This is a genomic window from Micromonospora sp. NPDC048930 (assembly GCF_043197935.1).
Taxonomy (GTDB): Bacteria; Actinomycetota; Actinomycetes; order Mycobacteriales; family Micromonosporaceae; genus Micromonospora.
The window spans coordinates 1-337907 of sequence record NZ_JBICUB010000008.1 but is presented as its reverse complement, the minus strand read 5'-3'; the positions used below and the strand labels follow the sequence as shown (position 1 = coordinate 337907).

Annotated in this window: 329 protein-coding genes, 4 tRNA genes, 4 pseudogenes and 1 riboswitch; of the genes and pseudogenes, 166 read left to right on the top strand and 171 right to left on the bottom strand. The window is 72.1% G+C overall.

Annotated elements, in window-relative coordinates; translation table 11 throughout:
* Positions 1-460: 460 nt before the first annotated feature.
* The 3 genes from ACGFI9_RS23055 (at position 461) to ACGFI9_RS23045 (ending at position 2503) form a co-directional block, all read left to right on the top strand.
* Complete coding sequence (locus tag ACGFI9_RS23055; protein WP_393180758.1) at positions 461-1132, top strand: hypothetical protein; 672 nt, start codon at positions 461-463, stop codon at positions 1130-1132.
* Between the two features lie 145 nt (positions 1133-1277).
* On the top strand, positions 1278-1934 hold the full coding sequence (locus tag ACGFI9_RS23050; protein WP_393180757.1) for a hypothetical protein: 657 nt from the start codon (positions 1278-1280) through the stop codon (positions 1932-1934).
* The gene (locus ACGFI9_RS23045; RefSeq protein WP_393180755.1) at positions 1931-2503 is read left to right on the top strand and encodes a hypothetical protein; all 573 of its coding nucleotides are present in this window, start codon (positions 1931-1933) and stop codon (positions 2501-2503) included. The genes ACGFI9_RS23050 and ACGFI9_RS23045 overlap by 4 nt, the downstream gene beginning before the upstream one ends.
* A gap of 559 nt (positions 2504-3062) precedes the next feature.
* On the opposite strand, the gene ACGFI9_RS23040 is transcribed toward ACGFI9_RS23045, so the two are convergent.
* Positions 3063-6137: a DUF3427 domain-containing protein gene (locus ACGFI9_RS23040; RefSeq protein ID WP_393180753.1), complete on the bottom strand. Its 3075-nt coding sequence runs from the start codon at positions 6135-6137 to the stop codon at positions 3063-3065.
* Positions 6138-6663: 526 nt separating this feature from the next.
* On the opposite strand from ACGFI9_RS23040, the gene dpdE reads away from it, so the two are divergent.
* From dpdE to dpdD, 8 genes are read left to right on the top strand one after another with little or no spacing between them, the layout of a single operon-like run.
* Positions 6664-9771 carry a protein DpdE gene (gene dpdE, locus ACGFI9_RS23035; RefSeq protein WP_393180751.1) on the top strand — a complete coding sequence of 1036 codons (3108 nt, stop codon included), beginning with the start codon at positions 6664-6666 and terminating at the stop codon, positions 9769-9771.
* A gap of 2 nt (positions 9772-9773) precedes the next feature.
* Entirely contained in the window at positions 9774-12212 is a 2439-nt protein-coding gene (gene dpdF / locus ACGFI9_RS23030; protein WP_393180749.1) for a protein DpdF, read from the top strand.
* A 1-nt stretch (position 12213) separates the two neighbouring features.
* On the top strand, positions 12214-13173 hold the full coding sequence (locus ACGFI9_RS23025) for a hypothetical protein (RefSeq protein WP_393180747.1): 960 nt from the start codon (positions 12214-12216) through the stop codon (positions 13171-13173).
* Positions 13170-16085, top strand: a complete 2916-nt coding sequence (locus ACGFI9_RS23020) for a hypothetical protein (RefSeq protein ID WP_393180745.1) — start codon at positions 13170-13172, stop codon at positions 16083-16085. The genes ACGFI9_RS23025 and ACGFI9_RS23020 overlap by 4 nt, the downstream gene beginning before the upstream one ends.
* The gene (locus tag ACGFI9_RS23015) at positions 16082-16846 is read left to right on the top strand and encodes a hypothetical protein (RefSeq protein WP_393180743.1); all 765 of its coding nucleotides are present in this window, start codon (positions 16082-16084) and stop codon (positions 16844-16846) included. Before ACGFI9_RS23020 ends, ACGFI9_RS23015 begins: the two co-directional genes overlap by 4 nt.
* Positions 16840-21297, top strand: a complete 4458-nt coding sequence (dpdJ, locus tag ACGFI9_RS23010) for a protein DpdJ (protein ID WP_393180741.1) — start codon at positions 16840-16842, stop codon at positions 21295-21297. Before ACGFI9_RS23015 ends, dpdJ begins: the two co-directional genes overlap by 7 nt.
* On the top strand, positions 21294-21833 hold the full coding sequence (dpdK, locus tag ACGFI9_RS23005) for a phospholipase D-like domain-containing protein DpdK (protein ID WP_393180739.1): 540 nt from the start codon (positions 21294-21296) through the stop codon (positions 21831-21833). Before dpdJ ends, dpdK begins: the two co-directional genes overlap by 4 nt.
* Complete coding sequence (gene dpdD, locus ACGFI9_RS23000) at positions 21830-24082, top strand: protein DpdD (protein ID WP_393180737.1); 2253 nt, start codon at positions 21830-21832, stop codon at positions 24080-24082. Before dpdK ends, dpdD begins: the two co-directional genes overlap by 4 nt.
* A 47-nt stretch (positions 24083-24129) precedes the next feature.
* Here the strand turns inward: dpdD and dbpB (ACGFI9_RS22995) are convergent, their stop codons facing one another.
* From dbpB (ACGFI9_RS22995) to ACGFI9_RS22950, 10 genes are all read right to left on the bottom strand, one after another.
* Positions 24130-25308, bottom strand: a complete 1179-nt coding sequence (dbpB, locus tag ACGFI9_RS22995) for a DGQHR domain-containing protein DpdB (RefSeq protein ID WP_393180735.1) — start codon at positions 25306-25308, stop codon at positions 24130-24132.
* Entirely contained in the window at positions 25305-26549 is a 1245-nt protein-coding gene (gene dpdA / locus ACGFI9_RS22990; RefSeq protein ID WP_393180734.1) for a tRNA-guanine transglycosylase DpdA, read from the bottom strand. The genes dbpB (ACGFI9_RS22995) and dpdA overlap by 4 nt, the downstream gene beginning before the upstream one ends.
* Entirely contained in the window at positions 26546-27679 is a 1134-nt protein-coding gene (gene dbpB / locus ACGFI9_RS22985) for a DGQHR domain-containing protein DpdB (protein ID WP_393180732.1), read from the bottom strand. Before dbpB (ACGFI9_RS22985) ends, dpdA begins: the two co-directional genes overlap by 4 nt.
* Complete coding sequence (locus tag ACGFI9_RS22980) at positions 27676-28608, bottom strand: hypothetical protein (RefSeq protein ID WP_393180730.1); 933 nt, start codon at positions 28606-28608, stop codon at positions 27676-27678. The genes dbpB (ACGFI9_RS22985) and ACGFI9_RS22980 overlap by 4 nt, the downstream gene beginning before the upstream one ends.
* Positions 28601-28855, bottom strand: a complete 255-nt coding sequence (locus tag ACGFI9_RS22975) for a GTP cyclohydrolase, FolE2/MptA family (RefSeq protein WP_393180728.1) — start codon at positions 28853-28855, stop codon at positions 28601-28603. The genes ACGFI9_RS22980 and ACGFI9_RS22975 overlap by 8 nt, the downstream gene beginning before the upstream one ends.
* Positions 28852-29208, bottom strand: coding sequence for a 6-carboxytetrahydropterin synthase QueD (gene queD, locus ACGFI9_RS22970; protein WP_393180726.1), 357 nt, complete (start codon positions 29206-29208; stop codon positions 28852-28854). The genes ACGFI9_RS22975 and queD overlap by 4 nt, the downstream gene beginning before the upstream one ends.
* The gene (gene queE, locus ACGFI9_RS22965) at positions 29208-29855 is read right to left on the bottom strand and encodes a 7-carboxy-7-deazaguanine synthase (protein WP_393180724.1); all 648 of its coding nucleotides are present in this window, start codon (positions 29853-29855) and stop codon (positions 29208-29210) included. The genes queD and queE overlap by 1 nt, the downstream gene beginning before the upstream one ends.
* Complete coding sequence (gene queC / locus ACGFI9_RS22960; protein WP_393180722.1) at positions 29852-30553, bottom strand: 7-cyano-7-deazaguanine synthase QueC; 702 nt, start codon at positions 30551-30553, stop codon at positions 29852-29854. Before queC ends, queE begins: the two co-directional genes overlap by 4 nt.
* A 237-nt stretch (positions 30554-30790) precedes the next feature.
* A complete protein-coding gene (locus ACGFI9_RS22955) occupies positions 30791-31255 on the bottom strand; it encodes a flavoprotein (RefSeq protein ID WP_393180786.1) in 465 nt (154 codons plus the stop codon).
* Positions 31256-31281: 26 nt separating this feature from the next.
* Complete coding sequence (locus tag ACGFI9_RS22950; protein WP_393180720.1) at positions 31282-32520, bottom strand: helix-turn-helix transcriptional regulator; 1239 nt, start codon at positions 32518-32520, stop codon at positions 31282-31284.
* A gap of 249 nt (positions 32521-32769) precedes the next feature.
* Here ACGFI9_RS22950 and ACGFI9_RS22945 point away from each other — a divergent pair, with 249 nt between their 5' ends.
* Genes ACGFI9_RS22945 through ACGFI9_RS22935 form a run of 3 tightly spaced genes read left to right on the top strand, consistent with a single transcriptional unit; the run spans position 32770 to position 34396 of the window.
* Positions 32770-32991, top strand: a complete 222-nt coding sequence (locus ACGFI9_RS22945) for a hypothetical protein (RefSeq protein WP_393180718.1) — start codon at positions 32770-32772, stop codon at positions 32989-32991.
* Positions 32988-34145 (top strand): FAD-binding oxidoreductase, encoded by a 1158-nt coding sequence (locus ACGFI9_RS22940; protein ID WP_393180716.1) that lies wholly within the window; start codon positions 32988-32990, stop codon positions 34143-34145. Before ACGFI9_RS22945 ends, ACGFI9_RS22940 begins: the two co-directional genes overlap by 4 nt.
* A complete protein-coding gene (locus ACGFI9_RS22935) occupies positions 34142-34396 on the top strand; it encodes a DivIVA domain-containing protein (RefSeq protein WP_393180714.1) in 255 nt (84 codons plus the stop codon). The genes ACGFI9_RS22940 and ACGFI9_RS22935 overlap by 4 nt, the downstream gene beginning before the upstream one ends.
* 124 nt (positions 34397-34520) lie before the next feature.
* On the opposite strand, the gene ACGFI9_RS22930 is transcribed toward ACGFI9_RS22935, so the two are convergent.
* The 3 genes from ACGFI9_RS22930 to ACGFI9_RS22920 all read right to left on the bottom strand — a co-directional run bounded on the left by ACGFI9_RS22930 (position 34521) and on the right by ACGFI9_RS22920 (position 37830).
* Positions 34521-35429, bottom strand: coding sequence for a replication-relaxation family protein (locus ACGFI9_RS22930; RefSeq protein ID WP_393180713.1), 909 nt, complete (start codon positions 35427-35429; stop codon positions 34521-34523).
* A gap of 453 nt (positions 35430-35882) precedes the next feature.
* A complete protein-coding gene (locus ACGFI9_RS22925) occupies positions 35883-36707 on the bottom strand; it encodes a DUF2637 domain-containing protein (protein ID WP_393180784.1) in 825 nt (274 codons plus the stop codon).
* A 706-nt stretch (positions 36708-37413) separates the two neighbouring features.
* Entirely contained in the window at positions 37414-37830 is a 417-nt protein-coding gene (locus tag ACGFI9_RS22920) for a hypothetical protein (RefSeq protein ID WP_393180711.1), read from the bottom strand.
* A 642-nt stretch (positions 37831-38472) separates the two neighbouring features.
* Here ACGFI9_RS22920 and ACGFI9_RS22915 point away from each other — a divergent pair.
* On the top strand, positions 38473-38718 hold the full coding sequence (locus ACGFI9_RS22915; protein WP_393180709.1) for a hypothetical protein: 246 nt from the start codon (positions 38473-38475) through the stop codon (positions 38716-38718).
* A 51-nt stretch (positions 38719-38769) separates the two neighbouring features.
* On the opposite strand, the gene ACGFI9_RS22910 is transcribed toward ACGFI9_RS22915, so the two are convergent.
* Positions 38770-39474: a VOC family protein gene (locus ACGFI9_RS22910; protein WP_393180707.1), complete on the bottom strand. Its 705-nt coding sequence runs from the start codon at positions 39472-39474 to the stop codon at positions 38770-38772.
* 188 nt (positions 39475-39662) lie between these two features.
* Between ACGFI9_RS22910 and ACGFI9_RS22905 the strand changes: the two genes are divergently transcribed.
* The 4 genes and pseudogenes from ACGFI9_RS22905 to ACGFI9_RS22890 all read left to right on the top strand — a co-directional run.
* Positions 39663-40091, top strand: coding sequence for a hypothetical protein (locus ACGFI9_RS22905; protein WP_393180705.1), 429 nt, complete (start codon positions 39663-39665; stop codon positions 40089-40091).
* Between the two features lie 23 nt (positions 40092-40114).
* On the top strand, positions 40115-40312 hold the full coding sequence (locus ACGFI9_RS22900; RefSeq protein ID WP_255352245.1) for a helix-turn-helix transcriptional regulator: 198 nt from the start codon (positions 40115-40117) through the stop codon (positions 40310-40312).
* The gene (locus ACGFI9_RS22895; RefSeq protein ID WP_393180703.1) at positions 40309-41286 is read left to right on the top strand and encodes an NAD(P)-dependent alcohol dehydrogenase; all 978 of its coding nucleotides are present in this window, start codon (positions 40309-40311) and stop codon (positions 41284-41286) included. The genes ACGFI9_RS22900 and ACGFI9_RS22895 overlap by 4 nt, the downstream gene beginning before the upstream one ends.
* A pseudogene (locus ACGFI9_RS22890) lies at positions 41283-41810 on the top strand (phosphodiester glycosidase family protein); the annotation flags it as partial. The gene ACGFI9_RS22895 and the pseudogene ACGFI9_RS22890, both read left to right, overlap by 4 nt.
* Before the next feature lie 90 nt (positions 41811-41900).
* Here ACGFI9_RS22890 and ACGFI9_RS22885 read toward each other — a convergent pair.
* Complete coding sequence (locus ACGFI9_RS22885) at positions 41901-42302, bottom strand: VOC family protein (protein WP_393180702.1); 402 nt, start codon at positions 42300-42302, stop codon at positions 41901-41903.
* Between the two features lie 278 nt (positions 42303-42580).
* On the opposite strand from ACGFI9_RS22885, the pseudogene ACGFI9_RS22880 reads away from it, so the two are divergent.
* The 4 genes and pseudogenes from ACGFI9_RS22880 to ACGFI9_RS22865 all read left to right on the top strand — a co-directional run bounded on the left by ACGFI9_RS22880 (position 42581) and on the right by ACGFI9_RS22865 (position 48034).
* Positions 42581-44952 (top strand): annotated as a pseudogene (locus ACGFI9_RS22880) (acylase).
* Positions 44953-45636: 684 nt separating this feature from the next.
* Positions 45637-46203: a hypothetical protein gene (locus ACGFI9_RS22875; protein ID WP_393180700.1), complete on the top strand. Its 567-nt coding sequence runs from the start codon at positions 45637-45639 to the stop codon at positions 46201-46203.
* Positions 46204-46386: 183 nt separating this feature from the next.
* Positions 46387-47250 carry an aldo/keto reductase family oxidoreductase gene (locus ACGFI9_RS22870; RefSeq protein WP_393180699.1) on the top strand — a complete coding sequence of 288 codons (864 nt, stop codon included), beginning with the start codon at positions 46387-46389 and terminating at the stop codon, positions 47248-47250.
* 550 nt (positions 47251-47800) lie between these two features.
* Positions 47801-48034, top strand: coding sequence for a hypothetical protein (locus tag ACGFI9_RS22865; protein WP_393180697.1), 234 nt, complete (start codon positions 47801-47803; stop codon positions 48032-48034).
* A gap of 38 nt (positions 48035-48072) precedes the next feature.
* On the opposite strand, the gene tnpA is transcribed toward ACGFI9_RS22865, so the two are convergent.
* Positions 48073-48504: an IS200/IS605 family transposase gene (tnpA, locus tag ACGFI9_RS22860; RefSeq protein ID WP_393180695.1), complete on the bottom strand. Its 432-nt coding sequence runs from the start codon at positions 48502-48504 to the stop codon at positions 48073-48075.
* 23 nt (positions 48505-48527) lie between these two features.
* Here tnpA and ACGFI9_RS22855 point away from each other — a divergent pair, with 23 nt between their 5' ends.
* Together ACGFI9_RS22855 and ACGFI9_RS22850 are read left to right on the top strand one after the other, a co-directional pair.
* On the top strand, positions 48528-49676 hold the full coding sequence (locus tag ACGFI9_RS22855; protein ID WP_393180693.1) for an RNA-guided endonuclease InsQ/TnpB family protein: 1149 nt from the start codon (positions 48528-48530) through the stop codon (positions 49674-49676).
* 56 nt (positions 49677-49732) lie between these two features.
* Positions 49733-50435 (top strand): annotated as a pseudogene (locus ACGFI9_RS22850) (phosphodiester glycosidase family protein); the annotation flags it as partial.
* 163 nt (positions 50436-50598) lie between these two features.
* On the opposite strand, the gene ACGFI9_RS22845 reads toward ACGFI9_RS22850, so the two are convergent.
* Together ACGFI9_RS22845 and ACGFI9_RS22840 are read right to left on the bottom strand one after the other, a co-directional pair.
* Positions 50599-51243, bottom strand: coding sequence for a class I SAM-dependent methyltransferase (locus ACGFI9_RS22845; protein ID WP_393180691.1), 645 nt, complete (start codon positions 51241-51243; stop codon positions 50599-50601).
* A gap of 153 nt (positions 51244-51396) precedes the next feature.
* Positions 51397-51825, bottom strand: coding sequence for a YybH family protein (locus ACGFI9_RS22840; RefSeq protein WP_393180689.1), 429 nt, complete (start codon positions 51823-51825; stop codon positions 51397-51399).
* Between the two features lie 66 nt (positions 51826-51891).
* Between ACGFI9_RS22840 and ACGFI9_RS22835 the strand changes: the two genes are divergently transcribed.
* A complete protein-coding gene (locus tag ACGFI9_RS22835) occupies positions 51892-52230 on the top strand; it encodes a winged helix-turn-helix transcriptional regulator (protein WP_393180782.1) in 339 nt (112 codons plus the stop codon).
* Between the two features lie 52 nt (positions 52231-52282).
* Here the strand turns inward: ACGFI9_RS22835 and ACGFI9_RS22830 are convergent, their stop codons facing one another.
* Positions 52283-52771, bottom strand: coding sequence for an Lrp/AsnC family transcriptional regulator (locus tag ACGFI9_RS22830; protein ID WP_393180687.1), 489 nt, complete (start codon positions 52769-52771; stop codon positions 52283-52285).
* 107 nt (positions 52772-52878) lie between these two features.
* Here ACGFI9_RS22830 and ACGFI9_RS22825 point away from each other — a divergent pair, with 107 nt between their 5' ends.
* The 4 genes from ACGFI9_RS22825 to ACGFI9_RS22810 all read left to right on the top strand — a co-directional run bounded on the left by ACGFI9_RS22825 (position 52879) and on the right by ACGFI9_RS22810 (position 56022).
* Positions 52879-53301, top strand: a complete 423-nt coding sequence (locus tag ACGFI9_RS22825; protein WP_393180685.1) for a DUF2000 domain-containing protein — start codon at positions 52879-52881, stop codon at positions 53299-53301.
* 35 nt (positions 53302-53336) lie between these two features.
* Positions 53337-54419, top strand: coding sequence for a Glu/Leu/Phe/Val dehydrogenase dimerization domain-containing protein (locus tag ACGFI9_RS22820; RefSeq protein WP_393180683.1), 1083 nt, complete (start codon positions 53337-53339; stop codon positions 54417-54419).
* A gap of 50 nt (positions 54420-54469) precedes the next feature.
* Complete coding sequence (locus ACGFI9_RS22815) at positions 54470-54640, top strand: hypothetical protein (RefSeq protein ID WP_393180681.1); 171 nt, start codon at positions 54470-54472, stop codon at positions 54638-54640.
* A 200-nt stretch (positions 54641-54840) separates the two neighbouring features.
* Positions 54841-56022: a phospholipase D-like domain-containing protein gene (locus tag ACGFI9_RS22810; RefSeq protein WP_393180679.1), complete on the top strand. Its 1182-nt coding sequence runs from the start codon at positions 54841-54843 to the stop codon at positions 56020-56022.
* Between the two features lie 81 nt (positions 56023-56103).
* Here the strand turns inward: ACGFI9_RS22810 and ACGFI9_RS22805 are convergent, their stop codons facing one another.
* Both ACGFI9_RS22805 and ACGFI9_RS22800 read right to left on the bottom strand, forming a co-directional pair.
* Positions 56104-57030 carry an NAD-dependent epimerase/dehydratase family protein gene (locus ACGFI9_RS22805; protein ID WP_393180677.1) on the bottom strand — a complete coding sequence of 309 codons (927 nt, stop codon included), beginning with the start codon at positions 57028-57030 and terminating at the stop codon, positions 56104-56106.
* A 593-nt stretch (positions 57031-57623) separates the two neighbouring features.
* Positions 57624-58172 (bottom strand): annotated as a pseudogene (locus ACGFI9_RS22800) (GNAT family N-acetyltransferase); the annotation flags it as partial.
* Between the two features lie 48 nt (positions 58173-58220).
* Here ACGFI9_RS22800 and ACGFI9_RS22795 point away from each other — a divergent pair.
* Positions 58221-58808 carry a TetR/AcrR family transcriptional regulator gene (locus ACGFI9_RS22795; RefSeq protein ID WP_393180675.1) on the top strand — a complete coding sequence of 196 codons (588 nt, stop codon included), beginning with the start codon at positions 58221-58223 and terminating at the stop codon, positions 58806-58808.
* Between the two features lie 61 nt (positions 58809-58869).
* On the opposite strand, the gene ACGFI9_RS22790 is transcribed toward ACGFI9_RS22795, so the two are convergent.
* On the bottom strand, positions 58870-60189 hold the full coding sequence (locus ACGFI9_RS22790; protein WP_393180674.1) for a radical SAM protein: 1320 nt from the start codon (positions 60187-60189) through the stop codon (positions 58870-58872).
* Between the two features lie 271 nt (positions 60190-60460).
* Between ACGFI9_RS22790 and ACGFI9_RS22785 the strand changes: the two genes are divergently transcribed.
* The 8 genes from ACGFI9_RS22785 (at position 60461) to ACGFI9_RS22750 (ending at position 68741) form a co-directional block, all read left to right on the top strand.
* Positions 60461-61195, top strand: coding sequence for a prepilin peptidase (locus ACGFI9_RS22785; RefSeq protein WP_393180673.1), 735 nt, complete (start codon positions 60461-60463; stop codon positions 61193-61195).
* Positions 61196-61401: 206 nt separating this feature from the next.
* Positions 61402-61572 (top strand): Flp family type IVb pilin, encoded by a 171-nt coding sequence (locus ACGFI9_RS22780; RefSeq protein ID WP_393180671.1) that lies wholly within the window; start codon positions 61402-61404, stop codon positions 61570-61572.
* 250 nt (positions 61573-61822) lie between these two features.
* Positions 61823-62194: a TadE/TadG family type IV pilus assembly protein gene (locus ACGFI9_RS22775; protein ID WP_393180669.1), complete on the top strand. Its 372-nt coding sequence runs from the start codon at positions 61823-61825 to the stop codon at positions 62192-62194.
* On the top strand, positions 62182-63399 hold the full coding sequence (locus tag ACGFI9_RS22770) for a Tad domain-containing protein (protein ID WP_393180667.1): 1218 nt from the start codon (positions 62182-62184) through the stop codon (positions 63397-63399). The genes ACGFI9_RS22775 and ACGFI9_RS22770 overlap by 13 nt, the downstream gene beginning before the upstream one ends.
* Before the next feature lie 37 nt (positions 63400-63436).
* Positions 63437-64216, top strand: coding sequence for a Flp pilus assembly protein CpaB (gene cpaB / locus ACGFI9_RS22765; protein ID WP_393180665.1), 780 nt, complete (start codon positions 63437-63439; stop codon positions 64214-64216).
* A gap of 18 nt (positions 64217-64234) precedes the next feature.
* A complete protein-coding gene (locus ACGFI9_RS22760) occupies positions 64235-65422 on the top strand; it encodes a CpaE family protein (RefSeq protein ID WP_393180663.1) in 1188 nt (395 codons plus the stop codon).
* Positions 65419-66759, top strand: a complete 1341-nt coding sequence (locus ACGFI9_RS22755) for a CpaF family protein (protein ID WP_393180661.1) — start codon at positions 65419-65421, stop codon at positions 66757-66759. The genes ACGFI9_RS22760 and ACGFI9_RS22755 overlap by 4 nt, the downstream gene beginning before the upstream one ends.
* Positions 66760-66776: 17 nt before the next feature.
* On the top strand, positions 66777-68741 hold the full coding sequence (locus tag ACGFI9_RS22750; protein ID WP_393180659.1) for a type II secretion system F family protein: 1965 nt from the start codon (positions 66777-66779) through the stop codon (positions 68739-68741).
* Positions 68742-68759: 18 nt separating this feature from the next.
* On the opposite strand, the gene ACGFI9_RS22745 is transcribed toward ACGFI9_RS22750, so the two are convergent.
* On the bottom strand, positions 68760-69974 hold the full coding sequence (locus ACGFI9_RS22745; RefSeq protein WP_393180657.1) for an RNA-guided endonuclease InsQ/TnpB family protein: 1215 nt from the start codon (positions 69972-69974) through the stop codon (positions 68760-68762).
* A 155-nt stretch (positions 69975-70129) separates the two neighbouring features.
* Here ACGFI9_RS22745 and ACGFI9_RS22740 point away from each other — a divergent pair, with 155 nt between their 5' ends.
* Entirely contained in the window at positions 70130-71059 is a 930-nt protein-coding gene (locus ACGFI9_RS22740; RefSeq protein WP_393180655.1) for a type II secretion system F family protein, read from the top strand.
* A 10-nt stretch (positions 71060-71069) separates the two neighbouring features.
* On the opposite strand, the gene ACGFI9_RS22735 is transcribed toward ACGFI9_RS22740, so the two are convergent.
* From ACGFI9_RS22735 to ACGFI9_RS22725, 3 genes are all read right to left on the bottom strand, one after another.
* Complete coding sequence (locus ACGFI9_RS22735) at positions 71070-72149, bottom strand: NlpC/P60 family protein (RefSeq protein WP_393180780.1); 1080 nt, start codon at positions 72147-72149, stop codon at positions 71070-71072.
* Between the two features lie 50 nt (positions 72150-72199).
* Positions 72200-72349, bottom strand: a riboswitch (cyclic di-AMP (ydaO/yuaA leader).
* 308 nt (positions 72350-72657) lie between these two features.
* A complete protein-coding gene (locus ACGFI9_RS22730; RefSeq protein WP_393180653.1) occupies positions 72658-73527 on the bottom strand; it encodes an endonuclease/exonuclease/phosphatase family protein in 870 nt (289 codons plus the stop codon).
* Positions 73528-73765: 238 nt separating this feature from the next.
* Positions 73766-74530 (bottom strand): SDR family oxidoreductase, encoded by a 765-nt coding sequence (locus ACGFI9_RS22725; protein WP_393180651.1) that lies wholly within the window; start codon positions 74528-74530, stop codon positions 73766-73768.
* Between the two features lie 99 nt (positions 74531-74629).
* Between ACGFI9_RS22725 and ACGFI9_RS22720 the strand changes: the two genes are divergently transcribed.
* From ACGFI9_RS22720 to ACGFI9_RS22710, 3 genes are all read left to right on the top strand, one after another.
* Positions 74630-75484: a helix-turn-helix transcriptional regulator gene (locus ACGFI9_RS22720; protein ID WP_393180649.1), complete on the top strand. Its 855-nt coding sequence runs from the start codon at positions 74630-74632 to the stop codon at positions 75482-75484.
* 88 nt (positions 75485-75572) lie between these two features.
* Entirely contained in the window at positions 75573-75947 is a 375-nt protein-coding gene (locus ACGFI9_RS22715) for a PadR family transcriptional regulator (RefSeq protein ID WP_393180647.1), read from the top strand.
* The gene (locus ACGFI9_RS22710; protein WP_393180646.1) at positions 75944-77311 is read left to right on the top strand and encodes a permease prefix domain 1-containing protein; all 1368 of its coding nucleotides are present in this window, start codon (positions 75944-75946) and stop codon (positions 77309-77311) included. The genes ACGFI9_RS22715 and ACGFI9_RS22710 overlap by 4 nt, the downstream gene beginning before the upstream one ends.
* Before the next feature lie 12 nt (positions 77312-77323).
* On the opposite strand, the gene ACGFI9_RS22705 is transcribed toward ACGFI9_RS22710, so the two are convergent.
* From ACGFI9_RS22705 to ACGFI9_RS22685, 5 genes are all read right to left on the bottom strand, one after another.
* Positions 77324-78334 (bottom strand): mechanosensitive ion channel family protein, encoded by a 1011-nt coding sequence (locus ACGFI9_RS22705; protein WP_393180644.1) that lies wholly within the window; start codon positions 78332-78334, stop codon positions 77324-77326.
* A 259-nt stretch (positions 78335-78593) separates the two neighbouring features.
* Entirely contained in the window at positions 78594-79205 is a 612-nt protein-coding gene (locus ACGFI9_RS22700) for an FMN reductase (RefSeq protein ID WP_393180642.1), read from the bottom strand.
* Positions 79202-80302, bottom strand: coding sequence for an LLM class flavin-dependent oxidoreductase (locus tag ACGFI9_RS22695; RefSeq protein ID WP_393180778.1), 1101 nt, complete (start codon positions 80300-80302; stop codon positions 79202-79204). The genes ACGFI9_RS22700 and ACGFI9_RS22695 overlap by 4 nt, the downstream gene beginning before the upstream one ends.
* A gap of 127 nt (positions 80303-80429) precedes the next feature.
* Entirely contained in the window at positions 80430-81200 is a 771-nt protein-coding gene (locus ACGFI9_RS22690) for an SDR family NAD(P)-dependent oxidoreductase (protein WP_393180640.1), read from the bottom strand.
* A 22-nt stretch (positions 81201-81222) separates the two neighbouring features.
* A complete protein-coding gene (locus ACGFI9_RS22685; RefSeq protein WP_393180638.1) occupies positions 81223-81783 on the bottom strand; it encodes an NADPH-dependent FMN reductase in 561 nt (186 codons plus the stop codon).
* Positions 81784-81883: 100 nt separating this feature from the next.
* Between ACGFI9_RS22685 and ACGFI9_RS22680 the strand changes: the two genes are divergently transcribed.
* Positions 81884-82360, top strand: coding sequence for a MarR family winged helix-turn-helix transcriptional regulator (locus ACGFI9_RS22680; RefSeq protein ID WP_393180636.1), 477 nt, complete (start codon positions 81884-81886; stop codon positions 82358-82360).
* Positions 82361-82658: 298 nt separating this feature from the next.
* Here ACGFI9_RS22680 and ACGFI9_RS22675 read toward each other — a convergent pair whose 3' ends face one another.
* A complete protein-coding gene (locus ACGFI9_RS22675; protein WP_393180635.1) occupies positions 82659-83069 on the bottom strand; it encodes a hypothetical protein in 411 nt (136 codons plus the stop codon).
* Between the two features lie 98 nt (positions 83070-83167).
* On the opposite strand from ACGFI9_RS22675, the gene ACGFI9_RS22670 reads away from it, so the two are divergent.
* Positions 83168-85855 (top strand): AAA family ATPase, encoded by a 2688-nt coding sequence (locus ACGFI9_RS22670; protein WP_393180633.1) that lies wholly within the window; start codon positions 83168-83170, stop codon positions 85853-85855.
* A 93-nt stretch (positions 85856-85948) separates the two neighbouring features.
* On the opposite strand, the gene ACGFI9_RS22665 is transcribed toward ACGFI9_RS22670, so the two are convergent.
* The 4 genes from ACGFI9_RS22665 to ACGFI9_RS22650 all read right to left on the bottom strand — a co-directional run bounded on the left by ACGFI9_RS22665 (position 85949) and on the right by ACGFI9_RS22650 (position 89776).
* The gene (locus ACGFI9_RS22665) at positions 85949-87268 is read right to left on the bottom strand and encodes an ABC transporter permease (RefSeq protein ID WP_393180631.1); all 1320 of its coding nucleotides are present in this window, start codon (positions 87266-87268) and stop codon (positions 85949-85951) included.
* Positions 87265-87945, bottom strand: a complete 681-nt coding sequence (locus tag ACGFI9_RS22660; RefSeq protein WP_393180776.1) for an ABC transporter ATP-binding protein — start codon at positions 87943-87945, stop codon at positions 87265-87267. Before ACGFI9_RS22660 ends, ACGFI9_RS22665 begins: the two co-directional genes overlap by 4 nt.
* Before the next feature lie 11 nt (positions 87946-87956).
* Positions 87957-89009, bottom strand: a complete 1053-nt coding sequence (locus tag ACGFI9_RS22655; protein WP_393180775.1) for an efflux RND transporter periplasmic adaptor subunit — start codon at positions 89007-89009, stop codon at positions 87957-87959.
* A gap of 215 nt (positions 89010-89224) precedes the next feature.
* The gene (locus ACGFI9_RS22650) at positions 89225-89776 is read right to left on the bottom strand and encodes a hypothetical protein (RefSeq protein WP_393180630.1); all 552 of its coding nucleotides are present in this window, start codon (positions 89774-89776) and stop codon (positions 89225-89227) included.
* Between the two features lie 131 nt (positions 89777-89907).
* Between ACGFI9_RS22650 and ACGFI9_RS22645 the strand changes: the two genes are divergently transcribed.
* Positions 89908-90564, top strand: coding sequence for a response regulator transcription factor (locus ACGFI9_RS22645; RefSeq protein ID WP_393180628.1), 657 nt, complete (start codon positions 89908-89910; stop codon positions 90562-90564).
* Entirely contained in the window at positions 90561-91790 is a 1230-nt protein-coding gene (locus ACGFI9_RS22640; RefSeq protein ID WP_393180626.1) for a sensor histidine kinase, read from the top strand. The genes ACGFI9_RS22645 and ACGFI9_RS22640 overlap by 4 nt, the downstream gene beginning before the upstream one ends.
* A 30-nt stretch (positions 91791-91820) precedes the next feature.
* Here the strand turns inward: ACGFI9_RS22640 and ACGFI9_RS22635 are convergent, their stop codons facing one another.
* Positions 91821-92414, bottom strand: coding sequence for a helix-turn-helix transcriptional regulator (locus tag ACGFI9_RS22635; RefSeq protein ID WP_393180624.1), 594 nt, complete (start codon positions 92412-92414; stop codon positions 91821-91823).
* Positions 92415-92467: 53 nt separating this feature from the next.
* Between ACGFI9_RS22635 and ACGFI9_RS22630 the strand changes: the two genes are divergently transcribed.
* From ACGFI9_RS22630 to ACGFI9_RS22620, 3 genes are all read left to right on the top strand, one after another.
* Entirely contained in the window at positions 92468-93145 is a 678-nt protein-coding gene (locus ACGFI9_RS22630; protein WP_393180623.1) for a DUF998 domain-containing protein, read from the top strand.
* Positions 93146-93389: 244 nt separating this feature from the next.
* The gene (locus ACGFI9_RS22625) at positions 93390-94712 is read left to right on the top strand and encodes an AAA domain-containing protein (protein ID WP_393180621.1); all 1323 of its coding nucleotides are present in this window, start codon (positions 93390-93392) and stop codon (positions 94710-94712) included.
* Positions 94713-94819: 107 nt separating this feature from the next.
* Positions 94820-97369, top strand: a complete 2550-nt coding sequence (locus ACGFI9_RS22620) for a hypothetical protein (RefSeq protein ID WP_393180620.1) — start codon at positions 94820-94822, stop codon at positions 97367-97369.
* A 169-nt stretch (positions 97370-97538) separates the two neighbouring features.
* On the opposite strand, the gene ACGFI9_RS22615 is transcribed toward ACGFI9_RS22620, so the two are convergent.
* The 3 genes from ACGFI9_RS22615 to ACGFI9_RS22605 form a co-directional block, all read right to left on the bottom strand.
* On the bottom strand, positions 97539-97742 hold the full coding sequence (locus ACGFI9_RS22615) for a hypothetical protein (protein ID WP_393180619.1): 204 nt from the start codon (positions 97740-97742) through the stop codon (positions 97539-97541).
* Positions 97743-97900: 158 nt separating this feature from the next.
* Positions 97901-98488, bottom strand: coding sequence for a hypothetical protein (locus tag ACGFI9_RS22610; protein ID WP_393180617.1), 588 nt, complete (start codon positions 98486-98488; stop codon positions 97901-97903).
* A 55-nt stretch (positions 98489-98543) separates the two neighbouring features.
* Positions 98544-99212: a hypothetical protein gene (locus tag ACGFI9_RS22605; protein WP_393180615.1), complete on the bottom strand. Its 669-nt coding sequence runs from the start codon at positions 99210-99212 to the stop codon at positions 98544-98546.
* Between the two features lie 285 nt (positions 99213-99497).
* Here ACGFI9_RS22605 and ACGFI9_RS22600 point away from each other — a divergent pair, with 285 nt between their 5' ends.
* From ACGFI9_RS22600 to ACGFI9_RS22575, 6 genes are read left to right on the top strand one after another with little or no spacing between them, the layout of a single operon-like run.
* Complete coding sequence (locus ACGFI9_RS22600; protein ID WP_393180613.1) at positions 99498-100682, top strand: lipid-transfer protein; 1185 nt, start codon at positions 99498-99500, stop codon at positions 100680-100682.
* A gap of 4 nt (positions 100683-100686) precedes the next feature.
* Complete coding sequence (locus ACGFI9_RS22595) at positions 100687-101145, top strand: MaoC family dehydratase N-terminal domain-containing protein (RefSeq protein WP_393180611.1); 459 nt, start codon at positions 100687-100689, stop codon at positions 101143-101145.
* Entirely contained in the window at positions 101142-101543 is a 402-nt protein-coding gene (locus tag ACGFI9_RS22590) for a MaoC/PaaZ C-terminal domain-containing protein (protein ID WP_393180609.1), read from the top strand. Before ACGFI9_RS22595 ends, ACGFI9_RS22590 begins: the two co-directional genes overlap by 4 nt.
* A gap of 19 nt (positions 101544-101562) precedes the next feature.
* Positions 101563-102393 (top strand): SDR family NAD(P)-dependent oxidoreductase, encoded by an 831-nt coding sequence (locus ACGFI9_RS22585; protein WP_393180607.1) that lies wholly within the window; start codon positions 101563-101565, stop codon positions 102391-102393.
* 9 nt (positions 102394-102402) lie between these two features.
* On the top strand, positions 102403-103557 hold the full coding sequence (locus tag ACGFI9_RS22580) for an acyl-CoA dehydrogenase family protein (RefSeq protein WP_393180606.1): 1155 nt from the start codon (positions 102403-102405) through the stop codon (positions 103555-103557).
* Positions 103554-104744: a TetR/AcrR family transcriptional regulator gene (locus ACGFI9_RS22575; protein WP_393180604.1), complete on the top strand. Its 1191-nt coding sequence runs from the start codon at positions 103554-103556 to the stop codon at positions 104742-104744. The genes ACGFI9_RS22580 and ACGFI9_RS22575 overlap by 4 nt, the downstream gene beginning before the upstream one ends.
* Before the next feature lie 73 nt (positions 104745-104817).
* On the opposite strand, the gene ACGFI9_RS22570 is transcribed toward ACGFI9_RS22575, so the two are convergent.
* From ACGFI9_RS22570 to ACGFI9_RS22560, 3 genes are read right to left on the bottom strand one after another with little or no spacing between them, the layout of a single operon-like run.
* Complete coding sequence (locus tag ACGFI9_RS22570) at positions 104818-106233, bottom strand: MFS transporter (RefSeq protein ID WP_393180602.1); 1416 nt, start codon at positions 106231-106233, stop codon at positions 104818-104820.
* 26 nt (positions 106234-106259) lie between these two features.
* Positions 106260-107810 (bottom strand): AMP-binding protein, encoded by a 1551-nt coding sequence (locus ACGFI9_RS22565; RefSeq protein ID WP_393180600.1) that lies wholly within the window; start codon positions 107808-107810, stop codon positions 106260-106262.
* A gap of 16 nt (positions 107811-107826) precedes the next feature.
* Positions 107827-108654: a fumarylacetoacetate hydrolase family protein gene (locus tag ACGFI9_RS22560; RefSeq protein ID WP_393180598.1), complete on the bottom strand. Its 828-nt coding sequence runs from the start codon at positions 108652-108654 to the stop codon at positions 107827-107829.
* Between the two features lie 172 nt (positions 108655-108826).
* On the opposite strand from ACGFI9_RS22560, the gene ACGFI9_RS22555 reads away from it, so the two are divergent.
* The 3 genes from ACGFI9_RS22555 (at position 108827) to ACGFI9_RS22545 (ending at position 113464) form a co-directional block, all read left to right on the top strand.
* On the top strand, positions 108827-110884 hold the full coding sequence (locus ACGFI9_RS22555; RefSeq protein WP_393180596.1) for a hydantoinase/oxoprolinase family protein: 2058 nt from the start codon (positions 108827-108829) through the stop codon (positions 110882-110884).
* 1 nt (position 110885) lies between these two features.
* Positions 110886-112652 (top strand): hydantoinase B/oxoprolinase family protein, encoded by a 1767-nt coding sequence (locus ACGFI9_RS22550; RefSeq protein WP_393180594.1) that lies wholly within the window; start codon positions 110886-110888, stop codon positions 112650-112652.
* Between the two features lie 92 nt (positions 112653-112744).
* Positions 112745-113464 (top strand): GntR family transcriptional regulator, encoded by a 720-nt coding sequence (locus tag ACGFI9_RS22545; RefSeq protein ID WP_393180592.1) that lies wholly within the window; start codon positions 112745-112747, stop codon positions 113462-113464.
* Positions 113465-113478: 14 nt separating this feature from the next.
* On the opposite strand, the gene ACGFI9_RS22540 is transcribed toward ACGFI9_RS22545, so the two are convergent.
* Together ACGFI9_RS22540 and ACGFI9_RS22535 are read right to left on the bottom strand one after the other, a co-directional pair.
* Complete coding sequence (locus ACGFI9_RS22540) at positions 113479-113799, bottom strand: GYD domain-containing protein (protein WP_393180590.1); 321 nt, start codon at positions 113797-113799, stop codon at positions 113479-113481.
* A gap of 1 nt (position 113800) precedes the next feature.
* Entirely contained in the window at positions 113801-114022 is a 222-nt protein-coding gene (locus tag ACGFI9_RS22535) for a hypothetical protein (protein ID WP_265006559.1), read from the bottom strand.
* A gap of 195 nt (positions 114023-114217) precedes the next feature.
* On the opposite strand from ACGFI9_RS22535, the gene ACGFI9_RS22530 reads away from it, so the two are divergent.
* Positions 114218-114718 (top strand): GNAT family N-acetyltransferase, encoded by a 501-nt coding sequence (locus ACGFI9_RS22530; RefSeq protein WP_393180588.1) that lies wholly within the window; start codon positions 114218-114220, stop codon positions 114716-114718.
* Positions 114719-114767: 49 nt separating this feature from the next.
* Here the strand turns inward: ACGFI9_RS22530 and ACGFI9_RS22525 are convergent, their stop codons facing one another.
* Positions 114768-115751, bottom strand: coding sequence for an aldo/keto reductase (locus ACGFI9_RS22525; RefSeq protein ID WP_393180586.1), 984 nt, complete (start codon positions 115749-115751; stop codon positions 114768-114770).
* Between the two features lie 62 nt (positions 115752-115813).
* Positions 115814-116563 carry an SDR family oxidoreductase gene (locus tag ACGFI9_RS22520; protein ID WP_393180584.1) on the bottom strand — a complete coding sequence of 250 codons (750 nt, stop codon included), beginning with the start codon at positions 116561-116563 and terminating at the stop codon, positions 115814-115816.
* A 102-nt stretch (positions 116564-116665) separates the two neighbouring features.
* On the opposite strand from ACGFI9_RS22520, the gene ACGFI9_RS22515 reads away from it, so the two are divergent.
* Positions 116666-117523 carry a helix-turn-helix transcriptional regulator gene (locus tag ACGFI9_RS22515; RefSeq protein WP_393180582.1) on the top strand — a complete coding sequence of 286 codons (858 nt, stop codon included), beginning with the start codon at positions 116666-116668 and terminating at the stop codon, positions 117521-117523.
* Here the strand turns inward: ACGFI9_RS22515 and ACGFI9_RS22510 are convergent.
* The gene (locus ACGFI9_RS22510) at positions 117520-118212 is read right to left on the bottom strand and encodes a hypothetical protein (protein WP_393180580.1); all 693 of its coding nucleotides are present in this window, start codon (positions 118210-118212) and stop codon (positions 117520-117522) included. The two genes, ACGFI9_RS22515 and ACGFI9_RS22510, sit on opposite strands and share 4 nt — an antisense overlap.
* A 118-nt stretch (positions 118213-118330) precedes the next feature.
* Positions 118331-119329: a LysR family transcriptional regulator gene (locus ACGFI9_RS22505; protein ID WP_393180578.1), complete on the bottom strand. Its 999-nt coding sequence runs from the start codon at positions 119327-119329 to the stop codon at positions 118331-118333.
* A gap of 39 nt (positions 119330-119368) precedes the next feature.
* On the opposite strand from ACGFI9_RS22505, the gene ACGFI9_RS22500 reads away from it, so the two are divergent.
* Complete coding sequence (locus ACGFI9_RS22500) at positions 119369-120247, top strand: serine hydrolase (protein WP_393180576.1); 879 nt, start codon at positions 119369-119371, stop codon at positions 120245-120247.
* A 158-nt stretch (positions 120248-120405) separates the two neighbouring features.
* Entirely contained in the window at positions 120406-121401 is a 996-nt protein-coding gene (locus ACGFI9_RS22495) for an MBL fold metallo-hydrolase (RefSeq protein WP_393180574.1), read from the top strand.
* Positions 121402-121443: 42 nt separating this feature from the next.
* Here the strand turns inward: ACGFI9_RS22495 and ACGFI9_RS22490 are convergent, their stop codons facing one another.
* From ACGFI9_RS22490 to ACGFI9_RS22480, 3 genes are all read right to left on the bottom strand, one after another.
* Positions 121444-121983 (bottom strand): DUF1697 domain-containing protein, encoded by a 540-nt coding sequence (locus ACGFI9_RS22490; protein ID WP_393180573.1) that lies wholly within the window; start codon positions 121981-121983, stop codon positions 121444-121446.
* 363 nt (positions 121984-122346) lie between these two features.
* Positions 122347-122733: a Rho termination factor N-terminal domain-containing protein gene (locus tag ACGFI9_RS22485; RefSeq protein WP_393180571.1), complete on the bottom strand. Its 387-nt coding sequence runs from the start codon at positions 122731-122733 to the stop codon at positions 122347-122349.
* The gene (locus tag ACGFI9_RS22480) at positions 122730-123704 is read right to left on the bottom strand and encodes a ParA family protein (protein WP_393180569.1); all 975 of its coding nucleotides are present in this window, start codon (positions 123702-123704) and stop codon (positions 122730-122732) included. Before ACGFI9_RS22480 ends, ACGFI9_RS22485 begins: the two co-directional genes overlap by 4 nt.
* A gap of 202 nt (positions 123705-123906) precedes the next feature.
* On the opposite strand from ACGFI9_RS22480, the gene ACGFI9_RS22475 reads away from it, so the two are divergent.
* Positions 123907-126036, top strand: a complete 2130-nt coding sequence (locus tag ACGFI9_RS22475) for a hypothetical protein (protein ID WP_393180567.1) — start codon at positions 123907-123909, stop codon at positions 126034-126036.
* A 70-nt stretch (positions 126037-126106) separates the two neighbouring features.
* Here the strand turns inward: ACGFI9_RS22475 and ACGFI9_RS22470 are convergent, their stop codons facing one another.
* Complete coding sequence (locus ACGFI9_RS22470; RefSeq protein ID WP_393180565.1) at positions 126107-126601, bottom strand: hypothetical protein; 495 nt, start codon at positions 126599-126601, stop codon at positions 126107-126109.
* A 261-nt stretch (positions 126602-126862) separates the two neighbouring features.
* On the opposite strand from ACGFI9_RS22470, the gene ACGFI9_RS22465 reads away from it, so the two are divergent.
* Positions 126863-127321 carry a hypothetical protein gene (locus ACGFI9_RS22465; protein ID WP_393180564.1) on the top strand — a complete coding sequence of 153 codons (459 nt, stop codon included), beginning with the start codon at positions 126863-126865 and terminating at the stop codon, positions 127319-127321.
* 160 nt (positions 127322-127481) lie between these two features.
* Here ACGFI9_RS22465 and ACGFI9_RS22460 read toward each other — a convergent pair whose 3' ends face one another.
* The gene (locus ACGFI9_RS22460; protein WP_393180563.1) at positions 127482-128258 is read right to left on the bottom strand and encodes a D-Ala-D-Ala carboxypeptidase family metallohydrolase; all 777 of its coding nucleotides are present in this window, start codon (positions 128256-128258) and stop codon (positions 127482-127484) included.
* A 327-nt stretch (positions 128259-128585) separates the two neighbouring features.
* Here ACGFI9_RS22460 and ACGFI9_RS22455 point away from each other — a divergent pair, with 327 nt between their 5' ends.
* Together ACGFI9_RS22455 and ACGFI9_RS22450 are read left to right on the top strand one after the other, a co-directional pair.
* Positions 128586-129227 carry a DUF6642 family protein gene (locus ACGFI9_RS22455; protein WP_393180561.1) on the top strand — a complete coding sequence of 214 codons (642 nt, stop codon included), beginning with the start codon at positions 128586-128588 and terminating at the stop codon, positions 129225-129227.
* Between the two features lie 29 nt (positions 129228-129256).
* The gene (locus tag ACGFI9_RS22450; RefSeq protein ID WP_393180560.1) at positions 129257-129721 is read left to right on the top strand and encodes a PPOX class F420-dependent oxidoreductase; all 465 of its coding nucleotides are present in this window, start codon (positions 129257-129259) and stop codon (positions 129719-129721) included.
* A gap of 32 nt (positions 129722-129753) precedes the next feature.
* Here ACGFI9_RS22450 and ACGFI9_RS22445 read toward each other — a convergent pair whose 3' ends face one another.
* A complete protein-coding gene (locus tag ACGFI9_RS22445) occupies positions 129754-130170 on the bottom strand; it encodes a DoxX family protein (RefSeq protein WP_393180558.1) in 417 nt (138 codons plus the stop codon).
* A gap of 250 nt (positions 130171-130420) precedes the next feature.
* Here ACGFI9_RS22445 and ACGFI9_RS22440 point away from each other — a divergent pair, with 250 nt between their 5' ends.
* Together ACGFI9_RS22440 and ACGFI9_RS22435 are read left to right on the top strand one after the other, a co-directional pair.
* Complete coding sequence (locus ACGFI9_RS22440; RefSeq protein WP_393180773.1) at positions 130421-130777, top strand: YciI family protein; 357 nt, start codon at positions 130421-130423, stop codon at positions 130775-130777.
* Positions 130774-132021, top strand: coding sequence for an RNA polymerase sigma factor (locus ACGFI9_RS22435; protein ID WP_393180556.1), 1248 nt, complete (start codon positions 130774-130776; stop codon positions 132019-132021). Before ACGFI9_RS22440 ends, ACGFI9_RS22435 begins: the two co-directional genes overlap by 4 nt.
* A 16-nt stretch (positions 132022-132037) precedes the next feature.
* On the opposite strand, the gene ACGFI9_RS22430 is transcribed toward ACGFI9_RS22435, so the two are convergent.
* Positions 132038-132679: an NAD(P)-dependent oxidoreductase gene (locus tag ACGFI9_RS22430; protein WP_393180554.1), complete on the bottom strand. Its 642-nt coding sequence runs from the start codon at positions 132677-132679 to the stop codon at positions 132038-132040.
* A 153-nt stretch (positions 132680-132832) separates the two neighbouring features.
* On the opposite strand from ACGFI9_RS22430, the gene ACGFI9_RS22425 reads away from it, so the two are divergent.
* Complete coding sequence (locus tag ACGFI9_RS22425; RefSeq protein ID WP_393180552.1) at positions 132833-133879, top strand: hypothetical protein; 1047 nt, start codon at positions 132833-132835, stop codon at positions 133877-133879.
* A 45-nt stretch (positions 133880-133924) separates the two neighbouring features.
* Here ACGFI9_RS22425 and ACGFI9_RS22420 read toward each other — a convergent pair whose 3' ends face one another.
* Positions 133925-135157, bottom strand: a complete 1233-nt coding sequence (locus tag ACGFI9_RS22420) for a serine hydrolase domain-containing protein (protein WP_393180550.1) — start codon at positions 135155-135157, stop codon at positions 133925-133927.
* A 66-nt stretch (positions 135158-135223) separates the two neighbouring features.
* On the opposite strand from ACGFI9_RS22420, the gene ACGFI9_RS22415 reads away from it, so the two are divergent.
* The 7 genes from ACGFI9_RS22415 to ACGFI9_RS22385 all read left to right on the top strand — a co-directional run bounded on the left by ACGFI9_RS22415 (position 135224) and on the right by ACGFI9_RS22385 (position 140516).
* The gene (locus ACGFI9_RS22415) at positions 135224-135817 is read left to right on the top strand and encodes a pentapeptide repeat-containing protein (RefSeq protein WP_393180549.1); all 594 of its coding nucleotides are present in this window, start codon (positions 135224-135226) and stop codon (positions 135815-135817) included.
* Between the two features lie 55 nt (positions 135818-135872).
* Positions 135873-136325: a pyridoxamine 5'-phosphate oxidase family protein gene (locus ACGFI9_RS22410; protein WP_393180547.1), complete on the top strand. Its 453-nt coding sequence runs from the start codon at positions 135873-135875 to the stop codon at positions 136323-136325.
* Positions 136326-136449: 124 nt separating this feature from the next.
* Complete coding sequence (locus tag ACGFI9_RS22405; protein ID WP_393180545.1) at positions 136450-137586, top strand: hypothetical protein; 1137 nt, start codon at positions 136450-136452, stop codon at positions 137584-137586.
* A gap of 143 nt (positions 137587-137729) precedes the next feature.
* Positions 137730-138614: a hypothetical protein gene (locus ACGFI9_RS22400; protein ID WP_393180543.1), complete on the top strand. Its 885-nt coding sequence runs from the start codon at positions 137730-137732 to the stop codon at positions 138612-138614.
* 103 nt (positions 138615-138717) lie between these two features.
* A complete protein-coding gene (locus ACGFI9_RS22395; protein ID WP_393180542.1) occupies positions 138718-139059 on the top strand; it encodes a DUF1330 domain-containing protein in 342 nt (113 codons plus the stop codon).
* 78 nt (positions 139060-139137) lie between these two features.
* Positions 139138-140112, top strand: coding sequence for a hypothetical protein (locus ACGFI9_RS22390; RefSeq protein ID WP_393180541.1), 975 nt, complete (start codon positions 139138-139140; stop codon positions 140110-140112).
* 89 nt (positions 140113-140201) lie between these two features.
* Entirely contained in the window at positions 140202-140516 is a 315-nt protein-coding gene (locus tag ACGFI9_RS22385) for a hypothetical protein (protein ID WP_393180539.1), read from the top strand.
* 40 nt (positions 140517-140556) lie between these two features.
* On the opposite strand, the gene dacB is transcribed toward ACGFI9_RS22385, so the two are convergent.
* Positions 140557-142140: a D-alanyl-D-alanine carboxypeptidase/D-alanyl-D-alanine-endopeptidase gene (gene dacB / locus ACGFI9_RS22380; RefSeq protein ID WP_393180538.1), complete on the bottom strand. Its 1584-nt coding sequence runs from the start codon at positions 142138-142140 to the stop codon at positions 140557-140559.
* A gap of 313 nt (positions 142141-142453) precedes the next feature.
* Between dacB and ACGFI9_RS22375 the strand changes: the two genes are divergently transcribed.
* Entirely contained in the window at positions 142454-142735 is a 282-nt protein-coding gene (locus ACGFI9_RS22375; protein WP_393180536.1) for an iron-sulfur cluster biosynthesis family protein, read from the top strand.
* 1 nt (position 142736) lies between these two features.
* On the opposite strand, the gene ACGFI9_RS22370 is transcribed toward ACGFI9_RS22375, so the two are convergent.
* Positions 142737-143837, bottom strand: a complete 1101-nt coding sequence (locus ACGFI9_RS22370) for a beta family protein (protein ID WP_393180534.1) — start codon at positions 143835-143837, stop codon at positions 142737-142739.
* A gap of 83 nt (positions 143838-143920) precedes the next feature.
* Here ACGFI9_RS22370 and ACGFI9_RS22365 point away from each other — a divergent pair, with 83 nt between their 5' ends.
* Positions 143921-144493: a YcxB family protein gene (locus ACGFI9_RS22365; protein ID WP_393180533.1), complete on the top strand. Its 573-nt coding sequence runs from the start codon at positions 143921-143923 to the stop codon at positions 144491-144493.
* Between the two features lie 79 nt (positions 144494-144572).
* Here ACGFI9_RS22365 and ACGFI9_RS22360 read toward each other — a convergent pair whose 3' ends face one another.
* From ACGFI9_RS22360 to ACGFI9_RS22350, 3 genes are all read right to left on the bottom strand, one after another.
* On the bottom strand, positions 144573-145100 hold the full coding sequence (locus ACGFI9_RS22360) for a PepSY domain-containing protein (protein WP_393180531.1): 528 nt from the start codon (positions 145098-145100) through the stop codon (positions 144573-144575).
* An 81-nt stretch (positions 145101-145181) separates the two neighbouring features.
* Entirely contained in the window at positions 145182-146459 is a 1278-nt protein-coding gene (locus ACGFI9_RS22355) for an ATP-binding protein (RefSeq protein WP_393180529.1), read from the bottom strand.
* Positions 146456-147145, bottom strand: a complete 690-nt coding sequence (locus ACGFI9_RS22350) for a response regulator transcription factor (protein ID WP_393180528.1) — start codon at positions 147143-147145, stop codon at positions 146456-146458. Before ACGFI9_RS22350 ends, ACGFI9_RS22355 begins: the two co-directional genes overlap by 4 nt.
* A 102-nt stretch (positions 147146-147247) precedes the next feature.
* Here ACGFI9_RS22350 and ACGFI9_RS22345 point away from each other — a divergent pair, with 102 nt between their 5' ends.
* The 3 genes from ACGFI9_RS22345 (at position 147248) to ACGFI9_RS22335 (ending at position 149007) form a co-directional block, all read left to right on the top strand.
* The gene (locus ACGFI9_RS22345; protein WP_393180526.1) at positions 147248-147718 is read left to right on the top strand and encodes a septum formation initiator; all 471 of its coding nucleotides are present in this window, start codon (positions 147248-147250) and stop codon (positions 147716-147718) included.
* A 199-nt stretch (positions 147719-147917) separates the two neighbouring features.
* Positions 147918-148322 carry a hypothetical protein gene (locus ACGFI9_RS22340; RefSeq protein WP_393180524.1) on the top strand — a complete coding sequence of 135 codons (405 nt, stop codon included), beginning with the start codon at positions 147918-147920 and terminating at the stop codon, positions 148320-148322.
* Between the two features lie 292 nt (positions 148323-148614).
* Complete coding sequence (locus ACGFI9_RS22335; RefSeq protein WP_393180522.1) at positions 148615-149007, top strand: cupin domain-containing protein; 393 nt, start codon at positions 148615-148617, stop codon at positions 149005-149007.
* A gap of 208 nt (positions 149008-149215) precedes the next feature.
* Here the strand turns inward: ACGFI9_RS22335 and ACGFI9_RS22330 are convergent, their stop codons facing one another.
* Together ACGFI9_RS22330 and ACGFI9_RS22325 are read right to left on the bottom strand one after the other, a co-directional pair.
* Positions 149216-150403, bottom strand: coding sequence for a threonine synthase (locus ACGFI9_RS22330; protein WP_393180520.1), 1188 nt, complete (start codon positions 150401-150403; stop codon positions 149216-149218).
* 8 nt (positions 150404-150411) lie between these two features.
* Positions 150412-151446, bottom strand: coding sequence for a DNA polymerase ligase N-terminal domain-containing protein (locus ACGFI9_RS22325; protein WP_393180518.1), 1035 nt, complete (start codon positions 151444-151446; stop codon positions 150412-150414).
* A 117-nt stretch (positions 151447-151563) separates the two neighbouring features.
* Between ACGFI9_RS22325 and ACGFI9_RS22320 the strand changes: the two genes are divergently transcribed.
* Both ACGFI9_RS22320 and ACGFI9_RS22315 read left to right on the top strand, forming a co-directional pair.
* The gene (locus ACGFI9_RS22320) at positions 151564-152349 is read left to right on the top strand and encodes an aldo/keto reductase (RefSeq protein WP_393180516.1); all 786 of its coding nucleotides are present in this window, start codon (positions 151564-151566) and stop codon (positions 152347-152349) included.
* Between the two features lie 189 nt (positions 152350-152538).
* Positions 152539-152868, top strand: a complete 330-nt coding sequence (locus ACGFI9_RS22315) for a hypothetical protein (RefSeq protein WP_393180514.1) — start codon at positions 152539-152541, stop codon at positions 152866-152868.
* Positions 152869-152918: 50 nt separating this feature from the next.
* Here the strand turns inward: ACGFI9_RS22315 and ACGFI9_RS22310 are convergent, their stop codons facing one another.
* On the bottom strand, positions 152919-154079 hold the full coding sequence (locus ACGFI9_RS22310; protein WP_393180512.1) for a cellulose binding domain-containing protein: 1161 nt from the start codon (positions 154077-154079) through the stop codon (positions 152919-152921).
* A 287-nt stretch (positions 154080-154366) separates the two neighbouring features.
* Between ACGFI9_RS22310 and ACGFI9_RS22305 the strand changes: the two genes are divergently transcribed.
* The 3 genes from ACGFI9_RS22305 to ctaD all read left to right on the top strand — a co-directional run bounded on the left by ACGFI9_RS22305 (position 154367) and on the right by ctaD (position 161317).
* Entirely contained in the window at positions 154367-158071 is a 3705-nt protein-coding gene (locus ACGFI9_RS22305) for a LamG domain-containing protein (protein ID WP_393180510.1), read from the top strand.
* A gap of 238 nt (positions 158072-158309) precedes the next feature.
* The gene (locus ACGFI9_RS22300; RefSeq protein ID WP_393180508.1) at positions 158310-159416 is read left to right on the top strand and encodes an FAD-dependent monooxygenase; all 1107 of its coding nucleotides are present in this window, start codon (positions 158310-158312) and stop codon (positions 159414-159416) included.
* A gap of 143 nt (positions 159417-159559) precedes the next feature.
* Positions 159560-161317 carry a cytochrome c oxidase subunit I gene (gene ctaD / locus ACGFI9_RS22295; RefSeq protein WP_393180506.1) on the top strand — a complete coding sequence of 586 codons (1758 nt, stop codon included), beginning with the start codon at positions 159560-159562 and terminating at the stop codon, positions 161315-161317.
* A gap of 412 nt (positions 161318-161729) precedes the next feature.
* Here the strand turns inward: ctaD and ACGFI9_RS22290 are convergent, their stop codons facing one another.
* The 4 genes from ACGFI9_RS22290 to ACGFI9_RS22275 are packed head-to-tail and all read right to left on the bottom strand — an operon-like array spanning position 161730 to position 167583.
* A complete protein-coding gene (locus ACGFI9_RS22290; RefSeq protein ID WP_393180504.1) occupies positions 161730-162968 on the bottom strand; it encodes an MFS transporter in 1239 nt (412 codons plus the stop codon).
* Positions 162969-163007: 39 nt separating this feature from the next.
* Positions 163008-163589 carry an isochorismatase family protein gene (locus tag ACGFI9_RS22285; RefSeq protein ID WP_393180502.1) on the bottom strand — a complete coding sequence of 194 codons (582 nt, stop codon included), beginning with the start codon at positions 163587-163589 and terminating at the stop codon, positions 163008-163010.
* Between the two features lie 11 nt (positions 163590-163600).
* On the bottom strand, positions 163601-164887 hold the full coding sequence (locus ACGFI9_RS22280) for a nicotinate phosphoribosyltransferase (protein WP_393180500.1): 1287 nt from the start codon (positions 164885-164887) through the stop codon (positions 163601-163603).
* 17 nt (positions 164888-164904) lie between these two features.
* Positions 164905-167583 (bottom strand): LuxR C-terminal-related transcriptional regulator, encoded by a 2679-nt coding sequence (locus ACGFI9_RS22275; protein ID WP_393180498.1) that lies wholly within the window; start codon positions 167581-167583, stop codon positions 164905-164907.
* Positions 167584-167774: 191 nt separating this feature from the next.
* Between ACGFI9_RS22275 and ACGFI9_RS22270 the strand changes: the two genes are divergently transcribed.
* The 11 genes from ACGFI9_RS22270 to rdgB all read left to right on the top strand — a co-directional run bounded on the left by ACGFI9_RS22270 (position 167775) and on the right by rdgB (position 177291).
* The gene (locus ACGFI9_RS22270) at positions 167775-169349 is read left to right on the top strand and encodes a hypothetical protein (protein ID WP_393180496.1); all 1575 of its coding nucleotides are present in this window, start codon (positions 167775-167777) and stop codon (positions 169347-169349) included.
* 115 nt (positions 169350-169464) lie between these two features.
* Positions 169465-169755 (top strand): ATP-dependent Clp protease adapter ClpS, encoded by a 291-nt coding sequence (gene clpS / locus ACGFI9_RS22265; RefSeq protein WP_111242404.1) that lies wholly within the window; start codon positions 169465-169467, stop codon positions 169753-169755.
* Between the two features lie 61 nt (positions 169756-169816).
* The gene (locus ACGFI9_RS22260; protein WP_393180772.1) at positions 169817-170314 is read left to right on the top strand and encodes a DUF2017 domain-containing protein; all 498 of its coding nucleotides are present in this window, start codon (positions 169817-169819) and stop codon (positions 170312-170314) included.
* A 55-nt stretch (positions 170315-170369) separates the two neighbouring features.
* The gene (locus ACGFI9_RS22255; protein ID WP_393180494.1) at positions 170370-170858 is read left to right on the top strand and encodes a Mov34/MPN/PAD-1 family protein; all 489 of its coding nucleotides are present in this window, start codon (positions 170370-170372) and stop codon (positions 170856-170858) included.
* A gap of 72 nt (positions 170859-170930) precedes the next feature.
* Positions 170931-171305 carry a MoaD family protein gene (locus ACGFI9_RS22250; protein WP_393180492.1) on the top strand — a complete coding sequence of 125 codons (375 nt, stop codon included), beginning with the start codon at positions 170931-170933 and terminating at the stop codon, positions 171303-171305.
* A 12-nt stretch (positions 171306-171317) separates the two neighbouring features.
* Positions 171318-172283 carry a PLP-dependent cysteine synthase family protein gene (locus tag ACGFI9_RS22245; RefSeq protein ID WP_393180490.1) on the top strand — a complete coding sequence of 322 codons (966 nt, stop codon included), beginning with the start codon at positions 171318-171320 and terminating at the stop codon, positions 172281-172283.
* A 225-nt stretch (positions 172284-172508) separates the two neighbouring features.
* Positions 172509-173255 carry an MBL fold metallo-hydrolase gene (locus ACGFI9_RS22240; protein WP_393180488.1) on the top strand — a complete coding sequence of 249 codons (747 nt, stop codon included), beginning with the start codon at positions 172509-172511 and terminating at the stop codon, positions 173253-173255.
* Between the two features lie 93 nt (positions 173256-173348).
* Positions 173349-174491, top strand: coding sequence for a glycosyltransferase family 4 protein (locus ACGFI9_RS22235; protein ID WP_393180487.1), 1143 nt, complete (start codon positions 173349-173351; stop codon positions 174489-174491).
* Positions 174488-175651 (top strand): glycosyltransferase, encoded by a 1164-nt coding sequence (locus ACGFI9_RS22230; RefSeq protein ID WP_393180486.1) that lies wholly within the window; start codon positions 174488-174490, stop codon positions 175649-175651. Before ACGFI9_RS22235 ends, ACGFI9_RS22230 begins: the two co-directional genes overlap by 4 nt.
* A 297-nt stretch (positions 175652-175948) precedes the next feature.
* A complete protein-coding gene (rph, locus tag ACGFI9_RS22225; RefSeq protein ID WP_393180485.1) occupies positions 175949-176677 on the top strand; it encodes a ribonuclease PH in 729 nt (242 codons plus the stop codon).
* Positions 176674-177291 carry an RdgB/HAM1 family non-canonical purine NTP pyrophosphatase gene (gene rdgB, locus ACGFI9_RS22220; RefSeq protein WP_393180483.1) on the top strand — a complete coding sequence of 206 codons (618 nt, stop codon included), beginning with the start codon at positions 176674-176676 and terminating at the stop codon, positions 177289-177291. Before rph ends, rdgB begins: the two co-directional genes overlap by 4 nt.
* Positions 177292-177415: 124 nt before the next feature.
* Here the strand turns inward: rdgB and ACGFI9_RS22215 are convergent, their stop codons facing one another.
* The 7 genes from ACGFI9_RS22215 to ACGFI9_RS22185 are packed head-to-tail and all read right to left on the bottom strand — an operon-like array spanning position 177416 to position 186490.
* The gene (locus ACGFI9_RS22215; RefSeq protein ID WP_393180481.1) at positions 177416-178684 is read right to left on the bottom strand and encodes a DUF6891 domain-containing protein; all 1269 of its coding nucleotides are present in this window, start codon (positions 178682-178684) and stop codon (positions 177416-177418) included.
* Positions 178685-178724: 40 nt separating this feature from the next.
* Positions 178725-180263, bottom strand: coding sequence for a histidine ammonia-lyase (hutH, locus tag ACGFI9_RS22210; RefSeq protein ID WP_393180479.1), 1539 nt, complete (start codon positions 180261-180263; stop codon positions 178725-178727).
* Positions 180251-181429 carry an imidazolonepropionase gene (gene hutI / locus ACGFI9_RS22205; RefSeq protein WP_393180478.1) on the bottom strand — a complete coding sequence of 393 codons (1179 nt, stop codon included), beginning with the start codon at positions 181427-181429 and terminating at the stop codon, positions 180251-180253. Before hutI ends, hutH begins: the two co-directional genes overlap by 13 nt.
* Complete coding sequence (locus ACGFI9_RS22200) at positions 181426-182781, bottom strand: formimidoylglutamate deiminase (protein ID WP_393180770.1); 1356 nt, start codon at positions 182779-182781, stop codon at positions 181426-181428. Before ACGFI9_RS22200 ends, hutI begins: the two co-directional genes overlap by 4 nt.
* A complete protein-coding gene (locus ACGFI9_RS22195) occupies positions 182778-183977 on the bottom strand; it encodes an allantoate amidohydrolase (protein WP_393180476.1) in 1200 nt (399 codons plus the stop codon). Before ACGFI9_RS22195 ends, ACGFI9_RS22200 begins: the two co-directional genes overlap by 4 nt.
* Positions 183974-185629 carry a urocanate hydratase gene (gene hutU / locus ACGFI9_RS22190; RefSeq protein ID WP_393180474.1) on the bottom strand — a complete coding sequence of 552 codons (1656 nt, stop codon included), beginning with the start codon at positions 185627-185629 and terminating at the stop codon, positions 183974-183976. The genes ACGFI9_RS22195 and hutU overlap by 4 nt, the downstream gene beginning before the upstream one ends.
* Before the next feature lie 12 nt (positions 185630-185641).
* On the bottom strand, positions 185642-186490 hold the full coding sequence (locus tag ACGFI9_RS22185; protein WP_393180472.1) for a MurR/RpiR family transcriptional regulator: 849 nt from the start codon (positions 186488-186490) through the stop codon (positions 185642-185644).
* Positions 186491-186652: 162 nt separating this feature from the next.
* On the opposite strand from ACGFI9_RS22185, the gene ACGFI9_RS22180 reads away from it, so the two are divergent.
* Complete coding sequence (locus ACGFI9_RS22180) at positions 186653-188584, top strand: trypsin-like peptidase domain-containing protein (RefSeq protein WP_393180470.1); 1932 nt, start codon at positions 186653-186655, stop codon at positions 188582-188584.
* Between the two features lie 12 nt (positions 188585-188596).
* Here the strand turns inward: ACGFI9_RS22180 and ACGFI9_RS22175 are convergent, their stop codons facing one another.
* The 7 genes from ACGFI9_RS22175 to ACGFI9_RS22145 all read right to left on the bottom strand — a co-directional run bounded on the left by ACGFI9_RS22175 (position 188597) and on the right by ACGFI9_RS22145 (position 198602).
* A complete protein-coding gene (locus tag ACGFI9_RS22175; protein WP_393180468.1) occupies positions 188597-190705 on the bottom strand; it encodes an acyltransferase family protein in 2109 nt (702 codons plus the stop codon).
* 85 nt (positions 190706-190790) lie between these two features.
* On the bottom strand, positions 190791-192140 hold the full coding sequence (locus ACGFI9_RS22170; RefSeq protein WP_393180466.1) for an O-antigen ligase family protein: 1350 nt from the start codon (positions 192138-192140) through the stop codon (positions 190791-190793).
* Positions 192141-192284: 144 nt separating this feature from the next.
* Positions 192285-193352, bottom strand: coding sequence for a glycosyltransferase (locus ACGFI9_RS22165; protein WP_393180464.1), 1068 nt, complete (start codon positions 193350-193352; stop codon positions 192285-192287).
* Positions 193352-194299, bottom strand: a complete 948-nt coding sequence (locus ACGFI9_RS22160; protein ID WP_393180462.1) for a glycosyltransferase — start codon at positions 194297-194299, stop codon at positions 193352-193354. The genes ACGFI9_RS22165 and ACGFI9_RS22160 overlap by 1 nt, the downstream gene beginning before the upstream one ends.
* A 148-nt stretch (positions 194300-194447) precedes the next feature.
* Positions 194448-196013, bottom strand: a complete 1566-nt coding sequence (locus tag ACGFI9_RS22155) for a sugar transferase (protein WP_393180461.1) — start codon at positions 196011-196013, stop codon at positions 194448-194450.
* 109 nt (positions 196014-196122) lie between these two features.
* Positions 196123-197181 carry an LCP family protein gene (locus tag ACGFI9_RS22150; RefSeq protein ID WP_393180459.1) on the bottom strand — a complete coding sequence of 353 codons (1059 nt, stop codon included), beginning with the start codon at positions 197179-197181 and terminating at the stop codon, positions 196123-196125.
* Positions 197182-197462: 281 nt separating this feature from the next.
* Positions 197463-198602 carry a glycosyltransferase family 4 protein gene (locus ACGFI9_RS22145; protein ID WP_393180457.1) on the bottom strand — a complete coding sequence of 380 codons (1140 nt, stop codon included), beginning with the start codon at positions 198600-198602 and terminating at the stop codon, positions 197463-197465.
* Positions 198603-198869: 267 nt separating this feature from the next.
* Here ACGFI9_RS22145 and ACGFI9_RS22140 point away from each other — a divergent pair, with 267 nt between their 5' ends.
* The 3 genes from ACGFI9_RS22140 (at position 198870) to ACGFI9_RS22130 (ending at position 201416) form a co-directional block, all read left to right on the top strand.
* Complete coding sequence (locus ACGFI9_RS22140) at positions 198870-200171, top strand: lipopolysaccharide biosynthesis protein (protein WP_393180456.1); 1302 nt, start codon at positions 198870-198872, stop codon at positions 200169-200171.
* 35 nt (positions 200172-200206) lie between these two features.
* Positions 200207-201040 carry an O-methyltransferase gene (locus ACGFI9_RS22135; protein ID WP_393180455.1) on the top strand — a complete coding sequence of 278 codons (834 nt, stop codon included), beginning with the start codon at positions 200207-200209 and terminating at the stop codon, positions 201038-201040.
* 67 nt (positions 201041-201107) lie between these two features.
* Complete coding sequence (locus ACGFI9_RS22130) at positions 201108-201416, top strand: hypothetical protein (RefSeq protein ID WP_393180453.1); 309 nt, start codon at positions 201108-201110, stop codon at positions 201414-201416.
* Positions 201417-201496: 80 nt separating this feature from the next.
* On the opposite strand, the gene ACGFI9_RS22125 is transcribed toward ACGFI9_RS22130, so the two are convergent.
* The 4 genes from ACGFI9_RS22125 to bcp form a co-directional block, all read right to left on the bottom strand.
* Positions 201497-202036 (bottom strand): GNAT family N-acetyltransferase, encoded by a 540-nt coding sequence (locus ACGFI9_RS22125; RefSeq protein WP_393180451.1) that lies wholly within the window; start codon positions 202034-202036, stop codon positions 201497-201499.
* Between the two features lie 55 nt (positions 202037-202091).
* Positions 202092-202178, bottom strand: a tRNA-Leu gene (locus ACGFI9_RS22120).
* Complete coding sequence (locus tag ACGFI9_RS22115) at positions 202164-203078, bottom strand: HNH endonuclease (protein WP_393180449.1); 915 nt, start codon at positions 203076-203078, stop codon at positions 202164-202166. The genes ACGFI9_RS22120 and ACGFI9_RS22115 overlap by 15 nt, the downstream gene beginning before the upstream one ends.
* Positions 203079-203109: 31 nt before the next feature.
* Positions 203110-203580 (bottom strand): thioredoxin-dependent thiol peroxidase, encoded by a 471-nt coding sequence (gene bcp / locus ACGFI9_RS22110; RefSeq protein WP_393180448.1) that lies wholly within the window; start codon positions 203578-203580, stop codon positions 203110-203112.
* A 160-nt stretch (positions 203581-203740) separates the two neighbouring features.
* Between bcp and ACGFI9_RS22105 the strand changes: the two genes are divergently transcribed.
* Genes ACGFI9_RS22105 through ACGFI9_RS22090 form a run of 4 tightly spaced genes read left to right on the top strand, consistent with a single transcriptional unit; the run spans position 203741 to position 206493 of the window.
* Positions 203741-204460, top strand: a complete 720-nt coding sequence (locus ACGFI9_RS22105) for an energy-coupling factor ABC transporter permease (RefSeq protein WP_393180446.1) — start codon at positions 203741-203743, stop codon at positions 204458-204460.
* Entirely contained in the window at positions 204457-204939 is a 483-nt protein-coding gene (locus ACGFI9_RS22100; protein WP_393180444.1) for a PDGLE domain-containing protein, read from the top strand. Before ACGFI9_RS22105 ends, ACGFI9_RS22100 begins: the two co-directional genes overlap by 4 nt.
* 13 nt (positions 204940-204952) lie before the next feature.
* Positions 204953-205723: a cobalt ECF transporter T component CbiQ gene (gene cbiQ, locus ACGFI9_RS22095; protein ID WP_393180442.1), complete on the top strand. Its 771-nt coding sequence runs from the start codon at positions 204953-204955 to the stop codon at positions 205721-205723.
* Positions 205720-206493, top strand: coding sequence for an energy-coupling factor ABC transporter ATP-binding protein (locus tag ACGFI9_RS22090; protein WP_393180440.1), 774 nt, complete (start codon positions 205720-205722; stop codon positions 206491-206493). Before cbiQ ends, ACGFI9_RS22090 begins: the two co-directional genes overlap by 4 nt.
* 125 nt (positions 206494-206618) lie before the next feature.
* On the opposite strand, the gene ACGFI9_RS22085 is transcribed toward ACGFI9_RS22090, so the two are convergent.
* From ACGFI9_RS22085 to ACGFI9_RS22070, 4 genes are read right to left on the bottom strand one after another with little or no spacing between them, the layout of a single operon-like run.
* Positions 206619-207719: a hypothetical protein gene (locus tag ACGFI9_RS22085; RefSeq protein ID WP_393180438.1), complete on the bottom strand. Its 1101-nt coding sequence runs from the start codon at positions 207717-207719 to the stop codon at positions 206619-206621.
* Positions 207716-208432, bottom strand: a complete 717-nt coding sequence (locus ACGFI9_RS22080) for a DsbA family protein (RefSeq protein ID WP_393180436.1) — start codon at positions 208430-208432, stop codon at positions 207716-207718. The genes ACGFI9_RS22085 and ACGFI9_RS22080 overlap by 4 nt, the downstream gene beginning before the upstream one ends.
* Positions 208425-208979, bottom strand: a complete 555-nt coding sequence (locus ACGFI9_RS22075; protein WP_393180768.1) for a MauE/DoxX family redox-associated membrane protein — start codon at positions 208977-208979, stop codon at positions 208425-208427. The genes ACGFI9_RS22080 and ACGFI9_RS22075 overlap by 8 nt, the downstream gene beginning before the upstream one ends.
* Before the next feature lie 2 nt (positions 208980-208981).
* Entirely contained in the window at positions 208982-209569 is a 588-nt protein-coding gene (locus ACGFI9_RS22070; RefSeq protein ID WP_393180435.1) for a sigma-70 family RNA polymerase sigma factor, read from the bottom strand.
* A 108-nt stretch (positions 209570-209677) separates the two neighbouring features.
* On the opposite strand from ACGFI9_RS22070, the gene ACGFI9_RS22065 reads away from it, so the two are divergent.
* From ACGFI9_RS22065 to ACGFI9_RS22050, 4 genes are all read left to right on the top strand, one after another.
* Positions 209678-210322: a zf-HC2 domain-containing protein gene (locus ACGFI9_RS22065; RefSeq protein ID WP_393180433.1), complete on the top strand. Its 645-nt coding sequence runs from the start codon at positions 209678-209680 to the stop codon at positions 210320-210322.
* 43 nt (positions 210323-210365) lie between these two features.
* Positions 210366-212105 carry a copper resistance CopC/CopD family protein gene (locus ACGFI9_RS22060; protein WP_393180431.1) on the top strand — a complete coding sequence of 580 codons (1740 nt, stop codon included), beginning with the start codon at positions 210366-210368 and terminating at the stop codon, positions 212103-212105.
* Between the two features lie 18 nt (positions 212106-212123).
* Positions 212124-212849, top strand: a complete 726-nt coding sequence (locus ACGFI9_RS22055; protein ID WP_393180429.1) for a YcnI family protein — start codon at positions 212124-212126, stop codon at positions 212847-212849.
* A gap of 152 nt (positions 212850-213001) precedes the next feature.
* The gene (locus ACGFI9_RS22050) at positions 213002-213958 is read left to right on the top strand and encodes a hypothetical protein (RefSeq protein ID WP_393180427.1); all 957 of its coding nucleotides are present in this window, start codon (positions 213002-213004) and stop codon (positions 213956-213958) included.
* Positions 213959-214114: 156 nt separating this feature from the next.
* On the opposite strand, the gene ACGFI9_RS22045 is transcribed toward ACGFI9_RS22050, so the two are convergent.
* Positions 214115-215371 carry a glycosyltransferase 87 family protein gene (locus ACGFI9_RS22045; RefSeq protein ID WP_393180425.1) on the bottom strand — a complete coding sequence of 419 codons (1257 nt, stop codon included), beginning with the start codon at positions 215369-215371 and terminating at the stop codon, positions 214115-214117.
* Between the two features lie 73 nt (positions 215372-215444).
* Between ACGFI9_RS22045 and orn the strand changes: the two genes are divergently transcribed.
* From orn to ACGFI9_RS22020, 5 genes are all read left to right on the top strand, one after another.
* Positions 215445-216035, top strand: coding sequence for an oligoribonuclease (gene orn, locus ACGFI9_RS22040; RefSeq protein ID WP_393180423.1), 591 nt, complete (start codon positions 215445-215447; stop codon positions 216033-216035).
* Between the two features lie 101 nt (positions 216036-216136).
* Positions 216137-216212: transfer RNA gene (locus tag ACGFI9_RS22035), tRNA-His, on the top strand.
* A gap of 888 nt (positions 216213-217100) precedes the next feature.
* Positions 217101-218108 carry a multiprotein-bridging factor 1 family protein gene (locus tag ACGFI9_RS22030; RefSeq protein ID WP_393180421.1) on the top strand — a complete coding sequence of 336 codons (1008 nt, stop codon included), beginning with the start codon at positions 217101-217103 and terminating at the stop codon, positions 218106-218108.
* 366 nt (positions 218109-218474) lie between these two features.
* Positions 218475-218696: a hypothetical protein gene (locus ACGFI9_RS22025; RefSeq protein WP_393180419.1), complete on the top strand. Its 222-nt coding sequence runs from the start codon at positions 218475-218477 to the stop codon at positions 218694-218696.
* Positions 218697-218788: 92 nt separating this feature from the next.
* Positions 218789-219307, top strand: a complete 519-nt coding sequence (locus ACGFI9_RS22020; protein WP_393180417.1) for a hypothetical protein — start codon at positions 218789-218791, stop codon at positions 219305-219307.
* A gap of 148 nt (positions 219308-219455) precedes the next feature.
* On the opposite strand, the gene ACGFI9_RS22015 is transcribed toward ACGFI9_RS22020, so the two are convergent.
* From ACGFI9_RS22015 to ACGFI9_RS21905, 23 genes are all read right to left on the bottom strand, one after another.
* Positions 219456-219830 (bottom strand): hypothetical protein, encoded by a 375-nt coding sequence (locus tag ACGFI9_RS22015; RefSeq protein ID WP_393180415.1) that lies wholly within the window; start codon positions 219828-219830, stop codon positions 219456-219458.
* A gap of 14 nt (positions 219831-219844) precedes the next feature.
* Positions 219845-220165 carry a hypothetical protein gene (locus ACGFI9_RS22010; protein WP_393180413.1) on the bottom strand — a complete coding sequence of 107 codons (321 nt, stop codon included), beginning with the start codon at positions 220163-220165 and terminating at the stop codon, positions 219845-219847.
* A gap of 2 nt (positions 220166-220167) precedes the next feature.
* Positions 220168-221037 carry a hypothetical protein gene (locus ACGFI9_RS22005; protein ID WP_393180411.1) on the bottom strand — a complete coding sequence of 290 codons (870 nt, stop codon included), beginning with the start codon at positions 221035-221037 and terminating at the stop codon, positions 220168-220170.
* Positions 221034-221549, bottom strand: coding sequence for a hypothetical protein (locus ACGFI9_RS22000; RefSeq protein ID WP_393180410.1), 516 nt, complete (start codon positions 221547-221549; stop codon positions 221034-221036). The genes ACGFI9_RS22005 and ACGFI9_RS22000 overlap by 4 nt, the downstream gene beginning before the upstream one ends.
* Positions 221550-221562: 13 nt before the next feature.
* On the bottom strand, positions 221563-224385 hold the full coding sequence (locus tag ACGFI9_RS21995; RefSeq protein WP_393180408.1) for a hypothetical protein: 2823 nt from the start codon (positions 224383-224385) through the stop codon (positions 221563-221565).
* A 32-nt stretch (positions 224386-224417) separates the two neighbouring features.
* Positions 224418-227108 carry a hypothetical protein gene (locus ACGFI9_RS21990; RefSeq protein WP_393180406.1) on the bottom strand — a complete coding sequence of 897 codons (2691 nt, stop codon included), beginning with the start codon at positions 227106-227108 and terminating at the stop codon, positions 224418-224420.
* A gap of 132 nt (positions 227109-227240) precedes the next feature.
* Positions 227241-227690 (bottom strand): hypothetical protein, encoded by a 450-nt coding sequence (locus ACGFI9_RS21985; protein WP_393180404.1) that lies wholly within the window; start codon positions 227688-227690, stop codon positions 227241-227243.
* Between the two features lie 5 nt (positions 227691-227695).
* Complete coding sequence (locus ACGFI9_RS21980) at positions 227696-228190, bottom strand: hypothetical protein (RefSeq protein ID WP_393180402.1); 495 nt, start codon at positions 228188-228190, stop codon at positions 227696-227698.
* Positions 228191-228208: 18 nt separating this feature from the next.
* On the bottom strand, positions 228209-228613 hold the full coding sequence (locus ACGFI9_RS21975) for a hypothetical protein (protein ID WP_393180400.1): 405 nt from the start codon (positions 228611-228613) through the stop codon (positions 228209-228211).
* Between the two features lie 72 nt (positions 228614-228685).
* Positions 228686-229435: a hypothetical protein gene (locus tag ACGFI9_RS21970; protein WP_393180398.1), complete on the bottom strand. Its 750-nt coding sequence runs from the start codon at positions 229433-229435 to the stop codon at positions 228686-228688.
* Between the two features lie 4 nt (positions 229436-229439).
* The gene (locus ACGFI9_RS21965; RefSeq protein WP_393180396.1) at positions 229440-229850 is read right to left on the bottom strand and encodes a hypothetical protein; all 411 of its coding nucleotides are present in this window, start codon (positions 229848-229850) and stop codon (positions 229440-229442) included.
* 2 nt (positions 229851-229852) lie between these two features.
* Entirely contained in the window at positions 229853-230194 is a 342-nt protein-coding gene (locus ACGFI9_RS21960; protein ID WP_393180394.1) for a hypothetical protein, read from the bottom strand.
* A complete protein-coding gene (locus tag ACGFI9_RS21955; protein WP_393180392.1) occupies positions 230191-230457 on the bottom strand; it encodes a hypothetical protein in 267 nt (88 codons plus the stop codon). Before ACGFI9_RS21955 ends, ACGFI9_RS21960 begins: the two co-directional genes overlap by 4 nt.
* A gap of 15 nt (positions 230458-230472) precedes the next feature.
* On the bottom strand, positions 230473-231072 hold the full coding sequence (locus ACGFI9_RS21950; RefSeq protein ID WP_393180390.1) for a phage gp6-like head-tail connector protein: 600 nt from the start codon (positions 231070-231072) through the stop codon (positions 230473-230475).
* A 12-nt stretch (positions 231073-231084) separates the two neighbouring features.
* A complete protein-coding gene (locus tag ACGFI9_RS21945; RefSeq protein WP_393180388.1) occupies positions 231085-231468 on the bottom strand; it encodes a hypothetical protein in 384 nt (127 codons plus the stop codon).
* On the bottom strand, positions 231468-231878 hold the full coding sequence (locus tag ACGFI9_RS21940) for a hypothetical protein (RefSeq protein ID WP_393180386.1): 411 nt from the start codon (positions 231876-231878) through the stop codon (positions 231468-231470). Before ACGFI9_RS21940 ends, ACGFI9_RS21945 begins: the two co-directional genes overlap by 1 nt.
* A gap of 161 nt (positions 231879-232039) precedes the next feature.
* Positions 232040-233290 carry a phage major capsid protein gene (locus ACGFI9_RS21935; RefSeq protein ID WP_393180384.1) on the bottom strand — a complete coding sequence of 417 codons (1251 nt, stop codon included), beginning with the start codon at positions 233288-233290 and terminating at the stop codon, positions 232040-232042.
* Positions 233291-233308: 18 nt separating this feature from the next.
* The gene (locus ACGFI9_RS21930) at positions 233309-234103 is read right to left on the bottom strand and encodes an HK97 family phage prohead protease (RefSeq protein ID WP_393180382.1); all 795 of its coding nucleotides are present in this window, start codon (positions 234101-234103) and stop codon (positions 233309-233311) included.
* Entirely contained in the window at positions 234093-235388 is a 1296-nt protein-coding gene (locus ACGFI9_RS21925; protein WP_393180381.1) for a phage portal protein, read from the bottom strand. The genes ACGFI9_RS21930 and ACGFI9_RS21925 overlap by 11 nt, the downstream gene beginning before the upstream one ends.
* Complete coding sequence (locus ACGFI9_RS21920; protein WP_393180379.1) at positions 235385-235672, bottom strand: hypothetical protein; 288 nt, start codon at positions 235670-235672, stop codon at positions 235385-235387. Before ACGFI9_RS21920 ends, ACGFI9_RS21925 begins: the two co-directional genes overlap by 4 nt.
* Before the next feature lie 11 nt (positions 235673-235683).
* The gene (locus ACGFI9_RS21915; RefSeq protein WP_393180377.1) at positions 235684-237201 is read right to left on the bottom strand and encodes a hypothetical protein; all 1518 of its coding nucleotides are present in this window, start codon (positions 237199-237201) and stop codon (positions 235684-235686) included.
* Positions 237146-237799 carry a hypothetical protein gene (locus tag ACGFI9_RS21910; protein WP_393180375.1) on the bottom strand — a complete coding sequence of 218 codons (654 nt, stop codon included), beginning with the start codon at positions 237797-237799 and terminating at the stop codon, positions 237146-237148. The genes ACGFI9_RS21915 and ACGFI9_RS21910 overlap by 56 nt, the downstream gene beginning before the upstream one ends.
* A 107-nt stretch (positions 237800-237906) precedes the next feature.
* Complete coding sequence (locus ACGFI9_RS21905; protein WP_393180373.1) at positions 237907-238083, bottom strand: hypothetical protein; 177 nt, start codon at positions 238081-238083, stop codon at positions 237907-237909.
* 152 nt (positions 238084-238235) lie between these two features.
* On the opposite strand from ACGFI9_RS21905, the gene ACGFI9_RS21900 reads away from it, so the two are divergent.
* On the top strand, positions 238236-238442 hold the full coding sequence (locus ACGFI9_RS21900) for a hypothetical protein (protein WP_393180371.1): 207 nt from the start codon (positions 238236-238238) through the stop codon (positions 238440-238442).
* Positions 238443-238452: 10 nt separating this feature from the next.
* Positions 238453-238647: a hypothetical protein gene (locus tag ACGFI9_RS21895; RefSeq protein ID WP_393180370.1), complete on the top strand. Its 195-nt coding sequence runs from the start codon at positions 238453-238455 to the stop codon at positions 238645-238647.
* Positions 238648-238675: 28 nt separating this feature from the next.
* Here ACGFI9_RS21895 and ACGFI9_RS21890 read toward each other — a convergent pair whose 3' ends face one another.
* The 6 genes from ACGFI9_RS21890 to ACGFI9_RS21865 all read right to left on the bottom strand — a co-directional run bounded on the left by ACGFI9_RS21890 (position 238676) and on the right by ACGFI9_RS21865 (position 241259).
* On the bottom strand, positions 238676-238984 hold the full coding sequence (locus ACGFI9_RS21890; protein WP_393180368.1) for a hypothetical protein: 309 nt from the start codon (positions 238982-238984) through the stop codon (positions 238676-238678).
* Positions 238957-239328: a hypothetical protein gene (locus tag ACGFI9_RS21885; protein WP_393180366.1), complete on the bottom strand. Its 372-nt coding sequence runs from the start codon at positions 239326-239328 to the stop codon at positions 238957-238959. The genes ACGFI9_RS21890 and ACGFI9_RS21885 overlap by 28 nt, the downstream gene beginning before the upstream one ends.
* Positions 239329-239345: 17 nt before the next feature.
* A complete protein-coding gene (locus tag ACGFI9_RS21880; protein WP_393180364.1) occupies positions 239346-239621 on the bottom strand; it encodes a hypothetical protein in 276 nt (91 codons plus the stop codon).
* Complete coding sequence (locus tag ACGFI9_RS21875) at positions 239618-239758, bottom strand: hypothetical protein (RefSeq protein WP_393180362.1); 141 nt, start codon at positions 239756-239758, stop codon at positions 239618-239620. The genes ACGFI9_RS21880 and ACGFI9_RS21875 overlap by 4 nt, the downstream gene beginning before the upstream one ends.
* Before the next feature lie 27 nt (positions 239759-239785).
* Positions 239786-240556, bottom strand: a complete 771-nt coding sequence (locus ACGFI9_RS21870) for a hypothetical protein (RefSeq protein ID WP_393180360.1) — start codon at positions 240554-240556, stop codon at positions 239786-239788.
* A gap of 283 nt (positions 240557-240839) precedes the next feature.
* Positions 240840-241259, bottom strand: coding sequence for a hypothetical protein (locus ACGFI9_RS21865; RefSeq protein ID WP_393180358.1), 420 nt, complete (start codon positions 241257-241259; stop codon positions 240840-240842).
* A 191-nt stretch (positions 241260-241450) separates the two neighbouring features.
* Here ACGFI9_RS21865 and ACGFI9_RS21860 point away from each other — a divergent pair, with 191 nt between their 5' ends.
* Both ACGFI9_RS21860 and ACGFI9_RS21855 read left to right on the top strand, forming a co-directional pair.
* Positions 241451-241657 (top strand): hypothetical protein, encoded by a 207-nt coding sequence (locus ACGFI9_RS21860; protein ID WP_393180356.1) that lies wholly within the window; start codon positions 241451-241453, stop codon positions 241655-241657.
* 79 nt (positions 241658-241736) lie between these two features.
* The gene (locus ACGFI9_RS21855) at positions 241737-242246 is read left to right on the top strand and encodes a hypothetical protein (protein ID WP_393180355.1); all 510 of its coding nucleotides are present in this window, start codon (positions 241737-241739) and stop codon (positions 242244-242246) included.
* A 61-nt stretch (positions 242247-242307) separates the two neighbouring features.
* On the opposite strand, the gene ACGFI9_RS21850 is transcribed toward ACGFI9_RS21855, so the two are convergent.
* The 21 genes from ACGFI9_RS21850 to ACGFI9_RS21750 all read right to left on the bottom strand — a co-directional run bounded on the left by ACGFI9_RS21850 (position 242308) and on the right by ACGFI9_RS21750 (position 254639).
* Complete coding sequence (locus ACGFI9_RS21850) at positions 242308-243024, bottom strand: hypothetical protein (protein WP_393180353.1); 717 nt, start codon at positions 243022-243024, stop codon at positions 242308-242310.
* On the bottom strand, positions 243017-243313 hold the full coding sequence (locus tag ACGFI9_RS21845; protein WP_393180351.1) for a hypothetical protein: 297 nt from the start codon (positions 243311-243313) through the stop codon (positions 243017-243019). Before ACGFI9_RS21845 ends, ACGFI9_RS21850 begins: the two co-directional genes overlap by 8 nt.
* Positions 243306-243872: a hypothetical protein gene (locus ACGFI9_RS21840; protein WP_393180349.1), complete on the bottom strand. Its 567-nt coding sequence runs from the start codon at positions 243870-243872 to the stop codon at positions 243306-243308. Before ACGFI9_RS21840 ends, ACGFI9_RS21845 begins: the two co-directional genes overlap by 8 nt.
* Positions 243869-244258, bottom strand: a complete 390-nt coding sequence (locus tag ACGFI9_RS21835; RefSeq protein ID WP_393180347.1) for a hypothetical protein — start codon at positions 244256-244258, stop codon at positions 243869-243871. Before ACGFI9_RS21835 ends, ACGFI9_RS21840 begins: the two co-directional genes overlap by 4 nt.
* Positions 244258-245316, bottom strand: a complete 1059-nt coding sequence (locus ACGFI9_RS21830; protein ID WP_393180346.1) for a hypothetical protein — start codon at positions 245314-245316, stop codon at positions 244258-244260. The genes ACGFI9_RS21835 and ACGFI9_RS21830 overlap by 1 nt, the downstream gene beginning before the upstream one ends.
* Positions 245317-245322: 6 nt before the next feature.
* Positions 245323-245961 carry a hypothetical protein gene (locus ACGFI9_RS21825; RefSeq protein WP_393180344.1) on the bottom strand — a complete coding sequence of 213 codons (639 nt, stop codon included), beginning with the start codon at positions 245959-245961 and terminating at the stop codon, positions 245323-245325.
* Positions 245962-246040: 79 nt separating this feature from the next.
* Positions 246041-246547 carry a hypothetical protein gene (locus ACGFI9_RS21820; protein WP_393180342.1) on the bottom strand — a complete coding sequence of 169 codons (507 nt, stop codon included), beginning with the start codon at positions 246545-246547 and terminating at the stop codon, positions 246041-246043.
* Complete coding sequence (locus tag ACGFI9_RS21815; protein ID WP_393180340.1) at positions 246544-247269, bottom strand: AAA family ATPase; 726 nt, start codon at positions 247267-247269, stop codon at positions 246544-246546. Before ACGFI9_RS21815 ends, ACGFI9_RS21820 begins: the two co-directional genes overlap by 4 nt.
* 21 nt (positions 247270-247290) lie before the next feature.
* Positions 247291-248316: a hypothetical protein gene (locus ACGFI9_RS21810; RefSeq protein ID WP_393180338.1), complete on the bottom strand. Its 1026-nt coding sequence runs from the start codon at positions 248314-248316 to the stop codon at positions 247291-247293.
* 240 nt (positions 248317-248556) lie between these two features.
* Positions 248557-248751 (bottom strand): hypothetical protein, encoded by a 195-nt coding sequence (locus ACGFI9_RS21805; RefSeq protein ID WP_393180337.1) that lies wholly within the window; start codon positions 248749-248751, stop codon positions 248557-248559.
* Complete coding sequence (locus ACGFI9_RS21800; RefSeq protein ID WP_393180335.1) at positions 248751-249104, bottom strand: hypothetical protein; 354 nt, start codon at positions 249102-249104, stop codon at positions 248751-248753. Before ACGFI9_RS21800 ends, ACGFI9_RS21805 begins: the two co-directional genes overlap by 1 nt.
* A gap of 131 nt (positions 249105-249235) precedes the next feature.
* A complete protein-coding gene (locus ACGFI9_RS21795) occupies positions 249236-250549 on the bottom strand; it encodes a DUF6292 family protein (RefSeq protein ID WP_393180332.1) in 1314 nt (437 codons plus the stop codon).
* Positions 250546-250848, bottom strand: coding sequence for a hypothetical protein (locus ACGFI9_RS21790; RefSeq protein WP_393180330.1), 303 nt, complete (start codon positions 250846-250848; stop codon positions 250546-250548). The genes ACGFI9_RS21795 and ACGFI9_RS21790 overlap by 4 nt, the downstream gene beginning before the upstream one ends.
* Positions 250845-251459 (bottom strand): hypothetical protein, encoded by a 615-nt coding sequence (locus ACGFI9_RS21785; protein ID WP_393180328.1) that lies wholly within the window; start codon positions 251457-251459, stop codon positions 250845-250847. Before ACGFI9_RS21785 ends, ACGFI9_RS21790 begins: the two co-directional genes overlap by 4 nt.
* Positions 251456-251812, bottom strand: a complete 357-nt coding sequence (locus ACGFI9_RS21780; protein WP_393180325.1) for a hypothetical protein — start codon at positions 251810-251812, stop codon at positions 251456-251458. The genes ACGFI9_RS21785 and ACGFI9_RS21780 overlap by 4 nt, the downstream gene beginning before the upstream one ends.
* The gene (locus tag ACGFI9_RS21775) at positions 251809-252150 is read right to left on the bottom strand and encodes a hypothetical protein (protein ID WP_393180323.1); all 342 of its coding nucleotides are present in this window, start codon (positions 252148-252150) and stop codon (positions 251809-251811) included. Before ACGFI9_RS21775 ends, ACGFI9_RS21780 begins: the two co-directional genes overlap by 4 nt.
* A 5-nt stretch (positions 252151-252155) precedes the next feature.
* Positions 252156-252545, bottom strand: a complete 390-nt coding sequence (locus ACGFI9_RS21770) for a hypothetical protein (protein WP_393180321.1) — start codon at positions 252543-252545, stop codon at positions 252156-252158.
* Positions 252542-253327 (bottom strand): hypothetical protein, encoded by a 786-nt coding sequence (locus tag ACGFI9_RS21765; protein WP_393180318.1) that lies wholly within the window; start codon positions 253325-253327, stop codon positions 252542-252544. The genes ACGFI9_RS21770 and ACGFI9_RS21765 overlap by 4 nt, the downstream gene beginning before the upstream one ends.
* On the bottom strand, positions 253324-253968 hold the full coding sequence (locus tag ACGFI9_RS21760) for a hypothetical protein (protein WP_393180316.1): 645 nt from the start codon (positions 253966-253968) through the stop codon (positions 253324-253326). Before ACGFI9_RS21760 ends, ACGFI9_RS21765 begins: the two co-directional genes overlap by 4 nt.
* Positions 253969-254062: 94 nt before the next feature.
* Positions 254063-254404, bottom strand: a complete 342-nt coding sequence (locus ACGFI9_RS21755) for a helix-turn-helix domain-containing protein (protein ID WP_393180313.1) — start codon at positions 254402-254404, stop codon at positions 254063-254065.
* A 1-nt stretch (position 254405) separates the two neighbouring features.
* On the bottom strand, positions 254406-254639 hold the full coding sequence (locus ACGFI9_RS21750) for a helix-turn-helix domain-containing protein (protein ID WP_393180310.1): 234 nt from the start codon (positions 254637-254639) through the stop codon (positions 254406-254408).
* Positions 254640-254773: 134 nt separating this feature from the next.
* Here ACGFI9_RS21750 and ACGFI9_RS21745 point away from each other — a divergent pair, with 134 nt between their 5' ends.
* The 3 genes from ACGFI9_RS21745 to ACGFI9_RS21735 are packed head-to-tail and all read left to right on the top strand — an operon-like array spanning position 254774 to position 257244.
* The gene (locus tag ACGFI9_RS21745) at positions 254774-255223 is read left to right on the top strand and encodes a helix-turn-helix domain-containing protein (protein ID WP_393180307.1); all 450 of its coding nucleotides are present in this window, start codon (positions 254774-254776) and stop codon (positions 255221-255223) included.
* On the top strand, positions 255223-256485 hold the full coding sequence (locus tag ACGFI9_RS21740; RefSeq protein ID WP_393180304.1) for a tyrosine-type recombinase/integrase: 1263 nt from the start codon (positions 255223-255225) through the stop codon (positions 256483-256485). The genes ACGFI9_RS21745 and ACGFI9_RS21740 overlap by 1 nt, the downstream gene beginning before the upstream one ends.
* 51 nt (positions 256486-256536) lie before the next feature.
* Positions 256537-257244 carry a hypothetical protein gene (locus tag ACGFI9_RS21735; RefSeq protein WP_393180301.1) on the top strand — a complete coding sequence of 236 codons (708 nt, stop codon included), beginning with the start codon at positions 256537-256539 and terminating at the stop codon, positions 257242-257244.
* A gap of 277 nt (positions 257245-257521) precedes the next feature.
* On the opposite strand, the gene ACGFI9_RS21730 is transcribed toward ACGFI9_RS21735, so the two are convergent.
* The gene (locus ACGFI9_RS21730) at positions 257522-258112 is read right to left on the bottom strand and encodes a hypothetical protein (protein WP_393180300.1); all 591 of its coding nucleotides are present in this window, start codon (positions 258110-258112) and stop codon (positions 257522-257524) included.
* A gap of 144 nt (positions 258113-258256) precedes the next feature.
* On the opposite strand from ACGFI9_RS21730, the gene ACGFI9_RS21725 reads away from it, so the two are divergent.
* Positions 258257-258853 (top strand): helix-turn-helix domain-containing protein, encoded by a 597-nt coding sequence (locus ACGFI9_RS21725; RefSeq protein ID WP_393180299.1) that lies wholly within the window; start codon positions 258257-258259, stop codon positions 258851-258853.
* Positions 258854-259092: 239 nt separating this feature from the next.
* Here the strand turns inward: ACGFI9_RS21725 and ACGFI9_RS21720 are convergent, their stop codons facing one another.
* Both ACGFI9_RS21720 and ACGFI9_RS21715 read right to left on the bottom strand, forming a co-directional pair.
* Positions 259093-260400 carry an Ig-like domain-containing protein gene (locus ACGFI9_RS21720; RefSeq protein WP_393180298.1) on the bottom strand — a complete coding sequence of 436 codons (1308 nt, stop codon included), beginning with the start codon at positions 260398-260400 and terminating at the stop codon, positions 259093-259095.
* 200 nt (positions 260401-260600) lie between these two features.
* Positions 260601-261866: an Ig-like domain-containing protein gene (locus ACGFI9_RS21715; protein ID WP_393180296.1), complete on the bottom strand. Its 1266-nt coding sequence runs from the start codon at positions 261864-261866 to the stop codon at positions 260601-260603.
* A gap of 178 nt (positions 261867-262044) precedes the next feature.
* On the opposite strand from ACGFI9_RS21715, the gene ACGFI9_RS21710 reads away from it, so the two are divergent.
* From ACGFI9_RS21710 to ACGFI9_RS21695, 4 genes are all read left to right on the top strand, one after another.
* Positions 262045-262117: transfer RNA gene (locus ACGFI9_RS21710), tRNA-Lys, on the top strand.
* Between the two features lie 156 nt (positions 262118-262273).
* A tRNA-Lys gene (locus tag ACGFI9_RS21705) sits at positions 262274-262346 on the top strand.
* A 333-nt stretch (positions 262347-262679) separates the two neighbouring features.
* Positions 262680-262928 (top strand): hypothetical protein, encoded by a 249-nt coding sequence (locus ACGFI9_RS21700; RefSeq protein ID WP_393180294.1) that lies wholly within the window; start codon positions 262680-262682, stop codon positions 262926-262928.
* A gap of 56 nt (positions 262929-262984) precedes the next feature.
* Positions 262985-263716 carry a Clp protease N-terminal domain-containing protein gene (locus ACGFI9_RS21695; protein WP_393180292.1) on the top strand — a complete coding sequence of 244 codons (732 nt, stop codon included), beginning with the start codon at positions 262985-262987 and terminating at the stop codon, positions 263714-263716.
* 51 nt (positions 263717-263767) lie between these two features.
* Here the strand turns inward: ACGFI9_RS21695 and ACGFI9_RS21690 are convergent, their stop codons facing one another.
* From ACGFI9_RS21690 to ACGFI9_RS21675, 4 genes are all read right to left on the bottom strand, one after another.
* On the bottom strand, positions 263768-264286 hold the full coding sequence (locus ACGFI9_RS21690) for a hypothetical protein (protein ID WP_393180290.1): 519 nt from the start codon (positions 264284-264286) through the stop codon (positions 263768-263770).
* Positions 264287-264401: 115 nt separating this feature from the next.
* Positions 264402-264590: a DNA repair protein gene (locus ACGFI9_RS21685; RefSeq protein ID WP_393180288.1), complete on the bottom strand. Its 189-nt coding sequence runs from the start codon at positions 264588-264590 to the stop codon at positions 264402-264404.
* 64 nt (positions 264591-264654) lie between these two features.
* Positions 264655-265683 carry a sensor histidine kinase gene (locus tag ACGFI9_RS21680; protein ID WP_393180286.1) on the bottom strand — a complete coding sequence of 343 codons (1029 nt, stop codon included), beginning with the start codon at positions 265681-265683 and terminating at the stop codon, positions 264655-264657.
* Positions 265676-266371: a response regulator transcription factor gene (locus ACGFI9_RS21675; RefSeq protein WP_393180284.1), complete on the bottom strand. Its 696-nt coding sequence runs from the start codon at positions 266369-266371 to the stop codon at positions 265676-265678. Before ACGFI9_RS21675 ends, ACGFI9_RS21680 begins: the two co-directional genes overlap by 8 nt.
* A 143-nt stretch (positions 266372-266514) precedes the next feature.
* Here ACGFI9_RS21675 and ACGFI9_RS21670 point away from each other — a divergent pair, with 143 nt between their 5' ends.
* Positions 266515-267180: a GNAT family N-acetyltransferase gene (locus tag ACGFI9_RS21670; protein WP_393180283.1), complete on the top strand. Its 666-nt coding sequence runs from the start codon at positions 266515-266517 to the stop codon at positions 267178-267180.
* 170 nt (positions 267181-267350) lie between these two features.
* On the opposite strand, the gene ACGFI9_RS21665 is transcribed toward ACGFI9_RS21670, so the two are convergent.
* The 3 genes from ACGFI9_RS21665 to ACGFI9_RS21655 are packed head-to-tail and all read right to left on the bottom strand — an operon-like array spanning position 267351 to position 269030.
* On the bottom strand, positions 267351-268058 hold the full coding sequence (locus ACGFI9_RS21665; RefSeq protein ID WP_393180281.1) for a TetR family transcriptional regulator: 708 nt from the start codon (positions 268056-268058) through the stop codon (positions 267351-267353).
* A complete protein-coding gene (locus tag ACGFI9_RS21660) occupies positions 267991-268491 on the bottom strand; it encodes a thiol-disulfide oxidoreductase DCC family protein (RefSeq protein ID WP_393180278.1) in 501 nt (166 codons plus the stop codon). The genes ACGFI9_RS21665 and ACGFI9_RS21660 overlap by 68 nt, the downstream gene beginning before the upstream one ends.
* Positions 268488-269030, bottom strand: coding sequence for a hypothetical protein (locus tag ACGFI9_RS21655; protein WP_393180275.1), 543 nt, complete (start codon positions 269028-269030; stop codon positions 268488-268490). Before ACGFI9_RS21655 ends, ACGFI9_RS21660 begins: the two co-directional genes overlap by 4 nt.
* Positions 269031-269164: 134 nt before the next feature.
* Here ACGFI9_RS21655 and ACGFI9_RS21650 point away from each other — a divergent pair, with 134 nt between their 5' ends.
* A complete protein-coding gene (locus ACGFI9_RS21650) occupies positions 269165-269527 on the top strand; it encodes an STAS domain-containing protein (protein WP_393180273.1) in 363 nt (120 codons plus the stop codon).
* A gap of 42 nt (positions 269528-269569) precedes the next feature.
* Here the strand turns inward: ACGFI9_RS21650 and ACGFI9_RS21645 are convergent, their stop codons facing one another.
* Both ACGFI9_RS21645 and ACGFI9_RS21640 read right to left on the bottom strand, forming a co-directional pair.
* Entirely contained in the window at positions 269570-270766 is a 1197-nt protein-coding gene (locus ACGFI9_RS21645; RefSeq protein WP_393180270.1) for a PP2C family protein-serine/threonine phosphatase, read from the bottom strand.
* A gap of 35 nt (positions 270767-270801) precedes the next feature.
* Positions 270802-272250 carry a glycoside hydrolase family 3 N-terminal domain-containing protein gene (locus ACGFI9_RS21640; RefSeq protein ID WP_393180267.1) on the bottom strand — a complete coding sequence of 483 codons (1449 nt, stop codon included), beginning with the start codon at positions 272248-272250 and terminating at the stop codon, positions 270802-270804.
* 123 nt (positions 272251-272373) lie between these two features.
* Here ACGFI9_RS21640 and ACGFI9_RS21635 point away from each other — a divergent pair, with 123 nt between their 5' ends.
* Positions 272374-273549: an ROK family protein gene (locus tag ACGFI9_RS21635; RefSeq protein WP_393180265.1), complete on the top strand. Its 1176-nt coding sequence runs from the start codon at positions 272374-272376 to the stop codon at positions 273547-273549.
* A 115-nt stretch (positions 273550-273664) separates the two neighbouring features.
* On the opposite strand, the gene ACGFI9_RS21630 is transcribed toward ACGFI9_RS21635, so the two are convergent.
* Both ACGFI9_RS21630 and ACGFI9_RS21625 read right to left on the bottom strand, forming a co-directional pair.
* On the bottom strand, positions 273665-274675 hold the full coding sequence (locus ACGFI9_RS21630; protein ID WP_393180263.1) for an ABC transporter permease subunit: 1011 nt from the start codon (positions 274673-274675) through the stop codon (positions 273665-273667).
* Positions 274672-275679, bottom strand: coding sequence for an ABC transporter ATP-binding protein (locus tag ACGFI9_RS21625; protein ID WP_393180261.1), 1008 nt, complete (start codon positions 275677-275679; stop codon positions 274672-274674). The genes ACGFI9_RS21630 and ACGFI9_RS21625 overlap by 4 nt, the downstream gene beginning before the upstream one ends.
* Before the next feature lie 72 nt (positions 275680-275751).
* Here ACGFI9_RS21625 and ACGFI9_RS21620 point away from each other — a divergent pair, with 72 nt between their 5' ends.
* Together ACGFI9_RS21620 and ACGFI9_RS21615 are read left to right on the top strand one after the other, a co-directional pair.
* Positions 275752-276603 carry an ABC transporter ATP-binding protein gene (locus ACGFI9_RS21620; protein WP_393180766.1) on the top strand — a complete coding sequence of 284 codons (852 nt, stop codon included), beginning with the start codon at positions 275752-275754 and terminating at the stop codon, positions 276601-276603.
* Positions 276604-276620: 17 nt separating this feature from the next.
* Positions 276621-277520: a ribokinase gene (locus ACGFI9_RS21615; RefSeq protein ID WP_393180259.1), complete on the top strand. Its 900-nt coding sequence runs from the start codon at positions 276621-276623 to the stop codon at positions 277518-277520.
* A gap of 9 nt (positions 277521-277529) precedes the next feature.
* On the opposite strand, the gene ftrA is transcribed toward ACGFI9_RS21615, so the two are convergent.
* A complete protein-coding gene (ftrA, locus tag ACGFI9_RS21610; protein WP_393180257.1) occupies positions 277530-278498 on the bottom strand; it encodes a transcriptional regulator FtrA in 969 nt (322 codons plus the stop codon).
* 71 nt (positions 278499-278569) lie between these two features.
* On the opposite strand from ftrA, the gene ACGFI9_RS21605 reads away from it, so the two are divergent.
* Positions 278570-279022 carry a rhodanese-like domain-containing protein gene (locus ACGFI9_RS21605; protein ID WP_393180255.1) on the top strand — a complete coding sequence of 151 codons (453 nt, stop codon included), beginning with the start codon at positions 278570-278572 and terminating at the stop codon, positions 279020-279022.
* A 21-nt stretch (positions 279023-279043) separates the two neighbouring features.
* On the opposite strand, the gene ACGFI9_RS21600 is transcribed toward ACGFI9_RS21605, so the two are convergent.
* Positions 279044-279832: a hypothetical protein gene (locus tag ACGFI9_RS21600; protein ID WP_393180252.1), complete on the bottom strand. Its 789-nt coding sequence runs from the start codon at positions 279830-279832 to the stop codon at positions 279044-279046.
* A gap of 56 nt (positions 279833-279888) precedes the next feature.
* A complete protein-coding gene (locus ACGFI9_RS21595; RefSeq protein ID WP_393180251.1) occupies positions 279889-280371 on the bottom strand; it encodes a DUF6232 family protein in 483 nt (160 codons plus the stop codon).
* Positions 280372-280670: 299 nt separating this feature from the next.
* Between ACGFI9_RS21595 and ACGFI9_RS21590 the strand changes: the two genes are divergently transcribed.
* Entirely contained in the window at positions 280671-281105 is a 435-nt protein-coding gene (locus ACGFI9_RS21590) for a nuclear transport factor 2 family protein (protein ID WP_393180249.1), read from the top strand.
* On the opposite strand, the gene ACGFI9_RS21585 is transcribed toward ACGFI9_RS21590, so the two are convergent.
* Entirely contained in the window at positions 281048-281557 is a 510-nt protein-coding gene (locus ACGFI9_RS21585; protein ID WP_393180248.1) for a DUF6232 family protein, read from the bottom strand. The genes ACGFI9_RS21590 and ACGFI9_RS21585 overlap by 58 nt on opposite strands.
* A gap of 98 nt (positions 281558-281655) precedes the next feature.
* Here ACGFI9_RS21585 and ACGFI9_RS21580 point away from each other — a divergent pair, with 98 nt between their 5' ends.
* From ACGFI9_RS21580 to ACGFI9_RS21565, 4 genes are all read left to right on the top strand, one after another.
* Positions 281656-282429 (top strand): enoyl-CoA hydratase/isomerase family protein, encoded by a 774-nt coding sequence (locus ACGFI9_RS21580; RefSeq protein WP_393180245.1) that lies wholly within the window; start codon positions 281656-281658, stop codon positions 282427-282429.
* Between the two features lie 110 nt (positions 282430-282539).
* On the top strand, positions 282540-284162 hold the full coding sequence (locus ACGFI9_RS21575) for an acetolactate synthase (protein ID WP_393180243.1): 1623 nt from the start codon (positions 282540-282542) through the stop codon (positions 284160-284162).
* Between the two features lie 152 nt (positions 284163-284314).
* Positions 284315-285286: an ATP-binding cassette domain-containing protein gene (locus ACGFI9_RS21570; protein WP_393180241.1), complete on the top strand. Its 972-nt coding sequence runs from the start codon at positions 284315-284317 to the stop codon at positions 285284-285286.
* Positions 285283-286092, top strand: coding sequence for an ABC transporter permease (locus tag ACGFI9_RS21565; RefSeq protein ID WP_393180239.1), 810 nt, complete (start codon positions 285283-285285; stop codon positions 286090-286092). Before ACGFI9_RS21570 ends, ACGFI9_RS21565 begins: the two co-directional genes overlap by 4 nt.
* On the opposite strand, the gene ACGFI9_RS21560 is transcribed toward ACGFI9_RS21565, so the two are convergent.
* The 4 genes from ACGFI9_RS21560 to ACGFI9_RS21545 are packed head-to-tail and all read right to left on the bottom strand — an operon-like array spanning position 286076 to position 290640.
* Positions 286076-289483, bottom strand: coding sequence for a BTAD domain-containing putative transcriptional regulator (locus tag ACGFI9_RS21560; RefSeq protein WP_393180237.1), 3408 nt, complete (start codon positions 289481-289483; stop codon positions 286076-286078). The two genes, ACGFI9_RS21565 and ACGFI9_RS21560, sit on opposite strands and share 17 nt — an antisense overlap.
* Before the next feature lie 38 nt (positions 289484-289521).
* Positions 289522-289929 (bottom strand): PLDc N-terminal domain-containing protein, encoded by a 408-nt coding sequence (locus ACGFI9_RS21555; protein ID WP_393180235.1) that lies wholly within the window; start codon positions 289927-289929, stop codon positions 289522-289524.
* 28 nt (positions 289930-289957) lie between these two features.
* Positions 289958-290257: a DUF202 domain-containing protein gene (locus ACGFI9_RS21550; protein WP_393180233.1), complete on the bottom strand. Its 300-nt coding sequence runs from the start codon at positions 290255-290257 to the stop codon at positions 289958-289960.
* Positions 290254-290640 (bottom strand): DUF202 domain-containing protein, encoded by a 387-nt coding sequence (locus ACGFI9_RS21545; protein ID WP_393180764.1) that lies wholly within the window; start codon positions 290638-290640, stop codon positions 290254-290256. Before ACGFI9_RS21545 ends, ACGFI9_RS21550 begins: the two co-directional genes overlap by 4 nt.
* A gap of 41 nt (positions 290641-290681) precedes the next feature.
* On the opposite strand from ACGFI9_RS21545, the gene ACGFI9_RS21540 reads away from it, so the two are divergent.
* From ACGFI9_RS21540 to gatA, 13 genes are all read left to right on the top strand, one after another.
* A complete protein-coding gene (locus ACGFI9_RS21540; protein WP_393180232.1) occupies positions 290682-291479 on the top strand; it encodes a GNAT family N-acetyltransferase in 798 nt (265 codons plus the stop codon).
* 2 nt (positions 291480-291481) lie between these two features.
* Entirely contained in the window at positions 291482-291886 is a 405-nt protein-coding gene (locus tag ACGFI9_RS21535; RefSeq protein ID WP_393180230.1) for a hypothetical protein, read from the top strand.
* A gap of 388 nt (positions 291887-292274) precedes the next feature.
* A complete protein-coding gene (locus tag ACGFI9_RS21530; protein WP_393180227.1) occupies positions 292275-293054 on the top strand; it encodes an electron transfer flavoprotein subunit beta/FixA family protein in 780 nt (259 codons plus the stop codon).
* Positions 293055-293065: 11 nt separating this feature from the next.
* On the top strand, positions 293066-294025 hold the full coding sequence (locus tag ACGFI9_RS21525) for an electron transfer flavoprotein subunit alpha/FixB family protein (RefSeq protein ID WP_393180226.1): 960 nt from the start codon (positions 293066-293068) through the stop codon (positions 294023-294025).
* Between the two features lie 260 nt (positions 294026-294285).
* Positions 294286-295461: a cysteine desulfurase family protein gene (locus ACGFI9_RS21520; protein WP_393180223.1), complete on the top strand. Its 1176-nt coding sequence runs from the start codon at positions 294286-294288 to the stop codon at positions 295459-295461.
* Between the two features lie 37 nt (positions 295462-295498).
* Entirely contained in the window at positions 295499-296572 is a 1074-nt protein-coding gene (mnmA, locus tag ACGFI9_RS21515; protein WP_393180220.1) for a tRNA 2-thiouridine(34) synthase MnmA, read from the top strand.
* A 405-nt stretch (positions 296573-296977) separates the two neighbouring features.
* The gene (locus ACGFI9_RS21510) at positions 296978-297982 is read left to right on the top strand and encodes a methionine synthase (protein ID WP_393180217.1); all 1005 of its coding nucleotides are present in this window, start codon (positions 296978-296980) and stop codon (positions 297980-297982) included.
* Between the two features lie 36 nt (positions 297983-298018).
* Entirely contained in the window at positions 298019-298387 is a 369-nt protein-coding gene (locus ACGFI9_RS21505; RefSeq protein WP_393180216.1) for a VOC family protein, read from the top strand.
* A 30-nt stretch (positions 298388-298417) separates the two neighbouring features.
* On the top strand, positions 298418-299431 hold the full coding sequence (locus ACGFI9_RS21500; protein ID WP_393180214.1) for an ADP-ribosylglycohydrolase family protein: 1014 nt from the start codon (positions 298418-298420) through the stop codon (positions 299429-299431).
* An 83-nt stretch (positions 299432-299514) separates the two neighbouring features.
* Positions 299515-301650, top strand: coding sequence for an NAD-dependent DNA ligase LigA (gene ligA, locus ACGFI9_RS21495; RefSeq protein WP_393180212.1), 2136 nt, complete (start codon positions 299515-299517; stop codon positions 301648-301650).
* A gap of 162 nt (positions 301651-301812) precedes the next feature.
* The gene (locus ACGFI9_RS21490; RefSeq protein ID WP_393180209.1) at positions 301813-304284 is read left to right on the top strand and encodes a putative bifunctional diguanylate cyclase/phosphodiesterase; all 2472 of its coding nucleotides are present in this window, start codon (positions 301813-301815) and stop codon (positions 304282-304284) included.
* A gap of 194 nt (positions 304285-304478) precedes the next feature.
* Entirely contained in the window at positions 304479-304784 is a 306-nt protein-coding gene (gene gatC / locus ACGFI9_RS21485) for an Asp-tRNA(Asn)/Glu-tRNA(Gln) amidotransferase subunit GatC (protein WP_091268917.1), read from the top strand.
* The gene (gatA, locus tag ACGFI9_RS21480) at positions 304781-306256 is read left to right on the top strand and encodes an Asp-tRNA(Asn)/Glu-tRNA(Gln) amidotransferase subunit GatA (protein ID WP_393180207.1); all 1476 of its coding nucleotides are present in this window, start codon (positions 304781-304783) and stop codon (positions 306254-306256) included. The genes gatC and gatA overlap by 4 nt, the downstream gene beginning before the upstream one ends.
* A 129-nt stretch (positions 306257-306385) precedes the next feature.
* Here the strand turns inward: gatA and ACGFI9_RS21475 are convergent, their stop codons facing one another.
* Positions 306386-307345 (bottom strand): helix-turn-helix domain-containing protein, encoded by a 960-nt coding sequence (locus ACGFI9_RS21475; protein ID WP_393180206.1) that lies wholly within the window; start codon positions 307343-307345, stop codon positions 306386-306388.
* 98 nt (positions 307346-307443) lie between these two features.
* Here ACGFI9_RS21475 and ACGFI9_RS21470 point away from each other — a divergent pair, with 98 nt between their 5' ends.
* The 3 genes from ACGFI9_RS21470 (at position 307444) to ACGFI9_RS21460 (ending at position 312656) form a co-directional block, all read left to right on the top strand.
* A complete protein-coding gene (locus ACGFI9_RS21470; RefSeq protein WP_393180203.1) occupies positions 307444-308544 on the top strand; it encodes a hypothetical protein in 1101 nt (366 codons plus the stop codon).
* Between the two features lie 135 nt (positions 308545-308679).
* The gene (gene gatB / locus ACGFI9_RS21465; protein ID WP_393180202.1) at positions 308680-310179 is read left to right on the top strand and encodes an Asp-tRNA(Asn)/Glu-tRNA(Gln) amidotransferase subunit GatB; all 1500 of its coding nucleotides are present in this window, start codon (positions 308680-308682) and stop codon (positions 310177-310179) included.
* Positions 310180-310298: 119 nt separating this feature from the next.
* Entirely contained in the window at positions 310299-312656 is a 2358-nt protein-coding gene (locus ACGFI9_RS21460) for a pyruvate dehydrogenase (RefSeq protein WP_393180200.1), read from the top strand.
* A 75-nt stretch (positions 312657-312731) separates the two neighbouring features.
* Here ACGFI9_RS21460 and ACGFI9_RS21455 read toward each other — a convergent pair whose 3' ends face one another.
* Together ACGFI9_RS21455 and ACGFI9_RS21450 are read right to left on the bottom strand one after the other, a co-directional pair.
* A complete protein-coding gene (locus tag ACGFI9_RS21455) occupies positions 312732-314363 on the bottom strand; it encodes a metallophosphoesterase (protein WP_393180198.1) in 1632 nt (543 codons plus the stop codon).
* A 58-nt stretch (positions 314364-314421) separates the two neighbouring features.
* Positions 314422-315597, bottom strand: a complete 1176-nt coding sequence (locus tag ACGFI9_RS21450; RefSeq protein WP_393180196.1) for a PQQ-dependent sugar dehydrogenase — start codon at positions 315595-315597, stop codon at positions 314422-314424.
* A gap of 149 nt (positions 315598-315746) precedes the next feature.
* Here ACGFI9_RS21450 and ACGFI9_RS21445 point away from each other — a divergent pair, with 149 nt between their 5' ends.
* Positions 315747-316673: a 2-hydroxyacid dehydrogenase gene (locus tag ACGFI9_RS21445; protein ID WP_393180194.1), complete on the top strand. Its 927-nt coding sequence runs from the start codon at positions 315747-315749 to the stop codon at positions 316671-316673.
* A gap of 24 nt (positions 316674-316697) precedes the next feature.
* Here ACGFI9_RS21445 and ACGFI9_RS21440 read toward each other — a convergent pair whose 3' ends face one another.
* Positions 316698-317075: a PH domain-containing protein gene (locus tag ACGFI9_RS21440; RefSeq protein ID WP_393180192.1), complete on the bottom strand. Its 378-nt coding sequence runs from the start codon at positions 317073-317075 to the stop codon at positions 316698-316700.
* 245 nt (positions 317076-317320) lie between these two features.
* Between ACGFI9_RS21440 and ACGFI9_RS21435 the strand changes: the two genes are divergently transcribed.
* The gene (locus ACGFI9_RS21435) at positions 317321-319744 is read left to right on the top strand and encodes a putative bifunctional diguanylate cyclase/phosphodiesterase (protein ID WP_393180190.1); all 2424 of its coding nucleotides are present in this window, start codon (positions 317321-317323) and stop codon (positions 319742-319744) included.
* A 32-nt stretch (positions 319745-319776) separates the two neighbouring features.
* On the opposite strand, the gene ACGFI9_RS21430 is transcribed toward ACGFI9_RS21435, so the two are convergent.
* Positions 319777-320796, bottom strand: coding sequence for a LacI family DNA-binding transcriptional regulator (locus ACGFI9_RS21430; RefSeq protein ID WP_393180189.1), 1020 nt, complete (start codon positions 320794-320796; stop codon positions 319777-319779).
* 384 nt (positions 320797-321180) lie between these two features.
* Here ACGFI9_RS21430 and ACGFI9_RS21425 point away from each other — a divergent pair, with 384 nt between their 5' ends.
* The 6 genes from ACGFI9_RS21425 (at position 321181) to ACGFI9_RS21400 (ending at position 329553) form a co-directional block, all read left to right on the top strand.
* Positions 321181-322464 carry an ABC transporter substrate-binding protein gene (locus ACGFI9_RS21425; RefSeq protein WP_393180188.1) on the top strand — a complete coding sequence of 428 codons (1284 nt, stop codon included), beginning with the start codon at positions 321181-321183 and terminating at the stop codon, positions 322462-322464.
* Positions 322465-322544: 80 nt separating this feature from the next.
* Positions 322545-323555: a carbohydrate ABC transporter permease gene (locus ACGFI9_RS21420; RefSeq protein ID WP_393180186.1), complete on the top strand. Its 1011-nt coding sequence runs from the start codon at positions 322545-322547 to the stop codon at positions 323553-323555.
* A gap of 35 nt (positions 323556-323590) precedes the next feature.
* Complete coding sequence (locus tag ACGFI9_RS21415; protein WP_393180762.1) at positions 323591-324433, top strand: carbohydrate ABC transporter permease; 843 nt, start codon at positions 323591-323593, stop codon at positions 324431-324433.
* The gene (locus ACGFI9_RS21410; RefSeq protein WP_393180185.1) at positions 324430-326889 is read left to right on the top strand and encodes a glycoside hydrolase family 2 protein; all 2460 of its coding nucleotides are present in this window, start codon (positions 324430-324432) and stop codon (positions 326887-326889) included. The genes ACGFI9_RS21415 and ACGFI9_RS21410 overlap by 4 nt, the downstream gene beginning before the upstream one ends.
* A 622-nt stretch (positions 326890-327511) precedes the next feature.
* Positions 327512-327850 carry an ArsR/SmtB family transcription factor gene (locus ACGFI9_RS21405; RefSeq protein ID WP_393180183.1) on the top strand — a complete coding sequence of 113 codons (339 nt, stop codon included), beginning with the start codon at positions 327512-327514 and terminating at the stop codon, positions 327848-327850.
* A 44-nt stretch (positions 327851-327894) separates the two neighbouring features.
* Positions 327895-329553 (top strand): SulP family inorganic anion transporter, encoded by a 1659-nt coding sequence (locus ACGFI9_RS21400; protein ID WP_393180760.1) that lies wholly within the window; start codon positions 327895-327897, stop codon positions 329551-329553.
* Positions 329554-329673: 120 nt separating this feature from the next.
* Here ACGFI9_RS21400 and ilvD read toward each other — a convergent pair whose 3' ends face one another.
* Positions 329674-331521 (bottom strand): dihydroxy-acid dehydratase, encoded by a 1848-nt coding sequence (gene ilvD / locus ACGFI9_RS21395; RefSeq protein WP_393180182.1) that lies wholly within the window; start codon positions 331519-331521, stop codon positions 329674-329676.
* 111 nt (positions 331522-331632) lie between these two features.
* Here ilvD and ACGFI9_RS21390 point away from each other — a divergent pair, with 111 nt between their 5' ends.
* The 4 genes from ACGFI9_RS21390 to ilvC all read left to right on the top strand — a co-directional run bounded on the left by ACGFI9_RS21390 (position 331633) and on the right by ilvC (position 337777).
* Positions 331633-334086 (top strand): putative bifunctional diguanylate cyclase/phosphodiesterase, encoded by a 2454-nt coding sequence (locus ACGFI9_RS21390; RefSeq protein ID WP_393180181.1) that lies wholly within the window; start codon positions 331633-331635, stop codon positions 334084-334086.
* Between the two features lie 181 nt (positions 334087-334267).
* A complete protein-coding gene (locus ACGFI9_RS21385) occupies positions 334268-336154 on the top strand; it encodes an acetolactate synthase large subunit (RefSeq protein WP_393180179.1) in 1887 nt (628 codons plus the stop codon).
* Complete coding sequence (gene ilvN / locus ACGFI9_RS21380; protein ID WP_073832451.1) at positions 336154-336669, top strand: acetolactate synthase small subunit; 516 nt, start codon at positions 336154-336156, stop codon at positions 336667-336669. The genes ACGFI9_RS21385 and ilvN overlap by 1 nt, the downstream gene beginning before the upstream one ends.
* A 94-nt stretch (positions 336670-336763) precedes the next feature.
* On the top strand, positions 336764-337777 hold the full coding sequence (gene ilvC, locus ACGFI9_RS21375) for a ketol-acid reductoisomerase (protein WP_393180178.1): 1014 nt from the start codon (positions 336764-336766) through the stop codon (positions 337775-337777).
* Positions 337778-337907 lie beyond the last annotated feature (130 nt).

Genomic DNA, 337907 nt, shown 5'->3' with positions numbered 1-337907 from the left:
CGTAGACAACTCTGATGATCGATTCCCGTGCCTGCTCGCTACATCGGAGTACCCGCCTGTCCGTATCTTGGATGCCTACTGCCGGTCGCTCTTATACGGCTCAAGTCCGGACCAGAAACCTGACCAACGGAGATGTCAGACCCACGTGTAAAACCTCTAGAGACACAGAGGACCCGCCTCGGAACGGGCGACAACGGCACCTGGTAACAAGAAGAACGTACGGTTTGGTTTCTGTCTGGCGAGCGGCGAACGGGATGGGTCCAAACGAGAGAAGTTCTCGGCTTTGTACCACTCACAATGCGTGGCACAATGACGGTCGGTGAGCGCCGGGACACCTCTCGTTCACACTTGCCCGGGAAGCCTGCGCGACGAAAATGCGGGGTGACTGCGTATGTCTGGCGATGCCGAAAGGCGTTGGATACCCCCGACCCGTAAGTGGCCCGACCACAAAGACGGCGACATGCAGGACGCGCTTGACCTCGCGCGGCGGCATGGTTGGTGGTATCGGAAGGCCGAAGACCACACGGGAGCGGCGCAGCTCTACTGCCGGCGAGACTCCGAAGAACACTGCTTCTTCCCGATCTTCGGAACAGGTAAATCCCCAGGGGGACCTGCCCGTTCTCTCAAGCGCAAGGTCCGAACGTGCACTCATCGCATTGAAGAGGAAGAACCTAAGATCGAGCAGGCAGAGAGGCTTCTGTCAGGGGCTGATCGCTTGATCGCCGCAGCAGAGTCCTTGCTTCATCGGGCACGCCTGCATGAGCGGGTCGACGAAGCGCTGGCAGAGGCTGAGGAACTCGAGACGATAGCTAGGGCTACAGAGCTGCTCGAGGTCGCGGAGGCCAACGTCGTTCGCATCGATGAGCTCATCGAGCGGGCGGACGAGTGGGACATGGAGGCAACGGCGGCGGGCCGCGATGCCAGGGAAACCCTCGCAGCCGAAGGTGTTGAGACGGAGGATCCGAACGTCCCGGTAGATGCGGCTGAGGAGGTCATCCGGGAGGCGGAAGCCGTGCTGGACGAGGTTCCAAGGCGTCTTGAGCGGGTAGCTGACCTGCGTAACACAGCGAACCTGCTCCGTGGCCGCATATCAGTCGTTCGTACGGAAATCGCATCCACCACACGGAGCTAACGCCGGGTACGTTACCTTGGCTGTTGGCGGATGCCAACATCGGACCTATACTCGCTCCAGGGGGGTCCCTAGGGAGGGAGCTTGGCCGGCAGGGGCGGACTGGCAAGCCGGGCGAGGAACAAGGTCCACTTTAGGAGACGAGGCCATGTATCGCATCGCTCTGCATGTGGGAAACATTGATCTACATGACCCTCACGTCCTGAGTCGCATCGGGGCCGTAGATCCTCTCTGCGAGGTTTCGTGGGAAAGCGTCGACGGCAGAACCTTGGCCGTCATCTACTGTGACGACCATGACCCAATCAGCCATGTCGTAACCATCGCTCGGCGGATCACGCATGCAATCCCGGAGGCGCACGTCGATGGCATTGACCAAGACCTAGTCAGTGTCAGCGACATTGCTCGTCGTGTCGGCATGACCCGGGAGGCTGTACGGCTATGGGTCAAGGGACAGCGGGGACCAGGCGGATTCCCATCTGCGCTGGGCTCGGTTGGTGGTGGTGAACGTGGTTCCACCCAGATCTGGTCCTGGCCAAGCGTTAACGCCTGGCTGGACGAGCACTTTGGTCTAGGTGATGAGGACCAGTATTTGACGCCCGAGCAAGTCACTGTCGCAAATGCGGCAATCCTTCAGGTCGAGGACTATATCGACCATGAATGGAACGAGCTCGTTCAGCTGGACCTAGAGATCGCTGTTGAAGGGCAGGCCGAGGCCCGCCGCAGCCAGAAGCAACGGGAGCTACTCGCCTCACAGGACGGCGATTTTGTACCAGCCGTTGAGCTCCAATGGGAGAGTGCAGCGTGACCGATGTGGCTGATGGCGTCCTCGAACAGCCCTCTACGGAAAGGGAATCCGAATCGTTCTTCGATCAGTTAGAACTCGCGGACGTGCAGGTAACGCGATGGTCAGGAGAACTTGCGGGGGATTTCCCCATCGGAGGTGTTCACGAATTCACGGCGGAACTCCGGGGTCAATACCGATTCCATAACCAAGTGTTCCAGTGTCGATGGAATGTGGACGTCCCGATCCACAGCTCAGAGGGCTCCCCAGTTGCTTCCATCGAAGTCACAGTCCTCGAAACATTTGATGTGCCCGAAGGGCCCAAGCCTCCATCTGATGCTATATCCGCTTTCCTGAAGAGCACCTCTCTCGAAATTGCGATGCCCTACTTTCGTGAGGCGTTGCAATCGATGGGGCAAAAGCTTGGGCTTGGGTCGATCGTGCTTGGCCTAATGCATGAGCCAGGTTGCATGCCGCGAGCTGTCACGATTCAAGGCAAACGTTTCGACGGAAAGCGGCGAATTATTCAACAACAGGAACACAGCGACGCTAGGTCTCTGGGGTCTTCAAACGACGGCCCGGAAGCGTCTTGATGAGGCAGTGGTGGGGGTGCGGCGCGTGTCCACCGGGCAGGCCCCTGGCCTGCCGGCAACGCCGCCCCGCACACTCCGCGCCGCATCCCCACCATGGCCGGCGGCGACTCGCCCTACGGCGCGGCGGTGCGACGGCCGCCGCGCCCCGGCCGGCTGCCGGCCCACCACCTAACCCGTCAACGGCCTGTCGTTCTGCGGCGGCCCTCCGGGCTTCCCGCTCTCCGCGCCAGGCGCCGGGCATCAGGCGTGACGGCCGCAGAGCGACAGCGGCAGCGGCCGGCACGCGCCCAGGCGGCGGCGCGTGCGGCCCGTCGTGGGCGGGCCCTGGTACGTGAAGCGTGCGGCACTTAACAAGCACGCGGTCTTGCTGTTGACCTCCGCGAGCGTTCTTCAGGCGCCTGCCGGTCTGCCCGACGACATGACGCACACATGGAACCAGGGATGGAACGAAGACCAGGTGGTCGTGCGGTCTGGTGTTCTCACCGCTGTTGCCTGCATGGCCTGGCCTCGGCCATGATGACCCGGACCCGTCGCGGCTGCGGTGGGCGGGTGAGCCAGCTCAGGCGGCGATGGCCCGAGCGGCGGCGTACATGTCGGCCGAGAGCGGGTGCTGCAGGCGCCAGAGGATCCGCATCGGTCGGTCGCCGCTGTGTTCCACGTACGTCATCGGTCCGGCGTACAGGTACGGTGGTGCGCCTAGGTCGCGGTCGGCGACTTTGGTTTCCCGGACGAACAGGTGCACTGTCGATCCCCGCTCGGCGTGGTGAATGTAGCGCTGCCCAGTCGCCGATGCCGACGACGTCGTGCTCTGTGACTCCCACTGGAACAGGCTGTCGGTGATGGCCCGATCGGCGTACATGGTCGTCGGGGAGTAGTGCTCCTCGGACTTAACCAGGGTGACGAAGAAGAGGTCGGCCTGCTCGTCCTGCAGCCACTTCACCCCCTCGCGCAAAGATCCCGGGTTCGCCATTCCGAAGGCCGCGCACGCCTCGTTGCGGCTGTAGCGCGCGTGCACCCGCAACGGCACCCGCACCGACTCCGGCTCCACCGTGACTCGGTGGATGCGGTCCCGCAGCACCTCGGCGACCTGACGCAACTCCGCGCAGCGCGCCGGCTCCGCCCAGAGCCGCTTCAACCGGGCATCGCACTCGGTCAGCGGCACCGACGGCCCCCAGAGGCTGAAGTGCAGCATGTTCAGCAGCCGTCCGCCGCCGGGGTGCTCGCCACACGCGAGCCGAGTGAGCAGGTCCAGCCGGTGGATGTCGTCGATGTGCAACATCCGTCCGATGGCCCGGCCTAGCTCGCGATCGTCCGGCCCGCCGGCCGAGGTGTCAATGCCGGCGAGGCGCCGCAGTCCTGCCCACCCGCCGATGCTCGCCGATCGGTAGACGTCCTCGATCTCCAGGCCGCTCTCCCGCAGGAACTCGGCCATACTCACGTCACCGAGCTGCCGCAGCTCCGCCACCAGACCGTTCTTCGAGGTCGGCAGGGCCGACTTCAGGTTGGCGAGCACGAGCTCCTTCGCCACTCGGTCCAGCTCGATGTGGCAGCCACTGGGTAGCGACGGGAAGTCATCCCGCACGGCCGCCTCGACGGCCCGCCGACTGACCCCGGTCAGAGCCCGCCAGCGCAGGTCGAAGCGGAAGTTGGCGTGCTGCCCGCCGATGAAGTCGAGCACGGTCAGGCAAGGCTTGTCGTCGTCCAGGCGCAGACCGCGGCCGAGCTGCTGCAGGAAGATCGTGGCGCTTTCGGTGGGCCGCAGCATCAGGATCGTGTCGACCATTGGCAGGTCGACACCCTCGTTGAACAGGTCCACGGTGAAGAGCACCCGCAGCTCACGGTTTCGGAAGGCCGTCAGCAGCGCCTGCCGCCCGGCGGCGTCGACCCGTGAGGTCACCGGCGCCGACGGTACGCCGTGCTTGGTGAACCAGTCCGCCATGAACTCGGCGTGCCCGATGCTCACGCAGAACCCGAGCGCCCGCATCCGTTCGACGTCGGCGGTATCGCGTACCGCCTGCAGGATCATCCGGGCACGGGCGTGGTTGCCGGTGTAGACGCCGTCCAGCTCGGCCGGGTCGTACCCCTGCCCGCGCTTCCATCGCAGCTGCGACAGGTCGACGTCGTCATGTAGCCCGAAATACTGGAACGGCGCCAGCAGCTGCCGCTCCAGGGCCTCCCACAGGTGCAGCTCCACAGAGGCCCGGCCGTCGAACCACCGCCGCACGTCGCCGCCATCGCTCCGGTTAGGGGTCGCGGTCAGCCCCAGCAGTACGCGCGGCCGCAGCCGCTCCAGCAGTCGGGCATACGTTGGCGCTTCAGCATGGTGGAACTCGTCGACGATCACCATGTCGTACGCCTCGGGGTCGATCTCCTGCTGATGTAGTGACTGAATCGAAGCGAAGACGTATTTCCAGCCCTTCGGCCTATCGCCGCCGACGAGGGTCTCGCCGAAGCTGCCGTCCCCCATCACCTGCCGGAACACCGAGCGGCTCTGCCGCAGGATCTGCTCCTGATGCGCGACGAAGAGCAGCGAGTCGACATCGCCAGCCTTGCGGAGCCGGCGATAGTCCAGCGCCGCCACCACGGTCTTGCCGGTGCCGGTCGCCATCACCACCAGGTTCCGCCAGCGGCCGTGCACCAGCCGCTCGGCATCCAGGTCGTCGAGGATCTCCTGCTGGTACGGGAACGGCCGCACGTCCAGGTTCGCGATCTCGGTCGGCGCCTCGTTAGAGCGCTCGCCGCGCAGCGCGATGCGCAGCCGCTCGGAGTCCTTCGCCGGGTCGTACGCCTCGAACGCCGAGTCGTTCCAGTAGTCGGTGAACGTCGCCTCGAAGGTGTCGATGACGTGCGGCTGCTCCAGGTTTGAGATCCGCACGTTCCACTCGACGCCGTCGACCAGCGCGGCCTTTGACAGGTTCGACGAGCCGACGTACGCGGTGGTGGTGCCGTTGTTGCGGCGGAACAGCCAGGCCTTGGCGTGCAGGCGGGTGGTCCGGGTTTCATACGACACCTTGATGTCGGCGCCCAGCTCGGCGAGCCGGTCCAGGGCCCGCTGGTCGGTCGCGCCCATGTACGTGGTTGTGATGACGCGCAGCCGGCCGCCGCGGGCGATCAGATCGCGGATCGCGGGCGTGACTATGCGCAGGCCGTGCCACTTGATGAACGCGCAGAGCAGATCCACCCGGTCGGCCGAGGCCATTTCGTGGGCGACCTCGTGGCCGATTCGCGGCTGGTGGCGGCCGTTTACCAGCAGGGCGCCGGTGAAGAGCGGAGTGGTGGGGCGTGCCGGGAAGGCGGGTGCGGCGGGCGGAGTCGGTGGGGCGGCGATGGCATGCAGCAGGCGCTGTGCGTCGACGACCTGGTCCTCAGCCGCGACCGCCTGCGGCTCGGCGTTGGCGATGCCCTTGGCGATGCGGTTGGCGAGCTCAACCTGTCGCGCGAGCTTGTCGTCGCCACCGCCTACGGCGAGCAGGGCGCGGCGGGCGAGGATCGCGACGTGCCGGGCGAGTACGTCGTGGGCGTCGGCCGGGTTGAGCTTGTCATGCTGGACCAGGGCGGGGTCGACCTGCTGGAGCTGCTCGGCGAGCTCTCCAGTGATCAAGTGCTCGTATATGCCCCGGCTAAGGTCAGTCACGCCGGGAAGGCTAACGAGCCCGCGTTCAGCCCGCTGCCCGGACGCACGCGGTGCGGACTACGAAGTGAGGACCTTCCTGAAGCCCCAACCTGCCCGCATGGTACGTCGCCCGGCCGGTAGTTGCCTGGAGCAATATAAACATCCGGAGCTGTTGACATAGCAATGAGGCTAACTCGGTCCAGCCGAACGGATGACTGCTCAGGGGTCCCGCCGCTGGGACTGCCGGCGGTAGGGTCCGGGGACCGTCAGTGGGAAGCGGGGTGACGGTGCTTACTGAGTTGTTGCTGCCGCCTTTGAGCAAGGCGGAGCAGTCGGCGGCGGCGTTCGTTGCTAAGCCGCGCTCCGACGTACACCGGGCTGTGGTCGCCGACTCGCCGGTTGGGTCCGAGGGGTCGACGCGCATCGTGCACGTCGCCATTGCGTTGGCCGCCGCGATGGAGCCGACGACCGGCGTTGAACCGGATGCCTGCGCCCTGGCGGTGTCTCGAATAGGAAATTCTCCGCCTATTGGGCAGGAACCCCCCCCTTGGTTGACGCAGTTGCCAAGAGTGACGATGTCTTCGTTCAGCATCCGGTGTACGGCATCGGCAAGTTCCGCAAGCAAGCGGGAGTTGTTCGCTTCTTCGACGGGCCTGCGAAAGATGAGATAGTGATCCCGGTGGGAGACGCTGCCCTTCGGCTGATGCGGCTACAGCGGCACCAGCGAGTCTGGTGTTTCCAGGGTGGAACGTGGCGGATTGGGTTCGTCGATGAGTACGATTCGGACAGCGGCTTGTACTTGGTCGACTTCCTCAACGGGCACTCCGAGTACGCCCCAATCAACCGATTGTACGTACGGTGGTCACAGCCCGTTCATGATCCTGTGGCGCTTTTAAAGACCGGCACCGTCGAGAGTCGGTTCCTGCATGATCGCCGAACCGCCTTCGTGAGGGATGTTCTCCGTCAGCGCGTCGCCGCTCAGGGGCTGGCCGGGATTTGGTCCTCCGGCGTCGAGACACACGCTCACCAGGTCGGAGCCGCGCGCCGCATTCTTGCGGACCCCGTAAAGCGATACCTGCTCGCGGACGAAGTCGGCCTAGGCAAGACGGTCGAGGCAGGGATGGTGCTGCGGCAACTCCTCCTTGATGACACTGGCGACGCGCTCGTTCTCGTGCCGGACGGGCTGTCCGACCAGTGGCAGGACGAGTTGCTATCGAAGTTCCGCGTCGATCAGTTTCCAGATCGGGTCCGGGTACTTCCTCACACCGCCATTCCGTCGGCCACCCCAGCGGAACGGATGATCGTAATCATCGACGAGGTGCATCGGCTGACCGCCACGAATGGTGACAGTGATAGGGATTACCGACGCCTGTGCGAGATCACTCACGCAGCGGCACATGTGCTGCTGCTCTCGGCTACTCCGGTGCGGTCGAACGAAGATGGCTTCCTGAGGATGCTTCACCTACTTGATCCCTCAGCCTACCCGCTCGACAGCGTTCGGGAGTTCCGGCACCGGGTCGAGATCCGTGATGACTTGGCACAGGCCCTGGCTGCCCTCAGCGACGACACGCCGGTCATGTTCCTCGATGAGCCCTGTTCGGCGTTGCGGCAGATGCTGCCCCATGAGCAGTGGCTGCAGCAGGAACTGGATGTGCTCGAGCGCCTAATCGCAGACCGTGACACCGATGCTGTCCGAGCGGTTTGCTACCGCGTCCGAACGCAACTCGCCGAGACGCACCGCATCCATCGCCGAATGATCCGGACGCGCAGAAGCGCCACGCTGGCCCGCCTGTTCCCTGTTCGTGGCCGCACGCTGGGACGGGATTGGTTGACGACTGATACGGACGCCCGCCGTCCCGCTGTCCTGAGGATGATCAATGACTTGCGCGTCGAGTTGGCCGCGTTGGAGTCGCACAACGCTCAAGAGTTCTTTCGTGCTGTTCTCGGCCGAGCCATGGCACCGGTAATTGCGCTCGCAGATCTTGCGATGGCCCTGCGCGGCGAGACCGGCCACGATCTTGACGCTGCGGAGACCGCGTCCCTGACTGCCTTCGCTGGTACGGCACTTGGCATCTCAGTTGCCGATCAGATCGAGGCGATCCTCCAACTAGACACCGACGATGACCGGCTAGCGGCCGTGGTGCAGTGGGCATGGCCGTACGTCGGAAGCCATCGTGTCGCGGTGGCGTGCTCGTTCCCAAAGACGGCCGAGGCGGCTGCGCAGCGCCTGGAAGCTCAGTTCGGCACCGACCGCGTTGTGCGCCTGTTGTCGACGATGAGTGCTGCGGAGCGTGGCGAAGCGGCCCGCCGCTTCGTTGACGAGCCGGCTCGAGCTGTGATTGTGATGGACCGGAGTGGGGAGGAAGGCATCAACCTGCAGGCCGTTGAGGACGTCCTGCACCTGGACCTGCCCGTGAACATTGCCCGCATCGAACAGCGTCTGGGACGGTTTGATCGATGGGCTCCACGAGGCACCTCAGCCAAGACTCCCGTTCGCTCGACAGCGTTTCGTGAGCAATCCGAGGCGCTCGACTCGCACCTGGGAGGATGGCGGCATGCCCTTGACGAGGGGCTGAGCCTGTTCGGAGAGTCAAGCGCAACACTGCAGTACGTACTATCGGAGGTCGAACGCGATTTCCTTGCTGACGCCATTGACCGAGGGCTCCCCGACGCCAGCGTCCGAATGGCTGCGCGCAGAGACGATCTAGATGCGCAGCGGCGGCGAATCGAGGGACAGGATTTACTCGACGCGATCGAGGACCGCGCCGAGGACGGGCAGTTGGCTCGCAGCATGATCGAGGGCGACCGCCCGGACCGTACCCTTAGTGCGTTCCGCGGCTATGCCGTCAAGGTTCTCGGCTTCACCGAGGATGTGAACAAGCACGGCACGCGCTTCGGTATCAGCACCCGGCGCCCGCCCCGCGTAACAGAGTCGGACGTCCACAAGATCGGGCCAGATAACCTGCGCCGCCGTTACGCCCACCGACGTGCCATGGCGGTAAGGGGCGCCGGATTACTCCGGTGGGGCGAGCCCATCGTCGACCGGTTCGCGGACCTGGCGATGCGCGACGATCGAGGACGAGCCTTCGCAACTGAGATCCATCAGCCGCGCCGGGAGCCCGGTTTCGTCGTGGCGGTGTTCATGTTCAGCATCGTCATCGCAGCCGATCCCACGCCTGTTGACCATCTACGAGCGGTTGACCAAGCGGCTGCGGCAGCCGCCAGCACCCGGCTGGGCCAATTGTTCCCGCCGCTGTCCGAGCGGCTGTGGTGGCGGCCCGGCCTGGGCGAACCCCCAGACGAGGTATGCCGGCAGCTCGACACCACCATGGGCGACGACCTGGGCAGCCGCCCGGAACGGCTGGAACAGCTTACCCGAGGGATGAGCTGGCCGGATCAGTGCGAAGAAGCCGCTCGCGACGCGTTGCGGTGGGTCGCGCGCCGCCCCAACGTGCAGCAGCATATCCGCGACGCCTGCACCGGAGCGAAGGCGACGCATGCACAGGAGGAGGCGGTGGTACAGGCGCGTCGTCGGGCTGGGGCGGACGCCTCGAACGACCCGCGCATTCTGGAGGCGGTGTTAGCGGCTGTCGAGGCGCCGCAAATGATGCTCGACTCCTGTGGCGTCGTCTTTCTCACAGGGCCGGAGGCATAAGCATGGCCATGACACTTGCGGAGCTCCGTGCCCGGGACCACCGGCTGGAACGCAGGCTGTCCTGGCGCGAGGCGCCAGCCGCCGACATCGCTGTGATGATCCGTTCAGGGCTTGTGGCCGCTGACTACGCAACGCTGGCCTTGCCGGGCACACCGCTCGAGCAGTGGGATCCGCGCTCATGGTCCGATTTCGGCCTGCTCCACGAGGGCATGACCGTGCGGCCGACGGCGTGGAAGCCCGGGTGGCTCGATCATTACGACACCACATCGCCGGACGACGCCCCGAGCCGCCGCCTGCCACGACGTTCGGACGAAGGCGTCCGAGCGGACTCGTTCTACCAGCAGACAATGAATCGCGCCGTGGCCAAGAGCCAGAGCCAGCGCGACGCACTGCGGGCAGCCGCCCTTGCCGGCGCCGGCGACACAGTCATCGCTGTACTGCCCACGGGATCGGGCAAGAGCGATGTGGTTCTCACGCGAGCGCTCCGTAGCCGGCCCCGCCAGTCGATCATCGTGGTCCCGACCGTCTCTCTTGCGATGGATCTTGAAAGGCGAGTACAAGGACTAGTCGGCGACGACCGCGACCGGTTTGCTTACATAGGCGCCGCCGCCGCATCAGACAAGGAACGGATCTGCAGCCGCCTCGCCGAAGGTTCGCAATGGCTGACGGTCGCCGCACCGGAGGCAGCCTGTACCGCGCTCGCCATACCCCTGATGCAGGCCGCCGAGCGGGGAACACTTGACCTCATTGTCGTCGACGAGGCCCATATAGTGGCGGAGTGGGGCGATGCGTTCCGGCCGGCGTTCCAGGCGTTCGCCGGCCTTCGGGAACGCCTGCTCGACATCGCTCCGCAGGGCCGCCAAGCAGCCACTGTCCTGCTCACCGGAACGTTGGATACCTACGGCCTGGCGACGCTCGCCCGACTGTTTCCCGGTCACAACCGTCTGCTCGTGTCCGGTCAGATGACCCGGCCAGAGCCGGCGTGGTGGTCAGCGCCCTGCACGGATGAAGCTGACAAGCGTGACAAGTTGATCGAGGCGCTACGGCATCTTCCTCGTCCTGCTCTCGTCTATACGACGCTGCACCTCTCGGACCGTTCCACCAACACCAGGACGGCGCGTTCCTGGCTGGCTGACGCAGGATTTGGGGCCGTGACGGAAATCGCCGGCAACCCGAAGCCAAGCGATAGACAGGCGGCCGTCCGCGGCCTGCGTTTGGAGGGCGTTCCGGCCCAGGATTTGGACATCGTGGTGGCAACCTCCGCCTTCGGTCTCGGAATTGACATCCCGGACGTGCGTGCCGTTGTGCACCTTTGTGTACCTGAGTCCGTTGACCGGCTCTACCAAGAGGTTGGGCGCTGCGGCCGCGACGGTCAAGCGGCAGCGTCCCTGGTCCTTTGGACGCAGGCAGACATGGATGTGGCCAGCGACATGGCACGGGAGCGCCTGATTGGTCCCGATCTGGCGTGGCAGCGCTGGCAGAGCATGCGCAACGGTCGATGGGAGGGTGATGAGCTTACCGTTGACCTACGTGCCGACCACGCTAAGGTCACCTATCCGGCAAGCGACGCCAACATTTATTGGAACGTGCAGACCCTGTCCGCGATGAGTCGGGCCGGAATGATCAAGCGTCGATGGCCGGTGCCGCAGAACGTCCCCCCGGATGCCTCAGATGATGAGGTGGAGACGCTCTTCGATGCTCAGCGGACCGCTGCCACCATCGAACTCGTACACAGCGACCTCGACGACGCGACGGCATTCGCACAACGATTCACCAAGAGTCAGCGGTCCACCCTGATGGCCAGCTATGCCGCGCTGACCGCCGCGACAACCCTTGTGCTCGGCCTCGACGAATGCACCAACCAGTACCTGGCACGCCGGTACCGGCTAGAAGACGAGGATGGGAACCAGTTTCCGGTCACTGCGGCATGCGGTGGCTGCCCGTATTGCCGACGTACTGGGCGGCTGCCACGCCTAACCCGGGCCAGAGAAACCTTACTTGCCGGCAATGTATACATGCAGGCCGCCGACGACCTGCGGTGCCTGTCGGACAACGGCAGGATGAGCGTGCGCTTGGAGTCTCCCGACGACGCCGCCGTAAGAGCCTTGAGCGATCGTCTTCTCCGCAGGGGCGTCACCGTCTTCGTCGCCAACCCGGAGGCCGTCACCTTACGCCCCCGCACCAATCAGCCGTGGTGGGTGGAGGACTTGCACACCTGGGCGAAGCAGGTCGACACGCCATGGCGGGTTCCCACACTCCTCATTGTCGATACGTCGGTCGATGACGCGGTTCTGGTCCGAGCTCTCGCTCTGCTCGCCCGCCAGCCCCTCAGCATCGTGCTGGCGCCCGCGACGCGTCGTGACCCAACTGATGCGCGACGGTTTCTGCACGAGGCATGGGCGCCCAGCTACGCGATCGAGGATCTGTTGAGGAGGATCTGACGTGCCGTTGCTCAACCCCCCGGATGTCCTGCCCGAGGCGATGCGGTACCTGCTTCGCGCGGTCATGGCCCACCGTGGTGCCCGGTGCGCCAAGGACGAGTTAATCCAACTGGTAGCGCCGAGCGGCCTCCCGGAAGTAATGAAGCCGCTCGACACTGACAAGGAGACCGACCACGACATTGACGGCGCCGCAGCGAGCGGCCGGCTGATCGCGGAAAAGTCGCTGAGCGCATTGGCAACGTTGAAGCTCGTGGAACTGGACCGCATGGAGGTCACGGCAGCCGAGCCGGCTCGGCGGCGCTGGCGCACCTCACTCGAGGTCACTGCAATCTCGTTCAGTCGGCTTCTGCGGTCGCAGATTTGGAGCATCGCGGCCACGACCGCCGAAGCCGGCGCGGATCCCCGGGTCTGGGATCTCGTCAATGCGGTGGCGGTCCTGTTCGCTGTGCCGGAGCCGCTAAAGCCGTTCGACTTCGAGCTCGGCGCGGGCCGGAGGTTCGACGAGGCCCAGAAGCGCTGGTTTGGACAGAACAAGCGCGACTGGCCAGTAACCAACGTTGAACAGTATCGCTCCTTTTGTCGATGGACTCCCTACCTCGGATTGGCGGCACCAATCTCCGGCAGATCCTTGGTGGCCGACGCCAGTGCCGCGCTTTTGCAGGAGTTGGCCGATCTGCCACCCGGACGCATGCGGGCGGCCGAGTTCATTGCGCACTGTGGTGAACGACTACCGGTCAGCGACGGTGGGCTCCACACGCTGTGGAAGCCTGACGACGTCCAACACCTTTCCCCGGGACTGTCGATGTCGCTACACCAACTCAAAGCGGGGGGACACCTCACCTTGCCACCGGCCGAAAGTGACACGGACACTCTGGTGGTCACCCTCGGTGTCCCCGGCGACGCCGTCCGGGTCTCGCACCTGGACTGGCATCCTCAGATCCCGGCGAAGGAGCTTTCGTGACGCCGACATCGATTCCGCCGTGCTGGTCGCGGGCCGAAATTCAGATCGCCGCTCAGGTCGACGCCGGTGGGTTGGACTTCGGTGACCCGGTAGCCGATGCGGTGTTCAGCGCCGTGCACCAGTCCGTGCCACTGGCTCGACGGACTAAGGCAGGCGTCAGTCAGCCCGTTACCGAAGACGATGTAATGAGCGATCTGTGTCAGCCGCTCAACTCAAACGAACCTCACATCCGGTTCATCACGGGCCGGGTCGGCACAGGTAAGAGTCACCTCGTCCGCTGGCTGCGCGTTCACGCCCCGCGTCGCGATGACTGGCACGTCGTCTACATCGAGAAGCGCAACACGTCCCTGCGCCGTATCATTGAATGCATCCTCGACGGCATCGACACCCCTGCCGCAGACAATCTCCGGGCCAGCCTTGCCCGGGCGGCATCGCGTGTAACCACGGTGCAGGAGGCGATGCTGGCGCTACTCAACCATATGCATCGGATGGTGCAGTTCGATGACGCCCCCGTCATCCAAAACTTGTCAGGTGCGGATCTGCAGATCATCCGTGAGCGCCTCGCTCGGCTGATCGGCGACTACTCGTTCAAGCAGCAACTGTCGCGGCCCGGCGGCCCAATCGAGCGGATCGCGAAGCTGGCGAAGGACGGCCACGATCCCGATGCGGACGTCGACGCAGAGGACCTTCACATCAGTGAAGCTGACCTGCGTATCAACCTTGACGAGTTCGCTGACTTTAGTGAGGATTTTCAGCGCAAGGTCCGTGATTTCGCAAACAACCGGAGTTTCCGAGCCGCCGCGGCATCCGTTCTCGACTACTACCTTCCGCGCACGATCGCGGAGGTCTTCACCGGCAGCGCGACAGACCTCCTGCATGTTTTTGAGGACGTACGAGCCGAACTGGCTCGGCGCGACCATGAGTTGTTCCTATTCATTGAAGACCTGGTGTTGTTGCACGGCATCGATGCGCAGTTGGCTCAGGCACTGACGGTGCCTGCCCGCGCGGACCTCTGTCGGATCCGCGCCGCGATTGCAGTCACCTCAGGCTATCTCGACGACCGGTATGCCACTTTTGCGGACCGTGGTGTCCACTACACCATGGATGTGGATCTCGCCGAGGTGCAGAGCGCGGACCTGCGGTCGTTGGTCGGCAAGTACCTCAATGCCGGCCGCGTTGGCCGCCATGCCCTCGCTGCAGCCGACCGATCGGGTGACGACGTTCCCAACGGCTGTGAGGAGTGCACCTACCGCGATCGGTGCCATCCGACCTTCGGAGTGACCCGCGAGGGCCACGGGCTGTTCCCGTTCAACGGCGCGGCCATCGACCGGTTGATCAAGCTCGCCAGCCCCAAAGGCGGCTTTGATCCTCGCAACATTCTCCGCCAGGTGATCCGGGAACCGCTCGAGGTTGCCGAGGCCGAACTGTCCAAGCCGGGCCAGTTTCCCTCAGCGCGCTTCGCATCGGGCCTTGAGCCCACCAGGCTCTTGGTGCCTGTCGAGATGCGCGACGCGATTACTCGGCAGTCGAGCACCCCGCAGGCGGAGATCAGCTTGCGGGCGTTCTACGCGATCAATCCGCCCGCCGCCGACGATCAGGTACGCGATATCGCTGACATTCTTGGTGTCCGCCTGACCGAACTCGGCGACGACAGCGCACCGTCGGCCACACCTGTCGAGGCGATTGCGCCGGTGCCGCCGGCAATTCATGAACTCGACCGGTGGGTTGCTGGCGTGCGGTTGGGGGCGACCACATCGAAGAATATTCGCCGGTGGATTCTCGACGTCCTCGCTGCCCGCCTGCAGAACGGCCCTCATGGAGTAAATGTCAAACGGTCTGGCGCCAGCGTCCTGGTCGGGCCGGTGGCCATCAGAACCAGCCACGTGTGGCTAGACAATTCGGCCGGCGGCGGTAGCACCCCCCCTGAGAGCCTCACCATCAAGTTCTTCCCCAATGATCAGGATGCGGTGCTTTTGAAGGGCGTCCTCGCCGCCACAGAGAGTCTGGCGGGACCGAACGGCGGCCGCTGGTTCTTCGAACTGCAGGCCCGACTGGCTGCATTGGAAGCGGAGATTGTCGAGCGGGTGCGGCGCGAGACGACGTTCGGGGTCGGCCCGGCTCTCGCAGTCCTGGGGGTGCTCAGTCGTGTCGACGGCCGCCGGGTCTCATCGCCTGCTCAAGCCCTCGGCGTAATGATCAGGCCGCAACGTCCAGACTCCATCAATCCCGGCATGGTGAAGTTTCTGGCCGAGGTGGCGCGGTACCGCACCTCAGCTCTGATGATCCTGCGAGACAACCTCACCCAACGCAAAAGCGACGGCGCTCCCTCGATCTTCGACGCAGGCGCCGTTTTGAAAGATCTCGTACGGTGCGCCCAGTTGACCGAACTGCCCCCCGAACTGCAGACCCAGTCGGATGCGCGTATCAACGTACGTGGATTTCACGACGCGCAGAGCAGCGCGGCGGATTCCTTGTGGAGACCGGTGCGGGACCGCCTGCGGGAGATCGGGCAGCACGTCGCGGAGGGTGAGGACCTCCCCGAAGCGCTGACGGCCATGGACAGGGTCGTGTATCAGGCACACCGGGAGTCCGTGCTGGCCGATGCTGGCACCAAGGCCACCTATGACCGACTACGAAACAAGGTGACCGGCGAGCAGCTAGACCTGCTGCGGCGGCTCAACAAACTCGTGCCGTCCTCGGCGGACTCGGGGGCGATCTGGCACCTGACAGTCGATCCCCTTCCTGCTCTCGCCGACCTGCTCAACTATTGGCGGATGTGTGATCACATTCTGCACTCGTTGCGCGATACGACGAGTGCCCCTAGTGGTGCCTCGGACAGGTACGATCGGGCCCGGCTGCAGCGTGCGCTGCGGGAACTCGCGGACACTCTTGAGGAGCTGAGCAAGCAGTGACGGAGTTGCCCCGTGCAGATGCAAGATCGGGACCTGGCTCGTTGGCCGATCGGGCCAACCAGACACTCCTGGCCCTTGCCGACCGCGCTGATCGCAAGAAGACCGAGGCAGAATTGACCGCGATCACTGTGGCCTGCAACCGTGCAGAGACCTTGGTCGCCAGCCTCAAGGCCTGCCTGCGGATTGGTGAACAAATCTCGTCGCTCGATGTGGAGTACGTCCGGCCCGCGCTATCACCAGCAGCCGCCAAGGCGATTCCGAACCTGCGCAGGGCCGCGACGGAAGCCACCAATCCTGATCGAGAGCTCGCCGAACGTCTACGAGGCGGCGCGGTCCAGGAAGCACTGAAGGCAGCGGAGACCACCGCCGCACACTTGGAACGGGCGCTGACCCGCGCGGCGGCGGAGGAACAGCGCCGCCTTGCACCCGCCGACCTCGGCCGACCCATCCCTGCTATGCCAGGTCACGAGTCGCTGCAGTACCGCATCAGCAGGATCAAGTTGTCGTTGTCGCGTCCGTACAACGGGACCGCGCAAGAAGCTCCCGCGGCCATCGAGCAGTGGAGGCGGGACTCAGCGGCGTGGGAGGAGGTTCGAGCAGAGATCGATCGGCGCTTGGCCGAGCTTCCATCGGAGATCAAGGCGTTCGTCGAGGCCGCCGCCGGTGACAATGGTGCACCCTGGTCGCTGGTCACCCCAGCCGTTCGCCTGTGGCTGGACAGGGATGGCAACGGTGAGGGATACGGGGTCCGTAAATGGTGAGCGATCTTTCCGCTGCCGTTCTGCGTGTGCTCGACGTTGTCGAGGACGTGGAGGCCCGTTACCTGGTCTGGGGGCTGACTGAGGAGAGTTGGACCGAGGACCGGCTCCTTGAGGTAATTAGCGCGGCGGCGCCGTCGCACGATCCCCGGGAACTCCTCGAGCAACTCCTCCAGCACAACTTGGTCTTCGAACTTGAGCGACGATGGCCGACGGAGTACCGGACCCGTATGGCCGAGACCATCCGGCTCATGGCGCATCTTCGCCAGCAGTTCCCCAACCGGCCCTGGCAGGCTGCCCCGCCTCTGGTCGCCGACTTCCGCTTCCGTCATGAACCCCGCTGGTTTCCCGAACGAGATCTCACTCCGGACACCGTCGCGACACAACTGGCAGCTCGTCAACTGTCCGGCCCGCAGGTTGAAGCGGTGCGCCAGATCCTCGACGGACGCAAGTTGTCGGCCTTTCAGTTGGACTCCACGATCGAGGTGTTTACCGCGATGGCCGGTCGCGATCGCGGTGTCGTCGTCAGCGCGGGTACTGGCAGCGGCAAAACGCTCGCGTTCTACCTGCCGGCGCTGACTTACCTCGCCACCCGGCCCGAGTCCCCCCGCGGCGTCGGTGTCGTAGCGATATATCCACGCAACGAACTGCTCAAGGACCAACTCGCCTCGGCTCTTGACGAGACGCGGCGGCTGCGCAAGGGAGGTGGTCGGCAGATTCGCCTTGGCGCATACTTTGGCAACACCCCGAAAGCGGCCGAAGCGGCCAGGGCCCCAAACCGGGCGTGGCGCAGAGCCGCCACGGGCTGGGTGTGCCCGTATCTCACGTGCCCCGCCTCCGGCTATGACGGCCGGTGCGGAGGCGAGCTCGTCTGGCGCTTCACCGACTATGCCGCTTCCGCGCAGCGGCAGCGTGAGCGGCTCACCTGCGTACGTTGCGGCGAGCAGGTCAGCGACGACGAGGTCGCACTGACCCGTCGGTCCATGCACTCCCGCCCACCCGACCTCCTATTCACGACCACAGAGATGCTCAACCGATCTCTGAGCGACGGGTGGAGCATGCACGTGTTCGGCGTAGGGCCGAAGGCAGCGAGCCGACCCGGGCTGGTGCTGCTCGACGAGGTGCACACCTACGAGGGCAGTAATGGTGCCCAGGTCGCTTACCTGCTGCGACGGTGGCGACGTTTGCTGGGCCGGCCCACCACCTGGGTGGGGCTGAGCGCGACTTTGGCGAACTCGGGCCGCTTCTTCGAAACCCTCTGCGGGCTCGCCGATGGCACGGTGACCACCGTCGAGCCCCGGCAGGAGGACATGAGGGCGCGCGGGCGGGAGTACCAGGTGGTGCTGCGTGGCGACCCCGGCCAGCAAACCGCCCTATTGTCGAGCACGATCCAGTCGCTCATGCTGCTGCGACGTGTCCTCGACCACCAGCCCACCTCGCTGGGCGCGTATGGAAACCGTGTTTTTGCTTTTTGCGACAACCTCGATCTGGTCAACCGGCTATATCGGCAAATGCTGTCCGCTGAGGGCTTCACCGAGACGGGTCGGCGTTTGCGCAACGGGGTCGCTCTCGCGAGTTTGCGCATGAGCCGCGCTGCCGGGCGGTCCGGCCCGGTGACCGATTGGGCTCGGCGAGATGCAGACGGCCAGCAGTGGTGGATGCCCGAACGGCTCGGGTTCGACGACCAGGGGCTGACCATCGGTCGGACGTCGTCGCAGGACACCGGCGTCAAGGTAGGAGCCGACGTCGTAGTGACCACGTCCTCCCTAGAGGTGGGGTTTGACGACCCATCCGTGGGTGCGGTCCTGCAGCACAAAGCCCCTCGCGACGTGGCGTCGTTCCTGCAGCGCCGAGGACGAGCCGGGCGGACGCGGACACAGCGCCCGTGGACCGTCGTGGTGTTGTCAGACTACGGACGTGACCGCACCGCATACCAGGACTACGAAACGCTGCTCGCCCCGGCCCTCCCTGAGAAACGCCTACCGCTAGGCAACCAGTCAGTGCGCAAGATGCAGGCGGCGATGTGCCTCATCGACTGGGCGGCGCACCGATTGGACGTGACGGCTCGCACGGGTGGCCAACGCATGCGCAGCGTGTTCGTCCAGCCTGATTCCACCCATGCGCACCTGCGCGAAGAGGTGGCAGAATTGCTCACTCGAGTGATGAACGGGGGCACCGAGCGCCAGGAACTGATGACCTTCATCGGTTCGTCGCTACGGCTGACGCCGGAGGAAGTCGAGGCGGTGTGCTGGGAACAGCCCCGCTCGCTGCTTCTGGACGCGGTGCCCACGGCTCGGCGGCGGCTGGTAAGCCGGTGGGCAGCTTACGACAACGGCAGAGCAATACCCGAGCGGGAGGAGTGGGTCAACGACTCGCCCCTGCCGGAATTCATTCCCAAAGCACTGTTTAGCGACTTGTGCCTGCCCGAGGTCGCCATCGAACCGCCACCCAGCTACGACGAGGCGGCCCGTGAATCGATCGCAGTGCACATGGCGCTCAACGAGTTGGCACCAGGCAAGGTGACCATGCGCTGGGCGGTGGAGCGCGGACGGGGCCTGTGGATCGAACCCGCGCCTGACGGGCAGGCCGTCGCACTCGAACTGGGCCTTGCACGAAGCGGAGACGTCATCGGAGAGGTGCCCGACAATCAGGGATCACTTCCTCTGGTTCGTCCGCTCGTCACCGCACCACAGGTGCCCGATCCGGATGTGCGGCCCTCGTCTAACGGTCGCCTGCACTGGCAGGTGCGCCGACAGGCGCCTGCCGACGCGATTAAGGTGCTCCGACCACGGAGCGGCCCGCTGGTCAGCACCGTGTTGTCTGTGGAGGCATACCTGCACGTCGGCTGCGGTGCGTTGCACACCTGGCGGTATGCCACGGAAACGTCGGCCGCGGTGCTGCGCCGTGTCGGCGGACGCCAGCAGATCGCCAATAGCTTCAGCTGGCACGGGCATCCGGCAGCGGTGGGCTACGAGGCCAGCGTCGATGCGCAGGTCGTCACTGTCGCGGTACCGCAGACGCTGGCAGCGTTTGACCTTCATCGCTCACCACGCCGGCTTCGGCAGCTGCGGCGAGACATCTTCGTCGACCGGCTTCGCATCGGGCTGCGCGCGCTGCGTATCGATCCGTTCCTCTCCCACAACATTGCGGAAGCCCTTGTCGCGGCGGCCGCGGCGACGGTGCGGGATAACACCGACCCAGCGCACCTGTCCGGCCTGCCCGCGGCGCGCTGGCGGGAACTCGTCTCCGATGTGCTCAGCCAAGGGCTGGTCGGACTCGAGGACGAGGACGAAGACGAAGACGAAGACAACGGCTTGAGTCCACGGCAGCAGCAGTTGCTCGATGCGCTTCATGACCCTGCGGTGACGGATGCGATCGCCGACAGCATCGGCCTCCTCACCGCGGAACCGGACGACACGTGGCTTTCCTGGTTGCGCGCCCGCTATGTGCACACGGTGGCTGCCGCGTGGCAAGCCGCAGCCCAGCAACTGTGCCCCGATTTCGACGCGGACCTCGACAGTGTTGTCGACGTCGACCCGGTCACCGACGGCCCGACAGTGGCATTCGTCCTCAGCGACGCCACGATCGGCGGTGGGGGCATGGTGGAGGCCTTGACCTCCCGCATTAGTGACGATCCGCGACAGTTCGATTACCTCGTGGTTGCTGCGCTGCAGCCGTCCGACTTAGAGGAGGTCGACCGGTCGCTCCGCCACACCTTGAACTTGCTTGACACAGAGCCCGAGATCGCTGAGGCCGCACGCCGGTTCCGCAGTGCCACCACAGACCGGCTCGGCTGCTGGCAGAGCCTGCTTGCTCTGCTCACCAACTATGGGGTCAGCCCGGCTCACGCCACCGTCACCACACTGGCCAGCCGCGTCTTTCGGGCCAACTCAGGACCGTACTCCGACCTGCTGCTGCGGGAATGCCTCACCCGCTGGGAAGACGTCGAGGTGCGTGCCGGGTTTGCCATCGATCACCGCAGCATCTGCATGGCTCTTGCCGCCGATCCGATGATCCGCGCTGAGCTGGTCAAGGCGGTTCCGGAAGGAGCTATCCAGAACCAGGCCTGGATGCAGTCCGTGCTTCAGGGACTGCTATGGCCCAGCGCCGAGGCGCGTCGGGCACAGTCCCTCGTAGCATCGAATCGCTTCGTCAGCGACGCCCCGATGACCGAACGAACATTGGTGCTGGATACCTTGCCTGAGTCTTACGACGACGTCGATGTGGACCAACTCGATTGGACCGACCAGCTCACCAAAACCATCGCTATGGCGGGGCGTTGCCGACTGGTGTCGGGAAGCAATGACCGAATCCGACTCAAGCGGGCGCTGCAACACATCGTCACCCAGCCGATCGAGTTGGGTTGGCTACATGTCCACCCCCACGTCGATGCGACCTCGCGCCGTGACGGATTGTTGGCGGTGGACGTGTCTCTGGAGGAGTCGCCGCAGTGACCACTCGCCACATTCACCGGCTCGCCGCCCGCCCGCACCGTCTCATCGCAGAGGCTCTCCAGAGTCTGATCGTCAGCGAACTGCTGGCACCGGGGCGCCGCCTGTTGGTCGCCTCGCCCTGGATCAGCGACGTGCCACTGCTCGACAATCGCGGCGGGCGCTTCAGCGCCCTCGATGCAACCTGGGGAGCACAGGTTATCCGCCTGTCGGCGATCCTGCGCGCCCTGCTCGCCCAGCAGACCAGTGTCTACCTGCACTGCGGGTCGGGCGAGCCGCAAACCCGCTTCGTAGAGCGGCTCCACGACGTCGCTCGACGCGATGGAACAGAGGCGTTGTTCCATCCGCGGCAATCAACACACGAGCCCGGGACCGCCCTGGACCACGAAAAAGCGATCGGTGGTGATGACTGGATCGTCCACGGATCGATGAACTTGACCTACCGAGGCGTCGAGATCAACGGGGAGTTGGTGACCGTTTCCACCGACCCGGGCCACGTCGCGACGGTTACCACCGAACTGATGAGTTTGTTCGCATGAGTGAGCGGGCCACCGGAGCCCCAGTGATACGGCGCTGGGAATCATTTCAAGGCACGTTCTTCGCCCTGCCCAACGAACTGCGTGTCGGTGCTGTGCGGCAACTCGATGAACTCGTCACCATCGCGCAGCAACTCGTCGCACAGGACCCTCCGAAGCCAGTGGTGCTGCCCGCACGCATCGACGGCAGTACCCACTACTTCGCCATGGCGTTCAGCGCGGAGCAGTCCCGCACGCTGCGGGAGTTGCTACAGTCGCACATCGGCAAAACCTGGACCGACTTCGAGGGCCAAAGCCTGGCTGCCAGGCCGACCGGTGACCTGTTGGAACGGGCGGCGATCGCGCTTGCCGGTGACAGCCGGTACGTCTACCGCTTTCGGGTTGCCGACACGCCCCCGGCCGCCCGCATCGAGGTACGCGAATCGGTCCAGGCCCTACTGACCTCGATTGCCGGAGCGCCGCGGCGACACGCCCGTCTCTCACTACCCATCGGACGGCTCATCGGGGAGCTCGCCGATGCCTGCGCCGCAGGGGCAGAGCAGGAGTCCGCGGCGGCCTATGCGGTACTCGCCTCCGATCACCGTCTGTCGCGGGCGAACCGAATGTTCCTCCAGATCCAGGTGCTCGCCGCGTTCGAACGCTGGGACGAACTCGATGAGCATCCGGAACTGGACACGCTCCTGAAGCTGCCCCGGCCAAGCTTGGCCTCTGACGCTCTGGCGCGCCTGGCCATGTCCAAGCTCCCCGATCCCCCCGATCTGGCGGCATTCGGAGCGGTCGCGACCCGCTTCAACGCCCTGATCGACTCCGTGTCGACGATCCGGTCCGCGGCCGGCGCCCGGTACTACACGCTATGGGCGCTGACCGCGGGCGAGTCACCCGAGATGGTGCGAGAGCGACTCACACGCGCCGGCTGGACGAGTGACCCGGGCATCGTCGCCGTGCTAGACGCCCAGCCCACCGCTAGCCGAACGGACGACGCGGAGAAGGCCGCGTCCTCCGTCACGCAGCTTCGCCACCGTGCCCACGAATCCATTGAGGCCGGGCGCTTCGATGCTGCGGTCGATTTGCTATCGCGCATCCCCACGGACGTCGTCGACCTGCCCGCGGTGGTCGAGGCGGTTTCGCACACCCTCACGGCTGCGGCACTGGCCCTGCTGGCGCGTCACCGCGCCGCACATGGCGACGAGGCCATCCGCCGTGCCTTCGGCCCGGCACCACGCGTCGACAGGCAGATCGAACCGATGACGCTGCCGGACAGGATCGTCGACCTGTTCTCCGCCTCAGCGACGCCACAACGACTGTCTGAACTCGCCGAATCCATCGCACAGACAGGCGTCTCAGAACTGCGGGCCCCCGGTGGAACGGACGCCGCCGGTCTGGCGATCCAAAAGATCACGGCAGGCGACGGGCCGGGACGCCTGTCACCCGGGCTCGACGTGTGCATCGATCTGGTGCGCGATCTGAAGAGCAGTAACGCGACGGTCGACGACGTTCGCTCGCTCAGCTACCGCGTGCTGGAGCTGTGGGCATACCACGACGACAGTGGTGATCGCCACCGCATGTCTCGCATCGTGCAGCTCGTTGATGGCCTCGTCGCAATCGGTCTCAGCGTGCAGGCATTCGATGAGGTGGTGGAACTGCTCCGCGCCGGATGGGATCCCTTCCTCACCGACGCCGACGTGCCGCTCGGTCTGGACTTGCTCGAGCACCTCCTGGCACATCGAGCCGGCACCACTGACAGCCTCGACAAGTTCGCCGTGCCGATGCTGTCGCGAATTGGCCTACACAACGCCGGGCGGATCCCGTCGGCGGCGCTGGCCGTCGCCGTTGACCTCGCCCCGTCATTCGGGCTCACCGTCACCGTCCCGCCAGCGGAGCGAATCGTCGGCGAGCAGCCAGGGACGATTCGTCCCGGCACTCGCATCGCCCTCTACTCACTACAGGAACAGGCATTGGAGCGCGCCGCCCGGATCCTGCGCTCGCGCCATCCAGGCCTTGAGGTGCTGGTCTGCGCTGATCATGTCGCGACAGACTCGCTGCGCGCTGCGGCCCGGGCGGTGGACCTGTTCGTGGTGATGGACCGAGCCGCAGCCCATGCCGCCACCACCGCTCTCAAAGCGGAACGGCCGGCCCGGCCGATCCGCTACGCCGCCGGGAAGGGGTCGACCTCGTTGATCGAGGCCGCAGAGGAGTGGCTTTCTAACGATGCGACGACTGTGGGCGATCTCAGGCCGGACGACGTTCACTGACCGGACCGGCGGCCCGGCAGAACCGGGCCGCCGGGACCTATCCGAGGTTACGGCTGGGGACCACGCTGTGCCGGCGTCACCGCTTGCATGGCACGCCGGTACCTCGTCTGCAAGTAATCGGACAGGCGCTGAATGTCACGTGGGGTGTTCTGCACGTCGTTCCAGGCGCGTTCACCATCCTCGAAAGGCCACACGCCATGGGTCCAGTAGCAGTCATCGGCAATCGACTTCAAGTCCGCGGCGAACTCCGCAGCGGACACAATCTCGTCAGGGGCAGCCCGCTTGTGTGAGATCGCGTCCATCAGGTACCCCATCGCGATGATGCCGGCGCCGTGCATGAGCCGAGATCGCCGTGGTGGCTTGTTCCAGGCGTCGGAGAACACCTCAGCGACAGCGGACCAGAAGTTGTTCAGAATCCCCAGCATGTACCCGAAATTGGGGCCTCCCCGGTCACCCCGGTAGGGGTAGAGCGCGCCGTCGCTGAGGCTGTTCTCCAGCATGCGCAGCATGGAGTTGTCTTTGATGAGGCCCTTGGGATTGGTCGGCGTCTGGATCATGCCGCGCAGCGGGCCCTGGTGGGCGAAGTTCAGTCGCTCGACAAGGGTGGCGGGCAGTTGACGCACCATCAGCGGGACCGGCAACGCCCCAGCCGCACCGGGAAGGAGTTCGTGGATCAGACCCTTGGGCAGTGCTTTGGTGGAGTTGACCAGGATGAACTGCGACCGCTGGTCGGCGTGCGTCTCGGCGATGAACGCGGTGACGCAAACGGGAAAATGATCCAGCTTGGCGTCCCGGATGGCCGCGCTGCGTTGCTGGCCATCGACGATGAATCCGGGCTTGTCCGGGTCGCCGCTGTCCATCATGGGGATGATCAGGGTCCCGGATCGCACGAAGGCTGGTACATCCTCGGTGTCTCTGTCGGCCTCGAAGCGGACCCTGTCATCGAAGGCGACCACGATAGCATTGGGCAGCATCGGGCTCGGGTCGGTGTCGAGGTAGCGACGAATCGCCGCAACGTGGGCGAGGCTCTCCGGCCGCTGGTAGCCATGCAATTGGGTGTCGCTGCCGCGACGGATACGCGCCACGGTGGCGATGTCGCTCATGTGCTTGCCGTCGATGGCGAAGGTGTAGATGCGACGGCTCGGCCCCTGCGTGATCTCCAAGGCGGGAAGGCGCAGTGGTTGGCGGCCGGTCCTTTCTGATGGGTCGACATGTGCCCGCGTCACGATGGGTCCTCTCCAAGTTGGGCCTGTAGGCGCTGCCGAAAGACGTACAGGTTATGAAAACCACGTCTCTTGTTACGTTCTGTCCCGCGAAAGATCGCGATATCGATGCCGAGAGCGCGGCACAGAGCGCAGTCGCAGTCTCGCCAGGGCCGGTCGTTGAGGGTGCGCCGGTAGGCCTCTCCACGGTCCTTGGTGTCCCACAGCAGGCTGTAGGACTGCAATGCCTGCCAAGTTTCCTCGAGAGTGGCGTGACCGCTGTCATATTCGCGCAGCAACTGTAGCGCCTGACGTTCACGGGTGAGCGCGAGTCGTTGATCAACCTCTCCGGCCGCGATGCGCTTGCGCAGTTTGAGGTTGCCTTCGACCTGCGGTACGCGCAGCGCAACGTACGCACCACCAAAGGTGTAGTAGTTGTTGCGTTCATCCTTGAACGCCTGGCGGAACGGGGAGGTGCTGTCGAAGCTTCTCACCCCGAGTTGAGCGAAGGTGGGGATGTCCTCATGACGGCTAACACCGAGCAGGTGCAGTTCTGTGGCGGGTTCACGGACGTCTTCGATAGCCTTCAGGCATCCGATGATCTCGCGGGTCTTGTACGGGACCATACCGCCGAGCGCAATTCGGTCGTATCCGATTCGCTGCAACTGGGCAACCGAGTCGGCATAGGACTCCGGACTCCATCCCTGGGCAACCCCTAGCGGGGTGAAGCCGACGCGATGGCCCTTACAGGCGTTCCAGAACTCGCTGGCCAACGTCAACGTGAGGTCTTGGCGTTCCTGCCATCTCCTGAGTTGGTCGTCGTCCTGGTGGACCGGAGTCGCCAGCGGGTTTGGGCTGAAAATGACGTGGTCGACCGAGATTCCGTAGTCGAACTCGCAGTCGTGATAAAAGCCGACAACCTCGTCTACGGTGTAGGGAGGTTTATCCTCGTTGATGTAGGAAAAAGCACCGCAGTCTCCCATGATCTTCAAGGATCCGCGAGAGCGATCGAGACGGAAAAAGCGCCGTGCGTGTTCCCGATACAGCCGCAATCGTTGCGCCGCAGTGTATTTGCCCGCACTGCCGTCGGAGTAACCGTCTACGATGGCCTTGGACACCAGGAGGCCGTCGAACGGCGGTGGGTCGAACACCTCGTGGGCGTAGAGGTCGTCGCGCTGCCGAACTCGGTAGGGGTCGCGTTCCTCGGTGATGAAGTCGAAACCCGGATCGACCTGGTCTTGGCTGTCGGGGAAGAAAAACCTCATCGGATGCTCGTCCTTGCGTTCAGATAGATGCGGATGAGGTAGTTCGACAGCTTTTGAATGTGACTGTGGGTGTTTTCCACAGCGTTCCAGCGCAGTCCGCTCTCCTCCCACGTCCCGGATGTCCACCGACAGTAGGGCGCTACCAGGTCAAGGTGCTTGCGGATCGCGGCAGGAGCATCGACGTGGTGGACGTCGATGGATCCCAGCACGCGATCCATGAGCCTGCCCATGGCCCGGATCCCGGCGCCGTGCATTAGCCGGCTCTCCTCCGCCGGCTTGCCCCATGCATCTGGGAATGCGTTGCGTACTGCACTCCAGTACACGCACAAGGCGTGGTGGATACCGTCGATGTCGGTTTCACCCGTGGTCAGGTTGCGGTACGGGTACAGGCACCCGCTCGGTTGGGTGTAGCTCTCTTGCAGCATCCGGATGATGCTGTTGTCGGCGATTACGGCGCGCGCGGCTTGGGCCTTGTTGGTCGAGGCGCGCCTAATCAACTGATGGAACGGCGAGTCCGTGTCGTTGTTGAGGCGTTCACACAAATACGAGGGGGCTCTTCGGACGCTCAGGTGTGTCGGCAGAGGGCTGTCGACCTCGGGCAGCAGTTCGGTGACAAGGCTGCGTGGCAGGGGCTTTGTGTTATTGACGCGAAGGAACTGGTCGCGCTGAAGGCTCACCCCGTCCGCCACGAACGCGGTGATCGGGACCGGAAGATCCATGCGAGCGGCCCGCGACAGCGCTAGAGCCCGTTGCTGGCCGTCGACGATCCATGCGGGTTTACGTTGACCGATGCCCGGCCGAGGCAGTTTAAGGGTGCCACCAGTGGCGAGCCCGTCGCTGACGTTAGGGCCGCGGCTGGGAACGAACCTCACCGTCGAGGACAACGCCATGATGATCGCGTTGGGGAAGATGACCGGATCGCTGTTGAGATAGTCGACGATGTCCTGGACGTGAGTGCGGACTTCGGGGCGCTGGTAGCCGATAAGTGTGCCAGCCTCATCCCGGCTGACCCGTGAGACATCGGCGACTTGCAGGACCTCCGCGGCCGTGAGGGTGAACAGGTACAGAGGGTAGCCGTCGGTCTGCACAAGCTTGAGCGCACGCCGTTCGAGTTCGGCCTGAGAGGTCATGACCGGTGTCCCTGTTGGCAGGCCTGTGCGTGCAGGCGTCCGAATCGGGCCTGCTCGCAGGAGCGACCTGTCTGGCGCAGTTGGCGCAGCAGTTGTGTGGCACTGTTGTGCGGATGGTCGCGGATGTAGGCACGAACGTCGTCGTCGGACATTCGGATTCCGGTCGACCGGGAGGCGGGCGGGTTGACCGGCGTCGCGGCTGCCGCTGCATTCCGCAGTGCGGTCCGGTCGTAGCCGGCGCTGTGCGTGAGGAGGTGTTTTACGACACGGACATTGAGCGCCTGCAGGCTGCCGCCGACAGTGTGACGGAGTGCGGCAGTGACAGGCACCAGCAGTTCTGCCAACTGCGGGTGGGCGTCGGCCGGCCCCACGACCGATATTGCTCCAGGGGCCGCGACGTCGGCGGCCGCGAGCACGTCGTCGCCACACGCGCGCTGGTATGCCTCTGACAGCACCGCAATGATCGTGGCACCCGGGTTGCCCCGAGCTAGCTCCGTGAAGGTTCGGGGTTGGTCGGGCGTTGGGCCGGGCCAGTCGCCGAGGCGACGCCACCAGTCGGTAACCTCGCTCACTGTCGCCCCAACCGTGTCCGGCATGCCGGCGGAAAATGTGGCGCCGTAAGCGTGAATGGCCGCGTCCGCTGGGATCAGGCCATAACCGGCGGAGGCGACCCACAGCATCGCGTTGCTGGCCTGCACATCAGCAATCAGGCGTCGTGCCACCTGCCAGTGCTCGCCGGCGTAGAGGTCGAGGGCGCGATGGCGAGGGTGAGAGTTGTTGTCAAGGCGGGAAGTCCAAGCGGCGAACCGGGCAGCCGGCAGCGCTCGATCAAGGTCGCCGAGGCGCAGTCGTGGCGCGACTGTGTGCCGCTTACGGTTGGCGCAGGTCACCACGATGTGCAACGCGTTGTCTGACGGCGCATTACCCATGGAGGTCTCGCTCGTCTGGGGCGACCCAACTGACGTGCGCGAAGGCCGCATGCAGCACCTCGACGAAGCGGCCCTGCTGGGCGCCCTTGACATTGCTGGCCGCATCTACGGACGTGGTCATTTGGGCCACGGCCTCACGGCCCTGCCCATCGCAGATCAGCACCGGATAGTGCAACCCCTCGACGTCGATCGCGTCGAGGGCGACACCGCGGGCGTCGGGCAGCGCCTGGACGTCGGGCAGGCTCATGATGGGCCCCGGTAGACGCAGCCAGAGGTGCACGTTTCCCGCACGACGACCGCGCTCAGCGGCAGCCTGTCGGTGAGCTTGTCCCACGTCCAGCGGGCGAGGTTCTCGCTGGTGGGGTTTTCCAGCCCGGGTATCTCGTTGAGGTAGTAGTGATCGAGTTGGTCAATCACCGGCCGGACCGCCGCCTTGATGTCACCGAAATCCATGACCCACCCAAGTGCCGCGTCCACCTCGCCCTCGACGTGGACCTCGAGGCGGTAGGAGTGCCCGTGCAGACGGGCGCACTTGTGGCCCGGCGGCACCTGCGGCAGCCGGTGCGCGGCCTCGAAGGTGAACTCCCGAAAGATCTCCACTACGCAATCCCCAGATACTTGTGCGTCTGCAGGCTTAGCTGCCACTGCGGATGCTCGAGGCAGTAGGTCACGGCTGCAGCCGTGTTGGCTTCCCGGTCAGCGCCATCCATGGGCTGCAACAGGAACCGGGTGAAGCTCAGGTGTTCGAACTGCTCGGGCATCGCCCCCGGTTGGGGATACACCAGCTTGAGGTCATCGCCGCTGGTCAGGGTCAAGTCGGTGCCCGCCTTCGGGCTCACGCAGATCCAGTCGAGTCCGGGTGGCGCCGGCCGGGTGCCGTTGGTTTCGACGGCCACCTCGAACCCTTCGGCGTGCAGCGCGTCGACTGCTGCCTTGTCGAGTTGCAGCAGCGGCTCTCCGCCGGTGCATACAACGTAGCGGCGAGCGCGGGGATGGTCCTGTCCATGCCAGGTCTTCGCAATGGCCGCAGCCAGTTCTGCGGCCGTGGCGAAGCGCCCGCCGCCCGGGCCGTCGATGCCGACGAAGTCGGTGTCGCAGAACTGGCAGAGCGCGCGGTGCCGGTCTCGTTCGCGTCCGGTCCACAGGTTGCAGTTGGCGAATCGGCAGAATACCGCTGGGCGGCCAGCGTGGCTGCCTTCGCCTTGTAACGTGTAGAAGATTTCCTTGACCCGGTACGCGGATCTCATGCTGCCCTGCCGACGGCGGGGTCTGACATGCCGAGTTCAGCGAAGCCCCGAATGCGGAGTAGGCAGGAGTCGCAGGTACCACAGGGGCGGCCTTCGACAGGGTCGTAGCAACTGTGGGTGAGCGAGTAGTCGACACCGAGGCTGAGGCCCAGCCTGATGGTGTCTGCCTTCGTTAGGTGGATGAGGGGGGTATGAATCTTCATCCGCTGTGTTCCCTCGACGGCGGCCTTGGTGGCGAGGTTTGCCATACGCTCGTATGCCTCGATGTACTCGGGTCGGCAATCTGGGTAGCCGCTGTAATCGAGGGCGCTTACGCCAATGAAGACATCGGATGCCCCGAGGGTTTCTGCCCAGGCAAGCGCGAACGACAGGAAGATGGTGTTCCGAGCCGGCACGTAGGTGATGGGGATCTCGTTCCCGATCTCTTCGGCGCTCTCGTGGTGGGGCACAGCGAGGTCGTCGTCGGTCAGTGCGGAGCCGCCGAAGATCTTGAGGTCAATGTCCGCAACAACGTGTCGGGTCGCTCCCAGAGCCTTTGCGACCCGTGCGGCGGCTTCGAGTTCTACGGTGTGCCGCTGGCCGTAGCGGAAGCTCAAGGCGTTCGCCTCGAACCCCTCCTTGACGGCCACCGCAAGGGCCGTGGCCGAGTCCAGACCGCCGCTTAGCAGTACTACCGCTCGGGGCTTGGATGCCGACATCTGAGGCTCCTTGCTTCGTCGATGGTCGAGAAACTGCAGTAGCTGCTCCGCCAGTGGTGCGTAGTTACTGCTCGTAGGTTGCGTCACGTTACCCGAATACTGCGCGTCGTCGAAAGGTAGCCAAGGCGTGTCCTTCGACCTTCAATGCCGGATCCGTCGCATCCGCGGCCGACCCGTCGGCCGACTGGGGCGGTGCGAGGTGCGTTGGCAGGAGAGAGCCGACATGTCGGGAGCGGGCTACACGGGCGCTTGAATTCGGTCCGCGACCGCCCGCCACTCCAGTTGGGCGGCCAGCGGCGTCACGGTGACGCCCGCCTCCTGGAGCAGCCGTAGGTGCCGGTCGTAGCTCGGGTGGGCGGCAAGCTGCGCCTTGACGTTCGGAAACGCGTACACCGGGACCCCAGCGCAGAGCGTCTCGTTGAGAAGGCCGAGCGCAAGCGCGTCGTTGATCCCCAGCGCCCATTTGTTGATCACGTTGAACGTCGCCGGCACCACGGCAACGACATCCGCTGCCGGATGCAACTCCGGCTCGCCCGGCTTCCGCCACTCCACTCGCACCGGATACCCCGTCTGCCGCGCCAACGCCTCCGGATCGATCCAGGTCGCAGCCGTCTGCGTAGCGGTGAGGCAGACAGTCCATCCGTCCTCCTGCAGCAGCTCGATCAACTCACCGATCCGCAGGACGGGAGGAGCGGCACACACCACCAGAGCCAGCACACCTCGCTGAGTCACGCCAATAGCCCAGACCGCTCCGCCAGAGACCGCAGCCCCGGCGTCGCCGCTCGCCGCTCCTTGGCCAACAGGTCGAGCAACAGCGCCCGCGCCTGTACGTTGGCGTGAACGAACTCGGCGGCCACCCGCTCGGCTTCGAGCAGGTGCAGCACCGAGATCGACCGGTCGCCGGTCGACATCAGCGCCGCTGCCGCCAGGTCGACGTGCACCTGTGCCCGTCGACCGACCAGCACCGCCGGCAACCGTGACGTGTCGAGCCGCGATCCGATCTCCAGCGCCTGATCCGCATTGCAGGCCCGGACTGCGGCGGAGACCGCGTGGATGAGGACGTTCGTCGGACCGAAGCCGGTCCACAGCCGGTTGTGGTCTGAGCCGAGCATCATCGCCAGTCCGCCGGCCTGCGCAAGGAACTGGCCCGCTTCTTTCGGGTTACCCTGTCCGGCCGCCATCACGGCAGCCAGCAGCAATAACGCCCCTTGCGCAGAGAGCAGATCCGGATCGTCAACCGCACCAAGGCGGTTGATGCTGGTCAGGACGACCTGCTCGGCCTCGGCCGGTCGACCGGGCAGCCGCATCAGCCCGCATGCCGCCTGGTAGGCAGCAACGGCCGCCAACGCCTGGTCGTCCGCAAGCCGCGCGGCGATGGAGGCGCGATCGGCGGTTAGCAGGGCGGTGTCACCGTCACCGACCTTGGCCGCCAGCTTTGAGGCAGCGATATACGCGGCAGCGAGCAGCCGGAAGGCGTTGCTGCGATGCAGTCCGGTGGCGGCGCCAGTCAGGGCTGTCGCCTGGCTGAGCACGTCCGGCACCAGGCGAGCGGCCGAGGTGTAGCTTGCCCGCTGGTAGAGGTTGTGCACGCGACCAACGCCCCGCCGTACTTCGACGAGCGACGGCATCGGTCCGCCGGGAGCCGCCAGATAGCTAGTGAGGAAGGTGCGGAGGTCGTTCAGCAGCTCCGGCCGGGCGGCGCCGGAAGCTGGACTACGAGCGTCTCTTCCCATGGCCTGCCCTCGATGTGCTGCCACCGACACGTCGACGAGCATGTCGTCGAGCTGTCCGAGCGTAACCCCCAATGCAGCTGCTATACGGGTTCGATGCCACGGCTGAGGGTCCGTCTCGGCGTTCTCCCAGCGCACCACGGTCGACCGTTCCACGTCGAGAAGCTCGGCCAGGCGTTCCTGGCTGTATCCGAGGGCCTTGCGCCGTTGGCAGAGCCGGTGTCGCTTCAGGGCCACGCCTGATCTCCCTCCATTCTGTCGCAACTGTAGTAACAGTCTGTCGATTGGGCAGGTAGGCAGATGCCTCACTTCTGCGTCATAGAGGCTTCTCGGGCGCTGTAGCTCCTGATCAGGCCGAACCCGAGGCTGATCGCATGGCCCGGGGCGGGTGCTGGGCGCCGGCCGCGTCGTTCCCCCGTACGGCGGCGGCCGTCCCCGCCCGCCCCGGCGCCACTCCACGCACCCCATCGCCGGAGGCGCCCACCGATGTCCGCCCTACTCGCCGATTTTCCCGTGCAGGCTCCGGTCACCGACGAGGACCTGACGCTCGCCGCCCACGCGGTCCGCGTCCACGCCCCCGAGCCGTGGCCGCAGGGCCTGCTGTGCCGCAGCGAACGCGTCCCGTACCCGTGTCGCCTGGCCCGCTGGGCCCACGCCACGATCCACGCTGCCGGCCTGACCGAGGAACAGTTCGGGGAGTTGGCGTGACGAAACAGGAGATGCCCGAGGCCGTCGCCCGCTGGCTCAGCCTTGTCGCGGCGGACGCGGAGCTGTCCCCATACCTGATCGGGGTGGACCGGGACCGGCTGAAGGAGCAGGTGGCCATAGCGTTGGCCTCCGGCACGGAGTTGCCGCACCTCGGCTGGTCGGAGGCCGAGCACCGCCGCGCGGAGAGTTACCTGCGGCGGCGCTCGTTCTGGGAGCAGGTCGAGGACCGCTGCCCGGGCCTGCTGCCCGAACGGGACGCCCCGCTGATCGAGGCCGCCCTGCGCCGGCTCACCGACCGGCCCGACCGCCCCGAGAAGCTGGCGCTGCTGAACGTCCTGGGCCGCGCGTACCGCCGCTTCGGCCTGCGACCAGAGCACCAGACGGTCATCGACGACGCGCTACGGACCGCTGTGCCCTGGCAAGAAGTCGAGCGGGCAGCCACAAGAGCAGGGGACGGCCCGGCCTGGTGGCCGGTCGAGGTGCTCGACCACGACCTGGCCTGCGACCGGGTTGCCGTCATCACGGTACGGCCGTGGCGGCGGCTGCCCTACCGGCCCGGCCAGGCGGTGCCAGTCTGCACGCCGCGCCGGCCCGGCCGGTGGCGCTGGCTGTGCCCGGCGAACGCGCCGCGCCCCGACGGCACCGTCGAGCTGCACGTTCGCGCGGTCCGCGGCGGCGCCGTCTCCACCAGCCTGGTCCATCAGGTACGCCCGGGAGAGCTGCTCCACCTCGGCCCCCCGGCGGACACCGGGCTGAGCCTGCACGACGAGGACCTGCTGCTGATCGCCGGCGGCACCGGGCTGGCGCCGCTGCGCGCGATCGTCGAGCAGGTCGCCGCCGCCCCGGATGGCCGGCGCGTGACGCTGGTCGCGGGCAGCCGTGACGTGGCGAGCCTTTACGACGCGATCACCCTCGACAAGCTCCAGCAGGCCCACGACTGGCTGACCGTCGTGCCGGCGTTCTCCCACGATCCGTTCGCCGAGCCGGGGGAGCGGGGTGACGCGCTGACCGTCGCCCTCGAGCATCATCGTGCCGGCCAGCAGGTGTACGTGTGCGGGCCGCCGGCGATGCTGGCCGGGTCACGGTTGCGGCTGCTCACCGCCGGGGTACCGGGCGAGCGGATTCACCTGCCGGAACGGATTCCGTGGCGGTGACCGTCTACCGCAGCCGGCACGCCCTGCGCGGTCCGCTCACCCAGGACCGGATCGCCGCGCTGGCGTTGCCGTTGACCCGACGATGGCGGCGCGGCTATCGGGTCGACGAAGTCGATGCCCTGCTGCACCGCCTTGCCTTCGAGTTGCAGCGGCGTACTCGCGAGCGGGACGAGATGCGGGCGGAGAACCAGCGGATCAAGGGCGCCCTACGGGCGTGGCAGTCGGAGCAGCGGACGTACCAAGCTCCGTGATCCCACGGTTGACTCGCGGCCCAGTCGTAGGTGCCAGCCCGGATTCCGGCCCCACCGCACCCGCTGGCTCCGTCCAGACGGTATGAGCAGCCCGGTCGTCGGGCTGCTCATACCATCCAGGCCATCAGGATTCCCGTCGATGCAGGCCGGGCCCGGTGGGGCCGGGGAACTCTTGGTCGTGGCGGGTGTCGATGTAGGGCAGGTCGACCAGGCGGCGACGGCCGGCGCCGAGACCGATCAGATGCCACACCTGCTCGGCGGGGCTGGCGCCGGTGGCGGCGCGTAGGTCGGCAGTGGTGGTGGCGATGAACGCTCTTGGCGTGGTGCCGGTGAACCGGTGGTGCAGGCTCGCCTCACGTCGGGCCGACGGTAGGTGGAACAAGACCGGCCATGTCCAGCTGCTCATCGCATACAAGCGCTCGTACTTGGCGATCTTCTCGGTGAGGATGTCGAGGCGTTCGCGGCCGGTGTCGTATTCGAGGAAGAACGGCACCGAACGGTCCTGCTCGGTCCACACCCCGGCGCCGTCCGGGCGGGGGAAGTGGCTCGGCCCGTGGACCATGATCTGCGGGTCTTCGCCTTTGCGGTAGAACACGCCCGGGTCCAGGCGGCTGTTGGGATGGGTGCGGGTGTGGGCGGCGAGGTCGATGAAGACCTGGTTGCCGCCGAGCAGATGGGGCAGGTCCGGGCGCGACGTGAGGGACTGTTTGCGGCGGCGGGCCTGGTCCCGGCGTGGTGGTCCGAGCCCGCGTTGGGCGCGGACGTGGTTGTAGCCGAGCTGGTCCAGCAGGTAGTGGTACGGGTAGGAGCCGCCGTCGGGTTTGTTGGGCCGGAAGCGGTCCACCGCGCGGAGGACGGTGAGGCGGCGTAGCCGGCGTTGAGCGAAATCGAGGGACGGGAACAGGGCGGCGGCGATCTGGTCGGTGGTCAGCAGCCCGTGGTCGTAGAGCCAGCCGAGGAGGCGGTCGTCTCGGGCGGTGATGCTGGCCTGCAGGCGCAGCAGCGGATCCGGTGCCGGTAGCGGTTTACGCATGGGCGGCCCCTGGGGGGACACCCCACCCATGAGGGTGTGTCTGGAACCCATCAGGGTCGGTGAGAGCGGGCCTGACCTGGGCTGTAAGCGAGTACGGGGGGTCGGCTTGGGGGTCAGTATCAAGGCGGACGGTGAAACGGGGATCGACACCGACACCGGCATGGCCGGTCACACCGCTGTGAGCATGGTGTGAGAGGGCGTGTGATGGGGGCCGGTGACAGCGTTGGTGGCGCGGGTGCGGGTCGTCGAGATGGATCAGCACGCTCGTTGCTCCTTGGGAGGATCGGGATGCGGGTAGAGGGGCAGTAGGCGCAATGGCTGCTGCGCCGTGGCGGGCGGGGCGGTGTTCGCTCTGACAGGTCGGGTCAGGTTCTGTCCGGAGGCGGGCTTCCTGACAGGCGCTGGTCTGACAGGGACGGCCTGGTCTGACAGAAGTCGCCGGTTGTGGTTCTGTCACGCGGCCTCCTGATGTGACAGATTCGGCGAGGCCGGGGCCGGTGCGGTGGCCTCCGCGCGTAGGACGCGCACGAGTGCTGAGGCGGTGGCGTTGGACAGGTGGTGCCCGTCCGCGCGAAGTTGCCGGGCGAGTTCCTTGCGGGACAGCGGTGTCCCGTGGGTGGCGAGCTGTTGGGCGGCGGTCCGGGCGGCCGGGACCAGCGCGGTGATCTCCGGGCCGCGGTCCCGGACCGGCGGGCCGCCGCCGCGGCGGTCCGGGACCGCCGGGTCCTGGTCCGCTGTAGCCGGGACCGCGGTGGTGCAGTCCGGGACCGTGGCAATGCTCATGGGGACCGGCAGCGGCGGTCCGGGGACCGGCTTACGCGTGTCCGGGACCGTCGCGTTCACGACCAGCGGTGCTACTGGCTCGCCCGGTGTGGGCCGGGCGGCGTGGTCGAGTGGGGCGGGGTCGGCACGGCCGAGGGCGATCTTCACCATCGTCAGGAAGCCGAGCGCGGGCAGCGCGGCGGCGACCCAGCCGATCACCGACGCTTCGGCCTCCACGACCTGGGCCGCGAGGGACAGGAACACCGCCACGGTCAGCACGGTCGCCGGGAACGCGACGCTCTTACCTAGGCGCCGGTTGCGGCGCAGTTCCAGACCGGCGGCGATCGAGGCCAGTTCCAGGACAACCGCGTCGGCCCAGGCGAGCCAGCCCGGCTGGCCGTGCGCCGCCGCGACGTCATGGACATGGCGGAACGAGGCTGCGCCGGCCGCGCCGCCGATCAACAGCATGATCAGAACCTGGATGCGGTTCTCCAGCCGCTCCCGCCCCGACCGCATCTCGTTGGGCAGGTCAGGCGGCCGCTGCTCAAATGGTGCCAACGGCCCACCACCTGTCGACACGTCGTCCGGGTAGAGCCTCGAATGGCGCCGCCCCGGGCAGGCCGGCCGAGGAGGCAGCCGCCGACCTATTCGTATTGATGTGGGTTGAGATCATCTCTCGGCTCCAGCTTCGTTTATAGGGATTCAAGAGCGACGGGGGATGCCGCCGAGACCGCGCCTACCCCACAGAGCCAGTTCTCGGGCAGGCGCGTCCCCTGCCCCGGGGCTGCCGGCAAGAGCGGACCGCTCGTGCGTGCAGGGGTCGGCAACGACCTCACTGCGGTCGAACCAACGAACAATCCAGACGCCGCGCAGGAGCAGGCAGTCGGGCATGAGCTGTGGCCACAACCCGTACTGCAGGCTGAGGTCAACGGGCGGACACGGGGGCAGACGGCCAAGCCGAGCCATCAGGACTCTCGCCACCGGCAGCGCCCAACAAGCGCCACAGTGGCGCGGCTCAACTCGCCGACGGGCGAACCTTCATGCGGGGCCTCCCATCTCTCGACGTCCTCCGCAGCGCCGGCGCGAACAACAGCAGGCACCCCGTCCCTACAGTGCCTGCGCGCGCCTCTTGTGGCCGACCCCGTCAGCCGGCGATGCGGGAACGCATCCAGTACGCCCCTGGAACACCCGTCGAGTCAACCTCGTTTTTCGGGCAGTTCGGTCACCGAACCTTGACGGCAGTCCGGTGGAGTGCAATTTCCCAGTGGTCGGTCCAGGCGCTCTCGACGGCGTGAAGTGTCACCACACGTCCGTCCGGGCCTGGCCAGCGCCACCCGTACAGGTATCGCCGCTCCTCCCGAGTAGGCGTCCGCCGGTGCTCGTCCTTCTCCGCACGCCGCCGGCTGGCGAAAGCGCTCATCTCGGCGAGCTGTACCTCACGGCTGCGTTCCACCGTCTCCAGCGCCGCGATCAAAGCCACGTCGTCGCGCTTGAGATCGCCTGCGGTGCTTAGCCATGACCATGTCGCGGTGAACCCGATCGGGCAGTACATGCTGACCGCGCACCTCAGCGCCCCGTACCGCTCGCCGTGTGTCCGAGCTGTATCACGGACGCGACGGGCGTAGGTTCCGAAGCTCACGGGGCGATTATCGAGGTCGGTCGACGCGCAGCTCACACGATTTCAGCACCCGGCTCCGGCCCGTTCGACGGTTCGCGCCCTCAGCTCGCCATCCCACTCGGCCGGATCATCGTGTCGTCATTGGACATCCGGCGTTCCTGCCCGGCGAGCGGCCAAGATCGCTGGGGAGTCTGGGACACGGCCACCGGACAGCGCCCCGCAGCGTCGCGCTGGCCAGCATCCGGTGGGCACCGGAGCGGCCGCCGCCACCTTATGCTCCGGCAGTGCGCGCGCAGGGCTTCCACCATCGGTTCCGCCCGGGCGGCGCTGGCGGGGTTTGTGCTCGCTGCCCTGACACTCACTGCTTGTGGGTCGCCCGCGGCTCCTGGCACCCGGCCCACCGCCATCGCCGACCCGGCACGGCAGGAGGACCCATCCGCCCCCGCCATCCACTGCGAATGGGCCGGCCCCGCCGGCTGGTACGACCCCACCTACTGCCAGCGACAAGCGGACGACGAACGGCGTCGCAGCAAGCTCACCGCCGAGCAGCGAGCTGAGACGGAGGTGGCGGCCGAGGCAGTCGGCCAGGCGATCGGGCGGACGAGGTCTGAGTGTCCCCAGCCGATCAGTGAGGAATGCCTGGCGCAGCAGGCGCGCCGGCGGATGTCTCCGCCCAGCGACAGCCCGGAGCAGGTCACCGACCGGGTCCGGCGGGCGCTCACCACCACCGGTTACCCCGACATCGTGGTGAGGCAGGCCGGGCCCATGGATCCGGCACCCCGGGACGCCATCGTCTACGCCGTGCGCGCCGGCCGCGGTTGCGTGGTGGGCTACCTCGACGCAGGCGGTCGGGGCGGCGGGCAAACACGCGTGCTCGGCACCCTGCCGCACGGCCAGTGCCTCGACTGAACAGCCCGCGGAGTGGATGTTCCAGCGGGACCGGCGGCGGGGGAGCTCCGGTCAGTTCCTTCGCACGCAGAACTCGTTGCCGTCCGGATCGGCCAGCACGACGGTGCCGTCGTCACCGACCTCGAGCGGAGTGGCCCCGAGAGAGACCAGCGGGTCGACCTCCGCCTGCTGGTCGCGACCGGCCGGGGCGAGGTCGAAGCGCTGCCGGTTCCGCCCCTGCTTCGGGGCTACGGGCGGTCCGCCCCACGCGATCTTTGTGCCGCCGTGCGGTGACTGGATCGCGGTCTCCTCGTTCTGGTCCCACACCAGCGGCCAGCCGAGCGCCTCGCTCCAGAAGAGGCCGACGTCCCGGGTGCCTTCGCAGGTGAGCTCCCCGAGGAAGCCGCACCCGGCGAGGTAGTTGTTGCCCGGCTCGATCACGTCGAACTCGTAGCCCTCGGGGTCGGCCAGGACGACATGCCCCTCCTCGGGGCGCTGCCCGACGTCGAGGTGACTTCCGCCGAGCCTCAGCGCCGTCGCCACCGTCTGCTGCTGGTCGTCGAGGCTGGCGCTGGTCAGGTGGAGGTGCATGCGGTTCGGCCGCACCATGTGCGCGCCGCTGCGGGCGAACCGGAGACTGAGCTGGGTTTCGTGTCCCGGCAGGAGCACACCACCGGCGTCCTCGACGATCTCCCGGCCGAGCATGCCGGCCCAGAACTGCGCCACGCGACCCGGATCACCCGCATCGAAGGTCACCGAGCGAAGTCGAGAGTTCATCGCCCCACGCTAGGCGCGGGCCAGCAGGGCAACAAAGCCATTTTGGCCGGCACCGGACCTTGGCCCGCGCGACCGCGTCGGCCTTGTCACGGGCTCCCGCCGCCCACGCGGTGTAAAAGTTTCTAGACACGGTGTCAAAGACGCCTTACTCTAGGCGTGTCAAGGATTCTTTACATCGGGAGTCGGTCATGACGCATGAGGAGAAACGCGCCTGGACCATGCTGGTGGTCAGCGTCGTCGGGTACGTGGTCTACGCGGCGGTCGTCCTGAGCCGGGTCGACGGTGGGCCGCTCTCCACCACCCCCTACGCCGGCGTCCTCCTGTGGACGGTCGGCGGCGCCATCATCGCGAACATCGTGGCCGAGATCGGGATGGGCGTGGTGAACCCGCGGGCGTCCCGCGTCAAGGACGTTCGCGACCGGGAGATCGGGCGGCTCGGCGACCATGTCGGCCAGGCGTTCGTGGTCATCGGCGCGGTGTCGGCGATGCTCATGGCGTTGGCCGAGTGGGACTGGTTCTGGATCGCCAACGTCATCTACCTGTGCTTCGTCCTGTCGGCGGTGGTCGGCTCCCTGACGAAGGTGATCGTCTACCGCACCGGTGTCCCGCAGTGGTGAAGCCGACCCACGTCACGAACAACATCCGCGCACTGCGCTTCGCGCATGACGAGATGACCCAGGCCGAACTCGCCGAGCGGATCGGCGTGACCCGGCAGACCGTCATCGCCATCGAGCAGGGCCGCTACTCGCCCTCGCTGGAAATGGCGTTCCGGATCGCTCGCGTGTTCGGCGTACGGCTCGACGACGTGTTCCAGTACCCAGAGGAGGCGGCACCATGAAGGCCATCGTCCAGGACACCTACGGCCCGGCGGACGTGCTCCAGCTGCGCGACATCGACCGGCCGGCCATCGGCGACGAGGATGTCCTCGTCCAGGTCCGCGCGGCCGGGGTCGACCCCGGAGTCTGGATCTTCATGGCCGGCCGCCCCTACCTGGCTCGGCTGGCGAGCGGGTTGCGCCGGCCCCGGGTGCCGGTGCGCGGCCGGGACCTGGCCGGGGTGGTGGCCGCGGTCGGCGCCCGGGTGACCCGGTTCCGGCCGGGCGACGAGGTGTACGGCACCAGCCTGCGCGGCTCGTACGCCGAGTTCGCGAGCGCACCGCAGCGGCGACTGGCCCGCAAGCCGGCCAACGTGTCGTTCACCCAGGCCGCCGCGGTGCCGGTCTCCGGGATGACCGCGCTGCGCGCCGTACGCGACAGCGGCGAGGTGCGCCCGGGGCACCGGGTGCTGGTGATCGGCGCATCGGGCGGTGTCGGGTCCCAGGCCGTGCAGATCGCCAAGGCGTACGGGGCGACGGTGACCGCCGTCTGCGCCCCGGCCAAGGCCGATTTCGTCCGTTCCCTCGGCGCCGAGGACGTCCTCGACTACACGAGCGAGGAGGTCGACCGCGACGGCCCGGTGTATGACGTGGTCATCGACACCGGCGGTGATCGGCCGTTGTCACTGCTCCGGCGTGCGCTCACCCCGCACGGGACGCTGGCGCTGGTCGGCGGCGCGTACGCCAAGGGCCCGATGCTCAGCGGCTACGACCGGCAGATGTTCCGCGCGCCGCTGCTTTCCCTGTTCGTCGGCCAACGGCTCCGCAGCGTGAGCGCCGTGGAGCGGGCCGAGGACCTGGACGAGCTACGGAATCTGATCGAGTCCGGCGCGCTCACCCCGGCGGTCGACCGCGCTTACCCCCTTGCCGAGGCAGCGGACGCGATCCGGCACCTCCGGAACGGGCACCCGACAGGAAAGGTCGTCCTCACCATCTGATTGCTGGCTCGACCACCCGGGGCGCCGCCCTGGTCACCGGCCAGACCTCGCTGCAGGCGACCGGGCGGGACAGCGGCGCCCTGCTGGAGGTGACCGCGCAGGGGTGCGTGAGCACGACCTCGACGCTGACCGACCAGAACGGCGAGGAGCTGCCCGTGCGGCCCGGCCTGTTCGGGGTGACCGGGCGGTATCCGCTGACAGCGGACGGCCAGATCGTCGTGCCGGACGGCTCCGGCAGCTTCTTCGACCGCAACCCGCGTACCATCGCCGGCACCACGCGGGACGGGAAGATCGTCCTCGCGGCCATCGACGGCCGCCAGAGCACCAGCGTCGGCGCCACCATGGATGAGACGGCTGCTGTTGCCCAGGCGCTCGGGATGTACGACGCGGTCAACCTCGACGGCGGCGGCTCCACCGCGATGTCCGTCGAGGGCGCCCTGGTCAACCACCCCAGCGGGTCGACCGAGCGGGCCGTCGGCGACGCGCTCGTCCACGTGGACGGCCCCTACCAGAGCGGGAACTGACTGCCGCACGAGAGCAGCCGCGGGCACTCCAGACAGATCCAGGGGCGGCCGGCCCCGACCGACGGGCGCCGGCCGCCCCTCCGCACGCCGTCACGCGGCGTTGGGCGGTGCCAGGGTGCGCAGGACATCGAACTCGTTCCCTTCGGGGTCGGCCATGACCACCCAGCTCCGGCCGGGGCCCTGGCCCACGTCCACCTTGGCGGCGCCGAGGCCGAGCAGCCTGGCCACCTCGTCGTCGGTACTGCCATCGATCGGGCTGATGTCGAGGTGGAGCCGGTTCTTCACGGTCTTGCCCTCGGGCACCCGGATGAACACCAGGGTGGGCGGCATCTGGCGGGCCTGAACTTCCTCGACGGTCGGCTCCCAGGAGCCGATCTCGACCTTGTCCTCGCTCCGGTCGATCACCTTAAAGTCCAGGGCCCTGCACCAGAAGGCCGCGAGCCGCTCCGGATCGTGGCAGTCGACAACCAACTCGGTGAACCTACTGACCATTGCTCCCCCAGACAGTGCGGACGGGGGCTCAGCCTACGAAGACGGAGCCGTTCGTGGAACAGCTCATCCTCTCCGCCGACACCACGCGCGGTCAGCGACCGCGCCGGGGCCGGGCCGCGGCGCCGGCGCCTCGACCCCTGAGGGAAAACCCGGACCGATCCGGGAGCTGTCCCCCGATGACCTGGCCTGGGAACCTGGCTAGCGTCGGTCGGGAATGGACAGTCGACACCACGGGGAGGATGTCCGATGATCCCACCGCACCCGCAGCGAGCCGCCCGATGAGGGCCCGGCGGCTCGTCGCCGCAGCCACCGCCGCCGGCCTGGTCGCCGCCGGCCTCACCGCCACCGCCGTTCCGGCCGTCGCCGCCGGCGACGGCTACTCGGCCCTGATCCGGCGCGCCTCGTACGGCGTACCGCACATCACCGGCCGCGACTTCGGCAGCCTCGGCTATGGGGTCGGGTACGTGCAGGCCGAGGACAACATCTGCATCATCGCCGAGCAGGTGGTGACCGTCCGGGCGCAGCGCTCGCGCTGGTTCGGGACCACCGGCGACAACGCGGCCAACGTCGTCCTTGATCTGTTCCACCAGAAGGTCATCGACGACCGGACCGTCGAGCGGCTGCTCACCGGCCCGCGCGACGGCGTGCACTCGCCCTCCCAGGAGGTACGCGACCAGCTGCGCGGCGTCGCCGCCGGCTACAACGCCTACCTGCGCCGCACCGGCGCGGCGAATCTGACCGACCCGGCCTGCGCCGGCAAGCCGTGGGTGCAGCCGATCACCGAGCTGGACCTGTGGCGGGTGCACTGGACGAACATGGTCCGGGCCAGCTCCGCCGCCCTCGCCGACGGCATCGTCGCCGCCGCCCCGCCCGCCGGCAGCACCCCGGCCCGCCCCGGCGAGCTCACCGGCACCCGGCCCGCCCCGAAGTCCGCGGCCCTGGTCGCCGCCGCCGACGGGTCGCCGGCCGGGGTGGGCAGCAACGCGTACGGCCTCGGCAGTGACGCCACCGCCAGCGGGGCGGGCATGGTGCTGGCCAACCCGCACTTCCCGTGGGACGGCCCGGACCGCTTCTACCGCATGCACCTCAAGGTCCCCGGCCGCTACGACGTCGAGGGCGCGGCCCTGATCGGCGACCCGTTCATCGAGATCGGGCACAACGGGCGGGTGGCCTGGAGCCACACCGTCTCCACCGCCCGCCGCTTCGCCTGGCACCGGCTCACCCTGGTCCCCGGCGACCCGACCAGCTACCTCTACGACGGCCAGCCCCGCAAGATGACCACCCGCACGGTTACCGTGCAGACCTCCGGCGGGCCGGTCAGCCGTACCTTCTACGACACCCACTTCGGCCCGGTCGTGGTGGTGCCCGGCAGGTTCGACTGGACCGCCGACACCGCGTACGCGATCAGCGACCCCAACGCCGCGAACAACCGTGCCCTGGACGGCTGGCTCGCCATGGGACGCGCCGGGTCGGTGGGTGAGCTGCGCGCGGCGCTGGACCAGCGGCAGTTCCTGCCCTGGGTCAACGTCATCGCCGCCGACCGCGACGGCCAGGCCCTCTACGCCGACCACTCGGTGGTGCCCCGGGTCACCGACGACCTCGCCGCCGCCTGCATCCCCGCCCCCTTCCGATCCCTGTACGCGAGCAGCGGCCAGGCCGTCCTCGACGGCTCCCGCTCGTCGTGCGAGCTGGGCCGGGACCCGGACGCTGCGGTGCCCGGCATCCTCGGCCCGGCGCGCCTGCCGACGCTGGTCCGCAGCGACTACGTGACCAACTCCAACGACAGCTACTGGCTGGCCAACCCCGCCCAGCCGCTGGCGGGCTTCCCGCGGATCCTCGGCGCCGAGCGCACGGAGCGCAGCCTGCGTACCCGGCTCGGGGTGCATCAGGTGCGGCAGCGGATCGCCGGCACCGACGGGCTGCCGGGCACCGGGTTCACCCCGGCCAACCTGTGGGCGGTCACTCTCGGCAACCGCGCGTACGGCGGTGAGTTGGTCCGCGACGACCTGGTGGGGCCTGCACCGCCCACCCGGTCGCCACCGCCTCCGACGGCACCCCGGTCGACCTGACCGGCGCGTGCGCCGCGCTGCGCGGCTGGGATCTGCGGGTGAACCTGAACAGCCGGGGCTCGCACGTGTTCACCGAGTTCGCCCGGGCCGGGGGCCTGCGCTTCGCCGACCCGTTCGACCCGCACCGGCCGTTGACCACGCCGAGCCGGCTGGCCGTCGCCGACTCGGCGGTGCGGACCGCCCTGGCCGACGCCGTCCAGTTGCTCGGCGGCATCCCGCTCGACGCCCGCCTCGGCGACATCCAGACCGAGCCGCGCGGCGCCGAACGGATCCCGATCCACGGCGGCTGGCCGGAGGCCGGCGTGTTCAACATGACCATCAACGTGGTGGAGCCCGGCGTCGGCTACCGGAAGGTGCAGCACGGCACCTCGTTCCTGATGGCCGTCGAGCTGGGCCGGGACGGGCCGTCGGGCCGGCAGATCCTCACCTACTCGCAGTCGGCCAACCCGAACTCGCCCTGGTACGCCGACCAGACCCGGCTCTACTCGGGCAAGGGCTGGGACACCATCAAGTTCACCGAGAAGCAGCTCAACGCCGATCCGAACCTGGTCACGTACCGGGTGGGGGAGCGGCGCGCCTGACCTGGGGAGGGTGCGGGCCGGCGGTGTGCCGTCGGCCCGCACCCGGCCCGGCGCACCCAGTCGGCGGGCGGCTGACTCGCGACGCCATTCGACCCCGGCGACAACGCCCCGATCGAACGGCTCCGAGCTGCCATTCATCAAAGTCCGCCCGTCTTGCCGGCGACCGCCACGTGCGAAACATGTCCTACCCGGCGTAAGAACCCCTGGGGTCCCTAAGAAACGTTAGGGAGTCGGGATAGGTTGATCTTGCCGATGGGTTCCTGTCAGGTCGGGTTTCCGCAGCTCAGGCGCCTGACAGAGCAGATCGACAAGACTCGTGTGGGGCCTCGAATCGCCGACGCCCCCAACCGAGCCCCCAATGCCGCACCCAGCCGAGCCCCCATGCGCGCTGACAACCACAGGGCCGGATCGGCCGCGACGAGCACCCAAAACAGTCCCCCTCAACCGCTCGCACGGGCCGCCGCGCAGCCCGCAGGCCACCGCGGCGACGGCGCAGCAATGCCACACCGCTGCTGCACCCGTGTCGGACCCTGTCAGGGCTGACAGCGGCCTATGTCCGCACGGTGCGGAATCAACCAGTCGGCCCGCGCTCGCGGCTCAACGGTGAGGTAACGGGGGCAGGTCTCGGCTGCCGGACCGGTGCGGTTGACCACGGCGGCCGCCGCACGAGCGTAGGGTCGGTGCGTGGAAGGGGCGGGGCGTCGATACCGGTACGTCGGCCCGGCCGACGTGCGGGCGTCGGTCGCCGACGCTCCCGAGGGCTGCCCCATCCGATCACCGGCCGATCTCGACACCTACCTGGCGGCCGCGGATCCGCGCGACCGTGACGAGCCGTTCACGTACGTCATCGACCCTGCCGGTACGTTGCGGCTCGCGCCGAGACGCAGCGAGCACGTCGCCTGCGCCGGCGGTGGGGACGTCCTCGGCGCGGGGGAGATCGCCCTCGCCGGCGAACGGGACGGCTGGGTCGTGACCGAGGTGAGCAACCAGTCCACCGGCTACTGCCCCGCTCCCGTTTCATGGGCGGCGGTGGCGGACGCCCTCGACCGGGCGGGTATCGGCCACCCGGAAGGCTTCACCGCGGCGGTCGTCTTCCGGCGCTGCCTTGACTGCGGCGAACGCAACGTCGTCCGCGACGACGACTACATCTGCGCGCTCTGCGGTGCTGAGCTGCCGGAGGACGTGGCACCTCGGCTGATGGCCAGCCCTCGACCAACCAGCGCCCGCGCTGACGAACACTCCGCGAGGTAGCGCCGCTACCAGCGGGCAACCCCGCCCGCTCGGCCCCCGGGCGGTCCTGAGCCGGTGGCGCACCCGCCGGGCCCGGCTGGCTGTCAACGGTCCCCGCGCAGCTGACCCGGTGGCGCCGCCAGCGTTTGATGGCCACACCGGCGGGAAACCCGCGGATTTGCGACAACAGGGAGAGGACTTCGCATGACGTCGACCAGCCTGCCCGGCGGGACATTCGCCATGGGCGATCTGACGGTCACCCGGATGGGGTACGGCGCGATGCAGTTGGCCGGCCCGCACGTGTTCGGCCCACCGGCCGACCGCGACGCCGCCGTCGCCGTGCTGCGCGAGGCCGTCGAGCTGGGGATCAACCACATCGACACGGCAGACTTCTACGGCCCGTACGTCACCAACGAGATCATCAAGGAAGCGCTGCATCCCTATCCGGACAATCTGCACGTCGTGACCAAGGTCGGGGCACTGCGGGACGCCGAGGGCAACTGGCCCCAGGCGCTCGCCCCGGAGCAGCTCCGCCAAGCCGTGCACGACAACCTGGATCACCTCGGACTCGACGTGCTCGACGTGGTCAACCTGCGCGTCGGCGGCTTCGACCGCCCCACCCCGGGCTCCATCGAAGAGCCGTTCACGGTCCTCGCGCAGCTGCAGCAAGAGGGGCTGATCAAACATCTCGGGCTCAGCACGGTCAACGCCGAGCAGATTGCCGAGGCGCAGTCCATCGGTTCGGTCGTGTGCGTGCAGAACTTCTACAACATCGCCAACCGGGACGACGACCCCCTCGTCGACTCGCTCGCGGCGCTGGGCATCGCCTACGTGCCCTACTTCCCGCTCGGCGGCTTCTCCCCGTTGCAATCAGAGGAACTGAACGCGGTCGCCAGCCGCCTGGAGGCCACCCCGATGGCGGTGGCGTTGGCGTGGCTGCTGCACCGGTCCTCGAACATCCTGCTCATCCCCGGCACCTCATCCGTCGCCCACCTGCGCGAGAACGTCTCCGCTGCCGGGCTGGCCCTTCCCGACGATGCGCTCACCGAACTGAACACCATCGCCTGACGGGTCCCAGCACCACGCCACCTATGTCGACCACAACCACGACCTCGGCCGCCCGCATCGGACCTGCCGACGTAGCTGGCTGCTGGTGATCGGGGTAGAAGCGGGCCGCAACCAGTTGCCCTCCCGCGTCGCGGCGACGTCGGCATTCCCCATAGGGTGAGCTGGTCCGAACGGGACGGTGAGAGAGTTCGGCACAAGCGCATGAAATGATCAAGGCTGTGAGCGGGAGCTGGTTGTTTGCGGGCCGTCCGGGTGATGACGGTCCCGGTCGCGGGACGCCAGGGTGCTTCCGAGCAACCTGATCAACCGAGCTGCGCCGGCGTACTCGGGAGCAGGACGAGACGCGGGCGGAGACCCAGCGCATCAAGGGTGCCTGCGGGCGTGGCAGGCGGAGCAGCGAGCGCACGGCGTCCCGTGATCTTCCTTGCCGAACAATTCGACTCGGCGTCAGGTGTTGTCGGGTACGCCGTTCAGTGGCACCGCCAGGGTCAGCGGCCATGACAGCGCTTACCGCGCTTACTCCTGACCTGTCCCGCTTCCGCGGCGCCGGGTGATCGCAGCAGGCGCCCTGGCCGCGCTGGCTCTCGGGGTCGTCCCGGGGGCCCGTGCCGAGGCCGCCGGTGACACCCTTCCGCTGGGCGATGCCGACCTGACGGACGTACGTGCCAGCCACGCGTTGGCTGACGCCGTCACGCTGACCCGGATCGGGCGGGGGAGCCAGCCGGCGCCCGCCGACCAGATCAACACCACCAGGCGCGGTCCGTCGATCGTCAACGTGATTTAGCGAGGAGTCCCGGTCCTTCAGGGCCGGGAGGAATCGCGTCACGAGCCGGGGCGTTTCTGGTTGTCGATGTATTCGCGGATGACGGTGAGGGGTGCCCCGCCGCAGGATCCGGCGAAGTACGAGGGTGACCACAGGTGGCCGTGCGTGATGTACCGGTTGATCCGGTTGGTGAATTCCTGCCGTAGGTAGTGTGCGGAGACGCCTTTGAGTCGGTTGACCAGGGTTGAGATCGGCAGTTTCGGTGGGTAGTGGACGAGCAGGTAGACGTGGTCGTCTTCGCCGTTGAACTCCCGCAGTTGCGCGCCGAGTTTGTCGCACACGTCGGCCATGATCTGTCCACACCGGGTGAGCATGGCGTCGTCAAGCACGTCCCGCCGGTACCTGGTGACGAAGACAAGATGAACGTGCAGGTCGTAAACAACGCTGCGGCCACGGCGAACGTCTGGGTCTGGAGCCCACCGAGGCGACATAGACAAGATGGTACACTGTGGACGTGAAAATCGTGGTGCAGGTTCGGCTGTACCCGGACGCCGCTCAGAGGGCGGCGCTTCGGACGACGCTGGACCTGTGCAACGACGGCGCGAACCTTGCCTCGGCTGAGGCATTCCAGCGGCGGACCTACGCGAAGCAGGCACTCCAGCGGCTCACCTACGGGCGGTTGAAGGCGATGGGGTTGTCGGCCCAGCCGGCGATCCATGTCGCCCGCAAGGTCGCCGGCGCGTATGCCACCCTGAAGGCCAATATTCGCACCGGTAACCTCGGCAAACCCTGGTCGAAACGCCGCCGCAAGGCCGAGGCGAAGCCGATCGTGTTTCGCCGCGACGCCGCGCAGCCGTTCGACGACCGGTGCCTGTCGTGGCAGCTCGCCGACCGCACGGTGTCGATCTGGGCCGTCGGCGGCCGGTTGAACCGAGTTCGGTTCGGCTGCTCGGAGCAGCAGTACGCCACCCTAGTGGCGCACCGGCGGGGCGAGTCCGACCTGGTGCACTGCGACGGCAAATGGTTCCTGTACGCCACGTGCGACATCCCTGACGTCGAGGTGAAAGAGCCTGACGGGTTCCTCGGCGTTGACCTGGGCATCGCGAACATCGCCACCACCAACGACGGCACCCGACACAGCGGCAAGGGCTTGAACCGGGTCCGTCACCGTAACCAGCGGCTACGAACCAAGCTTCAGCGCATCGGCACCAAATCGGCCAAGCGGCTGCTGAAGGCCCGCCGCCGTAAGGAAGCCCGGTTCGCGGCCGACATCAACCATCGCATCGCCAAGCAGATCGTGACCGAGGCCGAACGCACCGGACGCGGTATCGCCCTGGAAAACCTCACGGGCATCCGCGACCGGGTACGGCTCCGACGGCCCCAGCGGGTCACTCTGCATTCGTGGGCGTTCCACCAACTCGGCCAGTTCATCGCCTACAAAGCGGCCCGGGCCGGAGTAGCGCTCGTTCATGTCGATCCGGCGTACACCTCGCAGGGCTGCTCCGCCTGCGGGCACATCGCCAAAGCCAACCGCCCCAACCAATCCACCTTCCGATGCACGTCCTGCGGCTTCGCTGAGCACGCCGACGTGAACGCAGCCCGCAACATCGCTACACGCGGTGTCGCGGACTGGGCAGCCGTCAGCCTGCCGAACGCGGCGTGACCGATGCAGCCAGCACCGACCACGATCTGCAAGCTCGACCCTTCAGGGCCGAGAAGCTGACCGCCTCCTTCTTCACCTTCACCGCCAGCCAGCTCTACCCTGGCGACCCGGTCGGACTGGGGCTGTTCGGTGGCAAGCTGCTCAGCGAGCCCACCAGCGACCCGGCCGAGGTCAACTTCGTGGTCGACGCCAACAGCAACCGGGCCCTGACCGGAAAGCTGACCTGGTCGGGCAGCGTACGGAACCGGCAGACCGGGGCCACGCTGCCGCTGGAGTTCCTCAACCACCCGCCGGTCGTGCCCGCCGGCTGCGCCGCCCTCGCCGACCAGACCCAGTGCACCCTCCCCGGCGACGTCGTCGAATTCAACCCCGAGTTCGCCTCCTCCACCCCGGCCGGCGCCGGCGTGGAGGTCGTACTCGACCGGCTCGGCTGCGTGGTGCGCACCTCGACCGCCCGGGGCACCGCCCTCGCCGCCGACCAGACGTCGCTGCAGGCCCACCGGCCGGGACGCGGCGGCCCTGCTGGACGTGACCACGCAGGGGTGCGTCAGCACCACCTCGACGCTGACCGACCAGAACGGCGAGGAACTTCCCGTGCGGCCCGGACTGTTCGGCGTGAACGCGGTCAACCTCGACGGCGGGGGATCCACGGCGATGGCCGTCGCGGGCAGCCTGGTCAACCGGCCGAGCGGTTCGACCGAGCGGGCCGTCGGCGACGCGCTCGTCTACGTGGAGGGCCCGTACCGCAGCGGGAACTGACCGCTCACGGACGTGACCCGCAGCAGCCGCCACGTCCGTGCCTGACACCGGGGTTTGGCCGGTCCGTGCGACGAATGCCGGGCCGCACCCGTACGCGTCGGCACGGCCAGAGCGTGTTCGCCCTGGCCGTGTCCGGCGCAGACGGGGGCGGAAATCGTCGAGTTCAGTCGCGACGGACCAGGACGACGTGGTCGACGAGGGTCCCCGTCTCGCCATCGGGGCCGGTGCCGGTCCGGTGGTAGGCCTCGAGCCGCTCGGTGTGCCAGCCGTCGGCGTCGAGGTCGAGCGCGGCGAGGATCTCCTCCGGGCTGGCGAAGTGGGCGTGTGGGTGGCTTTCGCGGGCCCACGGCGGCGGCGCGCCGTGCTCGACGACCAGGAGCCGTCCGCCGGCCGTGACCGCCCGGGCCGCGTTGCGCAGCACCGCTTGCCGGGAGAGTTCGAGCGGGGACTGGAGGAACTGCGCCGAGACCAGGTCGTACCGGCCTGCCGGGAAGGTCCGGGTCAGGTCGTGCCGGGCCACGGTGATCCGGGATGCCACGCCGGCGCGGGTGGCCTCGGCGGTGAGCCGGTCCAGGGCGGTGGTCGAGACGTCGACGGCGGTGACCCGCCAGCCCCGGCCGGCCAGCCAGATCGCGTCACCGCCCTCACCGCAGCCGAGGTCGAGCGCGGTGCCGGGCCCCAGGGGGTCCACCACCTCGGCCAGGACGGCGTTCACCCGGCCGCTCCACACCCGGTCGCGTTGTTGGTACAGGTCGTCCCAGTATCGGGCGGTGGCCGGGTCCACCCGGTGTGCCTCGTGCTCGATCATGTGCCTCTCCTCTGGTGGCGGCCGTCGCAGCGACCTGGCGATGGTGTGCCGCCGGGACACCAGGTGGCAAGAATCTTTGCCGGTTCGGCAAACGGTGACGGCGGGCAACCTTCTCGGGCAGGGTGGTGACCTCGCGGTGGGGGCACGACACTCCTAACCGTGGTGGACCTGCGGCTCCGCCGTGCCGAACGGGTTGTCGATGACGTACCGCCAGCGGCCGTCGGGTCCGCGGCGGGCGACGTCGGTGGCGGTGCCCTCGATGTGTACCGGCCGGCCGCCGCGATCGGTGCCGTTGATGGTCCAGTCCACGATGAGCAAGGCGATGTCGTCGGCCACGTAGACGTGGCGCGGCCGCACCTCGATCGGGAGCCCGAGGTCGAGGAACTCCTGGTTGGCCGCGCGCCGGGCGGTGCCGGTGACGGGCTGACCAGGGACGGTGACGAGCACGCCGCCGGGTTCGTAGACCTGTTCGACCGCCGCGACGTCTCCGGTGTTGAAGGCGCGGGCGAACACCGACGGGTGTCGGGCTGCGCTGTCGGTGAGCGGCACACTGGCGGGGTGGGTGCTGAGGTGACGAGACATGCCGACAGTGAAGGTGCTGTCCGCGAAGGTAACCAAACGGTGAGCGGCGGCTGGGACCGTGACCTGGTGCCGGATCAACGCGGCGCGACCCGCCGGCCGGAGTCCAGCTGCCCGGTCGAGGTCGCGCTGGCCGCGGTGGGCGGCCGGTGGACGACCCTCGTGCTGCGGGAACTGATGCACGGGCCCCGCACGTTCAGCCAGCTTCAGGCGGCGCTGCCGGACCTGAGCGCCAAGGTGCTCAGCGAGCGGCTCGCTGCGCTGACGCGGCAGCGCCTGATCGAAGCCGAACGCATCCGCAGCTTTCCGCCGCGTACCTGTTACCGCCTCACCCGGGCGGGTGTGCGGCTGCGCCCGCTGCTCGTCGAGCTCTACCGGACGGGGGACGCATTGCTGCGCGAGCGGTAGGCATCGCGGACTGGCTCGGCCGATACGAGGGCCAGGTGGCGGGACGTGGCGCCTATCGCGGGCCTGGTGTCGATGGCTCGCCGCTTGCGGCTAGCGGCGCTATGACCTGGTTGCGGGCGTGCTGGTAGATGATCGAGCTGCGGAAACCGATGATTTCTCGGCGCTTGCTGAACTTGTCCATGAGGAAGGCGTGCAGGCTGTCGACGCTGGGCACGGCGACGTGGACGAGGAAGTCGTCGCCGCCGGCGACCACGAAGACGGACAGGACTTCGGGTAGGGCGGAGACGTACTGTTTGAAGCCCTCGATGACCTGCCGGCTGAGCGGGCGGATCTGGACGTGGAGCAGGGCCTGCACGTTCCGGTTGAGGGCGGGCAGGCTGATCTCGGCGTGGTAGCCGGTGATGACGCCGCGTTCGCGTAGGGCGCGTACCCGCTCGAGGCAGGTGGATGGGGCGATGCCCAGGGTCCGGGCGAGGTCACGGTTGGATTGCCGCGCATCGCGCTGCAGATGCTGGATGATCGCCGAATCAAGTTCGTCCACGGCCGCTGTTTCTCCCTGTACGCCGAATTTCGTTCGTTGAACGATCCGTCTGACCGTTCCGATGACTAGCTTATGGCGCGTTGCCCGACCGAGTCATGGAGCTGCTGATGCGCCTGGAAACCAAGATCGTGATTGTGGTCCGCGACGGGCTCGCCCCGCCCGTCGCGACCAACGCCGCCGCCGTACTGGGGCTGAGCCTCGGCGGGCGGCTACCGCACCTGCTCGGAGCCGACGGTAAGGACGCCTCCGGCGGCATCCACGCCGGCCTGAACACCCACCCGGTCCCGATCGTCACCGCCGACGCGCGGCAGATCGCCGAGCTGCACGTCAAGGCCCAGGCGGGGGAGGACATCGTCGCCGTCGGGTTCACCGAGGTCGCCCGGCGTGCCCGCGACTACGCCACGTACCTCGACAATCTCGCGACCACGCCGGACTCGGAGCTGGAGTACGTCGCGATGGCGCTGTTCGGCCCCCGGAACCGGATCACCGCGCTCACCAAACGCTTCCCCCTGCTCGGGCAGGCCAAGTGAACCGCCCGACCACCCACCAGTTGGGACAGTCAGTCATGCCAAAGCGCTCAACGACCGTTGACGACACCGGCGCTGCCCCGCTCGTCCACGAGCAGGTCCGCATCCAGCGTGGGCGGCGGTCCGGTCTGCCGGTCATCGTGGCCGTGCACTCCACAGCCCTCGGGCAGGCGATCGGTGGCTGCCGGCTCGCCCGGTACCGGCACTGGCGCGACGCGCTCACCGACGCGCTGCGGCTCTCCGCAGCCATGACGGACAAGTGCGCTGTCGCGGGCCTGCCCAACGGCGGCGGCAAGACCGTCGTCGCCCTCCCACCCGAGGCCACCCTCGGCCCCGCCGCGCGTCGCGCGCTCCTGTACGACGTGGCGGACGTGATCGCCTCGCTGGATGGCGCGTACGCGACCGGCCCCGACGTGGGTACCGACCCCACGGACATGGCCACCATCGCCGAGCGCACCCCGTACGTCTTCTGCCGGCCCCCGGAAGCCGGCGGCAGCGGCGACTCGTCCACGCACACCGCCACCGGCGTCATGGCAGCCCTGCATGCCGTCTGTGACGCGGTGTTCGGATCACCGCAGCTGGCGGGCCGCCGCTTCGGCATCCTCGGCCTGGGCCGGGTCGGCACCCACCTCGCCAGACAACTCGCCGCCGTACGAGCCCAGCTCGTCGTGACCGACGTTGACCTCAACAAGCGACCGCTCGCCGACGAGCTCGGCGCCGCCTGGCTGGACCCGGACGACGCATTCCGCGCCGAGGTGGACGTACTCGTCCCGGCCGCACTCGGTGGCGTGTTCACCACCGAAACCGTCCGCCAGCTTCGCTGCGCCGCGATCGCCGGACCGGCCAACAACCAGCTCGACGAGCCCGCCACCGCCGACCTGCTCCACCGCCGAGGCATCCTGTGGGCACCAGACTTCGTCGTCAGCGCCGGCGGCGTCATCCACGCCACGGCCGTCGAACTGCACCACGAAACCACCGACCAAGCCAGCCACCGTGTCCTCACCATCGGTGACACGCTGGCGCGAATCCTTCAGGACGCGACGAGAGCCGGTGTGACGCCCGCTGCGGCTGCTCTGGATCTCGCCCGGCAACGTGTCCAACTGGCCGGCCGCGCCCCGTGAGTCGCGCTTGGCGACCTCACCAACTCGGCAACGCACGAAAGGTCCAGCCGATGACCGAGCCACGTCGGCGAGAGGACGTCGATGCCCTGCTGCACCGGCTCGTCTACGAGCTGAGCGAACGCGCCCGCGAACGGGACGAGGCACGCGTCGAGAACCAACGCATCAAAAACGCCCTGCGGAACTGGCAGTCGGCTGAGGCGGCACGTAGGTTCGGTCCCTGACCGAGCGTCACCGCCGACCCGCCGGATCGCGACGACGGGACTGCTTCATCGATTGACTTCTTGATATACCGGTCGTCATCGGCAGCCCCCGTACCTTCACGCCCCCGGGAGGTTTCATGTCCCCACGCAGAGTCGTATCGGCGCTGGCCGCCTTCGTGTGCCTGCTGGCTGCGGGATTATCCGTCGGTGTGGAGCCCGCCGTGGCGGTGCCCACCACCACCGCCGTCTTCAACAACCCGGTCGGCACCGCCGCGGAGAAGGCGGCGATCCAGACCCGCCTCGTCGAGCTGATCGACGGCGCGCCGGCCGGCTCCCGGATCCGGATGGCGATGTTCTACGCGACCGACGCCACCGTGCCGAACGCCCTGATCGCGGCGAAGAACCGCGGGGTCAACGTCCAGGTCATCTTCAACGACAACGACCCCACCAAGGCGCCGTACGCCGGGCTGGTGGCGGCGCTCGGCACCAACCTCAGCGCGTCGTCGTGGATGCTGTTCTGCCCGGCGGGTCGCGGCTGTATCGGCGACCGGGTGCTGAGCGGCGTCACGTCGCTCAACCACAACAAGTTCTTCCTGTTCTCCAGCACGCAGGGTGCCGCCAACGTGGTGGTCCAGTCGACGGCCAACCTGCACACCGGCCGGGACGGGCTCGGCGGGTGGAACGCCGCGCTCGTCCTGGTGGGGAACACCGGCATCTACAACGCCTACAGCGGTTACTTCGACGACCTCAAGGCTCGCGTGGTCAACAACAACTACTACGACACCGGGCGGCCCGCGGTGGCCTCCGGCAACGCGAAGATCCACTTCTATCCGCGGCAGGAGAGCAACGGGCAGCCGTACAACGACCCGAGCGAGGACACGGTCATGACCGTGCTCAACAACGTCGCCTGCTTCGGCAACTCGGTGGTGGGCACCCAGGACGGCACCCACCGCACCATCATCCGGGTCAACCAGACCATCTTCAGCCGCACGTACCTCGCCTCGAAGCTGTGGGAGCTGGACAAGGCGGGCTGCTACGTCGAGGTGGTGCAGCGGTACGACCCGGGCAGCGGCTCCGAGGTGACCGCGATGAAGAACCTCCTCGCCGCCACGAGCAGCGGCTACGGCGGGCCGGTCGTCAAGTACTACTGCGTCGGCGACAGCGTCTGGACGCACAGCAAGTACCTCCAGGTCGAAGGCAACTACTACGGCGGCGCGGACCGGACGATCACCTGGGTCGGCAGTCACAACTTCAGCTACAACTCGCTGCGTCAGGCCGACGAGACGCTGCTGCAGCTCGAGGACTCCACCGTGTTCAACGCCTTCCGGACCAACTTCCGCACGGTCCGCGACACCCCGGGAATCCGGTCCGCCGCCAACGGCGGTACGGCGACCTGCCCCTGACCAGGCGGCCGGGCCGGCCGGACCAGTTGTTGGTCCCGCCGGCCCGGCCGTACGCCATCCCGCCCGGCTGCCGGCCGACGCTCAGCGGCTCGCCTTCGCCACCAGCGGGAGGCCCTCGCGGTAGGTCGGCACCGCCGGAGCCCAGCCCAGTTCGCGCTTGGCCTTGGCGTTGGAGACGCGCATCGAGGTGGTCATCATCGCGTGGGCGTACGGGATGGGCCGCAGCATCCAGGTCGGGACCCGCCACGGCCGGCGCGCCCCGAGCTCGGCCGCGAGCGCGTCCAGGTAGTCGCCCCAGCGCACCGGCTCGTCGTCGACGATGTTGTACGCCTGCCCGGCGCGCCCCTTCTCCAGGGCGGCCACGGTCGCCGCGGCGGCGTCCTCCAGGTAGATGAAGTTGGCGAAGCCGCCGGACGAGGGCACCGGCAACCGGCGCTTGCGCACCAGGTTGACGATCATGCTGGTCATGCTGTCCTGCCCGTAGAAGAACCCGTAGCGCAGCGCGATGCCCTCCACCTCGTCGGCCGAGAACACCTGCTCCTCGGTGGAGCCGATGGCCGCCACGGCCTCGCCGAGCTTGCCGCCCACGGGCTCGGCGAACGGGGCGTCCTCAGTGATCACGCTCGGGCCGTGGTCGCGGTAGCCGTACCCGAGCACGATCGACTGGGTGAGGAAGCGGTGGGCGCCGACCGCCCGCGCGGCCGCGAGGAGGTTGGCGGTTCCGGTGGTACGCAGACTGTTCGTGCCCTGAAGCGCCTCCCGCATCTTCGTGGTGCCCAACGCGGTCAACTCGTGGATGACCGCGTCGGCCCGCACACCCCGCACGGCGGCGAGCAGGTTCTCGCGGTCCAGCACGTCGGCCACCACCGCCTCGGCGCCGGCGTTGCGCAGCCGCTCGGCGTTGGTCTGGCTGCGGCTGATGCCGACCACCTCGTGGCCGGCGGCGATGAGTTGACGGGTGAGGGGCGTACCGACGGCACCCGAGGCACCGGCGAGCAGAACTCTCATGGCTTCGGTTCCTTTCCGCAGATCTCACCCGGTAGACGAGGAACCGGTCGGGCATGTGATGACCTGACGGTGTGTCGTCCCGCACAGCCGGCATCCGCCTCGGCGGCCCCGGTCGTGTCGGGTCCCGGTCAAGCCCCTGCCGTGGCCTGCCCGAGGGCCGGCTCGTCGTCCCAGGCCAGCGAGCTCATCTTCCAGCCCGACGGGGTCCTGACGAACTGGGTCGTCTTCCTGCCCCGACCCTCGAACCACTCGCCGTTGAGGTAGCCCGACTTGCGGTACTCGCTGAACCTGTGGGCGACCGAGCCGTAGATCTCGGTGGTCTCCGCGGTCTCCCACTCCCGGAACTCGGTCAGCGTCCCGTCGGTGAGGATCTTCTCGCGAGGATCGATGAACTGGCGCAGATCGTAGATCACCGGGGTCCCGCCGACGTTGCTGATGATCATCCCTTCGGGGATGAACACCTCTTCGATCGCCTCGACGTTCGGTCTGGTGCCGCCCGGGTTGGCGAAGGCGCCCAGGAAGGTGGCCATCAGGCCGTCGAGTTCGGCCTTCACCTCAGCTGAGACGGTGCTCCTGGTGGTGAGAAGGCCCGCACGGCGGGCCCGCCACTCGTCGGCCAGCACGGACCAGATCTCCAGATCGATCCGTCCGTCCCCGCTGCGCGGGTAGACCTGCCGCAGCGTTCCGTCCCGGCTCATCCCCAGCCGCTGCGCGACCGCGATGCTGCGTTCGTTACGCGAGTTGGTGCGCCACTCGACGCGGTGAATGCCGCGTTCCTCGACGGCCCAATCGATGATCCGCTCCGCGGCGCGGGTGATCAGCCCATGCCCCTCCGCGCCGGGCTCCAACCAGCAGCCCGCTTCGCAGACCCCCAGCCTGGTGTCGAAGGAGACGAACATGACGCCGCCGACCAGCACACCGTCCCGCCAGATGCCCCAGATGCCGCCGCCGTCCTGAGCCCGCTTGTCCGCATACCGTTGCAGCACCGCGCGGGCCTCGCCGAGGTCGCGGGCGACGAACGCGGGCGAGACCCACGGAGCGATGTGCTCGCGCGCCCGGTCCAGGTGGGCGAGGAACTCCTCGGCATGCCACGGTTCCAGCGGGCGCAGCACGGCCGAGTCGGCGAGGGGCAGCGCGAACATCACGGACCTCCGTACATAACAAACGTTTGGCATGTACGCTAGCAGGCCATGACCCCCGCACGCACCGACCACGACTCCCGCCGCCAGGACGTCTCCGAGGCGGTCTGGCAGGTCCTGGCCGAGCACGGCTTCGGCGGCCTCACCATGCGCGCCGTCGCGGCGGCCCTCGGGTCATCGACCGGACTGGTCACCCACTACTTCGCGGGCAAGCGCGAACTGATCGCCCACGCCCTCGACATCCTCGAGGTACGCACCGCGCAGCGCCCCCGGCAGGCCGCGCCCGCACCCGGGCTGGCGGCGCTGCGTACGCAGATCCTCAACATCCTCCCGCTGACCCCCGACGCGGCGGCGATGAACCGGATCTGGGTCGGCTCCTGGGACGTCGCCCTGGCCGACCCCGACCTGTTCGCCGCCCAGACCCACCGCTACGAACGCATCCGGGCAGGCCTGCGTACCTCCATCGAGGAGGCGCAACGGCTGGGCGAGCTGCCCGACGGCGACCCGGGCGGGCTCGCGACGACCGTGCTGTCGTTCACCCACGGGCTGGTCGTTCAGGCGCTGTTCGACCCCGAGCGGCTGCCGGCCGCGACCCAGACCCGACTCGTCGACGACTTCCTCGCCACGCTCACCCGCTGAACCGCGACGGTCAACGTCGCCTACCGGCACGGCGGCCGCGCCGAGTCCGAGCAGCAGGCTTTTACGACTCCGGTTCGGTATCCGCGGGCAGACTGTCCATGAACGAGCTGACCGAGAAGACCGCGCGGCCGGGGCCGGCCGGGCCGTACCCGGGCGGGCTGGACAGGCCGTTGGCCTTCATGGTCGCGGCGTAGGCCTCCAGCAGCCGGATGTGATATTCCAGCGGCGCACCCTGCGGGTTGGTCCGGCCGAGCGGGGTGGTCGGCTCCGGGCACCAGGTGGTGAACCGCGGGGTGATGCCCCGCGACATGAAGTACTGCAGGCCCTCGGTGGTGGAGTCGATCGCCTCGTCCACGCTGGTGAAGCCGTACGGGGCGGCCATCTCGACGCCCGCGACGAAGTTCGGGATGACGTTGCGCGGCCCGAAGACCTCGGCGGAGTCGAGGATCCGCCGGTGCCACTCCTCCCGACCCACATACCGCTCCTTGCCGGGGCAGTAGAGCTCGAACAGCCGCTTGTCCCACACCTCGTAGTTGGGGTGGTAGATCCGGATGCCGTAGTCGTGGAACCGCTGCACGTCGGCCCGGGGCAACGCCTGGGCGACCACCTTGCCGATCCACCGGCCTGGGAACCGCTCCTCGATCGCCTGGGCGTACCGGCCGTAGAAGTCGGCCTCGGCCAGCCCGTCGACCTTGGAGGTGATGCTGCCGCCGGTCAGGGTGTAGGCCTGGGACGCGCCGGTGGTGTCGTGCCGGTCGATGATCTCCAGCGCCTCCAGCACCTCGTCGACGGGCTTGACCCCGGTGTACGGGCGGCCGGCCTGCTTGTGTTGACGCCAGTTGTGGTTGATGTCGCAGTACTGGCATTCCTCCTTGGCGCCGAAGTACTGGCAGACCCGGAACACGGTCAGGTAGATGAGGTAGCCCCACTGGATCGTCGGTGCGACCTCCATCACCGACTTCCCGTTCGCGAGGGTGTGCCGGTAGTAGTCCGGCATCGGCGGCAGCCCGACGTCGGCGATCGGCCGGCCGTCCAGGAACAACCGCAGGCGGCCGTCGCCGTCGTCCTTGACCCGGTACGGCGAGTCGGGATTGGTGCGGACCGAGACGACCGTGCGGCGCAGCCCGTACGGGCCGCCGGTGAGCACGATCTCCTCCGGCGGCCTGCGCAGCGCGGCGGTGCCCAGGTCCGGCAACGTCCGGTGGTCGAAGGAGAAGATGAAGTACGACTTGGGCTTGACGGCCCCGCTCTCGTTGTCGGTCAGCGCCGAGTCGTCGAAGGCCAGGCCGCCACGCAGCAGGTCCTCCTTGATGACCGCCTCTTTCGGCACGTGGGGGAAGCGCCCCATCAGGTCCTCGATGAGATCGGTGCGCGACTGCATGCGCCCTCCCTGGCGGTTGTGCACGAAGGCCCCGAGGTGGTGCGCGTGGCCTGGAGGTGGGTCGGGATCGACTCCCTGCTGGCTCCACGCTAGTCAGCCCGTGCGGGCCGGCAGGATCGGTCGGCCGTCGGTTGTTCCCTACGTCACGTCCACCCATGCCGCCCGCTGGACCACCTTCCCTCTCGGCCCAGCCAGCCCCCCGGCACCCCGGCCGCATTCTCGCCGTTCTGGTGGGTGCTCTGACCGCCCCGGATACCGCTACTCTCCCCGGATGTCACCGTTGCTGATCGGTACGTGTGCGATCGCATGCGGCGGGGCCGGCCTGCTCCTGCCGCGGGTCGCCTACCGCTTCGCCGTACCGTTCGGTGAACCACTGCGGGCCGCCTGTGCCGGCTGCGGCGTCCCGCTGCGGCCGGGCGTGCGCGGCTTGCTGTCGGTCCGGTTGACCTGCGCCGCCTGCGCGGCCCGGCTGGGCCCCCCGTCCTGGTTGACCGGCGTGGCAGCGGGGCTCGCCGGCGGCCTGCTCGCCGCCGCGCTCGGCCCGGCGGCCGTGCTCCCGCTCTATCTGGCCGTCGCGGTGCTCGGCGTGCTGCTCGCCGCGATCGACCTCGCCTGCCGTCGGCTTCCCGACACTCTGGTGCTGCCGGCCCTGGCGGTGACACCGGTCCTGTTCGCCATCGTCGCCGCCGGAACGGGCCAGTGGGGCGACTGGCTCCGGGCGCTGCTGGCCTGCCTGGTCTCCGGGGTGGTCTTCGTGGGGATGGCGCTGCTGCCCGGTGGCGGCTACGGGATGGGCGACGCGAAGGTATCCGCCCTGCTCAGCTGGTATTTCGGCTGGCTCGGCTGGCATGCCGTGCTGCTCGGCGCGTTGCTGCCCTGGCTGCTGAACGCGCCCCTGCTGCTGGCCCTGCTCGCCTCCGGTCGGGTGGGCTGGAAGAGCCAGTTGCCGTTCGGCCCTGCCCTGCTGGGCGGGGGACTGCTGGCCGTTTGCGTGGCGGCCTGGTAGCCGACCGGGGGCCGGCCGGATCTGGCCGGTCGGCGGCACCGTCCGGCCGTCGCAGCGAATACGGCTAATCGAAGCTTAGTTTTGCGGTCCCCGCGGTGTTGACTGTCGCTGCTCGATTCCGCGGGAAACCGTGCGGCGCGCGAGCGCAGGTTTTCGCCCGGCAACAATTTCCGTCCGAAGTGGATGGATGCTGAAGGGACACACTCATGCTCAAGCTCTGGTGCAAACTGCAGTCCCGCCGCGACGAGGGGGCCTCGGCCGTCGAGTACGCCATGATCGTGGCGCTGATCGCTGTGTTCATCACGGCCGGCGTCGGCATTTTTGGCGGCAAGCTGAACGACTTCTTCAAGGCGCTCTCCGGAAAGATCGGCGTCTAGTCAGGGCACGATGAGTGCGGGTCTGCGCGTTCCCCTGGGGTCAGCCGGCGCCCGCCGCCTAAATGTCGCGGGCCGGTGCGGGGGTGGGTGAGCGGCCGCCCATCCCCGCACTCGCGCAAACGATCAAATGCCCCGCTGACTCGTGTGCGAAAAACTTCTCGACCTGCGTGCAGAGCACGACGACAAATCCTCCTTGGAAGGCTGACGATGCTCGTTGGTGAGGGCGGCAGTGGGCAAGGCTAGGCGGCCGGTGGACCGGGGCGCGGCGGCAGTGGAGTTCGCTCTGCTGCTGCCGGTGGTGCTGCTCATCATCTTCGGCATCATCGACTTCGGCCGGATGCTCAACGCGCAGATCGTCATCAGCCAGGCCGCCCGCGAAGGTGCCCGTGCCGCTGCGCTGATCGGCGAGGGCGAGGGCAGGGCGCGGGTCGCGGAGGCCACCAGCAACAGCGGCCTCGTCGGTGCGGAGATCAACGGGTGCTCGGGCACCCCGGCATCGGGCGACGACGCCACCGCCAAGGTCACCTACAAGTTCTCCTACCTCACGCCGCTCGGATTCATGATCGGCAGCGGGGGCGGGACGACCCTGACCGCCAAGAGTGTGATGCCATGCGTGCACTGAGCGGCCGGTCGGGAGCGGCCGGCCCGGCGACGTGGCGGCCGGGCCGGGGCGGGATCCTCCGGCGGCTGCGGCGCGACGACCGCGGCGGCGTCGCCACCGTCTTCGGCGTCCTGCTCGCCGGTGGCGTGCTGCTCGGCATGCTCGCGCTCGTCGTGGACGTGGGCCAGCTCTACGTCGAGCGGGAGGAACTGCAGTCCGGTGCGGACGCGGTGGCCATCGCCGCCGCGAAATCCTGCGCTGCCGATGCGGATGCCTGCAACACGTCGGACCTGACGACCACGACGAGCCCGTTCGCGGGAGGGAACGCCAGGGACGGGGCCACCAACTTCACGATCTGCGGATCCGTGCCCGGCGTGAGCTCTGGTGGCCTGCCCTCGTGCGACGCCACCACAGCTCCGCGGAACCTGACCCGTTGCCTGGACGGCGCGGCGCTGGCCGCAGGTCAGCCCTACCTCGAGGTGCACACCAGCACCGAGGAGTCCGACGGGTCAACCCTGCTGCCGCCGTCCTTTGCCAGGGCGCTGCTCGGCAACGAAGACTACGAAGGCACCACGGTCGGGGCCTGCGCCCGGGTGAGCTGGGGCGCGCCGAAAGCTGGCCTGGCGGTGACCTTCTCGAAATGCGAATGGGATGACGCCACGAGAAACGGCGAACATTTCCCGGCGCCGCCGCCCTATCCGCCGAACGCGGAGCCGAGTCCCGCCGACGAGTACGAGATCGTGCTGCGGACCCACGACGCGAAGGATCCGGACAGTCTCTGCCCGGACGAGAAAGGTCCCCCCGGCTGGGATCAGCCGGGCGGCTTCGGCTGGTTGGACGACGATGGCGCCGCCGACTGCACCACGGAGACATTCACCGCGGGCCCGACCGGCGTTACGGAAAAAAACTGCACCGACGTGCTCGATCCAGTCACCACCGACGCTTCATCCGCCAAGGTGTTCTACCTCCCCATCTATGACGAGGTTTACGGCACCGGCAGTAACGCCAAGTACCACATCATCGGAATGGCAGCGTTCGTGCCCACCGGCTACTTCTTCGGTAGCGCCGGCGGGAAGCGAAGGGAATCGTGGCTGACCGCTAGGGAGTACTGCACGGGCGAGGACCGGTGCATCTACGGCTACTTCGTCGACGTCCTGCAGCCGGGGCCGGTGGAAATTGGACCGCTGGACCCACTCGGCGCCACCATCGTCTCCCTTATCGGCTAACTCGCCCCACCAGATAACGACCAGGAAGCCTCCCCTCATGACACGTCGGATCGTCACCATCATGCTCGCCATCGTGCTTGCCGCGATCGGCACCGTTGGAGTGCTCTTCTACGGGTTCAGCGCGGACGCCCGGGCCAGGGCGCGGATCACCGACGCGGTCACGGTGGTGGTCGCCAAGGCCCGGATCCCGGCCGGTACGGCCGGCGCCCGGATCCAGGCCGAGCAGATGGTCCGCACGGAACGGATGCCGAGGTCGGCGGTGCCCAGCGACGCCCTGGCGGCAGTCGGATCCGAATTCGACAAGCTCGTCGTGACCTCGAACATCGCCGAGGGGCAGATCCTGCTCAAGGCGAACTTCGGGCAGCAGAGCCAGGTGACCAGCGGGCTGGAGTTGCCGGACGGCAAGATGGCGGTGACGGTGCAGACCGGCGCGCCGCAGCAGGTCGCCGGCTACGTGCGCCCCGGCTCCGAGGTCGCCATCTTCCTCACGTACAAGCTGCTCGACAAGGCGGGCCAGGAGACCAAGATCCAGCGGACCCGGCTGCTGCTGGAGAAGGTCCAGGTCATGGCGGTCGGCACCTACACCCCGCCGCGCGACACCAAAGACGACACCGAGACCAGCGATGACGCGTCGGCCAGGAACGGGACACTCCTGGTCACGCTCGCCGTGGACCAGAAGGAGGCCGAGCGGCTGATCCTCGGTCTCAACACCGGCAGCCTCTATCTCGGTCTGCTCACCGACGCGGTCCAGGTCAAGCCGGGCGGCGGTGTGGAGAACACCGACAAGGATTCCAACGTGAACTCCATCTTCGAGTGATGCGGACGGAGTGAACCCATGACCATCCTGTACGAGCCGCAGCCCCGCGACGCCCAGCAGGTCGCGGTGCTGCTCGCCGGCGACGTGCACTCGGCGTCGACGCGCCAGGACCTGTCCCGGCTGCTCACCGAACGTCCTGCGGAGCCGCTGGTGGTCCTCGGGCCGGGTGTCGACCTGCGCGAGGCACTGGCCATCGCCGCCGAGTACCGGGTCAGCCGCCCTGCCCTCGGCGTGGTGCTGATCCGGGTGATGGTGGACATGGTGCTGCTGGGCGAGGCGCTGCGCGCCGGCGTACGCGAGGTGGTGCCGGTCGACGACCGGGTGGCACTGCTGACCGCGTGCGCCCGCTCGATCGAGATCTCCCGGCAGATGGCACCGGTCAGCCCGGGGATCCCGGATCAGGCCGGCGCGCAGCGAGAAGCCAAGGTGATCACGGTGTTCGCCGCCAAGGGCGGCTGCGGCAAGACGACCGTCGCCACCAACCTGGCGATCGCGCTGGCCGGCGGCGGTGCCCGCCGGGTCGGCCTGATCGACCTGGATCTCGCCTTCGGCGACGTGGCGATCATGCTGCAGCTGGCGCCCCAGCGCGGCATCGCCAACGCGTCCGAGTTCGGCGCCAACCTCGACGAGCAGGCGCTGCGTACGCTCTTCACCCCGTACAGCCCCGGGGTGCAGGCCCTGCTCGCCCCGCCCGGCCCCACCGAGGCGGAGCAGGTCTCCCAGCAGCTCGTCACCAAGGTGCTGGGGCTCGCCGGTGGCATGTTCGACTACCTGGTGATCGACACGCCACCGCAGTTCAACGAGCACGTGCTGGTCGCGCTGGAGCGTTCGCACCTGCACGTCCTGCTCACCACGCCGGACATCCCGGCGCTGAAGAACCTGCGCATCACCCTCGACACCTTCGACCTGCTGCGGCTGCCCACCGAACAGCGCCTGGTGGTGCTCAACCGGTCCGACGCCAAGGTCGGGCTGACCGCCGCCGACATCGAGCGCGTCATCCGGGTCCCGATCTCGGCGTACGTGCCGTCCAGCCGGGACGTCCCGGTCTCGATCAACAAGGGGATACCGATCGTGGCCGACAACCCGTCGCACCCGGTCAGCAAGGCGATCCGGGACTTCGCCGCCGGCCAGTTGGCCGACAGCGGGGCGAGCAGGCCCGCCGCCCAGGGCTTGCGTGGCCTGTTCGGCCGGGGCGGTAAGCGATGAGCCTGACCGAGCGGATCGGGCGGCAGCAGGGTGACCCCGGCGACTGGCGCCCGGCCGCGCGACCACTGCTGACGGAGCTGCGCCGGCGGGTCCACCAGGAACTCCAGGAGATCCTCGGGCCGACGCTCTACAGCGAGCGGTCGACGGAGGTGATGGAGCGACGGGTACGCGAGACCCTGCAGGCGGTGCTGTCCCGTGAGGAGGCGGCGCTGACCGGCGCCGACCGGAGCCGGATCACCGCCGAGATCTGCGACGACATCCTCGGCCACGGCCCGATCGAGCCGCTGCTGCGCGACCCGGACATCAACGAGATCATGGTCAACGGGCCGGATCGCATCTACGTGGAGCGCGGCGGGCGCATCCTGCCGGTGGACGCCGCCTTCCTCGACGAGGAGCACCTGCGGCGGATCATCGACAAGATCGTCGCGCGGGTGGGTCGGCGGGTCGACGAGAGCAGCCCGATGGTGGACGCCCGGCTGCCGGACGGCAGCCGGGTCAACGCGGTGCTGCCGCCGGTCGCGCTCGACGGGGCGAAGCTGACCATCCGCAAGTTCGCCGCCGACCCGTACGGCATCGAGGACCTGATCGCGTTCGGCACGTTGAGCCGGCCGGTGGCCAACCTGCTCGCCGCGTGCGTACGCGGCCGGCTGGACGTCCTGATCAGCGGCGGCACCGGCACCGGCAAGACCACCACGCTCAACGTGCTGTCGCAGTTCCTGCCGCCCGACGAGCGGATCATCACGATCGAGGACGCCGCCGAGCTGCACCTGCACCAGCAGCACGTGCTGCGGCTCGAGGCCCGGCCGCCGAACATCGAGGGCCGTGGCGAGGTGACCATCCGGGACCTGGTCCGCAACGCGCTGCGGATGCGTCCCGACCGGATCGTGGTCGGCGAGGTCCGCGACGGCGCGGCGCTCGACATGTTGCAGGCGATGAACACCGGCCACGACGGTTCGCTGACGACGGTGCACGCCAACTCGCCGCGGGATTCGCTGTCCCGGCTGGAGACCATGGTCCTGATGGCCGGCATGGACCTGCCCATCCGAGCCATCCGGGAGCAGATCTCCTCCGCCGTCGACCTGATCGTGCACCAGAGCCGGCTCCGCGACGGCAGCCGCCGGATCACCCACATCACCGAGGTCGTGGGGATGGAAGGCGACGTGATCAGCCTGCAGGACATCTTCCTCTACGACCACCGGGCGGGGATGGACGCGCACGGGCAGTTCACCGGCGTGCTTCGCCCGACCGGCCTGCGCCCGCGCTTCGTCGAGAAACTGGCGGATGTGGGCGTCATGCTCGACCCCGCCATCTTCGGCCTCACCGCACCCCTTCGATGACGGGATCGACGAGCATCGTGAACAGTGCTACCCGGCGGCGTACCCGGACAGCCGGCCTCATCGGCGTACTCGCCGTCCTGGCGGCGATCCTGGCGCCGCCGCCCGCGTCCGCCGCCCCGTCCGGCAGCCTCGCCGTCTCCGGGTTGACCGCGTCGCCGGGCACGGTGCGGTTCCTGCTGGCGGCCCGCGACCTGCCCCTCAACTCGGTGCTGGATCCGGCCACCGTGCAGGTCGCCGTGGGCGGCACGCGGCTGCCGGCCAGCGCCGACCGGGTCGACCGTTCGGCCGGCTCCTCGGCGGACCTGCCGCCGCGCGCGCTGATGGTCGTCCTCGACGTGAGCGGATCGGTGGCCGGCGCTCGCCTGGAGGCCGCCCGCACCGCCGCCCGCGCGCTGGCCGCGAAGCTGCCCGACGACGTACGGCTGGGTTTGATCGCCGTCGCGGACAGCCCGCGCCTGCTGCTCAGCCCCACCGACGACCGGGCCGCCTTCACCCGGGCGCTGCACAAGCTGAACGCGAAGGGCGAGACGGCCCTGTACGACGGCGTCCTGCTCGGCCGCGACACGCTGGAGAGGGCGGGATTCGGTCCGGACTCGGACCGGCGGATGCTGGTGCTCTCCGACGGTGCGGACACCGCTTCGACCGCCACCCGGGCCCAGGTGGTCGAGGCCCTGGGCGCCGGCCGCCTTCCCACCGACGTCGTGGCCGCGCAAGCCACCGCTGCGGGGCTGACGAACCTGAGGGCGATCGCGCAGGCCGGGGGCGGGAACCTGCTCACCGCGGCCGACAACGCCGCACTGGCGCAGAAGTTCCGCGCCGCCGCCTCCACCTTCTCCGTGCTGCTCACCGTCGAGGCGCAGGTGCCGAACAGTCTGGCGCAGCGGAGTGCCGACCTCGCCGTGACGGTGGCCGTCGCCGGTCAGCCGCTGGCCGTCTCGGTGCCGGTGACGTTCGCGGATCCGCTGCCGGAATCGGCCGCGGCCGGACCGCGCCTGGCCCGGACCGGGTTGCCGGCCTGGGCGATCTGGGTGATTGCCGGCGCCTGCTTCGTCGGCCTGCTGGTGCTGGTGTTGCTGATGGCCTGGCCACGATCAGGGGCGACCGAGGACCGGATCCGGCAGATCGGCCAGTTCGGGCCGGCCCGGGCCGAGGCGCCCCCGGCCATGCCGCAGACCACCGCCCCCACCTTTGTCACCCGGAACATGCTGGCGGCGAGCGCCTCGGTGCTCCGCTCCCGCGGGCTCGACGCCCGCATCGGCCTGCGGTTGGAGCAGGCGGGGATGCGCCTGCGCCCGCACGAGTGGGTGCTGGTCCAGGCCAGCGCGATGGTGACCGGCGGGGCGCTCGGCGTGGTCGCACGCGGTTGGCTCGGGCTGCCGCTCGGGGTGCTGCTCGGCTGGCTCGTACCGCGGGTCTACCTGTCGTCCCGGGCCGACCGCCGGACCCGCCAGTTCGTCGAGCAACTGCCGGACGCCTTGCAGTTGGTGATCGGGTCGCTGCGGTCGGGCTTCTCGCTCGGCCAGTCCCTCGACGCCGTGGTCCGCGAGGCGCCGAACCCGATCGCCATGGAGGTCGGCCGGGCGCTGGCGGAGCACCGGCTGGGCGCCGACCTGGCCGACGCCCTCCTGCGGGTGGCGGCGCGGACCAGGAGCGAGGACCTGAAGTGGGTCGTCATGGCCATCCGGATCCAGCACGAGGTCGGCGGCAACCTCGCCGAGGTGCTGGAGACGACGGTGGACACCATGCGCGAGCGCAGCCGCCTGCAGCGCCACGTCCGCGCGTTGAGCGCCGAGGGCCGCCTCTCGGCGTGGGTACTGGTCGGGTTGCCCATCGTGCTCGGCCTGGTCATGGTCACCATCCGCGGTGACTACATGCGCCCCCTGGTCGCCGAGCCGCTGGGCATCGCGCTGCTGCTGGTGGGCGTGTTCCTGTTGCTCGTCGGGATCGTCTGGATGGTCCGGGTCGTGAAGGTGGAGATCTGACTTGACATCCTCCCCGCCCTAAAGGACGGGGATTCCCGCGGTCACCCGAGGGGTTTCCTGTTTCACTGCCGACTGCCCGCCAGGAGTGCTCCTTTGAGGTCTTACACCGGCTCCACAGGCCGATACCGCCAGCCCGGCGGCCAGAATGTTCCGCGCTGCGTTCACGTCCCGGTCGTGGGTCGTGCCGCAGACGCAGGTCCACGTGCGGACGTGCAGCGGCATCTTGTCGTGCAAGCTGCCGCAGACGGAGCACAGTTTGGAGGACGGGAACCAGCGGTCGACCGCGATCACCTCACGGCCGTACCAGGCGGCTTTGTACTCCAGCAGGCTCCGGAACTCGCTCCACGCCGCGTCGCTGATGGCGCGGGCGAGTGCGCTGTTCTTCACCATGTTCCGAACGGTCAAATCCTCGATCACGATCGTTTGGTTTTCACGAACGAGCCGAGTAGTGATCTTGTACAGGTTGTCGCGTCGCCGGTCGGCGATGCGGGCGTGGACGTTGGCGACCTTCAGCCGGGCCTTGGCCCGGTTCGCCCCGTCACCCTTGGCTTTGCGGGCCAGTTCTCGCTGCGCCTTCGCGAGGCGGGCACGGTCCCGCCGCTCATACCGGGGGTTGGTGATCTTCTCCCCGGTAGACAGGGTCAACAGGTGGTCGAGTCCGGCGTCCACGCCGACCGCCCGGCCGTTCGCCGGCAGCGGCTGGACGGCCGGGTCCTCGACGAGCATGGACACGAACCAGCGCCCCGCGCTGTCTTGCGACACGGTCACCGTCGAGGGCTGCGCACCCTCAGGCAGGGGTCGGGACCACACGATGTCGAGCGGTTCCGCCATCTTCGCCAGGGTCAGCTTCCCGTCCCGGAAGCGGAATCCGCTGGTGGTGTACTCCGCCGACCTCCGCGACTTCTTCCGCGACTTGAACCGCGGGTACCGGGCCCGCTTGGCGAAGAAGTTCGTGAACGCTGTTTGAAGGTGCCGCAGCGTCTGCTGCAGCGGGACCGAGGAAACGTCGTTGAGGTACGCCAACTCCTCGGTCTTCTTCCACGCCGTCAGCATCGCCGACGTGGCGTTGTAGGTGACCCGCTCCTGCCGCAGCGTCCACGCCTGCGTGCGGGCCGCCAACGCCAGGTTGTAGACCTTCCGCACGCACCCGAACGTGCGCGACAACTCCGCTACCTGCGCGTCGGTCGGATAGAAGCGGTACTTGAACGCCCGCTTCACGTGGATGGCCCGCACCGCTCACATACTAGTGCATCAATGTGTGATCCGACGCGGGTCGTTAAAGGTGCACGCCGGCCCGCCCTGACGACGAACCGACTTTTCTTGCCCTGCTCCGCAGGGGTTCGATTCCTCCCTGCCCTAAAGGACGGGGTTTCCTCGAAAGGACTTCGATGAGCGGCATGGTCATCCTCGTCGGGGCAGGCGCGGCGATCTTCACCGGAGTCACGCTCATCGTGGTCACGGTCGCCTCGGCGAGCTTCGACCGGGCCGGCGTGGCCAAGGGCCTGAGCGCCATCGACCAGGTCTACGCCGCCGGGCAGGCGGGACCGGCCGATGAGGCGTTCGGCGAACGGGTGGTCACGCCGCTGGGCGCCCGGATGGTCCGGATCGGTCGGGCGCTGACTCCGGCGAGCGGTGTCGAGCGGCTGCGGAGATGGCTCGACTTCGCCGGCAACCCGGCGTACTGGACGATCGACCGGGTCTACGAGGTCAAGGGGCTGGGGCTGATCGGGCTCGCGGTCTGCGGGGGCCTGCTGGGCAGCCTCCTCGGTGGGCTGCCCGCGGTGATCGTGGGTGGCGTGCTCGGTGCCGCGCTCGGGGCCAACCTTCCCGACCTGGTCATCTACGATCTCGGCTATCGGCGGCAGGAGGCGGTCCGGCGGTCGCTGCCGGACATCCTCGACACGCTCACCGTCAGCGTGGAGGCGGGACTCGGCTTCGACGCGGCGCTGGCCCAGGTGACGCATTACGGCCGGGGACCGATGGCCAGCGAGTTCGCCCGCACCCTCCAGGAGATCCAACTCGGGATGAGCCGGGTGGACGCCCTGCGGCGGCTGGCCCAACGGACGACGGTCGTCGAGCTGAAGACCTTCTGCGCGCTCATGGTCCAAGCCACCGAACTCGGCATTCCGGTCGCCAAGGTGTTGCGCGAGCAGGCCAAGGAAATGCGCGTACGGCGGCGGCAGCGGGCCGAGGAGTTGGCCCAGAAGGTGCCGGTGAAGATTCTCTTCCCGCTGGTGTTCTGCCTCTTCCCGTCGTTGTTCATCGTCGTGCTCGGACCCGGTGTGATCAACATCCTGCACAGCGGCCTGTTCAAGTGACCCCGGACGGTCAGCCGGGGCGGCGGGCGCCGCTGTAGGGCATGGTCGACAGCTGGGCCATGCGGACCACGTCCCCGGTGTGCGGGGCGTGGACGAGCAGTCCGTTGCCGACGTAGATACCCATGTGGTGGTGATCCGAGTAGAAGAAGACGAGGTCACCCGTGCGAAGGTTCGCCTTGCTCACCGCCACGCCCGCGGTCCATTGAGAACCTGTGTAATGGTCCAGCTGCACTCCGGCCGCAGCCCACGCGTACTGGGTCAGGCCGGAGCAGTCGAACGAGTCCGGGCCGTTTGCCGCCCATACGTACGGCTTGCCGATCTGTTTGCACGCGGTCTTGGCCGCGACGCCGCCGCTGCCGGTGATGGGGACGGCGGGGCACTTCCCACCGATGAACAGCGGACTGGTCCCCGTGATGGGGGAGGTGCTGCTCGTGGTGGCGGCTGACTGCGCGGCGGCTGCGGCTCTGGCCGCCGCGGCCTCCGCGGCCGCCTTGGCCGCGTCCGCGGCAGCGATCTGCCGGTGTAGCGCGTTGAGCCGCTTGATCTCGGCGTCGATGGCCTTCTTGCGCGCCGCCAGCTGGGCCTGCTGGCGCTGCTGTATGGCGATCAGCGCGTCAATCTTCTCCTTGTCGGCGTCGTAGGTCGCCTGCTCGGCGGACAGCCGGGTGATCTGTCGCTGCTCCGAATTCGCCACCTGATTCACGAGTGCGAGCTGATCCCCGAACGCGGTCGGCGGCGTGCCGGGGGTCAGTAGGGCATTGAATGTGGAAAGTGACCTCGATTGCTTGTAGTAACCCGCCAGAATCTCCTGGACCCGGTTCCTGCTGACCTCCACCGACCTGCCGAGCGGTTCGATCCTCCGGCTCAGTTCGGCCGATCTACGCTGGTTCGCGGTCAGGTCTGTCCGGACCTTGTTGTACTGCTCGATAACGGGTTCGAGCTTTTGCCACGCCGCGTCGATCTGTTTCTGCACATCGGCGGCCGACGGCGCGGCGTGGGCGGGGGCCGCCGGTCCGACGGCCACCATGGCCGCCGCCGCGACGGCGAGGATTCTGGTGAACAGCCGCGATCCGGCGGGCCGGGTGCGCACGGGTGGCAACGGGCTCGGCTCCTTCCACTCGGGGCCGACGCACGTCACGCTGCACCGACCTCGACCGCCTACCGGGTTAGCTGACGGGTTCGGGCGTGGAAGGCGCCCTACCGCTGATGCGGATTCACCCCGAAACTACGGTGGTTCCCCGGCTCGCCTGGCGACGCCAGTGACGTCCAGCGACTCGGCGGTGACCGTCCCGGGGAACTCCAGGTGGAGACCGACATCCGGAACGGACGCTGATCAACATTAGTGAGGGCAGCCCGAGGAAATCAACGAGCCGGTGACGCCAATTCTCTGCGCGGTCAGGCGGGCACATTGGGTGCCGGGATTATGCGTACCATAAGTCTTCGCTAATCGAATTCTTAATCGGCCCTAATTTGGGGCGGCAACCTGCGTCCTGTTTCCTCCCGGCGATCCCCGGGTGAGGCTCAGCGGTTTTCCCGGGGTCGCAGCAGGCCGAGGTGTGCTCCGGTCCCATGACCGGAGCACCCCCTGGCGGCCGTGATCAGTTGCCGCGCTGGTGCAGCAGGAGGTCGCTGACCACCGGCCGGTGGTCCGACGCCGAGGTCGCAATGGTGTTCGTGCCCACCACGCTGATGTCCGGCGAGGTGCCGATGACGTCGATCCGCTTCACCGGATTGATCGCCGGGTACGTCTTGCCGCCGGTCGGGGCGGTGTCACGCAGGTCCTGCCACAGGGCGGCCAACTCGGGCGCCCCGGGCTCCGCGTTGAGGTCGCCGACCAGCACCTTCGGCCCGGAGTCGGCGGCCAGGATGTCCAGCGTGTCCGCGACCTGCATGCGCCGCACGGTCGGGTCCGCCCGGTAGTCGAGGTGCGTGGAGTACACGTGCACGTGCGCACCCCGCACGTTGATCGTCACCTCGGCGAAGCCCGGCGCCGGAGCGGGTACCGGGTCGGGCACCTGGGTCGAGAGCCGGGTGATCTCGTGGTTCTCGGCATCGAGAATCGGGTAGCGGCTGAGGACCGCGACCCCGTACTGACGGCGGGGCGCACCGGCGGTCAGCGGATCCATGTCGTAGATCGGCGCGAAGAACGCCTGCATACCCAGCCGGTCGGCCAACTCCTGGGCCTCGTCCACGAAGTTGCTGCGGGTTCCCCAGTGGACGTCGACCTCCTGAAGGCCGACCACGTCGGCGTTCAGCGCCCGGATCGCCTCCGCGGTCCGGGCCAGGTCGAAGACGTTGTCCTCGCCGGCCCCGGCATGGATGTTGTAGGTGGCCACGCGCAGCGCCACGGGCGGCGCTTCCGATCCCGCGGGCTCGGCCGCGCCGGCCGGTGTGGCCAGCGGCAGCGCTGCCAGCGTGACGGCGAGCGCCGCACCGAGCAGGACGCGGCGGTGAAGGGTCAGTCTCAAGGTGTCCTCCCGCATGGTTTACCCCGGTTCGGGGCGCAATACACGCTAAATGCCGCTCGTGGAGTCATCGATGATCTCCTGCCGAAGCCGGTATGACCAGCCGGTGGCGCTTCGACGGCCACGCTCGTCCGGGCACGCCATCGCGGAAACGCGGAGGGCCGGTCGCTCGCGACCGGCCCTCACAGATCGTGGTGGCACCAGATGCCCGTGGGCTCGGGAGACGGACGGGCGTCCGGGCCTACTTTCCGTGCGGGTCGGCCGCGTTGAGCGTCGCGACGACCTGGTCGTAGTCGCCGCGCGCCTCGCCGTACCGGAGGAACTTCACCCGCTCGACCTGGATCTCCTTCGCGTCCGGCTGCGACTCGAGCAGCGCGACGACCTCGGCCACGAACTCGTCGAGCGGCATCGCGAACTCGCTGGTCTCCTGGCCGGGCAGCAGCGACGTACGGACGGCCGGCGGTTCCAGCTCCACGACCTTCACGCTGGTGTCGGCGAGCTGCAGCCGGATCGATTCGCTGAGCATGTGGATCGCGGCCTTCGACGCGTTGTAGCTCGGGGTGACCTTGAGCGGCGCGAACGCCAGGCCCGAGGAGACGGTCATGATCGTCGCGTCCGGCCGCGACCGCAGGTGCGCGATGAACGCGGCGATCAGCCGGATCGGGCCGAGCACGTTGGTCGTCACGATCGACTCGGCCGAGGCGAGGAACGACTCGGGCTGGTGCCAGTCCTCGACGCGCATGATGCCGGCCATCGTGACCAGAACGTTCAGCTCCGGGTGCCGCGCCAGCACCTGCTTCGCCGCGGACTCGATGCTCGCCGGGTCCGCCGTGTCGATCTGAACGGTGTCGATGCCGGGGTGCTCCGCGGCGATCTCGTCGAGCAGGTCGGTGCGCCGGCCGCCGACGATCACCGTGTTGCCCTTGGCCTGCAGCTCCAGCGCGAGGGCGAGACCGATCCCGCTCGTGGAGCCGGGGATGAAGATGGTGTTCCCGGAAATGTTCATGCCCCGAGCCTGGCCGATCCTGCCGGGCGGATTAAGAGACCGGTCATCGGGGGATCGGTAATCCCTGGTTCGTCCCCGCCGCCGCCGGATACTGGGCTCATGGACCGTGCAGCACTGGCCGACTTCCTGCGCCGCCGCCGCGAGACGCTGCAGCCCGGGGACGTCGGGCTGCCCGCCGGCGCCCGCCGGCGCGCTCCGGGCCTGCGCCGGGAGGAGGTGGCCGCCCTCGCCGCCATGTCGACCGACTACTACACCCGGCTCGAACAGCAGCGCGGCCCGCAGCCGAGCCCGCAGATGCTCGCCTCCCTCGCCCGGGCGCTGCGGCTGACCGGCGGTGAACGCGACTACCTGTTCCGGGTGGCGGGGCAGAACGCCCCGACCTCGGTGTCCGTGGCGACGCACGTCGCCCCCGCGCTGCTGCGCGTGCTGGACCGGCTGGAGGACACCCCGGCGCTCATCCTGTCCAACCTCGGCGAGACCCTCGTGCAGAACCGGCTGGCCGAGGCCCTGTTCGGCGATCGGTCCGGCTACACCGGCCTGGCCCGCAGCGAGATCTACCGGTGGTTCACCGATCCCGCCGAGCGGCTGCGCTACCCGGAGGAGGACCGCGACCGGCAGAGCCGCGCCCAGGTCGCCAACCTGCGCGCCGCGTACGGGTCGATGGGCCCGCAGTCGCGGGCCGGCGAGATCGTCCGGGCCCTGCAGAAGGCCAGCCCGGAGTTCGCTGAGCTGTGGGAACGGCACGAGGTGGCCCAGCGCTTCGCGGACCACAAGACGCTCGTCCATCCCGAGCTCGGCGCGATCGAACTCGACTGCCAGGCGCTGTTCACCGAGGACCAGTCCCAGGCGCTGCTCGTGCTCACCGCGCCTCCGCGCAGCGAGGGCTACGAGAAGCTCCAGCTGCTCGCCGTACTGGGGCACGAGCGCTTCCCCGCCGACACCGGGCCCCGCTAGCTCCCGCTCTCGCGTCTGGTCGCCCGGATTGCGCGGCCGCCATACCTAGAACTACTATGTATTGCAGTTCTAGGGTTGGGGTGGTCACATGCGCATCACCAAGGACCTGGTCGCGGCCTCGGCAACGCCACTCGTGCTCGGCATCCTCGCCGAGGGCGAGAGCTACGGCTACGCCATCCTCAAACAGGTCAACGAGCTGTCGGGCGGGCAGCTGGAGTGGACCGACGGCCTGCTCTACCCGCTGTTGCACCGCCTGGAGCGGCTCGGCCACGTCGAGTCGGCCTGGGAGACCCCGCCCGAAGGGCGCCGCCGCAAGTACTACCGCATCACCGACCAGGGCCGGGCCGAGCTCGCCGAGCAGCGCCGCCAGTGGGCCACGGTCGTCGACGCCCTGCGCGGCGTCTGGAGCACCACCCAGTCCATCCAACCGATCACGGCGCCAGCATGGGAGGCGGGACGATGACCGTCGACCGCGACAACGATCTGGAGGGCCAGATCGCCGAGTGGCGGGCCTACATGCACCGCCGCCAGGAACTGCACCACACCGACGCCGAGGAGTTGGAAGACCACCTCCGCAGCCGGATCACCGAGCTGACCGAGAGCGGCCTGCGGGACGACGAGGCGTTCCTCATCGCCGTCAAACGCATGGGCAGCCTCGACGAGCTGTCGCGGGAGTTCGCCCGCGAGCACTCCGAGCGGCTGTGGAAGCAGCTCGTGCTGCCCGGCGAGCCGGACGCGCCCACCGCCGCCCGGTCCCGTCGCCAGCTCGCGGTCATGGTGCTGTGCGCGGCCCTGGCGGCGCTAGCGATCAAGGTGCCGAGCTGGTTCGGGTTCGACCTGTCCGACGACGGCGCCTTCTACGCTCGCAACATCAGCCTTTTCACGCTGCCGGCGCTGGCCGCGTACTTCGCCTGGCAACGCCGGGTCGGTCCGCGCGTCATCGGCGTGCTCGCCGCGCTGTTCGTGCTCGGCGCGGTCGCCGCGAACGCCTACCCGCTGGCCGACGACTCGCAGAGCATCGTGCTCACGGCGATCCACCTGCCGATCGCGTTGTGGCTGGTGGTCGGCGTCGCCTATGTCGGCGGTGACTGGCGTTCGGACCGGCGGCGGATGGACTTCGTCCGGTTCACCGGGGAGTGGCTGATCTACTTCGCCCTCCTCGGACTGGGTGGCGGCTTGCTCGCCGCCTTCACGGCCGGCACCTTCAACGCCATCGGCATCGACCCCGAGGGATTCATCCAGTCGTGGCTGGTGCCGTGCGGCGCGATGGCCGCGGTCATCGTGGCGGCCTGGCTGGTGGAGGCCAAGCAGAGCGTCATCGAGAACATGGCGCCGGTGCTGACCCGCGTCTTCACCCCGCTGTTCGCGGCCACCCTGCTGGCCTTCCTGGTCGCCGTCATCTGGACCAACAACGGCATCGACGTCGAGCGCGACGTGCTCATCCTCTTCGACCTGCTGCTGGTCATCGTGCTGGGCCTGCTGCTGTACGCCATCTCCGCCCGTGACCTCACGGCCCGACCCGGACTGTTCGACCGCCTGCAGCTCGCGCTGGTCGTCAGCGCTCTGATCATCGACGTCCTGGTGCTGGTGGCGATCGCCGGCCGGATCAGCGAGTGGGGCTTCAGCCCCAACAAGACCGCGGCCCTGGGCGAGAACCTCGTCCTGCTCACCAACCTGGCGTGGTCGGCGTGGCTGTTCCTCGGCTTCCTGCGTCGCCGGATGCCCTTCGCCCGGCTGGAGCACTGGCAGACCCGCTACATCATCGTGTACGCAGTGTGGGCCTGGACGGTCGTCCTCGCCTTCCCGCTCGTGTTCGGCTTCGCCTGAGCCGGCCGGCGCCTAGGGCTGGTACTCGGCACGGGTCCGGGGCAGCCACTGCGGGTGCTGGTCGCGGACGTACTTGACCAGGCCCTCGCGCAGCTCGCAGCGCAGGTCCCAGGAGCTGGGCCCGTCGCCGGCCGAGACGCGCACCTGGACCTCCAGCGTCTGCGGCGTCACGTCGACCACCTGGAGGGTCCAGAGCGCCTGGTCCCACAGCGGCGACTGCTCGACCAGCCGGCGCGCCTCGCGGCGGAGCTGCTCCACGTCCGCGGTGTAGTCCAGGTGCAGCCGGAGCTCGCCGACCACCCGGGCCTCGTGCCGGGTCCAGTTCTGGAAGGGGCGGTCGGTGAAGTACGTGGTGGGCAGGATGAGGCGGCGTTCGTCCCACATGCGTAGCACGACGCTGGTCAGTTTCACCTCCTCGACGCGACCCCACGCGCCGTCGACCACCACCACGTCGTCGACGTGGATCGCGTCGGTGAAGGCGATCTGCAGGCCCGCGAAGGCGTTCGACAGGGAGGTACGGGCGGCCACACCGATGAGTACGCCGATCACGCCGGCCGAGGTCACCAGGGACACCCCGACCACACGTACCTGCTCGTAGCTCATCAGGGCGACCGCGATCGCGATCAGCGTCACGATCACGGCGGTCACGGCCCGGATCAGGCGGATCTGGGTCCGGATCCGCCGCTGCCGCCGGTTCGCCGTCGGTTCGTGGGAGAGGCGCCCCAATGCGAGGCTCTCGGTGACCTGGAGGAATCTGATCGCCAGCCAGGCACAGGCCGCCGCGAACGCCAACAGGAGGCCGTGCCGGAAGGCGGCCAACCAGTGGTATCTCGTGCCGGGCACCGAGGCGAACAACGCCCCGATCACCAGGACGGCGGTGGCGGGCAGGCGACACGCCCCGTACAGCGGACCGATGATCCGCCCGTAGCGGGTGCGGGTCGCCCACCGGAAGAACAGCCTGGCCAGCCAGGCCACGAGCAAGGCGGCAGCGACCCAGGCCACGACGGCCAGCAGCGCACGCATGCGTCCCCCGAACCTGCCCCGATGCCCGGCATCACCGTGGCGACCGCCGCCCGCGGTCGCCGTTCGCCCGCCTGGCCCCGATCGCCGTCGCAGCCGGTGTCCGCGTCGGCCGGGCGTGACCAGGGTTCGCCGTGCCGGGACGGCGAACTGGCCGGGCGACGCGGATACCCGGCGCGGATCGGGTGAAACAGCGGGCGGCCGGTGACGTCGCCGCCGCGGCGGGATCACCTGTCGCCCGGCGCCGTCCCGGGCAGGCAGGTCACTCGCCGCGGAGCAGCCGGTCGAACGGCGTGGGGTCGTCGTACGGGTCGTCGATGGTCGGCGCGTCCCGCCGGTCCACCTCACGAGCGAGTTCCCGGGCCGCTCGGGCGATCCGGCTCACCAGCGATCCCTCGGCATCGCCGCCGCCCCAGTCCTCGGGCGCGGCGAACACCGCGGTGGGCACGACCGCCGCGTGCAGGTAGGTGAACATCGGGCGCAGCGCGTGCTCGAGGACCAGCGAGTGCCGTCCGGTGCCGCCGGTGGCGGCGATCAGGACCGGCTTGTCCGCCAGCGCGGTGTCGTCGAGGCTGTCGAAGAACAGCTTGAACAGGCTGCTGTAGGAGGCGGTGAACGTCGGGGTCACCGCGATCAGGCCGTCCGCCCGCGCGACGGTGTCGAGCACCGCCCCGAGCTGCGGCGACGGGTAGCCGGCCAGCAGGTGGTTGACCAGGTCGTGCGCGTGGTCGCGCACCTCGATGACGCTGACGTCGACCTGCGCGCCGAGCTGCGCCAACTCGTGGCGCGCCGCATCGGCGAGCCGGTCGGCCAGCATCCGGGTCGACGACGGCAGCCGCAGCCCGGCGGAGACCACCGCGAGGGTACGGGTCATCGCGCGGCCTCGTCCGGGCGTTTTGCCTCGTACGCCGCCTTGCGGCCGGCGTGGGTCGGGGCGTCCGGAACGTGGGCGGGCCGACCGATGGCGAACTCCTTGCGCAGCACCGGCACGATCTCGCCCAGCATCTCGATCTGCTGCAGCACGGTCCGGTGCGGTACGCCGATGCCGTCCACGTTGAACAGCTGGCGCTGGTAGTCGCCGGCGGCGTGGTCGCGGTACGTCAGCACCCGGTCGATCACCTCTTGCGGGCTGCCGACCAGCACCGCCGTCTGCGCCATCGTGTCCTCCAGCGACGGGCCGTGCCCGTACGCCGGGGAGTTGTCGAAGTAGGGCCGGAACTCGCGGATCGCGTCCTGGGAGTTCTTCCGCACGAACAGGTGCGCCGCCAGGCCGACGATCGCCTGGTCCGCCGGGCCGTGCCCGTAGTGCTCGAAACGGCGCCGGTAGAGCCCGACCAGCCGCCGGACGTGTTCCTTGGGCCAGAAGAGGTTGTTGTGGAAGAAGCCGTCGCCGTAGTACGCGGCCTGCTCGGCGATCTCCGGGCTGCGGATCGAGGCGTGCCAGACGAACGGCGGCACGCCGTCGAGCGGGCGCGGGGTCGAGGTGAACGACTGCAGCGGGGTGCGGAAGCGGCCCTTCCAGTCGACGACGTCCTCGCGCCAGAGCCGGCGCAGCAGGTCGTAGTTCTCGATGGCGAGCGGGATGGCGTTGCGGATGTCCTGCCCGAACCACGGGTAGACCGGGCCGGTGTTGCCACGGCCCATCATCAGGTCGACCCGGCCGTCGGCCAGGTGCTGCAGCATCGCGTAGTCCTCGGCGATCTTCACCGGGTCGTTGGTGGTGATCAGCGTGGTCGACGTGGACAGCAGGATCCGGTTCGTCCGCGCCGCGACGTATCCGAGCAGCGTGGTGGGGGAGGATGGCATGAACGGCGGGTTGTGGTGCTCGCCGATCGCGAAGACGTCCAGGCCCACGTCCTCGGCGAGTTGCGCGTACTCCACCACCGCCTTGATCCGGTCGTGTTCTGAGGGCGTACGCCCGGACACCGGGTCGCGGGCCACGTCCCCGACGCCGAAGATCCCGAACTGCATCTGACTCGCCTGCCTCATGGTCGCCGTTGCTCGTCTCCGCAAGCAGTTGTTGGTGAATGTGGCCGTTGCCTGCCCGGCCTCGGATACGCCGGGGCGCGTGCGCGAACCGCACGCGCCCCTGGCCGGATCAGGTGAAGTTGGCGCCGCCGTCGACCAACAGTGACTGGCCGTTGATGTAGGCGCCGTCGTCGGAGAAGAGGAATGCCACCATGGCGGCGAGGTCCTCCGGCCTGCCCAACCGCGGCGAGCGTACGGTCGCCAGGATCTGCTCCCGGAACTCCTCGGTGGTGGCCTCGAGCGCGGCCCCGGTGAGGATCACGCCGGGCGACACGAGGTTCGTACGGACGCCGTGCTTGCCGCCGAGCGTCGCCGTGTGCCGGGTGAGCCCGACCAGCCCGCTCTTCGCCGCCTGGTAGGCGACGCGCTCGGTCTCCCCCATCCACACCGCGCTCGACATGGTGTTGACGATCGAACCGGAACCCTGCTCGATCATGATCGGCAGGGCGTGCCGGATGCCGTACATGTAGCCGGTGAGGGTGACGTCGATCGTGTGCTGCCAGACGTCGATCGGCACCGAGACGACGTCACTGTCCCGCCCGATGGTTCGCGGCGAGAGGTCGGCGGCCACGTTGAACAGACCGTGCAGGCTGCCGAACCGCTCGACGGTGAACTCGGCGAGCCCCCGGAAGGACTGCTCGTCGCTGATGTCGAAGCCGCGCGCCACGGCCGTCCCGCCGGAGCCGTTGATCTCGTCGGCCACGGCCCGGGCGGCGGCCTCGTTCAGGTCCGCCGCGACGACCAGCATGCCCTCCTCGGCGAGGCGGAGGGCTGTGGCGCCCCCGATGTTGCCCGGCGCCGCACCGGCGACGAGGGCAACTTTGTCCTTGAGTCCGCGCATTGTCCTGTCCCTTACCGCGTGCTCACTTGCCGCGCAGCGGCGCGAGGGCCTGGCTCCAGGCCACGACCTGGTCGAGGGTGGTGTTGAGGGTGTCCCGCTGGAACTCGTTGGGCGTGAAGACGCTGAAGTTCTCGAAGTCGGTGAAGAGCGACAGCGCCACCTGGGAGCGCACGTCGGCCATCTGCAGCTCACCGGCGATCAGCCGCAGGTGCTCCACCGCCCGGGCGCCACCCACCGAGCCGTAGCTGACGAACCCGACGGCCTTGTTGTTCCACTCGCTGTAGAGGAAGTCGATGGCGTTCTTCAGGGCGCCGGACGTCGAGTGGTTGTATTCCGGGGTCACCATCACGAACCCGTCGAACGAGGCGATCTTCCGCGCCCACTCGAGCGTGTGCGGCTGCTGGTACTGCCCCATCGACGGCGGGTACATCTCGTCCAGGTGCGGCAGCTTGTAGTCGAGGAGGTCGACGAGTTCGAACTCGGCGTCGGTGCGCTGCTTGGCGACCTCGTGGACCCACTGCCCGACGGCGGCCCCGTTACGGCCCGGCCGGGTGCTGCCGATGATGATTCCGATCCTGGTCACTGCGGTTCCTCCATGGTAGCGGGACACCCGATCGGTGTCATTGCTTCGCGCAGCAACTATATGTCGAGCACTTCCTTCGTCAAGCAAGTAAGATGGGGTCATGTCCACCGTCACACCGCAGCCGACACCGACCCCGGAAGGGGTGAAACCCCTCAACCAGGACGAAGAAGCCGTCGTCCGGTCGCTCCCTCGGCTCATCTACGCCATGCCGCGCGCCATCGACGCCGACATGGTCCGCGAGCAGCGGCTCCCGCTGATCGACTACCTGGTCCTGATGCACCTCTCCGAGGCCCCGGACCGGCACCTGCGCATGAGCGAACTCGCCACCGCCTGCGAGATGTCGCTCAGCGGCATGAGTCGCGTGGTGCAGAAGCTGGAGAGCCAGGGGTTCGTCCAGCGGGTCCGGTGCGAGCAGGACGCCCGGGGCTGGAACGCCGTCCTCACCGACGCCGGCTTCGCCCGCCTGAGCGAGGCCTGGCCCACCCATCTGGCCGCCGTACGCCGGCACCTCCTCGACCATTTGGCGGGCCTGGACCTCAAGACCCTCGCCGCGGCCCTGCAGAACGTCGCCACCTGAACGGAGCCCGTGCGCTCGCGGTGCTGGGGCACGAACGATCCCGCGGACTCGACGCCCAGTTGGCCCCGGACTCGCCTCGCACGGTCCGTGCCTGCGGTGCGGGTGGCCACGGCACGGCGACGGCGGCGCCGCCTCCGCCGGACGGTCCCGAGAGTGACGATCCCGGCGGGTCGTGGCCGACGCTCGACCACAACCCGCCAGGACTCCCGCCACCCGCGCTCAAGGCGTGGCGAGCGGTCGCCGCTGCCGGCGTGAATTCCCATTCCAGTGGGAGAGGCGCCGGTTGATCGCCGCGGACTCACCCGGCCTTGCGGAGACCGGCGAACTGCAGGCCGACGAAACCGGCGACCACCACCGCCTGGGCGATCACCAGGGCGGTGCCGAGGCCGGTCAACGGGAACCAACCGGCGATGAGCAACTCGGCGCTCGCGACCACCCAGGCGACGTTGACCGCCATGACGACGCCGACCGCGGCCCTGCTCACCGCCGATCGCGAGGCGAGGAAGAACAGGGCGGCGGCCCAGGCGACCAGGAAGACACCGATCGGGTAGAGGAAGGCGGCGGGGAGGCCGAACAGTTCCCCGAAGATCGCCGCGGCGGCGACGTAGACGACTCCGTTGGCGCCCGACCCGATCGCGTCCTGCTTCAGGGCGAAGCGGAGCAGCTTGGCGTCGGCGGCAGGGTGGACGGTGCTCGCGACGGTGACCATGTCGGCGATCCCTTCGTAGTGCTGACGTGCGGATGATCACGAAGCTACGGAGGTCCGCGCCGAGCCGAATCAGTCATCGTGACGGTAGCTTCCTGACCGTGCTGCACGGACGAGCTGGGGAACAGGCGAGGATCGAGCGGCTCCTGGCGGAGGCTCGGACCGGCCAGAGCGGAACCCTGGTCATCCAAGGCCCGGCGGGGATCGGCAAGTCCGCGCTCCTGGACCACGCCGCCGAGCGGGCCGGGGGCATGCGAGTGCTGCGCGGCGTCGGCGTCGAGTCCGAGGCCACGTTGCCGTTCGCCGCACTCCACCTGCTTCTGCGTGCCGGTCTTGACCGGATCCACACGCTGCCCGATGCGCAGGCCACCGCGCTCAACGGTGCCCTGGGGCTGGGCGACGTCGCTCCGGAGAGCCGTTTCCTGGTCGGTCTGGCCACGCTGAGCCTGCTCGCCGAGCTTGCCGGGGACAACGCGCTGCTCTGCCTCATCGACGACGCACAGTGGTTCGACCAGGCGTCCATCGACGCGCTGCTGTTCGCCGCTCGTCGCCTCGAGGCGGAAGGCGTCGTCATGATCTTCGCCGCCCGCGCGGGTTTTGCTGCCGCCGGGCTGCCCGAGCTGCGGCTGGGCGGACTGGACAAAGCAGCCGCCGCCGCCCTGCTCCCCGCCGACCTCCCACCCCAGGTGCGAGAGCGCCTCATCGAGGAATCGGACGGCAACCCGCTGGCGCTCATGGAACTGCCTGCCGCACTCAGTGCCGAGCAGCGGGCAGGACGCCTGTCACCGGTCGGTGCGATGCCCGTCGCCGACCGGGTCCAGGAGGCGTTCCACACACAGATCGCCGCGCTTCCCGAACCGGCGCGCGGTGCGCTGCTGATCGCGGCGGCGGACGGCTCTGGCGAGCTGGAGACCCTGGTAGGTGCGGGTGCCTCGCTCGACGGGTTGGGTGCGGCCGAGCGGAGCCGGCTGATCGAGATCAGGGGCAACGCTGTCGGCTTCCGCCACCCGCTGATCCGGGCAGCCGCCTACCAGAGCGCACCGGCCACCCGACGCCTTGCCGTACACCGGGCCCTTGCCGACGCCCTCACCCTCTCGCCGGCCATCGACGCGGCCGACCGGCGGGCGTGGCACCTGGCCGCCGCGACGCTCGGTCCCGACGAGGACATCGCCCGGGAGTTGACGGCGGCGGCGGAACGGGCACGTACCCGCGGCGGCCACGCCGCGATCACGGCCGCGTACGAGCGGGCCGCCGAGCTCACCGCCGACCCGGTACGACGCTCCGGGCGACTGGCCGCCGCCGCGCTGGCGGCGAGTGACGCCGGACTGACGGACCGGGCCGCGGCGCTCGCCGACCGCGCCACGCCCGACGTGGACGACCCGGACATGATCGCCGCGCTGATCCAGGTGCGCGCCCATGGTGAATTCGAGTCAGGCGCACCGCTCGCGGCGGGCCGGATCATCATGGACGGCGTCCCTCGCGTGGCGGCCCGGTCCACCGAGCGGGCAACCTGGCTGCTGGTGGAGGCCGTCCGCTGCGCCTGGTTCGCCGGGGACACCCGGCTGGCGGAGGAGGCAGCAACCGGACTCCGTGCGCTGCCCGGAATCGATTCGCCGCTGGTCACCGGGGCACTCGGGCTGACCCGACTGATGGGCGGAGACGTCGGCGCTGGGATCACCCTTATGGCTGAGGCGGTGGACGAACACTGGCGTGCGGGGCTGGGGGTGCCTGGGCTGACCTTCATCGCCTCGCTGTGTCTCCCGCTGGGCCGGGCCGCCGTCGGCGAAGAGATCACCGGCCGCGTGGTCGCGAACTGCCAGCAGAGCGGGATGATCGGCTGGCTGGCCAACGCACTGCAGGAGCACGGACTCGCCCAGGGATGGCTCTGCCGGTACGGCGAGGCGACGGCGGCACTGAACGCAGGGCTGCGGCTGGCGACGGACCTCGGGCACGAGCACCGGATCAACCACCTCAGGTGCTCTCTCGCCTGGGTGCTCGCGCACCTCGGGGATGTGCCGGGCTGCCGCGCGAACGCCGAAGAGGGCGTGGCGAGAGCCGACCAGCGGGGAATGGTCCTCGCGGCGGCCATCGGGCGCTGGGCACTCGGCCTGCTTGAACTGGGCCTGGGCCGACCGGACGCGGCCCTGCGGCAGTTGGCGGCCATCCCGGTGTCCAGCATCGCCGTCCTCTCCGCCCCGGACCAGGTCGAGGCGGCCGTCCGCAGCGGCCGGCCGGGGCAGGCAGGGGAGCCGCTCGCCCGCTACGTGGCCTGGGCGCGGCACGTCCGTCAGCCGTCGTCGGACGCGGTCGCCCTGCGCTGCCGGGCTCTCGTCGAGGAGGACGAGGCGCACTTCGCGCAGGCCGTGCACCTCCATGACGACGACTCCCAGCCGTACGAGCTGGCAAGGACGCGGCTCGCCTACGGCGAGTGGCTGCGACGGGCCCGGCGGCGGGCAGACGCCCGCGTGCAGCTGCGCGGCGCGCTGGAGATCTTCGATCGACTCGGTTCCGAGCTGTGGGCCGAACGTGCGCGCGCGGAGCTTCGGGCAACCGGGGACGTGCCGGCGGCGCCGCGCAAGGCCGGCGACCCGCTCAGCGTGCTCACCCCCCAGGAGCGTCAGGTCGTACGACTGGCCGCCGGCGGGGCCTCCAATCGCGACATCGCCGCGCAGCTCTTCCTCAGCCCGCGGACCGTCGGCTACCACCTCTACAAGGCGTTTCCCAAGCTGGGTGTCACCTCCCGAGCCCAGCTGGCAGCCATCGCCCACTCCTCGTCGGGGCGCAGCTGACGAACCTGGCGATCCCGCACCTGGGGTACTGCGCAAGGTGCCGGACCCTGGCGGGCTGCGGCCGGCGATCGACCACAACCCGCCAGGAACCGCTTAGGGCGTGGCGAGCGCCTCGGTCGGCGCGAGCCGGGCGGCCCGGATCGCCGGATAGAGCCCGGCGAGCGCCCCGATCAGCAGCGTGGCGCCGACCCCGCCGGCGATTGCCCAGAGCGGCACCACGGAGGGCCACGCCTGCGAGAACGCGTACCCGGTGGTGACCCCGCTGCCCAGCAGCACGCCGCCGATCCCGCCGAGGGCGGACAGCAGCAGCGACTCGGCCAGGAACTGGGTGCGTACCTGCCCACGGGTCGCGCCGAGCGAGCGGCGCAGGCCGATCTCCGGCCGCCGCTCCAACACCGAGATCACCATGGTGTTCGCCACCCCGACGCCGCCCACCAGCAGGGCGACCGCGCCGAGCCCGAGCAGCAGCCCGGTGAACGCCTCGTCGGTGGCCTGCTTCGCGGCGAGCGCGTCGGACGGCCGCGCCACCTTCACCTCGTTCGGCGCCTCCGGGTTCGCCGTGGCGCCGAGCACCGCCCGGACCGCCTCGACCGCCGTGTCGGACGTGCGGGCGTACACCGTGGTCGGGTGCCCGTCGAAGTCCAGGTACGACGTCGCGGCGTCCCAGCCCACCAGCGCGGACAGGTCCAGCTCCGGCGCCAACGGCGCGGGCGCCAGGATCCCCACCACGGTGAACAGGCGCCCGCCGACCTGGATCTGCACGTCCGGGCCGGCGGCGCCGATGCCCAGCCGCCGGGCCGTGGTGGCGCCCAGCACCACCGCCGGGTACCGCGCGGTGGCGGCGTTCAGCCAGGTGCCGCTGACCACCTCCAGACCCACGGTGTCCCGCAGCTCCAGGCCGGCGGCCCGGGCCGCGATCCCCCCACTCTCACCCCGGGGCACCAGATCCGACCGGTACACCTTCGCGTCGGCCAGCAGCCCGGTGGCCGCGACCGTCCGAACCGGACCGATCCGCCCGATCATCGCCACCGACTCCACCGGCAGTTGGGCGTCGTCGCCGAAGAGCGTGTTGCCCGGACCGACGGTGAGCAGGTTGGTGCCGAGCCGGGCGAGCGTACGGTCCAGCTCCGCCCGCGACGACGCCGAGATCCCGACCACCGCCACCATCGCGGCGATGCCGATCGCGATGCCCAGCGCGGACAGGAACGCCCGCAACGGCCGGGTACGCAACCCGACCCCGCCGACCCGCAGGATGTCCCGCGGCCGCAGCCGGGCGGGTGCCAACCGCGGCGGCTTCGCCGCGCCGGTCGACGCCGCCGCACGCCGCGGGGCTTGCCGAACCGGCTCGTCCCGCGCGCTCGCGCCGCCGCCGGCCGGCACCGCCGGGTCGAGCTGGCCGATCCGCTCGCTCATGCCGGCACCCCCACCGGGCGCTGGTCCGCAACGATCCGGCCGTCGCGCATCTGGACCCGGCGGGGCAGCCCGGCCGCGATCTCCAGATCGTGGGTGATCACCACGATCGTGGTCCCGGCCGCGTGCAGGTCACGCAGCAGCGCCAGCACGCCGGCACCGGACGCCGAGTCCAGGTTGCCGGTCGGCTCGTCCGCCAGCAGCAGCGCCGGCGCACCCACCACCGCCCGGGCGATCGCCACCCGCTGCCGCTCACCGCCGGACAGCTCGTGCGGCCGGTGGTCGAGACGGTGCGCCAACCCGACCCGGGCCAGCGCCGCCTCCGCGCGCCGCCGCCGCTCCCGCAGGGGTACGCCCGCGTAGAGCAGCCCGTCCGCGACGTTGTCGAGCACCGGCACGTTCGGCGCGAGGTGGAACTGCTGGAAGACGAAGCCGATCCGGGACGACCGCAGCGCGGAGAGCTGCCGGTCACCGAGGGCCGCCACGTCGTACCCGTCGATGCGGACCCGGCCGGTCGACGGGCGGTCCAGGGTGCCGATCAGGTGCAGCATGGTGGACTTGCCCGACCCGGAGGGGCCGACGATGGCCACCAGTTCGCCGTACCGGATGGTCAGCGACACCCCGTCGAGGGCCCGTACGCCGCCCGGGTACGCCTTGGTCACCTCGGCCAGTTCGACCACCGCGCGGCCCGTCACGTCGGCATCCCCACGGTCGCCCCCTCGGCGAGCCCCGCACCGGAGACCTCCACCCGGCCGGCGGCGAACAGCCCCGTCTCCACGGCGACGGTCCGGGTGGTGGCGCCCTCGACCAGCTGCACGCCGTAGCCGCCCTCGGCCAGCGCCAGCAGCGCGGCGACCGGCACGGTGAGCACGTCCCGGCGCTCGGCGGCGGTGAACGCCACCTTGACCGAGGCCTGGTCGAAGCCGGTCAGCGCCTTCGGATCGGCCACGGTCACGGTGACCTCGATCGTGGTCTCCGGCTCGTCCTGGCCGCCCGCTCCACCGCCGGTGCCGGTGTCGATCACCGTCTCCGTGTCGGAGACCGTGCCGGCGACCTCCTTGCCGTTCGGCAGCGAGACGGTCACCTTGGTGCCCCGCTTCGCCAGCCGCTCATCGTCGACGTCGAGGGAGACCGTCGCCACCCGGGTGGTGCCGGTCCAGGTCAGCACCGCCTGGCCGGGCTGGGCGGGGTCGCCCAGATCCGCCTCGTGGCTCTCCACCCGGACCGCGCCGTCGGCGTACACGACCCGGCCCAGCTCGACCCGGCCGGTCTCGGGCAGGCCAAGGTCCTCCTGCCAGTCCCGCACCGCGTCCGCGGTGGCCGAGGTGTACTCGTCGTCGACGGTGAACCCGGAGTAGCCGAGCGCGGCCAGATTCCGTTCGAACTGCCGCACGTCCTCGCCGGACGTGCCGGGCCCCAGCGCCCGGTACGCCGGCAGCTTCCCGTACAGCAGCACCACCTTGGCGTCATCCACCGCGAACAGCGGCTTGCCCCGGCTGACCTGGCTGCCGGTGGCCGCCAGCGAGGTGACCGTGCCGCCGGTGCGCGCCGCCGCGGTGTGGGTGGCGCCGTAGCCGAGTTCCCCGTCGAAGCTCTCCGCGTCGACCAGGGTCTGCCGGGTGACCTGAGCGGTCGCCGGCGGGAGGCCGCCGCGGGCCGGCGTACCCCCGGAGCGGCCGCCGCTCGCGACCGCGGCGGTGACACCCGCCGCGGCGGCGACCACCACCGCCGAGGCCACCACCAGCGGGGTACGCCCACGGCGACGACGACGGCTGCGGCCGACTCCCGCCGGCGGGGTAGGGGCGGTCGCGGCCTCGACCGGCGCGGCGGTGCCGGCGCTCACTGAGCCGTCTTCCGTTTGCGACTGCGGGGCTCGCAACCCCGGCTCACTCCTCGCGCTCACTGAGCCCTCTTCCGTTCCCGACTGCGGGGCTCGCAACCCCGGCTCACTCCTCGCGTTCACTGGGTCCTCTTCATCAGGAGCGGGGCGTCACCCTGGCGGCACTTCTCCAGCGCGGCCTTCATCGTCGGGCTGTCCGGGTCGAAGCCGGTGCCGCCCTTGAGCTCGATGGCACCGTCCGGGCCCGGGTCCGGGAAGTCCGGCACGCCGTTCTCCCGCATGCACTTGGCGAGCTGCCGCACCTGCTCCACCTGCTCCGGGTCGAGCTTGAGCGCCTTGCCCCCGTTGGGCATCAGGCTGCGGCACTTCTCCATGGCCGCCTCCACCTTCTCCTTGTCCGCCCCGGCGGGCATGCGGATGCGGAACTTGCCGTCGCCGGTCTCCGGATCCGGGAAGTCCGGCAGCCCGTTCTCCCGCATGCACTTGGCGAACTCGCGCTGCCGGTCCTCATCACTGACCTGGGCGACGCTGGCGCTGGGCGAGGCACTGGCCGCGCCCCCGCCGGCGGTGGCCACCTGCTTCCCGTCGGGGTCGGCACCCGCGCAGCCGGCGACCGCCAGCCCCAGCAGCAGGGGCAGGACGAGCAGGGTGCCCGACATTCGTCGGCGCATCGCACAACTCCTTCCTCCGGGCCGGCGCGGACCGCCGGCCGATAGGGACGAGTCGACCGCAGCGGCGGTATCCCGGGCGTAACCACCAGCGTTAACGCCGGCGTTATCCGCGCTCGCGGCACCATGGGAGCGTGCGAGTGCTTGTGGTCGAGGACGAGACGCTGCTGGCCGACTCCATCGCCGAGTGGCTGCGCCGGGAGGCGTTCGCGGTGGACGTCGCGTACGACGGGGACGCGGCGCTGGAACGGCTCGGCGTCACCGACTACGACGTGGTGGTGCTCGACCGGGACCTGCCGGTGGTGCACGGCGACGACGTCTGCCGGGCGGTGGTGGACAGCGGCGCCGAGACGCGGGTGCTGATGCTGACCGCCGCCGCGGCCGTCCGGGAGCGGGTCGCCGGGCTGGCCCTCGGCGCCGACGACTACCTGGTCAAGCCGTTCGCGCTGGTCGAGCTCTCCGCGCGGGTGCACGCGCTGGCCCGGCGGGCCCGCCCGGCCGTCCCGCCGAAGCTCGCTCGGGCCGGCATCGTGGTCGACCCGGCCCGGCGGGAGGTCTACCGGGACGGCCGGTACGTCGCGCTGTCCCGCAAGGAGTTCGCCGTGCTGGCCGAGCTGGTCCGGGCCGGCGGGGCGGTGGTCTCCGCCGAGGAACTGCTGGAACGGGCCTGGGACGAGCACATCGACCCGTTCACCAACGTGGTACGGGTGACCGTGATGAAGCTGCGCCGCAAGCTCGGCGACCCGCAGGTGGTCGAGACGGTGCCGGGAGTGGGGTATCAGATCCGATGAAGCGACTGACCATCCGGGCCCGGTTGACCCTCATCCACGGCGGCCTCCTGCTGCTCGCCGGCGTGGTCCTGCTCGCCGTCACGTACGTGCTGGTCGACCAGCGGATGCGGCAACCGTTGACGGGAGTGAAGGCCCAGATCGTCCAGACCCCGTTCGGCAAGCTGCCCGACGTGGGCGCGGCCGAGCAGGTGCGGATCCTGGTCCAGGAGGCCCAGGACGAGGCGAAGCGCAACGCGTTGGAGTCGCTGCTCACCCAGGGCGGCGTCGCGCTGCTGCTGATCTCGATGATCGCCGTCGGCTTCGGCTGGTTGATCGCCGGACGGGCGCTGCAGCCGCTGCACCAGATCACCGGCACCGCCCAGCGGATCGCGGCCGGCACTGCCGGCCGGGGGCTGCACGAGCGGATCGCGCTGCACGGGCCCCGGGACGAGGTGAAGGAACTGGCCGACACGTTCGACCTGATGCTGGAGCGGCTCGACCGGTCCTTCGACGGGCAGCGGCGGTTCGTGGCGAACGCCTCGCACGAGCTGCGTACCCCGCTGGCGCTCAACCGGTCACTGCTGGAGGTGGCGGTGTCCCGGCCCGGCGCCTCCGCCGAGCTGCGGCAGCTCGGTGAGACCCTGCTGGCGATCAACGAACGCCACGAGCGGCTCATCGACGGGCTGCTCACCCTCGCCGACTCGGAGCAGCAGGTCGTCGAGCGCACGCCCGTCGACCTCGCCGAGATCGCCGGCCACGTCCTCGACCAGGCAACCGGCGCGGCGGAGCTGACCGTACGCCGGCACCTCGCGACCGCCCCCACGGCCGGTGACCCGGTGCTGCTGGAGCGGCTGACGCAGAACCTGGTGGAGAACGCCGTCCGGCACAACCTGCCGGCCGGCGGCCAGATCGACCTCCACACCGGCGTCGTCGACGGCCGGGCCACCCTGGTGATCGCCAACACCGGCCCGGCGGTGCCCAGCTACGACATCGAGACGATCTTCCAGCCGTTCCGGCGGTTGCGCCAGGAGCGGGTGGCCGGCCGTACCCAGGACCGGGCCGGTGCCGGGCGCGGCTTCGGGCTCGGCCTGTCGATCGTGCGGGCGGTGGCCCAGGCGCACGGCGGCGCCGTGTACGCCCAGCCGCGAAACGGGGGAGGGCTGGTGGTGACGGTGACCCTGCCGCCGCCCGGCATGGCCGTGCCCGCACAGCCGGCGCGCACGCTGACCGCAGTGACCCACGGCTGACGGTGGGGCAGGCCGGCGACTCGCCCTCGCTCAGCCCGGCCAGACCGGCGCGCCGTCGACGAACGGCCAGGTGACGCGTTCGGCGCGCAGGTCCTCGACCAGGCTGCGGACGTACGCCAGCTCCGCGGTGACGACCTCGCGTTGGTATTCCGCCTCGATCGCGAACAGCCGGGGCAGGAACCGGCCGACCTCGGTGATCTCCTCGTCGAGCGCGGCCAGCCGCTCCTCGAGCCGGGCGACGCGGGTGCTCAGCGCGGCCATGGCGTCGGCCGGGGCGAGGTTCGGCAGGAAGGACAGGGCCGCCGGGAACTCCGGGTACTCCTGGGCCGGGGCGGAGAGCATGGCGCGCAGCCACTCGGCCAGCGTGGCCCGTCCGGTGTCGGTGATGCGGTACGTCGTGCGTTCCGGCCGGTTCTCGGCGCGCTCGGTGGACTCCACCGCCACCAGGCCGTCCCGGACCAGCCGCTGGATCGTCTGGTAGACGCTGTTGCGCTGGCTGACGTTGACCACGTCGTCCTTGCGTCGTTCCTTGATCAGCTGCTGCATCCGGTACGCGTGCATCGGCTCCTCGGTGAGCATCGACAGCACAGCGAGGGCGAGCACGGAGCGGCGTGGTGGGGTCACGGCCCGAGCTTAACCGTTGACATTTGGATAGTCATAGAATGTATAGTCATCTCATGACTATCACGCTGGCGCCTCGCCTCCACGCCTCCCGTACCACCCGACCGCTCGCCCTCGGGGCCGTCGCCGGGCCGGTGCTGTTCACCCTCGCCTGGCTCGTCCTCGGCCTGCTGAGCCCCGGCTACACCTTCTTCGGCCACCGGTTCACCGACTACTCGCCGATCAGCCAGCCGATCAGCGGCCTCGGCATGGGAGTGACCGCCCCGTACATGAACACCGCCTTCGTCGTCACGGGCCTGGTCCTGGTCGCCGGCGTGGTCGGCGTGTTCCGCACGATGCCGCCCACCCGGCCGGCCCTGCGGCGCTGGTCGATCGCGCTGCTCGCCTGCACCGGCCTGGGGCAGGTCGTGTGCGGGATCTTCAACCTGGAAGCCGCGATGCCGCACTCGCTCGGCTTCGCCCTGGCCGCCGGCACCCCGATCGCCGCCTTCGTCGTCGCTGGCTGCTACCTCCGGGGCGTCCCCGGGTGGCGGCGGTTCGGCACCCGCCTGCTGCTCGGCAGCCCGCTGACCCTCGTCCTCCTGGTCGCCTTCTTCGCGACGTTCCAGCCCACCGCCGACGGCGCCGAGCACGGCATCGCGGGACTAGTGCAGCGGCTGCTCGTGCTGGAGGTGCACGCCTGGTTCGTGGCCCTGGGCTGGCTGGCCTACCGGCGCCAGCCGATCGGGGAGTAAGACGCCGCGCCAGGCACCCCGGGGTAACCCGCTACCGAGCGCAGCCCAGCCGTCCGCGACGGCCCACCCCCAGATGTACGCGCGCGCCACTCACAAGGGCCGGCCTTCGGGCCGGCCCTTGTGCAGTCCGCCGGCGGGACCAGCCCGGTCATGCGACCCGCCGGGTCGGCGACCCGGACCGGCGGGCTCGTATGGTGACGGGATCGCCGCCCGTCCGGGCGGCCACCCGGTCGGGAGGTGGACGATGCTCGCGGAGTTGGCGGTGCCACCGGCCGTCGAGGCGGAACGCGTGATCACCGCCGTGCTGGCCGACCTGCGCTCCGGCGACCACCGCGGCGTGGTGGTCGACTCCCCGCCCGGTGCCGGCAAGTCGACGCTCGTGGTCCGGGCCGCCACCGAACTGGCCGCCACCGGCGAGCCACTGCTCATCATCGCGCAGACCAACGAGCAGGTCGACGACCTGATCGACCGACTGGTCCGCAAGGCCCCCGAGCTGCGTATCGGCCGGCTCTCCGCCACCGACTACCGGCCCTCGGACCGGGTGAAGGACCACCCGACGGTCCGGGTCGCCGCGAAGGTCGCCGACCTCGGCGGCCCGGCCGTCACCATCGGTACGGCCGCCAAGTGGGCCACCGTCGCCGAGGGCACCTGGCCGTGGGCAATCGTCGACGAGGCGTACCAGATGCGCTCGGACGCCCTGCTGCGCGTGGCCGGACGGTTCAAGCGGGCCTTGTTCGTGGGGGATCCCGGGCAGCTCGACCCGTTCTCCACCGTCGAGACCGCCCGCTGGACCGGGCTGACCTGGGATCCGATGCAGTCGGCGGTGGCCACCCTGCTGCGGCACAACCCGGAGCTGCCCGTACACCGGTTGCCCGTGTCCTGGCGGCTGCCCGCCACGGCGGCGCCGGTGGTGGCGGCGGCGTTCTACCCGTTCACCGGGTTCCGGGCCGGCACCGGGCCGGCCGACCGGGCGCTGACGTTCACCGGGACCGGGCCGGGGGACCGCGTCGACGCGACCGTCGAGCTGGCCGCCCGCACCGGCTGGGGACTGTACGAGCTGCCGGCCCGGCACACCCTCCGTACCGACGGGGAGGCCGCGGCGGCCTGCGCGGAGCTGGCGCTGCGGGTGCTGCGGCGCGGCGCGGTCGCGGTCTCCGAGCAGGCCCCCGGTGGCGCGCCCGTGACGGCGGACCGGATCGCCGTCGGGGCCGCGCACCGGGACCAGGCGGCCGCCATCCGCGCGCAGCTCGGCGCGGCCGGCGCGGGCATCACCGTCGACACCGCCAACCGCCTGCAGGGCCGGGAGTACGACGTGACGATCGTGCTGCACCCGCTGTCCGGGCGGCGCGACGCGACCGCGTTCCACCTGGAGTCGGGGCGGCTCTGCGTGCTGGCATCGCGGCACCGGCACGCGTGCCTCGTGGTGGCGCGGGCGGGGATCCCGGAGCTGCTGGACGCGCACCCGTCGACCGAGCGGGTGCACCTGGACGTGCCGGTGAAGTTCCCGGACGGCTGGGAGGCCAACCAGACGATGCTCGCCCACCTCGCTGCCCATCACGCCGACTGACAACGGGACGAACGGGCACCGTGGGAGAACGCCCGTCGATGCTACGGTGAGCCCTCGCGCTCGGCATGTCCGAACGCGATCAGCCGCGCCATCACGGGGAGAACTTCATGGCGTCGTATCGGCTTCTCGCCATCACGTCCCTGACCGCCCTGGTCACCATCCTGTCCGGAACCGCCACCGCTGCCCCACCCACTGTGGACCGAGCCACCACCGGCAAGGCCGGTCGGGCCTCGGTCAGCACGGTGGGCGGCCCGCAGCAGGCGGTCCGGCTCGCCACCGGCGAGCGGCTGGAGCTGATGGGCGACCCCACCCGCTCGGCTTCGCCGTTCCGGGTCCTCCCGGCGGGCGACTCCGTCCGGCCCGGGCGCTTCGCGTACGGGGCGGCCGGCGGGAAGCTGCGGGTGCAGCCCACCGGCCACCGGGCCCAGGCGGTGCAGCTGCGGGCCGGCGCGCGCGGCTCCGCCACGGTGCGGGCCGACGCCTACTACCCGGTGAAGCTCACCATCAACAGCCCGACCGGCTTCGGCTCCAAGCTCATCTACGTGTGGGACCGCAGGACCTGGACGGCCTACGCCGTCAACGACGAGCAGTTCACCCCGAACGGCAGCACGAACCTGCCCAACGGTGACTATTTCGCGGTCGCGCTCTACACACAGTGGGGCGGCGGCAGCTACCTGCTCACCCGGACCTTCCAGATCGCCAACGGCGGCGCCACCGTCCGCTTCGACCAGAGCACGGCGAAGGAGACGCGGATCGCGGTCGACGACCCCACCGCGACCCGCTACACCTCGGCCGTGTGGATCTCCGTGCCCGGCGGGCTGGCCGGCTTCGCCGGCGGCGGGGCCGAGAAGGTGTACGTGACGCCGTACTCCGTGGCCGGCACCTCGCTGCGGCTGCACGAAATCCTGATCAAGCAGGGCACGTCCGAGTACGTGCCGAGCCCCTACCGGTACGACCTCTACCGCAGCTTCGACGACACCGTGCCGGCCACGCCGGTGGTGAATCTGACCCGGACCGGGCTGGCCGTCACGACCACCTCGGTCCGGGGGCAGGGGAGGGCCACCAACGCTTCGCTGCTGACCGTGCCGTCCACCTCGGATTGGACCGGGGTCTATCTCCCGTCGCCGGTCGCGGTCCCGGGCACCGTCACCGAGTACGTGACACCCGAACGGTCCTTCATGCGGCTGCTGCACTACCGCCCCATGGCACAGGACATGACCCTGAGGGACCGGGCGCTGTCCGCCGGCCTGTCGGCCGGTGAGACGATCGGTGGCGCGCCGTTCGCCCCGCGCCGGTCCCCGGGCACCGGTTCCTCCCGGGACATCACCCGGATGTTCATCTACGAGTACCCGGCCCTGAGCGACGCCGCCGGGAACCTGGGGATCGACCGGAGCGCGAAGGTCTCGATCAACCTCAGCTCCGGCGGGGAGCCCTACATCTCGGCCAGCGGCCTGTCGCCGTACCAGTCGGTGTCCGCGACGGTGCCGTCAGTGTCGACGGTCTACCAGCTGAACCACACCGTCACCCGCGTCGCCTCCTGGTCCCGGCTCTCCACCGAGGTCCGCAGCCAGTGGCAGTTCCTGTCCGCCGGAGTCCGGTACAGCGACCCGCTGCCCCTGGTCGACGTCGACTTCGCGACGGCCGGCCTCGACACCCAGAACACGGCCCGGCTCACCCCGGTGAAGATCACCGCCACGGCCAGCTCGCGCCGCTCGGGCGCGGTGGCGACCCTGACCGGGCTGGAGTACTCGACCGACGACGGCACGACCTGGGCGGCTCTGCCCGTCTCCGGCTCGGCGGACCGCGCCTCGGTCGAGCTGACGGTGCCCTCCACCGCCGCCTTCGTCTCGTTGCGGGCCACCGCGGCCGACGACTCCGGCGGCACCCTCCGGCGTACCGTCATCCGGGCCTTCGCCGGCCCGGCGTCGCAGTCCGACGAGACGGTCGGCGCCACCAAGATCTCCAACGTGGTGGTCAACGGAGGCAAGCCCGTCGTCCTGACCGCGTCCGGCGCCCGCGAGTTCACCGCCACGTTCACCGCCACCGACCCGTCCGGCATCGCCGGCGGCGACGTCTACCTCTGGCGGGGCCCGTCCCGCGGCTACCTCCCCCGCGGCTCATCCGGAAACCCGGATCGCGTCCTGGTCAGCGGGTGGGCCGCCGACTGCACGGAGACCTCCGCGACCACGTCGACCTGCCAGGCGACCTTCCGCGCCGATCCGAGGCTCAGCCTGGGCAGGAACGACCTGGCGGGCGTGTGGCAGGTCGCGGTCCGCGCACACAGCAAGGACGGTAGGAGCTTCACCGACCGGCGGGCGGCGGCCAGCTTCTCGATGCTCCGCCACACCATGCTGACGGCCAGCGCGGCACCGACCTCGGTGGTCAAGGGCAAGACGTTCGCCGTCAAGGGCGTGCTCGCTCAGGCGAACTGGGAGCGGACGTCCTACCGCGGCTACCCGGGCCAGGCGGTGACGCTGCAGTTCCAGAAGGCGGGCACCAGCACCTACGCGGCGGTGAAGACCGTGACGGTCGACCAGATGGGTGAGGTGACGGTGAAGGTCACGGCCTCCGTGAGCGGATCTTGGCGCTACGTCTTCGCGGGCACCTCGACCACCGCGGCGGTCACCAGCAGCAGCGTGTACGTCAAGGTCACCTAGGCCTCAACGCGATGCCCGCGGTTGCTGTGGGGAAGCGTCGTTGACGCAGTGCGCTGACTCCCACTGGCGTGGCGCCTCGGCCGCCTTGCCCAGCCGCAGGCTGCCGGGCCAGCCCACCCCCTGGCCGAAATCGGTGATCGATCAGGCGCCTGGCCCGGGCCAGGGCCGGCTATCGAGCCAGGACCACCACGAGCGTGGCGAGGCACCCGATCAGCACCGTGGTGCCGGCGAGCATGCCGTACGCCCACCAGTCGCGCGGCTGCTGCCGCGCCTGCTGGATCGGACGGGTTGGCTGGTTCCACGAGGCAGGTGCGGGCCGGCTGGTGTTGATCGGCCAGCGGGATGCGGTGCGGGTGGTCGATTCGACGATCACGGTGCCTCCGGCAGCGTCAGGGGTCGCTGTTGCGGGTCGGACATGGGAGACCGGACGGGACCCCGGTGAGGTGTGGGACGAGCTGTCCCGTCCGGTCGAAGGGACGGCCTTCGCACCATGGCCGTCCCTTGTGGACAGCGATCGTCCGGCGCCCGGCGTTACGGCCGGCTGTCGGCGCTGCCTTGACGCAGCCGGCGGTTCCACCACCCGGGGCGGGTCTGCGCCAGCCGGCGTAGTCGCCGGTGCTCCCAGTGCTGGAACGCGATGAGCCCCGGCACGAGTCCGAGCATGGCGATCGGCAGGTACCGGCGGGCGGTGCGGTTCTCCCCGGCGATGGCGAGCAGGCCGGTGACCCCGGAGAAGTAGAGGATCGGGTTGTAGAACGGCATCAACGTCGGTCCCAGCCCCTCGCAATCCTCCAGCCAGGGCAGACCGGTCCGGGTGCGACGAGTCGGCCAGCCGAGCAGATGAGCCGAGATCGCCGCGACGCCGAAGCCGTTCGCCGCCGCCAGCAGCGGGTCCGCGGACTCGTCGCCGGTGCTGGCCGCCAGGACACCGCCGGTCACCAGGGTCCAGAAACCCGCGGCGGCGTACGGCCCGATCACCGAGGCGAGCGGCATACCGACGCCGGCCCCCAGTTCGAACGCCACGTGGCCGGCGAGGCTGACCACGGTCAGCCGGGTCAGCGGCCGCCGTTCCGCGCGGTGCCCGCCGGCCCTCGGTCCTGTCCGCCATGATGCCGTCATAACGTGTCCGACTTTACGTGCCCTGCGGCATTCCTCCGGGAAAACCCGAGCCTGCCTACCGGGCCAGCAACTCGTATGCGAAGGCCCCGGCCTGCACGCCGATGTAGTTGCCGACGGCCAGCAGCAGCACGGGCGCGTACGCGGCGACCCCGCGCAGCCGCCCCGACTCGCGGAGCGCCCGCACCATCTCCCGGGCCAAGATCGCGGAGCGGGCCCAGCAGAGCGCCACCATGAGCAGCGTCATCAGCGTGATCGCGTCGCTGATGGCGCCCAGCAGGTCGGGGAAGCCGTACCGGGCCGGATCCCGGCCGGCCTCGACGAACAGGTGCTCGCCCATCCGGAAGCCGAGTGCCGTGCCGAGGATCGCCCCCACCGCGGAGAACTCCCCGATGTGCGTGAGGAAGCTCCTGGTCGACGGCGGGGTCACCGGGAGCATGAGCACCGTGGTCAGCTGGGTCAGCGTGGAGACCGCCAGGAACACCACGACGGCCGCGACGGCCGCGACGACGACGCGCCACGGCCGGGGGATCAGGCCGGGGTCGTCGATGTACCGGGCGGCGAGGTGCCCGCCCAGCACGACGACCGCCATGAGGGCGGCCATGACGAGGGCGGCCGGGCTGGACCGGAAGAGGGTGGTGCGCTCTGGCGCTGCCGGCCGCTCGTCACGCTGCACGGGGAGGGCGGGCCGGCGGGTCGCGGGTCGGGTGCGCTTCTGGCGGGCCACCGGGCCAGGGTAGGGGCGGCCGGCAATGGCGCGGCCGGGGTCGGCGCGTGCCGCCGACCCCGGCCGCGATGGTCAGCGCTGGGCGCCGACGGTCGCGGGCGCCGGCCAGCTGTCGGTGAAGACCGTCGATATCAAGGCTTCCCGGTCAATCGACAGCCGTAAGTGACGGGAGAGTCCGGCCCCGCTGGCGATTTGTGAACGAGGCCAAGCTTGATGTGACCCGATGGCGTGCCCTACTCTCCTCGAAGGAGGCAACAAGTGAACAGCCGCTAGTGAGGAGCGCCGATGACACGGCGAGCACTCGTGGCGGGCGTGGGCATGGTCCCGTTCGCCACGCCGAGGACCAGCCAGCCGTACGACGTGCTGGGCGAGCAGGCGACGCGCGCCGCGCTCGCCGACGCCGGCATCGACTACGCCCAGGTCCGGCAGGCGTACGTCGGCTATGTGTACGGCGACTCGACCTGCGGGCAGGCCGCGCTGTACCGCGTCGGGCAGACCGGCATCCCGGTCGTCAACGTCAACAACAACTGCTCGACCGGCTCGTCCGCGCTGTACCTCGCCCGCCAGGCCGTCGCGTCCGGCGCGGTGGACTGCGTGCTGGCGCTGGGGTTCGAGCAGATGCAGCGCGGCGCGCTCACCACCCACTGGTCGGACCGGCCCACCCCGTTCGACCGGTTCCACGAGGTCTCGGACCGGCTCCAGGGCGCCGACGACGCCCCGATGGCCGCCCGCTTCTTCGGCGGCGCGGGCGCGGCGTACGCCGACCAATACGGCACCCGACCGGAGACCTTCGCCGCGATCGCCGTGAAGTCCCGCCGGCACGCGGCCAACAACCCGTACGCGGTGTTCCGCGACCCGGTCACCGTCGAGGAGGTGCTCACCTCGCCGCACCTCCACGGCCCGCTGACCCGCCTGCAATGCTGCCCGCCGACCTGCGGCGCGGCGGCCGCCGTGCTGTGCAGCGAGGACTTCGCCCGCGCGCACGGCCTGCGCACCGACGTGGCGATCCGGGCGCAGACGATGACCACCGACCGGCCGTCCACCTTCGACAGCGGCGACCTGCGCACCCTGGTCGGCTACGAGATGTCCCGCGAGGCCGCCCGGCAGGTCTACGAGAGCTCCGGGGTGAGCCCCGACGACCTGCGGGTGGTGGAGCTGCACGACTGCTTCACCACCAACGAGCTGCTCACCTACGAGGCGATCGGGCTGACCCCGGAGGGCACCGCCGAGAAGTTCATCGCCGACGGCGACAACACCTACGGCGGCCGGGTGGTGACCAACCCGTCCGGCGGCCTGCTGTCGAAGGGGCACCCGCTCGGCGCCACCGGGCTGGCCCAGTGCGCCGAACTGGTCTGGCAGCTGCGCGGGCAGGCCCAGGCCCGGCAGGTCGACGGCGTCACCGTCGCGTTGCAGCACAACATCGGCCTCGGCGGGGCCGCGGTGGTCACCCTCTACGAGAAGCGGAGCTGAGGCGATGCCCGTCGACCCCGACAAGGCCCGGGCGCTGGCCTTCCCGCCGGTCACCGTCACGGTGGAGCGCGGCCGGCTGCGCTTCTTCGCCAGGGTCATCGGCGAGACCGACCCGGTGTACGTCGACCTGGCCGCCGCCCGCGCGGCCGGCCATCCGGACCTGCCGGTGCCACCCACGTTCTTCTTCAGCCTCGAGATGGAGGCGCCGGATCCCTGGTCGTACCTCGCCGACCTGGGCGTCGACCTGCGGCGGGTGCTCCACGGCGAGCAGGAGTTCGTCTACCACGCGATGGTGTACGCCGGCGACACGGTCGAGCTCCGGCCCCGGATCGTCGACGTCTACACCCGCAAGGGCGGCGCGTTGGAGTTCCTGGTCAAGCGGACCGACGTGCTGCGCGGCGACCACCTGGTGGCCGAGGCGACCGCCGTCGTCGTCGTACGCGATCCGGAGGTGGCCCGGTGACCACGGTGGACGACCTCCGGGAGGGTGCCGAGCTGCCGCCGCTGCGGCTCCCGCCGATCACCCGGACCACACTGGCGCTGTTCGCCGGCGCCTCCGGCGACCACAACCCGATCCACATCGACCTCGACGTGGCCCGCTCCGCCGGGCTCGACGACGTGTTCGCCCACGGCATGCTCTCCATGGCGTACCTCGGCCGGCTGCTGACCGGTTGGGTGCCGCAGCACCGGATCCGTTCCTACCGGGTCCGGTTCGCCGCCATCACCCCGGTGCACGCCGAGCCGACCTGCACCGGGCGGGTGGTGGCCGTCGCGGACGGGCTGGCCACCGTCGCGCTCGCCGTCACCCTCGCCGACGGCACCACCACGCTGACCGGCGAGGCGGTCATCGACCTCACCTGACGTACGAAAGGTTCAGCCCATGGCAAAGCTCGACGGCAAGGTGGCGATCGTCTCCGGCTCCGGACGGGGCATCGGCCGGGAGATCGCCCGCAAGCTCGCCGCCGAGGGGGCGGCGGTCGTGGTCAACGACCTCGACGAGGAGCCGGCCGCGCAGACCGTCGCCGACATCGCGGCCGTGGGCGGCCGGGCGGTGGCCTGCGTCGGCAGTGTCACCGAGGACGGCTTCGCGCAGCGGTTCGTCGACACCGCGGTGGAGCAATTCGGCGGCCTGGACGTCATCGTCAACAACGCCGGCTACACCTGGGACACGGTGATCCAGAAGATGAGCGACGAGCAGTGGGACGCCATCCTCGACGTGCACCTCAAGGCGCCGTTCCGGATCCTGCGCGCCGCCCAGCCGGTCATCGCCGCCGCCGTCAAGCAGGCCCAGGCTGCCGGCGAGCCGGTGCCGGTCCGCAAGGTCGTGAACATCTCCTCCGTCGCCGGCCTGCACGGCAACGCCGGCCAGGTCAACTACGCCGCCGCCAAGGCGGGCGTCACCGGCCTGACCCGGGCCCTGGCCAAGGAATGGGGCCGCTACCAGGTCACCGTCAACACCGTCGCGTTCGGGCTGATCAAGACCCGGCTCACCGAGGCGACCGCCGCCGGGGACAGCACCATCGACGTGCAGGGCCGGCAGATCAAGGTCGGCGTCAACCCCGACCTGCTCTCGGCGGCCGAACGCATGATCCCGCTGAACCGGGCCGGCACCCCGGCCGACGCGGCCGGCGCGGTCTACCTGCTGACCATCCCCGAGTCCGACTACGTCACCGGCCAGACCCTGGTCTGCGACGGCGGATTCATGATCTGACGGCCCGCCATGAGACGGAAGCTGTTCGAGACCGAGCACCAGGCGTACCGGGCCAGCGTGCGGGTCCTCCTGGAGAAGGAGGTCATCCCGCACTACGCGCAGTGGGAGCAGGACGGCATCACCCCACGGGAGCTGTTCACCAAGCTCGGCGCGCTCGGCGCGCTCGGCTTCGGGGTGCCCGAACGGTTCGGCGGCACCGGCATCAGCGACTTCCGGTACAACGCCGTCCTGCAGGAGGAAGGCGCCCGGCTCGCCGTGGCACCCGCGGTCCTCGGACCCAGCCTCCAGGCCGACGTCTGCATGCCGTACTTCCTGCAACTGGCCACCGACGAGCAGAAGGCGCGCTGGCTGCCCGGCATCACCTCCGGCCGACTGGTCACCGCCGTCGCCATGACCGAGCCGGACACCGGCTCCGACCTGTCCGGCATCCGCACGAAGGCGGTGCGCGACGGTGACCACTACGTCATCGACGGCGCGAAGACGTTCATCTCCAACGGCATCAACGCCGACCTGGTGATCGTCGCGGTCCGTACCGGCGAGCACCCGCACCGGGGCCTCAGCCTGATCGTGGTGGAACGGGACACGCCCGGCTTCACCCGCGGTCGCCGGCTGGCGAAGGTCGGCCTGCACGCTCAGGACACCGCCGAGCTCGCCTTCACCGGTGCCCGCGTCCCCGCGGCCAACCTGCTCGGCGCCGAAGGTGAGGGGTTCGCCGGGCTGACCCGCAACCTGGCCCAGGAGCGGCTCTCCTGCTCGGTGGCGGCCATCGCGCAGGCCGCGGCGGCCCTGCAGTGGACCATCGACTACGTCCGGCAGCGCCGCGCGTTCGGCAACCCGATCGGCACCCTCCAGCACACCCGCTTCACCCTCGCCGAGCTGGCCACCGAGATCGACATCACCCAGGCGTACGTCGACCTGTGCGTGCTCGCCCTCAACGCGCGGGAGCTGGACCCGGTCGACGCGGCCAAGGCCAAGTGGTGGAGCACCGAACTGCAGGGCCGGGTCATGGACACCTGCGTCCAGCTGCACGGCGGGTACGGCTACCTGACCGAGTACTGCATCGCCCGCGCCTGGCTGGACTCCCGCGTCTCCCGGATCTACGCCGGCACCACCGAGATCATGAAGGAGATCATCGGCCGGTCGCTGCAACTGGGGGCGTCGTGACCGCGCACACCGCCGCACCCGCCCGCCCACCGCGCGGCACCCGGCCGCGCAACCGCCGCGCGCTGATCCTCGCCGCCGCCGCCGAACTGTTCCACCGCCGCGGCTACGGCCAGCTCACCATGGGCGACCTGGCCGACGCGGTCGGCATCGGCCCGTCCGCCCTCTACCGGCACGTCGACGGCAAGCAGCACCTGCTGCGCGAGGTCCTCACCGGCGGCCTCGCCCCGGTACGGGAGCTGCTGACGAGCCTCGACCTGACCGAGCGGACGACCGCGCTGCGCCGGCTCGGCAGCCTCGCCCTCGACCACCGCCAGCTCGGCCTGCTGTGGCAGCGGGAGGCCCGGCACCTCTGCCCGGAGGACCGGGCGGCCTTCCGGGCGGAGCTGCACGAGGTCGGCGCGCTGCTCACCCGGCAGGTGCGCACGGTCCGGCCGGCCCTCGACCCGGCCGCCGCCGAGCTGCTCGCCTGGGCGATGATCAGTGTCCTGACCAGCGTCTCCTTCCACCGGCTCGACCTGCCCCGCGCCGACTACGTCGACCTGCTCGCCGAGCTGTGCGGCGCCGTGCTGGACACGCCGCTGCCCGACCCGGGCACGCCACCACCGGCCCGACCGGAGCCGGCCGGCCTGGTGCCGGCCGCGCGCCGCGAGGCGCTGCTCATCCAGGCCGTACGGATGTTCGCGACGCACGGCTACACCGAGGTCGGCATCGAGGACATCGCCGCCGCCGTGGGCATCGCCGGCCCCAGCATCTACCACCACTTCCCCAGCAAGCTCGACCTGCTGGTGACCGCCCTCCGGCGCGGCGCGGCGGTCCTGCTCACCGACGTCGCCACCGCCTACCGCACGGCCACCGACGCCACCGACGGGCTGCGTACGCTCGTCCGCGGCTACGTCGGCTTCACCCAGACCCACCACGACCTCGTCGACCTGCTGATCACCGAGGTGGAGCACCTCCCCGAGGACGAGCGCCGGGACAGCCGGCAGACCCAGCACGACTACATCAGCGAGTGGGTGCACCTGCTGCGCGCCGACCGTCCCGGCCTCGACCCGACCGCCGCCCGGGTGCGGGTGCAGGCCGTGCTGACCGTCGCCAACGACGCCGCCCGCACCCCACGGATCCGGGCGTACCCGGCGCTGCCGGCCGCGCTGGAGGGCATCGCCGCGCACCTGCTCCAGCTCTCCTGACGAGCGCCGGCCCGCCCGGTCACCAGCGGCACCCTGGTGACCGGGCGGACGTACCGGTCCCGCGGCGGGCGGCTCACCGCGAGATGTCCTCCAGGGACCGCTGGCGGGTCTCGATGCCCGCCGCCAGCACCACAGCGAGCGCGAGGGCGCAGGCGATCGCGAAGGCGAGGAAGACCGAGCCGGCCCCGAGGCTGGTGCCGAGCAGCCCGCCGACGAGCAGCGGGGAGAGGATGCTGGCCAGCCGGTTGACGCTGCTGCACGTGGAGGTCGCCCAGGCCCGCATCCGGGTCGGGTAGAGCTCGGCGGTGTAGAGGTAGAGCGCGCTGGTCGGGGCGGTCGCGCCGACCGCGAACAGCGCCACCGTCGCGAGCAGCATCGGCCAGGCGTGCACCCCCAGCACGCCGACGCCGACGAAGCCCACCAGCGCGCCGGCCGTCATGATGACGAACCCCCCGGTCAGCAGCGGCTTACGCCCGATCCGGTCGGCCAGGAACGCGGTCAGGTAGACCATCGCCAGTTGCAGCACGCCGACCAGGACGGTCAGCCCCAGTGCCTGGGTGGTCGCCAGGCCGCCGACCCGGACGTACAGCGTCGGCATCCACACCGCGTACCCGTAGCCGACGAAGAAGGTGAGGAACCAGATCGCCGCCAGCATCAGCGTGCGCCGCCGGTACGCCGGGGCGAACAGCTCCCCGAGCCGCAGCCGGCCGTCGGCGGCCGGTGGGGACGGCTGCGGCGGCGCCAGGTCGACCCCGCGCGCCGTCGCCTCCTGCTCCATCCGCGCCACGTACGCCTCCGCCTCGACGCGCCGGCCCCGCTCCGCCAGCCAGCGGGCGGACTCCGGCAACCGGAACCAGGCGTACGCCGCGACGAGCACCGGCAGCGCGCCGACCGCGAGCAGTACCCGCCAGCCCGTGTCCTCGCCGAAGCCCTGCAACGCGACGATCCCGACGACCGGCGCCGCGAGCAGCCCCCAGTTGAAGGTGGACTGGTAGGCGACGGCGATCCGGCCCCGGTTGCGGGCGCCCAGGTACTCGTTGATGAGCGTGGCCGCCACCGGCACCTCGGCGCCGAGGCCGATGCCCTGCACCGCCCGCAGCACGCCGAGGCTGGGGGCGCTCCAGGCGACGGCGGCCACGGCGGAGAAGACGCCGAAGGTGACCAGGGACAGGATGAACGCCGGCCGCCGGCCGAACCGGTCGGCGAGCGCGCCGATGACCACCGCGCCCAGGAACTGGCCCAGGTATCCGGCGGCCACCAGGATCCCGGCCTGCGCGGTGCTGATGTCGAAGTACGCGATGAGCACGGTCAGGATCACCGCGATACTGGTCGAGTCGAATCCGTCGAAGAAGGTGCCGACGCCGAGCGTGCCGGCGAGCCGGTAGTGGAACCGGCCCACCGGGATCCGCTCGATGCGGCCCGGGATGTCGTTGGCCGCCGGCTCCGCGACGGCCGGCTCAGTTTGTCGAAGCTGACCTCTCTGTGTCATCGAGGGCTCCTCGTGCTGGCATTGCGCTAGACCCGGCGCGCCTGCCCGGCCCAGTACTCCTCGCGCAGCTCGCGCTTGAGCACCTTGCCGACGGCGGACCGGGGCAGTTGACGGAACAGGACCTCCTTCGGGGCTTTGACGCTGCCGACCCGCTCCTTGCACAGTGCGATCAGGTCCGCGGCGTCGACCTCGGCGCCGGGCTTGACCTCGACGACCGCGGTGACGCGCTCGCCCCACTTCTCGTCCGGCAGCCCGATCACGGCACAGTCCTTGACCGCCGGATGGCCCCAGATGACCTGCTCGACCTCGCTGGGGAAGACGTTGAAGCCACCGGAGATGATCAGGTCGCGCTTGCGGTCGACGATGTAGAGGTAGCCGTCGTCGTCGAGGTGACCGACGTCCCCGGTGGCCAGCCAGCCGCCGTCGAGTTGGACCGCGGCGGTCTGCTCGGGATCGTGCAGGTACCCGCTCATCCGCAGCGAGCTGCGTACCACGATCTCCCCGGGCTCGCCGGGCGGGCAGGGGCTGCCGTCGTCGCCCAGGACGGCGACGTCCGCCACGACGGTCTGCCGTCCGCAGCTGGCGAGCCGCCGGTGCAGCGCCGGGTCGGCCAGGGCCTCGGCGTGCTCCTCGGGACTCAGGAAGGTGCACATCATCGGCAGCTCGGTCTGCCCGTAGAACTGGGCCATCACCGGCCCGAAGACGTCCAGCGCCTCTTTCAGCTTCTGCACCGACATCGGGGCCGCGCCGTACAGGAACCAGCGCAGGCTGGACAGGTCCCGCCGCCGGACGTCGGGGTCGGCGAGCAGGGCGTAGATCGCCGTCGGGGGCAGGAACAGGCGGGTGACCCGGTGGCGTTCGATCGACTCCAGGATCTCCCCGGGGACCACCGTGGCGTGCACGACGTTGGTGCCGCCCGCGCTGAGCACCGGGAACACCGCCGCGCCGGCGGCGTGGGTCATCGGCGCGGCGACCAGGTGCACCGGGCTCCGCTCCGGCATGTGGGCGTGGAACCCGGCGAGCATGGTGGCGAAGGCGCGGTGGGAGACCTGGACGATCTTCGAGCGCCCGGTGGTGCCGCCGGTGCCGATCAGCGCGGCGATGGCCTCCTCGTCGAGCGGGGGCAGGGGCACGTGCGTCCCCTCCGGCGCCAGCCAGTCCGCCAGGGCCGGATCGTCGCCGGACGGCCCGTCCATCGCCACGAAGTGCTCGATGGTCGGCACGGCCGCGCGAAGCCGGTCCACGTCGGTCCCGGCCGCGTAGAGCAGGGCGCGGGCCCCGACGGTACGCAGCAGCGTGGCGATCTCCTGCGGCGTCGACCGGGCGTTCACCGTCACCCAGGTGCAGCCGGCCCGCAGCACGCCGAGCACGCAGGGGAAGACGATCGGCGAGTTGGGGCTGGCCACCGCGACGGGTGCGCCCGGGGGCAGGCCCACGCGGTGCAGGGCCGCCGCCACGCGGTGGGTGATGGCCGCCGCCTCGGCGTACGTGACCGCGCCGGTTCCGTCGGGGCGGACGAACGCGATCCCGCCGGGGTTGATCCGTACGCCGCGGTCGAAGAACTCGATCAGGTGCATGGGACCTCCTCCCCGCTCAGGCGACGACGCACCGGTTGGCCTGCTCGCCGAGGCCGGCGATCACGGTCCGCAGGGTCTGGCCGGCGGCGAGGAAGACCGGAGGCTTGCGGGCCGCGCCGATCCCGGCCGGCGTGCCGGTGGCGATGAGGTCGCCGGGCACCAGGGTGATGATCGAGCTGACGTACGCGATGATCTCGCCCACCGGGAACAGCAGCTCGCCGGTGCTGGCCTTCTGCATGACGGTGTGGTCCACCGCGCAGGTCATGTCCAGGTCGCGGGCGTGGTCGACCTCGTCCGGGGTGACCAGGTACGGCCCCACCGGGGTCGACCCCTCGAACGTCTTGCCCTGCAGGAACTGCGAGGTCCGCAGCTGCCAGTCGCGCATCGTGACGTCGTTGACCACGGTGTAGCCGGCCACGGCGGCCAGGCCCTCCTCGGCGCTCGCGTGCCGGACCGGGCTGCCGATGACCACGCCGAGCTCGACCTCCCAGTCGACCGCGTGCGACTGCGGCGGCAGCACGAGGTCGTCGTACGCGCCGATCAGGCTGCGGCTGTACTTGGCGAAGATGGTCAGGTGTTCCGGGGTCGGCAGCCCGACCTCGGCGATGTGCGAGGCGTAGTTGACGCCGACGCAGATGATCTTCTCCGGCCGGGGGGTGAGCGGGGCGAAGTCCGCCTCGGCCAGCGGCACCGACCGCGCGGCCGGCGCGGCGGCGCGCTCGCGCCAGCCCGGTCCGGCGGCGAGGAGTTCCCCGACGTCGCGGAACGGCAGGAGGGCGATCTCGCTGCCGTCCACCCGGCCCGCGTGCGTCTCCCCGTCCAGGCGGATCGTCGTCAGTCGCATGCTCTGTCCTTTCTGGCCGCCGGGCGACGGTCGCGCCGGCGGCGGGCGAAGGTTGATCGACGTCTGCACATGCTTGAACGTGAACTGTAGACTACCAAGCGCGATCTGGATACAGTTGCGGCGCGATCGGATGCAAGCTACGACGCCAGCGCCGACTGTCGAAGGAGACGACATGCCGATCAGGGCCGCGGTCGACATCGGAGGGACCTTCACCGACGTGGTCGCGTACCACGAGGAGACCGGTGAGCTGCTCCTGGGCAAGGCGCTCAGCACCCCGCGCGACCTGATCGAGGGGGTGTTCGACGGGCTCACCGCCGCCGACGTCCCGCTCGACGAGCTCGCCTTCCTGATCCACGGCAGCACGATCGTGGTGAACGCGCTGATCGAGCGGCGGGGCGCGCGTACCGCCCTGGTCACCACAGCCGGTTTCCGCGACGTCTACGAGATCGGCCGGATCAACCGCCCGGACGCCTTCAACCTCTCGTTCACCCGGCACCGACCCCTCGTACCCCGGGACATGGTCTTCGAGGTGCCGGAACGGATCGCGGCCGACGGCACGGTCCTGCGCCCGCTGGACGAGGACCAGGCTCGCGGGGTGGCCCGGAAGCTGGCCCGGCTGGGCGTCGAGGCGGTGGCCGTCGCCTTCCTGCACGCCTACCGCGACCCGGCCCACGAGCGCCGGCTCGGCGAGATCCTCCGCGAGGAGCTGCCCGGCGCCTACGTCACGCTCTCGCACGAGATCAGCCGCGAGTACCGCGAGTTCGAACGGACCTCGACCGTCGTCGCCAACGCCTTCGTCGGGCCGGTGGTCAGCGACTACCTCGGCCGGCTGGACCAGCGACTACGCCAGGGCGGCGCGCGGACCTCGCTGGCGATCATGCAGTCCAACGGCGGCGTCTCCGACGTGGCCACCGCCTCCGCCCAGTGCGTGCAGATGCTGGAGTCCGGACCGGCCGGGGGAGTGGTCGGCACCATCGCGCTCTGCGAGGCCCTCGGCTACCGCGAGGCGATCGCCTTCGACATGGGCGGCACCACCGCCAAGTCCGCCGTCATCCGGGACCTCACCTTCCCCGTCGCCAGCGACTACTTCCTGGGCGGGTACCGCACCGGGCTGCCCATCCGGATCCCGTGCCTGGACATCGTCGAGGTGGGCACCGGCGGCGGCAGCGTCGCCTGGCTCGACGAGGCGGGCGGCATCCACGTCGGCCCGCGCAGCGCCGGCGCCGAACCCGGCCCGGCCTGCTTCGGGCGCGGCGGCACCGAACCGACCATCACCGACGCGGCCGTGGTCCTCGGCCACCTGTCGCCGGACGGCCGGCTCTCCGGCGGCCTGCCGATCGACGGGGACGCCGCACACCACGTGATCGCGGCGCTCGCCGACCGGCTCGGCCTCGACCCCGTCACCGCGGCCGCCGGGGTCATCGCCATCGGCGCCGCCGCCATGGCCAACTCGGTCCGCGCCGTCACCACCGAACGGGGCCTGGACCCGCGCGACTTCGCCCTGTTCGCCTACGGCGGCAACGGGCCGCTGCACATCTCCCTCGTCGCCCGGGAACTCGGCATCACCCGGGTGGTGATCCCGCCGGTGCCCGCGGTCTTCTCCGCCCTCGGCATGCTCATGGCGGACGCCCGGCTGGACCTGGTGCAGACCGGCGTACGCACCCTCGGCGCCACCGATCCCACCGAGATCGAGGAGGCGTACCGGGCGCTGGAGGTCGAGTGCGCGCAGCGGCTGCGCGACAGCGCGATCGGGTTCGACCAGCTGGAATTCCTGCGCGCCGCCGACATGCGCTACGTCGGCCAGGAGCACACGGTGACGCTGCCCGCGCCGCCGCTGCTCGGCGCCGACGACGGTGACGACCCGCTCAAGCGGGCCTTCGACGCGGCGCACGAACAGCGCTACAGCCACAGCGCCCCCGGCGAGCCCGCCCAGGTGGTGAGCCTGCGGGTGTCGGCGGTCGGCAAGCTCACCAAGCCGGACGTCCCGAAGGTCGCCGCCGGGGACCTCGCCCCACCGGCCGGGGCCCGCACCGGTACCCGCGAGGTGGTGTTCGACCCGGTCCACGGCGCCGTGCCGGCCGCCGTGTTCGACCGCGCGAGGCTGCTCGCCGGCAACCGGATCGCCGGCCCGGCCGCGATCGAGGAACCGACCACCACCACCCTGCTGCGGCCGGGCGACACCGCCCGGGTGGACGAGTTCGGCAACCTCCTGGTCGAGATCGGAGGCTGAGATGCCCGACGTCGACCCGATCACCGCGGAGATCATCCGCGCCGGCTTCGTCTCCATCACCGAGGAGATGAAGACGAACCTCATGCGGACCGCCTACAACCTCATCATCTACGAGGCCCAGGACTTCACCGTCGGGCTGTTCGACGCCGCCGGCGACCCCATCTCGATCGGGCTCGGCCTGCCGATGTTCATGGGCGGCCTCTCCGACGCCATCAAGGCCAAGCTGGCCTTCTACGGGCCGGACGGCATGAGGCCCGGCGACGTCCTGCTGACCAACGACGCCTACATCGTGGGCAGCCACCTCAACCACATGATCTTCACGCTGCCGATCTTCCACGACGGCGAACTGGTCGCCTTCGCCTCGTCGATGGCGCACTGGATCGACGTGGGCGGCGTGCTCGGCGGCACCACCACGGACATCTACGCCGAGGGCCTCCAGGTCCCGATCCTGAAGATCTTCAAGGAGGGCGTCCAGGACGACGAGCTCACCCGGCTGATCGCCACCAACGTCCGCTTCGCCGACCTCGCCATGGGCGACCTCCGGGCGCAGATCGCCGCCATCCGCACCGGCGAGACCCGGGTGCGGGCCATGCTCGCCCGCTACGGCGTCGCCGCGGTGAAGGCGAGCATCGCCGACCTGTTCCGCCGCAGCGAGGAACTGGCCCGCCGGGCGGTCGCCCGCATCCCCGACGGGGAGTACGCGGCCGAGGCGTACATGGACGACGACGGCGTCAACCCTGGACGCCGCGTCCCGGTACGCGTCCGGGTGCTCGTCCGGGGCGACACCTTCACCGTGGACCTCAGCGGGATGAGCCCCCAGGTCGCCGGCTATTTCAACTCCGGCGCCACCGCCGGCCGGTCCGCGGCGCAGGTCGCGTTCAAGTGCCTCACCTCGCCGCGGGAGTTCCCCATCAACGAGGGCTCGCTGCGCCCGCTCGAGGTGATCCTGCCGCCGGGCACCGTGGTCAGCGCCACCAAGCCGGCGGCCATGCGGTGGTGGATGACGTACCCGATGACGCTGGTCGACTGCGTCTTCCGGGCGATGGCCGAGGTGCTGCCCGACGCCTGCGTCGCGGGGCACCACGCCGAACTCGGCATGACCCACACGTACGGCGTCGACCAGCGGACCGGCCGGTTCTTCCAGTTCGTCGGCGGGCCGCAGGGCGGCGGGTGGGGCGCCACCTCGCGGGCCGACGGCCAGAACGCCACGATCTGCGTCAACGACGGTGACACCCACAACGCGCCGGTCGAGGTGCTCGAGGTCAAGTACCCGATGGTGACGGTCGACGAGTACGCCCTGCGCCAGGACTCCGGCGGCCCCGGACGGCACCGGGGCGGCCTGGGCACGCGGCTGCGGGTGCGCCTGCGTACGCCCGCGCACCTGGACACCTGGATCGAGCGCACCGTGTGCGCGCCGTGGGGGCTGGCCGGCGGCGGGGACGCCGCCCCGAACCGGGTGTGGGTCGAGCGGGCCGACGGCGAGACGGTCCGGTTCGACAACGGCAAGGTGACCGCCTTCGCGCTGGCCGCCGAGGACAGCCACGTCGTGGAACTGGGCGGCGGTGGCGGGTTCGGGTCCCCGTACCGGCGCCCGGTCGAGGAGGTCCTCGCGGACGTCCGGGCCGGTTACGTCTCGGTGGCCGCCGCCCGGTCCGCGTACGGCGTCGCCGTGGTCGACGACGGTGACGGGGGAGTCACGGTGGACCGGGTGGCGACCGAAGCCCTTCGTGCTGCCGAGGGCTCGGAGGGCCCGGCTTCCGGCGGTTGACCCGAATCGCACTACCTCGATGTATTCACGGACATGGGAGGTGCGTACAATCGATCACGCTGGGTTGCGTCGTCCGGGGAGGTGCCCGACTCGTGGGTTCGGTGAATGGCCCGGGTGGTGCGGCGACCGCCGAGGACCGGGCGGCGTCCGGTGCCGGGACGCGTTCGGTCTACGACGCCCTGCGGCGGCTCATCCTCGACGGCGAGCTCCAGCCCGGCGCGGAGATCTCCCAACCGGAGCTGAGCCGGCGGCTCGCCGTGAGCCGCACCCCGCTCCGGGAGGCGTTGCGTCTGCTGGAGCGGGAGCGCCTCGTCGTCGACACCGGCCCCTACCGGTCGACCAGGGTCAGCTCGCTGAGCCCGGCCGACCTCGACGAGCTCTACTCCCTGCGGGTCATGGGCGAGGGGCTGGCGATCTGGCTGACCGTGCCGATGCTCCGCGCGGCCGACATCGAGCGGCTGGAGCAGGACGCCGTCCTGACCGCGGCCGGGGACGCCGAGGCACACCGGCGGTTCCATGCCGGCCTGCGCATCGGCGCCGGGCCGCGGCTGGCCGAACACCTCGAACAGCTCGCCGACCACGCCGAGCGCTACCAGCGCTTCTTCGTTCAGTACGAGCCCGACCGCGAGTTCGTCGCCGCCAAGCTGGCCGAGCACCGGGAGATCGTGGCCGCCTGCGCTTCGGGCGACCGCCAGTTGGCCCGGGAACTGCTCGTGGACCACATCGCCGGCACCGCGATGGCCCTGATGACCGCCGAGCGGCACGCGCCCTTCACGCTGCCGTCCGCGGTGGCCATGGCGAAGGGTCGCTGACCGGCGCGGCGGCGTCAGGCACCCGGGGGCGTGTAGCCCGTCGGCATCTGGGCCGCCTCGTCCACCTCGGCCGGGCTCAGCAGCGGCGTGACCTGCACCCGCAGCCCCCGCGCCCCGCCGATCGAGATCGCCAGCGCGGCGGCGGCCCGGTGGTCGGGCAGCTCGCACAGCACGTAGGTGTCCTCCTCGGCGAAGGCGAAGTGAAATGACGTCAGCTGACCGCCGGCGTTCTCCACCAGGGCCCGGACGACCTCGGCGCGTTTGGTGCCGCCGTCCCGGATCAGCCCGTTGAGCCCCTCGGCGGTGTAGGTCGACTTCAGCAGGAACGTGGGCACGTCACCGATTCCCCTGCCGTTGCACCCGCTGCGCGCCCTCGACCCTGGCCCGCCCCTGGTCGCGTTCGCTGCCCGACGTCCCGGTCGCCGCGCGCAGGTGCCGGCGCTGCGGCGAGTGCTCGACCTCGGAGCCCTGCCGGCCCCGGGCACCGCTGCCCGAGTGCCGCCCCGCACGCGCCGACTCGCCGCCCGGATCGTGCTTGTTCTGCTTGTGGCTACCCATGGGCCGCGCGTACCCGCTGCGGCGGCGGCTAGTCATGCCCAGGGCCGGCTGGACCACGCCGGAAACCCGACGGACGCGGCAACCTGCGCAGCACCGGCGGCGGGAGCGGCTGACCTCAATGTCCGTGGGGTGGCGGGGCGGCCCGGCTGTCGGTGGCGGCTGCTTCAATCAGCGCCGGAGCGAGGGAGGGATGGCGTGACCGAGGTGCGGATCGCCCGCTGGAGCAGCGACGACCTGGAGCTGCTGCGGCAGCTCAACACCCACGAGGTACGGGAGCACACCGGCGGGCCGGAGACCGACGAGCAGGTGCTCGCCCGGCACGAGCGGTACCTGCGCGGCCCCGGCCCGCGCAGCGGGTACATGTACACGGTGGTGCTGCCCGAGGGGGAGAAGGTTGGCAGTGTCGGCTACTGGCCCCGCGAGTGGCGCGGCGAGCCGGTCTACGAGATGGGCTGGGCGATCCTGCCCGCGTACCAGGGGCGGGGCCTGGCCACCGCGGCGGTGCGCGCGGTGATCGCGGAGGCCGCGGCGCACGGCGATCGGCGCTTCGCCCACGCCTACCCGTCGGTGGACAACCCGGCGTCGAACGCGGTCTGCCGCAAGGCGGGCTTCACGCTGCTCGGCGAGACCGAGTTCGAGTACCCGCCCGGGCACCTGATGCGTTCCAACGACTGGCGGATCGAGCTGGCGAGGTAACGGTCACGGCGCGCCGGCCACCCTGCCGTCGCGCCGTGACCGGGCAGGCTCAGCCCGCCGCGTCGAGCCGGGCCCGCTGCTCGGCGCTGAGCGTCAGGTCGACCGCGGCGAGGCTCTCGTCGAGCTGCGCCACCGAGGAGAAGCCGACCAGCGGGATCGTCGGCACGTCCCCGCCCAGCAGCCAGGCCAGCACCACCTGGTTGACCGTCGCGCCGGTCTCCGCCGCCACCGCGCGCAGCGCCTCCAGCCGGGCCGGAGTGCTCGGCAGCTCGTACTCGGCGCCCAGCCGCTCCGGCCGTGCGTACGCGCCCTTGAGCAGCGGTGAGTACGCGACCAGGGTGAGCTGCGGCTCGGCCCGCAGGTAGCTGGCCAGATCCGGGCCGACGAAGCCGAGATCGCCGTCCGGGTCCAGCTCGCCCGGCAGGTCCAGCCGGCGGGGCAGGTAGCTGCGGTGGTACTGGAGCACCTCGTACCCGGGCAGCCCGGCCTCGGCGGCGATCGCCCGGGCCCGCTCGACCCGCCAGGCACGGTGGTTGCTCGCGCCCAGCAGGCCGACCGTGCCCTCGGCGACCAGCTCCGCGAAGCCCTCCACGGTCTCCCGCAGCGGGACCGTCCGGTCCTCGATGTGCGCGTACAGCAGGTCCAGCTTCTCCACACCGAGCCGTTCCCGGCTGCGCTCGGCCGCCTCGCGGATCACCTTCGCCGACAGCCCCTCCGGGTTGTCCACATAGCTCGTCCCGGGGGCGAGCGGGCGGGCACCCAGCTTGGTGGCGATGACGACCTCGCTGCCGACGCCGCGGCTGCGCCGCCACCGACCGAGCAACTCCTCGCTCTCCCCGCCCTGGCCCCCGTTCTGCCAGAACGCGTAGTTGTCCGAGGTGTCGATGAAGGTGCCGCCGGCCTCCACGTACCGGTCGAGGATGGCGTACGAGGTGGCCTCGTCGGTGGCGGTGCCGAAGAGCATCGCGCCGAGGCTGAGCACGCTGACCTCCCGGCGGGTGGCCGGGTCGGTGCCGATGGTGCGGTATCTCATGGGTCCTCCCGATGACGACTCACCGACCACCCTCGACCTTCGAGCGCACGCGAAGTCAAGCCTCACCAGGGCAGCACGCCGTAGCCGCCGCCCGCGTCCATCTGGTAGCCCCAGAGCAGCCCGCTCGGCCCGTCCTCCGGCAGCGTCGCCAGGTGCACGCTCACCTCGGCGCCCTCCTCGGCGGTACGGAAGCCGCTGTGGTGGTTGAGGTCGGTGGCGCAGTAGCCGGGGTTGGCCGCGTTCACCTTGATCGGGGTGTCCCCCAGTTCCTTGGCGTACATCGCGGTGACCATGTTGAGCGCCGCCTTCGAGGACGGGTACGGGATCGAGGTCAACTCGAACAGGGCGCCCTGCGGGTCCGTCATCACCGCGATCGAGCCGACCTCGCTGGACACGTTCACGATCCGCGCGGCCGGCGCCTTGCGCAGCAGCGGCAGCAGCGCGTTCGTCACCGCCACCACCCCGAACACGTTCGTCTCGTACACCTGCCGCAGGGTGGCCAGCGTGGTGTCGCTGGGCAGCCCCGCGCCGTCGGCCCGGACGATGCCGGCGTTGTTGACCAGCACGTCCAGGCGCCCGTACTCCCGCTCGACCAGCTCGGCCACGGCGGCGGCCGACGCCTCGTCGGTGACGTCCAGCGGCACGAACCGCGCGTCCACCCCCTCGGCGCGCAGCGCGCGCTCCGCCTCCCGGCCCCGCCCGGCGTCCCGCGCGCCGAGCAGCACGGTCATCCCGCGCGCGCCGAGCTGCCGGGCCGTGGCCAGGCCGATTCCCTTGTTGGCCCCGGTGACCAGGGCGACCATCGTCGTCATGCCGTCGAGGCTGCCGCCGCCGCGGGCGCTGCGGGAGAGACCCGTCGAGGCTGGTACCGGCGGTACCACCCGCGACGGTCGGGGTTGCGGCAGGCTGGAGGCATGACCACGCTGCGCCGCGCCGAGCTGGCCGACTTCCTGCGCGCCCGGCGCGCCCGGTTGCGCCCCGCCGAGGTCGGCCTTCCCGAGGGGGTACGCCGCCGCACGCCCGGCCTGCGCCGCCAGGAGGTCGCCCAGCTCGCCGGCATCTCCATCGACTACTACATCCGCATCGAGCAGGGCCGGGGGCCGCATCCGTCCCGACAGGTGCTCGCCGCCCTGGCCCGGGCGCTGCTGCTCAGCCGGGACGAACGGGCGTACCTGTTCCGGATCGCCGGGGAGAGCCCGCCGGAGGCCACCGGGCCGAGCCGGGAGGTGCCGGTGGGGCTGCGGCACCTGCTGGACGCGATGACCGAGACGCCGGCGTACCTGGTCGACGCCGCGTACCACGTGCTGGCCTGGAACCGGCTGGCCGGCTGGTTCGTCGGTGACCTGTCCGCGCTGCCGACCGACGACCGCAGCATGGTCCGCTGGATGTTCGGCGCGGCGGTGGACGAGTCGTACTGGAACGACCCGGAGGCGCTGGCCTTCGCCCGCACCACCGTGGCCGACCTGCGCGCCGCGTACGGGCGCTACCCGGCCGACCCGGCGCTCGCCGCGCTGGTCACCGAGCTGCTCGGGATGTCGCCGCGGTTCGCCGCGCTCTGGGCCGAGCACGAGGTGGGGGAGCGCCGGCCGACGGTCAAGCGGGTCGTCCACCCGGAGTTGGGTCCGCTGGAGTTCGAGTGCCGGGTGCTGAACGTGCCGGAGACCGACCAGCGGCTGATCGTCTACGTCCCCGAGCCGGGCTCACCGACCCAGGCCGCGTTCCGCCGCGTCGCCGACCGCCCGGTCCCGGCGCCGAACGGGCAGCCCGCCTAGGCGGCCTGTTCGAGGGCGGTGGTCGCGAGCGGCGCGATCTTCGTGAGCAGTTCGGTGGCCGCCGCCAGCTCGCCGTCCTTGCCCGCCACGTCCACCTCGAGCACGAAGTTCCCGCGGGCCAGCAGCAGCGTGCACTGGTGGCGGGTGCTCTGCCCGATCAGCTTCTCGCAGAAGGTGATCACGTCCGGTCCGTTGGCCACCGGAGGCGGCGACGGCCGCACGATCACCGACGTGCGCCCGTCGCCCGGCACCGTGTACTTCGTGCAGGTCTTCAGGACGCCCCGCAGTTCGTCGGCGAGCTTGCGGCCGGAGACCTTGAGGTAGCCGACCACGTACTGCCGGATCCAGATCGTCTCGCCGTCCCAGACCCGCTCCCGGTAGGCGGTGCGCCGGCGGTCCGAGGGCAGGGCGTCCCGGCACAGCGAGATCAGCTTCCACGCCTCGCTGTTCTCCTCGGTGTACTCGGCCGTCTCCGGGTGGAACTCGGCGTCCAGGTCGAGCATCGCGGTCTTCACCCGGCTGCGTACCTGGGCGGCCGTCGTCGGCGCGGGCTTCAGCGGGGGCGGCGGCGTCACCGTGGGTGTCGGCGGTGCGTTCCAGCGGGCGGCCTGCGGAGCGGTGCCGGTGCCGCAGGCGGCGACGGTGGTGGTGATCAGCAACGACAGCAGGGCCAGCGGGCGGCGCATCATCCGGCGAGGCGGTCCTTCCGTACGCGAAGAGGGGACCCACCGGGCCCCCTCTTGCAGGCGTCGTACGGCCGGGCCTCGTTACACCCGGCTCAGCTCGGCACGTTCCTACCCGATCGGGTCACTTCCTCACGGCGTCGACCGGGTGGTCTTCGCCAACCGCGCCCGCCTGGAAGAGGACCGGCCACGGCCGGGCGGCCGAGGCGATCGTCGGCGGACCCGGCGGCGGCTCGGTGACGCCCAGCACCTCCGCCGCCAGCTGCCCGAACATCGGAGCGGCCGGGTGCGCGGCCCGGTCCGGCCAGGCCGCACAGGTGCGCTTCACCAGCGGCGCCCCGACGATCGGCCGCCAGGCGATCCGCGGCTCCCGGCGGGCCACCGCCTCCGGCTCGACGGCCACCGCCCCGCCGGCCAGCAGCAGCCCGAACAGGAACTCCGGGTTGCGGGCGGGCCGGACCCGGGCCGGCGCGAAGCCGTGCTCCCGGCAGACCGCCAGCAGGTGGTCGTGCCAACCCGGCGCGGTCGCCGGGGGCGCGGTGATCAGGTCCAGCCCGGCCAGGTCGGCCAGCTCGATCTGCCGGGCCCGGGCCAGCGGCGCGGCCCGGGGCAGCAGCACCCCCACCGGTACGTCCACCGCGGGCCCGAAGCGCAGCCCGTCCTCCTCCGCCACCGGCTGGTGCAGCAGGCCGACGTCCAGCCGCCCCTCGGCGAGCATGCGTACCTGCTCCGCGCTGGTCAGCTCATGCAGGTCCAGGTCGAGCCCGGGCGCCCGGGCGGCGAGCCCGTCGAGCAGCGCGCGCAGGATCACCGCCGGGGTCTCCGGCGGTACGCCGGCGCGCAGCACGCCCAGCGCGCCGCGGCGTACCTGGTCGACCATGTTGCGCAGCCGGCGCTCCCCGGCCAGCAGGTCGTCGGCCTCGCCGAGCAGGAGCTGGCCGGCGGTGGTGAGCCGGACCTGCCGCTGCGCACGGTCGAAGAGGGCCACGCCCAGCTCGCGCTCCAGCCGCTGGATCGACTGGCTCAGCGGCGGCTGTGCCATCCCCAGCACCTCGGCAGCCCGCCCGAAGTGCAGCTCCCGGGCGACCACCACGAAGTGCCGCAGATGCCGCAGCAGATCCACCCCGGCACCCTAACCCGCGCCCTTGGTTAGCGTGTCGGGGTGGACGTGGGGGAGCGGGTCGACGAGATCTTCGGACGGGTGGGGCTCAGCGGCTGCCTGCACGCGGTGGACGTGGACGAGCCGGGGCGGGAGGTCGCCGTCCGGGCGGACGAGCAGATCGTCATCGCGTCGGTCTTCAAGATCCTGCTGGTGCTGGAGTTCGCGCGGCAGGTCGTCGCCGGGCAGCTCGACCCGGCCGAGCGGGTGCTGGTACGCGCCGACGACCGGCTCGGCGGCTGGGGCGTGGCCGGCTGCGCCGACGACGTCGAGGTCTCCCTGCGCGACCTGGCGTACTTCACCATGTCGGTCAGCGACAACACGGCTGCGGACCTGCTGCTGCGCCGGGTCGGCCCGGACGTGCCGTCGATGCTCGCCGCCGAGTTGGACCTGCCGCGTACCCGGATCCTCGGCGGCCCCCGACACCTCGTCGAGCTGATGCTCGCCGACGTGGGCGCGCGCAGCGAGGCGGACTTCGCCCGGATCTTCCCGACCCTGACGGCCGAGCGGGTCCGGGCCATGCGGGTCTTCGACCCCGCGCACACCACGTCCAGCACCGCCCGCGAGATCACCCGGCTGCTGCGGCTGATCTGGCGGGACGAGGCCGGCCCGCCGGCCGCCTGCGCGATGGTGCGCGAGCTGATGGGCCGACAGCTGTTCTGGACCCGGCTGGCCGCCGGGTTCCCGCCCGGCGTCCGGGTGGCCGGCAAGACCGGCAACCTGCCCGGCCTGCACCTGGAGGCCGGGGTCGCCGAGTACCCCGACGGCGGCCGGTACGCCGTCCTGGTGTTCGGCCGCACCGAGCGGCTGAGCGTGCGGCGGATCGACGTGGACCTGGCCCTGGGCGAGGCGGCGCGCACCGCAGTCGAGGCGCTGCGCTGAACTTCGTCACTGGAACAGCGGCCCGGGTACCGCCCTGACCTGCGGTGATATCCGGCCGCATATCGACCGTGCCGCCGGTCGATCTTGGACAGGGCGGGTCGGGCGGTGGTGGGGTGGGCGGCGTACCGATCACCCATCCCAACGGGGGAGGACGAAGCATGTCCGACAACCGTCCGTACGACCGCCGGCGCTTCCTGCGCGACGCCGCGGTCGGCACCGCCGCCGTCTCGGCCGCCGGCCTCGGCGCCGGCGCCCTGGCCGCCCCGGCCCAGGCCGCCCCGGCGGCCACCGCGCCGGTCGCCGCCGCCGGGGCCCGACGCTCCGGCGCGGTCAGTTTCCGCTGGTGGGGTACGTCCGGCTGGCGGATCGACATCGGCGACCGGACCGTCCTGGTCGATCCCTACCTGAGCCGCTACGACACCGGGCTGTTCACGGGGAAGTTCAACGCCGACACCCCGTTGACCGTCGACACCGAGGTCATCGACCCGCTCGTGGACCGGGCCGAGAACATCCTGGTCACGCACACCCACTGGGACCACTTCAACGACGTGCCCCACATCGCCGGCCGCACCGGCGCGCGGGTCATCGGCACGCTCACCGCGTACCACCTCGGGCTGGCGTACGGGCTGCCGTCCGGCAAGCTCGCCCCGGTCAAGGGCGGCGAGGTGCTCGACTTCGGTGACTACACGGTCGAGGTGGTCAGCTCCCTGCACAGCCGCAACGCCGCGTGGTCGATGGCCTTCCCCGGCGTACGGGTCAGCCAGCCGCCCAGGCCGGAGAAGATCTCCGACCTGCCGGAGGGGGACACCCTGGCGTACCAGATCCGGGTGGCCGGCGGCCCGTCGGTGTTCTTCATGGGGGCGAGCGACCTCAACGAGCGGAACCTGGCCGGGCTGACCCCGGACGTGGCGATGGTGGCGTCCGCCGCGACCACCTCGACCGCCGACTACGTGCCCCGGCTGATGGCCGCGCTGGACTACCCGAAGGTGGTCGTGCCGGTGCACTGGGACAACTTCGAGACCCCGCTGACGAACCCGCCGACCGTGGCGGAGAGCGACCGCAAGCGCCTCGACGACCTGATCGCCACGGTGCGCAAGGTGTCGCCGCGCAGCCGGGTGCTGCTGCCCGAGTACCACACCGCCTACCACTTCTGACCGGCGCCGGCGGGGCCCGGGCTCGGGGCCGGGCCCCGCCGGTCAGCGCGCGGTCAGGTCGCGCAGGGCCAGCACCGACTTCCAGTTCCGCGTGGTCGCCACCACGCCCAGCTTCTTCTCCAGGTACGCGTTGGTGAACTTCGTCCGCCCGTACCCGCCGGCCGGGAAGTGCAGGTGGACCTCCCGGCCGATGACCTCGTACTCGAGGGTCTCGCCCGCCGGCACGGCCAGTTCCTTGACCCTGGCCGCGGCAGGCTTGGCCGACAGGAACGCCACCAGCACCCGCGTCGGGTCGTCCTGCTTCCCGGCGTACGGGCTGGCGTCGGCGACCGCCGCCAACTCACCGCCGTCGCGGACCAGCACCGGCACGCGCAGCCCAAGCTCGTCGGCGAGCCTTCGCTCGATGCCCTCGGCCAGGATCTCGTCCTTCGTCGGTGGGCTGGTGAAGACCACGTTGCCGCTCTGCAGGTAGGTCTTCACGTCCTCGTGGCCGAGGTCGGCGACGAGGCGCCGCAGGTCGGCCATCGCCAGCCGGGTGGCGCCGACGTTGACGCCCCGCAGCAGGGCGGCGTAGCGGGCCATGCCGATCCTCCTCGCCTCGACGACGCTCACCGCCAGCCTAGGACCGCCGCCGGTCCCGCGCTGACCTGCGCGGCGGCGGGTCGGAGCGGGCGCGCCGGAGGGGCGGCGGCACGACTGGCCGGAGCCTTTGGAGCTGATATCGCCAACGACTCGGCGGTCCGGCGGGCGGGAGCCCGGGCCCCGGCGTCGGGGGCTGGGGCCCAGGTCAGACGGTTGGCTCGTGGGAGGGTCCTGTCGCTGCGGCTAGGCCCGAGCGGGGCCATGAGTCGTTGACGACATCAGCTCCAAAGGGAGCCGAGACCCAGCCACCGACCCGCACGACAGCGCGTTCGTTCGCGGGAGGTCGCCGGCCAGCGGACCGGGTCAGCGCCGGCGGATGGCGGTGGAGTCGAGCCGGAAGCCGATGGTGCGGTCGACTATCCGGTCGATCAGCTCCGCCTTCCGCAGCCCGGCCACCCCGCGCAGCCCCGCACGGGCGGCCAGGGCCCGCAGCTCCCGGGCGGTCCAGGACGCAAGGTACGCCGTACCCTCGTCGCGCCGCGCCATGGCGACGAGCGCGGCGTGCGCCTGCTCGACGTCCACCGTGGAGGGAGGTGTTGCTGCGCCGGGTCGTCCGGCCGGGACGGTGCCGGTGGCGGGCACGACGGCCAGCCGGGCGCTTCCCTCGGCCAGCGCGGCCACCTCGGCGGCGGAGAGGCCGGCCAGGAACTCGGCCACCACGGCCAGTACCGCCCGCGTCGGGCCGGTCATGCGTCCGCTCCGACCGCGTCGTCGGAGACGGGGGTGCGGGGCTTCGGCGCCGGGTCCGGCTGCAGGGCGGCCAGGAACTCGGTGGTGATCTGCCGCAGCTCCTCACGGACCGGTGGGGCGGTGATCCGGTCCCGCAGCACCACCGGCACCCCGCGCGGGGTGTTCGTGGCGAACAGGGTCACGCTCTCCCGCAGCGCGGTCGGGAGGACCGGGACGCCCAGCGCCCGTACCTGGTCCATGTAGCCCTGTTGGGTGGCGATCGGTCGCTGCGCCATCAGCTGGATCATCGTGAACACCACGCCCGCGATGCCCGGGGCCACCTTGTGGTGCCGGCGGATCTTCGCGAACCGGCGGGAGTCCGCGTTGTACCGGTCGACCAGCTCCCGCACGTTGGCGTGCAGGTAGTCGATGCCGAGGGTGGACAGGTAGTCCGCCCGCGCCGGGATGAGCAGGTGGTCGCTGGCGATGATCGCCGACTGGGTGACCACGTTGAAGTTCGGTGGGCAGTCGATGAGCACCAGGTCGTACGGGTCCAGCGCCGGGTCGTGCAGCCCCTCGTCCAGCGACCCGCGCACCCGGAACAGCTCGGCGTCGTACTCGTCGCCGTCGGCCACGCCCCGGGCCAGGGCCAGGTCGATGTCGACGAGCTGGAGGTGCGACGCGATCAGATCCAGCCGCCCCGCGCCCTTGAGCAGCGCGTTCGCCGGGCCGGGGGTGACCACCAGCTCGCCGAGGGCCACCTTCGGGGTGTCCCCGCGCAGGCCGTCGTACCAGCGCTTCACCGTGCGCTCGTCCCGCAGCCGGTCCCGCCAGTCGTCCGGCTCGTAGAAGCTGAACGTCAGGCTGGCCTGCGGATCGAGGTCGATCAGCAGCACCTTCATGCCCCGGTTGGCCAACTCGGCCCCCAGGTTGGCGGTCATCGTGGTCTTCCCGACCCCGCCCTTGTAATTGATCACGGATACGACGTACACCGGCACCTCCCCGACCGGGAACGGTAGCGGCAACCGGACCGGGCGGACCGCCCGGGATCGCCGGGTGGCGCCCGGCAGTCGTCCGTACGTCGGCAGGTGACGCCCGTTCGGGCCGCACTTGTGGACTCTCGCCGCTTCGCAATCCACCGCCGCAGATGGTTGCCTAAAGCTAACAATCCCCTGGTCAACAGGAGGCATCCGCGTGCGATTGAGACGACCCAGCCGGATCGCGGCCGCGGTGGCGGGCGCGACGGCGCTCGCCTTCACGGTCTCGGCCCCGGCCCAGGCCAACGATCACGAGAACCTTCCCGGCGAGCCGACCATCACGCTGCCGATCAACGACAGCGCGGCGGGCGGTACCTACAACCAGGACTTCACCCGGGTCTACGCCAACACCACACCGGACGGCACCCCGGTCTACATCTACGTGCCGAAGGGAACGCCGCTCGACGGCACCGCGCCGGCCGGCGTGGCCAGCCTCGACCCGCAGTTCGACCACAACCCGGGCGACGGGTTCACCCCCTGCGCCACCGCCACGGCGGCGCAGTTCACCCTCACCCAGGCGCAGATCAACTACGTCGGTGACAAGCTCGCCAACCAGATCGTCGCCGTGGACGAGGAACACTACGGCCCGATGGACGCGGCGGACCCGGACGAGCCGGCCAGCGACTCGCTGGTGATGCTGCTCTACAACATCCAGGACGACGCCTACTACGACTGCGCGCAGACGTCGTACACGGCCGGCTACTTCGCGCCGGACTTCATCGACAGCAACGGCATGAACGTCATCGTGGTCGACGCCCTGGACTGGGCCAACCGGGTCGGGCCGAACGACTCGCCGTGGCGCGACGGCAACCCGGCCAACGACCGCCCGGAGCTGTACGAGGGCACCGTCGCCCACGAGCTGCAGCACCTGCTGCACAACTACAGCGACCCGGGCGAGCTGTCCTGGGTGGACGAGGGCCTCGCCGACTTCGCCATCTTCCTCAACGGGCTGGACGCCGGTGGTTCGCACCTGAGCAACGAGCAGGTCTTCTACGAGGAGACCTCGCTGACCCGGTGGGGTGGCACCCTGGCCAACTACGGCGCCTCGTTCACCTACTTCCAGTACCTGTGGGAGCAGGCCGGCGGCAACGGCGACGGCACCTACACCCCGGACAAGCAGTACGACGGCAAGGCCGGTGACCTGCTCATCAAGATGATCTTCGAGGAGCAGGCGGACGGCATGGCCGGCGTGCAGAACGCCATCGACGACTTCAACGCGGCGACCGGCGCGCACCTGCGCAGCGCGGCCGACCTGTTCCGCGACTGGTCGGTGGCGGTCTACCTGGACGACGAGAACTCCCCGACGTACGACATCAAGGCGTTCAACTTCGGTGACCCGGCCGACACGTCCTGGACCATCGACATCGCCGACGACGTGTTCTGGGGCGGCCGGGGCAGCTACACGGGTGCCACGCCGGAGGCCAAGTGGGCGCGGCTGAAGAACCGCCCCGACACCACCGCCGTGCCGTTCGGCATGTCGGTCGAGCGGTTCCGCAACCCCGGGCCGACCGTGGCGCTGGCCTTCGACGGCGACGACGAAACGGTGATCGCGCCGCACACCGGCACCACCCACTGGTACGCCGGGTACGAGAGCCAGAACGACAACGTTCTCGACGTGGCCACCTCCGGGACGGTCACCTCGCTGGACTTCTGGAGCTGGTACTTCATCGAGGAGGGCTGGGACTACGGCTTCGTCGAGGCGCTCGTCGGCGGCAACTGGGTGACCGTGCCGGTGCGCAACGACGCCGGCCAGGTCGTCACCACCAGCGACGACCCGCACGGCAACAACGAGGAGGGCAACGGCCTCACCGGCACCTCCGGCGGCCGGTACTTCGTCGACGACCCGGCGTACGTGCACCTCACCGCCGACCTGCCGGCCGGCACGACGGACGTGCGGTTCCGGTACTCGACCGACGCCGCCTACCTGGACACCGGCTGGTTCGTCGACGACGTCCAGGTCAACGGCGCCGCGGCGGGCCTCACCTCGGCGGCGGGCAACTGGTTCACCACCACCGGCGTGCAGGACAACAACTGGACGGTCCAGGTGGTCAGCCACTGCGACCTCACCCCGGGCGTCACCTCGCCGGGCGAGAGCACCGACGGCGCGGGCAACTGGGTCTACCGGTCCACCGGCGACCAGTTCACCGCCAGCGGGCTGCAGACCAGGTGCGCCAACGGCAACCAGGACGACTTCGCCGTCCTGATCTCCAACCTGCCGACCGGTGACCTGACCTTCCTGGACGCGGACTACACGTTCCGGGTGACCAACACCGGCAACAGCAAGTAACCGGAGACCCTTCGGGCCCGCGCCGCACGCCGGCGCGGGCCCGTCGCCGTCCCGGCGGCAAGTGCCGGGGTCAGGGCTGCTTGTAGACGGGCAGGCCGAGGGTGGTGCGTACCCGGTTGGCCTGGGTGCCGCCGTCGTGCGCGGCGGCGGCGCGGATCTCCCGCATCAGCGCCTGGGCGCCGGTCGCCTCGGCGGCCAGCTGCCAGTGCCGCAACGCCACGTCGTTCTCCTTGAGCAGCGCCGCGATCGGCGCCCGCACCTGCGCCGGCCAGGCGGTGGTGCGCAGCTGTTCGGCGTGGGCGGCGTTGGTGGTGGCGACGGTACGCGCCAGATCCCGCACGGTCCGCCACGGCTTGCCGGCCCGCAACGCCTCCTGCAGCTCCTCCAGCGCGGTGTTGTACGGCGCCACGATCGACAGGTAGCGCCCCTTCGCCTCCTTCATGGTCAGCGCGGCGGACGCCGTCGGCGACGCCTCCTGCCAGGCCGGGAACTCGGTCGACGGGGCGCTTCCGCCGCAGCCGGTGAGCAGCAGGACCAGGGCCAGGGCGGCGGGCCAGCGACGCACGGGGACTTCCCATCTGGGCGGGGGCGGGCCACCCAGTGTAGGAGTGACCCGGCGGCGCTGCCGGCCGCCGGTTGTTCGGCGACCGGGCGCACCACGTCGTTACGGCGCGGGAACACGGCCTTGCCCGGCGGGGTCGACACGGGCCGGCCCGGAGTGACCGCCCGGCGGGATTGAACTCCTGGCGGCGTGGGGCCGTACCAGTGGGCGAGGATGTGGTGCGGCGGGTCGGCCGTACCGCTGCCGAGCTGCGGGAGGCCTGCCGTGCGAGTTGGTGAGCAGTCGACGGATCCCATTGATCAGATCCTGGGTGAGGTGCCGGTGCCGGCGCCGCTGACCCCGGAGGATGTCCGGCTCGCGGTCCGGGCGGTGGTGGTGCACGCCGCCGAGGAGTGGCCCGCGGGACCGAAGTGCCGCAACGACGGTGCCTCGTACCCCTGCCGCCTGCACCGGTGGGGGCGGCGGGTGCTCGAGGCCCACGGCCTCAACGAGCGTCAGATCGACGCGCTGGTGCGGCACGGCAACCCGTTCGTGCACGTGCCCTTCCCGTTCGTGCTGACCGGGCCGTCGGGCGCGCGTCCGCCGGCTCCGGCCACCCAGTCCCCGCGCGGCCCGGCCGGCCGGGTGGCCGCACCCGGCGTGCGGCCCGTCATCCGGCCCGGCGGTGCCGGTCGGCCGGTGGCGCCCCCCGCCACCCGGCCGCGCTGGCCCCGGGCGAGCTGACGACCGCTCCGGGTCCCGGTGTGGAGCCAGACACGCCGGGCCGGAGTGGCCGGGTCGGGGGCATGCCCGACCAGCCGCCGCCTGGGGCGACGGGACGGCGGCCCGCCGCGGGGACCCCCCACCCCCGCGTCGGGCCGCCGTCTGCGGCGGTCGGCCTCGTTCAGCTGACTCCGCAGGTGGGCGCGGACCAGCTCGTCGTGTTGCTGGTCTTGTCGCTGTTGTTCTCCCGGCGCGAGTCGACGTGGACGTGGTTGTTGTGGTCCGGGTAGCCGGGGCCGTAGAGGCCGCTGAAGCCGTGGTACCGCGCCGAGCGGGCCACCTGGCAGAGCGACGAGGTGCCCGAGTGGATGTCGGCCGCGTTGCCGTAGAGGTGCTGGCTGTCCGACGCGCCGCCGACCTGCCGGTTGCAGGCGATGCTGCGGAACCCGCTGGTGACGTAGAGCGGCTTGTCGCCGAGGCTGCGCCGCAGCGCCTCCAGCTTCCACATGGTCCGCACCGCCTTCTCCCGGGTGGCGGTCGCGGAGAGCGGCCCGCCGCTCCAGCCGCCCACGCCACAGCCGTTGTCCAGTTCGCTGTAGCTGAAGTGCTTCGGCGTGCAGTCGTTGTCCTGCAGGTCGTAGATCTTGGCGAAGGTCTGCGGTCCGGCGATGCCGTCGACCCGTAGCCCGTAGGCGGCCTGGAACCTGCGGACCGCGGCCGCCGTCTCGGGGCCGTAGATGCCGTCGACCCGGACGATGTCGCGGTAGGCGGCCCAGCCCGCCACCCGGATCTGCAACTGCCGGACGTCGTCGCCGGAGCGTCCCTGCGACAGGGTCCTGTTCCAGGTGTAGCAACCGTCGGCGTAGGCCGCCGGCGCGGCGACCACGGTGGCGATCGCGGCCCCGGGCAGTGCCAGTGCGAACGCTACGGCGGCCCGCTTGAGGGTGTTGACGCGCACGGAAATCCTCCGGTTTAGAGATCGAGTGAGGTATCAGCAGGGCATCGACCGGGACGTCCTGTCCCATCCACCTTGGCAGTCATGAGGAAGATTCGGAGGTAATAACCGGAGTTGTTCCCATAATTGCTTGATCCTGGGCATTCGCTGTAGATTGCGACGAATTGCGAAACGCCCAGTCCGGGTCACCAGGCGTTTCGCCGGCAGAACAGGGCAGTCGTGACGGAAACGCCCTGCCGGCAGCACCGAGGGTGATGCCGGCTGGCCCGGGTGGCCCGGTAACGTCTCCGCCGGGGCCGCGTACGGCTGCGCGGGGCGGGGAGGTGGGCGTTGGCGCGCGGGGGCATCTTCTGCATCGAGGGTCAGTGGCACCGGGACCTCAACGAGCGCGGGTCCGTCCTGCCCACCCTCGAACTGCTCGAACGGCTGGGCAAGATCCGCTTCATCCACAAGGACGCCGCCACCCGCGACGAGCTCTTCTACTTCCTCGACCGCTGGCTGCTCAAGCAGTACGCGGACTACCGGGTGGGCTTCTTCGCCATGCACGGCGAGCCGAGCCGGCTCTGCCTCACCGACTGGGATTCGGTCGAGCTGGCGGACGTCGCCGAACGGATGGCCGGCCGCTGCGAGGGGCGCCGCCTCTACTTCGGCAGCTGCTCCGTGCTGCGCGCCTCCGACGGCGCGCTGCGGGACTTCCTCGAGGTGACCGGCGCGGCGCTGATCTGCGGCTTCACCCGCGAGGTCGACTGGGTCGAGTCGGCGGCGTTCGAGACCGTGCTGCTGGACGTGCTCGCCAACGGCCAGCGGCACAACGCCGCCGAGCTGCGGATGGGCTCCGCGCACTGGGCGCCGCTGGCGTCGTACCTGGGCTTCCGGGTGATCTACGCGAACGGCCGGGCCTGGCGGCCGACGGCGCCGCCCCGGGTGCCGACCCAGGCCACCCCGCGCCGCGTCGCCAACCGCCCCCGCTGACCGGCCGGGCGGCCTGGTAGAACCGAGACATGGCACGCACCATCGCGACCAACACCCGGGTCGACCGGGACGCCCTGATCGAGTTCCTCCGTCCCCGGCACAAGGTCCTGCTGATGACGACCCGTTCCGACGGCCGGCCGCAGTCCTCGCCGGTCTCCTGCGGGGTCGACGCCGAGGGCCGGCTGGTGATCTCCACCTATCCCGAGCGGGCCAAGGTGGCCAACATCCGGCGCGACCCCCGGGTCTCCGCCTGCGTGCTCTCCGACGACTGGAACGGTCCCTGGGTGCAGGTCGACGGCACCGCCGAGGTGCTCGACCTGCCCGAGGCGCTCGAACCGCTGGTGGAGTACTTCCGCAGCATCTCCGGCGAGCACCCGGACTGGGACGAGTACCGCGAGGCCATGGTGAAGCAGGGCAAGTCCCTGATCCGGATCACCGTCGACAGCTGGGGCCCGATCGCCACCGGCGGCTTCCCCGCCCGGCTCGCGGACTAGGCGGTTCGAGCGCACCCGGCCGCAGGGGTGGGTCAGCGTCCGCGCGTCATCAGGCGGATGAGCTGGACGGTGCGCCCGCGGCGGCCCCACGCGACCACGGCGATCGGGATCAGGTACGCCGCCGGCGTGATCACCGTGGCCGGCTCGAACACCAGCAGCTGGGTGACGACCGCGCCGATCAGCAGCCCGGTGAGACCGAGCGCGGCCAGGCCACAGAGAGCCGGAACCAGCAGCCCGATCGCGCCGGCGAGCTCGACCGCCCCGATGAAGTAGATGAACCAGGAGCCGAGCCCGATGCGGTCGAACGCCTCGACGGCCGCCGGGTAGCCGATGAACTTGGTGTACGCCGCCATCAGGAACGCGGCGGCCATGGCCACCTGCAGCGCCCAGAGCACGACGGTGGCCCGGCGACCGGTGAGGTTCGTCGGGGTGGCGGTGGTGATCGTCATTGCCGTGTCCTTCCGGTTGTTCCGCGATGTGCTGTCACCCGGAGGTCGGAGCCGGCGCCCGGCCATCGACATGTCCCGGGAAATTTCCCGTCACGACGTCGGCGGCGGCGACGAGGAGACTGCGCTGCGGCGGGAGGCCCGGTAAAAAATCCTGACGAGGGATGTCGAGGAGCATCCCGCCGCTCCGACGAACCAGCGAAGGGCGTCCAGCGGGGGCGCCCGGCAAGGAAGAAGGTCGGCCGTGAAGTACATGATCATCATCTATGGCAACCAGGAGCTGTGGGAGTCGTTCTCGCCCGAGGAGTTCCAGCGGGCCATCGCCGAACAGGACGCGTTCAACCAGAAGTTCACCGAGACCGGAGAGCTGCTGGGCGCGTACGGGAACGCCGACGCGGTGCGGGCCAAGACGGTGCGGGTGCGCGACGGGGTGCCGGCCGTGACCGACGGCCCGTACCTGGAGACCAAGGAGTACCTGGCCAGCTGGTACCTGATCGACGTCGAGAACGAGCAGCGGGCGTTGGACATCGCCGCCGAGCTGCCCTTCGCGTCGGTCAACGCGGTCGAGGTCTGGCCGATCCTGCACGAATCCCCGGCAAACGCGCTTTGAGCACCGAACCGCTCGAGGACCTGCTGCGCCGGCTGGCGCCGCAGGTCCTGGGCGCGCTCATGCGCCGGTTCGGGTCGTTCGACGCGGCCGAGGACGCCGTCCAGGAGGCGTTGCTCGCGGCGGCGACGCAGTGGCCGGAGCAGGGCCTGCCGACCAACCCGTACGGGTGGCTGCTCACGGTCGCCACCCGGCGGCTCACCGACTGGATACGCAGCGACGCCGCGCGCCGACGGCGGGAGCAGGACGACCTGCTGGCCACCCCGCCGGCGCTGCTCGTGGCGGCCGCCGCCGACCAGGTGGCGCCGAGCGAGCACGACGACACCCTCACGCTGCTGTACCTCTGCTGCCATCCGTCGCTCACCCCGCCGTCGCAGATCGCGCTGACGCTGCGGGCGCTCGGCGGCCTGAGCACCGCGGAGATCGCGCATGCCTTCTTCGTCCCCGAGGCGACCATGGCCCAGCGGATCAGCCGGGCCAAGCAGACCATCCGGAAGGCGGGGGCGCGATTCGATCCCCCGCCCGCGGCCGAGCGGGCCGAACGGCTGGCGGCGGTGCTGCACGTGCTGTACCTCATGTTCAACGAGGGCTACACCGCCACCTCCGGCCCCCACCTGCAGCACCCCGATCTGACCGGGGAGGCACTACGACTGGCTCGCCTGCTGCGTCGGCTGCTACCCGACGACGGTGAGGTGGCCGGGCTGCTGGCACTGATGCTCCTGACCGAGGCGCGCCGCGCCGCGCGTACGGCGGCGGACGGCTCCCTGGTCCCCCTGCCCGACCAGGATCGCCGCCAGTGGGATCAGGAACTGATCGCGGAAGGGACCGCGCTCGTCACCGAGACCTTGTCCCGCTCCCGGCAGCTCGGGCCGTACCAGCTCCAGGCGGCGATCGCCGCCGTTCATGACGAGACCCGGCGGGTCGAGGAGACCGACTGGCCGCAGATCCTGGCCCTCTACGAGCTGCTCGAGCAGGTCGCACCCAACCCGATGGTCACCCTCAGCAAGAGCGTCGCGGTCGCCATGGTGCACGGCCCGGACGCCGGCCTCGACCTCGTCACGGAGTTGGCCACCGACGACCGGATGGCGCACCACCACCGGCTGCACGCCGTACGGGCCCACCTGCTGGAGATGGCCGACCGCAGGCCGGCCGCCCGGGACAGCTACCGCACCGCGGTGCGCTACGCGACCAGCCTGCCGGAGAAGCGCTACCTCGAGGCCCGGGCCGCCCGGCTCGCCGACAGGTAGCGGCCACCAGGGGCGGTCAGTACGCCGCGGTGAACCGGGCGTTCGGGAACCGCGGGTTCTCGATCTCGTCGACGATGGCCACCGCCAGGTCCTCGTAGGTGAGCACCGACCGGCCCTGCGCGTCGGTCACCGGGTGGTCGGTGCCGGTGCGGTAGTGGCCGGTGCGCTCGCCCGGGTGGAACTCAAGCGGCGGCGGCGAGACGTACGTCCAGGTCACCCCGTCGGCCGAGGAACGGTAGACCGCCAACGCCTCGGCCTGGCCCTCGGCCGAGTCCCGGTACTCCTCGGGAAAGTCGGGCTCGTCCAGGTACGGCGTGCCCTTCGGGGTCAGCAGCGTCGCCCCGCCGCCCACGTGGATCACCCGGGGCGGGTCGGGCAGCTCCCGCAGCGTGTCCACCAGCGTCCGCGCGGCGTCCCGCCATAGCTCCCGCTCGCCCCCGCCGATCGCCACCACCAGCACGTCGGCGTCCTCCGCCAGCTCGCGTACGCTGCGCGCCGAGGTGGCGTCGCCGGTGACCGTACGCACGCTGGGTGACAGGTAGCTGGTCGCCTCCGGGCGGCGTACCGCCGCGGTCACCCGGTGCCCCCGGTTCACCGCCTCGTCGGTGATCCGCGAGCCCGCGGTGCCACCGGCGCCGAACACGACGATGTTGGCCATGCCCCCAGGCTAGGGATTCGGGCGCGCGGCCGGTGCCGTTACGCGGATCACGCCAGACCCGGCGGAAACGGGTCGGTGCCGGTTGCCGGCACCGACTAGCGTTCCGTTTGCAAGATCGTCGATCCGACGGTCCGAACCGCATCGGGGGAACACATGACCTCTCGAACCCGCCGCCTGCTCGCCTGGACCGCCCCGGCAGCGCTCGCGCTGACCGCGCTCGCCCCGGCCCTCCCGGCCCAGGCCGCCAAGCCCCAGCCCACGCCCACCGTCACCGCCGGCCCGGTCGACAAGGACCTCAACGGCGACGGGGTCCCGGATCTGGTCGCCGTCGGCGGCCCCGGCACCGGGCTCCCCTCGGGCGTCTGGTCGGCGCTCGGCGTGACGTCCCGCAAGACCGGCGCCGGCACCGGCCAGGTGCAGACGGCCACCAACATCGGCCTGCGCGGCAACGGCTTCGGCGGCACCGGGTCCGCGGCCGAGTTCGACGGCGCCCAGGTGACCACCGGCCGCTTCGCCGGCGAGGCTCAGCAGGACTTCCTCGCCTACTATCCCGGCGGTCAGTACGCCGGCAACGGCAGCCTCATCAAGGGTGCCGGCGACGGCACGATGCTCGACCCCGGCAGCGGCAACCAGTTCAACGTCGGCTCGGACTATCTGATCGACGCCAACGGCAACATCCCGCTGCAACTGGCGAACGCCTTTCAGGTCGACGGCGTCGACAACGGCATCCCGGACCTGATCGGCATCTCCGGTGACGCCATCAACGGCTACCGCCTCGGCTACCACGCCAGCTGGGGTGCGCCGGGCGCCTACTTCGGCACCACCCTGCTGAGCAACCCCACCCCGACCGGTGGCACCGACTGGCAGAACTGGAGCATCGCCAGCACCGAGACGGCCTCCGGCGTCGCGTTCTTCCTGCGCAACGCCGGCACCGGCGACCTCTACCTGTGGACCGGGGTCACCATGGTCGACAACGGCGACGGCACCGGCTCGCTGAACGTCACCCAGTACCAGGTGGCGGCGAACTGGAACACCGGCGTCGCGATCGGCACCCTGGAGGCCGCCGACATCAATCTTGACGGCACCCCGGACCTGTGGGCCGTGCTGACGGACGGCACCTACCGGGCGTACCTGATCTCCGGCCTGTCCACCAGCGGCCCGGCGACGGTGACCGCGACCCGCGCGCAGCGGCTGGTCTGATCCGGCGGGGCGCGCCGCCACCGGGCGGCGCGCCCGTCGCCCGGCTCAGTCGACCAGCGCGGAGTAGACCAGCTGGCGAAGCTGTGAGCGCAGCGGGTACGTGCTGGACGGCATGAGCTGGGTGAAGAGCAGGGCGGTGACCCGCTCCACCGGGTCCACCCAGAACGCGGTGCTGGCCAGGCCGCCCCAGTAGTACTCGCCCACGCTGCTCGGCACGCGGGACGGCACCGGGTCCAGCACCACGGCGAAGCCGAGTCCGAAGCCGATGCCGTCGAGGATCGTCTCGGCGAACCCCTCCGGCTCGAACGAGGCCAGGTCCCGGTTTTCCGGCAGGTGGTTGCGGGTCATGAAGCGCACCGTCCGGGGCCCCAGCAGGCGCACCCCGTCCAGCTCGCCGCCGCGCAGCAGGAACTGGGTGAACCGGTGGTAGTCGGCCGCCGTGGAGACCAGCCCACCGCCGCCGGAGAACCAGCTCGGCTCGGCCAGCGCGGCCCGGCCGATGCCGTCGGCGCGGATCGCCTCCCCGGTGGCCGGGTGCGGGGTGTAGAGGGCGGCCAGCCGCTTGGCGTCCGGCTCGTCGACCCACCACCGGGTGTCGGTCATGCCGAGCGGGCGCAGGATCCGCTCGGCGAAGAAGGCGTCCAGGCTCTGCCCGGAGATCACCTCGACCAGCCGGCCCAGCACGTCGGTGGAGACGCCGTAGTTCCAGCTCGTGCCCGGCTGGAAGAGCAGCGGCAGCCGGGCCAGGCCGGCGGAGGCGGCGGCCAGGTCCGCGCCCGGCGGCACCCCCAGGTCGAAGCCCGCCTTGCGGTACAGGCCGTCGACCACCGTGCTCTGCGCGAAGCCGTACGTCAGGCCGGCGGTGTGGGTGAGCAGGTGCCAGACCCGGATCGGCTCGACCGCCGGCACCGTGTACGGCTTGAGCACCGAGCCCTTGTCGTAGACCCGGATGTCGGCGAACTCCGGCAGCCAGCGGCTGATCGGGTCGTTCAGCTCGAACCGGCCCTCCTCCCAGAGCATCATCGCGGCGACCGAGGTGATCGGCTTGGTCATCGAGTAGATGCGCCACAGGGTGTCCGCCTCGACCGGCGTGCCGGCCTCCCGGTCCCGCAGCCCGTACGTCGAGGAGTGGGCGACCTCGCCGCGGCGGGTCACCACGATCTGCCAGCCGGCGAGCCGGCCGTCGTCGACGTACCTGCGGAAGTGCTGGTCGATCCGGGCCAGGCGGGTGGGGTCGAAACCGATGTCTGCGGGGTCGGTGCTCACTGCGAGGCTCACGGCGCCGACGCTACCGCCCGGTAGGCGTACCGGGAAGTGTCGGCCGCCCCCACTAATCTCGGCCGCATGCCGGAGACCGTCGAGGACGCCACCTACCGCCACCAGGACTGGTACGCCGAGGAGTTGGTCGACCGGCACTACGTCCGGTGCGAGTTCTTCCATGTCGACCTCACCGAGGCGTTCAGCCAGGGGGCCAGTTTCACCGAGTGCGTCTTCGGCAACGTCGCCTTCAACGCCTCCCGGCACGTCGACTCGGCCTTCACCCGCTGCGTCTTCAAGCGGTGCAACCTCTTCGAGGCCGAGTTCACCGGGTGCAAGCTGGTCGGCAGCAGCTTCGACCAGTGCGACCTGCGCCCGATGCGGATCGACGGTGGTGACTGGTCCTTCGTGGCCCTGCCCGGCGCCGACCTGCGCGGGGTACGGATCACCGACGTCCGCATGCGCGAGGTCGACCTGACCGGCGCGAACCTGACCGGCGCCACCGTCTCCGGCGTCGACCTCTCCGGCGCCCAGCTGCACGCCGCCAAGCTGGCCCGGGCCGACCTGCGAGGCAGCGACCTGACCGCGCTGGACCCGACCGCCGTCGAGCGGGCCGGCGCGATCGTCGACGCCGAGCAGGCGGTCGTGCTGGCCCGGGCGCTGGGCTTCGAGATCCGCTGACCTCGGGGCGGAAAGACGCCGTACCCTGTCAGGTTTTCCTGCCAGGCTGAGCGGCATGGCATGGTGGTCCGACCTGGTGGCGTCCGAACCCGACTTCGCCGCGCGCGTACGCGCCCGCTTCGCGGTGCGCAAGCACGGCACGATGGCGACCCTGCGGCGGGACGGCTCGCCCCGGATCAGTGGTACGGAGTTCGACTTCGGCGACGACGGCCAGCTCCGGCTGGGCAGCATGGCGGGTGCGCGCAAGGCCCTCGACCTGCGCCGGGACCCCCGGGTGGCGCTGCACTGCCCGACCGAGGACGCCCCCGAGGAGGATCCGGCGTCCTGGGGCGGGGACGCCAAGATCGCCGGACGGGCGCACGAGGAGCCGCCGGGGGAGGACGGTTCGCACCGGTTCCGGATCGAGTTGACCGAGGTGGTGCTGACCCGGGTCGGCGACCCGCCGGACCACCTGGTGATCGAGAGCTGGCACCCGGGCCGGGGGCTGGAACGGCACGAGCGGCGGTGAGCCCGCTGCGGCTGTCGGGAAAATGCCTCGTGCCGATGGCTTCTCGGAGATCGTGACCTGTGTCATTCTCCCTGCGGCGGCCCACGGGGGCGACCGCCGGTGCCGGTGGCCGAGGGAGGGGTCGGTGGCTGAGGAGGAACTCACACAGACCGGTATCCGGGTCGGAGGGTGGCTTCCCGCCGTACCGACCGAGCCGGACCGGGAGCCGCAGCCGACCGCCGTGCCGCGCCGGCTGCGCACCGGCCCGGACGACGCGCCCTCGCCCGCATCGGCCGGCCCGGTCGACGACCACGCCGGTCCGACCGACGAGCCGGCGGCGGGGGGCGGAGCCGACCCCGACGGAGTCGCGGCGCAGCCCGTTCCGTCGCCCACCACCGGGCCCGCTCCGGCCCGGCACTCGGCGCGGGAAGGCGTGACGGGACGACTCGCCGAGCTGGTCGGGCGCGCGGCCGCCACGGCACGGGTGGCCGTCGGCGCCGCCCCCGACGGCCCGGTCACCCGGGTCGGCGTGGCCCGGGCCCGGCGACGTCGCCGTCGGATGGTGCTGGCCACGGTGGTGCTGATCGCGCTGGTGCTGGCCCTGGCGTACGCCGGTCGGGGCCCGGAGTCCGAGGACGGGCCGACGGTGCCGGCGACGCTGCCGACCGAGACCGGCCCCGCGCCCGCCCCGGCGGCATCCCCCACGATCGTCCCGGTCACCGGGAACCCGGCCTTCCCGGGCGGGCCGCTGCTGAGCCTGGACCAGCAACCGGTCCCGGCGCTGGTGGACCTGACCGCGCTCGGTGCCAGGGACTGGATCCACTGGGGTGGCATGGGCGGCAGCAGTGTGCAGCGCAAGCAGACCGGCACCGGGGAGATCGCCGACCCGGGCGGGCCACGGCTGGAGCACGCCGCCAGCGTCTCCGCCTTCGCCTGGACCGACGGGACGCCGCTGGCCCGGCAGGAGGCGACCCGGTACGGGGTCTTCCAGCGCGGCGCCGGGAAGAGCTTCTCGGTCGGCGTGGCCGGCAGCGGGGACCTGCGGACCGTACGGCTCTTCGCCGGCACCTTCTCCGCCGGCGCCCGGCTCGACGTGCGGCTCTCCACCGGTGGCGACCCCGCTGTCCGGGAGGTGGCGCTCGCCGCCGGCGACCGGTTCTTCGAGTACGTCATCCACTTCCGCGCGCCGCGAGGGGCCAGGCTGCTGATCACCTGGCGGGCGTTGACCGTCGTCGGCGGCGCGAACGAGGGCGTCACCATGGAGGCCCTCACAGTCAGTTGAGACGCCGGAGCTACCGTCTGGTAACAAACTGGAAACTCCCACCCGCCGACATATGGCGCATCGCCCCCGCGGGATGACAACGTGAAGCGGGCCACGCCCCGCCCGTTCCGGCGGCCCGGGGCGCGGCGGGGAGCGGAGGTCAGGTGGGGCAGGAAGACCACGGCCGGGTCGGCGGCCGGCCGGCGTACCCGCACCGGCAGTCGCGGTCGGAGTTCCGTCGGATGGCGCGGGCCCGGCAGCGGCGGCGCTGGTTCCTGGAGGCGCTGGTCGCGCTCGTCTGCCTGACCGCCGTCGTCACGTACCTCGGCACCGAGCAGCACGGGACACCGCGCGAGGAGCGCAGCGGCGTACTGCCCGGCCCACCCGCCGGCCGGCCCGAGGCGCCGTCCCCCGGGACGTCGGGCAGCGACAGCGGCGTCGTCATGCCGGGGCTGCGGCCCCGACAGCGCCCGCCGTCGCCGAGTCCCTCGCCGTCCGCGCCGGCCGTGCCGCCGCTGCTGACGGTCAGCCAGGCCGACGTCCCGGCGCTGGTCGACCTGACCGCCGCCGGCCCCGTCGACTGGGTCCACTGGGGACTCCTCGGCCCCGGTCGGCCGGTCCGCAAGCGGAACGGGTCCGGCGAGATCCGTGACGAGGGCGGCCGGGGCGAACGGGTGAGCTACAGCAACAACCCGGAGGCGTACACCTGGCGGGACGGCGCCCCGGTCGAGTCGGCCAGCGGGACCATGTCCGGGGTCTACACCTGCGACCGGGGCAGCGGCTTCAACCTCGCCGTGGCCGCCGACGGCCGGGAGCGCACCGTACGCCTCTACGCCGGGCTCTGGATGGCCCGGGCCCGCCTCGACGTGCGGCTCGCCGGTGGGCCGGCCAGCACGCTGCGGCTGGAGGACCCGCACACCGCGCGGACCGCCCAGTTCACCATCCGGTTCCGCGCCCCCAAGGGCGGGAAGCTGCTGGTCAGTTGGCGGGTGGAGGAGTCCATGGGGGACTGCGGCAGCGTCAGCCTCCAGGCGGCCGCGCTGCGCTGAGCCGTTCCTACCTCACGGGTGCTCGACCCGGTGACCGGCCGGCCGCCAGAATCTGGGCCAGGCCCTGCGCCGTCGAGTCGGCGCCCGTCACCGGGGAGGAACCATGCCCGCGTTCGCGCTCGCTCACCTGCGTACCACGGGGGACAACGACGACATCATCGAGTACATCGACCGGATCCAGGCGACCCTCGATCCGTACCAGGGTCGGTTCCGGGTGCACGGCGGCGTGCCGGACGTGCTCGAGGGGGAGTGGCCCGGCAGCGTCGTGATCATCGAGTTCCCGGACCTCCAGCACGCCCGGGACTGGTACGCCTCCCCGGCGTACCAGGAGATCCTGCCGCTGCGCACCCGGCACCTCGACGCCTCGACGATCATCATCCAGGGCGTCGGCCCGGACTACGACCCGCGCCGGACCGCCGCCCGGATGCGCCAGGCCGTCGGTTGAGCCGGTCCCCCGTCCGGGGGAGCGGGTCCGCTCCGGCTCGGGAGGGACCGGACGTCGGGCGGCGGCAGGGTGGGCGGCATGACGCAGACCCTGCCGCCGCCGACCGTTTCCCGCCCGGCCCGGCGCCGTTCCACCTGGCCCGCGTACGCCGTGCTGGCCTGGGCGGTCGGCTACGGCGCCCTGCGGGCCGGCTGGCTGGCGGCCGGGGCGCCGTCGTTCGGGCCGCTCGGCACCGACCTGGTGGTGGTCACCGGCTGGTGGTCGGTGGCGCTCTGCGCCGCCGCGGGGGTGGTCGGCGTCGGGCTGGCCCGGGCGCGCACCTGGCGGCCGGCCCTGGCCGGGGCGGCCTGGGCGGTCTGCGCCGCGGTACTGCTCTCCTGCGCGCTGCTCCTGCTCGACGTGGTCGGCTTCCTCATCGGCGACCTCAGCCCGGCGTTCACCCTCACCGGCTTCCTCAGCCGGGTCGGCGCGGTCACCGGGGCGCTGCTGCTGCACGCGGCGGCGCTCGCCCACGTGCGCCGCTTCCGGGGTGACTGCGGGGACTGCGGCCGGACCCGGCCCTCGGGCGGCCCGGTGCCACGCTGGGCCCGGGTGGCGGCGTGGAGCGCGGTGGCCGGCTGCCTGGTCCGGCTGGCCGCCCAGGCGGCGGTGGGCTTCGGCGACGTGCCGCTGACCCGGGGCCTCTCACTCGCGCTGTTCGAGGTGGGCTTCCTGCTCGCCGGGGTGCTGCTACCGCTGGCCCTGGTCCACCGGTGGGGAACGGTCTGGCCGGGGTGGGTCCCGCTGCTGGCCGGCCGGCTCGTACCCCGGGCGCTGCTGCAGGTGCCGGCGGCCGTCTTCGGGGTGGGTCTGGTCGGCTATTTCGGCATCGGCCTGGCCCAACTCGCCGTCGAGACCGTCACCGGCACCTTCGACCCGGGCGACGGGCGCTACCCGCTGGCCTTCTTCTGGGTGGCCGAGGCTGGTTACTGGGTGTGGGGCTGGGGACTGCTGGCCGCCGCGCTGAGCCACCACCGGCGGACCCGCCGGCCGTGCCCGCGCTGCGGGCGGTGACGCGGGGACAGTTTGTCCGTCGCGGGCGGCGCGGGACGTCGTACCTTTCCGATGTCCCCGTCCAACCATCCTCTGTGGAGGCTCGACCGATGAGCAGCAGTGCCCCCGTCGTTCGTTCCGTCGCCGACGACCCGTCCGGCGAGGTGCTGCGGGAGATCCCGCTGCCACCGTACGTGACCGGCGAGGACGCCCAGTTCGCGGTGCGGGCGGTCGTGGTGCACGCGCCGCGGCACTGGTCCGGCGGGACGATCTGCCGCAACGACGCCAGCCCGCACCCGTGCCGGCTGCACCGCTGGGGGCGCCGGGTGCTCGCGCTGCACGGCCTGCCGTCCGCCGAGATCGACGCCCTGATCGAGCGCGGCGACCCCACCGCCGCTCCGCGCCCGCACCGCCCGGGCGCCTGAGGGTGCCCCGGCCCGTCCCGCACGGGCCGGGGCACCCCGCTCAGCACACCGCCGGCTTCACCCAGGAGCACTCCAGACCCTCGGGCACCCGGGGCGACTCCGGCGCCGTCGGCACCGCCAGCCGCGCCGTGGTCGTCCCCTTCTCGGTGTACGACGCCAGCGCGATCGCGATCTGGTCCTCCAGCCCCTTGACCGACGAGGTCAGGTAGTTGTTGAACACCACGGAGAAGGCCAGCACGTGCCCGTCGGCGTCGGTGGCGTAGCCGGAGAGGCTGGAGACCCCGGTCAGGCTGCCGGTCTTGGCGTGCACGTTGTTCGCGGCGGCGGTGCCCCGCATCCGGCTGCGCAGCGTCCCGCCGACGAAGCGCTCGGCGTTGCCGGCCACCGGCAGGGCCGCGTACCAGGTCTCGAACCAGGGCTCGGCGCGCACCGTCGACAGCAGCGACACGAACTGGGCGGGCGGGATCAGGTTGCGCCGGGACAGGCCGGAGCCGTCCCGCTGGCGCAGCGTCCCGGTGTCCATTCCGGAGTCCCCGACGTACTCGCTGATCGCGGTCAGCCCGGCGGCCCAGGTGCCGGAGCCGGAGAGTACCCGGCCCAGTTCCTTGGTGAGCACTTCCGCGTGGCCGTTGTTGGAGAGCTTGAGGAACGGCACCATCAGCTCGGCCAGCGGCATCGAGTCGTGCCGGGTGACGGTGGTCGCGTCGTCCGGGGTGGGCTGGCCCAGCACGGTCCGGCCGAGCACCCGCACCCCGTGCCGCTGCAACGCCGAGCGGAAGATGTCGGCCGCGTACCCGGTCGGTTCCCAGACCGTCATCCAGTCGCTCTCCGGGGCCTGGCCGACGGCGATCTGGCCGGTCACCACGATGGTGTTGCCGCCGTGCTCGCGTTCGTAGGAGATGGTCGTCTCGCCGGTGGCGACCGTCTCGGCCCGGTTCTCGATCCGCAGCCAGCCGTTGGGCGGGGTCATGGTGATCACCGGCCGCGCGCCGGCCTCGGCGGCCGGGGCGGCGTGCACGATGACCGTGCCGGCGTCGTAGTCGGTGTCGGGGGCGACGGTCAGGGCCGAGACCTGGGCGGCGTAGTAGTAGGACTCGTCGTCCCAGGTCCAGTCCGGGCCCAGCCGGGTGCGGTCGTAGCGGGTGTCGTCCGCGACCAGGTTGCCCGTCACCACCCGGATGCCCTCGGCGGCCACCTGCGCGGCCAGCCGGTCGTAGTCCGCGGCCAGCATGGTCGGGTCACCCCCGCCCCGCAGATACAGGTTGCCGGAGAGCAGCCCCGCCCGCCGTACGCCGTCACTGGCCACCTCGGTGGTGAAGCGGTGCTCCGGGCCGAGCAGTTCCATCGCCGCGGTCGAGGTGAGCAGCTTGGTGTTCGAGGCCGGCACCAGGCGGCGGGTTCCGTTGCGGTCGTAAAGGGTCCGCCCGGTGGTGGTGTCCACGACGACCACGCCCGCCTGGGCGCCGTCCAGCCGGGAGTCGGCGAGGACCGCGTCGATGGTCGCGTTCAGCCGTAGCTGCGCCGGGGTCGGCGCTTCGGCCGTGGCGGTGGGAGCGCCGGCGGTGGCCGCGGTGGCGACCAGCGCCAGCACCGCGAGCGCCCGGGGAAAGAGACGACGATGCATGCGTCGATGCTGCCATGGAGCTTTCTTCCAGTGAAGACTCCACGGCGAAAGATATTTCCGAAGCCTTCCTGGTTACCCTCGGTCCGGGCCCGGGAAACCGCAGGTCATCCGTTCGTGTCGGGGATGGGCGGGCGCGCTGTCGACTGACCCGGCTCTATTTGACGGATGCCCGGTCAGGGGGGACCGTAGGCAGAAGAGGGGCGCTTCGAGTTGCCCCGTTCTGAAGGGCGAAGACCGATTCGCCGTCCCGGGCACGTACCCGGCCGCGTGGGCCACGCCGGCCCGCCCCGATCCCAGCCATGAGGAGTTCCGCATGCTGACCATGACCGACAACGCCGTCCTGGTGATCCGCGACCTCGCCACGCAGCAGGACGTCGCCGAGGCCGGCGGACTGCGGATCGCCGCCGACACCGACGCCGGTTCGCTCTCCATCGAACTGGTGAAGCAGCCGGCCCAGGGCGACCAGGTGGTCGACAACGAGGGTGCCCGGATCTTCCTCGACGCCGACGCCGCCGAACTGCTCAACGACACCTCCGTCGACGCGGTCGTCGACGACGAGGGGATCGTCCAGTTCGGCTTCACCGAAAAGGAGTGACTCACCCGGCGCGCCGGGACTCCCCACCGCGCTGCGGGCGGCCGGTGCGCCGCTCGGACGCGTCCTGACCGGCCCGCCACGGCCCGCCGCGCTGGTCCCGCTCGGTTGGGCGCAGCGCGGCCAGCACATGCGCCAGATGGTGGGACGTGCTCCAGGCGATCCAGTTGGCCGGTGAGCCCGCCCCCGCGGCGCGGCGGGCCCGGCGCATGATCTCGTGGTCACCCCAGGAGAAGGCGGCCCCCTGGGCCGGCCACCACGGTGCCGACGCCAGCGTCCGGCACAGGTCGGCGAGGCGCTCGTCACCCCGCCCGCCCCGGCGGGACCAGCGGTAGATCCACCATGCTCCGTCCGTGGTGTACCGCAGCGTCGGCAGCCGATCGCCCGGCCCCTCCGCGTCGGGCGTCGCCGAGCCGACCCCGTAGTCTCCGTAGCCCACGTCGAGGTCGGCCAGGCGCCGCCAGAGCTGCCAGTCGAAGCGGTCGAGGCGGGCCGGCTCGTCGGTGGGCAGGCGGGCCAGCGTCGGTGGCATCCCGCCGGCCACCACCGTGACCGAGCGCCAGGCGTGCCGCCGCGCCCACTCGACCAGCCGCCGGACCCGGGGCTCGGCCAGCCGGACGTCGGCCGGGCAGCATACGTCCCCCGCGTCGATGAGCAGGTCGCACTGCTCGGGCACCAGCCGGGTGAGCCGCCACACCCGCTCCACCGCGCCGGTCGTCGCGTCCGGGCCGGCCCGGGCCTGGCCCGTCCGCAGCCGCACCACCGCCCGCCGGGCGTACGCCCGCGCGGCCACGCCGTGCGCCACCAGCCGCCGGTTGCTCTCCGCGAGCCCGATCACCGGCACCAGCGGTACGCCCCAGCGTGCCGGCTCGCTCTGCGGAGCTTCCGGCAGGGCCGAGACGTCCACGGCGGGGAGCAGCCCGGCCGGTAGCCGGCCCAGCGACTCCACGATGCACGCGTCGAGCGTGTGGACGTCGATGACCGGAGCGAGCAGGGGAGCGGTGGCCTCGTCGAGGTGGGCCAGTGCCTCCAGCTCACCCCGACGGCCGACCAGCACAGGGCGGTAGACCGGCTCCGCCGCCCGACCCCCGTGGGCGGGCACCATACTTCAATGTAGCCGCAGCTTCACGTTCCGCACAGGCCTACCGGGACGATGCGCACGGGACGCCCGGCCTATGCTTGCCCACCATGTCCGCCCCCACCGCGCAGCCCGTCCGGATCGAATTCACCCTCACCGCTGACGACCTGCTCGACGGGCTGACCGAGGCACACCGGGTGGTCCGTCGGCCGTGGTACCTGCGCCGCCCGTTCCTGTACGCGCTCGGTCTCGTCATCGGCGTCGGGATCGCGGCCGGCGGCGACCCACCCTCGTTCGGTGGCTCCTGGCTGCCGGTCGTGGGCCTCGTCGTCGTCCTCGTCGTGGCCCTCGGCGTGGCCCACCTGTTGCTCCGGCTGATGAACCCGGTGAAGCTCACCTACCGCTGGTCGGCCCGCCAACTCGTGCGCGGCAACCCCATGCTGGCCCAGCCGCTGGCGGCGACGGTCAGCGACGACGGAATCCGGGTGGCCTCGGCGACGGGAGAGTCCGCGGTGCGCTGGTCGCAGTACCCGTTCCACGGCGAGACGCCGAAGTCCTTCGTGCTCCTCGCCTCCGACCGGACGGGGGCGTCCGTGCTCGTGCTGCCCAAGCGGGTGATGGGGGAGAGCGACGTGGCGGGGCTGCGAGCGTTGCTCGCCGCGCACAGCCGGCTGCTCCACTGAGGACACTCGCCGGGCTGGGCGCGGCGTCCTGACGGCTCCGGGTCCGGGGCAGGAGGCGCCCGGGCCCGGAGCCGGCCGGTCAGTCGTCGTCGCCGTGGTCGTCGTACCGGTCGTCGCCGTGGTCGTCGTACCGGTCGTCGGTCCCGTGGTCGTCGCTCCGGCCGGCGACGCGGCCACCGCGGTCGTCGGTCCGCTTCCGTTCCACCTCGACCACCGTGCCGTCGCCCCGGTCGACCTTGACCTCGTAGGTCACGCCGGCACGGACGACCTTGACGCTCCACACCGGACGGGCGTGCTCGGTCTCGGCCTCGATCTCCACGATCCGGCCGCCGCCGACCCGGGCCACCGCGACGGCGCCGGCCTGCTGCCGGGTGAGCGTGCCGCCGGCGGTCCCGGCGCCGCTCCCGGCCGGCGGCGCGGTGGTGGTCGCGTCGTCGTGCGGAGTGGGGCTGTCGTCGATCGCCGGCGGGTCGTCGTCGGGCGTCCGGCCGACCGCCACGACGGCCGGGGCCGATCCGTCGGCCGTCTGCACGGCCAGCGCCACACCGGTGACCGCCAGCACGGCGGCCCCGCCGGCCGCCGCCAGGACCAGGGAAGTTCGTCGCATCGTTCCCGCCTCTCCTCGGTTGTGCTGTCGAGGATCGGCCGGCGACGGATAGCGACGCCCTACCCGAGCGACAAGACCGGGTTAAGACCGCGCCGGCCCGAGCCGGAGCACCACCACCGCCCCGCCGTCCGTGCCGGCGGCCAGCTCCAGCCCGCCACCGCTGGTCCGGGCGGCCCGGTCGGCGATGTCCAGGCCGAGTCCCGTCGACCCGGCCCGGCTGGCGCCCCGCCGCGCCGACCCGGCCGGCATGCCCGGTCCGGCGTCGGCGACGGTCAGCGTCACCTCGTGCCCCGCCGGGGCGAGCCGCACGGTGAACGGCGTGCCGTCCGGCGTGTGCGCGAAGACGTTGCCCAGCAGCGCGTCCACGGCGGCGGCCAGTTCGTCCTCGCCCACCCCGACGGGCAGCGGGCCGGGCGCGAGGTCGAGGGTGACCGTACGTCCGGTGTCCTCGGCGAGCACCGACCAGAACGCCACCCGCTCGCCGACCACCGCCGCCGCGTCGCAGCCGGCTCCGCCGTCCGGCGTCGCGCTGCGCCAACGCGCCTGCCGGATCACCCCGGTGACGGCCCGCTCCAGGCCGTCCACCGCGGCGGTCAGCCGGGCCGCGTCGTCCGGGTCGCGCAGCGACTCGGCCTCCAGCCGCAGCACGGTCAGCGGGGTACGCAACCGGTGCGACAGGTCGGCCACCTGCTCCCGCTCCTCCCGCAGCAGCACCTGGATCCGCCCGGCCAGGTGGTTCAACGCGCCCGCTACCTCGCGCAGCTCCGCCGGCCCGGCCGGGTCGACCCGGGCGTCGAGTTCGGCGTTGGCCAGCCGGTGGGAGACCGCGGAGAGCTCGGTGATGGGGCGTACCAGGGTGCGGGCCAGCCGGTCGGCGACGACCAGGCCGACCAGCACCAGCAGCAGGCCGAGCAGCGCCAGTACCAGCCACGCCCGGGCCACCCCGGCGGTGAGCTCCGACCGGGGGACCACGGTGCGGATCACCCCGGTCCCGTCCGGGCGGCCCTCGACCGCGATGACCACCTCCCGGCCGGCCGCCGACTCGGCGGTCAGGCTCTGCCCCCGCGCGGCGAGGGCCACCGCCGGCGTACGCGGCACGGCCGACCCGAGCACGGTGCCGTCGGGCAGGAAGACGCTGACCTGGCGGCCGGACTCCGCGACGAGCTGCTCGACGGTCAGCCGGATGGTGTCCGGGTCGGCGGTGCCGACCACCGGGACCAGGCTCTGCGCGTCGGCGGTCGCCCGCACGGTGGCCCGGTCGGCGGCGACGGTACGCACCAGCAGCGCCAGCGGCACCAGGAAGGCGGTCAGCACCAGCACGCTGACGGCCGCGACGAGCAGGGCCAGCCGGCCCCTCACCGGCCGGTCCCCGGGGCGTCCAGCCGCACCCCGACCCCCCGGACGGTGTGCAGGTAGCGCGGTTCCTGCGCGCTCTCGCCCAGCTTGCGACGCAGCCAGGACAGGTGCACGTCCACGGTCTTGTCGGCGCCGCCGTACGGGATCCGCCAGACCTCGGTGAGCAGTTCCCGCTTGGTGACCACCTGTCCCGGCCGGGCCGCGAGGTGGTGCAGCAGGTCGAACTCCCGCGGGGTCAGCTCGACCGGGACGCCGTCCAGGCTCACCTGGCGGGACCGCGGGTCGACCCGCAGTCCGCCGACGACCAGCGCCGTCGCCCCCGGGTCGCCGGCCGAGCGGCGCAGCACCGCGCGGGCCCGGGCGTCCAGTTGCGCGGCGGTGAACGGCTTCACCAGGTAGTCGTCCGCGCCCGCGTCGAGCATCCGGACGATCTCGGTCTCGTCGTCCCGCGCGGTGGCCACGATGACCGGCACCGAGCTGACCGCCCGCAGCATCCGCAGCAGCTCACGACCGTCCAGATCGGGCAGTCCGAGGTCGAGCACGACCAGGTCGGGCCGGTCGTCGAGCGCGTCCCGCAGCCCGCTCATCGCGGTCGACGCGGCGGCGACGGCGTGGCCGCGTTCGCGCAGCGCCCGGATCAACGGGGTACGGATCGTCAGGTCGTCCTCGATGAGCAGCAGCCGGGCCACAGTCGCAGGCTAACCGGCGGGCCCACCCGGGCCGAACCTCGTTAACCCGCCCTTAGCGTTTCCCGGTGCCCGGCGCAAGGTTCCCTCGGGGAGACTCGGGACATGGGCCGTCACCCGATCCTCGCCGCCGTCGGCTGGCTGGCCGCGACCGTCGCCGCCACGCTCGTCGGGCTCGGTGCGATCCAACTGGCCGGGGCGGGCATCACCGGCACCCCGGGCGGCGTCCGCGACCAGCGGGAGGTCGAGCACGCCCTGGCCTCGCCGGAGCCGACGACCGGGGACGCCACCACGGGGCCGACCCCGACGGCCACCCCGACGGCCTCCCCGCCGAGCCCCACGACGACCGGCGCGGCGCGGCACGGGTTCGCCAGCCCCGGCGGCAGGGCGGTGGCCGAGTGCGTCCCGTCCGGCGTGCACCTGGTCTCCTGGGTGCCCGCGCAGGGCTACCGGGTGAAGGAGGTCGAGCGGGGGCCGGACGACCACGTGAAGGTTCGCTTCGTCGGGGCCGAGGGGGAACACGAGTTGCGGCTACGCTGCGTGGGCGGCGTGCCGGCGGCGGAAGCCCACGACTGACCCTCGCCGCACCGCCGCCCGGCGACATATCCGCAGCTCAGATCGATTGACTGTCCGTGATCGGACAGTTCTCCGGCTGGTTGGTGGACGGCGGATCGGCATAACTTCGGGAGCACGGAGGGTGATAGCCGGCGATCGCCCCCGGTGCCCCACGTACGCCTCACCGCCGTCCCCCCCGACGTCGGCAGAGAGGACCGCCATGTCCAGCACCAGACCCCGGAGAGGAGTGGTCGGGCAGCCCGTACCGGGCGTGGAGGAGGTGGCCGGCGCCGACGCCCAGGTCACCGACTGCGGGCCGGCCGGCCTGCCGGCCACCGCCCGGGTGCTCTTCGCCGTGGTCAACGCGAACGGCACCCTGGTCCACGGGCTCGGCGCCACCTCGGTCACCCGGCTGGCCGCCGGCATGTACCAGGTCGTCTTCGACCAGGACGTCACCCGGGCCGGCTACGTCGGCACCGTGGGAGCCGCCTCCGGCGACGGGCTCGCGCCGCAGGGGGCGATCGCGGTCGCGCCGCGGACCGGCATCCCCAACGCCGTCTTCGTCGAGACGTACGCCCCCGGCGGGCACGTCGACCGCCCCTTCCACCTGGCCGTTCTCGCCTGACCGGCGCGGGGCGGCGGGCGCCGCCGGGCCGTGCCAGCAGCACGCGGCGCGGGTGCACACACGAGCGCACGGCGCCGCCCGACCGAGGTCGTAACGTCGCCGCGCTCTGGCCGTCTCCCACCACCGCAGCCGTACGGCGGTACGACAGCGGGGACTTGGCTCGACCGGCGCGCACGCCGGTCTTGGCGCACCAGATGCCCGTCCAGAGGGGATTCAAACCGGGGGCGAGTGGCAAGTTCCACCATCTGCGATTCCCGGCGTGACCCGGCGACGCACCGGGTATGTCCGCGCCATGGAGCATTTCACGATCGCGACCGTCGCCGAGCGGAGCCCGGACTTCCGGCGGGTGCTCTGGACCGGACAGCACACCCAGTTGGTGATCATGACGATTCCGCCGGGTGGGGAGATCGGCGAGGAGGTCCACGAGGACATCGACCAGATCCTCACCTTCGTCAGCGGCACCGGTGAGGCCCGGGTGGCGGGTGAGAAGAAGGAGGTCGTCGCCGGCGATCTGGTGGTCGTACCGGCCGGCACGAAGCACAACTTCGTCAACACCGGCCCCAACCCACTCGTCCTCTACACCGTCTACGGTCCGCCCGAGCACTCCGACGGGGCCGTGCACCGGACCAAGGAGGAGGCCGACGCGGCCGAGGCGGCCGGCCAGGACGAACCGCCCACGGCGTGACCGCAGTCTGAACCGGACCGGCCCGGGTCTCGGAGCGGGTGGCGCACCTGGGCTGCCGCTCCGGGCCCTGGTCGGTCGGGGCGGCGCGGTCGACTGGGTGGTATCCCCGACCGGCTCGAGCCGGCGGTCCATCGGATTTCCGGCAGCGTCCCGGTCGCGCGGACCCTGGGCCGGACGAGCGCCGGCCGGTGTCAAGAAGGGACCCGCCCTACGCCATCGGTACGTCGGCGACGTCCACCGTCTCGGGGTACTTGATGCCCGCGCCGGTGTTCAGCACCACCACCCGCTCGCCGGCCCGGATCCAGCCCCCGGCCCGCAGGTGCCGGGCGGCGGTCAGACAGGCCGCGCCCTCCGGGCAGAGCAGCAGCCCCTCCCGGGCGGCGAAGTCGCGCAGGTCGGCGAGGATCTCGGCGTCGTCGACGGCGATCGCGGTGCCGCCGCTTTCCCGCACCGCGGTGAGGATCAGCTCGTCGCCCAGCGGGGCCGGCACGGTGATGCCGAACGCCACCGTGTGCGCGTCCGTCCAAGGGGTGGCCCGCGGCTCCCCGGCGGCGAACGCCCGGACGATCGGGGCACAGCCGGTGGACTGCACCGCCACCAGCCGGGGCAGCTTGTCCTCCACCCAACCCAGCTCGCGCAGCTCGTGCAGGGCCTTGTGGATGCCGATCAGCCCCACCCCGCCCCCGGTGGGATAGATGATCACATCGGGCACCTGCCAGCCGAGCTGCTCGACGATCTCGTACCCCATGGTCTTCTTGCCCTCCAGGCGGTACGGCTCGCGCAGCGTGCCGGCGTCGAAGATCCGCCCGCCGGAGTCGGCGATCAGCCGGGCCACCCAGCGGCCGGCATCGCTGATCAGCCCGTCCACCAGCCGCAGGTCCGCGCCGGCCGCCCGGCACTCCCGCCGACAGATGGTCGGCGCGTCCAGCGGCATCGCGATGGTCGCGCCCATCCCGGCCCGGGCCGCGTACGTCGCCCAGGCCGCCCCGGCGTTGCCGTTGGTCGGCATGGCGATCCGCTCGACGCCCAGCTCCCGGGCCCGGCTCACCCCGACCGCCGCACCCCGGGCCTTGAACGACCCGGTCGGGGTCAGCCCCTCGTCCTTGACGATCAGGTCCGGGATGCCGATCTCGTGGCCGTACCCGGGGGCCCGCAGCAGCGGGGTCCAGCCCTCGCCCAGCGTGGTCACGAACCGGGGGTCGGCCACCGGCAGCAGTTCGCGGTAGCGCCACAGGTCGGCCGGGCGCAGGCCGAACTGCTCGGGGGTGAGCGACGCGGCCACCGCGGCCAGGTCGTAGCGGGCCAGCAGCGGCGACCCGCAGTCGCACAGGTTCTGCAGCTTTTCCGCCGGACGTTCGACGCCGCAGCGCGGGCATTCCAGGTGCGTGAGGTACATGGTGCTCCTCAGCTCGCGTCGATGCTCAGCCAGTGCCGGCTGCGCCGGCCCGGCTCGTACGGGGAGTCGAGGCGCTTGGCCAGCACGCCCGGGAGTCCCTGTTCGCGGGCGGTCCGCAGGGCGTCCGCGCCGACACCCGGGAACCACGGCGGAGTCTGCCAGTGCTTCCCGGTGAGCGCCAGACCGTCGAGCAGCTCGCGGCGCTGCGCGTACGGCAGGTCGGTGCTGGTCACGCCCTCCAGCCAGAGCAGGTCGACGGCGAGGAACTGGCCGTCCCGCTTCGTCGGGCGGTGGACCCGGCCGGCGGGATCGATGCGGACCAGCACCCCGTCCAGCACCACCTCGGTCGGCGCCAGCGCCTCGGCCATGCCGCGCAGCCAGGGGTACGCCCCACTGATTTCCTCGTCCGCCTCATCGAGCAGCCGCAGCCGGCCGCCGGAGACGTACGCCATCGCCCGGACCCCGTCCCAGCGCAGCTCGTACCCCCAGGCGTCGGCGTCCTTGGGCAGCCGCTTGCCGGCGGTGGCGTGCATCGGGCGGACCAGTTCGGGCATCGGGGTCCAGCCCTCCGGGGCCGGGTCGGTGCGCCGGACCATCCAGTCCCGACCCCGGCCACCGGTGGCGAAGAGGACGTACCGGCCCTTCGTCCGCTTCCCGTCGAGCACCACGATCACCTCGTCGTCGCGCCACTTCTCCGCGCGGTACGTCCCGGTGTCGTGGATGGTCATCTTCCCGCCGCCGTACTCGCCGGCCGGGATCTCGCCGTGGAAGGTGAGGTACTCCATCGGGTGGTCCTCGGTGTGCACGGCGAGGTGGTTGCGGCCGGGGTCGCGGGGCAGGCCGCGGGGCACCGCCCAGGAGGCCAGGACGCCGTCGTGCTCCAGCCGCAGGTCCCAGTGCAGGCTGCGGGCGTGGTGCTGCTGGATGACGAAGCGGGGTTTGTGCCGGGAGGTCCGCTTCCGCTGCGGGGTCGGCTCCGGCACCGGCTCGGGGGTACGCGCCGCGTCCCGCTTCCGCCGGTACTCCTCCAGCCGGTCGCCCACCCCCGCATTCTGCGGCACACCCCGGCTGATCGCCCGGTTCCCGGCGCTTCTGTCCGTTTCCCCGCCGTCCGGCGCGCCGTCGGCATGGGTACGGCCAGCCCGGGTAGAAGCGTCGGTATGGACCTCGACCAGCCCACCGTCCCGCTCACCGGCGACGTCCGGATGCCGCTGCTCGGCTTCGGCACGTGGCAGGCCACCGGCGAGGACGGATACCAGGCCGTGCTCGCCGCCCTGGACGCCGGATACCGGCACATCGACACCGCGACCATGTACGGCAACGAGAAGGAGGTCGGCCGGGCGGTCAAGGAGAGCGGGCTGCGCCGCGAGGACCTCTTCCTCACCACGAAGCTGCCGCCCGACCGGGTGGGCCGCGAGCGGGAGACCATCGAGGCCAGCCTGGCCGCCCTGGACACCGACTACGTGGACCTGTGGCTGATCCACTGGCCGCCGTCCTCGCCGGCCGACAGCATCCCGGTGTGGCGGGAGTTCCTCGCCGTCCGCGACGAGAACATGGCCCGGACCGTCGGCGTGAGCAACTACCCGATCGCCCAGATCGACGAGCTGATCCAGGCGACCGAGGAGACCCCTGCGGTCAACCAGATCCGCTGGGGCCCCGCCCTGTACGACCGGCACGTGCACGCCGCCCACCGGGACCGGGGCGTGGTGCTGGAGGGCTACAGCCCGTTCAAGACCACCGACCTGTCCCACCCGGTGCTGGTCCGCATCGCCCAGGCGCACGACGTCTCCCCGGCGCAGGTGGTGCTCCGCTGGCACATCGACCACGAGATCGTGGTGATCCCCAAGTCGGTGACCCCGGACCGGATCCGGGCCAACGCCGACGTCTTCGGCTTCTCGCTCACCGCGGAGGAGATGCGCGACATCGACGCCCTGGGTGGTAGCTGACCGCTGCCGGCTCAGGCTCGGTGCCTTCGGCCCGTACACGCCGATCCGCGCACTCGTCCGGAGGGGGGCCGAGGCGAGGGCGCTGGCGCTGAGCCGAGCGGTTACTGTGCGACGGTGTTCGATCGCCTGCGGGATCTCCGGACCGTCCGATCCAGGTGGGGGTGGCCGGTGCCGGCCGCGGTCCGCGTGGTGAGCGCCGCTCAGCTCGGTGAGCTGGTCGAGACCGAACTGGCGAGCGGCTCTGGCCGACGCGTCAGGGACCTGCCGGTCGAGGCGGACCGGGAGTATCTGCTCTTCCCACACACCCACGAGACGTCCCCGGTTCCCAGCTGGAAGTGCGTCGTGGTCATGCTTCCCGCCGGCGGTGAGCTGATGGGTCCCGCCGGCCGGGAGATCGGGTACGGCCATCTGGACGTGTCCGTGGCGGAACTGCGCCGGTTGCCCCGCGTACCCCGGCGTCGGCGCGACGAGGTGCTGCACTGGCTGGCGTACGAGGCGTCCCGGCGGCGACGTCGCTGAGCGCGTACGGGGCGCGGCCCTCCCGGACCGCGCCCCATGTTCGCCTCCGGTCAGGCCCGGGTGCAGGCCACGCCGTTGAGGGAGAAGCTGGTCGGCGAGGAGTACGTCCCGCTCAGCGTCGCCTGGTAGCCGAAGCTCGTCGACGCCCCCGGCGAGAGCGTGCCGTTGTAGCTGAGGTTCCGGGCGGTCACCGCGGACCCGCTCTGGCTCACCGTGGCGTTCCACGCGCTGGTGACGGTCTGCCCCGAGGGCAGGTTGTAGGTCAGCGTCCAGCCGTTGATGGTGCCGGAGCCGGTGTTGGTGATCAGCACGTCGGCGGTGAAGCCGTTGTTCCAGACGCTGGGCGCGGTGTACTTCACCGAGCATCCCGAGCCGCCCGGCGGCGGCGTGGTCGGCGACGGGCTGCTGGTCTGCGGCGGCGGGGTGGTGGACGGCGGCGGGGTGCTGGTGCCGCCGGTGTTGACGCTCTGCGAGAACGAGTTGACCGCGAGGCCGACGCCGCCCTGCCACGGCTCGAAGCCGGCCTGGATGCTGGTCAGGTACCAGTCGCTGGTGATCGCACCCCGGCTGCGGGTGTCGTTGATGAACGCCATGACGTCGAAGCTCATGCTGGTGATCGCCGACGGGGCCAGGTACGAGATGACGTTGTTGGAGCCGTTGCTGCCCCGCCAGACCTCCCAGGTCCGGCCGGCGATGCTGGCATTGCCGACCGGGGAACCGATCGGCTGGATGGAGCCCTGCCGGTTGAACCAGATCATGATCTCCATCTGGTTCACCCCGTCCTTCTTCGGCGTGGGGTCGAGCCAGATGTCGTACGCGGCGTCGTAGATCGCGCCGCTGACGTAGTTGTAGCTGATGCTGCCCGGCGCGCTGCTGATGTTCTTCACCTGGACCGGCAGGTTGGTGCCGGGCGAGCAGTTCGTGTAGTGGCAGCCCACGAAGATCGACGGGTACGAGACCGGCGCGCCGCTGGTGTTCCCCACGCCGTCCTGCCGGGTGATGGAGAAGCCGGTGGAGGTGACGTTGATGCACTGCTGGGCGGTGGTGCCCCAGCGGTTGTTCTGCACGACGTACTTGCCGCCGATGGTGGTGGAGCCGTACTGGTCGCAGATCTGGGTGTCGGCGGAGGCGTTGCCGCCGAGGATGACGGCGACGATCGAGCCGGCGGCCAGCAGACCGGCGGCCACGATGGCCCTCAGTGGACGCTTCATGATGCTCCTTGGCTGCGGCGCGGGGGCGCCGGGGGACGGGTGGGAGATTACGTGCGGGAGCGCTCCCACGTTCAGAGCAACACATTTACATGGTTGAAACCGTTGCGCAACCGCACCGGTCAAGTCGATCTCCGGTGTTGACGTTCCGTGTCCTCGCGGCCGCGTTGAGCGGGGACCGACGCGTCCGCGCGCCACGCTCCGTACCCCCGCTGAACGGGTGATTGACCCTCATCGGGTGGCCCCATACTGTGTCGCTGATCTTCGATGCCTGACACGGGGGAGTGCACATGGCACCTCGCTGGACCCTGCCCAAAAAACGGAGCAGGAGAGCAAATCCCGGCCCGAGGCGGCGCCGCCTGGCCGGACTGACCATCGCTGCGCTGGCCGCCGCCGGCGTGGTCCCGGTGGCCGCGCCGGCGCCGACGACCGCCAAGGCCGCCGCGCCGGTCTGTGCGGACGTGAAGACATCTGAACGGGAGGCGGTGGCGACCGCCGCCGCGTGCGGCCGACCCGTGGCCGTCGGGTCCTCCCGGTCGGAATACACCCAGGTCATCGCCCAGCCTGACGGGCGAATGCAGATGGAGTCGGCGGTGGAGCCGCAGCGGACCCGGCGGTCCGACGGTTCGTGGGTGGATGTGGACCTGTCCCTGCGCGCGGGTGCGGACGGTCTGCTGCGGCCGGCCGCGTCGGTGGCCGACGTGGCGTTCTCCGCCGGCGGGGACCGGCCGCTGATCACGCTCAAACGGGCCGGTCGGTTGTTGACGTTCTCGTGGCCGGGGCAGCTGCCCGCGCCCGTGGTGTCAGGGGATTCCGCGACGTACCCGGGGGTGCTGCCGGACGTGGATCTGGTGGTCCGGGCGACCCGCACCGGTTTCACGCACGTGCTGGTGGTGCGGAGCGCGAAGGCGGCGGCGAACCCGGCGGTGCGGGAGATCCTGCTGAAGACCGGTGGTGACGTGACGGTGTCGCGGTTGCGCGACGGGTCGCTGTCGGCGACGGCGGGCGCGCTGGGGATCGCGCGGTCCCACCCGGCGGTGATGTGGGACTCGTCGTTGCCGACGCGGGCGAGGCTGGCCGGCCAGGACGTGAACGTGGCGCGGTCGGACGCGGTGGCGGCCGGCGACGGCGCGCGCACCGCCGCGGTGCAGACGCGGGTGAGCCGAGGCGAGTTGCGGCTCGTGCCGGACGCGAAGCTGCTGGCCGGGGCCACCTATCCGCTGTACATCGACCCGGCGTGGTCGGTGGGCAAGTCGAAGTGGGCGTACGCGACCAGCGACGGGTGCACCAACACCGACTACTCGGTCGCCCGGGTCGGTTACAGCCCGGACGGGCCGTGTACCGGGTCGCGGTTCCGGTCGTACTTCGAGTTCCCGACCACCAACGGCAGCGTGTCGCTGAAGGGCAAGTACATCTACTCGGCGTACGTGCAGATGAACCTGTACCACTCCTGGTCGTGCTCGAACACCTGGACACACATGTACCTGACCCCGGTGATCAACGCGACGATGAAGGCGTCGTTCTCCGGGATGACGTTGAAGTCGTGGCTGGACTCGGCCGAGGGGCACGCGAACAAGGGCACCGGCTGTTCCGACTCCCCGCAGCCGGACATGATCATGAATTTCACCGGCTCGAACGTGAAGAGCCAGGTGCAGACCGCGGCCAACGGTAGCTGGAACACGATCACCGTCGGCTTCTGCGCGTGCAACTCCGACGGCCAGTACGAGACGTCGCAGGACCGGTGGAAGAAGTTCACCCCCGGCAAGGCCAAGCTGATCGTCGACTACGACTCGCGGCCGGGTAAGCCGAACAACCTCCAGATCGCGGGGATCGCCTGCGCCACCTCCGGGGTGAGCACCATCGGCACGCTCAACCCGACCTTCTCAGCCATCTACCCGGACGCCGACACCACCCAGGCGCTGCTCGGCGTGTACGAGTGGATCGAGGTGCCCTCCGGCGGCATCGGCACGGTCACCGACACCTACCCGACCCGGTTGGCGGCACCGGCCCGGATCTCGGCACCCGCGAACGGACGGGGTACCACGGCCGCGGTCACGGTGGCCAAGGACAAGACCTACGCGTTCCGGGTGACCGCCCAGGACCCCGCTCCCTACTACCAGTGGAGTGGCTGGGGCGCATGGTGCCAGTTCAAGGCGGACATCACCGTGCCGCCGGTCACCGTGACGGTGGTCACCCCGCCGGCCGGCCCCGGCCAGCCCGGCACCTTCAAGATCTCCTCGACGGCCACCGACGTGACCAGCTTCAAGTACGGCTGGACCGCGGCCACCACCAGCGTGCCCGCCACCACCGTCACCGGCGGCAAAGCCGCCACGGTGACCCTGACCGCGCCGAAGTACGGCCTGAACATCCTGTACGCCTCCGCGATCGACGGCACCCTCAACGAGGGCTTCGGCAGCACCGAGTTCACCGTCGGCCGGCCGAGCCCGGCGGTCGCCAAGTGGGGGCTGGAGACCTACCCCGGCCAGACCCAGGCCCAGGCCCTGGCCGACTCGCAGAGCGCGCTCGGTGACACCGACGGCACCGGTCCGCTGGTCAACGACACCCCGCTGACCGCCAGCAACGTGACCTGGTCCAGCGACACCCACCTGCTCGGCGGGACGGCCGCCACCATGAACGGCACCACCAGCGCGGCGGAGACCGCCAAGCCGGTGATCAACACGAGCCAGTCGTTCAGCGTGGCGGCCTGGGTGCGGTTGGGGGCGATGCCCACGTCCGACACCGTGGCCCTGGTCCAGGACGGCACCGACGCGGCCGGCTTCCAGCTCGGCACCCGGATGGTCGGCTCGCCGGCCGTCGCGAAGTGGTCGTTCGGCATGAAGGACAACTCGGCCCAGTCCAGCGGCACCCGGGCGGCCACCCAGCCGATCGCGGCCACCGAGGTCGGCAAGTGGGTGCATCTGGTCGGCGTCTTCGACAAGCCGGCCGGGAAGATCCGCCTCTACGTCGACGACCAGCCGGCGATGGAGTCGGCCGGACCGGCCACGCCGTGGCAGGCCACCGGCGGCTTCGCGGTGGGCCGCGGCTTCGTCGGCGGGTCGAAGGACAAGTACTGGAACGGGTCGATCGTCGACGTGCAGGTCTACGACCGCGTGTTGGTGGAGGAGGACTTCACCGGGGCGTTCGCGCCGGACCCGGAGTCGGGCGGCTTCGACGAGCCGGGCATGCTGACCCCGACCCTGGTCGGCCAGTGGGGCTTCGAGGGTGCCACGCAGTGCTGGATCCAGGACCTCGCTGACACCTGCGAGGCCATGGACGGCACCCAGTTCGGACGCTGGCTGGCACTTCAGCGGGGCGCGGACCCCAACGCCGCCGGCAACCGGGACAACGGCCTCGCACTGGACGGCGCCTACTACCCCGACCAGGGCGGATCGGGCGAGGCGACCCAGGAGTGGGCGCGTACGGCGTACAAGAACGGGGTGAGCGGGCCGGACGCCGAGGGCAACACCTACACGAACTGGCAGTACACCCCGGTGCTGCGCACCGACCAGTCGTTCACCGTGTCGGCCTGGGTGAAGCTGGACGTCACCGACCGCTACCAGATGGTCCTGGCGCAGGAGGGGACGGTGAACAACGGCTTCTACCTCTACTACGGCAACGACAACGGTGGTGAGTGGAAGTTCAAGATGCTCAAGGACGGGGCCACCCCGGACGGCGGCACGGGCGCGACCATCGCGGCGGCACCGGCGCAGGATCTCGACGAGACCTGGCACCACGTGGTCGGCGTGCTGGACGTCGGTCGCCGCGAGATCAAGCTCTACGTCGACGGTGACGTGGTGAAGACGCTCGCGCTGAACTCGGCGTGGCAGCCCTGGCAGGCCAACGGCCCGCTGCGGGTCGGCAGCGGCTGGGGCAACTACAGCCCGCTGTTCGGCACGGTCGACGACGTCGCCGCCTACCAGGGCGCGATGACCGACGTCCAGGTCCGGGCGCTGTACAACGCGCAGGTCGTCCGGGACCCGGCGCCGACCGAGTGACCCACCCGGGTCGGCGGCCCGTCCGGGTCGCCGACACGGAGACCCCAACGGCGGGTCGGGCGCTGCCCGACCCGCCGTTCGGCGTCATCCGGCCGGTGTGGGACGCCCGCCCGTGGGACCGGTCCCACACACCGAGGGACTGCCGCGCCCGGGCCGATGGGGTCTACCGTGGGCCGGTTGCCGCGAGTAGTGTCTTGCCTCCAACGCGTGCCGAACCCCTCCGGAGGCGTACACCACCATGGGTGGCTCCCCCCTGCGCATCCTCGTCGTCGGCGCGGGCATCGCCGGTCTCGCCGTGGCCCGGGCGCTGCGGCTGGCGGGGTTCCGGCCCGACGTCACCGAGAAGCTGCCGCCCACCGAGCGCACCGACGTCGGCCTCTATCTCCCGGGCAACGCGGCGCGGGCGCTGCGCCGGCTCGACCTGGACGGCCCGCTACGCCCGCTCGGCCAGGTCATCCACCGGCAGCGGTTCCTCGACGCCGCCGGCGCGCCGCTCTGCGAGGTCGACCTCGACGCCCTGTGGGCCGGGGTGGGGGAGTGCCGGGCGCTGCCCCGCGCCGAACTGCACCGGGTGCTCCTCACCGGGGCCGGCGGCGCGGTCCGGCACGGCGCCGAGGTCCGCACCGTCGAGCCCCTGCCCGGCGGCGTCGCCGTCGGCTTCACCGACGGGACCTCCGCCGAGTACGACCTGGTCATCGGCGCGGACGGGCCGCGCTCCGCGGTGCGTACCCTGGCCGCGCTCGGCGGGCCGCCCCGCACCGCCGGCCAGGTGGTCTACCGGGCCGTGGTCCGGGGTGGGCCACGGGTCGCCGACTGGACGGCGCTGCTCGGCCAGCGCGCCGGCTTCCTCGTGGTGCCGATCGGGGCCGGCCGGCTGCACTGCTACGCCGACGAGGCCGGCACCGACCTTCCGGCCGACCCGCTCGCCCGGCTGCGCGAGCTGTTCGGCGACTACGGCGGCCCGGTCCCCGAGGTCCTGGCCGCGCTGGAGCACGTGCACGCCGAGCTCACCGAGGAGGTCGAGCTGGGGCGCTGGTTCCACGGCCGGGTGCTGCTCGTCGGTGACGCGGCCCACGCCACCGCGCCGACCCTCTCCCAGGGCGCCGCGATGGCGCTCGAGGACGCGGTGGTGCTCGCCGAGTCGCTCAAGGCCGCCGGCAGCGTGGACGCCGCGCTGATCGCGTACGAGAGCCGCCGCCGGCCGCGTACCCGCTGGGTGCGGGACCGGACCCGGGACCGCAACCGGACCCGCGACGTGCCGCCGGCGCTGCGCGACCCGCTGCTGCGCGGACGCGGCGGACGCATCTTCCAGGAGCACTACCGGTTGCTGGTGGACCCGCTCTGACCCGCGGCCGCAGAAGGGCAGTGATCGTAGCCGCCCACCCCACGCGGCACCCCCACGTGCCGGGGACTATCCTCCTTGCGGATGACGGCTGCGCAGATGACCAGCGCGTGCCGAGCGGGACAACCCAGAACCGGAGGCCACTCGTGACCACCGTCGCACCCAAGCCGGTCGTGACCCGGCCCTGGCCGGTCCGCGAGCCGGTCAAGGGGTCGGCCATCGCGCGGCTGCTGCGCACCACGGACGCGAAGCAGATCGGGATCATGTACATGGTCACCGCGTTCGCGTTCTTCATGATCGGCGGCCTGATGGCGCTGATCATGCGCGCCGAGCTGGCGCGGCCGGGCCTGCAGTTCCTGTCGCCCGAGCAGTACAACCAGCTCTTCACCATGCACGGCACGATCATGCTGCTGTTCTTCGCGACGCCGATCGTGTTCGCCTTCGCGAACTACGTGGTGCCGCTGCAGATCGGCGCGCCCGACGTGTCGTTCCCCCGACTGAACGCCTTCGCCTACTGGCTCTACCTCTTCGGTGGCACCATGGCGACCGCCGGCTTCATCAGCCCCGGTGGCGCCGCCGACTTCGGCTGGACCGCGTACACCCCGCTGAGCACGGCCGAGCACTCGCCGGGCGTCGGCGCGAACATGTGGGTGGTCGGCCTGGCCATCTCCGGTCTGGGCACCATCCTCGGCGCGGTCAACCTGATCACCACGATCCTGACCCTGCGCGCCCCCGGCATGACCATGTTCCGGATGCCGATCTTCACCTGGAACATGCTGGTCACCAGCCTGCTGGCGATCCTGGTCTTCCCGCTGCTGGCCGCCGCGCTCTTCGCGCTCGCCGCGGACCGCCTGCTCGGCGCCCACGTGTACGACCCGGCGACCGGCGGGCCGATGCTCTGGCAGCACCTCTTCTGGTTCTTCGGGCACCCCGAGGTCTACATCATCGCGCTGCCGTTCTTCGGCATCATCACCGAGGTCATCCCGGTCTTCTCCCGGAAGCCGATCTTCGGTTACAAGGGCCTCGTCGCCGCGACCCTCGCCATCGCCGCCCTGTCGATGAGCGTCTGGGCGCACCACATGTTCGCCACCGGCCAGGTGCTGCTGCCGTTCTTCAGCTTCCTCAGCTACCTGATCGCCGTGCCGACCGGCATGAAGTTCTTCAACTGGATCGGCACCATGTGGAAGGGCCAGATCTCCTTCGAGACGCCGATGCTCTTCGCGGTCGGCTTCCTGGTGACCTTCCTCTTCGGTGGTCTGACCGGTGTGATCCTGGCCAGCCCGCCGCTCGACTTCCACCTGCACGACTCGTACTTCGTGGTGGCGCACTTCCACTACGTGCTCTTCGGCACGATCGTGTTCGCCGTCTTCTCGGGCATCTACTTCTGGTTCCCGAAGATGTTCGGCCGGATGCTCGACGAGCGGCTCGGCAAGGTGCACTTCTGGCTGACCATGATCGGCTTCCACACCACCTTCCTGGTGCAGCACTGGCTGGGCAACGAGGGCATGCCGCGTCGGTACGCCGACTACCTGCCCAGTGACGACTTCACCATCCTGAACACCGTCTCCACCGTCGGCGCGTTCATCACCGGCATCTCGACCCTGCCGTTCATCTGGAACTGCTGGAAGTCGTACAAGGCCGGCCCGGTGGTCGAGGTCGACGACCCCTGGGGCCACGGCAACTCGCTGGAGTGGGCCACCAGCTCCCCGCCGCCGCTGCGCAACTTCGACCGGATGCCGCGGATCCGCTCCGAGCGCCCGGCGTTCGACCTGAAGTTCCCCGAGCTGGCCGCCGGGCAGAGCCTGGCCGGCCCGCCGGAGGGCGGCGCGAAGCCGCTGACCAGCGAGGCCAACGGTGGCGCCAGCTACCAGGAGGACACCGCCGGCAACCTCGACCGGCGCTGACGCTCCGTCGAACCGCCTGAACGGGCGCCGCACCCCACCGGGTGCGGCGCCCGTCGCCGTTTCCCCCTCGGCGCCGCCCCGGCCCCCGCCTCGTGAGGGCTCCCGTCTCGGGGTTGTTGACCAAGGGGTTTGCGTCGGGATCGGGGGCTGATCCGACGCAAACCCCTTGATCACCGTTGCTCTGGTCGCGGGACGGGGTTGGGACGGGTCGTCCGGACATCGAGGGGAAGACCACAACCTCGCCGGGGTCACGGCATCCGCGTGCGGGGAGGCCGCCACCTCTGGATCTTCGCCGGCGAGGCCGGCCCGGGCTTGCGGCGCGGCCGAGGCGCGGGGCTGTCCCCACCCGGGCCCCGGGGCCCGGGCCGGCGCCGGACGCGGATGGCTCGTCTGCCGCCGGGCCTGGGGACGGTCAAACGGTGGCGGGGGCCAGGTCGGGGTCCGGCGTGGGGGCGACGGTCTCGCGACGGTGGCGCAGCTCGACGGGGATCACCGCCAGGGCGACCAGGACGCCGATGGCGCCCGTGACGGCGAAACCCCACATCGGGGCCGACGCGTCGATCACCGCGCCGGCCAGCGGCGCGCCGAGGGCGATGCCCACGGTGACCGCGGAGCCGTGCAGGCCCATCGCCTCACCGCGTACGCCGGCCGGGGCGAGCCGGCTGACCGCGTCGGCGGTCGACGCGATGGTGGGCGCGCAGAGCGCACCGGCCGGGATCAGCGCGAGGCAGAGCAGCCACCAGTGCGCCCCGCCCAGCCCGACCGGGATGGTGGTGAGGCTGAGCGTCGCCATCAGCACCAGCGGGGAGAACGAGCGGGTGACCGCCCCGTACGCGAAGCCGCCCACCAGCGAGGCCACCGCCCAGGCGGCCAGCACGGCGCCGGTCCAGCCGACCTCACCGCCGGCGCGCAGCACGGCGACCACGGCGACGTCGGTGCCGCCGAGCACCAGGGTGGCGGCCAGGCTCACCGCCAGCACGGCGAGCAGCCGGGGCGTGAGCCACTCGCGGCGGGGCACCTTGCGGGGCGGCCCGGCCGGCTCGTCGGCGCCGCGGGTCGGCGGGTCGAGCAGCCAGAAGCAGATCCCCGAGGCCACGATCCCGGCCCCGACCGCCCACATGGTGACGCGCGGGGACAGTGCGGTGGCGAGGGCCACGGCCAGCGCCGGGCCCACCATGAACGACAGCTCCACCGACATCGAGTCCAGCGCGTACGCCGGGCGGCGCCGCTCGGCCGGCACCAGCGCGGCGACCGACTGGCGGACCACCGAGAAGACCGGCAGGGCGAGCAGCCCGGCGAGGAAGGCCGCCGGCAGCAGCACGGCGTACGACAGGGTCGGCGCGCTGGCCCAGAAGACGCCCTCGGCGACCGTGGTCAGCAGCAGCACCGGGCGTAGTCCGCGCCGGTCGACCAGCCGGCCGAGCAGCGGGGAGCCGAGCGCGGCGCCGACGGTCGACGCGGCGCCCACCAGGCCGGCGGCGCCGTAGCCCCGGCCGAGGTCCAGCACGACGTGGAAGGTGAGCGTCACCCCGGTGGCGGTGAGTGGGACGCGGGCCAGCACCGACACCAGCAGCAGCGACCGGAGACCGGGCAGGGCGAGTGCCTCCCGGTAAGGCTTCAAGTTCACGACGGTCCGTACCTCCGGCGACATCCTCGACCGGAGGTACGACAGTTGCAAACGATTACCTGGTCAAGCGGTCCTGATCACAGGTTCGCCGACCGTGGTGACACCGGCCCCGTCGAGCGCCCGCAGCGCCATGTCCAGGGTCTCCGGCGCCACGGCGGCGGTGAGGTCGAGCAGCACGGTGGTGGCGAAACCCTCGCGGGCGGCGTCCAGGGCGGTCGCCCGGACGCAGTGGTCGGTGGCGATCCCGACCACGTCGACCCGGTCGACGTCGTGCCGGCGCAGCCAGTCGGCCAGGCATTCACCGTCCCCGGCGTGCCCCTCGAAACCGGAGTACGCGGCGGCGTGCTCGCCCTTGTGGAAGATCGCCTCGACCCGGTCGGTCTCCAGGTCGGGGTGGAACTCCGATCCGGCGGTGCCCACCACGCAGTGCCGGGGCCAGGAGTCGACGAAGTTCGGCGGGTTGCCGAAGTGCGACCCCGGGTCGACGTGGTAGTCCTTCGTCGCCACCACGTGGTCCCAGCGGTCCGGCTCGGCGGCGAGCAGCCGGGAGATGCCGGCCGCCACGCCCGCCCCGCCGGCCACGGCGAGCGAGCCGCCCTCACAGAAGTCGTTCTGCACGTCCACGATGATCAACGCGTTGCCCATGCCGGTCCTCCTCAGGTCGAGGGTACGACGGTCACCGGGATGGCCGGGTCGCCGCCGGAGAGCTTCAGTCCCTCCCAGGGGATGGAGATCAGGCACTGCCGCAGGTGCTCCCGCGACTCCGCGAGGGTGGGCAGCGCCACCGGTTCGCCGTCGACGATGAAGGAGCGCTGGAGCAGGCGGTCGTTCGGCTGCCGGTCCGGCACCCCCTGCGGCACGATGACCTCCTCGGTCGCGGTGCCGGTCGGCTTGTGCCGGCGGACCGCCACCTTCCGACCGCCGATGGTGGCCTTGTGCTCGGAACGCTTGACGACCGGCCGCCCGTCGACCTCGACCAGCTTGTAGACCAGGCCGGCGGTGGGCGCCCCGGAGCCGGTCACCACGGCGGTGCCGGCGCCGTACATGTCGACCGGCTCGGCGGCGAGCGTGGCGATGGAGTACTCGTCCAGATCACCGGAGACGATGATCTTCGTCTCGGTGGCGCCGAGCGAGTCGAGCAGCTCCCGGGACTGCTGGGCGATGACGGTCAGGTCGCCCGAGTCGATCCGGATCGCCCGCAGCTCCGGCCCGGCGATCTCGATCGCGTTCCGGATGCCCTCGCTGATGTCGTACGTGTCGACCAGCAGCGTGGTGTCCTTGCCCAGCGTGGCGACCTGCGAGGCGAAGGCCGCGCGCTCGTCGTCGTGCAGCAGCGTGAACGCGTGCGCGGCGGTGCCAGCGGTGGGGATGCCGTACTTCTGGCCGGCGGCGAGGTTGGAGGTGAACCGGAACCCGGCCAGGTACGCCGCCCGCGCGGCGGCCACCGCGGCGCCCTCGTGCGCCCGGCGGGAACCCATCTCGATCAGCGCCCGACCGCGGGCGGCGGTGACCATCCGGGCGGCTGCCGCGGCGACCGCGCAGTCGTGGTTGAGCACCGACAGCACCAGCGTCTCCAGCACCACGCACTCGGCGAAGCCGCCGGAGACGGTGAGGATCGGGGAACTGGGGAAGAACAGCTCGCCCTCGGCGTACCCGTCGACGTCACCGGTGAAGCGGTAGTTGGTCAGCCACTCGGCGGCCCGGTCGTCCACCACCCCGGTCCGGCGCAGGAAGTCGACCTCCTCGGCGTCAAACCGGAACTCCCGGATCAGCTCGATCAACCGGGCCGTCCCGGCGACCACCCCGTAGCGCCGGCCCGCCGGCAGCCGGCGGGTGAACACCTCGAAGACGCAGCGGCGGTCGGCCGTACCGTCCCGCAGGGCGGCGCTGATCATGGTCAGCTCGTAGTGGTCGGTCAGCAGCGCGGGGCGAAGGGTGCTCACGGCTCCCAGCCTAGAGTTCAGGCCGGACCGGTGCCCTCCTGGCCCGGCATCGACCGCAGGGCGGCCCGCAGTTCGGCCCGGCCGGCCACGCCGAGCTTGCTGTAGACCCGCTGGAGGTGGTTCTCCACGGTGCGGCTGGACAGGTAGAGCCGCTCACCGATGGCCCGGCTGGTGGCCCCCTCGGCGGCCAGCCGGGCGATCTCCCACTCGCGCTCGCTGAGCGTCGGCCGGAGCAGCCGCAGCGCGGGGGTGTCGACCACGTCACAGCGGCGGAGCAGGTCGGCGAGGCGTTCCCGGGCCGGACCGGTGGCGGCGGCCCGGCCACGGCCGGCGTGGTGCAGGGCCGTCGCGGTGGCCTCGGCGGCGTACACCACCAGGTCCCGCGCGGCGAAGCCGTCGGCGACCGCGAGCAGCTCGGTGGGGCCGCCGTCGACCGCCGCCCGGGCGTACCGGGCGACCAGCGGGGGCAGGGTGCCGTCGACCCGCTCGGAGAGTTCGGTCAGGCGCTGCGCCACCGTCCGCCGCCCGCCGTCGGTGCAGGTGGGTCCGACCGGCGCGGCGGCCTGGCCGAACCGGACCAGGTCGAGCAGGACCAGCAGCTCGTGGCCGGCGAAGCCGTCCTCGCGGAGCCGGTCGGCCAGCGCGCTCAGGTGCTTGGTGGCGGCCGGCAGGTCACCGGCGGCGGCGTGCACCGCGCCCCGGGCCTGCTCCAGCCAGGGGTACAGCACCGCCATGCCGGGGGCGTGGGTGCGGTCCGCCTCCGCCATCGCCTCCGCGGCGTGCGTCGCGTCGCCGCGCAGCGCCGCCGCCTGGGCCCGTTCGGCGTGCGCCAGGCCGGCGTACACCCGGCTGGTGGCGAGCACCGCGCAGGCGCCGAGGCTGGTCTTGAGCGCGTCGTCGCTGTGCCCCCGCAGCCGCGCCGCGTATGCCTGCAGGATGGCCAGGTAGCCGGTGCCGAGCCGGAAGTCCCCGGCGCCCGCCAGGTCGGCGAACTCGTCGGCGACGATCGCGTCGATGCCGGCGAGGTCGCCGGAGAGCGCCAGCCGGGTGCCCCGGGCCAGCTCCATCGCGAGTTGCAGGTATGGCATGTCGCCACGCCAGCGGGCCGCCTCGGCCTGCACCCGGGCGATGGCGGTGGCGCTGCGCCGGTACTGCCCCTGGGCGGCCTGGAGGTGGGCGACCGTGCAGCGGGCCAGCTCCCGCGCGGCCACCGGGGCGGCCGGCCGGTCGAGCACCGCCTGGGCGAGCCGCAGCGCGGCGCCGGTGTCCAGCCCGTGCAGCCGCATGATCGCCTCGAAGGCTCGGCCGCGGGCCTGGTCGGCCGGGTCGGTCAGCCCGGCGACGCTCGCCGCGATCTCCTCCACCGTGGACTCGCGGCTGAGTCCCCAGTAGCTGACCATGCCGCGTACCGTCAGCCAGCGGCTGCGCCGCTGGTCGTCGGTGATCACGCCGGCCACCGAGTCGAGCACCTGGATCGCCTCGTCCGGCCGGTCGCCGAACATGAGGATGGTGGCGAGCAGTTCGGCCGCGTCGGAGCCGCCCTCGGCCTCCAGCGCGGCGCGGGCCAGCCGGGTGGCCAGCGGCACGTCGTACCGGCCGAAGGCCTGGGCGGCCGCGTCCAGCAGCAGCCCCGGATCCTGCGCCGTGCCGGAATCCAGCCGCCACACGGCCACCCGGAGCACGTCGTCCCGGCGCCGCTTGCCGACCTGCTCCAGCAGCTCGGCCAGGGTGGCCTGGAGCCGGCGGGTCCGGCTGACCGGGCACTGCCGGCGCATCACCTCGCCGTAGAGCGGATGGGCGAGCCGGACGTTCAGCCGCCGGTCGTCGTGGATCACGGTGATCAGGCCGCGCTCCTCGGCGGTCTCCACGTCGGCCGGGTCGACCGCCCGCTGGAGCAGGTGCAGGCCGAGCGGCTCGCCGAACGCCACCAGCTCGACCACCGCCCGTACGCCCGGGGTGAGCTGGCCGATCCGCGTGTCGATCAGATCGGTGAGGCTGGGGGCCAGCTCGAGCCGTCCGGTCCACTTCCAGATCCCGTACGTCCGGCTCAGCTCGTCGCCGCCGGAGGCGGCCAGCACCAGCTCGCGCAGCAGCAGCGGGTTGCCCGCGGAGAGCCGGAACAGCCGGTCCGCGGTCCCGGCGTCGACCGGCCCGCCGAGGATCGCGGCGAGCAGCCCGGTGGTCTCGGCCGGGCCGAGCGGCGCCAGCTCGACCAGGTCCACCAGGTCGTCGGTCCACAGCGCGCGGATCGGCAGCGGGATCTGCTCGCCGTTGCGCAGCGTGCCGATCACGGTGGTGTTCTCGGCGCGGGCGATGAGGTGGACCAGCGCGGCCGACGGCGGGTCGAGCAGGTGCGCGTCGTCGATCGCGAGCACGATCGGCCGGCCGGCGGCCTGCTCCTGGAGCAGGTCCACCGCCCAGCGGAGGATGCCGGCGGGGGAGAGCCCCTGCGGCTGCTCGGCGGGGAGCACCTGGACGAGGCCGCCGAAGGGCAGCGCCGCGGTGGTGGCGCTTGCGGAGACCGACCAGATCGCGTACCGGTCGGTGGGGAGGTTGGCGATCCCCTCGCGGAGCAGCCGGCTCTTGCCGACCCCGGCGCTGCCACTGAAGAGCAACCCGCGTCCCGCAGGGCCGCCGACCGCCGACAACAGACGGTTGAGCTCATCCCTTCGGCCGACGAAGTCCCACCGACTCATCGGTGCAGCATATCGACGGTAATCCGTCCGCGTGTACATCGTCACGCAGCGAAGTTGAGTAATCGCTCGATTACCGGTGAGTATCCGGGGTATTCCTTGTCGCGCACCCGACAGCCGTACTCTGCTGCCACCACGGATTTCCCCCGACACGACCGGACCGCAACCCGGTCGCCCTACCGGGAGGCCGCTTGATGAAGCCGGGCCCACTCCGCTCGGTCGACGTGCCCCATCCGGGCGGGCCGGCCGAGCCGCGGCGCTGCGCGCCCCTGCCCACCCGGCTCGGGATCACCGATCCCGGCCCGGACGAGCCGCTGGCCGTCGTCGTCGCCGGTCCGGCCGGCGCCGGCCGGCGTGAGCTGCTCGCCGGCCTGCTCGGGCTGGAGCCCGGGATGCTGACCGTCCCCGCCGGCAGCTACCTGCTCGTCAACCACGGGCGGGTGCCGACCCGCGCCGCCTACGTGCCGGGCTACCGCCAGCCGCACTCGTACGGCGCCGACCCGCTCGCCGCGGGTCCGGCCCTGGCCCGTCCGCCACGCCGGGTGGAACTGAGCCTGCCCGACCCGCTGCTGCGTCACTTCGCCGTGCTCGACACGCCGGACACCGGCTCGCTCGGCGTCGCGGGCGGCCGGGCGCTGCTCGACGCGGTCGGCCGGGCCGGCGCGCTGCTCTTCGTGATCTCCGCCGACCAGGCGTTCAGCTCGGCCGAGCTGAACCTGCTCGCGGAACTCGCCCGGACCCGGGTCGAGGTGTTCTTCGCGGTCACTCCGGGGGTGGCCGGCTGGGCGGGCCCGGTGGACGGACCGACGGTTACGGAGGGCGCGGGGGCGTCCGTCCCGTCGATCGGCCGCCCGGGCGTGTCGGTGCCGCGCCCGGCCGGGCGCCGGGTCGACCCGGTGGAGGTCTCCCTCGCGGCGCACCGCGCCGCCCTGCTGTCGGCGGTGCCCGGCCTGGCCGACGCCCGTTGGTACGCGGTCCGGCAGGTCGACCACGCGGCCCTGCGCCGGGCGCTGGTCGGCTGGGCGGCGGACGAGGGGTTGCGGCGCGCCAGCGTCCGGCCGCCGGAGCCGCCCGGCGCGCACGGCAGGGTGCCGGTCGTGTCCGGGCTCGACCCCGGGGACGTCGCCGACCGGCTCGACCGCCAGGCCCGCTCCTGCGCGCAGCGGATCCGTCAGCACCTCGCCCTGGAGCTGGCCAACATCCACCTCCGGGTGGTGCAGGAGATCGTCTTCGGGGTCGGCTGCGCGGGCCTGCCGCAGCTGCTCGACCGGGAGATGGAGGCGCTGTCGCTGCTCGCCACCGCCCAGTGCGACGAGGCGGCCCGGGCCATCCTCGACGACACGGCCGCCCGGGTCTTCGGGGCGCCGCTGGCCGAGGGGGTCCGCCACCGGATCACGCACGCCGTCCGCTGGGGTCTCGCCGACCACCCCGCCGGCCGGGAGCTGGACCGGGTGCTCCTGGTCACCAGCACGGCCGGGGTGGCCGGGCTGACCGGCGGCGGGGCGTTCGACGCCCTGTCCGGTTTCCCCGGCGCGCAGCGGGACGAGGTGCTGCCGCCAGTCGGGGTGGCGCTCTCCGGCGGCTGCTGGCAGCACTGGCGTACGCCCGGCAACCACGACCCGAACGGCGCGCGCTCCTGGGCCCAGCGGGCGCTGCGGGAGGTGGAGCTGGAGCTGTCCCGCGAGGTGTCCCGCCGCTTCGAGGTGATCCGTCTCTCGCTGGGCACGGTGCTCACCGATGCAGTCGACCACGGCATCCTGCTCGCCTGAGCGGGGGGCCGTAGGCCGGTCGACCGGGCCGCCGTACGCGGCCCGGGAGGGTGATCCGGGCCGGGGCGGCGTTCCGGTTCATCGGTTCCCCGGATCCGGTGGCACGATGGGGGGCATGGCGGCTCCACAGGTTGCACCGGTCGAGACGCCGGACACCGACGAGGTGCCGGCGTCCGACCGGCCGTGGGTGACGATCGTCTGGGACGATCCGGTCAACCTCATGACGTACGTGACCTGGGTGTTCCAGAAGCTCTTCGGGTACAGCCGGGAGAAGGCCGAGCAGTTGATGCTGGACGTGCACCACAAGGGCAAGGCGGTGGTCTCCAGCGGGGCCCGGGAGCGGATGGAGCACGACGCCTCGCAGCTGCACGCGTACGGGCTCTGGGCGACGGTGGACCGGTCGTGAGCGCGAGGAGTGAGCCGGGGTCGCGAGCCCCGCAGTCGCGAACAGGGATGGTGCCGTGAGCATGTTCCGTCGTCACGGCGACCGCTACGTGGCCACCTTCGCGGTGGACGAGGTGCGGGTGCTGCGCAAGGTGGCCTCCGAGGTGGTCGGCCTGCTCACCGACGGCTTCGACCACGGTGACCCGGTGGTCGGCCGACTCTTCCCCGAGGTCTACCCGGAGGACGCGGCGAGCACCGCCGAGTTCCGTCGCTACACCGAGGGCGACCTCAAGACCGCCAAGATCGACCAGGCCGGCGCGATCCTCGCCGCGCTGCCCGACGGCGAGGTCGGCGGCGAGGTGCGCCTCGACGCCGAGGCCGCCGAGGCGTGGCTGCGCGCGCTCAACGACGCACGGCTGGCGATGGGGGTCCGGCTGGAGATCAAGGACGGCACCGATCTGGGCGAGGAGCTCGACGACGCGGTCGCCGAGGACCCCACCTCGTCGCGAGTGTTCCAACTGTCGGTCTACGCGTATCTCGGATATCTGCAGGAGTCCCTGCTCAACGCCCTGATCGACTGACTCGTGACGGTCACCACCTCGCCACCCGAGAGCCCCGGGCGCTAGGCTGGTCCGCGTGCTGAGCATCGACCGGTCGATCATCGACGCGATCGTGGCCCACGCGCGTCGGGACCACCCGGACGAGGCGTGCGGCGTGGTCGCCGGTCCCGCCGGCAGCGACACCCCGATCCGGCACATCCCGATGGAGAACGCCGCCCGCTCCATGACGTTCTACGAGTTCGACTCGATGGAACAGTTGCGGGTCTGGCGGGAGATGGACGACCGCGACGAGGAGCCGGTCGTCATCTACCACTCGCACACCGCGACGGAGGCGTACCCGTCCCGCACGGACATCTCCTTCGCCGGTGAGCCGGGAGCGCACTACCTGCTCGTCTCGACCCGTGAGCCCGACACGGAGGAGATCCGCTCCTTCCGCATCGTCGACGGCGTGGTCACCGAGGAGCCGGTCAAGATCGTGGATGCCGCCGTGGACCCGCACGCCGTCCAGTCCTACATGTTCGGGCAGAGCCCGGCGACGGTCGACTACGAGTGTTCCGACCGCTGATCCCTCCAGCGTCGGCACACCTTTTCTTTCTCCCGTCACCTGGCACGACCCGAACAAGGAGCACGAGACACCATGGCCATCGAGGTTCGCATCCCCACCATCCTGCGCAGCTACACCGGCGGCGCGAAGGTCGTCGAGGGCACCGGCGACACGCTCGCCGACCTGCTCACCGACCTGGACTCCCGGCACGGCGGCCTGAAGGGCCGCCTGGTCACCGACGCCGGCGCCCTGCACCGGTTCGTCAACGTCTACGTCAACGACGAGGACGTCCGCTTCCTCGGCGCGCTCGACGCCAAGCTCAACGACGGTGACAGCGTCACCATCCTGCCGGCCGTGGCCGGTGGCGCCTTCGGCTTCGCCGCGGCAGCGGCGATCGCGCAGCACAGTGCGGCCGCAGCGGCGATCGCGCAGCACGGTGCCGGTGCGGCGCGCGTAGCGCGCCGCTGAGAGCGGGTCGCCATGGCGCGGTACGAGAGCCTGCTCGACGCGTGCGGCGGCACGCCCCTGATCGGGTTGCCCCGCCTCTCGCCGACGGTGCCCGAGGGGGCGCCGCCGGTGCGGCTCTGGGCGAAGCTGGAGGACCGGAACCCGACCGGCAGCATCAAGGACCGGGCGGCGCTGTTCATGGTCCGCGCGGCCGAGGCGGCCGGCCAGCTCCGCCCGGGTGACACCATCCTGGAGCCGACCAGCGGCAACACCGGCATCTCGCTGGCCATGGTGGCCAAGCTGCGCGGCTACCGGCTGGTCTGCGTGATGCCGGAGAACGTCTCCACCGAGCGGGTCCAGCTGCTCCGGATGTACGGCGCGGAGATCATCTTCTCGCCGGCCGCCGGCGGCTCGAACCAGGCCGTCGCCACCGCCAAGCAGATCGCCGCCGAGCACCCCGACTGGGTGATGCTCTACCAGTACGGCAACGAGGCGAACGCCCGGGCCCACTACGAGACGACCGGGCCGGAGCTGCTGCACGACCTGCCGACGATCACCCACTTCGTGGCCGGGCTGGGCACCACCGGCACCCTGATGGGCACCGGGCGCTACCTGCGGGAGAAGGTCGAGGGCATCCAGATCGTCGCCGCCGAGCCGCGCTACGGCGAGCTGGTCTACGGCCTGCGCAACATCGACGAGGGGTACGTTCCCGAGCTCTACGACGCCGGGGTGCTCTCCCGGCGCTTCTCCGTGGGCACCCGGGACGCGGTGCTGCGTACCCGGCAGCTCGTCGAGGTGGAGGGGATCTTCGCCGGCTTCTCGACCGGGGCGATCCTGCACGCGGCCCTGGCGGTGGCGCACGAGGCGGTCAAGGCCGGCCGCCGCGCCGACGTCGCGTTCGTGGTGGCCGACGGCGGCTGGAAGTACCTCTCGACCGGGGCGTACGGCGGCACCCTCGCGGACGCCGAGGACGCCCTGGAGGGGCAGCTCTGGGCCTGACGGCCGGCGGTTCGGGTCGGTCGGCGGGACGTCCGTCGGCCGGCCCGACCTTCTTGTCCGAACCGGACGCGTACGGGTGTCACGTTGATGACAACTTCCGGTAGATGATTCTTGCCCGACCGGGCCGGCGCGTAGGCTGCGCAGCGTGGCGTGCGCGTCGGTAGAGATCATCGGCGGAGCGACTGCCGGCGTGTCGACTACGTACGGTGATATCGAGGCGACCGGATGCGACTGACCGTCCTCGGCTGCGCGGGTAGCTTCCCCGGCCCCGAGTCCCCCTGCTCCGCCTATCTGGTGGAGGCGGAGGGCTTCCGACTCCTGATCGATTTCGGTTCGGGGGCGCTCTCCACCCTCCAGCGGTACGTCGGGCTGCACGCCCCGGACGCCATCCTCCTCACCCACCTGCACTGCGACCACATGCTCGACGCGGTGTCGTACGTCGTGGTGCGGCGGTACGCCCCGGACGGCCCGTACCCACCCCTGCCGGTGTACGCCCCGTCCGGCGCGCCGGACCGGATCGCCGCCGCGTACGGGCAGGAGGACAGCACGGTCGAGGACGTCTACCAGTTCTACGGCCTCCAGCCCGGCACCTTCCCGATCGGCCCGTTCACGGTGACCGTCGACCGGATGAACCACCCGGTCGAGACGTACGGCGTGCGGCTGGAGCAGGGCGGCCGGGTGTTCTGCTACTCGTCGGACACCGCCCCCTGCGACGCGCTCCTGCGCCTGGCCCAGGGCGCCGACCTCTTCCTCTGCGAGGCCAGCTACCTCGACGGCGTGGAGAACCCGCCCGACCTGCACCTGACCGGCCGGGAGGCCGGCGAGTACGCGACCAAGGCGGGGGTGGGCCGGCTGCTGCTCACCCACCTGGTGGCCGCCTGGGGCAGCGAGGCGCACACCGTGGAGGCGGCGGCCGGGGCGTACGCCGGCCCGCTGGACGTGGTTCGGCCCGGCGCCTGCTACGACGTCTGACCCACGGCGGCGGCGCGGCGCGTTGCCGTAGTGTTCGCCGCCGCGTCAGCGGCCGGTCGCCTGGCGCACCCGTGCGGACCGCACCCTCGGGCCATGCGGATCGCCATCGTGACCGAGTCGTTCCCGCCGGACGTGAACGGCGTGGCGCACTCCGTCGTCCAGACCGCGGAACACCTGCTGGCGCGCGGCCACGAACCGCTGGTCATCGCGCCCGCCCCGGCCGGCGGGCGGCGTCGCGCCACCGACCGGCACCCGTACCCGGTGGTGCGCATCCCCAGCGTGCCGCTGCCCCGGTACCGGGGTTTCCGGCTCGGCGTACCGACCAGCAGGCTGGCCGCCACGCTGCTCGGCCACCGGCCGGACGTGGTGCACCTCGCCAGCCCGTTCATCCTCGGCGCGGCGGGCGCCACCCTGGCCGCCCGGCACGGGCTGCCGGCCGTCGCGGTCTACCAGACCGACGTCGCCTCCTACGCGCGGGCGTACCGGGTGGGCTGGGGCGAGGCGGCGGCCTGGCGCCGGCTGCGCGGCATCCACAACTCGGCGCAGCGTACCCTTGCGCCCTCGACCCGGGCGGCGGCCGACCTGATCGCCAACGGAATCCAACGGATCTGGCTGTGGCGGCGCGGTGTGGACGCGGACCGCTTCCACCCGGCCCGGCGCAGCGAGGAACTCCGCCGCACGCTGGCGCCCGGCGGCGAACTCCTCGTCGGGTACGTGGGGCGGCTTGCTCCGGAGAAGCGGGTCGACCTGCTGGCCGCGGTCGCCGGGCTGCCCGGCGTCCGGGTGGTGGTGGCCGGCGACGGCCCCGCCCGCCCGCAGCTCGAACGGGCCCTGCCCGGCGTGCGGTTCCTCGGCGTTCAGCACGGCGAGGCGCTGGCCCGGCTCTACGCTAGCCTCGACGTCTTCGTCCACACCGGTCCCCACGAGACGTTCGGGCAGACCCTCCAGGAGGCCGCCGCCAGCGGAGTGCCGGTGGTTGCCCCGGCCAGCGGCGGCCCGGTCGACCTGGTCCAGTCGGGCGTCACCGGCCTGCTGGTGCCGCCCGGCGACGGGGCGGCGCTCGCCGCCGCCGTGGCGGAACTCGCCGCCGACCCTGCCCGCCGCGCCGGCTACGGGCTGGCCGCCCGGGTGGCGGTGAGCCGGCGCAGCTGGAGCGCGGTGGGGGACGAACTGATCGGGCACTACGCGGCGGTGCGGACCGGTACCCCGGCGCCGGGCCTGCCGGCGTGGGGATGACCGGCCGTCCGGCCCGCATCGTGCGGGTGGCGAACTTCGTGACCGGCCGCTCCGGCGGGCTGCGTACCGCGCTGCGCCACCTCGGTGCGGGCTACCTCGCCGCCGGCCACGAACCGGTGCTGGTGATCCCCGGCGCCCGGTACGGCGACACCCGGCGGCCGTGGGGCCGCGAGATCACCCTGCCCGGGCCGGTGCTGCCCGGCAGCGGCGGCTACCGGCTGCTGACCGATCGGGGGCGCCTGGCCGGGGTGCTCGCCGACCTGGCCCCCGACCGGCTCGAGGTGTCCGACCGCAGCACCCTGCGCTGGACCGGCCGGTGGGCCCGGGCGCACCGGGTGCCCTCGGTGATGGTCTCGCACGAGAGCCTGACCGGGCTGCTCGGGCAGTGGCGGCTGCCGGCCGCCGCAGCCCGCCGGATCGCCGACCGGTTGAACCGGGAGACCCTGCGCGACCACGACCGGGTCGTCTGCACCACCGGCTGGGCCGCCGAGGAGTTCGCCCGGCTGGGCGGCCCGGGCGTCGACCTGGTGCCCCTCGGCGTGAACCTGGCCACCTTCCACCCCCGCCGCGCCGACCCGATGCTGCGCGAGCGGTACGCCGACCACAGCGAGGTGCTGCTGGTGCACTGCGCCCGGCTGTCGATGGAGAAGCGGCCCGACCTGGCGGTGGGTGCCCTGGTCCGGCTGCGCCGGGCCGGCGTGCCCGCGGTGCTGGTGATGGTGGGGGACGGGCCGCTGCGGCCCACGCTGGCCCGGCGGGCCGCCGGCCTGCCGGTGCACTTCACCGGCTTCCTGCCCGACCGGACCGCCCTCGCGGTCCTGCTCGCCTCGGCGGACGTGGTGCTGGCGCCCGGGCCGGTGGAGACCTTCGGCCTGGCCGGGCTGGAGGCGCTGGCCTGCGGCACCCCGGTGGTGGCCAACGCGGCCAGCGCCCTGCCGGAGGTGATCGGACCGGGCGGACTCGCCGCCTACGGCACCCCGTCGGCGCTCGCCGCGGCCGTCGTCCGGCTGCTGGAACGGCCGGAGGCGGTACGGCGCGCGGCGGCCCGCGGCCGGGCCGAGCAGTTCGGCTGGCCCGCCGCCGTCGCCGGTTTCCTCCGGGCGCACGGCCTGGAGTCGGAAGCGCGCGACGGGACAGCCGAGCCGATGACCGCGCCCTGAGATCGCCCGGTTGACCGACCCTCTTCCGGCGACCCCGACCCGTACCCGCGGGTCGGGCCCCCTGAGGTGCCGCCCGGCGGGGGCCTGACCGGAGGTTTCGCCGGCGGTCTGCCCCGCCGGCGACCTGGTCTCCGGCACCCTTTGCTCTGCAGCCACGCACGCAGCACCCGCCGCGTGGCCAGCTGTTGCGTCCGTGGCTGCAGAGCAAAGGCGGCGTCGACCCACCCCGTCGGACGCCGCCGCCGGCTTCCGGGCACCCCGGGACGGTCCGATCGGCGCACCGCATAAGGTGCAGGCATGGCGCGACCTGACGGGCGGCGGCCCGACCAACTCCGACCGGTGACCCTGACCCGGGGCTGGAGCACCCACCCGGAGGGCTCCGTCCTCGTCGAGTTCGGCGCGACCCGGGTGCTCTGCACGGCGAGCGTGACCGAGGGGGTGCCCCGCTGGCGGAAGGGCTCCGGCCTCGGCTGGGTGACCGCCGAGTACGCGATGCTGCCCCGGGCCACGAACACTCGCTCGGACCGGGAGAGCGTGAAGGGGAAGATCGGTGGGCGTACCCACGAGATCTCCCGGCTGATCGGCCGCAGCCTGCGCGCCTGCGTCGACCTGAAGGCCCTCGGCGAGAACTCGATCGTGCTCGACTGCGACGTGCTCCAGGCCGACGGGGGCACCCGGACCGCCGCCATCACCGGCGCGTACGTGGCGCTGTACGACGCGGTGACCTGGCTCGCCGAGCGCAAGTCGCTCGCCGGCAAGGTGGAGAAGGTGATGCACCGGTCGGTGGCGGCGGTCAGCGTCGGCATCATCGCCGGCGAGCCGCGGCTGGACCTCTGCTACGCGGAGGACGTCGCGGCCGAGGTCGACATGAACGTGGTCTGCACCGGGACCGGCGACTTCGTCGAGGTGCAGGGGACGGGCGAGGCCGGCGTCTTCGCCCGCGACCAGCTCGACGCCCTGCTCGACCTGGGCGTGGCGGGCTGTCTGGAACTGGCCGACGCGCAGCGGAAGGCGCTCACCTCATGAACAAGGTCCTCCTCGCCACCCGGAACCGGAAGAAGCTCGTCGAGCTGCAGCGGATCCTCGACGGCGCGCTCGGCGCGCACCGGATCGCCCTGCTCGGCCTCGACGACGTCGAGGAGTACCCGGAGCTGCCGGAGACCGGCCTCACCTTCGGCGAGAACGCCCTGATCAAGGCGCGGGAGGGCTGCCGGCGTACCGGCCTGCCGACCATCGCCGACGACTCCGGGCTGGCCGTGGACGCGCTCAACGGCATGCCGGGCGTGTTCAGCGCCCGCTGGGCCGGCCGGCACGGCAACGACCGGGCCAACCTCCAACTGGTGCTGGACCAGGTCGCCGACGTGCCGGACGAGCACCGGGGTGCCGCCTTCGTCTGCACCGTGGCGCTGGTGCTGCCCAGCGGCAAGGAGCACCTGGTCGACGGCCGCCAGTCGGGCCGGCTGCTGCGCGCGCCGCGCGGCGAGGGCGGCTTCGGGTACGACCCGATCTTCCTCGGCGACGGCCAGGAGCGGACCAACGCGGAACTGACCCCGGAGGAGAAGGACGCGGTCAGCCACCGCGGCAAGGCCCTGCGCGAGCTGGCCAAGCTCGCCGCGAAGGTGCTGCCGCCGGCCGCCTGACCACCCGCCGCCCGCCACGGTCACGCCCCGATCGCTGGCGGGCGGGCGACTCGACACGCCGTCGGACGGGTGGCTGAGCCGTCAGCCATCGAGGCACCATCCCCGGCCGGGCGAGGACGCCCGGTCAGCGCAGATTCATCGTGGTCAGCTCGCCGCCCAACTCGCGCACGGCCACCCGGTCCTCGACGGCCAGCACCGTCAGCACCCGTTCCACCTCGGCCAGGGTGGCGAAGCGGCCCACCACCAGGCCCGCCTCGGTGTCCAGCTCCTCCACCCAGAGGCCCTTGGGCTCCCAGGTGGTCTGCACGCAACCGCCCGACCGACCGACACAGGTGAGGAAGTCGTAGCTGAGCGGGCGCATCGCCCGCACCAGGGCCAGCACCTCCGCCAGGTCCACCGGCACCGCCCGGTCCGACCAGCCGGCCTGATCCCCGGTCACCTCCAGGAAGCCGACCGGGGCGGGCGCCGGCACGCCGCCCGGGGGCAGTCCGCACAGCCGCCGGACCAGCGCCAACCCGTCGTGCCGGCCCACCGTCAGCTCCGGCACCCCCGGATCGGCGTACGTCCCGACCAGGGTGTCACCGGCACGGCGCACCTCCACCGACCGGCCCTCCCAGCTCAGGCGCATCCGGACGGCGCCGGGCAGCCACGGCAGGTGCAGGGCCGCGATCCGGCCGGCCGGTACCGAACCCTCCGCGGGGGCGTGCACCCCGGTCCACTCGCCGAGCAACTCCACGTCGACCTCGACGTCCTCGTCCACCGGCGTCGGTACGGCGGCGAGCCGGCCGACCCGGCGCCGCCGCCAGCGCAGCGGAACGTGGATCCGGCTGGCCACGTCACCGTCCCAGTGCACGGTCAGCCCCTGGGCCCGCAGCGCCGCCGCCACCTCCTCGCCGACTTCCGCCGAGGGCGGCTGCTCGAACAGCCCGTACGCGACGTACACCCCGGCGCCCTCAACACCGTGCTCGGCGTCCTGCTGGTGGTAGAAGGCGTAGCCGCGCGGCTCCACGCCGCGCGGCACGTCGGCACCGATCTCACCCAGCCCGCAGTTCTGGCAGCAGGTGAAGTTCTCCCGGGCCACGATCCCGGCGGCGGTGAGCGCCCGGAAGGCGGCGGTGAGCCGGTCGCTGTCGGTCACCTCCGGCCAGCTCTCCTGCGCGGCCAGGTGCGCGGTCAGCTCCTCGGCCACCACCGGCCAGGCCAGCTCGGCGAGCCGGTCCGGCTCGGCCCGGCCGTGCAGGTACTCCACCGTCTCGGCCACGATGGCCGCCGCCGGCCGCTCGGCCAGCGCCACCTGCCGGCGGACGAAGGCCCGCAGCTCGGTGCGGGTCCGCTCGCCGCCGGTGGCGGTGTCGGCAGGGGCCGGGGCGGTCCCGGCTTCGTCGTCAGTCACGGCGGCGAACGCTAGCAGCCCCGGCCGACAGCGCCACCGCTCAGGCCAGCGGGCCGACCTCCCGTTCGATCGCCGCGCGCAGCTCGGGGCCGCCCAGCACTTCCCGCGCGGCCTCCATGAGCGGGGCGAGGAACACGTCGGGGCCCGGCTCGCCGGCGGCGGCGCCGAGCGCGGCCAGCGCGGCCCGGCCGGCCGGGGACGGGTTCAGCGGGGCGCGCAGCTGGAGCCCGCGTACGGCGGCCAGCAGTTCCACCGCGAGCAGGCTGGTCAGGTTGTCCAGCACGGTCCGCAGCTTCTTGGCCGCGGCCCAGCCCATCGAGACGTGGTCCTCCTGCATGCCGCTGGTGGGCAGCGAGTCGACCGAGGCGGGGGCGGCCAGCCGCCGGTTCTCGGCGACGATCCCGGCCGCCGTGTACTGGGCGATCATCAGGCCCGAGTTGACGCCGGCGTCGGGGGAGAGGAACGCCGGCAGGTCCCGGGAGCGGGTGACGTCCAGCAGCCGGTCCACCCGGCGCTCGGCGATGGCGCCCACCTCGGCGGCGGCGATGGCCAGGTAGTCGGCGGCGAAGCCGAGCGGCGCACCGTGGAAGTTGCCGGTCGACTCGACCCGCCCGTCTGGCAGGACCACCGGGTTGTCCACCACGGAGAGCAGCTCCCGGCCGGCCACCACCTCGACGAAGTCGAGGGTGTCCCGGGCCGCGCCGGCCACCTGCGGCGCGCAGCGCATCGAGTACGCGTCCTGCACCGCGTGCGCCAGGTCGTCGCGGTGCGAGTCCATCACCGCCGAGTCCTGCAGCAGCCTGTGGATGTTCGCCGCCGACGCCGCCTGGCCGGGGTGCGGCCGGATCGCGTGCAGCTCGGGCAGGAACGGCCGCTCCGAGCCGAGCATCGCCTCGATGGCCAGCGCGGCCGTCACGTCGGCCATGGTGAACAGGTGCCGGGCGTCGTGGATCGCCAGCAGCAGCATGCCGAGCATGCCGTCGGTGCCGTTGATCAGCGCCAGCCCCTCCTTGGCGGCCAGCTCGACCGGCGCCAGCCCGACCCGGCGCAGCGCGTCCGCCGCCGGGATCCGGTCACCGGCCGGGCCGAGCACCCAGCCCTCGCCGAGCAGCACCAGCGCGCAGTGCGCGAGCGGGGCCAGATCGCCGGAGGCGCCCAGCGAGCCGTGCTCCGGCACCCACGGAGTGACCTCGTGGTTGAGCAGGTCCACCAGGGCCTCGGCGACGAGCGGCCGGACCCCGGAGCGGCCGAGGGCGAGCGAGCGGACCCGCAGCAGCATCATCGCCCGGACGACCTCGCGGGGCATCGGCGCGCCGACCCCGGCGGCGTGCGAGCGGATCAGCGCGTGCTGCAGCTCGGCCCGCCGCTCGGGCGCGACGAAGGTGTTGGCCAGCGCCCCGAAGCCGGTGGAGACGCCGTACACCGGGCGGCCGGCGGCCTCGATGCCGTCCACGATGGACCGGCTGGCCGCCATCGCCTCCACGGCGGCGGGGTCGAGGACGACCTTGGCGGTGCCGCGGGCCACGGCGAGCACGTCGGCGGGGGAGATCCCGGTGGGCTGGATGATCACTGTCGACATTGCGGCACTCCGTTGTGCAGAACCTGGCGGATCAGAGGAACCCCCGGCCGGTAGGCCAGGTGCAGGTGGGACGGGGCGTCGAGGATCATCAGGTCGGCCCGCGCGCCCCGCGCCAGCCGGCCCACGTCGGTGCGGCGCAGCGCCGCCGCCCCGCCGGCGGTCGCCGCCCACACGGCCTCCGCCGGGGTCATCCGCATCTCGCGTACGGCGAGGGCGATGCAGAACGGCATCGACGAGGTGTACGACGAGCCGGGGTTGCAGTCCGTGGCCAGCGCCACGGTGACGCTGGCGTCGAGCAGCCGGCGGGCGTCCGGGTACGGCGACCGGGTGGAGAACTCCGCCCCGGGCAGCAGGGTGGCCACCGTCTCCGAGCCGGCGAGCGCGTCGACGTCGGCGTCGGAGAGGTGGGTGCAGTGGTCCACGCTGGCCGCGCCCAGCTCCACCCCGAGCCGGACACCCGGCCCGGGACCGAGCTGGTTGGCGTGCACCCGCACGCCCAGCCCGACGGCCTGCCCGCAGGCGAGGATCGCCCGGGCGTGGTCCACGTCGAAGGCGCCCCGCTCGCAGAACACGTCGACCCAGCGGGCGTACGGGGCGGCGGCGGCCAGCATCGGCCCGCACACCATGCCCACGTAGTCGTCCGGGCGGTCGGCGTACTCGGCGGGCACCACGTGCGCGCCGAGGAACGTGGTGTCCTCGGTGAACTCGGCGGCGATCCGCAGCGAGCGGGCCTCGTCGGCGACGGTCAGCCCGTACCCGCTCTTGATCTCGATGGTGGTGGTGCCCTGCCGCATCGCCTCGCCGCGCAGCCGCCGTACGGTGGCCCGCAGCTCGTCGTCGGAGGCGGCGCGGGTGGCGCCGACGGTGGTCCGGATCCCGCCCCCGGTGTACGGCTCGCCGGCCATCCGGGCGGCGAACTCGGCGGCCCGGTCCCCGGCGAAGACCAGATGGGCGTGGCTGTCCACGAAACCGGGCAGCACGGCCGCGCCCCCGGCGTCGATCCGCCGGTCGGCGGCCGGGGCGTCCCGGGTCGGCCCGATCCAGGCCACCTGCCCGTCCTCGACCAGCAGGGCGACGTCGCGCCGGATGCCCAGTGGATCGCGCTCGCCCTCCCAGGGGGAGTTGGTGACCAGCTCCCCGATGTTGCCCACCAGCAGGCTGCTCACGAGCGGGTCACCTCCGTGATGGCGGCGTGCAGTTCGGCCGGCACGTCGACGGTCAGGTGGCGGCCCTCGGCGACCACCGTCCGCCCGTCGACCACCACGGTGGTCACGTCGGCGGCGGTGGCCGCGAAGAACGCGCCGACCGGCGGCACCCCGGCGGTCCGGGCGCTGTCCAGCCGTACCGTGACCAGGTCGGCCCGGTCGCCGACGGAGAGCCGGCCGGCGTCGCCCCAGCCGAGCGCAGCGTGCCCGCCGACGGTGGCGGCGGTGAGCAGCTCGGCGGCGGTGAAGTGGCCCCGCTGCCGGGTGCGCAGCCGCTCGTCCAACTCGACCGCGCGGGCCTCCTCGAAGAGGTCGACCACGGCGTGGCTGTCACTGCCGAGGCTCAGCGGGCTGCCCGCTTCGGCCATCCGCCGGACCGGTCCGAGCCCGTCGGCCAGGTCCCGCTCGGTGGTGGGGCAGAGGCAGACACCGGTCCGGCTCTCCCCGAGCAGGCTGATGTCGACGCTGGTCGGGTGGGTGGCGTGCACGGCCGTGGTGTGCCCGCCGAGCACCCCGTGGTCGGCCAGCAGCCGGGTCGGGGTGCAGCCGTGCACGGCCCGGCAGGCGTCGTTCTCGGCCGGCTGCTCCGACAGGTGCACGTGCAGCGGCACACCGGCGCGGTCGGCAAGGTTGGCCACGGTGGCGAGCTGCTCCGCCGGCACCGCGCGGACCGAGTGGATGGCAGCGCCTACCCGGACGTGGCCGTCCTCCGGGCGGAAGGCCGCTACCCGCTCCGCCCAGCGCAGCGCGTCCCCGTCGCCGAACCGCCGTTGCGGCCCGACCAGCGGCTCACCGTCGACGGTGGAGGTCAGGTAACAGGCGTCGAGCAGCGTGAGCCGGATCCCGGCGTGCGCGGCGGCCTCGACCAGCGCCGCCGACATCGCATTCGGATCGTCGTACGGCTTCCCGTCCGGCCCGTGGTGCAGGTAGTGGAACTCGCCCACGCAGGTGATCCCGGCGAGCGCCATCTCGGCGTACGCGGCCCGGGCCAGGGCCAGGTACGAGTCGGGGTCGAGCCGGGCCGCGACGGTGTACATCACGTCCCGCCAGCTCCAGAAGTCGCCCCGCCCGCCGTGGGTCCGGCCGCGCAGCGCCCGGTGGAAGGCGTGCGAGTGGGCGTTGGCCAGCCCCGGCAGGGTCAGCCCGGGCAGCCGGGTGGCGTCGCCGAGCACCTCGACCCCGGCGGCCGGCGCGCCGCCGCCGACCAGCGGCGTGACCGCCGTGATCCGGCCGTCCTCGGCCTCGATCAGCACGTCCGGGGTGGGCTCGGCGTGGTCGGGCAGCCAGGCGTACTCGGCCAGCCAGCGGGTCAGCGGCATGCCAGCTCCTCCAGCACCCGGGCCAGGGCGGTCACCCCGGCGGCGCAGTCGGCGTCGGTGGCGGACTCGGCCGGGGAGTGCGACACCCCGGTCGGGTTCCGGACGAACAGCATCGCGGTGGGCAGGTGCGCCGCCAGCACCCCGGCGTCGTGCCCCGCCCCGGTGGGCAGCACCGGCGCGTCCAGCAGCCGGGCCAGCCGGTCGGCCAGCCCGCCGTCGAACGCCACCAGCGGCGTCGCCGACTCCTGCGTGCAGGTCAGCTCGGTGCCGTCCCGCCGCGCCCGCTCGGCCGCCTTGGCGCGTACCGCCTCGACCAGGCCGTGCAGCGTGTCCGGCTCCGGCGCCCGGGCGTCCAGCCAGCCGGTCACCCGGGCCGGGATGGCGTTGGTGGCGTTCGGCTCCACCGCCACCCGGCCGACCGTGGCGTGCGCGTCGCGCAGCCGGGCCTCCTTGTTCGCCGCGAGCACGGTGAACGCGTACGTGAGCATCGGGTCGCGGCGGTCGGCCATCCGGGTCGTACCCGCGTGGTTGCCCTCGCCGTGGAAGTCGAACCGCCAGCGGCCGTGCGGCCAGATCGCGCTGGCCACCGCGACCTGCGCGGCTCGGTCGACCAGCGCACGGCCCTGCTCGACGTGCAGCTCCACGAAGGCCGCGAAGCGGCCGAGCAGGCCCGGGTCGGCGCCCGCCGGCCGGCCGCCCAGCGCCTCGGCGAAGCTCACCCCGTGCAGGTCGCGCAGCCCGGCCGCGCGGTCCACCTCGATCTCCCCGGTGAGCAGCCGCGACCCCAGGCAGGGTACGCCGAACCGGCCGCCCTCCTCCTCCACGAACGCGGCCACCGCCACCGGCCGGACCGGGGCGACGCCGGCCGCCCGGAGCTCGTCCACGGCGAGGAACGCGCTGACGATGCCGAGCGGACCGTCGTACGCCCCGCCGTGCGGCACCGAGTCGAAGTGACTGCCGGTCAGCACCGCCCGCCCGGCGGCCGGGTCGCCCCACCAGGCGAAGAGGTTGCCGTTGCCGTCCTCCTGCACCGGCATGCCGCGCTCGTCGGCCTGCTCCCGGAACCACGCCCGCAGGCGCAGCTCCGGCTCGGTCAGCGCGTAGCGCAGGTAGCCGCCGCTGCCCGCGTCCCGGCCCACCGGGGCGAGCTCGTCCCAGAGCTTCCGGAACCGGGCGGCCAGGTCCGTCACGCCGGGCCCTCGGCCATCGGGACGCGGACCCCGGTCCGCCGCGCCACCTCGCGGGCGTCGTCGTAACCGGCGTCCACGTGCCGGATCACACCCATCGCCGGGTCGTTGGTGAGCACCCGCTCGATCTTCTGCCCGGCCAGGGCGCTGCCGTCGGCGACGCAGACCTGACCGGCGTGGATGGACCGGCCGATGCCCACCCCACCGCCGTGGTGGATGGACACCCAGGACGCCCCGCTGGCCGTGTTGACCAGCGCGTTGAGCAGCGGCCAGTCGGCGATCGCGTCGGACCCGTCGGCCATCGCCTCGGTCTCCCGGTAGGGGCTGGCCACGCTGCCGCAGTCCAGGTGGTCCCGGCCGATCACCACCGGCGCGCTCAGCTCGCCCGAGGCGACCATCTCGTTGAACCGCACCCCGGCCTTGTCCCGCTCGCCGTAGCCGAGCCAGCAGATCCGCGCCGGCAGACCCTGGAAGGCGACCCGCTCGCCGGCCATCCGGATCCACCGGGCCAGGGACTCGTTCTCCGGGAACAGGTCGAGGATGGCCCGGTCGGTGGCGGCGATGTCCTTCGGGTCGCCGGAGAGCGCCGCCCACCGGAACGGGCCCTTGCCCTCGCAGAACAGCGGCCGGATGTACGCCGGCACGAAACCGGGGAAGTCGAACGCCCGCTCGTAGCCGCCGAGCTTCGCCTCGCCGCGGATCGAGTTGCCGTAGTCGAAGACCTCCGCGCCGGCGTCCAGGAAGCCGACCATCGCCGCGACGTGCCGGGCCATCGAGGCCCGCGCCCGGTCGGTGAACTCGGCCGGCTTCGCCGCCGCGTAGTCCCGGGCGTCCGCCAGCTCCACCCCCACCGGCAGGTACGCCAGCGGGTCGTGCGCACTGGTCTGGTCGGTCACGATGTCGATCTCGACGCCCCGGACCAGCAGTTCGGGGAAGACGACCGCCGCGTTGCCGACCACGCCGACGGAGAGCGCCCGCCGCTCCCGCTTCGCCGCGAGCACCCGCTCCACCGCGTCGTCCAGGTTGTCGGCGATCTCGTCCAGGTAGCGGTCGTGCATTCGCCGCTCCAGCCGGCTGCGGTCCACGTCCACGATCAGGCAGGCGCCGCCGTTCATGGTGACCGCCAGGGGCTGTGCCCCGCCCATGCCGCCGCAGCCGGCGGTGAGCGTCAGCGTGCCGGCCAGGCTGCCGCCGAACCGCTTGGCGGCGACCGCGGCGAACGTCTCGTAGGTGCCCTGGAGGATGCCCTGGGTGCCGATGTAGATCCACGAACCGGCGGTCATCTGCCCGTACATGGTCAGGCCGAGCGCCTCCAGGCGGCGGAACTCCGGCCAGGTGGCCCAGTCGCCGACCAGGTTGGAGTTGGCCAGCAGCACCCGGGGGGCCCACTCGTGGGTGCGCATGACGCCGACCGGGCGGCCGGACTGCACCAGCATGGTCTCGTCCTCGCGCAGCTCGGTGAGCGTCCGGACCAGCGCGTGGTACGACGGCCAGTCCCGGGCGGCCTTGCCGGTGCCGCCGTAGACCACCAGGTCATCGGGGCGCTCGGCCACCTCCGGGTCGAGGTTGTTCATCAGCATCCGCAGCGCGGCCTCCTGCGGCCACCCCTTCGCGGTGCGTGCGGTGCCGCGGGCGGCGCGGACGGGCTGGTGCATCTCGTACTCCTCTCAGCCGAGGAACAACTGGCGGCGGGCGGCGGACGACTCGAACGCCTCCAGCCGGGCCTGGGTCTCGGCCGGGGTGGCGTCACAGATCGCCTGGAGCACCACCATGGCCAGGGTCATCGGAGCGGTGTGCAGGTCGAAGACCAGGTCGGTGCCGACTGCGGCGGGCAGCACCACCTCGGCGTGGTCCGTGGCCGGGCTCACCGGGGAGTCGGTGATCGCCACGACGGTCAGCCCGAGGTCCCGGGCCTCGCGCAAGGCGTCCAGGGTCTCCCGGGGGTAGCGGGGCAGCACGAAGGCGAGCAGCGCGGTCGCCCCGGCCGCGGCGGCCTGTTCGAGCCGGTCGGCGAGGAGGCTGCCCCCGTCGTCGAGCACCCGCACGTCCGGGTGCACCTTGGCGGCGAAGTACGCGAAGTACGCGGCCAGCGGCGCGGCGGCGCGCAGCCCGAGCACCGGCAGCGGCCGGCTGGCCGCGAGCAGCTTCCCCACCTCGGCGATCCGCCCGGCGTCGGCGAGCTCGCCGGCCAGCCGGTCGAGGTTGCCCAGCTCCGCACGGACCGCCCGCTGGAGCGGGTTGTCCCCGTCGGCGGGCGGGGTGCCCCCGCCGGCGCCCAGCTCCCGCAGCCGGCGGCGCAGCGCCGGGTAGCCGTCGTGCCCGAGCGCCATCGCGAACCGGGTGACCGAGGGCTGGCTGACCCCGGCCAGCTCGGCGACCTCGGCCGCCGACAGGTACGCCGCCGCGCCCGCGTGCTGCACCAGGCAGTGCGCGATCCGGCGCTGGGTGGGGGTGAGCCGGACGCCGTGGAAGAGGTCGAGCAGGCGGTCGGGGGGTGCCGCACCGCTTTCATTCATGGGTGGACTCTATGCATGGAATCTTTCACAACGCAACCGCCGTCGCGGGCCTGGGCTCTCCAAGGTCGGGCCTGTCGGAGCGCTTTGTCCGGCGACCGGAGGAAGAACACCGTGGCACCCTCTCTGTACTATCCGCACGGCGGGTGAGCAGAGGAGTGGGGCATGCAGCCGGTTGGTCCGTACAGGTTCACCGAGGCGCTCGGCGTCTGCCAGGTGGGCACGGCGTGGTGGGCCATCGACGGACAGGACCGGCTGGTCACGGTGGCGGTGCTCGAGGGCGCTGCGGCAGCGGATCAGCCGTGGCGGGAGGCCTTCGCGAACGCAGCCAACGCCCTGGCGCTGACCGCGGGCGGGCTGCGCTACATCATCGCCGACTTCGCGGCCTCGACCCCGTGGGTGGCGTACCCCGCCGAGGAGGGGATGGGCGCACAGCGCCTGTTCCAGGCACTCGGCATGGAGCTTCAGCCCGCGGAGTCCGCTGCGGAGGTCCTGGTCCCGGAGACCGGGACGGTGGCCGAACCGCCCCAGCCGGTCTCCGCGGTGCCGATCTCCGGCACGCCCAGCCCCACCTCCGGGGTGCCGCTGCCGTGGGCGATGCACGCCCAGGTGGTGCCGCAGCAGGTGCAGCAGGTGTCGTCGCCGCCACGACAGGTGTCGCCCGCGGCGCCCGGGGTGGCCTCGGCGCCGCCCGCCGTCGGCGCCGACCAGACGCCGACCGCCCAGCTTCCCGCGATCGACGTACCGCCCCAGGATCCGTTCGCCTCACCGGTTCGCCGGATCAAGCCCTCCGAGCCGCCGGCGCCGCGTACCGGTCTCTGGGTCGCCCTCGCCGCGCTGCTCCTGGTGGCCGTCCTCGCTGGTGGAGCGGGTTTCTGGGCCATCTCGGCCGGGGGACCGGACGACCCTGGGCCGGCGCCGACGGTCGCGGCCACGGCCCTCCCCGCTGGGACCTCGCCCACCCCCGGGCTCAAGCCCTGGGCGCAGGCCGCGCCGCGTAGCCCGGAGGAACGCGCTCTCGCCACCGCGGGGCCCTCGATGGTCTTCATGGAGGCCATCATCACCGGCTACGTCCGCAACAAGAAGGACAACGCGCTGCTGCATCCCGAGCCGGTCACCCTGAGTCGCCGGTGCACCGGCGTCGTGGTCAATCACGACGGCCATGTCCTCACCAACACCCATTGCGTGCAACCCACCCCGGACACCCTGGTCGCCACGGCGCTCATCGCCGTGGCGAACGAGCTGGTCGGCAAGGGCACGCTGAAGGCCGGGGAGGTCAGCGCCTATACCCGGGCCCGAACGGCGACCGCCGTCGTCACTGGCCCCGAGCCCGGCACTGAACCCGAGACCAAGCTGTACGGGCAGTTGAACGCGGCCAAGGGCTACCTCACCGACAGCCCGGCGATCCCCGGCACCATCGTCCGGGCCCTCACCCTCGCCGAGGGCAACCTCACGCTCGTCAAGCTCGACCAGGCGAACCTTCCGGCCGCCGAGCTGAACGCCTCCGCCACGATCGCTCCGGACACCCCGCTGCTGGCCCTCGGGTACGGCACCACCGACACCAATTACCGCTCCGCCGCCTACACGGTGCTGTCCAAGCCGGTAAGCGTGACCGGGGTGGACAATCAGTTGTCGGTCTACCGCATCAGTGAGGACGTCGGACCCTACGCACGCGGGGGCATCGCCATCGACCTGCAGGGTCGGGTCGTCGGGATGCTCGACAACGACCCCGAGCACCCCGACAAGGGCAACAGCCTCGTGGTGCCGGTGTCAACGATGACCGGGCTGCTCAGCGCCGGCGGAACTGAGAACAGCCTCGGTGAGAGCGACAAGCTGTACCGGAGTGGTCTGGGCGCGTATTTCGCCGGCGACCAGTCGACGGCCGTCTCGCGTCTGAACGAGGTGGTGAAGGCCTCGCCGACGAACGTGCTGGCGCAGGCGTACCTCGATGCGGCGGTGTTCAGTGGGGGAACAGCCGGAGCATCCCTGCCCGGCTGGGCGCTGGCGCTGGTCGTTGCCGCCGGTGCGGTGCTGGCGGTCGCGATTGTCCTGCTGATCGTGCTGCTCATCAGGCGGCGCAGGACCAGCCTGTCCTAACCGACGCCCAGCTCAGTCCGTCGCGCTGTCGAGAATCGGTGCCAGGGCGCTGCGGAGCAGCGGCGCCAGCTTGCGGGCGTACTCCACGGTGATGTGGTTCGCGTCGCGTCGGACGATGACCCCGCCCACGAATATCGGGCACCGTCCGGCGACGCAGAACCAGTCCGTCGTGGGGATGTGCCATGAGCCCTTCCCGCTCCAGATGCGTTGCTCAGCCTTCGCGTACAACTGGTGTTCTGCCGAGGGCGTCGAGATGCAGTCTCTGGGTGCCGAGATCCGGGTGATGCACGTCTTCGGGTCCACGCCGACGGGTGGCGGCTGCAGTTCCACGACCTTCCCTGCTGCCGCCAGCCACTCATCTTCGGCGGTACGAGCGGCGCGCTCCCATTCCGGCAGCGAGGCATTCCCGCCGGTGACGGTGAACCGTTGACGGTAGGCGTTGCTCACGATCACCAGTTCGGGTTCGAGCGCCTTGATGAATGCCCGTACGGCCTCCTTGTGGCCCGGACAGGCTCGGGTGATGCGGTCGACGGGGGAGACGGTGTCCGACGCGAGGAAGGGGCAGCCGGCGTAGGTCAGGTCCTGGACCACCCACCCCATCGGCTCCAGGACGGCCCGCACCGAGGGCAGCCAGGCGGCCGCGATGGAGTCTCCGACCACAACAGCCAGCTTGCCGGGGCGAGGCCTCGTGACGGCACAGTCGTTGCCGTTCGGGACCGCCGGCTTGCATCCCCGCGCGTCCCCTTGGGTGAAGCCCAATTCGCCCAGTTCCCCTACGGAGGGGGCCAACAGCGGCCAGTCGGTGGCGTCGAGCGCCGCACGGATCTGCCCCGTCAACTCGTTCTCGGATGTGACCGTCTCCGCTTCCGCCGCACCGGGCGACGACGGCGAGCGGACGGTGACCGTGGCGACCGTGGCAACCGTCGCGGCCAACGCCACCAGAGCGGCGACCCACCGGACCGGCGCACCGCCTGTTCGTCGGTCCGGCCGGCCCGCGGCGCGTCTCTCCAACCACGACGACCTGCGGATCGGGTCCTCCACCAGGTGGTACGAGAGGACCGAGAGCACGGCCGTGGCGGCGAGAACGAGCAGCGGAACGGCGTACCCGCCCCCGGGCAGCGCAGCGCCGATCAGGACCAGCAGAGGGAAGTGCCACAGGTAGAGCGAGTAGGAGATGTCGCCGACGTACCGTACGGCTCGGTTGGTCAGGGGGACCATCAGCCGCTGGCCGCCCACACCTCCGGCGATGACCAGTGCCGCCGAGATCACCGACAGGAAGGCGCCCGGAACCGGGAAGGGGGTCTGCGCGGTGATGGTGAGGACCGAGACGACCAGGCCGGTCAGTCCCAGCCATTGGTATGCGGGACGTGCAGGTGCCGGGATGCGGGCCAGCAACGGCGCCGCCACGGCCAGTAGCGCGCCGACCCCCAGTTCCCAGGCACGGGAGAAGGTTGAGAAGTAGGCGACGGTCGGCTGATCCGAGACCTCCCGGATCGCGAACGCGATCGAGCCGAGGACGACGGTGCCCAGGACCGCGCCCACCGTCCACCGGGACCGGCTGCCCTGCCGCCCCCGCCGTGCGGCGAGGCCGAGCACCAGCAGGAGCAGCACCGGCCAGACGACGTAGAACTGCTCTTCCACCGACAACGACCAGTAGTGCCGTAGCGGCGAGACAGGCCCGTCGGTCTGCCAGTAGTCGGTGCCGACGAAGGCGAACCGCCAGTTGGCCGCGAAGAGCGCCGCCCACAGGGTGTCCCAGGCCGTCGACTGGACCCGCTCGCCGAGGAACAGCAGCGACGACGCCAGGTACGTGCACGCCAGGACCAGCACGGCCATGGGCACGATCCGGCGGATCCGCCGCCGGTAGAAGTCCGCGATGGAGATGCGCCCCGCCCGGTCGTGTTCCTTGAGCAGCAGGCCCGTAATCAGGAAGCCCGAGATGACGAAGAACACATCAACGCCGATGAACCCGCCGGCCGGCCGGTGGAAGACGTGTTCGAGGATCACCACCACGACCGCGAAGGCGCGGAGCCCCTGGACGTCCGGGCGATAGCCCGCGACAGGTGCCCCGCCCAGCCAGGGTGCGACTCGCTCACCCGGTGGCACGACGGTGGCAGCCACGATCGTTTGTCCTCCTTCTGCCGCCGGCCGGTCCGCCGGGAGAGCTCCGAAGTACCGGCGACGGTTGCCGCCGGGTCGGTTCGGCTCAGCCGTGGGAATAGGCGACGACCTGGCCGTCGTGTGGGCCGGTCAGCCGCGGGGTTTCGGCCAGCGGCTCCGGTCGGTCGGTCACGTCCGACGGCCCGCGTGCCGGCACCGTGGTGGGGGACGCGGAGGACGACCTGGTCAACATCAGCAGTACGGCGATCCAGGTCAATCCGTCCACCGACAACGGATTCCAGACGACCTCGGTGAACGAATAGATGACGAAGAGCACGACCGGTGCCTTCGCGGTGAAGGCTCGCCCGTCGTCGACTGCCCGGTGCAGCAGCGTGGCCAGCCAGAGACCGAACAGCGCCAGCGCCACCAGGCCACCGGAGAAGATGACCAGGACGTAGACGGAGTGGAAGAAGTGCTGCGGCGCCTCACCGATGTCCCGCAGGTGGTACCACTTCGAGACACCGGCGCCGACGAGCTCCTGGCCGGCGATGTACTCCCGGGCCGTCACCCAGATGTTGCCGCGGTTGCTCAGTGTCGTCCTTGTTGCGCTCCACGTCAGGTAGGCGGCGGCGGTCAGGGCACCGACGACCATGGCTACACAGAGGGTGAAGGGGATCTGCGGGAATGCCCGCCGCCGCTCGAGGACGAGCGCGCCGAGGACCCAGACGCCCACGGCGGCGAGGGCCAGGTAACTGGTCCGGGCGCCGGTCGCGACGATGATCAGGAGACAGAACGACGCCGCCGCCAGCAGTTCCCTCCGACGCATCGCGCAGACCGCGGCGACCAGGGTGAACGACGCGATCATGGCGACGTAGTTCTCGGAGCTGTAGAAGCTCTGGAACAACCCTCCCGCCAGCGAGCACTTCTCCAGCTTGCCGGTGGTGCAAGGGCGCCACGCGTGTGCGTACGCGGCGGTGGGGATCGTCAGCAGCACGAGGACGGCCAAACCGACGTAGGCGGTGGCCCGGGTGCCCAGTGCGGCGCCGGCCGACATCAGCCAGACCACGAGCAGCAGCAGCCCGGCCGCGACGTACGCCGGCAAGCGCGAGCCGTACAGGCCGGAGCCGGAGAAGGCGTCGACGCTGAAGCACCACACGAGCAGCGCTGCGGCCATCCCCAGGGAGACCCGCTGCCAGATGTCGGACGCCCCGCGCAACTGCCAGCGGCGGGTGACCACCAGCCAGGCGAGCAGGCCCAGCACCAGCACGCCGATGACGGCCGACGACTGCTCGCCGGCGAGCACCGGCGCCGCGTTCGCGAGCACCGCGAATCCGATGAGCGCGACGGCTGTCCCACTGCCGCCGAAGGAGGCGGCGACGACCCGTCGTGTGCGGAACAGCCAGACGGCCACCCCGAGTCCACCGGCGCTCAGCAGGACACCGAAGAGTGTTGTCACCTCAGACCCTCTCCGTCCGATGTGCCGGGCCACGTGCGGGGACCGGGTGGCGGGGACCGCCCGAAGGAAGCCCGGAGCACCGCGTCGCAGACAGCCTGGAAACGGCACGCCCCGGCCAGCCGCACGTGGAGGATAGCCGGACGGTCACCGCTGCAACGCCTCCACCCACCGGCGGCTCACCTCCGCGGGGTGGAACGCGCTGCGCCGGGCCCGCCAGGCCTTCTCGAAGTCGCCGTAGGTGGGTCGCTCGTGCCGGGTCATGCGTAGGATCGCGTCGGCGAGTGCCGCCGGAGTGCACTCCGCCGCGAGGACGCCGGGCACGAGTTCGGGGACGAGTTCGTCGAGGGTGGGCACCGGCAGCGCGGCGACCGGCAGTCCGGCCTCCGCCGCCTCCACCAGACTGAACCCGAACGTCTCGGCGCGGGAGGGGTGCACGAGCAGGTCGGCCTCCGCGAGCAGCGGGGCCACGCCGGGGATCCGGCCCAGGAACGTCACCCGGCCCGCCAGCCCGAGTCGGCGTGCCTGCTCCTCCAGGAGCGTGCGCTCCTCGCCGTCGCCGGCGAGCGTCAGGTGATGGTTGGCGGGCAGCTCGGCCAGGGCGGCCAGCGCGCAGGAGTGGTTCTTCAACGGCCGGAGAGCTCCGGTGGTCACCAACCGGACTCGGCCCGAGTCGGCGACCGGCCGGGGTGGGACGAAATCGCCCGTGGGAACCGGATTGGCGATGGTGACGACCTGCTGCCCCGGCCGTAGCCACCGCACCGTTCGGGCGACGCCCTCGGAGACCGCCACCACCAGCCGGGGGCGGAGCGGGGCGGCCCCACCCGTCCGCGCCAGCACCCGGACCCGCCGGTCGTACCCGAGCCGCTCTCGAAGCAGTGAGTGCTCCCAGGCGACGAAGGTCCGGCCGGAACCGGCCAGGGCGGCACCGACCGGCACCGCGGCCCACAAGCCGCTGGCGACGATCTCGACGTCTGCCGGCAGGTTGCGCAGCCGTCGGCGCAGCGGCGGCACCGCCTCCACCAGGCGCGTGATCCGAGACCCGAGATCGAGCCGGTCGATCGGAAGGTCGTCGAGGCCGGGCGGTACCGCCCTCGAGAGGACCGTCGCGGACACCTCCGCACCGTGCGCTGCCAGCGCCCGCAGGAGGAGTACGGCGGCGCGCTCCATGCCGTAGAAGGGTTCCAGCTGCGGCAGGACGAAATGCAGGCGCATCAGCTGGAACCACCGGCGCTGGTGCCCACCCGCGACCGCCGCATCGCCACCCTCTCGAGGGTGGCGCGCGGGACCAGCCCGAGCGCCGCCAGCACCGCGTTGCGTGCCGACGGCGGGGAGTTGCGGCGGATGGCGCGCACCATCTCCCGTACGCCCTCCCGGTCCCGGGCCTGCAACGCGTACCGGAGGGTTTGCGCGGCGATGAAGTCGGAGAAGGTCTCGGGGGCCCACACCCCCTCCCACCGTCGGGCCCACTCCCACGACGTCCGCCAGTCGGCCCCGGCGGAGATGGACCCGGGGCTGCCCACGGTGTAGACCGCGGTCGCCTCCTCGATCTGGACGATCCTTGCCCCGGGCAGGCGCGCGGCCCGGATCAACCAGTCCCAGTCCTGGTGGCGGGGCAGGGTCTCGTCCCACCGGCAGGCGGTGGCGAGCTCGTGCGTGGTCAGCAGCGTCGAGGTGGGCAGCGACTGGCGGCCGACGCCGAGATGCCGCCGGCGGAACAGGTAGTCCTCCGGCAGGGTGCCGTCGGTGATCAGGACGGCGGGGGCAGCGGACGGGAGAGGATCAGCGCCGGCCTTCCGCTGCAGGATCCGGGACGACACGACGGGGCGGAAACCCTCCCCGGCCAGTCGCTCCAGCACGGGAACCTGGGCCGACAGTTTCGCCGGCAGCCAGGCGTCGTCGTCGTCGAGGAACGCGACGTGGCTGCCGGGAGCGGCGTGTGCGACCCCGAGGTTGCGCGCGTAGGAGCCCCGGCGGCCGCCACCGGTGCAGACGACCTCGTCGATGTGTTCCCGTAGCTCCCGCACGGTCGGGGGGACGTCGGCCAGGTCGCATACCACCACGACGTGCACGGAGACTCCGTGCTGGGCGCGCGCGGACAGAACCGCTTCCGCGAGGCTGGGTCGGCCCGTGGTGGGGATCACGACCGATACGTCCGGCATTCGATTCTCCATGCGTTCGAAGTGCGACCGGAGACGGAAGGGACCGGCGCGCACATGCTTTCAGACGACAGGTGGTCCGGGCCCGAACCGGAGGCAGGGCGAACCCGTGGGTCGGCCCGGCGCCTCGGCGGTACGCACGCCCGGCAGCTCAGCGACCACCGCCGCGGAAGACCTCCGTCACGGTGCGGAGCAGCACTTTGGCGTCGAGCCAGAGCGACCAGTTCTCGATGTAGTAGTTGTCGAAGCGCGCCCGGTCCGAGATGGGCGTGTCTCCTCGCAGGCCACTGACCTGCGCCAAGCCGGTGAGGCCCACCGGGACCCGGTGGCGCATCGCGTAGGTGGGGTACTCGGCCGAGAACTTCTCGACGAAGTAGGGACGCTCCGGCCGCGGACCGACGACGCTCATGTCGCCCCGCAGGATGTTCCACAACTGCGGGAGCTCGTCGAGGGAGGTGCGCCGCATGAAACGGCCGATCGGGCCCACCCGCCGGTCGTGCGCGATCGACCAGTTGGTCTGCGACTCGTTCTCGTCGACCGGACGCATCGAGCGGAACTTGATGATGTGGAACGGCTTGCCGTTCCGCCCGATGCGCTCCTGGTAGAAGAAGATTCCGCGACCGCCGTCGATGAACGTCGCAATGGCGCACAGCAGCAGTACCGGGCTCAGCAGGAGCAACGCCATTGCGGCGAACACGATGTCGGACAGCCGCTTGAGCGCCCACCGGGGGCCGGACAGGGTGGTGTGGCCGATCTTGACAATAGGGACCGCACCGATGTGGTCGCCATGCGAGCGCGAGCCCCAGAGCTGCGGCACAGCCCACAGATCGCAGTTCCCGACGGTCGGCTGGCGCAGGATCTCCATCAGAAACGACTCCGAGCAGTCCGGGTCGGCGACCAGGAGGACGTCACACTCCAGAAGCCGCACCAGCTGGCCGAGCTGGTCGAGCTTCCCGATCAGGGGGAGGCCCAGCTGCCCCGACTGGGACGACATGTCGACGCAACCGACGAACCGCAGGCCGTACTGAGGGTAGCGGCGCAGCAGCCGGGCCAGCTCCATGGCGGTGGGTCCGCTGCCGATGATGATGGCGTTGTGCTCCACCCACCGGCGCCTGCGGGCGATGATGGCGAACTCGCGGGTGACGAACCGTCCGACGATCACCAGCCCCGCGGAGACGGCCACCCCGCGGAGGTAGCTGAAGACGTACTCCTCGGATTCGTGACGCAGGGCCGCGATGATGGCGACCACCGCCGCAGCCGCCAGCAGCCGCCCGCAGATACTCGGCAACTCGTCGAGAATGCTGATGTGTCGGCGCGCCACATAGAGCCCGCCGGCGGCGAAGATGGTCACGGTCAGGGCCGCCATGGCCAGGGTGCCGCGCCAGAAGTGCTGGGTCACCAGTAGGGGGGCCAGCAGCGCGGCGATGTCGACCGGAGCGGTCATCATCCAACCGCGCAGCCAGCGGGTACGCGAGGAGGCGCGGGAGCCGGCGTACGGCAGCACGGCAGTGATGTCCGGCCCCGAACGGGGTGCCGCGTCGAGCGCCGGGCTGTTCGGCACGGTGGGCGCGTCGATCAAGGACGCGGACGTGCGCCGGCCGACTGCCGGATCCCCCTCCTCGTCGGCCGCGTCGGTCGCCGTCGACCTGCGGTGCAGCGCCCGGTCGCCCTGTGGCTCGATCAGCGATTGACCGCCCGTGGCCGAATACCCTGGCATGGTTGTCCTCTCCCCGTGAAAGCCCTCGCCGCACGGAGTGCGGCGAGGCGAACGCAAGATACGATGCGTGCCACAGGTTCACCAGAGCCGCCAGGGCGGTTCCGGCCTCCTACTTTCCGGCAGTCAAGATTTCCGTGACCGCGTCGCGGCGCACCGCGTCGTAGAACGACTGAACCTTGTCGGCATCCGCGAACACCACGCTCTCGCTTCCGACCCGACCGGTGCCCTTGGTGGGGCTGGTCATGAAGGTCAGGTTCTTGCTGCGCAGGTTGCGCAGGTCCGTCGCCGTCCCCACCAGCGACATCCCCTCGTCCACCGAGACCGAGTTCGACGCAGCCTTGACGAAGGAGTTCAGCCGTCCCGGGTTCGTGACAATGCCGCCGGACACCGCCTTGTCCAGAATCGCCTTGATGACCTGCTGCTGGTGTCGGATGCGGGCGAAGTCCCCGTCCGCGAACTGCTTACGCTGCCGGGAGTAGTCCAGCGCCGCCTCGCCGTCCATCCGCTGCATGCCCTGGTGGAAGGCGCGGAAGGGCGGATGGATCGAGGTGAAGTTCTTTTCGACGTTGATGTCGATGCCGCCCAGCGCATCGATGATTTCCTTGAAGCCGGCGAAGTCGATGATCAGAACATGATCGATCCGGACACCGGTGAACTTCTCCACGGTCTGCACCATCAGCGGCACCCCGCCCCAGGCGTACGCTGCGTTGATCTTCGCGTCACGACCGCCATGCTTGCCGTCCTTGGACCGCGGGATCGGCACCCAGGTGTCCCGCGGGATCGATATGAGCTGCGCGCTCGACCGGCCCTTCGGCAAGTGGGCCACGATGATGGTGTCGGTACGCGAGCCCGACGTGCCCTCTGGATCGCGGGAGTCGCTGCCGAGGATCAGCATGTTCATCGCGTCCTTGGCGACCACTTGCGGACGTTCCGCCGCCGGCACGTCGGCGAAGGCGTCGACCCGCTCGATGTCCGACTCCACGGAGCGCAGGTACAGCCCACCCGCGACCATGCCACCGCCGGCCAGCAGTGCCAACACCAGGAGGGTGATCAGAGTGACCCGCTTCCACCGTGGACGCCGCCGGCGGGGACTGTCGGTCGACTCCGGTGCTCCCTCGATGTCGAGAGTCTGGGTCTCGGGCTCCGCGTACGGCTGGCGATATGACATGGCGCGATGCTACTGAGTCTGGCTCCGGGCCGCGTACCCCCGTCCGGCCGGAGGGCGCCCGTTATGAACGAGAACTTTCATCCCGACGGGTGGCGCGCTGGGCTGATCGGACACCCGATGGACCGGACCGAGGTCCGGCGCGCCATCGCCCGCCCCGCCTCGACCCGATCACCGATCGCCGCCAGGCAGGAAACCTTGCGGCGATCGCTGTGACAATCAGTTCCACCACCGCCCGTCGATCCTCCGGCCAGCGGGACCTCCAGGCCGGGGCCGAAGGCGGATCAGGTAGCCGCGACGCTCTGTTCCCGCAGGATCGTTTCGGCGAGGTCAAGCACAAGTCCCGCGCTTGCATCCCAACTCGAACGGGTGAGGTAGTCGCGCCGGGAGCCTTGACTGAACTGGCCATAGCGCTCGGGCATCGCTACCTGCCGGACCGCTTGCGCATATGCGGACGGCGGCGCGTCCGCCGGGAGCAGGATCCCACCTTCGGCAACCCGGTCCGGAACACCTCCGACGTCGGCCGCCACGATCGGCAGTCCGTACGCGGCGGCCTCACCGAGCACCATCGGGAAGGGGTCGTTGCGAGTCGGTAGCAGAAAGACGTCGGCCTGGCGGTACATGGCCCTCAGTTGTTCAGCTTGCTGGCTGTCCTGCTTCGAGAGAAAGCCGTGATAGGTGACGTACGGGCGATCCCAGGAGCCGTCCGGCGGCGTTGCGCCGACAACATCCAGGTGAGCCGGGAATCCAGTACGGATCAGCTCATCCATCATCAGAACAGCCCTGTCGAAACCCTTACGGTGCCACTTCACCCCCATTGTAAGGAGCCGCAGCGGGCTGCCCGGGCGCTCGCGAGGAGGCAGCTGAGGGTCATCTATGTTGGCGCCGAAGGGCACCCGGAACACCCGATCCGGGTCGAGGGAATAGCGCTGAATGGCATCCTCACGCGCCCAGTTGGACGGCATGAAGATGCCGGCCAGCCTGCTCAATGCGCGTGCTTCGGTGTCCGCTGCCAGGCGGCGGGTCCGGTCGGACAGATTCGACCAGTGCGGCGCCAGATCGATGCGTTGCCCTACTGTGGCGTCGCCCCAGTAAACACACGGAGGATCGGAGGGCTCCAGGCCCCATGGATACCATCCCATGAGCAGGACGAGATCCACATTTCTGCCGCGCAGTTGCCGACGCATCGCGCGGGTGAAATGCGCCAGCACCGCCGGCTCGGCTTCCCAATTGATCTTGTTGCCCAATCGGTCTGTCGCACCCGACAGGAGCTTTCCGGCGCGGTAGACGGGTGAGGACAGCGGGCCGACGATAACCGGGTCGTGGTCGCGGCGCCGTAACGCCTGAATGAAATGGGCTGGCGTTCCCGACCAGACATGCACATCTTCTGGCGAGCCCGGCACCGTACAGACCGCAAGTTTCATGGCGCCCAACATAGTCCATGCAGGAGCCGCTTCGGCAGACGGGACGTCGCGCCTTAAGGCGGTGCGGGACCTTGTCGAGCGGCGATCCGTGCCAGCGGCTCGGCATGCCGGATTTTTGTACGAACGTGGCGAATAGGATTTGGTGGACGGGTGCGGTCGCCGGGAGGAGGCGGCTGGTTCCCGAGGTCAGCGAGGCTGGGACGGTCATGCCCCCGCCCCCGCGGCCCCATCGTGGCCCCGCTGATCCACCGTGGCACACTCCTCTCCATGACGGGGGAGGTGCGCAGCCGGATGCGCCGCCACACGGCCGTGCTCCTGGCTGGGCAGGTCGGACGCGTCGCGCTGCAGGGTCTCTACTTCGTCCTGCTTGCCCGCACCCTCGGTGCCGCCGACTACGGCGCCAGCGCAGCCGTACTAGCCCTGGTATCCATGCTTCTTCCGTTCTCCAGCCTCGGCACGATTCTGCTGCTGGTGCGAAACGTGTCGCAGAAACCCGGGTCCGCTCCCGTCCAATGGACCAACTGCGTGACTCTGGTGCTCATCTCCGGGACAACGCTGGCGGTTTTGTTGACAGCGGCCGGCCAATGGGTGGCTCCGGCAGCCACATCCTTGGTGGCCATCGGGGCCGTCGGCTTTGCGGATCTCGTTCTGGCGCGGGTGACCGAGGCCGCGGGGGCGGTTTTCCACGCACAGGAGCGGATGAACAGGTCCGCGCTGGTTCCAGTCATTCTTCAGGCTGCTCGGCTCCTCGGCCTCACCGTGCTCATTCTGGGACCGTGGGCAGTGACACTCACCTCATGGGCCATTTCGTATTACGTCTCCACCGGGTTCGTGTGCGTCGCACTGGTGGTCCTCGTTTTCAATGACGTCGGCTGGTCGCCACCAAATCTTGCCTTGTACCGCCAGGAGTGGTGGACCGGCGTCCTCTTCTCCATCGGCATGTCGTCGACCACGGTTTACAACGACGTGGACAAAGCAATGCTGGGGCGCCTTTCCACCCTTCAGGCCACGGGCATCTACTCCGCTGCGTATCGAGTTGTCGACATGTCGTACGCGCCGGTGCGGTCCCTGCTCGGCGCCGCATCCCCCGCGATGTGGCGCGCCGGGGCCACCGGCAGCGTCACTGCCGTCACCGAGGTGGCCCGGGCCAGGCTCATCCGGCCCGCTGTCGCCTATTGCGTACTCGGCACGGTGGTCATGTTCAGCGGCGCTGACCTCCTACCGGCGATCCTCGGGGCGTCATTCGCGGAGTCGGTCCCAGCGCTCCGGGCCCTCTCCTTCCTGCTGATCATCAAGGGATGCCACTACGTCATCGGCGATACGCTGACATGCGCCGGGGCGCAGGGTGCCCGTACCGTTGTCCAAGTGGCCGTTGCGATTCTGAACGTCGGCCTGTGTTTCGCCCTGATTCCCACCTACGGCTGGCATGGCGCCGTCGTTGTGAGCTTGATTTGCGACGGGCTGCTCGCCGTTACGCTCGGCGCGATTCTTGTCCACAGACTCCGCCGCGAGCGGAAGCAGCCCGCCCCCGTCCCGGCCAACTACGCCAGTACATCCTCGTCCAGCTGAGGCCGAGGTCGCCCAGACCTGGTACAACGGCACAGGTGGACGCAACGACGCTCCGGCGGGCCATCGCCCGCACCCCGCTCGCGCCGGTCGCCGCCTTCCCCAAGCGGCTCGCCCGGGTCGCCCGGCACGACGCCAAGGTGCTGCGCACCTCCGCCCGCTGGTTGTTCACCTCCCGCGAACATCACAACTACACGTACGACCTGACCAAGCTGAGCCGGCAGCACCTCGCCTGGTTCGTCAGCGTGTCCTGCGACGTGCCGGTCCGCCAGGTGCGCGACTGGTTCGCCGAGCTGGAGGGCGACACCGAGCTGCGCGGACACGTCGAGGCCGCCACCGCCGCCGCCGCCCGCCGCGGCCTCGCCGACCGGCAGGTCCGGTACGCCCGCCGGGTCGGCTGGTATGCCATCGTCCGCGCCCGCAAACCCGCCCACGTCGTCGAGACCGGCGTGGACAAGGGGCTCGGCAGCGTCGTCCTGGCCGCCGCCCTGCTGCGCAACACCACCGAGGGGCACCCCGGCCGGCTCACCTCCCTCGACATCAACCCCGAGGCCGGCTACCTCGCTCGCGCCACCCCCTGGGCCGACATGGTCGACCTGGTCATCGGCGACTCCGTCGCCTCGATCGGCGCGCTGGACCGCCCGGTCGACCTCTTCCTGCACGACAGCGACCACAGCCGGGTCCACGAGCAGCGCGAGTTCGAGGAGATCGAGCCGAAGCTCGCCCCCGGCGCGATGCTGCTCACCGACAACGTCACCGCCACCAACGTCCTCGCCGAACACGCCGAACGGACCGGACGGCGGTTCCTCGCCTACCGGGAGACCCCCGCCCGCCACTGGTACCCCGGGGACGGCATCGGCGTCGCCTGGTGAGGGTCTTGTGCCTGGTCGGCCCCAGGATCGATGATGGCCGAAGCGGCACATCGACGAAGGAGTCGCGATGGCAGTCATCCACCACCCCCGGGTTGCCTGGGACACCGCCCGGGTGATCGTCGAATCGGCCCCCGACGCGGAGCTTTTCGCCTGGGTCCGGCAGGAGCTCGGCGGACTGCTCGGCTCCTCCGCCCGCGACGCGCTCACCGCGACCCGCGACCGGCTGTGCCGCGCCGGCGACGCCCGGGTGCCGGCCGAAACCGGCCTGTGGCGGGTCCGACTGGAGGACCTCCTGCGGGAGCGGCCGGAGCTGGCCGGGCAGGTGTCCTCCTTCACCGCCGTCGCCGTCGGCCTGCTCCACGCCCGCGAGTCCTGAGCCCTGCGCTCAGCGAGCCTTGTCCGGTCCGCGTGGTTCCGGCAGTGGCGGGACCGGCTGCGGCTGGCCGGGCCCGGCGGTCACGCGGTCGCGTCCGCCAGGTCCAGCCACATGAAGACCTCGTCGCGATCGTCGCCCGGCCCCACCCGCAGCGCCCCCGGCAGCCGGCCGACCTCGCGGTAGCCGAGCCGGCGGTAGAACGCCTCCAGGCCCTGCCCGCCGCGGAGCGTGACGTGCAGCGCCGACCAGCCCAGCTCCGGCGCGCGCCGCGCCGCCTCGCGCATGAGATCGAGGCCGTACCCCCGTCCCTGGGTGTCCGGGTGGACCATGACGCGCTTGAGGATGCCCCAGTGGGTCTTCAGGTGGAAGCGGTTGTCCGCGAAGACGAGCACCGCCACCGGGCGTTCCCCCGCGTAGCCGACCAGCAGCCGGTCCGGGCCGCCGGTGATGTCGGCGAAGGTCCGCTCGGCGAGGGGCCGGACCTCGGCCGTGGTCACCGGGGCGACGAAGCCGACCGCGCCGCCGGCGTTGGTGGCGTCCACCCACAGGTTGACGAGTTGCTCGCGCAGGGCCGCGGTCAGCTCGGGATCGAGAACGAAACGCAGGTCCACGCCCGCCATCCTGCGCGAATGGCCGGGCGTGAACCCCTGTTCGTGATCCTCACGACACTGCCGCTGGTGCGGGAGAGGGGAGTCGAACCCCCACGTCCTTTCGGACAATAGGACCTAAACCTATCGCGCCTGCCTGTTACGCCACTCCCGCGGACGTGCTGAGTCTAGAGCGTCGAGCCTCCGGGGTGGTGAGGCCAGCCTCCCTCAGGATCAGCAGGACGGTGCGGTGACTGATCACCCGTTTGCCGCCGGATGCCTCGGCGAGGCCCTGAGCGATCCGTCGGGAGCCGAACTGCGGATGGCTGAGCGCGAAGCGGATGACGGACTCCCGGAACTGCTGCTGGACAGGACGGTCGCGGACGCGCGGTGGCCCGGAGACGCTTCCCGTGGCTTCCAACTGTCGGCGAAGCCGGCTGACGTGGTCTCTTGTGCACCCGAGGAGTCGGGCCGCGGCCACGGTTGTCAGCTGCCCAGCGCTGACCTGTTGGACCAGGGTTAGAGCGTCGGTGGTTGGTGGTGAGATCTGCCGCCTAGGAGATCCTGCGGAGGAGAGTGTGCGAGGCGATCCGTCTCCCGCCGGTGCGTGCGTGCGCGGCCGTCCGGCGTAGGTGTCCGTCTGGCTGTGGCGGTTCGGGCAGAGCAGACGCAGGTTCGGCGGCCGGTTGTCCAGCCGGTCGCCGTTGATGTGGTCGACGTGGAGGACGAGCGGCATGCCCTGCCAGACGGGCCCCAAGCCGCAGTTCTCGCACCGTTCGGGTACGCCGATGAGGGCCAGGGCGCGCCTCAGCCGGAAGCCGGGCGTTCTTCCGGATTTCGGTGGCAGCTTGACCAGGAGTTCGGACGGCGTCTGCCGTGGCCCCTGCCGTCCTCGGTTGTGCCCTTGCCCGGTGAAGTGGGAGGTGTCGATGCCGAAGCGTTTGAGCTGCCGGCTGATGTGCGCGTGTGAGCCGCCGCTGATCCGTACGCCGAGCAGGCGCATGACCTCCGTGACGCTGCGCGCCCGGGCCGCCGCTGCCGCCAGCGTCTCGGGGGAGTACTTGTACCGAGGCACGCACGGACGGTAGCGGCGGCGTACGACAGGTTCAGTCGAGCCCGAGGTCCCGGCGCAGCTTTGCGACGTGCCCGGTGGCCTTGACGTTGTAGAGCGCCCGCTCGATCTTCCCGTCCTCGTCGATGACGAAGGTGGAGCGGATCACGCCGGTGACGGTCTTCCCGTACATCTGCTTCTCGCCGTACGCGCCGTACGCGGTGAGCACGGCCTTGTCGGTGTCGGCGACCAGCGGGAAGGTGATGGCGTCCCGCTCGCGGAACTTCGCCAGCTTCTCCGGCTTGTCGGGGGAGATGCCCACGACCTCGTAGCCGGCGGCCTGGAGCGAGGCGAGCGAGTCCCGGAAGTCGCAGGCCTGCTTGGTGCAGCCGGGCGTCATGGCGGCCGGGTACGCGTACAGGATGACCTTGCGGCCGCGCAGGCCGGCCAGGGAGAGCGTCCCGCCGCTGTCGGTGGGGAGGGTGAACTCGGGGGCGGGGTCGCCGGCGTTGAGACGGTCGGTCATGGCCGAGACGATACCGCCGCCGCGGGGGCCGGTGCCGGTGCCGACGCGCCGCCGGGTGATGATCACCATGCCTTGTTGCAAGGGATTGGCAACAACGACCAGGCGCAAATAAGCTCACCGGTGACGGCGAGGACGGCCCCGCCGCGCCTCGGGAGGTCGAGTGGAAACCCTGGCGATGCACATCTCGAACGGGATCATCGACGGTCCCGTCGCCGCGATCTTCGCGGCGCTCGCGCTCGCCGTGCTCACCTTCTGCGTGCTGCGCGGGCGCCGCGACCTCGACGACCGGCTGGCCCCGATGGCCGGCCTGGTGGCCGCGTTCATCTTCGCGGTGCAGATGCTCAACTTCCCGATCTTCACCGCCGGGGTCAGCGGGCACCTGCTCGGCGGCGCGCTCGCCGCGCTGCTGGTCGGCCCCTGGGTCGGGGCGCTCTGTGTCGCCGTGGTCCTGGTGGTGCAGGCCCTGATCTTCGGCGACGGTGGGGTGGCCATGCTCGGCCTCAACATCACCAACATGGCGCTGCTCGGCACCGCCGCCGCGTACCTGCTGATCGCGTTGCTGCTGCGGGCGCTGCCGCGTACCCCGGGCGGCCTCGGCGTCACCGCCTTCGTCTCCGCGCTGGTCAGCGTGGTGGTCGCCAGCCAGGGCTTCGTCCTGGAGTACTGGCTGGGCGGCACCACCGATCTGGGCGGCAACCTGGCCGGGCTCGCCGGCACGATGGCCGGGGTCCACCTGCTGATCGGCATCGGCGAGGGCCTGATCACCGCGACCACCGTGGTGACCGTCGCGAAGGTCCGCCCGGACCTGGTGTACGCGCTGCGCGCCCGCAAGCCGGCCGTGCCGGCTCGCGCCGTCCCGATCGCCGGAGGTGCCCGATGAGCCGACGTTCCTGGCCCTTTGTCCTCGGCGGCCTGCTGGTCGCCCTGCTGCTCGCCGGCGTGGTCAGCAACTACGCCTCCCCGCACCCGGACGGGCTGGACTCGTCACTGCTCAAGGGCTGCACGGTGAACGCCGAGGGCGAGATCACCGGCGGCAGCTGCCCGGCCCAGCAGACCAGGGACCACGAGCTGGCCGACAGCCCGCTGGCCGACTACGGCGTCCGGGGGATCAGCAACGGCTTCCTCTCCACCGGCCTCTCCGGCGTCCTCGGGGTGCTGCTCACCTTCGCCCTCGGCGGCGGCCTGTTCTGGCTGGCCCGCCGCCGCGGCCCGGCCGCCGACCGGTCGGCCGGCACCGCCGACCGGCCGACCGGCCCGGCGGCTGACGACCCGACCGGCACCGCCGACGACGACCGGGCCGCCCCGGCGACGGGCGACCCCACCGACGAGCGGCCGTCCCGCGCCGCCGGTACCCGCTGAGCGGCGGGCCGTCATGGGTGCCGGGCACGCGCACGTGCTCTACCGCGAGTCCACCTCCCCGGTGCACCGCCTCCCGCCCGAGGTGAAGATCACCGCGATGGTGCTCCTCACCGTCGCGGTGGTCGCCACCCCGCGGGAGGCGTACTGGGCCTTCGGCGGATACGCCCTGCTGGTCGCCGCCGTGGCCGCGCTGGCCCGGATCGGGCCGGGTTGGCTGCTCAGCCGGGCGTTGATCGAGCTGCCGTTCGTGCTCTTCGCGTTCGCGTTGCCGTTCTTCGGCACCGGGGAGCGGGTCGAGGTGGCCGGGCTGAGCCTCTCCGTGGACGGGCTGCACGGCGCGTGGAACATCCTGGCCAAGGGCACGCTCGGCGTACTCGCGTCGCTCCTGCTGGCGGCGACCACGACGACCCGTGACCTGATCGTCGGCCTGGACCGGCTGCGCTGCCCGCAGGTCCTCACCCAGATCGCCACCTTCATGCTGCGCTACCTGGACGTGCTGGTGGGGGAGGCCCGGCGGATGCGGGTGGCCCGGGTGTCCCGCGGCGACGACCCGCGTTTCCTCTGGCAGTTGCGCGGGTTCGCGGCGGGGGTGGGCGCGCTGTTCCTGCGGGCCTTCGAGCGTGGCGAGCGGGTCTACCTGGCGATGGTGTCGCGCGGCTACTCGGGTCGGATGCCGGCGGTCTGGCAGGGCGCGGGCGCGGCCACCGCCGGGCAGTGGGCGGCCGCCGCGACGGTGCCGGCGATCGCCGCCACCATCGCCACCGTCGCGGTCGTGCTGACATGATCGGGTACGTGGACCAGCCGCCTTCCCTGGACGTCCGTGGCGTCCGGTACGCGTACCCGGACGGTCACGTCGCCCTGCACGGGGTGGACCTGACCGTGCCGCGCGGCGACCGGGTGGCGCTGCTCGGGCCGAACGGCGCCGGCAAGACGACCCTGGTGCTGCACCTCAACGGCATCCTCACCCCGACCGAGGGGACGGTGAGCGTCGGCGGCCTGACGGTCAGCCGGGACCGGGACACCCTGGCGGAGATCCGCCGCCGGGTGGGCATCGTCTTCCAGGACCCCGACGACCAGCTCTTCCTGCCCACGGTCGCCGAGGACGTCGCGTTCGGCCCGGCGAACCTGGGGCTGCGCGGGGCGGAGCTGGCCGCCCGGGTCGACGAGGCCCTCGCCGCGGTGGGGATGAGCGAGCACCGGGACCGGGCGCCGCACCATCTCTCCTTCGGCCAGCGGCGCCGGGTGGCGGTGGCCACGGTGCTCGCCATGCACCCGGAGATCCTGGTCCTCGACGAGCCGTCGTCGAACCTCGACCCGGCGGCGCGGCGGGAGCTGGCGGAGATCCTCCGGGGTCTCCCGGTGACCCTGCTGATGGTCACCCACGACCTGCCGTACGCGGCGGAACTCTGCACCCGCTCGGTGATCCTCGACGGCGGCCGGATCGTCGCCGACGCCTCCACCCTGGACGTCCTCACCGACGAGGAGCTGCTGGCGAGGCACCGCCTCGAACTCCCCTACGCCTTCAACCCCCGCACCGCCCCCCGCCCCTCCTGATCCACGCGGTCCGGGCATCCCAATTTCCGCACAGATTCACGGAACGTGTGCCCTTGCGTGCGCGGAAGAGCACTGTTTCCGTGAATGAGTGCCCACGTCGGGGGCGAGGGCCCCGCGTGGGTGGGTCAGTGGGGGGTGGGGGTCGCGGGGGCGGGGCGACGGGGGCGGGCCGCGCGGGAGGTCGCGTGCAGGCGGAGGAGGCCGGCGGCGACCGCTCCGGCCCCGGTGGCCAGGACGAGCGTCACCAGGACCCGGGCGAGGCCGGCCGGCCAGGGCGCCGGGACCACCGAGCGGGACAGCACGGCCAGGTTCGCCGCCCCGGCGAAGAGCGCCAGGCACGCCCCGGCCAGGGCGAGGGCGAAGTCGGCGGCCGGGCGCCGGGCCAGCGCGTACCCGCCGGCGGCGAGCGCGCCGAGCCCGGTGAGCAGCGCCCAGGTCTGGGCGGTGAGCAGCCCGAGCAGCACCCCGCCGACGCCCTGGGCGCCGGCGTCCAGGGCCCGCCCGATGGTGACCGTGACGGCGGCCAGCCCGCCGAGCGCGAGCAGGGCGCCGGCCGCGCGCAGCGCGCGGGCCCCGGCCGTGGTGCCGGCCGGGACGAGTCCGGCCGCGCCGATGAGCAGGAAGCCGAGGGTGGCGGCGACCCACCAGGGGTACGGGTCGGGCGGCGGCAGCCAGTCCAGCGTGCCGCGTACCTCGATGGTGCGGTCGCCGTCGCGCAGCGGCACCACCCAGTCGCGGACCCGCTGCTCCCGGGCGGGGTCGGCGGTCACCTGCGCCGGCGGGTCGGACTCCAGCCAGAGGGTCCGCTGGTCGTGCCAGCGGGCCGACCGGTCGTCCGAGATCTTCCGCCAGACCGGCGTCGCGGCCGGGTCGGCCTCGGGGGAGAGCCGGGTGTCCCCGGCGATGGTCCGGTTCAGGTACGTGGCGGGGGAGCGGGTGTTCTCGTACACCCCGCCCGGCCCGATCCGCAGGTACGGCTCACCGGAGTAGCCGAGCACCTCGACGTCCCGCCCGGTGGTGTTGGTCAGTTCCAGCCGGGCTCCCGCCTCGACGATCCGGGCGGTGAGCCCGCGCGGGGCGGGGTTGAGCGCGGTGACCTCGGCCCGGTAGTCGGTGGCGTCGGGCGCGTCCGCGCCGTGCGCGGCGGCGGGTGTGGCGAGGGCGAGCAGGGCGGCGAGCGCGGCGGTGACCACCAGCCCCGTCCGCCGCAGCGGTACGAGGATCACTTGCCGGCCGCCTCCACCGCCGCCCTGATCCCCTCCGGGGTACGGTCCTGGACGTTGGTGCCGTTGACCTTGATGGTCGGGGTGCCGGTCACGCCGGCCTTGCTTGCCTCGTCGGTCACGTGCTCGGTCCACGACTTGTAGGTGCCGTCCTTCACGCAGGAGCCGAAGTCGTCCCGGTTCAGCCCGACGCCCGCCCCGATGTCGATCAGCTCGTCGTCGCTGAGCCCGGCGCTGTTCTCCGGCGGCTGCTTGGCGAAGAGCTGGTCGGTGAACTCCTTGAACTTGCCGCCCTGAGCGGCGCAGCCGGAGGCGGCCGAGGCGCGGGTGGAGTACTCGGTGGTGGAGAAACGGTTCAGGAAGGCGACCGGGTGGAAGATCACCTGCACCTTGCCCTCGCTGATCAACTGGTTGATCGTCGACCCGCTGGTGTCCTGGAACTGCTTGCAGACCGGGCAGAGGTAGTCCTCGTACAGGTCGATGGTGACCGGTCCCTGGCCGAGTTGGATCCCGGTGCCGGTGTGGTTGGCGCCCGTCGGGGCGGTGTAGGTCGTGGACTTCTGGCTGGAGTAGACGCCCCAGCCGATCAGCCCCGCGATCACCAGCACCACCACCGCGGCGATAGAGGTGATGATCGTGCGGGTCCGCCTTTTCTCGCGGGCGATCTGCTGCCGGACCACCCGGGCGGCGTTCTTCTGCCCCTTGCGACTACTCATCCTCGCCCTCCACGGGTGGTTCGCCCGCCAGCCAACCGTCCACCGAGAACGGGGTGCGGGGCCAGATCAGCAGGAAACCGGCCAGTGCCAGGAATCCCAGGTCCCGGAGGATCTCCGGGAGGTAGCTCGGGGCCTGGCCGGCGGCGAGCTCGCCGCCACCGCCGAAGCACCCGCAGTCGATGGCCAGGCCACGGGCCCAGGCGGAGGCGATGCCGGTGATGAAGACCACCAGCAGCGCCGTGGAGATGCCGGCGGCCAGCCGGGTGGCCAGCCCGATCAGCAGGAGTACGCCGAGCGCCAGCTCCACGAACGGCAGCGCGGCCCCGATCACGGCGGCCACGTCGTACGGCATCACCTGGTAGGCGTTGACCGCCCGGCCGGAGTTGCCCAGGTCACCGACCTTGCTGCCGCCGGCGGTCAACCAGACGGCGGCCAGCCCGAGCCGGGCGGCGGTGGCGAGCCAGGGCCGGAGGAGGGGCCAGCGGATGGCCCGGTCGCGAGGTGTGCTCACGGTGGTTAGTCGTCCGGGAGCCGGGGCCGGTTCCATGGTCATCCGGCCAGCGCGTCGCCGACGGCGTCGACCAGGTCACCGCGGGCCCGCGCCACCCGCGAGCGGATGGTGCCCACCGGCACCCCCTCCACGGCGGCGGCCTCGGCGTACGACAGGCCGAGCAGTTGGGTGAGCACGAACGCGGCCCGCCGTTCGGCGGGGAGCCGGCGGACCAGGTCGGTCGCGCCGAGCTGGCCGGCCGGGTCGGGGTACGGCCGGTCGGTGGCCGCGTGCGCGGCGAGCCGCTGGTCCAGCCGCCGCCGACGGACCACCGTCCGCAGGTGGTCCGCGCAGGCCCGCCGGGCGATGCCGAGCAGCCAGGTACGCGCGCTGGATCGCCCCTCGAACCCGGGCAGCGCCCGGAACGCCCGCAGGTACGTCTCCTGGGTCAGATCGTCGGCGCTGTCCGGGTCGACCAGGGCGGCGGCGAAGCGCCACACCTCGGCCTGGGTGGCCCGGACGAAGGCGGCCTGCGCGGTCGGATCGCCGGCGCGGGCGGCCAGCGCCCAGTCGGTCACCCGGTCCGGCGCAGCGTCCCGCGCCGCCGGAGGGCGGTCGGCGGAGGTGTCGCGCGGGCCGGGGATCACGACAGACGAGGTTACGCGGGGTATCTGGGCGGGACAGGGTCCTTCGGCCCTTTCCGTGGTCCCGCCCACGCCGGGAACTTTCCCGGCCCACCCACCGACTACCCGCTCATGAGGTGCGACGACGTACGCGTGGCGCTCTCCGCCCGGCTGGACGGGGAGGACCCGCAGGCGCCGGCCGCGGCCCTGGACGCGCACACCGGATCCTGCCCGGGCTGCCGCTCCTGGCTGGCGTCCGCCGAGCGGGTGACCCGGCTCACCCGGGTGCAGGCGGTGGACGTACCCGACCTGACCGCCGCCGTGCTCGCCGCGGTGGCCGCGGACCGGGCGGCGGCCCGGGACGGAGCGGCGGCGACGGTGCGGGCCCGCCGCCAGGTGCTCCGGGTGGCCGTCGCGGTGGCGGCCGTCGCGCAGCTCGCCGTCGCGCTGCCGATCCTGCTGGCCGGGCTCGGCGTCGAGGCCGACCCGCACACCGGCCGGGAGATGGCCTCCTTCGACGCGGCGCTCGCCGTCGGCTTCGCCCTCGCCGCGTGGCGGCCGGAACGGGCCCGGGCGTTCCTGCCGGTGGCGCTGGTGCTGGCCGTCTGCCTGGCCGGGACCAGCGTGGCGGACATCGCCGCCTCGACCACCGCCGTCGTGCACGAGCTGGGCCACCTGGCCGCCGTGGTGCAGGCGGGTCTGCTCTGGGCGCTGGGCCGGGTCAGCGGCGAGCCGGGACGGCGGCTGCCGGCGGCGTTCGCCCCGGGGCGCGGATGAGGCGGGTTCGCCGATCGCCGGACGGTCGGGAAGCATGATGGTCATGACTGCTGCCGTACGCCGGCCCGAGGCCGCCGCCGACCCCCGCCGGCGGCGCCCCGGGGCCGCCGTTGACCGCCGGGCCGAAGCGCATGCCGCCGCCGACCGTCGCTGGGTCGCCCGGCTGGGTGCCGTCGCCGGCCTGCTGATCACCCTCGTCGCCCTGCTGCTCGCCCCGGCCACCCCGGCCAGCGCCCACGCCGTGCTGGTGAGCACCAGCCCGACCGCCTCGTCGGTGGTGCCCAGCGGGCCCGCCGAGGTGGTGCTGACCTTCAGCGAGGGGGTCCGCAAGGTGCCCGGCAAGATCCGGGTGATCGCCCCCGACGCGTCCCGGGCCGACCGTGGCGAGCCCACGTTCAAGGGGTCGGTGGTGACCATCCCGGTGGACAGCTCCGCGCGCGGCACCTACCTGGTCAGCTACCGGGTGATCTCGGCCGACAGCCATCCGGTCTCCGGCGCGTTCACCTTCTCGGTCGGCGCCCCGTCCACCCCGCCGACCGACTCCGGTACGGACACCCGGGCCAACCCGGTCGTGGAGAACGCGGTCAAGGTGGCGAAGTACGTCGGCTACGTCGCTCTGCTGCTGGTGGTGGGCCCGGCGTTGGTGCTGGCCGCGCTCTGGCCGCGTCGGCTGTCCCGGCGCGGGCCGGCCCGGCTGGCCTGGTCGGGGCTGGGCCTGCTGGTGCTGGCCACCCTCGCCGAGCTGTGGTTGCAGGTGCCGTACACCAACGGCGGCGGCCCGTTCGACGTGACCGGCTCGGGTCTCGGCGACGTGCTCGGCAGTGCCTACGGGACGGCCCACCTGGTCCGGCTGGGTCTGCTCGCGGCGGCGGCGTTCCTGCTCCGGCCGCTGTTCGCCGGGCCGATCGGCCGCACCGACGGGATCATCCTGGCCCTCCTCGGCGGCGCCGCGCTGTTCACCTGGCCGCTGGCCGGTCACCCGGCGGCCTCGCCCGCCCCGGCGGTGTCGGTGGTGGTGGACGCGGTGCACCTGGGCAGCATGGCGGTCTGGCTGGGCGGCCTGGTGATGCTCGCGGTCTTCCTGCTGCGCCGGGCCAACGAGCGGGAGCTGGACGCCATCCTGCCGATCTGGTCCCGTTGGGCGGCCCTGGCGGTGGCGGCGCTGCTGCTCGCCGGCACCGTGCAGGGGCTGATCGAGGTGGCCACCCCGAAGGCGCTGCTCGACACCACGTACGGGCAGCTGCTGCTCGCCAAGATCGTGCTGTTCGTGCTGGTGATCGCGGTGGCCGCGTACTCCCGGTCGCTGGTGCGGCGGCGGACCGCCGCCGGCCGGCCGGGAACGATGCGCCGCGCGGTGCTGGTCGAGTTGCTGATCACCGCGGTGGTGCTCGGCGTCTCGGCGACCCTGGTGCAGACCACGCCCGCCCGCACCGCCTCCGCCGACGTGGCGGGTGCGCCCACCGGCTACTTCTCCACCACGCTCACCAGCCCGCTCTACTCGCTCCAGGTGGAGCTGGACCCGGCCGAGCGCGGCAACAACTCGCTGCACCTCTACGCGTACACGAAGGACAACCGGCCGCAGCCGGTCAAGGAGTGGAAGGCCACCGCGGCGCTGCCGTCGGCGGGCATCGAGCCGATCGAGATCCCGCTGCTGCCGCTGACCGACAACCACGCCACCGGGGAGATGAACCTCCCGGCGGCGGGGCAGTGGCAGCTGCGCTTCACCGTCCGCACGTCCGAGATCGACCAGGCCACGGTGACCGCCACCGTGCCGATCAAGTAACGGAAGGCTCTCCGACCCATGATCCGTATCCGGCGCTCCGCGACCGCCGCCGCGCTCACCCTCGCCGCCGTCGCCACCGCGGTGCTCGGCCTCGCCGGGCCCGCCTCCGCGCACGTCACGATCAACCCGAAGGAGGCGACCCAGGGCGGATACGGCCGGTTCGCCTTCCGGGTGCCGAACGAGAGCGACACGGCGGCGACCACCAAGGTCGAGGTGGTGCTGCCGGAGAACGCGCCGGTCGGCTCGGTCTCCACCATGCCGGTCGCCGGGTGGACGGTGCGGGTGGAGAAGCGCAAGGTGGACCCGCCGATCGAGGTGCACGGCAGCCAGCTCACCGAGGCGGTGTCCAAGCTGACCTGGACCGCGGCCACCGGCGGCGGGGTCAAGCCGGGCGAGTTCCAGGAGTTCCCGGTGTCGATGGGCCCGCTGCCGCAGGCCGACAAGATGGTGTTCAAGGTGCTCCAGACCTACTCGGACGGCAACGTGTCGCGCTGGATCGAGGAGCCCACGCCGGGCCAGGAGGAGCCGGAGAACCCGGCCGCGGTGCTCACGCTGACCGCCGCGTCGGCGTCCGCCTCGCCGGCCGCGAGCGCCCCGGCCGCCGCCGGGTCCGGTGAGGACGAGGACTCCGACTCGGCCGCCGTCGCCCTCGGCGTGGCCGGTCTGGTCGCCGGGCTGGCGGGCCTGATCCTCGGCGGGCTGGCCTTCCTGCGTACCCGGCGGGAGTCCACGCCGAAGTCCTGAACCCGCGTCGTCGGCCGCCGGCCCGTCGGATCTTCCGGCGGGCCGGCGGCCTTTCCACGGTCCTTGAGGTGCTTGCCGTGGATATCCGGCGATTGTGCGGTTCGCGTCGGTAAGGTCGGCCGGGTAATTGGCTACCGAGGGGGACGACGCGAATGCGTTTCGTGCGCACGATCGCCGGCATGCTGCTGTTGGCCGTGGGGATCCCGGCGTTGCTGGCCGGTGCCGGTCTCTGGACCGCCGCCCGGCACGCCGACCCGGACGGCGGTTTCGGCGCCCGCTTCGAGACGGTCCGCACCCCGGGGCAGGCCGTGGTGGTCACCGACGTGGACCGCCTGCTGCGCGCCGAGGCGCCGTTCGTCCGCACCGGCCAGGCCCGGCTGCGGCTGACCGCGCGGACCGCCGACGGCCCGGCCTTCCTCGGCCTGGCCCCCACCGACCAGGTAGGACGCTGGCTGGCCGCCGTGCCGCACGCCACTGTCCACCGCGTCGCGCTGGCCCGTGGCCCGCTGCCGGTGCGGGTGGACCCCGCCGGGTCGGCCGCCGCCGGCACGGTCAGCACCAACCCCCTCGACCAGGACTTCTGGGTACGCGAGGGCATCGGCGCGCTCGAGTGGAACCCGGCCGAGCTGGCCGGCCGCTCGTTGAGCCTGGTGGTGATGCGCCCGGACGGCCGGGCCGAGCTGGCCCTGGACCTGCGCGCCGAGCTGCGGTTGGGCTGGTTCCCCGGGGCGGTGTGGGCGCTGCTGGCCGGCGGGACGCTGCTGGTGGTCCTGGCCGTGCTGCTGCTGCGGCCGGTCCGCCCGCGGGAGGTGGTCTTCGTCGTCGAGCCCGACCAGGTGCCGGTGCTCGCCGGGCGGCTCGGGGTCAGCTCGCTCAGTGGGCTGGGTTCCCGGCCGGAGAGCACGGAGCTGACCGAGCGGCAGCTCGTCGCGGTCGGGTCGGGGCATGCCGAGCGGCCCCGTGCGGCGATCGGTCCGGTCCCGAGCCGCCGCCCGGAGAGCCTGGCCGACCTGCCGGCCGGCCCCGCCTGGTCCTGGCCCCCGGCCACCATGCCGGAGACACCCCGTCCGTCGCCGGTGGACGGTCCGGCACGCCGGACCGACGGCTGACTCGGGCCGGAAACGGCGGGTGGCCCCCCGCGCTGCCGACGCGGAGGGCCACCGTCACCGGGGGAATCGGTGCTACCTGGGAGAAACTTGAGGTAGTTGAGACCAGATTAGCGCCGAACAAGGCCGCTCGCGACGTCTGTCCATTTGGTGCAAGTTTCAGGACGCGGCGGGACGCTCCGGCCGGGCCCGCCGGTACGGCAGCACCACCAGCAGCAGGAGGCTGAGCAGCACGTACGCGTTGCGGGCGACGAACTCGCCGAGGCTGTCGGTACGCGCCGGGGCGACTCCCCAGTCCAGAAAGGTCACCACCCCGTAGATGATCACGAAGCCGGTGCCGACCGCGAGGGTGAGCAGCCAGCGGCGCCGGCGAGCGCCCCCCACGGTGTGCGGGTCGTCGTCCAGCGCGGAGTCCACCAGCACCACCACCGCCGGGATGAACCAGTAGAGGTGGTGGGTCCAGGTGATCGGGCTGACCAGGCCGCCGACCAGGCCGGTCAGGGTGATCCCGGCCAGCACGTCCCCGGCCCGCGCCGCCCGGGCGGCCCGCCACAGCCCGTACCCGGTGACCGCCAGCGCCAGCAGCAGCCAGGGCAGTTGGCTGGGCTTCTCCGGGGCGGTGATCCGGCTGAGCAGACCGAACAGCGACTGGTTTCCGGTGTAGTCGGTCCGTCCCACCCGGTCGGTCGCCCACAACTCGTGGGTCCAGAACCGCCACGAGTCGCCGGGCGCGACCGCCGCGGCCAGCAGGGTGGCCACCGTCGCGGTGGCCGAGGCGACCATCGCCGCCCGCCAGCGCCGGGTGGCCAGCAGGTAGAGGATGAAGATGCCGGGAAAGAGCTTCAGCGCCGTCGCCAGCCCCACGCCCACCCCGGCCCAGCGTCGCCCCCCGGGTACGGCGAACAGCAGGTCGGCCAGGATCAGCACCACCAGCAGCATGTTGATCTGACCGAAGGTGATGGTCTCCCGGGTGCTCTCCACCGCGAAGACCAGCACGACGGCGACCGTGAGCGTGAAGAGCCGGGGCAGGTCGTGCCGCCGGACCATCGGCGTCACCAGCCAGCGCGTCGTCACCACCACGCCGAGCACGGTCAGCCCCGTGAAGATCACCACGGTGGCGCCCAGCGGAAGCAGGGCGAACGGCCGCAGCAACAGCGCCGCGAACGGGGGGTAGGTGAAGTAGAGCGCGCCCTGCACCCGGTCGGGCTGCACGTAGTCGTAGAGCGGGTGCCCGGCCGCCCACCAGTCCATCGCCCGCATGTAGATCTTCAGGTCGAAGAAGTTGTGGACCCGTCCCGGCCAGTAGAGCACCGGCAGCACCGCCGCGAGCGCCACCACCGTGACGAGCCGACGGGCCGTACGGCCGCCCGGGTCGTCCTCGGTGACGGCGGGTGGCGCAACGGGTTCGGCTGGCACGGGGAAACCCTAGCGGTCCACGTCGGCGACGGTGCCGAGGCGCGGGCGGGTCGGCGACGCGTAGTCTGGTCCGGTGGCTGATCTTCTCGTCTGGATCGACTGTGAGATGACCGGGCTGGACCTCGGGCGGGACGCGCTGATCGAGGTCGCCGCGCTCGTCACCGACCCCGACCTGAACGTGCTCGGGGAGGGCGTCGACGTGGTCATCCATGCCGACGACGCGGCGCTGGACGGGATGCCGGAGATCGTGCGGACCATGCACGGCAAGTCCGGGCTCACCGAGGAGGTCCGCCGCTCCACGGTCACCCTCGCCGAGGCCGAGGACATGGTGCTCGACTATGTCACCAGCCATGTCAAGGACCCGCGTACCGCGCCGCTGTGCGGCAACTCGATCGCTACCGACCGCGGTTTCATCGCCCGCGACATGCCCCGCCTCGACCGGCACCTGCACTACCGGATGATCGACGTCTCCTCGATCAAGGAGCTCTGCCGCCGCTGGTACCCGCGGGTGTACTTCGGGCAGCCGCAGAAGGGGCTGGCCCACCGGGCCCTGGCCGACATCCGGGAGAGCATCCGGGAGATGGAGTACTACCGGCGGACGATCTTCGTCCCGCTGCCCGGGCCGGACGTGGAGAGCGCCAAGGCGATCGCCGCCCAACTCTGAGCCCCGCCGGGCGGCCGGGCCGGAACCCGGTGGACGCGGCGGGCAGGGGTGTGGCTATTATTAGTCCGCACCCCGCCCGGTCGACCGGCGCGGAGAGCATGGTGGCTGTAGCTCAGTTGGCAGAGCACCGGGTTGTGGTCCCGGTTGTCGTGGGTTCAATTCCCATCAGTCACCCCATATGGTGGATCTATTCCGCCCCAGGTCAGGCCCCCTCCGAGGAGGGGGCCTGACTGCTGTTAGGGGCGTGGTAGGGGAACCGGTATCGCGACATCCGCAGCCGGCACTCGGAAGATTCGGACTTCTTGTCCGTTACCGCGTTGCGGACGCCTAGTGGGGCGCAATTGTCTTGACCTGAGATCGAATGTGACTACGTTTTGCATTCACGCCGTCACAATCGATCATTAAGGAGAGGCATACCGTGCGAACCGTCGCACTCGTTCTTGTGGCCGTCCTGTTGGCGCCACCGAGTCCCCACCCTGGCAGAGGCCATGGGCGACAGCGACACATGCAAGGTGCGACGACCGCATCGGCAGCTCCAGCTCCATCCGCCTCTACCGCCCGGGCGATGCCTGCGCCCAGGGCCCCGGCGCTGAGCACGGCCACGCGCGTCTCTCGCAGCAGCGGGCCGACTCCGGCCACGGCCGTCGAGCAGCCAACGGCGGAGGCGTCTGTCGTAGGGGTGGTTCCGAGGTCGCCCGCAGCAGCGGCGGACGGTGATCCTCAGGGTACTGCGAGCAGCGCCCAGATCCAGGGCGGCATGCTTCCGGCGCTTGTCGCCATCGCGCTTGGTCCAGTTCAGCTCGTTCTAATCGTTGCGCTGCTGGTGATGGCGCGTCGGCGGCGTTCCTTCGCCAGCCGGTACATCGACCTCCTGCGAACTACGTCTATGGCTGAGCCACGCGCGAGGCATTTGCGCTCGATCAAGTAGCCTGCGGATGCGTGGCCGGGCACTCAGCAAGCTGTGGTGATCCGCATTTGGCCACTTGGATGTACCGTGGTGCATGGCGGCCTGCCGGGGTAGAGGCCGGCGGGGCCGCCGCCCAGTCCTCTACCTGGGAGCACCCGATGCCGGCCCGCATCCGTACCGTCGTTGATCCACGTTTTCCTGCCGAGTTGGCCCGGCTGCGCAGTGAGCGCAGCATGTCGCTACGTGACCTGGCTCGGCGCGCCCACTACAGCAAGAGCTATCTGCATGATCTTGAGGCCGGCCGCGCCCGACCGACGTGCGAGGTCGCGGCACACCTGGATACCGTCCTGGACGCAGCCGGTGCGCTTTCCGTGATGGTCGTCGACCCGCCGCCGGTGACCACGCCCGACGACGACCAACGGATCGCCCACGTGATCGCCCACCCCACGCGGCTCGACGCCGCCACGGTGCGCCTGTTGGCCGACGTGCTGGCGGCTCAGCGACGCCTCGACGACGCCATCGCCGCACCGATGATGCTGCCCTGGGCTGTGCCGCAGTGGTGCAGCGTGCAGGCCCTCGCCGCCGAGGCCCGCGGCCCACACGCGCCTGCGCTGCACGCCGTGGCCGCTGAGTGGACCCAGTTCGTTGGATGGCTGCACGCTGAGGCCCGTAACGACGCCGAGGCGGTCCGGGTGCTGGTCGAGGCAGCCGACCAGGCCGACGCAGTCGACAGCGGGCCACTCGCCGCCCAGGTCCAGAACTTCCGCGGATACCTTGCCCGCCAGCGCGGCAACCCCCGCGGCATCGTGCGGCACTTCCTCGCGGCCTACCACACCCCCGGGGCGGCCGCACTTCAGCGGGTCGGCGACGCAGTGCAGGCCGCGCATGGGTACGCGCTGCTCGGTGACCGGCCTGCCGCGATGAGGCTGCTCGGCGAGGCCAGCGACCTCACCACGGCCGCCGAGGCCGAGTCTCCGCCTGCCGCCGCGTACTGGCTGACGCCGACCTTCTCGCGGATGGGCCTCGGGTTGGCGTACCTGGCGCTCGGCGACAAGGCCGCCGCGGTGGACAACCTCCGCGCCGGGCTCGACGGCCTACCAGGCGACCAGCGTGACGCCGAGTGGACAGCGGAGTACCGCTCAGCCCTGGCCGTCGCCAACGGTTAACCCCAGTCGCGGACAGGTTCCGGACAGGTTCCGGACGCCCTACACCTGCCCCGGATGCGCTCCGTCATCACACGATGATCGTGGGTGGTGGCGATGTCCAGGGGCCCGACGCTCTGTGAATATCGCCGCCGTCCCCTGACCGGCGTGGAACGAAGGGGAGCGGACGGTGTGGCCATTCAAGCGACGGCGGACGGCCCCAGGCCGGATCGACCAGACAGGGGCAGCAACCGTGTACCCGCATCACGCTGGCGCCTACCTGTCGGAGCGGGCCGCAACCGACCGCCCGGACTGGGACCAGCCGACGTACATACTGATGACCTCCCCGTTGATGACGCTCGGCCAGATCCGGCGGGCCGGCGGCGACCGGTGACGGCCCTGGTGCTGCGGCTGCCCCACCGTGGCCAGCCGATCCTGGTCCGCGTCGACCACGCCGCCCTCGTCGTCGGCGACACCGTCGAGGTCGCCGGGCAGCAGCTCGCCGGCGACGGGATGCCGCTGGGGCGGGTCTGGCTGACGGTCGACCTGCACTCCCTGCCCGGCGCCGTCGTCGACCGCGTCGAGATGCCTCGGCCGGGCAGACAGGAGTAGGCGCCGTGCCGAGGAGCCGCGCCCCGCCGCCCCGCCGATAGACTTACCCGGCCCGTGAGCTGCCACGATCCCCGACAGATCAGGAGAGCACCGTGCAGGTATCCCAGGCCCTGGACGTGATGGAGGCCCTGCTGCGCGCCGCCGAGCACCCGGACATCGTCGCCGTCGAGCGGTACGGCCGGGACACCCAGCCCGGCGGCCAGTCACCTGCCGGGGTGAAGGCGATCCACCGCAGCGGGTCCGCCGCAATGCTGTGGGCCGCCGTGCCGCCGCGTGACGTCACGCCGGTGCCGCTGCCCAGCGAGCCGCTGCCGCCGAAGTGGCGGGCCGCTCGCATCCTCGTGCTCGCCCACGAGCTGCTCGACGCCGCACGGCCGGCTGCCATCCGGTCGTGGGAGCTGTGCCGACAGGCCGGCGTCGAGTCGCCGGTCGCCGCCGCGCTCCGGCTCACCGCCGGCGACGGGTCCGTGGTGTACCTGCGCGCGACCTCGGCGTCCGGCTCGGCGGCCGAGCCCGAAACCGACCCCTACCCGGACTACCAAATCCCCCAAGGAGTCCGCGAATGGCACCTCAGAGTCAGTGCTCCGTCTGCGGAGCCCGCGTCGGTGTGAGCCCCGGCTCGCCCTGTCCACCCCACCAGGGTTTCGATGGCCGGGCCCGGTGCCCCGGATCCGGCCAGCCCACCATGTAACGACGAAAGCGCCCCCTCACCCGGCCCGCAGGCCAGGTGAGGGGGCGTCGTTCGTGGGGTGTGGTTGGCTACGGGCGCTGCGCCCACCAGGGAGCGGCGGGGTCGACGGGCCGGATGTGGATCCGCGGCCGCGCGAGCGGGTAGATCGGCGCCCCGGTGGGCAGGCCGAAGGAGAGCAGGAACCGGCCGAGCGCCCGGGCGAGCTGAGCAGGTCGGCTGGTGCCGGTGCGGTGCTCGAGCCAACGGCCGACCTCGTAGATGCCGTAGCCGAGGACCAGGCCGAGGGCTGCGGCGACCTGCTGCTCGGTGACGGTGATGCCGAGGGTGGCGTGCAGCCAGGCGGCGACGGGCGCGCCGAGGAGCAGCAGCTGCGCGGCGAGGTAGCCCAGCAGCATGGGCCACGCGGTGCGGATACGGGCGGCGAGCCGGTCGGTGATGACCATCGTGGGCCTCCGGGTCAGGGCTGGTCGGGGTCGAGTGCGCGGTCGATGCGGGTGACCTGGTCCTTGAGGCTGCGGCCACCGTTGGGCTTGACCTCGTGCTCGATGACCGCGGCGCTCTTCTCGACGACGGCGAGGCGGTCCTCGATGCCGGCGACGCGGGCCATCAGGGACGGCCGGGCGGGCTGGTCGCCGCGGGCGGGCTCGCCGAGGACGTCGTCCAGGAGGTGGCCGAGCTGGCGGCTGCGACGCCAGAGCCACGCGGCGGCCTTGCCGAGGGCGGCGATCGCGGCGACGACGGCCGTGACCGCCGCTGCGATCTTGAGGATCGGGTCCATGCTCAGGAGGCCATCCGCCCGGCGAGCTCGTCGACGACCTGCTTGGCCAGCTGCGGGGGGATCGCGGCGGCGATCTTGTCCGCCGGCAGGCCGGCGAGCACGCCGACGACGATGGCCTGCTCGTCGGTGAAGTCCTTGCCGGTCAGCGCGGTGACCTGCGCGGTGAGCTGGTCGACCCGCAGCATCAGATAGTCCAGCTTCGCGACCAGGCTGCTGCTGGCCCTGCCCGGGCCGGCTCCGTCGGGGTCGACCGCGCGGCCCATGCTCGATCCGCCGTGGAACAGGCCGGCGTAGACCTGGTGGATCTCGCTCTCTGCCTGGGCGCTCATGTCGTCCCCTTCGATCAGGCCGATGGTGGTGAGGTAGCGGCGGAACAGCGGGGTCTGGTCCCGGCCCGCCTTGGTGGAGTCGCGGAAGAAGCTGAAGTGGGTGTGGGTCAGGTGGCTGGAGTCGCCGGTGGTGCGCTTGCCCAGCCGGTCCCAGCGCTTCACGGTCTGCCCGTCCGGGCTGTAGATGATCTCCCGGATGTCGCGGGTGTCGGCGGCGCTGGCGGCGCACTGCGCGACGCACCAGGTCGAGAAGGTTCGCAGGTTGTGGGTCCGGCCGCCGACGACGGCTGTGAACATGCCGACGTCCAGCGCGGACGCGTTCAGCGTCAGCCCGGTGGAGTCCCGGGGCGACTCCACCACCGAGTAGTCGTTGGCCACCACCCGGTCGGAGCCGCAGTGGTAGCCACCGCGGTGGTTGGCGTCGCCGACGATGCCGACCTCGCCCGGCTCCAGGTCCGCGGCCTTGACCGTGTCCTTGTCGACGTTGAGGTAGGTGAGCAGCAGGGTGCGGACCGCGAGGAGGTTCGCGGGGGCTGCGGTCATAGGGTCACTCCGGTGTCGCCTGGGTCGATGCCGGCGTCGACCACGCTGAGCTCGAGGTTGAAGCCGGTGCCGGCGAGGGTGCGCATGTTGGCGGTGGCGCCGGTGATCCGGGCGATGCTGAACAGCACGGACAGGGTGCCGGTGGCCGTGGCGACGTACTCGCCGTGGATGTCGGCGCCGGAGGCGATGCCGCCGGTGTCGGGAACGGGCAGCGACGCCGCCGCGAGTTGGGTGCTCGCGGTGGTCGCGGCTCCGGCGGTGGAGACGCGTAGGTAGCCGCGGGCCATGTCGGTGCTGGCGGCGCTCGCGTCGATGTGGACGTTGACCACACGGACGTGGTAGAGCCGGCCGGAGACGACCGGGATCGCGTCCAGGCGCAGGATGGGCAGCTCGGTGGCGGCGCTGGTAAAGGGGCTGGTGGTGGTGCGTTCCGCCCGGCCGAGGATGCCCCTGGGGAGGGCGTTGAGCCTGGCCGGCACCAGTCGCATCCCGGACTGCCAGGTAACGGGCATGCCGTGTCTCCTCCTACAGCGGTTCGATGGCGGGGGCGGCCGCGTCGACTGGTGTGCCGGCGGGCCAGGAGCGCTGCATCCCGTTGAGGCCGCGAGCGGAGATCGTGGCGGTTTGCGGGCTGGTGGTGCCGGTGATCTCCGACAGGGTGATCCGCTCGCCGCCGACCACGACGTCCATGGGGAAGTCCGTGGGGTTGGTGGCGGTGTTGCCGGTGACCCAGACGCCGTTGGCGGCGGTGCTGGCCAGGGACAGGGTCATGCCCACCGCGGTCAGGTCCGCGGCGAGGGTGGACCCGTCCGCGGGCACCCTCTGGTCTCCGTCGACCTCGGCCACGTTCCAGGGTGCGGCGGGTGAGCAGTTCGCGGAGACGTTCCAGTCCTTGTAGCCGAGGGTGGTGCTGTGGCCTTCCAGGAGGACGTCGATGGCCTGCCCGGCCACGTCGGCGGGCGGGTTGATCGCCTTGATGCGTGAGCCGACGCGGCAGTTGAGCCAGGCGTCGATCAGGTCGGGCCGGGCGGCCAGGTCGAGGTCCAGGCGCGGCCAGCGCAGCGCGTCGTGGCTGGCCAGGTGCAGCCGCCACCCGGCCAGGTCGGCCAAGTCGTCGTCAAGTACCACGTTCAGGTCGATCGGCTCCTCGTAGACCAGAGCCGTGCCGGCGGTGACCTCGGGTGTTTCGACGGTGGCGGAGCTGCCGTCGACCCGGGTGACCGTGATCCGGTTGCGGTAGGTCTGCCCGTCCGGGTCTGGCTCGGGCGGCTCCGCGAGGTCACCGGCCGCGTTGAGGACCAGCGCCGGCTGCTGGTTGTACCGGACGGCGCGGGGCTGGTAGGCCAGGCTGAACGGCCGCTCGTAGAGGACGCCGCCGTCGGTGTCCTCGCACTGCCGGTACAGCGGGAGCGGCGCTTCGATGGGTTGGAAGCCCATGCGGATTGCGCCGCCGGCATCGGGCAGCCGCATGGCCAGCGGGATGCCGTCCTCAGCGGCGAGCCGGGCCAGCCGCACGTGCGCGGGTTCCCAGCGCCAGGCGTCGTCGACGCTGTTGTAGCCACCGGGGTACGCCTCGTAGCCGTCCGGGTAGACGGTGACGCCCACGGGGATGGGGTGCTGCGCGAAGACCGCGAGGTGCCCGGCCGGCCATGCCAGCGTCGAGGAGACGCGGCCGGGGTTGATCGCGATCTGGGTCACGCCGGCGAGGGTGCCGGCGAGCGTTCCGGTGCTTCCCCACCCGGTGGGGGCGCCGAACCAGCGGTAGCCGATCGAGATGTTCGCCCCGTTCTGCCACACACTGATGTCGTCGAGGTGGTAGCTGAGCGACAGGCCACCGTTGGTCAGGACTGTGGTCACGGCGCCGGACGCGGTGATGGCGTAGAGCTTGACGCCGTAGGTCGGGGAGCCGGCGATGTTGTCGAACACCAGCTGCCACCGCTCGTAGGTGCCGCCCGGCGTGCGCACCTCGAGGAACACGAACTCGGCGTTGGGGAAGGCGTTGGCGTCGTACATCTGCGTACCGAAACTCACGGTCCAGCCGGTGGCGGTGGCCGCGGTGACGTCGGCCGGCACGGTGCCGGACAGCGAGACCCCGCCGGCGAGGTTCGCCAGCCGGTCGGTCCCGTAGTTCCAGACCGTGCCGTTGCCGCTGGTGACCTCACCGATCGGCGCGAACTGGACCGGGCCGCTGGGCGCCAGCGGCGGGTGTCCGGGGATCGCCGACCCGACCAGGGTGGCGGAGTCGCCGTCCTCGCACGGCCAGTACGCCGCCGCCAGGTGGGCCAGGGTGCGGCGCATGGCCGACCGCTTGGCCGGCGTCCCCGACCCCGCGGGTTGCAGCCGGTAGAGAGCGCCGCGGGCGGTGACCGCCACGGTGCGGTCCTTGCTGGACTGGTCCCAGCGGGGCACCCACGCGGGCACGTACCCGCCGGCCAGGTCCACCCGCACTGCGAAGCTGCGGTAGGACAGGACGACCGGGAGGGCGTTGGTGTTGCCGCCGGCCAGGATGGAGCGGCAGCCGGCCTTGCCCGACCGGCCGGAGTGGCTGGTGTCGGTGGCCTGCACGTGCCACGCGGTCGGCTTCGCGCCGGCGTTGTCCCAGGCGCGGGCCTGCAGCTGGTCGCCGTCGACGCGGAACTCGATGCCGTAGGTGCGGCCGGCGGCGTGGGTCAGGCCGGGCACCGTGGTGGGCGCCACGATGGTGGTGAACACCCCGGCGACGATCTTGCGGAGTTGCAGCTGCACCGTGCCGGACGGCTGGCAGAGCAGATCACACATGTAGGTGTCGGCGTTGCTGCGCCAGCGGGCGACCACGCCGGGCATGATCGCCGCGCCGGTGGCCAGGGCGGGCACGGTGACCGTGGTGGTGACGGTGACGTCGACCAGGTCGACGCCGACCACCGTGTTGCGGGAGGTGTTGACCGCGGCGAGGCTGTGCCGGCCCTCACCGGGCACCGTGCTGTAGTCGCCGGCCGTGCCGCCGGAGGTGCTCCACGCCTGCCCAGACGGGGCCGACTGCCAGCCGCCGGTGCCGGTGCGGGCGAACGCATCGTCGGCGCGGCGCAGCCGCACCCGCAGCGGCGTGTCCCGGCCGAGCTTGCCGTACCAGATCCCCGCCGGGTTGTACTGGGAGTAGTTCCCGGAGCGGTCGTCGAAGACAAGGCCGATGGAGCCGGCGTCGACCGTTTCACCCCAGTCGCCGCGGCCCTCCGAGATGGTCAGGCCATCGCGCAGCCGCCAGTCGGCGGTGACGTCCACCCACGGCCACGTGCCCGGGTCTGCGGTGAGCACGGCGCCGGGGGCGATCTCCACCTCGACGGGCAGCCCTGACTGGGGGTACACACCCACGGCGCGCACCCCCAGTCAGGTCGTTTGGGTGGTCAGAATCCGTACTGCTTCTGCAGCCGGCGCAGCTCGGCGACGGCCTCCCGGTCGCCGGCGACGATGACTAGGCGCCCGCGGCCGCGGCCGCCACTGGAGCCCCCGTCGCCGCCGCCCTTGGGCAGCGGCACCACCGACGCGCCGCGCACCCCGGTGACCACCTCGGGCCCGTTCTCGCCGACGATGGCGGCGCCGCCGTCGGAGGTGAACGTGCCGCCCCTGGCCAGCATCGGCAGCTTGGGCAGGCTGAAGCTCTTGCCGGCGAGGCCGGGCACCCAGCTCGGCGCGGTGAACGACAGCGACCCGACCGACCGGTTCCACAGCCGGGCGATGGCGTTGAACCCGGCGCGGAACGGCGCGGTCAGGATCGAGCCGACGGTGCGCAGGCCTCGGCCGATCCGTCCGGGCAGGCTGGTGAACCACGACAGGACGCGGACACCGCCGGCGACGATGTTGGTGAAGCCGGCGACGACCAGCCGGCGGATCTGCGCCCAGATCCACTGAAGGCCCTGCCACGCCTTGCGGTGCGGCCAGGTCAGGATCTGGAACAGCTTCGGCCAGTTGTCGACGACCCAGTTGTAGGCCGCCTTGATCGCTCCCCATACCGCGTGCCAGACCGCGATAACGATCTTGCGGAAGGTCTCGCTGTTGCGCCACAGCAGCACGATCCCGGCGACCAGGGCGATCACCGCGATGATGATCAACCCGATCGGGTTTGCGGACATGGCGGCGTTGAGCACCCACTGCGCGGCCGCGTACGCGAGGGTCGCCGCTCGGGTGGCCACCATGGCCACCTTCTGCGCCGCCATGCTGATCAGGCTGCGCTTCGTGGCCACGTCCCCGGCGGTGGTCGCCGCGGCGTTGGTCCCGGAGGCGATCGCGGCGCCGCGGGTCGCCGCCGTGCTCTCCACCAGGGCGGTGCGGTGCGCCCTGAGCGCCCCGCGCAGTCCCCAGGTGGCGGCCGCCTCGGCGATGCGCAGCGGGATCGTGACGACGGTGGCGATGTTCGCCGCCGTCTGCGCGCCGCGCGAAAGCAGGAACCCGGCGGCCAGGACCGGCAGGGCCTTGGCCAGCAGGTCGGTGTGATCGGCGAGGAACCCGACGATCGGCCCGGCGACCTTGAGCCCGTCGAAGAACGTCGACGCCGGCGCGTCGGCGTTCCCGAACCCCTCGGCCAGCCCGCTGAGGATCTTGCGCAGCGTGGCGAACGTCGCGGCGAGCTTCTTCTGGCCCTGCTCGCTCTCGGTCCAACGGCGCAGCAGGGCAGCGCCGCGCTGCAGGCTGGTCAGGGTCGACCCGCCGTCACCGCCGGCCCGGAACACGGCCAGCACGGAGGCGCCCGCGTCGCGGGCGATCGCCCCCAGCTGGTGCAGCACGCCCAGGGCGTTGCCGATCCACTGCTGCATCCGGCCCGACTCACGGGCCGCACGGCTCCAGCGCTCGAACCTTTGTGCGATCGTGCCGACCTCGCCGGCCAACCCGGGCAGGAACGAGCTGCCGACGGCGGCCCACTGCATGAGCCCGTTGATCACCGGGCGGACGGCGCGGGCGAGACGGTCCACGGCCCGGCTCGTGTTGCCGGTGACCGCGCCGACGTCGGCGACGAACCCGCGCGTGCGGGCCAGCCCGGCCGACTCGCGGATCGCGAGGTTGAAGCTGCCGCCCATGCGGGTCAGCCACCGCGTCGCCAGGGGCAGGTAGGTCGAGGACAGCCCTCGCAGGTCGGAGGCGACGCCGCGGAACGTGACCTGCTGCCCGGCCCGGGCCGCGGCCTGCCACGCCGGCGCGAGAGCGCGCAGGGTGAGGATGACCGCACGCCCGTTCGGCGACAGACGGGCGAGGGCCTGGGCGGCCGGATCGATGCCGCCGCTCGCCGCCGACTGCGATGCCTGCCTGACGGCGTCCTGGGCGTCGGCGAGGCGCTGCGCTGCCTGCTCGACCTGCCGCTGCGCGTCTTCCTGCCGCTGCAGGGCGGCCTGGACGGCGTCCGAGCCCTCGATCCCCTTGGCGGCGCTGTCGGCCTGCTCGGCGGTGAGGTCCTCGACCCGGTCCCGGACGTCGGCCAGGGTGTGCTGCGCCTGCCGGTACGCGCGGTCGGCGGCCAGGATGTCCTCGACGTTGCCGGACATGCGGGCCTTGGCCAGGTCCCGCTCGGCGGCCGCGACCGCGGCGACCGCGTCTTCCTCGTCGAGTCGGGCGCCCTCCACGGACCGGGACAGGTCCTCCAGGCGCTCGGCCTCGTCCTTGCGGGCCCGGGTGACGGCCTCCTGCGCCGCCAGGGCGGTGCGCTGCGCGTCGGCGAGAGCTTCGGTGGCCGCCTTCACCTCGCGGTGGGCGGCGGCGACCTGCCGGGCCGTGTTGGCCGCCCGGCCGCCCCCGCCGGCGGCCGCGACACCCGTGGCCTTCCAGGCGTCGGCGAGGCCGAACGTGACGGCCTTCGCACCGACGACGGTGGCCGCGACCGCCGCGACGGCGCCGGGCAGCAGACCGACCGCGCCGACCGCGCCGAGCACCGAGGAGCCGAGCGCGACCGCGTGCGCGGCCGCCGAGCCCATCGCCGCCCCGAGCGCCACCGTGGAGGCGGCGCCGGCCACGTTCGCGGCGCGCACGTTGGCCGCGGTGCGGGTCAGGGTGGCGTTGACGCCCCGGTCGCGGGCGGTGACGTTGAAGACCAGGGAGGTGTCCGACACGGCGAACCTCCGATCAGCTCTGCTGCTGGGCTTCCTTGCGGAGCTGCTCGATGTAGTCGACGGCCTGGTGCAGCTGCTCGTAGGTCAGCTGCTCGGTCTGCCAGGGCGGGATGTGCAGAACCTCGGCGAGGGCTAGCCAGTAACGCTCGCGGAGGCGTCGTCCGGGGCTTTTCCCTCCGGCTCCGCGCCGTCGGCGTGCGCGGCGGCCTCGGCGTCGAGCTTGTCGATCTCGGCCTGGATCATCGCCAGCCGCATGGTGCGCTCGTCGTCGGGCAGGGCCGCGTTGTCGCGCAGCTCGTCGTGGATGCGCTGCCACTCGTCCCGGTCGAACGACAGCTCGAGCTCGTCGTCGGCGAAGTCGACGTCCTCGAACCTCAGCGTGTGGTGCACCCGGCGCAGCAGGGTCCACAGCAGCGCCCGCCGTGCCAGTACCTGGCCCTGCAGCAGCTTCTCCTTGAACTCCGAGCCGTACGGCATGCCGGTACGCCGTTCGATCGCCTCGGTCTCGGCGCAGCGCAGCTTGCCCAGCTGGAACTCCCAGACCTGCTCCGCCTGGCCTTCCGGCCGATACGTCAAGATCATCTCTCTCAAACCCTCCTGGTGATGCGGCGCGCCCTGTTGGCCAGGGCGCGTTCGGCCGCCTGCCGCAGGCGCGGGTGCAGGCGGCGCATGGTGTCGTCGAACCAGCCCGGCTCGCCGCGCTGGGACACCCAGAAGTCGGTCGCGCCGAACACGGGGTGGCGCCACCCGCGGCGGGCGTTGAGGCGCTTGCCGGCGTTGGCGAACCCGCGCGGCATGCCGCGCTTGCGGACCCGGATCCGGGCGCCCGGGTTGCGGCCGAGGCTGACCTCGGAGACGACCTGGTGGGCGACGGCGACCCGCAGTGGCTCTCCCGGGTGCGGCTCCCCGGTGCTGGGCATGCCCAGCACCGCGCCGCGGGCCGCGGCCACGCCGGGCTCCAGGGCCTTGTGCAGATCTGCGCGCAGCTCGGCGGCCCACTCCTTGCCGTCCGCCTCCTCCTGCAGGGCGCGGGCGACCCGGGCGAAGTTGTGGTGGTCCGGCTCGACGACGACGTGGTCCACGACCCGGACCCTTCGAGGTCAGGCGATGGCGCGGACGATCGGGCCCGACGTCGGCCAGGTGTAGCTGGCCTCGTTGACGTCGCCCGGTGACCCGCTGATCGGGGTCCAGTTCTTGATCAGGATGTTCCCGGTGAACTTCGGGTTCGCCGCGGACGCGACCGCGTTGCTGGCGCGGACCTCGAACGGCACGATCAGCCCGAACTTCGACCAGGCCCAGGCGTCGATGCCGGCGAAGTCGTTCTTGATCGTCGGCGCGACCGACCCGGACGCGATGCCGCCGAGCACTTCCTTCCAGCCGGCGGAGGCGAACGTGGTGACGTCCTTCTCTTCGACCTCGGCGGTGACCTCGCACTTGCTGCAGTTGCCGGACCGGTCGACGCCGTCGAGGGACACGAACGCGGCCTTGAGCACCATGAATGGCATGAGGGGAGCCCTCCTCGGGCGTGACGGGGCGCCCGACGCCACCTGGCGGCCGGGGCGGGTGATCGGGGCGGGTCAGAAGACGCCGAGGGTGACCAGGAACAGGAAGGACGGGTTCGTGCCGGCGATGGTCCAGCTGACCCGGTACCAGGTGTCGGTGTTCGGGCCGGCGACCCGGCGGAATTGGCCGCCGAGCGTGGTGGCCGGCGTGAACGCGGCCCGGGCGGTGGGGGTCGTGAAGGCCTGCGCGTCGTCGGACTCGACGGTCACGGTCAGGGTCGGGGTGGCGGTGCCGGCGATGGAGAGCACGTGCAGCGCGCAGAGCAGCTCGGCGCCGGCCGGGACGGCCACGTGCTGCACGGCGGTGCCGGAGCCGGTGGCCACCCGGGCGGCGCCGGGTGCGTGGGCGACGATGCCCCGGGCCAGGGGCGCCGATGAGGACCAGGACCCGGACCAGGGGGCGATCTCCCCCTGCTGGCCGAGGAACTGGTACTGGCCCTGCAGGCAGTAGGTGAGCCAGGCCAGGTCGCCGACGGCCGATCCCTTGGGCAGGGCCGACCAGGACGACAGGCCACCGAGCGCGGCGAAGAGCTGCTCGTCGACGGCCAGAGGGTCCGCGGCGGGCCAGAACCCGCTCGCGGTGATCTTCGCGCTGGCGGTGCCGCCCTGGACCTCTTTCCACACCTTGTCGGAGGCCGGGTCGTAGTTCTTCCAGGTGGTGACGTCGCGCTCCTCCACCTCGGCGCCGGCGTCGACCTTGTTGGACGCGCCGGTCAGGTCGGCTCCGCCTGTGTAGAGGCGGACGTTCTTGAGGATCTCCGCCACGGTGTCACTCCTGGCTGTCGGTGCCGATGATGCGCACCACCCACTCCGCGCCGGGGTAGTTGACCTCGGCGACGCGGTAGAGGCGGTGGCCTTGGATGCGGCGTACGTGCAGGTCGTCGCACACGCCGCCGAGCGTTGGATCCGCCTCGATGGCGGCCTTGACGGAGGTGGGCCCGCGCCGGCGCATGAAGGTGCGCAGTTCCGCCTGGCCGCCCTCGTTGTTGGTGGCCAGGACGCGGCAGACGACCTCGACCACGACCATGCCGCCGAACGACTGGTCGAACTCCTCGGTGATCTCGCCAGCGTAGAAGCACGGCACCGTCACCGCGTCCGGGACGATGGACTCGGCGGACAGGATGCCCTCGACGCCGGCCGCCGCGGCGGCGAGCCGCTCACACAGCAGGTCCAGGTCCACGACTACCGGCCCCGCCGTGACCGGGTCGCCGGCGCCACCGTGCCGCCAGGCGGGAGGCCTGCCGGCTCGGGCCCGGGCTCGCCGGCAAGGCCGGCGGCGGTGCTGGGCTGGTCGGTGTCGGCAGTGACCTGGCGGCGCCAGTACGCGATCAGCGGGTCGAGGGCGGCGGCGGCCTCGCTCTCGCCGGCGAGGTGCAGCTCGGACTGGTCGGTGTGCAGCCGGGCCAGGGCCAAGTGGGCGGTGATCTCCTGGTCGATGCGCGCCACCTCGACCGGGCGGCCGGCGTCGACGTGCAGGGCCCGCTCGCCGTTGAGGGCGGCGAGGATGTCCTCGGTGGTGGTCATTCGCAGCACTCCGGGAGGGGTAGGGGCCGGCGCAGCGGCACAGTTCGGGTGGTGCGGACCGGCTCGCCGTGCACGTCGCAGAGCAGGCCGTGCTGGCCGCGGACGTACTGCTCGACGGTCACCTGTCCGTCGGCGATCCAGATCGCCCCGGGCAGCGGCATGAGCCGGCCGTTGAGGCCGTGGTCGATCACCCAGGCGTCGAGGTCGTCGCGGTGGGCCCAGTAGGTGTCGTGATCGACCACGACGACGGTGTCCAGTGCCACGGGGTGCCTCCTGGGTCAGGCGAAGCCGGGGCCGGTGACGGACTCGACCAGGGCGGCCACGTCCGGGTCGAGGCGGGCCATCCGGATCACCCCGCCCCACTCGGCGGATCCGGCGACGCCCTCGGGGGTGTCGCGGCGCTTGTACAGGCGCAGCGCCTGGATCAGCGCGGCCTGCGCGATCGTGGACGGCAGGGCCGGCCATCCGTAGCGGGCGGTGATGCGCAACGTCTCGTCGCGCGGCCAGCAGCTCGCCCGCAGCACGGTGATCGGCTCACCCGGGTCCGGGGGCTCGACCTCCCACCCGGTCACCGGCTGCCAGCTGTCGCCGGAGCGCACCTCGACGACCAGGTCCTGCTCGGTGGCGATCTCGTGCGTGGAGCCGAGCAGCAGCAGCCAGTCGCAGCCCTCCCGCACCAGCCGTCCCCGGGTGCGCAGCGTGCGCACCGACGCGGCGGTGGGCGGGGCGAACGCGCCAGCGGGGCGGCCGGGCGGCATGTCGTCGATGCTGCGGCTGGCCGCCTCGATCGCCTGGGTGATCGCGTCGTCCTCGGACGTGTCACCCGCCTTGATCTTCAGCTGGCGGCGCAGCAGCTCCAGCGTGGTGTAGCCGGCCATGCCGCCGCTCCCTTACTCGTCCGGGCTGTCCGGGTCCACCTCGTCCAGGGGCACGCCGGCGGCCTCCAGGAGCTGCCAGACCTGCTCCCGCTTCGCCTCGGCGGGCACGACCACGCCGGCGGCCGCCGCGTACGCCCGCCACGCCTTGTCGCCGGAGCCGGGGCCGCCGCGCGGCGGCGGGACCGGCCGCTCGGTGGTCTCCCGGTCCGGGCCGCCCGGGCCCTGCGGGCCGGGCTGGCTGGTGGTCTCGACCGGGCCGCCCAGCCGCTCGACGTAGCAGGCGCGCACGTTGTCGCACCATTTGGCGGCCTCGGCCTCGGGCAGGTCGATCTCCTCCCCCGGGTGCCAGGAGAACTCGAGGCCGCTGATGCTGGTGAGGATCCTGACGGCGACCATCAGGCGTGCACCGTGGGGGCGACGCGAGGGTCCGCGAGGACCACCGCGGCGCCGTAGACGCCGCCGGTCGCGCCGGCCGCGACGGTCACGTTGACCCGCAGGAACCGCTTGCGGCCGAGGTAGCCGATCTCGAAGACCTTGTTGTCGTCCGCGGCGCCGATGGCCGGCTCGACGCCCTGCAGCTGCGCGTCCGGCACGTCGGCCCACGCGGCGCCGTCGTCGGATTCCTGCACGACGATGGTGTGGGTGCCGTCGGTGATCTGCCCGGTGGTCACGACCACCACCGCGCCCTGGAACATGGCGCCGGCGGCGGCGCGGTCGACGGTGGTGCCCTGCGCGGTGGCGTTGCGGGTCGCCGGCGGCAGCGACAGCACCGTGAGCAGGCTGTTGTACGGGTCCTTGGTGGTCATCGTGAGCGCCTTCCGCGCGGAGACAGGGACAGCAGGTCAGGGGTGCCGGGGCGGTGGGAGGGGTGCACCGCCCCGGCCGATCAGGAGGTACCGAGGTACCGGGGTGTCCGATTCACCTAGGTACCTAGGTACCTAGGTGAATCGGACAGGTCGGGCGACGGTCAGGCGGCCGGGTGCTGGTAGGTGCGGTAGGCGTTGCGGTCCTGCACGCAGCCGTCGGTGCGGGCGAAGGACAGGAACGCGGCCTGCAGCTTCTCCGCGTACCGCTCGTTGAGGCGCATCAGGGTGATGCCCTTGACGATGCGGATCACGTACGCCGACCGGATGTCGCCGTAGACGATCGACTGGGCGTTGGCGGCCGGGACCGGCATCGAGTTGTCGATGGCGTAGGGCCGGCCGTTGATGGTGGCCGGCATGCCCGCGGCCGGGACCGGGATCCACAGCGGACGCTGGTCGGCGTCCTTGAGCTTGCGCAGCACCTTCAGCGTCTGGTCGTGGAACACGTACCGGCTGTTGCTGTTGCGGTAGGCCGGGTCGACGGAGTGCTCCAGGTCGACCAGGTCGTCGTAGGTGACCGCGGTGACCTGGCCGGCCGCGCCGGTCTTGCCGACGACCGCGTTGGTGAGCAGGCCCTCGGGCTGCTCGACGCCGGTGCCGGTGATCCACGCCCGGGCGGTACGCCGGCCGATGCGCTCGCCGAGCTTGCGGGACATCAGCCCGTCGACGTCGACGGCGGCGTCCTGCAGCAGCGCGAACGGCCACTTCACCATGCGGCTGGACACGATGTGCGCCTTGAGCTTGCGGCCGCCGAACTTCAGGTCCGGACCCTCGGTGACGTCGTCGTTCTCGCCGAGGAACTCACCCTCGTTGCCGGTGTCGTCGAGGGTGACCCACGGCAGGTCCGCGCCGGTGCCGGTGGTGATGGTCTCGGCGTAGGCGGCGATGCCGCCGAACGCCTTCATCACCTCGGTCATCCGGTCCCAGAACGAGTCCGGGACCAGGAACCCGCCGGCGACGTCCGAGGCGGACGTCTGGGCCCGGGTGTCGAGCTCGACGTGGGCGCCCATGAGCAGGTCCCGGTCCTCGGAGTCGAGGCGGGACATGCCGTAGGTGAGGTAGCGGCGGAACGCGGCGGCGTACCGGACGTCGGCCTCGGTCTGCTCGCCGCCGCCGTTGCCGCCGCGGGCGGACACGACCTCGTCGCGGTCGATCTCGTCGAGCCGGGCGGCCCGCTCGAACCGCTCGATGTCGCCGGAGGCGACGGACAGTTCCTCCTCGGCCCGGTCCCAGGCCTGCCGCTCCTCGGCGGTGAGGTCGCGGCCCTCCCGGTCCGCGGCGGCGCGGATCTCCTGCATGGCGTTCCAGGTCCGGTTCTGGGTCTCGATCGCCCGCCGGAGCAGCTGTGCCGACATTCTCTTCTCCTTCTGCCCTCAGCGGGCGGGGTTGCCCAGGCGGCGGTAGCGGGCCTGGTAGCCGCGCATGACGCGGTCGACGTGGTCGGTGTGCCGGACGGCCGCCGGCGGCTGGGATGCGGGCCGCTCGACCTGCTTGAGCAGGTCGCGCAGCTCCTCGCGGTGCGCGGCGCGGCGCTCGATGGCGTCGTAGTCGCCGCGGTTGAGCAGGGCCGGCACCACCTGACGCAGCTGCGCCTCGGTGTCGACGTACGCGGGGAAGGTGACCGCGCTGACCTCGATCAGGTCGATGTCGCGGATGATCCGCAGGTCGGCGGTGTAGACCTCGACCTTGCCGTCGGCGCGGGGCTCCTCGACCTCGATCTCGGTCCACTCGGCGCCGCCGGGGGCGACCCAGAAGCCGATCGACATGCCGGTGATGCGGCGCTTCTCGATGTTGCGCCGCAGGTCCCGGACGTAGGACAGCTCGTCGTCCAGGCCGGAGTCGACCTCAATGCCCCGGTCGGTCTCGGTCAGGATGAGGTCGCCGGCGGACACTCGCGACACCAGGTAGTAGGTGTCGTGGTCGATCAGCATCCGCTGGTCGAACTCCGCGAGGGTGCGGGCCGCCGCGCCGGGCGCGAACTCCTCAAAGAAGCCCCAGGTGCGGGGATTGCCGATCGGGGCGCGGACCCCGTACACGGCGGCCAGGCCGGCGAAGCGGCTGCCGCCGTCGTCGGCGGCGCGTAGCTGCACGCCGGCCTGGTCGACGGCGAGGGTGCGCAGCTCCATCAGGTCCCGGCTTGGTTGGCCGGTGCGCCGCTCAGTTCTCATCGTCGGGTTCCTCGTCGTCGTCTGGGTCGGGGTCCGGCGGTGGCCCTGGCGGCAGGGCGGGCTGCGGCTCCGGCGGTTCCTCGCCGAGCGGGCTCATGTTGGCCGGCTGCAGGTAGCCCTGGCCCTTGCCGTCGGGGATGGGCGGCCGGTCCTCCAGCTCGCGGATCTCGTCGGCGTTCAGGCCGCCGACCTCCCGCATCACGCGGTAGAAGGCGGCGCGAGCGGCGGCGTCGGCGCGCAGCAGGCCGTTGACGTTGTAGCGGATGTCCCGGTCGCGGCCGACGTCGGTGAACAGTTCCTTCTCCAGGCGCTGCTCCGTGGGGGCCAGCCAGGTGGGGTGCAGGTCGAAGGTGATCCACCCCTGCGCCTGCTGCTCCAGCCCAGTGCCCCACGAGGTCGACTTGGCGGTCTCGAAGAGCAGGAACAGCGGCACGCCGTAGAACCGTGCGATCTCCGGTACCTGGAACTGGCGGGTCTCCAGGAACTGCGCGTCGCGCAGCGGCATGGTGATCGGCGCGAACTTCGCTTTGGAGTCGAGCACGGCGATCTTGTGGGCGTTGTCCGTGCCCGACATGCGGGCTTCCCACCGCCGCTGCAGCGCGACGGCCTGGGACTCCTTGAGCCGCTGCTCGACCTGCAGCACGCCGGACAGCTGCGCCCCGTTGCGGAAGAACCGCGCCCCCGACTTCTCGGCGGCCTGCGACAGGGCGATCGCCCCGGCCGCGAGTCGGATCGGCGACAGACCGGTGACTCCGTCGTAGTTAAGGCCGGGGATGTGCAGGATGTCCCGCGAGGTCAGGACCCGCTTGACGCCCCAGTCGTCCTCGATCTCGAACAGCTTCCCGCCCGGGTTCGCCCGGGAGGGCTTGACCTTGGCGACCTTGCACCGTTCTGGGCCGACCGGCCACAGCTCCCGCACCACGCCGGCGCCGTTGCGGACCTTCTGCAGGAACGCGTTGCCCCAGCCGAGGCGGTGGGCGTAGGTGAGCCGCCACAGCTCCAGGCGGGTCAGCTCGGGGTGCGGGTTGCGCAGCAGCGGCTCGGGCACCTTGACCCGGGTGTCCGGCTCGTAGGCGTGCAGCGGCAGCGCCGCGGCCACGCCGGCGGTGACGGCGATGCACCGGTACACCGCCGACATCCGCAGCCCAGATGCCGGCGTGACGGCGACACCCGCGTCGGTGCTCTCCCCGCCGCCGAGGTACTCCATCAGGGTGTCCGCGGTCAGGGGGGTGGCCGGGTCCTGGATGCTGCTGCGCCGCTCGAACAGCCCGCGCAGGGCGGTCACGTGCGACCCCCGGCCCGGTAGGCCGAGAGCGCGCGGGCGAGCCGTTCGGTCCAGTGCACCGCCGCCGGGCGCTTGGGCTTGGCGGCCACGGCGCGGGCGTTGGCGACGACGACCAGGACCACGCCGGCGACCAGCAGCGCCGCCGGCGGCCATACGCACCAGCCGAACGCGACCAGGCAGCAGAACCCCACCCACTCCATGGAGGTGTTCAGGCGCGCGCCCGCGGGTCGCGCCGGCGGCGCCTGGCGGGCCTGGCCCTCGTCGCGGATCTCGTCGTCGTCCATCACAGGGCCTTTCACCAGAGGTTGGGTGGTCCGTCCTCGACCAGGAGGTGCGCGCGGGTGTCCAGGGCCCAGGTGGCGAGGGTGACGGCTTCCAGGCAGGAGATCTCCGCCGAGCCCTTGCGGCCCCAGGCCTGCGCGCCGTCGCCGATCTCGCGGACCTTCGCCCCTGCGAGGGCGGTGGTCAGCTGCGCCTGGTCGCGGTGGCGGGCCCGTTCCTGCAACGCGGCGTCGACGAACAGGCCGAACGCGGCGCCCATGTCCACGCCGGAGGTGATCGCGAGGTCGCCGCGCTGCGGGTTGTCCGGATCGGCGGGTTCGCGGATGCCCGCCTTGGCCAGGGCGGCGATCACCGAGGCGGATGGGCCGCGGGCGTCGATCGCGATCGCGACGGGGTCGTGCTTCTTGGCCAGCTTCACGAGGCGCTTGACCAGCCAGTGCGTGCCCGGGGCGTGGGCGATGATCTCCCAGTGCAGGAGCCCGTCGGCGCGGCGGCCGCACACGGCGATCGCCGCGTACCGGCGGTTCTTCGCGATCGCCACCCCGAACGCGACGTCACCGACCCGCTTGGACTGCCCGTCGGCCAGATGCTGCCACAGCTCGGCGGAGATCGGCCCGCCCTCGGCCTTGATCTGCACCGGCCAGATGCACAGGCGCTCGCGGGCGAAGCCGACCGGGTCCGAGCGACCCATCGCCCGGTACTCCTTGCCGATGAAGGCGTGGCTGATCCGGATCTCGTAACCCGGGTTGGTCGCCGCCCAGTTCACCGGCGACCCGAGGTCGACCTTGTCGAGGTTGTCCAGGTCGCCGGGTAGCCCCCAGTCCCGCCAGAGCAGGGACGGGTCGTCGCCGGCCTCGCCGCGCTCACGCAGGGCGTAGAGCACCTCGCCGGACTCGCCGTCGAGGGGCGGGGAGCTGGCGTAGATGATCTGCGGGTTGCCCTGCACCGACCGGGCCGACATCGTCGGCATCAGCGCCGACTGCTGCGCCGCGGTGTAGGCGTACGCCTCGTCGACGAGCACCAGGTCGCCGCTGAAACCGCGCCCGGAGCCCTTCGAGCGGGCGATGAACTTGATCCGCTGGCCGGTGGACTTGCGCAGGATGCCGTGGTTGCCGTTGCTGCTGCTGACCTTGATGTCGCCCGGCTCGATGACGCCGGCCTCTTCGAGGGCCGTGAACAGCTGCTGCAGCCGCAGGAACAACTCCAGGGCTGTCTTGACCTCGTGCGCGGTCCAGATGATCGTGCGCTCGCCGAGCAGGATCATCCCGGCCAGGACGCGGGCCTCGAGTACGGCCGACTTACCGTTCTGCCGGCCGAGGATCTCGGCGCATTCGAAGCAGGTGAATTTGCCGTCCTCGCCGATGGCCAGCATCAGCGTCAGCGAGTCCTGCTGCCACGGGTCGAGGAACAGCCCGGCCATCTGGGCCAGCTCGATCGCCTCGGGCCCGTACGAGTCGACGTAGGGCGGGTGGGTGTTAACCCGTGGATGCCTGGCCCCGCTTAGCGGCAATCCGAGCGGTGAGGTCTGCAACGCCGCCTCCACCACTCACGGCGGCCGCCGGGCTCTGCCCCGCGTTGGTGGCCTCCACCGCGGCGGCCGGCCCGGCGGGGGTCGGCGCCGGGGCGGCGGGACGGCCGGCGGCGCGGGCGCGGGCAAGGTCGCCCAGGACCTGCCGCAGCGCGAGGGCCTGCTGCCGCGATTCGGTCAGCGCCTTGTCGACGATCACGGTGATGTCGGCTTCGCCGCCCTCGACGAAGGAGGCGAAGCTGATCCATTCGCGGCCCTGCCCGCGCAGAAGCGCGTCGAGGCGGTCGCAGCGGTCGGCGAGCCGGCACGCCTCTTCGAGGAGCACCACCTCGCCGGGGCTGAGCGGCCCCTGGTCCAGGACCTGCTGCCACAGCCGCCGGCCGCGCGCGTCGAGCACGGGCGGTGACGGTGTGACGGTCGGCGTCACGGCCGGCGCCGCCGTGACGGCCGGGCCAGTCACGGCTGGCGATGTCACGGCCGCTGTCACGGCCGGCGCGGCCGCGGCGGCGGCCTGAGCGCACCGCAGCGGATCGCAAAACCGGTGGTCATCGGCCTTGTGGGCGCGGGAGCGGCGCTGCCTCTGCGCGGCTGTCAGGCCCATCTGTCACGCCCTCAGCGATCGTGTCACGTGACGGGGGGAGAAACGGGAGCCTGGAGCGTGGGGTCACCCAGGCCGGCCCGTCAACTTTCGACCCCCCTTACCCTCCGTCACCAGTCCTCGCTGGTGACCAGGGCAGGCAGGCCGGTCTTGTTCCCCTTGACCTGGTTGCACTTCACGCCACACGTGAGGCAGCCCAGCACCCCGTGGGCAGGGCGCATCGCGTGCGGGTCGATGGGCTGCGTGCTGTCCACTGAGATGGGAACGAGGTGGTCAGCGTCGGTCACGTTGTCGTCTGTGTGGCCACACAACCAGCAGGTGCGCCCGTAGATGAGGAACATCTGCTTACGGGCCCTGCGATAGGGCCTGCCCACACGGTGCCTGCTGCGCGGGGCCATCCGTAGACTCCCTCTACAGCGGCCCCTCCAGGAGGCATCCCATGGCCCCAGGCCAGCCCCAGCAGCAGCCGGACATGCCGGCCTTCCCGATCAGCGCCTTGGGCATGGGCGCGATCCAGATGCACGAACAGAAGACCGCGTTTGTGGAGGCCGGATTCACCGACGCCGAGGCGATGCAGATGATCTGCGCGATGCTCGGTGCAGGCGTTCAGGCTCACGTCATCATTGGCGGTCTGGGCGACCGGTAGCGTGCCGGCCATGGCCGATACACCCAAGGGCGTCACGGTGACCACCGTCAACGCCGACCTCGGCGAACCGGCGACCAGTATCGTGCAGCATGCGGACGCGACCGGGATCGACGTCGTCGAGGGGCACCTGATCGTGCGCCAGGGCGGGAGATACGTGGCGATCTACGCGCCCAACGGATGGGTCTCCGCGACCCTCAACCCGTGAATCGCAATTCGCGAACCTCAGGACGGGGTCAGTCGCAGTCGCCGTAGTCGTCGTCGACCGGCACGATCACCGGGTAGACGACCGGCCTGCCCTGTTCGTAGCGGGTCCGGTAGACGGTCGGCCGGCTCACCAGCGGTCTGGGTGCGGCTGGCGGCCGGTACGCGGGCACCTTGGGCGCGGACGGCGCCCGGTAGGCCGGGGCCGGTGGCCGCGGCGGTGACGGCGCCGCGCACGCGGGCCGGCCGCCGACCGCCGCCGCGATTCCCAGCGTGACGACGAGCAGCAGCGCCAGGACCAGCACGGCGGCGGTCAGCGTCCGGTGCGTCTTGTGGCCCATCGCAGCCTCTCTTTGAGGTCGAGTCGGCGGCCCGGGACATCCCGCCAGCCGTTGCAGCCGCCCGGGTAGTGGTCGGGCCCGTGGCCGCGGTCGCCGCGGCAGGAGATGTTGTGCCGGTGCAGCAGCCGGCAGCCGAGCCGCCCGACGCGGAACAGGACGTGCTCATGCCAGAGGTAGAGCAGCCAGAGCACGGCGCGCAGCAGGCGGGACTCGAACCGGTTGAACAGGATCCGCGCCTCGAGGGTGCGGTAGCCGGTGTCGTACGGGACGAACCCGGGCGGCTCGTGACCGGGCGGGTGCCGCGCCCAGACCGCCTCGATGTTGGGGCCTCGGACGATACGCATCAGGGCCTCATCTCGTGTCAGGCCGCAAGGGCGTACGACGCGGCCGGCGGCGGCGCGCCGGCGCGTTTGCGGCCGAGGCCGGACTCGGCCGTGGCCTTCTCGACGGCGGTGACCTCGTCGAGCAGGTACCAGGTGGTGCCGCGGCCGCGCCCGGGCCGGTGGAACCGCTGGATGAGGCCACGCTTGGCCCACGAGTAGATGAGGCCGACGGTCACGTCCGGGCAGGCCAGGTGCAGGACGATCGCCTGGGCGGTGCCGTAGCGGCGGCCGTCGACGGTGTGGATGCGGTTCACCGGGCGCTGCCCGTGGCGGCGGGTGGGGCGACGGTCGCGCGTCGGGGCCGGCGGCGGCGACGTGCGCGCCGGGGTGTGCCGTCGATCGCGGTGCCGAGGGCGGTGATGGCGGTGACCTGGTCGGCGAGGCTGGGCAACGGGTCGCTCCCTTCCCCGCCGGGTGGTCACGCGGCGGCGATGTACGTCGATGGTGCGGTGGTGATGCCGGCGAGCAGCACGGTCACGAGGGCCGACTGTGCGGGCCAGATGTGGCGCACCCGGATCGGCCGGGTGTCCATGGCGCAGGCGCACAGCGGGCCGCGGCAGCGGCAGTCGGGGTTGTCGCACACCACCGTCCAGTCGGCGGTGCGCGGCGAGGAGGTCTGGGCCTGCAGGCGTCGCTGTCCACAGGCGGGGCAGCGGGGTCCGCCGGGGATGGGCCACCGGTCGGCGTCGAGGCCGATGACGGCGCGCAGCCGGCGGTCCAGGGCGTCCAGCTCGGCGTGCACCTCGCGGGCGAGGGCGGCGCTGGCGTGCGGAAGCGCGGCGGTGAGGTAGTCGCAGCGGCCGTCCCAGTCGCTGTCCGCGAGGTCGAGCCACAGCCTGGACCAGGCGAGCAGGGCGTGGGTGCGCAGCTCGCTGGCGACCAGCATCGTGGCGTGGTGCACGACGGGCACCAGGTCGCGCTCGACGTCGAGCAGCGCCGGGTTGACCGGCGCCGGCGACGAGCCGGCGGGCTTGATGCCGGCGCGCTGGTTGTCCAGGCGGTCGGCCTTCTCGGCGCGCAGCAGCTCGTCGAAGGCGGCGAGCGCGGCGGCCGAGCGCGGCCGTGCCGGCTCGTTGGTGGTCACGCCGGCGATGAGCAGGGCGTCTCGGACCGTGGGCAGGTAGGACACCGCGCGGCGCAGCGAGGCGAGGGCGGCGACGGCGTGCAGTTGGTGAGGGTGGTTCGACATGACCGTCTCCCGGGCAGCTCGCAGGTACTGTCGAGGGCCGGTGATTGCCCCTGCGGTTTGCGGGTGACGGCGGGGTCAGGGACGTTGGGACCCGTCCCTGACCTTGCTGTCGCGTCGTGGATCCGGGGTACCTGACGGCGAGGGTTGACGACGCCCGGAGACGCGAAAAGCCCGTCAGGCGCCGGGGGGACGCGCGTGACGGGCTTCGGGTACAGCTCACCTACTGGCGGGTGAACGGACAATAGGATGCCCGCACCCGAACACTTGTGTCAAGGCCAGTGTGTCACCGGCTGATCACGGACCAGATTCCGCAGCCGCAGCAGGCGAGGACCAGGGTCACGAGCAGGCCGACCCAGAGCAGTTCGGCGCCGAGTTCGATCGTTTCGAGCCATAGCGCGAGTGTGGACAGCCGGCGGTGTGTTCGCGCGGTCCGCGCCTCGTGGGTGATGGGGATGTGCGGGGGCGGGCCGTCCGGGTGGCGCTGCTGCGGCGCGGGGTAGGGCGCCGCTGGCGGCTGGTGCGGCGGCTGGGCAGGCCGGGCCACGCGCTGCTGTTGGTGTCGCGCAGCAAGGCCGGCGGCCTCGTTGCGGCGGCGCATCCACTCGACGCGTTGCTGTTTGCGGCTGGTGAGCCACTGCCCGATCGTGACCGTGAAGGTGTGATCGAAGGTCGGGTGGTTGGGGTCGACCGGTACGCGGAACATGTTGCTCTTCCCCGCCTTGTGTGGTGAGTGGACGCGGACACCCTGTCACATTGGCGGTCGCGCCATCAGTCCCCCGATCGGCCGTCTTCGCTGCCCCGGCTGGCCCCCTTCGACCCTAAAACCCTTGTTTCTATCATGGTTTTCTGTTAGGCTTTTCCTTGACAGGAACAAGGGAAGGAGGTGAAACTTTGATGAGCAGCCGGATGGACCAGATCGTCGCGGCGGCGGCCCGGCAGGGCTTCAGCGTCCGCCAGACCCGCACCGGCGCGTGGATCTTCGCGAAGGGGATCTCGACGCTGGTGTTCAGCCACACTCCGCACTCCCCGAAGGAGTGGATGGAGATGCTGAACGCGCTGCGAGGCGCTGGTCTGCGGTTCCCCGTCTACCGACGGCGGTGACCGCCGGGGGGCCGCGTGACGGCGCGGCCCCCCACCATCCGGATCCCAACGACAGGAACAAGGGATGGAGGATCCCAGTATGACCCAGGGAAGCCAACAGTGGCGCGCCCGCGTCACCTTTGCCCACCCGGGCAAGCTCGACGAGGACCAGCTCGCCGCGCTCACCCAGGCGTTGCCCGGCTTCGGTATCCTGCTCGACAACGGCACAGACCGGATGCGGGCGGAGCTGGACGTGCCCGCGCCGACCGCGATGGTGGCCTGCACCGCGGCGCTGCGGGCCTTCCGCGAGGCGTACACCGAGGTGGTGGGCGGTCGGCTGACGGTTACCGGTCTGCGGGTGCTGACCGCTGCGGACCATGAGCGGGAGCTGGCCCACCCTCCGGCGATCGACCTGATCGGCCTGGCGGAGGTGGCGCAGATGCTGCGGGTGAGCCCGCAGCGCGCCGGCGAACTGGCCCGCACGCATCCGGCGTTTCCGTCGCCGGTGGCCACGCCGAGGATGGGACCGATCTGGACGCGCGCCTCAATCGAGGCGTTCGACGAGGCGTGGGAGCGGCGGGCGGGCCGGCCGCGCAGGGACGCCGACTAGCGCGATTGCCGGGGTGCGGGCGCAGTTGAATGCGTCCAGTCGCGCCCGCAACCCCTGGCTCTCAGCGGATGACGGCAGCGGTGGTGCCGACGAGCCGGCCGGCGCGGGCCGCGTCGGTGAGGGCGGTGCCGAGGTCGTCGAGGACGGCGAGCAGGCCCAGGCGGCTGACCACGTACAGGCCGCAGCGACCGTCGCGGACGGCGACCAGGTCCAGCCAGCCCGGCGGCATGGGTGGCAGCGGGCTGATCAGCTGCAGCCGGTTGCGCCCGTACACGCCGCCGCCGTGGCGGCCGGGGCGGGGAAGCTGCACCCGCCAGCTGATTGGTCCGTCCGGCTCGGGTGGGGTGAGCGGGTCGGCGGTCGGGCGCATGCCGCGGGCGAGAGCGACGCCGAGGACCTGGTCGACGCCCACCTCGGCCGGGTCGTCGAGCAGCTCGACGCTCATCGTCAGCTCGATGACCACGCACGCCCACGGCAGTCCGTCGCGGCTGTTGCCGGCGTAGAGCACGCCGGTGGCCTCGGTCTCCTCGGGGTAGGGCTGCCGCTGGTCGAACACGACCACCTCGGCCGGCCCGCAGGCGGTGTGGACGAACCACAGCCGCATGCGGCCGGGGGTGACGTCCAGGCCAGCGGCGAGAGCCTCGCCGTCGTTGACGCGGCCGCCGCGGTGGCAGCGCACGCACCGGTAGTCCACCGGGTAGGGGCCGGCCTCGAGTTCGGCGGCCCGCTGCTCGCCGATGATCGCGGCGATCTCGGGGTCGACGGTGAGGTTACGCACGGGTGGTGGCCTTTCGGTGAGCGAGGGCGGAGGGAATGTCGACGTCGGCGAGGACCCCGTGGTAGGCGCCGCGGCAGGAGCAGTCGCAGTGCTTGGCGGGAACGCCAGCGGAGATGAGGCACTGCGGGGAGCAGCCGCCGGCGTGCACCAGGGCCGCGGCGGTGGCCACGTCGGCGGTCAGCGGCATCGGCACGGGCGGCAGCCGGCCGGCCTCCCACTGGTCGTCGGTCAGCTGGGCGGAGGCGAGGGTGGGCTGGTCGTAGCCGGCCCACCCTCCGCGGCTACCCATCGCCAGCGGCCGGATGACCCGGCCAGCGGTCGAGCAGCTTTGAGAACACGGTGTCTCGCTGCTGGCGGTTGTCGAAGCACCCCCCGGAGGCGGCGTCGACGAGCATCTCGACGGGGTCATCGCCGAGGGTGCTGGCGGCGGCCGCGTCGACCGTGGGCCCGAGGCCGAGTTGCGCCCGCCCGGACCGCATGCGGAAGTAGAAGCACCGGCCGTCGACGAGCCGGCCCTCGTACTGCTCGGGGGCGGCGAAGCAGGTCTGCCGGGACTCGGCGACCAGGGGGTGCTGGATGCTCGTGCGGAGCGGGCCGGTCCAGTCGTGGCAGGCCCCGCAGTAGCCCTCGTCGACGTCGCGGGGGTGGTGGGACACCCGCCCGCAGACGGGGCAGGTGAACGACGGCACGGACCCGGTGCGGGCCTCGACGTACACCCGCACCTGGTCGCTGCTGCCGCGGTTCGGGTACGCGGTGGACACCTCCAGGATGGTGAGCCCGGGCGCGGCGCGCAGGGCGTCGACGGCGGCCCCGCACTCGTCGCCGGTGCCCATCAGCCGGATCCTCACCAGGTCACCTCCACGAGCAGGGTGGTTGCGCAGCCGCAGGGCATGCGCAGGGTGTGCATGTCGGCGTCGCCGTCGGTCCAGCCCTGCACCGGGAACCAGCGCCGCCCTCGGCAGGAAGGGCAGGCGTCCGTGTCGTCGACGTCGTCGTCCTGGTCGTCGTGGTCCCATTCGCCGTGCTCGTCGGGCTGGCAGCCGTCGTGGGTGGCGCGGCCGCAGCCGCCGCAGATTGGGCACAGCACGTCGACCACGAGCTCAGGCACGGCGAGCGGGGTGCAGCTGTAGACGGCGCCGGTGATGCGGGCGCCGGCGCAGGCTGGGCAGCGGGCCGGCCCCTCGTACGGCGGGCAGGGCAGCCGTTGGCGGCGACCGGTGGGTGCGCTGCTCATCAATCCTCCGGGGTGTGGTCGGGGCACAGGCCGTGCGGGCCGGCGCCGGCGCCACACGGGGTGCGGCCGGTCGGCGGCAGCCACGGGCAGGTGGGCGGGCCGTCGGGATGGGTGTCGGTGGCCATGACGGCCAGGCCGGCGCGCATCCGCGCGGTGATCTCGGCGGCGGTGTCGCCGGGCAGTTCGGCGGCGGTCAGGCCGTAGTGGCCGTGGTGGGCGTGGTGGATGCCGTCGCCGCCGGACCAGGGGCGGGCGTGCCAGTCGGTCCAGCGGGGGCGGAAGGCGTCGGCGTGGCGCTCGCGGATGGACGGGTCCCGGATGGTCTGCTCACCCCACCGCAGCCAGGTGCACAGCTCGGAGATCTTGCCGAGCGGGGAGACGTGGTCGGCGTAGCCGCCGCGGCGGGTGCCGATGGTGTGGACCAGGCGGCGGCCCACGAGGGGCATCAGGTGCGGGATGATCTCGTCGGCGTTGACCGCCCCCGGGGTCAGGACGCGGCGGAAGGCCGGCAGAGCCTGCACCGCGGCCAGGTCGACGAGGACCTCGCCGGTGACGGTCTCGGCGCGTACCTGGGTGGGGTGGCCCCAGTCGTGGATGTAGACGGCCAGCACCGCCGTGTCGGGGTCGGCGAGGACGTCCTGCGCCCAGGTGACGGCGGCGGCGCGCAGCCGCAGCCACGACGCCCGAGCGGCGGCGAGCATCTCCGCCCGGGCGCAGTCGGAGCACAGCCGCCGCCGGTCGCCTCCGGCCGGTGAGACCCCGGCGGCGCAGGCGCAGGTCAACACCCCGTACACGGGCCAGGGTGTGTCGCTGGTGGCCTGGCATCGGGCGCAGGTGCGGGCGGCGGTCCAGGCCGCCTGCCGCTTCCCCGTGAGTGCGGGCAGCGGCACGGAGGCGGCGATCTCGAACAGCGGCGCGTGCTTGTTACCCCGGTACCGCAGCCACCCGACACACGGCTGGCCGTCGGCCAGGCGGCGGCGCTGCCGGCGCAGCATCGTCGCGGTGGCCAGGTGCTCGGGGAGCTCCCCGAACCGGTAGGTGGGCAGGTTGTCGACCATTGGGGGTTACCTCCTGACCGCGTGGTCGTAGCCGGCGGCGAGCCAGGCGGGCGGCTCGTCGCCGAGGGTCTGGATGACCTGGTAGTGGTAGCGGCGGTGTTCAGGGTCGGCGTGGGTGATCAGGTAGCGGCCGCCGCGCCGGCACTCGAGGCACGTGTGGTGGGCGCTGAGGGCGGCGATCATGTCGCGGGCACCGCTGCTGCCGGGTGGGACGTCGAAGACGGCGAAGTCGGCGGCCGCGCACCAGGGGCAGGGGACGTGAACGGTGGCGAGGGGGTTCTTGGCCCAGGTGACGGCGACGTTGAGGTCGAAGCGGGTCAGGTAGTCCTGCAGCGAGGTGGGTGGGCCCACGCGGATCCTCCGTTCCCGATCCGCCGCTTGGCGGGGGCGGTAGCGAGCCATGAGCGCGCCGGCGGTGGCCACGGACAGGACCCAGATCACGGCCGATACCCGGGATCCCGCGCAGACATGGGCGACGGCGCAGGCCAGACCGAGGGTGAGGGCGACGGTCCACATGGCCATGGCCTGCCGCCAGCGGCGCTCGCGGGCGGCCGGCCCGCCGTTGAGACGGCCGGCGACGATCGCGCCGGCGACCATGAGCGCGAGGTACAGCACCGGGCAGCCGTAGGTGATCACGTTGTACACAGGGGTGGCTTCTCTCTGTGGATACGGTGGCCGGGCCGGGCCGGCGGCAAGGTGCGAGCGCCGCCGGCCTGGCCCGGGGTCAGCGGCGGGTCTGCACGGCGGCGAGGGCCTCGGCGAGCAGCTGCGGGCCGATGTAGGCGGTGAGGGCGTCGATGACGAGGGCCTGCTTGTGGCGCCGCTGCGCGAACGACAGCAGCCGCAGGGCTTCCTGGTAGTGGCGGGGCACGCTCGCGCCGAGCTGCACGAGGTCGAGCATCGGGTCGACCGGCGGGCCGGCGAGCATGGCCCGCACGAACCCGGCGCCGCCGCCGTCGCCGTCCTGGCCGCCGCCGAGGTAGCTGGTGAGGTCCCGGGCCGGCGCCGCCTCCGGTGCGCCGCCGGCGGCAGCCTGCGAGCCGTGGTCGGGCGCGGGCTGCGCCGGGGACGGGGCGGGGGCGGGCGTTGGCGCCGCCTGGGCGGGCGGCTGCTCGGCGGCCGCCGGCGGCGGGGCGACGGGCGGTGTGGCGGTCGAGAACGCGCCGAACGCGCCCGCGCGTGGCGCCTTGGCGGCGCGGGGCGTCTTGCTGCCCCCGTTGTTGGTGGTCATGCGGCAGCCCCTTCGGCGGCGCGGTTGGCGAGGATCTCGTCGAGGACGTCGGCGTAGGGGCCGGTGTCCTCGACGACGTGCCCGAACAGGCGGGGGATGAGCACGCTGTAGGGGACGCGGGCGTCGAGGACGGGCAGGCCGCTGGCGCCGCCGGGCAGCGGCACCGAGGCGAGCCAGTCCCGGGCGAGCTGCTCGTCGCGGGCGCGGCTGGTGGTGCGCACCAGCAGCACCTGCGGGGCGATCGGGGACAGGGCGTGCACGCGGGCGGCGGCGGTGAACGTGGCGGGCAGGCGGCGCATCTCCGGCGGGGTCGGCCCGGTGGGGATGAGCAACTCGTCGGCGTACAGGGCGGCCTGGTCGAAGATGGCGTCGCCGTCGCCGCCGACGTCGATGACCACGGCGGTGGCGCGGCGCTCGTCGGCGGCCTTGCCGACGCCGTTGACCAGGCCCACGGGGGACGGCCAGGAGATCACCTCGAACGGCACCTGGTAGCCGTTGGCGATGGCCTCGCGATAGCAGTCGGCGAGGGTCTGCGAGGACGGGTCGGCGTCGACGCCGAGAGCGCGGTGGCCGCGCTTGGCCAGCTCGCACAGCAGCATCCACACGGTGGTGGACTTGCCGACCCCACCCTTGATCATGCCGACCATGAGGCGCAGCACGTCGGGTTCGGGCTGGTCGAGGACGGCGGTCGCGGGCAGCGCGACCGCACTCGGGTAAGACATGGTGCTCCTTCGATTCGTGGGTTACCCGGCGGCGGGCCGCCGGTAGTGGGGGTGGCAGTCGGGGCAGCGCGCGGGCCGGTCGACGTCGCCGTCGATGAGGAACCGGCCGGATCCGTCGCACCGACCGGCCGGGCACACGGCCGGGGCGGGTGGGGGGTCGGGGACGACGGTCACGGGTGGCGGGCCGAGCAGCCCGAGGCGGAAGCGCAGCGCCCCGTACGGGTTGTCGGCGAGGCCGGGGTCGCCGGCGCGGAAGACCTCGCGGACCAGGCCGCCGGGTGGCCAGCCGGCGGCCAGGGCGGCGGCGATGGCCGGTAGCAGGCGGGCCTGCTGCCAGGTCGCGAGGCGGGTGGCCATCTCGGCCTGGAGCCGGCCGAGGACCTGGCGGGCGTCGTCGAGCCCGTCCGGGTTCGTGTCCGGCGGTGATTCCTCCTCGTCCTCCTGGCCGTCGGCTGCGGCGCGGCCGGGTGGTGCGGGTGGTGAGTGAGGAGGAGGGAGGGGGTTTGGGGTGGGGGTTTGGAGTTCCTGTTTATTAGGAACCTGCAAATTTTGCAGGTTTGTACCTGCACATATTTCAGGTTCGTTCCTGCAGATTTTGCAGGTTTGCCCCCCTGGATGGGTCTCGACCAAACCTGCAACATTTGCAGGTTTGGTCGGCTCTTCGCCGGACGGCTGCGCGGCCCGGGCGGCCTTGCGCGCGCGGGCCTTGGCCGCCTCGGTGGCCGGGTCGTAGGCGCTGGTGAAATCCCCGTGCGGGGGCAGCGGGGTGTCGGGGCCGTCGACGAGCAGCTGCAGCCGGTTGAAGCCGCGGCCGCCGCCGGCCTTGCCGCGACGCAGCACCCGCAGCAGCTGGCGGTCGGTCAGTCGGGCGACCGCGTTGTAGACGGTCCGGTCGGAGCAGCCCAGCGCGTCGGCGATCTCCCGCACCCCGCAGTAGCGGGAGTGGTGCCCGGGATCGACCCGGGCGGCCAGCCAGTTCAGCAGGGCGGTGGGCGTGGTGCCGCCGGCGCGTTGCCGGCGGGCCCATCGCATGGCGACGGCGCTCACGTGCCCTCCTCCCCTCGTGGTGTTTCTGGCATGGCGTGCCCCTCTCTCGGGTGGCCGGCGATGATCAGCCGGCGTAAGGTCGGCCGACATCGCCAGCGCGGTGCGTGGTGGCCCGGCCGGAGGGTGCGGGGTGGTGTGCTCTTCCGGCGGGCCGCTGCTGCTGGTTCGCACCGGGCAGCTCCGGTGTGGCGTACGAGGGGGCGCGGCCGGGTGGGCCGCGGGCCGTCGGCCCGGACGCGGTCACCGGTCTTCGTCCTTCTTCGGGCCGGTGTGCTTCGCGGCCGGTCCGGCGGTGGGCGGCGCGGACCCGCGCGGCACGATCGCCGCGGCGGTGCGCTGCCGGGAGTGCGCCGAGTAGACGCACCGCGCGATGCCGATCGCGTGGGCTGGTGGGGCGCACGCGCACGTGTAGGGTCCGGTGCGCCAGGTCTGCATCACCGCGCCCCTCCGGTTTCGATCAGGTCGGCCAGGCGCAACCGCAGCGCCCCCAGCAGCGCGCCGACGCTGGCGGTGGGACCGGCGGCGAGTATCTCGACGACGTCGTCGGCGGCGGCCGCGGCGGCCGGGCCGCGCAGCACGCCGGCGCATCGCCGCCGCTCGGCCGCGCGGATGGCGTCCGGGTCGGCCAGGGCGCCGGCGGCCACGGCGGCCGCCAGGGCGCGGTGGGCGCGGGTTCGCCAGGTCTTGCAGTGCGGGCAGCCGTCGCGGACGCAGGTGGCCGCGTGTGGGCTCATCGCCGCGGTGACCGCCGTGACCAGCTCCGGCGGGTACGGGCGACGTCGGGCCACGGCTCCTCCTCTCCAGGGTGTGCGGGGCTGGCGGCTCGCCGGCGGGGCGGGTCGCGGGTGTGCTTGACCGTCGGCGCGGCCACGGTGGGCCGGCCGGTGGTGGCGGGGCCGCGATGCGCGGGCGGGTGGGGTCAGGTCAGCGGCGGCTCCTGCCGGCCCGACCGGACCGCCGGGATGACGGCCGTGTCGGCGTGGGCTTGGTCGTGGCGCTCCCGGGCGGCGAAGCGGTGCCCCGCCGAGGTCCGGTAGGTGTCGAGGGCGGCCTCCAGGGCCGGGTCGGGGTCGGTGCCGCGCCAGCAGGGCCGGGTGCCGACGGCGATGCCCGCGCCGGGCAGGTGCGCGCCGGCGTTGGCGCCGTAGCGGGCGACGGCGGCGACCCACGCCGCGAGGCGGGCCGGGGCGGGCAGCACCGGCGACGCCGCGGCGGTGTCCCACCAGCTGGCCGCCGCGTCCGGATCCGCGCGCACGCCGTCGGGCAGTGGGACCAGGGACCAGCCGTGCCGCTCGGACCAGTGCAGGACCAGCCGGGCGCAGCCGGGCCACACGTCGGCCCAGGCGTCGACATCGAGCTCGACGTTGATCTGCCGGCCCTCGCCGCGCAGCGCCTCGGACCCGGTGTGAAGGGGTGGCCAGGCACCGTGCCGGGTGACCGGGACGCCGCGCAGGTCCAGGGCGACCGCGACCGCGTCGGCGTAGGCCTCGTGGGCCAGCTCCCGGCCGCCGGCGACTGCAGCGCCGGCGGCCGGGAGCGGTTGCGCGTGCCCGGCCCGGCGCGCCGAATCGGCGGGCGTGGGGCAGGCGGCGGCGCCCGCGGCCGCATCCCCGTCCGGGGATGTCGGGTCGGCCGCCGGCAGGTCGTCGATCCACGGCGGCTCCTGGTGGCCGCCGCCGAGGTCGACGTGCGGGACCGGGACCGTGGGCGGGGTGAAGGTGAGGCGCAGGTGCGCGTACGCGCCGGCCGCGGCGGCGGCCAGGTAGCCGGCCACCGGCTCGGGCAGCGGCACCTGGGCGACGTCGCCGGGCGTCCACACCCGCACGAACCCGGTGCCGAGCCACACCCCGAGGCCGGGCATCTCGCGGGACAGCCACCGGCACAGCGGGTCCATGTCCGGGTCGCCCGGCCAGCCGCGCACGCCGGAGGCGGCCAGGACCCGGGCGACCTCGTGCCGGTCACCGCCGAGCCCGGCCAGGGCGGCCGCCACGGCCGCGCCGAGGGTCAGCTCCCGCACCGCGCGCACGCCGGCGGCGACCGCGCGCATCCGGTCCTCGGCCGCGCCGCGGGCGTCGCGGATCTGCCGGGGCCCGCCGCGGCCGTCGTACGGGTCGACGCCGATCCGGCGGGCGTAGTCGGCCAGGTCCCGCTCGGTGTCGCGGGCCGGCAGCGGCACCACGTCCGCCCCGGACGGCAAAGCCCGCAACGCGGGCCGCTCGGTACGCCGGCTCACGGTCGCCGCCGGATGTAGGCGCGCGCCCGGCCCACGGCCAGAGCCATGTCAGCGGTTCCCACGGCCACGGGCTCGGGGCGGGGGTCGGCGTTGTCGACCAGATCCCAGCACGAGGCGTGACGGATCGGCCCATCGCCGGTGCGCCGCCGGTGCAGCGACCACCGGCCGTCCGGGGTGCGCACGTGCAGGTCCGTCTCGATCGACTCAAACCGGATCGGCGCGTCGAACGACCGGCGGTCCTCCAGGTCCGCGACACCGCCCACGACCCGGTCCACGACCCGCTGCCTGATCTTGCTCATCGCTCCTCCAACCGGGGGCCGGGCCACCCGGGCCCGGGGAAAACGTCAGGGAAGGCGCCGCCGGTCACGGCCACGGCCAGGGCGACCACCTCGTCGATCGCGGCCGGATAGAAGCCGGCCACGACCCGGACGGGCGGGCCGTGCAAGCCGTCGAGGCCGAACCGCCAGCCCCGCGTCGGTGACACCGTCACCCGCACGCACGCCTGCCCGTCCGGACCCCACGCCGGGGTGTGCGGCAGGCGAGGCACCACCACCGCGCCCGCCCGCCGCCGCGCCGACACGTGCAGCCGCTGCATCCTCAGGTCGACCGCATCGAGCAGCCCCTCGGCCCACCGGCCCGACGCCGCCGCGCCGGCGGGCAGGTCGGCCAGCAGCCGCAACGCGACCGCGTCCAAACAGGTGTCGGCAAGGCCCGGACGCAGCGCGGCCGCCTCCCAGCCGAACGCGCGCGCCACCCGCCGCGCCTGGTCCAGGGCGTCGGTCGCCGACATCAGCGCCTGCCGCCCGTACAGCCAGCCCGACCGGCGACGCGCGGCCGCCAGGACCGCCAGGCCGGCGTCGAACCACGCGCCGACCTCGTCACAGCTCACCGCGACCTGACGCGCCCTCATCGGTCACCACCGTCAGCGGCGCTCGACGAGCCGTAGCCCTGCCGGTGGCCGACCAGGCGGACCCGCTCCAGCCACGACGCGATCGTCTGCGCGGTCTCCGTGTCGAACCCGGCCAACCAGGTCACGTAGTGCAGGTCGTACGCGCCCAGGTCGACACCGCGCAGGGTGTGACGCAGCGCGGCCTCACGGGCCCGCCGCCGCCCCGCCGGGCTGGCACCTGCGTACGCCTCCAGGTGCCTGTCCGGGTACGGCGGCGGGGGGCCGTGCAGCGGGCCGGCCGGCGCGAACGAGGGCAGCGGCCCGGCCTCCGCCGGCAGATCGGTCGACGGTGGCGGGGTGGGGGTGTCGGTCACGAGCGCGTTCCCTTTCGTACGCGGTGGCGGCCACCGCCGGACGGCGGGGCGAGCAGCGGGCGCGCAGCCTCGGCGCGGCGGTGCCGGCCGGGCGCAGTCCTCCGGCGGCGCAGGTGCCGGTGCATCGCGACGAGGGACTGGGTAAGCCACACCGCGGCCAGGGCCATCCCCACCGCCGCGCGCGGGTCCCACCGAAGGTCCAGCACCGCCGACATGCCCAGCACCAGCGCCGTGCCGGCCACCGCGGCCGCGCCGACCGCGACCACCGGCCCGGCCAGCCCGGCCCGCAACCGGCCAGCCACCCGCCGCACCGCGATCCAGGTCACAAGGTCGGGCACGGCGGTCACCGCGCGCTCCGCGGTGACGGCACACGGCCGCCCAGGGGCAGCCCACCGACCTCGGTCACGTGCACCCGGTCACCCAGGTCGACCCGCACCAGACGGGGCAGGCCCCGCCAGCCGACCTCCTCCTCGCGGTCCCGCTCGTAGGCCAGCGCGGACATGTCGGCCGGGGCCGGGCCGCCAGCGCGGCCGGCGTTGATCGCGGCCTTCGCCGCCGCGACCGCCTGCTGCAGCCGCCGGCGCGCGCTGGCCTGCTCAGGGGTCAGCCGCGCGTCGGCCGGCGCCCAGTCCGACCGCAACCAGTCCGCGGCGTCCCCGAGCGCCCGGTACGCCTCCTCGAGGGCACGGTCCGCACCGACGAAAATCTCTTCTGGTGTCGGCAGCTGGCTCACCGCGCGCGCCTCCCACCGGCCGGCGCCGCGGGCGCAGCGTTGGGCTCGACGGCGACCTTCACACCGAGCGCCTTCGCGTGCTGGCGGGCGGCCGCGCGCAGCGCGGTGCGGGCCCGGGCCTTGCTCCGGCCACAGTCGACCACCACCGGCTCGCCGCCGCCGTCGGGCCTGTGGACCACCTTCCACCCGTCCTCGCGGGTGTAGCGGGCCTCCACTAGGCAGTCCTCGATGTCGGGCTGGCGGACCGTGCCGAGGGTGGCGATCGCGTACATGGGCGCGTCCCGGGCGTACTGGTACTCGAAGATGCGGATCTCTGGGGTGCCGTGCCAGCGCAGGGCCGGGGCGACGGCGTGGAGCTTGCGCCAGCGGGGGATGAGCCACGAGTAGCCCGGTCCGGTCTTGTCGGTCCACACCCGCACCGGCGCGTAGTCGTTGGCCTGCTCGACGCGCTCGACGGTCTCCCACCGGTCCAGCGGCGACATGAACCGCCAGCCCTGGTCCAGCCTCTCCGCCTTCGGGCGGGTGTCGTCGCAGCCCAGGCACTTCTTGTCGCCGCCGCAGCTCAGGCAGGTCGGCTCCCGCTTGTGCAACACCTGGGCGGCCAGGCCCGGGCGGTGGCGCAGGATCCGCAGCACGGCCGAGACCGCGCCGACCGCGTCCGGGTTGATCTCGCCGACCGCCGTGCGCAGCTCGGACATCGCCTGGTCGAAGTCGTAGTCGTCGCCCGGCAGGGCCGGCACCCGCTGGTTCGCCTCGTACCGCCGGTACCAGTCGTCGGTCATCGCTGCCTCCGCCCCTCGGCGAGGGCGGTGCAGACGGCGAACGCGGCGCGCAGCTCGTCGACCAGCTGCAACGGATCCACCCGCTCGGCGGTCACCAAGGCCTCGACCGCGCCGGCCAGATACCGGCCCGCGGGGTCCGCCGTCCAAGCCGGCGAGAACGTCACCGTGCCGGCCCGGTCACGACCGCGGATCAGCTCGGCCTCCGTCAGCGGGCCGGCGGGCGAGCAGCCCAGCTCGGCGAGGTAGCGGCCCAGCATGTGCAGGTCGAAGCTGGCCAGCGGCAACACGTGGTCGTCGATCACCTTCAGGAACACCGACGTCGACCAGGGCGCCACCGACTGGGTCAGCCGCAGCTTCTCCAGACCGTCGCCCACCACGGCGGAAACGTGGCTGCCGAATGCGCCGGCTTCTCGGTAGTCGTCCATCGTCGGAGTTGGCTGTGCGGTGCACGCCTGCCGGTCACACCACGACGGGTGCGTCACCGCGGCGGCGGGCTCGATCGGGTTGTCACCCGGCGGGCCGGCCGTAGCGACAGCCGGCGACCCCGAGGGGATCGCTGCATCGTCCCGGCCCGCCGGGGAATCCATGCCGACGGCGCCGTCGCCGGCGTCGTCCGGATCGGTGTGAACGTTGAACGTCACGACCTACGCCTCCAGTCACGTGGAGTTGGGTTGGGGGAGGTACGGGGGTGGCACCGGGCCGCCGGGACCCACTGCGCCGGCGGCCCGGGCCGCGTCAGGCAGCGCCGGCTTTTCGGCGGACGTCGACCGGCGTCGAGGGCCGAGCGCTGGCCCGGGATCGGCGGATGTCGACGGGCCGCGTGGGCGGCAGATCGGGTACCGCCTGGGGGCCGGTGGGCCGGGCGGCGAGCGGGCCGTTCAGGGCCGGCTGGTCGCCGGCGGCGAGGATCGCGTCCACGTGCTCAGGCGTGAACCGGACCATCCGCTTCCCCAGCCGGGTGAACGGGATCTCGCGTCGCTTCACCCGGGTGCGGACCCACTCGTGGGACACCTTGAGCACGGCGGCCAGGCCGTGCATGTCCAGCACGTCCGGGAACTCGCCGCCGGTTGCCGCCATGTCAGGCCGCCGAAGTCCGCAGCAGGGTTCGCCTGTTGACACCGAGGGCCAGACAGATCCGGGCGTACGTCGGCGGGGACACCCTCGGCCGATCCCCGCGCTCGATCTGGCTCAGGTATTGCTTGCTGATCCCGCACTTCGGGGCGAAGGTGACCAGCCTGTCTCCACTGAGCTGGCGCAGCTCCCGCAGCTTCGCGCCGTCGATCTCGACGCCAGCGGACCGGGTTTGCCTCATGCCGTCACGGTAGCTGGAGTCCGCCAGAGTCCGCAAGGAGGATGCCGGTGGACTCCGGTGGAATCTGCCCGATCAGATGACCAGGTGACAACTTTCAGCTAGGGTCCGCTAAAATCCGCTGCCAGAATGCGCACGTGGATCAACGCGAGCGCCTGGGGCAGTTGATTTCGGCCTACCGGAAGCGCCGGGGCTTGAGCATCCGGGCGGCGGCCGACGCGGCCGGCATCGACCGGGACACGTGGACAAGCGCGGAGAAGGGAACCAAGCGCACTGCGGAGTACATCTACGGGCCGATCGAACGGGTGCTCGGTTGGGCGCCCGGGAGCGTTGATCAGATTCTCGGTGGGGGAGAGCCCACTGAACTGCCCGAAGAGCAGGCATGGAAGCCGGCGCCGCAGCAGCCCAAGCGCGAGCGGGAGCGCGACGAGGAGATCGAGATCGTGCTGGCCGACGACACCCTCGACAACGAGATGAAGATGGAGATCATCGAGCTCATCTACGAGCGGCGCAAAGCCGAACGCGCGGCCTCCATCAAGGAGACCCGCAAGATGATCGACCTGTTCAAGCGCCGCCGGTCCGCCTGATGTGGGTCGAGAAGAACGGATCGGTCTACAGGATTCGCGACCTGGTCGACGGCAAGAAGGTCACCATCGAGACCGGCTGGCCGAACAAGACCGCCGCCAAGGAACGGCTGATCACCCTCAAGGCCGACCAGATCCGCGGCGACTGGATCGACCCCCGCGCGGGGAAGCTGCTCCTGCGGGACTGGATCGCCACCTGGTGGCCCGTCTACAAGGCCAGCCTCAAGCCCAGCAGCGTGCAGTCGGAGGGCTCCCGGATCCGCAACCACGTCCTGCCGCTGCTCGGCCACCTGGCCCTCGACGAGCTCGAGACGCTCACCCTGCAGACGTGGGTGGCAGGCCTGCTCACCGGCGAGGAGGACCCGGACCGCAAGGGCAAGTGGAAGCGCAAGCCCATCGCGGTCAAGACCGTCCGCAACTGCCACGGCCTGCTCCACAAGATCCTCGACGCGGCAGTGCAGGGGCGCCGGCTGCGGGCGAACCCGTGCGACGGGGTGCAGCTGCCCAAGCTGGTCCCGCGGGAGATGCGGTTCCTCACCGAACCCGAAGCGGCCCGCCTCGTCGCGGCGGTGCCGAAGCACTGGCGACCCCTGGTGCTGCTGCTGGTTATGACCGGCCTGCGGTGGGGTGAGGCGATCGGCCTGGCGGTGAAGAACCTCGACGTGCTCACCGGACGCCTCACCGTCGTGCGCGCCATATACGAGCTGGCCACCGGCGAACTCGTGTTCGGCACCCCGAAGACCCACCGTGGCCGCCGCACCGTCACCTTCCCGCCCAAGACCGTCGGCGCCGCCCTGGCCGGCCTGGTCGTCGGCAAGGACCGCGACGACGTCGTGTTCACCGCGCCCGGTGGCGGGCCCGTGCGCACCCGCAACTTCCGCCGCGGCTGGGTCAAGTGGACCGAGCGCGCCGGCCTGCCCGGCCTGCGCATCCACGACCTGCGGCACACCCAGGCCGCGTGGCTGATCTCCGGCAACCGGCCCCTGTCGGCGATCTCACGCCGCCTCGGCCACGCCTCCATCGCCGTCACCGACGGCCTCTACGGCCACCTGCTCCCCGAGGTCGAGGACGGCATCCTCGCCGTCCTCGACGCGGCGATGGCCCACATCGACCCCGAGCTGCTCGGCATCGACGACAGCGTCGACCCGGTCCTCACCGACCCGGCCACCAGCGAGGTCGACGTCGACGAGGCCGACGACGAGGTGTACCTCCGTCCGGACGAGCTGGAGGCGGCCATCGAGGCTGAACTCAGCGAGGACGACTGACGAATCGACGGACGCGAAATATATACCTGGTATGGGCCGGAGGGACTGAACGTGGCGGTGATCAAGGCGAGCGACATGCCGAGTGACCTGCGGCAGATGATGGACGAACGCGGGATCCACATAATCCGCGCCTGCCGAGGAGACCTGCGCGAACCGCTCGCGACCGAGGGAGTCCGCCGGATCGTCGAAGAGGTGATCGGACTCGATGCAAAGCGCCGCGGGCAACCAAACGCGGACGCCGACGAGAAGTACAGCGGCACGAGCAGATGCACCGATCTCTTCGACCCGACCACCGCGGCCGCGCTCGAAAGGAGCCCCGTGACCACGCGCCCCTCAGTGCAGACGGCCCAGGCCGTCATCCACGAGACCCACCGGATGCTCGTCGAGGCCGCCACGCTCGGCAGCGCCGGCCTGACCAACTACATGGCGGTCTCGGAGGAGGACCGCCTGTCCCACCACGCTCAGACGTACATCGCGCAGGGCGTGCGCCTGCACACGAGACTGCCCTGGGTGGCCCTCGCGACCGCGCTGGGCGTCACCGCCGACGCCACGCCGGTCGTCGAAGACGAGGACGCCGCAGGGCAGATCATCTCGATCGCCGCCGACCACGCCGACCAGGCACGGAAGAGGACAACCAACCAGCGCCCGATCCCAGTGCGGGAGCCGGGCGCCGCGGAACGCATCGTCGAGAGGGAAGCACGCAAGTGCGCCGATCGGGCGTTCATCGACACCCTCGCCGCGCTCGGCGTCACCGTGTAGGGGCTGAGTCAAGCGGCGAGCGGGAGCGCCGGCGAGAAGTGAGCGAGTTGGCATCCGTGTGTAGCTCACCAGAGGGCTTCATACTAAGTTCCGGGTTTCGGCGGGTTTTATGGATCGAATTACGGGTGTGAAATTCGCCGCTAGATACTGCCTGCTTATACAAGCTGGCCTAGACTGTGGTGGTACAGCATGCCGACCCGCCTGCGGGCGTCGTGTCGGAAGTGGAGCCGAGGACTCCCGGGGCAGACCGGGACCTCGGCTCGGCGTCTATATGGGGTCAGCGAAGCGGGATCTCGTCCACCCGCAGCAGGGGCTTCAGCGGCACGAGCAGATGCGCCTGGGTCTCCGACCCGTGGGCGCTGCTGACGGCGCCAGCCACGATGTCCGGCAGCCAGAGCAGCGGATCCCCCTGCGGCCCGTGGGGGCGCCGAAAGTCGGCCTTTATGCCACCTGGGATGATCCGGCGATCCTTCAGGTAGGTGATCGCCTGCCGGTCCTTGGCGTTGAGACTCTCCGTGCGTGCCTCGATGTACACCTGCCGTACCCCGCCCTGGCCCACCTGCCACAGCAGCTGCTCCATGCACAGGCGGCGGGCCCGCTCCTGCCGGGCGTTGTCCATCCCGGCCCCCACGACCACCACGTGCATCGCCGCGGTCATTGAGGAGACGGCCTGGATCATCTTGCGTCGCTCGTCGTCATCGGCCTCGCGGTAGTGCACGCGCCCCCTTCGAGTGGGGGCGAGGCGGGCGGCCTCGAATCGGACCGACTCCACGTCGTCAGTCCGAATCACTGCCGCAGCGAGCACGTACACCCCGGCGCGGTCGGGCCGCTGGCGCATCGACTCGTCGATCCAAGCCGCGCTGCTCATCATCACCACCTCATGGCCGGCCTGCAGGGCGTGGGCGCCCGGCCATGAGGTCGAACACTCGTACGGCACCTTCTCACATCGCCGGTCGCGGCGCAACACAGGACAGCTTGAGGCGGGTTATGCGCTACGGGTATGGTTGGCAGGGTGGCCGATCATTACAACGAGACCAGCCTCGCCGAGGTGTGGGGCTCACGAGGTCCCGAGGCGATTCTGGCCGAGCAGCTCCGGAATTGGCGGACCGCCCGCGGGTGGTCCCAGCAAGACGTGGCTCTCCGAATGAGCAAGAACTTCGGGTACGGATGGCACCAAACCACCGTCGCCCGCATCGAGGGCCAAGCTCGCCCCGTCCGGCTCAACGAAGCAGTGGCGCTCGCGATGTTGTTCGACGTGGACCTGGGCCAGGTGCTGAAGCCGCCGCAGGTCACGATCGAGGAGATCGACTCGTTGCGCCGACGAGAGGCGGACCTGCGCGCCCGAGAGGAACAGTTGGCCGCCATGCGCGACCACGTCGCCCGTGCCTTGGCGCGGGCGCACGAGGAGATGGCGGTTGTGGAACGGACTCACCGCGACACCATGGTGGAGCTCGAGCACATCCGGGGCCTCATCTACGGTTCGGGCTCCGTGGGGTCAGGCTTCGCCAACATCGCCCGCCTATGCGGCCAGCTACACGGCGACGCCTACGTCGAGGTTTATCAACCAGAGGTTGAGCCGGCCAAGGAGACCACGCAAGATCAAACCTAGGGAAAATCTAGGGGAATCGGCGTCCCCTGCCATACCCGTTGATACCCGTTGAGCCCTCTGACCTGCTGGTCGTCCCGCCGGCAGGCCGCTGATCTTGGGCGCTATTCGGGTTCAATTCCCATCAGTCACCCCAGTCACGGAAGCCCCTCCCGTCGGGAGGGGCTTCCGGCGTTTCCGGGCCCGGACGCGCCACGGCCCCCTCCGCCGGGAGGGGGCCGCGTTGACGAGGTCCGGATGGCTCAGGGGGTCGGCTCGGTGCTCGGCTCGTCGCCCGTCCCCGGTTCGGCGCTCGCGCTGGCCTCGTCGTCGGCCTGCGGCGGCTCGTACGGCAGGGCGCTGCCCTTGACGTACTCGTCCCAGCTCATGTTCCAGTCGGTCCAGCCGTTGCCGTTCTGCAGCTTGCGCTCGGTGCCCTTGACCGTGATCGGGTCACCGATCCGGGTGTTGGCGAACAGCCAGTTGCCGTCCTTCATCGAGACGTTCACGCAGCCGTGCGAGACGTTGACCTTGCCCTGCACGCCCTCCGACCAGGGGGCCGCGTGGATGAACTCGCCGCCCCAGGTGAGCCGCTGGGCGTAGTCGATCTCGGTGCGGTAGCCCTCCTCCGGACCCAGCTCCTCCATGGTGTCGAACACCGTGTGGCGGAGCTTCTCGATCACCACCATGGTGCCGCTGGACGAGGGGGTGGTCTTCTTGCCGAGGCTCACCAGGATCTTCTTGATCACCCGGCCGTCCTTGGTGACCGTCATCGTCTTGGTGCGGTTCTCCACGGTCATCACGAACGACGGGCCGATCTTGACGTCGACGGTGAGGTCGGCCCGGCCGTACCAGCCGTTGCCGAGCGGTAGCCCGCCCGCCTGCACCCGGTAGGTCACGGTGCTGTTGGCCTGCCAGAACTCCTTCGGCCGGTAGCGCACCTCGGTCGGGCTCGCCCAGTGCCAGATGCCTTCCTGGGCCGGCTTCGCGGTGACCGTCATCCGGCGCTGCACGTCGTCCCGGTAGTCCTCGGGGATGGCCCGGCTGAACCGGACGATCAGCGGCATGCCGACGCCGACCACCTGGTTGTCGGCCAGGAAGCTGCTGATCCGCACCTGCTTGGCGGGCTTGGCCATGGTGGTGAAGGTGCTGGTCGCCGTCGCGGGCTTGCCGTCGTCGCCGGTCGCGGTCACCGTCGCGGTGTAGGTCTCGCCGTACTCCAGGGCGCCGTCGGGGAGCCAGGTCTTCCCGTCGGCCTGGAGCGCGCCCTCGACGGCCTTGCCGGTGGAATCCTTGAGCTCGACGGTGGTCTCCTTCGCCTCCTCGGTGGTGAAGGAGATGGCGGTTGCGGCCGGCACGTCCTTGGCGTCGGCCTTGGGCTCGGTGATGGTCGCGGCCGCCTTCGGACCGCTCTCCCCGCCGCCCTGCCAGCTCGGTCCCTTGTCCCCGCCGCCTCCGGTGCAGGCGGAGGTCAGGGCCAGCGCGGCGGCGAGCACCGCGGCCGCGAACGCGCGGCGCCGCCCGCCCCGGGCGGTGCCGGGCCGGATCAGCTCGTCCTGGCTAGCTCGCATGATTCCCTCACAGTCGTGGTCCCCGGTCCCATCGTCCCCTACAGACGCACCGGTACGGATACCCGTTGCCGGGAGTGAACCGAAACACCCCGCCCGCGATGTAACGATTCTGGTACGGTGCCACGCTTTGTGAACGGGGCTCGTCTCTGCTGCGCCGCTCGTCGGTGGCCCAGATCACTCCGGGCCGCCGCCGGCAGGTCTCAGAAGGCCGGCCCGTCGCCACCCTCGGGCACCGGCAGGGCACTGCCCGCGGCGAACTCCGGCCAGCTCAGGCTCCAGGCCGTCCAGCCGTTGCCCGGCACCAGCTTCCGCTCGGTGCCCCGGACCGTGACCGGATCGCCGATCAGGGTCTGCGCGAACAGCCACCTCGCGTTCGCCGTCGAGACGTTCACGCAGCCGTGCGAGACGTTGCGGTGGCCCTGTGCCGTGACCGACCACGGGGCCGCGTGGATGTACTCGCCGCCCCAGGTGAGCCGCTGGGCGAAGTCGATCTCCGTGACGTACCGGTTGTCCGGGTCCGGATCGTCGCGGGTGTCGAAGACCGTCGACTCCTTCTTCTCCATCACCACCATCGTGCCGCTGGAGGAGGGGGTGCTCTTCTTGCCGAGGCTGACCGGCAGGGTGCGGACCAGCTCTCCGTTCTCGTACACGGTCATCCGCTTGGTCGCGTTGTCGACCTTCATCTCGAAGGCGCGGCCGATCTTGGCGGTCGCGCTGCGGTCGACGTTGCCGTACCGGCCGTTGCTGAGCGGGATGCCGGCCAGCGCCAACCGGACGGTGAGGGTGGTGCCCGGCTTCCAGTACTCCGGCGCCCGGTAGTAGGCCTGCGTGCCGTTGGGCAGCCAGTGCCACGCGCCCGGCTGCGGCGGGTCGGTCTGCACGAACATCCGCTTCTGCACCGCGGCGCGGTCCTTCTTCGGGATGCCCGGCGAGAACTCGGCGACCACCGGCATCGCCACGCCGTACGTCCGGTCGCTGAACAGGTAGAGGCCCGAGCCGATCATCGACTTCGGCTTGGTCATCGTGGTGAAGGTGCTGGTGCCCTCGTGGGTCCGGCCGTCGGTGCCGGTCGCGGTGACCGTGGCCGTGTAGCGCGTGCCGTACTTCAACGGGGCGGACGGCACCCAGGACGAGCCGTCCCGACGTGGCCTCCCCTCGACGGTCCGGCCGTTGGCGGCGGCGAGGACGACCTTCGACACCTTCCCGCCGCCGGGGATCTTCGCGCTGATCTCGGTGCTGACCGGCCGCCGGGCCGCCCCGTCGGCCGGGCTCACCTCCAGCGGCGCCGGGTCCACCGGCGGCGGGCCGCCCGTCGGGCCCGTCGACGCGGTCGCGGTCGGATCCCCCTGCTGGCCGCCACCCGCGGCCGCCGGCTTCTTCTGGTCGTCCCCGCAGCCGGTCAGTGCCAGCGACGCCGTGAGGACCAGGACGCCCACCATCGCCCCGGCCCGCGCGAGCCTGCCCATCCCCACCCCTGTTCTCGCGTTGCCTGGCGGACATCGTGCCGTACCACCGCCAGATCCTCCGGCCCCTGCCGGGAGATTTGTTGCTGTTTGTCCGTTAAGCTCGACCGAAGGGAGGAGCCCGGGATCTGATTGGAAGCGGGGTCTGTGGGCGTGCTACTGTTCTCCCCGTTGCCAGCGAGCGCCGCTAGCTCAACTGGCAGAGCAGCGGACTCTTAATCCGCGGGTTCGGGGTTCGAGTCCCTGGCGGCGCACAGGTGATCAAGGCTCTGGTCCGGCTTCCACCGGGCCAGAGCCTTTTTGTAGTTCCCGGGAGCGTCGCGCTGACGCCGCTGACCCCGTGGCGGGGAGGCCGCCCTCCCGTTCGGCCCCGCCGGCCCCGTGTTAACGTTTCTCCCCGTTGCCAGCGAGCGCCGCTAGCTCAACTGGCAGAGCAGCGGACTCTTAATCCGCGGGTTCGGGGTTCGAGTCCCTGGCGGCGCACAGGTGATCAAGGCTCTGGCCCGGCTTCCACCGGGCCGGAGCCCTTTGTTTTTCCGGGTTCGCCGCCGGGCCCGCTGGCCGTTCCCCCCGCAGGCGAGGTCAGGGTGTACATCGGACCGCTTGAGCGAGGAGGAGCCAGGGTGGTCCGCGAGGGGTTGAGGACGATCCTGGCCGTCGTCCTGGGCACCGTGCTGATCGGCGGCGGGGTCCTGCTCGACGCCCGGTTGAGCGCGGCGATCGACGAGCGGGTGCGCGTCGGCGCCGAGACGACGGGCCGGGTGGTCCACGTGGGACGGTTCAAGGTCAGCCGTTCGTTCGTCGCGACCAGGTTGCGTGGACTACACGTTCGACGGCGTGCGGCACCGGCAGCGGTTCTCCAGCGAACTCGACGAGAGTGAGTTCCACGTCGGGGACGTGCTCGCGGTGCGGGTCGACCCGAAGGACCCGACCAGGGCCGCCACGCCGGACGGCTACGCGACGGAGGATCTGCTCCTGCAGGTGCCGACCGTCCTGGAAGGCCTCGGCATCGTGGTGATCATGATCTCGCTCGCGCTGTTCAGGAGTGGGGTCCGGCAGAGGTAGGGAACAGCCGTCAACCCATGGTTGACGCGACATGGCCGTCAACCTATGGTTGACGCATGACGGATCCCGTGAAGATGACGCATCCCGTACGCCTCGACGACCTGATCGAGGGCATCAAGAAGGCGCACACCGACGCGCTGGACCAGCTCGCCGACGCCGTGATGGTCGCCGACCACCTGGGCGACGTCGCCGACCACCTGATCGGCCACTTCGTCGACCAGGCGCGCCGCTCCGGCGCCTCCTGGACGGAGATCGGCCGCAGCATGGGCGTCAGCAAGCAGGCCGCCCAGAAGCGATCCGCCGCGAAGGCCGAGAACGCCGCCGCGCTGGACCCGAACGCCGGCTTCGGCCGGTTCACCCACCGGGCGCGCAACGTGGTGGTGACCTCGCAGGAGGAGGCGCGGGCCGCCGGCAACGCCGAGATCGGCCCCGGGCACCTGGCCCTCGGCCTGCTGGTCGACCCGGACGCGCTCGCCCCGAAGCTGATCGAGGCCCGGGGCGTGTCCCTGGATCGGTTCCGGGAGGCGGTCACGGCGACCCTGCCGGCGCGGGCCGAGCAGGTCCCGGACCTGATCCCGTACGACGCGCGGGGCAAGAAGGTGCTGGAGCTGACCTTCCGCGAGGCGCTGCGGCTCGGCCACAACTACATCGGGACCGAGCACATCCTGCTCGCCCTGATCGAGGAGGAGGGCGGCGACGGCGTGCTCACCGGGCTCGGGCTGGACAAGGCGACGATGGAGGCCGCGATCGACGGCGCGCTCGCCGAGATCGCCCGGAAGATGGCCTGATCTCACCGGGCCGGGCACGCGCCACGGGGGCGCGTGCCCGGCGTCGGGCGGTCAGCCGGCGGTCGGGAAGCCGTACCGGGCGGCGTGCTCCGGGTCGGCCGGGTCGACCTGGCGCAGGCCGGCGTCGGCGAGCCGCTTGTTGACCTCGTCGAGGTGCTCGCGGACCAGCCGGGCCTCCTCGTCGGTGACCTTCCCGCGGTGCGGCTTGCCGGCGTGCTCGATGGTGCCGTAGTCGACCTTCTCGGCGCTGCGGCGCGCCTTCGGCGGCTTCACCCGCTCGGCGGTCCGCAGCAGCTGCGCCATCGGCACGTCGGTGGCCATCGCGTCGAACTCGCTCGCGGTGAGCACCACCCGGCGCGGTTCGCCGCCGCCGTGCCGGTCGTGGATCTCCACCACGGCCACGTCGAGCGCCGCGTCGTCGATGCTCTCCACCTCGACCGGCGTGGCGTCCAGCTGCACGGGCCCGGCGACGAGGTCCGGGTGCTCCAGCACGACGACCTTGACCACCTCGTCGTCGGGACGCAGCACCTCGCCGCTGAAGTCGGAGACGTGGATCGTCTTCTTGCCCATGCGCGGAGCTTCTCCTGTCGTTGACCGGGATTTCGGACCAGAAGACGCTACCCGACACATGTGCGAATCCCCGGGGTGGAGCGCCCGGGTGTGTCGTCGCTTTCCCCGCCGCCCCTCAGCGGGTGTTGAGGTTGTGCCGGGTCGACGCGCCGGCCGGCAGTGCGTTCAGCTCCGCCCAGGAGAGCGACGCGTCGGCCCGGGCCTCCCGGTACGTCGACTGCGCGGGGAACCGTCCGGCGCCCTCGACGGCCTGCCAGCTGTGCTCGGTGTCCTGCTGGTACCGGTCATTCGGCTGATTCGGCATGACCATTACCGTCCCAGAGAAACTTGTACATGTATGGAAATAGATATGACGCGGGATCGATGCGTCAGGTTCCCGCCGCCGGCAGCCGGACCACGAACCGGCAGCCATCGCTGATGTTCTGTACGTCTACCCGCCCGCCGTGCGCCTCAATCAGCCCGCGCACGATCGCCAGTCCCAGCCCGCCCGACCCCTCGACGCCGCCGTTGCCCGGGCGCGGCGTGCGCGCCGGCTCGCCCCGGAACGCCACGTCGAACAGCCGGGGCAGATCCGCCTCGGGGATGCCGCCGCAGGTGTCGGTCACGGCCAGCCACGCGGTGTCGGAGTCGCGGCCGGCGTCGACCCGTACCGTGCCGTCCTCCGGCGTGTAGCGGATCGCGTTGAGCAGCAGGTTGCCGACCACCCGGGACAGCTCCGGCTCGCTCCCGGTCACCGTCGGCCAGCCCGCCTCGGCGGCGACCAGCCGGATCCGGCGGGCGGCGGCCAGCGGCGCGGTGCCGGCCAGCGCGTCCGAGACCACGTCGCCCAGCGGCACCGCGGACAGCGACAGCCGCAGCGCGCCCGCGTTGATCCGGGACAGCTCGAACAGGTCGTCGACCAGCCGGGTCATCCGGTCGGTCTCCACCCGGATCCGGCGGTGGTACTCGCCCACCGTCTCCGGGTCCCGGACCACCCCGTCCTCCAGAGCCTCGGCCATCGCGCGCAACCCGGCGAGCGGCGTGCGCAGGTCGTGCGAGACCCAGGCGACCAGGTCCCGGCGACCCTTCTCGATCCGGCGCTCCCGGTCCCGGGCCTGGTCGGCCCAGACGGCCGCGGCGGCCAGCCGGCGGCCGAAGAGCCAACCCACGGCGAGGCTCACCGCCGCGGCGGCCGACACCGTGATCAGCACGACCTCCAGGTCGTGCGGGGAGAGGAACATGGCCTCGGCGACCACCGCCACCCCGGCCACCACCGCGCCGACCGTCATGGTCAGCAGCACGAAGATGTGCACGGTGATCGACCGGCCGCGCAGCAGCCGCAGGGCGACCGCGCCGGCCAGCCCGACGCCGAGCGCCGCGAGCAGCGCCGCTCCGAAGATCAGCGCCAGGTCACGCATCGGCCGGCTCGTAGCGGTAGCCGACGCCCCACACGGTGACGATCCGCCGGGGGTTCGCCGGGTCGGTCTCGATCTTCTCCCGGAGCCGGCGTACGTGGACGGTCACCGTGGACTGGTCGCCGAAGCTCCAACCCCACACCCGTTCCAGCAACTCGGCCCGGCGGAACGCCCGCGCCGGGTGCCGCATCAGGTGCGCCAGCAGGTCGAACTCCCGCAGGGTCAGGGTCAGCTCCCGGCCGTGCAGCCGGGCCACCCGCGGGCCGGTCTCCACCTCCAGGCCGTCGTCGGCCAGCACCTCCGGGGGCACGTCGGCCGGCTCGCCGCCGGCCCGGCGCAGCACGGAACGGACCCGCAGCACCAGCTCGCGGGGAGAGAACGGCTTGCCCAGGTAGTCGTCCGCGCCCAGTTGCAGGCCGAGGATCCGGTCGGCCTCGTCGCCGCGCGCGGTCAGCATGACGATGGGTACGCCGTCCGGCCGCTCCCGCAGCCGCCGGCAGACCTCCAGGCCGTCCAGGACCGGCAGCATCAGATCCAGCACCACCAGGTGCGGCGGGCGCCGGGACACCGCGGTCAGCGCCGCCGCCCCGTCCCCGACGTGCTCCACCTGGTAACCGGCGTGCTCCAGGTACCGGCAGACCACGTCGGCCACCGTCCGGTCGTCGTCGACCACCAGCACCCGTTGCGCCACCCGCGTACCTCCCCCTCGTGCGACACAGCGTATCGACGGCTGGGGTGGTCGAGGTGTTGCGAGGTTCTTACGGACCGAACCGTCGGGCCGGGCGGGTCGGCCGGGCGTACCGTGATCACGAGACGCGAGGAGGTGTGGCCCCGGTGCTCGACCGGCGGTTGTTCCTGCACCTGGCGACCTGGCTGGGGCAGTGGCCGGCCGCTCCCGGGCTGCACGTGGTCCGGTCGCACCGCCGCGCCCGGCCGGCGTGGGACGGCCGGCTGCGGCCGGCGCTCGCGGTCGGCGCCCCCGGACGTACGGTCCTCTCGGTGCCGCCGGACCGGGTCGACGCGGTCCGGGCCCTGGTCCGCAGCCGGTCGGTCGAGGAGCTGCTGCCGAGCCTGCCGACGGCGGTCGGGGCGCCGGAGTTCACCACCCACGCCGGCCTCTTCCGGTGGAGCACCGCCCCGGCGCGGCTGCCGGACGTCGGCGAGTGGATCTCCCCGACCAGCTCGGGCCTGCCGCCCTGGCTGCGCCTCTTCGATCGCGAGGTGCTGGTGGTGCGCGACGCAGACGGGCGGTACCTGGCCGGCGTGGGCATCAAGCGGCACGACGCGTACGGGCACGAACTGGCCGTCGGCACGGTCGCGGCGGCCCGTGGGCGGGGGCTGGCCCGGCGGCTGGTCGCCCAGGCGGCCCGGCGGGTGCTCGACGAGGGGGCCGTGCCGACCTACCTGCACAACGTCGACAACCACGCCTCGGCGCGGGTGGCGGAGGCAGCCGGGTTCCCGGACCGGGGCTGGACGTCGTTCGGGGTCTTCCCATACTGACCGCGGGTGGGCGCGGACCGTGGATCCCGGGCCGGATCCACGGTCCGCAGCCTCTCCTCCCAGGTCCCGTCACTGGTAACGCTAAGTGTCTGACAGTAGCCAGGCAAGGGGTTGCTGATGTCCGGTAGTGGACTTGACCTGCGGCTCAGCTTGGCGGCGATCGAGAAGCGTCAGTGACGCAGCGTGTGGATGAGGGTGAGCACCTGGCGGGTGACCGGCCGCAGCACCCGCAGCCGGGACAGCCCCACCAGCCGGTCGACCAGCGGCACCGCGCCGTCGATGAGCTGCCGCGTCCGGGCCTGCTCCGGCGAGCGGTCGTGCACCCAGTAGAGGACCACCCCCATGTACGCCAGCCAGAGCAGCTCCGGCAGCGCCGGGCGCAGCTCGGGGTCCACCCGGGCGGTGGAGCCCTCCAGCACCTCCCGGAAGAGCGCGACCGACGCCTCGCGGGCCTCCGACGACTCGGTGGAGAACGGGCTGAGCGGCGAGGTGGGTTCGGCCGCCGTCTTGAAGAAGCTGGCCGCGAAGGAGTGGTACGGCGTCAGCACGTCCACCCCCGCGTGCAGCACCCCGGCCAGCCGGGCGGCGAAGTCCCGCTCCCGGTCGAGCACGGGGGCGGCCGCCGCCCGGTGCTCCTGCTGGGTGCCCGTGTAGAACTCCTGGATCAGGTGTTCCTTCGAGCCGAAGTAGTAGTAGGCGTTGCCCACCGCCACGCCGGCCTCCTGGGCGATGGCGCGCATGGTGGTGCGCGCGTACCCCCGCTCGCGGAACAGCCGCATCGCGGTGTCCAGGATCAGCTGGCGGGTCTGCTCACCCCGGGCGGTCGCCCCGGCGCTCGGGCCACCCGCAGCGGTCGTCGGCGCAGTCTGCTCGGTCATCGTCGTCACCGTATCCCGGGTCCGGCCTGGGCTCCCGGACCAGCTCGCGGACCGAGGAGGCGGTGGCCACCAGCCGCCGGGCCAGTGGCAGCAGGTGCGGGCGGGCCAGCCGTTCGGCGGTCGGCCGGTGGTCGGCCAGCGCCCACAGGCAGGCGAACCAGGCGCCGTCGCCGGCGTACACGGCGCCGGTGTCCGCGACCACGGTCAGGTCCCGCAGCGTGGCGTCGTGGTCGAGCCCCGGGAAGCGCCGCCGGGCCTCCGCCGAGCCGGCCGGCACGAACTCCAGGGGTACGAGCTGGGCGCGCGACCCGAGCCACTGCCGCGCGGCCCGGCACAGCGGGCAGTGCGCGTCGTAGAGGACGGTGAACCCGCGGATCCCACCGGCCCCGTGCCCGGTGGGATCCGTCAGGTCCCCGCCTGAGCCGACGGTCATCGCGGCGGGGCGGGCGGGGTCGGGCCGGCCGGTGGCACCGGACCCGCCGGGGGCGGCCCGACCGGGCCGACCGGCACCGGGCCGACCGGCACCGGGCCGACCGGCCGCGAGCCGGGCTGGACCGGCAGGTGACCGACCGGGGCGAGCGGCGGGTGCCCGACCGCCTGCTGGCGGAGCCGGCCGCGCCGGTACCGGCCGAGCGCGAAGACGTTGAAGAAGTGCAGCGCGCCGAGGACCAGCAGCACCCAGCCGACCTTCATGGAGAGTTCCTCCAGCGCCCCGCTGGTGGTCGTCACCGGGTCGGCCTCCTTCATGGCCACCGTCACGTAGCCGAGGTTGAGCAGGTAGAAGCCGACCACCAGGAGGCTGTTGACCGCGTCGGCCAGCCGCTTGTCGGCGAAGACGTCCTCCAGGAACACCAGCCCGTTGCGGGACAGCGCCCGGGCCACCCACACGGTCAGCCCGATGCTGATCGCGAGGTAGGTCAGGTACATCCAGACCTTCACGTCCATCTCGTCGCCCTTCTTGAACGCGTTCAAAATTGCTGCGGGTTGAGCGTACGACAGGTTTTGAACGCGTTCAAGAGTGGTTGGCGGCGTGGCCGGTCCGTGGTCCGTACCGGCCTGCCCGGTAAGGTTCCGGCGACGACACATCGGCGTGGGACGGGCAGGTCATGGCGATCGATACGCGGGACCTGGGGCCCGGACGGGTGGTCCTCACACCGGTGGGTGACCTCGACATGGCCGGCGCTCCCGAGCTGGACCGGGCGCTGGACGCCGTCCTCGACCGGCCGGCCCTGGTGGAGATCGTGGTCGACCTCGCCGCGGTCACGTTCCTCGACTCGACCGGAGTCGCCGCCCTGCTCCGGGGCGCGGCCGAGGCGGTCGGCCGCGGTGCCGCCCTGCGGGTGACCCGGCCGCAGCCGCTGGTGGCCCGGGTGCTGAGGATCACCTCGGTCGACGTGCTGCTCGGCCTCACCACCGATCCCGGCGGCGAGGGCAGCGCGACCGGAGGCGGCTGGCGGCGGCTGCGCTGAGCCGAGCGGCCGCGGGTGGCCGGACTCCGTCGTGTTGTCAGGTCAGGGCTCGACCCGGGCCGCCGCCCGCTCGGACCATTCCACGAGGACCATCGTGGCGTCGTCCCGGGACGCGGTCCCGCGATACTCGGCGACCGCGCGGCTCAACCGGCGCAACGTCTCCGGTGCGGGCAGGCCGGACCGGATGTGCCGCTCCGCGAGGTCGGCCAGCCGGGGCAGTCCGAACTCCTCGCCGGCCGCGTCGCGGGCCTCGGTGACCCCGTCGGTGTGCAGGAGCAGCCGGTCACCGGGTTCGAGTCGGATCTCGCCGACCTCGCCGGAGGGCAGGTTGAGGCCGAGCGGCGGCCGGCGCCCGCCGGTGAGCGCGCGTACGGCCCGCCCCCGGCGCAGCACCACCGGGGCCGGATGGCCCGCGTTGACGTACCGGAGCCGACCGCTGTGCACGTCGAGGTCGAGCAGGACCGCGGTGACGAACCGGCCGTCCGTCCACTGGCTGCGCAGCGCCGCGTCCACCGCCGCGCCCCGCTCGGCGAGCTCCGTGCCCGACCGGCGGGCGGCCCGCAGCGCGGCGAGCGCCACCGAGGTGGTCAGCGTCGCCGGCAGCCCGTGCCCGACCCCGTCCAGGATCGCCAGGGCGAGGGTCTCGCCGTTCAGCGCGTAGTCGAACGCGTCCCCGCCCACCGCGTAGCAGGGCTCGAGGATGGCGCTGACCGCCACCCGGTCGGTGGCGAAGGTCAACGGCGGCAGCAGCTGCCAGAGCAGCTCGGCCGAGACGGCCATCGGGGCGGCGCGCCGGGCCTGGTGCAGCGCGTCGCCGTAGGGCAGCTTGCTGGTCAGCACATGCCCGATCAGTCCGGCCATCGCCAGGCAGCCCTCCCGCAGCGTGCCGTCCGCCGGGTCCACCCCGGCGGGCGGGACGACCGCCAGCAGGCCCAGCCGGTCGGTGCCGTTCACCACCGGGACCCAGAGCCGGCCGTCCTGCCCGGGCCGCGCCCGCACCTCGGTGTAGACGCGCCCGGGCAGGCTGGTGTCGATCGGCAGCGGGTCCGGTGTCGGCCGCCCCGGCTCGGGCAGTGGCCGCAGCAGCTCCTGTTCGACGTCCACCACGTACGTCGTCACCGTGACGTCGAGCGGGCGCAGGGCCGCGTTGACCGCCGCCGGCAGCCGGTCGGGTGGCAACCGGTGCGACCGGCTGATCAGGTCGGCCAGGGCGGCGTGCCAGGCGGCGGTGGCGCTCATCCCTGGGAACTACCCGGGAACGGGCCGGTCAGGCATCAACCGGTCAGGCCGAGCACCTGGGCCGCCGCGCGGCCGTTCGCGTGGCTGGCGCCGTACGTGGTGACGAAGGCCCGGGCGCCGGCCGGGCGCCAGTCGCCGGGCCAACCCATCTCCACCACGGTCACCGGGTGCGCGGCGGCCAGCGCCTCGACCAGTTCCCGCGCCCCGGGCAGCCGATGGAGGTGGCGGCCGACCAGCACGATCGGCCGGTCCCCGGCCAGCCGGCGCAGCTCCTCCGGCGCGGTCTCCCCGGCGACCGCCCGGATCTCCTCGGCCCCGGCCAGGTGCGGGCCGAGCCCCCAGGGCACCCGCCCCTCGGCGATGGTGGAGGTGGCGTGCACCTGCACCACCAGCGGCGCGGTGAGGCCGGTGACGTCGCCCTCGACGCGTACCGCGCGCAGGGCCGCGGCGTAGCCGAGCCCGTCGGGTGTCGGGGTCGGCACGGCACCGGCGCGCCAGGCGGCGAGCGCGGCCGCCCGGGCGGCGGCCTCCTCGACCCGGGCCCGGTCCAGCCGGCCGGTCTGGATCGCGCCGACGACCTCCTCGACCACCTGCTCGACCAGCCCGGCGTCCACCTTGGCGCCGATGCAGAGCAGGTCGGCGCCGGCGGCCAGGGCGCGCACCGCGGCCGGACCGACCCCGCCGGCGGCCAGCGCCGCGCCCTTCATCTCCAGCGCGTCGGTGATCACCGTGCCGGTGAAGCCGTACTCGCGGCGCAGCAGGTCGACCAGGACCGCCCGGCTGAACGTGGCCGGGCCGTCGCCGGTCAGCGCCGGCACCCGGATGTGCGCGGTCATGATCGCGCGTACCCCGGCGTCGACCACTGCGGCGAAGGGCGGCAGGTCCCGCTCGCGCAGCACCGCGGGGGGCACGTCGACGGTGGGCAGCTCGTGGTGGGAGTCGGCGACCGTGGCGCCGTGGCCGGGGAAGTGCTTGGCGCAGGCCGCCACGCCCGCGGACTGGAGGCCGGCGACCGCGGCGGCCGAGTGGGCGGCCACCCGGGCCGGGTCCGCGCCGAACGAGCGGGTGCCGATCACCGGGTTCTCGTCGGCGGTGTTCACGTCGACGGTGGGCGCCAGGTCGACGGTGATGCCGAGGGCGGCCAGCTCCGCGCCGATGGCCGCGTACACCTGGCGGGTCAGCGTCACGTCGTCGACCGCGCCGAGGGCTGCGTTGCCCGGGTACGGGCTGCCGGTCGCGTGGGCCAGCCGGGTGACGTCGCCGCCCTCCTCGTCGATCGCGACGATCACGTCCGGGCGGCCGGCGCGCAGCGCGGCGGTGGTGGCCGCGACCTGGGCCGGGTCGTGGATATTGGTGCCGAACAGGGTGTGCCCGGCGAGCCCCTCGCCGAGCAGGTCGACCGCCCAGTCGGGCGGGACCGGCCCCGGGTACGCGGCCAGCAGCGTGCCCAACGCGAGCCGCCGGAGTCCTGGATCCAGCCCCACGAGTATCCCCTTTCCCTGCCGGGTCGTCCGACGACCCCGGATCGGGGCGGCCGATACGCTAACGGACACCCCTCTGCAGGCATTTTGTGGTTAGCAAACTTTACTGAAAATAAAGGACGTGGCATGAGTGCGACCCGGCTGCCCGGCACCCCCCGCCTGTTACGGGCGTTGAACGACCGTGCGGCGCTGGAGCTGCTCCTCGAGCAGGGGCCGCTCACCCGGGCCCGGATCGGCGAGCTGACCGGGCTCTCCAAGGTCACCGCCTCCCAGCTGGTGGAGCGGCTGGAGGAGCGCGGCCTGGTCACCCGGGTCGGCGAGCAGGCCGGCGGGCGGGGCCCGAACGCCCAGCTCTACGCGGTGCGCCCGAGCAGCGCGTACGTGGTCGGGGTGGACGTCGACGCGGAGCGGGTGGTGGCGGCCTGCGCGGACATCACCGGGGCGATCGTCGGCCGGGTCGCCCAGTCGACGAAGGACACCGACGACCCGGTGGGCGTGGTGCACAACGCGGTGGTCCAGGCGGCGAGCAGCGCCGGAGCGGAGCTGTCCAGCGTACGGCGGGTCGTGCTGGGCACCCCCGGCCTGGTGGACCCGGGCACCGGGGACATCACCTTCGCGTTCAACCTGCCGCGCTGGCACAGCGGCCTGCTCGCCGCGCTCCGTGAGGACCTGCACATCCCGGTGGTCTTCGAGAACGACGTCAACCTGGCCGCCGTCGCCGAAGCCCAGTCCGGCGCGGCCCAGGGGGTGTCGGACTTCGTGCTGGTGTGGGTGGGCGCGGGCGTCGGTCTGGCGATCGTGCTCGGCGGCCGGCTGCACCACGGCAGCAGCGGCGCGGCCGGTGAGATCGGCTACCTGCCGGTGCCCGGCGTACCCATCCCGCGGGACGTCTCGAAGCGGGCCAAGCCGGCCTTCCAGCAGCTCGCGGGCGCCGACGCGGTCCGCGCGGTGGCCGCCGAGCACGGCTTCGACGGGCCGGACGCGGCCGAGGCGGTACGCGCCGCGATCGCCGCCGGCACGGCCGGTGGCCCGATGCTGGACGAGTTGGCCCGCCGGCTGGCCCTCGGGGTGGCGAGCACCTGCGTGGTGCTCGACCCGCCGCTGGTGGTGCTGGCCGGCGAGGTGGGTCAGGCGGGCGGGGCGGCGCTGGCCGAGCGGGTGCAGCACGAGGTCGCCGCGATCACCCTGGTCCGGCCGCGCGTGGTCACCACCGGGCTCACCGAGGAGCCGATCCTGCGGGGCGCGCTGCGCACCGCGCTGGACGCGGTGCGCGACGAGGTGTTCGGCTCGACGGTCGGCTGACCGCCCAGCCGTCGTCGCCCGCTCCGCCATGTGAAGGAATTCTTCACCAGGTGAAGGGTCTCTGCAAGGAGTTGCCGGCGCGGTCCCCGGGTGCCCGGGGACCGCGCCCGAGGCGTCAGATCAGGTCGCGGCGGCGGAACGCGGCGAACGCGGCGGCGACCAGCACGGCCGTCAGGGTCAGCAGCACCGCCAGCCCCGGGCCCCAACCGATCGTGTAGAAGCCCTCGCAGAAGCCGGCCTCCCCGCCGCCGCAGGCGAAGCGGTCCCAGAAGTGCACCTCGCCACTGAGCCAGGCGGCCACGTAGCTGGAGAGCATCCAGCGCTCCGGCCGGGTGGCCTCGACGATGTCCAGCACCAGCCGCGCGCCCAACTCCCAGATCACCAGGTACGCGGCGACCGCGCCGAGCGCCGCGGCGGTGTGCCGGCCCAGCGTGGCGATGGCGAAGCCGAGCGCCCCGGTCAGCAGCACCAGCACCAGGCCCCGGCCGTACGTGGCGGCCAGCGACCCCCAGAACTCGGCGTCCATCCCGCCGGGCAGCCCGGCCGTCTGGCCGATCAGCCAGAACAGTCCCAGGTACGCCACCGACGCCACCGCGGACAGCGCCAGCAACGCGCCGAGCAGCGTGCCGAGCTTGGCGCCCAGCACCGCCCAGCGGCGTGGCCGCCACAGCAGGAGGTTCACCACCCCGCCGGAGTTGAGGTCGGCGCCGATGTACGAGGCGGCGACCAGGAACCCGAAGAGCATCAGGAACGCGATGAGGAAGTAGAGCAGCGGCTCCGCCTTCTGGCTGAAGACGAACACCCCGCTCAGGTAGTTCGCCGCGGTGATCGGCTCCTGCCGCAGGGCCGGGTCGATCTCGGCGCAGTCCCGCGGGACGTAGTCGCTCTCGTCCGGGGTGACCTGACCCGCCTTGATCCGCAGGCAGCGGTCGTGCGCCGCCTCCAGGTTGCGTACCTCCTCGGCCGCCTGCGCCCGAGCCCGGTTCAGCTCGTCCGGGGTCGGCCGGTGCGAGCCGGCCAGCGTGGTCGCCACGGTCACCGCGAACGCGATCAGCAGCAGCACCACCATCAACTGCACGAACCGGCGGGCGGCGAGCCGCTCCACCTCGGCACGGACCAGGTTCACGCGTCCACCTCCCGGTTCTCGCGCACGTCGAGATCGATCACCCCGTCACCCGCGGGCGGTGGGCCGTCCACCTGCCGGGGCACCGCCGGGTGCGGGGCGTCCCCGGTGAGCTCCAGGAAGACGCTCTCCAGGTCCGGCCGGAGCGGGACCAGCTCGCGGACCCAGAGGCCCTGCTCGCCCAGCGTGCGGCTGATCACCTCGGGGTCGTCGACCCCGCCGACCACCAGGTGGTCGGGGTGGGCGGTGACCGACACCCCGGCCTGGCCCAGCAGCTCCGCGGCCTGCCCCGGATCGGCCACCCGTACCCGCCACTCGTGCTGGTCGAAGCCGGCCAGCACCTCGTCCACCCGGCCGTGGGCCACCCGCCGGCCCCGGCTGATGATCGTCACGTGGTCGCAGATCAGCTGGATCTCGGCCAGGATGTGGCTGGAGAGCAGCACGGTCACCCCCGCCGCGGCGAGGTCCCGCATGAGGTCCCGCATCTCCCGGATGCCGGCCGGGTCCAGACCGTTCGCCGGCTCGTCCAGGATCAGCAGTTCCGGGCTCTTCAGCAGGGCCGACGCGACGGCCAGCCGCTGCTTCATGCCCAGCGAGTAGCCCTTGACCCGCTCGTCACCCCGGTCCCGCAGGCCGACCTGCTCCAGCACCTCGTCGACCCGGCTGATGGGTACGCCCCCGGCCAGCGCCAGCAGCCGCAGGGTGCGGCGGCCGGTGAAGTTGGGGAAGAACTGCGGGCTCTCCACGATCGCGCCGACCCGCCCCGCCACCTCCGGCAGCAGGTCGGGCGACTCGGCCCCGAGCACGCTCATCCGCCCGCCGTCCGCCCGGACCAAACCGAGCAGGGCGCGCAGCGTGGTGGTCTTGCCCGAGCCGTTCGGCCCGAGGAACCCGTGCACCTGCCCGGCCTCGACCAGCAGATCGAAGCCGTCGACGGCGACCCGGCGCCCCTGGCGCACGGTGTGGAACGTCTTGCGGAGACCGGCGATCTCGATGAGCGCGCTCATCCGCGCGGCTCCTGGCGGTCGGGCATGCGGCGTCCTTCCGGTGTGGTGACCAACGACACGGCGCCCCACCCTATGGCGGCGACGCCGCCCGTGGGGGGCAGCACGCGGGCTGCGTGGTTGGATGGACCGGTGACTGGGGACCTGGATCTGGTGGTCAGCCTCGACGGGGTGGGCGTGAAGCGCTCCGGCACCGCGCTGGTGCACGACGTCGACTGGCAGGTCGAGCTGGACGAACGCTGGGTGGTGCTCGGTCCGAACGGCGCCGGCAAGACCACCCTGCTCAACCTGGCCGCCGGCCGGCTGCACCCGACCACCGGCACGGCGCACGTCCTCGGCGAGCGGATCGGCCGCACCGACGTCAACGAGCTGCGGACGCGCATCGGCCTGTCCACCGCCACCCTCGCCGAGCGGATCCCCGCCGACGAGCGGGTGGTCGACGTGGTGGTCACCGCCGCCTGGTCGGTGGTCGGCCGTTGGCGGGAGAGCTACGACCGCACCGACGAGGCGCGCGCCCACGCGCTGCTCGGCCAGCTCGGCATCGGCCACCTCGCCGAGCGGGCGTACGGCACGCTCTCGGAGGGCGAGCGGAAGCGGGTGCAGATCGCCCGCGCCCTGATGACCGACCCCGAGCTGCTCCTGCTCGACGAGCCTGCCGCCGGGCTCGACCTCGGCGGGCGCGAGGACCTGGTCGCCCGGCTCGCCGAGCTGGCGTACGACCCCGACGCCCCGGCCCTGGTGCTGGTCACCCACCACGTCGAGGAGATCCCGCCGGGCTTCACCCACGCGCTGCTGCTGCGCGAGGGCGGGGTGGTGGCACAGGGCCTGCTCGCCGACACGCTCACCGCCGACAACCTCTCGAAGACCTTCGGCCTGCCCCTGGTCGTCGAGCGCGCCGGCGACCGGTGGACCGCCCGAGCCGCCTGACCGACCGGAGGAGCACCGTGCAGCAGACCCGGGTCGCCGTGGTGGGCAGCGCCAACATGGACCTGGTCGGCACCGCCCCCGCACTGCCCCGCCCCGGGGAGACCGTGCTCGGCAGCGACTTCGTGATGCTGCCCGGCGGCAAGGGCGCCAACCAGGCCGTCGCCGCGGTCCGCGCCGGAGCGTCCTGCGTCTTCCTCGGCGCGATCGGCTCGGACGCCTTCGGGGTCACCCTCAAGGCCCGGATCACCGCGGCCGGCGTGGACACCGGCCAGCTCCGCGTCGTCTACGGTGCCTCCGGCGTCGCCCTGGTCATGGTGGGCACGGCGGGGGAGAACGCCATCCTGGTCACCCCCGGCGCCAACGACGCGTTCACCGGACTCACCGAGGGCGAGCTGCACGCCGTACGCGAGGCGGACGTGCTGGTCGCGCAGCTGGAGGTGCCGGTCGAGACGGTGACCGAGGCGGCCGTGGCGGCCCGGGTGGCCGGCACCCGGGTGGTGCTCAACGCCGCGCCGGCCCGGCCGGTGCCGGCGGAACTGCTCGCCGCGGTGGACCTGCTGGTGGTCAACGAGACCGAGGCGCAGGCACTGACCGGGCGCGGCCGGGAGGAGCCGACGGCGCTGCTGGAGCGGGTGCCGCGGGCGGTCCTCACCCTCGGCGGCGACGGCGCCTGGCTCGTCGACCGGGACGGGACGGCGGTGCACGTCCCGGCGGTGAAGGTCGACGTGGTGGACTCCACCGCCGCCGGGGACGCGTTCACCGCCGCCCTCGCCGTCGCCTGGGGCGAGGGACGCGAGCTGGTCGACGCGGTGCACTGGGCGGCCGCGGCCGGGGCGGCCTGCGTACGCCGGCTCGGCGCCTCGGTGGCGCTGCCCCGCCGCGTCGAGATCGACGAGCTGTACACCCCGCCGGCCTGAGCGGCCCGGCTACGCCGCGGCGGCCCGGAACGCCCGCCGGTACGCCGACGGCGAGGTCCGCATCGCCCGGCCGAAGTGGTGCCGGTAGGTGACCGGGCTGTCGAAGCCGACCGCCGTGGCGATCTCCGCGACCGGGGCGTCGGTCGTCTCCAGCAGGGCCAGGCTGGCCCGCACCCGCTGGTCGATCAGCCAGCGGATCGGGCTGGTGCCGGTGGCCCGGGCGAAGTGCCGCAGGTAGCTGCGGGTCGACAGGTGCGCCTGCCGGGCCAGTGCCGACACGGTCAGCGGTTCGGCCAGGTGCCGCACGGCCCAGGCCATGCTGGCGGCGATCCGGTCGTCGTCCGGGTCGACACTCACCGGCGCCTCGATGAACTGGGCCTGCCCGCCGTCCCGGTGCGGCGGGATCACCAGCCGACGGGCGACCGCGTTGGCCACGGCCGCGCCGAAGTCGCGGCGGACCACGTGCACGCAGAGGTCCAGCCCGGCGGCGCTGCCCGCGCTGGTCAGGATGTCCCCGTCGTCGAGGTAGAGCACGTCCGGGTCGACGGTGACCGCCGGGTGCCGGCGGGCCAGCAGGTCCGCGTACCGCCAGTGGGTGGTGGCCCGGCGGCCGTCGAGGAGGCCGGCGCCGGCCAGCGCGAACGCCCCGGAGCAGATCGACATCAGCCGGGCGCCCCGGTGGTGCGCCCGGCGCAGCGCGGCCACCAGCTCCGGCGACGGGTCGACGGTCACGTCCGGCACCCCGGGCAGGACCACCGTGCCCGCACCGGCCAGCGTCTCCAGGCCGTACGGGGTGTGCAGGGCGGCGCCGCCGACCACCGGCACCGGCCCGGGCCGCTCGGCGCAGACGGTGAGCCGGTACCAGTCCACCTCCAGCTCGGGCCGGGGCAGCCCGAACACCTCGGTGACGATGCCGGTCTCGAACACCGACATCCCCGGGTACGCGAGCACCGCCACGGTCCGGTCGACGGGAGCCATGGCGGGATGTTAGCGAAGGACGGCGATCACGCCACTGTCCCGGGCGGCGGGGCCGGCCGCAGGATCGGGGCATGACCTTCTCCGTACCGCCGGCCGACCCGGCGACCGCCGCCGCCCACTTCCGCGCCCGGCTCAGCTTCGAGACCGACGTCAGTGACGTGCACGCCGCCCTGGAGGCGGCCACGCCGGGGCTGGTCGTGGTCGACTCCCGGGGCGACGCGGCCTGGCGGCAGGGCCACCTGCCGGGCGCGGTGCACCTGCCCACCGCCGAGATCGCCGCCCGGGCCCCCGAACTGGTGCCGGCCGGGTCGACCGTCGTGACGTACTGCTGGGGGCCGGGCTGCAACGGGGCGACCCGGGCCGCGCTGGAGTTCGCCCGGCTCGGCTGGCCGGTGAAGGAGATGATCGGCGGCTTCGAGTACTGGGCCCGGGAGGGCCTGCCGGTGGTCACCCCGACGGGGACGGTCCGCCGCCGGGTGGACGAGCTGACCGCACCCCGGGCGGCGGTGACCTGCGACTGCTGACGGCGGCTGGCCGCGGCCCGGTCAGTCGGCTGCGGCGTCGCGGTCGGCGGGTTCGTCGGCGAGGCGTTCGCCGCGGCGGCGCAGCATGCCGAGGCCGGGGATGCCGGCGACGGCCAGCTTGAGGTCCCGGGTGACGGCGAGCAGGTCGTGCAGGTCCGGGCCGACCCGGTCCAGGGTGGCCAGGATCGGCAGCACGTCGGAGGTCAGGTGCTCCTTGAGCTTCGGCAGCTCGTCGACCAGCCGGATCGCCGCGGTCACCTCCTCCGGGCTGAGCTGCTCGACGAACCGGGCCGCCATCGGCGCGGCCCGGCGCAGCGTCGGCTCGTACGCGGCCAGCAGTTCGGCCGCGGTGCCGGCCGCCTGCTCGGCCGCGAGCACCGTGCCGGCGGCCCGGCCGGCCACCGCGTCGACCTCGGCGACCACCGCGCCCGCCGTCCGGGCGACCCGTTCGGCCTCCCCGATCACCACCCCGGCGGCGGCGGAGACCTGCTCGGCCTCGCCGACCACGACGGCGGCGGCCGTGGCGACCTCGGTCGCCGTGTTGATCGCCTCGGTGGCGGCGGCGCTGATCACCGCCACCTCCCGGACCGCCGCCTCCGCGTCGGTGAGCACCCGGTCGGTGCGGTCGAGTGTGCCCTCGATCCGGTCGACCACCCCGTTGATCCGGCGCAGCAGCGTCTCCACCTCGTCCAGCACCGTGAGGGCGCGGGCCGGCACGGCGGCGAACGCGGCGGCCGAGCCGAGCGCCTGGTCCAGGGCGGAACGGGTGAGCCCGACGACGGCGCCGGGCCGGGGGAGGGGAATCGCCATGCCCACCAGTGTGCGTCGACCCGGCCAGTGCCGCCGGGTGGCCGCGGGCCGGCCCGTCATCGGTGCTCGCCGTGCTGCTCGACGGCGCGTTGCACCGCCCGGTAGATCTGCCCGAACCGCAGCGCGTCGGGCGTGCGCAGCAGCATCACCTCCCGCCCGAGGTGCTGCACCCACAGCTCGTGCACCCGGCTGCCCCGCTCGTAGGAGCGGTCCAGCCAGCCGAGCGGCAGTTCCAGGAACGGGGTCAGCGCCAGCCCGATGGCCACGAAGGCGCCGAGGATGAGCAGGGCCAGCTTCCAGTTGCCCCGGTCCTGCGCCGCCCAGGCGAGCGAGAGCACGCAGACCAGGGCGGCCAGCGGCGGCAGCGAGAGGAGCAGGACGAGCACGCCCCGGCCGAGGACCCGACCCCGGACGGCCAGGGTGGTCGCGCCGCGCGCGTGCCAGACGTACGCGATGTCGGCGAGCCTGACGACGTGCCCGCCGGCGTGGATGGCCTCGGAGGTGACCTGTACCGCGTCGTCCCGGTAATAGAGGGTCATCACTCAGCCTAACCACCCGGACTCAAGCCCGGCCGGCCCACTCCGGGAGCGGGATGGGCCCGCATCCCCTTTGGAGCTGAGTCGTTCGCGATATCGCCCCGCCCGTCCGCGCGGTGCGGGCCGGCGCGTGGGAGCCGCGCCCGTGCAGATGCCGAGTCGCTGGTGATATCAGCTCCAAAGGCGGCCAACAACAACACCATGGCCGCCGGGCTCGTGGCGGCGGAGGTGCGGAGCCGGGGCGGGGGAGGCAGCGCCGCCGGGGGCGGCCCACACGACGTCGCCCGGGTAGCGTCGCGGGCATGGCGGAGCGGAGCGGGGCCGGGACGGCCATCACCGAGCAGGAGCGCAACGTCGAAGTGGTCCGGCGCTACCTGCGGACCTTCATCACCAAGGACCTGGCCGAGCTGGCCGAGGTGGTCGCCGAGGACGTGGAGATCTACGGCAGCGGCACGGCCGTGCGTGGCCGGCGCTATCCGGAAGGGGCTATTTCCTCGCCCGGGCTCACCGTGCTCGACCAGGAGATCCTGGAGATCTTCGCCGCCGAGGACCGGGTAGTGGTCTCGATGGCGCAGACGTACCGGCGCGACTCGACGGGCGCCACCACGGTGCAGAGCGCCTGCAAGATGTACCGGCTGGCCGGTGGGCGGATCGTGCAGTTCTGGGGCGAGCAGGACACCTACGGCCTGCTGCGCGGCCTGGGGCTGCTGCCGGACGAGCCGATCAACTTCGACTGAGGCGCCTGCTCCATCGCCCGCTGCACGGCCCGGTAGATCTGGCCGAAGCGCAGCGCGTCGCCGGTGCGCAGCAGCCGGACCGGCTGGCCGTGCCAGCGCGCCCACATCTCCAGTTCCCGGCTGCCCCGGGCGTACGACCGGTCGAGGTGTTCGAAGAGCACGTCGGCGAGCGGCCCGACGCCCAGACCGACCAGCACGGACACGCCGACGATGGCGACGGTGACCACGAGGGAGCGGTGCAGCCAGAGCGCGAGCGCGACGCCGAGCGCGGCGGCCACCAGCGGCCCGGCCAGGGCGGCGCCGATCGCGCCCCGGCCGGCGAGCACCCGCCAGGAGCGGCTGCCCCGGCGGTGCCAGACCAGGCCCAGCTCGGCCAGCGGATAGGTGCGCCCGTCCACGCGGAGGGCGGTGGAGGTGACCTGCACCGACCGGTCGTCGTAGTACGTGATCATGACCTCACTCCGGGTGTCGGGTCAGACACCAGTCTGTCTACCCCAACGATCCTGGTCGTAAGGTTGGCACGCGACTTCGACGAGGAAGTGAGGGCAGCGTGGGCGAGTTCGTCAGGCTGGAAGTGAAGGACGGCATCGGCACCATCCGGCTGGAGCGGCCGCCGATGAACGCGCTCAACACCCAGGTGCAGGAGGAGTTGCGCGCCGCCGCCGCGGCGGCCACCGCCGACCCCGAGGTCCGCGCCGTCATCGTGTACGGCGGGGAGAAGGTCTTCGCGGCCGGCGCGGACATCAAGGAGATGGCCGACATGTCCTACGTGGACATGGCCGAGCGGGCCGCCGACCTGTCCAGCGCGCTCGGCGCCATCGCCCGGATCCCGAAGCCGGTGGTCGCCGCGATCACCGGGTACGCCCTCGGCGGGGGTTGCGAGCTGGCCCTGGCCTGCGACTGGCGGATCGTCGCCGAGGACGCCAAGCTCGGCCAGCCGGAGATCAAGCTCGGCATCATCCCGGGCGCCGGCGGCACCCAGCGGCTGGCCCGCCTGGTCGGCCCGGCCCGGGCCAAGGACCTGATCATGACCGGCCGGATGATCGACGCCCAGGAGGCGCTGCGGATCGGCCTGGCCGACCAGGTGGTCCCGGCCGCCGAGGTCTACGACGCCGCGGTCGCGTACGTGAAGCCGTTCCTGACCGGCCCGGTGCAGGCCCTGCGGGCGGCCAAGGCGGCCGTCGACGGTGGCCTGGACATGGACCTCAACTCCGGCCTGGCCTGGGAGAGCCAGCTCTTCGCCGCGCTGTTCGCGACCGACGACCGGCGCGAGGGCATGGCCGCGTTCGTCGAGAAGCGCAAGCCGGGCTTCACCGGCCGGTGAGCCGTGGTCCCGGGTCGGCGGCGCACCCCGCCGCCGACCCGAGCGCGGTTCACATCTCGCCTACCGGCCAGTAGCGTGTGACTCCGGTCAGGCAACGAAGGGGAGCGGCGATGACGGAACGGGTCGAAGGTCACGGCGGCGAGCTGGCCCTCGCGGCGCTGCGCGCGCACGGCGTACGGGAGATGTTCACCCTCTCCGGCGGGCACGTCTTCCCGCTCTACGACGCCGCGCACAAGGCCGGCTTCCCGCTCTACGACGTCCGGCACGAGCAGTCCGCCGTCTTCGCCGCCGAGGCGGTGGCGAAGCTCCAGCGCCGCCCCGGCCTGGCCGTGCTCACCGCCGGCCCCGGCGTCACGAACGGCGTCTCCGGCCTGACCAGCGCCTTCTTCAACGCCTCGCCCGTGCTGGTGCTCGGCGGGCGCGCCCCGCAGTTCCGCTGGGGCTCCGGCAGCCTCCAGGAGATGGACCACCTGCCCCTGGTCGCCCCGGTCACCAAGCACGCCGAGACGGTGTTCAGCGCGGACGACATCCCCCGCGCGGTGACCGCCGCCCTCACCGCGGCGCTGACCCCGCACCGCGGCCCGGCCTTCCTCGACTTCCCCCTGGAGGCGGTCTTCTCCGTCGGCGACGCCGACCTGCCGGCGGTCACCCCGGTCGCCCCGCTGGAGCCCGACCCGGACGAGGTCGCGAAGGCCGCCGGCCTGATCGCCGCCGCGTCCCGGCCGGTGATCATCGCCGGCTCCGACGTGTACGCGGGCGACGCCGTCGACGCCCTGCGCGCCGCCGCCGAGTCGCTGCAGGTGCCGGTCTTCACCAACGGCATGGGCCGCGGCGCGCTGCCGCCCGAGCACCCGCTCGCCTTCGCCAAGGCCCGCCGGGTCGCGCTCAAGGGCGCCGACGTGGTCGTGGTGGTCGGCACCCCGCTCGACTTCCGGCTCGCCTTCGGTGACTTCGGCGACGCGCAGGTGGTGCACGTGGTCGACGCGCCCAGCCAGCGCGCCGGGCACGTCCAGCCGGCCGCCAGCCCCGCCGGCGACCTGCGCCTGATCCTCACCGCGTTCGCCGAGCGCCCCGGCGACCGGGCCGACCACGCCGACTGGATCGCGCAACTGCGGACCGCCGAGGACGCCGCGAAGGCCCGGGACACCGAGGAGATGGCCGCCGAGACCGACCCGATCCGCCCGGCCCGGGTCTACGGCGAGCTGCGCAAGGTGCTCGCGCCGGACGCGATCACCATCGGCGACGGCGGCGACTTCGTCTCGTACGCCGGGAGGTACCTGGAGCCGGCGCAGCCCGGCACCTGGCTCGATCCCGGACCGTACGGCTGCCTCGGCACCGGCATGGGCTACGCGATGGGCGCCCGGGTCAGCCACCCCGACCGGCAGATCTGCGTGCTGATGGGCGACGGCGCGGCGGGCTTCTCGCTGATGGACGTGGAGTCCCTGGTCCGCCAGCAGCTCCCGGTGGTGATCGTGGTCGGCAACAACGGCATCTGGGGCCTGGAGAAGCACCCGATGCGGGCCATGTACGGCTACGACGTGGCCGCCGACCTCCAGCCGGGGCTGCGCTACGACAAGGTGGTCGAGGCGCTCGGTGGCGCGGGCGAGACGGTGGAGAAGGCCGCCGACCTCGGCCCGGCCCTGGCCCGCGCCTTCGACGCCGGCGTGCCGTACCTGGTCAACGTGCTGACCGACCCGGCCGACGCGTACCCCAGGTCGTCGAACCTGGCCTGACGACAACCTGCGACCGCCGCCGCCGGGTGACCGGCCGCGGCGGTCGCGTCGTTTCTGCCCGCAGGTAAATCAGCGGTTTGTCAGCGGTTGTCGCCGTAACGTCAGCCCCGTCGCTCAAGGTGGGGTGACCAGCGAGAACGACGGGAGTTCCGATGACATACGCGATCCGCGCGGAGGGCCTGGTCCGCCGCTTCGGCGCGACGACCGCCCTGGCCGGGGTGGACCTGGCCGTCCCGACCGGGACGGTGTTCGGGCTGCTCGGGCCGAACGGGGCGGGCAAGACCACCGCGGTGCGGGTGCTGGCCACCCTGCTCGCCGCCGACGAGGGGCACGCCACCGTCGGCGGGTACGACGTCCGCCGCGACGCGCACCGGGTGCGCCAGCTGATCGGCCTCACCGGCCAGTACGCCTCGGTCGACGAGAACCTCACCGGCACCGAGAACCTGCTGCTCATCGGCCGGCTGCTCGGGCTGTCCCGGGGAGACGCCCGGGCCCGGGCCCGGCAGCTGCTCGCCGACTTCCAGCTCACCGACGCCGCCGAGCGGGCCGCCAAGACCTACTCGGGCGGCATGCGCCGCCGCCTCGACCTGGCCGCCAGCCTGGTCGGCCGGCCGCAGGTGCTCTTCCTCGACGAGCCGACCACCGGGCTCGACCCGCGCAGCCGCAACGAGCTCTGGGACATCGTCCGCGGCCTGATCGCCGACGGCGTCACCGTGCTGCTGACCACGCAGTACCTCGAGGAGGCCGACCAGCTGGCCAGCGAGATCGCCGTGGTCGACCACGGCCGGGTCATCGCGCAGGGCACCCCGGAGCAGCTCAAGGCCCGCACCGGCGGGCAGGTGCTGGCCATCCGGCCGATCGACCCGACCGACCTGCCCACCGTGCTGGCCGTCGCCCGCGAGGTCACCGGGGCCGCCCCCGAGGTCGCCCAGAGCACCGTCTCCGTGCCGGTGAACGACCCGGGCGTGCTGCCCGCCGTGGTCCGCCGGCTCGACGCCGCCGAGGTCGCCGTGGCCGAGCTGGCCCTGCGCGGCGCCAGCCTGGACGAGGTCTTCCTCCACCTGACCGGCCACCGCGCCGAGCAGGACACCGCCGACGCCGATCTGGAAAGGATCCCGGCATGACCGCCGCCACCCTCGCCACCCCGCTCGCCCCGGCCCGCCGGCCGAGCCTCGTCGCCGGACTGCGGCACACCGGCACCCTGGCCTGGCGCAGCCTGGTGCAGATCAAGCACAACCCGATGGAGCTGCTCGACCTGAGCATCCAGCCGGTGATGTTCGTGCTGCTCTTCACGTACGTCTTCGGTGGCGCGATCTCCGGCAGTCCCGGCGACTACCTGAAGTTCGCGCTGCCCGGGATCATCGTGCAGAACGCCTTCTTCGCCACCATGACCACCGGCTTCGGGCTGAACAACGACCTCACCAAGGGCGTGTTCGACCGGTTGCGGGCGCTGCCCGTCGCCCGCTGGGCCCCGCTGGCCGGCCGGATCCTCGCCGACACCGTCAAGCAGGCCTGGTCGGTGGCGCTGCTGATCGGGGTCGGCGCGATCCTCGGCTTCCGGCTGGGCAACGGGCTGGTGGGCCTGCTCGGCGCCTTCGCCCTGCTGCTCGCCTTCTCGCTGGCCGCGTCGTGGATCTCGGTGCTGGTCGGGGTGCTGGTCAGCGAGCCGGACAAGGTGCAGATCTTCGGCTTCATGGTGATCTTCCCGCTCACCTTCACCAGCAACGCGTTCGTGCCGACCGACACCATGCCGTCGTGGCTGCAGCGGTGGGTCGACGTCAACCCGGTCACCACCCTCGCCGACGCGCTGCGCGGCCTGCTCGTCTCCGGCCCGGTGGCCGGCCCGGTGGCCCGGTCACTGATCTGGGCGGCCGTGCTGCTGGCCGTCTTCGCCCCGCTCGCCGTGCGGGCGCTCAGGCGTCGAGTGTGAGCCGGACCGCCTCGGCCGCGGTCTCCAACCGGTAGCCCAGCCCGCCCGCGTACGCCTCGGCGTAACCCGCCTCGCCGAGCGCGGCGCGGGCGGCGGCCTCCACCCGGGGGCGGTCCAGGATCGCGTGGTCCGGGCCGCCCCGTACGCCGCTCGCCGCCCCCAGCAGCCGGGCCGCGGCGGCCGGGCGGTCGAGGCACAGCGCCAGGTCGGCGTAACCGACCAGCACCGCGCCGACGACCGGGGCGTCCTGGGAGCCGAGCGCCAGTTCCAGCGCCCGGGCGTGGTGGGCCCGGGCGGAGTCGAGGTCTCCCTCGACCGCCGCCAGGATGGCCAGGTTGGTGGCGTGCAACGCGCGCCACTGCGGCGCGACGCTGCGCTCACCGAGCAGCCGGATGCTCTCCTGGAGGCAGGCCCGCGCTCCGGCCCAGTCGCCCTGGGCGCGCAGGATCTCGGCCCGGCCGTGTGCGGTCGCCGCCCGGGTCTCGTCGGAACCGGTGAGTTCCGCCTCCCGCTCGGCCCGGGCCAGCGCCGCCAGCGCCCGGTCGTGGTCACCGCGCCGCCACAGGTTGTGCGCCAGGCGCAGCCGCATCTCCGGGACGTCGTCCCGCACCCCCAGCTCCTCGAAGTAGGCGAGGGCCTCCTCGTGGAACGGGGTGGCCCTGGTCGCCTCGCCCCGCCGGTCCAGCAGGTCGGCCAGGGAGGTGAGGCCGAACGACATGCCCCAGCGGTCCCCGACCGTGCGGTAGTGCGCCAGCGCGGCGCGCAGGTCCGCCTCGGCCGTCTCGTCGGACAGTCCCGCGTTGAGGTACGCGTGCGCCTGGAACAGCCGGGCGGTGCCGGCGACCCACGGGTCCGGGTCGTCGAAGAGCGCGGCGAGCTCGTCCGGGGTCTGCGGCGGCATCCCGTTGCGGAACGCCGCGACGACGAGCCCGACCAGCCGCAGCACCGGGTGCGCGCCCTCGTGCCCGACGGCCAGCTCCGCCGCCCGCTCCAGCCACGCCATGCTGGTGGTCAGGTCGTTGCGGGTGGAGACCAGGTTGAGCGCCGCCATGGTCAGGGCCACCGCGAGCCGGTCCGGGGCGGTGTGCTCGTCCACTCCGGGCAGCGGGAACACCTGCGCGGCCAACTCGGCGCCCTCGGCCCGCTGGCCGCTCAGCCACCAGTACCAGCCCAGCGCGGCGGCGTACCGGACCGCGGTCGGGGCGTCCCCGGCGGAGATGGCGTACCGCAGCCCGGCGTGCAGGTTGTCGTGGTCGGCGGCGAGCCGGCGCAGCCAGTCGAGCTGCGCCCCGGTACGCAGCCGGGGCTCGGCCGCCTCGGCCAGGGCCAGGTACTCCGTGGCGTGCGCCCGCCGGATCCGGTCCGCCTCGCCCGCTTCGGCCAGCCGGTGCAGGCCGTACTCCCGGATGGTCTCCAGCATCCGGTAGCGCGGTTCGGTGTCGCCGACGGCGACCACCAGCGACTTCTCCACCAGGGCGGCGAGCCGGTCGAGCACGTCCGCGACCGCGGGCGCGCCGAGCCGGGGCGGTTCGTCGTCCGGGTCGGCGCAGACCCGCTCGACCGCGTCCAGGGTGGCCCCGCCGGCGAAGACCGCCAGCCGCCGCCACAGCGCCCGCTCCCCGTCGTCGAGCAGGTCCCAGCTCCAGTCGACCACCGCGCGCAGCGTCTGGTGCCGGGGCAGGGCGGTCCGGCTGCCGCCGCTGAGCAGCCGGAACCGGTCGTCCAGCCGGCTGTCCACCTGGGCCGCGGTCAGCGAGCGCAGCCGGGCGGCGGCCAGCTCGATGGCGAGCGGCATCCCGTCCAGCGCCCGGCAGATCCGGATCACCGGGCCGACCGTGGTGTCGTCCACCGCGAAGTCCGGGCGGGCCGCGCCGGCCCGGTCGGCGAAGAGCCGCACCGCCGGGTACGCCAGCGCGGCCGCCGGGTCCGCGTCGGCCGGTGGCAGAGCCAGCGACTCCACCGGGCGCAGCGCCTCCCCGGTGACGCCCAGCGGCTCCCGGCTGGTGGCCAGGACCCGCAGGCCGGGGGAGGCGGTGAGCAGCCGGCCGGCGAGGTCCGCCGCCGCGTCGAGCAGGTGCTCGCAGTTGTCCAGCAGCAGCAGCGCGGACCGGCCGGCGAGCGCCTCGACCAGCCGGCCGACCGGTTCGACCGGCTCGGGGGCGCCACGGCCGGCGCGGGCCAGCAGTGCCTGCTCGCGCAGGCCGAGCGCGGCGAGCACGGCTTGCGGCACCTCGGCCGGGTCGGTGACCGGGGCCAGCTCCACCAGCCAGACCCCGTCCGGGAAGCGGCCCGCGACGGCCCGGCCGGACTCGACGGCCAGCCGGGTCTTGCCGGCCCCGCCCGGCCCGGTGAGCGTGACCAGCCGGAACCGGTCGAGCAGCGCGTCGACCCGGGCGATGGCCTCCTCCCGCCCGACGAAGCTGGTCAGCGCGGCCGGGAGGTGGCCCCGGACCGGCCCGGGGGTGCGGTCGGCCCCGGCTGCCGGGGTGCCGCCGTCCCCGGTCGGTCCGCTGCGCCGCCCGGCCGCCCCCGGAACCGGCGCGGTCAGGTCGGTCTCCGGCCGGTGGTGCGGGTCGGTGGGCCCGGCCCGCCGGCCGTGGCCGTTCGCCTCGGCGGGTCGCCCGCCGCGCCGGCTGTCCGTCCCGTCCCGTCGAACGCCGCTGTCCCCGCCGCGCAGGATCTCCAGGTGCAGGGCGGTCAGCTCGGGGCCGGGGTCGGTGCCCAGGGTGTCGGCGAGGGTGGTCCGCAGCCGCTCGTACTCGGCCAGGGCCTCGGCGGGGTGGCCGGCCCGGTGCAGCGCCCGGATCAGCAGCCCGGTCAGCCGCTCCCGCAGCGGGTGGGCCGCCACCAGCTCGCGCAGCTCCGGCAGCAGGGCGTCCGGGGTCTCGGCGGCCAGCCGCGCCGCGACCAGGTCCTCGGTGGCGGCCAGCCGCAGCTCGGTGAGGCGGGCCACCGGCGCGCGGGCGAAGTCGGCGTCGGCGACGTCCGCCAGGGCCGGCCCGCGCCACAGCGCCAGCGCCTCGGCCAGCCGTCGGCACGCCCCGGCCGGGTCCGTGGCGAGGCGGGAGCGGCCGGCGTTCACCGCCGCCTCGAACCGGTGCAGGTCCACGTCGTCCCGGGACAGCGTGAGCCGGTAGCCGCCCGGCTGCGCCTCGACGGGCAGCCCCGGGGCGCTGCGGCGCAGCCGGGAGACGAGGGCCTGGAGCGCGTTGGCGACGCCGGCCGGCGGGTCGCCGTCCCACACGCCGTCGGCGAGCCGGCCGACGGTGACCGTCCGGCCGGGTTCCAGGGCCAGCAGGATCAGCAGCCGGCGCAGGCGGGCGCCGCCGACCTCGACCGGCGTACCGGCGTCGGCGCGCAGCTCCAGGGGTCCGAGCAGGCTGATCCGCACGGCGTCGATTCTGCCCGGCCGATGCTCGGCCGCGGCGCTCAGACCTCCGGTCGGTCCCGGTCGTCCTCCCGGCGGCGCAGCTCATCCTCGCGCCGGCGCAGGTCCTCCTCCCAACGCCGGAGCAGCTCCTGGTCGTCCCGGCGTCGCCGCTCGGCCAGCGACGACAGGAACTCCGGGTCGTCGTCCGGCGCGACCGGCCGGCGACGGTCCTGTTCGGAGAATCCGTTCCCCATCGGCCAGGCCGTGCGAGGGCGGCGGGCGGTCGGCTCCCGGCCGGCGACGAACCAGGCGATCGAGCCGACCAGCGGGAAGAACAGGATGATCAGGACCCAGGCGACCCGGGGCAGCGCCCGGATCTCACCCTCCTCCGCGGAGAGGCAGCTGATCAGCGCGCAGACGGCGAGGACGACCTCGGCCAGGAAGAAGAGCCCGTACAGGCGAACCATGCCGGACATCATGGACCATCACTGCCGGTCACCGCAGCCCGTGAAGCACGTGCAGCACGCCGAGCAGCGCCAGTGCGGCCGCGGCGAGCGCGGTCAGCGGGAACGACCAGCGGTGCCCGCGGCGGGGTCCGGCGCCGGTGGCCCGCCGCCAGTCGACCCGCAGGGTGGCCAACCAGACGGCCACCGCGAGACCGGCCAGCACCGCGTCGAACGCGTCGCCGGTGAGGCCCAGCCGGATCTCCAGCACGGCGACCCCGGTGAGCGCCAGCAGCGTGCGCCGCCAGGCCAGCCGGGTCCGTTCGGGCTGCAGCCCCGGGTCGCGGGTCATCCGACCGCCCGGGCGAGGACCGCGACGACCAGCAGCAGCGCGCCCAGCGCGACCACGAGGGCGAGGACCGCCGGGAAGCGGGACGCGGGCAGTTCCTCGCCCAGCCGGATGGCCCGCTCCGTGCGCGCCCAGTGGTCCACCGCCCGGACCGCGACCGCGGCGCCGAGCAGCAGCAGCGCGACGGCGATCACCTCGCGCAGGTGCGCCAGGGGCAGCCGGGGCAGGAACTGCGCGGCGGCCAGCCCGCCGGCGATCAGCGCCAGACCCGTACGCAGCCAGGCCAGGAACGTCCGCTCGTTGGCCAGCGAGAAGCGGTAGTCCGGGGTGGTGCCCACCGACCGCAGCTCGCGCGGGTCGAACCAGCGCCTGATCGCCTCCCACACGTCGTCCATTATCCGCTTTGTCCGGTGCCTAGCCTGAAGGGATGACCGATCTTGACGCGCGCAGTCTGCGCGACGCCTACGACAACCAGATCCGCCCGGAGATCCCGGACCCGGTGCCGGCCGGGGTGACCGTGGAACGCGACGGGCCGCTGGTCCGGATCCTCGGCCTGGACCACGGTGGCTTCCTCACCTACCGGACTCTCGACGGACTGGCCGGCGCGGAGCTGGACGCGCTGATCGCCCGGCAGGTGGAGATCTTCCGCGCCCGGGGCGAGGAGGTCGAGTGGAAGCTCAACGGCCACGACGAGCCGGCCGACCTGGGGGACCGGCTGCGCGCCGCCGGGTTCGTGCCGGAGGACCTGGAGACCGTCGTGGTCGGTCCGGTCGCGGCCCTGGCCGCCGCCGTCCCGGTCCTGCCCGAGGGGGTACGCCTGCGCGAGGTCACCAGCCGGGAGGACCTGGAGCGGATCCGGGCGATGGAGGAGGCGGTCTGGCACGAGGACCGCAGCCACCTGGTGACGGGGCTGGCCAAGGAGATCGAGGCCGACCCGCAGTCGATCACCATCGTGGTGGCTGAGGCGGGGGACAACGTGGTCAGCGCCGGCTGGGTGCGCTACCTGCGCAACACCAGCTTTGCCACGCTCTGGGGCGGGTCGACCCTGCCGGAGTGGCGGAAGAAGGGCATCTACCGGGCGCTGGTGGCGTACCGGGCGCGGCTGGCCGAGCAGCGCGGCAAGACGCTGGTGCAGGTGGACTGCTCGCCGGACAGCCGGCCGATCCTGGAGCGGCTCGGGCTCGTTGCGGTCACCACGACCACCCCGTACGTCTACACTCCGTGATCATGGAACCGTTGACGGCGGACGAGCGGCTCACCCTCAAGACGGGCGCCTACGGGGCGGTCTTCCTGGTGTCCAACGCCGAGCCGGGGGTGCTGGCCATGGTGCGGGAGAGCTTCGCCGCCTCGGCGGCGTTCGCCGACGCCGGCGGGGTGGTGAAGGAGGCGCTGACCACCGGCCCGCTGCCGGAGTTGCCCCGGGACTCCGTGCTGGAGATCGAGGCGGCGGCGCTGCCGGCGCTGGGCCGGGCGGTGCGGATCCTGCGCGCGAAGGCGCCGGGGGACGTCGAGGCGTACCGGTCGGTGGTCCTCGCGGCGGCGGACCGGGTGGCGCAGGCCAGCCGGGGTGTGGCGCCGGCCGAGTCGACGGTGATCGACAGGATCAGGGCCGCGCTGGCCGAGCCCGCCTGACCGGTGCGCTCGACCAGAGCGCCTGGACGCTGGCCCGGACGCAGCGGTCGCGCACCCGCCCGCAGGCGCAGCGGTAGGTGTCCGGGATCATCCGACGGCAGGGACGGCGGGAGGTGGCGGCGCCTTCTGCCACCTCCCGTCGGCGCGCTTCACTACGCTTTTCCGACATATCCGTCACCTCCCTATTTTGGAGCTTACCCGGCGCGGCGAAGCTCGGTGAGCTGTGTCACTCTGGGGCTCCGGAGAGGTGATGCTACTTGCGGGTAACATTGCCCCGTGGGCAACTGCACAGTGGCCCGCGGTTGACCGATCGTTAAGTCACGCGGGAGGCTGCGCCCGTGACCGGGCGAGTGATCGCTACACCAAACAGGAGGGTCGTCGAAGCGCGATGAACATCGTCGTACTCGTCAAGCAGGTGCCCGATTCGGGCGCGGACCGCAACCTGCGTTCTGACGACAACACCGTCGACCGCGGTTCGGCGAACAACGTCATCAACGAGATGGACGAGTACGCCATCGAAGAGGCGTTGAAGATCAAGGAGGCGCACGGCGGCGAGGTCACCATCCTGACCATGGGTCCGGACCGGGCGACCGAGTCGATCCGCAAGGCGCTCTCCATGGGTCCGGACAAGGCCGTGCACGTGGTCGACGACGCGCTGCACGGGTCCTGCGCCGTCGCCACCTCGAAGGTGCTCGCCGCCGCCCTCGGTCAGCTCAACGCGGACCTGGTCATCTGCGGCGCCGAGTCCACCGACGGCCGGGTCCAGGTCATGCCGCACATGATCGCCGAGCGGCTCGGCGTGGCCGCGCTGACCGGCGCGCGCAAGCTCACCGTCGACGGCGCCACCCTGACCGTCGAGCGGCAGACCGAGGAGGGCTACGAGGTGGTCACCGCCTCGACCCCGGCCGTGGTCTCCGTCTGGGACACCATCAACGAGCCGCGCTACCCGTCCTTCAAGGGCATCATGGCCGCCAAGAAGAAGCCGGTGCAGACGCTCTCCCTGGGTGACCTCGGCGTCGCCCCCTCCGAGGTGGGCTTCGACGGCGCGACCAGCGCCGTGCTCGAGCACACCAAGCGCCCGCCGCGCTCCGGCGGCACCAAGATCACCGACGAGGGCGAGGGCGGCACCAAGCTGGTCGAGTTCCTCGCCACCGAGAAGTTCGTGTGAGAGGTCTGGACATGTCTGAGGTTCTCGTCGTCGTCGAAGCCACCCGGGAATTCGGCGTCAAGAAGGTCACCCTCGAGATGCTCACCCTCGCCCGCGAGCTGGGCACCCCGAGCGCGGTCGTGCTCGGCGGCGCCGGCGCCGCCGAGGCGCTGAGCGCCAAGCTGGGCGAGTACGGCGCGGAGAAGATCTACGCCGCCGAGGGCGAGGAGATCGACGGCTACCTGGTGGCCCCGAAGGCCACCGTGCTGGCCGAACTGGTCCAGCGGGTGCAGCCCGCCGCGGTGCTGCTCGCCTCGTCCCAGGAGGGCAAGGAGATCGCCGCCCGGTTGGCCGTCAAGCTGGACAACGGCATCCTGACCGACGTGGTCGCCCTCGCCGCCGACGGCACCGCCACCCAGGTCGCCTTCGCCGGCTCCACCATCGTCAAGTCCAAGGTCACCAAGGGCCTGCCGCTGGTCACCGTCCGGCCCAACTCGCTCACCCCGACCCCGGCCGCGGCCACCCCGGCCGTCGAGCAGCTCACCGTGTCGGTCGCCGACGCGGACAAGCTGGCCAAGGTCGTCGAGCGGGTCGCCGAGCAGAAGGGCTCCCGCCCCGAGCTCACCGAGGCGTCGGTCGTCGTCTCCGGTGGTCGCGGCGTCGGCAACGCCGACAACTTCAAGCTGGTCGAGGAGCTGGCCGACCTGCTCGGCGGCGCGGTCGGCGCGTCCCGCGCGGCGGTCGACTCCGGCTTCTACCCGCACCAGTTCCAGGTCGGCCAGACCGGCAAGACGGTCTCCCCGCAGCTGTACGTCGCGCTCGGCATCTCCGGCGCGATCCAGCACCGCGCCGGCATGCAGACCTCGAAGACCATCGTCGCGGTGAACAAGGACGCCGAGGCGCCGATCTTCGAGCTGGCCGACTTCGGCGTGGTCGGCGACCTGTTCAAGGTCGTCCCGCAGGCCGCCGAGGAGATCCGCAAGCGGAAGTGAGCCGTCCCGGCTGACAGACGACAGAGCCGCCGTCCGGTGATCCGGACGGCGGCTCTCGTCGTTGCGGCCCCTCCCTGCGGTGGGAAGGGAGCTGATCGGCGGGCCGGGGAGCTGAGCCGGCCCGCCGATCAGCCCGTTCGAGGGGCGTGAGCCCGTGCTGAGCGTACCGGGCGGGGAAACCCACGTACTCCTCGGGATCGATCGGGCAGCGGCGGTCCGGCGGACGGCCGGCCGGTTGCCGGCCAGTAGGCTGAACGGTGATGGCATACCTGGATCACGCGGCGACGACCCCGATGCTCGACGAGGCACTCGAGGCGTACGTCGCCACGGCCCGCGAGGTGGGCAACGCGTCATCGCTGCACGCGGCGGGCCGGCGTGCCCGACGGCGGGTGGAGGAGTCGCGCGAGCGGGTGGCCGCCGCGCTCGGCGCCCGTCCCTCCGAGGTCATCTTCACCGGGGGCGGCACCGAGAGCGACAACCTCGCGGTGAAGGGCGTCTTCTGGGCCCGCCGCGCCGCCCGCGCCGAGCGGATCCGGGTGGTGTCCAGCGCCGTCGAGCACCACGCGGTGCTGGACGCGGTGGACTGGCTGGCCGCGCACGAGGGCGCCGAGGTCGGCTGGCTGCCGGTGGACGACGCCGGCCGGCTCGACCCGGAGCGGCTCCGCGCCGAACTGGCCGCACACGGCGACCGGGTGGCCCTGGTCACCGCCATGTGGGCGAACAACGAGGTGGGCACGGTCCAGCCGGTGGCCGAGCTGGCGGCGGTCGCCGCCGAGCACGGGGTGCCGTTCCACACCGACGCGATCCAGGCGGTCGGCCAGGTGCCGGTCGACTTCGCCGCCAGCGGCGCCTCCGCGCTCACCGTCACCGGCCACAAGCTCGGCGGCCCGACCGGGGTCGGCGCGCTGCTGCTGGCCCGGGACGTCGCCGCCACCCCGCTGCTGCACGGCGGCGGCCAGGAGCGCGACGTCCGCTCCGGCACCCTGGACACCGCCGGCATCGTGGCCTTCGCCGTGGCCGTCGAGGCCGCGGTGAAGGGCCAGCAGGAGTACGCGGCCCGGATCGCCGCGCTCCGCGACGAGCTGGTCGAGCGGGTCCGGCAGGCGGTCCCCGAGGTGATCTTCAACGGCGACCCGGTCGACCGGCTCCCCGGCAACGCGCACTTCTCCTTCCCCGGCTGCGAGGGGGACGCGCTGCTGCTCCTGCTGGACGCGCAGGGCATCGCCTGCTCGACCGGCTCGGCCTGTTCCGCCGGAGTCGCCCAGCCGTCGCACGTGCTGCTGGCCATGGGCGCCGACGACGACCGGGCCCGCTCCTCGCTGCGGTTCACCCTCGGCCACACCAGCACCAGAGCGGAGGTCGACGCGCTCATCGCCGCGCTGCCGGCCGCCGTGGAGCGGGCCCGGCGCGCGGCCGCCCTCCGCGCACCCCGCTGACCCGGATACGCTCGGTGAGGACGAGGGGAGTGAGTCGGTGAGGGTTCTGGCGGCGATGTCGGGCGGGGTGGACTCCGCCGTGGCGGCGGCGCGCGCGGTCGAGGCCGGGCACGAGGTGACCGGCGTGCACCTGGCGCTGGCCCGCAACCCGCAGACCTACCGCACCGGCGCTCGGGGCTGCTGCACCCTGGAGGACTCCCGGGACGCCCGCCGGGCCGCCGACGTGATCGGCATCCCGTTCTACGTCTGGGACATGGCCGACCGGTTCCACGAGGACGTGGTGGACGACTTCGTCGCCGAGTACGCGGCCGGTCGTACCCCGAACCCGTGCCTGCGCTGCAACGAGAAGATCAAGTTCGCCGCGGTGCTGGACCGCGCGGTGGCCCTCGGCTTCGACGCGGTGGTGACCGGCCACCACGCCCGGCTGGGCGCCGACGGTCTGCTGCGCCGCAGCGTCGACCTGGCCAAGGACCAGTCGTACGTCCTCGCGGTGCTGACCCGCGAGCAGCTCGACCGGTCGATCTTCCCGCTCGGTGACTCCACCAAGGCCGAGGTGCGCGCGGAGGCCGCCCGGCGCGGCCTGGGCGTGGCCGAGAAGCCCGACTCGCACGACATCTGCTTCATCGCCGACGGCGACACCCGCGGCTTCCTCGCCCAGCGGCTCGGCGAGGCCCCCGGCGAGGTGGTCGACGCGCTCACCGGCGCGGTGGTCGGCAGCCACACCGGCGCCTACCAGTACACCGTCGGCCAGCGGCGGGGCCTGCACCTGGACCGGCCCGCCCCGGACGGCCGTCCCCGCTACGTGCTCTCCATCACCCCGAAGAGCAACACGGTGACCGTCGGCCCGGCCGAGGCGCTGGAGGTCGCCCAGGTCCGGGCCACCCGCCCGGTCTGGACCGGCGGCGAGCGGCCCGGCGCGCCGATCGAGTGCGAGGTGCAGCTGCGCGCCCACGGCGACGTGGTGGCCGCCACGGTGGCGCTGGACGACGACGGGCTGCACGCCTCGCTGCGCCGCCCGGTCCGGGGCGTGGCCGCCGGCCAGGCGATCGTGGCGTACCGGCCGGACCCGGCCGGCGACGTCGTCCTCGGCTCCGCCACCATCACCGGCTGAGCCTCGGCTTTCCGCCCGCGTTCTCGCCGTCGCCCTTCCCCGCTCCCCGTCCGGTCTGCCTGTCGCCTTCCCGGGGAGCTGCTGTCGTCGGCTCAGCTGGCCTCTCCCGGCCGGTCGGCCGGTGGCCCGCCTCCGGTGGGCCGTGCGTCTCTCACCTCCTGTGGAGCTGATGCCGTCAACGACTCAACTGGCCCCTCGCGGTGGGGCGGCCGACCGTTGCCGAGGGCGGCCAAGCGCCTCGGTGAGTCGTTGGTGATATCAGCTCCAAAGCGTCCGCGAAGACTTGTCTCCAGCCGGGCCGTCGGGCCGCGGACCCGCCGCCAGCCCGCCGGTGCGGGCCCACCGGTCACTGCCGGACTCCGCGTCCGCGGCAGCAGCGGCGCGGGCAGCGGATAATCTTCGGCGGTGAATGATCAGAGGTGGCCCTGGCCCGCCGGGGCGGCGACCGGCATCGGTTCGCTGCCCGGCACCGACATCGCCGAGGCGCAGCGCATCGTGCTCGGTGAGCTGCCCGCCCTGCCGCACCTGGCGGAGCTGCCCGCCCGGGGCCCCGGCGCCGACCTGATCGGCCGCACCGGTGGCCTCCTCGTCGAACTCCCGGTCGAGCTGTACGCGGCCCGCTGGCGGATCGCGCCGCGCCCCGGCAAGGACCTGCGCCGCGCCCGGGACCTGATGGAACGCGATCTGGACCAGCTCGCCGAGCAGGCCGAGGAGTACGCCGGCCCGGTCAAGGTGCAGGCGGCCGGCCCGTTCACCCTGGCCGCGTCGCTGGAACTGCCGATCGGCGGCCGGCTGCTCCGCGACCCGGGTGCCGTCCGGGACCTCGCCGGCTCGCTCGCCGAGGGGCTGCGCGGGCACGTCGCGGCGGTCGCCCGCCGGCTGCCCCGCGCGTCGGTGCTGCTCCAGCTCGACGAGCCCGCCCTGCCGGCGGTGCTGGCCGGGCGGGTGCCCACCGAGAGCGGCTTCGGCACCCACCGGGCGGTCGAGTCCGGCGTCGCCGGGGCACTGCTGGGCGGCGTGATCGAGGCGGCCGGGGTGCCGACCGTGGTGCACTGCTGCGCGCCCGACGTGCCGCTGGAGCTGATCCGCGGCGCCGGAGCCGTCGGCGTCGCCCTCGACCTCGGCCTGGTCACCGACCTGGACCCGCTCGGCGAGGCGATCGACGCCGGGCTCGGGCTGCTGGCCGGCGCCGCGCCCGCGCTGCCGCCGCCGGCCGGTCGCGCCCCGACCTCGGCCCAGGTCGCCGACCGGGTACGCCAGCTCTGGGATCAGCTCGGCTTCCCCCGCCGCCAGCTCGCCGAGCAAGTCGTGGTCACCCCCGCGTGTGGCCTGGCCGGGGCCACCCCGGCGTACGCCCGGGCGGTCCTGACCGCGTGCCGGGACGCCGGGCGGCGGCTGTACGAGGAGTGAGGTTTCCTGTCGCACCGGCGGGGCAGGATGACCGCCATGATTGGACAGCTGCGTTCCACGGTGATCGACTGCCCCGACCCGCGCGCGCTGGCCGGCTTCTACGCGGAGCTGCTCGGCCTCCCGCTGATCGAGGACAACTCCGACGGTGACGACTGGGTGGTGCTGGGTGGCCCGCCCGGGCACCAGCCCCGGATCGCCTTCCAGAAGGCGCTCGACCTGCGCGCCCCTGACTGGCCCGACCCGGCGCGGCCGCAACAGTTCCACCTGGACGTGACGGTGGACGACATCGAGGAGGCGGAGAAGGCGGCGCTGGCCCTGGGCGCCCGGCGGCTGCCCGGCGAGGGGGAGGGCTTCCGGGTCTACGCCGACCCGGCCGGCCACCCGTTCTGCCTCTGCTGGGACTGACGCCACCGGTGCGGCTTGCGCCGGCCCGGCATGATCACCACCGTGACCGACTCCTCGCCGCGCCGCGCCTCCGGTTCCCTCTTCGGGCTCGCCTACGGTGACGCCCTGGGCAAGCCCACCGAGTTCCTCACCGTCGCCGAGATCGTCCGGCGGTACGGTCCGGCCGGCCCCCGGGAGCTGACCGGTGACCCCGCGCTGGTCACCGACGACACCCAGATGGCGCTGGCCGTGGCCTGGGCGCTGCACGAGGCGTCCGGCTACACGCCGGAGGTGGTGGAGCCGCTGCTGCGGGAGCGGTTCCTCGCCTGGGCGGTCAGCCCGGACAACAACCGCGCGCCGGGGATGACCTGCCTACGGGCCTGCGCCGAGCTGGACCGGGGCACCCGCTGGCAGGAGGCCACGGTGGTCGGCTCGAAGGGGTGCGGGGCCAACATGCGGGTCACCCCGGTCGGGCTGCTCGACGTCGATCTCGACACCCTCGCCGGGCTGGCCCAGCTCCAGGCCGGCCTGACCCACGGGCACCCGACCGGCCTGGCGGCCAGCGAGCTGACCGCGTACGCGGTCCGGCTGCTGCGCGACGGCGCGGCCCTGGCCGACCTGCCCGGCCTGCTCACCGCCCGGGCCCATGAGCAGCGCACCGTCTACCGGGGCGACTGGCTGGGCGACCTGTGGCAGCGCCCCGGCGACCGGACGCCGGAGGAGTTCATCGCCCGGGGCTGGGACGAGTGCCTGCGGGTGCTCGGTCGACTCGACGCCGCGCTGGCCCGCCCGGACGACGGCGGTGACCCGTGCCGGCTCACCGGAGAGGGCTGGATCGCCGAGGAGGCCCTGGCGACCGCGCTGCTGTGCGCGCTGCGGCACCCGGACGACCCGGTCGGCGCGCTGGCCCGGGGCGCCACCACGGCCGGCGACTCCGACTCCATCGCGGCCCTCGCCGGCGCCTTCGTCGGCGCCGCCCACGGCATGGCCGCCTGGCCGGCCGACTGGTCCACCCGCATCGAGTACGCCGACCAGCTCACCCGCCTGGCCGCCCCGCACGACTGACGGGACGATTGTCAGCCCCGCCCGCTACGGTTCGGGGGTAGCACGAGCACGGGAGGTCGACAGCGGTGTCCGAAGGCGGCGGCGTGTCTGAAGAAGCGGTTCCCCAGGCGGTCAGCCCCGCCCAGGAGGCGGCGGCGGGCGCCGAGCCGACCCCGGCGGCCCGGGAGCGGCACGCCACGCTCAGCCAGGAGCTCACCGACCACCAGTACCGCTACTACGTGCTCGACGCGCCGATCATCTCGGACGCCGAGTTCGACAAGCAGCTGCGCGAGCTGGAGGCGCTCGAGGCGGAGTACCCGGCGCTGCGTACCCCCGACTCGCCGACCCAGCGGGTCGGCGGCACGTTCTCCACCGACTTCACCCCGGTCACCCACGCCGAGCGGATGCTCTCGCTCGACAACGCCTTCGCCGACGAGGAGCTGGCCGCCTGGGCCGAGCGGGTCGAGCGGGACGCCGGCGGCCCGGTGCCCTACCTCTGCGAGCTGAAGGTCGACGGCCTGGCCATCAACCTGACCTACGAGAAGGGCCGGCTGGTCCGGGCCGCCACCCGGGGCGACGGGCGCACCGGTGAGGACGTCACCGCCAACGTGCGCAGCATCAAGGACGTGCCGTCCCGGCTCACCCCGTCCGACGACTTCCCGGACGTGCCGGAGTTCCTCGAGGTGCGTGGCGAGATCTACTTCCCGGTCGCCGCCTTCGCCGACCTCAACGCCGGCCTGGTCGAGCAGGGCAAGGCCCCGTTCGCCAACCCGCGCAACGCCGCCGCCGGCAGCCTCCGCCAGAAGGATCCGCGGGTCACCGCCTCCCGGCCGCTGCGCTTGGTGGTGCACGGCATCGGCGCCCGCCGGGGCTTCCAGCCGGCGGCGCAGTCCGAGTCGTACGCGGCGCTGAAGGCGTGGGGGCTGCCCACCAGCGACCGCTGGCGGGTGGTGCCCGACCTGGCCGGGGTGGCGGAGTTCATCGCCTACTACGGCAAGCACCGGCACGACGTCGAGCACGAGATCGACGGCGTGGTGGTCAAGGTCGACCCGGTCTCCATCCAGGGCCGGCTCGGCTCCACCAGCCGCGCGCCGCGCTGGGCGATCGCCTTCAAGTACCCGCCGGAGGAGGTGACCACCAAGCTGCTCGACATCGAGGTCGGCGTCGGGCGCACCGGCCGGATCACCCCGTTCGCCGTCCTCGAACCGGTCCGGGTGGCCGGCTCCACGGTCGCTCAGGCCACCCTGCACAACGCCCAGGAGGTCGAGCGCAAGGGCGTGCTGATCGGCGACACGGTGGTGCTGCGCAAGGCCGGCGACGTCATCCCCGAGGTGCTCGGCCCGGTGGTCGACCTGCGTCCGGCCGACGCCCGCCCCTTCGTCATGCCCACCACCTGCCCGGCCTGCGGCACCCCGCTCGCGCCGGCGAAGGAGGGCGACGTCGACATCCGCTGCCCCAACGCGCGTACCTGCCCGGGTCAGATCCGCGAGCGGGTCTTCTACCTGGCCAGCCGCAAGGTGCTCGACATCGAGGCGCTCGGCGAGAAGAGCGCCGCCGCGCTGCTGGACGGGCAGATCATCACCAACGAGGGCGACCTGTTCCAGCTCGACGCCGAGCAGCTCAGCCGCTCGCCGTTCTTCGTCAACAAGGACGGCACCCTCGGCAGCAACGCCACCAAGCTGCTGGACAACCTGGCCGTGGCCAGGGAACGGGACCTGTGGCGGGTGCTCGTCGCGCTCTCCATCCGGCACGTCGGCCCGACCGCGGCGCAGGCCCTCGCCCGGCACTTCCGCTCGATCGACGCGATCGAGGCGGCCGGCGCGGAGGAGCTGTCCTCGGTGGACGGCGTCGGCCCGACCATCGCCGACAGCATCAAGGAGTGGTTCGCCGTCGACTGGCACCGCGAGGTGGTGGAGAAGTGGCGGCGGGCCGGCGTACGGATGGCCGAGGAGGCTGGCGAGGAGGGGCCGCGGCCCCTGGAAGGGGTGACCGTGGTCGTCACCGGCACCCTCGCCGGGTTCAGCCGCGACCAGGCGTCCGAGGCGATCCAGAGCCGGGGCGGCAAGGTCACCGGCTCGGTCTCCAAGAAGACCGGCTTCGTGGTCGTCGGGGACAATCCCGGCTCGAAGGCCGACAAGGCGGCCAGCCTCAAGCTGCCCGTCCTCGACGAGGAGGGCTTCCGGGTGCTGCTGGAGTCCGGCCCGGACGCGGCCCGGGAGGTCGCCCGCGTCGAGGGCTGAGCCGAGGGCACGGTGCATCTCGACGGCAGCTGGTCGCGTATACCAACTTAATTACGACTACGACCGATTCGTGACTGTCGTGTCGGGGAAATCGACACCGAGGGCGTTTCATTGGCGTACGGCGTGTGAACGGCGCACGCCACGGCCGTCCCCGGAGGTGCGATGGAGACCGCCGACCCGCGAAACTCCGTCCCGCCCGGGCGGGCGATGCCGTTCTTCGGTTTCGTCGTGGCGGTCGGGGCGCTGGCCGTGCTGGTCTCGGCCGGGCCGGTGGCCGGGCTGCCCGACCGGCTGCCCGACATGCCGGCGGCCTTCTGGACCATGGCCGCGCTCGCCGTCGCCTGCGACGCCCGGCCCTTCGTGCCGCCCGGCCGGCGGGAGACCTCGGCGGTCTTCCCGTCGACCTGCTTCACCTTCGCGATCCTGCTCGGCTGGGGGCTCGGCCCGGCCGTCGCGGTGCAGGCGGTGGCGGTGGCGGTGTCCGGCTGGCGGATGCGGCACGCCCTCTGGCGTACCGCCTTCAACGCCGCCCAGTACGCCTGCGCGCTCGCCGCCGCGTACGGGGTGACCCGGCTCGGGCCCGGCGACCTCTTCCACAGCGGGCGGCTGCACTGGTCGGACGTCGCGGTGGTGTTCGCCGCCGCCGCGGCCTGGTTCGCGGCCAACTACGCGCTGGTCAGCGCCGCGATCCGGCTGCGCTTCGGGGGCCGCTGGTGGCCCAGCGTCCGGCTCGGCCTGGCGTACGAGCTGCTCTCCACCGGCTCGCTGCTGCTGCTCGCCCCGGTGCTGGTGGCCGCCGCCCGGGCCAGCGCCGCGCTGATCCCGCTGGTGCTGGTGCCGCTCTTCGCCGTCTACCGGATGGCCCGGCTCTCCGCCGAGCGGGAGCAGTTGGCCGCCCTCGACCCGCTCACCGGCCTGCCCAACCGAAAGGCGCTGCTGACCGAGGTGGCCGAGCAGGTGCACCTGCACGCCGAGCGGGCCGCCCGGGGCGAGCCGGACGCCCACCTGGCCCTGCTGCTGCTCGACCTGGACCGGTTCAAGCACGTCAACGACGCCCTCGGGCACGCGGTGGGGGATCGGCTGCTGGTCGAGGTGAGCGCCCGGCTGGCCGACGTGGTCGGCGAGCGGGACCTGCTGGCCCGCCTCGGCGGCGACGAGTTCGCCGTCGTCGTACCCCGGCTCACCGGGATGGACGAGGCCCGCGAGCTGGCCGACCGGGTGGTCGCGGCGCTCGCCGAGCCGGTCCCGCTGGACGGGCTGCCGCTGGACGTCGGCGGCTCGATCGGCATCGCGGTCTTCCCCGAGCACGGCGAGGACTTCGCGACCCTGATGCGCCACGCCGACGTGGCCATGTACGACGCCAAGCACCGCAACGACACGGTCGCCGTCTACGCGGCCGAGTCCGACCACAACTCCGCCGAGCGGCTCAGCCTCCTGGCCGACCTGCGCCGCGTGCTGGAGTCGGGCCCGGCGGACGCGCCCGCCGCCGGCGTACGCGGCGGTGACGGCGCCGCCCTCGCCCCCGGGCTGGCCGCCCCGGCCCCCGCCGGGCGCGGCGACGGGGCGCCACGCGGCCGGGCCGGCGGCGCGGTGCGGCCCGGCTCGGGACGGCGCTGGCTGCGCCGGCGGCGCGAGCGGGTCGAGGTCCGCTCCGACGACGAGCTGATCAACCAGATCGTCACCGGCGCGGACCCGGTCCGGCACCGGACCGCCCGGGCGCTCGCGCCCGAGGTGCCGGCGGCCCGGGCCGCGGCGACGGAACCGGCTGTACGTGAGGCGCCCACCGCTGCGGTCGACCCCGAGGCGTCGACCAGGATCAGCCCGGGCGGCAGCCCGTCGGAGCCGCGCGGTGGGGCCCGGCCGACGGCCGGGGCGGACGACCCGGCCGGGGACCCGGGCGAGATCACCATGTACTACCAGCCGCAGATCGCCATCGCGACCGGCGAGGTCGTCGGGGTGGAGGCGCTGCTGCGCTGGCGGCACCCCCGCCGGGGCATGGTCGACCCGGGGGAGCTGATCCAGGTCGCCGAGCAGAGCGCGGTGATGCGGCTGCTCACCCGGCGGGTGGTGGACGACGTGGTGGAGCAGGTGGCGAAGTGGTCGGCGGCCGGCATCAACCTGCGCGCCGCGCTCAACGTCAGCGTCCGGGACCTGCACACCGGGGAGATCGCCGACCAGATCGCCGACCGGCTCACCCGGTACGGCGTCCGGCCGGACCGGCTCCAGGTGGAGATCACCGAGGGCGCCCTGATGGCCGACCCGAGGCGGGTGCTGGCCACCATCTCCCAGCTGCACCGCATCGGCGTCGGCATCGCGCTGGACGACTTCGGCACCGGGTACTCGTCGTTGCAGCACCTGCGCCGGCTGCCGCTGTCCGAGGTGAAGGTGGACCGGTCGTTCGTCCTCGGGATGGCCGAGGATCCGGACGACGCGGCGATCGTCCGGTCGATGATCGAGCTGGCCGGGGCGCTCGGGCTGCGCGTGGTGGCCGAGGGGGTCGAGGACGAGCGCACCTGGCGGCTGCTGCACGCCGCCGGCTGCGACGTGGCCCAGGGCTGGTTCCACGCCCGGCCGATGCCCGCCGAGGAGCTGGCCACCTGGCTGTCCCGGTACCGCCCGGTCCGCCCTCGGTGACCGCCGCGGTCGGCCGGCCGCGCCGCCGGTGCCGCTGAGCGAGCGTCCCGACCGAGGAGGTGCCGGGGGAGTCGGAGGCGTCGGGGCGACGGCGGGACAATAGACTCGCTCCGGTCACCGCGCGTCATCGGCGCCGTCGAGCGCGCGGCCGGCACACCGCAGACGCAGCAGGACAGCCACGAAGGGGGCACCCGATGGCCGCCATCTCCCGCGAGGAGGTCGCGCACCTCGCGCGACTGTCGCGGCTCGCCGTCACCGAGGAGGAGTTGGACACCTTCGCCGGTCAGCTGGACGTGATCCTCCAGTCGGTCGCCCAGGTCGGTGAGGTCGCCGCGGCGGACATCCCGCCGACGTCCCACTCGGTGCCGCTGACCAACGTCCTCCGGGAGGACGTGGTGACGCCGTGCCTGACCCCGCAGGAGGCGCTGTCGGGTGCGCCCGACGCCGAGGAGCAGCGGTTCCGCGTCCCGCGGATCCTGGACGAGGATGTGGCTTCATGAGCGACCTGACCAGACTGACCGCGAGCGAGATCGCGGGGCTCGTGGCGAGCGGCGAGACCTCGGCCGTCGAGGTCACCCAGGCGCACCTGGATCGGATCGCCGCCGTGGACGACCAGGTCAACGCATTCCTGCACGTCGACTCCGAGGGCGCGCTGGCCGCCGCCCGCACCGTGGACGAGCGCCGGGCGGCCGGCGACGAGCTGGGCCCCCTGGCGGGCGTGCCGGTCGCCGTGAAGGACGTGCTCACCACCAAGGGTGTGCCGACCACCGTCGGGTCGAAGATCCTGGAGGGCTGGCGCCCGCCGTACGACTCGACGATCGTCGAGCGGCTGCGCGCCGCCGGCACGGTGATGCTCGGCAAGACCAACATGGACGAGTTCGCCATGGGCTCCTCCACCGAGTACTCGGCGTACGGCCCCACGCACAACCCGTGGGACCTGAGCCGGATCCCGGGCGGCTCCGGCGGCGGCAGCGCCGCGGCGCTGGCCGCGTACGAGGCCCCGCTGTCGATCGGCTCGGACACCGGCGGCTCGATCCGCCAGCCCGGTGCGGTCACCGGCACCGTCGGCGCGAAGCCCACCTACGGCGGCACCTCCCGGTACGGCCTGGTGGCGTTCTCCTCGTCGCTGGACACCCCCGGCCCGTGCGCGCGTACGGTGCTGGACGCCGCGCTGCTGCACCAGGTGATCGGCGGCCACGACCCGCGCGACTCCACCTCCATCCCGGCCCCGGTGCCGGACGTGGTCGGCGCGGCGAAGCTCGGCGCGACCGGCGACCTGACCGGGGTGAAGCTCGGGGTGGTCGCCGAGTTCACCGGCGAGGGCGCCGAGCCGGGCGTGATGGCCGCCTTCCGCGAGTCGGTCGAGGCGCTGGCCAAGCTGGGCGCCGAGATCGTCGAGGTGTCCTGCCCGCACTTCAAGTACGCGCTGCCGGCGTACTACCTGATCGCGCCGAGCGAGTGCTCCTCCAACCTGGCCCGGTTCGACGGCGTCCGGTTCGGCCTGCGGGTCGGCGACGACGGCAACCGGTCGCTGGAGGAGGTCATGTCGCTGACCCGCGAGGCCGGCTTCGGCCCCGAGGTGAAGCGGCGCATCATGATCGGCACGTACGCGCTCTCCTCGGGCTACTACGACGCCTACTACGGCCAGGCGCAGAAGGTCCGCACCCTGATCACCCGGGACTTCACCTCGGCCTTCGAGCAGGTGGACGCGCTGATCTCGCCGACCACGCCGTTCGTGGCCTTCCCGATCGGGGCGCGCACCTCCGACCCGTACCAGATGTACCTGGCCGACCTGTTCACCATCCCGACCAACCTGTACGGCGGACCGGCCATCTCGGTCCCGTGCGGCCTCTCCGAGGGGCTTCCGGTCGGTCTCCAGATCATGGCCCCGACCATGACCGACGACCGGATGTACCGGGTCGCCGCCGCGCTGGAGTCCACGGTCGGCACGTTCACCCCGCCGGCGCTGTAGCGCGGGCACGCGACCCGGTTCACCGGCGCCGGCGGTCTCCGCCGGCGCCGGTGGCGTATCCGCGGCCGGCAGGCCCGAGCCGTGCCGCGGCTGACGCTCACCCCTCGCCGCGGCGGCCTCCGTCGCGGCTCAGGCCAGGCCGCGGCGTCCGGCCTGCAGGCCGGCCTGGAAGCGGGTACGTGCGCCGAGCGCGGCCAGCAGGGCGGACGAGCGGCGGCCCAGGGTGCGGACGCTCACCCCGAGTTCCCGGGCGATGGCCTCGTCCTTGAGGCCGGTGGCGAGCAGCCCCAGCAGCCGCAGGTCCAGCTCCTCGTCCGTGGTGGCGGGCTGCTCCGGGTCCCAGGCCGGCAGCGGCGTGGCCTGCGCCCACAGCATCTCGAAGAGCTTCACCAGCGCGGACACCACCATCGGCGCGCGGATCACCAGCGCCGCGTCCACCGCCCGCTCGCTGGCCAGCGGCAGCAGCGCCACCGAGCGGTCGCCGATCGCCAGCTTCAGCGGCACGTCCGTGTGCACCCGGGCCTGTTCCCCGGCCGCCACGGCCGCCATGGCCTGCTCGAAGGCGCCCGGCAGCGCGAACGCCTCCGGGGCGTAGATCCCCCGTACGCTGGCCGCCCGGCCGAGCAGTTCGTTCTCCGGCACGTTCGCGGACGCCACCTCCTGTGCGTACGGCGGGCGGTCGAGCACCAGCAGCTCCTTCGTGACCCCGTGAGTGAGCTGGACGAACTGGGCCTCCACCGCGGCCCGGCCGGTGACGATCTCGAGCAGCTCGTCCGGGCTGGTCAGCAGCTCCTGCGGGAACTCCTCGGCGATCCGCTCGGCGGCCCGGCGCGCCGCCGCGAACTCCTCGGTGCGGCGTACCACCAGGGCGTTCACCGCGACGTCGGGGCGGGTCGCCAGCAGCCGGGTGCCGGAGCCGACGAGGCGGCTGACGAAGCCGAGCTCCTCCAGCCGGTCGGTCGCCGCGCGTACCACCCGCAGGCTCTCGCCGACCTGCTGGGCGAGTTCCGGCACGGTCGACTGTCGCCGGCGCAGCAGGGCCAGGTAGACCGACTCCTCCACCGGGGTCAGACCCAACGACTCGAACACCCGCGCCCCCTCCCCGCGGCTGTCCGACCCAGGCCATGGCCGGGCTCGGACACCCGAAACTGTGGCGATCGGCGCACGTCCACGTCTAGACATGCGTCATGATCCTCTCCCGATTGAGCGGCGTACTCGCGCTGGCCGTCACGGTCGCCGGCGCCGTCGACCTCGCCGCCGCAGCCCCCGCCGCCGCCGACGGCTGGCACCGCCCGCAGTGCGGCGTGGTGCAGGGCGACGGTGCGGTGACCTTCACCCGCAACGACGGCGCCTTCCTGGCGCCGACCACGACCCCGGTCACCCCGGTGACGTACTCCCGGCTCATCGCGCTGAGCACGCCGAACACCCTGGTGGCCATCTCGAAGACGTCGATCCAGCGGTCCACCGACGCCGGCTGCGGCTGGCAGCGGATCGGCAGCACCGGGCTGGACCTGGCGGCGTACGACCTGACCGCCGGAGCGGACGGCACCGCCTACGCGTACGGCATCAACGACCAGCCGGTCTACCGGGTGCGGGGCGACCAGGTCAGCGAGGTCGCCGGCCCGGTGGCGGGCGACGGCGTGGCCACCCTGGCGGTGGACCGGACCGACCCGCGGGCGTTGCGGGCGGTCAGCAAGGCCGGGCAGGTCTACGACTCCGGCGACGGCGGCGCCACCTGGACCGCCGTCGGGTCGCCGGCCGGCCAGGACGAGTTCGTCTACAAGGCCGCCGTCGATCCCACCGACCGGGACCACGTGATCGTGGGCACCATGGGCAACGGCAGCTACGTGACGTTCGACGGCGGCCTCAGCTGGACCCGGTCCGCGGGGGTCGGCGCCACCCCGCACGCGAACGGCTTCTCCGTGGCCTTCTCCCCGGTGGACCCGCGGACGGTCTGGCTGGAGGGGTACGACCTCAGCCAGAACGACAACTCCGCCCGGCACATCTGGCGCTCGACCGACGGGGGCCGCAGCTTCGCCTCGGTGCTCGACGGCGCCGGGCCGACGCTGATCAACGGCACCCCGCTCTGGCCGAGCCCGGTCGACCCGGACGTGCTCTACTTCGCCTTCGGCACGTGGTTCGGCGGTTACGGAACCGACCTCTACCGGTACGACGCGTCGACCGGCCGGCTGACCTCGCAGCACAACCCCCACGACGGGATCGGCGGCGTCGCCTTCAACCCGGCCGACCCGCAGGTGATGTACCTCGGCGTCGTCGAGGAACGCTGACCTCCGGGCCCGCCCGGGGACGGATCCCCGGGCGGGTCGGGGCGCGTACCGGCGTGGATGGAAACCCGGGCGAGGTGACCGCACCCAGCCCCATTAGGCTGGACCGGTTCCGTCCGGATCGCGCCTGGAGCTCAGATGACGACGACACTGCCCGCGTACGACGAGGTCGTCGCGCGCTACGAACCGGTGATCGGCCTGGAGACCCACGTCGAGCTGGGCACGAACACCAAGATGTTCTGCGGCTGCCCGACCGACTTCGGTGGCGAGCCGAACACCCGGGTCTGCCCGGTCTGCCTGGGCCTGCCCGGTTCGCTCCCGGTGGCCAACAAGGCCGCCATCGAGGCGACGATCCGGATCGGCCTGGCGCTGAACTGCTCCATCGCCGAGTGGTGCCGGTTCGCCCGGAAGAACTACTTCTACCCGGACATGCCGAAGAACTTCCAGATCAGCCAGTACGACGAGCCGCTCTGCGTCGACGGCTACCTGGACGTCGAGGTCAACGGCGAGCTGGTGCGGATCGGCATCGAGCGGGTGCACCTGGAGGAGGACACCGGCAAGACGCTGCACGTCGGCGGCGCCACCGGCCGGATCCACGGCGCCACCGAGTCGCTGGTCGACTACAACCGGGCCGGCATCCCCCTCGTGGAGATCGTCACCAAGCCGATCCCCGGCACCGGCGCGCTCGCGCCGGAGGTGGCCCGGGCGTACGTCACCGAGCTGCGCGACGTCATCCGCTCGCTGGGCGTCTCCGACGTGCGGATGGAGGAGGGCTCGCTGCGCTGCGACGTCAACACCTCGCTGAACAAGCCGGGCGAGGAGTGGGGCACGCGTACCGAGACCAAGAACGTCAACTCGCTGCGCTCGGTCGAGCGGGCGGTCCGCTCGGAGATGCTGCGCCAGGCGTCGGTGCTCGACGCCGGCGGCACCATCACCCAGGAGACCCGGCACTTCCACGAGGACACCGGCGACACCACCTCGGGCCGGTCCAAGGAGACCGCCACCGACTACCGGTACTTCCCGGAGCCGGACCTGGTCCCGCTCGCCCCGGACCCGGCCTGGGTGGCCGAGCTGAAGGCCGCCCTGCCGGAGCTGCCGCGGCTGCGCCGCAAGCGGATCCAGCAGGAGTGGGGCCTGTCCGACCTGGACATGCAGTCGGTGGTCAACGCCGGCGCGGTCGAGCTGATCGAGGCCACCGTGGCCGCCGGGGCCACCCCGGCCGCCGCCCGCAAGTGGTGGCTGGGCGAGCTGTCCCGCCGGGCCAACGAGACCGGCGTGGAGCTGGCCGACGTCGGGGCCACCCCGGCGCAGGTCGCCGAGCTGCAGGGCCTGGTCGACGCCGGCAAGCTCAACGACAAGCTCGCCCGGATCGTGCTGGAGGGCGTGATCGGTGGCGAGGGCTCCCCGGCCGAGATCATGACCAACCGGGGCCTGGAGGTCGTCTCCGACACCGGCGCGCTCACCGCCGCCGTGGACGAGGCGATCGCCGCCAACCCGGACGTCGCCGACAAGGTCCGCAGCGGCAAGGTCGCGGCGGCCGGCGCGCTGGTCGGCGCGGTCATGAAGACCACCCGCGGCCAGGCGGACGCCAAGACCGTCCGCGAGCTGATCCTGGAGCGCCTCGGCGTCCAGGGCTGAGTCCCCACCGTCCGGAAGGCCGCCGTCGTGACCCGGCGGCGGCCTCCGACCTCTTCCCGCGGGCGGCCACCCCGCACCCCCCGGCAGGGCGTCAACGGCGATGCCCGGATGGAGTCACCGTGAACCAGCACGACCTCGACGTCCTCGACGAGATCCAGCGCCGGGTGCTCTGGCTCGCCACCCGGATCGTGGACGCGGCCAACCACGACCGGAACACCGGCGACGGGGTGAAGGTCGGCGGCCACCAGGCGTCCAGCGCCTCGCTGGTCACCGCGATGACCGCGCTCTGGTTCGCCCACCTGGACGCCGAGGACCGGGTCGCGGTCAAGCCGCACGCCTCGCCGGTCTTCCACGCCATCCAGTACCTGCTCGGCAACCTCGACCGGTCGTACCTGCCGAAGCTGCGGGCGCGCGGCGGGCTCCAGTCGTACCCGTCGCGCACCAAGGACCCGGACGGGGTGGACTTCTCCACCGGCTCCGTCGGCCTCGGTGCCGCCGCGCCGCTGTTCGCCGCGGTCACCCGCCGCTACGTCGACGCCCACTTCGGCCCGCGCCCGCACTCCCGGTTCATCGCCCTGATCGGCGACGCCGAGCTGGACGAGGGGAACATCTGGGAGGCCGTCGCCGACCCGGCCACCACCGGCCTGGGCAACGTGATGTGGCTGGTCGACTTCAACCGCCAGTCGCTCGACCGGGTGGTCCCCGGCATCCGGATCAACCAGTGGCGCGGCCAGTTCGAGGCCGCCGGCTGGCACGTCGTCGAGGTCAAGTACGGCCGCAAGCTCGCCGCGGCGTACGCCCGGCCGGGCGGGGAGGCGCTGCGCGACTGGATCGACCTGATGCCGAACGAGCAGTACCAGTCGCTGTTCGGGCTGACCGGGCCGGACCTGCGCAAGCAGTTCCTGGACGGCGCGCCGGCCGGCATCGCCGAGTTCATCGCCGACATCCCCGACCACGAGCTGGGCCCGCTCGTCACCGACCTGGGCGGGCACGACCTGGCGGCGATGCTCGACGCGTACGCCCAGTGCGACGCGGTCACCGACCGGCCCAGCGTGGTCTTCGCGTACACGGTCAAGGGCTGGGGGCTGCCCATCGCCGGCAACCCGCGCAACCACTCGGCGCTGCTCACCACCGAGCAGGTCGACGCGCTGCGGGAGGCGTACGGCCTCACCCGGGAGACCGAGTGGGACCGGCTCGACCCGGCGTCCCCGGCCGGCATCCGGGCCGGCGAACGCCGGGAGGCGCTCTCCCGCGCGCCGCGCGAGCGGGCGCTGGGGGTCACCGTCCCGGAGACCACCAAGGTACGCGCGAACAAGCCGGTCTCCACCCAGGAGGTCTTCGGCCGGGTGCTGGTCGACCTGGCCCGCGATCCGCAGGTGGCGCCCTACCTGGTCACCACCGCGCCGGACGTGGCCACCTCCACCAACCTGGCCGGGTTCATCAACAAGACCGGCGTCTTCGCCCCCACCGCGCAGCGCTCCTGGTCGGAGGACCGGATGCTGCGCTGGACGGAGAGCCCGGCCGGGCAGCACATCGAGCTGGGCATCTCCGAGATGAACCTGTTCCTGCTGCTCGGCCAGCTCGGCCTGTCGTGGGACCTCTCCGGCCAGCCGCTGCTGCCGGTCGGCACGGTCTACGACCCGTTCGTGCTGCGCGGCCTCGACGCCTTCCTCTACGGCACCTACTCCGGCTCCCGGTTCGTGGTGGCCGGCACCCCGTCCGGCATCACCCTCGCCCCCGAGGGCGGCGCGCACCAGTCCACCATCACCGCCTCCGTCGGGCTGGAGCTGCCCGGCGTCACCTTCCTCGAGCCCGCGTACGCCGGCAGCCTCGACTGGCTGCTCTGCGACGCGCTCGGCCAGATCGCCGGGGGAGCGGCGCCGGCCGTGACCGCCGCGCCGGCCGAGGACGGCGCGTACTACTTCCGGCTCAGCACCCGCCCGATCGACCAGGCGCCGTTCGAGGCGGCCCGGGCCCGGATCGGCGACGCGGTGCTGCGCCGGCAGGTGGTCGCGGGCGCGTACCGGCTGGTCGACGCGCACGAGGCGTACCCCCATCTCGCGGACGCCCCGGTCGTGCAGCTCGCCGCCTCCGGCGCGGTGCTGCCCGAGGTGCTGGCGGCCGCCGCGGAGCTGGCCGAGGAGGGCGTCGCGGCGCACGTGGTCGACGTGACGAGCCTGGACCGGCTCTACCGGGCCTGGCAGCGGACCCTGCGCCAGGGGGTGCGGACCGCGACCGTGCCGAGCGTGCCCGGGGCGCTGCGGTCGGCCTTCGCCGACCGGGTGCCGGTGGTGACCGTGCACGACGCCGCCTCGCACGCGATGGCCTGGCTGGGTTCGGCGCTCGGCGCCCCGGCCGTGCCGCTCGGGGTGGACGAGTTCGGCCAGTCCGGCAGCGTCCAGGAGCTGTACGAGCTGCACGACCTGCTGCCCGGCAGCATCGTCAACGCCGCCCTGGCCGCCCTCTCGCTCCGCTGACCACGGTCCCCGCCCGACCGCCCGGCCGCCGGCCGCCCGGCACCCGCCGAGGTCGGCGGGGCGCGGTCGGCCGGGTCAGCCGGTCGTGGTGGGGCTGGGGCTCCCGCTGCTGGTCGGGCTCGGGGACTCCGGGCCGCCCCGGGTGGGGGTCGGGGTCACCGGCACCTGGTCGCCCTTGGTCGGGTCCCGGATCACGTGCCGTTCCAGGTTGACCTGCGACTGCCCGGTGCCGCCCACGGTGATGTCGTCGTACGCCTGGAGCAGCTTCTGCTGGTCGAAGTAGAGCACCGTCATGGTCAGCGGGGTGGGCTTCTCGCCCTCCAGGCCGCGCAGCCCGGCGCCGCCGGTGGAGCCCTCCACCATCAGCTGGGTCGGCTGCTTGCCGGGCACCTGCGGCAGCTTCGAGACCTGACGGGCGTGGGTGTGCCCGGCGAGCACCAGCGGGCACGTGCCGGAGAGCGGCCCGGACGAGGCCGGGTCGTGCACCAGCGCGATGTTCACCTTCGTGGGCGAGTTCTCGACGGTGGTGGCGAGCTGCTCGCCGGCCCCGATGACCTGGTCGGCGACCTGCTTGGTCAGCCCGCTGCCTGCCGGGGACGTCTCCTTGTCCGGGGTGAAGCGGGGGTCGCCGATGCCGGCGACGGTCAGGCCGGCGACCGTGACCGTGGAATTGTTCAGCACGATCGCGTTCGGCTGCTGGGCCACCGCCGCCGCGGTCCGCGCCGAGTCGTGGTTGCCCCGGATGTAGACGTACGGCTTCTTGAGCAGGCCGATCGAGCCGACGAAGGACGCCTCCGGCTCGCTGCCCCAGTCGGTGATGTCCCCGGTGTCGATGACCACGTCGATGTTGAACTGCTCCACGATGGTCCGGATCAGCTGCCACCCGGTCGGGTTGAGGTGCATGTCGGAGACGTGCAACACCCGGGTGGTGCCGGGCGACGGCTGGACCACGGGCAGTGCGGAGACCGTGGTGTAGAGCTTGGAGACGTTGCCGACCAGCCGCTGGAGCTGCTCGGCGTACTTGGTGTAGTCGTTGGCGATCCGTCGCGCGTCGCCGACGATCGCCGGCGCGTTGACCAGCAGCCCCTCGTATCGGGGCTCCTCGATCGCCTGCGGGCGGATGGTGGCGGCGGCCAGTCCGAGGCTGCCGGCGGTGATCACCAGCGCCAGCCCGCCGGCCCAGGCCATCCGGCGTACGTCCCGGAAGACCAGTCCCGCCAGGAGCAGGGTGGCCAGCACCGCCGAGGCGAGCGTCTTCAGCCCGAGGCGCATCACCCCGTCCCGGACGTCCTCGACCGCCGACTGGCTGGCCCGGCTGATGCTCGCCGGGTCGTCGATCAGCGCCTCGGTGCGCCGCTGGTCCAGTGCCCCCAGCTTCACGGTCAGGTACGCCGGCCCGTCGTGGCTGTCCAGCAGCAGCGCGCCCAGCGGCGGGATGTCGACGGTGGTCCCGCCGCTCAGCGACGGGCTCAGGTTGAGCTGCGCGCGGAACGGCCCGATGTCGGTGCCCAGGTGCCCACCGGCGTACGTGCCGGCCACGATGCCGGTCAGGGTGACCACCAGCAGGGCCAGCACCGCGCCCAGCCGGCGCAGCCGGCCCCGCGCCCGCTCGCTCCGCCACGGCCGGAACGCCCAGCGGCGGGCGCGCCGGGTCTCCGGGGTGGCCTCCGCCCCGGTGTCGCGCTGCTCGTTCTCCTGGCCGTCCATGTTGAGATTCTGTCCTGCCCGATGAGGGATCTTGGCAAACCCGAGGGATCCGAGGCGGTCAGCTGCGTCCGGCCCCGCCGTCGGCGAAGACCAGCCGGAGGATCCGGTCGTCCTCCGGAGCCGGCCTGCCCCGGCCGTCCCGGTTGGAGGTGCTCACCCAGACCGAGCCGTCCGGGGCGACCGCGGCCGCCCGCAGTCGACCGTACTTGTTGGTGAGCAGTTCGCGGGGTTGACCGAACACGCCGCCGTCCGCGGTCAGCTCGACCAGCCAGAGTCGCTGGCCCCGCAGGCAGGCGGTGACCAGCAGGCGTTCCACCGCGGCCAGCCCCGAGCAGGACGCGTCGACGGTCTTCCACTGCACGATCGGGTCGACGAAGCGCTTGTCGCCGGCGCGCCCCTCGACCTTCGGCCAGCCGTAGTTGCCGCCCTTGTTGATCTGGTTGATCTCGTCCCAGGTGTTCTGGCCGAACTCGACCGCGTACATCCGTCGGGTCGCCGTCCAGGCGAAGCCCTGGACGTTGCGGTGCCCCAGCGACCAGACCGGGGAGCCCGCGGTCGGGTTGCCCGGCGCCGGCTTGCCGTCCCGGGTGAGCCGCAGGATCTTGCCGCCGAGGCTCTTCGGGTCCTGCGCGGCGTCCCGCTTCCCGGCGTCGCCGGTGCTCGCGTACAGGTAGCCGTCCGGGCCGAAGCCGAGGCCGCCGCCGTCGTGGTTGGCGGCCCTGGGGATGCCGGTGAGGATCGGGGTGGGCGGCCCGCCCAGCTCCAGCCTGGCGATCCGGTTGTCCTGCGCGGTGGTGTAGTAGACGAAGACCGTGCGGTCCTTCGCGTACGCCGGGGAGACCGCGATGCCGAGCAGCCCGGCCTCGCCACCGGCCGCCACGTCCGGGATGGTCTGCACGACGGAGACCTTCATCCCCTCCGGCCCGGACTCCGGGCCGACCTGGAGGATCCGGCCGCTGTCCCGCTCGGTCACCAGCGCGCCGCCGTCGGGGAGGAAGGCGATCCCCCACGGCACCGCCAGCCCCTTCGCCAGCACGGTGGCGACCACCTGTTGGCCGGCGCCGCCCGGGCTGGCCGAGGCCGAGGGCGTGGGCAGGTTCGGCGGCTCACCGGCCGGGTCGGGGTCGGGCTCGCCGAAGGCGCAGCCGACGGTGCCCAGCAGCAGCGTCGCGCAGGACGCCGCCAGCGCCGCCCGGAGGCGGCGGATGCGGGGGTACGGGGGACGCGCGCTCACCCGGCCCAGCCTAGCCGGGTCGGCCGGTGATCCGGGCGCTGCGGAACCGGCCGGGTCAGCCCCGCGCGGCCGCCCACCGGGTGACGCCGCCGGTCCCGGTCTCCGGTCCCGCGCCGGCCGGCCCGGGTGGACGGCTATCGTCGGCGGTCGTGAAGGTATGGATCCCGCACCCGGTCGGTCAGACCCTCCTCGGCGAGCTGCCGTCCGGGGTCACGGTGGAGTTGCTGGAGGACCCGGCCCGGCTCCCGTCGTCCCCGGCCGACGTACGGTTCTGGGTGCCGCCCTTCCTCGCCGGCCCGGACGCCGGCGCCCTGCTGGGCGAGCTGCCCGACCTCGCGGTGGTGCAGCTCCTCTCCGCCGGCGCGGACGCCTGGGTGGGCCGGATCCCCGAGGGCGTGACGCTCTGCGACGCCCGGGGTGTGCACGACTCGGCCACCGCCGAGTGGGTGGTCGCCGCGATCCTGTCCGCCCTGCGGGACTTCGCCCCGCTGGCCCGCGCGCAGGCCCGTCGCGAGTGGGCGTACCACCAGGTGGCGCCGACCGACGAGCTGGCCGGCAAGCGGGTGCTGATCGTCGGCGCCGGCTCGATCGGGTCGGCGGTCCAGGCCCGGCTGGCCCCCTTCGAGGTCACCTTCACGCTGGTCGCCCGGACCCCGCGACCGGCCGAGGGGGTGTACGGGGTGGACGAGTTGCCCGCCCTGCTGCCGGAGGCGGACGTGGTGGTGCTGCTGGTGCCGTTGACCGAGCAGACCCGGGGGCTGGTCGACGAGAAGTTCCTCGCCGCGATGCCGGACGGGGCGCTGCTGGTGAACGCCGCCCGGGGCCCGGTGGCCCGTACCTCGGCGCTGGTCGCCGAGCTGGCCTCCGGCCGGCTGCGGGCCGCGCTGGACGTGACCGACCCCGAGCCGCTGCCCGCCGACCATCCCCTCTGGGAGCTGCCGAACGTGCTGCTCACCCCGCACGTGGCCGGCTCGGTCCACGGCCTGCTGCCGCGGGCGTACCGGCTGGTGGGGGAGCAGCTGCGCCGGTTCGTGGCCGGCGAGCCGCTGGTGAACCGGGTGGTCGACGGCTACTGACCGGCGGGCCCCGTCCCGGCCGGCTCAGCCGGCGCTGTCGGTCAGCTCCTGGCCGGTGGCGGCGATCAGCCGGGGCAGGTCGGCGGCGCGTACCGCGGGCAGGACGAGCAGTTCGCCGTCGTCGAGCCGGACGACGCCCCGGCCCCGGGCGTCCGCGGTCAGCTCGGCCACCCGGTCCCACGGGACCCGGCGCTGCCCGACCAGCGCCCGCAGTCGCAGCTCACGGGCGTCGGCGTCGGTGCCGGCCCGCCAGGACCAGGCGATGACCGCGAGCGGGACCAGCAGCACCCAGAGCAGCCACCAGCGGGCGGTGGCCAGCGGCAGCGCGCCGATGAACGCGACGATCGCGGCGACCAGGATCGCCTGGTTGTGGCGGAAGTGGACGGTGTCGGCGCGGCTCACCCCCCGATGATCGCACCTCGCGACGGCCCGGGTCCGGGCGGGCGGGACGACCGTGGCCGGCGGCATAGATGTGACCGGCGTCACTGGGCTGTCCCATAACCCCTCATGTCCGGGATCGTTGTCAGGCGTGGCCGCGCCGGCTTCCCCGCCCGGGGCGGTCCGTCCGTCGCCCCGACCCCGACCGCTGACCCCGCACGTCGCTCCGCAACCGCACCGCCCCGTGCCCCCTCACGAAGGCGACCGCCGTGCCCGTCACCCGACCCTCCGGCGACCAGCGTCGCCGACCGCCACTGCCCGAGCTCCTCGTCTGCCTCGCCGGCGCGCTGTTCGTCCTGGCCGGCGCCGTCGGCCTCGTCCCGGCCCGGGCCGCCCTGGCCCTCGCCGTCGCCGCCGGCTGCGCCCTGGCCTGCGTCCGACTCGCCTGGCTGGCCGGCGCCCCGCCGGCTCCCGGCCCGTCCGCCGCTCCCGTCGTCCGTCCCGGTCCGGGCCGCGACGCCACCGCCGGCCCGTCCGGCGGCCGGCCGGTGGCCGCGGTGGCGGAACCTTCCCCGCCGCCTGCGCCCCGGCCCGCCGGACCGCCCCCTGGCCATCCGGTGGGCCGCGCCGGGCGGCAGGCCCGGCGGGCGGCCCTCTCCCGGCGGGTCGCGGCGATCCTCGACGCCGCCGTGCTGGCCGCGGGGCTCACCGTGGCCGTGCTGCCGCTGAGCGGCCCGCCGTACCGGCTGCGGGTCGCCCTCGCCGGCCTCGCCGTCAGCGCCCCGCTGTACGCGGTGGCCCTGCTCCGCCTCCCCGGCCGCTCCCGGCTCGCCGGGGCCGAGCGCCTGCGCCGCACGGTCGACACCGTCGGTCTCGGGATCAGCCTGGTCTTCGCCGGCTGGGTGCTGCTGCCGCCGGACGACGTGCCACCGGCGGCCCGGGTGGCCACCGTCGGTGGTGGCATCGCGCTCGCGGTCCTGCTGGTGGCCGCGCTGGCCGATCGCCGTGACCGGCCGGGCGCCGCACGGTGCCTCGGCGGGGCGGCGGCCACCCTCGCCGGTCTCGCCCTCCTGGTGGTGCTGCACGCCTACCGCGCGCCGGACGGGGCCACTCTCGTCGTCGCGCCGCTGCTGCTGCTCGGCGCCCTGCTCACCGCCGCCGGCGCCCGGCGTGCGGCGACCGGGGAGCGGCCCGGCCCCGACGGGTCCCCGGCCGCCTGGCCCGGGCTGACCGCGCCGGCCGGCATCGCCGCGCTGGCCGCCGGGCATCACCTGTGGACGGTCGGGGAGTTCACCGCTCCGGCGATGGCGCTCGGCCTGGCGGTCATCCCGCCGATGGTGCTCCGCGAACTGCTCGCCGCCGCGGACCAGCGGCGGCACGCCGACCGGCTGGCCGCCCAGGAGGAGAGGCTGCGCCGCCTGCTCGGCACGGACCAGCCGGCCCCGGCCACCCCGGCGCCCGTCGCCGATCCGCTCACCGGGCTGGCCGACCGGGGCGAGCTGCTGCGCCGGCTGGCCGGCCGGGACGGTGGCGCGTTGCTCGTCGTCGACCTGCACCCCGGCGACGACGGCACCGGCGTCACCGACCCGGTGCTGGTCGAGGCCACCCGCCGGCTCCGCGCCGGGGGAAGCCCCGACGACCTGGTGGCCCGCCTGGCCGGCACGGCGTTCGCGGTGCTCACCGACGTCGGGCCGGTGCTCGCGTACGCGCTGGGCACCCGGTTGGTGGCCATGCTGACCGAGCCGTGCCCACGGCCGGGCGGGACGACCCGGCTGCGGGTGGGGGTGGGGCTGGCCGAGACCACCGGGGGCGACCCGGAGGACGTGCTGCGCCAGGCCGAGCTGGCCCGGCGGCGCGCGGTGCAGCTCGGCGGGGACCGGGTCGAGTGGTACGACGCGTACCTGGAGGAGCAGCTGGTCCGCCGGCTCGACCTGGAACGGGAGCTGCCCGGCGCGGTGGCCCGGGGCGAGCTGGACCTGGTCTACCAGCCGGTGCTGGCCCTGGCGGACCGGCTGCCCGTGGGCACCGAGGCGCTGCTGCGCTGGCGCAGCCCGGTGCTCGGCACGGTGCTGCCGGACGAGCTGCTGCCCGTCGCGGCGGACCTGGACCTGCTCGGCGAGGTGGGGCGGTGGGTGCTGGACCGCGCCTGCCGGCAGCTCGCCGACTGGTCGGGCAGCGGCCGGGAGCTGTGGATGGCGGTCAACGTGACGCCCCGCGAGCTGGCCGCGCCCGACTTCGTGGCCCGTACGGCGACCGCGCTGGCCGCGTACGAGGTGCCGCCGGAGCGCCTGGTGGTGGAGGTGGCCGAGCCGGTGGTGGCCGCCGAGCTGCCCACGGTGGTGGCCCGGTTCGCCGGACTCCGCTCCCTCGGGGTCCGCACCGCGCTGGACGACTTCCGCGCCGAGCACGCCTCCCTGGCCCAGCTCCGCCGGCTCCCGATCGACCTGCTCAAGGTCGGCCCGCACCTGGTCGGGCCCGCCCCCGACGGCCAGCCGCCGCTGATCGAGGTGGTGGCCAACCTGGGCGACCGGCTCGGCCTGGAGGTGGTGGTCGAGGGGCTGGAGTCGGCCGCCCAGGTGGCCGGGGCGTCCCGCGCGGGCTGCCGCTACGGGCAGGGGTTCGCGCTGGCCCGCCCGGCGACCGCCGAGCGGGTCGAGGCGTGGTTCGAGGAGTTTCCCTCGACCCCGCGCTGAGCAGGCCGTTCAGGGACGATGGCTGAACCGGTTCACCGGGCCCGGGGCGGGGCGGTGCTGCCGCGCGGGGTGAGGTGCGCCGTCTCGTCCTGGAGGCCGGTCACCGGCTCGCCGGCGATGACCGCGAGCAGCTGGCGCGCGGCGTGCGCCCCGTACGCGGGGATGTCCCGGCCCAGCGCGGTCAGCGGCGGGTGCACCAGCTGGCAGAGCGGGGAGTCGTCCCAGGCCACGATGGACAGGTCACCAGGGACGGCGAGGCCCATCTCCTGGGCCACGGAGAGCCCGGCTATCGCCATCACGTCGTTGTCGTAGATGACCGCCGTGGGCCGGTTGGCGGAGCTGAGCAGCCGCCGGGTGGCCCGGGCCCCCTCCTCGCCGGTGTAGTCGGACCAGACCGTGGTCGCGTCGTCCAGCCCCAGCCGCTGGCACACCTCGGTGAACGCGTCGGTGCGGATCTCGGTGTGCAGCAGCGAGGGCAGGCCGCCGACCCGGGCGATCCGCCGGTGCCCGAGCGCGACCAGGTACTCCACGGTCTCCACCAGGGCCGCCGCGTCGTCGGACCAGACGCTGGCCAGGCTGCCGGTGTGCCCCGGTCCGCCGATCACCACGGCCGGCAGTTGCAGCTCCTCCAGCGCCGGCACCCGTCGGTCGTCGGTCCGCAGGTCGCAGACGAAGACCCCGTCCACGCGCCGTTCGGCCCACCACCGGCGGTAGACCGCGATCTCCGCGTCCTGGTCGGCCACCACCTGGAGGGTCAGCGCGTACGAGCGGGCCGACAGCTCGGCCTCGACGCCGCTGATCAGCTCCATGAAGAACGGCTCGATGCCGAGTATCCGGGCCGGTCGGCACAGCGCCAGGCCGACGGCCTTGGCGGTGGCGCCGGAGAGCGCGCGGGCGGCGCTGCTCGGGCTGAACCCGATCTCGGCGGCGATGGCCAGGATCCGCTGGCGGGTCGCCTCGGACACGCCGGGCTGTCCGTTCAGCGCGTACGACACCGCGCCCTTGGAGACCCCGGCCCGCCGGGCGACATCGGCGATGGTCGGCCGCTTCACCGGCGTGTTCCTCCACTCGTCCGGCCCCGGGGGGCAAGTCCTACCGCCGTCGGGGTGACCGGCGGCTGCCACGCTACTGCAAGGGGTCCGGCGGCCGACCGGCACGCAGGACCCGGGACTGAACGGGGCAGTCCGTGAACTTGCGCGGTTAAGCGTACGACGGCACCAGGTAGCCTCCGCCAGAACTTCGCTCACGAATTTGCGTAGGAGAGCGATTCACCACGCATGGTCGCGCTCCCAAGGCGTCGGAAGGATTACGGGAAAGGCCACCTGTTGACCTGCCGTTGACAGTGTCCTGGGTCACCCGTACGGTGTGCTCACTTATCCGGTTCAGTCAACGTCTCTCGATCTCGGGAGCGTTCCCATCTTGGCGCGGAGGATGACATGAAACGGTCCTGGACGCACTGGGCCCGGGCGGCCACCATCGGTGCCGTCAGCCTGGTCATGGTCGCGGCGTGCAGTGGCAGGAGCACCACCGGCGGCTCGGAGGCGGCCGACGGTCAGATCACCCTGAAGATCAATTTCTGGGGCGACTTCGGCCTGACCGACCTCAAGGCCAAATACGAGGCCGCGCACCCGAACGTCAAGATCCAGCTGAACTCGGGCGAGTACAACGCCCAGCACGAGGACCTGCAGAAGAAGCTCGTCGCGGGCAACGGCGCGCCGGACATCGCGGCGATCGACGAGGGCTTCATGGTCCAGTTCCGCAGCCAGTCGGACAAGTTCGTCAACCTGCTCGACAAGGGCGCCGGCTCGTACGAGAGCAAGTACCTGCCCTGGAAGTGGAAGCAGTCCCTGTCGGCCGACGGCAAGACCCAGATCGGCCTCGGCACCGACGTCGGTGGCCTGGCCATGTGCTACCGGACCGACCTGTTCAAGGCCGCCGGCCTGCCCACCGAGCGCGACCAGGTTTCCGCGCTCTGGCCCACCTGGGACAAGTTCATCGAGGTCGGCCAGCAGTACACCGCCAAGACCAGGAAGAAGTTCATCGACTCGGGCACCAACCTGTTCAACCCGATCCTCGGCCAGCAGCCGGTCGGCTTCTTCAACGAGCAGGAGCAGCTCCAGATGGACGGCGGCCCGAAGGTCGCCTTCGACTACACCGTCAAGGCCATCCAGGCCGGGCTCTCGGCCAACCTGGCCAGCTTCCAGGCCGACTGGGACAAGGGCTTCACCAGTGGCTCCTTCGCCGCGCTCGCCTGCCCGGCGTGGATGCTCGGCCACATCAAGGACACCGCGCCCGGCACCCAGGGCAAGTGGGACATCGCCGCGGTGCCCGGCGGCGGCGGCAACTGGGGCGGCTCGTTCCTGACCATCCCCAAGCAGGGCAAGCACGTCGATGAGGCGTACAAGCTGCTGGAGTGGCTGGTCCAGCCGGAGCAGCAGATCGAGATCTTCAAGAAGGTCGGCAACCTGCCCTCGCAGCCCGCGCTCTACGCCGACCCGGCGATCGCCGACTTCAAGAACCCGTTCTTCAACAACGCCCCGGTCGGGCAGATCTTCCCGAAGATGGCCCAGGGCCTCACCCCGCAGTACCTGGGCAAGAAGAACGGCCCCACCCGGGTCGCCGTCGAGAACGTCATCAACCGGGTGCAGAACAAGAGCCTGAAGCCGGACGCCGCCTGGGGCGAGGCGGTCAAGGAGGCCGAGAAGGTCGCCAACTCCTGATCAGAGGCCGGTGACGGAGCGGGTGCTGCCCGCTCCGTCACCGCCTGACCCGTCACCCACCTCGGCCCTGGAGTGATCCGATGTCCACCACCCGTGCCGCGCCCGCGCCGTCGAGCCGCCGAGCCGCGCCGGAGCGCGGCCGCTCCGGGGACGACCGGCGGCTGACCTGGCGCAACCGGCTGTACCGCTTCGACATGCGCTACCTGCCGTACCTGATGATCGCCCCGTTCTTCCTGCTCTTCCTCGTGTTCGGGCTCTTCCCGCTGCTCTTCAACGCCGTCGTCGCGCTGCGCAACTACCGGCTCGACGACCCGACGCTGCCGTACTGGGCCGGCTTCGAGAACTTCAGCAAGCTCGTCGGCGACGAGGACTTCTGGAACGCCCTCTACAACACCTTCGGCATCTTCCTGCTCTCCTCGGTGCCGCAACTGCTGCTCGCGCTCGTGGTCGCCTCGCTGCTCAACCGCAAGCTGCGGGCGCAGACCTGGTGGCGGGTGGGCATGCTGCTGCCGTACGTCACGCCGATCGTCGCCTCGACGATGGTGTTCAGCGTCTTCTTCTCCCGCGACTTCGGCATGGCCAACTGGGCGCTCGGCCTGTTCGGCCTCGGCGGGCCGGACGACCCGATCGACTGGCGGGCCGACAAGCTGCACGCCTGGATCGCCGTCGCCACGATGGTCAACTGGAAGTGGATCGGCTACAACGCCCTGCTGTACCTGGCCGCGATGCAGTCCATCCCGCGCGACGTCTACGAGGCGGCGGCGATCGACGGCGCCGGCCCGTGGAAGCAACTCTGGCGGATCACGGTGCCGATGATCCAGCCGGTGGTGCTGTTCACGGTGATCCTCTCCACCATCGGCGGGCTCCAGCTCTTCACCGAGCCGATGCTCTTCGATCCGAACGCGCAGGCCGCGACCGGTGGGCCGAATGGCGAGTGGCAGACCATCGCCCAGCTCATCTACAAGGTCGGCTGGAAGGACCTCAACCTCGGCTACGCCGCGGCGATGTCCTGGGCCCTCTTCCTGATCATCCTGATCGTCGCCGGCGTCAACTACCTGGTGACGAACCGACTGTCCGGAGGCCGGAAATGACCGCCGCCACCCCGGCGCGCCGCAGGCCGCGGCTGATGGCCCGGGCCCCGCAGGACACCCCGGCCGGGTTCTGGACCTACCTCTTCCTCGCGGTGACCCTGATGTTCGCCGCGTTCCCGCTCTACTGGATGTTCGTCATCGCGACCAGCAACGACGAGGCGCTCGCCAAGCTGCCGCCGGCGGTCGTCCCGGGCGACCGGTTCCTGACCAACGTCCGCGAGGTCTTCTCCCTCCAGGACGTCTACTTCGCCGCCTCGCTGGTCAACAGCGTCATCGTCTCGACCGTGGTGACCGCCTCGGTGCTCTTCTTCTGCTCGCTGGCCGGCTTCGCCTTCGCCAAGCTGCGCTTCGCGGGCAGCAACGCGCTGATGCTCTTCGTGGTGCTCACCCTGACCGTGCCCAACCAGCTCGGCATCGTGGCGCTCTACATCGTGATGGGCAAGCTCGGCTGGAACGGCACCCTGCTCGCGGTCATCGCCCCCGGCCTGGTCACCGCGTTCGGCGTGTTCTACATGCGGCAGTTCATCGTCAACACCGTCCCGGACGAGCTGATCGAGTCGGCCCGGGTGGACGGGGCCACCACCATGCGGGTGTACACCAGCATCGTGCTGCCGGCGATCCGGCCGGCCCTGGCGGTGCTCGGCCTGCTCACCTTCGTGGCCACCTGGAACGACTTCCAGTGGCCGTTGATCACGCTGAGCGGCACCGACTTCCCGACCTCGATGGTGGCGGTCTCCGACCTGGCCAGCGGAAACTACGTGATCTACCGGCGGGTGCTCGCGGGCGCGTTCATCGCCACCGTCCCCCTGCTGGTCATGCTGTTCATCGGTGGACGCCAGATCGTCCGCGGAATCATGGAAGGCGCGGTGAAGTCTTGAGCCGTCAAGCGCTGCACGAGGGTTGGGTGCTACGGGCCGTACCCGGTCCGCAGGTGCCGCCGGAGGTCGCCGACCAGGCAGTCCCGGCCACCGTGCCCGGCTGCGTGCACACCGACCTGCTGGCCGCCGGGCTCATCCCCGACCCGTACCTGGACGACAACGAGAACCGGCTCGGCTGGATCGCGCGGACCGACTGGGTCTACGAGACCACCTTCCCCTGGCAGCCGGGCGACGACGACCGGGTGGACCTGGTCTGCGCCGGTCTGGACACGGTCGCCACGGTGACCCTCAACGGCGTCGAGGTCGGCCGCACCGAGAACCAGCACCGCGGGTACCGGTTCGGCGTCGGGTCGCTGCTGCGGCGCGGCGCGAACACGCTCACCGTCCGCTTCGACTCGCCGTACCGCTACGCCGAGGCGCACCGGGACCGGCTCGGCGACCGGCCCAACGCGTACCCGGAGCCCTTCCACTTCATCCGCAAGACCGCCTGCAACTTCGGCTGGGACTGGGGCCCCACCCTGGTCACCGCCGGTATCTGGCAGGAGATCGGGCTGCACGCCTGGTCGACCGCCCGGCTGGCGACCGTCCGCCCGCTGGTCACCGTCGAGGGCGGCACCGGCCGGGTGGCGGTGCACGTCGAGGTGGAGCGGGTGGCCGAGGCGCCGCTCACCGTGCACGCCACGGTGGCCGGCGCGGCCGTCGAGGTCACCGTCCCGGCCGGGGAGCGCGGCGCCGCCGTCGCGGCGCTCACCGTCCGCGACCCCGAGCTGTGGTGGCCCGTCGGGCACGGCGACCAGCCCCGCTACGACCTCGAGGTGACCCTCCGCGCCGAGGACGGCCGGGCGCTGGACCGCTGGTCCCGCCGGATCGGCTTCCGCTCGGTACGCCTGGACACCGCCCCCGACGCGCACGGCTCCGCGTTCACCCTGCACGTCAACGACGTGCCGGTGTTCGTCAAGGGCGTCAACTGGATCCCCGACGACGCGTTCCCCAACCGGGTAACCCGGCCGCGGCTGGCCGAGCGGTTCGCCCAAGCGGTCGGTGCGAACGTCAACCTGCTCCGGGTCTGGGGCGGCGGCCGGTACGAGTCGGAGGATTTCTACGAGCTGGCCGACTCCCTCGGCCTGCTGGTGCAGCAGGACTTCCTCTTCGCCTGCGCCGCGTACCCGGAGGAGGAGCCGTTCCGCACCGAGGTCGAGGCGGAGGCGCGGGAGCAGGTCACCCGGCTGGCCGCCCACCCCTCGCTGGTGCTCTGGACCGGCAACAACGAGAACATCTGGGGCTGGCACGACTGGGACTGGCAGGCGCCGCTCGCCGGGCGCACCTGGGGGCGGGGCTACTACCTGGAGCTGCTGCCCGCGATCCTCGGGGAGCTGGACCCGACCCGGCCGTACTGGCCGGGCAGCCCCTGGTCGGGCAGCGAGGAGATCCACCCCAACGACCCGGCGCACGGCACCATGCACATCTGGGACGTCTGGAACACCGACGACTACCTGAAGTACCGGGAGTACGTGCCGCGCTTCGTCGCCGAGTTCGGCTACCAGGCGCCCCCGGCGTACGCGACCCTGCGCCGGGCCATCTCGGACGAGCCGCTCGCGCCCGACTCGCCGGGCATGGCCCACCACCAGAAGGCCGCCGACGGCGACCGGAAGCTCCGGCGCGGGCTGGACGCCCACCTGCCGGCGCCCGCCGACTTCGACGACTGGCACTACCTCACCCAGCTCAACCAGGCCCGGGCCATCCAGCTCGGTGTCGAGCACTTCCGCTCGCACCGGCCGGTCTGCACGGGCACCATCGTCTGGCAGCTCAACGACTGCTGGCCGGTCACCTCCTGGTCGGCGGTCGACGGCGACGGCCGCCGCAAGCCGCTCTGGTACGCGCTGCGCCGGGCGTACGCCGACCGGCTGCTCACCGTGCAGCCGCGGGACGGCGGGCTGGCGCTGGTGGCGGTCAACGAGACCGGCGAGGCGTGGCAGGCGGCGGCCACCGTCACCCGGCTCACCCTGGCCGGGGAGCCGAGGGCGAAGACCTCGGTCGACCTCGACGTCCCGGCGTACGCCTCGGTCGTGCTGGCGCTGCCCGCGGAGCCGGCGCGGCCGGACGAGGCCCGGCGGGAGCTGCTGGTCGCGGAGGCCGGCGACAGCGCGGAGCGGGCGCTGTGGTTCTTCGCCGAGGACCGGGAGATCGAGTGGCCGGCGGCGGAGTGGGATGCCACGGTCGAACCGGTCGACGGCGGCCAACTGGTCCGGGTGACCGCCCGGACGGTGCTGCGCGACCTGACGCTGTTCCCGGACCGGCTGCACCCGTCGGCGGAGGTGGACCAGGCGCTCGTCACCCTGCTGCCCGGGGAGTCGGCGACGTTCACCGTCCGCGCGGACGCCCCGCTCGACCCGGGCGCCCTCACCCGCCGCCCGGTGCTGCGCTGCGTCAACGACATCACCGCGTGCAGGGCGTGAGGCGGCGACCGGCCGGGGTGCTGCGGGCACTGGCCGGGCCGGGTCGGAACCCGAGCGCGGGCCTCGCTGAGTAGCGCCATTTGCGGATCTTGGACAATTGCTGTTCCTGGCCAACGGCAACTGTCCAAGATCCCGGTCCCGACGACCTGGGGCAAGCCCGACGAGCCGTTCCAGCCGCCGGTCGGGATGGCCGGCATGACGCTGGGGGGAGGGTGCCGTGAGCCTCGACGGCGCCTCGCCGTCCGACGAGAACCCGGCCGCCGACTCGGGCGGAGTGCCACGCGGCGACCAGTGATGCCGGGGCCCGCGTCCTCGGCGCCGGCGCCCCGCCGACATGGCCGCGATCCCGGGCACCCTCCTGAGAGCGATATGTCTCGGAGGCATATTTATGTCTCTGAGGCATATCGCTCTTCAGGCATGTGTGCCCCTGCCGGGAAGCGGCCCCCTCTTTCCCCGCCGCCGAAGCTGGCGCGGCCGAAGCCTGCGCCACCTGGGCCATGTCGTCCCGAGCCGCGGGTGCTGCGAACCCGCCGATCCGCTCTCCGGCCGTCCGACGCCGAGCGGCCGTGACTTGAAGGTTTTTGCAAGTGCTAAAGTCTTCAGCGGTTCGAGAGGGGTGTTCATGTCGGTGCCGCTGTACCAGGCGAAGGCGGAGCTGTTCCGCACGCTTGGCCATCCCGTCCGGATCCGGGTGCTCGAACTGCTTCGGGACGGACCGAAGCCGGTCCGCGATCTGCTGGCCGCCATCGACGTCGAGGCGTCCAACCTCTCGCAGCAGCTCGCCGTGCTGCGCCGTGCCGGCATGGTCACCTCCTACCGGGAGGGCCCGCTGGTCATGTACTCGCTGAGCACGCCCGACGTGGCCGACCTGCTCGCCGCGGGCCGGCGCATCCTCGGCGCGGTGCTCACCGACCGGGACGCCCTCCTCGACGAGCTGCGCGCCTCCGGGACCGACCGGTGAGCGCCGGGACGGCCGAGCGCGCGCCGCGGGCCGGGGGGACCGCGCTGGCCGCGGTCGGGGAGCGGATCCGCGGGCTGCTGCCCGGGCGGGCCGACTGGGCGGCGGTGCGCCGGTCACCCCGGCGCGACCTGCTCGCCGGCCTCACCGTCGCCGTGGTGGCGCTGCCCCTCGCGCTCGCGTTCGGCGTCACCTCCGGGCTCGGCGCCGAGGCCGGCCTGGTCACCGCAGTGGTCGCCGGGGCGGTCGCGGCGATCTTCGGGGGGTCCAACCTCCAGGTCTCCGGCCCGACCGGGGCGATGACCGTGGTGCTGGTGCCGGTGGTGCAGCGCTTCGGGGCCGGCGGCGTACTGATGGTCGGCGCGCTGGCCGGGCTGCTGCTGATCGCCCTCGCCCTGGCCCGCCTCGGCCGGTACGTCCGCTACCTGCCGACCCCGGTGATCGAGGGCTTCACCGCCGGCATCGCCGTGGTCATCGCCCTGCAACAGGTGCCGGCGGCGCTCGGCGTCACCGACGCCCGGGGCGAGAAGGTCTGGGCGGTGGCCGCCGACGCGGTCGCCCGGTTCGCCGTACACCCCCGGCCCGCCGCCGTCGCGGTGGCGCTCGGCGTGGCGGCCCTCATGCTGCTCGGCGCCCGGTGGCGACCCGGCGTGCCGTTCTCCCTGCTCGGGGTGGCCGCCGCCACCGTCCTCGCCGAGCTGGCCCCGGTCGACCTGGTCCGGATCGGCACCCTGCCGCAGGGGCTGCCCGCGCCCTCGCTGGCCTTCCTCGACCTCGGCGCGGTCGGGACGCTGCTGCCCAGCGCCGTTGCGGTCGCCGCGCTCGCCGCGCTGGAGAGCCTGCTCTCCGCCACCGTGGCGGACGGCATGACCGTCGGCCAGCGGCACGACCCGGACCAGGAACTCTTCGGCCAGGGCCTGGCCAACCTGGCCTCCCCGCTCTTCGGCGGCATCCCCGCCACCGCCGCCATCGCCCGTACCGCGGTGAACGTGCGCGCCGGGGCGTCCTCGAAGCTCGCCGCGCTCACCCACGCCGTCGCCCTCGCCGCGATCGTGCTCGCTGCCGCCCCGCTGGTCGGCCGCATCCCGCTCGCCGCCCTGGCCGGGGTGCTGCTCGCCACCACCGTCCGGATGGTGGAGGCCGGCTCGCTCCGGGCGCTGCTGCGGGCCACCCGGGCCGACGCGGTGGTGCTGGTGCTGACCTTCGCGGTCACGGTGATCTGGGATCTGGTCACCGCCGTGGCGGTCGGGCTCGCCGTGGCGGTCGTGCTCGCCCTGCGCGCGGTGGCCCGCAGCGCCCGGCTGGAGCAGGTGCCCCTCGACCAGGGCGAGCACAGCGCCGAGGAGCACGCCCTGCTCGCCGAGCACATCGTCGCGTACCGGCTGGACGGGCCGCTCTTCTTCGCCGCCGCGCACACCTTCCTGCTGGAACTGGCCGAGGTGGCCGACGTCCGGGTGGTGATCCTGCGGATGTCCCGGGTGTCCACCGTCGACGCCACCGGCGCCCAAGTGCTCGGCGACGCGATCGACCGGCTGCGCGGCCGGGGGATCACCGTGCTGCTCTCCGGCATCACCCCCGGCCACGATGAGGTGCTCAGCGCCCTCGGCGTCGCCGACGAGCTACGCCGCGAGGGCCTGGTCTTCCCGGACACGCCGGCCGCCATCCGGCACGCCCGGACCATCGCCCTCGCCGACGTTCCCGCCTAGCCCGGCAGGGCGCCCAGCCCGGCAGGAGGGCGAGGCAGGCGACGGCGAGTCGTCAGTGACATCAGCTCGAAAGCGTCATGACACCCGTGTCTCGCCGCCGCGCGTCACGGCCCCCTGGTCCTACTCCGGCACCCGCCGGTACGCGCCGTCGCTGGCCGAGGTGGCCATCGAGGCGTACGCCCGCAGCGCGGCGGAGACCGGCCGCTGCCGGTCGGCCGGGGTGTACGGGCGGTCCCGCTTCTCCTCCGCCACCCGGCGCGCCTGGAGCACGTCGTCCGGCACGTTCAGCTGGATCGACCGGGCCGGGATGTCGATGACGATCTCGTCGCCCTCCCGCACCAGCGCGATCAGGCCGCCCGAGGCCGCCTCGGGCGAGACGTGCCCGATGGACAGCCCGGAGGTGCCGCCGGAGAAGCGGCCGTCGGTGAGCAACGCGCAGGACCGGCCCAGCCCCCGGCCCTTCAGGAACGAGGTGGGGTAGAGCATCTCCTGCATGCCCGGGCCGCCCTTCGGCCCCTCGTACCGGATGACCACCACGTCCCCGGGGACGACCTGCTTGGCCAGGATCGCCGACACCGCGTCGTCCTGCGATTCGTAGACCTTGGCCGGCCCGCGGAAGGTCAGGCACTCCTCGGGCACCCCGGCCGTCTTCACCACGCAGCCGTCCGGCGCCAGGTTGCCGTGCAGGATGGCCAGTCCGCCGTCCGCGCTGTACGCGTGCTCCCGGTCCCGCACGCAGCCGCCGGCCGCGTCGGTGTCCAGCGACGACCAGCGGTTGGTGGTGGAGAACGGCTCGGTGGTGCGCACCCCGCCCGGGGCGGCGTGGAACAGCTCCACCGCCTCGGGGGTGGCCGAGCCGCCGCGCACGTCCCAGTCGGCCAGCCACTGCGTCAGGTCGGGCGAGTGCACCGCGTGCACGTCCCGGTTGAGCAGGCCGGCGCGGTCCAGCTCGCCGAGGATGGCCGGGATGCCGCCCGCCCGGTGCACGTCCTCCATGTGGTACTGCGGCGAGTTCGGCGCGACCTTGGCCAGGCAGGGCACCCGGCGGGAGATCGCGTCGATGTCCGCCACCCCGAAGTCCAGCTCCGCCTCGCGGGCGGCGGCGAGCAGGTGCAGCACGGTGTTGGTCGAGCCGCCCATCGCCACGTCCAGGGCGACGGCGTTCTCGAAGGCGGCCCGGTTGGCGATCGCGCGGGGCAGCACCGAGGCGTCGTCCTCGTCGTACCAGCGCTTGGCGATCTCGACGGCGGTGCGGCCGGCCTCGACGAAGAGCGAGCGGCGCGCGGCGTGGGTGGCCAGCGTCGACCCGTTGCCGGGCAGCGCCAGGCCGATCGCCTCGGTGAGGCAGTTCATCGAGTTGGCGGTGAACATGCCGGAGCAGGAGCCGCAGGTCGGGCAGGCGGAGCGCTCGATCTGGCCGAGCTGGTCCTCGGTGACCGACTCGTTCGACGCGGCAATCATGGCGTCGATCAGGTCGATCTTGGAGTGCACCACGCCCTCGATGGCCACCGTCTTGCCGGCCTCCATCGGCCCGCCGGAGACGAACACCGTCGGGATGTTGAGCCGCAGCGCGGCCAGCAGCATGCCCGGCGTGATCTTGTCGCAGTTGGAGATGCAGACCAGGGCGTCCGCGCAGTGCGCGTTGACCATGTACTCCACCGCGTCGGCGATCAGCTCCCGGCTGGGCAGCGAGTAGAGCATGCCGCCGTGGCCCATGGCGATGCCGTCGTCCACGGCGATGGTGTTGAACTCCCGGCCCACCCCGCCGGCCTCGGCCACCGCGTCGGCGACCAGGCCGCCGAGGTCCTTGAGGTGTACGTGACCGGGTACGAACTGGGTGAAACTGTTGGCGATGGCGACGATCGGCTTGCCGAAGTCGTCGTCGGTCATCCCGGTGGCCCGCCACAGGGCCCGGGCGCCGGCCATCGTCCGACCGTGGGTGGAGGTCCTCGACCGCAGCTCAGGCATGCACACCAGTCTGACACCGCCGGCGCGGGGACCCCGCGGCACGCGGACCGTGTCCCAACAGTTGCGCACCCGGTGCCCCACGCGGTGCGCGGATCCGGCACAGTTGGGGTCGTGCGCTTCCCTCCGGGCATGCTCGCCGTGGCGGTGCTGAGCGGGCTCGTCGCCGCCGGCGCCACCGCGCTGCTGGCCGCCTCGGCCCGCCGTCGGGGTGGGCCGCACCGGCGGGCGTACGCGCTGCTCGCCGCGGCCGGCGGTGGCGCGCTGCTCACCCTCCTGGCCGGGCTCACCGGCGCGCTCGCCGCCAGTGACCACTGGGCGCACCAGCAGGGGCAGCGCACCGGCTGGGCGACCCTGGTCTCGGTGGGCACCACGATCAGCGGGTCCGCGGTCGGCGTCGCCCTGCTCCGGCTGCTCGGCGCCACGGTCACCCGGTCCGCCACCGCCCGGCTGATGCTCGACGGCCTGATCATGGCGAGCGCGCTCTGGTTCGTCGGCTGGGTGGTCTTCACCGAGCCGACCCGGCTGCTCGGCGCGGTCACCCCGGTGGCCTGCGTACCGATCGTGCTGGCCACGGTGACCGCCGCGCTCGCCGGCGGGCTCACTCTGATCATGGTGCTCCGCGCCGTGCCGCCGCGCGGCCGGCTCGCCCTGCTCGGGGCCGGGGTGACCGGGGTGACCTGCGGCGGCCTGGGCCTGGCCGCCGGGCTCTGTCAGGCCGGCCCGGGCATGGCGGCCACCGGCGGGGCGCTGCTCGCCGCCGGGCTGCTCGCCGTCGCCCTGGCGGTGCACCGGGTCGACCTGCCCGGGCAGGTCGACGTCGACCTGATCCGCCGCGACGGCGAGTACGCCTTCGTGCCGATGTTCGCGATGGCCGCCTCGGCGATGTACCACCTCGTCCAGGGCGGCCGGTTCGACGTGTTCGGCATCGTGGCCGGCAGTGTCGAGGGCTTCGCCCTGGTGGCCCGGCAGTACCTGGCCCTCAACGACGTCCGCGGCTACGCCGGCCGGCTGGCCGAGCGGGAGGCGCACTTCCGTGAGCTGGCGCACACCGACCCGCTCACCGGGCTGGCCAACCGGCGTGGGCTGCTGCGGGCGCTGCACCGGTGCGCCGAGGCGGGCGTGCCCTGCGTGCTGCTCGGGATGGACCTGGACGGCTTCAAGAACGTCAACGACATGCGCGGCCACGACGTCGGCGACGCGGTGCTGGCCGAGGTGGGCCGGCGGCTGCGCGGCAACCTGCGCCCGGGGGACCTGGCCGCCCGGCTCGGCGGCGACGAGTTCGCGGTGCTGATGCACGGCGGGAGCGACCCCGGCCCGGTCGCCCAGCGGCTGCTCGGGGTGCTCGGCCGCCCGTACGAGGAGGCGGACGGGCCGGTCTTCCTCTCGGTCAGCATCGGGGTGGCCGCCAACGCCGAGGAGACCGATGTCGAGCTGCTGCTGCGCAACGCCGATCTGGCGCTGCGCTACGCCAAGCAGCGGGGCAAGAACCGGATCGAGCGCTACGACGCCGCGTACGACCAGTTGCTGCGCCGGCGGACCGTGCTGGAGCACGAGCTGCGCGGGGCGATCGAGCGGGACGAGCTGCGGCTGGCCTTCCAGCCGGTGGCCTCGCTGCCGTCGGTACGCCCGGTGGGCGCGGAGGCGCTGCTCCGCTGGCACCACCCGGAGCTGGGCAACGTCCGGCCGGACGAGTTCATCCCGCTCGCCGAGGAGTGCGGGATGATCTCGAAGCTGGGCGCCTGGGTGCTGCACCAGGCCTGCTACCAGCTCTCCCGCTGGCTGGCCGACGGGCACGACGTCTGGGTCTCGGTGAACGTCTCGCCGCGCGAGCTGCACGCCCCGGAGTACGTGGTCCAGGTCGCCGACGCGCTGCGCGCCCACCACGTCCCGCCCCAGCGGCTGGTGCTGGAGGTCACCGAGCAGGCGGTCGCCACCGACCTGGACGAGCTGATCCGCCGGCTCAGCGCGTTGCGCCTCACCGGGGTGCGGATCGCGCTGGACGACTTCGGCGCGGGCTACTCCTCGCTGGGGCAGCTGCGCCGGCTGCCGATCGACATTCTGAAGATCGACCACAGCCTGGTCGCCGAGCACGAGCCGGTCCGCCCGGTGGGCCGGGACGGCCCGGCCTTCGCCCCGATGGTGGACATCGTGATGCGCCTCGGGCACCACTTCGGCCTGGAGGTGATCGCCGAGGGGGTGACCAACCCGACCGAACTGGCTGCGGTGGTCGCCGCCGGCTGCCGGTTCGGGCAGGGCGCGCTCTTCGGCTGGGGGGTGCCCGCCGAGCACCTGGAGGCGATGCTGGAGGCGGCCAGCTCGCCCGGGGCGCGGCCGGCCACGCTGCCGCCGCCCCCGCCGGCCCCGCCGGTGCGTCCCGGCCCGTCGCCGCTGCTGCCCCGGCTGCGGTCGAATCCACCCCCGTCGGTGCCCGCCCCGCGTACCTCGAATGAGGGATCTTCGCAGGTGGCACCGGTCGCGGAGAGCGTGTCACGGCCCGACACGCCCACGTCCGTGAACCAGAATGTGGGATCAGTTGACTCATCGCGTGAGATGCGTCAGGCTTAGCCCCATGTCGTCGAACCGGTCGCTGCGAGTACTTACCTGAGCGCACTCTCCCTCCTCGAGAGTGCGCTGGCCCCGTGCATCTGCACGTGGGCTTTTTTGTTGCCGTCGGACCATCGCCGGGACGCCCGCCGTCCCATCCTGAGAAGCGCATCACCCACTCCAGCCGAAGGCTTGAACCGCCATGACGAGACCCACGCCAGAGACCCTCGCCCACTCCGCCCGGCGCGCCCGCGCGACCACCGAGCCGGCGGGTGACACCGACCACGCCCCCACCCCCCGCAACGGCTCCGTCCCGGCCGCGCCGGCCGTACGGCAGCCCGCCACGGCCCAGGTCTCCGGCGCCGGCTCGCTGGTGCGGTCGCTCGAGGCGCTCGGCGTCGACGTCGTCTTCGGCATCCCGGGCGGCGCGATCCTGCCGGCGTACGACCCGCTCTACGACTCCACCGTCCGGCACATCCTGGTCCGCCACGAGCAGGGCGCCGGGCACGCCGCCACCGGGTACGCGCAGGCCACCGGCAAGGTGGGTGTCTGCATGGCCACCTCCGGCCCGGGCGCGACCAACCTGGTCACCCCGATCGCCGACGCGTACATGGACTCGGTGCCGCTGGTGGCGATCACCGGCCAGGTCGCCCGCCCCTCGATCGGCACGGACGCCTTCCAGGAGGCGGACATCCAGGGCATCACCCTGCCGATCACCAAGCACAACTTCCTGGTGCAGACCGCCGACGAGATCCCGCAGGTCCTCGCGGAGGCGTTCCACCTGGCCTCGACCGGCCGGCCCGGTCCGGTCCTGGTGGACATCCCCAAGGACGTCCTCCAGGCGCAGACCACCTTCGCCTGGCCGCCCACCCTGGACCTGCCCGGCTACCGGCCGACCCTGCACCCGCACGGCAAGCAGATCCGCGAGGCGGCCCGGCTGATGACCACCGCCCGCCGCCCGGTGCTCTACGTCGGCGGCGGCGTGCTGAAGGCCGGCGCCACCGACGGGCTGCGCCGGCTGGCGGAGCTGACCGGCATCCCGGTGGTCACCACCCTGATGGCGCTCGGCGCGTTCCCCGACTCGCACCGGCAGCACCTGGGCATGCCCGGCATGCACGGCACCGTCGCCGCGGTCTACGGCCTGCAGAAGGCCGACCTGATCGTCGCGCTCGGGGCCCGCTTCGACGACCGGGTCACCGGCCGGCTGGACTCGTTCGCCCCGGACGCCACCGTGGTGCACGCCGACATCGACCCCGCCGAGATCGGCAAGAACCGGCACGCGGACGTGCCGATCGTCGGCGACGCGCGGCACGTGATCGACGAACTGATCGCCGCGGTCACCACCGAGCGGGCGGCCCGGCCGGTCGTCGACCTCGGCGACTGGTGGACCCAGCTCGACGACCTGCGCAAGCGCTACCCGCTGGGGTACGAGGAGCCGGCCGACGGCACGCTCTCGCCGCAGTACGTGATCAAGCGGCTGGGCGAGATCGCCGGCCCGGACACCATCTACGTGGCGGGCGTCGGCCAGCACCAGATGTGGGCCAGCCAGTTCATCTCGTACGAGAAGCCGTACACCTGGTTGAACTCCGGCGGCCTCGGCACCATGGGGTACGCCGTCCCGGCGGCGATGGGCGCCAAGGTCGGCAAGCCGGACACCACGGTCTGGGCGGTGGACGGCGACGGCTGCTTCCAGATGACCAACCAGGAGCTGGCCACCTGCGCCCTGGAGGGCATCCCGATCAAGGTCGCCGTGATCAACAACGGCAACCTGGGCATGGTCCGGCAGTGGCAGACCCTCTTCTACGGGGAGCGCTACTCCAACACCGAGCTGGGCACCCACAAGCACCGCATCCCGGACTTCGTCAAGCTCGCCGAGGCGCTCGGCTGCGTCGGCCTGCGGTGTGAGAACGCCGCCGACGTGGACAAGACCATCGCCGCCGCCATGGAGATCAACGACGCGCCCGTGGTCATCGACTTCGTGGTCGGCAAGGACGCCATGGTCTGGCCGATGGTGGCCGCCGGCACCAGCAACGACGAGATCATGTTCGCCCGGGGTGTCCGCCCCGACTTCGACGAGGACGAGCTGTAATGACGATGCACACTTTGTCCGTGCTTGTCGAGAACAAGCCCGGTGTCCTGGCGCGGGTGTCCGGGCTGTTCTCCCGGCGCGGCTTCAACATCGACAGCCTCGCCGTCGGGGAGACCGAGAACCCGGACGTCTCCCGGATCACCATTGTGGTGAACGCCGAGTCGTCTCCGCTGGAGCAGGTCACCAAGCAGCTCAACAAGCTGGTCAACGTACTGAAGATCGTGGAGCTGGACCCGCAGGTCTCGGTGGCCCGGGAGCTGCTGCTGGTCAAGGTCCGGGCGGACCGCAACGCCCGCGGGCAGGTGCTGGAGACGGTGAACCTGTTCCGCGCCCGGGTGGTCGACGTCGCCCCGGACACGCTGACCATCGAGGCCACCGGCACCCCCGACAAGCTCGACGCGCTGCTGCGGGACCTGGAGCCCTTCGGCATCAAGGAGATGGTCCAGTCCGGCACGGTGGCGATCGGGCGCGGCTCGCGCTCCATCACCGCCGGCCCGGCACTGCGCGCCGCCTGAGCACGACCCGATCGGCGCGCCGCCGCGCCGACCGGACCCGCACCGCACAGATTCACGACGGGCCGAAGCGGACCGCCGTAGGAAAGGGAAGTCAATGAGCGTTGAGGTGTACTACGACGACGACGCCGACCTGGGTGTGATCCAGGGCCGCAAGGTCGCGGTGATCGGGTACGGCAGCCAGGGCCACGCCCACGCCCTGTCGCTGCGCGACTCCGGCGTCGACGTGGTGATCGGCCTGCCCGCCGGCTCGAAGAGCCGGCCGAAGGCCGAGGAGCAGGGCCTGCGGGTGCTCACCCCGGCCGAGGCGGCGGCCGAGGCCGACGTGATCATGATCCTGGCGCCGGACACCGCGCAGCGGGCCCTGTACGCCGACGCGATCGCCCCCAACCTGGCCCCCGGCAAGGCGCTCTTCTTCGGGCACGGCTTCAACATCCGGTACGGCCTGATCAAGCCCCCGGCCGACGTGGACGTGGCGATGGTCGCCCCGAAGGGCCCGGGTCACCTGGTGCGCCGCCAGTACGTCGACGGCAAGGGCGTGCCCTGCCTGGTCGCCGTCGAGCAGGACGCCAGCGGCAACGCCTTCGGCCTGGCCCTGGCGTACGCGAAGGCGATCGGCGGCACCCGGGCCGGCGCGATCAAGACCACCTTCACCGAGGAGACCGAGACCGACCTCTTCGGCGAGCAGGCGGTGCTCTGCGGCGGCGCGGCGGCGCTGGTGCAGACCGGCTTCGAGGTGCTCACCGAGGCCGGCTACGCCCCCGAGGTGGCCTACTTCGAGTGCCTGCACGAGCTGAAGCTGATCGTCGACCTGATGTACGAGGGCGGCATCGCCCGGATGCGCTACAGCATCTCGGACACCGCCGAGTACGGCGACCTGTCCCGCGGCCCCCGGATCATCGACTCCCGGGTCAAGGAGGAGATGCGCAAGATCCTCGGTGAGATCCAGTCCGGCGAGTTCGCCCGCGAGTGGGTCGCCGAGGACGAGGCCGGCCGGCCGAACTTCGCCAAGTGGCGGGCGGAGGGCGCGGCGCACCCGATCGAGGAGACCGGGCAGAAGCTGCGGGCGATGATGAGCTGGGTCGACCGGCCCATCACCGAGACCGCCTGACCAGCCTTCCCGCACGGGGCCCGGCGGGGGGGGGGGGGCGGGCGCCCGGGGGCGCGGGGGGCGGGGGGCGGGCCGCGCCCCCGCCCCCGCGGGGGGGGTAGGGGAGCCGGGGGGGGGGGAGGCGGGGCGC

What these genes read in the sequence shown, in the direction of transcription:
- ACGFI9_RS22680 (WP_393180636.1), top strand. Translation starts at nt 81,884, where the DNA reads ATGTCCACCGTCACACCGCAGCCGACACCGACCCCGGAAGGGGTGAAA.
- ACGFI9_RS21405 (WP_393180183.1), top strand. Translation starts at nt 327,512, where the DNA reads ATGTCGGTGCCGCTGTACCAGGCGAAGGCGGAGCTGTTCCGCACGCTT.
- ACGFI9_RS21910 (WP_393180375.1), bottom strand. Translation starts at nt 237,799, where the DNA reads ATGGGCCTGACAGCCGCGCAGAGGCAGCGCCGCTCCCGCGCCCACAAG.
- ACGFI9_RS21805 (WP_393180337.1), bottom strand. Translation starts at nt 248,751, where the DNA reads ATGCAGACCTGGCGCACCGGACCCTACACGTGCGCGTGCGCCCCACCA.
- ACGFI9_RS21595 (WP_393180251.1), bottom strand. Translation starts at nt 280,371, where the DNA reads ATGACCCTCTATTACCGGGACGACGCGGTACAGGTCACCTCCGAGGCC.
- ACGFI9_RS21520 (WP_393180223.1), top strand. Translation starts at nt 294,286, where the DNA reads ATGGCATACCTGGATCACGCGGCGACGACCCCGATGCTCGACGAGGCA.
- ACGFI9_RS22245 (WP_393180490.1), top strand. Translation starts at nt 171,318, where the DNA reads ATGGCGCGGTACGAGAGCCTGCTCGACGCGTGCGGCGGCACGCCCCTG.
- queC (WP_393180722.1), bottom strand. Translation starts at nt 30,553, where the DNA reads ATGTCGGCATCCAAGCCCCGAGCGGTAGTACTGCTAAGCGGCGGTCTG.
- ACGFI9_RS22975 (WP_393180728.1), bottom strand. Translation starts at nt 28,855, where the DNA reads ATGAGCCTGCCCGACGTCCAGGCGCTGCCCGACGCCCGCGGTGTCGCC.
- ACGFI9_RS21555 (WP_393180235.1), bottom strand. Translation starts at nt 289,929, where the DNA reads ATGGTTCGCCTGTACGGGCTCTTCTTCCTGGCCGAGGTCGTCCTCGCC.
- ACGFI9_RS21695 (WP_393180292.1), top strand. Translation starts at nt 262,985, where the DNA reads ATGACGGATCCCGTGAAGATGACGCATCCCGTACGCCTCGACGACCTG.
- ACGFI9_RS22345 (WP_393180526.1), top strand. Translation starts at nt 147,248, where the DNA reads ATGGGCCGTCACCCGATCCTCGCCGCCGTCGGCTGGCTGGCCGCGACC.
- ACGFI9_RS21830 (WP_393180346.1), bottom strand. Translation starts at nt 245,316, where the DNA reads ATGGTCGACAACCTGCCCACCTACCGGTTCGGGGAGCTCCCCGAGCAC.
- ACGFI9_RS21570 (WP_393180241.1), top strand. Translation starts at nt 284,315, where the DNA reads ATGACATACGCGATCCGCGCGGAGGGCCTGGTCCGCCGCTTCGGCGCG.
- ACGFI9_RS22510 (WP_393180580.1), bottom strand. Translation starts at nt 118,212, where the DNA reads ATGATGCGCCGCCCGCTGGCCCTGCTGTCGTTGCTGATCACCACCACC.
- ACGFI9_RS21765 (WP_393180318.1), bottom strand. Translation starts at nt 253,327, where the DNA reads ATGACCGACGACTGGTACCGGCGGTACGAGGCGAACCAGCGGGTGCCG.
- ACGFI9_RS22450 (WP_393180560.1), top strand. Translation starts at nt 129,257, where the DNA reads ATGGCACGCACCATCGCGACCAACACCCGGGTCGACCGGGACGCCCTG.
- ACGFI9_RS21870 (WP_393180360.1), bottom strand. Translation starts at nt 240,556, where the DNA reads ATGTCGAACCACCCTCACCAACTGCACGCCGTCGCCGCCCTCGCCTCG.
- ACGFI9_RS21540 (WP_393180232.1), top strand. Translation starts at nt 290,682, where the DNA reads ATGACCGATCTTGACGCGCGCAGTCTGCGCGACGCCTACGACAACCAG.
- ACGFI9_RS22905 (WP_393180705.1), top strand. Translation starts at nt 39,663, where the DNA reads ATGACGCATGAGGAGAAACGCGCCTGGACCATGCTGGTGGTCAGCGTC.
- ACGFI9_RS22650 (WP_393180630.1), bottom strand. Translation starts at nt 89,776, where the DNA reads ATGCGCCGACGAATGTCGGGCACCCTGCTCGTCCTGCCCCTGCTGCTG.
- ACGFI9_RS22130 (WP_393180453.1), top strand. Translation starts at nt 201,108, where the DNA reads ATGGCAGTCATCCACCACCCCCGGGTTGCCTGGGACACCGCCCGGGTG.
- hutU (WP_393180474.1), bottom strand. Translation starts at nt 185,629, where the DNA reads ATGCACCAGCCCGTCCGCGCCGCCCGCGGCACCGCACGCACCGCGAAG.
- ACGFI9_RS22665 (WP_393180631.1), bottom strand. Translation starts at nt 87,268, where the DNA reads ATGAGCGAGCGGATCGGCCAGCTCGACCCGGCGGTGCCGGCCGGCGGC.
- ACGFI9_RS21895 (WP_393180370.1), top strand. Translation starts at nt 238,453, where the DNA reads ATGGCCGATACACCCAAGGGCGTCACGGTGACCACCGTCAACGCCGAC.
- ACGFI9_RS22625 (WP_393180621.1), top strand. Translation starts at nt 93,390, where the DNA reads ATGCTCGCGGAGTTGGCGGTGCCACCGGCCGTCGAGGCGGAACGCGTG.
- ACGFI9_RS21420 (WP_393180186.1), top strand. Translation starts at nt 322,545, where the DNA reads ATGTCCACCACCCGTGCCGCGCCCGCGCCGTCGAGCCGCCGAGCCGCG.
- ACGFI9_RS21505 (WP_393180216.1), top strand. Translation starts at nt 298,019, where the DNA reads ATGATTGGACAGCTGCGTTCCACGGTGATCGACTGCCCCGACCCGCGC.
- ACGFI9_RS22780 (WP_393180671.1), top strand. Translation starts at nt 61,402, where the DNA reads ATGCTCAAGCTCTGGTGCAAACTGCAGTCCCGCCGCGACGAGGGGGCC.
- ACGFI9_RS22790 (WP_393180674.1), bottom strand. Translation starts at nt 60,189, where the DNA reads ATGCAGTCGCGCACCGATCTCATCGAGGACCTGATGGGGCGCTTCCCC.
- ACGFI9_RS21535 (WP_393180230.1), top strand. Translation starts at nt 291,482, where the DNA reads ATGGAACCGTTGACGGCGGACGAGCGGCTCACCCTCAAGACGGGCGCC.
- ACGFI9_RS22125 (WP_393180451.1), bottom strand. Translation starts at nt 202,036, where the DNA reads ATGGCGGGCGTGGACCTGCGTTTCGTTCTCGATCCCGAGCTGACCGCG.
- ACGFI9_RS22675 (WP_393180635.1), bottom strand. Translation starts at nt 83,069, where the DNA reads ATGGTCACCGTCGCGAGCACCGTCCACCCTGCCGCCGACGCCAAGCTG.
- ACGFI9_RS22140 (WP_393180456.1), top strand. Translation starts at nt 198,870, where the DNA reads ATGACGGGGGAGGTGCGCAGCCGGATGCGCCGCCACACGGCCGTGCTC.
- ACGFI9_RS22585 (WP_393180607.1), top strand. Translation starts at nt 101,563, where the DNA reads ATGGCAAAGCTCGACGGCAAGGTGGCGATCGTCTCCGGCTCCGGACGG.
- dpdF (WP_393180749.1), top strand. Translation starts at nt 9,774, where the DNA reads ATGGCCATGACACTTGCGGAGCTCCGTGCCCGGGACCACCGGCTGGAA.
- ACGFI9_RS22910 (WP_393180707.1), bottom strand. Translation starts at nt 39,474, where the DNA reads ATGAACTCTCGACTTCGCTCGGTGACCTTCGATGCGGGTGATCCGGGT.
- ACGFI9_RS22000 (WP_393180410.1), bottom strand. Translation starts at nt 221,549, where the DNA reads ATGCCCGTTACCTGGCAGTCCGGGATGCGACTGGTGCCGGCCAGGCTC.
- dpdA (WP_393180734.1), bottom strand. Translation starts at nt 26,549, where the DNA reads ATGAGGTTTTTCTTCCCCGACAGCCAAGACCAGGTCGATCCGGGTTTC.
- ACGFI9_RS22305 (WP_393180510.1), top strand. Translation starts at nt 154,367, where the DNA reads ATGGCACCTCGCTGGACCCTGCCCAAAAAACGGAGCAGGAGAGCAAAT.
- ACGFI9_RS22390 (WP_393180541.1), top strand. Translation starts at nt 139,138, where the DNA reads ATGACGCAGACCCTGCCGCCGCCGACCGTTTCCCGCCCGGCCCGGCGC.
- ACGFI9_RS22065 (WP_393180433.1), top strand. Translation starts at nt 209,678, where the DNA reads ATGAGGTGCGACGACGTACGCGTGGCGCTCTCCGCCCGGCTGGACGGG.
- ACGFI9_RS22330 (WP_393180520.1), bottom strand. Translation starts at nt 150,403, where the DNA reads ATGTACCTCACGCACCTGGAATGCCCGCGCTGCGGCGTCGAACGTCCG.
- ACGFI9_RS22805 (WP_393180677.1), bottom strand. Translation starts at nt 57,030, where the DNA reads ATGAGAGTTCTGCTCGCCGGTGCCTCGGGTGCCGTCGGTACGCCCCTC.
- ACGFI9_RS22570 (WP_393180602.1), bottom strand. Translation starts at nt 106,233, where the DNA reads ATGACACAGAGAGGTCAGCTTCGACAAACTGAGCCGGCCGTCGCGGAG.
- ACGFI9_RS21605 (WP_393180255.1), top strand. Translation starts at nt 278,570, where the DNA reads ATGACCTTCTCCGTACCGCCGGCCGACCCGGCGACCGCCGCCGCCCAC.
- ACGFI9_RS22425 (WP_393180552.1), top strand. Translation starts at nt 132,833, where the DNA reads ATGACCTCTCGAACCCGCCGCCTGCTCGCCTGGACCGCCCCGGCAGCG.
- dpdD (WP_393180737.1), top strand. Translation starts at nt 21,830, where the DNA reads ATGAGTGAGCGGGCCACCGGAGCCCCAGTGATACGGCGCTGGGAATCA.
- rph (WP_393180485.1), top strand. Translation starts at nt 175,949, where the DNA reads ATGGCGCGACCTGACGGGCGGCGGCCCGACCAACTCCGACCGGTGACC.
- ACGFI9_RS22925 (WP_393180784.1), bottom strand. Translation starts at nt 36,707, where the DNA reads ATGCGGTCGGGGCGGGAGCGGCTGGAGAACCGCATCCAGGTTCTGATC.
- clpS (WP_111242404.1), top strand. Translation starts at nt 169,465, where the DNA reads ATGGCGGCTCCACAGGTTGCACCGGTCGAGACGCCGGACACCGACGAG.
- ACGFI9_RS22610 (WP_393180617.1), bottom strand. Translation starts at nt 98,488, where the DNA reads ATGACGGCATCATGGCGGACAGGACCGAGGGCCGGCGGGCACCGCGCG.
- ACGFI9_RS22145 (WP_393180457.1), bottom strand. Translation starts at nt 198,602, where the DNA reads ATGAAACTTGCGGTCTGTACGGTGCCGGGCTCGCCAGAAGATGTGCAT.
- ACGFI9_RS22560 (WP_393180598.1), bottom strand. Translation starts at nt 108,654, where the DNA reads ATGCGACTGACGACGATCCGCCTGGACGGGGAGACGCACGCGGGCCGG.
- ACGFI9_RS21665 (WP_393180281.1), bottom strand. Translation starts at nt 268,058, where the DNA reads ATGACCGAGCAGACTGCGCCGACGACCGCTGCGGGTGGCCCGAGCGCC.
- ACGFI9_RS22595 (WP_393180611.1), top strand. Translation starts at nt 100,687, where the DNA reads ATGCCCGTCGACCCCGACAAGGCCCGGGCGCTGGCCTTCCCGCCGGTC.
- ACGFI9_RS22160 (WP_393180462.1), bottom strand. Translation starts at nt 194,299, where the DNA reads ATGCCGGACGTATCGGTCGTGATCCCCACCACGGGCCGACCCAGCCTC.
- gatA (WP_393180207.1), top strand. Translation starts at nt 304,781, where the DNA reads ATGAGCGACCTGACCAGACTGACCGCGAGCGAGATCGCGGGGCTCGTG.
- ACGFI9_RS21585 (WP_393180248.1), bottom strand. Translation starts at nt 281,557, where the DNA reads ATGATCACGTACTACGACGACCGGTCGGTGCAGGTCACCTCCACCGCC.
- ACGFI9_RS22235 (WP_393180487.1), top strand. Translation starts at nt 173,349, where the DNA reads ATGCGGATCGCCATCGTGACCGAGTCGTTCCCGCCGGACGTGAACGGC.
- ACGFI9_RS22840 (WP_393180689.1), bottom strand. Translation starts at nt 51,825, where the DNA reads ATGTCTCGTCACCTCAGCACCCACCCCGCCAGTGTGCCGCTCACCGAC.
- ACGFI9_RS21960 (WP_393180394.1), bottom strand. Translation starts at nt 230,194, where the DNA reads ATGACCACCACCGAGGACATCCTCGCCGCCCTCAACGGCGAGCGGGCC.
- ACGFI9_RS22365 (WP_393180533.1), top strand. Translation starts at nt 143,921, where the DNA reads ATGTCCGCCCCCACCGCGCAGCCCGTCCGGATCGAATTCACCCTCACC.
- ACGFI9_RS22640 (WP_393180626.1), top strand. Translation starts at nt 90,561, where the DNA reads ATGAAGCGACTGACCATCCGGGCCCGGTTGACCCTCATCCACGGCGGC.
- ACGFI9_RS22525 (WP_393180586.1), bottom strand. Translation starts at nt 115,751, where the DNA reads ATGAGATACCGCACCATCGGCACCGACCCGGCCACCCGCCGGGAGGTC.
- ACGFI9_RS21600 (WP_393180252.1), bottom strand. Translation starts at nt 279,832, where the DNA reads ATGGCGATTCCCCTCCCCCGGCCCGGCGCCGTCGTCGGGCTCACCCGT.
- ACGFI9_RS21975 (WP_393180400.1), bottom strand. Translation starts at nt 228,613, where the DNA reads ATGCCATTCATGGTGCTCAAGGCCGCGTTCGTGTCCCTCGACGGCGTC.
- ACGFI9_RS21425 (WP_393180188.1), top strand. Translation starts at nt 321,181, where the DNA reads ATGAAACGGTCCTGGACGCACTGGGCCCGGGCGGCCACCATCGGTGCC.
- ACGFI9_RS21525 (WP_393180226.1), top strand. Translation starts at nt 293,066, where the DNA reads ATGTCTGAGGTTCTCGTCGTCGTCGAAGCCACCCGGGAATTCGGCGTC.
- ACGFI9_RS21935 (WP_393180384.1), bottom strand. Translation starts at nt 233,290, where the DNA reads ATGTCGGCACAGCTGCTCCGGCGGGCGATCGAGACCCAGAACCGGACC.
- ACGFI9_RS22945 (WP_393180718.1), top strand. Translation starts at nt 32,770, where the DNA reads ATGTCCGCCCTACTCGCCGATTTTCCCGTGCAGGCTCCGGTCACCGAC.
- bcp (WP_393180448.1), bottom strand. Translation starts at nt 203,580, where the DNA reads ATGACCGACCGTCTCAACGCCGGCGACCCCGCCCCCGAGTTCACCCTC.
- ACGFI9_RS22715 (WP_393180647.1), top strand. Translation starts at nt 75,573, where the DNA reads ATGCGCATCACCAAGGACCTGGTCGCGGCCTCGGCAACGCCACTCGTG.
- ACGFI9_RS22430 (WP_393180554.1), bottom strand. Translation starts at nt 132,679, where the DNA reads ATGGCCAACATCGTCGTGTTCGGCGCCGGTGGCACCGCGGGCTCGCGG.
- ACGFI9_RS21985 (WP_393180404.1), bottom strand. Translation starts at nt 227,690, where the DNA reads ATGATCTTGACGTATCGGCCGGAAGGCCAGGCGGAGCAGGTCTGGGAG.
- ACGFI9_RS22440 (WP_393180773.1), top strand. Translation starts at nt 130,421, where the DNA reads ATGATCATCATCTATGGCAACCAGGAGCTGTGGGAGTCGTTCTCGCCC.
- ACGFI9_RS22690 (WP_393180640.1), bottom strand. Translation starts at nt 81,200, where the DNA reads ATGCGCGGACTCAAGGACAAAGTTGCCCTCGTCGCCGGTGCGGCGCCG.
- ACGFI9_RS21855 (WP_393180355.1), top strand. Translation starts at nt 241,737, where the DNA reads ATGACCCAGGGAAGCCAACAGTGGCGCGCCCGCGTCACCTTTGCCCAC.
- ACGFI9_RS21815 (WP_393180340.1), bottom strand. Translation starts at nt 247,269, where the DNA reads ATGTCTTACCCGAGTGCGGTCGCGCTGCCCGCGACCGCCGTCCTCGAC.
- ACGFI9_RS22150 (WP_393180459.1), bottom strand. Translation starts at nt 197,181, where the DNA reads ATGTCATATCGCCAGCCGTACGCGGAGCCCGAGACCCAGACTCTCGAC.
- ACGFI9_RS22310 (WP_393180512.1), bottom strand. Translation starts at nt 154,079, where the DNA reads ATGAAGCGTCCACTGAGGGCCATCGTGGCCGCCGGTCTGCTGGCCGCC.
- ACGFI9_RS22930 (WP_393180713.1), bottom strand. Translation starts at nt 35,429, where the DNA reads ATGCGTAAACCGCTACCGGCACCGGATCCGCTGCTGCGCCTGCAGGCC.
- gatB (WP_393180202.1), top strand. Translation starts at nt 308,680, where the DNA reads ATGACGACGACACTGCCCGCGTACGACGAGGTCGTCGCGCGCTACGAA.
- ilvD (WP_393180182.1), bottom strand. Translation starts at nt 331,521, where the DNA reads ATGCCTGAGCTGCGGTCGAGGACCTCCACCCACGGTCGGACGATGGCC.
- ACGFI9_RS22340 (WP_393180524.1), top strand. Translation starts at nt 147,918, where the DNA reads ATGTCCAGCACCAGACCCCGGAGAGGAGTGGTCGGGCAGCCCGTACCG.
- ACGFI9_RS21940 (WP_393180386.1), bottom strand. Translation starts at nt 231,878, where the DNA reads ATGACCACCAAGGACCCGTACAACAGCCTGCTCACGGTGCTGTCGCTG.
- ACGFI9_RS22740 (WP_393180655.1), top strand. Translation starts at nt 70,130, where the DNA reads ATGAGCGGCATGGTCATCCTCGTCGGGGCAGGCGCGGCGATCTTCACC.
- ACGFI9_RS22100 (WP_393180444.1), top strand. Translation starts at nt 204,457, where the DNA reads ATGAGCCGACGTTCCTGGCCCTTTGTCCTCGGCGGCCTGCTGGTCGCC.
- ACGFI9_RS21620 (WP_393180766.1), top strand. Translation starts at nt 275,752, where the DNA reads ATGGCGGCGACGCCGCCCGTGGGGGGCAGCACGCGGGCTGCGTGGTTG.
- ACGFI9_RS22165 (WP_393180464.1), bottom strand. Translation starts at nt 193,352, where the DNA reads ATGCGCCTGCATTTCGTCCTGCCGCAGCTGGAACCCTTCTACGGCATG.
- ACGFI9_RS22300 (WP_393180508.1), top strand. Translation starts at nt 158,310, where the DNA reads ATGGGTGGCTCCCCCCTGCGCATCCTCGTCGTCGGCGCGGGCATCGCC.
- ACGFI9_RS22385 (WP_393180539.1), top strand. Translation starts at nt 140,202, where the DNA reads ATGAGCAGCAGTGCCCCCGTCGTTCGTTCCGTCGCCGACGACCCGTCC.
- ACGFI9_RS21730 (WP_393180300.1), bottom strand. Translation starts at nt 258,112, where the DNA reads ATGAGCAGCGCGGCTTGGATCGACGAGTCGATGCGCCAGCGGCCCGAC.
- ACGFI9_RS21720 (WP_393180298.1), bottom strand. Translation starts at nt 260,400, where the DNA reads ATGCGAGCTAGCCAGGACGAGCTGATCCGGCCCGGCACCGCCCGGGGC.
- ACGFI9_RS22755 (WP_393180661.1), top strand. Translation starts at nt 65,419, where the DNA reads ATGAGCCTGACCGAGCGGATCGGGCGGCAGCAGGGTGACCCCGGCGAC.
- dacB (WP_393180538.1), bottom strand. Translation starts at nt 142,140, where the DNA reads ATGCATCGTCGTCTCTTTCCCCGGGCGCTCGCGGTGCTGGCGCTGGTC.
- ACGFI9_RS21530 (WP_393180227.1), top strand. Translation starts at nt 292,275, where the DNA reads ATGAACATCGTCGTACTCGTCAAGCAGGTGCCCGATTCGGGCGCGGAC.
- ACGFI9_RS21415 (WP_393180762.1), top strand. Translation starts at nt 323,591, where the DNA reads ATGGCCCGGGCCCCGCAGGACACCCCGGCCGGGTTCTGGACCTACCTC.
- ACGFI9_RS22060 (WP_393180431.1), top strand. Translation starts at nt 210,366, where the DNA reads ATGACTGCTGCCGTACGCCGGCCCGAGGCCGCCGCCGACCCCCGCCGG.
- ACGFI9_RS22250 (WP_393180492.1), top strand. Translation starts at nt 170,931, where the DNA reads ATGGCCATCGAGGTTCGCATCCCCACCATCCTGCGCAGCTACACCGGC.
- ACGFI9_RS21790 (WP_393180330.1), bottom strand. Translation starts at nt 250,848, where the DNA reads ATGAGCAAGATCAGGCAGCGGGTCGTGGACCGGGTCGTGGGCGGTGTC.
- ACGFI9_RS22825 (WP_393180685.1), top strand. Translation starts at nt 52,879, where the DNA reads ATGCGCCTGGAAACCAAGATCGTGATTGTGGTCCGCGACGGGCTCGCC.
- ACGFI9_RS21885 (WP_393180366.1), bottom strand. Translation starts at nt 239,328, where the DNA reads ATGCGTATCGTCCGAGGCCCCAACATCGAGGCGGTCTGGGCGCGGCAC.
- gatC (WP_091268917.1), top strand. Translation starts at nt 304,479, where the DNA reads ATGGCCGCCATCTCCCGCGAGGAGGTCGCGCACCTCGCGCGACTGTCG.
- ACGFI9_RS22915 (WP_393180709.1), top strand. Translation starts at nt 38,473, where the DNA reads ATGTCTCCGCCCAGCGACAGCCCGGAGCAGGTCACCGACCGGGTCCGG.
- ACGFI9_RS22010 (WP_393180413.1), bottom strand. Translation starts at nt 220,165, where the DNA reads ATGGACCCGATCCTCAAGATCGCAGCGGCGGTCACGGCCGTCGTCGCC.
- ACGFI9_RS21490 (WP_393180209.1), top strand. Translation starts at nt 301,813, where the DNA reads ATGGAGACCGCCGACCCGCGAAACTCCGTCCCGCCCGGGCGGGCGATG.
- ACGFI9_RS22535 (WP_265006559.1), bottom strand. Translation starts at nt 114,022, where the DNA reads ATGGGTAGCCACAAGCAGAACAAGCACGATCCGGGCGGCGAGTCGGCG.
- ACGFI9_RS22820 (WP_393180683.1), top strand. Translation starts at nt 53,337, where the DNA reads ATGCCAAAGCGCTCAACGACCGTTGACGACACCGGCGCTGCCCCGCTC.
- ACGFI9_RS21625 (WP_393180261.1), bottom strand. Translation starts at nt 275,679, where the DNA reads ATGAGCGCGCTCATCGAGATCGCCGGTCTCCGCAAGACGTTCCACACC.
- ACGFI9_RS21660 (WP_393180278.1), bottom strand. Translation starts at nt 268,491, where the DNA reads ATGACCGTCGGCTCAGGCGGGGACCTGACGGATCCCACCGGGCACGGG.
- ACGFI9_RS22515 (WP_393180582.1), top strand. Translation starts at nt 116,666, where the DNA reads ATGACCACGCTGCGCCGCGCCGAGCTGGCCGACTTCCTGCGCGCCCGG.
- queE (WP_393180724.1), bottom strand. Translation starts at nt 29,855, where the DNA reads ATGAGATCCGCGTACCGGGTCAAGGAAATCTTCTACACGTTACAAGGC.
- ACGFI9_RS22320 (WP_393180516.1), top strand. Translation starts at nt 151,564, where the DNA reads ATGGACCTCGACCAGCCCACCGTCCCGCTCACCGGCGACGTCCGGATG.
- ACGFI9_RS21575 (WP_393180243.1), top strand. Translation starts at nt 282,540, where the DNA reads ATGACGGAACGGGTCGAAGGTCACGGCGGCGAGCTGGCCCTCGCGGCG.
- ACGFI9_RS21690 (WP_393180290.1), bottom strand. Translation starts at nt 264,286, where the DNA reads ATGGGCAAGAAGACGATCCACGTCTCCGACTTCAGCGGCGAGGTGCTG.
- ACGFI9_RS22845 (WP_393180691.1), bottom strand. Translation starts at nt 51,243, where the DNA reads ATGATCGAGCACGAGGCACACCGGGTGGACCCGGCCACCGCCCGATAC.
- ACGFI9_RS22725 (WP_393180651.1), bottom strand. Translation starts at nt 74,530, where the DNA reads ATGAACATTTCCGGGAACACCATCTTCATCCCCGGCTCCACGAGCGGG.
- ACGFI9_RS22360 (WP_393180531.1), bottom strand. Translation starts at nt 145,100, where the DNA reads ATGCGACGAACTTCCCTGGTCCTGGCGGCGGCCGGCGGGGCCGCCGTG.
- ACGFI9_RS22630 (WP_393180623.1), top strand. Translation starts at nt 92,468, where the DNA reads ATGACTATCACGCTGGCGCCTCGCCTCCACGCCTCCCGTACCACCCGA.
- ACGFI9_RS22015 (WP_393180415.1), bottom strand. Translation starts at nt 219,830, where the DNA reads ATGGTCATCACCGACCGGCTCGCCGCCCGTATCCGCACCGCGTGGCCC.
- ACGFI9_RS22005 (WP_393180411.1), bottom strand. Translation starts at nt 221,037, where the DNA reads ATGACCGCAGCCCCCGCGAACCTCCTCGCGGTCCGCACCCTGCTGCTC.
- ACGFI9_RS22185 (WP_393180472.1), bottom strand. Translation starts at nt 186,490, where the DNA reads ATGAATGAAAGCGGTGCGGCACCCCCCGACCGCCTGCTCGACCTCTTC.
- ACGFI9_RS22885 (WP_393180702.1), bottom strand. Translation starts at nt 42,302, where the DNA reads ATGGTCAGTAGGTTCACCGAGTTGGTTGTCGACTGCCACGATCCGGAG.
- ACGFI9_RS21565 (WP_393180239.1), top strand. Translation starts at nt 285,283, where the DNA reads ATGACCGCCGCCACCCTCGCCACCCCGCTCGCCCCGGCCCGCCGGCCG.
- dpdJ (WP_393180741.1), top strand. Translation starts at nt 16,840, where the DNA reads ATGGTGAGCGATCTTTCCGCTGCCGTTCTGCGTGTGCTCGACGTTGTC.
- tnpA (WP_393180695.1), bottom strand. Translation starts at nt 48,504, where the DNA reads ATGTCGCCTCGGTGGGCTCCAGACCCAGACGTTCGCCGTGGCCGCAGC.
- ACGFI9_RS23050 (WP_393180757.1), top strand. Translation starts at nt 1,278, where the DNA reads ATGTATCGCATCGCTCTGCATGTGGGAAACATTGATCTACATGACCCT.
- ACGFI9_RS21820 (WP_393180342.1), bottom strand. Translation starts at nt 246,547, where the DNA reads ATGACCACCAACAACGGGGGCAGCAAGACGCCCCGCGCCGCCAAGGCG.
- ilvC (WP_393180178.1), top strand. Translation starts at nt 336,764, where the DNA reads ATGAGCGTTGAGGTGTACTACGACGACGACGCCGACCTGGGTGTGATC.
- ACGFI9_RS22075 (WP_393180768.1), bottom strand. Translation starts at nt 208,979, where the DNA reads ATGGAACCGGCCCCGGCTCCCGGACGACTAACCACCGTGAGCACACCT.
- hutH (WP_393180479.1), bottom strand. Translation starts at nt 180,263, where the DNA reads ATGTCGACAGTGATCATCCAGCCCACCGGGATCTCCCCCGCCGACGTG.
- ACGFI9_RS21685 (WP_393180288.1), bottom strand. Translation starts at nt 264,590, where the DNA reads ATGCCGAATCAGCCGAATGACCGGTACCAGCAGGACACCGAGCACAGC.
- ACGFI9_RS22520 (WP_393180584.1), bottom strand. Translation starts at nt 116,563, where the DNA reads ATGACGACGATGGTCGCCCTGGTCACCGGGGCCAACAAGGGAATCGGC.
- ACGFI9_RS21920 (WP_393180379.1), bottom strand. Translation starts at nt 235,672, where the DNA reads ATGGACGACGACGAGATCCGCGACGAGGGCCAGGCCCGCCAGGCGCCG.
- ACGFI9_RS21835 (WP_393180347.1), bottom strand. Translation starts at nt 244,258, where the DNA reads ATGAGCAGCGCACCCACCGGTCGCCGCCAACGGCTGCCCTGCCCGCCG.
- ACGFI9_RS22795 (WP_393180675.1), top strand. Translation starts at nt 58,221, where the DNA reads ATGACCCCCGCACGCACCGACCACGACTCCCGCCGCCAGGACGTCTCC.
- cbiQ (WP_393180442.1), top strand. Translation starts at nt 204,953, where the DNA reads ATGGGTGCCGGGCACGCGCACGTGCTCTACCGCGAGTCCACCTCCCCG.
- ACGFI9_RS22080 (WP_393180436.1), bottom strand. Translation starts at nt 208,432, where the DNA reads ATGAGTAGTCGCAAGGGGCAGAAGAACGCCGCCCGGGTGGTCCGGCAG.
- ACGFI9_RS22445 (WP_393180558.1), bottom strand. Translation starts at nt 130,170, where the DNA reads ATGACGATCACCACCGCCACCCCGACGAACCTCACCGGTCGCCGGGCC.
- ilvN (WP_073832451.1), top strand. Translation starts at nt 336,154, where the DNA reads ATGACGATGCACACTTTGTCCGTGCTTGTCGAGAACAAGCCCGGTGTC.
- ACGFI9_RS22550 (WP_393180594.1), top strand. Translation starts at nt 110,886, where the DNA reads ATGCCCGACGTCGACCCGATCACCGCGGAGATCATCCGCGCCGGCTTC.
- ACGFI9_RS22230 (WP_393180486.1), top strand. Translation starts at nt 174,488, where the DNA reads ATGACCGGCCGTCCGGCCCGCATCGTGCGGGTGGCGAACTTCGTGACC.
- ACGFI9_RS22490 (WP_393180573.1), bottom strand. Translation starts at nt 121,983, where the DNA reads ATGGCCCGCTACGCCGCCCTGCTGCGGGGCGTCAACGTCGGCGCCACC.
- ACGFI9_RS22030 (WP_393180421.1), top strand. Translation starts at nt 217,101, where the DNA reads ATGCCGGCCCGCATCCGTACCGTCGTTGATCCACGTTTTCCTGCCGAG.
- ACGFI9_RS21500 (WP_393180214.1), top strand. Translation starts at nt 298,418, where the DNA reads ATGATCACCACCGTGACCGACTCCTCGCCGCGCCGCGCCTCCGGTTCC.
- ACGFI9_RS22555 (WP_393180596.1), top strand. Translation starts at nt 108,827, where the DNA reads ATGCCGATCAGGGCCGCGGTCGACATCGGAGGGACCTTCACCGACGTG.
- ACGFI9_RS21645 (WP_393180270.1), bottom strand. Translation starts at nt 270,766, where the DNA reads ATGAGCGCCACCGCCGCCTGGCACGCCGCCCTGGCCGACCTGATCAGC.
- ACGFI9_RS22580 (WP_393180606.1), top strand. Translation starts at nt 102,403, where the DNA reads ATGAGACGGAAGCTGTTCGAGACCGAGCACCAGGCGTACCGGGCCAGC.
- ACGFI9_RS22710 (WP_393180646.1), top strand. Translation starts at nt 75,944, where the DNA reads ATGACCGTCGACCGCGACAACGATCTGGAGGGCCAGATCGCCGAGTGG.
- ACGFI9_RS21680 (WP_393180286.1), bottom strand. Translation starts at nt 265,683, where the DNA reads ATGCGTGACCTGGCGCTGATCTTCGGAGCGGCGCTGCTCGCGGCGCTC.
- ACGFI9_RS21550 (WP_393180233.1), bottom strand. Translation starts at nt 290,257, where the DNA reads ATGACCCGCGACCCGGGGCTGCAGCCCGAACGGACCCGGCTGGCCTGG.
- ACGFI9_RS22815 (WP_393180681.1), top strand. Translation starts at nt 54,470, where the DNA reads ATGACCGAGCCACGTCGGCGAGAGGACGTCGATGCCCTGCTGCACCGG.
- ACGFI9_RS22050 (WP_393180427.1), top strand. Translation starts at nt 213,002, where the DNA reads ATGCGTTTCGTGCGCACGATCGCCGGCATGCTGCTGTTGGCCGTGGGG.
- ACGFI9_RS21385 (WP_393180179.1), top strand. Translation starts at nt 334,268, where the DNA reads ATGACGAGACCCACGCCAGAGACCCTCGCCCACTCCGCCCGGCGCGCC.
- ACGFI9_RS21845 (WP_393180351.1), bottom strand. Translation starts at nt 243,313, where the DNA reads ATGGGTAGCCGCGGAGGGTGGGCCGGCTACGACCAGCCCACCCTCGCC.
- ACGFI9_RS22785 (WP_393180673.1), top strand. Translation starts at nt 60,461, where the DNA reads ATGTCACCGTTGCTGATCGGTACGTGTGCGATCGCATGCGGCGGGGCC.
- rdgB (WP_393180483.1), top strand. Translation starts at nt 176,674, where the DNA reads ATGAACAAGGTCCTCCTCGCCACCCGGAACCGGAAGAAGCTCGTCGAG.
- ACGFI9_RS21635 (WP_393180265.1), top strand. Translation starts at nt 272,374, where the DNA reads ATGAGTGCGACCCGGCTGCCCGGCACCCCCCGCCTGTTACGGGCGTTG.
- ACGFI9_RS22695 (WP_393180778.1), bottom strand. Translation starts at nt 80,302, where the DNA reads ATGCAGTTCGGGATCTTCGGCGTCGGGGACGTGGCCCGCGACCCGGTG.
- ACGFI9_RS21750 (WP_393180310.1), bottom strand. Translation starts at nt 254,639, where the DNA reads ATGAGGCAAACCCGGTCCGCTGGCGTCGAGATCGACGGCGCGAAGCTG.
- ACGFI9_RS21930 (WP_393180382.1), bottom strand. Translation starts at nt 234,103, where the DNA reads ATGAGAACTGAGCGGCGCACCGGCCAACCAAGCCGGGACCTGATGGAG.
- ACGFI9_RS22335 (WP_393180522.1), top strand. Translation starts at nt 148,615, where the DNA reads ATGGAGCATTTCACGATCGCGACCGTCGCCGAGCGGAGCCCGGACTTC.
- ACGFI9_RS22090 (WP_393180440.1), top strand. Translation starts at nt 205,720, where the DNA reads ATGATCGGGTACGTGGACCAGCCGCCTTCCCTGGACGTCCGTGGCGTC.
- ACGFI9_RS22705 (WP_393180644.1), bottom strand. Translation starts at nt 78,334, where the DNA reads ATGCGTGCGCTGCTGGCCGTCGTGGCCTGGGTCGCTGCCGCCTTGCTC.
- ACGFI9_RS21865 (WP_393180358.1), bottom strand. Translation starts at nt 241,259, where the DNA reads ATGTTCCGCGTACCGGTCGACCCCAACCACCCGACCTTCGATCACACC.
- ACGFI9_RS22270 (WP_393180496.1), top strand. Translation starts at nt 167,775, where the DNA reads ATGAAGCCGGGCCCACTCCGCTCGGTCGACGTGCCCCATCCGGGCGGG.
- ACGFI9_RS22180 (WP_393180470.1), top strand. Translation starts at nt 186,653, where the DNA reads ATGCAGCCGGTTGGTCCGTACAGGTTCACCGAGGCGCTCGGCGTCTGC.
- ACGFI9_RS21860 (WP_393180356.1), top strand. Translation starts at nt 241,451, where the DNA reads ATGAGCAGCCGGATGGACCAGATCGTCGCGGCGGCGGCCCGGCAGGGC.
- ACGFI9_RS22720 (WP_393180649.1), top strand. Translation starts at nt 74,630, where the DNA reads ATGGACCGTGCAGCACTGGCCGACTTCCTGCGCCGCCGCCGCGAGACG.
- ftrA (WP_393180257.1), bottom strand. Translation starts at nt 278,498, where the DNA reads ATGGCTCCCGTCGACCGGACCGTGGCGGTGCTCGCGTACCCGGGGATG.
- ACGFI9_RS22870 (WP_393180699.1), top strand. Translation starts at nt 46,387, where the DNA reads ATGACGTCGACCAGCCTGCCCGGCGGGACATTCGCCATGGGCGATCTG.
- ACGFI9_RS22055 (WP_393180429.1), top strand. Translation starts at nt 212,124, where the DNA reads ATGATCCGTATCCGGCGCTCCGCGACCGCCGCCGCGCTCACCCTCGCC.
- ACGFI9_RS22370 (WP_393180534.1), bottom strand. Translation starts at nt 143,837, where the DNA reads ATGGTGCCCGCCCACGGGGGTCGGGCGGCGGAGCCGGTCTACCGCCCT.
- ACGFI9_RS21890 (WP_393180368.1), bottom strand. Translation starts at nt 238,984, where the DNA reads ATGGGCCACAAGACGCACCGGACGCTGACCGCCGCCGTGCTGGTCCTG.
- ACGFI9_RS22495 (WP_393180574.1), top strand. Translation starts at nt 120,406, where the DNA reads ATGTCCGACAACCGTCCGTACGACCGCCGGCGCTTCCTGCGCGACGCC.
- ACGFI9_RS23055 (WP_393180758.1), top strand. Translation starts at nt 461, where the DNA reads ATGCAGGACGCGCTTGACCTCGCGCGGCGGCATGGTTGGTGGTATCGG.
- ACGFI9_RS21755 (WP_393180313.1), bottom strand. Translation starts at nt 254,404, where the DNA reads ATGGCGGCAACCGGCGGCGAGTTCCCGGACGTGCTGGACATGCACGGC.
- ACGFI9_RS21785 (WP_393180328.1), bottom strand. Translation starts at nt 251,459, where the DNA reads ATGAGGGCGCGTCAGGTCGCGGTGAGCTGTGACGAGGTCGGCGCGTGG.
- ACGFI9_RS22155 (WP_393180461.1), bottom strand. Translation starts at nt 196,013, where the DNA reads ATGCCAGGGTATTCGGCCACGGGCGGTCAATCGCTGATCGAGCCACAG.
- ACGFI9_RS22565 (WP_393180600.1), bottom strand. Translation starts at nt 107,810, where the DNA reads ATGCACCTGATCGAGTTCTTCGACCGCGGCGTACGGATCAACCCCGGC.
- ACGFI9_RS22415 (WP_393180549.1), top strand. Translation starts at nt 135,224, where the DNA reads ATGCCGGAGACCGTCGAGGACGCCACCTACCGCCACCAGGACTGGTAC.
- ACGFI9_RS21650 (WP_393180273.1), top strand. Translation starts at nt 269,165, where the DNA reads ATGGCGATCGATACGCGGGACCTGGGGCCCGGACGGGTGGTCCTCACA.
- ACGFI9_RS22485 (WP_393180571.1), bottom strand. Translation starts at nt 122,733, where the DNA reads ATGACCGGCCCGACGCGGGCGGTACTGGCCGTGGTGGCCGAGTTCCTG.
- cpaB (WP_393180665.1), top strand. Translation starts at nt 63,437, where the DNA reads ATGACACGTCGGATCGTCACCATCATGCTCGCCATCGTGCTTGCCGCG.
- ACGFI9_RS22285 (WP_393180502.1), bottom strand. Translation starts at nt 163,589, where the DNA reads ATGGGCAACGCGTTGATCATCGTGGACGTGCAGAACGACTTCTGTGAG.
- ACGFI9_RS22760 (WP_393180663.1), top strand. Translation starts at nt 64,235, where the DNA reads ATGACCATCCTGTACGAGCCGCAGCCCCGCGACGCCCAGCAGGTCGCG.
- ACGFI9_RS22260 (WP_393180772.1), top strand. Translation starts at nt 169,817, where the DNA reads ATGTTCCGTCGTCACGGCGACCGCTACGTGGCCACCTTCGCGGTGGAC.
- ACGFI9_RS21945 (WP_393180388.1), bottom strand. Translation starts at nt 231,468, where the DNA reads ATGGTCGCCGTCAGGATCCTCACCAGCATCAGCGGCCTCGAGTTCTCC.
- ACGFI9_RS22240 (WP_393180488.1), top strand. Translation starts at nt 172,509, where the DNA reads ATGCGACTGACCGTCCTCGGCTGCGCGGGTAGCTTCCCCGGCCCCGAG.
- ACGFI9_RS22375 (WP_393180536.1), top strand. Translation starts at nt 142,454, where the DNA reads ATGCTGACCATGACCGACAACGCCGTCCTGGTGATCCGCGACCTCGCC.
- ACGFI9_RS21590 (WP_393180249.1), top strand. Translation starts at nt 280,671, where the DNA reads ATGGCGGAGCGGAGCGGGGCCGGGACGGCCATCACCGAGCAGGAGCGC.
- ACGFI9_RS21740 (WP_393180304.1), top strand. Translation starts at nt 255,223, where the DNA reads ATGTGGGTCGAGAAGAACGGATCGGTCTACAGGATTCGCGACCTGGTC.
- ACGFI9_RS21715 (WP_393180296.1), bottom strand. Translation starts at nt 261,866, where the DNA reads ATGGGCAGGCTCGCGCGGGCCGGGGCGATGGTGGGCGTCCTGGTCCTC.
- ACGFI9_RS21470 (WP_393180203.1), top strand. Translation starts at nt 307,444, where the DNA reads ATGATCCTCTCCCGATTGAGCGGCGTACTCGCGCTGGCCGTCACGGTC.
- ACGFI9_RS22410 (WP_393180547.1), top strand. Translation starts at nt 135,873, where the DNA reads ATGGCATGGTGGTCCGACCTGGTGGCGTCCGAACCCGACTTCGCCGCG.
- ACGFI9_RS21455 (WP_393180198.1), bottom strand. Translation starts at nt 314,363, where the DNA reads ATGGACGGCCAGGAGAACGAGCAGCGCGACACCGGGGCGGAGGCCACC.
- ACGFI9_RS21950 (WP_393180390.1), bottom strand. Translation starts at nt 231,072, where the DNA reads ATGGCCGGCTACACCACGCTGGAGCTGCTGCGCCGCCAGCTGAAGATC.
- ACGFI9_RS22290 (WP_393180504.1), bottom strand. Translation starts at nt 162,968, where the DNA reads ATGTCGCCGGAGGTACGGACCGTCGTGAACTTGAAGCCTTACCGGGAG.
- ACGFI9_RS22770 (WP_393180667.1), top strand. Translation starts at nt 62,182, where the DNA reads ATGCGTGCACTGAGCGGCCGGTCGGGAGCGGCCGGCCCGGCGACGTGG.
- ACGFI9_RS22620 (WP_393180620.1), top strand. Translation starts at nt 94,820, where the DNA reads ATGGCGTCGTATCGGCTTCTCGCCATCACGTCCCTGACCGCCCTGGTC.
- ACGFI9_RS22700 (WP_393180642.1), bottom strand. Translation starts at nt 79,205, where the DNA reads ATGACCCGTACCCTCGCGGTGGTCTCCGCCGGGCTGCGGCTGCCGTCG.
- dbpB (WP_393180732.1), bottom strand. Translation starts at nt 27,679, where the DNA reads ATGACCTCTCAGGCCGAACTCGAACGGCGTGCGCTCAAGCTTGTGCAG.
- ACGFI9_RS22275 (WP_393180498.1), bottom strand. Translation starts at nt 167,583, where the DNA reads ATGAGTCGGTGGGACTTCGTCGGCCGAAGGGATGAGCTCAACCGTCTG.
- ACGFI9_RS22895 (WP_393180703.1), top strand. Translation starts at nt 40,309, where the DNA reads ATGAAGGCCATCGTCCAGGACACCTACGGCCCGGCGGACGTGCTCCAG.
- ACGFI9_RS22395 (WP_393180542.1), top strand. Translation starts at nt 138,718, where the DNA reads ATGCCCGCGTTCGCGCTCGCTCACCTGCGTACCACGGGGGACAACGAC.
- ACGFI9_RS21900 (WP_393180371.1), top strand. Translation starts at nt 238,236, where the DNA reads ATGGCCCCAGGCCAGCCCCAGCAGCAGCCGGACATGCCGGCCTTCCCG.
- ACGFI9_RS22980 (WP_393180730.1), bottom strand. Translation starts at nt 28,608, where the DNA reads ATGGGTAATGCGCCGTCAGACAACGCGTTGCACATCGTGGTGACCTGC.
- ACGFI9_RS22600 (WP_393180613.1), top strand. Translation starts at nt 99,498, where the DNA reads ATGACACGGCGAGCACTCGTGGCGGGCGTGGGCATGGTCCCGTTCGCC.